Raw genomic sequence first — 461373 nt, forward strand, 5'->3', positions numbered from 1 at the left:
CCCAAGTGGATTTCAAAAAGGTACTTTGCGTACAGGGCTGCGTGGTCCGACGAGCCGCGAGCTGCAAGAAGCACCATCTCGAACCGTCGGGACTCAAAGACGCCGCGCAACTGGTCGAGGTACCGTTTTGAGTTCTCTCTCAGCGCGCTGGGCTGCTGCCGAATCTCACTCTCCATCTTCGAGCCGTGCATAGGAAGGTAATCGTACCAAGAACGGCGAATTCCCCGCCAAGCGATGTGCCAGGCATTGGGAAGCGGGTAGCTTAGAAATGGTCACAGGGATAGAAGCGCAGGTAGGGCCTCGCTCGTCCTGATCCTAACAGACGCCATGACATTGGTTGCCACGTTGATCGGCATAGCTTCGCTTGCAGGAATGCAGGAGACAGTCGAGTATCGAGACAAAGACCTCGACATAATTCTAAGGCATCCGAAGGAGTGGCGTGTCGATCGAAAGAGGCTGTTCACGCAATTCAGAATTCCGCTGTCAGATGGCACGACAGGGATTGTCGAGCTGTACGCTGTGGAATTCCGCCAGTCGGCGAGCGACTGGCAGGCGATGCAGAAAAAGGTGCAGGAGGACATTGGGCGTATAGTCGAGAGGCAGTGGCAGGAAGAGATTCTCGGCGTTCCGCTGTTGCTGACCAGGATTCGTTCATCCACGCCCAACGGTGACCAGATTACGATCGCGGGCCTGTTGTACAGCGCAACTGCGAAGAAGATGAACTTCAGAGTCATTGCGCCTGTGGAATCTGCGGACGAGGCCGACCAAGCCTGGCGCTCGTTGCTGTTGACCCTCAGAACGATTTCCGGAAAACTGCCGTTGCCGGAAGACCCGACGAAACCGCTGCCATCGGAGGGGTCCGGCTCGGACACGACCGTTTCAACGTACTCTGCGACGACAGGCCCGCCGAAGGTTCCTGTGCGAGGCGAGCAGGTTCTGACGGTGGATGCTCTTGAGACGAAGATCACCCTCTGGCTGCCACGCGACTGGAGCGTCGGGCAAGACGGCGACCGCCGCTGGATCGAAATAGACGGCTTGAAGGGGAAAATCGAGCTGGAATTTCAAGCCGGTGGGCGGGCTCAGGCATTGACGCGTGTTAGGAGGGCGACGATCAATGACCTCAAGCGGTTCAAGATCGTGCGGCTGCGGGACGAGCCGAAAGGCGCGTACAAGCCGTCTGGCGCGTACGTCGTATCTTCGCTCAGAATTGGCGAGACGGATTCCGGGGAGCTTTGCCTTTGGACGATCGTAGGAGCAGGCTCCACCGTCATCTACAAACTGCGCTACGAATCGACGTCGCTGGCGGATTACAAAGATGACCGCAAGGTGATTGAAAAGCTTATTCGAGTCATGTACGCGGACGTAGAGAAGTGATTGCGGTCATCAGCACGTCCAGCCCGCGCGTTTCTGTAGCTCTGATTTCAGACTCGGGAGCGGTCGTGAGCAGCGGTACCGACCCTGCGAAGAGGCAGGCCAGTGAAGTTGCGATTAGGCTTCTCAACGAACAGCTAGACCAAGCTCAGCTAAGCCTAAAGGACGTCGCCGCTTACGCCCCGGACGTCGGTCCGGGAAGTTTCACCGGCGTTCGGGTCGGGGTTACGCTTTGCAAGATGCTCGCCTATGCGTTCGACCGGCAGATCGTCCCCGTGACGGCATTCGACTTGATCTCTCCCGCCGAGCCGGTTGCGATCCATTGCAAGCGTGATGAATACTTCTTGCGGATTCCACAATCTCAACCGACTATCACGACCGACAAGCCTGAGAGCTGCGTGGGATACGGTGGTGATCTGGGCGAACAGCTGCTGCCAGACGCTGCGAACTTCGCCCGCGTGATGGAATCGTTGCAGGAAATCAACCCCGCTCTAGTCGTTCCGCTGTATATAGCGGAGCCCAGCATCAGCACACCGAAACGCGATATGGGTCTGGGGGGCACAGGTGTCTGACGACAGGTATCGAAGGCACGTAAGCCTGCGAGGATTCACCAGTCTGAGAGCCGGTGGTGAAGCCGAGCGGCTTTACGTCGCCCGCACGGTAGACGAGCTGGCAGGCGCTGTGGCAAGTGCGCCGGATGGCGAAGACCTCCTTGTGCTCGGTGGATGCACGAACGTGCTGCCGTCGGATCACGGAGTGCCAGGGCTCGTGATCGTGAATCGGGCATCCTCGATCCGACTGGAAGATGAAACGAATTTGATCGCGGACGTTGGCGCTCACTTTCAAGACGTGTTCTTGGCTGCTGCGCAAGCTGGTCTGGAAGGCATGGAGTTCGCCGTGGGAATACCGGGCTCGCTCGGCGGTGCGATCGTGAGCAACGCTGGCGCCTATCGCAGCAACATCGGCAGCCTCATAACAGAAATCGAGCTAATCGAATCCGGCGTGCGGAAATGGGTCGAGCCAGAGTTCTTGCAGTTCTCCTATCGGGACTCGATCATCCGCAGGCAGGAGAGGTCGGGGATTTACCTGCTCCAGGTCAAGCTGCAGTTGAGGCCCGGCAGCGCACCTGATATCTACGACCGGGCGCGCGACTATCAGAGGCAGAGAATCTCGAAACAGCCGCTTCCGGCGAGCGCTGGAAGCTTCTTCAAGAACGTGTACGATCGGGCGCTCGCCGAGTCGTTGGAAAACCTCCCGGATAGGTTAAAGGACGCTGGGGTAGTGCCTTCCGGTTACTTGATCGAAGCGGTTGGACTCAAGGGGTTTCGATACGGGGGAGCGCTGATTTCAGAAAAGCACGCAAACTACATTGTGAACGAGTCCGGAGCCAAGGCGTTTGCGATACGGCAGCTCGCAGAGTACGCCAAGAGCGCAGTTTCCGAACGGTTCGACGTGCAACTGGAGGAAGAGGTGCTGTACATCGGCGACTGGAGCCGCTTCAGGCAGGAGCAGATCGGCCCGTAGCGGCGCGAATCACTCGATTTCGAGCGAGCCGAACCTCTTCTCCGCGTCCGACATGTCTGCGGTCAACGTTCGATACGCCCAATGAATCTTCTTTTGAATGTCTGCGGCCTGCCGGCGTTCATCCGTACCGGGCTCGAGATTCATCGGCTTTGTGCGACGATTGAGCTTCGTGAATTTATGGTGGATTTCTCTAAACGACGCGCCTTCCTCGACCCCCAACACGTGCCGTGCGGCCTCGATTGGCGTGGTGCCTTCCGCCACGTATAAGACCGTCCTTTCGGAATCCGGTTCAGTAGCAGATACGCCTTTGGGCTGCCTGCGTTTGTATGTAGCGGCGTCCAGTTCTCTCAGCGCGTCCTGCCGCTCCCAACTCTTGATCCGATCCCACTCGCGGTTGATGTAGCCGCGAAGCAAGTTATAGGCGCGTTTTCCCACACTCATCTCAGTCGGTCTCCAATCATCTCGTCAGCCTCTTCAATCGTTGCGGTGAGCGTCTTCAGCCGATCCACCATACCTGGCAGGTCGTCATCGTCCAGGTCTTCCACCCCGGAGGACTGTCCGGTGTTCAGCAGGCGGTCCTTGACGTCGATCATCGCATCTGCGGCCGAATTGACGGTACTTTCGATCTTCGCCATGCCCGCTTGAATCTCCTCGTACCGCTCGAGTACTCCGCGCCAAGACGAAATGGCGCTCAGCAGCGACTGGCGCTCCTCGTCGCTCATCTGACTGGCCAACTTCTCCTCAAGCTGTGCAAGTTTGAACTCCGCGGATTTACGGTCCTTGATGGTGCGAGAAAACCCGTCGTAGGCGTCTACCCGCCTCGACGCCTGCTCTATGATGGCGTCGGCCTCGCGCAGCGCCTCCTGGCTGATCGACGCGAACTCCGGGCGAAGCAGGCCGGATCGGACCGCCTTGTCGAGCTCTGCTCGGGCAGCGACGAGCGGTTTGATCAGCTGACGGCCGGCAGCGGTGAGGTCGCTTTCGTGTCGGCGCCTGCTCGACTGCTTGAAGCTCAGGTACGCAACGGTCGCAAGCCAGCCTACAGCACCGGCAAACAGCAGCGGCATGTACCACACAGCGCCGATCACCGCTATCGCGGCGAACAGAATCGAAATCGGGTTCTTGACTGCATCCATCGCGCTCACAACCGGATGTGCAAGGTAAGGCCCACGTCAGACCACTCCATGCCCCTCAACCTGACAAACGGTTCCCAGCTAAACTTGTTCGTCACCGGCATCTCCATCTGGATTCGATACCAGTCAGTCGATTCGTTCCACGACTTGGACCACGCGATCGTGACGACGTAATTGGTTTTGCGCGTCGAAAACCGAAACCGCAAGTCAGTCAGATCTCGGTTTTCGTCCAAAATCGTCTCTCCCTCTCGCAGCGCGATCCACTCGAAGTCGAACACTCCGCCAAACGCATCGTAGGTAGCGTCGAAGCCGTAGGCCAGCCGGTAACCGCGTCCGCGCCCGACCCCATCCTCGGGCCTTTGGAACTGGGTCAAGGCCGTCCCCTGGATAGCGAAGTGGTTTCCGGTTGCGAGGCTGATGCCGACGGAGCGACCGATCCGAGCGACTACGCCCTTCGTCAGCCGCGACCCGTTGTCGCAGACGGCGATTTGAATCGGGACGTCGTCGAAAACAAGATGAGTATCGTAGCGAGCAGCCGGAACGGTCTCGCGCAAGATGTTCTGCTGGCCAAACGGCAGATACTGCTTCCCAACTCTCCAAGTGCCTCTGGATTCAATGTAGTACTCGTCCAGCGAATCTGGATCACCGTCGTTGTCGATCTTTTCGAGGCGCTGCGTTATTTTTATCCTGTTGCCGGTCTCGAGAATGATATGGAATCCCAGCACGCTGTACCGCCCCAACGGGTCGTACCATCGCACGCGGCTGGTCATGCCGCTGTCTTGGAAAAACGTCGGCCGCAGGTCGAAGAACAGCGCGACCTCCGGGGTCTGCGCCAGTGCAACGCTCGACAGTGATGCCGCCACCAAGCAGGGGAGGGCTATTCGCGCATGTCGCATATACGACCGATAACCTCCGCAAGCGGCACAACCGACTGTTCGCGGCTGTCCAAGTCCCTCAACGTGACAGAAGAGCTGCTCAGCTCGTCGTCGCCGATCACGATGGCAAACCTTGCTCCGGCGCGGTCCGCTTGCTTGAACTGCTTTGACACCGGGCGATGATCGAGATCGTACGACGCGCTCAGCCGCTTTGCCCGACAAGCGCGGGCCAACTCTGCGATCGGCCTCCACGCCGACTCGGAGGCAGCAACGAGATAGACGTCCAGGCGCGGCTTGCTCAACTCGACGCCTTGACCCTCCATCGCCATCAGCGCTCGCTCAATGCCCATGGCGACGCCGACGCTAGGTGTATCGGGCCCGCCGATGTCAGCGACGAGGCCGTCGTAGCGGCCACCGCCGCAGAGGGCGTTCTGTGCGCCGAGGCCGCTGTCCTGCACTTCGAACACCGTGTCGGTGTAGTAGTCGAGCCCGCGCACGATCTCTGGCGCAAGCTCAAAGCTCACGTTCGCATCCGACAGCAGCGACTGTACTTGCTCGAAGTGCTGACGGCTCGAGTCCTCAAGATAGTCGGTGATGAGCGGTGCGCCCTCCATTGCGCGCTGGACTTCTGACGACTTGCTGTCGAGTAGGCGCAGCGGGTTCTTTTCAGCTCGATCACGGATATCCTGATCCTGGTCCTTGAGCCACGCGTCGGCGTGCTCCAGTAATGCCGCGCCGTACTTCTCGCGAGTTGCGGCTTTTCCAATGCAGTTGAGCTTGACCGTCACTCCGCTTAGGCCGATCTCTTCGTAAAAGCCGACAGTCAGCTCGATCACCTCGGCGTCCGCGCTGGGAGACGAGCTTCCGATCAGTTCGACCCCGACTTGGTACGATTCGCGGTGTCGCCCTTTTTGGGGGCGCTCGTAGCGGTAAATGCGCGTGTTGTACCAAAGCCGCGCAATCTGCCCGGACCCCGCCAGACCGCCTTCCAAGTACGCGCGCATCGCGGGTGCGGTGGCCTCCGGCTTCAAGGTCATGCTGCGATCCCCCTTGTCCGTGAAGGTGTACATCTGCTTTGTGACGATGTCGCTAGTGTCACCGCTTGTCCGGGTGAAAAGGTCTGTCGGTTCAAAGGTCGGAGTGCGGATTTCCGAATACCCGAAGCGCGACGCCAGACCAGCGAACGCAGATTCGACGTGCTGCCATCGAAACACTTCGTCTGGCAGAACGTCGTGCGTGCCGCGAGGTCTTGAGTATTCGACCGACATCAGCCAAGGTCACCGTTGAGGGCTGTCTTCAGGTACCAGTCGAAATCACCTAATGGCATCGACCGTGGCTCGCCAAGCAGCCTTGCGTGCAAAACGACCTTGGCGACGCTTTCGAGCGACTCGATCCGGTACGCGGCTTCGTAGACGTCCTTGCCGAGAGCAAGCGCGCCTCTGTGGCTCAGGAGGAACGTCTTGTGGTCAGCTATGTACAGGCGCATCAGGTCTAGGTCATCCTGAGTCCCGGGCCGGGCAAACGGCACCGACGCCACGCTGCCCAGCTCGGACGCTGACTCGGGGAGCAAGTTGTCCGGGATGTCGTCGCCCACTAGGCTGAAGCTGGTCGCAATCGGGGGAAACGCTTGAACAACGGCGCCGCAGTCCGGGCGAAGGCGATAGATTTCCTGGTGAGTCAGAAGGTCAGCGTGCGCAGCATCCTCTTGCGATTTTTTGGTCGATGATTTGGCCTTGCTGGTCGACTTCGCTCTGATCGGTAGGACGAAGAGATCGCCAGGATCGAGATGCCCCTTGCTCTGCGCGCTAGGCGTACATACCATCTTGTTGGCGGACAATCGAGCCGTGATCACCCCTTGGCGACCGTTGACCAACCCTCCCTGCCACAAGAGATGGCCGACGTCGCAAATCGCCCTGCGCAACTGAAGCTCTGACATGACAACCAGATTATGACAAAACGAACGGGCTGGTTATCAGGCCGCCGCGACTTGGCCGATAAACTCGACGTCTGCCTGGCTCGATACTTCGTTGAACGCTAGTACGGAGAGGCTCGGATTGAACCGCTCGATCAGGCGGCGAAGAGGGAGTCTCAGGTTGTTCCCGCATAACACGACCGGCTGCTTTCCTTCGGCCATCGCCGTATCGGACTGCTGTTGAAGGTCCTCCAATAGCTTGCTCTGGTCGGCCGGCTCCAAGGCCAGGATCGACCCGCCCGGAGTGTGCTGAATCGCATCTTGAAGGGTTCGCTCGTAGGGAGGGTCAAGCGTGATGCAGTACACCCGGCCGTCTTCGTCGGCGTATTGGCGCGTGATGGTGCGGGCGATCGCAGCCCGCACCAGCTCTCCGAGTTGCTCGTTGTCTTTGACGCGCCCTGCGAAGTCGGCCATCGTTTCCAAGATGGTGACGAGATCGCGGATCGGGATCCGCTCTCTGAGCAGATGTTGCAGCACCTTCTGGATGTCCCCGATCTGCACGATTTCAGGCACCAGTTCGTTGACTACCGTCTCGTTGGCTTCTTTGGCGTTCTCCAGAAGCGTGTTGACGTCCTGTCGCGTAATCAGCTCCGCCGCGAACGTCTTGACGATTTCTGCCAAGTGGGTAGCGATCATTGCTGCCGGCTCGACCACGGTGTATCCGTTTCGCTCTGCGTGTTCACGCTGTCCCGGGTCGATCCACACGGCGTCCAGGTCGAAGACAGGCTCCTTCGTCTGCGTTCCGCTCAGAGGCGACAGTACGGCTCCACCGTCGATGGCCAGCACCTGATCAGGATTCGCCATGGACTTTGCGACAGTCTCGCCCCTCACCTTGATCACGTAATCGGTCGGCGCCAACTCCGCGTTGTCGCGTATTCGCACGCTCGGCATGACGAAGCCGAGTTCGATCGCCAGTTGCCGGCGGGTCGCTGTGACTCGATCTGCTAAGTCGCCGCCGACTCGCGAATCGGCGAGTTTCGTCAGCCCATAGCCGATCTCGATCTCCAGCGCATCAACCTGGATGAGCGGGAGGACAGCCTCGGGCCCTGTAGGAGCAGGCGATGCCTCTTCAGCCTGGGCCTTTGCTTCGGCCTCGGCCTCGTCGCCGTCTCCATCTATCAGATTCCTTAGTTCTTTGTTTCGGCCGATAAAGTGGCTGACGCAGAAGATCGCGCCACCGATCAGGCCGAACGTAAGCAGCGGAAACCCGGGGACTAGGCCGAACAGAGCCATGGCGATTCCGGCAGAGCTGAGTGCCTTGTGCTGCCCAAGTACCTGACCGAAAATCGTTTCACCCATCCCCCGGTCTTGGCCTGCTCGCGTTACGAGCAGGCCGCTAGCCGTGGAGATCAGAAGGGCTGGAATCTGCATGACCAGCCCTTCTCCGACGGACAGAATTGCATATGTCTGGAGGATGACCATCGCATCCCCCTCGCCCCGCATGAAACCGACGATAAAGCCACCGATGATGTTCACGACGATGATCAGCATCGAGGCAATGGCGTCGCCTTTGACAAACTTGCTCGCACCGTCCATCGCTCCGAAGAAGTCGGCTTCCTGCTTGACTTCCTTGCGGCGGGCTCTAGCGCCAGCTTCGTCGATCAGTCCGGACGCCAGATCGGCGTCGATCGCCATCTGTTTTCCGGGCATGGCGTCCAGGGTGAACCGCGCTACAACTTCCGACACGCGCGTCGCACCGTTCGTGATGACGATGAACTGCACGATCATCAGGATCAAGAACGTGACGAATCCGACGACGAAGTTGCCCCCGAGGACGAATTCGCCGAACGTCTGGATGACGCGTCCACCGTCGGCAGTGCCCAGAATCAGCTTTGTAGCCGCGATGCTGAGCGCAAGTCGGAAGAGAGTCGTGATCAGCAGAAGACTGGGAAAGACGCTGAACTCTAGCGGGTTCTTCACGTTGACGGTGGTCAGGATGATGATGACCGACGCCGCGATCGCCATGACCAGACCTATGTCGAGCGCCCAATGTGGAATGGGCATGATGAGCATCGAAACGATGACGAGCATCGCCACGCCCAGCATCAAATCGGTGTGCCGTAGGATTTTCTGCAGGATCGACATGTGATTCGAATTTGGGGCGCACTACCGGCCCATTGGTTGTATCGGTATTTTTGCCGGGTGCAGTAGGGTTTTTCGCCAATTCTGAACCTGGACGGGCCGTATTTCCGGCACTAGACCGTGCCCGTCGTCGGGTACCATCTGCTTCCGTGCGCGCTCGTAGCTCAGCGGATAGAGCACCAGCTTGCGGAGCTGGGGGTCGAAGGTTCGAATCCTTTCGGGCGCGCCAGATTCTTGGCTGACGCGTACCTGTGTCAGTCGTAAGACGTCTCCAATTTGAACGGTGCGAACCATGAAGCGGCTACTCCCAACAACCTTGCTCTTGCTTTTTGTCGCGTCGGCGTTTGCCGGCGTGACGATGCCTGCGGTGTTCAGCGACAACATGGTGCTGCAGCGCGATCAGCCGGTCAGGCTTTGGGGCTGGGGGACTCCCGGCGAAGAGGTTCGCGTGATCGTCGATGAGGAGAAGTGGCTGGTACAAGTGGACGATAACGGCCAATGGGGTGTGACGCTGTCAGCGCACGAGGCTGGAGGTCCGCACGTTCTCACTGTCGAGGGTTCCAACAAGCTGGAGTTCAAGAACGTGATGTTCGGCGATGTGTTCATCTGTTCTGGGCAGTCGAACATGCAGTTTGCAGTCCGCCAAAGCAATAACGCGACCGAGGAGATCGCGAATGCGACCGACAGGGGGATCAGGCTGTTCGAAGTGCCCCGCGTTTCCAGTGAGAGCCCCTTGGCTTCGGCCGGAGGCGGCTGGGCGGTCTGCTCGCCGGAATCCGTCGCTGGGTTCTCGGCAGTAGCTTACTTTTTTGCCAAGTCGATCCGGGTGAGGACTGACGTCGTGATCGGGCTGATCCATACGTCTTGGGGTGGCACGCCAGTCGAGTCGTGGATATCCCGACCAGGACTCCGGCGCATACCGGAGACCAGCGTGCTCCTCGACGATCATCTTGAGCGCATGGCAAGTCCGCAGCTCATGGCCTCCGCCCCTGCATCCGCAAGGCGCCCTGCGTGGTTCCCAGGAGGGCTGTACAACGGCATGATCGCACCGTTCACCAAGTACGGCGTTCGAGGAGCCATTTGGTATCAAGGCGAGTCGAACACCGGAAATCCGTCGCTGTACCGCCGCACGTTTCCCGAGTTAATCCACAACTGGCGAAGAGCGTGGGGGCAGCGTTCATTTGTGTTTTATTTCGTGCAGCTGGCCAATTTCAGAGGCAATCCAGGTTGGCCTGGGCTGCGTGAGGCGCAGTTCATGGCGCTCGACTTGCAGGAGACCGGTATGGCGGTGACCATCGATATCGGCAACACCAACGACATCCATCCGAAGAACAAGCAGGACGTAGGCTATCGACTAGCCCGCTGGGCGCTCCGCGACATCTACGGTCTGTCCGTCGTGCCGTCAGGTCCGCTGTACGCCGGGCTCAAGCGCGTGGGCGCCCGCCTTGAGGTGAGCTTCGATTTTGGCAGTGGCTTGAAGCCTAGCAGCGGGGAAGCGTTGCTCGGATTCGAGATTGCTGGGGCAGACCAGAATTTCGTCCCGGCCCAGGTCCAAATCAAGGGGGACAAGGTGGTTGTCTGGAGCGATCAGGTGCAACTGCCGGTCGCAGTCCGGTACGGCTGGCTGGCCGATCCGAACTGCAACCTGGTCAACGATGCGGGGTTGCCGGCCAGCCCGTTCCGGACGGACGACTGGAACTAAGCGGAACGCTCCGACTGAGCTCAGTCGGAGCGTTCTATATGTCCTATAGGACTTATACGACCTATACCGATCTAGTCCACGGCCATCGGCATGACGACGCAGAAGTGGTCGTCACCACCCTCTGTCGGCCTGAGTACAGCAGGGCGCGATGGCTCGGTCATCTCAGTCGCTATTCCATCCCCGTTGAGCGCGTTGAGCGCGTCCATCACGTACTGGCCGTTGAAAGCGATCTTGATATCGCCGTTCTTGCTGACGCAGGCTACTTCCTCGCGGGCCTCGCCCTTGTCCTCGCTCCTGGCGGTGATAACGATCGTCTCGCCTTCACCGGTGAGCCGGACTCGGTTGGCGTTGTCTCGGGCCAGGATCATCGCTCGGCGCAAGTTGTCGTGAAACTCTTCGCGGTCTACCGTCCAGGATCGCGTGTACTCCTGCGGCACGACCCTCTCCCAATTTGGATACTGGCCCATGAGCAACTGGGAAACGACCTTGGAACTCCCGGCTTCGACGAGAAGGCGTGAGTCATCGAACCGGACCGTGATGGTCTCTTCCTCGTCGACGGGAAGTTGCCGCAAGGTCTTCAGCGCTTTCGCAGGGACGATCGCGTCGATCTTAGATCCAATGCCCTCTCGATGAATCCGTTGGACCGCTAGGCGGTGCGTATCCGTCGCCACGAGGGTCAGCACCTCTCCGTCGTAGGAGAACAAGACTCCGGTCAGCACGGGCCGGCTCGAGTCGTCCGATACCGCGAAGACAACGCCAGACACCGCTCGCACGAACTCACTGAACGGAAAGCTCAGCTCGGAGGTCGGTTCAACGCTGGGCATCGGAGGGAACTCGTCCGCCGTCAGCGCCATCATCTTGAACTCGGATTTGCCGCACTGCAAGAGCACCGTGGTGCCTTCCAGGGCTATTTCAACCTGACCGTCGGGCAAAGAGCCGACGATGTCGGACAGCAGCTTGTACGGCACGCAGATCGAACCGGGAGTTTCGACGTTGGCGGCCGCGACGCTTTCGGCCCACAGCTCGCCGTCGCAGCCCAGCAGATTCAGCGCTGATCCTGCAGCCTCAAGTCGAATCGATGATAGGACTGGAAGCGCGGTGCGGGTGCTGCACGCGGAGCCAGCGATGGCCAGCGCCTCGGCCAAGTCCTTTCTAGTTACTGTAAGCTTCATGATTCAATTCTCTGAGTCTATCCCTGCATCGGGAGCTGGTACTGCCAGTACTGCGGCTCCGGTGCAGCGGTCTCGATCTGCACGCCGGCAGTTCGAAGCTTGAGCAGAATCCTCTGATAGGTCTCTTCCGACACTTCCACATCGTCATGCATCTCGCTCAAAATATCGACCGTCGCCCTCAATGATATCATGTCCTGCTTGAGTTCGTCGTCGGTTTCGGCGTACGCTTCCATCTCTTGAATGAGTTCTTCCGTGAGCTCTCGGTCGGCGTACATATCGACCAGTCTCTTATAAAGTTCGCTGTTCATAACATTCTCTCCACGGCTCCGCCGAGTCGGTCGCGCAACGCTCTCCTTCCTCGGTAGAGGCGCGACTTCAGCGCCGGAACGCTGATTCTCAACACCTCCGCCGCTTCCTTGGCGGAGATGTTCTCCAGATCACACAGAATCAGTGGCTCCTGGTACTCGACCGGCAAGTCCTTGAGCGCTTGGTGCACAGTTATCTTAAGTGCCGCTTTTTCCTCTACGCCGCTGTAATGTGTGTCGTTTGGCAGTTGCAACAGCTTGTGCTGCCGCATCTTATCGATGCAAAGATTCCTCGCTATGCGGAAAATCCACGTTTTGAAGGCCCCGTCGGCACGTAGGTCGCGCGACCTGCGCAAGACGCGCAAAAACGTCTCCGCAGTGGCATCTTCGGCATCAGCCCTATTCCCCAACATTCTGAACGTGTAGCGAAAAATCTTGTCCGCGTATAGCTCGTATAAATTTCCGAGGGCGTTTGGGTCGCCTTGTGCCAAGGCGTTCAACCAGCGCTTTTCGGCCAGTGAGTCATCTTCTGAACTGCTTGACATAAGAGACGGTAGTAAATGCCCATTGGGCGCGAAAAAGTATAGCCTACGTGGGCGATGCTCACCGACGCGTTTTGACTTAGCTTTCCACCGCTAGCAGTGCTGCCTGCTACGGATCGACGTTAGAAAGCTGGATGAAGGTGATTTTCGGCAGCTTGGCGGAGTCTGGGTCGTTCTCGATCCCGCTGACCAGCACGAGATAAACGCCGCCTGGATCCACGGTCTGCGTTATGGAGGCGTAGATCGTATCCGGTCCGGCGTCATCCCTCCGCGCCACCCAATCCATGGTGCCGCTATCGACGGTGAGCAGGGAGGCGCCGGCAAACTCTATGCCGGCTGCCCGGTACTGTGGATTGTCGCCTGGGTTCTGGAACGAGATCGCAGGCGTTTGCTTGCCAACCTCGCGAATGAACCCGTGAAGGATGTACAACCTGGCCTTGTTTCCCAGCGGCGCGACGCGATCGATGATGAGAATAGTGTGCTGGAGCCGTTTGATCTCTTCGCCAGCGACGAAGTTCTTCAAACCGATTGAGAGGACAATCGAGTGCGTGTCCCTCGGAAAAACTCGATTCTGCGAGTCGTACTCGAAGCCCGTATTGGGATCCGATATGATGACATCGTAGGCGCCGTCATCGTCGCTGATGAACTCAAAACTTACGAAATCGGGCGTAGTCTCAAGGTAAGTGAGGGCGTCCCCGAAGAGCGTCTCATTCAGCCAAAAGTCAAGGGTGTCCGAATCCGGACTCGCATTGACAAAGAGGGACGTTGGATCGTCGCCCAACATCGTTCCGCCGCCGCCGCCACAGCCTACGAGACCTGTTGCTGCAAAAGCAGCCATTCCCAGTCCGACGGACCACTTGACGACGTTGTGCATCATAGCTGAAGGTACCAAATTCCGGGCCATGTTACTCTGGTTCTTGATTATCGCGCTCGACTTCTATTGCAGAGACGAATACGGAGTGGCAAAGGCCGCATCCGACCCGCTGCGTTTCGATGAATTGCTTCAGCGTCCATCCACAGAGCGGGCACGCCTGCGATTCCACCTTCGCGGCGAGCACAGCTTCCTGCAACCGCCCGAGACCTCGGACGCCAGAGCCCCGGTCGATGCCCTCGGCGTCAACCGTAGCCTTGTCGCCGTCACCGTCGATCAGTGTATGTCTCAAGACGTCAAGAACTCCGTTCCGGTTCGCGTCTCGTCTCTGAATAACTGCATCAGCTTCTTCGTGAGCGGACCTGGCTTGCCGTCTCCGATCGGCTGTCCGTCCAGGCTGACCATCGGAATGACCTCAGCTGCCGTTCCGGTCAAGAACGCCTCGTCAGCCTCGTAGATGTCGACGACGGTCATCATATCCTCTATTACAGTGACGCCCTGGCCTCGGGCCAAGTTCATCACGGTGGCTCGGGTAATGCCCTTCAGAATCCCTGCCGACGGGTGGGGAGTCCGTAGGACGCCGTCTCGCACGATGAAGAGGTTGTCGCCCGTGCATTCCGCCACAAATCCCTGCTGATTCAACATCAGGCCTTCGCCGACCCCCGCACGATTCGCTTGGGCCTTGGCCATGATGTTGGCTGGGTAGCGGCCGATGCACTTCAAACCCGGGTCCAGGCTGTCTGGCGGCATCACCCGAAACGAGGTCGTGATGACGTCGAGGCCTGCTTCATAATCTTCCGCCTTGTACAGCGCGAGGGTCGAAACCATAATCATGACGTTCGGCGCTATACCGTCCAATGCGCGCGGATCGAGCCCCAGGCTGCTGCCCCGCGTAACGTTGAGGCGGATATAGCCGTCGCTGATCCCGGCCTTGGCGCAAACGTCGAGGATCGTCGATCTGAGCTGATCCCGGCTCATTTCCATTTCGATGCCCATGTACCGGCATCCTCCGTAGATTCGCCGAAGGTGCTCGTCCAGCTTGAATATCTTGCCGCCGTAAATGCGGATTCCCTCAAAGAGGCCGTCTCCGTACAGGTGGGCATGATCAGATACGCTGACCGTTGCTTTTTCGAGTTCGCTAAGCTCTCCGTTGAGCCACACTAGCTTGGGCATAATGGTTTGATTCTACCGGAGCCCTGGTGGCCTCGCCAGACCCGCTGGGGTCAAGGTTCTGTTCCGCAGAACACATAATGTAAGAAAGACGTCTGATATAGGTGACCCCGACGAGCATGTCCAGCAAACTCAAATCCGTTCTCTTTGCATGCACAGCAACCGTGTGCGTTGGGTCTCTTGCTGTCGGGTACGCCATCGCTGCGTATCCCGAGAAACTCAGGGCATCGACGGAAATCGGTGGCATCGACGTGGGCGAACTCGCCCCGGGGGCCGCCAAGCAGAAGCTAGAGCAGTGGTGGGCCGACCAGCGAAATAGACGCGTGCGGCTGTACAGCCCTAACGTTGATGGGCCCACCGTCGTCGCGACCTTCGCTCAACTGGGAGTCGATCTGGACTACGACCAGACGATCGATCCTCTTGAACGCGACACGCTCGTTGCTTGGGCGCTGCGGAAGGCTGGTCGCAGCTCCGAGCCGGTCACGGTCGCTGCCCCCTCCATCATAATGGGCGAGCAGGCGGTCGATGTGATGGCGGAGTACCTGCGGGTCATCGAGCCAGAGCCCGCAGCAGCGCGTGCGACACTGATCGATGGGGAGGTTCAATTGAGTTTCGAGGTTCCGTCGTACGAAGTGGATCCAAGCGGCGTCGAGCAAGTGCTCCTCGAGGCGTTCTTCGCCAGCCTCGACTCGGACGACATCCCGGAGATTGCCATCCCCGTCATCGCCGGCAGCAAGCGCATTCGTGACTCTGAACTTGCGGTGATCAACACCGTCGTAGGAGAGTTTTCAACGCGGTTTTCAAGTCCGAACAGCAAACGCAGCCAGAACTTGAAGCGAGCCGCTGAGATTATTGACGGCTTGGTGCTGCTTCCCGGCGAGGAGTTCAGCTTCAACGGCCGCGTAGGCAAGAGAACTCTCGATCGAGGATTCCAAAAGGCGGGCGCATACGTGCGGGGACTGCACGGCTTTCAGATCGGCGGCGGCGTGTGCCAGGTCAGCACCACGCTGTACAACGCCGCGCTGCTCGCCAATATGGAGATGGACAAGCGCTCTTGCCACACGTTTGCAGTTCCTTACGTGCCTCTAGGCCGTGACGCCGCCGTATCGTACGGCGAGGTCGATATGAGCTTTAAGAACACGCGCGCAGAACCGATTGCAATTTCCGCGAAGTGGGAGCCGCGGCTTCTTACGTTTTCGATCTTGGGCAAAGATGATCCGGGACTGGAGGTCAACATCTACCAGCGCGTGACGAAAAGCTGGGAGCATCCGATCAAGTACGAACACGACAAGTCGCTTGAAGCCGGTGAGATCGTCGTAATCGAAAAAGGCGGGAAGGGGTATCAAGCCGTCACGACCAAGGTCGTGCGCAGGGACGGGGAAGAGGTTTCGCGCACAGTGCTATCTCGAAGCTACTATCGCGGCGGTCCGAAGGTAGTGGCGCTGAACAAGGACCTCACCGAGGTTCCTCCTGCCGTGGACGACTCTACGGACGACGGACTCGAATGAGCCTCAACTGATTCCCTTCGTACACGATTTCGCCTAGGGGAGTCAAATCTACCAAGCGGATCTGGCTGTACGTTTCGGGCACGGGGGCGACGACGTAGTCGATCCCCCACTCCTCTAGAATGGCGAATCTCTCGTTTAGGGGAACCTCCTGGATGAAGAAGGCTGTGTTCTGATCTCGTCGGCCGTTCGGCCCGCCGTAAGAAGGCGTTTCGCTCCAATGCCCGGCATAGGTGTACGCACCCGTCAATCCGGACAGAATTGGGTTTAGGTCTGACAAGTACGGCGGTGATCCGAGGTCGGCGGAGGAAACTCCAGTCATGGCGATCACCGTCTTTTTCCCAGAGATCTCGTTTAGGAGGTCGACGATTACGGCTTCGTCGCGCGTGAGATAGAGCGCGTGAACGGTGGTGCTGGACACTTTGCTGCGCACAAGCGTCAGCTCGCGCTGAAGCCAGAAAACCGACGTAGCCGAACACACCGCCAGAGCCAGCGCCGCGACGAGGTTTCGCGGTTGCCGATCCATGCGCTGCAACGCCTGAGCCAGCCCGATCGCCCCGATAATTGCCCACGGAACGGCGAGCATCATCGTCAGTTTTCGCTGGAACAGAGCGGGGAAGTACGGGGCAACAAGTCCGACCAGCGCCCACGACCACAGCAGATTCCATCCAAGGTCCTTCCTTGCGAGCAGCGCAACCGCGACGATCGCCAGAACGATCATCGCGCCCCAAGCAACGGCGTTGACAACGTATCCGCTTGATTGCGGCTTTGCAAGAATGAACAGCACCACCGAGCCGCCGCATATCAGTGCGAGCCCGATCTTGCGCCTCATCGGTTCTAACTCCGACCGATGCAGCGTGATCATCGCGAGTACGAACAAGGGGAGGATCCCAACGAGAATCTGAGCGAAGGAGCCGGTGTACGTTAAAGTATTCGCCCGCGCCTGGAACACTTCGTCGACGCGCAGCACGTGCAGAAACCAAAGTGCGGAAGGGAGCGCGCCAAGGCCGATCGCAGCACATCGCACAGTCCACAGCCAAGTGAGCTGGCCGGAAGCGAACAAGCTCGCGACGAAAGCGATCAGCACGAGGACAAGCAACAACACATCGTAGCTGTGGATGTTCATCAGTACGGCCATCGCGGCTGCTGCCGGCAACACCGGCTTCCAAGACTCACGGGCGTTGAGAACAGAAATGAACACGACAAGAATGAGGCACAGGCTGGCCATGAACAGGCCGTTGACGAGCATCGAGGGGAACACGAACGCCTCCGGCTGCCAGTTGTCGATCGGGGAATGGCCGCTCATGATGGACCCGAACCATGGCGCACCAGTCTCGAGAGTGCGACCGAACATCTGCCAAGCGATAAACGAGAGTCCGCCACCTAGAACTGCCAGAACGACAGCAAACTTCCCGGTGAAGCTGTTGAAGTTCAGGCGCGCGAGGAACTTGCCGAGAAGCACGACGGCAAGGAAGCTGAAACCAGCTCGCGCAACCGTCAGCGCCAGGCTGATTCCGATCAGTTTTGCCAGCCATCCGACGACGAGGAAGTAAACGTGGATCGTCAAGCCTGGCTGCTCCATCGTCGTGAAGCGGTTGTCGAACAGCAGTTGCCCGTCCGCTGATTGGTGCACCCAAGCGGCGTACACCATCTGGTCGTCCATGCCGGTCGGGAACGGCAGGTACCGACCGCTCTCGGGCGCGGCCAAGAGCCCGATGAAGACGGGAATCAACGCCAGCAGTGCCACAAGAATGCCAAACCGAATGGCAAACTTGTGAATCTCAATCCGATTGAATTCCGGTGTGCCGTGGGCTGGCGTTTCCAATTCTCAAACAGCTCCAGGTTTGGTTCGCACTGTTTATATCAGATTCTGAGCTTACTGCGCTTGACGCGTGTCGGCCTCGAACGCCTCCAACGCGGCCAGCAGCGCTTGCGCTGCAACTGCGGCCCTACTTGCCGATGTTTCAAATGCGACCATTTCCTCAACTGCCAGGTACTGCTCTCGCAAGCTCGTTGGTACGCCGCGGAGCAGCTTGAGACGATCTGAGCTCGCTGGTGTGCCCGTAGCCTTCCGAATTCGCTCGTCAACTTCCTGAAGCAGCAGATTTAGGGCAGTGCCGGATTTTTTACCGCGCCTCATGGCGGTCGCCACTGCTTCGACCAGCTCGCGGCTGCCGCGCTGCACGCTCCTCCTGCGATCCGGCAAGCCAAATCGAACGCCGAAGGTGAAGATGATCACGGCAAGAAGCAACAGCACCTGCCACCTTGCCGCAGCCGACCATGATCCGAGCATCGTGTACACGGTGGTGGTGTCGAAGTTTCCGATGCCTGCTTCGACGAAGACGACTCGTTTACTGTGTCCGGCCATCTGCCGAACAAGATACAGATAGAACGCGGCGTTATCGTTATCACCCAGGAATCGGTTTGTCATGCCGATCCCGTCCGCGACCGTGACGACTGCGCCCTCTTGAGCCGGGTAGTGCAGGGTGAAGGTCGCTCCGGGGTAAGACCAGCCGCGATACGCGGCCTCCGATATCGGCAGAGTCGTCGACGCATCCAAGTAAGGCCTGGCATTGACCAGATATTCGCCCGACCCAGTTACGTTGGATGAGAGCCGGAGCGCAGCCTCGGAGAGCTTCGAAGCCTCGGAGAACCCTTTTGTCATGAAAACCTGCAGCACACGACCGCCCAACAAGACGTGTACTGCGAGGGCTTCCTCCGTCGGAGACACGTATGGCCCTTCCTCGAATTCCTCCGATTCAAGCTCGTCGAATACGTCCTGAAACGCACCGAAAGGTTCATAAGGCAGCGTGACGAAGATCACGAGGTCATCCGGCTCGAGCCTTGGCTTCTGTTCTCTGTTTAGGGAAACATCGAATCCGTCGCGCCTCAACAGCTCCGCGAACGCCGCCACTCCGCTCGGCTTGACGTTCGTTGTGCTCGGGAAGCTTTGCGGCTCGCTCCTCGATATGAACAGCACGGTCAGCGAGATGACCAGCAGGCCGACCAGCCCCCAGATGGTGAACGAGAACCCCCACCGGTTCATGCGGCGATCGGAACGCCGAGCAGTCGACATAATGTTATGTACTTCTCCTTGAAGTAGCGGACGTCGTCCCCTGTCGCTTTGAGGTTTCCATACCAGATCTGGTCAAAGCTCTGCGTAAGGTCTCGAAAATCTGCTTCCTCGGGCATCTTAGGGCTTGCCTCAATTCGATACAGGTGCTCCCAGTTGGTTTCGTGGCGGATGAACCTCGCCACATTTGACTCGTCGAATCGAACGAGGCTTGCGATGTACAGACATCTCACAGCCTCTCTGTAACGGCCCTCAGCCTCAAGGCTGTTCGCGCGATCCAGCCACTCGCTGGCGGTTCTCTCCGGCTCATCTTCCTCCAGTATTCCGCCGACGCGCTTTCTTCTTGCACGGATCTTGATGTGCATCAGGACGAAAACTAACGCGACTAGCAAGGCGATCGCGAGCAGTACCCATGCGATCGTCGTCACAAAGCCAAGCGGAAGGGCTCCGGGTAGCGAGCCTATCTGCGGGCTTCGGTTGAACAGCTTTTCGAGAAGGGCGGCGATGATTTCGCTGATGCGGCGTCCCAGTCTGTCCAACCAGTTGCGGCCCTCCTTCTCGCCGTAGTCGACATACAGCGGAGACGACAGTATCTGTTCGGCTTGCTGCTGTGCGTCGGTCACTTCGCCGGGGAACGCCTCAAGCTCCATAACCATGCGACCGGACAGGTCCTCGAGCAGCTCCCGTTGCACGTTCTCCCACGACCTTTGTACTCTGTCCAGGTCTGCGAGGCGGCGACTGATTCCCAGTTGGGCGTCCTCGGTCAACGACGTTGGTGCGTTTTCAAGCGCCGTCTGCAGGGACTCGCTGCTCGAGGCGTTCTCGACCAGGCCTCGGAAGTCTTCAACGTCCGAGCCGGAACTTATCGCTGCGGCTAGAGCGATGCTACAACCGCAGATCAGCCTCTTCAGTGCCTTCCAATACATCGCGCGCCATCGTTTCAATGTCGAAACCTTCCACTCTGATTCTACGGTCAAAATAAATCGTTACCAAGGAACAGCTCAAGAATGGGACGAGCAGCCAGAGCGCCAGGAAAGACGGCAGCGCGTTCAAGCCTTCTACTAGCACAGCCATGCCGATGGATCTACCGCCGATCGACTCCGCCCACGCAATCACGCCAGCCATCCCCAGCACTGTGTTGATGCCTGCATAGAGCGCTCCCCATGTGAGCAAGCAGATAAACCAAGTCAGAACGAGCGCCTGGTAACCGTCGGGAATGTGTCTCTGGCGGCGAATCAGCAGTCGGCTTCGGCGAAGGGCATCCTTGCTCGATACTCCCTCTACGATCGCGACGACCGGGGCGAGCCCGTCGATGTTTATCATGATCGGCATTGCAATAATCCCGACGATAAAAGCCATGAATGCCAGCACGCTGGCGAAGTCTAGGGCAGTGCTCGACCCCGCTCCCGACGATTCCAAATAAGCGCTGTACAGCAACAACGCCCCAGCGATGATCAGGATGGCGCTCGCGCGCATAACGATTCTAAATAGTAGCCTCGCCGTCGTCATCGCGCCGACTTTCGCGCTCTGGACCGCCTCCTTCAAATCGACTTCCTGCGACAGGATATAGCCGGAAACCAAGCGACCGCTCAGCGCCGTCGCATAACCGAGGCCCACGGCGAACACCGGCAGGGCGACAAGCAGCCAAACGGCGAACGCAATGGCCACTTCCCCAACCTGCGCAGCGTAGTTGTCTGGATTGCTCGTCCCCCAGAGGCCTGGAAGCACGAACCCTTGGAAGAAAATCAGCCCGAGGAAGCAAAACAGCATCGGCGGAAACGTGAGTCGCAACAGCGGCAGGGCGAGCCGCTGGTACAGGCGGGTTGCGAGGTCCAAAATCTCGCCTGTGCTGCGCGGGGTGAGCAGCCGCCTGCGATCAACGGACCGCATCCGGCTACGGTAGAACTCTTGGGGCGAGTCAAAGGGCATCGACTGCATTCCTGCCGACAATCAACATATAATGACTCAAATGCGGGCACCTTTGACGCTTTGGAGGTCTTAATGTACGTAGACTCACCTGAAGCTCATCGTGAGAAGGAATCGCTGATATGACGACTGCACTGCTTGCCGTAGCTCTGATAACCCAAAAGGACCCAACGATCGAAGATGCCGTCCTGATCGGATTCAAGTCGGCTACGTTTGTTACGACTGTGTCGGGCGCGAAGCAGTCAGAGCTCCGGAAGATCAACAAGGACTTCGCGGCCTCCTACCGATTCAAGCGGATGAAGGTCCAAATGAAGGAGCCGTTCAAGATACGGCTTTCGACCGCCGTCGATGACACCAGGATCGTCATGATCATCAACGGGCCAAAGAAGGTGTACAGAATCCCTAAGGTGAACTTATCGAAACGGGAGGACAACTCGAAGAACCCGGCAAAGCGACAGACGACTTTGGATTTCGGACTGCTGACCAAGTCGCTCTTCGACGGGTATATGGATGCGAAATACGTCCGAACGGACAGGCTTACGGGAGAGTGGGTGTTCGACTTGACCTACAAACCCGAGCACGGCGACAAGTCGCGGCATCGAGTTTGGATCGACCCTGAGAGGAGATTTCTCACCAAACGCGCTTGGTACAGCCGACGAGGAAATCTGCGAGCGACGTTCTTGTATGAAGACGCGACGAAGTTTGGCGACATCTGGTTCCCGAAAACGGCGATCGTCAAGAACGCCGAGAACAAGGTCGCTGGGACCATTATTTGCACCGAGGTCGTGGTCAATCCGACTTTGTCGGACGACCTGTTCAAACTGTAGCGCCTAGCCGAGCACTTTCGTCAGCGTTTCGCTGATCGCTTTCGCGGTGTAGTTCAGCAATCGCGTTCCGACCTCGTAGTTCATTCTCGTCGGCCCGATGAGCGCGATCGCTCCCGCTCGCTCCTCTTTCACGTAGAACGAATGGTGGAGAATCGAAAGCGTGTAGTGGGTCTCGCGCCTGTTCTCCTTGCCGATCGTGATCGTAGTCTTGCCTTTGCTGGTCGAGGAAAGCGCCTCGTACAACGCCGCCTCGTCCTGCATACTTTTCATCAGCAGTTCAAGTTGGGCGCGATCGCGCTGGAACTCTGGCTGGGCGAAGATGTACTCCTGCCCCTCCATGATGACCTTGCCACGCGTCAGGTCCTTCGCGACGGCGCGGATCGTCGAAGCGGCCTTCGCCAGCAGATCGTTTGGCCGACCGAGGTCAGACGAGTCCCATCGAAAGCGCGTCAGCGAGCGCAGCGTCTCGCCGGTCACGGTCGAACCGAGGAACTGATTGGCGCGGCCGAGATCGTCGAGCGTCATGTCCTTGGGGCACTCGACGACGCGGTTCTCGACATGGCCGTTGCTCAGGGCCAGGACGAGCAGCGCGCTGCCGGGCCCGATCGATGTAACGACCGCAGCGCGCACTACCACCGATCCGTTGCGAACGGTCGTTGCGGCGCTGAGCAAGTGCGTCAATCTACTGAGCGCCCGCGTTGATTCGGACAGCAGTTCGCCAAGTGTCTCGTCGTCTTCCGTCGCACCGTCCACCTTTCGGCGCCTCTCGCGGTCGAGCGGAGCGACCTTCAGCAACCGATCCACAAAGTACCGGTAGCCCTGATCGCTGGGAATGCGGCCCGAACTCGTGTGCGGCTGAATGATATACCCGAGCTCTGCCATTTCAGCCAGCTCGTTGCGCACGGTGGCCGAACGAACGCCGAGTTCGTACTTCTTCGCGATCATCTCGCTAGCGACCGGCTCAGCGGATGACACGTACTCGACGATCACCGCGCGCAGGATCTGCTCTTTTCTAGACGAAAGATCGCTCATGCCAACTGCTCTATTCTACGGCCAAACGGCAGCGCGTGTCAGGTGGCGGCGCGACAACGTACAATATCAGGTAATGGTGAACGCGCGCGGCGAGCGGATTTTCGGCGTCGAGACCGAGTTTGGTACCTTGGTCTCGGACAGCGCGGGATTCCCCGACGCCGTAGTCGAACTCATCAAGGACCATATCTTCTACGAAGCGAGGCTCGGGGCGATCGATCTGCATTCGCGCGACGAGGTGTTCGAGCCAGCCGGGGCAGGGGGGTTTCTCATCAACGGCGGTCGGCTGTACGTCGATGCTGTAGGCTCGCATTTGGAGTACGCGACCGCTGAGTGTCGAGACCTCAAAACCCTCATAGCCAACGACCGCGCGGGCCAGCGGCAGATACTTCGAGCCCTTCGAGAGCTAAAGCTGCAAGACGAGGTGAGCGTCTACAACAACTCGGTGGACCACTTCGGCGGCCACACGTTCGGGTGCCACGAGAACTACCTCGTCGAGATGACGGAGGACTTCTTCACCGTCGACGCCCCGAAGCTGTACCCGTTCCTGGTGACACGGCAGATCTTTGCTGGCGTTGGCAGGGTCGGAGGACACGTTCTCATATCCGGCGGCGTACCGGATTACGACGAGGTGAATCGAAACCCGATCGACTACATCTGGGTTTCGCAGGTGTACGACGTTTTGGAAGACGACTCGGTGCCGTTTCAGCTGAGTCAGCGGGCGGACCACATCTTGAAAACGGTCGCGTCCCGAGTGCGGTTCAATCGCGCGCTCATCAATCCGAAGTGGGAGCATTTCTACGCGCACGAGGGCGCGCACCGGCTGCACCTGCTGTTCGGCGAGTCCAACCAGAACACTTACGCGTACGCTCTGAAAGTCGGCAGCACGTCGCTAGTGCTTGCTCTGGTCGAGGACGATCTTATTCCCGATCGCCTTCGCTGCGCCGAGCCGCTCATCGCGCTCCGAGTAGTTTCTAGGGACCAGTCGTTCTCCTGGCCGGTGAAGATGGAAGACGGTTCGGTCATCGGGGCCGTCGATGTGCAGCGCGAGTACTTGAAGCTCGCTCAGCGATACAAGGGCGGCAACGATGACATCGACTGGGTGTTGGCTGAGTGGGAGCTCGTCTTGGACGGGCTGGAGAAAGATCCTCTTGCCCTCGGTGATCGAATCGACTGGGTCGCAAAGCGCAAGATCGTAGAAATGTACAAGGAGGCAGAGGGGCTGGATTGGGACGCGCCTGCGCTGCACTCCTTTGACTTGGAGTATCACAACATTGATCCGGATAGATCGCTCTTCCACGGCTACGCAGCCAGCGAAGGAGTGCGCGACTTCGTCGACGAGATCGAAATTCTGGACGCTATGACCGAGCCGCCTAGCAACACCCGCGCGAAGGGCCGTGCCGCGCTAGTGCGGGAAGTTCTGGAGCGATCTGGGCCTCGGTTCTACGCCTTCGACTGGAGCGGTGTGGCTCTAACGCGAACCGAGTACGTCGAGATGCCCGACCCGTTCGAGACTTATTCAGATGACTGAGTTCGAGAGGTCGAAAGGGAAAGGTCGAAGTCCGGCTCAAAATCGCTTATGGTCGTTGTAGCTCTCTTACTGTCGATATAGGTCCACTTCGATTCAAACTGTGACAAGTCTTCGCGATAGAACTTCAGGCTCGGATCGCTTAGCTTTGTCGTGTTCGACCAGTCCACAGTAATTGTGCAAATCCCGATTTTGCCTGCCCAAGTCGCCCCTGTGCGCAAAACGTATTCGTCAGAGTTCCCATCCCAGACAGCCCCATGTGCGGTCACATAGTCGACGAGGACGAATCGTCGCTGACCGGCCTTAAAATGAACTTCCTTCGTATAGGCGTATGAGCTGATGTAGCCTTCTGGAGCCCACTCCGCAACAGACTTGTTGAACGGTGGAATAGCAACTCTTGTCGTTGCAACAGCTTCGCCATCGACCTTGCTGGCAAACCGCTTAACTATCGGTTCGCTATAAGCGACTGTTTCGAAGGGGAACGCCATCGTCACCGTCGTCTCTGGCCCGTCGTTGCGGAAGGAGAACCACACCCGAACGTGGATCTTATCGTCGTAGATCGTGATGTTGATGTCTTCGCCGAGCATCCGGATCGTCTTGTGTGGCACGAATGCGCCCGCGCCGCCGAACGACACCCAGTTCGCGTCGTTCACCGGGGTACCCAGTGCGACAGCGGACGTTACCAACACAAGTCCCCACACCATCACAGGAGAGACGAATCGCGAGATGCAAGAGTTACCAAACTCTCGTCGTTCACGTCAATCTCACGTACACGCACGGAGTGTCGTCCTCCATTTGCTGGCGGCGGGTCGTGGCGGATTCGGGGGCCATATAGGTCATATACGACGTATATGTCGAATAAAACCTCTTCAAGCCTTCGCCATCGCGAGCTGGATCAGGTCGCGCGGGGGCTTGAACTCGACGTTCTCCTCGGTCGTCGTCAGCACTTCGGTCGTCGCCTCGGGAGACAGAGAGAGCAAGTGGCCTACGATGTCCTCGACGAGGCTCTCCGGCGTCGAGGCGCCGCTGGTCACTCCGACGCAGTTAGCTCCTTCGAACCACGACGCTGAAACGTCCGACGGCTCCATGATCAAATACGCGCGCGCGCCGTGCGCCTCGGCGACTTCGCGCAGACGGTTGGAATTAGAAGACGTCGTCGAACCGACGACCAGCACCACGTCGCACCCCGCCGCCAACTGCTTCACCGCCGACTGTCTGTTCGTGGTCGCGAAGCAGATGTCTTCCTTCTTCGGCATCTCCATGTAAGGGAACCGCTCGCGCAGGGCTGCGACCGTCGCCTGCACCTCGTCGACGCTCAGCGTTGTTTGCGTCACAACCGCGAGCTTGTCGTGTGGCGGAAGCTCCAGAGCTGCGACGTCCTCAGGCGTCTCGACGAGCAACATGCTCTCAGGCGCTTGGCCCATCGTGCCCTCCGCTTCGACGTGCCCCTCGTGGCCGATGTAGACCATGAAGTACCCCTTTGCCGCGTACCGCTTCGCCTCGTTGTGGACCTTGGTCACCAGCGGGCAGGTCGCGTCGATGATCGTCAGGTTCCTCCGCGCAGAGAGGCGCCGGACAGCCGGCGACACTCCGTGCGCGGAGAATACGACCACCGATCCGGGGGGGATGTCGTTGACGTCCTCGACGAAGATCACGCCGCGCGACTCGAAGCTCTTCACGACAAACTCGTTGTGCACTATCGCGTGCCTGACGTACAAGGGCGAGCCGTGGATCTTCAGAGCGAGGTCCACGACTTCGATCGCGTAGGCGACCCCAGCGCAAAAACCACGGGGCGCTGCGAGAACGATCTTCTCCATGCTCTTCTCATAATACGCCCCGTTGGCGCAGAATAGAGGGCATGTTGGCAACGCTGGCGCTGTTCGCAGCCCTACAGCAGGACGGCACTAGGTTGGAACTCTGGTACACAAAGCCTGCTGAGGCCTGGACGGAGGCTCTGCCGATCGGCGGCGGGCGCATCGGCGCGATGGTGTTCGGCGGGATCGAGGAGGAGCGGATCCAGTTCAACGAGGACACCCTCTGGTCTGGGCAGCCGCACAGCTATGCGCGAGAAGGAGCGGTCGAGCACTTGGCAGAGATCCGCAGGCTGCTCTGGGAAGGAAAGCAGCAGGAGGCTGACGAACTAGCCATGCGCGAGTTCATGAGCGATCCGATACGGCAGAAGGCGTATCAGAACTTCGGCGATCTCCGCATCAGTTTCCTGAATCACGCCGGGGCAACCGATTACGTTCGCAAGCTCGACCTTGACTCGGCACTTGCGACCGTCGAATACACGATTGACGGGGACAGGTTTAGCCGCGAAGCGTTCGCCAGCTATCGCGACGGCGTGATCGTCTACCGTCTAGAAGCGCACGGCGAAAAGCGTCTCAATTTCAGCGCGTGGCTCGTCGATGCTCATGAGGGAGAGAAGTCGATCAACAGCAAGAACGAGTTTATCGTGAAAGGCCGGGTCGAAGAAGGCGGCGTCCGATACGAGGCTCGCATGTCGGTTACGATTGAAGAGGGAACGATCTCGTCGAACGGCCTGACGATCACTGTTGAAGGCGCAAAGTCTGCGACTGTCCTGCTGGCACCGGCGACCAGCTTCGTGTCTCCTTGGAGCGTGAACGGCGATCCGAACACCCGCGCGATGGGTGCGCTCGTCCGAGCCCGCAGACGTGGATGGGAAGATCTGCGAAAACGGCACATCGAGGATCACCAGGGCCTGTTCCGAAGGATGTCTCTCGATCTCGGTCATATACCAGAGGCAGAGCGGCTTCCGACCGACGAGCGGCTCGTTCGCTTTGCCGAGGGCAAGCCCGACCCGGGCCTAGCGGTGTTGCTCGCGCAGTACGGCCGGTATCTCATGATCGCATCGAGCAGACCTGGGACGCAGCCTGCGAACCTCCAAGGAATCTGGAACGACTCGAACCGACCGCCGTGGGAGTCGAAGTACACGGTCAACATCAACACGGAGATGAACTACTGGGCGGTCGAGCGCGCGAACCTCAGCGAGTGCCACGATGCGCTGTTTGACGCATTGGAAGAGGTCGCCAGGAGCGGTGCGGAGGTAGCAAGGGAGCACTACGGAGCGCGAGGCTGGGTGCTGCACCACAACTTCGACATATGGCGCGGAGCTGCGCCGATCAACGCCGCGAACCACGGCATCTGGCAGACCGGCGGCGCGTGGCTCAGCCAGCACTTCTGGTGGCGGTGGCTGTACAGCCAGGACAGGACGTTCCTGAAGGAGCGCGCATATCCGATCATGAAGGGCGCGAGCCTGTTCTTCCTCGATGCGCTGACCGAGCATCCGGTAACGGGAGAGCTGGTCTCTGGCCCGTCGAACTCGCCTGAGATCGGAGGGCTCGTGATGGGACCGACGATGGACCATAACATCATCCGCCACCTGCTCAGATCGACTGCCGACGCGGCATCAGAACTCGGGATTGATGAGGATTTACAAGAAGAGTTGCGCACCACCGCCGACCGCATTGCGAAGAACAAAATCGGACAGTACGGACAGCTACAGGAGTGGCTCGAAGACAAGGACGACCCGAACAACAAGCACCGGCACGTCTCGCACCTCTGGGGGCTGCACCCCGGCGAAGAGATCACCGTGACGAAGACACCGGAGCTGTTCAAAGCTGCGCAGAAGTCGCTCGAAATGCGCGGCGACGGAGGCACCGGATGGTCGATGGGCTGGAAGATCAACTTCTGGGCGCGCTTGCGCGACGGCGACCACGCGCACCTGATGTTGCGAAACCAGCTGAAACCCGTGGGAGGCGGAGGAGGCGGGACTTATCCGAATATGTTCGACGCGCACCCGCCGTTCCAGATCGACGGTAACTTCGGCGCTCTCTCCGGCATCCTAGAGATGATCATCCAGGACCACGACGGAGCGATCGAGATTCTACCGGCTCTACCGAGGGCGTGGCCGAGCGGGTCTTTGAAGGGCGTCAGAGCTAGGGGTGCAGTGGAACTGGACATTTCGTGGAAGGATGGCGAAATGACGGAAGTAGTGGTGCGCGGCGAGCCAGACACGACGGTCACAATTCGCTACCGAGGAAACGACCAGGAAGTTACAGTCGGGCCGGGGGGTACGTCTGTTTCATGGTAGGTCGCACTCATACCTGCGTGTACCCGGTTCTTGCGTGGTTTAGGTGCTGTTGGGCATCAACGACCTGTGCTGTAACCGCGCCGTTCAAGCCGCCATCACTGTCGAACTGATCCTAAATATCATGAGGAGGCCGTGGGGAAGAAAGAGCACGATACCGTTGAGTTTATCGGGGCCTGGTCATCTTTAGACGCACCCCGAGAGAGCCCACCGTGAAAGGCACCGGCGGGTCGAGCTTGTCGATCTGGACCTCAAGAGAGAGCAGGGAAGGGAACCGCTGAAAGGCTTCGTCGCAGACCGCTCTTGCCAGCCTCTCCAGCGTTCTATAGCTGCCTGAATCGCTGACTTCGACGATCAGGGAGGCCAGCTCGCCGTAGTCGACCGTATCGCCGACATCGTCGGTCTCGTCCGCAGAGCCGTCGACCTCGGCACAGACGTCGATCTTGAGCCTACAGCCATGAGCGCGTTCGTCTTGGGTCACCCCGTGGTGGCCTGTGATCTCCAGCCCGCTGACGAGAACCTCGTACACGGGCAGATTTTGACACGTCCATATACCTTCAGCGGTCCGACTCTGTGCTATAATGCAAGTACAAATAGCTGGCGGAACTTTTGCGAGGGCGCCTACAGGGCGGCCTTTTTTATTGGTTCCGTGGGCGGGTGAACATGGACATCCTGCAGCACTTGAAACAGGTATCTACCGAGAGAGGTATTCCTTTGGAGGAGTTGGGCTACGAGCTTGAGCTTGCGTTGGCTGTTGCTTACAAGAAGTTCAAAGGCACGGCTGGCGAAGTGACCGTCCGGCTGGACTCCTCCGTCAAGAGCGGCGCAGTGATCGATAAGGAGATCGTCGGCGAAGTCCTAGAGCCGGCAACGCAGATCAGTCTGGACGTCGCGATGAAACGAGGCGAGGACGTTCAGATCGGTGATTTTCTTGCTGTCGAAATCGACCCGAACACGTTTGGTCGCATCGCCGCGCAGACGTTCAAGCAGGTCCTTGCGCAGAAGCTTCGTGAGGTAGAGCTGCGGCAAATTCACGATCAGTTCAGTGAGAGGGTCGGTGAAATCGTTAGCGGAATCATCAGCAGGCACGAGGAGTCGAGCATTTTGGTCCAGGTAGATCGGCACGAGGTGCGGCTGCCTCGGCGCGAGCAGGTCGGTACGGACGACTACCGCCAGCAGGTGCGACTGTGCGTTTACGTCTTGAAAATCGAAGAGACCAACAGAGGTTTTGAAGTAATCGTCAGTCGTAGCCATCCGAATCTATTGCGCAAACTGCTCGAGCGCGAGGTTCCGGAGATCGCGGATGGCATCGTCGAGATCAAGGCCATTGCGCGTGAGCCGGGCATGCGGTGCAAGGTAGCCGTCATCAGTCACGATGAGCGGATCGACGCCGTCGGGTCGTGCGTAGGCCCGCGCGGATCTCGAATCCAAGTGATCATGGATGAGCTACGGCCGGAGAAGATCGATGTCGTTCCCTGGAGCGATGACTCGAGAACGTTCATTACCAGCGCGCTCAGCCCGGCCAAGGTCAATCTTCTGGTGTTGAACGAGGAAGAGCGCAGTGCGTACGCAGTCGTGCCGGACAACCAGCTGTCGCTGGCCATCGGGCGAGGCGGGCAGAACGTCCGGCTGGCAGCGCGCATGACGGACTGGAAAATCGACATTCGCAGCGAGGAGCAGGCGTCCGCCGAGGGCGGTCCGCCAAAGCCGACCCCGGCCAAGGCCGTCGCTGACGTTCAGCCGCCAAAGCCAGATGCTGAAGACGTTCCGAAGGAGGATGGCGCAACAGAAGTTGCCGCTACTGAGGACTTGTCTCAGGCTGACAAGCCGGAACCGGAACAGGAGGCGACGACCGCCGAGTGATTGCCGTAGCCCATGAAAGCTGTGGCGCGATCGGCAGGCTCCTTGGCGCGGCGAGGTCTGGCCGGATCGCAATGCGGAGGTTGAACTGATGCCAGTGCAAGTCAGCGTTCCAGAGCTTGCTGATGAGCTCAAAGTTGTCCCAGGGCAAGTTGAGGCGGTTCTGCAGGATTTCGGCGTTGCCTCGGAGCACGGGGTCTTAGACATCGATGACGACGCGCTTGAGATGTTGCGTCAGGCGATCACAGAGGCTGCGGGCGCGAAGCAGATCAGGCTGCTGCCCGGGCGCACGCCCAGAGAGATCGCTACGGCGATCGGTGTTGCCGACAACGACGTCCTGAAAGCGCTCATGACGAAGCTCAAGGTTATGGCGACTCTGACGACTACGTTGGAAAACGACGTTAGCGAAAAGCTGGCGAAACAGTTCGGCTACGACGTTTTATGGGGTGAGGCGGCACCGGCCCCGGCCGCCGTCGAAGAGCCGGTATCGCCCAGCAAAGGCGTCATTCGCCCGCCGGTCGTCACGATTCTAGGCCATGTCGACCACGGCAAGACGTCGTTGCTTGACTTCATCAGGAAGACCAACGTAGTCGACAAGGAGCACGGCGGCATCACGCAGCACATCGGTGCCTACCAAGTCGAGTTGAAGGGCGGGACGATAACTTTCCTCGATACCCCGGGCCACGCAGCGTTCACAGCGATGAGGGCAAGGGGCGCGGCGGTCACGGACATCGCGATTCTAGTGATCGCAGCGGACGACGGGATCATGCCTCAAACGATCGAGGCTATCAGCCACGTGAAGAGCGCTGACGTGCCGATCATCGTCGCGATCAACAAGTGCGACCGCCCGGAAGCCAATCCGGACCGGGTCATGCAGCAGTTGACGGAGCACGAGCTGATTCCGGAGGCGTACGGCGGACAGGTAATAACCGCCAACGTTTCTGCGATGACCGGCGACGGGATCGACCATCTCCTTGAGATGATTCTGTTGCAAGCTGAGGTACTCGAGCTAAAGGCCGAGCCGAAGGGCGAATTGGCGGGCGTTGTGATCGAAGCGCAGCTTGACAAGGGACGAGGCCCTGTCGCAACGGTCCTGATCCAGAACGGCACGCTTCGGCGGGGGGACATCATTGTGCTAGGCGATTCGACGGGCAAGGTGCGAGCGATGACGGATCACCAAGGAGTTCAGATTAAAGAGGCGCTGCCTGCCATGCCGGTCGAGGTCTTGGGTCTCGACAGGGTGCCGAAGCCCGGCGACAAGCTGGAGCAGATGCAGACCGAGAAGGCCGGTCGCGCGATCGCCAAACAGAGATTGCACGTCCAGCAGGTTGCGGCGAACGTCGGCCCGGTGCGAAAGGTCTCCTTGCGAGACATCGCGAACCTCGGCAAACCGACCGAGATCACAAGTCTACGGCTGATCGTCAAGAGCGACGTCCAGGGTTCTGTCGAAGCGGTCAAGGGCGTGCTGGACAAGCTCAATCAAGATGAAGTCGATGTGAAAATCCTCCACTCAGGCGTTGGGTCGATCACAGAAAACGACATCCTGCTGGCGGGTGCGTCCGGCGCGATCTGTGTTGGCTTTAACGTGAAACCCGTACCAAAGGCGAAGTCTGAAGCGGAGAGGCAGCACGTCGAGATTAGAACGTACAAAATCATCTACGAGCTTGTAGAAGACATCGAAGCGGCCATGAAAGGGCTGCTCAAGCCGAAGTTCGAGGATCAGTACATCGGCACGGTTGAGATTCGCGCCGTCTACAAATTGACGAAGGCCGGCGTCGTTGCGGGCTGCCATGTGACTGACGGGAAGGTCATTCGAGGCGCGATTTGCAAGGTGACGCGAGGCGACGAGACGGTCCACAAAGGAACCATCGAGTCGCTGCGCAACGTGAAGCAGGACGCGAAGGAGATGGTTGCCGGCCAGGATTGCGGAGTGCGCTTCGTCGACTGGGCCGATTTCAAACAGGGCGACGTCATCGAAGCGTTCGAGCGTGTTCAGGTTGGGTAACGGCGGCCATCGCCTGGCTGTTCAACGAGAGGAAAGTAAAGAGCCGCGTTGCAATTTGCAACGCGGCTCTTTTCTTGGCGACTTGATTTGCGCCGTTACTTGATCTCGACGGTAGCGCCGACCTCTTCGACCTGCTTCTTGATGTCTTCGGCTTCGTCCTTGCCGACGTTCTCCTTGATCGTGTTCGGCGTTCCGTCCACCAGCTCTTTGGCCTCTTTCAAGCCGAGCCCGGTGATTGCGCGGACGACCTTGATGACCTGGAGCTTTTGGCCTCCAATCTCTGTGATGCGGACTTCGAATTCCGTCTGCTCTTCGGCTGCGGCTTCTCCAGTCGCACTCGGCATCATCATCGGCATGCCTGCCATGGGCGCCGCGGCGGTTACGTCGAACTTATCTTCGAGCGCCTTCTTCAAGTCGCTCAATTCGAGCCCGTTCAGTTTGCTGATGTCGTCTACGATTTTGTCAATGGTTATCGCCATGATATTTTATTCCTGTGTTTCCTCGTCGCTTGGTTCTTCGGTCTTCGATTCAGGCTGTCCTTCCGTTTCCGCAGCAGCCGGGGTGTCCGGCTCGGCGTCTGACGTAGTCGCCTCTGTTTCTGCTGAAGGTTCTGTGCTCTCCGTGTCGGCGTCCGACGCAGTGCCCTCTGCTTCTACGGAAGGCTCTGCGCTCTCCGGCTCGGCGTCTGACGCCGTCGTCTCTGCTTCCGGTGAAGGCTCTGCGCTTTCTGTGGTCGAATCGCCGCTGGTGTCGGCACCGCCGTCTTCTGTCGGCTCGCTCTTGCTCGTAGATTCTACGCCGTCGCCCAGCTTGTCGGCAATCGCGGCTATAGCAAAAATCGGCCCGCTGTAGATCGCCTCGATAGTGCTCGCGATGTTGCTCATCGGTGCGGCGATCACGCCAATCAGCTGAGACAGCAGCATGTCTTTGGGAGGCAGCTTCGACAGTTGCTCGACAACTTCAGCGCTGTACGCCGTTCCATCGACGTAACCGCCTTTGACGACCAGAGCTTTGTGCGTTTTGGCGAAATCGAACAGCGCCTTGGCGACGGCGGCCTCGTCGTCGAATATGAACGCGACCGCTGTCGGGCCTGTGCTCATGCCGTCAGGAAAGCTCTCGAACACATCCCCGGTCGCAAGTTTGAAGAGCGTGTTCTTGACGACGGAGAACTCTGCCCCCGCCGCACGCAGATCGCGCCTCAGCTGTTGCATCTGCGGAACAGATAGGCCGCGAAACTCCGTGAAGAACACGCCCGATGCGCGCTCAAATCGCTCCTTGAGATTCTTGACCTGCTTGATCTTTTCTGCTGTTGGCATCTTCCGACCTGTCGTCCAATACAAAAGGCTCCCGCGCTATGTGTCGCAGGAGCCCATACATGCCAGCCTCGGTTCGACCGAGGGTCGGCTCGATATGATTGCTGTCCCACTCCACCTCGACCGGCTGCGTTTAAGACCTTGCGGCCACCGGTTGTCTGCGGCGAGCGAGGGTGATTTTAGCACACATTTTCTGCCGTATGGCTGGTGGGCCCAGTTCAACCTGCCGATGATCAGGTTGTGGGCGTGGTTCAGAAAGAGAAGAAAATGGTGGCGCGAGCCGTTGTTTCACCGTCAATCACGGGGGTGGGCACGCGCGTTTCGCACGAGTATATCGAGAGCCGCCTGGCAAGGAACAGCGCCATTTGGGCCGAGAGAGGGAGCTGGCTGCTAGGGTTCTACTTTGGCGTTGGCGACGACCGACTGTGGGTTCCTCGCCGCCGCAAGGGTGGAGAGCCTGATCCTGAAGCCAGGATCATCAACTTCAGCCACCAGTGCGGCCGACAACCAGCCCAAATCTTGATGCTGGTCTACTTGATCTCAGCGATTACAGTCGTAGTCCTCGGCGCGATCGCCGCTGGCTACCGCTGGTAGCGCTACATGATCACGGGACGATCACCCACACGGTCTGGTCGAAGCTGATCAGCCACGGGAAGAAGAGCACGATCCCAGCCTCCTTGTAACTGACCTTGGCCTTCATATTCTTCGTGCCCGCCTCGATGAACCGGCCCGGATCGACCGTGATGCGCACCTCGACGATCGAGTCCGCCAACGTAGCAATCATGAAGTCGACCTCTTCCCACGAACTGGTGTCGTAGTTCCACAGCTCGATCCACTGTCCGATGTTGTTGATCTCGGCGTGGGCCTCCACTCTGATGCGAAGCTCGGAAGGCGTCTCGGTCGGAGAAGTGCCAGTGACGATGAGCTGCACCTGCCGCTCAGCCTGGTTCAGCGTGATCCCCGGCAGCACCGTCATCCAGCTGTCGTCGCTCGCGAGCAGGTCGCTCAGCCCGCCGCCGGTCAGCACCCCGCGGAACAGCGAGAAGCTGTCTGGCACGACAGTCTCCTCTGGCCCAATAGCGGAGATGTTGTCAGCGTGCTGGAAGATATCGGCTGGCCCGAACCCCGCGCGCACGATCCGCACGCCGACCGTGAACACGCCGGTCGAGGCAGGCGTGAAGATCACAGTCAGGTTTCCGTAGTTCTCTGTTCCAGGGCCTGTCGGGCCGGAATCGGCAGTGGCAAGCGCCGTACCGTCCACGATGATGGAGAAAAGGCCTCCTTCCGAGTTGGTCCCCCCCTCGGTACGCGAAGAGGCCCAGTCAAACGAGAGGACGTACTCCTCATCGACGATCATGTTGAGCTCCTGCGTCATCTCGATCCCTTCTGCGCCACGACGGCCCTCGATCCGACCCACATCGAAGCGCGCCGCGAGAGATTCCGAGCCAGGGCCGCTGAAATCCATGTCGAACAACGTGACATCTTGAACCCCGGTTATTGCGTTTGACGAGGTTAGTACGATGGTCCACGGCTGCAAGCTGCCTGTCTCAAAGTCCCCGTTCGTAAACATGTTCTGCGCGGATACGATGCCGGAGACCAGCACGACCGCCATAATTGCAAGAATCTTTTTCATTTAGCAATCCTCTCAAGATATAGCTATAAATTCGGCCGCAAGTGCGACTGAAGCATGAGGTTACTCCAAACGTTGCCCAAGAAGAGCAATTCATTCGCAAGCCCGCTAAATCTACCGGGTAGGTCTCCTACGGCCCAAGGGTCTTCGGCGCGACCGTTAACGACGTTCACATCTCGCCCGTCAACTGCATGGCCGATGCGCCGAACGGGTGGCCAGGCTAACATTGAAAGCCCCGAGCGAACTGCTCGCTCGGGGTTTTCGTCGCCTGTCGTCTACGGAATGATCACCCACACGGTCTGATCGAAGCTGATCAGCCACGGGAAGAAGAGCACAATCCCAGCTTCTTTGTAGCTGATTTTCGCTTTCATCTGTTTCGTGCCCGCCTCGATGAACCGGCCCGGATCGACCGTGATGCTCACCTCGACTATCGAGTCCGCCAACGTAGCGATCATGAAGTCGACCTCTTCCCACGAACTGGTGTCGTAGTTCCACAGCTCGATCCACTGTCCGATGTTGTTGATCTCGGCGTGGGCCTCGACTCTGATCCGAAGCTCGCTCGGCGTCTCGGTGGGAGCGGTGCCGACGACGATGAGTTGCACCTGGCGCTCCGCCTGGTTCAGCGTGATCCCCGGCCTAACCCGCAGCCAGCTGTCGTCGCTGGCGAGCAGGTCGCTCAGACCGCCGCCGGTCAGAATCCCGCGGAACAGCGAGAAGCTGTCGGGCAGCACGACATCTGAAACTTGCGAGTACTTTATCGTAACAAAGTCCTCGCCTGTGCCGGAGCCGTTTGAGTCACCAGTTACGAACACGTTGCCTTGGCTATCCACCGCTATCGCGCGGGATATATCTGTGCGGTTTCCCGGGCCGTTATAACGCATCTCCGATACAAGGTTTCCGTCTGCGTCATACGCCAAGGTCGCATAGTCGATGCCGGTGCCAATGCCTTCCGAATCGCCAGTCACATACACGTTGCCAGCGCCATCCACCGCCATCCTACGGGCCGTATCATCGCCGCTAGCCGGACCGTCGTAGCTCTTCGACCAAAGGAGCGTGCCAAGGCTGTCATATTTCAAGGTCGCGTAGTCTCGACCTGCGCCGGAAGTCGTCACAAAGCCTGTAACAAACACGAAGCCGTCGCTGTCAGTCGCGATTGCCGTAGCTTCATCAACTCCAACCCCGCCGTCGAAGCTCCTTTCCCAAAGGAGATTGCCATCGCTGTCGTACTTGATAGTTAAGTAGTTGCGCCCCCCCCCCCAACCGGCGACATACAGATCTCCTGAGTTGTCTACAGTCATAGAACTGGGCCAGCCATAGGTGTCATAGCGTCTCACCCAGAGTTGGGTGCCGCTACTGCTGTATTTAACGATCAAATAGTCGAAGCCCGTGACACCGGTTACGTACACGTTCCCCTGGCTGTCCGCTGTGGCCGCAGCAGAATTAGTCTGGCTACCATCGCGATAGCGCCTTAACCAGAGCCTGGTGCCATCCGTATCGTACTTGATGGTCACCATCCATTTATCGCCAAGCTCCTCAGTGGTATGACCCGTGACGATCATGCTGCCGTCGTCAGCCAATACAAATCCCGTCGGTGTTGTTCCAAGATATGCTGGGGCATCGATTCGACTCCATAGCAAGTTTCCATTCGAGTCGTATTTAATCGTCAGAAACGCCCTGCTAGGGAAAAGAGGGCCTAGTGTAGAACCAGTGACATACACATTGTCAGCACCGTCAACTGCAATATACATTGGAACCTCAGGGCCGTAAAGAACTCCACTGAATTGGCGTTGCCACAACAAGTTGCCGTTCGTGTCGTACTTTTGTGTTAAATAGTTATGCTCGTCGTAAGCTAGATATGTAGATCCCGCCACATAGACGTTGCCGGCGCTGTCTGTTGTAACCACACGGGCGATATCTTGTCCAGCACCAGGTCCGTCATACCGAACCACCCACTCCTCCTGCAACTGGCCAAGCGCGACATTGGCAACGCAGATCGCGATGGCGATGCAGAACACCCTCTTCTTGTTGATAGATGCGGTACGCATGTATTTATCCTCTTTGGTACTGTTTGACCGTACCAAGCTCAAAGGCTACCACAACCTTTGTAGCATGGACTTGCTCGAAGTGCGAACTCCCCGTAAATTCACCGGGGTGATGCGTACCATCGCGACCGACCGCTCGCAGACCCGGCCCCGCCATCCCTCCTTCACACGCAGTGTGGAGGGTTAAGACGTCGCCCGAGGGTTTGTCCCCGCTGTGCCTTTCGGCTCGAGAGATGAGGATCCGCTACGGCAAGAGCACCCACACCGTCTGATCGAAGCTGATCAGCCACGGGTACGAGAGCACAATCCCAGCTTCTTTGTAGCTGACCTTGGCCTTCATCTCCTTCGTGCCCGCCTGGATGAACCGACCCGGAACTCCTGTCGTTAGACGGCAGCGGCTACTCTCTGGGGAAGCGGCAGACCCATAGCCTCGAGCCATTCGTTGAGCTTCTTGAGCCTTTTTGAATTGTCTGCGGGCAGAAGCAGCGGCCTGCCGCGGCAGTCGATGATTATCCCGACCGTGCCGCCTTCGAGCGTCGTTGCTATCGATTTGCCCTTGCCCTCTCCTATATCAAAACCTCTCGCCGGCGATACGGTGACTGTCATGGTCTCGCCGCGACCGAGAGGGATGACCAGGATTTGCCCGACGCGGACGTCGTGCTCTATGCCATCGCCGGAGATCGAGATGCACGGATCGCCCTCCTTGCCGCGTCCAACAGCGGAGATGCAATGACCTGCTTTGATGATGCAATCGAACTCGAAAACCTCGCGCGCCGCCTGATAGAAGTGCTCGCTCAGGACGCCGAGGTGCGGCATCATGAAAATCGAGTCAACCGTCAGCATCGTTATCCCCTCAGGTTCGTAGGCGTCCATCATCATCAGCGCTGACTGTGCCCTATCGGGAGCGTGCGAAAGCACCCCTCCCGAACCGATGATCATGTCCAACTCCATCATTTTGATCAACGTTTGACCCGTTCCCTTCTGCTCAAAGATTTCACCGATATCGCGCTGCTGTTGCATGCCCTTCAGACTTCGCGCAAGCGATTTGTGGTGGGCAAACGCGAGGCGGAGAGCCTGTCTTGCGACCGCGTGCTCGATCAGCAGGTCTTCGTACGTGTGAGGAATCGTCGTCGGGCGGATCATCTTGTTTCGGAGCCGGTTGCGAACTTCGTGCCGATCCATTTCAAACGGCAGCCAGCGCACGATGTCCTCGATCCCAGACTCCTTCAAGACGTTGCAGATCGAGTAGCTCAGCCCTAGGTTCGCCGAAACGGTGCGGTTATAAATTCTCTCATCACCATCTGCAGCAAGGAACACGGAGAACACGTCGGTCGTCGCTCCACCGATGTCGACGCCGATCACGTTTAGCTTCTCTTTGACCGCGTACTCGTTCAGGAGCTTGCCGACCGCGTTCGGCGTAGCCATGACCTCTTCGCTCGTCCACTCAAGAAGCTTTGAATACCCAGGGGCTTGCTGCATGACGTGCTCGAGGAACAGCTCGTGAATCTCGTCGCGCGCGGGCCCGAGGTTTTCGCGCTCGAGCGTCGGGCGAATGTTGGCGACAACCTTGGTTTCGATGTCGGAACCAAGGACCTCCACTACCGCATCGCTAGCCATGTTGTTGCCGGCGTATATCACGGGGAGCTTCATATCGCCAAACCTCGGCTTCGGATCGGCGCGCATGATGACCTCCGCCATATCGGTGAGGTGCGTGACCGTTCCGCCGTCGGTGCCCCCTGACATCAGGATAATATCAGGCCTGAGCCTGCGGAGAATGTCCACCTTCTGAAACTCTTCTCGGCCGTCGTCCACAGCGAGAGTGTCCATCAGAATCGCGCCAGCACCGAGAGCGGCCCGCTCGGCGGATTCGGCAGACATCGCCTTCACGACACCAGCGACCATCATCTGCAGCCCGCCACCGGCCGACGAAGTCGATACATAGAGATCTGATGCTTCGAGATCGTTTGACCTTGTCCCGGTCACCTCACCGTTTTTCAACAAGCGCCATACGCGTCCGTTGTCGATCAGCTTTCTGCGACCCTTTTCGAATCCTTCCGGCACCTGTTCGGCCGTGATCTCCTCCACCTCAGTAATAGCGTTGATTACGCCCAGCGTGACGTCTTCAAACGGCTTTTCCACGGTCGTCGGCGCCTCTCCCCTGGCCACGAGTCGATACTGGCCTTCGGGGTTGCGCTCGATCAAAATGGCCTTCGTCGTAGTTGAACCGCAGTCAGTGGCGACGATGCGCCTGATGTCGTCGGGCATATGCCGGATTATGGCCGATCCCGTAGCCGCTGGCAAACGGCAGCAGGGCGTTGGCGGCGCAGGCAAGATTCCTTGGTGATCAGTTTGCTATACTGCTACCTGACTCAGCCCTACACGGGCATGGAGCCACGATTTTGGCAGGGGTTACTTTCAAAGGCGTTACAAAGGTCTTCGGCAGCGGCGAAAAGGCCGTCCGCGCGGTGGACAATTTCGATCTCGAAATACGGGATCAGGAGTTCATGGTGCTCGTCGGTCCGTCCGGCTGCGGCAAGACGACGGCGCTGCGCATGATCGCCGGACTTGAGGAGGCCACGGAAGGGGATCTGTTCATCGCCGACAACAGGGTTAACGACGTGCCACCGAAGGATCGCGACATCGCGATGGTGTTTCAAAACTACGCCCTTTACCCGCACATGAGCGTTTACGACAACATCGCTTTTGGGCTGAGGCTTCGTGAGCTGAAAGGGTTTTTCTGGCAGCTGGCCAATCTGAAGGCCGCGCGCCAGGTCAAAAAGAACATCGATGACCGCGTGCACGATGTTGCAAAGATGCTCGACATTGACATGCTGATGCATCGCAGGCCGAAGGAGCTCTCAGGCGGGCAGCGTCAGCGAGTCGCGCTCGGGCGCGCGATCATCCGAAAGCCGAAGGTGTTCTTGATGGATGAGCCGCTTTCAAACCTTGACGCAAAGCTGCGCATCCAAACCCGGGCGGAGCTTGTCCGCTTGCACCGACAGCTGGGCATAACGACGATCTACGTGACGCACGATCAGGTTGAGGCGATGACGATGGGCCAGCGGATCGCCGTCATGAAGGACGGCGTGTTGCAGCAGTGTGGCGATCCGGAGAGCGTCTACAACACGCCGACCAACAAGTTCGTTGCAGGTTTCATCGGCGCGCCGCCAATGAACTTTCTCGACGGTACTGTTTCCAGCGGGAAACTCAGCCTTGGGACGCTGACTTTGGCTATTCCCAGCGGGCATCCAGCGGCTGAGATGGACGGAAAGAAGATCACCGTCGGTATTCGTCCCGAAGACGTTTACGATGCGGCCAACAACTGCCCGGTGCCGGTGACTGACGGCAACTCGTTTTCGGCCCAAGTTGACGTGCTCGAAAAGCTCGGCTCGGAGGACACGGCGTACCTGGTCGCCGACGGCACTCATATCACGGCTACGCTCGATCCTGGGACGCGGATCGAATCGGGGGTTACGGCCACGTTCGCAATAGACCTCGATCAGATTCATATCTTCGACGCCGAGACGGAAGAAGCGATCCGGTAGACGGTCGGCTCAGGGTTTATGCCAGGAACCGACCGGAAACCGCGACGACTGACGACGATGGCCTTGACCGGCGATAATTCAGTGCCCAGCAAAATTAACGGGTTTTGTGGATAAATCGCTCTTCATGACCGGCGATGGAAGTACCCTGGTAGCTAGGCCGCAATTTCGGCCGAATTTATAGTTATATCTTGGAGGGTTGCTATATGAGAAAGATTCTTGTACTTATAGCGGTCGTGCTGGTTTCTGGCATCGTATCCGCTCAGAACATGTTTACGAACGGGGACTTTGAGACAGGCAGCTTGGCGCCTTGGACTATCACGGCCACATCGTCGAATGGGATGACAGAAGAGCAAGGAGTCGTGTTGTTCGACATTGATTTCGCCGATCCTCTTCCGGAGTCGCTCGGTGCGCGTTTCGAGGTTGGTCAGGTTGAGGCGCAGCGCGGATTCTTTGAAGGGATCGAGATGACGCAGGACCTCAACTTGACCGCCGGGCTGGAGTACGCCTTCTACTTTGACTGGGCCGCATCGTATACCGGGGGCGGAAACTTCGGTGACTGCGGCTTTTTCGACCTCATAGTAGACGGTGTCGTTCTAGACAGCGGAGTGGCTGGCAACTGCGGCCCTGCTTTCCCCACTTCGTTCGGCAGCCTGAGCGCAAACTTCACACCGACTACGACCGGCGTGCACACGGTTGGGGTGCGGATCACGAGGAACGGGGAAACGGGTTTCGCTGAAATCTACCAGCACATCGACAACGCGTCCGCAATAGGGCCAGAGGAAACCGTCGTGCCGGACAGCTTCACGCTGTTCCGCGGGGTTCTGACGGGCGGCGGGCTGAGCGACCTGCTCGCCAGCGACGACAGCTGGATGACGGTGCTGCCGGGGATCACGCTGAACCAGGCTGAGCGCCAGGTGCAGCTCGTTATTGAGGGCACGTCTCCGACCGAGACGCCTTCCGAGCTTCGGATCAGAGTGGAGGCGCACGCCGAGATCAACAACATCGGACAGTGGATCGAGCTGTGGAACTACGACACGAACTCTTACGAGCAGGTCGACTTCATGATCGCTACGACGGTGGATTCGATCGTCGAGGTGAGCATCACCGTCGATCCGGGCCGCTTCATCCAGGCGGGAACGAAGAAGATGAGGGCCAAAGTCAGCTACAAAGAAGCTGGGATTGTGCTCTTCTTCCCGTGGCTGATCAGCTTCGACCAGACCGTGTGGGTGATCGTTCCGTAGACGGTTGACGACGAAAGCCCCGAGCGAGCAGTTCGCTCGGGGCTTTCAATGTTAGCCTGGCCGTCCCTTCGACGCATCGGCCGTGCAGTTGACGGGCGAGCTGGGAACGTCGATAACGGTCGCGCCGAAGGCCCTTGGGCCGCAAGAGACCTGCCCGGTAGATTTATCGGGCTTGCGGATGAACCGCTCTTCTTGGGCCGCGTTTCGAGTAACATATTGCTTCAGTCGCGCTTGCGGCCGAATTTATAGCTATATCTTGGAGAATTGCTAAATGAAAAAGATTCTTGTAGTTATGGCGGTGGTGCTGGTCTCCGGCATCGTATCCGCCCAGAACATGTTTACGAACGGGGACTTTGAGACAGGCAGCTTGGCGCCTTGGACTATCACGCCCACGTCGTCGAATGGGATGAGCGAAGAGGAAGGCGTCGTGCTGTTCGACATTGATTTCGCCGATCCTCTTCCAGAGTCGCTCGGTGCGTATTTCGAGGTTGGCCAGGTTGAGGCGGCGCGCGGCCAATTCGAAGGGATCGAGTTCACTCAGGATCTCAACTTGACCGCCGGGCTGGAGTACGCCTTCTACTTTGACTTTGCCGCATCGTACACCGGGGGCGGAAACGTGCCTGACTGCGGCTTTTTCGACCTCATAGTAGACGGCGCCGTTCTAGACAGCGGAGCGGCTGGCACCTGCGGCCCTCTTTTTCCCACCTCGTTCGGCAGCCTGAGTGCGAACTTCACACCGACTACGACTGGCGTGCACACGGTCGGTGTGCGGATCACGAGGCTCGGGACAACGACTACCGCCGAGATCTACCAGCACATCGACAACGCGTCCGCAATTGGGCCGGAGGAGACCGTCGTGCCGGACAGCTTCACGCTGTTCCGCGGGGTTCTGACCGGCGGCGGGCTGAGCGATCTGCTCGCCAGCGACGACAGCTGGATGACGGTGCTGCCGGGGATCACGCTGAACCAGGCTGAGCGACAGGTGCAGCTGATCATTGAGGGCACTTCTCCGACTGAGACGCCTTCCGAGCTTCGGATCAGAGTAGAGGCCCACGCCGAGATCAACAACATCGGGCAGTGGATCGAGCTGTGGAACTACGACACTAACTCGTATGAACAGGTCGACTTCATGATCGCTACGACTGTGGACTCGATAGTCGAGGTGAGCATCACGGTCGATCCGGGCCGGTTCATCGAGGCGGGCACGAAGGAGATGAAAGCCAAGGTCAGCTACAAAGAAGCTGGGATTGTGCTCTTCTTCCCCTGGCTGATCAGCTTCGATGAGACCGTTTGGGTGATCGTTCCGTAGACGGCTAGCGACGAAAGCCCCGAGCGAGCAGTTCGCTCGGGGCTTTTTACGTTTGGCTTGCGGTCACTTCGACGAAAACGCCATCTATCAACATCTCGGCGCGATTCATGGCGTGATCAGACCATTTTGGCGTTACACTGCATATCAGGAGTTCATCTTGCGTCGAAAAATCATTTGCGCGCTGGATACCGGCGAGCTGTCAGAGGCTAGGGCCATGGCAGCACGGCTAGCGCGCTATGCGGGGGCGTTCAAGGTAGGCCCAGCGCTGGTGCTTCAGTACGGTCTTGACGTCGTCGATTACTTGCGCGAGGATGGCGTGGACAGAGTTTTCCTCGACATGAAGTTCCACGACATCCCGAGCACGGTCGGACGGGCGGTACGCGAAGCCGCTAATCGAAACGTATGGATGCTGACGCTGCATATCTCTGGCGGGCCGGCGATGCTCACTGCCGCAGTGGAAGAGGCAAAGTTCCACGGAGACACGAAGGCGCCACTCTTGATCGGCGTGTCCGTTTTGACTTCGTTGGACCAGCACGTTCTGACCGATCACCTGGGCGTCCGGCGATCTGTTGAGGAGCACATGGTTTACCTTTCGAAGCTAGGCGTGGACTGTGGCCTGGATGGAATCGTTTGCAGCGTTCATGAAGTGGCTGCAATTCGAAAGGAGATCGGCCGCAGCATAATCGTGACACCTGGAATTCGGGCTGCTCACGATGACAGACACGATCAGCAGCGCGTCGGTGACGCGAAGTCTGCGCTCAGCGCCGGTGCCGACTACCTCGTTCTGGGACGTGCGTTGACGAGCGCAGACGACCCGATTGCGGCGTTGCAGGGGCTCGGCATAGAGACCGAGGAGTGGCACGCCGTTTGAACGGCGCTGCAGAACGGCTATTGGCGTGGTTTGCGGCAAACAAGAGGCCGTTGCCATGGCGCGGGACAGCTGACCCTTACAGAATATGGGTCAGCGAAGTCATGTCGCAGCAAACTCGACTGGAGGTTGTGGCGGAGTACTTCTTGCGCTGGATGGACAGGTTTCCGACAGTAGAGTCGCTTGCTGCCGCAGACGAGGACTCGGTGCTGGCAGTCTGGCAGGGGTTGGGCTACTATCGCCGTTGCAAGAGCTTGCGGCTTGCCGCAGCGATCGTTGCCCGGGAGGGTTTCCCAACTGATAAAGCTGGCTGGCAAAAGCTGCCCGGCATCGGCGATTACACGTCAGGAGCGATCGCTTCCATCGTTAGCGGTGAACGCGTGACTGCCGTCGATGGCAATGTCCAGAGGGTGTACGCAAGGTATCACGCAGACTCGAGCCACAAACTCAAGAAAGCGGCGGACTCCTGGTGTCAAGAACTGTTGGCTGAGGCTTCGCCCGGCGATTTGAACCAAGCTCTGATGGAGCTTGGCGCAACCGTATGCCGACCGTTGTCGCCGTCATGTTCCGAGTGCCCTCTCGAGTTCGACTGCGAGGCGTGCGCCACGGGCGATCAAGAGGCGTATCCGGCCAGGGCTAAGCGGCCGCCGATGAAAGAAGTACGATTGCGCGTGCTAGTCCCGAGATGCGCGGGGCGATACGGATTGCGAAAGATAACGGATGGACCGTGGTGGGTCGGCATGTACGGATTCCCGACTTTGACATCTGACGAGTATAGCGCTGATTGGCCTTCGATGCCGCTGATCTCGATCGGCGAGCATCGACACACGGTGACGAATCACCGGCTGATCTTCCAGGCATGGGTCTGTGAATTCCCACGCGCTGACGATCGATTCATGTGGGTGACTGAGGAGGAACTGCAAGCGGTTGCGCTGCCCTCGCCGTTCCGCGCAATCGCACGCTCAGCACAAACGACGCTTGCTGACACAGTAGAGGGAGACTCCGACGATCACGACATGCGCAAGAACTCTGTCGGCTGTACGAGCAGGCCGTCTTCAGCGAGAAAGTAGATGGCGACAGGTGGGAGTTCCTGCCTGTTCCGCAATATCTTGAACAGGAACGTGATCGGCTCGTCCCCAGCCTTGAAATCCATGATGTACGGGTTTTTCGGTCTCGGAATCGGAGTGTGCACGTCGTGGTACCAGAGCTTCTTTTCGCCATCGAGCCACACGACCATGGCAACGCCGGCAGCCGCCACAAGGCGGTAACTGCCCGACTTTGGAAACACGGCCTTCGACCACAGATAGACGACGCCCGGGCCTGTCTTGAACAGCGGTTCGGCGTCAAAGACGACGCCAGGGAAGTGTTGTTCGCTCCACTGCACCGGCAAGTCGCTGCGGCCATTGAATATCTCGTCGACGCTGAACTTGGTTTCGGCTTGGAACTTGTGTTCGTAGCCGGAGCCGTCGTGATTCACGAACGGACCGACCGTGTACCAGAGCTGAGAGCCGAAGATCGGGATCAAGACCTCATATTTGTTTAGCTTGAGACGCAGGTTCGCAAGGCTCGCCTCGTGCCTCTTCGGTGGTTCGACGACCGCTGGAAACGACGTGCTTTGGCCGGGCTCGAGCCTTGTGCTAGCCAGCTTCGTAGCGATCTTCCACCCTTCCGGGGCGGTCAGCTGTGAACGAATCTCCTCGTCCGAGGTTCCAATGTTCGTGAATGTCAAGGCCATTCGCAACTGCTTTCCAGGCCGGACGATGGGCGGATCGATGTACCGGGCGGACAAGCGGATGTTCTCAATCTCCGTGATCGATTCGTTCGGCGCTTGAGCAAGGAGTTCCGCCAATTTTTCAGGAAACTCTGGCGCGGGCGGCTCGGCGACCGGTTGCTCCTCCTCCTGCGCCTCAGCGTCAGGACTAGGTTCCGGCGGTGCGGGGGCCGTTGCCTTGCCAAACTGCTTGCAGTCGTTGGCAATCTGATCGACGAACTTGGCGATTGTCGCCGGAGGATCGACGTTGCCGATGCCGTGCCCTGCAACGAAGTTAGCCCCGAGCGGCTTCAGCCAGGGTTCGGGAACCGAACCAGATAACGCCGCAGAGATCGCGCCGCAAGCCAAGCCGGACTGTCCCGAAGCGCCACAGCAGCCTGCGGTCGTCAGCACTGAGGGTTCGAAGTCTCCCTTGCCGTTCAGCAGGCCTAAGAGAATCCAACTGAACGTGAGGCTGGCGTCCAAGTCGTCCGTCACGCCGATGCTGGAAGCAAGCGTCTCCCTCACTACCGTCACTCCATCCGGATTGGACAGGCTCTGCATCAACATGGGCAAAGCCTCAAGGATTCGGCTCTCCTTCGGCAGGCAATCAGTCGCAACGCGAACGAGGTCGGTTAGCTGAACGCCCGGTGCTGCAGAGGCCATCATGCGGGCGAGGGCGACGGCGGACCAAACGCCGTCGCCTGCGTGATCGATCGACGCGTCGTAGTAGGCGTACTCTGTCGCAGCGTTTGGATCTCCGTGGAACGCGATCCCCCAATAGATCGCCCGGCCGATCGCCTGCGATCCGGTAGGCAACGGATTTGCAAACGACCCGGAGATCGGAGAGCTCAACCCGCGAGCAGCGTTGGAAAGGCCGAACGCCGACTCGTCGACAGGGTAGTTCCAATTTGCGAGCAGCGATTGGCTGACCGTCTGGGCTGACTTCTCCGACCGAATGTGCTGCGACCAGACAAGCCACGCCTCCAACGCTTCAGATTGTGCCATCCGCGCTGGGATAGGCTCGTAGAACGATAGCTTGCGGAGTTTCGAGCCGCCCTTGTGCGGCGCGCCAAGCGTGGCGCCGACGAGAGCGCCCTGGATTGCAGCCCGGATGAAGTCGGCCATCGACGAACATTGTAACCGTTCGGACACTCGCTTTGCCGGGTAGTACAATGGGCCGTGCGAGAGATCGACCTAATCATCTTCAGGTGGATCAACAACTGGCCGGAATGGTTGGAACCCCTGATGATGTTTTTCAGCGAAGGGAACAAGCAGTGGTGGGTTCGGCTCTCGCTGCTGGCCCTGTTGATCTACTGGATTTACCGTCCTAAGACGAGGCCGGCGGCGATTCTCGCCATGGTCGCGTGGCCGGTGGCAAACGCCTTGTGCGACGTTCTCAAGTCGACGTTTCAATTGACCAGGCCGCTGGCTGATCTCGCGGAGCTGAACGCTCGCCTGGAGCTCACCAGTTTCGGGACGGCCAGCGCGCACGCGGCGACGATGATGTCGATCGCAATGGTGTTCCTGTTCTACAACCGCACGCTTGGCTGGACTTGGTTCGGTGTTGCGATCATAGTGGGTTTGTCGAGGATTTTCGTCGGTGTTCACTACCCGTACCAGGTGCTGCTGGGCTGGGGGATCGGAGCGTTCGTTGGCTTCGTGGCGGTCAAGAGCTGGCAGGCGTACATCAGTCGTCGACGTCCAAGTCGGGCCGACGAATCACCGGCAACGGATCAGTAAGATCGATGTTGCCGAACGTCTCCAAGGGTCTGCCGCCTGCGTAGAACTTTGCAAATTCGATCTCGGGGAACTGTCCGAGTGTGACGAGCAGGCCATTCACGAGGATCTGTTCGTCCTCGGTGCCGTACGACCGGCGGAACTCGCTGCTAAAATACACGCTTGCGATACCGTTGTTCAACTCGATTTTCTCAGCAACGGCGTCTGACGGCACGACGTCGAGCTGGTCGAGGAAGAGGTTTACGGCGAACACCGTTTGATCGACCCCTTCCGGTACTTTGACCGGTTCGGAACTGAAGTCGAGCTTCTCGTCATACGTCGGTATCACGAGAGTGACGCTGCCATCGACGAGAGTCTCCTCTTCTCGCGGGATTTCGTCTGCTGGCGCAAACTTCACGTACGCGGCGATGCCGAGAACGACGACCGCCGCGAGAACGAGCACGACGCCTACCGGCGACTTTCCAGAGTTAGTTCGTGTCATCGCCTAAGAACACCTTTAGTCCCTTCACGATCGCCTTCGCGACCGACTCCTGAAATTCGAGCTCCTGTACCCGGACCCTGTCGTACGAATGGTTCAGGAACCCCAGCTCTATCAACACGGCGGGCATCTCGGTAAATCGTAGCACGGCGAACCCCTTCACGCTGTAGATTCGGCTATCGCTCCAGACTCCCATATCCGGAATCTTGCTGACTCCGGCGATCTCTGTCTGTATGCACTGGGCTAGGAAACGAGAGGTCGCCTGCTGCATGTGAAAGAACGTCATTCCACCCGATCGGGTCTCTGCCACTCGATTTGAGTTGTGATGGATGCTGATGAAAAGGTCGGCGTCGCTTCCGTTCGCCATATCCGCCCTCTCTTGCAGGCCCACCTCAGAGTCGTCGCCACGAGTGACGATCACTGATGCTCCGGCTGCCGTCAGTTCGGCTACGAGGAGATCGGAGAGCTGTAGATTCAAGTCCTTCTCATCCAAGCCGTTCCAAATCGTGCCCGTTTGTTCGCCTCCGTGTCCGGCATCGACGACGATCACCTTGTTCGTAAGGCTGCCTGACGCCTCAGACGGTCGAAAGAAACGCAGCGTGATCAATCGTTCGTTGTTCTTCAGCTCGAACGCCAGCGGCTGGAGGAGGTTGAAGACGATGTGGACGTTCCCGTGGCCGTCGTCCGTGATCATGGCGGATTGCAACAGATCGGAGTCGTACACTTGCACCGCGCCGGGACGGGTCGCGCTTGCGCCTGACACGACCAGCTCGATCTTGCCGGGATTGATGTACTTGGCGGTTGGCCCGGCCGTCAGAGAGCCGGTGAACGGCAGCATGAGTACGATCTCCTGCTCCGATGCAGAAGCGATGTTTGGAATGGAAATGACGGCGGTGGGATCGACGTCCAGCTCGTCGGCCGGTTCATCCGGCGGCTCTTGGCCAACGATGCCACCGATGGAGCCAGGGTCGCCGGACTGTTGCCCTGCGTTTGGCGGCTCGACGTCGGGGTCCTCCGGCTCGTCAGGCTGGGCGTTCGCGCCAAACTGTATCGTGAAATGTCGCGCCGGGCTTAGCGTCGGAACGTACTGGTCGGCCATTTCAGGAGACTCGATGACGACGCGCACGATCTCCGGCTTGAACTGGCCGATGCGCCAGCCGTCTGGCAGATCTCCGATCTGATCACGTGAAAACACCGCTCCTCGCAGATCAACGATGAACCGAACGGGATCGTCAAGCTTGAAGAAGACGGGCAGCACCGGGAGCGTGGCGTCGATCCGCAGTCCAGCCTCGGTCCGCTCGACGTTGCGAACGACGCTTCGCACGATCAAGAGCAGGCCGCTCTCGTCCCAGGAAAGGTTCGCGCCAAACAGTCGCCCAGCCTCGTGCAGCGAGACCATCTTGCGCTCTTCGATCATCTGGAAGGGAAGCGTAATATCGCGATCGCCGTCTGACACATGGAGTTCGCCATCGGTGGCATTGGTCCCAAACCCCCAGGCATCGAGCAACGACGGGGCGATCCAGCATTCGTCATCCATGCGAACGCTATCGTCCTCGAACGTACCGTGGAATGTGAAATCGACAGCAACAGCGATCGGGCCATCTGCCCAGGCTGCCGTCATCACCATCCATGGAAGCAGAGCGGCAAGCCAACGCCTCATTCCATTGAGTTTCTCTATTGTACTAGAAGACGGCCTCAGACGGCTGTGGTTTCACTGTAGTACAATTCTACGGGTCCGGGCGATTAGCTCAGCTGGTAGAGCGCCTCGTTTACACCGAGGATGTCGGGGGTTCGAGTCCCTCATCGCCTACCACCTCACTCAGGGGCTAGGGCCAGCTTGCGCATTTCGTACTGCTGCGACACGGCCCAAGTTCCGCCAGGCTCCCTTTCTTCGGTCACCACCAGTGCCCTTGAGGCGCCGGTTGATCTGATGCGCTTGCGTACTTGGATCAGTTCCGTTTGGTCCTTTCTGCTGCCGATCAGCTCGACAGTGTCGGAGGTGCCCGTAGCGCTTCCGTCGAACACAGTGCCTTCTTCGGTCGCGCCAGCGACCAGCCACGCCCCGTCGCCCTTCGAATAGTAGTACATCAGGCTGGATACCAAATCGGTGCCGATAATCGTTCTTTCATTCAAAGAGAACCCTTGAGTGGCGAACCTGTATTCAATCCGCCCTACGGGTCCGCCTTCCTGCCACAGCGCCCACGTTCCTTCGAGTACGTCGAGAGCGTTCCCGGCGGGGAAGCGACCGACCGGCTCGCTAATCATCTGCAGTAGCTCTGCGTACTCGTCGGTATTGCGGATCCTATTGAGGTCTGAGTCGCTCTCGAAATTCTGAACGTCGGTGAACCCCGCTTCAACAGCTCGCTTCAGCGTTCCAAGTCCGTCTTTCTCACGGCCCAGCAGCACCTCTGCACAAGCCTTGTTGTAGAGGACGAAGTGCGGCGCGTAAGACCGATCTGCAGCCTCGTCGTACGCGGTGATCGCGTTCTTGTACTGTTTGAGATTGTGAAGGGAGTACGCGAGCCGGAACCACGACCGAGCGTCGTCGGGATCGCTCTTCACAATCGCCTTGTAGCCGTCCGCAGCCTCGTTGTACCGGCGAGCGCGGAAATCTGCCTGGGCTTCGGTGCGCTCAGCGGACATTTGTTGCGCCGTAGAGTCTCCCGCAAGCAGCAGTAGGCACACGATCACGATTACAGCCCCAAGCACCGTGGGACGCGACAAGGATCGAGACATCTATCAGTAGTATGCAGCGTTTGGCGCCATTGTTCCGTTTAAGCGGCTAGTCGGCAGATTCTTCGAGAAGACGATCGAACAAACGCACCATCGCGAGGGTGTCGCGCTCGCAGTACTCCTCGAGCGCTTCTCGGATACTCGCCCTGGATTGCGCGGTCAATCCGTCGCCGATCAGCCGCTGGAATTGGTATGCGGCAACGTCGCCTCCTTGGATCTCCAAGTCGTCGTAGCTGAGGTCGGGGACGATCGCCGGCAGCACGCTCTTGATCGAAAAGCTGCCGTGAAAGCCCGGATGGTAGTAATGCTTCTTGATAACCGCGAGCAGATCGAAACCTTGTTTCTCAAAGGCCTCCAGTGCAAGGTCTGCGTTCGGAACGGTGTGCGAGGCTAACTCCTTGAGCCGGCTGACTTCGTAGTTCGAGTAGTACACAAAGGTCGCCGCCGACTGCACCGCGTTCCAGAGGCTGGTCGTAAACTCCTTCCGAGGATCGTGGGATCCGTCGGCCAGGAACGACTTGTGCACTGGTTCGGCACCTGGTTTGGAAACGATGTGCAGCGACCATTGGAACGGCAGAATCTGAAACGGCCTGACGCCTGCATACGGCGGGATCGCGACCGAGAGCGCCTCGAAGTCGACGAAGTGCAGCGGATACGGCAGATTCCGCAAAACGGCGCCGAGATCGTCGCTGACGAAAGGCGCGTCGAAGCGCACGACATCGGCGATCTTTCTTTGCGTAGGCGTCAGCTTTTCGTCCTGCGGTATTTGATCGATGGACGCGATGCCGGATCGGCGAAACTCAACGACTCGCTCGGCCTTTATCCGCGGAAGTTGGACAAGGTCGTGTTCGACGGCAACCTCGTGACAGTAGTCGTAAAAGGTGCACTTCGGTCTGAGGCAATGCACGTTCGTCTCGACTTGTGGCTCTGGGCCCGCAATTAGCTCAACAACTTCGTGCAGTTCGCCTTGCAAGTTTGGCAATCGATGGAACACATCCTCCGTCACGTCGACCGTCTTGAAGAACCGCTCGTGGTCTATTTGGCCCGCAGAGCCGACGTACCCCTTGTCAATATGGATTAGTGACGCCTTCATGACCCTCACGCCACACTCCAACAGGGCAGCGACCTGAAAGGCAATGTCGTCCAAGTAGCTCTTGTTTACCGCGCCGCCGCTCTTGACCTCGATCAGGTGCCAGGCCTCCTCTTCGCGAACCAGGATATCCGGCCTGCATGCAATTCGCTCGTTTGAGAACGCCGCTTCGAAGAGGCAGTCCGCACCGTCTGCCATCGCCTTGGCCGTGGCGGAAGTCGCCGCCGGCCAGTCGCTGGAAGGAGTCTCGATCAGCACACCGGTGAAAAGTCTGCGCGCGAGCTGGCCGACGTGTCGCCCAGTTTCCATGCGCGCTAGCTCATCTGGCTTGAGAGGCGCGGCCAAATCCTTTCGATGAACGGACAACCATGCGCGCTTGGTGCACGTTGAGGCGCTCAGGAATTGATGCTTCGTTATCGGCACAGTCGCCGGAATCGTACCAGTTTCAGAAGTTCACGCGGCTGCCGGACGAGGCCGGTTTCAGAATGTGCGTAACAGTGGGGAACCAGATGAACGCGTCTTCGTCCTGAGCGTCGTTGATGCTGTATTCGAGGTTTCCATCGCGCAATCTGATCTCGATTCTGCGAACGCGCTGTGTGCCGTCCAGCAGCTTCAGGACACCCTCGATCGAGATGTGCTGCGCGATCTGAACGACGCCTCGGAAGACGCGGCCGTTGCCGTCGATGTACCGGTAGTTCCAATCTCCGGTCGCCGGGTCGCGCAGCCAAACGCCGCGCGCGCCGCCAGTCGCAATCCCCGCCCACCTCTCTTCAATCCCAGCGCCGTCGCCTCTGCGGACGAAGTCCACGCGCAAGTTCTGACTAGCGGTCCATCGACCTTGCAGCAAACTGAGGTCTTCGTCGAAGCCCGGTGCCGACTGTTCGTCTCCTGACAGCAACGCCGCAAATCCCGACAGCCGACGCACCGCCGCAAAATCCTCCGCATCTTCTATACGCCCGAGGTCCGTAAAGCCTGCTTCGAGCGCGTCGCGGAGCCAGTTCAAGGCGAGCTCAGGCTCTCCGATCTTCGCGTATTCGCTGGCCACGAGATACCGGACTTCGGCGGAAAGGTAGTCCGCATCGTCCGCATCCATGAACGCACGGATCGCTTCGTCAGACTGTCCGAGCTTCTGGTGCGCGATCCCCTTGTAGTACAGGTTCTTGCCGCCGTCGGTGTCGAGGTCCATTCGGTCGAAGTACGTCAGCAACAGCTCGTAATCTCCAGCGCGCATCGCAGCGTTGACTTCCGCCTGCGTCGGAATGTCCAGCCTTAGCTTGATGAATACACCAGCCACTGCGGCGACGACTACAAAGCACGATGCCGCGATCAGGAGCGTCTTCTTCTTCTTGGGCGTCAGATTCATTCTGGGTAGTTACGAAACGTCTGACGGGCAGCGGTAGTTCCGGCGCGAGGTATCACGGTAGCATATCCGGGCGAGCCCACCTATGGCAAAACCACCCAAGATGAAGACGAACTCTGTCGGCAACCGGCTGAGAACACCGCTTCCGAAGGTCGGCATCCGCCCCGTGATCGACGGGCGGTACGGCGGTGTGCGAGAGTCCTTGGAGGATCAGGTCATGAAGATGGCCGAGAGCACGGCGCGCCTGATCGAAGAGGAGTGTATGCACTCGTGCGGCGAGCAGGTCGAGTGCGTGATCTCTGTCTCGTGCATCGGTGGCTTGGCCGAGTCGGCGGAGTGCGATGATCTGTTCGCTCGTTCAGGTGTTGGGTTGACCTTGACAGTCACACCGTGCTGGTGCTATGGGTCGGAGACGATCGACATGGACCCGATCCGGCCCAAGGCGATCTGGGGTTTCAACGGGACAGAGCGACCGGGGGCCGTGTATCTAGCGGCGGCGTTAGCGGCGCACAACCAGAAAGGTTTGCCGTGCTTCGGAATCTATGGCCGCGAAGTACAGGACTCCGACGACATCAAGATCCCCGAGGACGTCCAGGTCAAGATCATGCGGTTCGTTCGTGCTGGTATCGCTGTCGCGACGATGAAAGGCACATCGTATCTGTCGATCGGCGGGGCGTCGATGGGGATCGCCGGGTCAATCGTCGACGTGGGATTTTTCGAGCGGTATCTCGGCATGAAGGTGATGGCCGTTGACATGGCCGAGTTCCGTGGACGGATCGAGAATGGGATTTACGACCAGGCGGAGTTCAAGCGGGCGATGTTCTGGGTGGCGGAGACTTGCGACGTAGGAAAAGACTGGAACCCGCCTGAAAAGCAGCGCTCTCAGGCGCAACAGGACGAAGACTGGGAGACCTCGATCAAGATGACGCTGATCGCGCGCGACCTGATGGTCGGCAACCCGCGTCTTGAGGAGATGGGTTTCAAGGAGCAGGCGCAAGGGCACAACGCTCTCATTGGGGGTTTCCAAGGCCAGCGGGGATGGACCGACTACTACACGAACGGCGACTTCATGGAAGCGATTCTGAACACGTCGTTCGACTGGAATGGGATTCGCGAGCCGTACGTCTTTGCGACTGAGAACGACTCGCTGAACGCGGTGTCGATGCTGTTCGGCAACTTGCTGACCGGAACGGCCCAGCTATTCAGCGACGTGCGGACTTACTGGTCGCTGGATGCGATCGAACGAGTGACGGGTCAACGTATTACGATCCCCTCTCCCTTGGGAGAGGGTGGAGAGAGGGTGCAAGCAGACGGCGTGCTGCACCTAATCAACTCTGGACCATCCGCGCTTGATTGGACGGGCGAATCGACGGGCGATGGCACGAGCAACCCCTCCCCCTTGGGGGAGGTTAGGGAGGGGGTGAACTGTCTGAAACCCTGGTGGAAGGTGAGTGATGAAGACGCCCAGCGGTGCCTCGCCGCTACCAAGTGGTGCCCGTCGATGACCGAGTACTTCCCGGGCGGCGGGTGGAGCACGGACTTCACCACGCGTGGCGGCATGCCAGTGACGATGTGTCGGGTCAATCTCGTGGCTGGGCTCGGCCCGGTGCTGCAGATCGCTGAGGGGTGGACCGTCGACTTGCCGCCAGAGGTACACGAGGTTCTTGACGAGCGCACCAACCCGACCTGGCCGACGACTTGGTTCGTTCCGAGACTGACGGGTGTCGGCGCTTTTTCGGACGTGTACTCCGTGATGGCCGCGTGGGGCGCCAACCACGGCGCGGTGTGCTACGGCCACATCGGCGCAGACCTGATCACGCTGGCCTCGATGCTCCGAGTACCGGTGGACATGCACAACGTCTCGGACGTCTTCCGCCCGTCCGCATGGACGCGTTTCGGGACGGCTGATCCGGAGTCCGCCGACTACCGCGCTTGCAGCGCGTTCGATGCGCTGTACGGGTAGCGTCTCTAGTTTCATGAGGTCAGCGCTTCAGGCTGAAACGCTCGAACATGCGCACACACCTCCAAATGCTGCAATAGTCGATTTTGGACTATGTGATTCTAGGGTGTAACCTCTTTGTCGTAGCTCGATGGAAAAGTCCATATATTCGCGTGACTATGCGATCCTCATCAATCTGTTAAGGGAGCGTAGGAGGGAAGTCAAAATCACGCAGGTAGAGCTTGCAAAGCGACTCAACCAAACGCAGTCCTTCATCAGCAAATGCGAGCGTCTCGAACGTAGATTGGACGTTATCGAACTCCGGGCATGGTGTGAATCGCTCGGAATGGAATTGGCTGAATTTATCGCTTTATTCGATGGGCGGCTCTCAAATTAGGAAACTCGTGATACGAAAGAACTTCGAGATAGTGGCTAATGCCAAGCGTTTTAGCATGCCAGCCCTTTACAGGACCGTTTGGCCCCTCCTCGAGGGCCACAAACAGTTGAAAGAGCCGCTAGCGGCGGCAAAGGATGTCCTTAAGGATAGTTACCGGAACTTTGGTCAGGCCCTTCTGCGTCACGTGTTTCTCATCGAGGTTGTCAAGACACCCAAAATAGAAACCACAAAGACAAGAGTTCGCTGGTTCAAACAGTTGAACGATGATCCGCGTTATTGTTCTTTTGACGAGTGCCTATCCATCGCAATCGACTTGACTAATGATCTGAACCAAAACTTGATCAATGACAAGATAGAGCTAAGTAAACTCAACCTCTTCTTTTCTGGCGGGATTCTTCCATACGAGGCTCCCTTGGACTACATCATCAGGCCGCTAGACGCCGCGAGAATTCATCGACCCGGTAACATCGCTTGGACATGCACCGATAAGATGCTGAGAACAATGAAGCTTCGGATATTCTTGCAAGATCCTGACACCAGTCCTGCCGCGAGTTTCTTCACTAGCGTCCTAGAAGACAAGGTCATGATCAAGACATACTTGACGGATCGTGTGCTCACTGGAGACCACAAAACTAATCGGGAAAAGCGATGGGAGGTACATCCACAATCTGTCCACTTCGCGTTGCGAAGGGACTGTATGGACATTGAGTACTCGCTAATCGAACAACTCTGTCGCTTCGAGGACTTTCCTGAAGAGTACCGAAAACCTTTACAGCAACAAGGAATCCTTCCTGAAGAGCATGTGACGTTCAAGTGTCCAATTACTCTCGAAAAAATGTCCTTCGCCAAGTTCAGGAGTGAACTAGAGAATCCGATGCACGGAAAGTCAGCCTTTCAAGTCGGCCATCTGAATCCGCTTAAACTAGACAACTCCGCTAGCGTAGCATCAGGACATACGGCTAAAAACATCAGCTGGATGTCCGCGGATGGAAATCGGATCCAAGGTTCATTGAGTCTCGACGATACACGATTAATGCTGAAACGCATCGCCTCGAACTACAAAGCAGAGAAATGAGTTGAGGGATGGCTATCTGCCGATTCCAGCGACCTCGGCACGTGCCGCATGTGATAATTCGCGAGCCTCGATACGTTTGCAAACGGAGCTACTGACCATCTCCGAAATCCGTTTCCTCGTTTGCGCAACTTTTGGTATCGGCAGCACTAGCTCATGTATCCTATCACCAAGGCTATCGATGATGTCCTGACTGAATTGCTTCGATTTCACCTGGCGTAGAACGAACGGAGAACTTAGGATGGCAAGAAGCAAATACGAGTCCAGACCTCGGTTGTTCTCATGAACTCGAATTTTGTAGAGATGGCTCTGGTATACGATCTGCGTATCGAGATAGGAGACCATTGCACAAGTGCCAACGAGATACGTGCCATCTTTCACCATGAAAATATCTCGAACTTGAACATCTTGCTTCTTCTGCAAAGCCTCATAGAACTGCCTATTAACTTCATGTTTTGGGTCTGCTTTGATTTCCCAGTTTGATATGTCGGAAGTTCGAATGAACGGTATGTCACCCGTTCCATATGCGAGCTTTCCTAATTCGTCTCCTGTTTGCACCGACAGGACGCCTTCACTAACAAGCTCACTAAACGTAGGCAGGTCGTGCGTTTCACTGAGTGCAGTTCTCTCAACACTTATTTGCGGGTCGTAGTAGCGAGGGCACAACACGTTCGATACGACGTCCGAGCATTCAGTGAGAAATCCTAGCGGTGTCGGATTGAGAGGCTTCCCGCGACGAAATAGGGCGAGATTCTCGGCGATCTTGGGTAGGTCATTGTTTGGAATTGTTCTCGCCCTAGAATCGTGCCCGCACCACTTTGCTTCAGCCATAAAAATTGTCTTTCCACGAGACTTACCTTTGGTCGCAACGAGGAGGCATGTCTTCGTATGCGTCCCACCCTTACCAGATGTTTTGAAGAGCGCCTCAGGCATCCCGATGACGGCTGAAATGTCTGCATGGGCAAGAAGATACTCAACAACGTATCTGTATGATTTATTTGAGAGGATACTTTCAGGAACGACAATGCCCATGCGACCGCCTTCTCGCAGCAAGTTCAAGCACCGTTCTACGAATAGTACTTGGGGAGGTACGGATGAACGAAACTCGCTGGTCGGCTCAAGGCGCTGCGTCTCTTCATTAATACGCCAGCGACGCGCTAGATCGAACGTCCTCAAGGTGTTTGGGTTCGCAGCCACTATCTTTGTTCCAAACGGTGGGTTGGTGAGGAGCACGTCAAAACCATCCTTAGGCAGCTGATCCGTTATGCTCTTCTCTCCGTCGTGCAAAGCGATGCTATCAGCACACAGAATATGTGGGTGCCCGCCCGTCAACACTGCTGTATGCATGAGAGCAAGTTTAGAAAGATAAGCGTCTTTATCGATGCCGTACAGGTTTTGCGAAACAAGTTCGGCAACATGATCAGGCTCTACACCGTTCGCGATATAGTGACGTGCCACGGAGGTCAGAAACCCACCGGCTCCACATGCGGGATCTACTACGGTTTCTTCGGGCTGAGGATCGATCACTTCGACCAGAAGATCTGTGACCGAACGCGGAGTGAAGAATTGCCCACTGCGGCTACGAGACTCACTTCCTACGAAAACTTCAAATGCATCCCCGATAGGGTCACTGGTTGCGCTCAACAGCTGAAAATTGCAGTCATCGAGCACGAACGTGATTGCCTCCGGATCCAGCAGGATCTCAGTTCCTTCCGGATAGATGTCAGGAAAGTCGCTGCGTACTTGAGCGAAAACATGTCGAACGTGCTTCGCTCTTTCGACCGCGTCAGCATCGGCTATGTATGTGCTTGACAGGCCCCTTTCCACATATAGCTTACAGAAGAGGATCTTCAGCAGTTCGTCGAGAAGGGTCTCATCGCGAGTCGCACCGACGAACTGCCCCGCCAAGTAATTTCGGATCGAGCGGAAAGCCTCTTTGGGGCTTTGCATGTCTCTGATGAGCAATTGCTGAGCGTGGTTACTATTGAGGCGAGCCATTTCTAGTGTTCACAGGATATGTTTACGTGATTGTACCGAACAGTTCCTGCTTGGCGCCCTCCGACTTTTCCAGTGTCTTAGGGGCAAGTGCCCCGAACTGATCCAGTGTGCCACTGTAATTTCGGTCTACGTCCTGCGCAACAGTGCTTCCGCGGTAACTCTGGCATTACCAGTGCGCTTCGTTTCTGGCCCGAATACATAACAGCTGTCAGGCACGGGCAAGCCGCCTTCCGGATGCTGAATCAGTTAGGGCGTGACGCGACGGAACGCGAACTCGTCGGACGTCGGCTCGCCGTCCTGGACGCCGTCTATCCGGCAGAGCATCGTGTCCGAATCCCCCTTCGTATAGACGATCCGCTTTGGGTAGTCGTCGTCAGACCGCTCAAAGCAAGCGTGCGCCGAGTCATGTTCAGACAGCCTGAACGCGACTGGGCTCTTGTCGCCCTTCGAGGGTGCGCCGAGGATCATGTACAGCGTGAGCGCATCGCCGGAACCCTCGATCGACATGAACTCCATGAACTCGATCTTGCCGTCCTTCTCGAACCGTCCCACGCCCTGCATCGTGCCGCGCTTCGGCGCCATCCAATGCTCCTCGAAACGTCCGCCCCAGATCTCGCACTCCCACGAGCCGCTCATCCAGTCGAGGGTCTCGACCGTCACCACGATCATGCCTCAATCATGGCAGGTTTTTCCTTGATTCGAGTGCGCTATCGGAAGGGTGCGCCATTCCCCATTTGCAAGCTACTCAGCTCGCAAATACGCCGGTGAGAAGACTATGACGACGTCGCCTATTTTCAGCCCGTGAGACTGTGCTGCCGGCTGGCGGATCGACTGATCGCCCGACTGCACGGCGAGGATCAGGCGCCCGTGCAACGCCTCGACTTCTGGAGCGGTCTTACCAATGTCCTCCAAAGTCACCGGGTAGTCGTAGATGTCCGCGCCTCGTCCGTACTCGTACAGCTCTTCCATCATGCTCGCCGCATACGGCGAAGTCGAGGCCGCCGCGAGCAACCGGCCGCCACTTGCCGCTGGCGCGATCACGACCTGGGCGCCGCTGCCTCGGATCAGCCTCACGTTTTCGTCCTCGCGCGCCGCCGCGATGATGTTGACATGCGGCGCTATGTCGTGGATCGTCAAGCAGATCAGCACGCAGGCCTCGTCGCGGTCGGGGACGACGATCGCTTGTGTCGCCTTCTCGATCGCCGCATCGCGCAGCGCCCGCTCGGTCGAAGCGTCGCCTCGGATGCCGGTCAACCCAAGTGCGGTTGCACCTTCCAGCGCCGCCGAGTCCTTGTCGATCACGACGATCGAGCCGGTTTCGATGCCCCGCTTGAGCAGTTCGGCGGCCGCCGACCGGCCCTTGACCCCGAAACCACAGATAACAAAGTGATCCTTCAAGGAACGATGCAGTTTTTTCATGTCGAATATCTCGATCGAGCGGCGCAGCAGAAGCTCGTATGCGGTGCTCAAGAGGATGAGCCAGATGGCGATCCGGAGCGGTGTGATCCCGAACGCGACCATCGCGCGCGCCTCGGGAGTGGCCGGCACGATGTCGCCGTATCCCAGAGTAGTGACGGTGACGATCGTGAAGTAGAGCACGTCCATCGCCCCGACATCGCCACCAGCAGAATCGTGCAGCCCGTCGCGCTGGAACCAGAGCAGCACCCACGCGACCACGACCAGCGCCAGCGCCCAGAACATACGCGCGAGCAGCGTCTGCATCGGTCGCTTGGTAGGGCGGATAATTCTCGGGATGTGCTGGTCAGGTCGCACGCCGTTAGCGTAGCATAGAGACGCGTTGCGCAAAGCCGGGGCACGGCCATATTTGACAGTCACCCGCATACGTAGACCATAATTTCACCTATGGCTGTACCCAAGCCGATCCGAAACGCAGCAGGCTCGTACTCCGGCGAATCTACGCTGCACATGCCTTGGATGCCCGAGGGGCAGCGGCTCGATGCAGGGCCGAGCAAGCTGCACATCGAGTTCGACATGCACACGAAGTACGCGACCGTCACCTACACGTGGACGTACGAGAAGAAGGAGCAGGAGGGGACGATCCTGATCGCCAGCGACGACGAAGGCAAGGACGTCGAGATGGGATGGTCCGACAGTTGGCACCAGAGCGCGGGCGTCCTGCACCTCAAGGGATCAGTGGACAAAGAAGAGATTTCGTGCAAAGGGAAGTACCCTGCCGCCGAGGGGCCCGACTGGGGCTGGCGCATCACGCTCGGGGGTTCTGGCGACAAACTCACGATGCAGATGTACAACGCCATGCCGACGGGAGAAGAGATGCTTGCGGTCGAGGCGATCTATACAAAGGAGTAGCGATCAGAGCCGACGCTCGCGCTGCTGTCAGGTACGGGCATCCTGACAACAGTGGCAGACGGACAGGATAACGACGTCCCTTGCAATCCCTCCCCAGGCTCTCCAAATTGCGAACGCTGCAAGCCGTGGTAGCCGGGGGAGGTTAGGAGGGGGCCAGACCCACACTCGTGCTTCCCCCTCCCATCCTCCCCCTGTGACAAGAATCCTCTGTGGACGAAAGAATCGAGCACATGGGGAGGGGTTTCAAATCCCGCTCGATCCACGTCGAACTCTATACTGAAGAGTTCTTTGGTGGACACTCTCCCCTGTGACAAGAACCTCTGTGGACGAAAGAATCGAGCAGCTGGGGAGGGAAGTGAAGGTCGCGCACGCTCAACGGGAGGTAGCGTCCGTCGAACGTCCCCCCCGCCGACTAGCGAGGGCGCTCAAACAATATTCGAACCTGGCGACTATGAATCCAAACCGGACTGCTGGTAGGCTGACGCGTCTCCTGCGACGATAGAAAGAAGGTCAACAGATGCAGTTCAACCCCGCCGACACCGCCTTCATGCTGATCGCCACGGCCCTCGTGTTGATCATGACACCGGGCCTAGCCTTCTTCTATGGCGGCCTGGTCGGACGTAAGAACGTGCTGACCATCGTGATGCAGAGCTTCATCTCTCTGGGCGTCACGACTGTGCTCTGGGTGACGGTCGGGTTCTCGCTCTGCTTCGGAAGCGACATCGGCGGACTCATTGGCAACCCAGGCGATTTCTTCTTGATGATGGGCATCGGCGCAGAAGACATCCAGCCTGGGCTTGGGATTCCCGTCTTCTTGTTCGCCGCCTATCAGCTGATGTTCGCGATCATCACTCCCGCCCTGATCACCGGCGCGTTCGCCAACCGGATGACGTTCAAGGCGTATCTTACGTTCTTGATCTGCTGGCAATTGGTGGTCTACTACCCGTTCGTTCACATGGTGTGGGGCGGCGGCTGGATGGCGCAGTACGGCGTGCTGGACTTCGCCGGCGGCATTGTGGTCCACGCGCTTGCAGGCATGGCGGCGCTTGCCACCGTGTTCTTCCTCGGCGAGCGGCGTGCCGCCGAGCCGGAACCACACAACATCCCGTTCGTCGCGCTCGGCACGGCGCTCCTATGGTTCGGCTGGTTCGGCTTCAATGCCGGAAGCGCGCTGGCGGTAAACGAGATCAGCGCGCTGGCGTTCATCAACACGCAGATCGGCGCCGCGTTCGCAGGCGTGACCTGGATTATCCTCGACTGGAAGCTGAAGAGGAAGCCGACCTTGGTCGGGTTCTGCGTCGGTGCGGTCGCCGGCTTGGCCACCATTACGCCAGCGGCTGGGTTCGTGTCGCCCCAGGGCGCGATGTTGATCGGGGTTCTCGCCGGCAGCATTCCGTACGCCGCCATTATGTACCGCCAGCGGAAGAAGTGGGACGACGCGCTCGACGTGTGGGGCGTCCACGGCATCGGCGGCATCGTGGGGATTCTCGCCCTCGGCCTTCTGGCTACCAAGGCGATGAATCCCGCCGGGGCAAATGGCTTGTTCTACGGAGACGGTGCCTTCTTCGTGACGGAGCTGGTGGGCGTATCGGTGGCCATCGTCTGGGCCTTCATCGTCACCTACGCTCTTCTGTGGGTTATCAACAAGATCACGCCCGTGCGCGTCTCGCACGCGACTGAGCATTCGGGGCTCGACGACGCCCTTCACGGAGAGGCAGCCTACACCAACCCAGAGTAGTTGCTCGTAATCCGGCGGTACAATCAAACGCTTGAGCCACGAGGTCCCCGACCGGTTCGATTGCGCGGCAGACGGTGTGCGGGCGACTTTCGTGGCGGGATTACGAGAGAAAGGAAGCAATATATGAAACAAAAGACACCCAAGATAGTACCGGCTGGTTCGGGCTTAGAACGTCAATCGGTTCCCGGTGAATCGCTCGTTTTCAAACTCACTGGCGATGAGACGGGCGGGGCGTTGGACTATATCGTGTGCACCGTCGGCCCGAAGTCGGGACCACCTCTGCACCTCCACCATACTCAGGAAGAAACCTTCCATATCACCAAGGGCCGTTTCAAGTTTCAGATCGCGGACGAGACGAAGATCTGCCAGAGTGGTGACTTTGTATATATTCCGCCGGGCACGCCCCACGCCTTCGTTAACCTTTCCGACGAACCAGGGGAATTCATCGCCGTATTCACTCCAGGCGGCACGGACAAGTTTTTTGCGGAATTCGGCCCCATGATGAGTAGTGGTGGCCCGCCAGATCAGGAGAAGATCGCGGCCCTCTTGGAAAAGCACGGAATGACACTGCTCGGACCACCGCTCTCACCGGAATAGGCCATGCCCATATAGCTGGTCAACTTGGGTTGCAGTGGATGGTCCGCTCCAAAGGGCGCGTCAGGCACGTCGGGCCGCCGCACCCTTTTGAGCAGATCTCATCACCGTTAAACTCATGTGCAGTCGCCCCTGCAACTTCGAGCCGCTGACGGGTCTCGGGGTTGCCCACGAGCATGACGCACTCCCGTGGAGCAACCGCGAGCACGTTGCATCCCATGGTGTGGAACTCACTCTCAGGAACGTCGACGAGTTTCATTCCTCGCGAAAGCAGCATCTCACGAAACGGAACCGGCATCAGGGGGGAGTAAACCAGCGCGAGATCCCGGTCGATCGGGCTGATGACAGACATCAGATGGAAGACGTCGCCCGGTCCGCGGTAGTGGGGAAGGGGAACCACGATCAAATCGTCGATACTGTCGGCGAGAAGCTCTCGCAACTGGCGGATTCCCTCGTCGTTGGTCCGATATCCTCGTCCGACCGCGAGCGTCCGTTGGTCGATCCATACGACGTCGCCCCCTTCGACGCGGCCGTCGCCGATGATCGCGCCGCAGATCGGTATGCCCAGTTCGCGAAGGGCCGCCTCCTGTGCGGCGGGTTCGGTCCTCCGCGCCGCCTTGCCCATGCTGCAAAGGATCGCGCCTTTCCCGCAAAGGATAGATGCGTCGCGCGTGTACATGGAGTCCAGGCCGACCGTATCGTCCTCCGGGAGAAAGTGAATCTCGATTCCGAATCCGGTTAGCAGAGCAACGTACCGATCGTACTCTGCAACCGCCTTGTCGAACGAGGGTCGTCCGGCGCAGTTGAGTTCTTGCCACTGTTCATCGACGGCCCTTTGGGCAACGAACGCATCCCGCGCATGTTTGATTAGGACGGACTTGAGCTTTCCGACATCAGACTGGAAATGTCCGTTCATCACGCCTCTATCTCTGCGAACTGTGCTAGGGGCTCCTCAGAGTGACCTTCTCGATTGTGGTCGTCCGTTTGCACGGCGTCAGGGTAGCACAGACCGGGGGGACAACCTGCGGGAGCAAATTGAGCTTTGTGAACTGCCGCTGTCCTCATCTGAGCCCGCTGACTAACGACGAGGCCGACAGTTCGCGGCGATATTCGTCGCCGCTGTCAGAAAGAACCGTGAACACCGCTCTCCGGTAACATTCTAAAATGCGTGCGAGACGGTCAGGCGGCGGATTCGCCGCGCTCTCTTACTCCTTGAAAAAGGCAAGGGACGCGGGCGGTTTCCTGAAGATGTATCGCGCGCTGCGATCGCGCAACGCCTGCAAGACTTGCGCGCTCGGCATGGGCGGCCAAAAGGGCGGGATGGTGAACGAGCGCGGGCAGTTCCCGGAGGTTTGCAAGAAGTCGATCCAGGCGATGGCTGCCGACATGCAGGGGCGAGTTCCGCAAGAGTTCTTTGAAGAGTTCGACCTTGAACAGCTCAAACGCTTCTCTCCTCGGCAGTTAGAAGCCGCGGGCCGGCTTGTCGAGCCAATGTATGCCGGACCGGATGACGAGCACTACCGGACGATCAGTTGGGATGACGCGCTGGATAAAGTCGCCGACCAGCTAAAGAAGACGGAACCGAAAGAGTCGTTCTTCTACTTCAGCGGAAGATCGTCGAACGAAGCCGGTTTTCTGTTGCAGCTAGTGGCGCGACTTTACGGCACGAACCACGTCAGCAACTGCTCATACTACTGTCACCAGGCGTCTGGAGTCGCACTGTCCTCCGTGACGGGTTCCGGTACTGCGACCATCGTTCTGGAAGACCTGGCGGGTTGCGACCTGATCTTTCTGATCGGAGCGAACCCTGCGAGCAACCATCCGCGCCTCATGCGAACGATGGTCGAACTGCGTCGGCGAGGCGGGAAGGTGATCGTCGTCAACCCGCTGCGCGAGGTGGGACTTGAGCGGTTCAGGGTGCCGTCGGACGTGCGGAGCATGCTCTTCGGATCCAAGACTTGCGACCTTTACGTACAGCCGCACGCTGGCGGCGACATCGCGTTTCTGGCAGGTGTTGCGAAGGCGACGATCGAGCTGGGAGCAGAGAGCCAAGAGTTCGTGGAGCAGTTCGCCGAGGATTGGGAACCGTTTCGCGATCACGTGATCGCTCTCTCGTGGGACGAAATAGTCGCTGCAGGTGGAGTGGACAGGGAGACGATCGAACAGGTCGCCTCGATCTACGCCCAGTCCGAGAAGACCGTGTTCTGCTGGGCAATGGGCATCACTCACCACGAGCACGGTGTCGGCAACGTCCAGATGATCGCCAACCTGGCGATGACGCGCGGGATGCTGGGCCGACCGAACTGCGGCTTGCTGCCGCTACGAGGACACTCCAATGTGCAGGGCATCGGTTCCATGGGCGTCGTGCCGAAGATGAAAAAGCAGGTGTTCGAGCGGTTGCAGACGCACTTCGGAGTGTCGATTCCATCTTGGAAGGGACTCGACACGCTCGGTAGCATTGCGGCTGCCGCCGAGGGGAAGATGAGAACGGCGTGGTGCCTCGGCGGCAATCTATATGGCTCAAACCCCGATGCCGCATTCGCTCACAGTGCGCTATCGAAACTCGACCAGATCGTCTACCTCTCGACGGCGTTGAACACGGGTCACGCTCTCGGAAGAGGGAAGGAGACGATCATTCTGCCGGTGCTAGCGCGCGACGAAGAACAGCAATCGACGACCCAGGAATCGATGTTCAGCTTCGTGCGGCTGTCCGACGGCGGGCCGCAGCGCCTGCGCGGGCCGCGAAGCGAAGTGTCGGTGATCGCGGACGTCGCAGAGCGGGTCTTTGGCAACACCACGCCCGTCGATTGGACAAGCCTGCGGCAGCATGGGAAGATTCGAGCGGCCATCGCCGCGATCATTCCGGGCTATGAGAAGATAGCCTCTATCGACAAGACCAAGAAGGAGTTCCAGATCGAAGGGAGGACGTTCCACGAGCCGCGTTTCCCCACTGAATCTGGTCGAGCGAAGTTCCACGTCGTCCCATTGCCAAGTGCGCCGGACGGATTGAGAATGATTACAGTGCGCTCAGAGGGGCAGTTCAACACCGTCGTATACGAGGAGGAAGACGCGTATCGCGGCCAGAAGCGGCGCGACGTGGTGATGATGCATCCATCTGATATCGCTCAGCTTGGATTTTCGGTGGGCCAACTGGCCGAGGTCTCGAGTGAGATCGGTTCGATGACCGCGACTGTTCGGGAGATCGACGTGCGCCCTGGCACGGTGGTCATGTACTACCCGGAGGCGAACGCGATCATCCCGCGCCGCGCCGATCCTGCCTCGCGTACGCCAGCGTTCAAGAGTACGCCCGTCAGCATTGCCCGGGCGGGCGACTAAACTCTGCTGGTTGCGTGGACGAGAACAGCAGTCCGCCTTCCTCGCACCGAGTTGACGATCTGGACGTGTTCGGCGCGTTCTAGATCCTGCAGGGTCAGAACCCGCTCCTGGATCGCACCCGTGTCTATCAGCTCGCCTCTCAACGTCCCCGGAAGCAGTCCACAGGAAACGGGCGGCGTGTACCAAAAGCCGTCGATCTCGACCAGCACGTTGGTCGTGCAGCCCTCGGTCACCTCGCCCCTTTCGTTCGTGAGGATCACCTCGTCGCAGTCGGGGAACTTCGCACGCGCGGTTTCGAAGACAGCTCGCCGCGTCGTCTTGTGGCGGAGGAGCGGATCGGAAGAATCGACGGAGTTTTCAAGAACCGCGACGCGGGCAGTGCCGCCGGTCTCTTCGATCTTGGAGTTGTGCAGTTCGATCTCTCCACTGGGCGACAAAAGCAGGCGGACTTTGTACCCCCCGTCGTCCATCTCGCAATCAAGGTCTGACAGAGCGTTGACCACGCTCGCTCTGTCGCAAACGAATCCGAGCGACGCAGAAGACGAACTGAGGCGGTCGAGGTGTCGTTCCAGAAGGAAGTAACCATCAGGGCGTTGGTACCGGAGCGTTTCGATGAGCTTCGTCTCTCCGTCCAGCGCGCCGAGCACCGCGCCCTTCAGTAAGCTCTCCTCCCACTCGCTGCCGGCGTCCGAGTCCCACACGATACCCGCTCCGACTCCATACTCCGCGGTGCCGCTCGACTTGTCGATGACAGCCGTGCGAATGGCGACGGAGAACGCACCCTTCCTCCCCGGCCCAAAGACGCCGATGCAGCCGGTATAGACCCCGCGCCGCGACGTCTCCAGCTCATCGATGATCTCCATCGTCCGCACCTTCGGCGCGCCGGTGATCGAAGCAGGAGGGAAGGTCGCTGCGAAGATCTCCAATAGAGACGCATTAGACCTCGCACGGACTTCTGAAGTCAGTTGGTGCAGCGTCTTGTACGTCTCTACCGCGAACAAATTCGGCACGTGTACAGAGCCGACCTCGGCGATCCGACCCAAGTCGTTGCGCGCCATGTCGACGATCATCAGGTTCTCTGCCCGCTCCTTCTCGCTCGTGGTCAGGTCGTGGATGAACGCCTCGTCCGTCTCCTGGGTACGCCCACGCGGGCGCGTCCCCTTCATCGGTCGTGTCACGAGATCCTCGCCGTCGATCGTCAGGAAAAGCTCTGGAGAGACGGAGCAGACGACCTGTTCGCCTGTGTCGAAGTACGCGCCGAACGAATCTGGCTGCGCGTCCACGAGCCGCGCCATCAGTGCCTTGCCATCGCACTCGCAAGAGCGCAGCCTGAAAGTGTAGTTCACCTGGTACGTATCTCCGGCCGCCATGTAGCGTTTGATCACCGCGAAGCTCTGGAAGAACTCCTCCTCCGTGACCGAGGACCGCCAGATCCTCGGCGTGCTCGGATCACAGGCAAATGGATCAGGCACTAGCTCGAACGACCTAAAGCACTGGAACCAGGCCAGCGGGGCGCGAGATGCGCGCGGTGATCGTTGCGCTACGTCGAGCCCGCCGAAAGCCTCGTAAGTCAGGAATCCGGCGCACGTCAGCCCATCCGTCGCTGCCGCTTCAAGGTCCTCGATAACGCCCGGCACTTCGTCGAAGGAGTCCGCGCGAAGGGTTTTGACGAGGTCGCGTCCGATGAACCACGATCCAGGCTCGCCGAAAAACCGTCCTTCCAAGTACACGTCGGAGCCCATGCTTCGCTCAATGGAATTATGACGCCTGTCCAAGTGCGGAAGAGTCCTCATCCTGACGACTTGTGCACCGGCTCAGCGACCCGCCTGTCCCGAAAGCACACTCCACAAATAGTACGCCCGTCAGGAATTCCCTGACGGGCGATTAGTTTGGTCTCAGATGATGTTTCTGTCGGCTTACCAGTCTCGGCGACCGCCGCCGCCGCCGCCGCCGCCCCGCGGCTCGCGGGGTCTAGCTTCGCTGACGATGATCTTGCGACCGTCAAGCTCGGTTTCATTCATCTCTTCGATGGCTTCTGAAGCCTTCTCTTCATCGATGTCGACGAACCCGAACCCTCGGCCTTCGACGATCCGAACGTCGGTAGAGCCATACTTTGAAAATGCGTCACGAAGCGTGTTCTCGCTCGTGCCGTAGGAGAGGTTTCCTATGAACAGTGATTTTGCCATTGCTAATTGTCCTATTTGACGTTTCGCTCGCGGGCAGCGACGCGGTACAGAATCCAGGACATTCGTCAGTGGCTCCTCCGGCCGTTCGCTTTTGCGCCAGTGCGCGTAACCTCGATATTGTAGCAGGAAGTACCGGTATTTAAGCGGGGTTCACGGTTTTTGGGTCTGGCCAACCCAAACTCGTTGACGGCGCAGCTCTGATTGGTACCCGGTTACCTGAACTCGCGTGCTGTCTGGCCTAGTCGCAAAACCCGATGAGCGGCAAATACGCATTCAAAGCTGTGAAACGTTGCTTGACCCTATTCACGGCGCTTCTTTTGGCGTCGTTCGCGCTGGCGCAGTCGGATGCCCTGAACTACGTCTCGCTGATCGAGACCGGCGATCAAGCCGTGCGGGACCGTGAGTACGAGAAGGCGGCCACCGCTTTCAGACAGGCGACGGAAATCGCCCCGTGGGACGGCGCCCTGTTCGCCAAGCTCGGACGGGCAGAGGGCCGCTTGGGAAACACTGAAAACGCCGTGGAAGCCTACAAAGAGGCGATCCGGCTTGGGAGCGTCATGGCGAAGCACAGGGCCAACTACGAGTATCAGATCGCTCGCATCTACGCTGACGACGAGAACGCCGACGAGTGCTTCAAGTGGCTCGAGCGCTCTGTGAACCACGGCCTGCGGCAGATCAGGCAAGCCCAGTCCAGCCGATTCGCCCTCTTGCAAGACCGTGACGACTACAAGAGCCTGATCGGCACAATCGACACAGACGGCATGACCAGGGTGGAAGGCATGCTGACCGACCTAAGGCACATGGACAGGGAAGTGCGCCGCGTCCACATCGCGCCGTACGGCGTCACGCCAAAGGAGGAACTGGACAGGGCGTTCGCGCAGCTGGAGAGCGACATTCCAAACCTGTCAGACGAGCAGTTCTACGTTCGCATGCGCCAGTACATGCGCCTGTTCGGGGACGGGCACACGAACGTCCGGCTTGGCAACTGGAAGGAGCTTGCTGACACAGTCAAGCGCCTTCCACTCACTTTCTACTGGTTCAGCGACGGCATCCACGTCCTCGGTGCCAAGCCCGAATTCGAAGAGTATATCGGCTACAAAGTGCTCAGTATGAACGGGCGTTCGATCGAAGACATAGCCGAGCGAATCGGAACGATCGTCAACCAGGACAACCCACAAGGAACCAAGTACGCGGTGCCGGTCCTCATGAACAACAGCCTGATCTTGAACGGGCTAGGGATATCGAGCGGCGAGGACGTGAGCCTGACGCTCCAAGAGCCGGACAACGGAGCAGTCTCCACGTTCACTTTCCAATTAGGTCAGCAAGAGATGACCGGCCTCAGTTACGCCTTTAGCAAGGAGGGGGTTCGCGTTCCCTTCTATTTCCAGCACGTATTAGACGGTACGTCCTATTGGTACCAAGTCATTCCGGAAGAAAACGCGCTCTACTTGCAGTACAACGCCGTCCGCCAAGATTCCAAGTTGCCGATGAAACAGTTCATGGACGAGGTCATGGCGAAGATCGAGGAGCTAGACATACAAAAGCTGATCATCGACGTGCGGTTCAACGGCGGCGGCAACAGCTTCTTCAACGCGAACATCCTCCATCCCGTCATGCGCAGCGAGCGGATCAACAAGAAAGGCCACCTGTTCGTCATCACGGGGCGGCAGACTTTCTCGGCTGCACAGAACTTCGCAAGCGACCTGATGCGCGAGTCGGAAGCGATCTTCGTAGGCGAGCCAACCGGCGGTGCACCTCAGTTCGTCGGCGAGAACGTCGGGAGCTACCTGCCTTACACGAAAATGCGGATATCCATCTCCGACTTGTTTTGGCAGCGCGGATGGCCCATGGACCACCGGATTTGGATCCCGCCCGACCTCCCAGCCCCGCTCAGCGTCAAGGACTACCTGGAGAACCGTGATCCGGCCTTGCAGGCCGCCCTGGATTACCGGGTAAAGGGCTGAGATAATCAGCCAAGAGTATAGGTACTGACAGGTCCCTTGAAACTATCAAGACACGAAGTTAGTTATAATAGCAACGGCACATGCAAGTGCGAAGCACCAAGCTCCTGGCGGTACTCACCGCAGCGGTTTTGACCCTGGCATCGGGAACGATACAGGCGTACGCTTCGTTCTGTCAGCCCGCTGAAAAGGTCACGCAGGAGGCTTGTTGCCCGAACGGTGACCATGGTGTTCAAGCTGAAGACTGCGAGATGGACGGTTGTGACTGCTCCTTCGACAGCCAGCCCACAGAGCAGAAAGACTCTCCCGCCACAGTCTCGGCAAAGGCTCCCTCCTGGGACGTCCCGATGACCGAGGAGAGCGAACGAACACCATCCTTCGACGACGAGGCTCCGATCTCGGAGATTGTCGTCACCTATCGCGACCGGGCCCCACCAACAGGGCCAGACCTCTCCGGCAACGGCCTTCGGGCCCCTCCGTCCCAGCGCGCCTGAGCGTCGCTGGGGCTTTTCGCGCATCTCCGGTGAACCGTTCTCTGGGCGCATCCTCTCTACCTCCATTAGGTCGTCGCGCGTGGACCTCTTGATGCAAGTTTCCGGAGAAAGTAATGAAAGTCTTTTTGACAATTCTGAAGAAGCAGGGCGTGGCCCTAGCGATCCTCGTCGGTTCATTCCTCGTCGTGCGATGGGTCGTCGCCGAGTTCCGTCCGCCTGGCGCGATGACCGTGATCGAAGCGCAGGCCATGGACATGAAGGCGATGAGGGCGCCGATCGGCGTTGTGCCAGTCGGCACAGACTATGCGTTGGAACGAACGGTTGGCGGAACCGAGACGTTTCCCGCTACGATCGTCGCGCTCAGCGATGAAGACGTCGTGGCGCGAGTGCCCGGTTTAGTCAGTGAAGTCTTGGTGTATCCAGGCGACCGTGTGCGAGCCGGAGAGCTAGTCGCAAGAATATCGGCAGATGAGTACGACGCGAAGGCGCAGGCGGGACTGCTCAGCGCCGCCAGCAAACAGAGCGAAGCAGAAGTAGCCGAACAGCGCTTGGCGCGTGATCGGGCAGCTCTGAAGACCGCTAATATCAAAATCGAAGTGTCGGATGCTGGCGTCGAGGCCGCAGAAGCAGAGCTTCGGGCGACCGAAAACCACGTGTCCCACCTACAGGGCGAGGTACAGGAAATCGTGGCAAGACGAGAGGCAGCGCAAGCGGAACTGGACTATGCGCGTCTTGACTACGACCGCGAGAAGCTGTTGTTCGAGGGCGGAGCGATATCGCGCGACGACCTGGACCAGGCTTACAAGCGGATCACGTTGGCGCAGGCAATGATCGGTCAGGTTGACGCCCAGCGCATGCAAAAGAACCACGAATTAGAGGCGCGTTACGCCAAGCGAGATGCCGCAGTCGGATTGCTTCGCCAAGCCAGAGCAGGTGTTAACGCCTCGCGAGCAATGGTGTTGCAGGCGGAAGCGACGGTCACGGCGGCTGAGGGCAGTTTGCGGGCAAAGGAGAGAGAAGTCCAGGCGTCGCGCGCGATGGCGATGGCATCCGGCGCACTGTCTTCCTACACTGAACTGCGAGCGTCGGACGACGGAGTAGTCACCGAGCGACTGGTCAGTCCAGGTACGCCGGTCATGCCCGGCCGGGCGATTCTGCGGATCAAAGTCGATCGCGTTGTGCGCGTGCAGGCGGACCTGCCGCAACGGTTGGCCAGTTCTGTCCTGGTTGGTTCAACAGTGCGTATCTCCTTCGAGGACAGATCTATCGACGCGCAGGTCACCAGCGTGTTTCCGTTCGTAGACGGCAGGACGCGCACCTTCCGCATCGAGGCTAAGATCTCGAATGAAGACGGCGCGTGGCAGGTCGGTTCGTACGCTAAAATAGAGGTGGCCACGTCGGTTGCAACAAGGGTCTTGAGCGTGCGCAACGAGGCGGTCAAGACAGGCACCGACGGCTCTCACTACGTCTGGCTCCTAGTCGGCGAGCAGACGCAGATCTCCGAGGACGCGATCTTCACGTGCACGATGCACCCAGAGGTTGAGCACGTCGGGCCAGGCGACTGCCCGATCTGCAGCATGCCGTTGGTGCCTGTCGATGCGACAGGCAACGTGCGCGCCGAGAAGCGGCCCGTGTCGATCGGTCCGTCCGACGCGCGATACACCGCGATCTTAGACGGCCTCGCGGAAGGCGACACCGTGACGTGGGCAGGCGACGAGGAGCTGTTCCCAAGTGCGGCCGTTCAGGCTGTCGAATGGGACGAGAACGGCCCAGTAGAACTTCCTAAAGGCGCCGGGATGGCAGGCATGGACATGGGAGCCGATGGTGGCATGAACATGGGCGACAGCGAAGCAGACGACAGTAACACGGGTGACAACCAGGCGACGTCCCTAAAGGGCCACGAAGGCCACGCCCACGGCCCGGACGACAGCTTCACGTGCGAGATGCACCCCGAAGTCCACAAATCAGAGGAAGGCACCTGCCCGATCTGCGAGATGGACCTCGTGCCGATAGAGGACGGAAACTAGACCGTGAGCAACGACGCGCAGACGTCAGCGAGTGGCGCAGGCAAGATCGTCCGCTGGTCGGTCGATCACCCGTATGCGGTGATCTCGTTCTTCCTGGCGACGATCCTGCTCGGGTACCTGGCGGTCACGACATGGATGCCCCGGCGCTTCATGCCGTACGTCGAGACCCCGATGATTGGGATCGTCACGCAGCAGCCGGGCCTCTCCGCCGAGGAGATGGAAACGTACTTCAGCTCGCCGATCGAGCAGAAGATGATCGTCATCCAGAACGTCCGGTTCATCCGGTCCGTCAGCCAGGACGGGTTCAGCATGGTCGTACTCGAGTTTGAGTACGGCTACGACATGCAAAAGGCCTACACGGAGGTGCAGGCGATAATGGACGTCGTTCAAGGGGAGCTGCCTAAGGGGGACGCCAACCAAGTGCCGAGCTTCATCGTGAAGGTCGATCCCATGAACCTGCCCATTCTGACCCTGAGTCTGAGCGGGGATCCAGACATGGGGTGGGACATGGCGAGCCTGCGCGACCTCGCCGACAACAAGCTCATCAACCGGTTCAAGACGGCGCACGGAAACGTGTACTCAGTCTCGACGTTCGGCGGCTACCGGCGCCAGTTGCAAATTCGCGTCGACCGGGAGAAGCTGAAGAGCTACGGAATCTCGATCCTCGACGTGCGCAACGCGATCGACAAGTACAACGTCGCGAGGTCGGCCGGACACATTACGGAGGACGACTTCGAACCGATCCTGCGGATCGATACGCTCGCCAAGAGCGCCGCAATGGTCAGCGAGTACCCGATCCGCGCGGACGGCGACCGTGTCGTCAGGGTCGGCGACGTCGCAGAAGTAGTGGACACCTACGTGGAGGAGAGGTCGGCGTACCGCCACATGTCCAACGTGGAAGTCGACGGGGAGATCAAGTCGGAAATCAGGGACGCGATAGCCGTCCACATCCTCCAGAACCCCGACGCCTCCTCGCCCGTCACGATCGAGGCCGTCAAGGAGATCGTGGCCGACCTCGAGGAGGAGTACCCCGGCATCCATTTCGAGATCGCCTACAACAACGCCAGCTTCGTCGAAATCCTGTTCGAGAACATGGTCCACGAACTGATTCTCGCGATCGTGCTGACCGGCCTGCTAGTACTCTTTTTCTTGGGCGACATTCGCGGCACCATGATCGCGCTGACCGCGATCCCAGTTTCAATGGCGATGACCCTGCTGGCGATGGCGCCGCTCGGCTTCAGCCTCAACTCCAGCACCCTGATCGGCCTGCTGATCGCCATCGGCCGCCTTGTGGACGACGCGATCATCGGCGTTCACGCTGTCGAGCGGCACATGCGGATGGGCAAGGACCGCAGGACCGCCACGATCGACGGGATTAGCGAGGTGCTGAGGTCCGTGCTTGCAGGGACCATCGTGCTGGTCATATTGCTGATCCCACTGCTCCTTTCAGGTGGGATCACGCAGCTGATGTTCGTCGGCCTGGCCTGGCCGATCATCCTCGGCATCAGCTTCAGCTACATCGTCTCGATGACGCTGACGCCCGTGCTCTGCTCGCGCTTCATGCGAGCGCCAGAGGAGCGCTCTCGCGCATGGTTCAGCAGGGTTGTGCTCGGACGCTGCGACAAATGGCTCGTGGGGCTGGAGTCGGGATACGGAAATCTGATCCGCTGGCTTCTCAAGCGCAGAGCTTCGAGCCTGATCGTGATCGGATCAACCGTAGTCGTCGGCTTCGGCTTCTACTTCTTCATCGGATCTGAGATGATGCCGCTTGCGGACATCGGCCAGGCGAGCATGCAGATGGAGATGAAGCCAGGCACCAGTTTCGAGGGCACGAAGAAAGCGGTGCGCCAACTCGAACAGATCATGTACGAGGAGGGCGGCAAGCAGGGCTGGATCGAGCACGCGAGCATAGAGATCGGCGAAGAAAAAGGCCCCGGTATGCCTCAAAGGGTCACCTACAGCGGCTACGGCATGCGATCGGTCAACGGCGCTTCGGCGATGATCACGCTCACCGACAAGGACACAGGGAGGGACTCCGTATTCGACATCATGGACCGCATCCAACGCCGCGCCCTGGCCGAGATAGACGGCATCCGCCGCATCCAGCTCAAGGAGATGGGCAGCGACGTGATGGCTACCGCCTTGGCACCGGTTGCCTTGGTGATCTACGGAGACGACCTCCAGATCCTCGACAAGCTCGGCAAGCAGGTCCTAGAGATCGCGGAGAACGACGTGCGGGATCCAAGAACGGGAGAGATCGACATCGCGCAGCCGTTCCTGAGCTGGGAGATGTCGAAGCCGACTTACACGCTCGTCGTCGACAAGGACAAGGCCGCGGCCCACGGGCTTTCGTCGGTGAGCATCGCCGAGCAGGCGTACTACGGCCTAAGAGGCGGGCTGACCAAGGAGTTTTACAGACTGCCGAACAAGAGGCCGATGTCCATGCTGGTGCGGTTCGACGAGGATTCGTACGACGACCTCAGCGACCTTGAAGGGATGTTCATCACAGGAGCCGGGGGAGAGCAGATCCCGCTCCTGGAGCTCGTCAGCCTCGAAGAGCGCATGGGGCCCAGCATGATCGAGCACGACCAGCTCCGCCGGGTCATCAGCTTCGGCGGCTACTACCGCAAGGACGGCCGCCCGAGCATGGACCTCACGATGGACCTTCAGATGAAGGCCTTTGAGCTCAACTGGCCGCAGGGCTACGGCATCGACGCGCGCGGCGACATGACGCAGATGATGGACTCGTTCCGAGCGATGCTGGTCGGCCTGGTGATCGCGCTGATCCTGATGTACTTCATCCTGGCGGCGCAGTTCAACGGGTTCCTGCAACCGCTACAGATGATGTTCTCCCTTCCGCTGGAGCTCTCGGGCGTGTTCTTCATGCTCTGGATCATGCACCAGGCGTTCAGCACCGTGTCGATCATGGGCATCATCGTCCTGAGCGGCATGGACATCGTCACGGCAATTTTGATGATCGACCTGATCATCGTGTACAGAAAGTCGGGCATGCCCCGCAACCAGGCCGTCATCAAGGCCAGCCCTCAACGGTTGAGGCCGATTCTCATGACGGCGATCATCACGATCTTCGTCATGTCGCTGGTCGGCTTCAATCCGAAGACCGGGCTCGACGCCTACCAACCGATGGGCACGGTCATCGTCGGCGGTCTGATCGCTGGCACTGTGCTGTCGCTGCTCATCATCCCAGTCATGCACACGGTTGTCGACGACTTCGTGCGCTGGATACAAGTTCGGATATTGAAGAGAGATCCCTCGACCCTAGACCCGATAGAGGCAGAAAATGAAAACGATTAGTGTATTCCTGTTCCTGGCCGTTACCGTGTCGAGCGCGCTCGCCCAAGGGGGCGAGTCGCTCAACGCCATCATCGAGCGCGCGCTGGTGATCCACCCGCGGGTGCTTGAAGCGAAGGCCGCCCTCGCTGGCGAACTGGCCAGGCGGGGCGAGACCTTGTCTCCTTACCGACCGATGCTCAGTCTGAACGGCTACTTCATCGGCGGCGACGGCTCGATGGTGTTCGCCTCTTCGGTGAAGCCGATCAACTGGGCGCACACGCAGCGCGACGGCGTCGCGATCGGCAACGTCATGCTGATGTGGCGCGTCTGGACGGGCGGGCGCGATGCCACGGCTCGCGACCTCAGCGCCGTGAGGATTGCGGCCGCGCGGCATATCCTGACGACCGTCGAGCAGGACGTCGCGCTCGGCGTGCGCCTGTCCTATAGCGAGTACGACTATCGCAAGGGCCTTCTCGAATCCGAGAAGGCGAACGCGAAAGCCGCGCAGGAGACCGAGCGGAACGCAGCGCAGCGCGAGGCGGCAGGGAAGGCGCCCAAGGCGTTCGTGCTACGGGCTGCTGCCGAAGCTCGCAAGGCGGAGCGGCAGGTCGCTGTGGCAGGAGCATCCGCAGAGACTGCCCTCGCAAAGCTGGTCGAGGCCGCTGGCGGGCACGCAGACGTCAAAGATACGTCTCTGCAGATGGACCTGGAAGGGCCCCAGAGCCTTGCCGACGCGCTCGTGAGGAGCGGGCAGAGGACGGAGCTGGCGTTCTTTGAAACGATGGCCAAGGCGCAGGGGCTGGAGGCCAAGATGGTCCGCCAGTCGTTGCGACCCGAGGTCTCGTTCATGGCGATGGGCAGCGTCCTAGGCTCCTCTTTCATGGATACGGGCAGCAAGGCAAAGTTCGGGCTCGTCGTGAGCTTTCCGCTTGCTGACGGCGGCTTGAGGAGGGCGAGGGCGAAGAAGTTCGACGCCAATGCCGAGCGATTCATGGCGCAGATGGAGCAGATGCGCCTGACTGTCCGCCGCGAGGTCGAGAGCGCGTGGGCCGAGTGGGAGAGCTCCGATGCGGTGTTGGAGAGTTCGCTGGCGGGCCTTGAGTCTGCGGTGGAGTCGTACGACGTCGAGAAGCTTCGCTTCGACAACGGAAAGTCGATCCTCGCCGAACTGCTCGACGCCCAGTCGATGCTGTCGGAGGCGCGGGCGGAAGTTCTGTCAGCCATGCGGTACCGAGACGCGGCATGGTCGAAGCTCATGCGTGCCATGGGCGAGCCACCAGAGGTCTTGATGAGTTTGCAGTTGGCAGAGGGCAGTTGGCAGAGGGGGGGTCTAGGGTCGGACAAACCGGAACCCCCGAACTCATGGCTCAAAAGCTCGCCCCATTAGCTATGGACCATGTCCGGTTTACACAACCCCTATGAGGACTGGACGTGTCCGGAAGCCTCTGGGATTCAACACCTTTTTCGGCACCCGGAAAGTTGGCAAAAGATCGCTGACGAATAGTCCCGAAATAGTCCCGAAATGGTCGATCTTCCCGCAGGTCATAATGCGAGTGGCGCACGCGAGAGTCGTCGCCGAACAGGGTGTCCATGTTACTGAAGAGCAAGAAAGACCTGGCGCTATACGAGCTCTTAGAGCGGCAGGCAAACGTCGCCACGCGCTCGGCCGAAGCGTTTTTGGAACTAGTCCGAGACTTCGACAACCTACCGAAGCACACGAAGATCCTCGACGACCTGGAGGACGAAGGGGACACCGCTACCCACGAGCTGCAGAACAGGATTGCGACCACCTTCATCACGCCGCTCGACAAGGACGACCTTCGAGAGCTCAGCTCCGCGCTTGATGACGTCACCGACCTGATCGAGGCCGCTGGCGCCCGAACAGAGATATACGGGCTGAAAAAGGCGAGGCCCGACCTCGAAGGACTCGCCGTCCTCCTCGTGACGATCACGAAGCTGACCGAGGAAGCGATCAACGGCATCCGCCATGGTTTCCGGAAGAACCATCCGCTCAGGGAGATTCTCAAGGAGATCCACACTGCGGAGAACACGAGCGACAAGGCGTTCCGAGCGGCGCTCAAGCTGCTCTTCGAGGAAGAGGCGGACAACCCGCTGATGGTCATCAAGTGGAAAGAGATGTATGACCGGATAGAAAGGGCTACGGACAAGTGCGAGCACATCGCGGCGATCGTCGGGATGATCATCGACAAATATGCCTGACATCACGCTCCTGTTGATCGTCGTCATCGCAGCTGCGTTGGCGTTCGACTACATCAACGGGTTCCACGACACGGCCAACGCTATCGCGACAGTCGTTTCGACTCGTGTGCTCTCCCCGACGGCGGCGATCATCATGGCGGCGTCGCTCAACTTTATGGGAGCGCTCGTCGCGACCCACGTCGCCAAGACGATTGCAAAGGGCATCGTCGTTTTGGATGCGGCCACGGAGACGCTGGTGCTCGCCGCGATCATCGGCGCGATCGTCTGGAACCTGGTGACTTGGGTTTACGGGATTCCGTCTAGCTCATCGCACGCTCTGGTCGGCGGTCTGATAGGGGCAGCGCTCGCCAAAGGCGGCACGGCGATCGTCCAGTGGGGCAGCCTGATGGAGAAGGTCGTCTACCCGCTCGTCGGTTCGCCGGTCGCCGGGTTCGTCATCGCTTTCTTCCTGATGAAAGCGATCGCAAGGTTCTTCAGGCATAGCAACCCGGGCAGGATCGGCAACGTTTTTAGGCGCCTACAGCTCCTGTCGGCGGCTTCTATGGCGTTCTCGCACGGCATGAACGACGCCCAGAAGGCGATGGGCATTATCACGTTGGCGCTCATTGCGCACAACGTGCTTCCTGCGGATGCTGACGTGCCGGTCTGGGTCATCTTCGCCGCCGCTTCTGCGATGGCTGCGGGCACGGCTGCCGGAGGATGGAGGATCATGCGGACCATGGGCCAGAAGATCATCCGGCTCGAGCCGGTTCACGGTTTCGTGGCGGAAACGGCGGGAGCGGCGGTCATCACGACAGCCAGCGTTTTCGGGATGCCGATCTCGACGACTCACGCGATCACATCGTCGATTTTCGGCGTGGGCACGTCGAAGAGGCTTTCGGCAGTTCGCTGGGGCGTGGCGAAGAAGGTGGTCGCCGCCTGGGTCATCACGATCCCGGCCGCCGCCGCTGTCAGCGCAGTTAGTTATTGGTTGCTCAGCTTCGTCTGGCCGGATGTTTAGGGGCGAGTTGGCAGTTCGCACGGCCTGCCTTGTCGGGCCAGACCGTGACACCCGGTTGGGCATTACGAGAAGGGTGATGCGTCACCCTCGATCCGCTGAACCCCCGAACCCCCGAACTCATGACTCGGTACTCGGGACTCATGACTCGGGACTACAACGGTGGTGGGCAAGGGGGGACTCGAACCCCCACGTCGTGAGACACTGGAACCTAAATCCAGCGCGTCTACCAATTCCGCCACTCGCCCACGGTTCGGTGTCAAAGGATACCTACCGGATTATGTGCTGATAGGACACAACCAGGAGACGACTTGGCGACTACCAGGCGACCACTAGGCGACGCCGCCAAAAAGGTATACACACGATCATGGTCCTGGTCACGGGCGGCGCTGGCTATATCGGTTCGCACGTTTGCAAAGTTCTGCGCCAGAGCAGAATCGATCACGTCATATTTGACAACGTAGAGCGGGGACACCAGAGGGCGGCGGGGAAGAGTCCGATCTTCTACGGAGACCTTCGGGATCGAGTGTCGATCGACCGGCTGTTCACTGAGTTCGACATCGACGTCGTGATGCATTTTGCCGGGTACATCGAGGTCGGAGAGAGCGTTGAGAAACCGAGTCAGTTCTATCGGAACAACGTAGGCGGCTCGCTGAACCTTCTTGAGGCGATGATGCGAGCAAGCGTCTCTAAAATCGTCTTCAGCTCTACGGCCGCGGTCTACGGCGATCCGAAGAGCGTGCCTATCGAAGAAGATCACGCGAAGTCGCCAACAAACCCTTACGGCCACTCAAAGCTGATGGTCGAGCAGATGCTCCAAGACTTCTCTCAGTCATACGATTTGAGGTTTATAGCACTGCGGTACTTCAACGCAGCCGGCTCTGATCCGGATTGCGTCCTCGGTGAGGATCACCGCCCGGAGACGCACCTAATCCCCCGCATTTTGATGGCGGCAGCGGGGAAGACGTCCGGCTTCAAGGTGTTCGGCACAGACTACGACACGCCGGACGGCACGTGCGTCCGCGACTTCGTGCACGTCATAGACCTGGCACAGGCGCACGTGCTGGCGATGGAGTCGCTGCTCGGCGGGTGCGGGTCTACTCAGTACAACCTCGGCAACGGGTCGGGCTTCAGCGTCCGCGACGTGCTGACCGAGGCAGAGCGCGTCGTCGGCTCGCCGATCCCGTGTACCGATGAGGCGCGCCGCGCCGGAGATCCGGCGCAGCTGGTCGCCAGCAGCGATCGCATCGCGAAACAGCTTGGCTGGAAGCCTGAGTATCCGCAGGTCGGCACGATGATCGAGCACGCGTGGAAATGGATGCAGGAGTTTCCAGACGGCTATGACAAGTGATCTGGAGGCCGCAAGTCTCCGGCCAAAAAGATGGTGCCGTTCTCGGCTTTTACTTCGGTCAAAGTGACGGCGATCGGCAACTGAGATACGTCGAAAAGCGGGTTGATGTTCGCGAGTTGCGCCTCAAGTATCTGTCGCCCAGCGGCAGGAGAGACGTCTAGCAGCTCTAATACCAGTTGAATCTCGTCCGTTATCGAGAGCGAGCAAGTAGCTGCGACCGGAATAGAGATGATCATTTGCATGACCGCTTGGATATGCACGATGCCGTCCTCGATCCTGACGGAGAATCCGGAAAGACCTCCGGGTTTGAGGTGCTCTAAGAACGAAGCGATGGATGACTCGGAAACCGAGATTTCTGCCGTGCCGGCCTCCTCGAGTTGGATTTGTAGGGGATCGGACGTGATGTTTGTCTCTTGAACGTTTATCTCGACGGTATCCAGAACCAGCCCGATCGGAAGGCGCAGGTTCTTGGCGGTCAATGCTAAATCGTTGGCGGCCCACTGTTGCGACATGATATTGATCGAGCGCCCTTCAGGCGTCTACCTCTGAGGTACGGTTGCGCCATGCTTTGCGCTGTGATGCAAGTTCTTTTTACCCAGAGTGGGGGCATCGAGAGCCCTGCCAGTAGGGAGTTTAGAGGCGTTTGGATCGCGACTGTGGCAAACATCGACTGGCCGAGCAGGCCGGGACTGACCAACGCAGAGCTTCGATCAGAGATGATTACGATCTTGGATCGGTGCGAGAGCAACAACTTCAACGCGATCGTGTTTCAGATTCGCGCGTCCGGCGACGCGTTTTATAAGTCCACATATGAGCCTTGGTCGTGGTACTTGACGGGCGAGCAGGGAAGGGCGCCCGAAGGCAACTGGGACCCGCTGACTTTCGTGATCGAGGAGGCGCACGACCGGGGACTGGAGGTTCACTGCTGGTTCAATCCGTACCGAGCGAACCACCCGGCGCAGGACGGCGCGCTGTCTCGTCGGCATCTCGCCATGATCAATCCATCCGTCGTGAAGACCGTCGGCGACTACTTGTGGATGGACCCTGGCGAGAAGGAGGTGCAGGACCACTCGTTCAACGTTTTCATGGACGTGGTCGAGAGGTACGACGTCGACGGAATCCACATCGACGACTACTTTTATCCGTATCCGTCCTATGGCGGCGGAGCTGACTTTCCTGATGATCCGAGTTGGAACCGGTACGTCGAATCGGGAGGGAAGTTAAGCCGAGCAGACTGGCGAAGGAAGAACGTCAACACTTTCGTCGAGAGGGTCTACAAGGGGATCAAAGAGCGGAAGCCGTGGGTCAAGTTTGGGATCAGCCCGTTCGGCATCGCTCGGGCAAACACGCCGGACGGTGTCCAGGCTACGTTCGACCAGTACGAGGTGCTCTACGCCGACGCCGTGAAGTGGATCGAGAACGGGTGGTGCGACTACTTCACGCCCCAGCTCTACTGGCCGATCGAGGGCGACCAGAGCTACCGTCTTCTGCTCGAGTACTGGCAGCGGCACAACCCGAAGAACATCCACCTTTGGCCCGGGAACATACCGAGCAACCTCAACCGCAGCAGAAACCCGTGGCAAACCAAGGAGGTCACAGACCAGATCCAGATGACCCGCGATATGGGCGCTGGCGGCAACGTCCACTTCAGCATGAAGGCTTTCACGCTCGACTACAAGGGGGTGAACGACGCGCTGACGACAGGGGTGTACAAAGAGAAGGCTCTCGTACCTGCGACGACCTGGCTCGACGACGTTCCGCCGTCTGCCCCCGACTGTTCGCTGAACAGTAATAATGGTCGTCTGACGCTATCCGGCGCGACCGAGGACGCCCGTTTCTATGCGATCTACGCAGACTTCGGCGACGGCGCAACCCTGATCAAAGTGACGAGCTCAGCCAGGAAATCGATCTCAGGTCTCCGCCTGAGCAAGGCAGTCGCCGTCTGGGTCTCCCTGCTGGACCTGGTCGGCAACGAAAGCCCGCTGCAGCGAGTGTCCTGAAAGTCGGACTCGCCAATCCTTGGCAGGATGTAAACTGCAAGCCATGTTTCGTTCGACCACAGTGATCGGCGTCACGAGAGACGGTCAGACTGCAATCGCCGCCGATGGCCAGGTGACGATGAGTGAGGCGACGATCGTCAAGAGCACTGCGAGGAAGGTGCATCGCCTGGCGGACGGCAAAGTCGTCTGCGGTTTCGCGGGCTCCGTTGCAGACGCGCAGGCGTTGCTCGATCGCTTCGAGGCGAAGCTAGAGGCGTACAGCGGCGCCCTGCGCAGGTCGGCGGTTGAATTCGCGAAGGATTGGCGCACGGACAAGGTTCTTCGGCACTTGAACGCGGTGATCATTGCGGCTGACAAAGACGGCATGTTGCTGATCAGCGGTGACGGCAACGTGATCGAGCCGGATGACGGTGTTGCTGGAATCGGCTCAGGCGGGCCGCTAGCTCTCGCCTCAGCACGATCGCTCTTGAAGCATACGAGCATGACCGCCGAGGAGGTCGCCCGCGAGGCGCTGCTGATCGCATCTCAAATCTGTGTATACACCAACGACATCATTCAGGTGGAGCTTGTTGTTTGACCCCGTCCTAGGTAAATTGATTTTCGATGAAGCGAATTGAGGCATACATACGCGTAAACCGGCTGGAGGAAGTCAAGATGAGCTTGGAGGAGATCGGTGTGCGCGGCATGAGCGTTGAGCAGGTTCGCGGATACGGCCGCCAGCAGGGGCAGACGGAGCAGTTTCGCGGCAGTACGTACGCCTTGAACCTCGTGCCAAAGATGAAGCTGGAAATCGTTGTGTGCGACGAGCAGCTTGAAGAGAGCTTGAGCGCGATCATCTCTGCGGCGCAGACTGGAGAGCTTGGAGACGGCAAGATCTTCGTGACGAACGTGCTGGAAGCGGTGCGGATTAGAACAGGGGAGCGCGGCGACGCGGCTCTGAGTTGACTTCACGCGATGGCAGCTTGGAAGAACTTCTCGATTTGGCGGGGCCGGCTTCCGCACTGGCGGGCGGAGAACGTCACTTACTACGTGACCTTCCGGCACAAGCGGTCGCTGGAGGATTCAGAGCGAACAGCGCTCGTCTCAAGACTGCTGAAGTGCGACGGGCGGAAGCTCGACTACGCGATCCTGTGCGTTCTTCCAGAAAAGACTGAGATGGTCTTCACCGTTATGGACGCGGCGTCAGGCGGCAAGTACGAGCTGAGCGATGCCGTCGAAAAGGCGAAAGCGAAGGCGGGCAAAGACATCATCAAGAAGTCGAAGGAGCGATGGCCTCCGTTCTATTTCGAAAGTTACGACAGAATAATCCGCGATGATGAAGAGTACGAACAGACCTGGACTTTGATTCTGGACGGCGCGGCGGAAGCAGGTATGTGCGACGATCCTAGCGAGTACGAGCATCTGCACGTTAAGGGCGCTCCGTAGCCGTCTCCCCGCTGGCCGCAGAGCGAGAAGTCGCTATACTTAGTGTATGAAGTGGTTCGTCTTAACGGTACTGATTCTGCTGATACCGGTCTTGATGATCACTTGCAAGAAGCCGGACATTACCGGTACCTGGATTGATTACGTTGGAGTCGAGCAGAGGGTGCTCAGAGCGGGCTCAGGAATTACGCTCCGCAAGGACGGCGCGATCCTGCACTCCTATCACCGCACGAGCGGCCAAAGATCCGAAATGAAGGGGCGTTATAGGTTTGAGGACGGTCGGCTCAAGGTGATTGAAGAGGAGAAGTACACGATCGACGCCGACGGCAACCGGACTGACCATCTTCTTGAAAACTGGGTGGCAGAAATCGAGTTTGTAACGCCAAACGAAATTGTGATGAAGCACCCCACGCAGGGGAATGTCCTGTTTCGCCGCGAAGCCCGCTGAACCGGGCAAACGGTCCCGATTTTGGCTCAAGAGCATAACGTGAGGGGTATTATCTCCGTATACATGAGTGTGGGGCGCTCAACTTTAGTGAGTGTCTAAACATTAACGAGGAAATTGATGGGCAGAGTAGTAGGAATCGACTTAGGAACGACGAATTCGGTTGTCGCAGTAATGGAAGGCGGGGAGCCGCAGGTAATACCGTCGGCTGAGGGCAGCCGTACCCTTCCGAGCGTGGTCGCGTTCAAGGCGAACGGCGAGCGCTTGGTGGGGGAGACAGCAAAGCGGCAGGCCGTGACAAACCCTGGCAATACCGTTTCGAGCATCAAGCGGTTCATGGGCCACAAGATTTCAGAGGTGAAGACCGAGTGCGAGCGGATGACGTATGAGGTTCGGAAGGACTCGAAGGGCAACGCCGTGGTCCACATTCCCGCAGTCGACAAGGACTTCACGCCTGAAGAGATCAGCGCGATGATCCTGCAAAAGCTGAAGGCTGACGCAGAGGCGTACCTCGGTGAAACCGTCGATCAGGCCGTGATCACGGTTCCGGCGTACTTCAACGACAGCCAGCGAAAGGCGACGAAGGACGCTGGCGAGATCGCAGGGCTCAAAGTTCTCAGAATCATCAACGAGCCGACCGCGGCGGCGCTGGCGTACGGGTTGGACAAGAAGGAGAACGAGACCATTCTTGTCTTCGATCTTGGTGGCGGGACGTTCGACGTCTCCATCCTCGACGTGGGCGAGGGGGTGTTCGAAGTGAAGTCGACGGCCGGCGATAGCCACCTCGGAGGCGACGACTTCGACCAGAAGATCATCGACTACGTTTCAACGGAGTTCATGAAGGAGCACGGCACTGATCTCAGGAAGGACACAAAGGCTCTGCAGCGGATGCGAGAAGCTGCCGAAAAGGCGAAAGTCGAGCTGTCCAGCGCTGTCTCCACCGAGATCAACCTGGCGTATATCACCGCGATCGATAACGAGCCCGTCCACCTAGAAATGACGTTGACGCGCTCGAAGTTCGAGGATCTCTGCAAAGGCCTGCTGACTCGAATCAAGAAGCCGCTGGAGCAGGCTCTGGCGGATTCGAAGAACAAGATCGACGAAATCCAAGAGGTAATCCTGGTCGGCGGAGCGACGAGAATGCCTATGATTCAAGAGCTTGTCAAGAAAATGACGAAGAAGGAGCCGAATCGCACTGTAAACCCGGACGAGGTCGTGGCGGTCGGAGCAGCCATTCAGGCTGGAGTGCTCGGCGGGGATGTTCGCGACATCCTGTTGCTCGACGTTACTCCCCTCTCCTTGGGCGTTGAGACGCAAGGCGGAATCTGCGACAAGCTGATCGAACGGAACACGACGATCCCGACGAAAAAGACGCGCGTCTATACGACAGCGGTCGACAACCAAACGGAGGTCACGATTCACGTTCTGCAGGGTGAACGAACGTTGGCGAAGGACAACAAGAGCCTAGGCCAGTTCAATCTGACCGGAATCCCTTCGGCGCCGGCGAGGTTGCCGCAAGTCGAAGTGACGTTCGATATCGATGCGAACGGGATCTTGAACATCAGCGCCAAGGACAAGGCGACAGGGAACGAACAGAAGATCACGATCTCTGGTTCTGGCAGCCTTGACAGCGAAGAGATCGACCGCATGGTGAAGGAAGCAGAAGCCAACGCTGAGAGGGATCAAGAACTTCGCAAGATCGCGGAGATGAAGAACGACGCGGACAAGTTGACGTCGAGCATGACGACGATGCTCAAAGACCTTGGTGACAAGATCGACGAGGACGAGCGCGGTCGCATCGAAGAGCACCTTGACTTGCTCAAGGTCGCGCTTGAAGCCGACAACCACGACAAGATCAAAGAACAGATGGAGCTTCTGGAGGCAGAGAGCCACAAGCTAGCGGAGCGGCTGTACCAGGACCAAGGCGAGCCTGAGGCGGCCAGTGAGGAAGAGACCGTTGGCGCCGGGGTGGCTGCTGGCGGCGACGACGCTTCTGGCGAAGACGTGATCGACGCGGAGTTCAACGAGGAGAAGTAGCACAAGGCCCGTGGCGCTTAGAGTACGGTAGCATCTCGGGCCATCTCTGCCTGCTGCTTCTTTTCGAGAAAGAACTCTGTGACCCAGATCGCCCTGGTCGACATCGTCACTGCGATCTCTTCCAGTATCCCAACTTGGTACAGTACATTCGGTATGAAAAGGCGGAACGCGAGGCTGTCATAGTGGCTGCACCAGGAGCCGAGCATGTGGGACGTGTGCCAATTGGCTCGCTCGTTCTCGTTCAGCTCGAGGGCCATTTGAGCGATGTGCTGAGCCGATGCCCTTAGCGGGATCATCAGTGTGAAATGGAGTCCGTTGCCGAGCAATTCGTGCGGCTCGTCCGTACTGATCGCCAAGTCAATTGACTGAGACTCGTCCGCAGCCCAAAAGAAGCGTGCGGCGAGTTGGCGGCCCGGAGTCATTTCATAATCCAACGCCTGGCGCTCCATGGCCCAGTCGACCTGCTTCCACTCGTCTACGTCGATCCATCGACAGTCTTGTGCTCCGCCGGTTGTGAAGAGCCCCAGCGCGGTACTGAGCAGCTTGTCCGGTTCTTCACGCAGGCCTGCCGTCGGGTGTCCGCTAATGGCCGGAGCAGCCCGGTTGCTCTTCGCAAGGTGCGCGGCGATCGCTTTAGCTTCAACTACTTGCAACGTCACTGCAGCACTGAAGAGCTTTGAGATCCAGTGGATGTTGTCCTCCTCTGCAAAAACGCTGCTATGAAGTCGATAGGTGTCGCTAGGCTGATCGTACACCAGGGCTGACAGGTTACACTGATCCATCTCGTGCTCGAGCGCGATGTTCAACTTGGCGCTTTGTCCACGACCGCGAACAAGGTCGATTTCGGTGTGAAGCCTGTAAATAGACCGGCTGTTGCGAAACACCCCTTCGTCGGTCCAGACCGATTGGGCGAATTGGTGCGGCCACCAAGTGAAGCCCTCCGCATTGATCACCGACCAATCCGGCGGTACTTGCAACTGGCCGTGAACATCCGCTACGGCCTGTTGTCCAACTGTCTCCCTATCTTGCCAAGACACTCCTATGAACCTCTGCGCTCGCATTGCGCGAGCGCACACCTTATTCTATGACATAAACGCAGATTCGGCAAGCGAATCTCGAATTATCGGTCGAGACGAACTGGATTCTCGACCGTGATCGACAGAAAGCGGGCCTGAGGCAGATCGCCCCGGGCCCGCTTAGTCGCGATCCGAAAGGAACCTAGAATTCTAGGCCTATAGATACTCCTATGTATACGTTTTGGCGATTCGGCGCGCCGGCAAGCAGATCGTCGCTCGCTAGCGTTGCGTACGTGACGCTCGGCGTCAACGTGAAGTTGCCTCCGATAGGAATGCCCGTCGACAGTCTGACCCCGGCGTCGGTGATCCCCGATGTCGCAGATCCGTAGTAGAAGAAGTTGTGAGCCTCGTTGGCAAATCCAACCCAAAGCCGCACGTCGAGAGGTTGCGACTGACCGCTGAACGCAAAGACATTTGCGAGGCTCGTCGAAAACGACCCCATGATGTAGAACCCTTCGACGACATCGACGTCTTGGAACGCCGTTATAGTCGGATTGCCAGCAGTCTTGAACGTGATCGACGCGACTACCTCGGCCGTGTCTGCCATAGCCGTATTCGGGTAGGTGTATCGTAAGTAGCCGACCCACATATCCGCATGCGCGGTCTGGAACATGTACCGAACGCCAATCCTGGTTTCGGTAATCTCACCCTCGAGTCCGTTTGCATCGGTCAGATCCATATTGCCCCAGACCATAACACTGAGCCCGCTGTCGTGCTCGAAGTACAGGGCCGGTTGGAATACCGAGCCGTCAACGATGTTAATCCCACGCCAGACGTACATTGACTGGAGTTCACCGCTGAAGTTCAGGCGGTAGTTGTTGCCGGACTGCGCAAAAGCTGTTGCAGCGACGAATCCTAATAGGGAAGCAGTAATCAGCCGTTTCATCATATTTGTGTGCCTCGCACCAGCACCTATCCGTAGGTGCCGCTGGCTAGGATACCCGTGATTCACCTGGTAATAGTGTCAGGCTCCAGGTAGGACTTCGGTTCAAAAGGCTCGCGCCTGAAGGGACGCGATGCAAAAGCGGCCCGACAGAGTGCTGAATTACGGTTGATCTATGCCCAGCTGATTCGAGCAAGGTGTGTTGCGAAGGCTGGCTGCAATCGCCAGCAACCCGACGCTCTCAGGGCCGATCCTAGACAGGATCAGCCCTGAAAGTCGCATTCCGAAGGTTCTGATTGCCTATCCGTGGCCTTCGTCCTCATCACCTGGCGCGTCCGCGACGGCCGCCTCTGTGGTCAGCAGAAGACCTGCGATCGAGGAAGCGTTTTGGAGGCATGTTCGGACGACCTTGGCGGGATCGACGACGCCCGACGCCATCAGGTTTTCAAACACCAACGTCTCGGCGTTGAACCCTTCGCCTGTCTTGCCGTTCTTGACCTTGTCGACGATGACCGAGCCCTCTTCGCCAGCGTTGTCCGCTATCGTCCTGAGCGGCGCCTCGATGGCGTTTTGGATGATCCACACGCCGATCTGCTGATCGCCGTCCAGCTCAAGCTTGTCCAGCACCTTTCCAGCCTGAATGAGCGCCGAGCCGCCGCCTGCAATGATGCCCTCTTCCAGCGCTGCGCGCGTGGAAGCGAGAGCGTCTTCGATTCTCGCCTTCCGCTCCTTCAGCTCCGTTTCGGTTGCGGCGCCGACATTCACAACGGCGACTCCGCCAGCGAGCTTCGCCAGCCTCTCTTGCAACTTCTCGGTGTCGTACTTGGACTCCGTCCTTTCGACTTCGGCCTGAATCTGTTTGATCCTGCCTTGAATCTCAGATTTCTTGCCCTTGCCATCGATGATCGTCGTGTTGTCCTTCGTGATGATCACGCGGCTCGCCGTACCGAGCATGTCGACCGTGACCCCGTCCAGCTGCAGCCCCAAGTCCTCGCTCACGTACTGTGCGCCTGTGAGGATCGCCATGTCTTCCATCATTCGCTTTCGTCGATCGCCGAATCCAGGCGCCTTCACAGCGGCAAGCTGCAAGTTTGCCCGGATGCGGTTCAGCACGAGCGTCGCGAGCGCCTCGTTCTCGACGTCCTCCGAGACGATGAGGAACGGGCGGCCCAGTTTGAGAACCGTCTCCAGCAGCGGGACCAAATCCTGCACGTTCGCGATCTTCTTCTCGAAGAACAGAATGAGCGGGTTTTCGAACACCGTCTCCATGCGTTGGGGATCGGTTATGAAATACGGGCTCAAGTAGCCCTTGTCGAACTGCATTCCATCGACGATCTCGAAGCTGGTCTCCGCCGACTTTGACTCCTCGACGCTGACGACGCCGTCCTTTCCGACAGTGTCCAGGATTTCGGCGACCAGCTCGCCGATCTCGGGGTCGTTGCCAGAGATTGTCGCAACCTCGATCATGCCCGACCTGCCCTTGACCGGTTTGGACATCTTCGCGAGCTTCTCAACGACGGCGTTGCACGCTTTCTCGATCCCGCGCTTGATCTGCATCGGATTCGAGCCAGCGGCTACATTTCTTGCGCCTTCGTGGAAGATGGCCTGAGCGAGCACGGTCGCCGTCGTTGTCCCGTCGCCTGCAAGTTCGTTCGTCTTCGTGCTGACTTCCCGGATCAGTTGGGCGCCCATGTTCTCGAATCTATCTTCGATCTCGATCTCCTTTGCGATCGTCACGCCGTCGTTGATCACGGCAGGCGAGCCGAACTTCCTTTCGAGCACCACGTTGCGCCCGCGAGGACCAAGCGTCACCTTGACGGCGTTCGCGAGCTTGTCGATCCCGCGCTCGATAGCCTTGCGCGCCTCGCCGCCGAACAACAACTCCTTGGCCGGCATTATCGGGCACCCGCTTTAGCTTTCTTCTTTGCCGGCTCAACGATTCCAAGAATGTCGTCGGCCCTGAGGATCACGTAATCCTTGCCGTCTACGGTCACTTCCGTTCCGCCGTACTTTCCGTATAGAACCGTTTCGCCTTTCTTGACGTCGATCGGTGCAAGCGCGCCGCTGTCGAGCTGTTTTCCAGGCCCGACCGCGAGCACCTTGCCGCGCATCGGCTTCTCTTGCGCCGCGTTGGGCAGGATGATCCCGCCAGCGCTGACCTCTTCTTTGTCCGAGGCCTCGACGACGAGTCGGTCGTGTAAAGGTTGAATCTTCATTGCAGTGTGGATTTGTCTCCCAAATCGTACTGGCAGTGTACCAGCGAGAGTGCCAATGAGCGGGCCTTTCGTATACTAGAGGGGTGAGTGGCGAGAATAGCAGGCCGAACCGGGGTTGGATCATAGAGCAGGCAGTCCTTTCCGTACTGCTGATCCCGATGAGCCTCGGAGCCTACTGCTACTGGCACAGCCTTGCGTTTCAGCCAGGCTCGGAACGATCGGGAAGCGTTCTACTCTTCCTGATGGGCATTTCGCAATTAGTTGCCCTCGGTCAGATACTGGCGTTCCTTCCGGTCATCATCGTCCTCTGGGTCAGGGCAGTAAAGAAGAAAAACTACGGGAATCTAGTCCGGTGGTCACCGACGCTGGTCGTGATTGCAGTGTTCAACTTCGCTCTCCCATTTAAGATTGCTAGGAGTGACTATTTCGACATGGGTGTCGAGCGGTTGATCGCCAACGGCGAGCCTGTAGTCAGTGCCATCGAGGGGTATCGATCCGAACACGGACGTTATCCGGAGAGTCTGGAAGACGTCTTTGGTGGTCGTAGCATTCCAAAGACAGGAAGTCGCCTGTATCGACCCTGGGAGTACTCTACGGACCGAGACGGCACAGGTGGATACGAACTTTTGGTTGAGACGACCATGGGCGGTGCAAATTGGGACCGGCTCATCTACTGGCCGGCCAACGACTATCCGAAGCGAATGTACGGAGGCTCCGTCCAACGTTTCAGCGGGTGGGCGTACGTCCACGAGTAATCACGTCTTCGACTTTCGCAAGACGCGCTTGATCAGCGTGATCTGGCCGATGTGATACGAGTCGTGGATCGCTAACTGCACCAGCGTCTTGACGGCGGCGTCCTTCGACTTCATCTTGTGCCGGAACGGCTTGGCAGACGCGATCGCGTGCGCCTTTTCAATGTTGGCTAGAAAGCTCGCTCGCACGTCCGGCCACTCGTCTGGATGTGGCGTGCGCCAGTTCTTCTCCCAAATTCCCTCTTGCCTGCGCCCCTCGAGCTTGTCGACCCAGATGATTTGCCACACGTCGGCGTGCCACAGGTTTTCTAGAATTGAATACGGGAACGCCGGCATTCGCAACGCCGCCTTTTCTTTGGTGATGTTGCGGAGGAGCGACTTCGGCGCGGTGATATCGACACCCTCGATGATCTGTCGCAGCATCTCTGAGGCTGTACTCTGATCCATGCCGTCAGTTTAGCGGTGTATGTGTAGTGAGACGGCCCCGAACGGAACCTTCGTCCTTGTGTTGAAAGCTTGAACAGGGCCTGGGAGTCCAAAGAGGCCTTTTACACGTCTGCACTGGTAGATGGGAACGATCTTGGCGTTGTTAGCGCTCGCCGTGAGTCCAAGCGCACGGACGATCGACGCAACGTCCAACGGGGCTACGGTCATCGTAAACGGCCTCCCGATCCATGAGGTCTTGACACCCGCTGGCGGGCTGTCACCCGTACAACGAGCCGAAAGAATCGTCGAGATCCTGCTGAGCGTTGACGATGAGGCGGCGTTCACAGAACAGCAAGGAGAGTACTGGTTGGTCAAAATGGACGACCAGGTCGTCCTTACGGTGACGGTCGCCGAGGCGCTCGCGTCGGAGACCACCCGGCTGGACCTGGCGACCGCTGTCGCTTCTAGCATCAATCGCGCAGCCGCCCTCGGACCGCTCGACATCGATCCTAACCGAATCGAGCTGTCGCCCGGAGCCTCCGCAGGCGTGAGTTTGATAGGCTATGCAGCTCGCAAGGCGGTTGTTACAGTGACGCCGCAGACGGTGTGCGACGTTGTGCAGCGTGACTGGTCCTTGCGCATAACGGGAAGGGTTACAGGTGAGGCGGTCGTGACGGTGAAGACCGGTTCAGTCACGAGAATCCTGGCAGTTCGCGTTGCACCGCCAGCTGGTGAGCTGCCGGATTCCGTGGAGGCGATCGTGCTTGGCCGCCCTGCCGATGCCAGCTTGGTTGCGGCCACGATCCGATCGGCGGTAATGGCTAAAATCAGAGCAGGTGCGGACGCTAACGTACAGTTCATCCGCGAGAGCGGCACGCCACAGCTGGTTCCCAGTCAGCGGGCGACGATGAATCCGCTGGTGATGGTCTCAGCTCCTGGCCACCTGACGACCAGCCGCGAAGTGGCGGTCAACGTCAAGAACGTCGGCGCTGAGGCGTTTGCTGAAGCAGAGCTTTGGTACAGCAACCACCCGGAGCAAGTAACGGCGCCTCAGCGGCTGTACTGGGCAAAGCTGGAACCGGGTTCTGGCGCAAGGCTGCTCTACCATCACCGAAACAGGTCGTCTCGGCCGATGATCATGCAGTTCGTGCTGGCCAACACCGGCGATGAACCCGTTCGCGTGGCGATCAGCATGGGCGAGTCCGATCCGGTTGAAAACCCAACCCTGGCCGGATACCAGGCTGGCGAAATGTATTTGAAGCGATGGGCGAAGAGCAGTGCGGCGGTTGCGACAGTACCAGCGCACAGCATGGTTCCGCTCAGCATTCGTCGACTAGGCCCAACTCAGACGATGAGCGGATTGTGTACGCTGCGACTCATGGGGAACAGTGGCAACTTGCTGTTGATCGGGGACGCGTTCTGGGCGACCGACGTGGACCAGCAGTGGAAGGATGCAGCCAAAGAACCACACACCTGGGCGTCGATACTGCCGCGAAAACTGCACGAGTTTCCGATGAATCTGACTGGTCAAAGATCGCACACGTACCCCGATCCCACCAAGAGGATCCACGTTACGTATGAGACTGGCGGGCAGTTCGGTTTCGTCCGCTTTGGTGAAGATGCGATCGGCCGCAGCGACGGTCAAGGGAGCCTGTCTGGCAATTTCGGCGTCGTCTACAACGTCACGGTACGGATGGTGAACACCACATCGGCGCCTGTCGAGATCGTGATCGAGTACGAGGCGAGCGCGGGGTACGGCGGCGCTGTTTTCAGGATTGACGGGCTGGCCAAACGGACAAGAATGCTGCAGCCAAAGGAGAGCGAGATCGTCGCACGGTACGTCGTGCAGCCAGGACAGGAGAAGGTTGTGACGCTCGAGACGATCCCCCTTTCCGGCGGGAGCTATCCGACGACGCTCACGATTCGGCCGGCTGGCTCCCGTTAGTCGTCAAGCGCCGTTCGCAATCTGTACGATTTGGCCGATCACGACTGCGGCGAACGCGAGGCGAACGAACCGTAAGCGCATCATCTTTCGCTTCTTCTCCTCTGTCGGTGGCGACATCACGATGAGAAAGGAACCTGGCAGATAGACGAACGCCCCGCAGAACAACAGCACCATCGGCGCGATCGGTGAGATTCGCCCTGCCGCGAGACCACAGGCCGCGATAGCAAGTCCAGAGATCGCGATCGGCAGACCGTAACGCAATGCGTTGGACGGCAGGCGCATGGCACGCAGTGTATCCGAAGGTAATCTTGCCCCCGCTCCGATGGACCTTCAGCCTGTCATTGAATACTGCAAGTCGATCGGCTTGCCGCTTGACGACGGGCAGATATCGCGCTTTGAACAGTTTGGGCGGGCGCTGTACGAGCTGAATCGATCCGTGAATCTCACTCGCGTGCCGGAAGAGGAGTGCCCGGTGCGTCACTTTGTCGAATCCCTGCTCGTCTCGCCGCTGATCCCTAGCGGATCTACAGTTCTCGACATCGGTTCGGGCGCAGGGTTTCCGGCGTGGCCGCTGGCCTGTGTGCGATCCGATATCCGTGTGACTGCGCTTGATGGTACGAGCAAAATGCTGCTCGTTCTACGTGACCAGCCGCTCGAAAACCTGAGTGTCGTCAATGAGCGAGCAGAGAGTTGGGGCGTTCGCGAAGAGTTCGATATCGTCACAGGGCGTGCAGTTGCACCTTTGCCTGCACAGCTGGAGATTTCTGCTGCACCGCTGAAAGTCGGTGGACTTCTGATCCCGTTCAGAACGCCGTCTGAGCGAGAGCTTTTCCGTGATAGCGATTTCGCGAAGCTCGGGCTGGCTCTTTCGAAGGTCGTCGACGTCACGCTTCCGACGACTGACGTCGTGCGATGCTTTCCGATCTATGAAAAGACGAGTCGCACACCGAAGCGATTCCCAAGATCCTGGGCCGAGATTCGCAAGGCTCCCCTGGGCGGCTAGCCTGAGTTCTATAGCGACTCAAGCAATTCTTGAGCAGGCTGATAGTTTGGATTGGATGCAAGCGCTTGCTCGAGAGCGGCCTTCGCATCGTCGATTCTGCCAAGCGCCCGGAGGGTCTCCGCCATCGAGACGGCTGCTGACGGCTCGTTTGGATCAAGCTCGATCATTCGTCGCAGATCGATGAGGGACTCCTCGAGGATACTCCGTTCGGATTCAAGCAGATCGACCCCGTTTTTGAACTTCTCAAGAGGGCCGGAAATCATTTCCTCCGCTTTCATCTTGAGCTCCTCGTACTCTTGTTTGGCGGCAGTAATGGCTGGCGACCGGTCGGCAACATCACGGTTCTTGAACGCGAAGTAGATCACAGCGCAAAGACCGACGAGAACCGCAAGAGCCAAGAGCCGACGGAACATATCCCTCAGTCCGCCACGATGTTGACTAGACGTCCGGGCACAACGATCACCTTTCGCACGGTTTTTCCTTCGAGGTGTTTCTGAACGGTCGCAGATGCCTTGGCGCTGCTTTCGAGCTCCTCGTCGGACGCATCTGCCGGCATCGTGATCGTGTCCCTGAGTTTTCCATTTACTTGCACCGCAATCGTGATTTCTTCTGGCTTCGCGAGGTACTCGTTCGCGATCGGCCAGCTAGCCTCGTAGACGAACTCGCGATGTCCTATGTCGCTCCAGATTTCGTCGGCCGTATGCGGCGCGGCGGGCGACAGCACGAGGATCATGCTGTCCAGAGTTTCGCTTAGCGCGAGTTTCTCGTCGTCGCTAGGCTTTGTTGCACGTTTAAGAAGGGCGTTGATCGTATTGACGTGAGTCATGAGCTTCGCAATGTAGGTGTTGAAGCTAAACGACTCTATGTCCTTCGTTGCTCCTGCGATCAACTGGTGCGTTGCGCGTCGCACATCGCGTATGATGCCGTCCTTGCCGACAGAGTCGATCTCGCTGTGCCAGTCCGAGACGTAATGTTTCGCTAGTTCCGCTGCTAATTTGAAGACGCGAGACAGGAACCGGGTCGAGCCTTGAATAGCTTCTTCCGACCACGTGAACGACTGCTCGAACGGAGCGACGAACAGTTCGAACACTCGGAGGCCATCGGCACCGTGTCTCTCGACCGCTTGTTCCGGAGTGACGACGTTCCCCTTTGACTTGGACATCTTTGCGTCTCGCCAAAACACCTCGTCCTCTGGTAGCTGGCGTGCTTCTTCTGCCGTTATTTGGATGCCATCTTCGCCGACCTTCAGCTGTTCACCTTCGCGCGGTCTTCGGTACGGAGTCGGTGCGAGCACCATGCCTTGGTTCATCAGGCGCGCGAACGGCTCTTTGACCTTCACATACCCCGCGTCGTACAGCACCTTGGTCCAAAACCTGGCGTACAGCAGGTGCATCACAGCGTGCTCCGCGCCGCCGACGTAGCAGTCCACCGGCATCCAGTGCTCGGCTGCATCGTTGCTCCACGCCTCGTCGTAGTTGTGCGGATCGCAGAAGCGAAGGAAGTACCACGAAGAGCAGGCGAATCCGCCCATCGTGTCGGTCTCGCGGCGACCCAGCCGACCGTCCGGATCGGTGACGTTGACGAAATCTGGGATGAGCGCGAGCGGGCCGGTCCCGTCATCGGGCGGCTCGTAGTTTTCGACGTCCGGAAGTTCGATCGGCAAGAGGTCGTCTTGCACCGCGTGCATCTCGCCGTCCTTGTCGTGGATGATCGGGATCGGGCAGCCCCAGTACCGCTGCCGGCTGATGAGCCAGTCACGGAGCTTGTAGTTAGTCTTTGCCTCGCCAAAGCCGTTTGCGATGATCCAGTCTGAGAGGCTCTTCTGTCCGTCTTTGACGGTCATGCCGGTGTACTCGCCGGAGTTGATCATCACGCCGTCTTCGGTGGAGAACGGAAGGGATACGCTGAAAGCGGATTCAAACGCTTCTTCCGAAGTGTCCCCTCCCCCTTGGGGGAGGGTTAGGGAGGGGGTTTCACCGGTATCTGCCGCCGCCCCCTCTCCAGCTCTCCCCCAAGGGGGAGAGAGTCCCTCCGCGCCAACAGGTGCTATGACCGGCACGACGTCGAGCCGGTACTTCTTCGCGAACTCGTAGTCGCGCGCGTCGTGCCCTGGCACGGCCATGATCGCGCCGGTGCCGTAGCCCATCATTACGTAGTCGGCGATCCAGATCGGCACGCGCTTCCCGTTTGCTGGGTTGATGGCGTCGACTCCCGTGTAGACGCCGGTCTTCTCACGGTTCGTCGCCTGCCGGTCGATGTCGCTGAGCCCTTTCGCCTTCTCGCAGTACCCATAGATCGCCGCACTGTGCTCGGCGTCCGTGACCCCTATGATCACATTTACTAGAGGGTGCTCCGGCGCGAGCACACAGAACGTCATGCCGAAGATCGTGTCGATACGGGTCGTAAAAACTCTGAAGGAGTGCTTCTTGATCGGCAATTTGGCTTCGAGCGCACCCAACGTTCCGCCGATCGCGGCAGCGGCTCGCTCAAACTCCGCTTGTCCCGCAGCAGCTTCAGCAGCCTTGTCGTCGAGCTTCGTCTTGATCTCTTCGATCTTCTCAGTGACGGCAGGATCGGCTGTCGCACCCTCAGCAGCGACCTCTGCTTTGAGCGCTTCGAGCTCTGGATCTGACCCTTCGTCCACTTGGCGACTGCCAGGCGACGGCGAAGTGGCCGACGCTCCAGCAGGCGACACAGCCAATGACATCTCGAACTCAAGCCCCACCGACCGACCGATCCAGTTGCGCTGCTGATTCTTGATCCCCTCCGGCCAGTCGAGATCGTCCAGATCATCGATTAGCCGGTCGGCGTACTCGGTGATCTTGAAGAACCACTGCGGGATGTTCTTCTTCTCGACAGGGTTGTCGCACCGCCAGCACAGGCCGCCGACGACCTCCTCGTCGGCAAGCACCGTCTTATCGTATGCGCACCAGTTCACCGCCGCGTCTTTGCGGTAAGCGAGACCGCGCTCGAACAGCAGCTTGAAAATCCACTGCGTCCACCTGTAGTACTGCGGATCGGAGGACTTGAACGACCGCGACCAGTCGAAGCCGATCCCGATCAGTTCCATTTGCCTCTTATAATTAGCGGCGTACTCGTCGATCATCGGCGCGGGGTGAACGCCCCTATTGAGCGCTTCGACCTCGGCGGGCAGGCCGAACGCGTCGAACCCCATGGGGTGCAGCACGTTGAACCCCTGCATGTACTTCATGCGGCAAAGAACGTCGGTCGGGATGTAGTTGCGACAGTGCCCGACGCTCAGTCCGGCGCCGCTCGGATAAGGGAAGTAGTCGAGCGCGTAGAACTTCGGGCGGCCGTCCTCGTCGCGGGTGCGAAAGAGGTCTGCGTCTCGCCAGCGCTCACGCCAACGGGCCTCGAACTGATCAGGTTCATACCGCCTCCGCATGGCGCTGATTCTATCTGAGTGCCAGCGCCAAACGGATCAATAGAGCCTAATTCTGCGGCGGTGGAATCCGTCGCCTGCTCACTGGCCTCTTCGCACCAGCTTGTTGCGCCCTTTGGATTTTGGCGATCGACCCTCGGTAAGCGACTTCGTACTGGTCGGCGTAACTTTGACCAAGTGCGTCGAAAGCCCGCCAGCCAATCTTGAAGTCTGGCTCGATCCAGCTGACCAACGTCGTCGCCGTGAGGCCATCCGCGAACCGGTAAGTGATCGTCCAGTACCTCTGTTTCACCGGCATGAACTCGTTGCAGACGAGGATTCCATCCCACCGCGCGTTCGATTTGCCGATCTCTGCGATCGCATTGGCGTAGGCCAATTCACCGACGGTCGATCTTTGAATGAACCGGCGTTCTTCGTTGCGACCTTGGAGCATGTCTTTCGACGCCGGCGCTATCGTTACTGCAAGTTCCGAGAACCTGTGTTGGAGTAGGTCGGTGACCTCGATTGGCGGACTTACTCTCGCCTGCCCTGGCAGGGCAGAGCGAATCTGCCCCTGACTGCCAATGGTTAACGTGTTGCTCCACGCGATGTTCGTTGTTCTCGTAACTGGCAATCGACGAGTGAAAATATCCTGCCTGACCGAGTTGATAGCCGAGCCCGAAAGCTGGGTTTCCGTCACATCGCTTCCAGCAAGCGCGGTCAGCAACATCGACCTGGGCAGCGTAGAAAGCGCTTTGAAAGTTGAAAACTGTCTGGAGAACGCATTGATCGCGTTTCCCGCCACGCTCATGTCAAAGTAGCCCAGGTACCCAGGCAGGAGCTCGGTCGAGCCCATAGCCTTGCGAGGAAGGTTGTTGATAAGTTCTAGCGGATTCAGATCCCCGGAGGCGCGCACGTTCTGCACCAATTCGCCGAGTCTGCGCCTGTCCATCCTGTCCGATCTAGCCTGCGACGGCTGTATCGGCGAGAGGATCGTCCAGTCACCATCGCGCTGGGTGCGAAGGACTGATTTGTCGAGACTTTGCAACGCTGCCAGAGATCGGATGGTCGCGGCTCCAAAAACGTAGTTCCCGAGTGACATCGCTCTGTCGGGCAGGAGTGCGACCAGGTCACGGCCTTCGAGCCTTGCTGCTTCATTCAGTACCGGAGAGACGAATACTGACAGCGGCTCGACGGTTGCTGCGCTCATGATGAACTGCTCGACGCCCGCCTTGAGATTCGGATCTATCGCGAGGTATTTTGCTACGAACTGGGGGACGTCGGACGTCGGCGATTGCGTGAGCGAGGTCCAGAGCTTTGCAAACTCGCGACGGACGGGATCGAGAGCGATGACCACGCCTTCGCCGCCGCCATCAGGCGTAGCCGCTCGAGAAAACCTCTCGGTTTGAATAAGGGTGAACGAAGTGCCGGCGATGATGGCGCCGTTGGCGTCAGTCGCATTGATCGTGATCTGCACGTTGTTCCCGTTGTATCGACTGACGACATGCAGGTCCTGATAGGAACCGATCTCAATCTGACTGTTCCTGTTGCGGCGTTGCCGATTTTGCAGCCAGTTCGTTCCTAACATTCCTGGCAGGCGACTGTCCAATCGTTTCTGTGCAGCCGTCGGAGAGACCGCGAATACCTTTACGGTCCAGACCGGCTGTGCAGCGATCTTGTCCAGGGGCAACAAATCCTTCATGCCAGGATCGATTCCCATGCGCTGCCAGGATCGCTCATAGCTCTTCAGCTGCCGCTCGAAAGACTCGCGCTTCGAACTGACCTCGGCCTTCAATTCCTCGGCGCGAAAAACCCTAGACGGTTCGAGCGTCAGTGCCCGGGCTCGCTGAATCCAATGAGAGGCCGTGACCTCCGCAATCTTTTCAAGAAGATCGGATAGGCGAACATCTGTGACCTGGACGCAGACGATATCGCTCTTGAGAGCTGTGTCGGCGGCGTATTCGGTGTTGAACTCGCGATTGATCGCCGCGATCAGGTCGGGCACAGTCTGGGCCTCGGCTCTGAACGAGACGATCCTCTCTTGAGCTAGAGAGAGCGTGGGAAGCAGCAGAACCCCAAGAAGGATCACGCGTACAAACGGGCAACGTATCATGATGACGCCTATTAGGATAGACGCCGCGCGCGTATTCGGGTTCAGAGATAGCGCAGAATAAACGTATGCCACTGATCGCCGAGGGTAAGGAGCGCTTGGACCGGTTCGTGGCCCGGATGATGCCCGACTACAGCCGGACTCGAATTGTCCGGGCGATCAAGGGCGGGGAAGTGACCGTCGAGGGGGAAGTGGCGACCATGCCCTCGCTCGAGCTGAAGACCGGCCAGGTCGTCGAAGTCGGTGAGATTCCGGAGCCGGAGCCGCTCAACCTGGAGCCGGCCGACATCCCGCTAGACGTGCGGTACGAGGACGACGACATGCTGGTCGTCAACAAGCCTCGCGGTATGGCATCGCACCCTGCGCCGGGGCTCGGGCCGACGACGCTCGTCAACGCTCTGCTCGCTCGCTCTCACGATCTGAGCGATGAAGGAGGTGGGTTTCGGCCAGGTATCGTGCATCGGCTAGACAAGGACACCACAGGCCTGATGCTAGTTGCTAAGAACAACTTTGCGCACGTTGCTTTGGCGGATCAAATCCGGGACCGTACGGCTGGGCGGTGCTATGCGGCGGTCGTTGCAGGCGAGACGGACAAGGAGGAGTTCAGCATCGACGCGCCGATCGGCAGGCATCAAGGGATTCCGACGTTGATGACGGTCAAGCAGACGGGGAAGCCGGCGGTCACGCACGTTAGAAAGTTGTGCAGCGTCGAAGCTGGCTGGCTCGCCGCGTGCAAGCTCGAAACCGGGCGCACGCACCAGATTCGCGTGCATCTGTCGGTGTTCGGCTGGCCCATCAGAGGGGACGTCCTGTACGCAAAGCCGCCGTGGTCGAAGGGGCCGCTGCAGCTTCACGCCGGGCTGCTATCGTTCGAACATCCGCGGACGAAGAAGGCCTGCGAAGTGTACGTCGAGCCGCCGGCAGACTTCATTCATCGTGATATGATCGGAATTGAGGGGTTTAAACAATGGAAATAGAAAGAGACGGGGCGATCCATCGCGTCCAGAGCCGAGGCGTCGGTGGGGCTGGGCTCATCGATCTCTTGGCCGTTGTCCTAGCTCGCGAACCTGCCGACGTTGCAGCTTGCGAGGCCGACGCCCGTCGCCTGCTCCAACGGTTGGGGCCATCGCGCCTGCTGGAAATCAGCTCCGACGATCTTCGCGATTCATCAGGCCTCGAGCCGTTCGAAGCGCTGCAGCGGTTGGCTGCGATCGAGTTGGGCCGTCGGTCCTCAGAGGCCAGCAGCGGCAAGGCCGTCATCTTGGATTCCGGAGAGGCGGTGGCTGAAATGTTCAAGTGGCTGGAGCGAGAAAAGCAAGAACACTTCTGCGCGGCGTTTCTAGATTCTAAGGGTGTGCTTATCTCCACGCGGACGGTACACATCGGGACGGTCAACATGAGCGTCGTCGGGCCGCGCGAGGTGTTCCGCGACGCGATTCGCGAGAGCGCAGCGAGCTTGATCGTCGTTCATAATCATCCGAGCGGCGATCCGGAGCCGAGCCCGGAGGACATCTCCGTGACGAAGCGCCTGGCCGAGGTCGGCAAGATGCTGGATATCCCGTTGCTGGATCACGTAATCATCGGGCATGATAAGTTCGTCAGCCTGCAGGAGCGAGGACACTTATGAGCTTTCAAGAGCGTTGGAGCGCGATAGTTTCAAGCATCAAACCGGAGATGGACGGAAGGCACGAGGCTCGGGAGGCGGGGCTGCAGGCGTGCCGCAAACTGATCCAGGTTTCGTCGAGGTGCATTCGTCACATCCACCGACGCCAGTTCGACGAAGCAGAGGCCTTGCTGACCGAGGCAAGGGGAATTTCAAAGTCGGCAAGGGCGTCGATGCATCCTCACCCGGAGATCTTTTACGCCCCCTACCTGAAGGACGCCGAGAAGGAGATGGTCGAGGCAGCGGCGGTGCTGGCTCTCGTCCGCAAACAGCCGCTGCCGTCTCCAGATGATCTCGGGGTCGGCGCGGTCGCTTACCTGAACGGCATGGGAGAGGCGGCGAGCGAATGCAGGCGGTACGTGCTGGACGAGATGCGAATGGGCAGCCTCTCAGAGGCAGAGCGGCTCTTGGACCAGATGGACAGCATCTATTCGGAGCTCATCACGTTGGACTACCCCGACCAACTCACTGGCGGATTGAGAAGGACTTGCGACGCTCTTCGCGCTGTGATCGAGCGAACGAGGAGCGACCTGACGATGACGCAGGTGCAGAGAGAGTTGATTGACGAACTGCGCGCGGCGAAGGGCGACTAAAGCTCGAAGTCGCCTTCGCCCGGCGGTATGGGGCGGTCGATCGACCTCTTCGAACTGCCCTTTGCTTGGCCGCTGGCCGAAACTATGGATGTCAGCCAAGAGACGATGATCATTGCTGCAGGGATCAGCATCAAGGAGTTGCCCGGTGTTGCGCTGATGCCTGCAAGTCCCACGAGGCCTGAAATACCGTCGCTCGTCCCGAACAGCCACCCCAGTCCGAGGAGCCAGATCGCCATCAAAACTCCGCCCTGTGCACGCCTTCCAGAAACGATCTGACCGAGCCCGCAAAAGAACACCGAGAGGATGACCGCGGACTTTGCGCTTGCGTACTGCTCGGCCAATGAGTTGCTGATGGCTAGCGAGGACATGGATGATCCTCCGAGGATCGACTCGGCATACTTCGTTTCGTACGCGACTTCGTCCGGCTTCAGTTGATGCGCCAAGTAGTACGCTTTGCGAGCCTTGCTGTACTGCCCGCGGGCTTGAAACTCGTCACCGATGGCTGCCTGAACAGCAGCGGATCCGGGCGCGATTTCCGCAGCTTCCTTCAACAGGCGTTCGGCGGCGAGGTTTTGGTTGCGGATTTGAGCCAGGGAGGACTCTTGCAACAATCGCTCAGCTTTGGCCAAGTCTTCCTCCGACGGTGGATCGGGGAGCTGTGCCTCCTCCTTCACAACGCCTGCGGCCTCGTCAGGCTTCGGTTCTTGCATGTCGTCTGCGGTCATCGCGCGCCTCACTACTGGAGCGAAGGATCGACTCTCATGGTACTCCATAAGGTCTCAAGATCATAGAACTGCCGCCTCTCCTCAAGCATGACGTGGAGGATCACGTCGCCGTAGTCCAACAGGAGCCATCCGCCGGTGGTCGCATCTCTGCGAGATGGACGAACGCCCTCCTCGCGCATCTTCTCTCGGACGCGCTCGATGATGGCGTTTGCATGGGTGTCGCTGGTGCCGGTACAAACCACCATGTAACTCGTGATCGAGGTCTTCTCGTGTACGTCGAGGCTCTCGATATCCACTGCCTTCATGTCGTCCGCGTACTCGACGATTTTCGCCGCTTTTTCTCCAGCTGTCATGTTTGTATTACTCTCTGTAGAGCTGTTGTTCTTCAATGTATTTTGCCACTTCTTTTGTCACGAGATGGTCGAAGTCCGACCCGTCGGGTATTGCGTCACGAATCATCGTAGACGAAATATCTTTGATTCGCTCGTCAACGACGTCTATCGACGATTGTACGTACTTCGGCAGCTGGTCTAGGACGTTCCCTAGCTCCGTGCCGAAGCGTGCGACAACGAGCAGCCGGCAGATCTCCAAGAGCTTTTCCGGCTGCTTCCAAGACGTCATCGTGCTAAGGGCGTCGGATCCGAGGACGAACCAGTATTTCCCTGGCCTCACCTTTCTGAGCTCCTTGATCGTGTCGATGGCGAAGCTATCGCCGCCGCGAGTGATCTCGATGTCGCTAACGGACATTCTGGGCTCGCTTTCGACCATCGACAGCACCATCGCCAGCCTGCTCTGGGGACTCGTGTTCGACCACCTCTTGATCGGGTTCTTCGCGGCAGGAATCCAGATCAATTCATCGATGTCGAGAGCCTCAAGAGCCGCCTTTGCGATCGCCAGGTGACCGGTATGTGGCGGATCGAACGTGCCTCCGAAGACAGCGTACTTCATCATCAGTCCCTGTACTCGAACTCCCACTCCCCGATCTTTACAGTGTCGCCGGCCTCGACGCCCAACTCTTGCAATTTGGATATCACGCCGATCTCCTGCAGGCGCCTGTGCAAGTACTCGAGCGACTCGGAGCTGTCCAGCTGCGTCATTGCGACCAACCTGGTCAGCCGGTCGCCCTTCACGATGTAACAGCCGTCGTATGCACGAGCTACAGACCAGCTCGGATCGCGCCGCCGAGCGAACTCTGGCGAAAGGACGCTCGGCAGCTCCTCGCTGACGGCCTGTTCGACTAGCTTCAGCATCGCGAAAATCAACTCCTGAGTGCCTTTACCCGTGACTGCGCTGATCGGGAAGATCTCGTTGTCGGACACCTTCTTTAGGCTGGCCAAAACACCCTCCCAATGCTCGCGCTCACAGACGTCGATCTTGTTGAGGGCGATCAGTATGGGGCGCTCCGATACTTCTGCCGAGTACAGCACGATCTCCGAGGTGACGAGTTCGAAGTTCTTGACCGGTTCTGAGCCGTCGATAGGGAAGCAGTCGACGACGTGCACCAAGACCTTCGTTCTCTCAACGTGCTTCAGAAACTGTATGCCCAGCCCATGCCCCTCGCTTGCGCCTTCGATCAGGCCGGGCATATCTGCCATCACGAACGATTTGCCTCCTGCCTGAAGGACGCCAAGATTGGGCGTGATCGTCGTGAACGGATAGTCGGCGATCTTAGGCTTTGCCGCCGTCAGGCTGCTGAGCAGAGTGCTCTTGCCGGCGTTTGGGAGACCAACGAGACCTACGTCTGCTATGAGCTTCAGCTCAAGTCGCGCGATCCGCACTTCGCCAGGAGCGCCGTTCTGCGCGATCTTCGGGGCTTGGCGTACGCTGGTCGTAAAGTGCAAGTTGCCTCGACCGCCCTTACCGCCCTTGCAGACTGTGTAACGCATCCCGTCCACGCTTAGATCGACGAGCTGCTCGCCGGTCTCCTCGTCAGTCATGACAGTCCCAACCGGCACGCGTATCGTGATCGACTCACCGTTGCGGCCCGACTTCGCACCGACTGCTTTCACGCCTGCACTTGCCGCGTATCTCTTTCTGAACCGCAGATCGAAGAGCGTGCGCAGGTGTCGGTCTGCGACGAGCACGACGTCGCCTCCTCGCCCTCCGTCTGCGCCATTCGGACCGCCCCTGGGCATATGTTTCTCACGAAGGAACGACGCTGCGCCCTTGCCACCGCTGCCAGATTCAAACTCCAGTTTGAGCTCGTCGATGAACTGGCTCAATCTACTTTCTCCTGTGCGGAGTCGGTCGGTCGGAGGCCAGGGATCAAGCTCACTTCGATCACGCCGCGCTCTAGGTCAACGTGTTTGATGAACGCCTTGACGGCCGGGATCAACGTCGCGCCGATCCGCAGAAGATCATGTGCCGGAGTGCGAACGACCTCGTCGACGACTCCGAGTTCGACGCCGTCCTCGACAACGGTAAGGCCGACGAGGTCCGCCGACAAGAACTCGTCTGATTCAAGGATGGGAGCGTCTTTGGCCGGAACATCCACGTACTTCCACTTTAGATTCTCAGCCGCCTCGCGCGTCGACACCCCTTCCAGTTTCATCCTCCCCTTCCCCCTGTACCAAGAGCAAGACTGGATCACGTAGGGGCGAGAATCGATCAATACCGTGCGACCTGCTTCAAACCGCTCAAGGAAATCTGTGAGCGGGTTCACCTTCACCGCCCCTTCCATCGAAAACGGTCCAACTATTCGCCCGATTGAAATCGTCTCTTCGTCTTCTGCCGGGCTCCGGCCGCTCATTTTCCTAATCGTCTGTGATCACTTTGACGACAGCCCGAGTCTGCTCTTTTGCACCGGCTGCGCCAACAAGCTGCCGCACGCACGTGATCACGCGACCCTCCTTGCCAATGACCCTTCCGACGTCGGGCGGCGCAACGCGGACTTCGAAAACCTTCGTTCCGCGATCGTCTGACTCTTCGACCGTCACTGCGTCCGGTTCTTCGACCAACATCTGGACGGCGGTCTCTACGAGGTTCTTCAAGCTCATTATTCGGACTTCTCACTCGATGGTTCGTCAGCGACAGGCGGCTCGACAGAGTTTTCCTCTGACGGCGCTGTCTCGGTTGGTTCTACAGGCTTCTCCGCCTCGGCGCGGGGTGCAGCCGGCGCTTCGGCCTCTGGAGGTGCCTCGGTTGGTGCTGCGGATGGCTCTGCTGGAGCGGCTTCGACGGGAGATTCCGCAGGAACGGCTGCTGCAGGTGCTTCCTGGACGACCGATTTCTTGCTCATGGTCGCCGTCCGCTTATCGAGAAACTTGTACCCGCGCTCAGCTTTTGGCCTCTTGCCGAAGAACTCCTGCAACACGCCTTCTCTCTTGAGAAGGTAAGCAACGGTCTCTGTCGGCCGAGCGCCGGTCATCAACCAGTACAGCGCACGCTCCTTGTTGATTTTCACCTCTGAGGGCGTCTTTAGCGGGTCGTAAGTTCCTAGCAGCTCCTTGAACTTGCCGTTCCGCGGTGCCGTGCTCGGAGCAACCACGATCCTGTAGAACGGCCGGTGTCGGCAGCCCATTCTTCTCAGTCGAATCTTTACCAAGTGTTTTTCTTAAGCTCCTGTGCGTTTGCTGGCGGCTAGCGACGACGTCGCGTCTTCATGCGCTTTTCCATTTTTGAAAACTGCTTCATCTGCTTGCGCATCATGCCAAGCTGGCTGATCAAGCGGTTGATCTCCTCGGGGCTCGTTCCAGAGCCGGAGGCGATGCGCCGCTTCCGCGAGCCATTCAGTATATCAGGATTCGACCTCTCGGCGGGCGTCATGCTCAGGATAATGGCCTCGACACGGGCCATTTGCCCTTCGTCTACCTGGTCTAGAGCCTCCTCCGGAATTGCCCCTGCCATACCAGGGATCATCTTCATCACGTTTTTCAGCGGCCCCATTTTCTTGATCATTCTGAACTGTTGAAGCATGTCGTGGAAGTCCAGCCTTCCGGATTTCAACTTCCTCTGCATGTCCAGGGCTTCTTCGACATCGACTGCCTGCTCTGCCTTTTCGATGATCCCCATGACGTCGCCCATGCCGATGATTCTCTCGGCTGTGCGGGTCGGGTGGAATTGTGCCAGCTCTTCTAGCTGTTCGCCTTCGCCGACGTACCGGACGGGAACTCCCGTCGCCGCTCTGACGCTGAGCAATGCGCCGCCGCGAGCGTCACCGTCCATCTTGGTGAATATGGTGCCGGTGAGGTTGATGCTTTTGTGAAACGCGTCGGCGACGTTCACGGCCTCCTGCCCGGTCGAGGCGTCCACGACGAGGAAAACTTCGTGAGGGGAGATGGCGCCAGAGATCGACTTTAGTTGGCTCATCATGGCGTCGTCGATCGTGAGTCGTCCTGCCGTGTCGACGATGACCACGTCCTTGAAAAGTCGCTTCGCTTCTTTGATCGCTCCGCGCGCGATCGCTGTTGGGTTGCCGTTCTCCTCGCTGTAAACCGGAACGTCGATCTGCTCGCCCAACACCTGCAGTTGTTTGATCGCAGCCGGCCGCTGAACGTCGCAGGCGACCATGATCGGCTTCTTGCCTTTTTCCGCGAGGTGCTTGGCCAGCTTGGCCGCGGTCGTGGTCTTGCCCGAGCCTTGCAGGCCGCACATCAGGATCACGGTCGGCGGGGAAGGGGACCAGTTCATCGGCGTATCCGACGTGCCCAGAAGCCTCACGAGCTCGTCTCGAACGATTCTGATCAGCGTTTGATCCGCGTCCAGCCCAGTGAAGACGCCCTCGCCGACCGCTTGCTCCTGAACGTCGGCGATGAACTTCTTGGCGACTGTGAAGTTGACGTCGGCCTCGAGCAGCGCAACGCGGATATCCCGCAGCATGGCCTTGACGTCGTCCTCGGAGAGGCGACCTTTTCGCCTTAAGCCTGCGAAAACGGAGGTCAGCCTGCTAGTCAGATTGTCGAACATTCGATCGCCGAGTGTACCGTTCGATAGGACAGACGACCGGTCTAACGGAACGTACTTGAACGCCCGACGTTAAAGTAGGCGTAGTAAAGATATCTACGGGGGCAATAGTGCGATGAGCGAACAGGAAAACAGCGCGGAACAGGTTGAAAACAGCGGACGTGGGCCGTGGGTTGCAATCTTGGCCCTGGCCGGTATTGTTGCTGGCGCGTACCTGTTTGTCCGGTGGAACGCCGCGCGCAACGCACAGCTCGGAGCGCAGGATCTGCTGGACGCCTGTGATAAGGCTGTCAGCAACCTAGAGAAGATCCTACAGGCCGAATCCCTCGCGGCAAGCTAGAAGCCCTATCTTCTGATAAGATATATTATGACAAACTAGCCATTCCCGTTGGCTACCCTGCCGCCCGGCACTCCTCCAAAATCCCGCTTTAGGTTCAGAACTCCAAACGGCGTGGTAGGCCGTAGATAGGTGTCTCTGGAAAGAGCGCTACGTAATTCTCCGGGTATTCCTTCCTTCTGTATTCGTCAAGATCATGCGGGTACAAGTCTCTTGCGCAGCCCGGAGGATGGCCATTACTCATTAGTTGCTGGCCGATGGCCTGCTCAAGCTTCATCCTAGCTGTCCGATTCTCCTTATTGATTCTCTTATTCTTCGATGCTGACCAGCCAGGCAGAGGGATGATGAAGACTCGGAGCCGTGAAATCGAATCCTGAATGGACGCTTCGTAGGTTTCGCGCACAGCCTCAAACTCGGCACGAAGTTCCTTCGTATACTTGCGATAATAGGACTGCTTGATCCTCTCGAGCCGGCCATCCTGCCAGGCGTTCCAGTTGTACAGCCCAAACTCACCGGTTCGGTACATACGCAAGTGGCTCTTCATTCGCTCGCTGAACGACTTTCCCGATTCTCCGATGTACCAGTGTACAAGCCACCCCCTGAAATCGACAGTTTGGATGTAGACGCATGGCAGTTCAGCATATTTGCACTCCAAGGCCTCGTTCGCAGAATACGGACCGTGTACTTCTAGAGAGAACTCGTGCCCATCTCGGTAGGTGTTCAGCGGCTTCAATTCGGTCAGGATGATTCTCCTCTGACGAATAATACGTACTTTGCTAGATCGACTTCACTGACCAAGAACCCTGCTCCCATCCAGGCATGGGCCTGTACGTGCGATCCAGATCGTTCGTTCTCCCACCAAGCACGATACTTGTACGCTGACTGGGGGAGGCCGCCAACAAGATCGGACACTTGTTCGAATGTCATTCGAACCTCTTCAGGTAAATCGGGTCGTACTTCGCCAATATCTTCCTCCTGAACGGCATTCTACGACAGTTGTTCTCCCTTCTTGCTTCGACTCCGCTCTCCCGCTGCGAGCTTCGTCTCGCAAGGAGAACAACATGACCGCAAGCATTCAACACACGATTGACACTTCACCCAAGTACTGATCTGACGCCCGGCCGCAGGACGGTCGAAGGAGCAATTGGCAGTCAATTCTGCAGGCTGACGCTCTCCACTCGGATGGACGTCGTTCTCTCTAGATCGCCGACGGTCAGCACGACTTTGTACATTCCCTCGACGATTCTGCGGCGGCGGCGCGGAACCCATCTGACTTTGTTGAGCCCTGCGTCGCCACTGCCTTCGAGTTCGGCTACCGGCTCTCCTGCTGCGTCGAGGATCGTGATCGTCACATCCTCTTCGGTCGCGTCGGCCAAGAAGTAGTAGATGCTTGCCGACGGCTGGGAGTTAGGCGACACGAACGTTCGGTTGCCGCTCCAGCTCCGTCTGGTCGTATAGCCAAGGAGAAGGACGGACTGCGGTTCGCACAGGAACACGTCCTCGCTGAGGTTGTCGTTCGTCAGCTGCTCGAGCGCATCCACCGGCACGATCCAGAGCGCACGACCGTGGGTGCCGATTACGAGGTCGAGGTTTCGGGGGTGGATCACCAAGTCGTCGACCCGTACCGTCGGCCAGTTCCCTGTCTCGTAACGGTGCCAAATGATCCCTCGATCGAGCGACATGAACAGCCCAAACTCCGTGCCTACCGCGAGGAAGTTCTCGTTCTGCTCGCCCTCTACAATGACGTAGACGGAGTTGCCGTCCGGGATCGTGCTCGTGATGTTCTCCCAGTTTTCGCCGAAGTCGTCTGTGACATAAACATAGGGAGTGTAATCGTCGTTGCGATGTCCGTCGAACGTCACGTAGCACCGGCCTTCGTTGAACTTGCTGGCTCGTACGCGGCTGACCCAGGTGTTCGCCGGGAGGCCGGGGATGCTGGCCGTGAGATCGGTCCAGGTGTGTCCGCCGTCCCTGCTCATCTGCAGGTTTCCGTCATCGGTGCCAACCCAGAGAAGCCCCGGCGTGATCGGCGATTCGCTGATCGACGTAATCGTGCAGTGCCGCTCTGCGCCGGTGTCTTCTGGCGTGACTCCTGCGCGTGGGCTCTGCTTGTCTTCGTCGTCAGTCGTTAGGTCGGGACTGATCGTCTGCCAGACGTCGCCTTGATCAAGGCTCCGGTGCAAGTACTGGCTGCCGACGTAGATGATCTTGCTGTTGTGCGGGGAGATGTGGATCGGCGTGCTCCAGTTGAAGCGCAATCTCGGCTCACCTTGCGCTACGCGCGGGCGGATGGAGCGCCGCTCACCGGTCTGCTGATTCAGTCGGTTGACCCGGCCGCCCTGGCTCTCTGAATACACGAATCGCCAATCGTTAGGATCGACCTGTACATAGAACCCGTCGCCGCCCCCGACGCGATAGAAGTCGCTCGAGACCACGCCACCCTGCATCGTCTGCGTCGGTCCGGCCCATGAGCCGTTGTCCTGCAGCCCTCCGTACACCCAGTACGGCTTTCGCATGTCGACTCCGATCGCATAGAACTGCGCCGCTCTCAGGTTGTTCAGGTGGTCCCACGTCACGCCGCGATCGCGCGTTTGCGCTACGCCGCCGTCGTTGCCGATGATCATGTGATTACTGTCCGTCGGGTTGATCCAAATCGCGTGGTGATCGACATGGATCGGCATGCTCATTGTCTTGAACGTCTCGCCGCCGTCTTCACTGAAATGGAAGCTCGTCGCGATAACGTAGATGCGATCTTCGTCCAGCGGATCCTGCATCGGCATGCTGAAATAGAACGGCCTTGGATTGATGTCGTTGATCTTCTCCCAGCTGTTGCCACCATTCGTACTCTTGAAGAGGCCGCCGATCTGCTTCCGGTCCCGGCCTGTTCCCTCGCGCGCCTTTTCGACGGTTGCGATCACGATGCTCGGCTTGCTGTGCATGATGCTAATGCCGATGCGGCCGGTGTCGCCGCCGGGAATACCGTCCATCACCTTCTTCCAAGTATCGCCTCCGTCGGTCGACTTGTATATGTAGCTGCTCTCGCCGCCGCTGGCCCACTTGTACGCCCATCGCATGCGCTCCCAACTCACGGCGAGCAGCGTGTCAGGGTCGGAAGGGCTCATGTCGAGGTCGATGAAGCCAGATCGCGGCCCCTCGTAAAGGATCTTCTCCCAAGTCTGGCCGCCGTCCTCCGTTCTGTAGATTCCCCGCTCTTCGTTCTCGCCCCATAGGTGGCCGAGCGCAGCGATGAATACGATGTCCGAGTTCTCCGGGTGAATGATGATCTCTGAGATGTGCTTCGTCTCGGCCAGCCCCATGTTCGTCCAGGTGGCGCCGCCGTCCGTCGACTTGTACACGCCGTCGCCCCACGACGATGAGTTGCGGCTGTTCTGCTCGCCTGTTCCGACCCAGACGAGATCGGGATTGTTCTGGTCGATGGCCACTGCGCCAGTTGCAGAACTTCCCTCCTTCTCAAAAACCGGGGAGAACGACACGCCTGCGCTCGTCGTCTTCCAAACTCCGCCGGACGCGGTCGCAACGAAGAAGATGCGCGGATCCTTTTCGTACACCGCCAGATCGCTGACGCGTCCGCCCATCGTCGTCGGCCCCAGCTCGCGCGGCGAAAGCTCCGTTAGAAACTGACTAAGGCCGGTTGCTCGAGCAACAGGACCTTGGGCGAACGAAATGGTGGAAAGCGAAAGAGCGAGAACAACGAGCCATCTCATAGCGACTGAGAATACACCCGAATCAACTGTTACGTTTCGGAAGAGCGGATATTTTAGGGGACAACGGTGGGCCGATGGTCGATTTGTAGTGCGTTGCGCGCTGCGTTCCGGCGGACGAACAGGTACCCGCCGACGGCAATGCCGGCCAGCCCCAAGATTGCAAGCCACGGTCCACCGCCGGTTGCAGCGGGAATGAAAACGACGGTTTCGACCTTCCCTGCCTTCGTAATTCTTCTGATCCGAGGTCTGTCGCGATCCCCCATCTCGTATGTGTAGACGGTTCCGTCAGGGCCGACCGCAACCCCCGAAAGGTCTTGGAACGACGCCTGAAGCGCGGGGCCATCCTTCGTTCCATAATCTCCGCTCCCTGCGACCGTCGAGACGTTTCCGTCAGGAGTTATCTTCCTGATTCGCCTGTTTCCGTACTCGGCGACGTAGATCGTCCCGTCCTTTAAGACCGTCAGACCGACTGCGCCTCGAAAACGCGCATCGCTTCCCTTCCCGTCCTTATATCCCTGCTCGGTGGAGCCGGCGATAGTCGTTACGTTTCCCTCGACGTCGACTTTGCGCACCATCGTGCCGCTGTCGGTCATGTAGAGCGCTCCGTCGGGGCCGAACGTCATCCCGGAAAAGTGAAGGCTGCCAAAGCGCGCGTCCGCTCCGCGACCATCGGCGTGTCCCTTGGCCCCTCCTGCCAAGAAGCTCTCCGTCCCGTCGGGGGAAAGCCGGAACAGTTTCGAGGATGTAAATTGATCGGCTCGAATGAACACGAGCGAACCGTCAGGGGCGAGTGCGATCGGGTCGCCGCCCAGACCCAGCTTAGGCTGCTTCCGCATGATGGACGGAAAGTAAGGCGTCGCCCTTCCCTGCTTCGTGATCTGCATGACAGCTTGACTGTTGTCGCCGACCGTGACGAAGTCACCACCCTTCGTCATAAAGAGGTGGTGCGGATACCTGAGCTTTTCGCCCGAAGGATCGACGAACACAACGCTCAACTCCCCGTCCTTGAACTTCATAATTCGATTGCGGACGCTGTCGACGAAGTAGATCGTCCCGTCTTTGTCGATGACGAGACCGGTTCCAGGGTGGGCGGTCGCACTCAGGCTCCCCGCCAGCGCCAACAGGCACAACATCACTCTTCGTCCCATCTCATCTGACAATACTCCCTTTGTCGCCAAAATCGTTTCCGATCCATGAGTACCGGGGCGTTTCGGCTGGCGGTCTAAACTAGCCGTATGCACTTCGCAGAGTCAAGCGAGCACCGTCTCGTGCGCGAATCCACCGCCAAGTTCGCAGCGCAGGAGATCACGCCGGGGATCGCAGAGCTGGACCGCAAACAGGAGTCCGACCCGGACGCGCTGAAGAAGATGGGCGATGCCGGGCTGCTCGGCATGAGCGTTCCTGCCAAGTACGGCGGGCAGGACACGGACTACATCTCGCTCGGCATCGTCTGCGAAGAGCTGGAGCGCGCTGACACCTCTGCGCGGGTGGTGATGTCGGTGCACAGCGGGTTGCACTGTCTGACGCTGATGCAGTGGGGGTCTGAGGAGCAGAAGCAGCGGTGGCTTCCCTCTCTGGCCAAGGGCTCACTGGTTGGTGGTTTTGCCTTGACTGAGCCGTCGGCCGGTTCCGACGCGGTGAACATCAAGACCCGCGCTGTTCGCGATGGAGACTCTTATGTTCTGAACGGCGAGAAGACTTGGATTTCACTTTCGGACTATGCGGATCAGTTCTTGGTGATGGCGGTGACTAATCCTGAGGCGTCCTCTCCGGCGCGCGGGATGAGCGCTTTTATTGTTCGGCGTGATTTGGACGGGTTTTCGAGCAAGCCGATCAAGGGGAAACTCGGCGTGCGCGCGGGAAACACCGGGCAGATATTCTTCGATGATGTGCGCGTTCCGCTTGAGAATCGCGTCGGCGACGAGGGCGAGGGTTTCAAGATCGCGATGTCGGCTTTGGACCATGGCCGGTACACGGTTGCAGCGGGCGCTGTCGGGATTATCCAGGCGTGCCTTGACGCGTGCGTGCCGTATGCGAATGATCGGAAGGTTGACGGCGAGCCGATCGCTTCGAAACAGCTGGTGCAGCAGATGATCGCGTCGATGGCTCAGGGGCGCGAGATCGGACGGCTGCTGTACTACAAGGTCGGCTGGATGAAGAACACCGGCCAACGCCACACGCGGGAAGTCTCCCTAGCGAAGTGGACGAACTGCGCGGCGGCGTTCGACGCCGCGCACAAGGCGGTCGAGATACACGGCGCGTACGGCTACTGCGACGAGTTCCCCGTCGAGCGGTACCTGCGGAACTCGCGCGGGGCGATGATCTATGAGGGCACCCACGAGATCCACACGATCCTACAGGCCGAGTACGAGCTGGGCATGCGCAAGGACAAACCGCTGAACAAGAACATCCCCACCTGGCCGTTCGAGTAGACAAGAACCCCGACAAGCCCGAACCCTTCATACGCCCAGGTAGTCTTAGAGTTGAGAGGGGCACAATGCGGAGACTACATAGGATTCTTGGGAAATGGGTAGGGGTAGCGGGAGCGCTGTTGGCGACCGCGGGTTCCGGCCAGACTCAGCAGGACGAGCAGGACGACCTGTACAAGTGGTTCGACACGCTGGGCTACGACGTCGTGCTCACCGGCGAATTCGTCAGGATCGACGAGACGACGCACAACGACTGGGATCCAAAACCGCGCGTCTACTCCAGATATGGCTTTCTGATCAAAAGCAGTGCCGCTGGGGGCGAGATTCTCGAAATGGACCTCAGCCGCTCCAAGTGGCCGAGATCGCGCAGCTATACAGACAGCTCGACTTACGAAGTGGTCCCGATCAACATCGAGCAGTGGGCGAGGGCCCGGCTGACAGCTCTGAACACAAGGTACATCGACGGATTCGGATACCATAGCGTATATCCTCGGACGTTCGATGCCGCGGTGTTCGTTCTCTCCCGTGCGTTGCGCGCGCGATCCAAGTCCGAGCTTGCGACTAGATTTTTCCAGCACATCCTGACTGAGGACATGCATTCATGGTCGTGGCAGAGCCAAACTCCGGAGCAATGGATTAAAGACGTAATAGCAGAGTCCGCCCTGAGGACCATCGTCTTTAGTGCCGACGACCTGTCGGTCACTCGCCATCATCTGGCAGAGCGGTTTGCGTGGTTCGTCGATAACTTCAACGACAGCGAAGATATTGAGTTCGCAAAGGAGGCTGGCGCGACCTACGCGATGATGGCTGCAGAGGACAAAGAGCACGCGGCAACCCCCCAGATCACGCTCGAAGACCTTACGCAGGAAGAGCGGATATCAGAACTCATCTTCAGGCTTCGCGACTCTTACGGGTGGGTGATGTTTTCAAAGGGAATGCCCCAGTTCTTCAATTGGAACTTTGATCCAGACGCCGTCGCCGTGACTCCCCAGGAAAAGCTTGTCGAGATCGGCTTCGACGCCGTGCCGCAACTGATCGACTCCATGGACGACCAACGGTTCGTCCGCGGCAATGCGAGCATGAGGATCATATCTGCAACGACAGCGCGTGTCAGAGACGTTGTGAAGGCCGTTCTGTGGAAGATCGCGAACAGATGGTTCTACGTGGAGTACACGATGGGCGGAGACGGTACTTATGACGCTGAGGCGCACGCCCGCGCAGAGCGTGACCTCGTCAAAGCGTGGTGGGCCGACGTCCAGCTGAAAGGCGAGCGCCAGGTCCTCATCGATGGAGTCAAGAACGGAGGTCGGGATGCTATCGCGCAGGCCGAGCGACTCGCTCGGGCGTATCCAGACGTCGCCGTGAGCGCGATAGAAGCCGGCATTGCAAACGTGATCGAAAGCGCCGACGGAGACGAGGGCAACCTTTACTCAGCCAGCCGGCTCGTGAAAGTTCTCGGCCTCATAGCATCAGATGAATCCTTCGCTCTCGCAAGAAAGTACATGATAACTGGCGCAAACAAGGAGATTCGGCTTGCGGCGGCGGAGCTGGTCGCTGTGCGAGACGCCGACTCGGCGACGCAAGCGATGATCGCGGAGTGGGAGAGAGTAATCGCAGATGAAGACCTCGATTGGGGCCAGAGCGACCTGGTCGACTTTCTCCTCGAAACGGGTCGCATCGACGCGCTCGAATTGCTGGCCAAAGCTCGGCCACTCATGTCCGTTGATGCCCGGATTCAGTTTATCGACGCGCTCGGCTGGATCGCCCCACCCTACCGAACGCAGACTGACGAAGCTCCGAATCTCGACCCAGGTTTCGAGGCGTTGACCGAGAAGGTTATTGTCGAGCTCCTAAGGGACGAAGAGCGCGATATCGGCACCCTGTCCGGTTATAACCTGCACGGCCGGGAAGTTTCGCTGCGCGACGCAAGGGTCAGCGAGTATGCGGCAGTAAGGCTCGCGATAATCTGGCCAGAAAAGTATCCGTACTCGGACGCGCCTTCGCAGTTCGCAAAGCGCTCTCAGGCGATTCGCTTCAGAAATACGTGGCGGGAGTCCGTCGGCTTGCCTCAGTTACCGTTGCCGCAAAAACCCGACGTCGGCACGTTGGCTTACGACGTCGTCAGGCCGTTGATCGATCGCGCGTTGAACGGTAAGACTTCTGCGTCGAGGTCGGCGGCACTGAACGCCCTGAGAGCCAAAGGGCTGCCAGCCCTCGGCGCCGTGCTGGACCAACTGGACAATGGCGACTCGTATGCCGAACGCAGAAACGAGATCTACGATCTAGCGAAGAGGCTCTCTTGCTCAGTCCGTTCAGTGAGCGTAACGGGCGGCGGCGAGGAAGGACGGAGCATCGCGAGTCGGATCATGGCGCTGGAAGGCAGGACGTTGACGTCGACGGCTCTGGTCGCGGCGATCAATCACGCCATAGCCGATCAGAAGAAGGAGACTCTCCGGTTCCGAATCGAACTGTCGCGCGATGGCGACGGCACGGGCATCGACATTTCCGTGACGTTCTACTCCTCGCATTGGTACCGAAGCGATTCGTTGCCCAGCGTATCGTCGACCGTCATCATTGGAAGCACCAGCATCCACGGCTCTTATGGTAGCGGGACTTCGAATCTCATCACCGACGAGTACGGTCCCTCAGAATTCAAAGCCGCAGTGCACGAAGCGTTTGACTCAGACCCGCGCAGCGTGTTCTGGATTCTATTCATCTCAAGAATCGAAGACCCGGGGGCGGAAACACCGCCGTCAAGAGCTTACGCATGATCGGAGAAGCGATCTGAGGATGGGGACGTTCTAGACTTGAGGAAACCGTGCTGGCAATCCTGATTCTACTCTTCGTCAAAGCGCAAACTGCACCGGAGATCGTGTGGAATCAGGACGGGTCTTGGGGGGCGTACACGATCGAGGCGACCTCGCAAGTCACGGGTAGATCATCCGGATATGGATCAGACGTCAGCCTCTATGCGATCAGTAGAGATCGCAAGACGACGATACATCTCTTCACCGGCGAGTATCCCCATTTGACGAAGTCGAGCACTATCTCTGAAGAGTACGTCTACCCCTCGATCGTACGGTGGGCCCCGCACGGTGTGCACGTCCTCTTCTTCAAAGGTCATTTCGAAAGGAGCGCCTCAATCGATGCGAGCGGCAGTCCGCTCTTTGATGTAAGTGTCGTCACCGGAGAAATCCGGAAGCTGTCCAAGTCATTCGCAAGACCTGACGGTTATGCGGAGGATCGAATAATTTACGACCAAAGCATCGCGTTCTCGCCAGACGGTAAGCAGTTGCTGCTAGTGATGGGCAGTGGGAAGCACTCTATCTCTAACAAGAGAATCGCGCTCTTCGATTACTCCAGTCTCGAGAAAACGTGGCTTACGACGCCCGATTATTCGTGCTTTGCGCCGTCCTGGTCACCGGACGGCAGGCAAATAGTTTTCTCGGCCAATCCTGAAGAGTTGCCCGCCGTAGATCCGGCAAAAGGCGACATTTATCAAGAGCTTCCTGCTCTGTACATGTCACAGCGCATCTGGATCATGAACACCGACGGAACAGGTAAGAGACTATTGTCACACCCGGACAAACAAGCCCATTATCCCAAATGGGTGACGAACGGCCAAATCCAGTTCCTTCGCGAACCGGAAAGAGGGGTATTGCGGGAGGTATGGGAAATCCGGGTTGACGGTACGGACGAACGGTTCATAAAGACGATCGAAGCGAGGGAGTCAAATCTCTGGCGGTACGACGTCCCCGGCTAGAAGTTGCTGATCGACAGCGCGTCAACGAGTTGATCAGGCGTCCGACTTCCGACTTCCGGCCAGGAACAGGACAAACGCTGGGAGCCAGACGACGTCGTTGAACAGGATCATCCAGCCCATATTCCACGGCAGCACGCCAGAGAAGGCGTAAAACAGGAACCCGCTGATTCCGAACAGCTTCCCCGCCAGGCCGATCCAGATGAAATCGGCGTAGCGAACAGGATCGCGCGCGACGAGCCAGTAGCCGTACGCGAACACCCCGACCATCATCCCGAGCACTTGCAAGAACGGCACCGACACGAACTCTTGCAAGGACCACATCGAGATTGCCTGCTGCGCGAACACGATGACCCCGAGACCCCAAAGCAAGTTGTACGCCGCAGCGGCGTAAAACCAAGGCCGAAACTTATCCACTCGCACCCCGAGGACGCAGGCTCGCAACCAGGTCGCGGACGCCGGATGCGAAAACGCCACCCGCGATCAGGGAGAGAATCCACGCCGGGATTCCGTGGTACGCCTCGCCGAACCCGAGCGGCTCGTGCGACCACGCCCACATCTCTGGCAGCAGGAACGCTAGGAACCCGCCGTAGACGATTCCCATGATCGTGTGCGTGATCCTCTCGCCGGGCGGCAGCTTGCGAATCTTGTCTTCCTCGACGAAGTCCCACATCGTGATGACGATCTCGGCGATCAGAAGCGCGAACAGAACGTACGTCCATGCGCCGTGCCAGGTCACCCATCCGAGAGTTCCGATGATGATGGCGTACGCGAAGTCCCGCGCGGCGTGGAGGCGGAGCTCGATCCCTGTGTGGTCGGCGTGCGCAAGTTTGAGCTTGTACTCGTGGTAGTACAGCGTGTCGAACGTCCCGAGCGACGCCTGCACCAGCAGTATCCAAATCGCGACGTTCATCTCTTCTCAGTTTGCGCTACGTACTCGCACAACAGCCCGACCAATGGCGCTGTTACCGACACCTTCACTTGCCATCCTTTGCCTGCGGGCTGCAATGTAGCGGTTGAGACCGGCCTTACCGCACGAGGTAGAGCGATGCCAAAAACTGTGACACGGTCTGATTTGAAGATCACTTTCGATCCGTCGGTCTCGACTACGAACTCTAATTGTGAGAACCGCACCGACTCAGTCACGCGCCCTGCTGTGATGAGCTGTTTGGAAAGAAACGCTCGACCGTTGAAGACACGCCGCCAGACCATCCTGTCGCCGTCCCAAGAAGTCTCCAGGGTCAGCGTTTGGCTCTTCCCTTCTCTCGGCAAACCGCACAAGCGCGCCAGCCACCGGGAGACCCATGACGCGCCGTTGACGACGTCCGCCTTCCCTTCCGCCCGCATGGGGCACGACAGCGCGTCACGCACGGCCTCGGGCAGGCCGGACCAAGCGTCAGGCCCAAGACATTCCTGATAAGTACACCGCGGTTCTTTGACAGTCAGAACGATCCTCGCCTCGATCGGTTCAAAGGTTACCATCGCGCAATGGGCGCAGTGGTCTTGAGACAATGATTAGAGGTCTTGGAACAGCCTTGGATTGTGATATGCTCAAAGTTATGAGGGTAACGGTTAGAGCGATTGCGGCTGCTTCACTTGTTCTTGCAATGACGGTCGGCTACGCGTGCTGCATGGCGTACGCAACTGCCCAACCGGTCACTCTGGTCGATGAGAAGGCGATCATCATCTGGAACGCCGAGCAGAAACGGGAACACTTCATCCGACAAGCGTCGTTCGACGGTGAAGCCGAGCATTTTGGATTCATCGTGCCGCTGCCATCGCACCCGGAGGTCGCAGAGGCAGATGTCGCGGCATTTGATCTCCTCGAGTCGTTGATTCCGAGAGACCCGGAAGCGGACAGCGCTGAAAGCGAGGGCACTGATTCTGACGATGATGCAGATGGAGTCGAGGTTATCGAACAGTACGTAGTCGGCGACTACGAGGTCACGATCCTCACCGCTACGGACGGCAAGTCGATGCTCGCATGGCTCGAAGAGAACGAGTACGACTCGCGCCCGGCGATGGAAGAGTGGCTCGACCATTACTCCAAGATGGACTGGTTTTTCGCGGCGTTGAAGTTCATCCGAGAGTCGGACGCCAATGAACCGAAGACGGAGGCTCTGCGGATCTCGTTCGACACCGATGCGCCGTTCTACCCCTACAAGATGCCGACGGATACTTGGCCGGACCCGCACTACCGCCCACTGGCGCTCTACTTTATCGCGAGCGGCAAAGCAAGTGCGCAGTATCAGGACAACAGCGCCGAATGGGAAGCTGAGATCCTGTGGTCAGGCCGGCTGCCGGGTGAGACACAAGAGCGCTTGGAAGAACAGCTCGGACTCGCAGATACGGATTTTCCGTCGAACGCGATGGTCACGGTCTTCCATAACAATCGTACCGAGCGAGGATATGACAGCGATCTTGCGTTCCATGTATTCAAGCCGTTACTGTCGATGTGGGCCTCATTCGCTCTGTTGGCAGGGATAGTAGCGGTAGTCATTATCGTCGCCTGGCGCCGCAGCAAAGCTAATGCAAGATGATCCCACTTGGTCAGGAACGGAACCTGCGGTCGCAGTGCGGTGCCAGCCGTTTTGTCAAGAGAAACTCTTGCTACCCGCCCAGCATTCGGCTGAGCGTTCGCTCGATCGCCTGCGCCCAGATCTCGTAGCCGTTCACGTTTGGGTGGAGCCTGTCGGGCATCATTGTCGTGCGGATTTCGCCGCTCGGGCGCAGGAAGTACTTGCCGATGTCGAGGAACTCGACGTTCTTGCGCTCGCCGAGCGGGCTGAAGAGCCGCGTCGCCTCGGCGACGTCTTTGCGAATCTTGTCCCCCGCGTTCAAACTTCTCGGAAACACGCCGAGCAGCAGGATTTTCACGCCGTTGATCTCGTTCTGGAGCTTGTTCACGATCGCCCGGACTCCGTCGGCGGTCATTTGTGGAGTCGATGAGCCGTGGCCCATGTTGTTCGTCCCGATCATGATGACGACGACCTTCGGCTGGAGGCTGATCAACTCGCCGTTGTCGAGCCGCCAGAGGACGTGCTCCGTGCGGTCGCCGCTGAATCCGAAGTTCGCCGCCTTTCTGTGGGAGTAGTACCTATCCCATATCGGCTTGCCGCCGTTCTCCCAACTGTGGGTGATCGAATCGCCGAGGAACGCCAGCTCAACGCCGCCAGCCTTGGTCACTTCTACCTTCTGCGCATGGCGATCTTTCCACGACTGCTGTTCGAGCCGGTTGGCCTGCGTCGTCACGACGTGCTTGGGAACGTCTTGCGCGACGGGTGCGGCGACAAGAGCGACACTGAAGATCAAACTGGTTGCCAGCACGGGCGTGATTCTATTCGAGGAAACTACTCAACAGGCTGCGGCTCATCTTGTTTCTTGAAGTCTCCAGAATTCAGTCCACCAATCGCGAAACCTGCGAGCATCAACAAAAGAGTCACGATTCCGAACCAAGTCGGCGAATTCAGACTGGCGTATTGGACAGCTGCGAACCAAGAATCACCCAACGTTTCGAGCTGTTCAAGCTGTGCGGGATTCGGTTCATTGAACACCTGATACAGCGCAACGATCGTCAAGAGGCCTGCAACCACGTATACGGCAATCGGCGACTTGCTGATCGCTCGGGTGATGGCTCCGGCCAAATACGCCGCTAATGCTGTGACCACTGCGAGAACGGCGAGGAACGCCGATGTCGGGGCTTTCGTCTCCGTGTCGATAACACCCTCGGCAGACAAGATGAACGCGATCGCAAGAACGATAATGCTACTGATAAGGAAGTACGCCAAGCAGCCAACGCAGCCCCCGCCGATATTTCGTCCCATGGACGAATCTATACCAGGCTCCCTCGCACGGTTGCAAGCGCAGGGTCACATTCCTGCGCCAATAACGGCGATGTCGTCCGGGCTGTCCTCCGCCCAACACGGCGAGCTGCTGTCTAGTCGAGGCAAAGATCGAGCAGCCAGGGCAGCGCCTAGTTCTTCCTCACGTCCGCTGAACCGAAGCCGTCGTCCTCGGCGAAGCTTCCTCAACGGTAATCACAGCGCCCAGCGCGCTCTGCCTGATACTCGTAAATCTGGAACTCTTGTGCGTGGATTGGGTTCCAGCAGTAGAATAGCTTCGCACCCGGAGACCAACCATGCCGACAGAAACCAGATTCACGCGCAAGCAAGTCCTCAAAGGCATTCTCATAGCGGCGGTTGCACCGGCGGTGCCAGGCGTCGCTTCGGCCCAGCAGCCCGAGCAGCAGACCAGCGACATCACGCTCGACGACCTCAAGACCCTGGAGAAGATGGTCGGGATCGAGTTCACCGATGAAGAGCGCGGCGAGGTGCTGCGAAGCGTACAGCGGTATCGCGACGGCTATGAGGCGATACGGGAGATGCAGATCGACAACTCTGTTCCACCGCCTACCCCGTTCGTGCCAGTCGGCAAGCAGCCGTCCCCGTCGCGGGCAATGTCGTGTCAACACCGCGCCATGCCGGATCTAGAACGGCCAGCTACGGACGAAGACCTCGCCTTCATGACGGTCGCCGAACTGAGTCAGCTGATCAAGCAGAGGAAGATGTCGCCCGTCGAGCTGACCGAGGTTTACATCAAACGGCTCGATGCATACGGCGTGAAACTGCTGAACGTCATCACGCCGTTGCCCGAGCACGCTCGAAAGCAGGCAAAGCAGGCAGAAAAGGAGATCATGGCCGGCGATTACCGCGGTCCGCTCCACGGCATTCCGTACGGGATCAAGGACCTCTTTTCCGTCGCTGGCTATTCAACGACCTGGGGATCGGAGCCGCACGTTTCGCAGGTCTTCGATTACGATGCAGCGGTCGTCGAGAAGCTGTCCGAAGCAGGCGCGATCTGTTGCGCGAAGCTCAGCATGGGCGCCCTGGCGATGAACGACCACTGGCATAAAGGACGGACGAAGAACCCTTGGAACCCGAGCCAGGGTTCGAGCGGTTCGTCCGCTGGGCCGGGGTCTGCAATGGCCGCTGGACTGGTTGCGTTTACAATCGGCACGGAGACCCAGGGCTCGATCATATCGCCGTCCCACCGCTGTCGGGTCACCGGTCTAAGGCCTACGTTCGGCCGCGTCAGCCGCTACGGCGCGATGGTGCTGAGTTGGAGCATGGACAAGGCAGGCCCGATGTGCCGAACCGCAGAAGACTGCATGCTCGTCCTCAGCGCGATCCAAGGCGGCGACCCCAGAGACACAGGATCTGTCGACCGTCCGTTCCATTGGCACTGCGACGTTGATCTCAGCCAGTTGAAGATCGGCCTTCTATCCGATGGCGATGCGCTCGGCGAGCTCGACGGAGATGTCGAGTACGAAGACTACATCGAGCTGCTGAAGAGCATGGGGGCGAAGCCCGAATACGTGGAGTTCACCAATCTGCCTGAGGGAATCATGATCGATCTGTCGGTCGAGTGCGCGGCCGCGTTTGACGACTTTACGCTAGGCGACGACATCGACGACCTGAAGAACAGCCGCTGGCCACAGATATTCCGCGCACATCGGTACGTCACTGCCGTCGAGTACATGCAAGTGATGCGAGCGCGGACCGTGGTGATGCGGAAGTTCGAGGAAGAGCTGGGCGACTTGGACGTGCTCATCGCGCCAGGCCGAGGCAGCTATCCGCTGCTCATCACGAACCGCACAGGGCATCCGCAGCTGCTTGTGCCTTACGGCGAGGACGATCGTGGCCGGGCAAGGAGCGTGTCGTTGTTCGGGCGCCTGTACGACGAAGCCACGATGTGCAAAGTCGCGTGGCGAATGCAGCAAGAGACCGGGTTCTATAAACTGCGCCCAGATTTGTCCGGCCTGTAGCGCCTTGGAGGGGAGTTTGCAGTTGGCAGTTGGTAGCTTGCAGTTGGTAGTTTCCCGAACAAACCCGAACAAATCCGAACCCCCGAACTTCCGAACTTCCGAACTTCCGAACCCCCGAACCCACAAATGGAGGGTGGCGCGTCATCCTGAGCGAGCCCGTCCTGAGCTTGACGAAGGAAAGGATCCTGCGACACCGGGCTAGGCCAAAAATATCGTATCTGCGGTGTTGTTCACGGGCTATCGCGCCGTTCGCCTCATTCACATCGTAGCTCTATGGCTGGGGATGAATGGTGCATCAGCCCGTGAGTTTGCGACGTAGCCAGCTAGTCGGACTGCCCGGCGAAGCGCAGGTTGACCAGCCTCGCGATCAGGATCGGCGGATACAGGATGCCGAACAGGCCGTGCAGGATCACTAAGTTGCGGGCGAGCTGCGACACCGGGATGATGTCGCCAAATCCGACTGACATCTGCGTCACGAAGCTGAAGTAGATGAGGTCGGGCCGCGAGCCCATCCCCGTCTCGAAGAACTCGGAAAACGCCTCCGGATTGATCTGTGCAAGTATCCCGTACACGTAGCTGAAGGAGACGCCCACGATCAAGTAAAGCGCGATGCTCCCCCAAACTTCCCGTGCCCTGACAACGGTTGTTTTTACCAAGTCGAACCCGATCGCGTAGGCGCTGACAAACCCCATGCCGATGAAACCGAGGTCGCCTATGATTTCGTGCACCTTGGCGTAACTTTCACCGAATCCGAACGAGCCAGGCACGAAACTAGCTATCGCAATGATCGCCGAAACCGTCGCGATCCGAATAGGCCATCGTCCCGCGTGCCCCGAGCGCTGAAACGTCCGAGCGATGAAGAAGTTGACGAAGTAGTAGCTCGCGGTGACGATGATTACCGTGCTCACAAACAACCAACGGCCAACCCCCTCATTCAGATCGAGGGATGGCGCCTTGATGATTTCGCCGACGATCGCCGGCGCAAGCATCATAAGTGCGGCCAAAAGCGTCAACCGCTCGTAGCTCAGCCGCTGCATGTCTTCCTCGCCCCTCAGAAGCGTTTTGAAGTGCGATCGGCGTTCCGCTGCCATCTCTTCCCTATCGTGGCATACCGGCGCACGCTGGTATCCTCCGGCTCGCGCAATGAGCTACTCTCCCATTCCTTATCGACCCGAACGGATACCTGTTGAACGAGGAATTGCCACGCTACAGGCGGAGTTCAAGATCGCGGACAACCGACGCAGCGTACGGCAGTTCTCACCGGATCACGTGCCGCGAGAGATGATCGAAACGGCGATCAAGATTGCCAGTACGGCGCCGAGCGGAGCACACAAACAGCCATGGCACTTTGTGGCGATCCAAGACAAGGACGTGCGTGCAAGGGTCAAAGTGGAAGCAGAGCGGGCCGAACGAAAGTTCTACGACAAGCTTGCTCCCAAAGAGTGGCTTGAGGCGCTCGAACCGCTGGGAACCGATTTCAACAAGAACTACCTGACAGTGGCCCCTTGGCTAGTTGTTGTGTTTCGGCGCGATTACGACGTTCTGCCCGACGGCACGAGAGCGAAGAACTACTACATGACCGAATCTGTCGGCATCGCGGTCGGGTTCTTCATTCAGGCCCTGCACAAGGCGGGGCTGGCGACGCTGACCCACACGCCAGCGCCGATGACGTTTCTGCGCGAGGTCTGCAACCGGCCGAAGAACGAAAAGCCGTTCGTGTTGATGCCGGTTGGCTACCCTGCAGACGACTGCGTTGTGCCGGATCTCGCACGCAAGCCGCTCTCGGAAGTCGCTGAGTTTGTTTAGTCGCTACTCGTAATCCTGCCACTCTATGCTGCCGTCGTCCAGACCCAGCACGACTTGGCGCTGGTCGGGCACAAACTTCGCAGTGATGATCCGGTTTTCTGAGGCAGTGAACGTCATCACATAATTTAGACCGCCGTCGAGCAGAACGGCATCCCTTCCCTCTCCATGGACGATTCGATCTCCGTCGCTGGTTACGTCGACGTACGGCAATCCGGGGAGGATGTGGACGTCGTTCCGCAACCGCTCCGCGAACACATCGAACGTGGCCAGACGACCAGGCAGGCGCAGCAGCACTTTGTCACTGTTCTTGTATGTCGCAAGGCCGTAAACCTTCATATCTGTGTGCGTTGCCAAGATTCGCGCGCGATCCGCCACGTCCCATATGGAGAGCCCGTAGCCGTCCGACCCGACGAACCGGTTCCCGTCGGGGAGCCCCGCCAGCATCATCGGCGAGTCGTTGGCTCGCCAGCGAGCGCGCTGTCGACCGTCGGGCGTCCACACTTCGAGCGTGCCGCTGTCGAACGACACGAGTATTTCGCCTTCCTTGTTGATTGCGAGGGCACGCGGCGCCGTGCGGATGAAACCGAACATGTTCGGGGCACGGTACTGCCAGGAGAGGTACCCGAATTCGAGGTCGATGCACCGTATCTTGAGTCCAGCCGCGACGAAAGCATACCGACCATCTGGAGTTACGTTGATTGCGTGGACGCGGCTGTAGGCGCTGCTCTTGGTGTCGTCATCGGCGAACTCGTAGGTCCTGACCTTGACGCCATCCTCCCAAACCGAAACGCCCATTCTCAGGTCGGCAGACAAAAAACGGCGGCAGTCCGGTGAAAACTCAATCAGTCGGATGCCGCCGAGGTGTCCAGGGAAGCTCGTGTGAGCTTCTGACATGAGAAGACCGCTCTTATCTCTCTCACTGCTGTTGACGTGATCTGTTTTCACTTTCGTTCTTTTTGCCCCGAAATTGCCGCTTGCTGCAACGAAAAACGGCTCGCAGCGATAAGACGCTACAGTTATGATACGAGCGTTCTTCCAGTTTCTGCTGACACTGGCGAAGCTTTTCACGTCGTTCGAGGCGCTGATCAGGTTGGTCAAGTTCGCATGGGCGCTGTTGTTGAAGCTGTTCCGGCGCGGGGCTGTAGCATCGCTGGTTCTCTTCCCTCTTCGGGCCTGAGTAGGTACGCTTGCCGACGGCATGGCGACTTCGCTGACCGCTGAAAAACTCTCGCAGGCCGTTCGATTGGTGCGAGATTCGGGCTTCGACGCCTGGATGGTGTTCGACCGCGAGACCGCGTTAGGAGGAGATCCCGTTCTTCCCCTGATCCTCGCCGGCGGGCTGACCTGGCAGAGCGCGCTGATCATTACTCGAGACGGGCGTAAGATCGCGGTAGTCGGCAACTACGACGCCGATCCGATCAAGGCCTCAGGCGATTGGGACGAGGTCGTGCCGTATGTGCAGAGCATCCGCGAGCCGCTGCTGGAGGTCTTGGACCGAGTCTGCGGTCCGGAGCCGAAGATCGCGGTCAACTTCTCTACGAACGACGTGAAGGCCGACGGGCTTTCTCACGGGATGTACCTTCTGCTTGTCGATTACTTGGCAGGTACTTCTTTCCAGGGATCTTTGGTCAGCGCCGAGAAGATCGTCATGTCTTTGCGCGGACAGAAAACGCCCGCGGAGATCGAGCGACTCCAGCTTGCGATCAAGTGCGGCGACCTGGTGTTCGGTCTGATCGAGTCGTTTGCTTCGGTAGGGGTTTCAGAGGTTGCAATATACGAACAGGCACAAGCGTACATCGACGACAAGGGCTGGGGTTACGGATGGGATCGCGCCGGCAACCCGATCGTCAACAGCGGCCCCGACTCGATGGTCGGGCACGGCAAGCCTTCGCCGGACATCACGCTTCAGCCGGGGCACGTGTTCCACATCGACCTCGGCGTGATCGTGGACGGGTATTCGAGCGACATCCAGCGGTGCTGGTTCGTCGGTGACTCAGTTCCAGATGATGTTGTGCAGGCGTGCGATGCCGTCAACCTGGCGATCACGACTGCTGCAGATGTTTTGCGCCCTGGAGTCGAGGGATGGATGGTCGACGCCGCTGCGCGCAAGTCGATCGTCGAGAGCGGTTACGACGAGTACATGCACGCGCTCGGCCACCAGGTCGGCCGCGTCGCGCACGACGGCGGCGCGATCCTCGGCCCGAAGTGGCAGCGGTACGGCGACACACCGATGATCCCGATCCAGAAGGACGAGGTGTACACGCTGGAGCTAGGCGTGATGCTCCCCGAACGCGGATACCTCGGGCTGGAAGAGATCGTCGTGGTCACCGACGACGGTTGCGAGTTCATGAGCGAACGACAGATCACGATCGATACGATAATCTGAGGGCTGTGTCGGGGACGAGAGCGCGGCTCGCGGGGACGCTCGCCCTCCCTGTCAGCACAAACGTTCCGATACCTCCAGTAAAATGGGCGGATGAGGTTTCGGACTAGCGATTGCATCGCCATTGGGGTCAGCGACATGACAGCCGCTGAGAAGTTCTACGTCGATGTGCTCGGTTTTGAGGTCGGCGAAAGGTGGGACGAATACGTCGAGCTGAAGACCGGCGCGCTCAAGCTGTATTTGTGCGAAGACGACGCTCCGATCTGCTTCGAAGTCTTGGTCGACGGCGTCCCGGCTGCGACCGACTACTTGGTCGAACATGGATGCAAGAAAGATGACGAAGAGGGAGACGAGGTGTTCGTGACCGACCCGTACGGCCTTAGGTTCTGCGTGTCTCAGTCTAAGGAGGGCTAGTCGGCCGACAATCGCTCTGAAATCTTACGGCAAGAGGCGCCACCGCTCTGGCTTCGTCCCTCAATTCGTGTCGTATGGAGGGTTCACATTCTGGGACTCGTACCCTCCACACTGCGAGTGCGGAGGGATGAATGCCGACGAACAGGCGTTCGTCACGGACCCGTACGGCCTCAGATTCTGCGTCTCTCAGTCCAAGGATAGTTAGCCCGTCGAGGTCGTTTCCTTCTCCTTCGCCTCATGCGAGCGAGGTTTGACGACCGCATTCGTGACCGGCTCGGATGGTTGCTGCCCGCGGCGAAACGGAAAGACCTTGGGCGTCGATTTCTTGTACTCCCGGTATGTGTCGCCGTACTGATCGGTCAGGTCCTTCTCTTCGAACACGATCGCTACGAAAATGTACGCCGTCGTCAGGACTGAGAACAGCATGTGGCCTACCGTCATCGCGGGTGCGGCCCAGAAGGCGACGATGAATCCCAGCATGATCGGGTGGCGACAGAGTTTGTACAGCCCGGTCGTCACGAACGTCTCGCCGTCTCTCACCTTGTCCTGCAGGTTGTCCACTACCTGCCTGAGACCCAGCAGGTCGAAGTGGTTGATCATGAACGTCGAGAGTGCGACGATCCCGAACCCGAGGAAGAACACTGCATTTATGACCGTCGCAAGCGGGCCCGTCACCGTCCAGATTGGATTCGTCATCGGAACCCAATATACGAACAACAGGATCAGAACGCACGAACTGAGCAGTACGTAAGTACTGCGTTCAACCGCCTTCGGAACAACCTTCGTCCAAATCTTCTTGAATGACGGTCTGGCCATCACGGAGTGCTGCAGGGCGAACCCGCTCAAAAGAATCAAGTTCAGAATCCAGCCCATCACGCCCGATGCAACCGTCGAAGCGGCAACGTCGATCGTTCGCGGCACCCAGTTTGTTCCGCCAATTTCGATCGGCGTGATGTTGCCTACGAAGCAGATCGCGTAAAGTAGCGTCGCCAAGCAAACGACGTAGCAAAGAAACCCATATATGAGTGCAAGAACTCGTGCCATAGATTTTCAACTCAAGCAAACCAAGACTGATATACGCTGGCGAGCATAACACCGGAATCGACCTTGTAGACCGTGACTTCAGATTGTGCCACTTCGAGATGGACTAGGACGGGGAATCGGGTTCTTTTTTCTGGAGTGGCCTCAGTGCCGTCAAGCTGACACGAAAGCGCTGGTCTACGAAATCCTCTAGTTTCGTACGGTTAAAGGCGTCACCGCTCTGGCAGCTTGTGTCGGCTCCGTCCAGACTCCGTCCTCTTTCAGCAGCGCGACAAGCTCTTCGACGCCGCGTTCTTGCGGGATTCCATGCTTGACCGGCTCGCGCTTTCGATACAGCGTGATCTTGCCCCCGGCAGCGCCGACGTATCCGTAATCTGCATCGGCCATCTCGCCTGGACCGTTCACGATGCAGCCCATCACGGCGATATCCAAGCCGACAAGGTGCTTTGTGGCCTCTCTGACCTCACGCAACACAGTCGGAAGGTCGAACTTGGTCCTGCCGCACGACGGACAGGCGATGTATTCGACCTGCGTCTTTCTCAGGCCCAGAGCTTGCAGGATTTCATAGCACGCCGGCAGTTCGTTGATCGGATCTTCTGCCAGGCTGACGCGAATCGTGTCGCCGATCCCCTCCGACAGCAGCGTCGCAATGCCTGCTGTCGACTTGATGCGAGCGTACTGTCCGTCGCCGGCCTCGGTGACCCCCAAGTGCAGCGGGAAGTTCATCCCCTCTTCGTCCAGCCTCATCGCCAAAAGCCGATTCGCCTCGATCATGATCGGAACCCGGCTGGCCTTCGCGCTGATGTTCAGATTCCAGAATCCGTGTTCGACACAGAGTCGGACGTACTCGAGCGCGCTCTCGACCATTCCTTCCACCGTGTTGCCGAATGTCACGAGCATTCGTTCGCTCAACGAGCCGTGGTTGACGCCTATGCGCATTGCGCGATTGCGGGCCTTGCACGCCTCGACCACCGGCACGAAAGTTTCCTCGATAGCGCTCCGCTCTGCTTTGTGCTCTTCTTCGCTATAATCCTCCCTCCCTGTGTGCTTTCGGAATACGAACAGGCCCGGATTGACGCGAATCTCGTCGACGTGCTTGGTCGCTTCGAGGGCGATCTTCGTGCCTTGATGATGAACGTCGGCCGTCAGCGGCACCTTGCGATAACCCTCGCTGACTTTCGCAACAATCTCTTCCAGACACTGCGCCTCTTGAAGAGTCGGGGTAGTGACCCGCACGATTTCGCTTCCCGCCTTGTGCAGCGCGATGATCTGCTCGACGGATGCGTCGATATCGCGCGTCTCTGCCGTGATCATGGATTGCACGACCACGAGGTGGTCGGAGCCGATCTGGACTGAATCCACCGTGCAAGTTCGGGTCGCTCTTCGTTCGAATTTCGTCTTGAGACTCATGCCTCTCAACCGTATTCTACGGGCATTTCGCGATTCGGCTTGGGAAACGTACGTTGACTCCGTGTAAATCCGCATAATCCAACACCGGAACAATGTAGACTACGCGCTACACAACCGATTATAGCATATGATATAGGCGCTCCTTCGAGCGGCACTTGTATCCAGCGGCCACAGGTAGAGGTAGCGACTGAGTTCATGAACACAAATCTCGACCAACCTTCGTTCAGTTTTGAGGCGATCAGAGAGACCATTTTTCGGCAGTCCCGCACCGTTGTCATCGTTGCAGAGCCGTGGCCGCCGTACAGGGTTATCTACGTCCCGCCCAACGCCAGTGACGTGCTGAAATACAGTCACGGAGAGGTTTTCGGTCGAGGCCTGCCGGATTGTCCTTTTGGCGAGGCTGCCGATCCCGCAACGGTCAGAGAGCTCATCGAAGAGACGCTGAGGAACGGGATTGCGACGGCTGAATACGAATACTTCAACGGTGAGGGCGAATCGCGGTGGCTAGCAATCGAGTCACACTTGGTAGAAGACGAAAACGGCAGAGCGCAGTACTTGGCGTTCGTCGCACACGATACGACTGAGCACGTCCTGATTCGTCAAGAGGCCCAGCGGGCACAGAGGCTGTACACGGAGGTTGTTGAGACGGCCGTCGAGGCGTTCGTCACAATCGACTCTCGCGGCAAGATCGCCTCGATCAACGCAGCCGCTCAAAAGATGTTCGGCTTCGATTCGGAGCAGCTAGTCGGAGAAGATGTCTCTATCCTCATGCCAGAGGAGGTTGGGCGAGATCATCAGAAATATCTTGAGCACGCTCAGCCTGGCGTCGAGTCCTACGTTATCGGCAAGAGCCGAGAAGTCGAAGGCAAGCGCAGCGACGGAACTGCTTTCCCGATCGAGATCACGATTTCCGAGATTCAGGTCGACGGAGAAAGGATGTTCAACGGCATTTGCCGTGACATTACGAGGCGAAGGATGGCAGAACAAGCGCTTCGCGGGAAGACGAAGGAAGCCCAGCAGGCAAACGAGGCGAAGAGCAAGTTCTTATCGAGGATGAGCCACGAATTGCGAACCCCTCTGAACGCGATTCTGGGATTCGCACAAGTTCTCGAGATGAGCGATCTTGACGGGGAGGATCTCGAATCTGTGCGCCATATTTTGAAAGGCGGGCACCATCTCCTGGAACTGATCAACGACATTCTAGATATCTCGCGAATTGAGGCCGGGAAGCTAGCCGCAACGATCAAACCCGTCCAGTTAGTACAATGCATCAACGATTCATTGGAGTTGATCGCGCCGCTTGCGAACGAACGTTTCCTTATCGTCACTCCACCTAAAGATCTGTCTGAAGATCTGTACGTGCTCGCCGATCGACAGCGGTTGGGGCAGGTTTTCCTCAACGTGCTGTCCAACGCGGTCAAATACAACAAACCGAATGGGAGCGTGACCATTACAGTTGACACTAGCAATGAATGCCTGGTCGCCGTGGTAATTCAGGACACCGGAATAGGGATTCCCGAGTCCAAGCTTCAAGACCTTTTCGTTCCGTTTGAACGTCTCGGCGCCGAATCTACTCGAGTAGAAGGCAGTGGGCTGGGGCTGGCCCTGACGAACGGACTGATGGCAGAGATGTCAGGACACGTTGACATCAGTTCGACGGAGGGCGCAGGGACGACCGTGAGCCTTTTGCTGCCAAGGGCGATGCGGAGCGACGATGCCGCGCAGACGATCGACAACGGCGTCGCGCGCCAACCTTCGACATCCACGCCCCTCGACATTCTGCTCATCGAAGACAATATACCAAGCATCAACTTGGTTGAGAGGGCGTTCGAAGCACAGCCGAATTGGACCCTCCGTTCAGCTCATACGGGGGCAGAAGGATTGGCCGCCGCCCGCGAGCGCACGCCTGATGTAATCCTGCTGGATGTGAACCTGCCGGACGTGACCGGACCAGAACTCATCAGATCGTTTCGGCTCGATCCGGAGCTTGAAGAAGTCCCAGTGATCATTGTGAGCGCCGACGCCAGTCATGCGACCCAAGACACGTTCCTTTCGGCCGGCGCTCAGACGTACCTCAGCAAGCCGTTCGACATCCAAAGGCTGTTCGCACAGATTCGTGATTTGACGTTTTCTTCCAACAAGGTCTAGCGAGTTTGTAGACTGCCGTGTAGAATCGCTCTTGGGCTCCATGATTCCGATCGATTGAGGCGGGTTTCACATAGTGCAATAGCATGAAGCACGGTGTGGCATCGGTCTCCGGTTTCCCCCAGAAGATGTACTTTCAGAGGCATTATGTAGTTAAATGTACAGATTGATGCGTCAGGTTCTTTACAGGTCTAGATATCGCAGCCGAGCGAAGGGCCTTCCTTTGGGGCGTCTTTGCGTGTCGGACAGTTCCCCTCTTTCCTTCCTTTGGGTGGCTCGTACAGGGCCTTCAGATTCAAGCCGAGCGTTAACCGGAACAGTATATCTTGCTCTGAGCGCAGGCGAGAAATCCCAAGCGCGCGTATATCGAGACCAGCTATCTGACGTCGCCAATGCCGCTGACATTTTCAGGGTAGGTCTAGAGACTTCAGGTGTAGATGCTCGTGACTAGCCAGCCCAAATCCACTTTGAAACGGATCACAGGCCAAATCAAACGGCTCGTTGCTATAGTCGTCCTCGGGCTCGTACTACCGCTGGTCGTACTTGGCATCTTCGCGTACGACGAGAGTTTGGAACACGATGCCCGCACTGCATCTCTGCTCCATTCGATGAACGCCAGCCATGAGGCCGAAGCTTTAGTTATTGAACTAAGTCTTGTTCAAGAGCGTGCAGACCGCCGACCACCAGAATCAGCGCTGGAGGAGCGCGACCTGGAGCGAGAGCGAGGTGCCTTGACTGAGAGGCTGCTGGCGGTCGGCCCATCTGTCACCGAAGACACTTTTCTGGTCGATACGGATGAGTCTGCCGTGAGGCACCAGGCATTGCTTGAATCGTTGCTGCGCCAGTTCTCAGAGCTGGAGTTAGCAACCCAGGGCCGCCGTGGTGCGCACATTTCGGATGAACTGTTGGCGTCGCTCGGCCTGAGCTTGGACCGCCACCGATCGATGCTCTATGAGCACTCTCAGCTTGAGGCGCAGGAGGTTTCAGATAGCTGGAGAAGAACCGCCATGATAGCTGGCCCGATCGTGATAGGAGTGCTCGCGCTTGGTCTGCTGACGTATTTGGCTTTGTTCCGCAATTTGCGGCGAGAGTTGAGACGCGACGACGAAGTCCGACAGGCCCTACCAACTCAGGAAGCTTGGTTCAGAGTGCTTTTTGACGAGTCACCGGTGGCCGTGTGCGTGTCAAGGGACGGTCTCATCCGTCACGCCAATCCGGCATATATGCGGCTATTTGGCTACGATGAGGATGAAGTCATTGTCGGGCAGTCGATCCAGGATCACATCGATCCGGAGTCGCGCGAGGATATCCAGCGACTCATGGACGAACTATCCGAAAAACGGGGAGTGTACCAAGCAATTGAGATCGTTGCACAACGGAATGACGGTTCAAAGGTCCAAATCGAGGTGACCTTGGGCACAGTCACGCTCCCTGATGGCCCCGCGTTCTTCGCGTTTTTCACCGATCTCACGAAGCGCAAGCAGGCCGAGGCCGCACGGCGTGAAAGCGAACAACTGTTCACCCTGATGTTCGACAGTACGTCGGACATGCTCTTGCTCATGAGCGTCCAAGCCGATGGCAGCCTTGTTTTCGACGTAATGAACAGGGCGTATGAGGACTACATACGGGAAACATATCCAGGTTCAGACGTTGACCCTATCGGCCGAGAGCGGAAAGAAGTATTGGCGTCTTGGGGCATACCTGAAGATGCCATCAAAGCAGGAAGCAAGATGTACGACGAAGTCGTTGCCGAGCGCACGGTGAAGCACTCTGAGATCACGGTGCCGCTGGCCGGAAGCGAGCGTTGCCTGGACGTGTCCGTCGAACCGATCTTGAACGCGGCTGGGGAATGTACGCACGTTCTCTGGAGCGGAAGAGATATAACGGAGCGCAAGCAACAGCAAGAGGAGCTACGACGCCTCAACGAGTCGCTGGAAGAAATGATCGAGGAACGCACAGCGGAACTTCGGCAGAGCGAAGCCCGGTTCCGTGCCATCAGCGAAGCTTCTCCGTTTAGCGTGCTCGTTACGGATTCAGAAGGAGCAATCGTTTACGCAAACGACGCATATCACCGCTTGATGGGCGCTGCCTTCGAAGACATCAAGGGCTGGGGTTGGGCAGATTACATTCATTCCGACGACGTGGATGACCTGGTCTCTTCCTGGAAGAACTACCTCGAAGTCGGTGGCACGTTCGAGAACGACCACCGAATCGTTCGACCCGACGGAACTGTCGCTTGGCTGTACTGCGTCGCTGCTCCGCTCATCAACCAGAATGAGACCGACGGTCATGTCGTAATGTTGGAAGACATCACTGCACGCATCGAGGCGAGGGAAGAGCTTCTTCGGGCAAAGGAGGAAGCCGAAGAAGCAAACGCCGCCAAGGATCGTTTCCTTTCGCGCGTCAGCCACGAGTTGAGGACGCCCCTGAACGCAATTCTGGGGTTCGCCCAAGTTATGGCGACGGATCGCCTCTCTTCGGAACAAGAAAGTTCAGTGAAGCACATTCTCGAGGCTGGCGACCACCTGCTTTCGTTGATTGAGGAAGTACTCGATATCGCCAAGATCGAAACTGGCGAGATTGAAATAGATGTCCGAGAGGTCGATGCCCGAGTACAAGTTCTCGAGTGCGTTGAGCTGCTTTCGCCTCTGGCCAAAGCAAGGCAAGTAACCATAGCAGTCGCTGGCTCCTCGGACGCGGTAGTGCCGATCAAGGCCGATCCGAGGAGAATGACCCAGATTATCTTCAACGTCCTGTCGAACGCCATCAAGTTCAACAAACTCAGAGGCTCGGTCACGATATCTTTTGAGCCGGCCGCTCGAAACAGGACTGCGGTTGTGATCAAGGACACCGGATTAGGCATCAGCCAGGAGAAGCTTTACCGCGTATTCGAGCCGTTCGACCGGCTCGGCGCCGAAGAAACGGATGTGAAAGGGACCGGGATCGGCCTGACCGTATCGGCAAGTCTCGCAGAGGCCATGAATGCAACGATTGAAATTGCATCAACGGAAGGCGTCGGGACTTTCGTGACGATCACGTTTGAGGCTGCCGGCGAGATCGTGATCGACGACGATCTCCTGGCTATTGTCGAGCCACCTGCGAAGAGCGCCGGGCATGACCTCAAGATCCTTCTCGTCGAAGACAATCGGTCTAACTACCTGCTCATGAAGACGGTATTCAAGAGGAGAGGCTCTTGCGACCTGCGAATCGCCAACACTGCGGAAGAGGGTCTTCAGATGGCGAAGCAGTTCAAGCCCGATCTTTTCCTGCTCGACGTGAATCTTCCGGACTCGCTCGGAACGGAGCTGATCGAGAAGATCCTTGCCCAGAGGAGCCTCCGCAACACTCCCGTCGTGATAGTCAGCGCTGACGCAAACACTGCCACGGTTGCAGAGTTTAAGGACAAGGGAGCGTACGCCTACCTGACCAAGCCGATCGACATCACCAAACTGCTGCAGGTAGTGGACGAAATTGCTCTAGAGCGCATGGGGCGCACTAGTTGACGCCAAAGGGCGTATGAAATTGCGATCTTTGCACTAGGGCTCCTCAACTACGCCGAAATGCGATCCGTAACAAGTAACAGTTGCGCTCGAAAGCGCGAGGAGATTTGAAGTCATGCCTGAAAACACACCGTTTGCCTGGCACGAGATTCACACAACTGACGCACAGAAGGCCAAGAAGTTCTATTCCGACTGCTTCCGCTGGGAAACCAGCGAGATGTCGATGGGCGAAGATGGCGTCTACACCATGTTCAACGTTCCCGGCGCCAAGCCGTTCGGCGGGATAGTCGAACTGCGAGGCGAGGCGTGGAAGGGGATTCCCGCGCACTGGGCAGTCTATGTCGACGTCGAGGACATTCGCGCGAAGGTGAAGGAGGTCGAAGCTTGTGGCGGAAAAATCGTTGTTCCTCCGTTTGAAGTTCCCAGTGTCGGTCTCACAGCGCTAGTGCATGACCCGCAGGGCGCTCCGTTCCACCTATTCCAAGGCGTCAAGTCGTAGCATGCGGTTCGATCGGGTGCGTTCTGTCAGAATCAGCCTGATCGATGCCCCTTTACTTGCCGTCCCTGCGCCACCGAGACTTCACCGTTTACACTGTCGGCCGGTTCGTAGGAAACGTCGGAGCGAGCGTCCAGCTCTGGACAGTCGCCTGGCACGTGTACCAAGTATCGGGGGAGAGCTCCCTGCACGTCGGACTGTTGGGCCTTGTCCGTGTCTTGCCGCTACTGCTGTTCTCTCTGGTCGGCGGTGTCGCGGCGGACCACTTCGACCGGAAGAAACTCATGGTCGTCACGCGATGGGCGATGACAGGTATCGCCATCACGCTTGCTATCGTGACCGTGCTCGGCCTTGCAAGCCTTACGTGGATCTACTCTCTGGTCGCAATAATGTCCATCGCCCGCGCCTTCGATGGCCCGGCCAGGAACGCCCTAATGGTCAACTTGGTGCCAGAGCGCGACCTGCCGAACGCGCTCAGCGTGAACGGCATCGCTTGGCGGCTAAGCGGCGTAACCGGCCCGATCATTGCGGGCGTCATGATCGCCTACGGCTCTCTTCACTTGGCGTACGCCACGTCGGCGGTCGGAAACATCGTGCTGCTCGGGGCACTCTTCTTCGTCAAGCCGGTCAAGCAAGCGTATCCGGACCAGCCGATCACGTCGGTCAAGCATGTCTTCTCCCAGATCGGGGCAGGATTCCAGTTCTTCAAAAGTTCGCACATCGTTCGCAACACGATGATCATCGACTTTTGGGCGACGTTCTTTTCATCTGCCGACGCGCTCTTCCCCGCCTTCGCGGGGCCGGTGCTGCACCTGGGGCCGAACGGATACGGAATGTTGGCGGCGGCATCCGGCGGCGGTGCGCTCATCGCTGCAATCGTCCTCGCCTTTCGTCGGACGGTCAAACGCCAAGGGATAGTGGTCATCGGAATGATCGGCGTTTACGGAATGGCCACCGTTCTGTTCGGACTGAGCCAAAGCCTGTGGATGGCCATGCTGTTCCTGATGTGCACGGGAGCAGCGGACATGGTGAGTACTGTGCTGCGCCAGACGATTCGGCAGCTCGCAACGCCGGACAACATTCGCGGCCGAATGGCTGGAGTGGGGGTGCTGTTTCAGGTCGGCGGGCCGCAGCTTGGCGATGTCGAGGCGGGTGTATTCGCCAAGTTCTACGGGGATCGAGCGTCCGTTGTTATCGGAGGCTGCGCGTGCCTGATCGTCTCGGCGTGGTACTCCGCCAAGAGTCACCTGAAATCGTACATCCATGTCAACAATGAGCCTATGGGTGAAGAAAAACAGTGAGTTGGTCGTATAATCTATAGGAAGATGAGTAATGCTCGTCCCTTCGGGTTGTTCGCAGTAGTCCTCGCAGTGGGAGGAGCTGCCGCATACAGCCAACAGGGTAAGAACATGGAACTCCACCTTGACGCAGCCGATCTACCTGGCGGAGTGACGCTTTACGGCTCTGACGCCGTGACGCCGCTCAGGGAGAATATGGAGATCGCCACGTTTGGCGGCGGATGATTCTGGAGCGTTGAAAACGCCTTCCGTCAGGTTGACGGAATCACAGCGACAGCGGTCGGATTTGCCGGGGGTAGCGTTAAGAGCCCAACGTACAGGCAAGTATGCCTTTCGGACACTGGCCACGCCGAAGTGATACGCATTGAGTACGACCCGAAGAAAGTCAGCTACGAGCGACTTCTCGAGGTTTTCTGGGCGATTCACGATCCGACGCAGTTCAATAGACAGGGCGTCAACATTGGCAACCAGTATCGCAGTGTGATATTCTTCCACACGGAAGAGCAGGCGCGAGCTGCGCGCAAGAGCTACGATGTCATCGCAAAAGAAAAGGGCCAAGCCTTAGCAACGCAGATTCTAGAAGCCGTTCCCTTCTTCATGGCTGAGGATTACCATCAGCAGTACTACTCCCGTAAGGGGGTCCCTGCTTGCCCGATACCGCCAAAGTCTGGCGGCGGGTAAGTCGCCTTGGGGAACGAACGTAGCAAAGACCGTCAACTAAGCCGCTTTTTGGCCTTCGACTCGTCCGATGATTGCGTTGCGCGCCCTGCCAGCGATCTCCATCACTTCGCCGACGAGCGCCGACGGCACATCTAGCTCTTCGAGCGTTGCCTGCAGGTGGCCAGCGACGGCATCACAGTGCTCGTCGCTCAGTCCCTTCATCTTGACCATATACGAATCGGCATCAGTGAGGTTTTGCCCTTCGGACTCGCTCGGTCCGCCGAACGCCATCGTCAAGAAGTCGCGCTGATTCTTCTTCAGTTCGCTCATATTCGCTCCTGCGAAGAACGGAGCCAACTTTGGGTCGTCCAAAACGCGAACGTAGAACAGCTCAACAGTCGCGTAAATCGCCGCAGAGCCGCCCAGCCTGTCATACAGAGGAATTTCCATGCGTTACCCCAGGCTAAACTGTATGTACAAATACTCGGCGCGGCGTATAACAATCATTAGGTTATCGGACGTTGAAGTACTTCGCGGCGGGGTGGTGAACAATGATCGCGCTAGTGGACTGCTCGGGGTTCAGCATGAACTCTTCGCTGAGCTCGATCCCGATATCCAGAGGCTGCAATAGCTCAAGCAGCTGGGTCTGGTCCTCTAGGTTCGGGCAGGCCGGATAGCCGAACGAGTACCGAGAGCCGTGGTACTTGGCGCTGAACAGCAGGCGCATCTCCTCCGGCTCCTGGTCGTCGATCCCCATCTCGGCTCTGATGATCTTGTGCCAGTACTCCGCGAGCGCCTCGGCGGTCTCGACGCCCATGCCGTGGGTGTAAAGGTACTCCTGATAGTCGCCGCTCTTGAACTGGCTCCGCTCGTACTCGCTGATCGCGCCGCCGATCGTGACGATGTGGAATCCCACGACGTCCATCTCGCCCGACTCGGTGCTGCGAAAGAAATCGCTGAGGCACTGGCGCTTCATAGCGCGCTGCCTTGGGAAGTTGAAACGGCACCGCTCCGTCTTCTTGTCTTCTCGGTAGACGATCAAGTCGTTCCCTTCGCTCTGACACCAGAAGTAGCCCCATTTGACCGCCGGGTGCATGTGCGGCGCTAGCTCCCGCTGCTTCCTCTGGAAGATCGGCCCCGCCTCATCGTTCAGCCAATCTGTGAAATCAGGGTTGCTCATGCCTTTCGGCTTCTTGTACTGCCATTGGCCACGGAACAGCGCGATCGGGTTGATGTACTTGTATATCTCGAAAACGTCGAACTTGGTCTGTTTCTTCGCGCCGTAGAACGGGAGGTCTGGCACGTTTTCGGCTGGTTCGACGTCGCTCTTCGTACCGTCAAAGACGTAGAGAGCCGGATCGAGCACATCGACGCGGTGCGAGGAGACGCGCCGCTGCGTGGCCTCTTTGTGGTCTCTTTCGGAGTGCGCGGACGCGTCCGCGCTTTCCACAGCGGTCTCTTCCTGCTCTTGCTCCGAGCTGCCCAACTCCCCCATGAGCCGCAGGCCCTCGAACGCATCTTTCGCGTAGAACACATGGCCGTCATAGATCTCGCGAAGATCTTGCTCTACGTACGAGCGTGTCAACGCTGCGCCACCTAGGATCACAGGGATCGAAGACACGCCGCGCCGGTTCATCTCGATGAGGTTGTCGCGCATCACGAGCGTACTCTTGACGAGCAGCCCGCTCAGGCCGATGACCGCGCACTTGCTCTCTTCGGTCTTCTCCAGGATCGAATTGATCGGCTGTTTGATCCCGATGTTGACGACGCGGTAGCCGTTGTTGCTCAGGATGATGTCGACGAGGTTCTTGCCGATGTCGTGCACGTCGCCCTGAACGGTCGCGAGCAGGATCGATCCCTTCTCGCTCCCCTCCTCCTTCTCCATGTGCGGCTCGAGGTGCGCGACCGACGCCTTCATCACCTCCGCGCTCTGCAAGACGAAAGGCAGCTGCATCTTCCCCGCCCCGAACAGCTCGCCGACCGTCTTCATCCCGTCGAGCAGGATGTCGTTGACGATCTCAAGCGGCTTGTACACCTTCATCGCTTGGTCGAGGTGGTCGTCGAGCCCTTTCTTGATCCCATCGACGATGTGCTTCTTCAGCACGTCTTCGACCCCCAGGCCCTCGAACGCGTCGGCGGACGTATCGACCGCCTTCACGTTCTCAAACCGCTTCATCAGCTCGATCAGCGGATCGTATGTGACTTCTCGCTCTTCGCTCATTCCGTTCGGCACCAAGTTTACTTGTCGGTCAACTAACATCGTTAGGCACCATAAAGTGGCATTTAGTCTCGGTATGCTTGTGCCTAGTGACCAACTTCGGCTCATATCCCTACTCTTCTCAACGAATGCCTGTGTTCGCCCGCAACGTCGTGGCGACCTCTCAGCCGTTGGCGGCCTCAGTGGGGCTGGAGACGCTCAGGCGTGGGGGGAACGCGATGGACGCGGCGCTGGCGACGGCGATCTGCCTGACGGTGGTCGAGCCGACCTCGAACGGCATCGGCTCGGACGCGTTCGCCTTGATTTGGTCTGGCGGCGAGTTGCAAGGACTGAACGCGAGCGGCAAGTCGCCTGCGAACTGGGACGTCTCGAGGTTCGACGGCATGGAGCAAGTTCCCTTGCGAGGATGGGATGCGGTGACGGTGCCGGGCGCGGTCGATGCGTGGGTGCAGTGCTCGCGGCGGTTCGGGCGCATGCCGTTCAGCGAGCTTTTCGACGGTGCGCTGCGCTACGCCGAAGACGGATTCCACGTCTCCCCCGTCATAGGGCTTGTGTGGGCGCGTGCGGCGGAGGCGTTCAAGGGGTTCCCCGCTTTCTATGACACTTTTATGCCGGGGGACAAGGCGCCCGAGATCGGGAGCATCATGTTTCTTCCCGACCACGCCGAGACGCTTCGCTTGATCGCAGAGAGCGAGGGCGAAGCGTTCTATCGTGGTGAGATCGCTGAGAAGATCGTCAAGGACGCCGAGGCCAACGGCGCGGCTATGTCGCTGGACGACCTCGCGCAGCACGAGTCGGAGTGGGTCGAGCCGATCTCCATCGGCTTTCACGGCGTCGATCTGAATGAGATCCCGCCGAACGGCCAGGGCCTCGCTGCACTGATCGCGCTGGGCGTCTTGCGCCACACTCCGGTTCTCGACTTCCCCATCGACTCCGCGGACTCGGTCCACCATCAGATCGAAGCGATGAAGATCGCGTTCGCGGAGGTCTTCGCGCATCTCAGCGACCCAGCAACCATGCGCGCCTCGGTCGATGAGCTGCTTGATGACACGTATCTCAAAAAGCAAGCCGACTCGATCGACCCGAAGAGCGCAGGTAAGGCACGCTCGATGCTCGCAGCCGCGCCGAGTACCGTCTATCTGTGCACCGCGGACGACGAGGGCATGATGGTTTCGTTCATCCAGTCGAACTACTACGGCTTTGGATCCGGCGTGGTCGTCCCCGGCACGGGGATCGCGCTGCAGAACAGGGGCTGCGGTTTCACTCTCGAAAAAGACCACCCCAACGAGGCCGCCCCCGGCAAGCGCCCGTTCCACACGATCATCCCCGGCTTTGTAACTTCGGAGCGCGGGCTCTCAGCCCGCATCCAGGACCACGGACTCTCAGTCCGTGAGCCCGCTCCTATGGAAAGCGCGGTCCTTCAATCCGCTCAGGATGACAACCCCGCGCACTCCCAAAATGCGCTGATGGCGTTCGGGGTGATGGGAGGTCACATGCAGGCGCAGGGGCACGTGCAGACGGTTCTGCGAACCTTCGGCCACGGCCAAAACCCGCAAGCCGCATCTGATGCCCCACGCTGGCAGGTTTCTGAGGACGGCGAGGTCCTACTCGAAGAGGGTTTCGATACGAGTGTCGCCGACAATCTCGCGGCTCGCGAACACAAGGTTAAAACCAACATGGCTCCCGGCCACTTCGGCGGCGGTCAGTACATCTTGAAGCTCGAAGACGGCTACTGCGCCGCGAGCGACCACCGCAAGGACGGCTGTGCCCTAGGATTCTGATACAATAAGAGAATGCTCTTGGCGCTCGCCGTCACTCTGCTGCTAGGGAACCAGGGGAACGTGTCCGATGAGAGCGTGACTTTTCACGGTCATGCCAAACGTGTGTCCGTGCTCCTGGCTGAGCTAGGAGAACAGATCGGTCAAGAGCTCCTTGCCGACAAGCGCGCCGGTGACCTCGTGCTATTCCTTGCAGTTAAGGACGTCAAGGCGGAAGATCTCTTAGTGCAGATCGCTTGGGCGACCTACTCCGACTGGGTCGAAAACGACGACGGCTCGCAGACGCTCACTTACTCAGAGCAGAAAGTAGAGCGGCGAAGCGACGAATTAGCCAGCGAATTGCGCACGAGAGTAGAAGCGTGGAGCGAGGCAGCGTACAAGGGACAGCCTGAAGAGTTCACAGCCGATGAGGCAATAGAGCTTGCGTTCTGGCTACAAAGCCTTTCGCACCGAGAGCGCATGACAGCAAAACAGTCTAGCGTTGGCGCTGCCGCAAGATTCCCGGCACACAGGCTTCTCAAGAGGTTGCTTCCTCTGATCGACTACGCCAAAGTCGTACTTACTGGAGAACAGACGTTCAGCACATTCCCCGATCTCTGGTCGTTACAACTCCCTGAATCCGCTGCTGCACCGCTGGACGACTATAAGAGGGAGATCGCCATGCTGGCGACAGCCCTGGAGCCGTACGGACTTTCGGTCATGGGGCTTCCCTTAGACTCTCGAGAAAACAGAGTAGTCACGTTTGACTCACCTGAGCGCGTCGATTTGAGAGTCAGTGAGCAGCGTGTTGCGATCAGCATCTATGGACCACTTGGCACAGGATCTATTGACATCGGATATCTCTCCTCACATGGAGAGAACTCGGCAACGAGGAATCCTTACGAATCCGATTGGATGCGCCGCCTGCCTGTCGGTCTAAGGATAGAGTTCAGCAGCGCGACTCAGGCCCTCGTCAAGATGCGCAGGAAACTCGCAATAAACCAGGAGCAGACCGATCGACAGATGGTGCTGCGTCCAATCAAAAGGGATCCGCTTAGCTTTGTCGCTAGCGACGCGCTCGGCGCAATAGGCAAGGTTCTAGCTCGCAACGTCGTGGCGGTCCTTATGGACGAACAGCGCTTGTTGTGGGCACCGTCGACTTCTGGCAATTCTGTTGCGATCGGATGGTTGCTCGAAGGGCTCAACCAGCACCAGTCGCATTTTGATGACGATTGGATCACGTTCAGAATGCCTAATCCACGGACCGACCGAAAGAGACAGATGGATCGCGCCGAGCTAGGCCTTGCGCTGAGGAACACTGTGAGAGACGGTCGCTTCATGATCGACGATCTCCTTGCCTTCTGGCCCGCTGACAGTGATTCTGCGCACTTCGAGGCCTACTATCAAGGAGTCGCGATGCTTATGCCTCCGACCACCGAACGGGTTCTTCACAACAGCATAGACTTCCTCAGCTTTTTGGCCAGTTTGACACCCGGTGAACTACGGGCGACGACCGGTTCAGGCTTGACCGTGTCGCAGCTCTCACCCGCAGCAAGAGCGGCATTCCGAAAGCTCCAATTCCTCAATGGTGTGCCGTATCTAGAGGTTCTCGGAATGTTCTACACTGGCGTCCCAGATAGCGCTCTTCTTAAAATTACGTTCGAGCGCGCAGAGCCGCATGCCATATTGGAGGCCTTACCGGAGGAAACTGGAAAAGGCTGGTATTACAATTTCTTCAGTGCGAAGACACTGTCCTACGATCGACGTTACCTCTTTCGCAACAACGTCGGGTTTACGCTTGTTCTAGAAACGAATGCTGGGAGTGCTTACAGAGTATTCGGGTTCGGAGAGAACGGTTTTGGCTTAACGCCGACGCACTACGACGACCTACCAGATCACTTGCAACAGTGGTTTAAGGAGAGCAGCGAAGTTCAGCGAAAGAAACGCGGCGGGAGGTAGCTTGCTCATTCTCGCGCACAACCGCGCTCTACGCTTCCAGCTCAACGCCTAGCCCGTCGGCTACGCGGTTGACGAACGCGAAATACGCAACGATACACGTGAGGTCGTGGATCGCGCGGTCATTCAGGCCTTCATCGCGCAACGCGTCAACATCACCCTGCGACATCTCTGCGGGAGTGCGCGTGAGTTTCGTGGCGTAATCCAGGATCGCTCGGTCGACGGATTCAAGCTCCATCGCGCGATAGTCGCCGATTAACCCGCCGACGAACGCCTCGACCTCCGACCCCGGCCGGCCTTCCCCTCCCAGAGCAGCGCGGAGACCCCGCGCGTGGTGTTCGACTCAGTAGTGACACCCGTTCAGCCCTGAAACGACCACGGCGATCATCTCTCTTTGCACGCGCGACAGCGGCCCAGGCTTGTGCATCAACTCGAGGTACAGGTCGTAGTGAAGCCTCATAACCTCGGGATGCACGCAGTGGATCTGGAGGATGTTGTCCTTGTCGGGCACCCTCTGTTCGGGCGCGATCTCGCTCTCGGGGACGTACTCTATGAATGCCATGAAGCTCCTCGACTAAGCAGACCTTACCCGCTCGCAATCCAGTCCCAGCATCTACGCCGCAAGTCCCATATCCATGCTCTGCTGATTCGCTAAAATCAAGCCGAAATGCAAATCAAGAACCCGTTGCGGCACGGCCTGTGCGTTGCGATGGCAGCGGGGCTTCTATTCGGTCTGGCCACCTGCGCCCTTTCCCACAAGCGCGACCTCGTGTGGAGCTACGAATGGTGGGTGGCCTACGAGGGCGAACGTGAGCTGGAGTTCTGGTTCACCGACTTTGGCGGCGGCAAGTCGGACGTTTGGCTCGAATTCGAGTACGGCGTCGACGGTCACTATATGGTCGCTCCGTACCTGCTGATGGAGCGCGATGGCAGCGATCTGAGGGTCGTCGGCTGGAAGTTCGAACAGCGGTACTCGTTCGGCGAGTTCGCTTTCGACCGTGTCCTCCCCGGCCTATACTTCGAGGTCAAGAAGGAGGGCGGAGAAGCGTACGAACTGGAGGCTAAGCTCATTACGACTGTGGCGTTCAGCTCTGGCTACAACTGGACGACCAACATCATCGCAGAGGGCAAGGCGGACGGAAAGAACGCCGTCGAGTGGGAGTACTCAACCGGCGTCAGCTTCAGGGAGGGTCGCAAATTGAGCTACGGAATCGAAGCGTTTGGAAACATCACAAAACAGAGGCACTTCGTCGGTCCAACTATCGGATTGCAGTTAGACCGTGGCCAGAAGGTCCTCGTCGGGTACGGGGTCTCGACAAAGGGCGCTCCCGGTCGGCTCAGGCTCATTTTTGAGTGGGAGTTTTAGGCTAGGACGCGACGAACGCCGTGCGGAGTCCGCACGGCGTTGGTTCTATTGGTGCGCAACAAACCCACCTTCCTAACGCTTCATGCTTCGCCAGGGCTAAACTGCACTCTTTCGGCTAGATACAACGTCTGTTCAGGCAGGAGACGAACAATGGAATTTCTGTCTGAACTATGGATGCCGATCCTCCTCTCCGCGGCCTTCGTCTGGATCGCCAGCTCGGTCATGCACATGGTATTGCCACATCACAAATCTGACTATGTCGGACTTCCTGACGAGGAGCGCGTAACAAGTGCGCTCGAGGGAGTAGCACCGGGCCAATACATGTTTCCGTTCACCACGATGGCCGAGATGAAATCGCCCGAACACCAAGCCAAGATGGAAAAGGGTCCGAACGGGATCCTCACGATCTGGCCTGTTGCCACGAACATGGGGCGAAACCTGGGTTTGATGTTGCTGCTTTATGTTGTCATCGGCGTTTTCATCGCCTACGTCGGATCGAATTCAAGTCTGGATGGCGCACCGTACCTGTCGGTGTTTCGCGTTTGCGGAGCGATCGCGTTCATGGCCCATGGCCTCGGCTGGATTCCCCACATGATTTGGTTCGGGACCAAAGGGTTCTGGGCGTACACGTTCGACAGCGTCGTCTACGCGCTCCTCACGGCCGGCGTTTTCGGCTGGCTCTGGCCGTCGTAAAGTGGTTGCCTGACAACGCAGGCTCAATCCCACTGTACAATGGCGACATGAAAATTGGCCTGTCCTGCTACCTGTGCGGCAAGCAGTACGACCGAAGCGTCCTTCAAACTCTCTGCACGGACTGCAAGCGGCCTTTGCGCGTCGATTACGATCTTGATCCTTCCACGATGTCGAAGGAGGCGTTGAAAGATCGAGAGCCGTCCATGTGGCGGTACAGGGAGGTCTTGCCTCCGTGCGAGGTCGTCAGTCTCGGAGAGGGGATGACGCCGCTGTGGCACACGCCTTCGCTTGGGCTCAATGTTTGGGTGAAAGACGAGGGCGTCAACCCCACTGCTTCTTTCAAAGCCCGGGGGATAAGCGTCGCGGTGAGCATGGCGAAGCACCTGGGTGCGACCGAACTGGCTGCGCCGAGCGCGGGCAATGCGGGCGGCGCGCTTGCGGCGTACTGCGCGAAGGCCGGACTGAAGGCGCACGTCTACATGCCGAAGGACACGCCCCTCGCTTGCATCATCGAGGCGCAGATGCACGGCGCGGACGTGCAGCTGATCGACGGGCTGATCAACGATTGCGGTCGCATGATCGCCGAAGTGAAGGAGGAGCGCGGATGGTTCGACGTCAGCACCCTCAAAGAGCCGTACCGGATCGAAGGCAAGAAAACGATGGGTTACGAAATCGCAGAGCAGATGTCGTGGTCTCTGCCAGACGCAATCATCTATCCTACCGGCGGCGGAACGGGGCTGATCGGAATGTGGAAGGCGTTCGACGAGATGGAGCGCATGGAGTGGATCGGATCAAAGCGCCCGAAGATGATCTCCGTTCAGGCGACCGGCTGCTGTCCGATCGTGACTGCCTTTGAGAAGGGAGAACGGTTTGCGGAACTGCACGAAAACGCCCACACGGTGGCGAGCGGATTGCGCGTGCCAGCGGCGGTCGGCGACTTCATCATGCTCGACCTGATTCGCGCTTCCGGCGGGACGGCGATCGCGGTCACCGACGAAGAGATGATCTCGTGCGCACGCGAGATCGCTGCTAAGACCGGCGTCTTCGCCTGCCCGGAAGGCGGCGCTACGCTTGCGGCCTACCGCCGACTGATCGACAACGGCTTCCTCAAGGAGTCAGACCAGACCGTGCTGTTCAATACCGGCAGCGGCGTGAAGTACCTCGAAGCGTTAGGCCAATAGCGACCGAACACCGTTGGATCAGTCGAAATTGCGTCCGGTTGGCTCACAGTGGCAGTTTGAACCTAGAATCCCACCCAAACTGTCTCATAATCTAAGTCATGAAGTTTGAAAGTCCCCTGCTCGATGCCCTTGCCGAGCGCGTCTTGGTCTGGGACGGGGCCAGCGGCACGCAGTTGCAAATCGCGGCGCAGGACGACGCGGACTTTACTCTCGACCCTTCAGCCGACTATCCGACAAAGATCAAAGATGCCGCGCAACGGCTCGACGGCAAGCCGCTCGATGGGTGCAACGACATTTTGAACATCACGCGACCCGAGGTTGTTCAAGCGTTGCACGAGTCCTACCTCGCGGTCGGGTGCGACATCGTCGAAACGAACAGTTTCGGCACGACCTCGATCGTTCTCGACGATTATGAGATTCCTGAGCTGGTCTACGATATCAGCCTAGCGTCGGCACAGATAGCGCGGCGCGCCACGGACAAGTTCTCAACGAGCGACAGGCCGCGCTTTGCAGTCGGGGCGGTCGGCCCCGGAACGAAGCTCATCAGCCTCGGCCAGGCGACGTGGGACGAGCTGGAGTCGACGTACTGCGATGCGATGACCGGCTTGATCGACGGCGGAGTCGACGCTCTGCTCCTCGAAACCCTACAAGACCTTCTGATGGCAAAGGCGAGCATCGTGGGCGCAGAGCGTGCGATGGCCGAGACGGGAAAGCGGCTTCCGCTGTTCGTGCAGATCACGATTGAACAGACAGGCACGATGCTCGTCGGAAGCGAGATCGGAGCGGCGCTCAACATGGTCGAGTGCTTCCCCGGCGTCGTCGCTGTCGGCATAAACTGCGCGACCGGCCCGAAGGAGATGGCGTCGCACGTGCGGTTCCTCGGCAAAAACTCTACACGTCCCATCTCCGTGCAGCCGAACGCGGGGCTCCCTTTGATGGAGGGCGGAAGAGCTGTCTACAAGCTCACGCCAGAGGAGCTTGCGCAGCACCACGAGCTGTTCGTGAAGGAGGACGGTGTCGCAATGGCGGGCGGCTGTTGCGGAACGACGCCAGAGCACATGAAGTTGGTCGTCGAAGCGGTCGGCGGACGACCGCACACGAGCAACGCGCATTGGATGAAGTGCCGCGACCTCTTCCCCGGCTTCGACTTCTCAATGAAGACTCAAGAGCAGATGAGCGCGCTGAAGCTCGTAGGTTGTTCGTCGCTCTACCAGTTCGTCCCTTACGACCAGGAGCCCTCGTTCCTCATCATTGGCGAAAGGACGAACGCGAACGGCAGCAGGAAGTTCAAGAAACTGCTCGCTAACGATAACTGGGACGCGATGGTCGACCTCGCGCGCGAGCTTGAAGGCGAAGGTTCGCACGTCATCGACGTCTGCACCGCCTACGTTGGCCGCGACGAAGAGCGCGACATGCGGATTCTTCTCAGCCTCTACAACAAGCAGGTGACCGTGCCGATCATGATCGACTCGACCGAGGCGAACGTGATCGAGGTATCGCTGCAGTACCTCGCGGGCAAGCCGATCATCAACTCGATCAACTTCGAGGACGGCGGCGAGCGTCTGCACACGGTGCTCGGCTTCGCTCAGAAGTACGCCGCAGCGGTCGTCGCCTTAACGATAGACGAGGACGGAATGGCGAAAACCTGCGCTCGTAAAATCGAGGTCGCGGATCGACTGATCGAGCAGACCCGCGCTTACGGACTCCCCGATCACGACGTGTTCTTCGACTGCCTCACCTTCACGCTCGGCTCGGGCGACGAAGAGTTCCGGACCGCCGCGATCGAGACCATCAAGGCGATCAAGGAGATCAAGAGGAAGTACCCGCTGGCGAACACGACGCTCGGGGTCAGCAACATCTCGTTCGGCCTCAATCCCGCCACCAGGATCGTGCTGAACTCCGTTTTCCTGCACTACGCTCTCAAGGCCGGACTCAGCAGCGGGATCGTCCACGGAAGCAAGATACTGCCAGAGAACAAGATCGACCCCGAGGTTTGGAAGATTACGGAAGACCTGGTGTTCGACCGGCGCGAGTACGCCAGCGCCTGAACCGCGACCAAGGCGCGGTTCGGGGTAACGTCCCTGCATGAGTATGAGACGCCTTGCTCTCTTTGCTGTATTCGCGCTCGCCCTTGCCTCGCTCGCCAGGGCGGACGGGATCGACGACGCGATCAACAAGTACGCCTATATCAAGCCAGCGCCGAACATCGAGAAGCTGGTCACGGCGGCGGCGCACCTGAACGTCAGCCTGACCAACCTCAGCCCGGACGGCAAGCACTTCTTGATCGCGACCAGGCCGAGCTTGCAAAGGATCGCCGACATGGCCAAGCCGTACTACAACCTCGGTGGCCTGCAGGTGGATCGCAAAGCGACGAGAAGCCGCAACATGACCGCGCGCGGCAACATGAGCCTGTCGATCCTGGACTGGGAGAGCGGTGAGAAGTGGGCGATCCAGATTCCGGAGGGCGCGACGACCAGCGGCGAGCGGTGGTCGCCGGACGGCTCGCAACTAGCGTTCTTTGCGAACTTTGACAGGGCTAGCTACTTGTACGTTGCGGAGGTCAAGAGTGGCAAAGTAAGACGACTGAATCGCAGGCCGCTCCTGGCGACTTACGTCACTTCTCCGAGGTGGACGGACAGCGGCAACGCCTTGGTCGCGGTTTTTCGGCCGGATCGTATGGACGGCGAGCCGAACGGCCTCGCGAGGAACGACGTGCCGCTCGTGCGCGTGACCGACCCGAAGAGCAACAGGCTCCGCACCTACGCCACGCTGCTCGATTCGCCGCACCAGATGGACCTCTATGAGTACTTCACTACCGGCGTCGTCTGCATCGTCGATATGCGCGCTCGGCTCCACGAAGTCGGCGACGCGAAGATCGTGCGCTCCATCGACCCTTCGCCTGTTGGACGGTACGTGCGCGTCACGACGGTCGTCGAACCGTTTTCGCACATCGTCCCCCACTCGAACTTCGGAACGGTCGACGAGCTTTGGGACGAGGACGGCGAAGTGCTGCACGAGTTCTCCAAGCGACCCTTGCGTGAAGGCGCAGGCGGCGGTGGCGGGCGCGGCCCGGGCGGACGGTTTGGTCAAGGTGGCGGGCGGGGCGGGGCTGGCATGCGAAGCTTCTCTTGGCGTCCGGACGGCGCCGGGCTCTCCTATCTCCACAAAGAGGAGAAGGACGAGGACGACCCGGACAAGAAGCTCAAGGATCGGGTCATGCTCTGGAAGGCACCGTACGGCGACGACGACAAGGAGGTCGTCTATGAATCGGAGGACAGCATCGGCAGCGTCCAGTATTCGGCTGACGCCAGCACCCTGTTCATCACGCAGACGAAAGACGGAGCGAGCGTTACAACCGCAATCACTGGAGACGATCAGACAGTCGTTCGCACTTTCAAGAGCGCGGACTTTTACAAGAACCCCGGTAGCCTGATGACGACGCCCGGTCCTTTCGGTCGCAGCGTCGTGCGCATCCACGACGGCAACGTGTTCCTCAGAGGAACGCAGTACAACAAAGACCCGCAGGCCAACGCACCGCGCCCGTTCATCGATGCAGTGAGCATGAGCGACGGCGAAAGCACGCGCGTCTGGCAGTCGGCAGAGGACGTCTACGAAACCCTCCAGGCCGTGCTCGGAGAGGGCGTCGGCCAGATTGTGGTGCAGAGGCAGTCGAAGACGACCCTGCCCGATTCTCACCTCATCAACACCTCGACCGGTGACTCAAAGAAGCTGACGAAGAACAAGGAGTACCGACCTGAGATGACCGAGTTGAAGGTCGAGCGGTTCCAGGTCACGCGACCGGACGGTTTCAAGTTCTGGGTCAAGGCCACGATGCCCGAATGGTGGTCGGGCAACAAACTCCCTGCGTTCTTCTGGTTCTATCCGAGCGAGTTCACAGACCAGAAGAGCTACGACGAGCGCGGTCGCACGTACAACAAGAACAGCTATCCCCGATACAGCGCGTCGAGCAAACAGTTCTTCACGCAGGTCGGTTACGCCGTCATCGAGCCGGACTGCCCGATCGTCGGCGCGGACGGACGGTGGAACGACAATTTCCTCCACGACCTTCGCACCAACCTCAGCACGGTGATCGACGAGTGCGAGCGGCGCGGGATGATCGACCGGGACCAGCTCGCGATCGGCGGGCACAGCTACGGCGCTTTCGGCACGGCCAACGCGATGGTGCAGACGCCGTTCTTCAAAGCCGGAATCGCGGGCGACGGCAACTACAACCGTACGCTGACGCCGATGGCGTTCCAGAGGGAGCGAAGGCTGCTGTACGAAGCGCGCGAGGTGTACACGACGATGTCGCCCCTGCTTTACGCAAACCAGCTCACGGGCGCGCTGCTGATGTACCACGGAATGGAGGACCAGAACGTCGGCACCAACCCGACCCACGCGGAGCGCATGTACCACATGCTCGAGAGCAACGGCAAGACCGCCGCGCTCTACATGTATCCGCACGAGGGCCACGGACCGCGCGCCGAGGAGACGCTGCTCGACATGTGGGCGCGCTGGATCGCGTGGCTGGACAAGTACGTGACGCCCGAAGAAGAAGAGGCGGATGAGGAGGATGACGACGGCGATGGGGAGTAGTTGGCAGTTGGCAGTTGGCTGAGAGAGGGACTAATGTCAAGGTGCGAATCCGAACCACTCCGAACAAACCCGAACAAACCCGAACTCCCAAACCCTCAATCTCTTGATCATGAAAATGTTGCTGTCCGCTCTTCTACTGGCGTCAATCACGCTCTCGGGGTGCGGCGGCGGCGGATTCATCCTGTTCAACCCGTTCGAGGGCTTCTGGACTGGCACTTGGGACGGTGACGTCGCCGACGGCCCAGTGTTCTTCGAGATCGATGTCTTAGGTGAACTGAACGGCTCGATGCACAGCAACTTCTCTGGCGAAGACGGCCCCTTGACAGGCCTGGTCCTCGAAAACGGAGACGCGACGCTCACCGTCTCGTTCCCCAGCGAAAACCCTGCGTTCGGAACAGGGACGTTCGTGTTGGGCGGCAACGGGACGACACTATCGGGCACGATCGACTTCGACGGTGACAACATAACGTTCGACATGACCAAGGGGTAGTGCTCGAAACAGCAATGCGGGATTCAGCGTATGCGATAGACTAACCGTCTGATGCTTACTGCCGCACTTCTCGCCGCGACCGTCATGGATCAACAGAACCAGATCCGCATCCCCGAGACCGGCGTGCTGGTCTTCTCGAAAACCGCAGGCTTCCGGCACGGCTCGATCGAGGCTGGCAAGGAGATGTTCAAGAAGCTCGCGCTCGAGCACGCATGGATGGTCTGGTACAGCGAGGACGCCGCGGAGTTCACGCCCGAGAAGCTCGGCAAGTACCAGGTGATCGTGTTCCTCAACACGACCGGCGACATCTTGGACGAAAGCCAGCAGAAGGCAATGGAGGCGTGGTACGGCCCTGGGCGCGGGTTCGTCGGCATCCATGCCGCGGCGGACACGGAGTACGACTGGGAGTGGTACGGCAAGCTGGTCGGCGCGTATTTCAAGGGCCACCCGGCGCAGCAGGAGGCGGACGTGATCCTCGAGGACCGGGAGCACCCAGCGACGAAGCACCTGCCGGCGGTTTGGCACCGCAAGGACGAGTGGTACGACTACCGCGTCAACCCGCGTACGAACGTGCGGGTGCTTGCCAGGGTCGACACATCGACGTACGAAGGCCATTCGATGGGCGACGACCACCCGATCACCTGGTGCCAAGAGTACAAATCCGGCGGCCGCTCTTTCTACACGGGGCTAGGCCACACGGACGAGTCGTACACCGAACAGGCGTTCGTCGAAATGATCGGCCAAGCTGTCAATTGGGCAAGCAAGAGACAATAGCGCGGATCATCAAATTGTAATGGGATTGTCATTGTTTTTTCTCGACCACTTGAGGATAATGGCAATGGCTCCAAACGGGGCACGAGGATAAATCGAATGACAAACTCACGGTCCACGCTTGGCGCTCTCGCTCTGGCAGCGGCTCTAGGCCTCACTGTTTCTCCCGCGACCGCTCAGGAAGCACAGTTCAGCTTCGACTCGCCGTTCTTCAACCAGTACAACTGGCGAGGGATCAACGTCGTCAACGGCGCAGTCTGGCAACCATCGCTCGACGTTGCGTACGGTGCGTTGAGCTTTAACTTTTGGGGAAACTACGAACTGACCGGCGTGAGCGCCTACCCGGGAGAGGGTCGCTTCACCGAGTTGGATTCGACACTGACCTACAGCGGCGCCTCTGGCGGCGCAGACTGGAGCTTGGGCTATATCCACTACCAGTTCCCCAGCGTCGGAGCTGCTGCGACCTCCGAAGTGTTCGCGACCTACAGCAGGCCGATGGGCGAGTGGGCCACGACGCTCGCGATCTACTTCGACGTCGACCAAGCCGATGGCGTATACCTGAACCTCGCGTTCGACCAGGATCTCGGCGTCATCACGTCTGGCGGATTATCCAATGAAGTCAGCTTCTCGTGGGGCACTGCGATAGGCTACGGCGACAAAAAACACAACCTGTTCTACTACGGAAACAGCGAAGCCAACTTTGCGGACTTCTCAGTCTATGGAGCCTTCACGACGTCCGTCTCTGACAGCACAGACCTTTACCTGACGCTCCTATTCTCGACTTTGGTGGACAAGGACATGCTTGCCGGAGCGCCCAATCGCTCCAACTTCGTGTTCGGCCTGGGCTTCAGCACCGGATTCTAGAACTTCTGGCTCCCTCCTTAATCCTCCCCCAAAGGGAGAGGAGATTGACACAGCGTGTGCCACGGTCAGGCCCGATAGGGTTTGTCCGTGCGGGTGTGCATGGCCCCCTCCTCAATCCTCCCCCGAGGCTCCGTGGGAGGAAGCTAATTCTGCTCGAACCCCCTCCTTAATCCTCCCCCAAGGGAGAGGAGATTGACGGCGTGTGGCACGGTCATGCCCGATAGGGTCTGTCCGTAAATACGCACTTGGCGGTGAAAGAGACCGGTGCGATTGGCCGCGAGGTCGAATCGAATACAGTGGAAAGGACTGTATCTGTTTGAACCCCTCACCCTGACCTCTGTTCACTGCGGACTCGCCACCAGAGACTCCTTAGGAGAACAGTCTCACGGGGGAGAGGGGACTGGCAGGACGCCTCTAGAAGTCGTCGCACCAGCGGTAGGCGTCGATCAGTTTGCGCTCGCCCATTTTTCCGCCTTGGCTCTTGCCATGCTCCATGCCGACGACGCCGGTGAAACCTTTGCCGTGGATGTGCTTGAATACGTTGCGGTAGTTGATCTCGCCGGTGAGCGGCTCCTTGCGACCGGGGTTGTCGCCGACTTGGAAGTAGGCGATCTCCGACCACGCTGCGTCGATGTTCGGAATCAGGTTCCCCTCTTGGACCTGCTGGTGGAAGAGGTCGTCGAGGATCTTGCAAGACGGGCTGTTGACCGCGCGGCAGATCGCGAACGCCTGCGACATCTTGGTCAGGAAAAGGTTCGGGTGCATGGCAAAGTTGAGCGGCTCGAGAACCATGACCAGCCCGTGCGGCTCGAAGATCTCCGTCGCGCGCCGCAGGACGTCGATGATCGTAGCCGTCTGGTAGTCGAAGTCGCGGTTGAGCTGAACAGTGCCCGGGACGACGGTCATCCACTTCGCGCCGACGCGCTTGGCGACCTCGACCGACTCGTGGCAGTCAGCCACGAACTTGTCGATGTGCTGCCTATCGCCGGTGGTCAAAGTCGGGTCGCCCCAGCCGATGGAGTTCGCGACGAACACGCCCATCGTGATTCCAAGATCGTCCATCGCCTTGCCGAGACGCTCCTGGTCTGCGACGGACTTGCCCTTCATGCCGTTGTCCTCCCAGGCGTGGAACCCCTCGTCGGCCGCGAACTTCAACTGGTCGACGAGGTCGTTGCCAGCGTGAGCCGACAACTGCCCGAAGCTAGGCGCGTACTTCAGTTTGAACTTCGATTGATTCGGCATATCCGTAGCTCCGATCCCGCCGAACGCGAGCGTCGCACCACCCACTGCGCCGACTTTCAGCGCGTCTCGACGACTCAGCTTGCGATCCACTCAGTTTGCCTTTCTAGCTGAGCGCCGTCTTGCCCGGCACGGCAACTTCTGGAATCGCGAGGTCCATGTTCCAGTCGATATCCTCCGGCATGAGGACCTCGTCCGAGGAGAACGCCTGATCCCAGGAGATCTCCTGGCCAGTGTAGGCGGACATACGGCCCATGATCGCCGTGAGCGTGCTCTCTGCAACGCGAACGCCCTCGTTGAGCAGGTTGCCTGATCGGATGCTCTCATGCAGGTTTCGGTGCTCCAGTACGTAGGAGTTCGGCCGCTCGCCCTCAAACCGCCAGCGGTTCTCGCCGTTGATGTACTTGTTTCCGTTGGTGACGCCCTTGGTGCCAACGATGTGTTCGGCGACCTTTGAGACGCAACCGTCGATCTGCCGGCACGAACTCATCATGATCGAGCCGTCTTCATACGTGTACTCCGTGGAGAAGTGATCGAAGACGTGCCCGTATGCCGGGTCAGTTCTGACCTCCCTGCCGGCGAGCGACGTGCACTTGACGGGGTGGCCGCCGTGCGCCCAGTTGCAGACGTCGATGTTGTGGATGTGCTGCTCGCAGATGTGATCGCCCGAAAGCCAGGTGAAGTACAGCCAGTTTCGCATCTGCCACTCGAGGTCGGACCACTCGTCTTTGCGCGGGTGCATCCAAAGCCCGCCCTGATTCCAGTACGCATAGCTTGCTACAACGTCGCCGATTTGGCCCGAGCGGATGCGGTCCATGCACTCGTTGTAGGCGTTGTCGTGGCGGCGCTGCGTGCCAGCGACGATCGCGAGGCCTTTGCCTTTGGCGCGGACCGAAGCTCGGATGACCTTGCGAATGCCAGGCCCGTCAACGGCGACGGGCTTCTCCATAAAGATGTGCTTCCCCGCTTCTACCGCGGCCACGACGTGAGCCGGACGGAAACCTGGCGGGGTCGCAATGATCACTACGTCGATGTCCGTGTCCAGCACGTGCTTGTACGCATCGAAACCGATGAACGTTCGGTCGTCGGTGACCTGGAACTTCTCTTTGGCGCCCGCTGCCAGATTGCGCTTAGAGCTGGCCATCCGATCGGGGAAAACGTCCGCCATCGCCCAGATGACGACTTCGTCAGTCGCCTCGATCGCATTGGTCGCTGCGCCGGTTCCGCGACCGCCGCAACCGATGAGCCCGATCTTGATCTGGTCCGGTCTGACCCCGTGCGCGAGGACGTTCTTGCTGCTGAGCGCTGCGGCTGCCGCCGCCGAGCCCACTATGAAATTGCGGCGACTCATCTGTGCCATTCTCCTATTGTTGCTAATTTGGGCCTTCGCATACAACCCTAAAGCCAACATGTTCGCCATCTGAGAGCCACCACTCGCTTTTTGGTATCTGCGCGTCGCGCTCTTGCCAGCTCTTGTTGTACGGTGCTCGCCAGTCAAAACTGACGTCCGGCGCCTTACTTTGGAACGATCCTCCCTTGATGACCGGCTCCTTTTCGGTGTCCACCCACTCCGCTGCATTTCCAAGTGTATCGTGCAGACCCCAGACGTTCGGCGACTTGGATGCGACCGGATGTGCGACGTCCTCACCGTTGTTCCAGAACCAGGCGTACTCTTCCAGCTGCTTAGGCACTGATGCTGAGCCCGCGCGTGCTGCGTACTCCCACTCCTGCTCTGTCGGCAAGCGGTAAACCTTGCCGGTCTTTTCTGAAAGCCATTTACAGAAGACTACTGCTGCTCTGTGCGTTGCGCCGAGAGCTGCGTAGCCTTGGTGCCCGTAGCCACGATCAGGCGCACCGTACGGCCTGCTCGGCCTCAGCTCTGCATCGACGTCTGCCGCCCGCTCCTCGTCGGTCAAGTCCATGCGAAACGCCCACACGTCGTACATATCCCAAGTGACTTCGGTCTCGCCGATCCAAAAAGCCTTGATCTGCTCTGTCTTGCCGTTGCGCTTCGACTCGCCGGAAGGTATGCCGACCATCCTAAATCTGACCACCGTGCCAGGAATCTGCTCGATGAACGATTCCGGTCGGGAGTCTTGCGCGATAATAAAACTGGCTGCCAAAACGGTACTTAGGATCATGGAACCTCACCGAGTCGCATCGATGCAAGACCCATCTGCGACTGGCCTATTCTCTTACAGCCAGTTGCACATGGGCGTACGGGTCAACCTGCGGCTCTATGCTCCTGATCAGGGTACCGCAGAGCACGCCGCGATAGCGGCTTACACCCGATACGCCGAGCTAGAACAGGTATTTAGCGACTACCGCGCAGATAGCGAACTGATGCTGCTTTGCAAACGAGCAGGGAGTGGCCCAGTTACGGTTTCTCGCGAGCTTTTCGATGTGTTGGCGCGTGCTCAAGAGCTTGCCGAGAAGTCTGATGGCGCTTTTGACGTGACGGCTTCGCCGATCATCCGCCTGTGGCGCGAGGCGCGGCGAAGCAAGGCGATGCCAGCGACAGCCGATCTGGCGAGCGCTCTGCGTCTTGTCGGCTGGCAGAAGATGAAGCTTAACGCCCGCGGTCAATTCGTTGATTTGGCCTTGCCAGGGATGTTCCTCGATCTCGGCGGAATCGCGAAAGGTTATGCGAACGACGACGCGCTGGCCGTACTGCGATCGAACGGAGTCGAAAGGGCGATGATCCAGGCTGGCGGCGACATCGGCGTGTCGATCTCTCCACCTAACACGCTTGGCTGGACAGTTCGCGTCGCTGGCCGATCGGATGCGCTATATCTGTCAAACGCATCGATTGCGACGTCCGGCGACACTGAGCAGTTCCTTGAGATCGACGGAGTTCGGTATTCGCACGTCGTCGATCCACGAACCGGTCTCGGAGTGACCAATCGAATTCAAGCGACTGTTATCGCGGCTAAGGGCATAGATTCGGATCCGCTCGCCACGATGCTGACCGTCATGGGCGAGGACGGTCGGAGGCTGGCTTCTGATCACGCCGCGACCGTCTTGCTCTCGACCAAGTTGTAAGTCCCCGCTTCTTCGTTGAAACGGGGACTAGGTGTAGTCTGGGGCACAGTCGTTCGCCATGCAATTGGACGTTAATGGTTATTCGGAATGTAGTCCATCAGCGGCGTTAGATTGATCTTGAACGCGCCAGGCTTGAGTGCGACAACTTCGATGTCCACGAAGTTGAGCGACCCGCCGGACGAATAAACCCTTCCGTTGCACAAGGCCTTGAGGATTCCCGGAGTTGCGACGTCGATCTGGATCGCAACGCTCATCTCGGTGCCGATCACCTTCACCTTCACCCTGCCCTTCTGACCGATCATCAGCGTGCGTTCGGCGAGTTCGATCTGCAGTATAATTGCGGCGAAGCTGGCGATCGCCATGATCTCGCCATCACGCTGCAGCTCCACTGTGTGCCGACCAGGCACGAGGTTCGCCGGAAGCACCACGGTCACCGCCGACGGAGAGCTCGCAAGCACTGCGACGGTGTCACCGTCGAGCGTCAAGTTCGTCCCGAGCGGGAAGTAACCGGCGATCTCCATCGTCTGGCCGATTTGCCCGAACTGCGGAGTCATGATACGCTCGCCTTGCGATGGCGTGGGATCGGTCTGCGACGCGGTGTCACCAGCCTCGTCAAACTCGGTGTTCCGGTCTGCAGTCTCTGCGTCGAGCCCGTCGACTACGCCCGAGCCGTTTGTGTGCTGGGTCGTGCCGGTGTTCCAGATCGCTCTCCTGATTTCTGTGCCAGCGATCGTCAGCAGTATCGTATCGACGTCTTCAGGTGCGATGAACCAGAACCGTCCGTATTCGTCCGTCGTGATCTCTTCGCCGTCAGTGATTTCGATGACCACGCCTGATGCAACTGCACCGTTCGCGTCGAGAACTGTCCCGGTGACCGGCTGTCCCGGTACGACCGTACCGCTGACGAACAGTTGGTATTCGTTCGGGAGCATGGCGTTCTTCGAAGAGCTGATATGCTTGTGGTTTCGCAGCCACCACTGGTAGTGCGCGCCGCACTCGAACTTCAGAGGCTTTTTGCACTTGCTGTGGTCGTTGTCGTCGCTGTTCTTCGGCTCAGCGTGCTTGTGGTTCTCGAGCCACCAGAGGTAATGCTGTCCGCACTCGAACTTGTCGGGCTTAGGGCATTTGCTGTGATCGTTGACCGGGATCAGCTTGCCGTTTTCGTACTTCCAAAATCGCGGGTCGTAAGTCGGGGTGTCCTTGCCCTTCGGAGGAGCCTTCTTCATGGGCTCGTCCTTCTTTTTCTTATTGTCGGCCTTTTCCTTCTTCTTGAGGTCGATCAGCTTCTTCCTTTCTGCTTTGGCCTTGTCGCGGCACTCTTTGCAGTGGTAGTAAGTGATGACTACGTTAGTGACGGCGAGCCGCGCTGGGGCCGTCGAGCTGATGTACCAGGAGGATTTCTTGCCGTTGACGCCCTGTGACTTGAGCTGGCCTCCGCCTCCCGGGGTGCTGGTCGAGAAAACTTCGTGCCCGACGACGCCGTGTTCTGCCTGCGCATTGGTGGGTGGGACTTGTGCGGTCGCGACCGTTGTCGTCATGAGAAGCGACGCAGCAGCCAAGATGTTGATGAGGTTTTTCATCGTCTTTCTCCAATCCTCATCCGCGTTCTCTGCGGATAGGTGTGAGAAGCCTCGCGGCCCGTGAATGTTCCATATGGCCGTCACAAGTCCCAGTTCTCAGTTGCGCGTATACTCAGGAGCGGCGGGCAAGGCGCCGAGGAGAAGACCACCCTGACAACTAACACATTTCTTGTTGCACTTCTGTTGGTAGCCAGCGTGATCGGCTGCAAGCCGAAAGTGCCACCGATCTCAGACGAACAGGTCGTCGGCAGTTGGGTGCATTCTGTTGAGCTGTCACCCAACGATGCCATGTCGGCAGGCGTCCGTGAGGAGATCGATGAAATCGGCCAGATGGCACTGGAATTGAAGTCTGATCACACGTTCACTCTGGCCGTCGCGGGCGGCACCAGCAGTGGGACGTGGAAGGCAGTTGGTTCTCAGGCGGTGCTGACGTTCACGGACGTTGTCGGGCTCGTCCTCGGTGACGGAGAGACGCTGCGGCTCATCCTGGCCGAAGGCGGATTGGAAACAGAACCGTCAGAGACCGGTGCGACATGGCTGTTTGCGAAGCGGCCGAAGTAGGTGCGCGGCGACGGCCGTGATGTCCGAGACAGCTATAGAGCAAGTTTCTTCTGAGTTAGTTACTCAACAGACATTAGGAAACGCCTGTAATAGACCGAGAGCGGCCATCTCGAGCTGATGCTGGCCAAGTACGGAGTGTTGCGTTTAGGCACGTACATTTACTGGGAATAGCCAGCATTGGCTACGGCACGCCCTCCCGTTTGCTTGCCGAAACGTCAGAAGGCGCGTATACTCTCTGCTCGCTGTCGGCGACGCCGGCATCGTTGAGGGACATTATGAGAGTTCTTGCTCTTGCGTCGGCGCTACTGCTGTTAAGCCTGCTGCTTGCTAAGGCTTCAGAGCATCAGAAGCTTCCGAAGCTGGAGGACATTAGAATAATGGGTATTGGCCTCGGCATGTCGTCGGGCAGAGTTGTCGCTACGCTCGGGCAACCGGATTGGAAGTACAGCGACCGGCCAAACGACAGCATAGCGGGCTCAAAAGATGCGACCGCAGCTTGGGCAATCGGCAACAATATCCTCTACATTTTCTTCAAAGATGGGCAAGTCTCGAAGATTTACGCTTCAGGAGATGCTCCGACAAGGGACAACAACGTCGCGTCAGTCGCAGACAACCCTTCGACGCTCGATGATTATGGCCCGTACAAGGTCGCCGACTGGGACTACAAGGGACAGTCTGAAAGGCGTTACTACCTTTCCAATCGCCTGAAATACCGCTTGGGCCCCGACTTGTCTGAACATGGAATCTGGTCAGTCACTGTCAGCTACGAAGACCTGCGCAAGCAGGACAAGGTAGAGGACGAGGAACGAGAAAAGCGTGCTGAAGCCGAGGCGAAAGAAAGAAAGAAGCGCGAGGAGGAGGAAGTGGCTCGTTCACTGCCAGCCTATAAGTTGGTCATCTTGGGAAAAGCGGTCAGAGATACAACTAACGGGCTCGGCGAAATCATTTCGTCCCATGCGACGGGAATAATTAAGAATGAACGAAGTGAAATAGTTGACGTCAGGGTCTGGTTCATACAGTATCTCGACGGAGAATTCGCAAACGCCAAAGATGAACTATTGAAGGGCATCTATCCAGGAGACTCCCGGATTTTCGAAATAACAATCGAATGGTCGGCTGGAACTAACGGCGAGGTCACAAACGCCATCAAGCTTTCTGTTGTAAATCCCGATGGCGCTGAAAAGCACAAGTGACAACCACCACGAGCCAGGCTGAGACAGTCCGAGAGCACGCAACCGGTCAAAGCCGTTGTCTTCTTTCCCAAATCTCCTGCATGCCATCTGGCAAGATGAGCGGCAGATATATCAGGTGGTGCTGACGTTCAAGAACGTCGGCGGCCCTTTCCCGGGCGACGGAGAGACGCTACGGCTCAATCTTGCTGAAGTAGCGCGCCTTCGCGTGACATTCGCATGGACGCCAGGGTAGCCAATTCCATAATCGGCACCAGTTAATGAAAAGAGTGGTAGGCCGTACAGGACTCGAACCTGCGACCCGCTGATTAAGAGTCAGCTGCTCTACCAACTGAGCTAACGACCCACGCTTCATTTTATTATTGCCGTATTCTCGGTCAGAATGCAATCAGTGCCCGCGCCTCTCTCTCGACGGCGGTATCTTGGAACTGTGGTTCTTGACGTACGCGTCTACAGGGACGAAGACCGCGACGCTGTGATCGGCGTGGTGCACCAGGTCTACGACGAGTTCGGCTTCGGCTGGGAGCCGGACGGCTACAACAAGGACGTCTTCGATGTCCCGTGCCACTACGGCAGAGACTCGTTCTGGGTTGGCGAAATCGATGGCGGGGTCGTCGGCTGCGGCGCGCTGCTGACGTTCGAGGCGATTCCGGGCAAAGCCGGCACGATCGTCGAACACAGCGGAACGCAGCAGATCGCAGGCTGCGACAGCGAGTTGATGAGGCTGTTCGTGCTTTCGTCGGCAAGAAGGCTGGGACTCGGATCTGCGCTTGCGCAGAAGATCGTCGATGAGGCCACGGCTGCCGGGTGCCGCAGCATGCAGATATGGAGCGACAAGGTGTTGCACGACGCACACAAGCTGTACAAGCGCATGGGTGGGGTCATCGTCGGAGAAAGGCTCTGTCCTCCGCCGGACGAAACGCCCGAGTGGGGGATGGTCCTCGATCTCGCATCCGTTTAAGACGCGCCGAACGTCTCAGCGTGGGACTTGTCGACCAGCTCGCGAATAGCACTGTTCTGTGAACGGTCGAACTCGGCCGCAGAACCGTCGAAGACGAGCTCTCCCTTCTCAAGAAACGCGATCCTATCTGCCAGTCTCATAACGGAAGTCACGTCGTGGCTGACGACGATGCTGGTGACTCCGATGCGGTCGCGCGTCTCGACGATGAGCTGGTCGATGGAGTAAGCGGTCACAGGGTCAAGGCCCGATGTCGGCTCGTCGTAGAGCAGCAGCTTGGGCTCCATCGCGAGCGCCCTTGCAAGCCCCACGCGCTTTCTCATCCCGCCGCTCAGCTCGCTTGGCATCATCATCTCTGCGCCCGAGAGGCCGACTTCGGCAAGTCGCTCCTCGACGAACGCTGTCTTCTCGGCTGCAGATAGTTTGCGAAGACGCTGAACGCCGAAGAGAACGTTGTCGCGCACGTTGAGAAAGTCGAACAGCGCGGCGTATTGGAAGACGAAACCGGTTTTGCGCCGCGCTTCCTCTGGCTGTGATATTACGTCAATACCGTCGATCGTGATCGCTCCGTCAGTTGGCTTGATCAGGCCGGCGATGCACTTGAGCAACGTCGTCTTCCCTCCGCCGCTGCTGCCCATGACCGCGATAATCTCGCCGGGAGCGACCTGAAAACTGACATCGGTTAGAACGGGATCGGAGTAGTACGCATGGCTGACGTCCTCGACTTTCAGCATCGCTCTACGCCGTTACGAGAGACTTGCGAGCTTCCCTGACCCGCTCAATCTTGTCAGCGGACACGGCCCTTTCGAACGACCGGAATCCGGAGAGCTTGAAGCCGTGCTTGCTGGCCAAGCGATCCATCTCTGAAACCTGATCAACGGTCACGTCTTTGCCGATCGTGAAGCTCTCCGCACGATTCTCGAGTGCGAGAAGCATCGTTTCAGACATGCAGGCATAAGCGCAGCCAGGCGGAAATCCGAAGTCGAATCCGAAATCAATGCGCCCAGGCACCTGAACGACTCCGCCCTCGATCACCAAGACGTCCTTACGTTCGCGTGCAACTCGGACGGAGACGTCGCGGGGCCTCGAAACGTCGCAGATGACGCTTCCTGATTTGAGGTGCTCTGGAAAGATGATCGCTGTGTCGGCAGACGTCACTGTGACGACGACGTCCGCTTCGCGCAACTTTGTCACATCGGTGGTCGCCGTAGCGCCCGGTATCTCCCGCGCCAGCTCTTCGGTGCGCTGCTCATCTCGACCGACTACAAGGGATCGCGCGAACTTTGGCGCCATCAGCCTAGCGCAGGTCTTGCCGATTGAACCGGTCGCGCCTACGACGGCCAGCGTCGCCTTCGACACCTCGATGCCGATCGCCTCAGCCGCGTCCATCGCACCCTGGATCGCTGTGCCGACCGTATAGCTGTTCCCTGTCGTTACGGCCAAAGTCGTCCGTCGATCGACTGTGGCGCCTCCGTCTCCGACGACAGCGGTGAACGCTCCGAGACCAATGATCTTGCACCCTTCATCTTCCGCGATCTTCGTACAACCCTCAAGCTTGTCGTAGACGGCTTCAAGCGACATCTTGTCGATCATCATTCGGGGGGTCAAGGGCAGGCCTACGAAAATCCCTTCCGTAGTCGCACCAGTCGCGGAGACAACTCCGGAAATATCGCTCACCTTGAACGGCTCCTTCTTTGCAAGCATCTTCTCGATGACGGAATCTGGTAGGAGCTTGGCGATCGGGTATCGCCGGGCAGCGTCTCGCGCGTTGATCGGGTGAAGGATGAAAGCGAATCGGGTCAAGCGTTACTTCTCCAGCTCGGGCTCAGGCATTTTACCGGACTGATCCGGCACGCCCTGCAGTTCTATTACGTTCGGCATCCAGCTCAGGCTCCGAAGCTGGGACAAATAGTCGTCTTCCGTCATTTCTTCGGGCATCTTGCCCGCCAGAGTGATGATGACCGCCTCCATGACGTTGGTTGCAAACGCCTCTCCTCCCATGTCCGGCGTGGTCGTGATCGCCCTCTTCGCGCCAGTGGATTTGAGCCAGTCGAGGTCGGCCTTTCTCAAGGTTTGAGTGATGATGGTCTTGCCGACAAGGTCGTCCGGAGCGTAGCGGCGGATGTAGTGCCAGTCGCCGCAGATGACCGTCGCCCAGTCGAACCATTTCTTGTGCTTCGGTGTGCGCTCATCCTGCTTCTTTCCGGTCGGATAGAACCACTTGAACGGGAGTTTCGTAATGATCGGAAGGAGCAGATTGGCGACTCTCTTGACGCTTGCGTACGTCCTCAACGGAATGGGGAGCCCGATGCCGAACAGCAGGTCGCCGTACACGACGTGCCTGCACCGTTTGTCCAGCGCCTGTGCCATGCCGTAGCGATCGACAGCGCTGACCAGCAATACGCGCTCTACCGGCCAGTCGATCACTTCCGTCAGGATGTTGATCGCCTCTCGCTCGAGCGTGTGCTTCAGCCCGCTGCCATCGACGACGGGGGTGTGTTTGACGTTCTTTATCAGGTTCTTGATCTGGCGGAACGTGTACCGCTTATCGCCGACGACCACATAGATGTCTGCGCCGCCGACGCCGAGCGCATCCACCTTGCCGTCGAGCTCTTCGAATTTGCTCTGGAACGCCTTCAGATCTCCGTCCGTGCCAACGCGCTCGATGATGAACTCCTGCCCAAGGATCGTCGTCGCGTGCTTCTTGTCGCGCTTCGATGAGCCGAGACTTACTGAAACCACTCTCTTCATTAGTAGACTGCGATCGCTTCGATCTCGATGTCAACATCTTTTGGCAAGCCGGCAGTCGCATACGTCGCCCTGGCCGGCGGATCGTCGGGAAACCGTGCGCCGTAGATTTCATTGACGGCTGCGAAGTGATCCATTGAGCTGAGGAGGATTGTCGTCTTCACGACGTTTCCAAACGACAGCCCCGCCGAAGTCAGCACCGCCTCCAGATTCTTCATCACCTGCTCCGTCTGCTCTTCGATCGTGCCCTCGACCAGCGTTCCGTCGGGGAGCAGGGGAATCTGGCCGGAAAGGAACATGAACCGCCCCTCGGCTTTCACGGCCTGGCTGTAAGGCCCTATCGCGCTGGGCGCCTGGTCGGTCGAATGGACTTCTCGTCGCATGGCTGGGAGGTTACCGTAGGCCAGCTACGGAGACGGATAGGTCGTATAAGACCTTTAGGACGTATTCGCCCGCTAGACCTTCTCCATGTCGTCTGAAAGTTTGGGGTATGCACCGTCCCCTTAACCGCGCTCCTTTCCTTCGACTCTGCTCAGGACAGGCTCGCTCAGGATGACGGTTGAGGGGACTGATCCTAGACCCTTGACTCTCGCACCATAAGAAAAACGGACGGCCCCGATCCGAAGATCAGGACCGCCCGCGCGAGGGTTGGGTTAGTTGGCTACTAACGTTTCATGTTGATGAGGTCTTGCATCATCTCATCGACCGTGGTGACGACCTTGGTGTTGGCCTGGAAGCCACGCTGCGTGATGATGAGGTCGGTGAACTCGTTGCCGATGTCGACGTTCGACTGCTCCAGGAATCCGGAGTTGATCGAACCGCGGCCACCGGACCTTGGTGCGCCGACTACCGGTATGCCCGAGTTGTCGGTGTTGCGCCAAAGGTTGTTGCCGAGGCGCTCGAGGCCGTTGGCGTTCGGGAAGATCGCCGTGCTGATGAGACCGAGGGTCCGCGTCAGGCCGTTGGTGTACAGTCCGATGATCGTTCCGTCTGGAGCGACGGAGAACGATGAAAGCGAGCCAGGCGTGAAACCGTTCTGGCTGCTTGAATTCACCTGCATTTCAGCAGCAAGCTGCGACATACTTTCAAAGATCAGATCGACGTTGAACGGGGGAATGCCCGAACTCGCTGGCGGCGTCACCGTAAGCACTCCCGGCGATCCGGTTGCCAGCGTACCATCCGTTATGTCGAAAACCAGCGTTCCACCGCCGGTCATCAACGTACCGTTGCTTCCTGCAACCGTCCAGTCCCACTCGTTCGGATTGCCGCTGGCGGCCTCTGTCAGAGTGAGCGTCAATTGGTGCTCGTTACCCAACGGATCGATGATGTTCACGATGGAAAGGGTCGTGAACGGTGCTCCCGGGTCCGTGAAGGCTCGCGAGTCCAGGTTGCCTGCCCACGTTACTTCCGTCGTGACCTGAACCGCCGTTCGAGCGCCGATGGGCACGTTCAGATATGAAGTCGGGCCGATCGGCGCATTGGTGTTGATCACTCCCGTCGCCGGGTCTGCCGTCCAACCGAGCATTCTCTCACCAGTTGCTCGATGGACAAGGTCGCCGGCGGCATCCAGATCGAACGCTCCGTCACGCGTGTATCCGATTCGGGTGCTGTTCGAAACTTGGAAGTATCCGTTTCCTTGAATGGCGAAGTCGGTCGGCCGATTGGTGGCTTGCAACGAGCCCTGCTCGTTGTTCACGTCCGTGCCTGCGACCAACACACCCAGTCCGAACTGAATCGGGTTCGTACCACCCAAGGTGGACGACGGGCGAGAGGCGCCTCTGATTGTCTGTGCGATCATGTCTTGGAACGTGATGCGGGAACTCTTGAACGCTGTCGTGTTGACGTTGGCCAAGTTGTTGCCGATGACGTTCATGCGCGTCTGTTGCGCTTTGATGCTGGCGACCCCAGCTAGCATTGCTTGAAGCATTTTTTTCTTCCTGTATATTCCTTTCTCTTTTCTGTCGAGGAAGAAGGCTTGCGAGAACCTTGTCGAGATTCGCGCCTAGCTCCTGAGCCATCGGCACAGGTCCACTATTTCGCCTTCCTCCGTAGGTTTAGTCAGTCTTTCGTACTCCGATCTACACGATCACGGCAGAGTCGATGTTGGTGAACACGTTCTCCTTGAGGCGTGCCTTGTCGACGGCGGTGATGACCGTTCGATTCTTGACGCTCACGATGAGCGCGATGTCGTCAACCATCACCAGCGCTTCCTTGGCGCCCTTTTTCGCAGCGCGATCCACGCCATCCAAGACGCGCTCCCAAGCGTCTGCGTCGAGCTTGATCTCGCGGCTCTCAAGCCGCGTCTGCGCGTGGGCGCTGACCTTCAGCCGATCCGCCAGGATCGACTGAAAGTCTGCGCCCTGATCTGGGATCTGAGCCGCTTGCGTCCGCGTTTGCGTCCGCGTTTGGATCAGTTCCTGAATCTTCGTGTTCTGAATCGGAGCACTCATTGTCTTACTCTCGTATCGATTGGATCGCCGTCATGTTGACTTCGACGATCCCGCCGTTTGCCTCTCTGAGACCGAGGATTCTCTCGCCGTTCCTAACGGTGAGCTGCACTACGGTCCCGGTTACGATTGGGGATTCGCCGAGGTTCAGCCCCGTAAAGGGCCGAACTGCTGTCACCGTCTTCCCTATCAGGCTTGCGCCTTGCAGGGTGTCCATAGAATCGTTCAACCTGTCCATTCCTTGAACCTGACCAAGTTGAGCTATTTGACCGAAGAAGTCTCCATCGCTCATCGGCTCAAGCGGATTCTGATTCAGCAGTTGAACGGTCAGCAGACGCATGAACATAGTCATGTCCATCTCCGGCTTTTCTGGTACCGGCCGATCGCCGTAGTACACGGCTCCGTCAATAGGTGTTACTGGAAACATTATCTTCTCCTAGACCGTGTAGTCCACGACCTCCGTTGTTGGCGCGAACCACGGTGTGTGCGCAGCTACGACCACTGGGACATCTTGGCGAGACGCCTGTGATACGTTTGCGAAGCGCTCGAACTCCTGTCGCATGTCGTGGTTCCGGTCGGCGCGTTGGTCGCTCGTCTGCGGCTCGCCGTCGGCCTCCTGGCCTACGTTGAACGAGTCCAGCGAGAGCCCTTTGCTCTCGACGCTCTGCACCAGGTCGCCGCGATGGGCGACAAGTGCGTCTCGTACGGCATCATTGCTCGCGCGGATGTCCGCTTCTACTCTCTGTCCGAACGACCTAACTGAGACCGTAATCGATCCCAGATCTTCCGGCTGTAGCCGGATAACCACTCGGCCGCGTCCTTGCGAAGCCGCGATCTCTTGGATGTGGTCAATGATCGAGTCGTGCACAGATGAGACAATCTGCTGCGCGGCCAGACGAAGCGCTGACGCATCGATAGTGCGCCGTGCGCCCTCCGAGACGTTTGAAGCCAGCGGTACACCTGGGTCGCTCGCATGGATTGCAGCAGCCTCGAAGTCCGGCAGCGTGCCTTTAGCAACTCCGCTTCTGTAACCGATCAATGTCGGCCTGGCCGCCGTGAGCGGCTGCGCTGAACTTGCCGAAGGAACGTGATTGCTGACCAACGGAACCGGACCGTTGTTGAGCCGCGGCCTGCGGCCCACCAAGCTGTCCGGAGTGATCAGAGTGCCTGTGGCATTCGCCTCAGGAGTCGGATGCGACACAGTTGTCGGAACCGCATTAGAGGACTTTGGCCTTGCCGAGTGCTGAGTGACCGGCTTGCCGTCCTCCGCATTGAGCGTCGGTCGTGCAGAGTGCGAAGCGACTACGTTGTATCGCCCAGCTCCGCGCACTGGTCTGATCGGCGCTTGCAGAGTCGGCTTCGACTCAGTCAGCGATCCGGCATTGAGCGTTGGTACGGGAGCCTGCGCAGTGATTGACTCACGCAGTGCAGTCGGCGACAAGCCCTTGCTCAAGATGCTCACCATCGTCTCGAGGTTGACCGGCGGCAACACCGCCTGAACTTCGATCTTGTGAGCGCCAAGCTCCGGAGCGATCTTGATCGGAACGCCCAACAGGTCCTGGGGGACACCCGGCCTGGGCGCCTCGATGAAGAACCTCTCCGGTATACCGCTAGGCTTTGTCGGCATGTGCATGCCGAACGCCGGCGGAAAGACGGCGCCTTCGCGAATACCGTTGTCACCCGCTTTCACCTGTATCCCAGGCATAGGCTGCGGGGGCGCAGCCAGCAACGGTCGTAGCATTGGATTGAAGCTCACGACTGGCGTCGGAAGCTCTTGGCTTCTGATAATCCCCGTTCGGCCGCCGTTGTCGACGTCGAGAATCCTTGCGTCGGGCGCGATTCTGCCGATCTCAAACGCCTGGGTTACCGGCCTGTTGTCTGTGCGTAGAAACGCGTCGATTAGTCGTTTGACCGAGGCCGGAACAGGCACAGCGTCGATCTTCTCGACGATTGCTTGCTGAAGAACCGTGAGGTTCCGAGTGCTCAACGTTGCGGGAACGTCAACGCCGATCGCGGCCAAGAGGTCCTTGAATTTCGGCTTCCCGTTCTCAACGTGCAGGTCGAGTTCCAAGAGCACGTTGCCAAGGCCGAAGCCGGGTCGAATTTTCTTATTCAGCGCGAGGTCGCGGAAGTTCGGATCGAACGGCAGTACTGCTTCGAGAAGGTCCAGCGCTTGCTGTAGAGGCTTCGGCTCTATCTGGCTCGCTTCCTTCCTGTCCGCCCGGATGTCGGACGGTGCTCCGCGTGTTGGCGGACTACCTGTCTTTCGAACTTCCTTTCCAAAGTTTCGCTCAGGGGGTTTGATGCCTCTGGGCTCTACTTCTTGACCGACGCGCACATTGTGCGTCAGTGAAAGTATGTCCATTGTTTCAGCCTCCAAATTAAGGCTCAAAGATATCTTCGGTAGGCCAACCCAGCAAATTTAGGAGGGGAGCCTGCGTTTCCTGCGGTTGAGTCCGCGATTCTGTCATACTTGAGCCGTAGGCACCGGCCAAGGTTCGCCGCGAGGCAGAGAGCAACCTAGACTTTAGCCCCCTCGTTCACGATCCCGGCGCCGAAAAAAACTATGCCTGGCAAGAACGACGAACAATCCACTCCGGCTTTAGGAAAAGGCAAAGCACGGAGTTCAAAGGCTTCCCCGCCCTCCAGTGAGGAGCCGCAGCCAACGAAGTCCACAAAGCGCAAGAAGCCGTCGCTGTTGTCCGAAGGGGGACCACTGGGCGTTCTTTTCCGTCGATCACGCAAGCAAGACGACGCTGGCGACGATTCTGTGTCAGCGGACGATGCAACGCCAAAGGAACAGGCAAAGACACCCTCTCGCGCAAAAGCACGAAAGGCGACGCGCAAAAAGACAACCGCCAAAAAACCAACCGTCCGCAAGAAGACCAGTAGGGGCAAAAAGCTGACGCGCGAAGAACAAATTCTGGCAAACATCTCCTGGCGACCGGCCTCGGCAGAACCTGAGTCAAAAGAAGAGCCCGCATCGAAAGAGTCTGCCCGGGCACCCTCTAAGAAGAGGACGCCAAGCACCGAGGGCAAGACCCAGCTCGCCGCGCTTATAGAAGGCGAGAAACCAACTAAGCCGAAGAGCACGCGACAAGTCTCAGACGAAAAGAAGCCATCGACGCCGCGCAAGACCACTGCTCGCGCAAAGTCCGTTCCAGACAAGCAGATGCGTCCGAAGCGCGAGCCGGTACCGACGCCCGAGGATGCAGCGCAAGTAGTGCTTCACCGCGGACGGCCCGTGATCGTCTTTAAGAAGCAGATTATTCCGCCGATCAGCTTCTACGCCGCCGCCGACTCGGACGAGAAGTTTAAGACCGTGCTCGAGCAGATTCAGCTTGCCTCCGAAGGCGGCGTCCATCTGTTTTCAATCCTCGTCAAGTTCCAGGTCGATTCGACTGGCGTCAAGAAGGCTGTCGACGAGATCGTCAAGCGCAGCAAGGCGATTCTCAAGGTCGATCCGGACGCGAAGATCGTGCCCCGGTGCATGTTCGTCGCACCTGACGACTGGCGCGAGGCTTACAAGAACGCTCGCTACGGCAAGCAGACCGAGCCCAGCATCTGCGACGACGAGTATTGGGGCGCTGCCGGCAAATACCTGACTCAGTTCGTGCGAAAGCTCCAAAAGAGCGCCGTGGCCAAGAGCATCCTTGGACTGCACATCGACCGCGACCAGTGGTATCACTCAGATTCATCGGCGTACGACAACTCCCCTGCCGCGAACAAGGAGTTCCAGATCTGGCTGCGGCACCGCTACAGCGACGACGTCGTGTCGTTGCGCGCCGCCTGGTACGACGGTTCTATCGAGTTCAGCTCTGCTGCGGTGCCGGAACACACCGAGGCGAGAGCCGGCGAGGAGTTTGTTCGGACTGGGCGCAAGGCTAGGCGCTGGGTCGACTATCACCTTTTTCTGAGCGACATCACTTTTGATCGCATCGCCGAACTCGCGCATATTATAAAGCTGGCCAGCGACGGCAGATTCATGGTGGGCGTCAGCTACGGCTACACGTTTGAATGGTCTCACCCGGCGAGCGGGCATCTCTCCTTGGGGAAGCTGCTCCGGTGCCGGGAGATCGACTACGTTGCGGGACCGCCCAGCTATCGCGGAAGAAGCCCGTCCGGTTCTGCGGCGTTTCCTGGGCCGATCGACAGCTTTGCGCTGAACGGAAAGCTGTTTATGAGCGAGCAGGACTTCAAGACTCCGATCAGCGGCCAGCAAGAGCCTGACGACTCCAACCCAGTCATGAAGACTCCTCAGGCGCTGGAGAGCGTGCATTGGAGAGGCGCTGGAGCCGCGCTCGCGCACGATGCAGGCGTCTGCTGGATGGACAGCTGGGGCGGCGGTTGGCTCAACTCCGCTGCGATCTGGGACCGCGCCGGTCGTGTTCGCCAGGAGATGATTCAGCGGATTGTGGTCCCGAACACCCCCCCGGACGTCGCGGTCTTCGTAGACGAGCGATCACTCGCGTACCTCGTCGACGAGAAGGCGTTCGAGGTTCTCGTGCAAGACGTCCGCGAACAGATATTGCGCAGCGGAATGAGCGTCGGATTCTATCTGCTCAGCGATCTCGCGCATCGCGAGAACTTTCCCGACGCGAAGCTCTACGTCTTCCTCAACGCCTGGGACATGCGGCCTGAAGTCCGCACAGCGATCAAGACCCGCTTGCAAAGGGATGGAAAGGTTTTATTCTGGCTGTACTGCGCGGGGCTGTTTGAGGCAGGTCGAGAGTCTCTGGAGAGGCTCAGAGAGGTTACCGGCATCGCTATCAAGCCCCAGCCGTTTCACTCCAAGTCGGGGACGACGCTGGTCAATATGCGCGATCCGCTCTGCTCCGCGCTTCCCGCCGAACGTGTCGCCGACGGCGGGGAGTTAGAGCCGAGCTACTATGCTATTCCCGAAGAAGGAACGGTCCTTGGCGAATACACTCAGACCGGCCTTGCGAGCTATCTGATCAAGGAGGCAGACGCGGACGGAAAGCCCGAACTCGCTTGGACGTCTGTGTTTCTCGGAGAGCCGGTCGTTTCTCCCGGATTCTTCCGGGCGCTCGGCGAACTTGCGCACGTGCACATTTGGAACTTTGACGACGACGTGCTGCACGTTCGTCCACCGTTCCTGACTGTTCACTGCAAGGGCGCAGGAGATCGGACGATCTTCTTGCCGCAAGGCTGGGCGGCGTACAACGTCTTAGGCAAAGATTGGGAAGAGCTTGATTCAAACAGTTTGAGGTTTTCCGCCATGGACGGCAGTACGCACGTCTTCCTCGTCGGCGTCAAGGCCGATCTAGAGGCGATGCTACAGGTCAATCCGAAAGACGTTCTGACTGTAGATTCGATCGAGCGAGGAGACGACGACGGCGCGGATCGGCACCACGCTCAGTTCGACGTACAGATAATGAAGCTGGACGAGTGGGTGGAAGCCAGTTGGACTGACGACATGGCGGACGATCTTTTGATAAAACCCTCGATGCTCGAAGTGGATGATGAGGAGCCCCAAACGGAACTCCACCGAGGCAGACGTCGAAAGCGCGACAGAAGAAGAAGGCCGAGGGAAACCGTTCCGTTCACAGATCGGCGCGAAGGTGCTGATCGCGACAGCGATCCGGCTGACGTAGGCGTCAACGTCATGTTCCGAAAGCGGGAGTAATCGGGTGGGTCACAGGTCAGGAACGGTGGCGGTCGTCGGCAGGCCGAACGTCGGCAAGAGCACCATCATCAACGCGCTGGTCGGCCAGAAGGTCTCTATCATCTCCGATAAGCCGCAGACAACGCGCAACAGGCTGCTCGGCATTGCAACCGATCCGGATTGGCAGATCGTATTCGTCGATACGCCCGGCATACACAAACCGAAGCATCGACTCGGTCGGGCGCTCAACGACGTCGCCAAACAGTCGATGTCCGGCGTCGATGCGCTCTTGATGGTCGTTGATATCAGTCGTGCTCCCGGTCCGGGGGACAGGATGATCGCCGATTGGACGTTGCAATCAGATGGCGAAATCGGAATCACGCCTCGCCGAATCCTCTGTCTGAACAAAATGGACCTCCTCAAGGCGAAAGACGTGGAGGCCCGATACGAATCGTATCAGGCGATGTTCCAGCCGGACGAGATTATGATGACGAGCTGCACGCGCGTTCAGAACCTTGATCTGCTGACCGGGCTGCTCGTAGCTTCGCTGCCTGAAGGCGAGCCGCTGTACGACGATGACTCCGTTACGGATCAGAGCGTCCAATTCTTGGCGGCCGAGATGGTTCGCGAGAAGCTCCTTCACGCCACGCGCGAAGAGCTGCCGCACGCTATTTCAACTTACGTCGAGAGTTGGGAGGAGGAAGACGGATTGGTGGACATCTCGGTCGTCATCCTCGTGGAGCGAGATAGCCAGAAGGCGATCGTGATCGGCAAGAAAGGCCAGATGCTCAAGAAGGTCGGATCGCTTGCGCGTATAGAGATCGAGGAGATGATCGACTGCAAGGTTTTCCTATCGCTCTTCGTGAAGGTGCGGACCGATTGGCGGCAGAACCCGCGGATCCTGAAAGAGCTTGGCTATCTTTAGGGCGTCGCCCACTTTGTTGACGACTACTTCGTTGTCGCCTGGTCGTCGTCTGCCTACGGCGTCGTCTTAAGCACTACAACCCGGCGACGACTTAGCGGCCACCAGGCGTCGCCTGAATCTATCTTTGAACGTCGAACCAGGCCTCCACCATGCGATGATCCGAGTACTTCGTCTTCTTGACCTTGGCGAGCTTTGGTCTCAGCTCGCCCGACGCCCAGATCCTGTCTATACGCACGACCGGCGCTGAGTTGAGCATCGTCGCGTACCAGCCCCTTCCAGCAGCCGACCAGGCGTCTTGCAGCCCTGCATGCTCAAGTAGGGCCGTCACGTTTCGGACGGGAACGACGTTGAAGTCCCCTCCTAATATGAGCGGTCGTTCGGAGCGGACTTTATCCACTGCCGTCCATATTTCAGCAAGCTCGGCCCTATGCCGCCTGCGGTCCTCGGCATACGCCCGCCAGCAGTTCGGGTTCCAGTAATCCATCCTCAGCACAGGTGGAACCATGCGCAGGCTCACGATGTCGAGTTGCAGATCGTCGCCGCGCGAAAACCGCACCATCGTGAAGTTCTGTTCTTGCAGCACGACCGTTAGGTCTCCCCGTGCGATCACCGATGCATCGATTCCGGAAACGACGCTGTAACCGTCGGGCAAGTCCGCCACCAAGTCCTGAAGCTCATCGGGGCCCGGGCTCTCCTGCAGCAGCACGATGTCGGCGCCGGTGTCTACTGCCTCACGCACTGCTTCCAGCATTCCGCCGGCACAGTTGAGCGTGACGACGTGAAGCTCGGTACTCGGTACAGAATGCGGGACGATCGCGCGCCATTCGTCACCGTAGGCCAAGAGGAACGCGACCCACGGCACGACCGGGATCAGGGCGATCTTCCGCCAGGTTGAGGGGCGCCGCAAGAGAGGAACTATCAGCCAGATGACCGCTGTGACGCCAGGAGGCCATACAGTCCATGCTGCCAGAGCGTCCGGTTGAAAACCGTAAACAGCGATCGCGATGAGCGCGACCAGGAACGATATCAGCGGCCAAACGACGACCCAATCTAACTTTTGGCCTTTGTCCTCGCGCTTGGTTCGCAGCCACATGACTTTCCGCATCCGTCGTCACCGTCGCCTTTCGAGCCAAACTGCTTGGCGAGCAACCTGAACACGTAGTATCCGGCCCCCAGAACGGCCACGGCTACTACAGCTATCTCTACGCCGGACATCAGCCGAACACCTTGCCCAGTTGGTGAATCGCGACGGACAGGAGGTACGCAAGCACTGTCATGTAGATGAACGACGCGACAGGCCACTTCCAACTGTTCGTCTCCCTCTTGATCGTCGCAAGCGTAGCCGCGCACTGACAGCAGAGGGCGAAGAACACCATGAATCCCACGGCAGTCCACGGCGTCAACAGCTGCCTGCCGTCCGGCCACGTCGCACCGCTGATCGCCGCGCGCAGGTCTCCCGATTCTGCGTCGATGTCACCTCCCAGGCTGAAGATGATCCCTAGCGCGGGGATCACGACTTCCCTGGCCGGAAACGCTGCGAGTATCGCCGTAGTCAGTCGCCAATCAAACCCCGCCGGCGCAAAAACCGGCTCGATACTGCGCCCGAAGCGACCGAGATACGAATCTCGGTTCTGTCTATGTGCCACGTAGTTGTCCCGGGTGATGCTGGAATCCTCGGCCAAACGCAGCGCATCGTAGTCAACGCTGTACTGGGCCATCTTATCCGCTGGCCGCGGAAAGTACAGCAGCGCCCAAATCAAGACGGACATGGCAAAGATGATCGTCCCAGCCGTCTGAAGAAAAACCCTGGCGCGGGAGTACAGCGTGAGCCAAACATTGCGCCACACCGGCATCTGATAGCGCGGCAGCTCCATCAAGAACGGAGGCCTCTTCCCTTTCAGGATCTTGCGGTTCAGAAAGAGGACTACTGGCACGGCGACGATGACGCCGACGAAGTGCATGCCGAACAACGCCATGCCTGCCCAAGCTGCGCCGAACTGTGGCTCGATGAAGGCGCCGATGATCAGCACGTACACCGGTAGACGGGCGCTACAGCTCATCAGAGGAGCGACCATGATCGTCGCAATGCGGCTCTTCTCATCCGGCATGACCCTGGCGGCCATGATCCCCGGAATGGCACACGCAAAGCTGGAGAGCAGCGGAATGAAGGCGCGGCCGTTGAGTCCCGTCCAGCCCAGAAGACGATCCATCAGAAACGCAGCGCGGGCCAAGTATCCGCTGCCCTCGAGCACAGCGATGAAGAAGAACAGGATGCAAATCTGAGGAAGGAAGATGAGAACAGAGCCGATGCCCCTGATAACCCCGTCCGTCACAAGCGATTGAACGGTCGGCATCGATGCCAGCAACGGATCTATGACAGTAATCAGGTAGGCGATTCCGCTGTCGATCCAACCCATCAGCGGCGCGGCAACGGTGTATATCGACTGGAAGACCAAGAACATCACCGCAGTGAAGATGACGAGTCCAAACACTCGGTGAGTCAGTATCGAGTCGATTTTGGCCGATGTCGTCACGCGCTCATCGGCTTCTACGTCGATCGCCTTTCTGGCGACCGATGCGCTCCAGGCATACCGCGCCTGGGCGTCAATGGTCTTCCCTTGGGCTTGCTTTCCCAGCACCGACCGCTGTTGCTCTGCCAGCACGGCAGCCAATTTCGGGCTCGCCTCGATGGTCTCGTCAAGCCAGCTTTGTGTGGCCAGGAGGGCTCCGCGCAGCTCTGACTCAACAGCATCGCGGCCCTCGGCTTCGAAGGCGTCTGCCAGAGCACGTACACCTCGGTTGACCACCTCTGGATATCCGATCGCTATAGCCGGAGCTTGGGCGGCGCTCAGGCTCTCGTCTATTGCGAGCTTCAGCTCTTCGAGTCCGCCGCCCTTGTGCGCTAAGACTTGGACAACGGGAACGCCCAGCAGTTCGGCGAGTTTCGGAACGTCGACGGAGCGCGAATCTCTCGCCAGAACGTCGACCATCGTCAGTGCGACGACGAGTGGGATCCGTAGTTCGGCCAGCTGGCTGAAGAAGAATAGGTTCCGCTCCAGATTGGCGGCATCGATGACACACACCAGCAAGTCCGGCTTTGTGCCGTCGTAACCGGACTGAATGACTGCAGCTGCGACGTCCTCGTCCATCGAGAGCGGCGTCAAGCTGTAGAGCCCCGGTACATCGACGCAAGTCGCCTTCGTGCCGTCGAACTCGACCGTTCCCGTGACCTTCTCGACAGTCACGCCGGGGTAGTTGGCGATTCTCTGATTTGATCCCGTAAGGAGGTTGAAGAGGCTAGACTTGCCAGCGTTCGGATTGCCGACAAGCGCGATCAGCGGGTGTCTTTCAGCAACCGATTTTTCGCTTAGAGTCAACACTTACTCAACCGGTTCGATTCGCAATCCATCGCTCTCGCTCCGGCGCAAACAGAGCTGATGCCCTCTCAAGCGAATCTCGACAGGATCGCCGAGCGGAGCGACTTTTGTCACGACGAACTCGGTGCCCGGAGTCAAACCCATTTCCAGAAGCCGAAACGAGTGCGCGGTCGATTCTGCGACAGAGTGAACGCGCGCCTTCATGCCCTGGCGAAGTTCTTTGAAACCGAAGGCTGAACTCATTAGTGGTGCCTCAAAGTAAGTTTAATCTTACTCTAAAAAGTGTATTAGTCGCAACTAAACCTCTGTCGGCTGTGAGGCGACTGGGTCTATCCGCCGCACTAGCCCGCTTTCTTGGAAAGCCGGAACAGCTTGTCGTCAGGTTTAGCGTTGATATTCACCTTGACGACTTCGTCTGTGACCAGTTGATGGACCCGCCCTTGGAGAGCTGTATCCTCCGACATTCGGTACCGAACAAGCGTGTAGTCCGGCGCGATCCACAGTTCGTACAGCCCGGTTGGCGGCCCGGCTGGCCGTGCCCGCCATTTGCCCGAGACCACCCAGTGTTTCAGCTCGCCTCCCTCCATTACGGGCTTGATTCCAGTGACCTGCCGCAACTGCCTTTTCAGGTGGTCAAGGTGCGTTTTCTCACCGACGACGATGTCCATCGCCACAGACATCGCAAGGGACTTGGAGGCCGCGTTGTAGATCTCCGCGAACGAAAGAACGTACGGTTCGCCGGTTGTCGAACTTCGGCCAGCAACGGGTTCGACAAATAGAGTCTTGTCCTCTTGCCCCTTAATCCCACGTCGCGGTGCAGTGAACGCAAAGTGCTTTCCATTGCTGATCAGCAGCAGCGTCTTGCGGCTACCGGTCAAGAAGTTCTGAACGACGTAAATCTTCTTGGCAGAGCGTTCGTACTGAATGTCGATCCTAACCTCGACTTTGCTGTTGACCAACGACGTCGACTGCTCAACAACGCCTTTGAGGGTCTTGGCTGCGGAGTACTTGGCCATCATTCGCGAAATCGTTTCAGCTCCGCTCTGCGTTGCGTGAGCCGGGCTCGTTGCCATTACGACCGTTAAAGTGGCGATTGCCAACATTCTCTTCTAGTTCCTCTTCCAGATTATATCAGGTTGCCCTGCCTCGTGGTTCGCGAACCTGGCGGCCATGAACAGCCAATCCGATAAGCGGTTCACAAACGATAGAACGGCCGAGTCAACCTGAGAGTTCGTCGAATATCGAACGATGGACCGTTCTGCTCGCCTACAGACCGTTCTGGCAACGTGCAGATCCGCTGCCAGTCTGCAACCACCCGGCAGGATAAAGTTCTTAAGCGGCTGCATTTTGGCATCGTGTTCGTCCATCCACCGCTCCATGTCGGCAGTGAGATCGGCGAGCTTCGGGAGGGATTCGCCCGAGCCCGTCGAAATCTCAGATCCAAGCTCGAAGAGCGCAGGCTGCAGCTTTTGCAGCCACGTGTGGACTGCCGAACCCTCGGAGTCGACGATGGCTGACCCGATGCTAGCGTTCAGCTCGTCAACCTCGCCCAACAACTCACAGATCGGATCAGATTTGTTCACCCTCGCGCCACCCGGGAGACCTGTCTGTCCGCCATCGCCAGTCTTGGTGTAGATCTTCATCGCCCGTACCTCAAGACAAGGCGGACGAAGCGGGGCAACAGGGCGACCTTCCTCACCTTGCCAGGGTTCTGCAGGAGTCGCCACACCCACTCGAGCTTCAGCCTTCTGACCAGGCGAGGCGCCCGTCGAACCTTTCCGCTAAAAACGTCGAGCGACCCGCCAACGCCCATCGAGACTTTCGCACGAATGATATCAGCTGTTCGAGAGATGAACATCTCCTGCCTCGGTATGCCCATTGCGACCAGCAAGACGTCCGGTTTGAGCGGCGCGATCTCCGCCGCGACCAGCTCGTCATCCTCGACCGGAAAATAGCCGTGCCGCGTACCGACGATCTGGATGCCCGGATGCTGCAGCCTCAGTCGCTCTGCGGCCCTGTCGGCTATCCCGGGCTGCGCTCCAAGGAGGAACACTCTGTACCCCTTTAGCGACGCCAGCCGACATATTTGAAACGCTAGGTCCACGCCGCTTACCCGTGAAATTCGCTGGCCTGTCAGCTTGCGCACCGCCCAAACAACGCCTGCGCTATCGGCGGTGACAAGGTCGGCGGATTTGTAAAGCTGTAGCAGGGCGTCGTTGCTCTGCGCCAGGACAAAACCCGACGAATCAGCCGTGACGATCGCATGCGTGGACTCGGTTCTCAGGAAGTCGTCAACGCGCCGGACAGTCGCTTCCAGGTCGAGCGTGCTGACCTTTACGCCCAAAACGTCTGCCGTTGGCAGCTCGGCTTGCTCAGCTACGATTGAAGTCGGCGTCACGTCCATTCAATTGTACCGCTGTGGGTTAGACGCCTGAACTCTATAATAGTAGCGTAGAATAGATAGCAGGGCCGCTTGAGTGCAATCTAAGCGTCCCACGCCGTTGTACTCGGGTTGGCGTTTTGCCTGGAACCAAGACCGATGAACTGAAGTTGTTAAGCAGTAGCCCCAAAAAGCCACAAACACCGCTATGAAGAGAATCGTCATTGTCCTCCTCGCCGCCTTCGCCGCAGCGTACGCTTTCGGCCAGGACATCCCTGAGCCTAAGATCGAACTGCTTATTCCTGACCCTTCGGTCAACGCAGCAGGTGAAGTTGCCGGTACGGTGAGGATTACGTTCGCGCCTGGGTATCACGGTTACCAGAACCCCCCGACAGACGCGATGACGCTGCCAGTGGAGATCAAGCAGGTCGACGGCACGCCGATCAAGTTTATCTCGTACCCAACCGGCGCGATGAAGATGTTCGCCGGCGACTTGCACGCGATGTACGTGGGACAGACTGATTTTCCAGTCGTATTCGACGCGTCGGGAATGGCTGGCGACGTCACGTTCAAAGTCGACGTTTTCTATCAGCAGTGCGATGAGCTGAACTGCTTCATGCCGACGACGGTTCCGCTTGCACTTACCGTAGCTCTGAAACCGTTTCTGCCAGTCTTCGGTCAGCTCGGAACAAGGTCGGCTGAACCGCCGGAGCCTGTGGAGCGAGATGTCGTTGCGGATCCACCGCCACACCCGAAGGCCACGATCACGTTCCTTTCCGATTCCGTCCTCGCCGGGAGCGAGTTCCCAGCTACGGTGACCCTCACTTTTGACCAGGAAACGGTCAGGTTCACAATCGACCAGTTCGTAATCGACTTGCTTGCCTCAGGCAGCTCACTCGGCGGGACGACCGATGCTCTCAAAACGGGCTCACTCGGCAATTCTATGGAGATTATCGGAACGGACGGCACCGATTTGGTGAGCGTTGAGTACCCAGAAGGCGAGATCTCATTTGCCTCTGAAATCTATATACAAGAGCATTCCTCGGTCATTGAGATTCCGGTTGTATTGCGCGCCATGTCCTCCGAGGGCGTTCAGCAAGTCAGCCTCGAAGTGCGGTACCAGTTAACCGGCGAAAACACGCAGTATCCGCCACAGTCCTTCCTGGTCACGGCGTCGATCGATGTTGTGGAGGCAGTCGATGTAGAAGCGCCCGCTGCTACAGGCGCGGACAGCAGCTCGAGCTCTTGGCTGGAGAGTGCGCTCTCCAACGCGTTGGAGTCTGAGAACTGGGCGCTCATCATCCCAATCTCTCTTCTGGTTGGACTCGCCCTCTGCCTCACGCCGTGCGTCTTTCCGATGATTCCGATAACGGTTTCGTTCTTTTCCAATCAAGGGCCTACCGGCGCCGGAAAGGGTAAGAGCCTGATGCTCGGCGGGTTGTACGCGTTCGGAATCGCTGCGACTTATGGCGCCGTCGGAGGGATTTCGGCCGCTGCGGGAGGAGCCGTCGGAGACTTGTTCAAGCTCCCATGGTTCGTTCTGTTGCTCGCCGCAATCCTCATCGCGCTCGCCCTCTCCATGTTCGACGTTTACGAGATTCGTCTTCCTAACTTCATCCAGAAGAACTTGAAGGGACGCAGCGGCCCTGTCGGCGCGATCATCATGGGGCTGCTCATGGGTTTCGCTGCCGCTCCATGCGCAGGGGCGCTCGTCGGCGCTGTCGCCGTCAAGGTTGCTGACGTCGGCTCCGTCCCACTCGGAATCGGGATGTTCGCCACCATTGGGATAGGAATGGGGCTGCCCTTTATCGCTCTTGCAACTGCATCGACCGGGGCGAAGGCTTTTCCCAAGTCCGGCGGGTGGCTGAAGACCGTCAAAGCGGTCTTGGGGTTCGTCGTGCTCTACTTCGCGTTCGGCTATGTGTTCCAGGGCATCGGCTTCCGAAGCGACGAGCTGAGAACGCAGATCGGATGGATGGTCATCTACGGTGGATTCGCCGGGTACCTTCTCTTTTTCGACAAGTCTGATCCGACACGGTCGGTCGGAATCATCAAGGGCGTCACGGCGGTCGCGCTAGGGTTGTTGGGCGGGCTCGCGCTCTCGCAGTACAGAGACATCGCTCTGAAACAGAGCCTGGAGGGAGTATTCGCGAGCAATCCTGGTGAGCACGTTTCCGTGACTCCAGCCGGTGAAATCAACTGGGTGACTTTCAACGAAGAGAACTTTGAGGACGCGATGGCGTCAGGACTCCCAATCATGATCGACGGAACAGCTGACTGGTGCCCGGCGTGCCACGAGATCGAGAAACGCGTGTTCAAATCGCCCGCAGGGCTTGCCGCGCTCTCTCGCGTTTACGTGATGAAGATCGACTGGAGCACCGGCGTAGACAAGAAGTACGAGAAGATGACGAAAGAGCGTTTCAAGATCGTCGGCCTGCCGCACATCGTCTTCATGAAGCCGGGTGGCGTTGATGAGTTCGCAGTCCAGAACATTCGATCCGCAGACGAGCTAAAGGAGTACCTCGCCCGCGCTGGAGCAAAGTCTTGAACAAGGTCACAATCAAGGATTTTGAGATCGGCGGCGACACGCTGACCGTCATCGCCGGACCGTGTCTTGCGGAGTCCAAGTCGTTGTGCCTTGAGACGGCGGAGGAGCTTAAGGGCATCTGTTCACGGCTCGGATTCAACTACGTTTTCAAGGCCTCGTTCGACAAGGCGAACCGGACGGCGTACGACTCGCCGCGTGGTTCTGGTCTGGCGGATGGGCTGTCGATACTGCAGGAGGTCAGCGAGGAGCTTGGCGTACCTGTGACGACGGACATCCATCTGCCGGAACACGCGGAGCCGGCTGCAACCGTTGCCGACATGCTTCAGATTCCTGCTTTCTTGTGTCGCCAGACCGATCTGCTCGCTGCAGCGGCCGCAACTGGCCGTCCGGTCAACGTAAAGAAAGGACAGTTCCTATCGCCCCACGACGCCCGGAACCTGGTCGAGAAGCTAGAGTCGTTCGGCGCAGCGGGGATCATGCTGACGGAGCGCGGCACGACCTTCGGCTACAACAACCTCATCGTCGACATGCCCGGCCTGGAGATCATGCGCTCGCACGGGTGGCCGGTGTGCTTCGACGCGACGCACAGCGCGCAGAGACCGGGCGCCTACGGCTCGGTGACCGGCGGCGTGCGGGACTCAATACCGGCAATGGTGCGAGCAGCTGTCGCGGTCGGAATCGATGCGCTGTTCATCGAGGTGCATCCTAATCCGGACCAAGCGCTGAGCGACGCTGCGACGCAGTGGCCGCTGGATTCGGTCGAGGCTTTGTTGACGGACGCCGCGCGGATCAGGGCTGCAGTCTCGAAGCATTCGGTCTAGGAGCGGTTGGAAGTTGTCAGTTAGCAGTTGGCAGTTTGCGGAGGAAGGGTAGAGGGTCTAGGGTCTACGGGACGAATGGGGACGACCGAAATGTGTGCCGCGGTCAGACCCGCAGGGCTTGTCCGTGCAATCTAGAGCGCGCAGACTCTCAACCTCGATACGGATAGGCCCCCTCCTAACCTCCCCCGGCCACGGAAGTACTCGGCAAGGGACAGGCTGCAGGCCGGGGGAGGGATTCGAGCGACGCCTTCCAAAAAAACGAACGACAAGTTACGACAGTCCCCGATGCGGCTCGCGAGGACGCTCGCCCTCCCGGTTCATGGTTCGGAGTCCCAGCTGACAACTGCTGACTGCCAACTGCTAACCGCCCACTGAGAACTGCTTCCGCATCCACTCCCGGTTGCGCTCGACCATTGACGCGTGCCACTCGTGGCCACAGTCGACTTCGACCAGCTTTTTCTCGCCTGGCAGCGCTTCGAAGACCGACATCACCTCGTACGACTTTACCGCAGGATCGCGCAACCCGCGCGCGACGAGGGTCGGCACGTCGCAAACGGTCGCAAGGTTGACGGTGTCGAAATAAGACATCGTTCGCATCGCCTTTCGCCGGTGCTCGTCGGATTGGGCCATCCAGTCAGAGACCTCCTTCAACGGGTAGCGACGAATGTCTTTGTTGAAGACGTGCGGGCGCGCCGCCCCGAACGGCATGTCCGCGACAACGCACCGAACGGCAGGATGCATGGCGCCGAGCCAGATCGCCAATCCTCCGCCCTGAGAAAAACCGTTTGCGGAAACGCCTGACCCGAACACCTCCTCTTGCGCCAGAAGGACTTTGACCGCGATGAACGAGTCTTGGAACAGACGCCGGAAAACCCAAGTTTCCGGATCGGCGATCCCGTCTGCGAAATAACCGTGCTCTGGCTTGTACTCCTGCTCGTAGAACGCCGACTCTCCGTGATGGTTGAACGATAGGCTGCAGAAACCGCTCCGCGTACCGTACTGGTTCGGCTGCATCGACGAGCGGCCGTACGGGGTCAGCCACAGGAATCCGTTTGAACCTTCGCCGCTCTCTGGATAAGCGAACCAGCCTTGCAGCAAGTCACCCTTCACTCCGGGGAACTCGATGAGGTCGATCGTCAGGCCAAGCTGCTTGACGGTCTGTTGTCGTGTGCGCTGAAAGTCGGTCGGGGCGTCATCCGCCTCATCGACCGTGCCCCGCCAGAACGATGAAAAGTCGTCCGGCAGATACGGTGCCTGCAGGGTCATGAGCCGACGGAGCGCTGCTCAGCATCGACGTGCAAACCGGTGGTCATCAGCCAGGCAGTCGCCCGTTGGATCTCTTCGACCGGGCCATCAAGCCTGACAAGGGCCCAACCGTACTCAGCGTCGATGTTCGCCTTGATGATCGAAACCTTCAGATCGAACTCCTTGCAAAGCCGCCACACCCACGGCTCTGCGACCTGCGTTCCACGCGCTGTGAGATTTACGTCTACGATTGCCATTTAGTTGATCCAGTTCGTCGAAGTTTAGGCCCGCCCCGGCCATGGATCAGTGTACCGTGCAGCAACCTTCCTGTCAGGCCGCGTTTCGGGACGTATAATGAAGTTAGATTCTTGAGGAGGTTCACAGGACAATTGGCACAGCGCGTTGACGTTTTCGATACGACCCTGAGAGACGGCGAGCAGAGCCCCGGCGTGCGGCTCGACATGGAGCAGAAGCTCGAGATCGGGCGCATGCTGCAGGATCTCGGCGTCAACATCATCGAGGCCGGGTTTCCGATCAGCTCTCCCGGCGACTTCGAGAGCGTGAACATGCTTTCGAAGGAGCTGCGCGACGTGACGGTGTGCGGCCTCACGCGCGCCGTGCCGAAGGACATCGAGTCCGCCGCGGAGGCGTTGAAGCCAGCCGCCAGACCGCGCATCCACACCGGTCTAGGGGTCAGCAACTCGCACCTCGACCACAAGCTGAAGATGTCGAAGGAGAAGGCGCTGGAGATAGGCGTTGCGGCGGTCAAGCTGGCGCGGGGTTTCACCGACGACGTCGAATACTTCATGGAGGACTCCGGTCGCGGCTACCTCGACCACCCCGACTATCTGTATGAGGTCGCCGAGGCTATCATCGACGCGGGCGCGACGGTCGTCAACATGCCGGACACGACCGGCTATATGTTCCCCACCGAGTACCGCGACTTCTTCAAGAACATGATCGAGAACGTGCCGAACAGCGACAAGGCCGTGTTCTCGTGCCACTGCCACAACGACCTCGGAATGGCGACGGCGAACACGCTGGCCGGTGTCGTGGGCGGCGCACGGCAGGTCGAGGTCACGATCAACGGGATCGGCGAGCGCGCTGGCAACACTGCGCTCGAAGAGGTCGTGATGGCACTGCAGATTCGCGATGACTTTTTTGACCTTGAAACGACGGTTGACTCGACGAAGCTGCTGGCGGCCTCGCAGATGGTTGCGAAGCACACGGGGATGATCGTTCAGCGGAACAAGGCCGTCGTGGGCGCGAACGCTTACGCGCACAGCTCGGGGATACACCAGGACGGGGTCTTGAAGGAACGTTCGACTTATGAGATCATCGATCCGCAGCTAGTCGGTGCGGCGAAGAGCGAGATTATCCTGACCGCGCGCTCCGGCCGCCATGGCTTGCGGCATCGGCTGGGCGAGTTGGGTTTCAACTTCCCCGAGGCCCGGTTCGAGGAGATCTACGAGAAATTCCTCGAGGTCGCAGACACGAAGAGCGAAATAGGGGATGGCGATTTGAGGGAGTTGGTCGAGACGGCGTAGCTACTTGTTCTGGAATGAGTGATCTGCCCCCTGAATCAGAATCAGGAACGGAGACCGAGCACTCTAGCGTCGATATCGCGGATCCAGAACAAACTGTTAAAGCACCACCCATATCGCGCGAGCATCTTCGCCTGGCCAAGCAGTCGAAGAAGATGCGTCTCAGGTTCGTAATCTACGCAGGTTTTATATGGGCACCGTATGCCGTATCGTTGTTCTTGCCGGTAATCGAAGGTAGCGAAATGACCGGCTGGTTTGCACTAAGTAGCGGCTGGATGAGCCCGCTGGTCGTCCCCTGGTCCGCAAACTGGGTGCTACTATGGGGATGGTTTGCGTTGCGGAAGCGTAAGTATTCTCGCGCTAAGAATCTTGGTTATTTGGCCACTGCACTCGCGTTGACGACCATCGCGTTGTTCGCAAAAGGACAGGACGAACTGGGAAGCGGCTACACCCTTTGGCTAATCAGCTGCGTGGCACTTACAGCTATTGCAAGTTTCGAGTGCATGCGGGAGAGTAACGAATGGGCCTAGAATTGCGGACAGGCTATCGGGCGAACAAGCGTTAGGAACTCCAGCCAAGAGTATGTTGGCTGTCCCAATATCGCACATAAACTGAATCAGATGCTATCACATCCGCCCGCTTTCCATGCCTCAGGACGGGCAGGTGAGAGACGGTCGCACAGCACAGGCTACGTCCTGAGGCTTAAGCGCAAGACCTTCAATCCGGTTTGACGACACTCTCTGCCACAGCCTCAAACGGCAGTCCCTTCTCCGCGCTCCATAACCCCTGCTCGAACAGTCGTGCGCTTGACCAGCGATACTCTTCGGGCCGGACAACATACTCGGCTTTGACCGGGTTTTGGTGAATGTAATCGAGCTTCTGTTCCAACATGTTGTCACCGACGATCTCCACGCTGCGGAACGACCGCTGCCAAAACGTGTTGCTGTTCAGGCCGTGTTGAGCGTCAAACTCCGCCAGATCCTCGGACGTCAAGAGGCGTGATATTGAACGACCAGCATTTGGCTTAAGCCGCTGCATAAACTTCCGAATATCCATTGTTTTAGAAAGGTGAATGACAAGGTGGACGTGGTGCGACATGACGACATATGCGTGGAGCCTTGCTTCAGCCAGCCTGCTCTCCCGTGCGATTATCCGCACCATTTCGTCACGGGGCTCGTCGCGCCTGAACGCATGCACCAAGTCGAGCACGGTGGCTGTCACAAACATCATAGTCCCAGGCTTGTCGGAATTTCGGTAGTGCCTGTATCGCACCATCGCACGAGTCTAGCCCGGATAGCCTCAGGACGTGACCTTTCTGCAACTGCTCACGTGCGGCTGGCCCGTCCTAAGGCATGAAAACGCATGCACAAAGTCGTGAACGGTACACGTCACAAACATCATCGCCCTGGCTTGTCTGAATTTCGGCAGTGCCTGTATCGCGCCATCGCTCGAGTCTAGCCGGATAGCCTCAGGACGTGGCCTTTCTGCAAGTGGTCACGTGCGGCTAACCCGTCCTGAGGCATGAAGCGCCATAATCGCACAGTGGCCGACAGACCGGGACAGATCAACCCTTTGAAGAACGGTGGCACCCTGGCCTGGAGCGACCTTGCACACTCATCTGCCGATCGCTACTCCCGTATTCGGTCCTCGACCTTCGGAGCAGGCGGAGGCAACTGATCGTGCTTCTCCAGGATCAGCTCGTTCTGCCGGTCCTGCATATCGTTCATCTGGCGCTGCAGCGCGTCGAGACGGGATAGGACTTCGTTGCTCTCCGGTGGCTCGCTGTTCTTATGGATCAGCTCCGCCATCTTTCGCTGGTGGGCGGTGAGGACAGCGACGATCGGAAGCACGACGACGAGGCCGAAGCCGATGAGTACGCCAATAATGGCTACGACGTCCACGCTAGCTTTCGATCCTCCGTTGGACCTCGGTTGTGTCGTCGAGCCGAACGATCATGTCCGTCTGGCGGTCACGCAACTCCTGGACCTCACGTTCCAGCCTCGCAATCCGCGAACGGGCCTCCTCGTCCGGCCCGGCGTTCCTGTGAATGATCTCTGCCATCTTGCGCTGGTGTTTCGTCAGTATGGCTACTACGGGAATCAGCACGAACAGCCCCGTGATGAGCACCATTAGAATTTCATCTGGCATCTGAATCCTCTATCGCGCGGGAGCCTGACTCGTTGCGGTTTCCCGAAACTACGGATCCAAATTCTTCGGCGAAAATCATGCCAGGCTGCCCATCGGATCCCACGGCTCGAGTTCTACCGGGTCTTGGTCGAGCACGGCGACGACGTCGGGGCTCAGGTACTTCTTGCTCACCACGACCTCGAAGCTGTACTCGTCGAACCACGGGTCGGACATCTGGAAGTACCCTTTGTCGCCAGGTTTGTCGCTCCACGAGTTCTCGACGCGCCACTTGCGCGGGCTCCCCGCGTCGTCCAGGTCGACGCCCGTGAAGACCATCGCGTGGTTCATCATCGAGTGGCCGTACTGCAGCCGCTCAGCCTTGCCGAGATCGATATCCTCTCCGTAGACAAGATCGAACGAGTAGAGGTCTGTGTCCATGACGCCGAGGTCCCGGTGGAGGTACTTTCCAACGTCGCAGCCGAACCAGACCGGCTCCCCGTCCTTGATCTGCTCGATCGTCGCTCGTTTCATCGTTTCGAGGTCGATGTTGACGTACGCGATGGGGTCTCCACCGACGACGTTGCCAAGGAACTTAACGGTGTACAGGCGCTTGAAGTCGTGCCCCGGTCGCGGGTCGTTGATCAGGCAGACGAGGTCGTCCAGATCGGCCTTGATGTAATCGTCGTAGAACTTCTGCGGCGTGATTTCCCCCGCCCGTTTGAACGCTTTGTCTTTATCGCGCCACTGCCACTCGAACGACGTCGGCGGCACGCCAAGGTGCACGCAGAGCATTTTGTAGACCTGTGCCATCTGCCTCATCTTCGTGTCTCGAAGCTCTTGCTGTGTCGCTCCATTCTCGCTGGCGGTGCGGAGTTTGAAGGCAAATTCCCGCAACCGCCCGGTGACTTGGCCGTTCATGGGCCGAGTGGCTGAACTGCTGTCCGTCTCTGGCATCGCAGACTGCGGCACGACGCCGTACTTCTTGATGAGGTTGACGAACATGTGCCACTGGCCGCCGTCTTGGATCGGATCCGAGAGGAGGTGGTCCAAAAGCCTGCTACCGACCGGCTCATCCAGGGTCGCGAGGATGTTCTCCAAGAAGTAGTTCGACTTCTCTAGCTTGTCGTAAAAGCACAGGTACGACTGGCTGAGCTCGAACGAATCGGAGAGGTTCATCTCCTTGATTGCCGTCACGCGGAAGGTGTTGAGCGCGGCGAAAAGCCAGCATCGGCCCGACTGCTTTTGGTGAGTTATGGCGTTCTCTTCCAGGTGATCGCTAAAGCTGTGATCGATCCTCGCCGCCACTTCGTGATTGACGGCAACCTTGGTCAGCGGGGACTGTGCTACCGCGTTCATCGCCTGCAGATTGGCGCTGTCGCCGGTGAACGCCGCCTGAAACTGATCAAGCGCTTCAGGTGTGAGTTCGGGCTTGGTGGACGTATCGAGGATCGTGCTCATGGGCACAGTCTACTCGGGCTTATCAAGCAGTGCCGAGGACTCGCCTGGCGAACTGAACTCAAAAACCGGCCCATTCCAGCTGGCTAGGCGCAGGTCATGCATCTTTCCGCCGGTGTATCGCCAGATGACCGTATGGAAAAACCTTCTCGCGATCCTGTTGTTGTCGGGGACCGGTACCTGCCACTTTCCGTGAAACGCGTTGAAGGCGATCCTCGCGATCTCCTCTCCGATGCCGAGCCGTCTGTAGCTGTTTAGAACGAAGAACTCGACTAGAGTGTGGATCGGCTCTTCGGTGACCGATTCAACATCGCGAATGAGTACGAACCCTGCTATTCTGCCCTTAACGCGTATGAAGAAGGGGTGCCGGGCCGGCTCAACCCAATAGCATTGCAGGTGCTTGTACTCATAATTGCCGCTTTCGTCGATCTCGCGCGCGTCGTACGCCGATATTTCGTGCAGGTAGATATTGAGCAAGCTCTCCAAGATCGAACGTTCATCAAGCGTGACGCGTTCGATCTTGAGCGGCATCAGGCGTACACCTGCTCGCCCCGCGCGGCTCGCCGCAGCAACGCCGCTCCGAGTGTGCAACAGCGCTCATTTCTACCGTTCGTCATTTGCTTTCTAGGATTTGTTCTTGGTGGCTGCGTGCGGTACAGGCTTCAACAGCAGGCCCGGCGGTTTCGCTCCCGAAGATCGCCTCAAAACCCCGGCCCGGAGCAATTCTAGCCTAGCATTCGTCTGCACCGCGTACAACATAGACCTCTCGCGGACCAATTCCCGCAATTATTCGGGGGCCCTCGCGCTCGAATTGACGATCATGACTGTTCAGAACCGCAGTCCTAATATGAAGAACCCCGATGCCTTGACATCGGGGTCACCTCAACCGGATCCTGACGCCGCCTACTTTTGCAATGCCTTTGCCGCAAGAGACGCGATGCGAGACTTTCTTCGCGCGGCTTGCTTCTTGTGTATCACACCGTGTTGCAAAGCCTTGTCCAAGTGCTTCTGGGCAACGATCATTTCCGCCTTGATCTTATCGGCGTCACCCTCTTCTACAGCTTGACGCACTTTCTTGATGCGCGTTTTCAGCGCAGTTCTGACCGCAAGGTTTTGAGCCCTGCGCCTTCGGATTCTCCGCACGTCTTTCTTGGACGATTTCAGGTTGGCCATTCGTTGATACTTTCCTCAGTTCGGCTTCACATTATAGCAGTTCTAGCCTGTGCGTCGCGGTCATTCGACCGTTACTTTTTAATGATGAACTTCTTCTTGGTCTTATCGAAGCCCTGCTCGACTTTCTTGTGGTCGTAGTGCCACACCGGCGAGCCGGATCTCTGGTAGAAGCACAGATAACCGCTCAACAGCGAGGCAAGCATCCTTCGGCTAGTTCGGCGAACGACGTTGACCTCCCACAGTATGGTCAGGAAGTCCGCACCCTTCGGCCAGTTGGTCATTACTTCGCGCAGCACGTCGAAACTGCTGAGACCTTTCGCCCGCCCAGCGATCTCCCTTAGAGTCTCCATCCTCTGCACACTGATGTACACGACCGGGTCGGCTTGCTCCATCCACTCGAAGTCGAACACGTTCGGCTTGCTGGTCTTGGTCAATATGAAGACGGAACCGGACTCGACCGACTGGTCGAGCCACCAGTCTATAAGGTTGAACAGCAGCCTGGCTTTGTGGTTGAGCCAAACCGACAGCTCTCGGCCGTTAGGATCGACGAAGATCAGCTCCTGAATTTTCGGCTGCGCATCGAAGAATCCGGTGTGGAACTGGGACATCGGAAACGTTCCCAATTCGCGATGAATGGATCGCAGAACGAGCCGCAGTGATTCGGGGATGGTCTTCGGCTCGGGGAGGATGTCTTCGTCCCTGACGTCGGTTGCCAGCGGGTGCATGAGGAGCTTGCGCAGTGAGCTGCTGAGTCCCTCGTCGGAAAGCTCTACGTCGATCAGCTCTCCTTCGACTTCGTCTACGTTCTTCGTCTTGACGAAACGGAACGGCGTCGGCACTTGGTTGATGAAGTCCGGGGCTGAATCCGGCTTCCTGAACCGGTCGCCGCCGACCCACCACACCTTGTCACTGTCCGCGAGGGTCGCCATGACGTTCGCCAGGTCGTCGGGGTACGTCTTGACGGCAGGGGTTATCTCGAAAACCTCTTCTAGCAGAGCGATTGCGGCGACGGACTCCTTGCTGCTCGTGACCCTCTTGATCAGAGCGCGCGCGTCCGCTGCCTTCAGCTCAAGCGGAGCGACGTCTTCGATTTCGATCGTGGGGGCGATCGACTCAGCGATTCTGACGGCGGTCTTGACCCACCTGCCGGTCGCGGACTCAGGATAAATCAGTCCGTCAGGCGAGTAAACGAAACCGGGGACGCTGAGAAGTTCGGCGTTGAACGCCCTCCATTCGTACAGTCCCAGAGCCAATGGATCCTGCGGGCTCAGCGCAAGCCAAGCGGCTGCGCCGAGCGCCTTCAATTTGACAGGAGAAACCTTCTCAAGCGCGAGCATGATGGCGTCGTCCTGCATCCAGTTGAAACGCCCGAGCTCCTGCTTTACCGCTTTGACTTGCTCTGCTGTGATCCTGTTGTCGATATAGGCGCGCTCAAGGGTTTCTTCGCTCGCAATGAAGACGATCGACGAAGGCACCAGGTCGTCGTGGCGCGTCAGGAAAATGTATCGGTCGGTGGCGGCGATCTTTCTGATGGCACGCTCGACCCACTCAGACGACCTGCCTCGGGTCCTGCTCAATTCTTGGACGGCAAGCTCGAGAGACATCGGTGCGCCGAACTTCTCGACGACGAGTTTCAGCGCTTCGTGAAACGGCGCTCCGTGGCCGGCGATCCGCGCCGCAGGCACCCACCTGCGCTCAGAGTAGGCGAACATCTCTGTGTTGGACGCCAGGAGCGATCTAACGGTCGGCAGCCCCAGACCTGAGTCCTTGAGCCGGTCCGCGATTTCGCTCGGCTTCATGACCTCGTACAGTTCGGTCAACTGCTCTAGGATCAGGCGGTCGGCGTATTCACGGGCTGATTGCTGTGCGGGCTTGAGGGTGGCTGTATCTGGCAAGGAGAGACCTCTTAGGAGCGGTTAGCGCGAACTTAAATTATGGCATATCTCTCGCCTCTGGCACGGCGTCTGTCGGGTTGCTTTCCTATCCCTGTCCACCTGGAACCGGGACATGCTGCTCGCCTCGCTTCTCAGGGCAACCCTCGGTCGGGGGCCAGAGAGCAATCGCGCTCGTGGCCCGGTAGATTCGAGCATAGCGTATGAGACCGCCTCCGATCGACGGAACAGGATCAAATCCACATATGCGCCCGATATGTACGTTCCAGCAGACCTAAATCGACACGAGGGTCGAATATGTACGAATGAGCCACCTTTAATCGACATATTCTGATAACATGTACACATGGCGGATGAGCCATCACGGTCGGCGAAGCCAGAGCGACACGGGCTGTCAACGGAAGTCTCCTTCGACCGAGAGACTCCCAATAACAGCCTGCCTGAGCTGCCACCAAGAGTCAGCGTAGAAACCCCCAGGACACTGAAAAAAGCCATCGCTGTCAATGCTGCGCTTGGGGAGTTCAAGGGTGTCGAGAGCATCCTGCAAAACTCGGCGATCACCCTGTTGCGCGCGATTGTTGTTCAGGAGGCGAAGCACAGCTCTGAGATCGAGAACATCGTGACAACGAACGATGAGCTGTATCGCGTCATCGACGACGAACGGGCCACAGACCCGTTTGCGAAGGAAGTTATCGGATACTCAAACGCACTATGGTACGGCTACGAAGAGCTGTGCAACGGACGGCCGCTAAGCACGACGCTCTTCACAGAGATTGCGAGTGTCATTCGGCGCACGCAGGTAGATGTTCGAAAGATGCCAGGAACGAAATTGACGAATCCGAGTACTGGTGAAACGACGTACACGCCACCTGATGGTGAGGCTCTCATACGAAGCTTGCTAAAAAACCTCTGCGATTTCATAGCAGCGGACGACGACATAGACCCGCTGATCAAGATGGCGGTCGTGCACTACCAGTTCGAAGCGATCCACCCGTTCCGCGATGGCAACGGAAGGACAGGGCGCATATTGAGCATCCTGTTATTGGTCGAGAAGGGATTGACAAAGCTCCCTGTTCTATACATCAGCAGATTCATCATTCGCAACAAGAGCGAATACTATCGCTTGTTGCGCGCAGTCACCGAAGAAGGAAACTGGGAGGATTGGATCGTGTTCATGCTCGACGTCGTTGAAAAGACGGTGGCTGACGCGACCCGCGTTATGAGGGAAATCCAACAGGCGACCGACGATTGCAAGGCCAAGGTTCAAAGCCTGATGTCGATCCGAACTCCTAATGAACTTGTCGATCTGATCTTCGAGCAGCCGGTGACTAGGATCAGGTACGTGACCCGCCGCGGACTTGCGAAGAGACAGACTGCCTCACATTACTTGCAAGAACTAGAGAGAATCGGGGTCATGGAGTCGCGAAAGGTCGGTCGCGACGTGCTGTACATCAACCGCCGATTAATGGACATCTTGACAGAATAGAGCTTGCGGCAAGGGGCAGACTCCACGCTATGCTCAACTAGCCAAATGGGCAATCGCACGGGCTGACAACGCAAGCATCGCAGGGAACTTCGCGCTGGCGCATTCTCTGATCGGGGCGGGTTCGCCTTTGGTGTTCACCACTGGCCGACGACTTGCACGGTCTTCGGGAGATTGGCAGGTGTTGCAAGCGCCATCGAGAGCTTTGGCCGGGCACACGCGGTAAATTGGGCGCGTGGCTGTTAACACCGTGACGATGCCCGAACTCCTTTACGCGCTCTTAGCCCTGGTCCTGCCCATCGGAGTCGGACTGTTGGCGGTCGGCTGGCTGAAACGCGCGGCGCGGCTCGCGGCCGACCGCCTGGGCCTCGAGGCCGCGGACACCGTCGCCCACACCATTCGCGGCCCCATCAAGACAGCCTCCTGGCTCTTGGGCGTCTACCTCGCCACGACCTACGTTCGAGAGTTCGAACTCGGTTGGGCGCGTAGCACGGACTGGGACGCCGTCGACCGCTGGATTATGGCTGCCGCGATACTGCTTGCCTTCCATCTCGGATACCGCGTGTTGTTCCAGGCGATCCGGGCCGCAGCGCTGCGCGCGGGCCGCGACCGTTCCGACGTCGCCCTCATACGAAAGGTGCTGGGAGCGCTCTTTGTAGTTATGGCAGCGTTGACGGTGCTTGGCCAACTGGGTGTGAGCATCGGGCCGGTGCTGGCGTCGCTTGGAGTCGCCGGCCTGGCCGTGGCGCTGGCGCTGAAGGACACGCTGGCAAACTACTTCGCCGGAATCACTTTAGCGATAGACAAACCGTTCACAGTTGGTGATTTTATTCAGCTCGACGGAGGACATGAAGGCCGTGTGGAAGCGATCGGCTGGAGGACCACTCGGCTGCTGTCGAAGGACGGGGCGACCATTACTGTTCCAAACGTTAAACTGACCACTTCCGTCGTCGTCAAGCCGAGCGCGCACGACGAATAGACCAGCGGAAGCTGGATCCGATTGCAACTGCCTCTCTCTTCTGGCGCCCAGGAGATCGATCTTGTAGAAGTTCCACACTTGGACGAGTCAGCAATGGGCCAAGGGTATCGGCCTTTTACAGACCTCGAGGTTGCCGAAAAGGTGATCGTGTCGGTCCTTCCGGGCTCGGTTCGCTCCCTCGCCTGACCGTCAACCGCGAATTCTGGTAACCTTGTAGCCTGAGTACGGGATCGAAGGGAAGAGCGCGTGAAGGTCGCCTAGGCCATACGAGTATCGATCGGCTTCAGGCCGGGCCCGAGAACTGAGGAAGTCAGGCCCCTCCCTCCCGACAGGCGGCGACCTCTTCTGTCGCAGCCACCTCTCGACTCGCTCGGCGGTCAGCGCAAGAAGCAGCAGGGTGAAGATGCGGGGCAACCCGTCATCCCCTATGGGATCATATGGTACATGAGTTAAACATTTCTATCGAACATTCTCCGCGCAAAGACCTTATAGATAAGGGCTATGCCTGCTTCAACGGATCGGATCTAACTATTCCATCCCACCTACTGCGAGAGCTCGACTTGTTTTGCTCAGCTTTCGAAACCCTGCCACAGGACCCGTACTGCGAGAACGGCAACAGGTACCGCAGACATTCGCGTTACGTTCTGCTGCCTTGGCTGGGACTGCTGGAGCCGCGACCCATATCACAGTATTACCAGGATCGCGAGCTGAACTCGATGGACGGGGGCATGGCCCGCACGTTCGACAGGCTGGACGACGCGATGGAGGCCAACGAGTTCTTTCGCGAGCTGATCCTCTTCGACTTCCACCACACTACGTTTCCCGAGGCGGTCCGGTCGATGCCGATGGACGTCGGCATCCACGCGATCCGATACGTTGCGCGGCAAGGCCTGCCGGGAATCTCCTCTCCGGCAGGGCTCCACAAAGATGGCGAGCCGTACACCTTCATCCACCTGATCGGGCGCCACGGCGTGACGGGCGGCGAAAGCCTTGTGGCCGACAACGACAAGCGATCCCTGGCGAGAACGTCGCTCGCAGATCGCCTGGACACGGTCGTCGTTTCGGACGAAGACGTCTACCATGCTGTGACGCCGGTCGAAGTTGCTCCGGGTGAGACCGAGGGGTACCGCGACGTCCTGTTGATCGACTTTACGCCGTTGCATCCTGCGATCCTCAAAGCACCGAGAGTGCCCGCCTAAACTCGCAAGCCAGCACCGCGACGAGCCGACTTTACCCTAGCCGAAAACCACCTCTGTAAACTTCGCTTTCGGGATGGTGTGCGCGTCTTCTGCCAGACGCACCATTCGCTGATGGTGGTTCGCCCTTTCCGCAGTCGGCGTGTCGATGTTGAACCTTCGGAAGCGCCAGAAAGAGGTCGCCGTTGCGGCGTACTCGACGAAGGTTTGCAAGGCTTCTCTCTCCTCATCGTTCATGCGCTGGACTTGTTGGTATCCGTCTACTAGGGCTCTTGCTCTGTGCAGGTCGATGGTCGTTCCATCGGCGCAGAGCCCCACGATCCCCATACCGACGTCGAACACCTTGTAGTAGCAGCAAGCCTCTTCAAAGTCGATAACAGCCTTAAGGTCTTCGTCTTCGAACAGGACGTTATCGTAGAACATATCGCCATGTATCAATCCTTTTGGCAGGCCTGAGGGGATGTTGCTTTCAAGATGAGCGAGTTCGTTAGACAGCCATGTCTCATACTCTGGATTGATCTTGCGGCCTATGACTTGTGAGAACGCCTGCCGACCGTAGGCGTGTTCGTCGGGCATGTAGTCGGGGGAAGGAACCTTGTGCAACCGGGCCATGGCCGCGCCAACCTGCGACACCATCTTCGCATCGAGGTCCATGACGACCTGCCCGTCGATGTACTCCTTCACCATCACGGGCTTGTCCCCGAACATCGTTGCCAGGGCTCCCTCTCTCGTCTGCAAGATGCGCGTCGTCGGGAACCCGTGATCTGCGAGCAGCTGCAGAAGCTTTCCGACCTTGTCCACTTCGGCCAGTGACTTCTCGTCAAAGACGGTCAGCACGTACTCGCCCTCGCGCGCATGGAGCGCGAAACTCGAGTTCGCGCCACCGTCGAAGGGCTCGACTTCGACCTCCGTCAGCGCGTAGTCGCCCGCTATCGCGTGAACGTCATCTTGTTGCATGGTGCGCTACTAGGCATTCTTGAAGATACTATAGGCTGGCCGCTCTTGCTCAGGCACAGGAACATACCCGATTAAAGGCACGTCACGGTTGAGTGACCGACTCATCGCATCCCTCCACACTCGCAGTGTGGAGCGGTTCTATCGACCTAGCGCTTGTCGAATCACTGCTGTTGCGCACGGGCATCGTAACAACAGTGGCACAGGGGAACGGACACCGCATGAGTGGACAGAGATTCCGCGGTCCGCAACTTCGACTACTGAGACTCTCCTTCGTTCAACAGATCGATGATGCTCTCTTGCGCCTCGACTTCATCTTCGTCGCCAGCCGTTATGCGGACTGCATAGTCCAAAGCAGTTTCTCCAGCGTTGTCCACTGCCTCGATGTTCGCCCCTTCGCTTACCAGCAACGAAACCATCGGTAAACTCAACAAGTACACAGCGTTGTGTAAAGCTGTTTGCCCGTCATTCGCTTGCGCGTCAATGTCTGCACCGGCATCGAGTAGCAGTTTCGCGACGGCAGTAGAATCGGTCATCCCCAGGGCCATCACACCGTGCTTCTGCGCTATGTTTGGATCTGCGCCGTGTTCTAGGAGTAGCTTTACCAGGACGATGCTGCCCTTAAATGCGGCAGAGATAATCGGCAGCGACTCGGATGAACCGTTTGGGTCTGCGCCTTCTGATAGAAGGAACTCCACGATCTCAACGTTTTCCTTAATTACAGCGAACGCTAGAGGAGATCTTTCGCCATCGTCGTAGATGTCGTTTATGTCCTTGCCGATCTCCGCGAAAACGCGCCGCACTTCGTCGATGTCGTCTGAACGCACAGCACTCATCAGCCGCGTGCTGTCACTTTCTCGAGCACCATTGCTGACTTGACCATCGTTCTGTGTCTGTGAATCGGAGCGGTCGGATCCGCAGGAAGCCATCAAGATCGCAGCAAGCAGACACGCACCGTAAATCCACGCTCCAGCCTTGCCCTCACTTCGCCTTCTCATCTCATTGGATTTCATCGCAGTTTTTCTCCTGCCGCACTACAGTGTACAACAACCGTGAAACGCCGGAACAGCACCCCATACGTGGACTGAGAGTCCACGATCCGGGATGCGGACTAAGAGTCCGCGCTCCGTAACGAGCTCCACTATTGCGAATCTAGTTGATTCAACAGTTCGATGATGCTCTCTTGCGATTCGGCTCTAGCTTCGTCCCTGGCAACAGCCTTAGCTGCGTAATCGAGAGCGGACTCTCCGTAGACGTCGATTGCCTCGATGTTCGCCCCTTCGCTAACAAGGAACGATACGATCGGTAGATTCAACTGGCTTGCAGCTATGTGCAGAACCGTTCGCCCGTCATTTGCTTGCGTATCGATGTTCGCCCCCTCGCTAACGAGGAACGACACCATCGGCAGAAGCAACTCGATTGCAGCTACGTGCAGAGCCGTATGGCCGTCATCAGCCTGCGCATCTATGTCTGCTCCGGCATCGACCAGCAACCTTGCAACGACCGTTGACGTGGTCATCCCCAGCGCCGTAGCGCCATACACTTCCATCTTCGAGTTTGGATCTGCTCCGCGTTCTAAAAGCAGGGTTACCAGGACGATGTTGTCCATAAAGGCGGCGTAAACAATCGGCGGCGATCTGGATGGACCATTTACGTCAGCACCTTCCGACAGAAAGAACTCTACCATCTCGATGTTTTCAAAAAGTACGGCAAACGCTAACGGAGACTCTTCGCCTTCATCGTAGATGTCGTTTATGTCCTTGCCGATCTCCGCGAAGACGCGCCGCACTTCGTCGATGTCGTCTGAACGGACAGCTCTTTTCAGCCGGAAGCTGTCAGTCAATTGGTCGTCGCTGCTTGCTTGGGTTTCGCTCTTGACTTGATCATCGTTCTTTGCCTGCGTTCCTGATCCGTCCGAACTACAGGAAGAAAATAGAAAGGCAGCAAGCATGATTGGCAGGCTCGCACGCCAGTTCCTCGCTCTTGCCTTGCCCTCGCCTCGCCCTCTCATCTCATTGGATTTCATCGCAGTTTTTCTCCTGCCTCACTACAGTGTACAACAACCGTGAAACGCCGGAACAGCGCCCCATACGCGGACTGAGAGTCCACGATCCGGGATGCGGACTAAGAGTCCGCGCTCCGTAACGAGCTCCATGCCTCAGGACGGGTTAGCGAACGTTCAACGATAGCCACTGCATACGTCCTGAGGCTTTCTGAATTGCCAAGTGCACGAATCTAAAGCCTCCGGACGTGGCTTGTTGCTGGCAGTTTCATGCAAAGAGCCCGTCCTGAGGCATGAAGGGCGACAAGCAATGTAGCCGCATGCTTTAGCTTGCGCGGCCCGCAACATCCCCGGACGCGACCTGAAGGACGCGGCTACATCGAACACGCGACTTCCCCGCTCGAGCTCGGCTACCTGACCTCGGTCGAGGCGGACGACGGCGAGCTGTTCGGCACGGTCGCACTCAGCGCAGAGGCGAACGATCTGACCGAGGGAACATGTGAGCTTGCCCGGCCACCCGACCGAATTCTCCTTCATGCAGGCGAGAAATAACCCATCCGCGTCAAAACCTCTGCGGTCAGAAACCATGTGGCGTAATAGACAGCGAAGAAAGGGGCATACAAGCTCAGACCAAAGAGAGACTTTGCAGACTCCCGAACTCCTCTGCTCTGGAAAAAGTATGCCGGCACAATGACAGGTCCCAGCAGCACAATCCACAACTTGTATACCGCCGAAAGGTAAAAGCCTCTCGCTAAACTGTCGTAGATGCACCACGCCAAAACACCGCCGCAGATTGTCATGGAGGATGCGATGTAAATGAGCAGGGCAAGACCCGGTTCGTAATAGAACATGACCTCTGCCACCGTTGGCAAGACGAACAGGATCAAAGAGCCGCCGTAAACATACCAACGGCGCTTTTCGTAACGCTGCTTCTCTGTCCGTCCGAGAGTCATCGGGAGAGTGGCCCCACAACTTGTTCTCCCGCATTATGACGGAATGCCTCCTGCTTTGGGGTGGGGAAGTGCGCTTGGCGGGCGGGTGGGCGGTCTGTGTGACCGCTAGCCCGTGTGGCAGGGTTGTTCAGCAAGACACATCGAACGAAGTCCTTTCCAAGCCCGACGGGTGGCATGGTTGTCCTAATGTCTGTGTAGGGCAGCCATGATCGTATTGCCAGGCTGGTTTAGGTTCAAATGAACCTGCGGGAGGGGTGCGCGGGGCTTGTGGGCGTGGACTAAGAGTCCACGATCCGGGATGCGGACTAAGAGTCCGCGCTCCGTAACGAGCTCCGGTCGCGGCTTGGGAGGGCGAGCGTCCTCGCGAGCCGCGCTAGTCACAAACCTCCATCCCCCAACCCTCCTTTTCTTCGTCAAGCCCAGGACAGGCTCGCTCAGGACAGGCTTCTTCCTCCTCCCGCGCACAAACATCGCAGCAAGAGGAAGGGGGCTCAGACCTATCACGGTTGCCAAACGCACCACAGCAGACCGGAAGCAAGTGCATCAGGAGGTGCAATTGAGAAAGAAACATCCCGGCCGTGGGCCGGACATGGCGCTGCTGCGGCAGGCCGCTCTCATCGGGCCCGGTTACAAGGGCCAGCGCGAAGAGGCGAGCCGCGAGCAGCGAACGGAGCTGGCGGGGGCGTTCTCCGATCAGGGGATCGCGCCGCCCAGCTATCTTGTACACGACACGACGTGGATCGACCGGCGCGCCAAGCTGTTCGAGGCGGGCGACTACCCCGACAAGGGGATCACCGTCGACCCGGAGCATCTGAGCGGACTGGCGCAGGGGTTCGACCTGCCGGTGCCGCTGCTGATCGAACACGCGACTTCCCCGCTCGAGCTCGGCTACCTGACGTCGGTCGAGGCGGACGGCGACGAGCTGTTCGGCACAGTCACCCTCAGCGCAGAGGCGAACGAGCTGATCGAGAAGTCCGGCGCACAGTCGCTGTCGCTCGGGCTCTCTCCAGAGCTGGACGTGATCCGCGAGGTCAGCTTGGTCAAGAAGCCGCGCATCGGATCTGCTCGGCTGTTCAACGAGGACGGCTACACGTTCTTCGGCTCAATCGTCGAGGAAGAGATCGACTGGCGGGCGAAGTACGAAAGCACGACAGCGCAGCACAGCAAGCAACGCGCGGCAGACCAAGTTGGGCAGTTCATCGCGGACGGCAAACTCCTGCCAGCGCAGGCAAAGTTTGCCGAAGCGTTGTTGCAGCGCGACGACACCGTTCTATTCGATGGAGAAACAGTCGCGATCAACGAACTGGTCAAAGGACTGATCGAAAGCGGCCCGCAACACAACCTGTTCAAGGAGCTTGCGCCGAACCCGACCAGCGACCAAGAGCAACACGACCTACCACCCGCGGAGGCGCAGTTCTACGCCCAGCACTTTCCAGGGCTCAGTCTCAGCGAAATCGCCAAGAGACGTGAGCCGCTCAACAGCAAACAGAGATAACATATGGCAGCATTAACAAAAGCATTCGAAGCGTATGAGCGACCGGGATTGATCGTCTCGTACGCACTCAGCAACGTCAAGGTTTACAAGGGAGCGATCGTCGCGGTGAACGCTACCGGCCACCTCGTCGCCGCAGACCACGCCACCGCAAGCTTGAGCCTTGTCGGCGTTGCGGCAGAAACGGTCGACAACAGCGCGGGCTCGCCGGGCGACAAGCGGCTCAACGTAACGAAGTCCGGTTCGTTCGTGATGAAGGCCAACGGCTTCACACCGGCGCAGGCCGATATCGGCGTCGCGGTTTACGCCAATACCGACTGGGAGGTTCAGGTCTCGACCGTTGGACTCACGAACATTTACCAGGCTGGCACGATCATCGCGATCGAAACGACCTCGGAGGGCTCGGCGGGCGTTCGCGTTCGCATCGACAACCACACCGTCTAGCGCAGACAAGGAGAATTGAATGGCATTAACAAGAAGTGACATCCCCGACCTTCTGCTACCCGGTCTGAAGACAGAGTTTGAGCTGGCTTACAGATCCGAGCAGGAGGACAGCGTCGCAGAGAAGATCGCGACCATCATCAACACGACCCAACCGATCCAGAAGTACGCGTGGCTCGGCGCAACGCCGCCGATGCGCGAGTTCGTGGACGAGCGGCGACCAACCGGCTTGGCCGCGTTCGCGATCTCGATCGAAGACAAGGTGTACGAGTCGACGATCGCCGTGGACAGGAAGGCTATCGAAGACGACCAGCTGGACTTGATAAGACTAAGAGTGCGCGATCTGGCTTCGCGAGTCAGCTCGCACCGACACCAGATCACCGTCGAGGCGCTGCTCAAAGGCGACGTCGACTTCGGGTACGACGGCGTCGAGTTCTTCGGCGCGACCCACCCCGGACCGAGCGGAACGACGATCTCGAATCTAGACTCCAACGTTCTGAACGGTACGAACCTCTCGTCGGCGATCAAGTCGATGATGGTCGTGCCGGACGACAGCGGAACCCCGCTCGGCATGGTCCCCGATACGCTCGTCGTCGGCCCGAACCTCATGTGGACGGCGATCGAGCTGGCAGAGAGCCCGGTCGTGGTCTACCAGGGCAACACGACCGACACCGCGCCATCGACCGATTACACGAACGCATTTCGCGGTCGGCTGCGCGTGATCGTCAGCCCGTACATCGCCGGTGCGAAGGAAGGCTCGTGGTTCCTGCTCGACACCAAGCGACCGATCAAGGGCGTGATTCTGCAACAGCGATCGGACGTGCCGGTGGACTTCACCGCGCTCGAGGGGAACAGCGGCTCCGAGTCGGCGTTCATCCGCGACCTGTTCCTTTACGGAGTGCGCGCGCGATACAACGTGGGCTACGGACTTTGGCAGGCGGCGCACGCAGGAAACATCGGTGCTTAGCCTCCTCGGTCTGCTCGGGATCGGCGGGTTCTTCGGCGGCGCGCTGGCTCTGTACTTTCAGGGTCAGCGGATCTCTCGGCGGATCACGGAGTTGCGTGTGAAGTTCGAGCAGGCGCTGAAGACGCCGGCGAATGCGGACTTCCCTGCCCTCGTCGAAGAGTTCAAGGAGTTCGAGAGGGACACGAAGAAGTTCTTCGCCAACTTCCGCAAGGTGATCGGGAGGTAGCCGCTTGGAAGACTGGCAACAGATCGTTGCGTTAGTGAGCGGTCTGGCCGCATCAGCGTTCGCGCTGGTGCGGCTGATCCTCAATCAGCAGAAGGTCATCACCGAGCGGTTCGTCAGCTTTCTTGAGGCGAGCTTGCGGCGGCAGGAAGAGACGATCGCGGGGTTTCGATCTTCTATTGATAATTTGAGTACGGGAGTTAATGAGAACACGCAGGTCGTGCGCCGGCTGGCAGAGCACGCGCAGATAACGTTTGCGTCAAGGAGCAATCAGGAATGGGATTGAGTATCACACAGGCAGAGATCAAGGAGAAGGCGGGGATCACCGTCGCCGACTACGACGCCCAGATTACGAATCTGATCGACGAATGGACGCCGGTTATTGAATTTGCGATCGAGGATCAGTTTCTTGCTGACACCGGGAACGTCGGTTTGCAGGCGACTCTTAATCTGGGCGCGCGGGAGCTGATCGCCGGTGAGTTTCTGGCGCAGCTGTTGCGCTCCCCTGGCGCGGCAGATGAAGTGCGGCTGGGCTCAACTGTTGTTAAGCCTGCTTATTGGCGTCTCGCCGATCCGCATGGGCTGAAGTCGCAGGGCTTGCTTCGGCTTGGCGTCTTCTTGAAGCCCGATACGCATTTGGCTGGGACTGTCGGGGTTGTCTCGGGCGGCGACCGTCCGAAGTTCGAGGTCGGCCAGTGACGGTCGCGCAGCGGCGTGTTCGGGGAGCTGTTGCTCTGCGCGGTGACGCTTATACGGTTGGGGTTGATAGTCGTGTCGGCGTATTTTCCGTGTTGGCTATGGCTGATGCCGAGGGGTATCTGACCGCCGCTGAGATTGGGGCCGCCTCCTTGCCCCTGTACGCGGCGTACGTGGCGTTCGACGACGCGACAGTGGTGACCGATATGGTGGTCTGGAACGGCCTCTCGCTGACAGTGAAGCGCGTGATCGAACTGCGCTCACGGGACGTGACTGTAGCGAAGTTGCTGGTTTTGGTTTGACTGTGCTAGCGGTTACGGGAGGTATATCCTCGCTTCCGCGACGGATGTTCTCGCTCGGGAATTGTTCGCTCATTCTTCTGCGGTAACGTCCGCCGCTTGAGCGAAGCTCAGCCATTCCTCGGCCAGCACTCTCCTTTCCCGAGCAACAACACCCCATTTCCCTCCCCTGGATGCTTCTCGCTCACGGTCTTGAACCTAAATCCGCTCTCGTAGCCGGTTTTCTCGCCCAGTGGCCCCTGCTCTCACCCGCTGTTCTGCATCGCAGTTGTTGACTAATCGATCCCACGCGTTCATTCGTCTAGCCACCTATTTCGTGATCTGATTAAATCGTCGGCTGTCTTCCGGACTCCCGGTACAATGAATTCGAGGCACTAGTGGAGAACCAGATTCCAGCAAGGTTGCTTGACGTTCCGACAGAAGAAGATAGCCTTGCTCGCCACCGGGCAGCGCTGGCTGTGGCCAATACACTCTGTCAGCGGAGCACGGAGTGCGCGAATGTTGTCGCTGTTACGGGTGGCTGGGGCTCGGGCAAAAGCTCCTTTGTCCGAGCTGTCAGGTCAAACATCCAGCCTGGCGTGGCAGAGTTTTACGAATTCGATCCATGGATGATGGGCAGCGAAGAAGCCCTGATGGCCTCGTTCTTCCAGATCCTCTATACCTTTCTCCCAAGAGCAAATAAAAAGCGAAGTGAGAAGGCCAGAGCCCGCAAATTCGGAGAGTTCGTAACGGCGCTTGGCGGAGCAGGCGGCATGCTAGGAATCGGACTCGCCGTAGGCGGGAAGGCATTGGAGCTAGCAGGAAACTCTCCACTAAGCGACGAGCGAGACAGTCTCAAGAAGGAGTTTGCCAACCTGGATTCCGTCAAGGTCGTCGTTATAGACGACATCGACAGGCTTGACGGATCTGAGATCCGAACACTGTTCAGAATCATCAAAGCGATCGCTGATTTACCAAATGTCAGTTACCTTCTACTGTTTGACAGATCTCATGTATCACTTGCACTTGGTGCCAACGAAGAGGAAGAAGACGTCAACAGCCGCGGTGAGCAGTACTTGGACAAAATCGTTAGCGTGATGTTCGACCTGCCGCAATTCGACGCTGGCCAGCGTAAAAGAACTTTGATGGATTTAGCCAACGAGTTCCTTGGGGAACTTGAGGTTGAAGACGCAGAGGCACAGAGCAGGACTGCACTAGTTTTCGAAAACTTACTGCTGCCAGCATTTGACACCGTGCGGCAGATGAAAAAGTACGTTCGGACAGTCGCTGCGTTGTTGCCAACTGTTAACCAGGAGGGCTACCTGGGAGTCGATCCAGCGGACTTCCTGACGGTGGAATACATACGCCAACGTGAGCCTGATCTGTACAGCGCACTCGTGCAAGAGGTCATGCCTCAAGCTGGCGGAACTCTTGCATTGTTCAGCCCCGATAGCGATCTCGGCAAGAAGATAGAGAAGCGGCGGATTGAGTCTCTTCCGGAGTCTGGGGCAAGAAGAGATTTGGCCGAAGAGGCGCTTGAGTGCCTTGGCAGAGAGGTAACGAGCGCAGGTATGCACTTCACTATTGAGAACTCAGCGGCAGGCTTCGCCGAGCGCCGGTTCGCCTGTGGTTACTGCACGATGGCGTATTTCGGCTTCGATTCGGAGAAGGCGACTATGCCTGAGTCGCTGTGGTCAGATCTCAAGTCGCGTCTGGCCAGCGGCGGCTCGCTCGACTTTTTGTTTGAGGAATTCGAAGTCGACGAGAGACGTCGGGAACTAACGCGGGCACTGGGGGACCGCATCCCACAGCACTTGGATGTCGATGAATCTAAGCTGTTGTTTCGCCGTCTAATGGAATGGGCAAATGACAGGCCGAAAGAGCGAGAGTCGTTCCTGGGCGGTCCTATGGCTTGGCCAATCGTAATTGATCTGTTAGGAACTGCATGTTTGAAGAACTTGACGCGTACTGAGGCGACCTCGTATGTTGCCGGGCTCGTCGACGCCGGTGAATTCATGGTTCCCTTGGCCCGTTTCGTTTCGTCGGAACTCATGCGGAGGAAGGAGGTTGCAGGAGGTGGAGACTGGTCGCACGGACAGAACTTTGACCGCGCTGTCGCAGAACTTCAAATTCGTCTCAAGGCGATGGTTGAGGATGATTCCATCTATGATCTGGCAAGCCCATACGACGCCATTGTCGCATGGAATCGGTTAACCCCTGACACCCTGCTTGCCGAGTGGAAGCAAGAACTATTTAGGGCTCCAGCGAAGCTTGCTTTGTATGTTAACAAGTTTCTCGGATCGCTGAAGGATGATAGCGATGGCGCTTGGCATGTTTCTGAGGACGATCCGCTGACACAAGCAATCCGTAACATTGACATCTCCTTGCTCGACGAAAACGGTGTCTGGGCGAGGGACAAGCACCTTTCTTCTGCTAAGCGCTCCGGTACGTCCGGCGAAGACGATTCCGAGCCGCCGACGCAAGATCAACTCGGTGGTCGATAATTGACTCTGCGGCCTTGGCTACACTATAAGCACGAAGGCCTACGGTTTGACCAACATGACTTTCGGTTGTGCAAGGGTCAAGCCTCGATCACATTCCGTATCCGCCGGCGTGTGAAGTAGCGGAACTCGTCTGTCTCCCTCATATTCTTTCCTTGTGCGTTGCACCAGGGAACGTCGCCGTAGGTCTCCTTGAAGCTGAGCAAGAACGCTCGCTCGAGCTTGTGCCAAGTCTTGACGCTCTTCCGTGGCGTGCACGTCACGATCCGTGCAGAGAACGACCGCACTCCGTGAATCCCAAAGATCTTCTCGGCTCTCTTCGCCACGCTGATTGCGATCCGAAGCATTCCCCTTGAAGTCGTGCCGATATAAGCGATCCTAGATCTCCCTCCGGCGTACCTGAGCCTCCTGTCGGCGACGAGGATGTAAACGAGCTTGGTCTTGCCGACGCCCACTGTCGTTGCGCGCAGCGCTTCGTTCCTCTTTAGGCTCACGGTCAGTCTTCGCGGCATGGACTGATTCTGCCCCATCTGAAGCTTAGATTGGCCTGAGCCGACAACTGCACTTAGGGGGATGAAGTGGTCGTCGTTTTAATTCGGAAAGGACTTCTTTTCCTCGCACCCTCTCCTCATTCCTCTCCCAAGGGAGAGGAGGCATGGTCTTCACACCTTCCCCCTCATTCCCTCGACAAGCTCAGGACAGGCTCTCTCCCAAGGGAGAGGAGGCATGGTCTTCACACCCTCTCCTCAGTTCCTTCGACAAGCTCAGGACAGGCTCTCTCCCGAGGGAGAGGAGGCATGGTCTTCACGCCTTCCCCCTCATTCCCTCGATCCTTCGACCAGCTCAGGACAGGCCAAGCTCAGGACAGGCTCTCTCCCAAGGGAGAGGAGACTTGGTCTTCGCACCCTCACCGTAATCGTCTCCATCATGCGGGAGGAGACGAGCGACGGACAGACGGATTATTCGACCGATTTGTCCGCGAACGGTCATCGATGGTTCGTAGACTCTTCGAGGTACGGATCGTCGAATAGGAAACCCGTCTCGCTGGCGATGATGTGGCCGAGCGTTCTCAGGCTGTGTATCCCCAGCGATCGGCATACCGTATGGCTCTTCCCGCCGTGTACGATGACCAGTTCGTCACGCACCTTGCTCGTCAGCCCGTCCGGTTCGACAGCCCTCAGGGCCAGGTAGCCAGACTCGAACAAAACGACTCGCGTTTTCCCGATGGCGTACTTCCGCACCTCGAGGTAGCCGCGGCGGAGAGTCCACCACCGGATATGGCGTTCGGCGAGATAGGCGACCGTCACTGGCGGCAGGCCGACAAGGAGTCCCCGCAACCACGCGGGCTCTAAATAGTCCGGCAGAAACACTCCGGCTACAGCCAGGACGCCTAAAAGCAACACAGGTTTCCAATCCGCAGTCGGATTCTGACGCACGTGAACCGCTCCGTCCTTCTTCGCCTTTGCAATCAGGTCCATCCCGATCTTGAACTTCTTGCCAACCTTCAGATGCGGACCGAATCTGATCTGCTGTCCGGGTCCAGGCGGCAACAGCCCTGCCGAACAGTAGTAGCACTGCTCGCCCTCACCCCGTTGCTCCCTTCCGCAAGACGGGCACGAAATCATCAGCTCACTCCGCTTGGCACGCTGACATTGTACTTACTCGCGCGGCTCGGTGCTAAAGATAACCGTTCGCCACCGTCTCGCCATCAATGAGCGACGGCCAGAGGACGACGCTGCCTTTCAGAATACGAACACGCCAGTCGAATTCGATTCCGAATCCTTTATTCGAGAGCTTGAACGCTTCAACACCCATACGCGCTATTCGTATTGACACGTCTGTCAAGAACTCCGTTCTAACGACCTCCCACACCTTTCCTACCTTCTCAATCTTCATCGCGACTTCCCCCGTCTCTTGATGTTTGGTCGCGTGCTCCGACCCATCAATGTTGAACCACTCCCATGACCCCGTATCCTCGTGGATCAGACGCCGCGCCGTAAAACCAAAGCCCGACGACTCCGCTCGAACCTCGGAGGCTCCTCCGGAAGTACCAAAGGAGAATTGATCGCTGAGTTCGATCATCTTGGAGTGTTGAACGCGATGACCCCGAGCCAACTTTGGAAGGCAAGGAACTTTCAGAACATCTAAGAAGTTCCCGCACACTGTGATCTCGACGTCGGCGAGCACGACGTCCTTCTCGCCCTCGTCGATCACCTCGTGCGTCTTGTCCGTCGCGACCCACGCCAAGTGCCCAATCTTTCGTTCTGTCTCCACTACACCGCCTCCAAGCACGGGTACGGAAGAGATTGGGAAAGGGTTTCGATGAGCGTCGCGCGCTACGTATCGTGGCTTATACTAAGCCATGACGGTCAAGGAGCGGGAGCGGGCGCAGTGGCTTGCGGTTGCCTCCGTGTTGGGCGTCGTCGCCGTGCTGATGCACTTCGGTGAGAACTACATGTACATCGATCCTTTCCTTCGTCAAGCTCAGGACAGGCTGACCTATCGGTATGCGAACGCGCCAGTCGAACTGGACCGGAATCCATTCATCGAGAAGGGACACCGAAACGCCGTAAATCGCGCCGAATATCGGCGAGACTTAGCAGGTAGTATTCGACCATGAGGAGATACAAAATCATATGCGCCTGCCTTCCCTTGCTGGCGGTGCTTGCCATGATAGGCGCCTGCAACAAGTCCAGTGAGTTAGCGACAGGAGAGGAGACCGATTACGTCGGCAATTGGAGCGGAACTGTAAACGGGGTGGAAAAAGTCGTCGACATCTACGCCGACGGTACGGCTCAGTACGAGGGCGAGACGCTGACATGGGAACGTGACGGTTTCGACCAGATAAAACTGACCTATCGCGATGGCCGCGAAGCGCACATGACCCCATTTGGCGCCGGCACTGACTTTGCACATTTCGAGGATAGCGACGGAGAGACCTTTCCACTCGCGAAGTGGCAGGACATGGATGACTGGCCCTAACCAACTGCTCTGAGCGCCGAGCGTAGAGCAGCGAACGGGCTGCGCCAGTCGTCACAACATAAGTAGCACGAACGCACCGAGATCGCCGGATTCGACCGTGGAGGTGCGGCGCGACGGCCGCGAGTCCACGGCGAGGCGAATGAGTTCGGAGGGGACTGTGTCTCTCCACACCCTCTCCTTAATCCTCTCCCAAGGAAAGAGGGAGAGGAGACCCCTGACGACTGCCCCCTCACCTTAGTCCTTTGTTCACTGCGGACTCTCCACAGGTGACTCCCTAGGAGAACAGTCTCGGGGGGAGAGGAGACCTGGCGACTGCCCCCTGACCTACAAACTGTGTGCGCTCAAGTCCCGCAAATCGCACTTTTTCGTCCAGATCGGTGTAACCTTATGGGGATGATTAGGTTTTCATGGCTTGCGCTAATCGCGCTGCTAATCTCGTTCGTGGCGTTCGGATGCGCCGCAGCCGATGATAATGAGTACGGCGCTGACGACAGCAACGTCACCAACGACGTTGACAACGGCGATTCGAACGGTGACGACGAGTCTGACGGCTCTGAGGGCGACGATACGTCTTCCATCGACGTCGACATGACGCTGGCGAGCAACGCCTACACGAATGACGATGGCGTCGCACTCTGCCCGGTGCGGGACAATCCGATCGAGGACGTCAGCACGGCCTCCTCACAAGAGTACGAAGACAAGACGTACTACTTCTGCTGAGGCGCTTGTCCGCCTGAATTCGCCGCTGACCCGGCGAAGTACGCAGTGGACTAGTTAGTCCGCATTAACAAAGACCGACGGGCAGAGCGCAGGCTCTGCCCGTTCTCATTGCTGCTCGGCCAAGTTGGAGCGGCTCGTTTCTTCTTCTGTCTGTGCGAGAAGGACGGCGCCGTATCGTCAGCCGCGTCATTCCTATGCCGTCCACGTTCATCGCGCAGACATCCCAGCTGCCGTCGCGTTCGGGCTAGTACGCAAGATCGTTTGAAACACATAAAAATGCCCCCTCCGCCATTAGCAGAGGGGACATGAGAGCAGATGGATATAACTTGTGAGGCTTACTTTCTCCGTCGGCGTGCGGCCAGGGCCGCCAGCGCCCCGCCTAGTATCAGCAAGGTCGCAGGCTCTGGAATCGGCACGTTTGCCGATATTCCTTCGTTTATCGTGACCTGCTGCCCTACAGGGATCGAAAGGTTCCACTGAAATGCGCCTGTGAAGTCCGGACCTCCGTACGGCATGCCCGTATTGTCCAGATTGGTGATGCCCGCGTCATCCAGCATATTCGTCAAACCAGGCCAATCAACAACCTGGAAAGCATTCGCGCCATCGCCGAAGAAATCTATGAAGTCGCCCGATGCCACGTCTGTGATGGTCATGATGTCACCAGCCATGGTCCCGCTGTCGCCGGCAAACGATCCGCCTACGTCAAAGTCCGCAAAGTTGAAAATGCTTATCGAAAGCGTCCCAGTAGACGTGTTCGTGATCAGCATCTCCTGCCTTACCGTTGCCTCGCCTGGCGAGGCGCCGTCGTTCAATTGGACCCTCAAGCCAGCGTCGAATATGGGGATATCACCGCGCGGATCGCTGATGGCGAATGCCCAACCCATGTTTGCTACGTTCGCTACATAGGATTGGGAATCGGCCGGGAATGGGAATCTGTTCTCCTGGGTATCGGTGCCGATTGCGGAGTTGACCCGGTACCACCACCAATTCAAGAATAGGTGATCTGTGCCACTGTCAGGCTGGAAGTCAGTCGATCCTCCGGCGTTGTACTCCCATCTTGCGTTTCCGTCATTGATTACGCCCTGAGGCCACGCGGCGACCGTAAGCGCAAAAGCGCAAAACAGCACAATAATCTTCTTCATATTTTAAGCTCCTCACATATCAAGCAGTATCTGAAGGCATCAGCCCGCAGAATCAATTGAAAGTCTATCACAAGATGCTGAAAACAGTTGCATGAGCCAGTGTACGGACGCAAATCCTAGCATTAGTACCAGGTAATTGGTAAAAACTACCGTTTCCGATATGAACCTGCAGACGGAAGCCGTGGGAGCACGGCGCCACGGTTACGGGACCAAAAAAAAAATGGATGTCACGCATACATCGACCATGCCGAAGGACCACTGCGTTCACGTTCCGCTGGCTTGGCGAGCCCACACAGGTTCGAGCTTGAACTGCTCCCCTTGGCAAAGAGTGGAGCGCATCATCGCATCCGAACGCTCGACTCGGCACAAACGAAAGTTCCTGGCCGGCTATGTACGGCCAGGAACTCCAGATTCGCAGTCTAGGCGAGGGTCGTTTACTTCTTTCGACGACGTCGCGCGGCGAGAGCAGCAAGGCCAATACCAAGCGCAATCATCGACACGGGCTCGGGAACGATCGACGCATTGTCGAAGGCGAGCGCGTTTCCGGGAACGCCGCCTCCCCCGAAGAAGCGGTGATGATCCGGGTTCGCGCCCGGGCGCAGCCAGCGGTCCGCCGGATTGTGCGTGACCACGGTGCCGGTGGTCAAGTCGGTTAGCCTCATCTCGAGCACCTGATTCGTGTTGAGGCTGAAGTCCGTCGCCCAGCGGTACCAGTGGTTGACCGCCAGGTTCTGGAAGTTCACATCCGGGACCTGCTCGAGGATCTGGGTGCCTCCCCCGTCAAACCAGACCATGTCGGCGTTCCAGCCGGAAGCCGTGGCCGGATCGACCCAGCGCGCCAGGTTGATGATCGAGAACACGCCCGGTACGCCTTCGTTGAGCGAGAAGCTGCCGATGTTCTGAGCAGTGGGCAGCTGGCCGGTGAACGTAATCGCGATGTCAAACGCGGCGGTCCACACACCTAAGGCGCCAAATCCGCTCAGCCGCTGGGCGCGCGCGAACGTGCCACCAGCCGGACCGATGCCCGCGATGAACTGCGTTCCGCCATTCGGGTTCTGCGGCAGTCCGAGGGTGTTTCCAGCGTAAGTGTAAACGTTGAAGTCCGCGTCGTTCGGCGGACCATTCGGCAGGAAGTAGCCATCTTGGCCAGTCAAGACCGTGCCACCGGCCGAACCCGCCAGGCTGTCAAAGTCGGACTGATACTGTGCGAACGCCATCGGCGCGACAAACATGCACAGCACGGCAATCGAAATTCGCATTCCCCTGTTAGTGATCTTCATTAGTAAGCTCCTCAAAAAAATAACATTGGCTTAACAGGTGCTTTTACCTGCACTGCTTCCATAATATCACTTTCAAACGTGCCCTGGCGCGCACCGTTGAATAAACCTGTCAATAATACTGGGCAGGGCGCGGACGATCCGCTGACGTGGAACTGCACTTTAGCAAGGCGTTCTAGCTTGTTTCGCACGGTAGGCGCAGCGAACGCCCGAAGCAGTCGCGGGAGTATCGCTAGCCGTCGCGGTGGTACGGCACGATGTTCTCCCACTCCGCCGCGTCGGACCTGGCGACGACGGCCATCACCGGCTCGGTGTCGCTCATGTTGAAGACCTCGTGCGGGACGTCCGGCTCGATGTAGATAAAGTCGCCGGCTCTGTTCTCCACGATCTGCTTCAAGCCCGGCCCGTACTCGTGACGGACCTCGCCCTGCAAGATGTAGAGCATCAGCTCGAACCCGACGTGTACGTGCGCCTTGGCGACGCCGCCTGGCGGGATGGTAGCAACGTTCATCGAAAGCTTGGCGGAGCCGACGTTCTTGGCCGACATGCCGACCTTGTAGCGAATGCCGTTCCAACCGCGCAGGTCGCCACTGCCGCGGATGACGCTGATCCCGTCGCGACCCTCAACGTACCTGTTCAGATCGATCTGTTCGTCGGACATAGTGCTCCACGGAGTGTACTCGCTGGTACAGAGGGAGTCCCGAGTCTTGAGTCCCGAGTCCCGAGAACAAACCCGAACTCCCGAACCCCCCGAAACCAAACATAAAGAGAACGTCTCAGGCACGGGAAAGTGCGGCCAGGCTCGCGCGCTACAAAAGGGGGCAACTGACGAGAGATTCAAGGAACCGCATGTGGTAGATTTGTGTTACGGCGTTTGACGTCAGCGCAGCCCCGCGAGCTGGCCAACGTCGATGAGGATATGGAAATGACATTTCGAATTAAATCAGCGGTGGCAGTCGCCGCGTTTCTTAGCCTGATGCTTCTGGGTGCTTGTGGTCCGACCGAGGAAGCGACCAACGACGATGGCGAGACGACTCCTGTCGCGAGCAACGGCGGTGGCGATGGCGGTGGCGGAGAGGTCGATCTTTCTACCGTCGATGTGAAGGCCGCTGTCCACAGCCAGATGATGACGGCTGAGGAAGCAGGCATGTACGATTGCTGCCTAGTGATGCCGTGTACATTCTGCATGGTATTGATGGGCAGCTGTCCGTGCGAGGAGAACGCTAAATCCGACGGCAAAGTTTGCCGCGAGTGCAAAGGAGGCTGGGATGCTGGCGGCGGAGGAATCGACGGCATGACGACTGACGACATCAACGTTATGCCGCCCATGATGGGGGACATGGACATGGACGGTATGTAGAAGCCAGATTCAGCTCTGACTCGGTGATCAGCGCGGAAGGTCTTTTAGGATTGCGCGAACAACATCGATGAGCTTGCCGATATCGATGGGCTTGGTAATGTGCTGCTGAGCCCCAGCGGCAAGAAACTCTTCGATGACGGCTTGTCGCACATCGGCGCTCACCATGACGACCGGAGTCCCCGCCGTCGCCGGGTCAGATCTAAAGTGTTTCAACAGCGTCGTCCCTTCGACGTTCGGGAGATTGACGTCCAGAAGGATGATGTCCGGGCGGAGTTCGACTGCGAGAAGCATCGCTTCCTCCGCAGTCAGGGCGGTCACCACGTTCCAACCTGGAACGTCTTGAATCACCCGCTGCACGAGCAGAACATTCGATTCTGTGTCGTCAACTAGCAGGATCGTCGCTGAATCTTCCACGGATATGCTCGGTACCTCCTAAAACGTGGAATCATCGATCCCTTGGTCTCCTGCGCACAACGGCTCGGTCGCCGATGATGATCTTTCCAGGATCGCTTTCAGCCTTCGCCTTCTTCGCGCTCGACCACGTCTTCAACCGTTCTTCCAGCACGCTTTCGATCTCAACAAGCCGCATTATCTCCTTCTTGATCGTCGCAAGACGATCTTCGGCCATTCTTGAGATCGTCCGGCCTTCGTCCGGCTGGCCAATTGCTTCAAGAATCTGATGAATCTCTTGAAGCGTGAAGCCGAGGCTCTTGGCGGCCACGACGACCTCGACTCGGTCCAGGTCGGCATCAGCATATTCCCGATACCCCCCAGCTGTTCGCTGGGAGGCCGAGAGAAGTCCGCGCTTCTCGTAGTACCGCAACGTGGAAACGCTCACTCCTGTGCGCACCGCCAACTCTCCTATCCTCATCGTTATACTGCTGATCGCACAATATACACTCTTTACTATAGGTGAGAGTCAAGCGGAAAGGGCCACAGGGCCGAAGGTCGCGGGCTTTGTGGCGGTTGGAATGCGAAAGTCAGCCCAGCAGCATTCTCTCGCTGCGCCGTTCCCTACTCGTCTGAGCCTTTCTATTCCGGGCTACCGTCGTCGGGAGGAATCGGCTGATCCGACTCTTGTTGAGCGCTGGGCTGCTCCTGCTCGCTGCTTCTCTCCTTCGCTTTTCTGTTGATATCGACCGTAATCGCCGTCAAGAATAAAACTACTATGAAAGCGACCCCGACTTGCGAGAGGACGTTCTGCACTGAGATGCTGAGTCGCCGCCCCCTCCGCAACATTTCTACGAACGCGATGATCATCTGCCCCCCATCCATCGGTGGGAACGGCAGCAAGTTCATGATCCCCAGCGAGATGCTGAGCAAGGCCATGAGACTGATGATCGGATAGAGGCCTCGTTCGACGGCGCTGCCGGTGAACTCTGCGATCGTGGCGGGGCCGGCCAAACCGTCAGACGCGCTCTTCGGGCTCACGACCATCTTCGCAAGTCCTGCCACCATGAGAACCGGGTACTGGACGGCTTCGCGCAGCGCCGACGACGACGAGAGCCGGACGTACTTAGTGCCGTAATATACGCCGAGCGTGGCGCGAATCTCCTTCTCCTCAGACTGTGTGAGGTCAGGATTCCAGCCCGGAAGCGGTTCGCCGGTAATCTCTGGAGTAAGCGCGATCGTGTCTGTAACGCCGTCTCGCTCGAACGTCAGTATGAGTGGAACCCCGACGCGCTCGCCGTCTTCGAGCCGCCAACTGTCCTTGACGCCGCGAGTCAGATCGTAAAACGTCTCGACGATTCTGCCGTTGACCGAGATGACCCTGTCGCCGCTCTCAAGTCCCGCAAGATCAGCCGGGGAGTCTTCTTTGACGCTCGCAATCACTGGCTCGTTCACCGGCCTGTTTTCGCCGACGATCGTAAACAGGCCAACCATCAGAGCGATTCCGAAAACGACGCTAAAAAGCGGTCCGGCAAACAGCACGACCCACCGTTTGAGTGGGCTCTTGCTGTAAAAGCCGTTGGGAACGTCCACCTCGCTCCCGTCTGGCTTTGCGTGCATGCCCTTGATCGCCGCAAACCCGCCGAGAGGCACGACGAGCAGTGAGAACTCCGTTCCAGATCGCGACGTCCGGTGCAATAGCGGCCTGTAGCGAACGGAGACGGTCTCCTTCCCCTCGTCGCCCTCGATCTCGATAGAACCGTAGCCCTGCTTGTCCTCCTCTCCGCTTGCGCCAGTGGGCCGGTAATAGACGAGAATCATCGCGACGATGGATGCAGCGATGAGGATGCCGACAGTCGATTCGAGCGCGATCCCCTGCCCGCGCGACCCAATCATCAGCACCGCTAGACCGATACCACACGCAATGAACAAGGTCTTGATCCCGCTGAAACGTGGCAGATGGTACAGCGCCTCGAGCCGAAGAACGATCCAGATCGGAAGCGCGATGCCGACTAGCGCGAGACCTGCTTGATGCGCCGTAGCGTTCTCATTGAAGGCGCCAAGAAACGCTAAGAGGAACGCCGCCGTTCCGAATACAAACAGCATCCATCGCGGTGCCATCGGCGCGCGCAGATACGGGCTGAGATCTGTCTTCCGAACTCCGCCGACCATGACCGCGAACGCGTTGACGTGCATGCCGTACATCCTGGCGAAAAGGTAGTGGCCCAGTTCGTGCGCCGCTACGATGATCGTCAGCATCAACATGCCGACGGCGACTTTGCCGGCAAGGGTCAAGATTGAAATCAACGCTTCCATATCTGTTGTCAGTTAGCTCCCATCAAGCTGTGCGCCGTCTCGCGGGCCCACCGATCGGTCTCCAGAATGTTCTCCAGCTCCGGCTCACCCGGGGCGTGTTTGACCATCACCTCTTCTACGACGGTCGCGATCTGCAGGAAGGCACATTGGCCCTGTAAAAAGCCGTTTGCCGCGACCTCGTTCGCCGCGTTCATGGCGCACGGCATGGTCCCTCCGCGCTCAGACGCCTGCCGCGCCAGCCTCAGGCAGCGAAACGTGTCCTCGTCCGGCGGCTCAAACTCTAGGCTGGGCGTATCCAGGGGGCTCCACCGCTTCATCTCATTGGGGGCTCTCTCGGGGTAGAGCAGCGCGTACTGGATCGCCAGCCTCATATCGGGCCAGCCGAGCTGCGCCAGCACGCTGCCGTCCGTAAACTCCACGAACGAGTGGACGACGCTCTGCGGATGGATGACTACTTTCACCTGATCTAGGGTTACGTCGAACAGCCATTTCGCCTCGATGATCTCAAGCCCCTTGTTCATGAGCGTGGCTGAATCAACGGTGATCTTGCCGCCCATGCGCCACGTCGGGTGGTTGAGCGCCTGCTCTGTGGTGACGGCCCGCAGCTCCTCGGTCGTTCTGCCGCGGAACGGTCCGCCGCTGCCGGTGATGATGAGGCTCTGGATCTGGTTGTTCGTGTACCCCTGCATGCACTGGAACAGAGCGCTGTGCTCGCTGTCGATCGGCCTCAGGCTGACTTTGTGCTCCTTGGCCAGCGGCATGATGATCTCACCTGCTGCGACCAGAATCTCCTTGCTTGCGAGGGCGATCTGCTTGCCTGCCTGGATCGCGGCGATCGTCGGCATGAGGCCGATCACACCTGCCACCGCGACCACGACGAGGTCGACGTCGTCGGCCGCCGCTATGGCCGTCACGGCGTCCATCCCACCTGGAATCCCTGCTGCCTTCGCAGCGCTCTCGTCGCTCAGGGCGATCCGCTCAGCGCCGAATTCCGCTGCCTGCTCCCGAATTCGGTCTGCGTTGCGATACGCCGCCAGTCCGACAACCTTGAGCCGGTCGGGGTGCTGACGCACGATGTCGAGCGTTTGGACCCCGATGGAGCCGGTTGAGCCGAGGACTGCGACGCGCTGCACTCGCAGCAGTTTATCCGACCTGGCCAGGCCCTGCTGAGGCCGTGAGGCTATGTCATAATTTTGCCGATGCCGACCGACGCTTCGGTAGAGTCTCGGCTCATCCTGTCCGATGAGCTAGCCCGCTCGCTTGTCAAGGGGTACGGCACCCCGCTCTACGTTCTCGACGAGGCGCATCTTCGAGGGAGGGTCAAGCGGTATCTGAGCGCCTTCGCCGCAGCGTGCGACAGGAGCGAGCTGACCTATGCGAGCAAGGCGAACAGCACCTTCGCCGTGCTGGCAATCGTTGCGTCCGAGGGTTGCATGATCGACGTAGCAAGCGAGGGGGAGCTGCGCGCGGCGATCGCGGCCGGTGTGCCAGCGAGCAAGTGCCACTTCCATGGCAACGCGAAGACAGCGGATGAGATCGCGTTCGCGATCGGGGCTGGCATCAACCAGATCGTCATGGACAACTTTGATGAGATACGGACGATCGCCGCTGCTGGTAACAGCAGCCCGGATTTGGTTCTACGTTTGGCACCAGGGGTTGATCCGAAGACGCACGAGAAGATCGCGACCGGACAGGCCGACACCAAGTTCGGCTTCAACGTTGCAGACGGCTCTGCAGAGAGCGCGCTCTTGCTGTGCTTGAAACTGCGTCTTCCGGTCATCGGTTTTCACTGTCATGTGGGTTCGCAACTGCTCGATCCGACCGCGCAGATCAACGGAGGACAGATCGTTGCGGAGTTTGCGAGCCAGATGAGGTCTGTGCACGGATTCGAAACCACAGTCCTGAACGTCGGCGGCGGGATTGGCATCCGATATTGCGAAGAGGATGAGCCGGAAGAAGTCGAGCGGTACTGCGCCGATCTCGTCAACGGCGTGCGATCTGGGCTGGCCGACTCCGGACTCGATCCGGTGCTCGTGCAAGAGCCCGGCCGGTGGCTCGTAGGAGAATCTGGGGTTACGCTGTACCGCGTTATGAACGTCAAGACCGTGCCGATCGAAGGCGGCTCACGGATCTATGTGAGCGTTGACGGAGGCCTCAGCGACAACCCGCGACCCGCCATGTACGGCAGCTCGTATCCGGTTCGGTTGATCGCCGCAGACGGTCGCAAGGGAGCAGATCCGATCAAGGTGCGCGTTTCTGGCAAGCACTGCGAGACCGATACCCTGTTCGACAACGTCTCTTTACCGGGCGACACGCTGTGCGGCGACATCCTGCAGGTCTTGTGCACCGGCGCCTACAACAGTTCTATGGCAAGCAACTACAACCGATACCCGCGCCCCGCGACCGCTCTCGTCCGGACGGACGGCAGTCACTGCCTCGTCCAAGAGCGAGAGAGTTGGGACGGCATGTTCGCACGGGAAATCGTACCCGAGGGATTGGGGAACGGACGATGACCCTACCTCCGATCGACTTCCTCATCGCCTTCGGTATCGTGATCTTCACGGCTATCGGATTCCACGAGTACGCCCACTGCAAAGTCGCTGACATGGCGGGCGACCCGACCCCCCGGCTCCATGGCCGTGTCACGCTCAATCTGACCAAGCACTTCGAGCCAATGGGGACCATGATGATCATCTTCACGCTGCTGAGCGGCTTCGGCATCGGCTGGGGCCGTCCTGCTCCGTTCAACCCGAGGCTGATGCGGAACCCGCGCTGGGACCTCCTTGCCTCGGTTGTCGCCGGCCCCGCGAGCAACATCCTGCAGGCGGCGATATGGGCGAGCATGCTGAGGATGGCAATGATCTTCTCACCTGAAATCCTGTCGACGCCGGGCGCGGACCTGTCGTTCATCGGCCTGCTGCTCTACTACGGTGTTCTCATAAACCTAGTGCTCGCGATATTCAACCTCATCCCGCTTGGACCTCTCGACGGGCACTGGATCATCGGACAGCTCTTGCCCGACAAGCCGCGCCTGTACTGGTACCGCTTCCATCGTAAGGTAGGCATGTTCGGCTTGATCGCGCTCATCATCGGTTCACAGCTCATTCGAAACCAAACGGACATCAACCCGTTATGGGACGTGCTAACTCCGCCAGTGAACTTCATGTTCTCGTTCTTCACCGGGCTACCGGGAGACGTCTTATGAGCGCGGAGCGGAAACGGATTTTGAGCGGTATGCGGGCGACCAACCCGAAGCTGCACCTCGGCAACTACGAGGGCGCGCTGCGAAACTGGGTCACGCTGCAAGACGAAGGGTGCGAGATGTACTGCATGGTCGCGGACTACCACGCGCTGACGACGATGAGCGCAGAGCCGCAGGACTTGGCGCACAACTCCCGTGAGGTCGCAAAGGACTTCATCGCAGGCGGCATCGATCCGGAGAAGTCCGCGATCTTCGTGCAGTCACAGGTCCATCAGCACGCCGAGCTGCAGTTGATCTTCAGCATGGTCACCGGGCTTGGAAAGCTCGAGCGGGTGCCGACGTTCAAGGAGAAAAAGGAAGACCTGGCCGCAGGGGTTTCGGTGTCGTTTGGGCTGCTCGGATACCCGGTGCTGCAAGCGTCCGACATCCTGCTGTACAAGCCGTACGGCGTCCCCGTCGGAAAAGACCAGGCGGCGCACCTTGAGCTGACGCGCGAGATCGGCAGGTCATTCAACTCGACTTTCGGAACAGATGTGTTCGACGAGATCGAGTATCTCATCGACGACGACGAGCTGCGAAGCAAGCTCCCCGGCCTCGACGCCGACGACGCAGGCAAGCTGCGAAAGATGTCGAAGAGCTACGACAACTGCATTTACATCAACGAGAGCCCCGACGAAACAGCGAAGAAGATCAAGTCCGCGTTCACGACGCCGACCAAGATCAAGCTGACCGATCCTGGCGTCCCCGAGGGGTGCGCGGTATGTCAGTACCTCCGCCTGTACTCCCCCGACTGGGAGAAGCAGTGGAGCGAGGACGTGGACGGGCTCCGAGGCTGTTCGCAGAACAAGAAGGAGCTGACGGAGTGCATCAACGAGTTCCTGCGGCCGATGCGGGAGCGGCGCGCCCAGATCGACGACGCCACGATCGACGGAATCCTGAGCAAGGGCGCTGAAAAGGCCAGCGAACGGGCCGAGATCACGATGCAGGAGGTTCGAGAGGCCATGAGACTCACTCGATGAATCGTTTTTGCCTGGAACCTAGTCAAAGGACAGAGCCCCTATATGGAATGTGAGAGATAGGACGGTGTTGACAGATGAGCCTCGATAAGAGCTTCTCGGCTCCAAAGGTTGAATCTAGCGTGACGGCAAAACCGATCTTTGCCGACGTAAAGGCCGTCTTCTTCGATCTGGACGACACGCTGTGCGCCTACTGGGAAGCCGCTAAGCGCGGGTTGCGGGCTACATTCGACTGCTATCCGATCGCCGGGCACACGACCGACGAGATGATCGAGCACTGGGGCGAAGTTTTCAGGACGTTCGCGCCAGCGATCAAAAATTCGCATTGGTACGAGAAGTACCTACAGTCCGGTGAAATAACGCGCGTCGAGCTGATGCGGCTGCTCCTGGAGCGGGTCGGGAACTTCGACACCGACCTGGCAGATCGACTCAGCGACACGTACTACGTCGAGCGGCACGCTGCGCTCGAGCTGTTCCCCGAGGCTGAGGAGGTACTCGACCAACTGCACAAGTCATTCACGGTCGGCATAATCACGAACGGCCCAGCGGACATACAGCGGCAAGAGATCGAGACGCTTAGGATCAAGAAGTACTTTGACCACATCCTCGTCGAGGGGGAAATGGGAATAGGAAAGCCGTCGCCGGAGGTGATGGCGCGTGCAGAAGAGCTGTGCGGCTATTCCGGTGAAGCCGTTCTATTCGTCGGCAACAGCTACAAGCACGATATCGTGCCAGCGATGAAAGCGGGCTGGCGCCAGGCGTGGGTTCGGCGACCGAGCGACGTCCCGCCAACGTCCAACGCGAGCAGCCCAGTGCCGATGCCTGAGAATGCGCAAGAACCCGATCTCACGATCACAGATTTACGGGAGCTGTTGCCGGCGCTCGGTATCGCGGAGCAACTCTAGGACTGGAGAATGCCCTCGACGACGAAAATCTTCGCTCCGAAGCGAACCGCTAGCGCCAGGGCGTCCGAAGGTCGGCCATCGATCTCCATCTCCTCCTTGGTCTTCAGCAGCAACAGATATATCTTTGCGTAGTACGTCGTGCCCCAGATGTCGTCGATGACTATGCGGTCAACGCGCGCACCGAGCTTTTCGATCATATTTTGAAAAAGATCATGCGTCATCGGCCGCTCGGCTTGGATCTTGTCGAGCGCCATGCTGATCGCGATCGCCTCAAAGTGCCCGATCACGATAGGCAGACGGCGTTCGCCATCAGTCAGCAGTACGAACCGCTGAATCTGCTCTTCCGTCTGCGCTGCATATACCGCCTCCACCTCGACCTCCACCAGCCGTTTGCTCGATGGATCGCCGAGCTCTGGCGCCTCGCCCTCTCCGTAAGGGAAGAACGCGGGCGGCTTATCGAGGTCCTCAGGCTCGTCGGCATGCTCGTCCGGCATAAGAATAAGATACCACGACTCTCGGCAGTTCGGATTACGTGAGGTACTCCGCCACGGTCTTGCACGACGCCAGCGAGGGGTCTTCGAACACTTTCAGGGCATTTGCGAGGGCCTTTGCGGTGTCGATGCTGGTAACGCACGCGACACCGGTCTCGATGCACGCTCGACGGATGCGACTGGCATCGCTGCCCGCCTTCTGGCCGTGCGCCGGGGTGTTGATCATCAGGCTCACTTCACCTTCGGCGATCATGTCTAGCAGGTTCGGAGAGCCGTCCTTGATCTTCTTCAATAGCAGCGAGGGAATGCCTGCGGCCCTCATGGCGTCGCCGGTGCCGAACGTCGCTGCGAGCTGATACCCTCTCCTGTGCAGCATCGCGCCGATTTCAACTGCGTCGTGCTTATCCTCGTTTCGCACGGTTATGATCACCTTGCCCTTCGGCTTGAAGTCGATGCCGCTGGCGACGAGCGCCTTGTAGAGCGCGGCCTCGTACGTGTAATCGATCCCCAGCACCTCGCCGGTGGACTTCATTTCTGGGCCGAGGCTCGGGTCGACCATCGCTAGCTTTTGAAAGCTGAACACGGGCGCCTTGACGGCGAAGATCGTGGGCTCGGGGATAGTCGGCGTCCCGGTCTTGAAACGCCTTTCAGGAATGATCGCGCCGGGCACCGCGCCCTTCATGCACGGCTTTGCGCCCTTGTGGTCGGCTCGCAGCGTCCATAGACCACTGCTGAAACCGATCTCCTCCAGCGTCTCACCCATCATGCAGCGCGTCGCTAGCTGCACGATCGGGATGCCAGTGACCTTGCTGAGATACGGGACCGTCCGGCTGGCGCGCGGGTTGACCTCGATGACGTAGGCGACCTCATCGACGACCACGAACTGAATGTTCATGATGCCCTTGATACCGATCCTTTTGGCGATGTCGCAGGCGGAGTTGACGATCTGTCGCTGCACGGAATCGGTAAGGCTAACGGGCGGGTAAACCGCGAGCGAATCGCCGCTGTGAATTCCAGACCGATCGACGTGCTGCATGATGCCAGGCAAGAGCGTGTGCCGGCCATCGCTGATGACGTCGACCTCTGCCTCCACGCCGAGGAAGTACTTGTCGACCAGCACTGGCTGTCCGGGGTTGGCCTCCTCCGCCTCGCGATAGAAGTTGAGCAGGTGCGCGTCGTCGTAGATGATGTCCATCGCACGCCCACCGAGCACGAAGCTGGGGCGGATGAGCACCGGGTAACCGATCTCTCTTGCGACTTCGACCGCTTCATCCAGGCTTCGGACAGCGCGGCCCGGCGGCTTCGGAATCTCTAGGTTCGAGAGCAGCTTTTCGAATTGGTCGCGGTCTTCCGCCAAAGCGATCGCGTCAGGCTGAGTGCCCAGAATCTTGACACCGGCATCGAGCAGTCCTTGGGCGATGTTGATCGCGGTCTGCCCGCCGAACTGCACGACGACGCCCATCGGATTCTCGTGAGCGATCACGTCGAGCACGTCTTCGAGGGTCACGGGCTCGAAGTACAGGCCGTCGCTCGTGTCGAAGTCTGTGCTGACCGTCTCCGGGTTGTTATTGATGATGATCGCTCGGTAGCCGAGCGATTCGAGCGTCCAAACGCAGTGCACGCACGAGTAGTCGAACTCGATGCCTTGTCCGATGCGGATCGGGCCGGAGCCAAGGACGAGGACGGTGGGCTTCATGCGGCTGATCTATTATGCGCGATCTCCATCCACGGCCTAATCGCTTTAGTGATTACGTCTGGACTTGATCAGAGGACAAAAAACCCCCACCTGCTAGGGCGGGGGTTGTGAGTGTCTATGGGGATCGACGTTGAGCCACGTTAGTGGCGGCTCAATCGTTCGGGCACAGCCGAAGCTGCAACCGTTTATCGTAAGGCCCGACGCTCCCGATAGTTCCAAATGTTCAGGGGGTTTTTGGCGCGACGGCGTCGTCCTCGGTCTCGAACGTGCCGTAAAAGTAAGGGGTGGCCGACTCGAACTCGCCCGCGCACGTATCGACCATCTTGAACACTGGCTCGATCTTCTGCTTTTCTATTTGGACGAGTGCCTCTTTGGCAAACCTCAGATAATCGCTGCACTCTGCAGAGGCAAGTGGCTCAGGCAGCCATCCTTGGACTCCGCAGCTTTCGGCCTCGTCACTGAGACGCTGAACAGCGCGATAGGTGGGATTCTGGAGCACTATATGGTCGATAAAGAGCTCGACACCCGTTCTCCTCCTGTATTTCGGCTTGCACATCTCGATGGAAGGTATGTACTCGCACATACTGATCAACCGTTCAAGGAGCGGAACATCGTGCTCCATGAGATCTGGGATCGGGCAGTCCCCTGCCTCTTCTAAAGCCGCGATATCTGGCTGTGTCACACACAGAAGACTCTTGATGGAAGGCGACGGGTAACCGATCCGGAACGCCTCACTAATGAGCTGCCCCACGTCCTCGCTCTCGCCCATCGTGACACGCGACATCACGAGCCGACCCTCGATCAGCAGCAGCTCCCAGATCTTCTCAAGAAACCACTCATCCACGCGGCTCAGTTCGTATACTTTCGCGATTCCCCAACCGCGCCGGAGCCCCTCTGCGATCGCCCACAACCGCTCGTCGGTCGGCTCTTTGATAGCACGCTCTAAGTCAGCGTCGCTAAACCCTGTAGCACGGGCATCCTGCCCGTGAGTAGCATGGGCATCCTGCCCATGAGTGGTACGCGCATCGTGCGGAATCGCCCAGACCCACTCCCATGTCTTGAGCCCCGACCTTTCAGGATTCGACAAGACGTATTCGAGCTGAAATGAGTAGTCCTCTTCATCTCGAATCAAATGGTCGTAATACTCGGGCTGCCAAAAACGACCAGTGCGCCCTTCGTTCTTATTGATCTGTTTCGCTGTGAAGGACTTCCAAGAGTGAAGGATATCCTCCAGCTTGTGGAGGCTCAAAGGCTCCAATATCGCGTGAACATGATTCGGCATGACGCAATATGCGTGGAGCTTGTACCGTTCGCCGTCGAAGTGGCGCAAGGCCTCGGCAACGACGGATGCGTTTGAGTCCTGCTTTAGCAGGCAGGAACCCCTGCCAGCATCCAGGAGCCTCTCGACGTTGTCGGAGTACAGCCGCTTGAGTTCTAGAGCGGCAGCCCTCGGCAAGCGCACTCCTTCCGGCCTCTCCTTCATCAGACGGTCTCTCTGCTCTTTCCATGCATCCCAGACTTCCTGTGGCAAGGCATCGTCGAGCCGAAACGAAACCACGTAGATCGCTCCTGCCGACCTCCAGTGAGGCAAGTAGGCACCACGGCGCTTTTCAATCTTGCCCGAACTCTCGACGCCGACCTCGGGCAAGATGCCCGAGCCACTCATGGGCGGGACGCCCATGCTACTGATGCCGTGGAAGCGAGGATGTCGCAAGTCTTTCTGTTTCACCTCCAGTCCGCGGATCGCTTTCATAAACGCGGACTCGAACGTGCGGTCGATCGCCATGACCTCGCCGGTCGCCTTCATCTGGCTGGAGAGCCTTCGGTCGCCCGATGGGAACTTGTCGAACGGCCAGCGCGGGATCTTGACGACGCAGTAGTCGAGAGCCGGCTCGAAGCACGCGGTTGTTGTCTTCGTGACCGTGTTCTGGATTTGGTCGAGCGTTTTGCCGACGGCGATCTTCGCCGCGACGCGAGCGATCGGGTAGCCCGTCGCCTTCGAGGCCAAAGCTGACGAGCGGGAGACGCGCGGATTCACCTCGATGACGTAGTAGTCGAAGCTGTCTGGGTTCACGGCCAGTTGGACGTTGCAGCCGCCTTCGATCTTCAGCGCATTGATGATCTTGAGCGACGCTGCCCGTAGCATGTGGTACTCGATGTCGCTGAGCGTCTGACTCGGCGCGATCACGATCGAGTCGCCGGTGTGCACGCCCATCGGGTCGAAGTTCTCCATGTTGCAGACGGTGATGCAGTTGCCGACCGCGTCGCGCATGACCTCGTACTCGATCTCCTTCCACCCGAGCAGCGACCGCTCGACCATCAGTTGGCCGCGCATCGAGAGCTTGAGCCCTTTTCTGCCGATCTCGCGCAGTTCCTCTTCGCTGTAGGCGATTCCCCCGCCCGTTCCGCCGAGGGTGTACGCCGGTCGGACGATGCAGGGGTACGGCACCTTGCCGAGGATCGCCTCCAGTTCGTCCTCGCTCTCGACGATCCAGCTCTCCGGCACCGGCTCCTGTATCTCTTGCATCAGGTCGCGGAACAGCTCCCGATCTTCCGCCTTCTTGATCGAGGCGAGAGGCGTGCCAAGCAGCTTGACGCCGTATTTGTCCAGGATTCCTTGGTCGGCAAGCTGTGTTGCGAGGTTGAGCCCGGTCTGCCCGCCCATCGTCGGCAGCAACCCCTCCGGCCGCTCCTTGGCGATCACGCGCTCGCAGAAATCGACGGTGAGCGGCTCGATGTAGACGGCGTAGGCCATCTCCGCATCCGTCATGATCGTCGCCGGATTGGAGTTGATGAGAACGACCTCGCACCCCTCTTCTCGAAGGCTCTTGCAAGCCTGAGTTCCGGCGTAATCGAACTCGGCGGCCTGCCCGATGATGATCGGCCCACTGCCGATGACGAGGATTTTTTTCATTGCGCGGGGAGCGGTCGCGCCCTAAAGATTGATTATGCCAGACAGGTGGCAGTTTTCAGCGGGCAGTCGGCAGTTTGGCGCGCAGGCAGGGGCCCGCACGCCTGCCGCAACGCGGACAAACCCTTCGGAATTGTGGTGCGGGTCTCCAGACCTGCGCGCCTAGCGCGAGCGCCACTCTCCATCGAACACGGACAAACCATCCGGGCCTGACCGTGGCACACTTGTTTTGGTAGTTGCAAAAATCTGGCCTATCATATATTCAGTGGAAGAAGTCCAGCCTGATCCTATTGCGACGGTGCAAATCAAAGAGACGACGCCAAGTCGATCTAAGAGGCGTCTGTTCTATCTGTCCCCGCCAGTGGAGCAAAGACCAGCGTTCTGGCGACGGTTGGCTTACGAGATTCCGCTCGCCGGCTGGCTCGGATACCACCTCGTAGGATGGTCCATTAATGGCCAATATTGGAATCATTATCTTCCGCCATCGGCTAGCGACGTGCTGTATTGGACTGTGCTTCCTTCTCTGCCAGCCTGTTGGATATTCCTAGCGCTTAGCAGGGCGAATTGGTGGCACTACCTTGTGGCACCCATCTGGCTTTTGGGCGTTGCTATTCTCGACCCGCTCTTCTACATGTCCCACTGACCGATCTACTTCGTCGCGGCCCGGGCGAATGAGCCGATGGAGAACTCGATCTTGACGACATCGGAGACTATGTCGAGCGTCTGATTCCCAATTACGCCGAAGTCCGACCGCTTGATCTCGAACGCTGAGCGCAAGACGATCAGGTCGCCCGCCCTGCGGTTCCGCTTGCGCAGCTGGCCAGGAAGGTGGGTCAGGCGCACGGGGATCGTCATCGACTTCTTGACGCCGTGCAACATGAAGTCGCCGGTCACGCTCATGCTCCACGAGGCGTCGTCCATGTCGAGCTTCTTGACGTTCGTAATCTTCTTGATCTCAAATTCGATGGTCGGATATTTCTCGGTGTCGAGCCACATGGGACCGTGCATGTGCTCCGTCATGTTGGCGACGTTCGTCGCGAGGCTGGCCGCCTGCACGACGATCTTTCCGCGCGTAGCCGCAACGTCCTCCGGGTCGAAGGTGAAGTCCCCCGCGATCCCAGTGGCCACCCCCGAGAACTGCTCGATCCGCCCATCGAGGGTGAACCGCATCGAGTTGACGCTCTTCGGGTCTTTGAGCGTGAAGGACGTGGCCTTGCTGGCCACGAACGCTAGGGATAGGAGAGAGACGGTTACGGCGATGATGATCAACAGTTGTTTACGCATGGTCGGCTCCAGATATAACAATAGGATACGCGATTGTGGAGTGCCGTCGTTGGCCGGTCTGTCAAAGCAAACGAATTCTTGGACTAAGAGTTCACAAGCCTGGACGCGATCCTTCGACAAGCTCAGGACAGGCTGAGTTCAGGAGAGAGTCCTCGCTCCGATCGGCACGAAGTCATCTCAGAAAACGACAACTCCACGCACGCTCACGCCTTTGAGCATATCGTCGTACGCCTCATTGATCTGATCCAGGTCGTATCGGTGGCTGATGAGCCGGTCGATCGGCAGCTTCCCTTCCTTGTACAGCCTCGCGTAGAGGGGAAAGTCTGCGGCTGTGTTGGCTGTGCCGTAGTACGAGCCCATGACCGTCTTTTCCTGACGGACCAGCGTCGAGCCCGGGATGTTCGTCTCGCTTCCGACCGGCGAAAGGCCGCTGAACACGATAACCCCGCCGGGCCTGGCACAGTCGATAGCCACCTCTTGCAATCCGGTTGTGCCGGCCGCTTCGAACACGTAGTCTGCGCCGCGCCCCTCGGTCAGTTCTCTGATGGCCTCGGGCTCAGCCTTCGGAAGCACGTGCGTTGCGCCGAGCGCTAGGGCAGCCGACCGCCTGGACTCGAGAGGATCGACGGCTATGATGGACGAAGCGCCTGCCAGCACGGCACCCATCACGGTGCTCAAGCCAACCCCGCCAGCGCCGAGCACGACCACGCTGCTGCCGCTGCGCATTTGCGCTGTGTTGATGACGCTTCCGACGCCGGTGGTCACCGCGCACCCGATCACTGCGGCGATCTCGGGCTCCAGATCGGCGGGCATCTTGACGCAGCACGGCGCAGGAACGACGCACTGCTCGGCGAAGCAGGCCAGCGCGCTGTAGTGATAGATCGGCTCGCCCTTGCGGGAAAGACGGGTCGTCCCATCGAGCATAGTGCCAGCCCAGACCGCTTCAACGTACGTCTCACAAAGATTCGGCCTGTCGTGCGTGCAGTAAAAGCAAGAGCCGCAGTTCGGCGCCCAATTGAGCGCCACCAGATCCCCAACGCTTATGGGTTCCCGACTCGGGACTCGGGATTCACGACTCGGGACCACCTCTTCGACAACCCCCGCCCCTTCATGCCCAGGCACCAGCGGCATCGGGTGTCGGGTATCTCCCGTCACCAGGTGCCAGTCGGAGTGACAGACGCCGACCGCCAGCACGCGGACGCGTACTTCGCCTACTCGCGGCTCGGCCAGGTCCAGGTGCTGTACGTGAAACTGGCCGCCGACCGACTCGAGAACGGCTGCGCGAACCTTCATTGATCGTCAGAGTCTACCGATGGGCGCATCGTCTGATTGAGCCAATAGGGCTCGCGTCAAGCAAGAAAAAGAGGCCCCAGGCGATCTGCCCAGGGCCTCTGAACGGTCAATCAACGATCTATTTGTATTTGACCGAGCAACCGTATGGCCGCGTCTTTGCCTTCTTCACTTTCTCGCCGGCTAGCACCGAATCTAGAGCGATCGTGAAGAACTGGTCGGACTCCTTCTGCTTCGCAGCGCTCGCGCTGTACGATCCGTCGATCGCGCCGTCGTAGCGTAACACGCCCGCCTTGTCGATCACATACATTTGCGGCGTGGTCTTCGCATCATACTGATGTCCGACCTTGCCGGTGGGATCAAGCAGCACATAGCTCGGGGATGCCTTGCGGGATTTCGTGAGCCCGTTGGCGCGTTTGCCGTCCGCATAACCCTGCTTGCCTTCCGCGGAGGAGATGATGGTCAGCCACACGACACCCTCCTTCTTGTAGCTCTTCTGCATGGCCTGAATGCCGCCCTGGTAGTGGCCCACGACGAAGGGGCAGCCGTCGTTCGTCCACTCCAGCACGACGACCTTGCCCTTGAAGTCGCCCAGGTTTACAGCCTTGCCGTTCGAGTCAGTGAGCGAGAAGGTCGGTGCGGCCTTGCCGATCTCGGCTTCACCGCCTGTGGTCGGAGCGTTCCCCAACATCGCGATCGAGGCCGCCGCCACAGATGCTATTACAATTGCTTTCGTGTATTTCATTTTTGGCTATCCTGCTGTTTCTTAAACTCTATTGCTACTGTTCTGTCTTTCAACTGTACGACCAAAACGCCCTCGGGCTTTTTGATTCTACCGTTTGCGTACTTCGAAATCCTCGCCGTTACCGTGATTACCTTGCCGTGAATGCGCCATTTCTGCTCTGCCGCGTGGTCGATCACGTCTTCTCCGACAGCGAAGAAGTACGCCTTCTTCACGTCGGCCAGCAACACGCTTCCTAACTCAATTCCTAGTTCGACGGTTCCCTCTTGCTGGCTGAAATCTAGGCGATCCAGAGAAGTGATAATCGGATAGTCCCTCAGGGGTGCAAGCGGCGGTCCCTTTGGGAAAGAATCGATGTCGAAAGTTGCTGATACGGATTCAGACGCCGTCAGACACAACTCCTCGCAGATCAAGTAGTTGATTTGGGCGCTGATCGGTATGGCAGCGCCCGGCTCAAAACCCTTCGGCAACCTGATATCGACTAGAAGCGTGGGTGTGCCCTCGTGCGCATAACTGACGATCCCTCCAACCGAGACGCGATGAGGGATCGGCCAAGACGTGCCGGCAATTTTGAATCCCGCTGGCAAAGTCCAATCGACTACCGGCGGCATGCCAGCATCGCCTGGATTCTTCCAATAGATGTGCCACCCAGGGTCCAATCTGAACCGAAGTCCGACCGTCATAAGGTCGTTCGACTTTAACCGAAACGAGATCGGCACGAGATCGACTGTTGAATGCGGGCTGGTGTCCTCTTGGGCGGATACGACTGCTGGCGCCAGCCATGCCGAGACAGCCACGGCGGCACAAAACAACCTCAGAACTACGCGGGAGCCCAGCATCTGCTACTAGTACCTACGCATGAACCCTGCCCAAGTTCAGCCTGATTCGTCAAAAACCCATGTCGTCTTTGAACGGGTTCAGGTACTCGGCCCAGAAGAAGCTCTGCTGCGGCGGGACGTCCTTGGAGATCGCGTCGTTCACGTCGAGCATCCCGATGATGAGCGGAAACTTCCCTTCTGGCGCACCGCTGGTGTTGCGGTGGTCGCCCCACGCCTCGGCCTCCGCCCACGCCCGGAACTTCGTACATTTCATGGTTTTCAGATCGACAGTGAACGCCGCGTCGAAAGTGCCGACCATGCCGCGCGTGCCGTTCTTACCGTTCGCCGACTCGCAGTCGAAGTCGCCATGGATCGTGTAAGTGTCCTCGGCGATCCGCGTGACTTTGAAGTCCATCTTCTTGATCTCGTCGAGGAACCAGCGGTCCGGCTCGCCCCTCACGAAGTCGAGCATGTGGAAGCGCACGATCTTCAGCGCGGTCGCTTGCGGAAGATCGAACACGCGGCCGCTCTTTTCAACTATCTGCCTGATTTCATCTGCGAACAGCCACATGTAATCGCGCCCGATCTGCAGATTCTTCTGCGGTGCGCCCTCCGGCAGCGGGCGTATGCGCGAAAACACGCGTAGAACGGTTGTGTCATCGGCCAGTTGCTTCGTCCAGCTGGCCTCTTGCTGCGCCTCCGTAACTTTCACGCGAGCTGGCGGGTCAGCCCAATACTCGACGAGCCCGTGGTTGAGAAAATTGTGCAGCCGTGACTCTCCTCGAAAGTTGCCAGCGTTGTACCGCTTTCCGTCCGGCCCGAGGATGTAGAACCCCTGCGTCGTGCCGCCGCCGATCTGCCCCGGCCTTCCGATGGCGGCCATGAACCACTCTTGCGTTTCGGAAGGCGTGACCTGCAGCTCGTGCGTGTTGCCCGCGAACGGGATAAAGTCCGCGCTCAGTCGCTCGACGACCGAATCGTGATTGAAGGTGACCGCCCGGTCAGCCTGACCGTTGCCTCAAGTGCAGCCGAACGGATGGCCGTTCATGATCCACAGGAACATCGGCTTGCCGCTTTGTTGCGACTCGACCCGCGCCTTCATCAGGTTGGTGCGCCACGGGATTTCCATCCAACGCTCCTCGTGCGGCTGCGGCTGGATCGACGCGACCTTCGCATCGAGATCGGCGAACTGGCCGTGGGCTAAGGCGATCGCTAGCGCGAGCATAGCTATATTGTACGGCAACTAGATGGCTAGCGGTTGCCTGGGGGCGTCTTTGGAACCGCAAACGGCCACACCTCACCGATCGACCTCGCCGCGTCGGATGCAATGTCGTTGATCTTGAATCCGCCGACCGTCATCTTCAATGCGGTGAGCAGCATCGGCTGAGTAATGGGCACGGGGCCGGGGCGCATCACCGCTGCATCGTACACTTCTCCCAACTGTTCGCCGCCGTACTGGATGCACAGTTGCCGAATCCGATCCTCTGCAAAACCAGGGCCGTTCACGGTCTCTTTGTACAGGTCGTGCATCACGTTGTCGAGGCTGTACTTGCCGTTTGAAAAACCTCGGATAGCGAGGTCGAGCACTATGCCGACGTTCTGACCCTTCGCGTAGTAGCTGATTCCGTACCCTCGGCTTCCCCTTGCTTCCCAAACGCGGCGGCTCGACTCGTATGCTGAGACTTCAAGAAACTGTCTGTTCCGTACGAGACTGGTCAGGCCCCGTCCCATACTGTTCATGAACTCCTGCTGCGAGATCAGTCCTGCACGGCAGGCGAACACCGCGGCGTAGTAGCTGGTGACTCCCTCAAACCACCAGAGCGCGCCGGTCACCGCCGGCTTCGTGTAGTCGAACGGCTTGAGCGCCTTGTCGCGGATGCGCTTGACGTTGAACGTGTGAAAGTACTCGTGGAACATGATGCTACGGGCTTGCCTGGCACTCGCGCGTCGCGAAATCCCGATGCGAGTGCTGTCGAGGTGCTCGAGCCCGCCGCCCGGACCGCCGAAGTCGAACATGAAGTAGTACCGGTCGTAAGGCAGTTCGCCAAACAGCTTGAACGCCTCCTCAACGACCTTTCTCGCGTTGTCCTCGAACTTCTTAAGGTCGACGCCTCCGCTCTTGTTGTAGCCTACGATTGCGTGCGACTTTCCATGGACCTCGAACTCATGGATCCGCACGTTGTCGCCAACCACGATCGGCGAGTCGATCAGCTCGTCGTAGTTGACGGCGCTATATGAAGCTGCCCCCTGCATCGGATCGATCGGATCGAGCGAACAGGCAACCTTTGCGCTCTCGGTGTTCAACATCACGTGTAGGGTCTGCTTCTCGTCGGCGTGGCCGGCGAACCAGCCGAACACGCCCGGTCCGCTGACGAACATCTCGTCTTGCGTCACGCGCAGATTTGGGCTGAAGGTGCCTCGGCTCTCGTTGACGATGTACTCGACCACGTTTGCTCCGCCTTCTATGGTCCAAAGATTAACGTCGCTGCCCTTCTTCGCCGTGACCTGTTCCCCGTTCAACGAGAACTTCACCTGCTCGATCTTCTTGCCGTAGTTGAACATTTCGTAGTCGCCCGGCGCCCATCCGGGCATACGAAACTCGGTCGCAGTGTCACCATCTTCCAATACCACCACGACCCGCGCCTGCTTGGTGTCGGGCATCGCTGCGATGAAATACCACGCCGGACGACACACCGCCGCGAGCATCACAACGGCGAAGAAGACCAAGAGCCTTTTCATGGGATGAATCATAGCAGAGACGTGCGTGGCGGGTTCGGGGTTTCGGTCGCTGGGAGGGCGAGCGTCCTCGCGAGCCGGGCTCTAGATCAGCGTCCTGAGAAAATGCGCAAAGACACGGACAAACCCTTCGGGACAGACCGTGGCACCCTAGACGAGGTTCGGGAGTTCGGAAATTCGGTGGTTCGTCCCGAATCCCTCGCCAGGCCTGCTGGCTAGCGATTGCCTGAGGCTTCTACGACCGGGGAAGGTCAGGTGGGGGCCGATCCTGAAGTGAGAGTCCAAAAGCCGGGTGCGATCCTTCGATCCTTCGACAAGCTCAGGACAGGCTGAGCTCAGAAGAGAGCCTGCGCTGCATTGGAGGGCAGCGCACGTCTTCCCTGTTTCAATTTTATGGAGGACCTAATGTCCGTCAACGTCGACGAGTAGGACACGATCACGCCCCTGGCGGTGTCGAACGTCGTCTTGACGGTAATAGGCCAACCTTCTCCGTCCTCTACCGGAAATTCACCCTTCAATCTTAACGTCGCGAGCGTCCCGGTCGGTCCTCCCAGGCTCACGAACTTTCCTTCAAGTTCGATAGTTATTTCAACAACGGGGATCACGCACTTGACCTTGAACGAGCCACCGACTTCGACAGGCTCTTCCGGCAGAGCAAGAAAAGCGAGGAAGGCCCGGGTGTTCGTGGTACCGGCTACGAGCTTGCCATACTTCGTCATCGTTACATCTCCAGCCCTAAGATCACCGCTAGCGGCTCTGCCTTCGTTCCGGAATACGACTTGGGACATAGAGACGATGTAGGTTTTCTCGCCCGCCTTCTTCACAGTCATGACCAGCTCCCCGGTCGAGTCCAAGAGGATCGGCGACATCTTCTGGTCAACCGTATACGTCAGTTCGTCGCCAACCTTCCAGCGAAGTTGAAAGTCGACCTTGTCCGGAACAGAGGAACCGAGAATGGCGGCACAGGCAACGGCGGTCAGCATTTCGTAGTTCCTTCTCTAAAGAGTTTATCACGTTGAGCACAGATGAAACGCCCTTGACGACGGACACATGTAACGACGGCATCCTTGCTGTCGAGGCCAGCGGAGGTCGATGAGCGCTTTTCAACGCGCATGTGAAATACGCAAGCCCGTTCACGGACAAACCCTTCGGGCCTGACCGTGGCACACCGGATGAGGTTCGGTATGGGAGTGCGCGGGCCACCCTCCTGGAGATGTCCAGGCGAACTCTGTAGCGTGAGCGAGGAGAGTTGACTTATTGCAAGGCGGACACCTGTTGTCAGTGAAAACGAGCACATAACACAATGGCAACAGGACAGGAACTACTCGCCATCGCCAAGAAGCACATAGGGGAGAGATACATCTTCGGCGCGCGCGCACCGGTGGACAATCCTTATTGGAAGGGGCCGTGGGACTGCGCGGAGTTCACGACTTGGGTCGTGTACCAGGCGACGAAGAAACTGTACGGCACAACGAACAACGCGAAGCCGTCGGTAGCCGACGCCTACACCGGCGCGTGGTGGCGCGACTCGAAGAAGTTGGGCAAGCGTGTGACGGTCGCTGAGGCCGCGGCCACGCCCGGCGCTTGCCTGCTGAGACAACCGCTGAGCAACCGGGTCGGGCACATAGCTTTTTCGGACGGCTGCGGCAAGACGGTCGAGGCGATGGGCACAGCGTTCGGCGTTCGAGCGGGCAGCGTGTCTGGCCGGGTGTGGGACTGCGGAGTCCTGGTGCCGTGGATCAAATACAAGGCTGGGGACGCACCGGTCATAGATCCCCCGTCGTCGCCTGTGTACCGGCTGAAGAGGCCGTTGATGCGCGGTCCGCAGGTGATGGCCATCCAACGAGCGTTGAAGCGGCTCGGTTTCGATCCGGGGCCGATCGACGGTTTTTACGGCCAGTTGACGGCGTCTGCGGTCGCGGTGTTCCAAGCCGTCTCCGGTGTCGTCACAGACGGCCAAGCTGGGCCGATCACGATGGCGCTGCTGGGCGTTTGACGTCGCCCGTTTTGCGTCCCCTGGTCTTCGACTGGTTTGGCCCGTGGAATACCCCCTCCCTAACCTTGGCGCGGGCGCAGCCTCCACAGGAGGCTGCGCGCGGCCAATCCCAAGGGGGAGGGAACGAACCTCGCACCTTGCACCTCGTACCCCGCACCTAGACCCTAGATCCCACGATCCGATCCACAAATTGCACGAAGTACTTCCGCGAGTCCCAGGGGCCGGGGGCGGCTTCGGGGTGGTACTGGATGCTCGACGCGTCGGCCGAAGCGATCTGAATCCCCTCGACCGTTCCGTCGTTCACATTCAGCTGCGTCACCTCGGCGCCGGTGCCCTCGAGTGAGTCGGGGTGGACCGCGTAGCCGTGGTTCTGCGAGGTGATCGTCACCGTTCCGTCGAGCAGGTCCTTGACCGGGTGGTTCGACCCTCGGTGGCCGAACTTCAGCTTGTAAGTCGAGCCCCCGACCGCGCGGCACAGCATCTGGTTGCCGAGGCAGATGCCGAACATCGGCCGCTGTCCCAAAAGCGACTTCACGGTCTCGACGACTTCATCGAGCTGCACGGGGTCCCCGGGACCCGGTGAGAGCAGAATGCCGTCCGGCTTGTAAGACATCACTTCGTCTGCGGACGTACTCGCCGGTACGACGATCGATCTCACGTGCAGATTGGCAAGACGGCGGAGAATGTTAAACTTCAATCCGCAATCGAGCACGACGACCCGAGCCTTGTACCCCTCGTCGGACGCGCCGATCTCCTCCCTGAACGACTTGCCCCAGGCGTACGGCTTCTCGGTCGTCACTTTGGCGACGAAGTTCTGTTCATCGTAGCTCTCGACTGTCTTCAGATGGGCGATGGCCTCGTCAGGATCGCCTGTCGTGATGCAGCCCATCGTGACGCCCGCGCTGCGGATTCGCTTCGTCAGCATCCGGGTGTCGATGCCTTGGATGCCGACCATTCCCCTCTCCTTCAGCAGCGCGTTGATCGTTTTCTTGCTGCGCCAGTTGCTCGGTTTCTCGCACGCCTCGCGCACGATGATCCCGGCGGGCTGCAGGCGGTCCGACTCGAAATCGTCGTCGTTGATCCCGTAGTTCCCGATCATCGGGTAGGTGAACAGGACGATCTGTCCGGCGTAGGAGGGGTCGCTGAGGATCTCCTGATAGCCGGTCATGCCCGTGTTGAAAACGACTTCGCCGGTGGTCTGGCCTTCCGCTCCGAGCGGCCTGCCTTCGATCACCGTTCCGTCTGCGAGTACGAGGTGTGCGGGCACTGAGGTCGGCGCTGTTATACCTGGGTTGGCGCTTCGCTGACACGTGCCAGCGCTGTCGCTCGGAATCTCGCTACTTATAGGAATCCGGCACTTCGACGTCCGTTTCGACCTCTACCCTTGTCACTTTGCCGTCCATCATCCAGATTATCAACATCGGAGCATCTTCGACGTTGAAGTAGACGAGTCGGTCTTGCGAAGCGCTGTACGGATCGAGCATCGTATCCCCCGATATCGGACCGACCCTCCACCTCGGCTCACCAAGCACGTCGATTACCTCTTGTTCTGTCATTCCAATCGTAACGTCATCGGCGGACTTTGCGTCGCTTGCCGACGAGCTACAACCGACCGCGATCATCAAGAAAACACCAAGCACGGCGAGTCTTGCTCCGGGTTTTTTCATCGGGCTCTACTATACAGGATTGCCTTACATGGAGTTCTGTGAACTGCGCACACCGTTCTGGCTCAAATCGACACTCTACACGTCGTGCCCTGGTACGATCAAGCCAAAGGAATCGTGATACAGCGCAGTTTACTCTTCGCCCTCTTCGTTGGAGCATTGCTTCTGCCATGTTCTTGCAGCAAGACCGGAGGGTCCAAGTTGGCCAAGGAGGTCCTTGCCGTGCCCATACTCATAGAAAACGGGTTCGAATGGACCAACGCAGGAGAAAGGGACTCGACGGGTCGAATCTGGCATACCGCCGGCGGATCCTGTACAATACCGTTACCGAGGCTGAAAGCGGTGGAGGCGGTTCAACGGACGCTTTCGCCTGAAAATGGCTGGACCCGGGACGACGAAGACGGTATTTTCATCTCGCTTCTAAAGATAGTCGAACACGACGAGGAAGTCCTAGTCTTCTTCCGACTTAGTCCGCTCGATAAGTCGACCATCGTGACCGTGATGAAGACCAACAGGTATTAGTCGCATCCACGCAATGTATCAACACACCTTGGCGCGCTTCCAGCACTGCTCTCTACATCTCAACCGATAATCCCGTCCAATTCTTGAACAGGTTGCCGACTTCCTTCGAAGACGTACTAGCCGACATGAGGTGTTGGACGCGAACTAAAAAGAACGCCGACGACGGCGAGTCTTGCTCCGAGTCCTCTCGTAGGAGCAAATTATGACCGCTAGTCGGACAACACTGTCTCTCTCGAGTCAACCTTCGTCACTTTGCCGTCCTTGAACCAGACCATTATGTCTTCGCCCTCAACGTCCATGTATAAAAGTCGGTTTTGTCCAGAGCTGTCCGTGTTGACCGTCCCCATAGGCTCGCCGAGCACGTCGATGACCTGGTTTTCCGTCATGCCGACCTTGACCTTGTCCGCAGGCGAGCCGCAACCGACTGCGATCATCAAGAGAACGCCGAGTACCGCGAGTCCTGCTCCGAGTTTTTTCATACGACCATATTATTCCGGAGGGCCGAAACCCTCGGGTGCCGATGGGAAGATCAGTACGCTCGTCACTGTGCCGTACCTGAACAAGATATTTATGTTCTCGCCGTCAACGTCATAGTAGAGAAAGCGGATTTCATCGGTCATGTAGGTGGGCCTCCTATATCTAGGCTCGCCGAGCACGGCGATGACCTCCTGTTCCGTCATGCCGACCTCAATTTTTTCGGCCGGCGAGCCGCAACCAACCGCAATCATCAAGAGAACGGCGAGTGCCGCAAGTCTCGCTCCTAGCTTTTTCATGGGGCTCCATTGTACACGGTCGCCGCGTGAGTGGCACAACCGTGCGCGCTCACCCCGGTCTTCCTTTCCGCAAGGCGGCAGACCGTCACTGGGCTTTCCCGTCAATCCACGGAAGATAAATCACTTTGCCGTCCAGAAAATTGACTCCCGTTTGTATGCCTGCGTCGGTGTCGTATACCCAAGTCGCCTCCCTGGGGTCCGACATTGGCAACAACAGCTTAGGCTCGCCGAGCAAGTCTCGAACCTGCTGTTCTGTCATACCAATCCGTACCTGTCTTACCAAGTCGTTCGATACCGGTCCGCTGGAATCTACGCCGCCCGTGGAATATCCGCTGTCAGAGGACGAGCTGTCATTGGCGGACGAGTTGCAACCGACAGCCATTATTAAGAAAACGCCAAGTGCGGCGAGTCCTGCTGCTAGTTTTTTCATGGAACTTTATTGTACACGGTCGCCGTACGAGTTTCAACCGACCGGGCTTATCAAGAGCGCGCCTAGCGCCACGAGTCTTGCTCCATGTTTCTTCATCTGCATCACTTGCTCGATGAGGCAACGTCAATCACTCGGCCGTTGTCAAACGACACGATGGTCTTCTTGCCGTCTGCCTGCACATAAGACCATGCGTCCATTTCGTCCCATGATGAAGGCATTGTTCTACTAGGCTCACCTAGGATGTCGCGCACCTCTTGTTCTGACATGCCTAGTTGTACCCCCGACTCGCCGCCGTCCGAAAGCTGAGCGTTGGAACCGGCGCCAGAGCCAGACGAGCCACCGTCATCGGACGAGTTGCAACCGACTGCGATCATTAAGAAAACACCGAGTACGGCGAGTCCTGCTCCGAGTTTTTTCATAGGACTGTATTGTACACCACCGTTCCTTGGCCACTGGTTGAACTACCGTTTCCTAGAAGTCATCCGCGAGGCTGTCACTTTGCCATCCACGAGCGTGACCGATATGTCTGCCACATAGATGTTCGCGTATTCAAATCGAATAGTTCCTTCACCCATGTTCATCCTGTCAGTCGGCTCGCCGAGCAAGTCGATGACCTCCTGTTCTGTCATGCCAAGCTTAAACTGCCTTGCGTAATCATCTAGATTCTGTGCCGTGCCGACCAATCTATCGTCGGCAGGAGAACTGTCATTGGCGGACGAGCTGTCGTTGCAACCGACTGCGATCATTAAGAAAACGCCAAGTACCGCGAATCCTGCTCCGAGTTTTTTCATGGGGCTTTATTGTACACGGTCGCCGCGTGAGTGGAATAAGCGCGCGCGCTCACCCCAGCCCTCCCGTTCGCAAGACGGCAGACTGTCATTGGGGCTTGCCGTCAATCGACGGAAGATAAGGCACTTTGCCGTCCACGAACCCGACTATCGTTTGTATGCCTCCGTCGGTGTCGTATACCCAAGCCGCCGCATTGGGGTCCCCCGTTGGCAACAACAGCTTAGGCTCGCCGAGCAAGTCTCGAACCTGCTGTTCTGTCATACCGATCTGCACCTGTCTTACCAGGGCGTTCGATACCGGTACGCTGGAATTTGCGCCGCCGGTGGAAATTGCGCTTCCGGAGGACGAGCTGTCATTGGCGGACGAGTTGCAACCGACTGCGATCATCAAGAAAACACCAAGCACGGCGAAGATTGCTCCTAGCTTTTTCATGGGGCTTCATTGTACACGCTCGCCGCGTGAGTGGCATAACCGTGCGCGCTCACCCCGGTTCTTCCTGTCCGCAGGACAGCAGATGCTTATCGGGGGTTGTTTCCAATCTGAGGAAGCTCACCCACTTTGCCGTCCAGGAAGGAAACCACCGATCCGTCATTCGCGCCAGAGCCCCACGTGTACATCCAGCCCGCATGCCTCGGATCCTTCATTGGCAACTTTCTATCAGGTTCACCGAGCAACTCGCGGACCTCCTGTTCCGTCATACCGACCTGCACCTGTAACACCAAGGCCTCCGTTGCCTGAATGTTGGACGTCGAGCCGCCCGTGGAATTTCCGCCGTCGGAGGACGAGCTGTCATTACCGGACGAGTTGCAACCGACTGCGATCATTAAGAAAACGCCAAGCGCGGCGAGTCCTGCTCCGAGTTTTTTCATAGGACTGTATTGTACACCACCGTTCCTTGGCCACTGGTTGAACTACCGTTTCCTAGAAGTCATCTCCGAGGCTGTCATTTTGCCGTCCACGAACGTGACCGATATGTCTGCTTTATAAATGTTCGTGTATTCAAATCGCTCCCTTCCGTCACCCATGTTCATCCTGTCAGTCGGCTCGCCGAGCAAGGCGATGATCTCCTGTTCTGTCATGCCAAACGCAAGCCCTTTTGCGTAATCATTTAAATTCTGTGCAGTGCCGACCAATCTATCGTCGGCAGGCGAACTGTCATTGGCGGACGAGCTGTCGTTGCAACCGACAGCCATTATTAAGACAATGCCAAGCGCGGCGAGTCCTGCTCCTAGTTTTTTCATGGGACTTTATTGTACACGGTCGCCGTGTGAGTGCCAGCACTGTACATGCCTCAGGACGGGCAAGCGGGAGGCGATCGTACGGCACATATCACGTCCGGAGGCTTCGAGCTTTCGACCTCGGGCATAGCAGTCGGATGGCACCGCTTAAGCCTCAGGACGTGGCAGGAGTCACGCAGTAACTTGCGCCTAGCCCGTCCTGATGCATGCAAAACCAAAGTCTGCGACTGGCACGAACCCCCAATCGCGCTCCTTTCCTTCGATCCGCTCAGGACAGGCTCGCTCAGGATGACGATTGGGGGTTCTGACCATCGGCGCCGCTGTTTTCCGGCGTTCGGACGGAACCTCCATCCCCCAACCCCTCCTTTCCTTCGTCAAGCTCAGGACAGGCTCGCTCAGGACGGGCTTTCCTCCTCCCGTCCGCTTCGCTGCCTGCAAGAGGAAGGGGGCTCCGCACTCACTCCTATCCTACGCCGGGTGAAACGAGTGGTTGATACCGCTCGAACCGGCCCATAATGGTGTATGCGTCGTTGGTGTACGGCTCTGCTCCTGGTCTTGCTGTCGGCGGTCGCTATCGGCCAGTTGCCGACGGCCCCGAACGACCACACCAAGGATTACGAGAAGCTGATCGGCGACGCGAAGGCGATCCCGCGGCTTGGCACTGGCAGCAACGTGATCATCGCCGGGCCGGACGCGTTCGCGCTGGTCACGGCCAACTCGGTCGGCAATACGGCGGCCATCGTGGGCGCAAGCCGATACGGTCTTGGGCTGGCGGTCGTCTTCGGAAACACTCCCTACTTGGGCCGCCAGGGCCTCAACGACAAGACCATCGCCGGCTTGATAGATCGGATTATCAGGTTCGGCCTCAAGCAGCAGCGCGAACCGCGAATCGCGGTCTACAACTCTCCCGGCCTGCTCGCGTCGCTCACGGACGCCGGTTACTTGGCGAAAGAGTTCAAGGGAGTCGACTGGACGAAAGACTTAAAGTTCTATGACGCCGTACTGACCTCAAACATCGTGGTCGGTAACGGACGGGACATCAATGCGCTACGCGAGTACATACGGACCGGAGGAACTTTCCTCGCGGCGGGAAACGGGTGGCAGTGGCAGCGCCAGAATCCGACGCGGCTCCTGTGGGCCAACAACCATATCAACGCCGTGCTGAATCAGGCGGGGCTCGTGCTTGGCCAAAAACCAGTCTACGCAATCCGAAACATCGTGCCTGCCGACGTCGCGAACACGCACAGCCAGATGGCGCTCAAGCGGCTCGTCGAGCACCGCGACCGGAAAGTCAAGCTCAACGATCAGCAGTTGAGACAGTACTCCGGGATTCTGATGGATGCGCTCAAAGACGTCAGCCCGTACGACGTTTTTGTGCGTCGGCAGCTTGAGAACGTCCTCGAGTACGTCAACACGCGCATCGTGCCGACGGAAGCCAAGCCGCTGCTGGTCTCCAAACCGCTCGAACGACTTTCGCTGTATCAGAACTTCTTGAACGACAGCAGCCTGTCCGCTGCGGAGGTCACTTCCCACGCGGCCGCGCGCGAGTTTCCCGGCACCGTGCCCCGCCGGGCTCCGCGGGTGAACCGCGCCGTTTTGATGGACTCCGGGATCCCAGGGTGGTCGAGCACGGGGCTGTACGCCAACGCCGGAGACCGCATCACCATCACGCTCGCAGCCAGCCTTGTCAAGAAGGGAATCAAACTGAGAATCGGGGCTCACACGGATCAGCTTTGGCTTTTGAACAGTTGGAAGCGGCACCCGGTCGTCAGTCGCGAATACGCCCTCGACAAAACGGACGTCGAAGTCCGAAGCGCGTTCGGCGGGCTGATCTACGTCGTCGTTCCGGGCGCGAGGGGGCTTCCGGCGTTCTCCGTCGAGATCGACGGCGCCGTCCCTGCTCCGTTCTTCAAAATCGGCACGACCTCTAAAGAAGAGTGGATCACGACGATTCGCGATCTCCCTGCGCCGTGGGCGGAGCTGGAGGCGAACAACATTGTGCTTACCGTGCCGAGCGAAGTCGTTCGAGAGCTGGACGACCCGCAGGACCTGCTCAACTTCTGGGATAGCGTGATGGCGAAGTACGCCGAGCTTTCGACCCGGCCGTTGCCCACAAGGAAGCAACGCATGGTCTGCGACGTGCAGATTTCTGCTGGTTATATGCACTCCGGGTATCCGATCATGATGTGGATGGATCAGCCGGAAAACCTTGTCAGTATTCATCTTTCCGACAAAGGTCCGCGCGATAACTGGGGGTTCTGGCACGAGCTTGGCCACAACTTCCAGCATCCGGATTGGACGTTTGTCGGCACGACGGAGGTGACGTGCAACCTTTACAGCATGTACGTCTTGGACACCGTTTTTGGAACCGACCCGATGACCGCCGCTCAGTACGACGTTGCGAAACTGCGCGAGTTCTTGGACGCCGGAGCGAGCTTCAATCAGTGGAAGCGCGAGCCGTTCCTCGCGCTGATGTTATACGCGCAGCTTCAGTCCGAGTTTGGGTGGGATGCGTTCAAGAAGGTGTTCGAAGTGTATCGGCGGCTGCCTAATACCGAGCGTCCGAAGAACGACGCGCAGAAGCGTGACCAGTGGATGGTGCGGTTCTCCAGGGCGGTCGGTCGAAACCTCGGGCCGTTCTTCATGGCGTGGGGCATTCCCGTGACCGATTCTGCGCGGCGCTCGATCTCCGGACTGCCGATCTGGATGCCCGAAGACCTGGGGTCAATGAACTAGATGAGTGATAGAACGGATGATCTTCTCGAAAGAGAGTTGGGCAAACTCGGTGCTATTGGTGGCATAGCCGGCGGCGCCGTTGGATCCCTAGCAGGAGCGGCAGGCGCAAGAATCGCTGCAAGATTTCTCCCGACGGAGCAGTACGAACAAGAGCTGCATTTGCAGAGACCGGCGGATGCTGTTCTTAGGCAAGCATTCACACTTCTGTCTAGCCAAGGACAGATCATAGACGAAGACGAGAGCGATCGATCTGAGCAACCAAAAATATCCGCTGTTGTCGGGTCTGGAGCCTTGAACATGAATCCAACGATACTGAGCATTGCGGTCGTTGATTGGAACACAGAATCCTGCACAATTTTGGTTTTCGCCGCTGCAAAAGAAGGACTGATCAAGCAGAAGACAGCAGAGAAAGCAGTGCACCGCTTCGTCAACCTTCTTAGACCAGGTAGCTGACTTAACCGCCAGGCTCGTACCAATTTGCGACCGCTCGAACCGTTGCGACCGGATCGCTCTTCAAGCTCAGGAAGTCAGCTCTGTAGGCGTCTGGGCAGCGTCCCTCCAGACGAATGAGGCATTCAATCCTCACGCCCGGTCGCGGGTCGATCAACATCCCACCGATCTTCGCAAGGTCTTCGTCAGCGCCTAGCGCGGCCAGAAGCTCAAGGCCGATCCTCACGCGGAACTCGTCCGTGCGCGCAGCGAAAGTGTTCCCTATCGATCGCGCGTCGTCTGGGAACAAGGCCAACAGACCGAGCGCGGACTTGCGCACCAGCAAATCCGAATGCGTCAGAAGCGCCTGAGCCGTTCCGAGAGATTGCTTGTCGCCGATTTGCCGCAAAGACACGATTGCGGAGCGAACGAGCAGAGCTTCTCCCGACCTGCAGAGCGCCATCAACGCTGGCACTGCGGCCGTTGCCTTCAGCACTCCTGCCGCTGCGACCGCTGCACGGCGCAAAGTCGGTTTCTTGAACAGCGACGGCAAGACCGATCCGAAGTCCGTCACGCGCGCGTCTGACGCGATTCTGATCAAGGGGAGCATCTCCTGATCCGTGGCGTTGAACGCCTTCACGCCGACCAGCCGAACTCCTTCTTCTCCAAGAGCTTTGACGACGTGGACGAACGCGCGGATGTGCAGTCGATTTGCCGTAGCAAGGCGATTGTCGAGCATCCAAGCAAGCGCTGGCGATCCTATCGCTACAAGCGCGTCCAGGCTCTCGGCCACCTCGTCTTGCGCGGTACCGACGCCCCACTGAGTCGCCTTGTCGTAAATCGTCGCGATCTCCTGCTCGGAGGGCATTTGCCGGGAGCCGGGCACGATCACGCTGGCCTCAGTATCGATCACGACTTCGATCTCGTCGGGAATGATCAGCGCGCGATCAAGCGCAACGCCCCAACTCGCCGTCGCGTATGCCGTCCCATCCTCAAGGCCGAACTTGTAAATGTCCGTACCGTTGAGATCGACGAACACGCCGAGCGAGCCTGAGCCCCGCGCAGGGTTTCCTTTGCCGGGTGGGCCGTGATACCTGTCGATTCCGTCCGCGTCCACGAAAATCCCGAGTCCGTTCGCGTTGCCAAGCCCCGGCGTGCTGTCGCGGCTGGCGAAGATATCGTCGCCGGCGCGGTCGAGCAGGAACGCAACCCCGTAGTCGTGCCCGATCGCGTGCGCCGCTCCGACTTTCACGACGTACGCGTCGTGCCCGCTGAGGTCGAAAAGGTACGCCGCGCACATGTGCATCGCGCTCGACTGGCAGTAGTGGTGGCCGGTGTACGTGTCGTTTCCGCTCGCGTCGTAGAGCGAGCCGAGCGAGAACCAGTAGGATGCGGCCTGCTGGTACGTCTCGCCGAGGTAGAAGTCGTCACCGGCGAAATCCGTGAGCAGCCCGACGCCTCCGCTGATGCCGCCCGTGTCCTCGCGGTACCCCATCGCAAAACCTTGGGCGAACGAGTAGTGCGCGGTCGCGAAGAGCGGCGAGTTGAGGATCAGGCCTCCTGCGCGGTACTCGTCTGTGCCGCCGCGGTCGACAATCCATCCGAGGCCAGCGGTTCTTGCTGCGCCCTGGCCGTACAGCGCGACGTGGTACTTGTCCGCGCCGTCGGTATCGACCAGCAGTCCGATGCCGAACAGCCCGAACCCCTGCGACAGCGTGTGCGAGCGGTAGACGTCGTTGCCGCCCTTCTTCTGCAACGCTCCCACGCCTGCCAGACCGGCTCCAAACGTGAGCGATCCGCCAGTGAAGGTGTCGTCGCCGCCCTCATCGTACGCGAGCCCAACGCCGAGGATAGCAGCGCCGATGCTCAGATCGCCGACGTCGTATCTGTCGTTGCCCGCGAGGTCGATTAGCACGGACGCGTACCCTGCGCCTGCGCCGTGCCGGCCGACGTACGTGTCGTTGCCGCCCAGGTCGATGGTCAGCACGGCGTCGGTCGCTGTGTGCACATCGTCGCCTCTACCAGCCAGTACGACCGCCATACCGCCCAGCTTGAAACGGACGATGCCCTCAACGTCGGAAGATGCAGCGTGCAGCCGAGGGATCTCCCGTTCCACTGCCTCGCTCAGACGGGCAGCCGCTGATCGGATCGCCACCAGATCGACTTTGTCGAGCAGCGCCAGAATCTCGTCTTGCTTTGCGGTCGCAGACTGAACGAAGCTAAAGCTGACCGTCGGCTCTTCGACAGCCCACACCGGCAGCGACTCGATCAGCAAGCGTCGCTCAACCTCGGTCAACCCTCGCATCGCACGCTTGATCTCCATGTTCGCAGAGTTGATCCAGTTTGCCAGCGTGAGTATCGGACCTCGCAGATCTTCCGGCAGGTCCGGCAGACCGGCTATCGGCGGATCGTGCTGAATCGACCCGATCGGCTCCTCGAAAACACGCCCCATGGCGACCGCAAGCAGATCTGAAACCGTCCCTCCAGCGCCGCTGTGCAGACCCATCAGTTCGTCTGCAAACGCTAACGGCGAGTCGATGGCGCGGTCGATGATCGCCATCCGGTAACGGTCTGTGAACGGCTTGCGCTCAAAGTTGAGATCGCTCAGACGCATGTTCCCAACGAAAAGGGCCTCCTCGATCCCCGCCTTTTCAACGTCTGTAAGCTGTCCAAGCGCAGAGCAGGCCAGAGCCAGAGTCAGGATCAAGCAGCGAAACCGATGCATGCCCTAGTCTATCCCGGAGAACCCCGGCTCGATGAACTGCCACGGGTCGATCAGGGGCAACCGTGCGTCATCGATCACCCGCTCGTCGAACGGAAACCTGTTGTCAGCCGGTCGCTCACTGTCGAAAAACAGCCCCAGGCCGATGGTCGAGGCACGCTCTGGCGGCTCGGAACCATCGAACGAACACCGTCCTCCCGGCGCCAAGATGCGTAGCTGGAATGGGGAGGAATCGCTCTTTGACATCAGAGGCTCTAAGACGGACTCCGCCAACTGCTCAACGACCCACATGACGTCGTCTACGCGCCCGTGCCGCTGCATCTCCTCGACCGTGTGGATCAGGGCGACCGACAGGCGAGACTCCATGAGCCGTGCGCCCAACTTTGGAAAGTCGATGCGGAGCCCCGTTGCGAACGTCGCGCGGTCCGCATGGGTGTAGCCGACAAGTTTGCACAGGCCGTGCAGTTGCAGCGACGCGCTGTGCACTGTGGCGATGTCGCCTCGACTCAGCGGCAGGAGCGGAAGATTCGGCCGGAACCCTTGCCCCCACGGCCACAGCGCGTTCAGAGGTTGCAGTCCCTCGTCCAGGCGTCGTCTGTTCACTGGATTGCCGGAGAGCAAATTGATCGAATCGTCGATGAACCGCCTCAACTCACGGTCGTGATCTCCGTCCGGCAGGCAGTTCTTCAACGCCGAACCGTACGCCTCTGTCATTGGAGTCGTCATCATTTCGAGCGAACCGTTCTCCATGACCAGGGCGTGTTCGACTCCCTCTCCGACAAGGAGCGTAAGCGACCTGGTTGCCAGGCGATCGGCTTCTTCCATCAACTTTCGCACGTCTTCAAAGTTTTGGCGAGCGTCCGGTTTGCTGAGCAGACCTGCGCCGTCGACGGAGCAAAGCGTTAGCCGAAAGTGGACGGAATCTGCCGGCGGGTGATGACCAAGCGCCGCGATCAGAAGCGGGCCTGGAGCGACCGCTGTTTCGAGCGGGTTCATTCCGAGCCATGCCGCTTCGGGCGTTGCACAGGCGGGGATCGGATTCAAGCGAACGATCTGCGCCCGGTCGACGATTTCCCCCAGCGCGACCGGCGGATCGCGCAGAGCCGAGTCGTCAATCGGCTTGCTCACCAGATAGGGGATGACGATCGACACGCGCCGCATGGCGCTATTATGCTTTCCGCTGGCGCCTTCTCCAGTGCAACCAGACGATCAGCAGCGCTGCGCCCGCTCCGCTCATGTCGATCAGGACGTCCCAAACACTGCCGGTCCGAGAGTCGAACGACATCTGCGTGGCTTCGTCGAAGACGGAGTGGCTGAACGCCCAGATAACGGCGAGTCGCGCGGCGATGTTGAAATCCAGTTTCGCGGCCAGCGCCGCGCGCGCAAGCGAGTACGAGAGCGCACAGTAGAAGACCACGTGAGTGGACTTGCGAAAGACAAAGGTTCCGACCTCGGCGCGCTCTAGCGACCATCCGGCCACCGACTGCAACCACGCGATCATCGGATCAGCGTCGCCAACTGCGCCCGAGAACACTGCTACAAGCAGCCCCATTCCCATCGCGAGCGTCAGCCAGCGCACCGACTTGCCTCGGGCTGAGAGCTGGTATCCAAGCAGAATCGGCAGAGTGCAAATCGCGAGCCAACTGATTTTTGCGACTGGGCCTGGGATATGCATGAGGTTCTCCAGGCGATCGGACATCAGGCCTAAACCGACCGCCAAAGAGAACGCGACGACATACCTCAGCACCCATCGCAAGGCGTCGGCAGCCGCATGCAGCGACCGCACAATCGGCCAGCAGCCTGCAACTACGAGTACGATCAAGACGGCGCGAAAACCTACCGTTCCGACGGAGATTGCAGCGCCCAGCAAAAGCAGCACATCCGCCATCGCTACTTTCCAGCTACTTGCCGCCACGACGGCATTTTATCACTTCGAACCAAAGCGGTAACCTGGGGACCATGCGCATCTTGGTGACCAACGACGACGGCATTCACGCCGAAGGCCTTCGAAGCTTGGTCGACGCGGTCAGCGGTTTCGGTGAGATCGCTGTGGTCGCGCCGGATGTGGAGCGCAGCGCGTGCGGGCATGGGATGACGTTGCGCGACCCGCTGCGGGTCAAGGAGTCGAGCGCGTTCGACTGTCCGGCGTTCGAGGTCAACGGCCTGCCGGTCGATTGCGTCAACGTCGCGCTGTCGCTCTGCTTCCCCGATGGGTGCGACCTCGTGCTGAGCGGCATCAACGTCGGGCCGAATCTAGGGTTTGACATCACGTACTCTGGGACGGTTGCGGCTGCGATGGAGGCCGCCATCAACGGCATCAAAGGCATTGCGATTTCGATGTCGGTATTCGCGGACGGCGCTCCGTCGCATCTCGATACCGGTGCCGGCTGGATTCGCGACAACTGGCCGCTGCTCCTCGATCTGCCGACCGGCGAACGGACGTTTTGGAACATCAACGTGCCTGCAATTGCGGCGTCCGAGATAGCGGGCAATAGGTTCGTCAAGACGGGCGATCGTGTGTATGAGGACCGGGTCGAGAGGCGCGATGACCCGTGGGGCAGGCCGTACTACTGGCAGGGCGGAGTCGTCGTCATGCGCCCCGATCAGCACGGCACGGACGTTCAAGCCGTAAGCGAAGGGTACGTTGCGATCACTCCGCTCACCGTCGATTGGACCGACCACACGGTCCTTACCGAGTGCGAAGCTCTCGAGTAAGCCAATCGGCAACTGGACTCGAGCGGTGATCTTGTACGAACGCCCTCAAGCTATAGTCCCCTGCCACCCATCGCAAAACTTGGTGCGGCGCCTCTTCGATCTCTCGATCCGCCATCGGAGGCGGCCAGGCCAAGTGCTTCCCCTTGATGCCGGACATGCCTGCGGCCCTCGTCAGGTTCAGCACTCTCGAGCGGTGAAACAGGCTCTTCTCCACCAACGATAAGGCGTCGTTGACGGCCTCATCACGGCCTCGCGAGTCACCGACCGGCGACGACAGTTTCCCCAACGTTCCGACACTCAGTTCTTCGAACGGGGTCGGTCGATTGATGTCGCCATACTCTAGCGGCCAACTGGGCGTTTCTTCCTCCTCGATTTCCGATGGCAGGTAAACCATGGCTGCGCTCTTCCCCGTCATGCGCCGAGAGCAGTCCTCGTTCAAGGTTAGGATGACCACGTCAGCATTGTCGAGCGCCTCTTCTAGCACCGGCCTGCGAAAGACGTCGTGCTCGCGGTCCGATAGGTCCATGATAGTTCCGGCGAGCTGAAAGTACAGGTCTAGCCGCTCTTGGTTCGCATCGTACAGCCGGATATCGAGCCCCTCCAGCGCGTCCAAACCTGCGATTGACGCGAGAACGGCCGGGCAACAGCGAATGTTCCCGGCACCGACCAGCGCTAGCGAGCGGCGACTCATGTACGCATTTTACGCCGTGACGGCCATCCGGGGCGACGGGTATTCTCAACTGGACGCATGGATGCCTTCTCCGACGATCATCCCGAGTTCACTGGCGCGTTGATCTCCATGGAATTTGGCGCCGGTGGGCGGATACACCAGCTATGGGCGTCCGACCCAGATCTGCCTGACGAGGGCGAGGACTTTCAGTTCATCCTATCGCCGGTCGCCTTTGGCCAGGAGACGGCGGAAGACTACTACCCTGGCACGATCCTCATCGGTATTCGCTCTGATCCAGGCGACCCTTGGGTTTTGAGCCGCAACAGTCGAGCGAGGCGGCCGGAGGCCGATGACGAGCCGGACGACGACAGCACGGTCGAATTCGAATACGAGATGCCTCTCATCGACGACTTGAAGGTCACGGGCCGTTACTTCGAGCTTCCAGGCACGATGCCACAGGTTGTCTGGGAGGTCACGTTGAAGAACAGGAGCCGGCACGCGGTGGAGATCGGCGAACTCGGATTTCCCTTGGCGTTTAACAATCTGTACGACGGGTTTGGCTGGAACGACGATCAGCTCAAGCGCTTGTGGAATTCGCGGGTGTACGTGCACAAGTTCATCGGCGGCGGAGCGAGCTGGCTGTTCGCTCAGCGAATGACCGCTGAGACGCCGGGGCTGCTCGTGTTCCCCGGCACCGATACTTCCTGGGAGTTCTACAATCACGTCCGAGCGAGCTTGACGACCTCGTACCAGTGGGAGGGGATTCCCGTCGTTTACGTCTACAGCAAGGCGACAATCGAGAGGGAGCGCGGTGAAGGTTGGCACAACGACCACACGTCCCTCATCCTCGAGCCGGGCGAAGAGCGGACTATGCAGATGCGGTTCGTCCCGACGGAGAGCGATCAGCAGGACGGCGTCCACCAGACTCTGGTGGCGTGCGACCGACCGGCGGTGCGCCTGCTCCCGGGCGCGGTTGCTCCGATCGACGTCGGGATCGCGATCGAGGTCGCTGGCGCCTCGCCCAAGGAGTTCCTGTTCAGCCGTGAGACCGAATCGCAGATCGATACAGATGAGAGCGGTGGATTCTGCTTTGTCAAGCCCTCGACGCCTGGTCCGCTGCGCGTCAGTTTTCGCGACGACGAAGGACGCATATGCCACACGCACCTTCTGTTGACCGAGCCTCTCGGCGACCTGATCCGAAGTCGGGCGGAGTACATCCATCGGTTCCAGATCATCCGCAAGCCGGGGTCGGTCCTCGATCACGCTTTTGCAAACACGGACATAACGACCGGGACGCCGGTTGTAGATCTCGCCGATTACCGCGAGCCTGGCGGGATCGAGTGCAGCCTTGCGGACGCACTGTACCTAGCAGAGAAGAACACCGTGTACCCCGATCGAGACCAGATCGCCGCCCTGGACGCCTTCATCGAGGAGTTCTTGAGGGACGAGGTCCAGAATCCTGGAGACCACTCGGTAGCGAGCGTCCTGTCGGGTGAAGAGCCGTTCGGAGCGTACGTAGGCCGCCCGCTCGGCTACCCGCACGTTACGAATCTGTACCACTCGATGTACCGGATCGCATCGACGTACGGCGAAACCGCCAGCGCGCCGCTGGTGTACCTGCGGTGGGCCGCCGCGACCGCAACGGCGATGTTCAACTTTGGCTGGAGGCATTACGTCCGAACGGTCGGCGTGCTGGGGTACGCGCGTATCTACGATCTGCTCGATGATCTTCGGCTGGAGGGCCTGACCGACGAACATTCTTCTCTACAGGAGTTGGTGCAGTTCAAAGCCAAGGAGTTGATGAGGCACGAATACCCGTACGCTGGCGAGTCGGTGCTGGACACCTCAGGTTTTGAGGAGGTGTTTGCCGCGGCCAAGTTCAGAGAGGACGACACGCACCTTGAGCGCACGGTGCGGTGCGCGTTCGCCGTTCGATCGTTAGCTCCGAGCTGGTGGTGGTACGGAAGCGACAAGCGGTGCTGGGACGGCAACGACTCGACTCCGACTCGAGCGATGGCCGACCGCGGCGAGCTGTGTCTGGGGCACACAACGATCCCGAACTCCCTTATCTTCTACGACCTGCTCGACCGCGACTACCTCGCGATTCCTGACGCGTATATGAGGCTGGCGTTCGGAGGAATGCTGGGGCCTTGGGCGCTCGTTCGCCCTGATGGCGCCGCTTCGCTTTGCTACTGCCCGGATCAGTCCTCAAAGCATTGGGGTTTCAATCGGTACACGGGCGCCAGCGGGCTTGGGTACTACCACTACCTGAGGCGCGTGGGCTCCTACGTTTTGCCAGATCACGCTCAAGGGGTCTTTACGTTCGGATGCCACTTTGAGTCAGACGATGAGTCTTACGTCGTTCGCCCGTGGGACGGCGTCGGCCGCCACATCGTCCTCCGGCAGTTCGGCGCAGAGTTCACGCTCAGCTTCGGCCGTATCGTGTCGCTCAAGCTCGACCGCCGAAAGCGCTGGTTCGAGCTGGAGATTGAGAACCCGTCCGACAAAGACGTTGACGCGAAGCTCGCCATCGTCGGCATGTGGGGGGATCGAATCTCGGTCGCGGGCACAGAGACCGACAGCGACGGCGGAGCTGCGATCGCCAAGCTTCGCCTCCCTGCGCGACACACGAGTCACTTCAGAGGTAACGTCGTTTCGTGACCGAGCTTCCAGAGTGGTGGGTGCAGTGGACCGGGCTTGCTGCGGTGTTCGTGGTCTTGGCCTCGCTAGCGGTGATCATCGGCATGGTCGTGTTCCTGCTTCTGGCGCTTGGCATTCGTCGCGAAATCGTGCAGCTCTCTGGCCGCATTCAGGGGCTTGTCGAGCGCGTCGATGGCATCGCAAAACAGGTGGAGTCGGTTACGAAAGAGGTCGGTGCTCGCACGACCGGGATCGTTCGGACGGTTGACGATATAGCCGCCGGGGCGTTCAACGTGATCGAGAAATACGCTCCCATATTGCTTGGGATCGGGATCATTCTCAAACTGACGAGGCTGTTCGGCAAGAAGTAGGCCCTGCTTGACTTGGGCCCGCCACACCGGGATAATGGCTCTGCGGGGTGGAGCAGGCTGGTAGCTCGTCGGGCTCATAACCCGGAGGTCGTAGGTTCAAATCCTACCCCCGCACCCAACTGCATCCGAACTCGGCACTGCAAATTCACAGATGGAGGGTCGTTCTCCTGTGCGACCTTCGCCTGCGCTCACCGCGCACATCGGACTAAGAGTCCGAAGGCCGGGATGCGGACTAAGAGTCCGCGCTCCGTTCCACGCTGACGAACCGTTCGATCCTGATCTCAATGGCCCATGTATGGGAACCTTAACTCACGCTGTTGCTTTTCAGTCGTGAAACACCATCGGAGACCACAAAATGAACAGCTACAGAATCCTCCCACTCGTGGCGCTAGTCGCCGCATCGATCACTGGCCTGGCAGCAGAAAAGACGTACAAGGTCGGCGCTGGCCCGCCGTCGCAACAGATCGCCACGATTGAAAGCGTCACAGACTTCGAGACCTTTACGGGGACCACCCACAAGGTATCTGGAACGGTGAAGTTCGACAAGGCGAAGAGAACGATGACAGGAAAGATCATCGTCGACGTCGCCTCCATCAAGACAGGCATCGACATGCGCAACGAGCACATGCGCGGACCTATGTGGATGAACGCCGAAAAGTTCAAGAGCATTACGTTCGTAGCGACCAAGAGCAAGCATGTCAAGGGAAACGATTGGGACGTAACGGGCAAGTTCACGATGCACGGCGTCACCAAGACGATCACCGTTCGCACGACGATCAAGGATCGCAATGAAAGCGAGGCGTCCAGAAAGGCCGGCTTCAAGGGCGACGTCTTGCAGCTCAAGGTCAAGTTCAAGATCAAGCTAAGCGATTACGGCGTAATGATTCCGAAGATGGCCGCCGCGAAGGTCAACGACGAGGTCACGATCTCCGTGACGACCTACTCACAGACAGGCTAACAACGACTCACATTTTCGGGGTGCCAACGACGGCACCCCGACCGACCTCCCCACTAGAGGCATCATGAAAACACTCATGCTTATTCTTAGAATCAGCTTCCTTCTTGCGGTTGTTGCGGCGATCGTCACGTATCCGGTGATCCGGCACTACGAAGGCAAGGCGCAACTCGTGCAGCTCGTTGAGGTCACCGAAGAGGCAGCGCTGTTCGGCGAGCCCGGCGAGCTGATCGGATCCCCGCAACGGCTGGTCATCGAGGTTCCGGCTGAGGCGATCATCGAGGGAGCAGGGCCTCAGGGGTCAATCCTAGTTGACAAAGCGTATTTGGACGATCACGGAATCTACCCTCGGCAGCTGAAAACGATCACGTTCATCGGCGGCACCGTCCGGACAGCCTCCGTTACCGCAGCGTTTGTGCTTATGGCGGCCCTGCTGCTGATCCGCTGGCGCGAGCGCGCCGCACAACGCACCGAATTCGGAGCTACCTGAATCAGCTGCGAAGTGATAGCCGCCGTGAGCGGCTACGATTTGGATAGGCACAGCAATCAAGCATCTACTGGATCTTCGGGGGACTGAGAATTGGCGGACGGGGGTTGGCGAGGTTCTTGGACACAGGCAACAAACTCACCCAGTCTTTATAGACTAGCCACTCGTATTGCGTTGCAAAAGCTCGACGTGGAATCGTAGACAGTTGGGAACCGTTGCCTAGCACTACGACGGTAGGATCATCCCCGGGCAGCCGGAAAAGCAAGTCTGTCGGTGTCGCGTGCTCGATGCCTGAGTTAGAACGAACTCTCCAGAACTGGTCGTCTATCTCGATTACTGCAAGGTCGCCTGTCGGCAACATTCCGACGTCTCGCAAACTTCGCTTCAACCCATACATTGGGTACAGGCAGACGACTGCCCCAAGGAATGAGAGCACAAAGAGAAGCCACAGGATCACACGTGCCCAGCTCTTCCAGGATTCCTGCATTGCCGTGTTATTGACAAATAACTCAAACAACGCGATAAAGACAGCGAATACTGCGGTCAATGTGATAAACCTGATCAAGAGACTCTTAAACTGCCCTCTGATGAGAGGCAGTTGGAGTTTCGCCAGCTCCTCCGACGATAAGCCGAATGGCAAGGTCACGATTCGCATCGCACTATCCTAATAGATCATTTTAGTCAATTCTATGATGTCCGCGTTGCCGCCGGTTATCAGCAGTCCGACGCGCTTGCCTGTTACGTCGATCTTGCCGGACATCACGGCCGCAGCGGCGAGCGCGCCGGTTGGTTCGACTACAATTTTCATTCGCTCCCAGAAAAACTTCGTTGCCGTCAACAGCTCTTCGTCGCTCACCGCAAGCACGTCCTCGACGTTCTTCATCATGATCTCGAGATTCAGGTGGCCGATTGAGGGTGTTTTTGCCCCGTCGGCGATCGTGTCGGGTATCTCCGACCTGTGCAACTCTCCGGCTGAGAGTGAGCGCCGCGCCGAGTTGCGAGCGGCGGGCTCGACGGCGAGCACCGACACGCCGGGCCGGAGGGCGTGCGCCGCGATCGAGCAGCCGGAGACCAGACCGCCCCCGCCGCACCCGACGATCAGCACGTCCAAGTCCGGAACTTCGTCGAACAGCTCCTTCCCTGCCGTGCCTTGTCCGGCGATGATGTCCGGATGGTCGTACGGCGGCACGACCGTCAAGCCGCGCTCCTCGGCGATCTTCATGCCGAGCTCTTCCCTGACCTGCTCGTTCCGTTCGTACAGCACGACCTCCGCGCCGTAGCCCGCCACCGCGTCCTTCTTGATCTGCGGCGCGTCGTGGTTCATCACGACGACGACCGCCGCTCCGAGCAGTTTGCCAGCCAGAGCGCACGCCGCGCCGTGGTTGCCGGAAGAGAACGTCAGCACCCCCGCCTCTTTTTGGTCTGATGTCAAACGAGAGATAGCGTTGTACGCGCCGCGAAACTTGAAAGCGCCGACCCGCTGGAAGTTCTCGGCCTTGAAGAACGCCTCACACCCCGTCATGTCATTGAACGTACGAGAAGTGAGCACCGGCGTCTTGTTCGCAACGCCGTCTAGCACGCGGGCGGCGGCGCAGACGTCATCGTAGGAGACGGGCATAGAGATCAGTTTAGACCTTGTCGGGCACGACGAACGGCTTGCGATAGTTCCTCTTGATCATCCAGTTTCCTGCGGAACTCATACGGCCGACGAACCGCTCGGAACCTCCGTCGAACGTCAGCTTTGGCCCGAGCCTCCACGGGGTATCTCCAAGGTCGACGCCGTTGTCGCTGAGTCTCTCCTCATATCGCACGATTGCATCTGCGATCGCCCCGTCCTCGCGACCGATCTGCTTGACGCTGGAAGATTGCGCGAGCGACCCGGCCCTGTATGAAATGTTCGCCAGGTGTGCGAGCACGGTCGACGCGTGACCATTCTCGATCTCGCTCGTTAGGATTCCAGAGTCCCTCGACCGCACGGCATCGATGAAGTTCGCCTGGTGCCGCCCGCCGGAGTCTCCCGGGAAGTCCTTGATCAGCCGGCCATCGCGATCGTAGACTTTGCCGCCGCCTCGCCCCCCTCGGAACTCGCCGCCTTCGCACGTGATGATCACCCCGACGCCGACCCCTCGATAGTTCTGCGAGTTGCGGCCGTTCGGTATGTCATTAACCTCGAATATCCCAGGAACTCCATCGAAATCGAACTTCGTGATCAACGTGTTCGGGGTCTCGCCAGCGTCGCCCCAAACGAACCTGCCCCCGAGCGAGCGAACGGAGCGCGGGTGAGCAGGATCGTTGAGCGCCCATCTCATCAGGTCGAGCTCGTGCGGACCCTGGTTGCCGACGTCGCCGTTGCCGGTGTTCCATATCCAGTGCCAGTCGTAGTGGAACTGGTTTCGCATCATCGGCAAGTCCGCAGCCGGGCCGAGCCACAGGTCGTAGTCGACGTTTTCAGGTGGAGTCAATGGCGTCTGCCTGAGGCCGATCCCCCCACGGCTGCGGTAGCAAAGTCCCCTCACAGCCGTCACCTTTCCGATGTTGCCAGCGTGGAGGTACTGCATGAACGGAACGAGCCCGGCGTCTGATCGGTTTTGAAAACCCGCGGCGACGACGCGGTCGTACTTCCTTGCCGCTTCGACCATCTTTCGCCCCTCCCATATGCTGTGGCTGACCGGCTTTTCGATGTAGACGTCCTTGCCCGCTTGGCAGGCCCAGACTGTAACCAGCGAGTGCCAGTGGTTCGGCGCCGCGCACACGACGGCGTCTACATCCTGTCGGTCCATGATTTCTCGCAGGTCCCTCGTAGCGAAGACGCCGGGACGCTTGGCGGCCTCGCGGTCCAACACGCCCTGGTCTACGTCGCACAGGGCCACGACTTTTACGCCATCGATCCCCTCGAACGAACTCATCAGTCCGCCGCCACGACCGCGAAAGCCGATGACTGCAATCCTGACATCGTCGTTCGAACCGAGGATGCGCGTGTACGGGCCAAGCGCGACAGCGCCAGCCGCATAGAGCCCTGTCTTCAGCAGTTCGCGCCTTGTCGTCATGTTAATCTTTTTCGCCATCTGCCCATGTCCTATATTGCTCGTCGATCACAGCCGACTTCGCCGTCCCAGTATGGAACAGCAAGCGGTACCTAAAGCGGACTTTCTCATCGACTCCCAGTTGCATGTCTCCAGTGCCTGGAGGTTTGTCTTCAAACTCAAAGACACCGAACGGGTTCGCCGCGAAGAGGCCGTATTCGCGCGCATGCCACCAGGTCGGATGTCGCGGATTCTTCGGGTGGTCGAACATCGCTATGCCGACTACTTCACCGTCGATCGTGCCCCAATAGTCGATCCATGCGGCGCGCCTGCCCCACACTTGCGGTCCGCTGACACCTTCGCTGTTCAGCACGTTACCCCCCGGTCGATCCAGACGAAGGTTTGGATGTGTGCGGACTCCCATCATCCCCTCTTTCGTGTCGCCGAATACCAGGCTTCCGCCCGCAATCGGGGCAAGCAAGATGTCGTAGTCGATGAAACGCGCCGACTCGCCGCTTGTCCCGAAGGTCAGCCTCTGGGTGCATTGACCGAATATGACGCCCTCCGAATCGCGCATGTTCAGAACCAGCGTTATCGACGGACCGGTTAGTTGCGGTTTCGCCCTGACCGTCATCGATCCCTTCTGATGCCACATGTCGACGCCATTCATGTCACCGTGCGCGAACCAAACGCCAGTGTGGTGCGGGTGGTCTGACGACTCGCCTTCGACTCCCTCGATGAACGGATAGTTGCGCAGCATCTGCGCGCCCGTCGGCCCATAGACCGGATACACGTAAGGCCGAGACCTGTCTGCATAGTGCACCGTCGCGAACGGGTCGCCGCCAATTAGCACATCGACCTCTCCGTCGCCCATTTTGAACTCGACCTTGTCCTGGGGCGATGCGATCGAACACGCCATGATTGCGACGGCGATGAACATACGAGAATCTTACCAAGAGGCTATCCTCAGGTGCCAAGTTTGAGACAAAACAGATCAGGCCTTTCGGTACTTGCAGCCCCCAATCCCAAGTTCAACCGAACTCGTTTAGTATCATAGGAGATACGAATATGCCGAACGTATCCCAGCGAGGGCAGGACGCCCCGGAATCGCCGATCCGCAAGCTTGCGCCGTTCGCGGCGAAGGCTGCCGCCAAGGGTCTGAAGATCTACGGCCTGAACATCGGCCAGCCGGACATCGACTCGCCGGAGACGTTTTGGAAGGCAGTGCGCGACCCGAGCCTGACCGTGCTCGCCTACAGCCCGTCGCCTGGTCTGCCGGAGCTGCGCAAGAAGCTGGCGGCCAGGTATCGCGGCATGGGGATCGACGTGACAGCCGATCAGGTGCTGGTGACGACGGCGGGCTCTGAGGCGCTGGTATTCGCAATGCTCGCGTGCATGGGTGTGGGGGAGGAGGTCATCATCCCCGAGCCGATGTACGCGAACTACCTCGGCTTCGCTGCGATCGCCAACGTCAAGGTCGTTCCGATCACGACGCGGATAGAAGACAACTTCGCCCTGCCGTCGATCGAGGAGTTCGCGCGGAAGATCACACCGAAGACGAAGGCGATCTTGGTCTGCAACCCCGGCAACCCGACAGGCGCGGTTTACTCCAATGAGCAGCTCGACGGCCTGCGAGAGCTCGTAATCGAACACGACCTGTTCATCATCGCTGACGAGGTGTACCGGGAGTTCAACTTTACCGGCAAGAAGATTCGGTCAGTCCTCGAGATGGAAGGCTTGGACCAGCACGCGATCATGATCGACTCCGCGTCGAAGATGTACTCGCTCTGCGGCGCGCGCGTGGGATTTCTCGTGTCGCGGAACGAAGAGGTGAACTACACAGCGTTGAAATATGCTCAGGCGCGGCTCTCGCCTCCGACGCTCGAGCAGATCGGGATGATCGGCGCGCTCGACACGCCGCAGTCGTATCTCGACAACGTGCGCGACGAGTACATGAAGCGGCGCGACCTGCTCGTCAGCAGGCTGAACGCCATGCCGGGGGTTCTGTGTCCCGAGATCAGCGGTGCGTTTTACGCCACGGTGCGCCTGCCCGTCGACGACGCCGACAAGTTCTGCGAATGGCTGCTGGCGGAGTTCGATCACAACGGCACGACGATCATGTTCGCGCCCGCGTCGGGGTTCTATGCCACTCCCGGCCTCGGCAAAGACGAAGTGCGCATCGCCTATGTGCTGAACACCGACGATTTGAGCGATGCGATGGACTGTCTGGAGGCGGCGCTTGTCGCGTACCCGGGCAAGACGGTCGAAGTGACGAGCGTTTAATCCACTTTGGAGTGCGGCGATTCATCGCCGCTTTCGCTCAGCGGGATTCATCCCGCGCGCTCGTAAGTTGCTTCCGTATCTGCGGAATGCTCTCTCGAACGCACCGCTGTTCCGCACGAACATCGAAACAACAGTGGCACAATTAGAACCCTCCACACTGCGAGTGTGGAGGGATGAAAGTCACGAAAAAACCGGACGCATCCAAGATGCATCCGGCGTTCCAAAGCCTTCTTCGTCGCTACCTAAGGTTGTAGGTCGGCTTCTTGAGCCACTCCTTCGGAATCGGTTTCAGGCCGGCGACGACCATGGCGAACTTCTCGCTCTTGAGCACCGATGCGGCGACGACTAGCCGGACCTTGCCGCTCTTCGTCTTGATCGTGACCTTCTGCAGGTTCACACCCTGGATTCGGTTCCGCTTGGGCGCGCGGAACTTCCACGGCCCCGAGTGGCGGTGCCGTATGTGCTTGGCGTGATTGCCTTTCTTTCCGCTGACTTGACAGACTCTGGCCATGGTTCGTTCTCCGTTGCCGGTGCTTGACCGACTCCAAATGATACTCGGCGCGGCCTGGCTAAAACAGTACATCCGGGCCCGCTAGCGAGCATTATTTGGAAAGGTCCTGGTACAGCATCAGGTGGTTTCCGTCAGGGTCAAAGAAGGTGGCGAGCTTGACCATGTCCGGGATTTCCGTGGTCTCGCCGTCGAATTTGACCCCTTTCGACTCCAATTCCGACCTTGCTGCGTCGATGTCCTTCACGCCCCAGGTCAGGGTCGGACCGCCCTCGACCTTGGGCTTTTCAACCTGTGAGAGGCCGACGTTGACCCTCGGGACGCTCGACGCCATCTCGCACCAGCCCATCTCTTCCAGGTGGTACTGCAGCGTGAATCCCATCACGTCCTGGTACCAAGCGATGCTCTTGCTGACGTCGCTCACTTCATAAGCGGCTGTCATACCGCCTTCAAATTCAAAATTCGGCATTGTTTTCACCTAAGGATCTTCGTCCTCGTCGGGATAATATACATAAAGTATAGTAACTGTCAATACTAGATGACTAAATCTGCTCCAATTCCATGCCTCAGGACGGGCCGGCTACCGAATCTCGGTCACCTCTGCCCACGTCCTGAGGCTTTGTCCCACAGCTGCGACAGGGATTCAGAGCCTGAGGACGTAACTTGTCGCAAGCGAACCCGCGCTATATGCGCGTCCTGAGGCATGAAGAAGTCTGTTTTGTTGCGGGACTTGTTTCACCGGCGTTGGGCGATGCCCGCGTTGGCGCTGCTGTCTCGATTGCGGGGTGCGAAGTTCGTTACGCTGCACCGCGAGTTGGGAGCCTCTGTGGGGTCGATGCGGCAGACTATTGACTCTCTGATCGAGGCGGGGTGGGTGATGAAGAACCCTGGGTACGGTCACCCGATGCGCCCGGAGTACATCTTGACCGGGCGAGGTTTGGCCGTTGGTGAATGCTGCCGCGAACTTTGGTCAGCGCTGACTTCCCTTTCTGCCTGCGAGGTCGCGCTTTCAAAGTGGTCCATGCCGATCGTGTTCGCGTTGTCTCACCGCGAGTTGCGGTTTGGTGAAATCCGTTCGTTGTGCCCTGGTGTTACGGATCGCGTTTTGACTCAAGCGCTCAAGGGGCTTTCGGCGGGTGGTTTGGTAGAGCGTTCTGTCGAAGACACTTACCCGCCGACGGTTTCGTACTGCGTCTCCGGCGATGCTCGTCGGTTGTTGCCAGATTTAATTCTGCTGGCAAGTAGACTCGCGCCTGTCGATTAGCGAAGACGTCTTGTCTATTGCGTCCCTTGCGATACGGGCTCCGTCTCCTCTCCTCGGCCTTGATCTACCTCCGAACCGAAGACGAGTAATGCAAATGAGCTGATGCGTTCTATCTGAGCATCTGTAAATTCCTCTCCTGAGGTCTTGCTGACAATCGACCAGAAAGCGGATTCTGTTTTGTGCAAGATTCCCGCGATCTCACCTGTCGACGTTCTCTTAAGCATTCTAACGTCGCCAAACCAGTCGCCAACTTGCTCCAATTCACGACGGGACAACACACTGTCAACGTCATCCTTCTGATAACTCGCAAAATCGTATAGTGTTCGGTCGCTGGCATCAATGACGCTGCCGGTGTACATTCCTGGCGGGCCGCCGAGTACTTCTCCGAACGTATACCAATCGGTGCCGAGAGGTGCAACAGCGTCCTCGTCCAAGTGTATCAATCGTAATGGATCAGCATGCGCCGCCAATGATCGACTTAGCTCAATTGCTGCTTTGATTTCTGGCAACGGTGCATCGCGCAATTCGCTTCGCCAATCGTCTGACGGCAAATTGGCATGAAACCACACAATCTGCTCATCGCCATGAAATCCAACTATCTTTCGCCTTTCCACATCAAACGCGATGTTCCAGGTTCCGTCGCTAGACACCGTTGCGACTCCATGATATTCAGCCCAGCGCATGAGCCGATCTAGCGCATCATCTTCATCAGACTCGCCAGGTGGCAGATCGTACACGGCTAATTCTGCGCCCTGGCTGGACTCGAAGAAAGTGACTGATACTTCGGATACGACCTCCGACTGATCCAGCCAATCTGGATCCGCTGGCGTCCAGACAACTTTCTCACGCGAACAGCCGACACAAAGAGCAAGTGCCACTACTCCGCACCAAGCCCCTATCTTCTTATCCATGATCCCATTGTATCGCGGATTGCGTCACAAGACGGAATTTCTCCGTAACGCACTCCGCGCTCCAACTACTTGCATGCCTCAGGACGGGTTGGCTGGCGATTCTTGGTCATCTCTGCCCACGTCCTGAGGCTTTGTCGCACGGAAATGGGCGGGGAACCGAGCCTCCGGACGTGGCTTGTCGTCGGCCAATCTGTGTGGTGAGCCCGTCCTGAGGCATGACAACGAATTAGCACCGCGTAGTCTATTGTTTGGCTGAAGCAGAAACCGTAATATAGATCGGTTCAGCCTTTACTTTCCAATCGAAATAGCCGAGGATGCCGAACTTCTCAGCTTCTTCTGCGTGCCTACCCTGCATAACGGTGACCTCTATCCGATAGGTCCCGGGTTTGCGGAGTCGAATCGAAAAAGCGCGGGAAACGCCAAAGTACTGGCCGCTGTCTAGCATAACGAAGTCACTTGGAGAATCTGCTGGAGCCCTGTGCAGTGTTCTATTCCATCCCTCATACTTTACGAAATTGCCGTCTGAATCATAGACGCCGAGAGTGAAGTTCCAAGTTCTGACGAGTGACGAATCAATGCTGAAACTGCCTCGGGAAGTGTTGAGGATACGAAGGCCGAACGTAATGTCCTCGCCGACGGCGTAGACCTGCTTCTCAGTCGAGACAACCGCTTTTGCCACGTGATCGATGGTCCAGGCCTCTTGGATCGCATTCATGAGGTAAATCTCGTCGTTGCCGTCGCGGTCAGTTTGAAACACGATCATAGACCCATCAAGGCTAAGGGCAGGATTGCTATCCTCGGCTTGATGATCCCTCAATCTGGTCACACCTGAGCCGTCCGCGTTCATTATGTATATCTCGAGATCTCTCCATGATGTTTCTGCAGAAGATGCATAAGCAATCTTGGACCAGTTCGAACTGAACGTCGGCACGTCGAGAATTGGCCGATCCGGTGTCAATGGCTTCGCCGTTGTGCCGTCTGCGTTCATGTCGTAGAGCACGTAGCTGCCGCCGTATAGCGAGACATAGGCGATCTTCGTGCCGTCCGGGCTGAACGTCGGCGCTCCATCGAAAACCGCGTTGTCCGTCAGCCGTGTTTGACCGGTTCCATCGGCATTCATAACGTAGACTTCGTTGTTGCCGTCTCGGCGGGACACGAACGCGATTTTGGAACTGTCGGGGCTGAACGCGGGGGATCCATCGTAGTCCTCGCTGTCCGTCAGCCGTGTTTGAGCGGATCCATCAGCGTTCATGACGTAGACCTCCCAGTTGCCGTCGCGGCCGGACTCGAACGCGATCTTCGAACCGTCGGGGCTGAAAGCTGGCGACCCATCGTAGTCCTCGTTTTCCGTCAGCCGAGTTTGAGCAGTTCCGTCGGCGTTCATGACGTAGATTTCGTTGCTGCCGTCACGGTTGGATACGAACGCAATCTTCGACCCATCGCGACTGAAGACAGGTGAGCCGTCGTATGCTTTGTTGTTCGTCAGCCTCTTTTCCCAAGCATCGACCGGATCTTGTACGATGCTATTGAATGCGATGAGAGTCAGAATTGTGGTCAACATGGTTCCTCGTCCTATATATCCTCGAAGTCCTATGGTACACGAAATTGCGGCGTGGATGGGGCGTCGTACCATGCCTAGCCAGGGAAAAGAATGGTGACGGGCATTACAAGACAAAGCAGGACCATCGCCACGAGAGCTAGCGCCCTAGCGATCGCTGACAGCTTCAGTATCCTGGGCTGCCTGAACTCGTCAGCCAGATCGAAGATCTTGAGCATACGCAGGGTCACGGTGCTCTGTATGTAAAGTGAAATCGAAAGCAGAACCAAGCCGATAAGAAGCGGGATCATGAGCAGCGACATGACCGAGTTCTACCCTCCATGCCTCAGGACGGGTTGGCTGGCGATTCTTGGTCATCTCTGCCCACGTCCTGAGGCTTTGTTGCACGGCGAAGGCTGGGGAGGGGAGCCTCCGGACGTGGCTTGTCGTCGGCCAATTGGTGTGGTGAGGCCGACCTGAGGTATTAATGGCTACTGCCAGGCATTTTGAGCTTCTGTCAGTTCGTCCAGTTCATCCAAAATCTCGATGAAGTCAGGCGCCATCATTGCGATCAACTCATAGTGTCGATTGAGATACTGAAGATCCCTTGTTGTGAACAGTCCATCTTCCTTGTCGCCAATCAAGTCAGTGCGACGATCTTCCAAGATTTTCAGAAATATCTCGCTGACCCGAATCTCGGTCTGCGCCATATGGCGGTAGTGCTCGCCTGCTTCAAGGTCATGCCCTGACTCTCGGAGATCGACGATCTCTTGATGCGAATCACCTTCGAACTCCTCTAAATAGCTCTCAAAAGCAAACATTAAACTGGTGCGAAAGACGTAGTTCATAGAGTCGGAAAAGAAATCGTCCTCGAACTCGTTCTGGAAGTCTTCGTATTGCTCCTCGGCTGCCCACACGCGTCCGAAGGCCGTGGAAAGCCGCGACAACATCGCCCTCTCATCAAAATCGAAGTTCCAACTGCCCAGCGACTCATCGATGTCCTCGATTAGCTGCTCTTCATGATCGATTTCCTCACCGGTTTTGCCGACAGCATTCTCGTAGCCAAACGTAACGATCACGTCGTCGATGAGTTCCCTCGCCTCTGCGACTTCCTCAGCAACGGTCTTGGACACTCCCGCTGAGTCACCCTTGTGACCGCACCCAAGAAGTGGTACGACCAGCAGGACGGCTAACCACTTTCGCATATCCTTGTTTTACCCTGGGCTTGGAACGACGACACCGGGTTCCAAGTAGTTGACAATCGCAGTCGGCTGATCCGATGAATCGTGGAGGCATTTCTTGCGCGGTTGGAACCGGTGTGGCATCCGCACCCGGGGCAGCGTGAGTTTCTTCTGAATCCGGCGCGCAACAAGGTGCTGGCGTGCGGGCGTCGGTGGGGCAAGACAGACGCCTGCGCGGTGCAGATTCTGGCGAGCCTGTTTCGGGATCACCCCGCGCGGCATCTGATCCTGGCGCCGACGCTGGATCAGGCGCGGCTGCTGTTCGACAGAACGCTCGACCTGATCGACGAACTGGCGAGGCACGAGCAGCGCATCGTTGATTTCAAAGTTCGGCGCACGCCGTATCCGCATATGCGGCTCGGCAGGCACGTCGTGATGGCGCGTTCGGGCCACATCGGTCGGGCGCTGCGAGGGAACGAGGCGACGGACATCATCGTCGACGAAGCCGCGTACGTTCCTGAAGAGCTGGTGACAGAGGTCGCCATGCCAATGCTCGCAACGACCAACGGCACGCTGACGATGATCAGCACGCCGCGCGGGAAGAACCACTTCTGGCGGTTCTTCAAGATGGGCGAACGCCGCGAGCACGGGGTCTGGAGCCGTCGTGCGCCGTCGTCCGAGTCGCCGTACGTCTCGAAGAACTTCCTGCGGGTTCAGCGCGAGCTGATCAGCGAGCGCGCGTATTCAGTCGAGTACGAAGCGCAGTTCTTGGACAGCCAGGGGCAGGTGTTCGCCAGCGCGGCGATCGAGAACGCGGTTGTCGCCGAGCTGCCGGAGATCAAGTCCGAGCAGGCGTACATCGGCGTCGACTGGGCGCGGTACGCGGACTACACGGCGGTGGCGGTTCTACGCGGAACAAGGTCGCTCTGTCGGCTCGACGGCATCTGGCGTTTTCACGGAACGACATGGTCAGAAGCCGTGCGGCGCGTTGCCGAGATCATAAGACCGTACGAAAGCGCGAGCGTTCTTTGCGACGCGACGGGCATCGGCGACCCGGTGCTGGAGATGCTGAAGTCAGAGCATGAACGGTCTCGGATCGAAGGGTTGGTCTTCACCGCCAGGTCGAAGAACGAGCTGATCGACAACCTCGCGTGGCTGTTCGACAAGGGCTCGATCAAGATGCTGCCCGACACGCAGCTGCTCAAGGAGCTAGAGCACTTCGAAGCGCGACAGGGCCAAAGCGGACACACGAAGCTCGGCGCAGGCAGCGGCTTCCACGACGACATGGTGATCGCGCTCGCGCTGGCGGCGCGACAGCTTCCGCGTGAGTACACGCCGGGAATCGGCATGGGGTCGGCGAGGAAGTTCAGCGAGGACACATTGAGAAACCAAGAATGAAACTATTTCAACGCAAGAAGAAGAGATCGAAAGAGATCACGCCGCAACTGACTGTTTACGAGCGGCGAGGACTGGAGTTTGCAGGGCACAACCCTGGCCGTCTGCCGGACAGCACGTATTCGCAGATGGAGGGCGACAGCATGATACAGACGGCACTCACGATCAAGAAGCTCGCTGTGCTGGCGGCGCCTTGGTCGATAGAGCCAGCTAGCGACTCCCCGGCAGATCGAGAGAAGGCGGAGTTCGTTGCGGACGTTTTCGATCAGATGGACGGCTCGCCGAACACGATCCTGCTGCAGGCGATGGATGCGTTCTCCAAGGGTTGGTCCGTGCAGGAGATCGTGTACTTGGTGGATGGCGGAAAGCTGAAGATACGCGCCGTGCGCGCGAAGAACCCGTCTTACTTCGGGCTCGACATCGACGAGTTTGGCCGAATCCAGAACTTGAAGCTTCAGATTCCGGGCATCGAGGAGCGCAGCCTGCCGACGTCCAAGTTTGTGATCTACGTCAACCGGAAGGACTACGCGCAGCCGAAGGGCCGCAGCGATCTCGACGCCGCGCACGAGCACTGGTCTACGAAGCAGACGCTGCTGAAGGCGTGGCAGCTGCACCTCGAGAAGTTCGCCATGCCGACGGTGCTCGGGCAGTACGAGCGGGGCATCCCGGCGGACGAGCGGAGCGCGATCCTGAAGGCGCTGCAGGACTTGCAGGACAACACGGCCATCGTGTACCCGAGCGAGATCAGCATCACGACCCTCGGCGGCAATAAGGAGCCGTCAAGCGGCTTTCAAGAGGCGATCGAGTTTCACAACCGCGAAATGGCGCGGGCCGTGCTCGGCCAGACTTTGACGACGGACGAGGGGCGCCGGGTCGGGTCGTTGGCTCTTGGAAAAGTTCACTTGCAGGTGTTGCTATTGCAGATCGCTGCTCTGCGGCGAGAGCTGGCGGACGTGGTGATGACCGAGCAGATCATTCAGCCATTGGTCGAGGCGAACTTCGGTCCGGGCACGACGCCTCGGTTCGAGTTCGAGGACGTGGAGAACAACGTGTTTCGTGGCGGGCGGTTGTAATCTCGGTCAGTTCCGCACCTCGGCAATGCCCTCACCTAACCTCTCCCACTCACGCAGGTACTCAGCGAACGATAATGAGTAGAGCGGGAGAGGGACTGTCGGATCGGGAGGTCGAGCGGGTCATCCTGAGCTCAGGACGACGAACGTCCGGGCGCCATTTCTCAAACTCCCTCACGTCACGCATGCCGGCCAGGGTACGCGTCGCCAAGCCGACGCGATGAAAAGCGCGATCCTTCGACAGGCTCAGGATGACGGCCCGCACACTCCCATACGAATCCGAGCCAGGCTACGGCCTAGCCGAAGGTCATGGGCCTTTTTTGCCGCATCTTTCCGGTTGTGAAAATGTCCCTTATCATGGACGTGGAGGAGGATAACTATGACATTCGGAGATATCTTTGCGTTGATGAGTCTGATCCTGGGCAGCGCGGGCGCGCTATGGGCAGGAATGACCTTGTCCGCGATTTTCTTCCCTGATCGAGCTCTCATGATGTCGAAGCGGTTCGAACATCACCCGTTCAAGACCTTTTTGCTGGGCTTGCTGTTCTTCGCACCCGTGACTTTCGTCGGGGCTTTGCTGATTGGGCCAGCTCCGCCGCTCGGAGTTACGATCTTCATCGCTGAGATCGGAGTGATCGTTTTCGGCGCTGGCGGCTTCGCGCGGTTTGCCGCTCGGCGCATCGAGGAGCACGGCGGCGCGACCAGCGAATACGATGCGATCGCGCGAGGGGCTGGGCTGCTGGTTTTGGCGCAGTTAATGCCGCTGTTCGGCTGGCTGCTGATGGTGCCGTACGTGTTGATCGCGTCGTTCGGCGCTGGATGCCTTGGGATCGTCAGCAGGAGAATCGCGATCGAGGCCCCCGCGCCACCTACGCTGGAGACCCCGTGACGTTCACACGCCGAGAGGCGTTCGCGGTGCTTGCTGGAGCCGGGGTGCTGTCGGGTTGTGGCAATCTCGCGTCTCAGAAAAAGACGGTACCTCCGCCAACCTCTCTGACCGACCCGGCAACGCGGTTGATTGCGCGCGCCGGTTTCGGCGCTCGGCCTGGAGAAACGCAAGACGTTCGCGAACTCGGCGCAGACGGATGGATCGCCAGTCAGCTAAGGCCGGACGGTCACGAGCCGTTCGATCTCTTGCACCGTCTTTCGCGGCTGGATATCTTCCGGTTTTCGGCCTGGGAGCTGAGAGATTGGAAGGAGGACGACATCATAGGTCAGCTACAGCAGGCCGCACTGCTGAGCGCTGCGCTCTCACCGTGGCAGGTCCGCGAGCGCATGATCGACTTCTGGAGCAATCACTTCAACATTTACGCGAAGAAGGGGTTGTCCGCTTACCGACTTCCGAGCGCGTACAGGAACGTAATCCAGGCCAATGCGCTCGGCTCGTTCCCGAAGATGCTGCACGCGAGCGCCAAGAGTACGGCGATGCTTCTTTACTTAGACCAGCAGGCGAGCCACAGGGGCAATCCGAACGAGAACTACGCACGGGAGCTTTTGGAGCTGCACACGCTTGGCGTGGACGCTGGGTATTCGCAGAAGGACGTGATGGAGGTCGCGCGATGCTTCACGGGCTGGACGGAAGAGCGCAGGTTTTTGAGGGAGAAGGGCTCGTTCCGGTTTTATCCGCAGCTTCATGACAGCGAAGAAAAGCTCGTGCTCGGCGAGGTGATTCCAGCGGGAGGAGGGGTCAAAGACGGCGAACGCGTGCTCGATATCTTGGCCCGACACCCGGCCACTGCAAGGCACCTGGCGCGGAAGCTCGTGAAGTTCTTCCTCGGCCGCGAGGACGTAGCCCTCGAGGTCGCAGTCGAGGATGCGTATTGGGGCGATCAGCTCGGCGACATCTCAGCAATGGTGAAGACCGTGCTTTCGTCGCCGGCTCTGCTGGACGGTCCGCCAGCGCCCAAGAGGCCGTTCGACTACGTCGTGTCCGCACTGCGGGCGACAGATTCTGGGTTTTCCCTCTGGCCAAAGTTTGCACCGATCCTGGGCCATTTGGACAAGATGGGGCAGCCGCTGCACCTCTGGCCGATGCCGGATGGATACCCTCTCGACGCAGACGCGTGGGGCGGCAGCATGCTGGCTAGGTGGAACTTCGCGTTCGCCCTGACGTCGAACCGCATCGGGGGCGTCAGCGTTGATTTGTCCGGCCTCGCAAAGCGTTACGGGGCATCGAGCAGGAACGAGTGGATCGCCGCTGTGTTCGGATTGTCGCATGACAGCCAAAAAGCAGGCTCTCTCATGGCGACGCTTCAGCAGCACACAGTGCAAAATCCGTCAACCAGTGACGACTGGGCGCAGATCGCTGCGCTCTGCTTATGTTCACCGGAGTTTCAATGGCGATGAGCAAACACGAGTCAGCATGCGACGGCTACGCCGAGGCCATGCAAAAACAGATGACGCGCAGGGCCGCACTGACCGCAGGCATAGCAGGAGTCGCGTGGTGGGCGGCACGAAAGACGGCGCTTGCACAGGCGACGTTCGGAGAAAACGGCAACGTACTTGTCGTGGTGTTCTTGCGTGGTGGCGCAGACGGGCTGAACATCGTTGCGCCGTACACGGAAGACGCCTATTACAAACTTCGCCCTACGCTTGCTATCAAAAAGCCGGGCGGTGGAGCGGGCGCGCTGCGAGACCTGGACGGGTTCTTCGGTCTGCACCCTTCTCTTTCTGCCCTGCATCCTCTCTTCGACGAGGGCGAGCTTGCGTTCATTCACGCCGTCGGTTCCGGCGATCAATCGCGCTCCCATTTTGAGGCGATGGCGACGATGGAGCGCGGAGCGGCGAACCGGCGCGCGCCGCAGTCGAGCGGATGGCTAGCCCGACACCTTGCGACGACACCGTCGCGGGGGAGCCCGATGCGAGCCGTCGCGCTGTCTCGCACCGTTCCTGAGTCGCTGCGAGGCGCAACACAGGCGATCGCCATTCGGTCGCTCGACGAGTTCCAGCTTGCGGGCAATCCCGATCAACGGCGGGATGCGGCAGATGCTCTGGCAGATCTGTATCAAGACGGCGACGACGCGTTCGCAGGTGCCGGACGGGATACGTTGCAAGTCTTGAAAAAGCTCGGCTCGATCGACATGGAGTCGTACAGTCCCGAGAACGGAGCCGTCTACCCCGAGTCCTCGCTCGGCAACGGCCTGAAGCAGATCGCGATTCTAGTGCGAAAGGAGGTCGGGCTTGAGATCGCAAGCCTTGACGCAAGCGACCGTGGCGGCTGGGACACGCACATCGCGCAGGAGCTTCTGCTGGCGATGCAGCTGCAGGACCTTGGCGACAGCTTGGCGGCTTTCAGAAAAGACTTGGCGGGCGATATGAGCAGGGTCACGGTGGTCGTGCAGACGGAGTTCGGCCGACGCGCTGCCGAGAACAGCGGATACGGCACGGACCACGGTCGCGCTTCCATCATGATCGCGCTCGGCGGAGGCGTGTCGGGCGGGCGAGTCATTTCGGATTGGCCAGGTCTGGAGGAAGATCAACTAGACGGCCCCGGCGACCTGCGCGTGACGACCGACTATCGCGACGTACTCGCAGAAGCTCTGTCAAAGCGCCTGGGGAATGCGCGGACCGATGAAGTATTCCCTCTCTCTTCGATCCGCCCGGTCGGAGTCTTCACCTAGCTAAGACAGCGCTTCAACAATCGGCGCGCACTCGGCGATCTGTACGGCGTTGAGGGCAGCACCCTTCAGAAGTTGGTCGCCCGATGCGAAGAGGCAGAGACCGTTGCGGCTGGATGGGTCCTGGCGGATTCTGCCGACGAGCACATCGTTTTGGCCGCTCGCCTCGACCGGCATCGGGAAGTGGTTCTTTTCTCGGTCATCAACCAGGCGTACTCCGGAGAAGTCGGCGATCGCGCTTCTAGCCGCGTCTATGCCGGGCGCCTCACCGGAGAACTCGACGAGCACTGACACGGAGTGGGCACGGAAGACCGGCACGCGGACGCAAGTCGCATTCACTTTGAGGTCTGGCATACCGAGGATCTTCCGCGTCTCTTCGATTACCTTCTCTTCCTCAACGTTCATCCCCGTCTCGCCGATGGGGGAGTCGTGCGAGAACACGTTGAACGCACACTGGTGCGGAAAGACCGAAGGCTCGGCCTCTCGCCCCTCCAGGACGGCCCTTGACTGCTCTTCCAGCTCCTTCATGGCCGCCGCGCCCGCCCCGCTCGCGCTCTGGTAGGACGTCATCACGACGCGCTCGAACTTCCCAAGAGACCGCAGCGGGGCGATGGCCATCAACAGGATGATCGCCGTGCAGTTCGGATTCGCGATCAGCCTAGTTGTCGCGCTGATCTCGGAGGCGTTGATCTCTGGGATCACGAGCGGAACGTCAGACCTCATTCGGAACGCGCTGGAGTTGTCGATGACGATGGCGCCTGACTCCAAAGCGCAAGGTGCGTATGTCTTGCTCACTTCTGCACCAGCGGAAAAGAACGCGATATCGACGCCCTTGAATCCGCCGCTGCAGCACTCCCTGACAAGAACCTCGTCACCCTTGAACGGTTGACGCTTGCCGACCGACCGCTTGCTGGCGAACAGCGACAGCTCGTCGACCGGCCACTCGCGCTCTTCAAGCAGGCGGGCAAACTCCCTGCCGACGGCGCCAGTGGCACCAACGACAGCGACCCGGACCGGACGACGAAACGGCATACAACACTATCTTGGCCGAAGAAGCGCACGCGTTGCGGGACCGGTTTTGATTCCCTGCGCAGTCTGCTCAAAAACCGATGATCTTCGAAGCGGACTCCATGTCTTTGTCGCCGCGACCAGAAAGGTTGACCAGCACCCGCGAGCCATTGTCGATCAAGCCGTCGATGCTGAGCGCAGCGAACGCGTGCGCCGACTCGAACGCAGGGATGATTCCTTCACACTTGGACAGTTGCTCGAACGCCGCGATCGCCTGCTCGTCGGTCACAGCGACGTACTCGACTCGACCAGAGTCCTTGAGATACGAGTGCTCCGGCCCAACGCCTGGATAGTCGAGGCCAGCGGACACGGAGTGCGTCGGCAGCACTTGGCCGTTCTCGTCCTGCATCATGTACGAGTACGATCCGTGCAGGACGCCCGGCGAGCCGGCTGCCAGCGGCGCTGCGTGGCGATCGGTGTCTATCCCCTCTCCGGCTGCTTCGACCCCGATCAAGCGCACCGCGTCGTCCATGAACCCAGCGAAGAACCCAATCGCGTTCGAACCGCCGCCTACGCATGCGATTGCGACATCTGGGAGCCCGCCGAACTGACGCTCATACTGCTCGCGCGCCTCGTGCCCGATCACGGCTTGGAACTCCCGAACCATCTCGGGATACGGATGCGGGCCTGCGACCGAACCGATGACGTAGTGCGTACCTTCGACGTTCGTCACCCAGTCCCGCAACGCCTCGTTGAGCGCATCCTTCAGCGTCTTCGTACCGCTGCTAACGGGCACGACCTCTGCGCCTAGCAGCTTCATGCGGAAGACGTTGAGCTCCTGGCGGCGGCAGTCCTCCTCGCCCATGTATACGACGCACTCCAGGCCGAACAGCGCGCAGACGGTCGCTACCGCGACGCCGTGCTGGCCCGCTCCCGTCTCCGCGATAATCCGCTGCTTGCCCATCCTTCTGGCCAGCAGGATTTGACCGAGCGCGTTGTTTATCTTGTGCGCGCCGGTGTGATTGAGATCCTCGCGCTTGATCGCCAGTTCGAAACCTAACGCTTGGCCCAGCCTCGTCGCCTCTGTGACGGGAGTCGGCCTGCCGACGTATTTGTCCAAGTACTCGTCCAACTCGGAGCGAAAGCTCTTGTCCTGCCAAGCCTTCTTGAACTCGGCAGCCAGTTCGTCAAGAGCCGGGATGAGCGTCTCCGGAACGTACCGCCCGCCATAAGCTCCAAATCGTCCGACCTTCTGGCCACCCGCCATGCGCCTATTCTACGGCACACGCTCTACTTCAGGCTGGGTTCCAGCCGGGCCGCATCGGATCGTTGCCTATCGAAGCCTTAAACAAAAGGAAGGCAGGTGACCGAAGTCACCTGCCTATTACCCTTTATACTTTTGTCGTCGAAGAGTGTCTTACAGACCTGACGGGTCAGACCGCCACGCGTCGGCATCCTTGCCGTTGAACGTCGGGTCAATATTGACCGCGTTGGCCAGATAGACGCCCGTCACAGGACCCGTTGGCCACTTCTTCATGTACACGGGTGCAAGGTCTCCCGACACTGCCACGTCGGAGCCGACTTTGCCGAGTTCCATCGCCCACTGCTCTTCGGCAGATTCGATCTGCTTCAAGTTGGCGATGATTGTCTGTAGCCGACTGTTCTGTCGTGCCTTGATGAAATTCGGGACTGCGATCGCGAGCAAGATACCAATGATCAAGACCACGATCATGATTTCAACGAGCGTGAAACCGGTTCGCTTATTACGCTTCATTTTCCTTATGATCCTCCGGACTCAGGCCATACGACCTGCGGGCCGTTATACAACCCTCTTGTCCTGTCTTCCACAAGGTCGCAGCGCTGCCCACTGCACAAATGCGAGGTTTCTAGGCGAGTCGTCTGGCCGAATCGGAAACTGACCCGATCCAGGTATCGTCTAACAGTAATATGCGCGGAAAACAGTTGGCCCTTTGCGTCTTCCTATCTGTGGCTACCGGCAGCTCAGCTCTGGCCGGCGACCTATTCAAGCCCAGTGTCCAGGATCAGATCAAGCTGGGTCAGCGTGCGGCAGAGGGTCTGCGTGACGAGATGACGATCCTGGAAGACGACGACCCCCGCGTGCTGGAACTGAGGCGACTGGGCCGGACGCTCGTCATGAACATTCCGGAAGAGGAGCGCGAGGCCAAGCCGTTCCAGTATACGTTCGACGTTGTGGATAGCGAGGAGATCAACGCGTTCGCACTCCCGGGCGGGCCAGTCTTCTTCTTCACAGGCTTGCTGGAGAAAATTGAGACCGAAGACCAGCTAATCAGCATCTTGGCGCACGAGATGACGCACGTTCAGAAGGAGCACTGGGCCAGCGCCTACGCCGACCAGCAGAAGAGGCAGATTGGCCTCTTGCTTCTTCTTGTACTGCTCGATGCGAACGACACCTTGTTCAATGTCGCCGCGGTCAGCGACGAACTGCTCTTCACCCTTCCCTTCTCCCGTCGGCACGAGAGCGAGGCCGACCGGATCGGGTACGACATGGTCGTCGAGGCGAGCTTCAACCCGCAAGGAATGGTGGACGTGTTCAAGATGTTGAAGGAAGTCGCTGGGGGAGGAGGGGGCAAGTTCGACGAATACTTCAGCACTCACCCCACTCACGACCGTCGAATCCGCGACATTGAGGAGCGTATTGAGAAATCGGAAACCGAGTTCCCCGAGCAAATCAAGCGCGAAATCGGCCTACTTCGTCAGGCGGTTGCCTCTTCGGTTTTCTTGACCGTCAGAATGCTGGCCTCTGCCGCCAGCCGTCCGGCCACCGACCTGAATGCCGCTGCCTGAGGCGTGTCCGGGTGCTCCATGATCGCCGGGCGCCCATCGTCGGATGACTGGCTGATGGCCGGATCAAGCGGTATCGAGCCGAGATACGGGATGCCAAGCCTCTTGGCCAATTCATCGCCCCGCGTACCGTTGAACAGCCTGAACTCCTCGTGGCAAGATGGGCACACGAACTGGCCCATGTTCTCAACGACCCCGAGCAACGGCGCCTCAAGCTTCTGAAACAGCTGTGCGGCCTTGCCAGCTATGTTCGCAGCTACGCTGTGCGGCGTGGTCACGATCACTACGCCCGTCAGCGGCACCAACTGGGCCAAGCTCATGGGCGCGTCGCCGGTGCCGGGCGGCAGATCGACCAGCAGATAGTCGAGTTCGCCCCAGATCACGTCATCCAAGAGCTGTTTGACGGTGGCCGCGACCATCGGGCCCCTCCACATCACGGCCTGGCCCTCCTCCAACAGGAATCCCATCGACATCATCCGGATGCCGTATCGCTCGATCGGCACGATCTTGGAATCCTGGGCGAGCGGCTTCTCGCCTTCGGTGCCCATCATCATCGGGATGCTCGGACCGTAGACGTCTGCGTCCAGCAGACCAACCTTCGCGCCCTGTTCGGCGAGCGCCACGGCTAGGTTGACTGCAACCGTACTCTTTCCGACTCCGCCCTTGCCGCTCGCGATCGCAATGCACTGCTTGACCTCGGGGATTCGATCTGCCCTGTCCGGAGAGCTCGGCCACACTCGCGCAGTCATCTCAACGGCAACGGAAGCAACGCCCTCGAGAGCGATCACAGCCTCGTGACACTGTTGCTGAAGCAATTCCTTGACCGGGCAGGCAGGGGTCGTCAACTCGACCTTGAACGAAACTGAATCGCCTTCGATCTCGACGTCCTTGACGAACCCGAGGGCGACGATGTCCCGGTGAAGATCCGGATCCTCCACGGCTTTGAGCGCCTCTAAAACCTGATCTTGGCTAACTGGCATCTTTTGTACAGATTACCTTGCGCGGCTAAAATGCGAAGGGCCGACTGCAGCCTCCTCGAACTGCCTTCGGCCCTGCCCGCCGTTTCGGTTGTCGCTCAACTAAGAGCTACCGTCAGATCCTTCTTCAAGATCGCCCTGGCTCGGAAAAGCCAGCTCTTGATGGTCCCTTCCGGAATATCAAGCGCGTCAGCGATCTCATTGACGTCCATATGGTCGTAGTGTCGCATCATGACGATTCTGCGGTACTTCTCTGGCAGTCGACCGATCGCGCTGCGAAGGCTCTCCGCCCGCAAGCGCCTTTCGACGCCTTCTGCAACTCCCATCCGCGAATCGTACAGCGCATGCTCGTGCTTGTCCAGCGTCTCGTGCCCCGGCTTGCGGTTGCGAATGATGTCGACCGCGCAGTTCGAGCAGATTCGCATCAACCACGGCAGGAACGGCCTGCCGGCATGAAACGACCCGATCGCCTTGAACGCCTTCAGGAACGATTCCTGTACGGCGTCGTCGGCGTCTTCACCATCTCGTAGCATTCTGAGCGCGTGATACCGCAGCTGCGTCCGGTACGTATCCATCAGCAGCTCCATCGCAACGCTCTCGCCAGCCTGTGCTCGGCGGATCAAATGCTCTTCCCAGTTTGCGATTCTTTGATTTTTGAGGTTATTTCCTCGTCCCACACTTCCATTGTATAAAAAGTTTGGGCTTCCCAGCCCGAATGTGCCCGAAAGACCTGTCTGGGGAGCATAGAACGGGTCCATTGCCTTTTTGAGCTGTAGCCGAATGATAGGAGCAATAGATGCCAATTATTCTGATCATGCTGGTCAAGAAAGCTGTCTACCAACTGTTGGCAGCCGGGCCATTCCTATTGCTCGGCCTGATAGCAATCAGCGGGCGCACGAGCGCGAACGCGTACGAGTTCATCGAGTACGGTCCTGCGATGAATGACTCCATCCTGGCCTACGTAGACCCGGTTCGAGTTTCTGTCGCCTACGAGAGCGAGGCGAAGCAGTCCCCCAATCGCCAGCAGTTGCTCGAAGCTATCGAGTTCTGGCTCACGGCGTACCGGAACGGCGAGTTGAAGGACATCCGCCCTGCCACGACGATACTCGACGGCCGGACATCGGCGTACACCAGTATCCTAGACGCGAGATCTACGCTCTTGAGGGACGGCTACGACCTGGCCAATGAGTGGGCGACGCTCGGTCAGTACGAGGATGCTGCGAATCTATACGGCGATCTGATCGAACTTGCGAACGTCGCAAAGTACGGCGACTTCTCCAGCCTGATCGCTTCGGCACCGTTTCAAATGAGAATCCTAGGGAGTATTGAGGCCATCTCGTCTGAACTCGACGAAGCTCAGCGAACTCGCCTCGCGTCCCAAATCGAGGAGCTGGAACAGCCAGGCCGCAATCCAACTCAGATCGTCAACCACATGGCGGTCGTCTATAGCCGCGACCTTCGTCGCAAGGGCGAGTCGACGAACTGGCTTGCGGCGGTCCGATCAAGCCACACCCTGGCAAGCAACGACGAAGAGGAGTTCAAGTTGGAGGAGTGGATCGAAATCACCTCTTCCGATCAAGACCTCCTACCGCTCGCAGCAAGAAGCCGCGTGGCGCTCAGCCAAGAGCGGAGATACCGAGAGCGACGAGATTCGGTCTTGAACCAACTGCTCGCGAACGAGCAGGCCGAGTAGCGCTCAGTCGCTGATGCGGACTACGCCGTTCTGGTCCTGTGCAACGTGCATCCCCAAGCTATCGATTTCATCCTCAACCGCTTCGACCGGGTCGAGCGACTCGAACTCCCAATCGAGAATCGCTTCGGAGTCGCTTACCGACACGTAGACAGGTACGTTGTATCGAGCTGAAATCGCGGTTGCGAACTCGAGCAGCGAACCGCTGCCGGCATCGTCCTGGGCGAGGGCGATTCCCGGAATCAGCAGGTACACGGGCCGATCTAGGCTGGCGATGTCTACTCGCAGCATCGAGGGTTCATCGGCGTCGTTGTGCAAGGTTAGCTGAACCAACTGGCCGTCGAGGTCTTTCGCGAAAAGCTCTACGTTGTCAGAATCGCGGGACACGGTGATCGACGTTTCTGCACCGGTTCTGAACTCGAACATCACGTTGCCGTCGGACACCTCCAGGTTTGGCGCAATCTCCGTTTGGCCGCTAAGTCCAGCGGACTGGACGTTGCCGCCCGGGCTCGGGCCGAATGAGACGATCATCATGATGGCGATCGCCGCTGCCGCCGTGCCGTACGCCAGAGGCTTCCAAGCCCACCAAATCGTGGATGTGCGGTTGTCCGTACGACTCTCGGGAACGGACTGATCCAGCCGCTCCCGTATTCGTTGGTGGAGGTCTGCAGGCACCTCGACCGGCTTCGCCATCGAGTTGAGATCCCCTATTACGCGCACGAACTGCTCGTACTCAGAACGAATGTCCGGGTCGTTCTGCATTGCTCGCTCGAAGGCCTGTCGCAGACCTTCGTCCAGCGACCCCTCGTGGTAATGCGAGTATAAGTCTCGTGCCTTCCTCTGATTCATCTTACATTTGGGTTTGACTTCAACTCAGGTTAAAAAGTTCCACGTCCTGCGCCAAACGGTCCCGGAGAGCGAGCCGAGCCCGGTTCAATCGACTCTTGACCGTACCTATGGGCAGGTCGAGCGCATCTGAGATATCTTCGTAGCTCAGCGCCTCCACGTGGTACATAACGAGCATCACCTGCTGATACTCGGGCATATGTCCCAGTGCCGCCTGAACTGCCTGCTCCCTCTCGTTCTGCTCGGCTATCTCGTCGGCTCTTGGGGACTGGTCCTCTACCTGCATCTGGACCTCACCCCCGTCTAGGCGAAGCGAGGCCTCTAAGCTTTGGTGCTGGCGATTCCGCTCCTTCTTGCGATGATCCAGGTAGCAGTTCGTCAGGATCCTGTACAGCCACGTGCTGAAGCTGCTCTGCCCTTTGAAGTTCTTGAGGGCGTTGAACACCCTGACGAAAGCCTCTGCGACGATGTCGGACGCCTCCTCTGGATTCGAGGTCAGCCGATGTGCGTACTGGTACGCCCGCTGCTCGTACTTGCGAATCAGCGCGTCGAAAGCCTGTCGGTCGCCCTCTTGGCTGTGCTCGATCAGGAGGCTATCGTCAGCGTGCGTAGTCATTGCCTTCGTTTTGCGACTTGTGCTGCTGCCTGCTCAATCGCAGCGCTTTCCTCCTGGCTCAGCTCGCGGTCAGCCTCGCCTCGAATCAGCTGCTTGGCGTACACACGACAGTCGGCGCGACCGACTTGGCTTGTAATCACGGCGCCGTCGCCACGCTCGTCGTACATGGCAAACGCGAAGCTCTGCTCGCCGCCGACGTCGTCAAAAGCATCGTATCGCACGACGGCGAGGTACCGCTTCGCGGATTCCATCTGATCCTCCAATCTCGCGATTCTCTCTTGCGCGCCGGCTAGCTCTACGCTGATCCTCTCACTGTTCGTCAGATTCGCCTCCAGTGCGTCTTCGATATTCTCGACCTTGACGCCGGCCAAGAGATGTGCCCAGCGCTGTCGAATCTTCCGGAGGGCGATATACGTCATGATTGCTAATGCAAGCGCGATCAAGGCTATCAGGCCTACCGCGAGAACTGCCCAGACCGGGGCGTTGTTAAGCTTCTCAAAGAGTGACTGCATGTGGACTGGTTTTTTCCTGTTCTGTGAAGTATAACCACCACGGGCAGATCGCCGACAATGTTACATGGGGATCGACGAAAGAATGAGTGTTACGCCTGAGCCGCTGGAGAGCGGCGAACCTACCCCTGCCGAGCGGCTTGCCTCCTCGGAGGCCGCTGGCGTTGTCGCGCGCCGACGAACGCTCATTTTGACGGGTTTCTCAGGTTTTCTCCTCTTCACCCTGGGGTTCGTCGTCTTTTTCTTCATGAATTTCAAGACCATCGAGGTGCGGGGCGACTCGATGTACCCGAATCTGTATCCGGGACAGCGCCTGCTGATGACGAAGGCGTACTGGCTGGTCGGCGACCTAGAGGTGGACGATATCGTCGTCCTGTTCAACGAGGCCGAGGACGAGGTCATCATCAAACGCGTCTACCGGCTGGGCCACGGCGAGGTCGACCTTGCGAACGTACCAAAGAACTACGATCTCCGCAATGGCGCTTACATTGTTCGCGACGGCTACATTTACGTGCTCGGAGACAACTGGGAGGTGTCGTTGGACAGCAGGACATACGGGGAGTTTCCTGTCGAGGCCATTATGGGCAAGGTTGTAGTCATGAACGGCGGCTTCGTCGGGTCAAAGGGGCAGGAGTAGCGAGCGCGAGGAATGAAGAAATACCCCTGCGGCAAGTACGGTAGGCAAACGTTGGAGTTCTGCGCCGCGCCGTTTCGCGCCCCGTTGCGAGCGTTTGCAGCGCTCGTGTTTCCTTGGTGCGGAGACAAGGTACTCATCTGTCACATCGAAGACAGGGGGTGGTGCGTACCGAGCGGTCGAGTCGAGCCCGGAGAATCCTCGCTTGAAGCCGCAAAGCGCGAAGCGATGGAGGAGTCCGGCGCGAGCCTCAAGGAGATTCACTACATGGGCTGCTACCGGGTCACGCAGCGCTCCGAGGTGCGATGGATCGACCTCTACACCGCGAACGTAGTCAGCCTGTGCGAACTCGATCCGCAGTTCGAGAGCACCGACAGGAAGTACGTGAAGGTGGAGGAGCTTCCTGAGATCTACCACCTGTGGAACCCCCTGATGGAGTGCGTCTTCAAGCACAGCAAAGAGGTTCTCGTGCGCCACGAGGCGATGAAAGAGTGCCTCGACAGTAGCAAGTGACTGGTTACTCGGTCTCGGGCAATTTGAGCTGGCCGGCCGTCACCACGCCGATCTCGCCAACGTCGGCGGCCTTTTCGAACGCGAGCTTGCTGAGGTTCTGCGGCACTGGGATACTGTAGTCGCCGTTGAAGCAAGCTAGGCAGAACTCGCCGTTTCCGCGTCCGACGGCCTCCGTCACGCTGTCGATCGGGAGATAGCCGAGAGAAGTCGCACCGATATGCTCGCAAATCTCGTCGACGCTCCACTTCGCAGCCGCCAGCTCGCCCTTGCTGGCCATATCGATTCCATAGAAGCACGGGAAGCGGATCGGTGGCGCAGTGATCCGCACATGCACCTCCTTCGCGCCACACTCGAACAGGAACTTGACGATCTGCTTTGTGGTCGTAGCCCGTACAATCGAATCGTCCACGAGGACGATTCGCTGCCCTTTAATTTTGTCTACGAGCGGGCTCAGCTTCATGCGAACACCCATCTCGCGCATGCGCTGGTCCGGTTGGATGAACGTGCGATGGATGTAGCGGCTCTTCATCATGCCCTCTTGGAACGGAAGGCCGCTGACGCGGCTGTAGCCGATAGCCGCAGGTATGCCGCTGTCCGGCACCGGGACGACGATGTCTGCGTCTGCCGGGTGCTCCCGAGCCAGCGCTTCGCCCATCCGTTCGCGCACAGCATAGATCGACTTGCCGTAAATATTGCTGTCTGGCCGCGCGAAGTAGATGAACTCGAAGAGACACATGGCCGGTCGCTCGGTCGGCACGACCTGAGAGAAGCGCATTCCCTCTTCGTCGATTATCACTAGTTCGCCTGGCTCGATCTCCTTCTCGGCCGTCGCGTTGATCGGAGGGAACGCGCAGGACTCGCTCGCTAGAATGTGCCCGCCGCCCTTCAGCCTCCCGGCGACCAAGGGCCGAATTCCATAAGGGTCGCGGAACCCCATAATGAGCCTGGGCGTGAGAACGACGACGCTGTACGCGCCTTGAATCTCCCCCATGGTGCGCCGGACTGCCTCTTCCGGCCCGTACTCCAGGTTCTTGACCAGCAACAGTGCAATGAGTTCGCTGTCAGCGGTTGTCTCAAGCTTTTCACCGCTCGCCTCTAGCTGGTTTCTGACTTCCTCTGCGTTGATGAGGTTGCCGTTGTGAGCCACCGCGATTTCGCCGACCGAGCTGGTGCAATAGATCGGCTGAGCGTTGCGGAGCACGCTTGAACCCATCGTGCTGTAGCGGGTGTGGCCGATCGCAAAGTCGCCTGGGAGCGACCCAAGAATCTCCTCGTTGAACACTTGGCTGACGAGCCCCATGCTCTTGTGCATCCTCACCTTTTCGCCGTCCGAGGCAGCGATGCCCGCAGACTCCTGTCCGCGATGCTGTAGAGCAAAGAGGGAGAAGAACACAAGGCGGGCGGAATCACCACCTGGAGCGTAGAGCCCGACGACGCCGCACTCTTCTTTGATGCGGTCATCGTGCCATGCGTCGGACATGTCGGCAGTATATCTACTCCTCCTTTGAACGACAGGAGCTAAACTGCCTACAAAGGTACACTTGCCGCATGACGTGGGTGAAGTGGGTGATGCTTTTTTACGGAGTCGGCCTGATTGCGATGGGCTTGGACGGCTACTTCGGACCGAGCGCGAGCCTCCCTTCCTTGATCGCTGGCGGCGGCTCTGGGCTGATCGTGCTCGTCGGGCTTTTTCTCTCCCTCAAAATGGCCACCCCTCGTGTTGGGTACATCATGACGCTCGTCATCTGCGTCATGATTGCCGGTCGCTTTGGGAAGGACGCATTCGGTGGCGAGATGTATCCAGCCATGACCGCGTTCGTCGCCTCGATTGTGACGTTCCTCTGCCTGCTGTCCGGGCACTTGTTAGCGATGAAGGCCAAGAAGAGCGGCGCTGGCTAGCGATCAAACGGCATTTCGACCACTTCCGCGCTTGTGTCTGCGATGGCGACGCGCGTTCCGGGAGTCGTGGCTTGGTTGCGCAGAGTCGCGCTGGCTATCCAGCCGTGCGTTGGGCTCAGCGCCGTTCTGTGGACTTTGCCGACGTCTTTGCCATCGTGGAGCACTGAAGTGCCTCGATCGACGTCTGACTCGAGCTTGAGTCCCACCCAAGTCTTGTTCGTATGGCCTCGTGAGTAAATCCTCATCAACACCTCCTGGCCGACGTAGCACCCTTTTTGGTAGCTCACGTAAGAAGACACGAACGCTGCACCCAGCTCTGGTGGAAGCGTCTTCGGGCTCGTGTCGACGCCGAAGAGCGGAATCCCTGCTTCCAACGTCGCTAGTTCGTACCCTTCTTCACTCAGCTCGGGCGCATCGGGGGAAGCGGCTGGGCCGATGATCTCCCAACCGCCGGAGCCGGTCCGATCGCTGGGCAGTGCCCAACGGCCCCCGACCGCTTCGGCCTGCGGGCCTTGCAGACAGACGGTTTGCTCGCCGACGCGCGACGCCTCGACGTCCTCCATGATGACGAACCGCTCGACCCGCTGCTCGATCAGCTCCGGGCTCTGCGTGCCTATAATCACCCCTTCCGGCACCCTCCAGGCGCGGCAGATGGCCCGCAACTGGCCAGTGGGCTCGATAAGACAGAAGTCCACGGCATGGTCTGGGCTGAGATCGGCCACGTCGTTCGTCGTCTGCCCCTGTAGCCAGGCCACAGCATCGGTGCCGGCGAGCAACACATGCGCCATGCCGGGCAGGCGCACCTTGGCTACGCTCTCACGAAGAGCTCTGTATCCCGGCGGAGCGGCAGTAGTGGAACTAGACATTCGCGTGTAAGAGTATTCTGTCACCATTCCAATGGGGCCACTCCTCCCTTTCCTGTTGCTGGGTCTCGGATTCGGGCTAAGCAGCGTCGAGACTGCCAGATTCGAGCGCGCTGCCGCTGCGGATATCGCCAGCAGGCTGAGCGGCGATGCCGTTCAAGTCTCCGTCAATATCGTGCCGAACGGAATCGCAGCGGCTTGGGGAGAGGTGTCGTCTGCAACGATAGCGGCGAGCAACTTTTCGCTGGATCAACTCCCGCTGTTCACCGAGCCCGACAGATCGCAGTACGGCAAGCTCCACAGATTGCGAATCCAGCTGTCCGACTTCCGATTGCGCGGTCTTCTGGTCTCTGAGCTGACGGTCGATATCCCAGACTGCAGGTTTGACCTGGGGCTCGCCAGGAGCGAGCGAAAGCTGCGGCTGACGCGCAGCGGCGAAGGCCTGGGGACGGTCAAGATAACCGAAGACAGCCTAGCCGAATACATCGTCGGCAAGTACGCTGAGATCAAGAGCGTGACGGTGCGCGTGTACAACGATGTGATCTGGGTCGAAGGGTACGGCGAGTTCCTGTTCGTCAAAACCGACTTCGCGATCATTGCACACATTGTCGCCGTGGACGGAACGAAGCTCACGCTGACAGACGCAAAGATCTACTTTGACTGGCAGCGCGCAGACCCGGCCGCGGTGCAGATCCTGCTCGACGTTTTGAACCCGGTCATCGACCTGGACGCCGACCTAGGGCTGTTCGGTGCGATCACGGTAGAGCGCGTCCGCCTGCGCGACGGCGTTCTTGAAGCCAGCGGGCCCGCGAGAATCCCTATCAAGCCCGACGCGGCCCATACCGACAATAGCAGTTAGATGATCCTCGAGTCGATCCTGCTCATGGCGGCGCTTGCCGGGCGCCCGCAGTTCCCCGCCTCGCCGATCCCTGAGCACCTCGCGCAGGGCCGATCGCTGGGGCGGAGCAAGCCCAAGTTCAGCACTCACGACCTCTTCGGCAGCCCGGCGCCGCGCACGACGTTTGATACGATTTGGAAGAGCGACAAGCAGGACATCGGTTGGTGGTCCAACGGGTATTCGCAGCAGCCGGTCGAGCAAGTGATCTGGCTCTCGCCGGAACTCATGTCTCGCTGGCTGGGGTTCTTGCAGGCCCGCGAGTACTGGTCGGACGACGAACTGCTGGACCGATGGGGCGCGGTCCGCAAGAGGCTCACGGGCTCATACACGTTCATCGTTCAGCTCACCGCCTTCCCGAAGTTGCCAACTTACGGAATCGGCGACTACGTTCGAACAACTCCTGAAGAGCTGCTCAACGTTCGGTTCGTCATGACGTCGAAAGGCACGTCGCTACCATTGAGAGCGGAGCAACTCGCGTTCTGGCAAGCGCGAAAGCGCGAAGAACTCAAACGGTACGATTGGTGGCGCTCATTCGAGTTTGGGTGGGCGCTGACCGGCGAGTTCGACCTCCCAAGCGAGCCGCCGTTTCTAGCCGTCGGGGATTACTACCGCGCTTGGTACTTGCTGTCGATCGATACGGCTCCGAAGTTCGACCGGTTTGAAGTTCGCACTCTCAGTCGGCGCAAGGAGCGCGTCGCTTCGTTCAAGTACCCTAGCGCTTCTTCCAGCGGCGATACTTCAGAAGGGTCCAGAAAGCCTCGGGAGCGTCGGTCCACCGGATTTTCTTTCCGGCCTCCCTTGTCCTCGGGGCGTAGCTGATCGGTACTTCGTGGATGTGCTCGCCCATCAGAATCGCCTTTGCCGTAACCTCTGGACAGAACTCGAAGCGCCTGCACTCTAGCTCCATCTCCTCGAGGATGTCGCGGCGAAACGCCTTGTAGCAAGTGGCCTCGTCGGTCAGCTTCCGACCGTAAAGCAGCGCGACGGCCCACCGCAGCAGGATGTTGACGATCCTGTTCGGCAGCGCCATATCCTTGTGCATGCCGTTTGCGAACCTCGTACCGTAGACGACCCCGTACTGCCCGATCAGGATCGGCTCAACGAGCTGCGGAATCTCCTCCGGCTGGTATTCGAGGTCAGCGTCTTGAATGACGATCACTCTTCCGATAGCGTACGGCAGACCGCGCCGGATCGCCATGCCCTTGCCGGACGGCTCCTCGTTCCGTATCGTCGTGACGCGATCTCGGTATCGCTCTAGGATTGCGGACGTGCCATCCGTGCTGCCGTCGTCGATCACGATGACCTGGAGAGAGAGAGGCAACGCAAGCAGTCTGTCCAGTACCTCTTCAATGGTGTCTTGCTCGTCGAGCGCTGGAACCAGCACCGTGACATCGGGAGAGTCGGACGGGATCATGCTTGCGAGAAGATGATACTCTTGCCTGTGCGCGAATCTGTGGCCAATCGACGCAAGCTTTGTGAAACGCAAGGGGATTCCTTGCTCGACGAGATATGATGAGGGGGATGCCAGCGGAGTTTGATCTGATCGTCAGAGGTGGCGTCGTCGTGAGTTCCGCTGGCCGAAACGACGCCGACGTTGGGATTCAAGGCGGCAAAATCGTGGCCGTCGGCGATCTGAGAGAATCGACTGCGGTGCGCGAAATCTCGGCGCAGGGCTTGCACGTCCTGCCAGGTGTGATCGACACACAGGTTCATTTTAGGGAGCCGGGCCTAACGCACAAGGAGGACATCGAGACCGGCTCGCGCGCGGCGGTGATGGGCGGCGTGACGACGTACTTCGAGATGCCGAACACGAATCCGGCCACGACGACGCGGGAGGCGCTTGAGGGCAAGCTTGCACGGGCGAAAGGCAGGTCGTGGGCGAACTACGCGTTCTTCATCGGCGCCTCGGCGCAGAACGTCGATGAGCTGGCCGCTCTTGAAATGCTGCCTGGCACTCCGGGTGTGAAGCTGTTCATCGGCAGTTCGACCGGCGACCTGCTCGTCGAAGAGGACGAGCTGATCGCAAGGATTCTGGAGGCGGGGGTCAGGCCGTGCGCCGTTCATGCAGAAGATGAGGCGCGGCTTAGAGAACGCAAGTCGCTTCTTTCAGACAACCCGCATGTTCGGGAGCATCCATTTATCAGAGATGAGGAGGTGGCGCTCTTAGCGACGAAGCGAATGATCGCGCTGTGCAAGAGAACCGGACGCCCCGTGCACATTCTTCACATTTCTACGTGGCAGGAGTTCGCAATCCTGGTTAAGGCGAAAGGAAACAGGCTACCAGTTACCTGCGAAGTAACGCCTCAGCATCTGTCGCTCAACGCCGAGGCGTACGAGGCGCTGGGAACTCTCGTGCAAATGAACCCGCCGATCCGAGACGAAGAACACAGGCGGGAGCTATGGTCTGGTGTTTCTGTAGGGCTGTTCGACGTGTTCGGCAGCGACCACGCGCCGCACACGCTGGAGGAGAAGCAGCAGCCGTATCCGAAATCGCCGAGCGGGATGCCGGGCGTGCAGACGATGCTTCCCATCCTGCTGGACTGGGTGCACCGCAGCAAACTTGAGCTAGAGAAGGTAGTCAAGATGACCGCTGAGCGACCAGCGGAGCTATTCGGGATCGCTGGAAAGGGACACATCGCCCCAGGCTACGACGCGGACCTTGCGGTCGTTGATCTGGAAGAGGAGTTCGAGGTGACTAAGTACTGGATTCAGAGCAAGTGCCGGTGGAGCCCGTTCGAGGGCCAGTTTCTAATCGGCAAGCCTGTGCACACGATCGTGAACGGCGTCGCAGTCGTGTCGAACGGCGTGATCGTTGGCGAACCGGCAGGCAGAATGGTGGAGTTCACATGGAAGAACTGATCCTGGGATTCGACTACGTGATCTGGGGGAACAAGAAGTGGATCGAGATTCTGGATCGCTTTCCTGACCGTGCGCGCGCCGAGGAGATTCTGCGGCACATGTCGTACTGGCAGCGACGGTGGCTGCAGCGCGCCTCGCTGCACATCACAGGTGAAGACGTCGATCTGCTGCGCGGTTTGCGGGTTGGAGAGGCTTTGGAACAAGGCGCTCGTGATTGGCAGTCGTTCCTGCTGGTGCATGCGGACCAGGACGTCGCGTTCACGCGCGATGACGGCGTGGATCACGTGACGCCGCTGCACTGCATCGCGCAACAGCTCGTGTTCCACAGCGCGTACCACAGAGGCCAGTTGCGCGGCCTGGCCGAAGCCCAAGGCTTGGAGGAGTTCCCCGACACCGACTGGTTCTACTTCTGCAACGATCCAAATCGATAGCCCGGTATCCTTGACCCGTCAATGGCAAAGCTGATCTTGATCCGGCATGGGCAGTCGCTCTGGAACTTCGAGAACCGATTCACCGGCTGGGTGGACGTTCCTTTGACCGAGAAGGGCGAGCAGGAGGCGAGGGAGGCCGGAGAGAAGATAAAGGGCGTCAGCATCGACATCGCCTACACGAGCGCGCTGCTACGCGCCCAGGACACGCTGACCATCGTGATGCAGGTCGCGGGGCTCGACGTCCCCGTCATCCGCGACCAAGCGCTGAACGAGCGCGACTACGGCGACCTCTGCGGCCTGAACAAGGCAGAGACCGCAGAAAAGTTCGGCGCGGAGCAGGTCCACATCTGGCGCAGGAGCTACGACGTCAACCCGCCAGGGGGCGAGTCGCTAAAGGACACCAGAGCGAGAACTCTTCCGTTCTTCGAGCGGGCGATCATGGGCGACATCAACCATGGCAAGGACGTGCTGGTCGTCGCGCACGGCAACAGCAACCGCGCGATCATCATGGCACTAGAGAACCTCACCCCCGAACAGATACTGAAGACCGAGGTCGGGACCGGCGTGCCGTACGTCTACGACTTGGAGCAGGACGGCAGGGTAAAGAGCAAGACCGTTCTCTAGCGCTTGCGCCGAATCCAAATGATCGGGTCGCCGCGACGAATCTTCTTGATCCGGTCGATCCCAACCGTCACTTTGCCAAATACGCAGTACTTGTGATCGAGCCGGCTGTTGTCCTCAAGGTTGATGAAGAACTGGCTGTCGCCCGTGTCGCTGGCAGGTGACTCCAGGGCCATGCCCACGGTGCCCGGCAGGTGGCTGATGTCGTTGTCCTCGAAAGGAACGGTCTTCCCCGATCCGCCGTCGCCGAGCCCCTCGACCTGTCCGTACGAGCCCACCGGTGCAGCCAGGGCCTCCTCGCGGGTCCAGGTCTTGCTCTCCGGGTCTCCGGTCTGCGCCACCCACCCGTCGACGACCCGGTGGAACAGCATGCCGTTGTAGAACTTGCGATCGACCAATTCAAGGAAGTGCTTGACAAGCTTGGGCGCCTCCTTTGGGTACAGCTCGATCTCATAGACCCCGCGCTGGTAGACCATCATCTCTACCACCGGGAGTTCGTCAGCGACAGCCGAGCCGGCCGCTAGGTACAAAATCACGCCAATCATGCAGTCAGCATAGCCCATATCATTGCCGTTGCAGTCAGCCCGTAGAGCAACCGATAATTCGAATTGCATGTCCTTGTTTCGCAAAAAGCAACCTGTTCTCCGTCCGTCTAGCTGGGAGGAGCTTGACGAGGCCGTCCTCCGCGAACGCATCACGCCTCTGGTCGCGTACGTTGCGGCCGCGCTCGAAGCCTCGCAAGGCCTAGTAATTTCGCCGGGCTCGGAGAACAGCAAGGTGTTCATAAAAGTGGCGAACGAGTTGACCGCACACCTCCTGGACGGCCCATCGTCGGCACGCGACATCGACGGCGCTCGCAAAGAGTTCAGCGACGCTGCCCAGGAACTCGGGGCATGGCAGAGAGAAGAGATCGCGGCGTTTCAACAAGAGACCGCAGAAGCCCTGCGCGAACTTATTGGATCAGCCCGCACAGCCCTCGATGGCCAAGACGAGACTCTCGACGACTTCGACCGCATGAACAAGAACCTGGAGCACGCTGCGAGCAGCGACGACATCACGCAGTTTAGGGAGATCGTTCGCAACGAAATCAAGAGAGCTGTTTCGATCGTCGAAAGCCAGCGCAAGCGTCACGATGAACTGAAAGAGGAACTCACCGACACGATGGAGATGATGGAGAAGAAGCTCGACGCAGTTCGAGGAGCCGGCAGCAAGGATTATCTGACGGAGTGTGCCAGCCGCGCAGCGCTGGACTTTTACCTCGCCGCTATCTGTAAGAAAGCGCAAGTCGAGCAGCGTCTGTACAGCATTGCGATGATCGACCTCGACGACTTCAAGGGCATCAACGATCTTTGGGGTCATCAGGAGGGGGACAACGCGCTCGGGCACTTTGTCAAAATCGTGAAACGGTCCTTGCCGTCTCGCGCGTTTGTCGGTCGATACGGTGGCGACGAGTTCGTCGTGGTCGCAAGCATGCCGGAAGAGGACCTGACGAAAAAGATGAGCAAATTGCTCCAGAACGTGCGCGCGACGAAGATCAAGGTGGAAGGGGTCGATGGCGCGACGCTATCGCTCTCTGCCAGTGCAGGCGTGACCGAGATTCGTGAGCACGACTCCCTTGACTCCGTTCTGCGGCGAGCGGATGAGGCTCTGTTCACCGCCAAGCAGCTGGGAAAAGGGCGAGTGTGCCGCGCTTCGGAAACTCGGGCTGCTTGAGCTCAGCCGAGCTCTTGTTCCAGCGCCTCGAGCTTCTCTTTGATCGACTCGGCCAGCTCCTCCACGTCTTGCTGATCCTGCTCGCTGCGCAATCGAGCAATGGCGCCCATCAACGCCATCCCGGAAAGAACACCCACTACGAACCAGCCCAACTGCTTGCCCACGCGATTGTTTTACCTCACGCTCCGAAATGCCAAGCGCCCGGTCGCTCTTGTGGCGAACCGGGCGCTCGTTTCAGGCCTATTGTCGGTGGTTGCTACGGCTTGATGTACAGATAGCCGGATGAGAACATCGGGCTGGCTGGTGGTCCAGCTGTAAACCTCACCGCGATCATGCGCGACACAGGCACCGTTATGACCGTAAAGTTTGCGGACGACTGACCCTCGGGGATCGTAACCGTGAGTACACCAAATTGGTCTGCACCGACAATCACAGCCAGCAGTAGGTTGTGGCTCATGATTTCGATCGTCAGTCCACCCACAGGTGCGGGTTGATCGAGGGTCACGGTGCCGATCGCGTTATTGCCACCGAGCACGCGCGGAGGCGCGAACGTGATGCCTGAGATGACCGGCGCGCGGACTGTCAGCGTCGCGTTAATAACCGAGGATTCCAACGTCGCCGTTATCGTCTCGACAGAGTCGAACGAGACCGCGAATGTGGTGATCGTGAACGAGGCCGTATCAGACCCTTCGGGGACGTTGACCAGCGTCGGCACGGCCGCCGCAGAGCCTGGCACTGCGGCCAAGAGCACGTCCAAACCACCTTCTGGCGCAGTGATCGCCAAAGTGACCGTGCCTGTCGCAGGCGTCGGCCCCGTAACGGTGCTCGGATCGATCACCAGGCTGACGATGCCTGGCGTCTTGACGGTCATGGTCGCGCTTGCGAAGACCGCAGGACTGGCCTCAGCTCTGATCACCACTCCCTGATCGCTCTGAACCTTCAGGGTCGTGACGTCGAAGTCGAACGTCGTAGCGCCACCCGGGACATCGACTGTCGCCGGCACGGTGGCCGCTTCAGGCCTTGTAGACGACAACGTGAGCGTCAATCCTGTCGGCGGTGCCGCAGGTGCGAACGTGACGGTGCCAACCGAGTTATCGACTCCGCCCACGACCACAATTGGATCGAGAGTCAGATCGATCACAAGCGTTCGAACCGTCACCGTTTCTGTTTGAGTCGTGAACCCGAGTTTGCTAACCGACAGCGTCGTGACTTCGTCAGCGCTCACGACCTCTGTCGTAAACATGAATTCAGGGCTGATCAGCTCTCCAGGTTCTATCGTTATCGTCGAAACTGACAACGTGCCTGCTGCTGGGTTCGAATTGTCCAGATCGACCGTGAATCCGCCAGCACCGGCAGCGCGCGTCAGCCGCACAACGACCGTAAGCACTGTGCCACCGATCACGTCTGTTGCCGGCGAAACCACCAACTGAGCTATGTCGATGTCGTCGATGAACAGAGTGCCGTCCACCGATGTGACCGTGTCGCTGGCGTTCAAGGTCACCGCCGACGGGCTGGGCACGAACGGAGCTGTCACGGCGAAGTTGACCTCCGACTCCTGCGCGGGGATAACTACCGTCTGCGGAAGGGCGTTGCCTTCAACGAGCGCGCCCGTCGCGCCGCTGACGTACGTTATGTCGATCGTGCGGTTGATGCCCGATTTGCCGGACAACCTCACAGTGGCGACAGTGTCTTCGCCGCCGTTCACACGCGTCGGCAAGAAGCTCAATATCTGCACTGTGGCAGGCGTCAGCGAGGCGAAGGCGTCTTTACCAACCCCGAGCAGCGACCCGGTGATCGTCAAGTTTTGGGCTGTCGTCACGCCGGAGGTCTCCAGCAGGATCGACGATGTTTGGGCGCCTGCCGGCACGGTCAACTGCGCCGGGACCGGCAGCGTCACCAGATCCGGGCGGTCGGTCGTCAACTGTACGGTCACCGCATCCATCGCCACCTGGAACAACGTCACACGTGCAGTCAGCTGATTGCCGCCAACGATTTCTGATGGCGAGATAGAGAAGTCATCTAGCCACGGCTTGATGGTCAGGCGGTCTTCGACGAAGTCGTTGTCGAGGGTCACCCGAACATCGCTGATCGATTGTGACGTGACCGGCAGCGAGAACACCGTCAGGGTCGTCGTTGTCGTATCGACAGCTATCGTGAATATCAGAGTCGTCGAGCCCGGATCCACATCGAACGAAGTCGCAGCCGGATTCGAGAGCGTTGCGGTTAGCGTCACGCCGCCTGGCGGGGCTGGGTCGCGCAGATTAACCGTCACTGTGGACGTCACGCCGAGTCCGCCGGCCATCTCATTCGGATCCAGCGAAATGCTGTCGAGGATCGGCAATCCAACGCGGAGCTTGATCGCCCAGCCGTCTTGGTTGGCGCCAACGTTTCTCTTGAACGCGTTGTTCGTAATATAGGGGCCTAAGCCCGTCGGCAATTGCTGCTGGCCGTCTGCATTGTAAACGACCGTCGTGTCACCGACTAGCCACGTTGCGCCGACCACGTCGACGATGATGTCGTTGACGATCTCGTCGCCGCACTCGCCGATGTAGTCCGAGTACAGCAAGTCCGAGCCGGCCGCGTTCATGAACATCACGAACCCATCGACAGACGATGGAAAAGCACTGGGAGTGTTCGGATCCGGGTTGTTCGGCGGAAAGACAAGATTGTCGCCGCAATCGTACACGCCGTCGAGTCCATCGACGATCGGGATCGATCCCGGAATGGTGTTCGCTATGCCAAACGGATTAGGATGGATGAAGCCGACGACGCCGCCGATAATGGCGATTCCACGGTCATCAACTGCGATCTCCATCGGTATGACGTTGCCGGTCGTGCGCAGGCCGGTCGAGTACAGAATCGCCGCTCCGTCCGCCTTGATCTTGGTCGCAAACGACTTGGTCGCGGTAGAGAAATTCTCGTCGTACGCGCCGTGGTTTCGCGGGAAGTCGAACGACTCCGTCCGCCCAGTCACGTAGATGTCCCCTAACTGGTCAACGGCGACGTCAGCGATATCCTCTAGGTTCGCGCCGCCGAGGAGACTCGAGAACTGTGTAGACCCTCCGGAGTTCATCTTGACGATGAACGTCTCGTCGTTGCGGATGAAACGTCCGTTTTCGTATACGCCGGCAGTCGTTGGGAAGGTTGGCGGCGACGTTACGCCAGTATCCTCTGTGCCTGTGAACGGGAAGAAGCCGACGAAGATCACGTTATCGTCGCTGTCCACCGCGAGGCCGGTCAAAGTGTCGTCCTCAGCACCGCCTACCAACTTCTGGTAACCGATGTTTGCGGAGCCGTCAAGGGACGTAACAAAGCCGTCAACGCCACCGCCAGCGAATGCCAGGAAGTCGGTGAACGCGCCAAGATCAGCGTTGTCCGCCATGCCAGCGATGTAAACCACGCCGGACTGCGAGACCTTCATATCTACCCACTCCATGCTTGGGCCAGCGGCGACGTAATAGCTGGAGAACAGCGGCGTCACAACGCCCGCGGCATCGACCGAGAACTTGGTCAAGAAGATATCTGTAACGTTCACGAGCGCAGTGCCGTTCGAAACGCCTGGGAAGTCAGACGATTCAGTCGTACCGCCGATCCACAGTTCGCCAGTGCTGTTAACCAAGCCGATACCTAAGGCGGATTCCGTACCGCTGCCGCCGATGTAGGCTGCGTAGCTCATCGTGTAGGCGTCGCCCGCTAAGCGAACCAGGAAAATATCTTGAGCGCCGTTCAGCGAGAAGCCGTACGGGCCGTCTGTTATAGGGAACGTGATCGAGGTGGTCGAGCCCGTCATGAACAGGTTTCCGTTCTCATCCGCGACGCTGGTAGCCAGCGTCTCCCAACCAGTCGAGGCAAACGTCGCGTCGCTGCCGACGTACGTCCCGTAGACGAGGGGGTCGATGATGAGCGGAAGCCTGTGATCGTAGTCGCCGATCTCAAAGCCGACCCGATTTGGGCCAAGCAGTATGAATCGAGCGTCAACGACCTTTCTGGCGTTGCCGATCGGCTGGTAGGCAAACGGGCGCGAGTTTTCGATCGTGCCGAGATCGGTGTAAATCCACAACTCGCCGTCGCGGGTGAGCTCGATGCCGTCCGCTCCGGTCACGTCATACATCACTTGGGCTGGGTCGGCACCCGGTTCTATAACGATGTCGAAGCGATTCTTGTAGCTGTCGAAGTAGTTTCGGAGATGAACACCTGGGTAGATCGAGGTTGCGTACGCTTCGGTGAACGTCTGGACTCCGCGCGCGTGCCGCGAAGGGTCCGAGCCGATCAGAAAGTCCAACGTGACCTCGGCGGGGCCGTAGCCGAACGGCTGCGTCAGCTTAGAGGCGCCGACGAAGTTCAGGCTGACAACGTGGCCGACGCGGCGCAGTCCAGCGCCTGCCTCGCCCAAGCCCCCGCCGCCACCAAAAGTGCCGTCCTTCTCGAAGCCGTAAAAATCTATCGTGATGCCGTTCTTCGTCACCCAATAATCCAGTCCAGGCGACTTGGCAAGGTACAGCGCACGGGAATCCCACTGGCCCCGATTCTCGATAAACGTCTTGGCTAGTCTCTGCTGGAATGAAGATCCTGGGTTTGGCGGAGGCGTCCCGCCTTGTCCCATTGCGATTCCACTCGTCACGAAGACACATGCCGCTAACAACAAGCTGCGTTGAAACATATCTCTCAAACTCACACTCATCGACCCACTCCAATACTGACAGCGAGCTACGCTTTGGCCAAGCCCACGAGTCGAATCACGAACTCGCCCAAGGTAACAGGCCCGCGCAGACATACGCCCGACGCAGGTCGCCAGTACTCGACGGCAAGTGTAACTCATTCAAGGGACGGAAGGATACGTTTGATTGGTTCGACGCGCGAAAGAATCCGGTTCTTGTTGGCCAGTTAGGCACCGGGGAACCGGTTCCAGATGCCTAGAAACGCCCAATTTCAGGTGAACTCTTGCCGGTCTGGACCGTTTTGACGGTTGATGACACTACGATGGACGATCCTCTTGGCCAGCCTGGCAGTTGGGCTGACAGCCGGGGCAAGCGAGCAGCGCCGGGCTGACGTTCGATTGAAGGAGGGCGATAAGGCTCCGAATTTCAAGTTGAACATCCTTCACTCTGAAAAGACGTTTGAGCTGAAGAGCAACTTCGGAGAGCGGCCCACTATTCTCATTTTCGGCAGCTACACGTGACCGCCTTTCCGCTCCCAGGTGGGAGCGCTCGAAAAGTGGTTCGACGAGTACAAGGACAGGGCAGACTTTCGGATAGTGTACATTCGGGAAGCCCATCCGAGCGACGGCCGGCGGGCTAGAGGGAACAACCGATCCGGCATCAACGTAAAATCGCCGACAACGCTCGATGAGAGAACTGAGATTGCCACGGTTTGCGCCACTGAGCTTAAGATCAGCATTCCGATCATCATCGATGGATTGGACGACAAGGTCGGGACGGAGTACGGCGGCTGGCCAGATCGAATCTATGTCATTGGCACAGACGGCAAGATCGTCTATCAGAGCGGCCCGGGACCACGCGGATTCAAGCCTCAGGAAGCGAAGAAGGCCCTGACAGAGTACTTGAAGAGCTAGTCGTCCGCCTCGTCGATGCGGACGTAGACGCGTTCGGCCTGGCCGACATTGGGGTCGTGCTGGCGAAGCAAGTATTCGCCAGCATCGTCTTTTTCCAGGTCGAACACGTACTGCTTATCTAAGGTGTCGAGATACTCGTTCGTGTTGCCCTGCATATCTCCGCTCATCTCTGCGAAGCTCTCGCGAGTCAGCTCGCCCATCCTTTCGACCCGCATTTTGACCAGTCCATCGACGAAGGTGTACGTGCCGGAAAGCGCTGGCAAGCCCGGCTCTTGGAACGTCATATCATCGCTCAGGGTGAGGATCATCCCGCCGATCGGATTTCCGTCAGGATCGAGCAGCTGCCACGACCCGGCGACTGATCCCAGCGTGGTCTCTCGCTGAGCGCAACCTAGGCACAGCGCGCACAGCGCCACAACCGCCACGCCGCCGAGCCAACGCTTGGCACCGCGCAATCCTGCAAAACCGACCGTCCGACGTCTCATTGCCTAGTCGTCGATGACCTCTCTCGTTATCAATCCAGGGAGCTGACCTATTCTCTGCACGACGATGTAGTTGAGCCGGGCTGCGCTCACGATCTTGTCGAAGTTGATCTTGTCGATCGTGTCCGTGGCCTTGTGGTAGTCAGGGTGAAAACCGCTGAACAGGAACGTGATCGGCACGCCCTTTTCCGCGAATTTGTAGTGGTCGCTGCGCCGATACACGTCCTCTTCGTCGTATTCGAACTCGAACTGGATGTAATCGTTCGCAGCGATGGTCATGTTGTGCAGCTGCGTTGAGATCCTCTTGCTGCCGATCAGGTGAATCGTGTTGACGTTGTCCTCGGGAGCGTCGTCCGACTTCTCCTCGTTTCGACCGACCATGTCCATTTGCAGCAGGCAGGACATGTCTTCGAGCGGCATGAGCGGGTTCGCCGCGTAGTATCCGGACCCGACCAGCCCTTTCTCCTCCCCGGTGAACGCCATGAATACTACGCTGCGCTTGGGCTTGAGTTCGTTCGTGGTCAGGGCCTTAGCAACCAAGAGCATGGCCGTGGTGCCGGAGCCGTCGTCGTCTGCTCCCGGCTGTATCACGCCGTTGAGGATTCCGTTGTGGTCCAGGTGCGCACCGACACCGATGTACTGGTGCCTCAGCTTGGGGTCGGAGCCCTCTAGTTTCGCCAACACGTTTGGAACGTAGATATCTTCAGCCATCACATCGACGCTTACGTCGAGCGTCCCGTTGCCCGCCGCGTAGACGACGGCTCTGCTACCAGTCGACCCCGATGCAGTGATGGACGGAGCGACCCCCATCGCGATTGCCAAGTCTTTGGCGGCGGAGCGAGTTATGCTGAGCGACGACCGTCGGCGCGAGGAGCGCAGCGTCGCACCGTGACCACGTCGAACAGATGGCGAAGGCGCAACGATCTCATCCCGAACGTAGATTCTGACAGCAGCTCCGGAGCGGTTCATAGCCGTGCGAAAGCTGCCAGACACGTCGTTCTCAACGATGACGACCGCCTTCCCCTCCAAGTCTAGATTCTCCGGCAACTCTGCGGAGTCGCCTTTCGCGTTGATGAACACGACCTCGCCGTTGAACTTCCAAACCCTGATGGACGAGCTTCCAAAGTCGGAGCCAAAGTTGCGCAAGAACCCGTTCGGACCGGAGATCGATGACGTTGCCAGATTCACGCTGGTGCGAGTGAACGGCACGTTCTGGAAGTACGTTCCGTTTTCGCCGGCTGGCGCAAGCCCCATCATCTCGAACTGCCTTGCGACCCAGTACGCTGCGAGCATGAACCCGTCTTGGCCGGTTCCTCTTCCGGCGCACTCCGGGCCTGCGAGGAACGTCAGCCACTCGCGAGCCAGGTCCGTGTCGATGGCGTTGAAGCCGTTCGCGTACTCGGCTGGCGGGTCGATGATGCCGTCGTACTGTGCATCAACTAGTGCGGCAGGAGCGGCGGCGCCACAGACAGCCGTGGCCAGTCCAAGTGTTCGAAATAGTGAGCAACGCATAACACCAATTCTCCGACAGCCGTAGGCTTCCAGACACTTGTACCCCCTGCGAGTCGCGATTTGTTACCGGAAAGCTACAAACCGTCGCCCGTGGGACGGCCGGTCCGGATGCTTCTTTGGTGTGCTAAGTCGGCGAGATTTTCGGCGTCCGCACTCCTCAGATCGATCACGGAGGCCACCGAGCCTGGCCCGCTCGCACCAGTAAATAGGCTGACGGAGATCAAGTCCAGCCTTCGCTGGAACGGACTCTGTCTCATGGTTACCGCCTGGATCTTTTCGTGCGGCACGTACCAAGTCCACCTGTTGAGAAGGCCGAGCCGCGACCCCAACACCTTTTCACCGATCCCGTAAGCCAGCGTCTTGTACGCGATGACCCCGGTAAGCCACGCGAGCAGTGCGGCCGGAATCAGTGCATAAAACGCGACAGGGCCGAAGAAAAAGCTCGAAACTGCGATCAGGACTCCGAAGCCGACAAGCCTGACTTGAAAGTGCTTTCGCACCGTCCGCTTGCTGACGGGCTTCCAGATCAACGGCTGATCAAGCTTGTCCGGCAGAACTGAGCGAGCTATCGTTGGAAGCCTCTTTGACTCGAGCAGGGGGCTGACGAGCGACGAGCCCCCCATATCCTTCTCGCTAAAGGAGCCTGCGGTCTCGACGTAGAGCTTGCACAGCTTCAGCGCCCGCTGGATGAGCGTCTCCGTGGTCCGCATCACCTGCACTCTGCTCAGAGGAACGACGCTCTCCACCTGCGTCAGCAGACCGTACTTGCGCCTCAGACGGCCGTCTTCGCGCGTCAGCACGAAGTTGCCGTATGTGACGAATGTCGAGACGATCGAGAACAAGCAGCCGACTACCAGTAGGATGACGATCGAGGCCGTCACCAGCGCCCACATCTCGATGCCAGTATCCAAGAATCGCTGGCGGATGGGGGCCAGTTGACCTTGGAAGAAAAACGAGAGTCCCGCCAGAGATCCCATGATCGCCAGCGCGCGATTCTCCGTCACGCCTGCCAAGATCAACTCCCTTTGCGTAATCCGATAGACGCTCTTCGGCGCGCTGTAACCGCCTTGCGCTGGATCATCAGGTTTTGTTTGCTCGATGTGTTGCGCCAGTTGCTTTCTGACACGCGCCGCCTCTTCGAGGTCCAGCGCCGACAGCGATGCCTCTGTGCCAATGCCCGCCGCTGTCTCGATCCGCAGATCGACGAGGCCGAGTATCCGGTGCACGACCGTCCTCTGCAGGTTGATGTTCTGGATTCTATCGAGAGGGATGGTTCTGTTCTGCCGGACAAAAATGCCCGAGCGGATGTGCAAGTGCCCGTTGTGGATTGCAAACGTGTAGGAGTAGTACCGTGCCACGGCAGCGAGAACGGCGACTCCGCCCAACGCCTCTATCCAGAAATTCTCCGCGCTCCCTTCGCCGCTGGTAATGCGCTGATAGGCCAAGAACGCAAAGAAAATGATCCATCTTCCAACAACCTTGAACAACTCCACGACGATCGTCAGAGGGTGCAGCCTGCGAAATACCGGCTCAGACATCCGTGGAGCCCCCGTCCTGAGGGTCGAACTGCGACTCTCGAGCAGCGACAGGAGGCACGTCCTCACCAACGAATGGCGGCGGTTGGACCTGCGCATCTTCGAGCCTCAATAGCTGTCGACGAAGTCGATCGGCCTCAGCCGTTGCCAGGCCCGGAATCGTCGCAACAGCCCCTGCCCGGCCACCAACGAATACGCTCAGAATCGCCAGCCCCAGCATTCTCGAGATCGGTCCAGCGGTCACGTCGACGTGTTGGATACGAACGCGCGGCACGTACGCTCTCGTTCTCCAATAGATACCGTAGGCGACGCACAGGTCCGCATCCCCCAACCTGTACCGCCAGAAGTGGAATCTGCGACCGACCAAGTACTGAAGCCAGCCGGCGAAAGCCACAGCGAGTACGATCATCGCAACGCCTTTCGGAAAAGGCAACGGGTCAAATGCGCCGTGGAACGCGAAGTCCACTGGTATCAGCAACCCACCGACGACAAGCGACGATATGGCAGCCTCGATGCGCCAAAGCCGCTTCACATTGATATCGAGACTCGACCACTCTTTATCGAGATCGTCGTTCATGCCTCAGCTATTGTACGGCGTAATCGCCTAGCACGCTACACCAGTCGCAACGGTTTTGGAGACGCGTACTGTGAATTGTCGTAAAACGGAACGCCGAGAACGTGCGCAAACCGCTGTCCGAGCACCAGCAGTCTGCTGCAGCCGAAGTTGAGCGGCTGCCCAGCCCTGCACAGCATCTGGTCTCGCTCAACGATGAGCAACGGCTCGGCCTGCCCCTTCCAGTACACCACCAGCCGATATATCACGACTCTGCTCGCAGGAAGGACGGACAACTCCTCTGTCAGCAGCACAACGGCGTCTAATTCGATCAGCGACCCGCGCTTTCCACGCCGAAACGCAGCGCCGCCCTCCCTCCGATAGTACGTTCTTGAGCGCAGGTCGCACAGCATATACTCCGACGAAAGCAAGGCCCAGAATCCAGACATGATCAACGCTGGACCGAGCCAGACTCCGATTGCGAAGCTAAAGATCGAACCTATCACCGGCAGTGGAACCAGGAGCGAGGCCAGCACGAGGGCGCCCGCAAGAAAACAGCCCGCGACCAACACTTGGTACCACTGCGGCGGCGCGAACAAAAGCCGCTTGTTTTCGCCCCAAAACCGGCCGGAAAGCGGAGTTTCCAGTCCGATTTTGCCGCGCTGCCGCGGAGGGCGGCCCTCCGCCCCGGTACGATTTTCTGGCCCAGCCTGCATCGTGCGTTGACAACTATACAAGCTTCGTCGCTGATACTAGCAATTCTGCCTGTTCTCAACGGTTGTGTCGTGAGCATTATGAGGATGTGGAACCTAATAGGAGGAAGGGCTGGATGACGAATCACGAAGAGTATCGCCAAATTCAAGAGAGATTTGAAGGCGCAAGCTCCTTGCCGCAGCTGCCGAAGTCTCCTTTGGCGCTCAGCAAGATGCTGGAGTCAGCCGATTCGTCTCCTCGAGAAATCGAGGTTCTGATACTTTCCGACCCTGCTTTGACAGCGGGGCTCCTGCGGGTCGCATCTTCGGCGTTCCATGGCAGATCGAAACCGGTTACGACGGTTCGCGAGTCGATCTTGGTCCTCGGCTTCCGTGCGCTACGAAGTATGGCGATTGCCCTTTGGACACAAGCGTTGATCGTTGAGGCCAGCAAGAGATCGTTCTTCGACTCCAAGCGATTCACCAAGAACGGCAGCTTCGTGGGATTCCTGTCAAGCGCCTTGTACACGCATTCGACCAATGAGAGACAGCCGATGGACTGGGTGCCTGAAGAGGTTTATGCAGGCGGCGTGCTGCAGAACATCCCTTTTGGACTGCTTGCAGTGCTTCACCCGCGCGCGTTCAACGCCGTCTACGTACTGGCAAAGGAGAACAACTGGTCGCTGGAACAGGGGTTCCGGAGTCGATACTCTGTCGAGTTGGCGGAGCTTGCGCCGGCTGCGGCTAAGTCTCTCGGCTTGCCAGAGCTATTTGAGATCGTGATCTCCAACGCGCACAACCCGGAAGGGGCGATGGATCACTTCCGTCCGATGGCCTGCCTGCACTACGCGCGCACCATGGCCGACGCACGACAGTTCGGCTTGCAGCGCTGGGCCGTTGAGTTCGCCGTTTCTGGTGCGGTCCTAGAGGAGATCGACGTTCCACAGGATGTCGTGGATCAGATGATCGATGAGGCTCGGAGGCACGTGGTTCTTTACTGCCCTGCCTCGTCTGTGGCTTAACTTCCACGTTCGCTTGGTATGCTTAACGCGTACCGACACCGGACATGATCTGCCCGCATTGCGAACACGATAACGACAGCAGCGCCGTGAATTGCGCCGGGTGCGGCGCTGAGTTGGCGAAACGCGTACCTGACAAGGACGGCGTCTTCTACTGCTATCGGCACCGAACGGTCGAGACGCGGCTGAGATGCGGTCGGTGCGGACGTCCGATCTGCACGCGCTGCGCGATGCTCGGCCACGCAGGCCCCCGATGCCCCGAATGCGGCAAGGCCAATATCCCGATCCGGACCCGCGCGATCGGGTTCGAAGTTGGAAGAACCTTCAAGAACATCTACCGCGGACCGAGAAGCATGTTCGCCTGGATCATTACGGCGGTGCTGGTTTTCACGGTTTTTCGAGCATGCAGTGCCGTCCGGCGCAACCAACAGCGACCCCCGATCGAGCCTGAGCACAGGCAAGACGCGTTTGGTGAACCTGACGGCACCAATTAGCCGCTTGCCTCTGTAGCGACAACTATTAGGAATTGAGGCAGAATCAGCAATGAATCTAGCCTGAAATGCCAAAGATATCCCTTGGCGAACCCGGGTTCAGGCGAAGTAAGAGTCGTTCGGTCCGCGCTGAGTTGGCGAAGCATGGGAAGTACTGGTGAAAATCCGCCGCATTCCGGCAAATACGAGCGCGCACCGATTTCTGCCGCAGATGAAATCCAAGATCGGCTCGCCGTTTACGAGCGCGCTGCGAGCCGTTTTGAGGAGCTGTTTCACGGATTGCCCATAGCGTGCTTCACATACAATCACGATGGCAAGATCATCGAATGGAACGACGCCGCCACCAAGCTTTGGGGTCTTGAGGCGCACATCGCTGCGCTAGCCAGCATATTCGACGTGATCTTCCGGCCTGAAGATCGTGATCTGAGGCGTTCGCTCCACGCCGACGTACTCTCCGGCAAGCGGATAGAGCAGTTTGAAATCGAAACCGTCACACAGGGCGGGGAGTGTCGATGGGTTCTCTTAAGTGAAATCCCGTGCAAGAGTCGAGACGGCAAGGTTGTCGGTGGCCTGTCGGCCAGCCTTGACATCACGTCGCGACGGAAATCAGAGGCCGAGCTGAAAGCAAGTCGCAATCTCTTCGGCACGTCCATCGAAGTGATGCAAGGCGGCGTGTTCATTCTCACCGCTGAAGGGCGAATCGACATCGCCAATCCACGAGCAGGTGAAATCCTCGGAAAATCGGTGGAAGAGTTGGTCGGCTCCAATCTCCCTGATGCCATCCCAGGAGCGATCAAGGAGAATGGTGAGCTGTTTGCGGCAGACGAGCTCCCATCTCAACGCTCGATCGCAAATGGCGAGAGCTTTACCGACGTCGTCATTGGATTCAAATGCGAAGCCGACGAGACCGTTTGGATCAATCTGAAGTCAACGCCGATCGTCGAATGCGAAAGCGAGCCACCAACCGGTGCCGTGGTCTGCTTCTCAGACATCACATTGCGCTTAGAGCACATCAACGAGATTGAGGATAGCCTCAGGCAAATCCGCGACCTCAACGTGATCATGGAGTTGCAGCATCTAGAGTTGGAGGACGCAAACGCAAAGCTCGAGGGGCTGGCTCACAAAGACGGGCTTACGGGGCTCGCTAACCACCGCGCGTTCCAAGACTTCTTGGATCAACAGCTTCAAATGGCGCTGGCTTTCAAACATGATCTGTCTGTGATCCTGCTCGACGTGGACCATTTCAAGTTCTTCAACGACGAATTCGGACATCTGGAGGGCGATAACGTTCTGAAAAAAGTCGCCGACATTTTGAGCAAGTCAGCCAGGGACAGTGATCTAGTCGCGCGATACGGCGGAGAAGAATTCATCATCGTGCTGCCAAACACGAGTAGCGAAGATGCGAGGAAGGTAGGTGAGCGCTTCCGCAAGAGCATTGAGCGCCACGAATGGACGCCAGCGGCAGTCAGAGCAAGCTTCGGAATCACGACGCTCGACAATCGAAAGCTCTCCAAAGTCGATCTTATCGACGAGGCTGACCGAGCGCTCTACTGGTCAAAGGAGAACGGCAGGAATCGGTCCACGCACTACGCCGATATCGTAGACAAAGCCGCCTAGCCTCGCACGCCTCCAGCCATCGCTGCGATCACAAGATTCAGATCGACTCCGAGGGTCGCCGTCGCGATCTCTTGCAACTGTGGCTGCGGTCCGATGAAGTGAAACGTCCTGTGAAAATGGGTGACTGATTCGCCCGGACCGATGGCGATCGCAGGCGAACTGGACTCCAACTCGTAGAACGGTCCAAGCGGCGGCTCATCCTCCGACGGCGGGCCGTCGTTGTAGCTGTTGACTACGTCGCCGCCGTACGGCTCGTCCTGAAGCTCCCACATCGAATTGACGTAGTCAGTCGCGCCCTCTGGCAACGTGTACTCGACGATCGTGAGCAACTGCCGCCACGGATCGTAGCTGCCGACGAACGAGCGAGCGCGTTGGGGACCGATTCCGATCTTGCTGCGATACGCGCCGTCCGCTTTGAAGAACAGGACGTCGTCTCGAACTACCAGCCGGTCTTCCGGGACCTTGCCGAAGTACTCGTCATTCACCTTTTTGCCGAGATCTTCCTCCGAGCCGGCGATAAACGGCATCGTTACGACAGTGGTGTCCGAGTGCTTGAACATGCCCAAAATCCAAATCGACAGCAACCCTGTCTCGCGCGTCCAGGCTGTATCGCCCGTGTTCGACAACGTGCTCTTCGACTCATACGCGACCATGGACAGCTTTTCGCTCGGACGCACGCCCAAGAATCGCTCGACGTCGTCCGCATCGAGCAGACGGACGGACCGCTCGATCCCTACGTTGAACACGGTTCCGCTGTAGTTCTCGAGCGTTCCACTGGCCTCGAACGATACCTCTGTCTCACTCTGCGACACGACGGCGTACGGAGCGGTGTCGATCAGCTCGGGCGTCTGCCAATCATCAAATATGAATTCGTCGCCTTCTTTGAAAAAGATACCGAACTGCCCTCCCTCGGGCCCGATCCAAAACCGGTCTTCCCCGCCGAAAACGTTGATGTGCGGGACGAGTTCCCCGCTCTTGATGAACTCGTAGTTGATGAACCCGTTGCCGACGCCGGACTTTGCGTTCGACGTGCTGGTCATCACGCGGCCCTGATAAGCTGGCGCAACTGCAATTGCGGGGCCGTCTCCACCGCCGAGCACGACTAGATCGTTCATGTGCTCTTCTAGGAACTTCACATCGTCCGCAAACGTGACCACGCCTGAATCACCTGCACTCGCGCCACCAGCGGTTCCGTTGTCCTTGCCCCCTCCGCAGCCGATTGCCAGACCAAAAACTGCAAGTATCAGAACCCATTGCGTGTTACCCATTCTCCGCGTCCTCCGCTCGAGCGGAGTATATCCCGGATCACCCTTTCACGTACGCTTTCGCAGGTATCAGCCCGTCCTGTCTGGCCTCTGGCAGCACGCACGGAACCACGACCGAGACTCCTGGCTCTTGCATCGTCACGCCGAACCACACGTCGGCAGCCGCGATCGTCACCGGGTTGTGCGTGATCAGAATGAACTGGGAGTTCACAGTGAACTCGCGCAGAAGAGAGATGTACCGCTCGACGTTCCGTCCGTCGAGGGGCGCATCGACCTCATCGAGGATGACGAGTGGGCTTGGCTTGACCTTGAGCAGAGCGAAGATGAACGCCGTTGCGGCCAGCGCCCTCTCCCCGCCGCTCAACAGCTCCAGCCGCTGCCGCCTCTTTCCTGGCACGGTCACCCTGATGTCGACTCCTGAATCCAAGGGGTGCTTCGGATCGAGCAGAGCGATCTCCACCTCTCCGCCGTCGAACAGCTTCCGGAAAGTCTCGCCGAACGCGACCTGGAGCTTGGCGAACGTGGCTTCAAACCTGTCCTGAGTCAACAGATCCAACTCGTTTATGCTCTCCTTGATCTCGGCCATGCCAGACAGGATGTCCTGGCTCTGCGCCGTCAACTCTTCGTGCCGCTCGGTGAGTCTCTCGAACGCCTCTATCGCGCCCAAGTTGACGTCGCCCATCTCCTTCAACTCTCGCCGGAGCCTTGGCACCAGCTGTCTGGCGTCGGCAGGGATCTCGGTTTTGGGCGCGCGATTGACCGCATCGATCTCGGTCACGCCGTACTCTTCGACCAAGCGCTGCGCGGTGGCGGTTCTGCGGGTATCGAGCCGCACACGCTTGACCTCTGCCCGATGAGCTTGTTCGGCGAAGGTCTGGGCGCCGACCTGGGCAGCCTTTGCTTCCTTTGCCGCGACCGCGCCAGCCTCGACCACTTCCGTCTTCTTGGTCGCAAGACCGCTCAGTCGGCTCTCAGTATTCTCGACCGATTTTTCAGCCGCTTCAATGCGCGTTTCGGTTTCGAGGATCAACTTTCGCTGACGCTCCCTGTCCGGCTCAAGGTTGGCGGTGCGCCTTCGTTGCACGGCCTGTGCGTCGGTCAGATTCCGAACACGAACCTCGATGTCGGTCCGCCGCTGCTTCGCTTCTGCAGCCCTTGCATCCGCCTCGTGCAACCTGACCTCGGCGCCCTCTGCGTCGGCAGACTTTGCGACGAGGCTCTTGAGGATTTCGTCTCTCTGCCGCTCTACTTTCGTCGCGTCGATCTCGCTCTCGTCAACCGCAGGTTCTGCCTGTATCGAATCGCGCTCAGCCTCAAGCTTCTCTTGTCCCCTCACGGTGGCTTGCAGCTCATGGCGAAGGTTCAGCAGCCACGACTTCGACTCGTCGTGCTGGACGACCAAGCCATCGGCTGTCTTTCGCGCCTCGTCGAGCTTTGCTCCGTGCTCGGCTCGCGCTTGCTCGCAACTCTCACGGTCGGCTTCGAGCAGTTCGAGCTCCTTCGTCAGCTCGACGATCTTACTCTCGACCTTGTGCAAATCCGCAATCCTTCGAACGACGCCAGTGCCGCCGTTGGCCGTCTCGCCTCCCGTGATCGATCCGGACGCGTGGACGACGTCTCCTTCTAGCGACACGAGGCAAGTAAAACCGGTTTCCTTGGCAAGTTCGAGGCTCGTCGCAAGGGTGTCGGTGACGACGACCCCGTCCAAGACTGAATCGACGATCTGCCGGTGCGCGTCGTCGCACTTGACCAGCTCGCTGGCTAGACCGATCACACCCGGGTGCTGCAGCAACGTCGTTTTCCGCGCTGTTTGCGGCCGCGTCCAAACGAGCGACAGCGGTCTGAACGTCGCTCGGCCGAGCTTTTGCGACTTCAGCAGCTCCACTGCGTTTTGAGCGTGCTTCAGGTCTCTAACTATTAGATCGTTCGCTGCGGCGCCAAGAGCGACTTCTACCGCTGGGGCGTACTCCGAGTCCACTTCCAAGCACTCGCCGAGCGGCAAGTACGATCCGCGCAAAGCCCCGCTTTCGACTGCGCTCATGATCGCCAGAGCGCCTTGCGCCAAACCTTCGTGCGCGTCGATCGTCGATTGGAGGCCGCTTCGGCGACCATCGAGGACGGCAAGCTCGTTCATCAGCCTGCGGACTTTCGCAGCGCACTCCTCCTCCTTCTCCCTCAACTGCTTCAGAGACGCAACAGCGGATTCGATCTTTGACTTGGAACTCGCTACTGCGCCGTCAATCTCCTCGAACGCCTTCTCGCCGTCCTGAATTGCTTTCTCGATGTCCGGGATACCGTCTTGGATGCCCGTCAGCTCGACTTCGATCGCGCTCAGGCGCTCGAGCTTGTGCGCTCGCTCCAGCTCGGCGCGCTGGCTTCTGGCCGTGGCCTCGCGTACGACGACCAGCTCTTTTTCAATCTCTGCAAGCTGTTTCGCCAACCCTCTGGCTTCTTGGTCTGCGCCAGAGAGGTCAACGCGCAATGCGCTCAGCGCGTCGGCCTCTCTCTTCTCGGCCTCGACAGCCTTCTCCAAATCGATCGCGGCGTCCTTGATCTGCCGGTCTGCCTGCTCTGAATCCGCGCCGAGGCTGGTTTCCAGCACGCTAAGGCTCTCCAGTCGGCTTTGCGCTACCTGCCGCTCGGCAATCGTCCTTTCGAGGGCGGTCCTCTCCTCTTGGTACTTCTGCCGCAGCGCATCCAGGTCGGTGTCCAACTGCACGATCTTGGAGGCTGTTGTGGCGGCTTCGCGCTCGAGCTCTTCTGCCCGGGTCGTCTCCTGCTCGACCATCTTGGTCGCGCCGACCAGTTGCTCGTCTACTTCCTTGAGCTGGGTGACGATCTTTGCGACCTCGTGGATGAGCATGCCGGATTCCATCGACCGCAACGACGTCATCGCCTGCTTGTACCGCCGCGCCGTCTCGGCCTCATTTTTCAGCGGCTCGCGTTGAGTCTCGATCTCCGATACGATGTCGTGCACCCTGTCCAGATGATCTTGGGCGGAGTCCAAACGGCGAAGCGACTCGGTCCTGCGCACGCGGTACCGCATGACTCCAGCCGCCTCGTCGATCCAATTTCGACGCTGCTCGGGGGATGCAGCCAGCGCCTGGTCGATTTCCTGCTGGCCGACGATCGCATAACCTGCCCGGCCGAGTCCCGAATCGGAAAGGAGGTCAACGACATCTCTGAGTCGGCACGTGCGCCCGTTGATTCGGTAGTTGCTGTCGCCGCGCCGGGTGACCCGTCGCGTCAGCGAGACCTCGGGAGCGTCCAACGGCAACGCGCCGTCCTCGTTGTCGAACGTCAGCGTGACTTCGGCAAAGCCAAGCGCTTTCCGGCGGCCTGAGCCGGCAAAGATCACGTCAGCGCTCGTCTTGGCGCGCAAGCTACTGGTCTTCGCCTCGCCGAGTCCCCAGAGGATGGCGTCGACGATGTTCGACTTGCCGCAGCCGTTCGGCCCGACGATCGCCGTAAGGTCCGCGTCGACCTCGACCTCGGTCCTATCCGCAAACGTCTTGAATCCGTAGATGCTCACGCGCTTCAGCTTCATGCGCGGCACCTTCCCGTAGAACTAGGCAAATCCAACGATATCACAACCATTCCAGTTACTCAGCGGACGATTCGGACGGCCCCTTTGGACGTGGCATTTCAAAGAAATTTCCATCCGCGAGATTCAAATAGTCGGGGCCCCCGAGTCGGGCGATCGGCTCGAACCGCCTCAACAGCTTGGCACTTTGATCGACCAACTCATCGGCGACGTGGGCAATCAGCGCCTCGCCGATCACGTAGACCGCCGCGCTCGGACCGTCGCCGTGATGAACGATCTGGTGCAGCCTGCACTCGAACTGCGCGGCGCTTTCTTTTACGCGGGCAGGTTTCACAACCGTGCTCTCCTCTGGGGAAAACCCTGAGACCTGCCATTCGTCGAAGTCGCTGTCAAAGCTGATCCCGGCCTCGTTGATCCCTTTGGCCATCGCGAAGTCGACGAGGTTTACAACGAACTCGCCGTTCGCCCGCACGTTCTGCAGGCTGTCCTTCTCGTCCCCATTCTTCTTGATCAGCGGGCAGAACATCAGGCTCGGCGGGTTGATTCCTCCGACCATGAAGAAGCTGAACGGCGCCAGATTTGGAACTCCGTCTTCGCTAACTGTGCTGACGAGCCCGATCGGCCGCGGAACGACCAAGCCGACGAGAAGGTCGTAACGCCGGCTCGCCTCAAGGTCTTGTAGATCAAACGAGTGCCGACCGGATGCGACGGTGGCCATCCTAGGCCAGCTGCCTCCGGAAAAACTTCAGCATCGCGGCCCACGAATCCTCTGCGGCCTCCTGGTCGTACACATCTGGCCTGTCGCTGTTAAAGAACGCGTGGTGGCAGCCGCGGTACGTCTTGAAGTAGTGCTCCTTGCCGAGCTCTGAGAGGTTCATATCGAGCACGGAGACTTGGGCGGGCCAGACGTGCTCGTCGCGCTCGGCGAAGAACCCCATCACCGGCGCCCGCAGGTCCTCTAGCTTCGGATGCACGTTCGGATGGATGCCGTAGTAGTCGACGCAGGCCCCGATCTTCGGGTTGATCGACGCTGCGAAGAGGCTCAACTGACCGCCCATGCAAAAGCCAACCACGCCGACCTTTTCGCCAGTTGTGGCCTCGTGTGCAAGCAACGCCTCGACCGCGCCTTGGATGACCCTCTCTGCCTCGGGTACGTCCAGCGCCATCATGAGCGACCCGGCTTCGTCAGGTTCGTCCGTGTGCTTGCCGTGGTAGAAGTCCGGAGCAAGCGCGGTGAATCCCTCTTTCGAGAACCTATCAGCGACGTCTTTGATGTGCCCTACCAGCCCCCACCACTCCTGAATCACGATCACGCCCGGACCGCTGCCGGTCTCGCTGGGGGCGAGATAGCCGGAGTACGGCTGACCGTTTCCACTGAACTCGAAGGACGTGCCGCCCACGTCTTCATTCTGATTGGTCGGACGGGTTTGCGGCAACGGTAGTTTTCCACAGGGGGTGAACAGAGAATGCGGAGGGCTGAATGCTAAATGCTGAATGGGGGAATCTTGCATGCCTCAGGACGCGCCTTTCTTGGGAACTCGGCATTGCACAGTGCCAAGTCCGGAGGCTTTGCGCTTGGACGACGACAGAAAGCCTCAGGACGTGATCACTGAATTTGTTATCCCTGCACTTGCCCGTCCTGAGGCATGAAACGACCAAGCGACGCTTACAGCATTGGAGGGTGGCGCTCCCGCGACACCGTGCGCGGCTCGCGAGGCCCTTCAATCCACTCAGGATCACGCGCTCGCCTTCCCGGCCAGTGTCAGTTCGACGAAAGTCAGGAACTAGATTCAGCAAAGCGAGTGACCCCGCCGACGGCGGACAGCCCTGTCACAATATCCGGCGTGCGGTGTTTTTTGGCGGTGCGGCTGCCGGATGGTGTGAAGAGAAAGCTAGTTGAAGTGCAGGAGCAGGTCGAGCAGGGCGCTCCGGGATTCTACAGTTGGACCGCGGAGGAGGCGATGCACTTGACTCTTTACTTTCTCGGCGAGACGGAGGAAGGATCGCTGGAAGGGGTCAAGGACGCGCTTGCGGGGGTCCAGGGCGAACCGTTTCGCCTGCGCGTCGAGGGGCTTGTGCGACTGCCGGAGCCGACTTCCCCGCGCGTGCTCGCCGGCGGGATAGCGGGGGACCTCGAGAAGCTCGCGCGGTTCCAGCAGCGGCTTTCTGACACTATCTTCCAGCTGGCGGCGTTCAAAGAGACACGGAGGTACTACCCGCACGTGACGTTCGGCAGGCTGCGAAGAGGGATGCCCGGCAACGCGAAGGCTGTGAAACGCACGCTTGCGAAGATTGTGATTGAACCGACTGCCATGTTCGAGAACACCGAGTATGTGTTGATCAGGAGCAACCCGGGCAACGAACGGTTGCGATATGAGACTTTGGAGACGTACAAGCTGGGCTAGCCTCGCGCTGGTGGTGCTGGCCGGGTGCTCACAAGACACCCCGCAGGAAACGCCGTCTACGGCGATGACGGAGTATGAGGAGATCGTCGATCCGTGGGTGCTGGTCTGCACCGACCCGACGAACGACACTCCGGCCTATCTCAGTGATGGGATCACCGGTATACGGATCGGACGAGATGGATCGACGCTAGTGACCGCTGGGGGCGACTCGACATACAGTAGTTCAGCTATCTACGTGCCAGAAGTCGAGTGGTCTGTCGACAACACCCTCCTCGATCCAACGAATGGCACTAACTATAGACAGACCCTAGACCTTCGCACCGGAGTACTCGCTACGAGTTGGGAGCAGCAGATCGGTTCCAAGAACGTTCGCATTTCGAGCTATTACTTGTTCGACGGCGAGCTGTTCGGCTCCGCGAGATTCATGGCGGACCAAGACGCAGTCTTGTCAACTGACGGCCCGGGCATGGATGGAATCGTTGTCAAAATGAAAGCTGGGGTCGAATGGGGTGCTAGCGATCCTCGCTTCCTCGGCGCAATCAAGCGAAGGGGCACGCCCGAGGTCGACATCGAGATCGACGGCCCGGTCGGAGACCAAAGGGCCATCCGGTCGTTCCTGTTCTATCTGCGCCAGTCAATGGGCTCCGATACGCCGCCCGGCCCGATGGGGCTGAGCAACGACACATACAACGGCCACATTTTCTGGGACTCGGACGTGTGGATGTTTCCTGCGCTCGCTTTCGTTGATCCCAATAGCGCATCTCAAATTTCGAACTTCAGATCACAGACCGTGCAAAACGTGCAGTCTCAGTATCTCCGAACGCTCGGCGGACGATATGAACTTGCTGCGAACGCAATCGAACGCACAGGACACAATTTCGTGTTTCCTGACTATCCGCTGCGCTACCCGTGGGAGTCCGACGCCTCCGGCAACGACGTGACGGAAGGGCCGACGGTCAAGGAAGACCATCAGTCCGGAGGTGTCGCCTGGAGCCTTGATCTAGCGTCGGCGCTCGGGCTTCAGCACCCAAGTACTGCAAAAGACATCGGCACCGCGGTGGCACACTATTACAAGAGCCGTTTGGCTGTCAACGAGAATGGACAGTCGGAAGTCCGAAACGTCACCGGAGTCGACGAGTGGTTCGAGGGCGACAACTGCCTTTACACCAACGCGATCGCGGACTGGACGATCAAGAAGTACCTCGGCGACGACGTGAACATGTACTACCCGCGTGATGAAAAGGGGCTGCTCGCTTATGACGGCGACCAGAGGAGGGCGTACCAGCAAGCCGCAGCCCCGCTGATCCTGTGGCCGCTCGAGCGCGAGGACCTCGTGGACGACCCGATCGCGTTCCTCGACCTCTTCGAGGGCAAGGAGTCGCCGAACGGACCGGCGATGTCGCTCAGCGTCTACGCGCTGATCCGCGCGCGGTATGGCGACGCCGACGAGGCGTACGAGACTTGGCGGAATAGCTGGAAGAAGTACACCGACGGCAACCCGCTCATGCTCTTCAGCGAAAGACCGGGCCGCTCCGACCTCACGTACTTCCTGACCGGCGCCGCGGGATGCCTCAACTCCGTCATCTACGGCTTCATCGGCGTGCGCATCGTAGACGAGGAACCGCCGGACGAAGCAAAACTGAAGATCGAGAACGGCAAGTGGCTCGTCATCCGGCCAAACCTCCCGAAAGCGTGGAAGAGCGTAACGTTCAAAGGGATGCAGGTGCTTGGAAAGAGTTACACCGTCCACTGCGTCGGAAAGACCGCGACGATCACGCTCGAAGAGTGAAGAAACGCCCAGGCCTAAAGGCGCATTTATGCCAATGCCAGGCCATCCGCAAGCTGCCGTGGCCTTAAGGCTTCCGTAACGGAATCTGCTCGGACATCACGCCCGAAGAGAATCTTTACTTTTAGGTACATTAAGACCTTGGCACGCCATGAACGACCACACGCTGCGCATCTACGACTCTATCCTCGGCCTGCTCTCGAGCGTCGACAACCCAACTCCGCTGGTACGGCTCAACCGTGTCGTGCCTTTTCGGAACGCGCAGGTGTACGCCAAGCTCGAATGGTACAACCCATTCGGGGCCGTCAAGGACCGGGTGGCCGCCAGCATGGTGGCGGACGCCGAGGAGCACCAGAGGATGGGAGCGGAGCAGCAGCTCGTAGAGCCCACGTCAGGCAACACCGGTTTCGCCCTCGCCATGCTCTCCAACGCCAAGGGGTACCACCTCACCACACCCCTGTCGATCGAGATACCGCTTGAGAAGCGCACGATGCTGCGGTTTTTCGGGGCCGATGTCATAGAGCTTGACGACACGCTCTGTCCGGCGCCTGGTGCGCCCGAGGGGGCGATCGCCAAGGCCGTGGAGATCGCTGAGCATCCCGGCTTCCATATGCTCAACCAGTACGCCAACGAGGCGAACCCGGACGCCCACTACAGCACGACGGGACCGGAGATCTGGCGCCAGACCGAAGGCCGGGTGACGCACTTCGTGGCCAGCCTTGGCACGTGCGGAACCATCACGGGAGCGGGACGATTTCTAAAGGAAAAAAGCTCCGAGGTCCAGGTCCTGGGCGTCCATCCCAGCGAGGGCCACGACATTCCGGGCGTGCGCAGCATCCGCCAGCTTGAACAGACCGAGCTGTTCCGCCCCGAACAGTATGACCGCCTGATCGAGGTCCACGATAAGGCTGCGTTCGACATGTGCCTTAGGCTCAACCGGGAGGAGAGCATCACCGCTGGACCGAGCTCCGGACTGGCTCTCGCGGGTCTGCTCGAGATGGTCCCAGACGAGCCGGGCAACCTCGCAGTGGTGGTCTTTCCCGACAGCGCATTCAAGTATCCGTCCTCGCTGGCGCGACATCTGCCGGGTCTCGCCGCCGCGCAGCCGCAGGGCGGAGGGCCCCGTGAGAAGCTGTTGGACCGAATGATCGAGAACGTGCGCGCCAGCGCGGCTCTGACCATCGACGCGGACGCCGCCCACGAACTTTGGCTACAAAGCAAGCCGTTCGTGATGGACGTCCGCCCCAGTGAACTGTACCGCGAGGCGCACATCCCCGGCGCCGTGAACAAGCCGCTCTCCGAGCTGGGCGAGGACCTCTCGGGGCTGCCCGAGGCTCTGGACGCACCCATCCTCAGCGTCTGCCAGCTCGGCAACGCATCGCTCTCCGGCGTCCTGTTCCTCAAGTCGCTCGGTTATACGAACGTGTTGAGCATCAAAGGGGGAACCCTCGGCTGGCGCGAGAAGGGCTTCGCCACGGATTCGGAATAACGCTCTTCGTTTGCTCGCCAGCTCGGTTCGGGCGACCGCGACACCGGCCAAACGATAATCACGCTCGAGCAGTGAAGAAGCGGCCGCCGGTCAGTGACCGACGGCCTACTTATCAAGATTGCCACCCGATGCAATCAAACCGTGATGTCAAAACATCTTGCGGCCGCCAGGCGAACCGTGGCGACCGACTTGTGGGAGGAGGGATCAATAGTATATTTTGTAGCCGGACGAGCCAGTGCAGGTCCAACCACGTATGACCGGGAAGTCACTCGGCGATACCTTTTGGCAAGCTCGCGTGTGTGATTCATATATATCTTTCGCACATAAAACCCGTCGATCATCGATCTGCCTCAGTTAACTCCTGGTCTGAGACATATCGAATCAATCTGCGAGCCAACCGCCATCACAGGCAGAAAGCTCGCAGTTGTACTGTTAAGAACCGAACCTCGCGTGGGGCACCGCGCAGTGGAAGAGTCTGGAGCTCCCGCCCCTCTTGCGCTGGATGTCCGTGCCAGCGGAGGAGGGGAGGGCTGGGGAGGGGAGGTTTCGTCTGCGGCAGAGTCTGGCTCCGACGGAACCTCCATCCCCCAGCCCCCTTCCTCCTCCCGCGCACGTTGCATCACGGTAAGAGGAAGGGGATTTACTCGCCACCTTGCTCGTCCATCCGCTGAATCGCCTCATTAAGCTCATCAGGCGTGTTCGCGCTTACGAATGCAGATGGTGCGAGACCTAGTTTCTCTAGCGCTGGCTCATCGACGACTAGCGCGTTCAACTCAGCGATGATGCGCTTCATCGACGGAGCGCTTACGCGGGCACTCTCTTGCCGAAATCGAGCAAACACACTCGCGGAATACAACGCGCACAAGTACTGCTCTCGCCCGTTGATCGTTGGAACGACTGCGTCGCGCCCGACGATGAGCGGGAGGAACGCAGGAACGACGTCCGCGTTGAAACTGGGGATGTCGCACGAACAGACGAACACTGTTCCGTAAGATGGCATGAATTGGGACAGCGCGCTCGCAGGGCCTTGAAACTCCTCGCGGTCCGGCAAGAACGGCCGACCTCCTATCGGAGTTCTGCCGAGAACCGTGACCGGAACTCCAATCCGTTCGAACTCGGCGAGAATCCGCTCCGACATCGTGGCCTCGCCGACGACTATGCTCGCCTTGTCGGCGCCCATGCGCCTGCTGGCGCCTCCCGTGAGCAGGACCGCTTCAACATCCATACTGTATTAACTGACGCGGGATTCTGCGCCTGTATGACGAGAATCATACTCTTGGGTCACAAACGAGTTCAGAATTGAGTAGACGATTATGGGCTGGATGCCTTCACACTGCGTCGAGTCCGTGCAGCATAACCGCGAAGTTGCGGAAAGCTGGGCGACCCTGCGATTCCAGGTTGAAAGCTGATCTTGTCAGGCCCCATGGAATGTTTACAAAGAAGTAAGTGATAAAATGGATGCAGTGCCAAAAACCTCCGCAACACCGACGAGCAGATCGGCTCTTACGTCCGGCACGCTTTCCCACTCCTTGAACGGCGAAGATTCGGAAGGGCTGGCAACGGTGTCGCGCGCTGTGGACGTTGGCACGGAGACTGGGTCTGCCCCGCTGATGGATCGCCACGGTCGGCGGCACACTTACCTCCGCGTCTCGATAACGGATCGGTGCAACCTTCGCTGCCGGTACTGCATGCCTGCCGAGGGCATCGAGTGGACGCCCCGCGACCAGCTGCTCAGCTTCGAAGAGATCCAGCGCGTTGTCGCCGCCCTCGCCGAGGTCGGAGTGAACAAGGTTCGCATCACCGGCGGAGAACCAACTGTGCGGCGCGGCGTCGAAACACTGATCGAGTCTGTGGCCGGCACGCCTGGCATTACCGAAGTCTGCATGACCACAAACGGCACGACGCTGGGAAAGATGGCCGGCAGGTACCGAAGTGCTGGCCTGGACGTGCTCAACATCAGCCTCGACTCGCTCCGAGCGGACCGGTTTGAAGAGATAACGAGAACGAAAAAGTTTGATCAAGTCCTGCGCGGAATCGACGCCGCGCTCGAAGCGGGGTTCGCGCCGATAAAACTGAACGTCGTTGCTATGCGCGGAGTGAACGAAGACGAGGTCTGCGACTTCGTAGAGTTCGTTCGCGACCGGCCGATCAACGTGCGATTCATCGAGTTCATGCCGTTCGAGGGCAACAGCTGGAGCCGCGCAAAGTTCCTCCCTTATCAAGAGATGATCTCAGACCTTGAGCGACGGTATAAGCTCACGCCGCTGCCGGAGCGACCAAATCAAGTAGCGAGAGATTTCTCCATCGAGGGATGCGAGGGGACCATCAGCTTCATCACCTCGATGTCGGAGAACTTCTGCGCGGGGTGCAACAGGATTCGCCTGACAGCGCAGGGCGACATCAAGGCGTGCCTGTTCATGACACCCGGAGCGCGCTTGCGCGAGCGATTGCGATCCGGAGCAGACAGCGAAGAAATCGTGGAAGTAGTACGTGGCGCAATCCTTCAGAAGTGGCCCGGCCACCCAGGGGCGGAAAACCTCCTATCCCTCAAAAACGCCAGTATGATACAGATCGGAGGCTGATGAAACGTGCGCGACGTGACACACAAGGTCAACACCCTCCGGACCGCAACGGCGGTCGCCACTCTTCGAGCGCGGGCTGATACGATCAGCCGCATCAGAGACGGTAACTTGCCCAAGGGCGATGCGCTCACCGTCGCAAAGGTCGCCGGGATTCAGGCGGCAAAGGGCACGTCCGACCTGATCCCGTACTGCCACCCGATTCCGATCGAGTTTGCCGACGTTCGGTTCTCGTTTTCTGACGACGCTGTCGAAATCACGGCTACGGTCAAAACGATCTACAAGACCGGCATCGAGATGGAGGCGCTGACCGCCGCCTGCATCGCAGCGCTTACGTTGTACGACATGACGAAGATGATCGACGACGACGTCTTGATCGAGCAGGTCAAGCTATTGGAGAAGCGCGGCGGCAAGTCGGACTTCCCTGCTGTTCCAGAGGTCGGCGTGGCGATCATCACGGTCTCGGATACTGCGTCTTCTGGCGAACGCGAGGACATCTCCGGGCCGATTGCTGCGGGCGTTTTGACCGAGCAGGGCGCGACTCTTGTCGATTCGAAGATCGTCTCCGATGACGCCGATGAAATTGAAATCGCTGTCCGGAGTTTCGTTAAGTCTCCAAGTGTTTCGCTCATAGTTTTGACAGGCGGAACCGGGGCCGGTCCGCGCGACAACACTCCGGAGGCGGTTCGACGAATCTTCGACAAGGAGCTGCCAGGAGTAGCCGAACAGATGCGCAGATACGGTCAGGACAGAACTCCGTTCGCGATGCTCAGCCGGTCGGTCTGCGGAATCGCCGGCGACTCCGTGGTTCTCTGCCTGCCTGGTTCGCCCAAGGCGGTGGAAGAGGGGCTACGCGCGGTGCTTCCCCACCTGATGCACGTGATCGCCGTGCTCGGTGGCGCAGGGCACGACGAGCTTGTCGCGGCAGAGGATGAGCTGTGATCTCGTTCGACGATGCCCTTCGCATCGTGCTCGAGTCCTGCGGCGTCCTCGGTTCTGAAGATGTTGCAGTTTCAAACTGCGCGGGAAGGCACCTCGCCGAAGACGTGACGTCCACGATCAGCCTGCCGATCTTCGACAACTCTGCTGTCGATGGTTTCGCGATTCACGCTGAAGATGTCGCTCGTGGCTGTAAGCAGTTGAAAGTTCTCGGCACGATCTTCGCCGGCGATGATCCGGCTGTTTTTGTCCTCGAACAAGGGACAACGATACGCGTCATGACCGGTGCAGGCATCCCCAGCGGAACGAGCGCGGTCGTCATGCAAGAGGATGTGCAACACGACGGCGAGGTTGCGGTTCTCAATTCGGTCGATGTAAGTGAAAGAGCAAACATCAGGCGCGCGGGCGAGGAGATTCGACCAGGCGACACCGTGCTATCCGCCGGCCTGTGTTGTAATCCTGCGACTGCGGCGGCGCTCGCAACTCTTGGTCGCACGACGGTCACGGTTCACAAAAGACCCTCCGTCGGAATCATGGTGACCGGTGCAGAACTGGTCCAACCGGGGGGCGAGTTGCAACCTGGGCAGATATTCGAATCCAACTCTATCGGTCTTGCTGCCGCAGTTCGAGCGCACGGCATCAACGACGTTGTTGTCGAAACAGTTGGAGACGGCGTTAGTGAGACAGTTGCTGCTTTCCAACGACTAGCTAAACAGTGTGACATCGTAGTTTCTTCTGGCGGCGTGTCCGTCGGTGAGCGCGATCTTGTTCGAAACGTATACTTGGAACACGGAGTGAAAGAGTTGTTTTGGAAGGTCGCTATGAAGCCTGGAAAACCAGTGTTCTTTGGCAAGTCTAGTGCCTGTTTGGTATTTGGCCTACCGGGGAACCCCGTTAGCGCGCTTGTGACCTTCGAAACCCTCGTCACTCCCGCGATCAGAAAGATGTCGGGATCGCTGCATCCGGTCGCACCGCGCACTCGCATTACCCTGACCAAACACATCAGGCGCAAACCGGGCCGACTCGAGTTTGTCCGTGCGACGACCGAGTATCGCGACGGGAAGCCGTTTGCGACGCCGTTGGACCGCCAAGGCTCGCACATGACCTCCGGTCTCGCGCTTGCGGACAGGCTTCTAATCGTGCCTCTAGATGCCGAGTGCATCGAGGCCGGAACCGAACTTGATAGCATGACAATCGGTTCGGGAGGTAGCCGATGAAATCCGTCCAGCTCACACACTTCGCGCTTTTGCGAGACCAACGCGGCCTCAGTTCAGAGACGCACGAAACTTCTGCCGAGACGGTCGGGGAACTGTACGATGAGTTGGCAGCTCTGTACAGCTTCACTCTTCCGCGAAACTTCGTCAAGGCGGCGCTGAACAGTGAGTTTGTCGCCATGGATACACCGTTTGAAAATGGCGACGAGATCGTGTTCCTCCCACCGGTAGCCGGAGGGTGATGTGTTTCGAATAACCGACCAGCCGATCGATCCGCCGAATGCGCCCGGCCCGTCAGCTGGCGCGCAGGTCGTGTTCACTGGACTGGTCCGGAATCACAACGAGGGGCGCACAGTCGAGGCATTGGAATACGAAGCGTTCAACGAGCTGGCGGTCAAAGAGGGAGAGAAGATCTTGCAAGAAGTGCTGAAGCGGTTCGACGTTGAGTCCGTCCTCTGTGTTCATCGCGTCGGGAAACTGCAGATCGGCGACGTCGCAGTGTTGGTCGCGTGTTCGTCCGCGCACCGGCGCGCAGCGTTCGACGCTTGCCAGTACGTGATCGACGAAGTCAAAAAGCGAGTGCCGATCTGGAAAAAGGAGATCTACGAAGACGGCGAGTCGGAGTGGCTGAACGCGGCGGATGGGGCAAAATGCAGCCCTTGATACCGCTAGCCCGGAAGGTGCCGCGCTGACGCTCGCCGAGTTGGCTCCGTTCCTAGTGATGATCGCGGCTGTGGCGGCGCTTTATTCGTCGGTCGGCCACGGCGGCGCGTCGGGGTACATCGCCGTGCTAGGGTTCACCGCCCTCTCGGGAGTCGCCGTATCCTCGACCGCGCTGACAATGAACCTACTCGTCGCGGGCATCGCGCTGTTCGCCTATTCGCGGCAGGGGCATTTCCAGTGGCGGATCGTGTGGCCGTTCCTGATCACGTCGATCCCTGCGGCGTTCGTCGGCGGGCGATTCAAACTGGAGGAGGCGACTTACTTCCTCGTTCTGGCCGCAGTGCTGCTGTTCGCGGCGATCCGCTTGGTCATGCGGAAGAAGTCGGGGACAGAGGAGCGACCGATCCCTCTCGTTCCTGCGCTGGCGTTCGGTGTGGTGATCGGTTTGCTCTCGGGCGTTGTCGGGGTTGGTGGGGGGATATTCCTCAGTCCGTTGATCATTCTTCTCGGCTGGGCGGGTGCGAAGGAGACCGCCGCGGCCTCGGCGCTGTTCATTCTGGTCAACTCCGGAGCAGGAATCCTCGGCCGCGTCTCGACCGAGCAGTACGAGCCGTCGGTTTTCCTGCCGCACCTACTCCTCGCCGGCCTGGTCGGCGCCATCCTCGGCGCGACGATCGGCGCGAAAAAGCTGAAGCCGCTCACCGTGCAACGAGTTCTAGGCGCAGTTCTGTTCATCGCTTCGATGAAAATGGTCTACCAGTACGGGTTCGCGGTGTAACTGCCAACTGCCAACAGCCAACTGCCAACAAAATTGGCCCGCCGGCCAAGACGGGCCATCGGAGAGGGAACGCATTTGATGTTGCGCTTTCGGCAAACGGCTTGCGACCTGCCGTTCGCTTGACCCAGCTTATTCGCATTACTGCCGTTCTTTCGATTAAGCTTTCAGCAGGTTTTCCCCCTGCACCTCGCACTTAGCCCCTCGACCCTCGACCCTCGCACTTCGACCCTGTGTTTGCTGCATCTTCAACGCCGAGGTTTGACGGCGCGGGATTGGCGGGAGCGCTGCTCGGCGCGACGATCGGCGCGAAAAAGCTAAAGCCGCTCACCGTACAACGCGTGCTCGCCGCCGTCCTATTCATCGCTTCGATGAAGATGGTCTACCAGTACGGCTTCTCGCTTTGAGCTCGCTGCTGAGTGCCGTGGTGTGCGGCTCGTAATTTATCGCTCGAATTGCACTAGCTATCGTCGACTCGAGCGCCTATACTTCGTGCCCGAGGGATCGCGAATTTGGAGAACTTGACGGAAGACGGGGTGAATCTCCCAAGCGAGTCCTTGATCAACACTCGTTCGGCTCTTCAACAGCTCCGGTTTGTCAACGTAGCTATAATGCTGATATCCTCCATTCTCCTGCCTCCTAGCTGTAATGAACCCTATTTGAAATAGGAATTGTGCTATATTAATGGCGCTCGCATTACCGACAGAGCCGGATATTTTCACGTTGACATGTGTCAGTATCCTCTTCTCAATGAGTGTTATCAGTTCGTCAGTCTTGTAGTCTTCGGCCTGCTTCGCAAAGGCTGTGAGGATTTCTTCTATTTCAGGGCACATCGAGCGGAACTCAACAATCGTGTCACTGACGCGTCGCTCCCCAAACGATTCCAAGCACCTAGTGATGTCCTTGTACGTGATTGTCAAACTTTCCCTTCGACTAGCAAATTTTGCTGCCTCTTTGCAAAGCTCAATCAACCATCTAGGGCGCTGGCGACTGAGAGTGCCGAGCACGACATGTGGTGGTCTCGTCTGTTGTTCTCCGTCCGCAACTCCGCCCCACGGCATCTTGGGCTCAAACAACTCGGCGATGAGTTGCTCCTCATTCTGTTGCCTGCTCTTGTTCTGAAAATGTCCCAAGCCTTGATTCGTCCGCTTAAGATATCCCTTCAGCCTTTCGGCAAGAAGATTGCGAAGATCAACGGTCTGCCACGTGAGATCGACCATATATTGCTCCACATGGGACATTGCTTCAGCTTCCCTCTTAATGATGACCCAAATATTAGGCCGTATAGACGTTCGAATATGAAGTTCAGGAAGCAGATTCACGAGTTGGCGACATGCCGTCATCAAGGAGGCAATTTTTGCCTTCGAACTATCGGAGTTATCGTAGTTGAGATCTACATCGTCGATGAAGAGCCAGATCGGATAGTCGCGTGGAAATCGCTGGAGGACCCTGCTGGGCGATGGGATTCCCAATTTGCGCAGATCGAGTGAAAAGTCCTTCAATTTTGGCTTCGCGCGATCAAGGATTGTACTTACAAGATTTCGCGCTCTGAACCCGGCCCTCTCGGCTTCTTCAACGAGGCCAATGGCGTCATCGCCCAGCGCAAAGCCGATTCTGGTACCCACCTCCTGAGCTACACGCTCCAGTATCGAATGCTTCCAAGCCCGAACCCAATCATCAGGTGACTGAGTGTCAGGCGCCACCGCGATATTTGCAGCAGTCGTCACTATCCTCAGCGATGCAGGGTGGCTCTTTGCGATCGTTGATTCGGCTTCGCGAAGTATCGCTGACTTACCTTCACCTTTGTATGCGCGTGCGACAAGAAACTTATGCTCGTTGGATCCAAAAGAGGAGTAATCCGATCGTCGAAGAAAGTAGGCGTCGAAGACAGCTGCGTCCTCATCTTCGGCGGCCTCGTTTCCAAATAATGTTGAATCCTCCAAATCGAATGTCATGACTTTACGATACCAGAGCCTGAGCCTTGGCTCCGGCTTCATCGCTTGTTCGACACATATTGCTCGAGGGCGTGAGCGACCTGTTCGCAAACGCGGTCGAACCCACACCTTACACCCCTTGAGCCGGGAGGGACAGGGGGATCCTTCGTTGCTTCGACAAGCTCAGCACAGGCCTAGCTCAGGACAGGCCTTCGCCCTCGGGACGGATCCTTCGATGCTTCATCCGGCTCAGCACAGGCTGAGCTCAGGTTAACCGTCAGCCGCGCCCAGCTTCGATCTTTCTGGATCGACAGTATTAGAGTATGTGTAGTTTCTGACGTACCTTCGGTATGCTTGAATCATGGTCGTCAGCCATGACAGACGAGCACGGACAGTGACCTCATGAACAACTCCTCGATACTCGTTCTCGGTGCCACCGGAAAAACTGGTCGTCGAATCGTCCAGCGTCTTTCAGAGAAAGGCCATAAAGTGCGGAAGGGATCGCGGCAGTCTGACACGCCGTTCGACTGGGGCGATCAAAGCAACTGGGACGCCGTGCTCGATGGCGTTACGGCCGCGTACATAGTCTACGCACCCGACCTCGCCATCCCGGGGGCGACGGACTCCATCCGCGCCTTTGTCGACCAGGCCGTGAAGCAAGGCGTCCGACGCTTGGTGCTCTTGTCCGGTCGCGGCGAAGAGGAGGCGCAGGCGTGCGAGCTGATCATCCAGCGTCCGGACATCGAGTGGACCGTCGTTCGCTGTAGCTGGTTCTCCCAGAACTTCTCTGAGGGGCCGTTTCTCCCGATGGTGCTGGGCGGCGAGATCGCTCTCCCAGCCGGGGATGTCGGGGAGCCGTTCGTCGACGTGGACGACATCGCCGACGTCGCAGTCGCCGCACTGACCGAAGACGGCCATGCAGGCCAGGTATACGAACTGACCGGTCCCCGACTGCTCACGTTCGCCGAAGCAGTGGACGAGATCGCCGGCGCCACCGGACGCGAGATCCGATACGTCCAGATCCCGCCCGAGGCCTTTGCGGCCGGCGTTGCGGAGATGGGACTGCCGGAAGACGTCGCGTGGTTGTTGAACTACCTGTTCGCCACCGTCCTCGACGGTCGGAACGCCAACGTGTGCGACGGCGTCCGTCGAGCGCTGGGTCGCGAGCCGGTGGACTTCGCCGAGTATGCGCGCCGGATCGCCGCCGCTGGTGTGTGGAACATACCGTCAGAACATCGAACGAAAGTGGAGAAATGAACCAGCTCATACCGATGGTCGGGACGGCGGCCCTGCTTGGTTCCGCCCTTGTGGGCGGAGTCTTCTTCGCGTTCTCGAGCTTCATCATGAAGGCCCTGGGCCGCGTGCCACCGGCAGAGGGCATCGCCGCGATGCAGTCGATCAACGTCGTCGTGATCAACCCCTGGTTCATGGGCGCGTTTTTCGGGACAGCGTTGCTTTCGCTCGGTGCGGGCGGGCTTGCCGTGGCAGACTGGGGGCGTCCCTCGGCGCCTTACTTCTTGGCAGGGGCGATCTTGTACCTCGTGGGCACGATTGTCGTTACCATCCTCGGCAACATCCCGCTGAACGACCAACTGGCCGCAGTGTCTGCGACCGATCCCGGCGCACGCGAAGTCTGGGCGCACTACTTGAGCCGGTGGACGATGTGGAACACCGTTCGGACCGCCGCCGCGATGGTCGCCGCACTGCTGTTCACGTTGGGCCTCATGAAAAGCGCGGGCGCGTGATGGCGAGACTACCGGGCGCCATGCTCGGCGTTCCACCCGCACTCCCCACACCGTGAGCCGGGAGGGCAGGGGGACAAACCCTCGGGACAGGTCTTGAAACCGTCAGCCGCGCCCGCCTGGGCGCAGCAACAAGAGCTCCGCCCGACACAGCACACGCGCGGGACTAGGCCGCCGGCAGAATTGCCGGGTTGTCCTGGGCAGTCTATACATCGCACGACTGCGGCGCTCATAATTGCAGATTGACCACAGTCCTTGTCGGTCACCTTACGATCATGAAAACCCGTCTTGCACTAGCTTCGCTACTACTAACCACTTGCGCCATCTCGAGCGCACAGACTTTCGACTGGGAAAACCTGTCACTTGGGTCATTTTCGAGCGTCGTCCAGACGGTCGGCGGCATCACCGCGACCGGCACCGGCGTCGGCGCGAACGTCCAGGTTCTTGACATGACGTTTGCTTTTGCTGGGTTCGGAACGCGCTCTATCTACGGTGACGGCGGCGCAGGCGGCAATCGAGTTCCGCTGCGCGTCGACTTCTCTGCGGTTTTGAGCCAGGTGCGAGTGGAGTTCGGTGACGGCGGCAACGATGACGACGGTACGGTGACGATCACGGCGTTCAACTCCTCGGACGTGCAGGTCGACCAGGAGTCATTCGCTTTTGGCTTTAATACAGGTATCGAAAGCCTGACGCTGGACGCGCCAGACATTAGCTACATCGTCGGGGGTACCAACGGTTCCATCGTGAACTCCGTGGCCTTTGACAACATGTCTGTAACTCCCGTGCCCGAGCCAGCAAGCATCATCGCCATTGGTGCCGGTCTCGCGGCCCTCGCTGCGAGCCGACGTCGCAATTCCGCCGCGTAAGCAGATCGGGCTCCCAAAATCCGCAGCAACTCCATCCTCTCGCAGGTTGGAGTCTTAGTTTTGCCGAAACCACTCACCCCTAGAGCCGGGAGGGACAGGGGGATCCTTCGTCAAGCTCAGGACAGACCTTCGCCCTCGGGACGGGTCTTGAAACCGTCAGCCGCGACCACCCCGCGCGTCAGTCGGGGCAACGCCAATTGGCACAGACCCAAGACGGCCGCCATCCTACCACACAGCGTTGCCCCTACTCTTCGAGAATAAAGGTCACAAGCATGTGCACCTTATAGCTCGTGATCTGCCCATCGTTAACGTCGACTTTCATCTCCTTAACCCATGCCCCCTGGACGTCCCGCAGGGTCTTGGTTGCTCGGGCGATGCCCACTTGGACTGCATCCTGGAAACTCGTCGAGGAAGTGCTACTGATTTCGGTTACTCGTGCGACTGCCATACGTGCAGTCTAACACGGCGCGTGCCTCTGGTGCCGGCGGGTATGCGGTCGGCCTTGAATACCGCCACCCCTTGAGCCGGGCGGAACAGGGGGATCCTTCGTCAAGCTCAGGACAGGCATTCGCTCAGGATGACCGTCAGCCACGCCCACCCCGCGCATCACTCACCAGGGCAGCCAATCCTTGGTCACTGACTTGATACGGAATCGTCTTGTCGCCCGTCTGAAAGCGGCATGACGGCTACAAGCGTTATATCGCCGCGATCCACCCAGCAACGAAACCAATACTCACCGGTGTCCGCCTTGAGGTATCCGTCCACGTAAACAGAATGCCAGAGGATCAGCGGGTACGCGTCGTCGACGGTAAAGGATTGAATGTCGCCCGTCTCCTCTTCAATCTTCTTTCGAAGAACCGAAGTGGTTCTGCGGCTGCTCCCCGCCAGTTCGGTCCGAAGTTCGGCTCGCACCATATTCAGAGCGGTGCGAGCATACTGCCGTTGGCTGTCGACATAGAAATTGTACGACCAGACTGCAAACAGCACAACGAAGGCCAACACCCCGCCAACGATCCACCAGACCTTCCTCTTCTTTCTCACTCTATTAGTATGCATCGAATCTTCCGCCCCTTGAGCCGGGAGGGACAGGGGGATCCTTCGTTGCTTCGTCCGGCTCAGGACAGGCCTTCGCCCTCGGGACGGGTCCTTCGTCAAGCTCAGGATTACCGTCAGCGCTGAGTGCCTACTGCGCCGGTCCATAGGTTCATGTGAGGCACGGTGTTTTTCACTGGATACCTAGTACTAATGCTGGGGTTTGGGTTCGAACACCAATTTAGAGAACAGTTCTTTTCATGTCGTGATAGACTACGAGTCAATTCTGGAGGAACGTGCTTCCGGACAGTATTTGGAATTGTGAGGAGATTATATTGTGAAGAAGATTCTTGGATTGTTCTGCGTTCTTGCGCTCACTGTTACAGTGTGGCCTCAGGGCGAAATCACTGACGGAAACGCAAGATGGGCGTACGACTCCGTCTCCGGGACTGACTTCCAGCCTGACAGCACCGTTGACCACCTACCTTTGAATTGGTGGTTTTATCGCGTCAACAACGGAGAAGGCGAAACGTTGTTCGAAAACGAATTCGCCCTTCCGCCCAACGTCAGCCAATCGTATATAGGGAATACCGCAGTCCTGGAATGGGTAGTCGAGTTTGTAGATGTCCGTGGCAACGTTACCCCCATTTTCGATGCTCGTTTGACGACCGTATTGACCGATGGCGGCTCTCCAGGCGAGGCGACGGTAACGCAGGAGCTGGTGATAACGAACAACTATAGTACAGACATGACGATCAGTGTTTTCAACTATTCGGACTGGGACGTGAGCGGTGTCTTCGTCGACGACATCGCGACCATTTCAGGAGACGTCATGACCATCACGGATACCGTTACGGGTGACGTCATAAATTATCAAGGCGTCGGCGCGGACGCTTACCAGGCGGCTGAGTGGCCAACTTTGCGATCCGATTTGCTTGACGGGGACATCACGAATCTGGACAATTCGGGCTTTCCGTGGGGAGGTGCTGACTTCACAGGCGCATTTCAGTGGGATCGTTCGATTCCTTCAGGGCAGTCGACGGCATTCAACGTAGAAATAACAGCACCAGGGCCGGAGCAGACCGTCCTGCCCGACAGCTTCTCGTTCTTCCGTGGTTCGCAGACAGGTGGCGTACTGAGCGACCTATTCGACAGTGACGACAGCTTCATAACTGTGCTGCCAGGGATTACGCTGAACCAAGCTGAGCGCCAAGTGCAGCTCATCGTCGTTGGCACCGCTCCGACTGAAACACCGACCGAGCTGCGGTTCAGAGTTGAGGCCCACGCCGAGATCAACAACATCGGGCAGTGGATCGAGCTGTGGAACTACGACACTAACTCGTACGAGCAAGTTGACTTTATGATTGCGACGTTGGCAGACTCGATCGTGGAAGTGAGCATCGCTGTCGATCCGGGGCGGTTCATACAGGCAGGTACGAAGCAGATGAAGGCCAGGGTCAGCTACAAGGAAGCGGGCATAGTGCTGTCGTTCCCCTGGCTGATCAGCTTTGATCAGACCGTCTGGATCATCGTTCCGTAGACGACAGACCCCCCACCCCTTGAGCCGACAGGGACAGGGGGATCCTTCGTCAAGCTCAGGACAGGCCTTCGCCCTCGGGACGGGTCTTGAAACCGTCAGCCGCGACCGCTACGCACTGCCGTCAGTGCCGAATCGATCGGTCACTTCCGCTTTAGTATCATGAACGGAAAGCCGCCTCTTGCCGGATCATGCGCCACGAGGGTCGTCCCGTCCTCGGTCAGGCGCAGCTTCGCTGTCATGGCGTCGAGTTCCGTGGCCTCCATCTGTATGGCCTCTACCGCAAAAAGGGGTGGCAAGAGAAGCAAAGTCGCGCCGTCGTCGCTCAGTTCCCAGGTGCCGAACGGCATTCCGTCCCCGAACCACCGATAAGTCATGTCGTCCGAGAGCTGTAAACTGTCCGTCTCGCTGTCGTCTTCCTCCTTCATCCTCTGCACTTCAGCCTCGCTCCACATCCCGCGCATGTCGGCCCAATATGCGTCCATATCGAACCGGAAAGTCCAGTCGCCGACGAAATCCGCAACCTCCCCGCTCTCCGCATAGGTGTACGGGGCGTCAGGAACGGGCATCTCTACCACAGCCGATCCAGGTCTCGAGTAGATGACGCTGCCCACACTCATCGCTGAGTCCGTCATCGATTGCCTGTTCACCGAAATCTCGAGGCTCATTCGCGGCTGGAGCGTGCCGGGCGTAATCTTCTCTTCAGTGACTATTGTTTCGCCTGTCACGGGGTCGTACGTCGAAGATCCCTCGGAGATCTCACCGCTCAGCATTGAGATCGTGATTGACTCGCCGTCCGGGCTCAGCTCCCAGGTCCCTTCGCTCATTGTTTCGACGGGAGCTCCGTCGATTCCGATCAACGCAGTCCCGTCGTCGTTCAACTCGAGGAACTGTACGATTCTCGCGTAGTCTCGGCGCGTGGTCCTCGCTAGCACTTCGCGGTCGCCGTCGGGGTACGACTCGTGCAAGACGTCGATATACTCTTCGCTGATCTTCGTATGGCCGACCCACTTGCCTGTAAAGTCCGGCTGGGCGGCGACTTGCTCAGAATCCTTGTCGCATGCGACGGCCAGAACGGAAACAGCGAAGACGGCGTAAAAGAGTAGTCTCATATCCCTGTTCTCGTCACCGGAGTATACGTCATGTCGCACCCAGAACTCCACCCCTTGAGCCGGGAGGGACAGGGGGATCCTTCGTCAAGCTCAGGACAGGCCTTCGCCCTCGGGACGGGTCTTGAAACCGTCAGCCGCGCCCACCCCGCGCGGTCCACTTTGCATCAGGGTGCCAGGTACTCTCTGGCTTGAGGTTCGAACATGGTATTCAACTGTTACAAGGATGTCAGGGGCGAATGGCGCTGGCGACTGAAGGCCGACAACGGCGAGATCATCGCATCCGGCGAGTCGTACAAGAACAAGCAGGACTGCCTTCACGTCATCGACCTGGTGAAAGGCTCCTCGGACGCTGCGGTCAAAGAAACCGAGGATTAGCGCGAAAGCCCGCGCAATCCAACCCCTCGGGACTGGTCCTTCGAGAAGCTCAGGATGACCGTCAGCCGCGACCACCCGCGCATCACTCACCACGGCCACCAGCTCTTGATCCGATCAACCAGGGTTGGGGTTCTCCTGGCTACTAATATTCCGCTAGACTGGCCCTTAAAATGCGGTTCGAAGGCATCCTTTCCGACAATAGTAATCTCCTGAATGGACTGGTACTGGTCGCCGGTATAGAACGACTTCAATCCAAAGTCGTCAAACTTTCGGTCGCGGGGACGAACAGCGCAGTCTTGGCAGGCGTCGTCAATCGTCTTCAGTATCTCATCGATGTCAGCTTCGGACAGCTCGGGAGACTGGTAGACGTTACCTATGAACCTGGGGGGACGGATTGCATAGAGAGGAAAAACTTCCAGTCCATAGCGCGCGGCGAGCCCTTCGAGCGTTGCCGTCATCTTCGCGTCGGCGGAGTTCACTCGCATGACGAGCATCGCAAACATGAACAGCACGACGAACCCCACCCCACCAACGATCCACCAGACCTTCCTCTTCTTTCGCACTCTCTGATAGTATGCAACGAATCGGCCAACCCTCCACACTGCGAGTGTGGAGGGATGAAGGGACAGGGGGACAAACCCTTGAGACTGGTCCTTCGAGAAGCTCAGGATAACCGTCAGCCGTGCCCACTCCGTACGGCGGTATGAAACAGCTCACGGAGGTCCAGCCCATGAGCTGCCAGGCGCGCTGGATCGAACGCTACGCCACGCTAATAGCTGTCGAAGAACAGTTCGACGCTAAGGGTAAAGCCGTCGGTGCCGAACAGTTGGACGCTCGCCCCGTGGGCGGGGACGAACTTGCGAGGATGCTGCACTGCTGGGATCAGCAGTGCAATCAGAATCCCGTCGTCGCTGGGAGCGACGCCAAGCTCGCGTCCAGACTTGCCATCGGTCAAGACGAACACGTTCCTTGTGCCCGGGTCCTCGTGGTATGCGATGTCATAGAACGGTGTCAAGTCGGCCAGCGGTTCATGCACATCGAACATGACGTGTCCATTGCCGTCAGTCACGACCATTCTTCCTGCTTCCCTAGGGCGCTCGACAGCCGGCAACAACATACCGATTCGGACGGATTCCCCAGGTCTCAGTGTGATGTGTCCGCTGGAGTGCGAGGGTTGAGGCGACGGGAAACTCTGCGCAGCGGCCTCGCGCGGGTAGAGCCCCCAGGCGGCGATCACTGCGGCTATGGCGACGGCCGAGACGATGGCGTACTTGTTGCGAACGAATCCTAGTTTTGTTCTCATATCATCATCCTCCGCTCCGGGCGGGAGCGTTGCCCGGACGAATCGGGCTTCATCAGCAGTGTGACCGACGCAGTAGCGAGAGCCAAGCGCGGGCAAGCATTCCAAGTGAATTTGCGGTGCCGCGCTGTCTTGCGGCCGCCCCTTGAGCCGGGAGGGACGGGACGCAAACCCTCGGGCAACACTCTTACCCTCCACACTGCGAGTGTGGAGGGATGAGCGGACGGGCGTTGAAACCGTCAGCCGCGACGACCCGGCGCATCATGCCCCATGAAATATGCATCCGGCAGAACCGTTGGACTCCGCCTAGCAAAAATGCCTGTATTGTGCCGCCACACTGTACTTTATTGTGCAGGGCGTACAGACTCATCTGAGGTCGCTTCGATTATCGGCCGGGAGAGGACAACATGAAAACACGAATCTTGATCGCTGCCAGCCTTCTTAGTCTGGGATCCTTCGCATCTGCCCAAGTTTTCGATTGGGAAAACTTAGGTCTTGGGAATTTCTCTAGCGTCTCGCAGACGGTAAGCGGCATCACTGCGACGGGCACCGGCGTCGGAGGGACCATCGACGTTCTCGACTTTGGTAGCTTTACTAACTTTTCAACATTCGGCACAAGGTCGATCGTGGGCGGTGGCGACCCAAGGGTAGCGATCCGCGTCGACTTCTCGATTGATTTGACCCTGCTTACTGTGCAGTTCGGGGATATAGGTGTCGACGACGATGGCACAGTGACTGTGACAGCGTACAATTCGTCCAACGCGGTCGTTGACACGAACTCGATGAATTACGGTTTGATGGACAGGCCAGCCAGCTTGACGCTGTCTGCGCCGGACATCAGCTACTTCATAGGAGTATCTGGCGGTCCTTTCCCGAACACGTTAGTCTGGGACAACATGACGGTGACGCCCGTGCCTGAACCAGCGACAATGATCGCGTTATTAGCAGGCGTTTCCGCTCTTGTTGCGCGCCGTCGTCGCAAATCTGCCGCGTAAGCTGATCGGTCGGCCGGTATCTGTTGTAACTCCACCCTCTTCCGGGGTGGAGTTTTTGCATCGCCCAACCCTCAACCCCTTAAGCCGGGAGGCACAGGGGGACAAACCCTCGGGGAACACTTTTACCCTCCACACTGCGAGTGTGGAGGGATGGCGGGACGGGTCTTGAAACCGTCGGCAACGACGCCTTTGGACGCTGGTTACTCCGACGAGCATACGGTTAGAGCGGCGATCGCCGGGAGTAGCGCGTGAGTGCGTTTCATGTCCATGCCTTTTGTACGTTGACAGAGCATCGGGCTGGATCGGTCACTGACGCTTGAAGCTCATGATTGGGCCGCGGAAGCCGGTCATGTCATGCGCCACGAGGGTTGTCCTATCCTCGGTCAGGCGCAGCTCAAATTTCATGTCGTACCCCATGGCCTCCATCTGTGCGGCCTCTTCTTCCGTAACGGGCAGCTCGAGAAACGCGGTCGCGCCATCCTCGCTCAGCGTCCAGCTGCCCTCCTGCACAATTTCGCCATCGATCATGCGGTAGGTCATGTCGTCGAAGATCTGCAAGGTGCCTTTCGCGCTCCCGAATTCGTCCAACATCTTCTGCACGTCCTCTTCGCTCGTCATGCCGCGCATGCCGTCCCACATCGCGTCAATCCCTTCGAAGCTCATGTCCCACTCTCCGACGAAGTCTGCGACGTCGCCGTTCGCGGCATAGGTGAACGGGTCATCGGGCACGTACTTTTCCATCGTGACCGTTCCAGGCCTCGTGTACGTAATCCTGCCGGCTCCCGGCACCGAATCGGTCACGATCAGCGACTGACCGTCCTTTACGACCCTGAGGCGCATCATCGGTTCGGGCTGACCGGGGTCTATCCTTTCAGTCTCCTGGATCTCGCCAGTCACAGGATCGACGACCCCAGCTCGGGTTATCGTCTCTCCGCTCAGCATAGAGACCGTAATCAAATCTCCGTCCTCGCTCAGCTCCCAGGTTCCCTTATACATGCCGACCGCGACGCCGATTACGCCCATAGACATCGTCCCGTCTTCATTCAGTTCGAGCCGAAAGACCATTGCCTGGCTCTTGCGCATCGACCTCTCGAGCGCGTCTCGGTCGCCCTCGGGGTACATCTCGTGCATAACGTCGATATCCTCGTCGGTGATCGTCGTGTGGCCCTCCCACTTGCCGGTGAAGTCCGGCTGGGCGGCGACTGGCTCAGGTTCCGCGTCCTTGTTGCACGCGACGGTCAGCAACGAGACGACGAATACGGCGAAATAGAGCTTTCTCATTTCCCTGCGGTCCTCTCTGGAGTATACGACGACGACAGCAGGATGAAGAGAATCAATCACTCGGACTCTCCGATCTGGACAAATACATTCCACGGCGGCGGGAACGTATGGATGTAGAATCAACCCTGCGCCGCTAGCGATGGCGGCGCGAGCCCATGAAAGTCCATGTCGTTGAGAGCAGCCTGAAGACCAAAGCGGTCAGTACGCGCATTCCGTTCAAGTTCGGCGTTTACGTCTTGCGAACGGTGCCAATCGCCGAGCTGACGTTGACCGTCGAGGCGGAGGATGGGTCAACGGAGATCGGGCGGTCGAGCGACCTTCTCATCCCGAAGTGGTTCGACAAGAGCCCCGACACTTCGCCCGAGGAGGACTCTGCGGCACTCGCGAGGAGTGCAGAGCAAGCAGCAGCGAAGTACATCGAGGCGGGCTCTCAATCGGCGTTCGACCTCTGGAAGGACGTGTACGATGAGCAAGTCGGCGCACGAGACCACCGGGACGCAGACGTGCTGGTGCGCGGGTTCGGCGTCGCGCTCGCAGAGCGTGCGCTCATCGACGCGACGTGCCGCCTCGCGGGGCTATCTTTCTATCAGGCGCTATGCAGCGGCGCGTTAGGGTTTGAAGCCGAACGGGTCATCCCCGAAACAAGGGGATGGTCTCCCGAAAGGCTTGCGCAGCCCTTGATGAGCATCGCCGTCCGGCACACCGTGGGAATGCTCGATCCTCTAACAATCAGCGAAATCCCCCCCGATGAACGGATCGACGACGGACTCCCGCAGGCGCTGGAGCAGGACATCGAAACGTACGGCTTAAGATGGTTCAAGGTCAAGGTTACTGGCGACCCGATGATAGACCGAGAGAGGCTCCGAAACGTAGCGAGGGTCGTCTTCGCGACGACCGACCGCGACGTAAAGTTCACGCTGGACGGCAACGAGGGTTGCACCGACCTCGAAGCGTTCGCAGGCACCCTCGAAGACCTTGCGAAAGACGAAACCTGTGGGCGTTTGATCAAGAACACGGTGCTGATCGAGCAACCGCTTCCCCGCCGCGACACCTTCGACGCAGCCGCGAACAGATCGCTAGAACGGCTCTCAAGGATCGCGCCCGTCATCATCGACGAAGCCGACACCGACGCGCTCGCGTTCCAACGAGCAATCGAAATCGGCTACAAGGGCGTCAGCGTCAAGGCGTGCAAGGGCGTGTTCCGCGCCGTCGCAAACCGCGCGCTGATCGACACCCGCGGCGACGGAAAGCTGTTCCAAAGCGGCGAGGACTTGACGAACCTCGGCTCGGTGCCGCTGCAACAAGACCTGGCCTTGCAAGCGACCCTGGGGATACAGAACGTCGAGCGAAACGGGCACCACTACTTTCGCGGACTCGACCACCTCGACGACGCCGTTTGCGCCAAACTGGTCGAGTCGCTGCCCGGCCTGTACACTGAGAGAGACCGCCTGACCCAGCTCTGGATCGAACACGGCTCGCTCGATCTTGCCGGTATCGCGGACGGGCTGGGACTCGGCGGAGAACTCGGACCTTTGTTCATGGAGAAGCCGAATTGAACTTCACTCCGATAGGACGGCTGAAAACGATCGAGGCGTTCCGCGACTACCTCTACGAGTGCGACCCGGAACTGGGGTGCGACCTGGAGCTTGAGGGCAGGGAGGGGCCGCTCGGTCAGAGCCTGGACATCGTCGCAGCCGACGGGACGACGCGCACGGTCGGGAACCGCTTTTGCGTACAGCCCATGGAGGGGTGGGACGCAACGGCCGACGGAGCTCCGACAGATCACATGTTGCGCAGGTGGCGGCGGTTCGGCGAAAGCGGCGCGAAGCTCATCTGGGGGTGTGAAGCTTTCGCCGTGCAGCGCGACGGTCGCGCAAATCCGAACCAGCTTTTCCTAAATCCAGAGGCGGACACGAGGGCGGTGCTTGCAGGCCTGCTCGGCGAGTTGCGGTCAGCGCACGAAGCGGCCTTCGGAACAACAGGGGAATTAGTCGTCGGCTTGCAACTGACACATTCAGGAAGGTTCTCGCGCCCAGACGGACCGATGGCGCCGTTGATCGCCGAGAACAATCCGCTGCTCGCGGCGAAATACGATTTACCAAAGGAGACGCACGTGCTGACCGACGACGAGCTGCGGGCGATCCGCGACAGGATGATCAAGGCCGCTTGCGTCGCGGCGGACGCAGGATTCGACTTCGTCGACGTCAAGGCCTGCCACGGCTATCTCGTGCACGAACTGCTCGGCGCAAGGACGCGCACCGGCGACTACGGCGGCTCGTTCGAAAACCGCACGCGGTTTTTCAAAGAAGTGGTGACAGGCATCCGCCGCGAAAGGCCGGGCCTCATAATCGGCTGCCGCGTGTCGATCACCGACCTTCCGCCGTTCGTCGAAGAGACCGGCACACGACTTGGCACACCAATGAACTTCGAAGAACATCTTCCCTGGTCGCACGGCTTTGGGGTTCAAAAGGACGACCCAATGCGACCGGATTGGTCGGAGCCGGTCGCGTTCCTCGAACTTGCTCGTTCGCTCGGAGTGTCAATGGTTAATCTCACCGTCGGGTCACCGTACTACTGTCCGCACTTCCAGCGGCCGGCGGCCTACCCGCCGAGCGACGGATACCTGCCGCCGCGGGACCCGCTCCTGGAGGTGGCAAGACACTTGAGAACAGTGCGAGAGATCAAGGCGCGGGTCCCCGGTCTACCGCTGGTCGGTTCGGGGTACTCGTACTTGCAGGACTGGCTTCCGTACGTCGCCCAAAGCGTGGTCCGAAACGGCCACGTCGACTTTGTCGGTCTCGGTCGGTCGACGCTCACTTACCACGACCTTCCAGCAGACGTGCTCGCCGGTCGAGAGCTGAAAAGGAAGAGGTTCTGCCGAACGTTCAGCGACTGCACGACCGGACCGCGTACCGGTAAGATCTCAGGGTGCTTCCCGCTCGACCCGTACTACAATCAGATGCCGGAATCAAAGGAGATCAAGGCGATCCGGATGGCAGCCTCCAAAGCAAGGAGTCAAACCGATGAGTGACAAGCAGGGCGAAGGACTGTTCCGCCAGTACTTGCGCACGATGGGACCCGGCTTCATGCAGTCGGCGATGACGCTCGGCGGCGGCAGCGCGTTCGCGGCAATTTTTGCTGGCGCGGCGTTCGGCTATCAACTTCTATGGGTCGCGCCACTCGGCATGTTGCTCGGCGTTATTGTGATGTCGGCCGTCGCGTGGCAAACGCTCTCGACTGGGATGGACCCGTACGACGCGCTGAAAAAGCACGCGCATCCGCTGTTCGCCTGGGCGTTCGCTTGGGGCGGCCTGATCTCGTCCGTCATCTGGCAGTTCGCGCAGTATGCGCTCGCGGGCGCGATGCTGAGCCTTCTTTTGGGAGTCAAGCCGTGGGTTGGTGGACTGATCGCGCTGGCATGGTGCGTTCCGGTCGGCCTGCTGTATGGAAAGGGAGGGAAATTTGTCCGTTCTTACGAGCTTCTGCTGACCGGGATGGTGTGGTTCATCATCGTCAGCATGCTCGTCGTTGTTGTGCGGGCGGGAGTACCGGAGTCCGGTTCCCTGCTCAAAGGATTTGTTCCGTCGATCCCTCCCGACTGGACGGGCACGGACGCGGCCGGTGGGCCGACGAGCATCGCGACCAACCTCGTTATCGTCAGCGGCCTCGCCGCAGCAGTCGGCGCGAACATGCTGTTCGTCTATCCGTACACCCTGATCCGCAACAAATGGGGGCGCGGCGAGCGGAAGGTGGCGCTGCTCGATCTGGTCTTGGGGATGCTCATTCCGTTCACGATCGCCGTCACGCTGATGGTCATCGCCAGCGCGTCGGTGTTCCACTTTGGCGACGGGGCGTTCGTCGGTTCGATGATTAAACCGGAAGATGCGGCGAGAGTCTTTTCGGATCCCGATAGACTGGGACAAACCGTCGGCGTCTGGGTGTTCGGCCTTGGAATCCTCGCAATGGCCTTGTCTTCGATCACAATGCAGATGCTCGCGTCGGGTTTCGCGGGGGTCAAGCTTTTCGGCTTCCAGAACGATTCGATCGGACACAAGGCGTTCACTCTGCTGCCTGCCGTCGGCGTTCTCGGGGCGATCTGGTGGGGAGAGATGGCCGCGTGGGTGCCCGTCCCCACGAACGTGATCTGCGGGATATTCCTGCCCGCCGCCTACCTCGGCTTTCTCATCTTGCATATCAAGAAGGACTACCTCCGCGAGGACTCGCCGGTCGGCGGCAAGCGCCTGTTCTGGAACGTCGGCATGATCGTTGCGATCCTCGTGATCTCTATTGGAGTTGGAAATGTGCTGATTACCGAACTGCCGAAGTACATCGATAAATTCGGCGGCGGGGGATGACGCCTCTGCCGGAATTTCGCGACGACCGCTGGGCTGAGTTGGCCAACGGCGTCGACATGGCGGCGCCTCTTCCCAGGCTTTGCTACGCGGCTGTGCACGTCGCGATGCTGGATTCTTATCGGGAGGTCGGCCACATGCCCGACTCCCCCGGCGCGGCCCATGAGATCGCCGAGCACATCGACTGGGAGTCGACCATGTCCCTCCGGACTTCCATCGCACGAACAGGCATGGGGATTGCAGAGGCGATGGACACCGCGCAACGGTTCTCGCTCGGTTGGGACGCCGCGCGCGACCTGATTGAGCGAACTGGCAAGCTTGGTATTCGGTTTTGCGCGGGCGCGAGTACCGACCATCTCGAGCGTGTCGAGACGACTACGCAACTGGTCGACGGCGTATGTTCGCAGATCGAAACGATCCGCTCGGCTGGCGGCGTTCCGGTGATCCTACCAATGCCGCTGCTCCCATCTCTTGGCACTGACGCCAGCGGCTACGTCGAGGTGTACGGCGACATCGTGCGGAACTCGTCCGACGGGCCGTTGATCGTCCACTGGCTTGGCCCCATGTTCATGCCGTCGCTGGAGGGCTACTTCCCCGGCGATTCCTTCGAGAAAGTCATGCAACTCGATCCGCAGAAGCTGCGAGCCGCAAAGATTTCGATGCTCGACGGCGCGCTGGAAGTCCGTCTCCGACGCGAACTGCTGAAGAACGATCAAGTCATGCTGACCGGCGACGACTTCCATTTTGCGGGTCTGATTGCTGGCGACGGGTCAGTTGAGCGGACGACGACGCTTGGCGACAGGGACGTGCCGCTCGGCGACTTCAGCCACGCGCTCTTGGGCATCTTCGACGCGATCGCCGAGCCAGCGGCGCTGGCGCTGCGGCTCTTGGACCGAGGCGACAGAACTGGATACGATGAGATCATGTCGAGGTGCGAGGCGCTCGGCCAGTGCGTCTTCGAAGAGCCCACGCGCTTCTACAAAACCGGCCTCGCGTTCCTCTCCTGGCTCAACGGCCACCAGCCGAACGCGATGCTCGTCAATCACGAGGAAACCTGTCGCGACCGCGAGCATCTTCTCAGGGTTGCCCGTCTGGCGGACGAGGCAGGCGCGATCACGGACCCGAAGACCGCAAGCAAGCGCGTAGAAGGCTGGATTTCTGAGTCGGAGTGACCGGGAGGACGCGTCCTTAACCTGCAGAACGCATGGAGCCATCGAGCGGATTCGAACCGCTGACCTGCTGTTTACGAAACAGCTGCTCTACCACTGAGCTACGATGGCTTCCGCGTAGAACAAGATTACCAGTTCGCGGCTGGGCCGCGGCTCTACTTGCCTACAGGTCAGGCGTGGTGGTGTACCAAACGACCGACCCGCCCACTCCGCTTATGCTGAACCTCGACGGCGCCGTGCCTATGTAGCAGCTGTCGGCTACCACCCGACGCAAACTAGTCCCCTCCCACGAGCGAGGGCGAGGGCTAGGGAGATGGGGCAAGCAGACAAAGTCCCTTCTATTCGGCAGCATAATTTCGTTGGATGAAATCCAAAGCGGAAAGGACTCTAGAGCTTGGACCCGTCACCCAGCCTCTCCCTCAGGGGGGAGAGGAGTTGCCTGCGATTGGCAGAATGGCGGAAAACGCACCGCTCGGAGCCCTAATCCGCTGTCGGGACAGCCGTATAATAGAAGTATAGGAGCAGCCCGACAATGGCTAAAGATAGTTTCCCCCTCCGAGAAGTCGACCACATCCGGTTTTACGTCAACAACGCCCGCCAGAGCGCGTACTTCTATCAGCACGCGTTCGGCTTCAACATCGAGGGGTATCACGGCCTCGAGACCGGCCAGAAGAACGAAGTCGACTACCTGGTCAAGCAGGGCAACGTGCGGTTTCTGTTCACCGCGCCGATCCGTCCAGGTCATCCAATGGCGGATGCAATTGGTCAGCACGGCGACTTTGCGCAAGACATCGCGTTTGGAGTCGACGACGTCGAGTGGTCTTATCGGACTGCGGTCGAGCGCGGAGCGGAGTCTGCCCGTGAGCCGTTTGAACTTAGAGACGACAACGGTGTCGTTCGCATGGCTTCGATCAAGACTTACGGCGATGTGTTGCATACGTTCGTCAACCGCGACGAGTTCACCGGTAATTTCCTGCCGAACTTCAGGACGTTGAACGAGCCGGGCGACCCGATCGGGGTGATCGAGATCGATCACGTCGTCGGAAACGTCGAGCTGGGAAAAATGAACGAGTGGGTGAAGTGGTACGAAGACGTGCTCGGATTCACGCAGATCATCAGCTTCGACGACAAAGACATCTCGACCGAGTACACCGCGCTGATGTCCAAGGTCATGGCGAGCGGCAACGAACGGATAAAGTTTCCGATCAACGAGCCGGCTGAGGGCAAGAAGAAGTCGCAGATCGACGAGTACCTGGAGTTCTTCGGCGGCGCGGGCGTGCAGCACATTGCGATGCGCACCGATGACATCATCCGCACGGTGACGCACCTGCACAACCGGGGCGTGCTGTTCCTGCACGTTCCACAGAACTACTACGACGAGCTGACCGACCGAGTGGGAAAGATCGACGAGGACATCTCCGAGCTTGCCGAGTTGGGCGTGCTGGTCGACCGCGACGACGAAGGTTATCTGCTGCAGCTGTTCACGAAGCCGATCACGGACCGCCCGACGCTGTTCTACGAGATCATCCAGCGCAAGGGCGCGAAGTCGTTCGGCAAAGGCAACTTCAAAGCGCTGTTCGAGTCGATCGAGCGCGAGCAAGCGCTGCGCGGGACTCTTTAAGGTGTAATGTCTTCTCCTCTCCGCTCCTTGAGCGGAGAGGAGAAGCAGGTGAAGTAAGCCCTATGGCAAAGCACAAGTCGCCCTTCTCTGAGGCGGTGTACAAGGAGTGGGAGTCGCTCGCGTTTCCAAAAGGCGAACTCGATCCGGATGAAGCGAGGCGGCGTTGGGCGAATCTATACCGGCGGACACGATCTAATAATGCCTGGACCGTGAACAGCTACGATGCCGGTCTGGTTGCCTCAAGGGGTGCCCGCCTAGCAATCGAGGATAAACGGTGGGCAGATGCGGCAAAGCTGTGCACGGAGTTTCTTGCACACCCGGACGCCGGAGCCGACGATGTTACGCACGACCACCACTTTGTTCTGCTCGGCTGCATGACGATCCTGCTCGGCGACGCAACTACAGGCGCAAAGATGCTGCTCGATCCCCTGTATCAAGAGAAGCGGCCGCGCCTCTACTTCCTCGAACTCCGAGCTTGCTTGCTGTCTATGCTTGGCGAGTTAGACGACGTCAGCCCGCCGAACCCAACTATCACCAATTTGGTGAGCGTCACGATCAGACAGTTTCGAGATAAGAAGCGCACCAGCCAGGCAGCACTCCGTGCCGATTCGTACAGAGAACTCTTGGAACTCCTGCGATCAACGTTCCCGCCTCGCCCGAAATCGACTGAACTTCCTTAAGATCTCTGAGAGCGGTCTAGCGCGAACAAGCGCTACGCGGGACTCTGTAACCGCATGTATTAGCTTGCGCGGCCGGGCAGACTCCTCAGAGCCTGCCCGGTGTAGACTGTGGCCATGTGCCTACACCGCACGTTGTCCCTGTTCGCCTTAGTAGCCGTCGCCGCGCTTTCGAGCGGGGAGATCCGGTACACCGTCACTCCGATGCCGGACGAAGGCAAGCTTCTCGTCTCGATGTCGTTCATCGCGCCTGCCGGAGCTTTCGAAGTACAGATGCCGAACTGGTCGCCTGGGGCGTACATGCTGCGGGACATGGGGCGGAGCGTTTCCGAATTTCACGCGATGGACAGTTCTGGAAACACCCTCACGGTCGAGCACGCTTCAGACAACAGTTGGTCGGCGAATCTCGAACACGCTGCGCGCGTGTTCATCGCCTACACCGTGCCGAACCGGATCAGCGAGGGCGCGATGCACTACAGCGGCCCGCCGACGTATATGTACTTGGTCGGGCGAAAGGAAGAGGCGTGCCGACTGAGACTGGACACGCCGCGCGGTTGGAAGATCGCGATCGGCCTCGACGCGATCGGCGACTCGTACTTCGATTACACCGCACCTGATTACGATGTGCTCGCGGACAATCCCGTGACGATGGGCGACTTTATCGAACTTCGCTACACGTCGCACGGAAAGCCGATCACCATCGCGATGCGCGGCGCGCCGCGCAACAACGTCGACCGAAAGAGAATCCTGCGCGTGTGCAAGGAGATCACCGACGGCCAGGGCGATTTCTTCGGCGGGCTCCCGTTCAGCAAGTTCATCTGGCACTTCAACGTTACGCCGGGGCAAGATGGCGGTGGCGGGCTGGAACACCTATCGAGCACGCAGATCAGCTTGGCGCAGGGCATCGGGCCAAGGTCGATACGAGTGTTGGCGCACGAGTTCTTCCACCTTTGGAACGTCAAGCGGATCCGCTCGCGGGTGCTCGGACCGTTCGATTACACCGAACTCCCCGAGACCGGCGCGCTCTACTGGCTGGAAGGTGTCACGGACTACTATGCATCGCTCTTGACGTATCGGTTCGGCACGTTGGACCAGTCCGCCTTCCTCGGCGACCTGGTATCAAACATCAGTAACGTCCGCAACAACGCTGCGCGCCTGGAAGTCTCGCCGTACGAGTCCAGCATGCGCGTCGGCGAGACGAACAACGGGCGCGGCAACAGCAACGGCTACCAGATCAGCTACTACAACTACGGCTGGGTGACCGGACTGGTCCTCGATATCGAGATGCGTGATCGGACGAACGGCGAACGCTCGCTCGACGACGTAATGCTCGCCCTGTGGGAGATTTGCAAAGACGACAAACCAGGATTCGTCGAAGAAGAAATCCGTCGGCAGTACGTGCGGTTCGGCGGCTCAGACGACTTCTTTGACGACGTCGTCATGAATCCAGGCCAACTCCCGCTGGAAGAACAGCTGGCCAGGGTCGGGTATCAGCTGACCGCCGATCAGGTGCCTTATGTAGACAACGGCTTCGACGCCCGGCCTGGCTTCGGGTCGGGGAGCGTGACCGTGCGAAGAGTCAGCGACAGCGCGGCGTCCGCCGGCCTGAAGGTTGGCGACGTCGTGCTGGAGATCAACGGCGAAAGCGTGCAGGGCACAGACCGGCGCGACACGATGGGCAAGGTGCGTGCAGCGCTCTCGGAAGCCAAGGCCGGCACCGCTATCCGGCTAAAGGTAAGGCGCGACGGCGAAGAGCACGAGATCAGCGTCGTCCCTGTCGAGGCGTTCCGCTCCGTGTGGAAGATCGAGGACGTCGCCAACGGCGACGAAGAGAAACTAGCCCTGCGCAAAGGCTGGATCACCGGCGGATAACGATCGGGCACGGCCACCAGCCCGCTACGAGCCGGCGGCCGCCCTCTTCTCAGTCTTGCCTCTCACCGGCATCGCCGAGGTCGCGCCCTTCGGACGCGCCGCTCTCCATCACATACCCAGGTATGTCGCTGAGCGTGATCGAATAGTCCGTCGCCTTGCCGCTCGATGTCAGCACGATCAAGAACGTGCTCGGCGCACGAACTTTGAGAAGCCCGAACTGGTTCATGTCGTCGATGCGAGTCAGCGACAGCGGTGCAGGTCGGCCCTTCTCATCGCGGATCGAGACGGTGTACGAAAAGCTCGAGGTCTTCCAATGTATGAACAGTGGCTGATCCGGTGTAGCGGTAAATTTCCAGACCTCGACCTTTCCGGTTGAAAAGTTGCCTTGCGCGGGCGAGTCCATTCCAAACTCCCGAGCGCTGAACACCTGCCGGTTCAAGGTGTAGGCACCGCCACCGCCGTTACCCTTTGCAGACACGGCCACCAAGTACCGACCGGGCTTCTCGACGATCATGCTCCAGCTCGCGGAGGTCTGGTCAAGCGACATGGACACGGTCCGGACTTCACGAAGTTCTGGATCGCGAACGATCAGCCGCTCAGAGAACTGTGTCGTGCCCGTCACAAACGTCATAACGTCGCCAGCTTCCGCATTGAACTCCCAATAGTCGGTGTCCGCAATCCTCAAATGGCTCTCGATCTCCTGATCGAGCGAGAATTCCTTGGCCGCTGGACGGACCGACATCGTATACGTGTTCCCCTTCCCTCCTGCGCCGTCCGACACCAGCCACAGCACGGCGTTGCGCTGGATGACATACACTCCTCTGCGCGAATCGCCTTCACGCGCTGGCAGCGCGATGAACGCAGGGCCTTTAACTTCCTCCTCTTCGTCCGGTACATGCGGAAAGAACGGGTTTTTCTCCGGATCTTGCATGTCGTACTTTGAGATATCCGGTTGCTCTGCGAGCACAAACCTTGAGCCAAAGGAAAGCTCAGGAGTAGACACTTCCAAGAAGTCGCCTTTCTTGACGGAGAGCGACCAGAGTGAAAGCGAATTGACTGGCGCCTGGGCCGAGTACCGTCCGTCTTCGCGTTCTAGTTGGTGTACTGGGATGTCCTCGATCGTAGCCCGCACCTTCCCGTTCCGATTGCCGGTCGTTCTGGCTACTACGTAGTAGTCGCCATCGACCGCTGCCATCACGGTATTTGGCACGACAGATTCGATCGGCTTGATCAGGTTAATGTCTGGCAGTCCGGTCGGCGAGATAAACTGATCGATTCTGATCGGTGGGTAAACGTTCAAGTTCGGCCCCCCGTAATGAACCCGCTTGATCTCGCCTGCCTTCATCGAAATCCGTAAGAAGAACCTCTTGCCAGCCTCGATTTCCATCTCTGTGACTCTTCCTGAGAAGATGTCAAGGCAGTCGTACGTTTTCGTCCGCAAGAAGAACTGACCTCCCGCCGCGTCCTCGAAACACCGTGCGCGCAACTTGTAGTCTCCGGCCTCTTCGCACCGCCAGATAAGAAACGGGCGCTGGTCGCCGGGGTAGCGGTCGTCGTTGTAAATGAGTACCTCTTCTGCTCCGTCGTCGTCGATAAAGACGATCTGCAGCGCGGGATCGAACGCATCGCTGCGCGCGGACGCTATCACGACCTGGCCCTTCTTCAAGGTCAGTGACCACTCGCTGAACCCGCCGGGGGTCAGGATGTTTCTGATCTCCGGCGGATTGAAGTATGAAGCTACTGCGCTGTCGATCGCACGGACCTTAGCGTTGTAACGATCCTGTATCGTGCCAGCCTGTCTTCCCTGTCCAAGAACTACTGTGCTAAAGGCACAGGCTGCTATTGCTGTCGCTATGTGAATGATTCTTTTCATTTCGATCTTCCTGTCCTCTGTGACGGGATGGCCTGCCGCGACGTTACCGTGAGGCCTACTTCGTCCCACAGCCTGATTACAGTGCTCTCAGACGTCAGAATCAAAACCAACTTTGTGCAGTGCGCAAGGCCTTAGGTAAATCCTCGTGCGCTGTGCAAGAGCTGGATTCGCAGCACAATACGTCTCGAATCAAATCGATTCTCGGATCTCGGGCTCATAGCCCCCTTCCCCCTGCATCGGAGGAGGAAGGGGGTTGGGGGAAGGAGGTTTCGGAAGCGCGAGAGCCGGCGCCCATCACGCGGCTCGCGTGGTCCTTCGATCCGCTCAGGATGACGCGCTCGCCCTTCCACAACTTGATGCTTCGGTCAATCTCACCTCCCCGGCAGGTCGCGCAGCGTGATCGAGTAGTTCGACTTCCCGCCGTTCGAGACCAGCACGATCAGATACGTCGTTGGCTCATTCACCTTCAGCACTCCGTACTTGTTGTTGCCGTCTACGGTCGTCAGCGGCAACTCGATCGCGACGCCTCTTTCGTCGCGAATCGAGATCGTGTACGCCCAGTTGGAGGATCTCCAGTGCACGAGCAGCGGTTCGTCCGGCGTGGCCATGAACTTCCAGACCTCAGCCCGACCGCTTGAGAAGTCGCCTTGTGCAGGAGACCCCTTTCCAAACTCCCGGGCGCCGAACACGTGACGCTCGAGCGTGTACGGACCGCTCCCTCCGTCGCCGATCGCCGAGATTGCCACCAAGTATCTGCCCGGCTTTCTGACGATCAAGCTCCAGTCGGTCTCCGTCTCGTCAACGGTAGCGTACGCGCTCTCGGTCACGCTCAGGTCTGGGTCGTAAACGATGACCCTTTCTGCAAATCCTTTCGCCTTGGTCTTGAACGTCATGACGTCCCCCACCTCGGCGTCGAACGCCCAGTAGTCTGTGTAACCGATCCGCAGTTGGTCTTTGCGCTCGCTCACAGCTGTGAAGTCTCTGGCGGCCGGCGTGATCGACAGCGTATACGTCTCGCTCGTACCTCCGAGACCGTTCGACGCCAGCCAGAGCGTCGCGTCGCGTCTGACGACGAACACCGTTATCCGTGGGTCACGGGCGCGCCCTGGGAGCTTGACAAATGCCGGCCCCTCATCGTCCTTTTCATCCACCGGTTGCGGGAAGAACGGATTGGTGTCGTTCTCCCCCACATCGTACTCAGAGATGTCCGGGTGCTCGGCGAGGGCGAACCGAGAACTCAGCGAGAGCCCCGGTGTGGAAACCTGGAGGATATCGCCCTCTTTGACGTCGAGCGTCCAGAGCGAAAGCGTGTTTCTAGATGCCGACACCGTGTATCTGCCCTCCTTTCTCGATAGCGCTACTTCAACGATATCTTGAATGCGGGCTCGCAGTTTCCAGTCGCTCGGGCCGCTGGGTCTGACGATAACGTAATAGTCCCCATCGACAGCGGCCATTACAGCGTCGCTGATCACGTTCCTCATCGGCCTAGTGAGCTCGATGTCCGGCAACCCCGTCGGAGAGATCACGCCCTCGATTCTCCCCCAGACGTACTCTTTGCGGTTCGGAAGTTCAATGATGACCTTCTTGATCTGTCCTGCCTTCATTGGGATGCGAATCAGGATCTTCTCCTGACCGTCAAGTTGCATATCTACGGGTTTCTCCGACAGTAGGTCCATTGAGTCGTAGATCCTCATTCGCAAGAAGAACTGCCCGCCGGACTTGTCGCGGAAGCACCGTGCCCGGAGTCTGTACTCGCCGTCCCTTTCGCACCGCCAGATCAGAAGCGGTCGTTGGTCGCCGGGGTAACGGTCATCGTTCTCTGCGAGAACGATCCCCTCGGCCTCCTCGTCCTCATCCTCCTCTAAGAAAATGACCTGCAGCGCGGGGTCGAAGGCGTCGCTCCGCGCGTCTGCGATCAGGACCTGCCCAGCCTCTAGCTTCAGCGTCCACTGGCTAATCTCGCCTGTCGTCAAGATGTTCTTGATCTCGTTCGTCTCTAGGTACGCGTCCACTTCGCTATCTATGAGGAGTACAGCCTCTTCGTAGGTGTCGTTATCGGATCCGCCGCCCTGTCCAAAGCCGCCGCCGAAGCCGCCCCCACCTCCCCCGCCGAAGCTGCCGCCCCCCTGTCCGAGAACAGCTGTGCTCAAGGCACAGACTGCGATAACCGTCAAAAAGTAAAAGGTTCGTCCCATATCAATCCTCCTGGTATTTCAGACGGGACGAGGTAGTGCGACGTTACTATGAGTTCGCGATCGCCGTCTCGGCAAGCAAACCCAAACAAATCCGAGCAAATCCTGGCCAATCCGAACGAATCCGAACTAACCCGATCAACGACTGCCACGGCTACTCGTCGGCTTTCCCACGAGGTTTGACGACGTACGGGACGAACGCCGTGCCTTCGTTCGTCGTGATCGCGACGATCTTCCTGTTCGGCACGAACACGAACCAATACACGTCGGCGCCGACGTAGACGAGCGCCGTCCTGTCTAGCATCAGTTCATCTGACTCGTCGTCATGCATTTCGACCGCCTTGTCATGATCCAGCCACACAGCTGTGACATACGCTTCTGCGTCGTTTCGTTCAAGGGTCGTTGCGTCGATCAACAGGTGCATCGAGCCTCGGTGCACAGTCTGATTAGCGACAAGGTATCCCGGCCGGTCTACCCCTTTCGTGACACTCTTGTCCCGACCTACGGACGACCATCCGCTTCTCGACCGATACCAGACCGCTCCGTACTGGTCGAAGAACGGTTGACCTTCGGCGCCGGCGACCGCTACCAGTGATCCGTCGCGGAAGAGCACAACCCCGTTTGTAAGTGCGTGCAATGTTGAGTCGTAGTTGTTTACGCCAAAGCTTTCGTTACTCTCATCTTCGACCACGGCATCGATTGAGACTCTTGCATGAACCACCGGCTCCGTGTCTGTACCTGTAACCGGCACGACCGCAGACTCGCACACTTTCTTGCCACTGCAGACGAGTATCAACGACTCGTTGTCCGGGCTAAAAAGAGCTGGCCACCAGCCAGTGGTCAGATCAGGGAAGCTCCCGACGAGCGATCCGGTGTCGACGTCCCTCACTTCGAAGGAATCCTCAGCCTCCGAGAGTCCTGCCATCAACTCCCCGTCAGTGGAGTAGGTAATTGCCAAGAAACCACTCTCGAAGCGGTGGGGCTCGACTGTGATCCAGCTATGTTCGAGCGTTATCGTGCGATCCGAAGTTCTACACCCGCACAGGGCCATGAGTACGAAAAGTCCGACAATCGGAAATTGCTTCATTCTCTTTCACCTCCTTGCTTGAGTGTAGCCACATTCCGACTTGGTTCAATATCAGGAGCGCGGCTCGCGAGGTCGTGGATGCTGCAGCGTTCGCAAAACGTGATCGAGTCTGCGGTAGTGCACGAACCAATTCCCTCCCCCCTGGGGGAGGGTTAGGGAGAGGGTGCGCTTGCCTACGGAGCCCGCTTTTGCGCTAACCTAAGTCCAGTATGGAGTTCCCTCGTCCAACCGTTGAGCAGACGACAAATGCACGTAGGCTCCGCAAAGACATGTCTGAGTCTCAGAAACGGCTTTGGTATGAAGTGCGTGCAGGCCGTATCGGCTTCAAGATAAAGAGAGAGGTTCCGTTGGGCGTGTTCACGTTGGACTTCTACTGTCACGAAGCTCTGCTGTGCATCGAAGTCGACGGCGAGCAGCACGACCCTGACAAAGATCGCGAACGAGACGCAGCTCTTCGAGATTTAGGCGTCGAAACGGTTCGGTTCTCTTCAATCGAGTGCTTCGAAGAGCCAGAAAGTGTCGCCAAACACGTGCTTGAGATTTGCATCCAAAGGTCAGGGCGCGACCCGTTTCGTGAGCAGGACGCACCCTCTCCCTAACCCTCTCCCAAGGGAGAGGGGATTGGCTTCCTCCCCCTTGGGGGAGGCTAGGAGAGGGTTCGAACAATCCAAATCATTTCCGAATCAAACAATCATGCCGCAGGACACACCCTCTCCCTAACCCTCTCCCAAGGGAGAGGGGATTCGGTCCCTCCCCCTTGGGGGAGGTTAGGAGAGGGTTAGAGCAGAGAAAGTCCTTTCCCTTTAGTCGCCGTGGATGTTGAAACGATCGTAGAGTGCGACTTATCCGCTATCTACGTAGCCAACGTTGCCCGGGAGCGGTATTGTGCTCTCCCACGGACTCTCTTGCACGTTGGCTTTCAGGAAGAGGTTCAAACCGTTCAAACGAACTTCTCTGATCGCACTAGTCAGCGATATCGGCTCCACGTACCTGTAGCTCAGCTCCCATTGCTCATCCTTCAGCAAATACAGAGAGACAAAGTAAATGCATAGTCCGGAGCCGACATTGGTAAGCATGACTGCGGCATCTGAGTCGTCTATCACGATTCCGTCAAGTCTTACGAAGTCGTCCGTTAAACCGCTCGTATATTCGATCGGCAAAGTGCGTTCAAGCGGCCTGTCCGTCCCCATGAGCGGCAGATCTGTCGTGAAGTTCGGCCACTCGTCCCAAACTTGCGCCGCCCTTGCTTGCCGATCGAATTCAGCAGGCAAATCAGTGTTCCTAGCTTGACTCTCAATTTGCTTTTCAACTGCTGGCGCGGTTTTGGTGTCAGTGCGCGATTCAGGTCGGGTGCATGCGCAAGAGATTGCGGCGATCTGTACCAGTAAGAGCAAGTTCCTGATGTTCATCTCGTAGTGGATCCGTCCTCCACCGGTGACCACTGATTCATACGTTGCAGGGCTATGAATGGTTCCAAACGGGCAGTCCGGACGCGCTCCGAAGCACTACGAGACATCGTGGATCGAGAACCACTCACGGAGCCCAAACGTCTCGCATGTAGAGCGCCGCTCGGTTCCCTCCTCCGTGGGAGAGGGGATTGGCTTCCTCCCTCTTGGGGGAGGCTAGGAGAGGGTTCGAACAATCCAAATCATTTCCGAATCAAACAATCATGCCGCAGGACACACCCTCTCCCTAACCCTCTCCCAAGGGAGAGGGGACAGAATGCGCATCTTCTTGGGCACCGTGGATGCTGAAGCGTTCGCAGAGCGTGATCACTTTCTGCTTGACCGCCGCGATTTTGTCCTCGTCCTCGTGGTGCCGCAAGACTTCGGCGATGTGCGACGCGATCTCTTTCATCTCGGGCTCTTGCATTCCACGAGTCGTGACTGCCGGAGTGCCGAGTCGGACGCCGGAAGTCACGAACGGCTTCTCTGGATCGTTTGGAATCGTGTTCTTGTTGGTCGTGATGTTGGCCTTGTCGAGAGCCTCTTCCGCAACCTTGCCCGTGATCCCAAACGGACGAACGTCGACGAGCATCAGGTGCGAGTCCGTCCCCCCGCTGACGATGCGGAAGCCCTCTTCGCCCAACGCGGCCGCGAGGGACTGCGCATTCGTCTTGACCTGCGCGGCGTACTCCTTCCAATTCGGCTGTAGGCACAGGCCGAACGCCACGGCCTTCGCTGCGATCACGTGCATCAGCGGCCCGCCTTGCAGACCTGGAAACACGGACATCCGGATCGCTTTGCTGTACTCCTTGTCGTCCCACAGGATGATCCCGCCGCGCGGCCCGCGCAGAGACTTGTGAGTCGTCGAGGTGATGATGTGCGCGACGCCTGCGGGGTTCGGGTATACGCCGCCCGCGATCAAACCCGCATAGTGCGCGATGTCGCTCATGTGGATCGCGCCGACCTCCTCAGCGACCTTCGTGAAGAACGCGAAGTCGATCGCGCGAGAATAAGCCGACGCGCCGCTAACGATTATCTGGGGCTTCGCCGCAAGCGCAACCGCACGAACGTCGTCGTAGTCGATCGTCTCGTCGTCCTTCAGACCGTACGACGCGATGTTGTACATCTGCCCGCTGAAAGCGACCGGCGAACCGTGCGTCAGGTGCCCGCCGTCGGTCAGCGCCAGCCCCATCAGCGTATCGCCGGGCTTCATGAACGCGTGGTAGACGGCCATGTTCGCCTGCGCGCCGCTGTGCGGCTGGACGTTGGCGTACTTGCTTCCAAAAATCTCCTTGACACGCGAAATCGCCAGCCGCTCGGCCTCGTCGACGTGCTCGCACCCGCCGTAGTACCGCTTGCCGGGCACACCCTCGGCGTACTTGTCCGTCATAACGCATGCGGTGGCCTCTCGCACCGCAGTGCTGGCGATGTTCTCGCTGGCGATCAGCTCGAGGTTCTGCTCCTGGCGCTGCTCTTCCCTGCCGATGATCTCGAAGACCTCGGGATCGACTTCGGAGAGTTGGCGGCGGTGTACAGCCTTGACGGGGTTCGCGGTCCGCATACCCCAATTTTAGCCCCTAGCTGTCGGCCCAGTTGGCCGCCCCGACCCCTTCGGCGGCTCCGACGGCCCGCATGATCTTATCTCGCTCCCCCTTGACCTCGAGTTGGGCGTGCAGCTTCGGCTCCGTCGATACGATTCTGACGCCCTCGACGGAGATCCCAGACTCCTGCATCAGCTGGAACAGCGCCGTGAGCCTCGAGTGGTCATCGAGCTCGACCAGCAAGGTCGTTGGCTCTGCAAACGGCACGAGCTTCGCTTCGAGCTTCGAGACCCAAGCAAGCGTGACCATCGTGAGAAAGGTACCGACGATCGCCACCGCATAGAACTCCCCGCCCGTCGCGACCGCCATCCCGATCGCAGCCGTCGCCCACAGGCTCGCGGCGCTCGTCAGCCCCTTGACCTCCCATCGGTGCCGCATGATCGTCCCTGCGCCGAGGAAGCCGACGCCCGTCACGATCTGCGCAGCGATTCGGCTGTCGTCGCCCCCGCCGAACGCGCGGCTGACCTCGCTATAGAGAACGACGCCGATGATCAGAAGCATGTGCGTGCGGATGCCCGCCGGCCGCCCGCTCTTCTCGCGCTCATAGCCGATGAGCGCGCCCAAGAGCGCCGCCAGCCCCATTCGAATCAGCACGTCAACAGCGCCAGCCCAGGATTCCCCGGACACGAGTTCCTGCCAAAGATCCATCGTTACTTGAAGTAGAGACGGACGATCCCCGCTCATCGAAGCGCCAACAATATTACCGGCACGACAAGGACGCTCGCGAAAAACTGTTCGCACAACTCTAAAATTGTTTGATAGAATAGAGCTATGGGCCGCGCGTGGCAATGTCCCAAATGCTCTGGAACGAAGATTCGGACTGAGAAGCTGACGTTCAACAACGACCTCTGGTCGATCTGTCCTCGAACCGAGCTGTCGATCATGTACCTCTTCTGTTGCACGCGGTGCCACTACGGCGAGTTGATCCATCCAGGTCGCCTCACCCCGCCTCGCTTTTGCGTCGCGAACGTGAATTGAGGCTAGCGGGCATCAGCCGCAGTGCGCCGTCTTTTGGCACAACAACCTAGTAATTAAGCTGGGATTGGCGCGATCAAACCGACGCGAACGTGGAATACACAAGGTGGAGACCGATTCATGCTGGGAATGATCGCTTACCTGATCGCGTGTGCTGTTGCCGCGGTTATCCTGACCGTGATAATGGCTATGATCCGGCCTATCAAGCGCATGGATGACTTCCTCTCCTGGCGCGTAGCGTTTTGGATGTTCCTCCTTACGGTCTTCAGCCCGTACGCCTATATCGAGTTCATGACATATCAGTTCGGCAAGGGCATGTCAGCCGTCGTCCTCGAAGTCATGCAGGACACATCCGACTCGGACGAAGTCCGCTATTTTAAGGTCTTGAAATACTCCGACGACACCGCGCGGGTTATCGCCGTTGGTGAGGAGCCGACTGGTTGGGGAGGGACGGAGCGACCGCTGATTGCAATGACGCTACACCGCGAAGACGGAGTGTGGGTTGCGGACGAGTACAACTTCGTGGTCTCCGACAAGCGCGGGTTCGACAGCTCGACCTTGCCGCCATACTGGTAGCCAAGTCGGCTAAAATAACCGCATGACCCTCAGGGCCGTGCTGCACGCACACATCCCCACTCTTACTATGCGTAGCACGTTGCGTGACGCGATCGACAAGATGACTTTGTACCAGTTCGCTACGCTCGTGATCGTGGATGAGAATCATGCCCCGGTCGCCGTCATCACCGAGGGCGACGTCGCTCGGGCCGTGCACCAACGCGGAAACCTGACGAGCCTGGCCTCTGACACGGCGCTTCACTTCGGCAGCCAGTCCCCTCAGATCGTCGGACCGGACATGGAGATCAGCGACGCTCTGCACCTCATGCTGAACAGTGGGCTGACGGTTCTGCCAGTCGTGGAGAACGGCGGGCTGATCGGCGTTGCCTTGCGGACGGATCTGATGCATGCGATACTGCTCGACGCTCCCGTGAAGCAAATCTAATCGTTCCGCCAGGGCTCGACCTTGCAAAACCTGCCAATATATCGGCAGAGAGATGATCGGCAAGCCGTTCCCAGAATTCAGGTTAGAGGACCAAAACGGAAAAACCTGGACGCGCCAGGACTTGCTTGGGAAACAGACCGTCCTGTTTTGCTATCCGAAGGACGGTACGCCTGGGTGAACCGTCGAGGCTCGCGAGTTTCGCGACGCACACTCCCGGTTCGGCGAAGTCCAGCTCGTCGGCCTTAGCCCGGACACCGTCAAGTCACATCAGAAATTCAGCGCCAAGAACGACCTGAAGATGCCGCTGCTCGCAGATGAACAGAAGGGCTTGCTGACGGCGCTCGGAGTATGGGTAGAAAAGTCGCTGTACGGCCGAAAGTACATGGGCGTCGATCGCAGCACGTTCGTCGTAGACTCCGATGGAGTCGTCGTTCACGCGTGGTCGAAAGTGAAGCCGAAAGACCATGCGGCTCAGGTTCTAGCGTGGCTGGAAGCGAACAGCCGGTAAAATCGTACTCGGAATGGCTGGAAAGCGCACTGCGCCCTCGATCCTAGCGATGAAGGCCAAAGGCGAGCTGATCGTCTCGGTCACGGCGTACGACGTGACGAGCGGTGCGATCGCGGATGCGTCCGGAGTCGACCTGATTCTGGTTGGCGACTCGCTCGGAAACGTCGTGCTAGGCTACGACTCGACTGTCGGCGTCACGATGGCCGACATGGTCCATCACGTCCGTGCGGCCAGAGCGGGCGTTAAGGACGCCCTCTTCATAGCCGACCTACCGTTCGGAAGCTATCAAGAGTCTCCGCCGCAGGCAGTACGTTCCGCCGTCGAACTCATGAGAGCTGGCGCTGAGGGCGTGAAGCTTGAAGGCGCGTACGTCGAGCAGGTCGCGGCGATCACCAAAGCTGGCATCCCCGTGATGGGGCACGTCGGCCTCACGCCGCAATCGGTGCACGCTTTTGGCGGACACAAGGTGCAGGGCAAGGGCGAGGACGGCGAGAGAATCCGAGGCGAGGCGTGCGCTATTCAGGATGCCGGTGCGTTCTCCATCGTGCTCGAACTCATGCCAGCAAAGCTCGCCGGCAGAATCACGGCGGACCTCGACATCCCGACTATCGGGATTGGCGCCGGACCGCACTGCGACGGCCAGATCCAAGTTTTTCACGACATCATGGGCCTGAGCGAGCGCACTTTCAAACACGCAAAGGATTTCGCGCAAGCACGCAAGGCGATGGCCGAGGGGATGACTCAGTACTCCGAAGAAGTGCGAACCGGAGTCTTCCCTTCGCAGGAAAACAGCTTTTGAGGGTTCTCAGCTCTATCGCTGAACTTCGATCATTTCGTGATGGGCTCGACGACGTCGGTCTGGTCCCGACTATGGGGGCGTTTCACGACGGGCACGTGCGCCTGATGAGCGAGTCCGCCAAAGAGTGCAAGACGACGATCGTTTCGTTGTTCGTCAATCCGATGCAGTTCAACTCGCCGGCAGACTTCAATACTTATCCGCGAGACTTGGATACAGATATGGCCGTTGCTGAGCGAGCCGGCGTCGATGCAGTCTTCGTGCCTGCCGAGTCCGAAATGGTCACAAAGGGCGTGTACGACAGACTGCCTGCAAGGATCGCCGACCAGTGGGAGGGCGAGCACCGACCAGGGCACTTTGCTGGCGTAGCGACGATCGTATTGAGACTGTTCACGTTGGTCAGTCCGCAGAGAGCGTATTTTGGCGAGAAAGACTTGCAGCAGTGCGCTGTTATCCGCTGCCTAATCCGCGAGGAAAAGCTAGACGTGGAACTCCGAACGATCGAGACCGTCCGTGAGCCGTCTGGCCTGGCGATGTCTAGTCGGAACGAGCTATTGAGCGAAAATGATCGCGAGAAGGCTGGACGCATATATCACACCCTGCAAAGCCTGGCGGGCGTGATTCAGGCAAGCCTTGAGCCAGTTTCACCGCTTTGCACTGCGGCGCGAGAGGAGCTTGAAAGGCCAGGTTTTCACGTTCAGTACTTGGCTTATGTTGACCCGGAGAGCATGCGCGAACGCACAGATCCGGAAGCCGGCGGCCGGTTGATTATAGCCGCGATCCTGTCCCGCGTCCGACTGATCGACAACGTTGCTGTCTAGCCATTAGGCCAATTTGACCTGCTAAGGCTTGACTTCATACTCTTATAATAACATATAATATCGATTCACTGTTTGCAAAGCCGGGAGGTGTTTATGGCTGCAAATAGTCTTCCCGGAGATACAAATGGCAAGAAGTTTAGAAAAAATCAAGTTCGGCCTAAAGCTTAGAACCACCAAGAAGGACAACGTACTGACGCTGCGCATGGGGACTCGAAAGATGGTGATACCCGTCGAGGCGAGACTGATCTCCTCCGACGAATACGTATTCCTGCACATCCCACCGACTGCAGAGCTAATGAAGATTTCAAAGTCAGGATTGGAAGTCATCACGAAAGGACCAGATGCTGAGGTCGCTGTCAAGACGTTCCGGCGTCGACGCCGAGCGCGAAACGTCAAGCCCGTCCAGATGCCCTCAGCGTTGGCAGACGCGTTGAGGAAGATGCCTGGCGGCTATAAGCTCGGATACGGCGAAGATGGCAAGCCCAGATTGGTCAAAAGGCGAAAGCGCCGAGCCACCAAGAAGGTCGCCGTCGCCAAGACGACGAGGCGCAAAGCGACGACCAGGAAGAAGCGAAAGACCACGAGACGAAGGAAGTAAGAAGCAACCTTTCTGCGTCTGATCAATTCGGGGCCTTTGAGAATCTCTCAGAGGCCCCTCAGCGTCGGAGCTATATGGGATAGAATCCAACCGTTCTGGCCGCCTTAGCTCAGGGGTAGAGCAGCTGTTTTGTAAACAGCAGGTCACCCGTTCGAATCGGGTAGGCGGCTCCAGAATCAGGTTTAAATCCGGTCTAACACCCCTTACATTGAGCCCTGTCTGCGCCAATTCAGATCACAGCCGAACTGCGCCCGGATTCCCGTAATGGTACGCTAGGCCAGTTCGCTTCCGGCCGGTGCGCAGGTCTGTGGATAAAGCGGCACGCGGTTGCAACAATGACCGACTCGACTCACAGCGACGAATCGAGACCCAGCCTCTGGTCGCGGGCCGCAGCGGCCGCCGCCAAAACTCCGGAAACGCGCAACCGCTACGTCGACTTCCTGCGGGCGCTCTCCATCATGGCCGTGATCTCCGGCCACTGGCTGGTTACCGCCGCGTTTCTCAGCAGCGATAAACTGGACGTCGGCAATCTGCTGGCGTACCAGGATTGGACAAAGTGGCTTACTTGGCTGTTCCAAGTCATGCCGATCTTCTTCCTCGTCGGCGGCTACGCGAACGGCGTGTCGTGGAACGCGGCGATGCGAGACGGGCGGAGCTACAAGGAGTGGCTGAAAGCGCGGCTTGAACGCCTCATCGGACCCGTCCTGCCGCTGCTCGCCGTGTGGGCCGTGATCGGCGTCGTCGTTCACCTGATCAGGGCGGATTCCGTGACTGTCCTAGTCATGGATCCAAACGGAATTACCGTCGCGAAACCGGCTTTTGAAGCGTTCTCCATGTTGGCCATCGTCCCGGCCTGGTTCCTCGCGGTCTACGTCGTCGTCGTCGTTCTCGCGCCGGTGACGTACGGAGCGTGGAAACGGTTCGGATTCGGCTCCTTCTGGGCGCTGGTCGCCCTAGCGGCGGTGGACGACGTGTTGTTCTTCCGCACCGGTATCGATGCCATCGGGTATTTCAACTTCGTGTTCATCTGGTTCGCAGTCCACCAGCTCGGCTACGCGTGGCGCGACGGACGGCTCGAAGGGCTCAAGAAGACGCTAGTTTGGGGGATCGGTGGTTTGGCGCTCTTGATCGTGCTGGTCACGATCGAATGGCTGCCGTATCCCGTCAACATGGCGGGCAACACCGGCGAGGGAGTGAGCAACTCGTTCCCGCCGAAGCTCCCAATGCTGGCGCTCGGTCTCGCGCAGTGCGGGATGCTGCTCTCCATCGAGGGACCGATGCGACGCTGGCTCACAAGGGCAAGGCCGTGGACCGCGACGCTGCTCGTCAACGGGATGATCATGACGATCTACCTCTGGCACTTCAGCGCGGCGATGTTGGTCATTAGTCTGGCGTGGAAGTTCTGGCCTGCGGGACTAGCAGCGTTTCCCGGGAGCGGGCCGTGGTGGGCCGCCCGGCCACTTTGGCTCATCGTTTACCTTGTTGCGCTCGTGGTTTTGTCGCTGGCGTTTGGGCGGTTCGAGCGCGGCCGCGCAGGTGCTGAACCCGCAGCTGCGTGGCGACAGATCGTCGGCGCCTCGATGATGTGCGTCGGCCTCGCGCTCCTGGCGAAAGACGGGATCGTGTTCGAGGGATGGCTCAAGCTTCAGACTTGGGTGTTTCTCTTGCCGATCCTGGGCGCAGCCGTAGCAGGCGTCCTGCCGTTCGGCACATCGGCGCGACGAGCGGCAAAGTAGCGCAACCAGCTTCCACACCTCTCCCCATGAGACCGTTCTACTAAGGCGTCTTCAGTGGAGAGTCCGCAGCGAACAGATGTTAGGCGAGGGGTTCAAGCTCTCGAGTGCGGTGTAGCAGAAGCGCCACCCTCCATGGACCGCAGGCCATTCCCTCTCCCCATGAGGGATAGGGTGAGGGGTTCAAGCGACAAAGTCCTTTCCGCTTAGTCTTCTTCCAACGAAAGAATGCGGAAAATTTGAAGGGACTTTTTCTGTTTGGACCCCCTCCCTAACCTTTGCGCGGCAAGACTCTCCACCGGAGAGGTCTTGGCGGCAAATCCCGAGGCACCGTGGGAGGGGAGTACCTTGCGGCGGGCGGCACGGGTAAGTCGCTGCAAAGCCCGCGCCGTCAGAAGGATTTCTCGTCACCAGTCTTCAGCTGCGCCTAACGCCAGTCATTGCAGTGAAGCTCACAAGCACGCCGGGCGCGCCTCCGTCCCTGGCCCAGAGCGAGATGGAAACAGGACCGGCAAAGGCGCCGACGTAGTAGTTGACGTCGTGCCCTGTTTGTTGGAACCCGAGGAACACCAAGTCTTCCAAAGTGAGCCGCACTCCACTGACTAAATGTAGGTGGCTCTCATTCGGCCGGTCGACGAAACCAGCGTAAGCGTTCAATCGCGATGAGCCGAGCGCAAACCGCTTGCCCGTCGTTACGAACGGCGCAACTTTGTCGTCGAACGAGTCTTGGAACGCGAATCCAAGGTTCAGGTACGGCGACGCGTCACTCTCGGGAACCAGGTCGTAGTTGCCCAGCAGACGGACGTAGCCTGTACGCCAGATGTAAGCGGCCCCGACCTGCAGCCTCCGCATCGCGGGCGGCTTGTACCAAACAAACGTCTGGGTCGAGTCGTCACCGACGGCTGGCACGGTGAAGGTGGATACGGTGAACTCGGGCGCACGGCCCGAGGGTGCGGCGGACGCAGAGCCCGCCGAACCAGCGGCTCATATCGGTCACCCACTCTGCGCCAGCAGGAGGCCAGGCACAAGGAAAAGGCCAAGCGCGAATATATTTCTCATGCGGATCTCCGCAGCGCCTCGATGGCTTCCTCGCTTGTAGGTCTGCCGCAGAAGACGATCTTGCCGTCTCGAACGATCGTCGGAGCGGACTTGACGCCCAGTGCCCTCGCTTCGTCGGAGTCGACGGGCTTGACCTCGACCGAGCACCCGCAGGGTGCGACCGCATCGCGGACAATTCTTGCCGCCTCTTCGCACAGGCCGCAAGTGGCGGAGTAGATAGTGATCTTGCTGTTTGTCATTTGTTCTTCCATGAAGTCTTCTTGTGATCGGCCGGTTATTATTGGGCATGGCCCGGACTCTGAGCGCTGACCGCGCGCACACGCATCGAGTCGCTCTGTGAGGAGCCGCTCGATCTCGGTCATTCGCGCGATGGCCTCTTTGATGCTCCTCACGCGCGCTTTCGCGAAGAGTGAGATGGTTTCGCACCGATCCGGCTCCTCCGCGACGTTGAGCATCCGACGAATCTCCACGAGCGAGAATCCGAGCCGCTTTGCGGCGAGCACAGTCTCCACACGCTCGATCGAGCCGTCGTCGTACTCCCGATACCCGGCTTCCGTCCGCCGTGTGGCAGGCAAGAGTCCACGGCTCTCGTAGTACCGAAGGGTCGAGCTACTTAGCCCAGTTCGCTCCGCCAGTTCACCGATCTTCATTTTTCTGACTTCATTGTAGAATATGAAGCTTCAACCTAGGTTGAATGTCAAGGGTCCCAGTGAACTCGTGAAATCGACGTGCGGCCGGATTGACCTGCGGGACCACACCGGTTCCGTCGTCCTCGACGTCCCTAAGCTCCCTTGCGGCGGGTCTGCATGTCGAAGGGTCGAAGTGCCGAATAACGATGTGCCGCTCCCGGCCAGTGACGGGTACATTGGGGCGAAGATGGACATACGGCCTTGGCACCGGTTCTACGACAGCGGGGTGCCGACGAGTCCTAGGTTCGAGAACGTTCCGATTCCGGAGTATCTCAAGCGGTCGGCGACGCTATACGGCAGCTCCACGGCGCTCATTTATATGAACTGCCACATGAATTACCGCCATCTCAAGGACGACGCGAATCGGTTCGCGACCGCGCTGGTAGATCTCGGAGTCGGCAAGGACACCAAGGTCGGCATCCAACTGGCCAACATCCCCCAGGCAGTGATCGCCTACTACGCCATCCTCTCGCTCGGAGGACAGGTAGTCATGACCAATCCCCTTTACGTCGAACGAGAGCTCGAGCATCAGTGGAACGATGCCGAATGCTCCGTGGTCGTCGTCAGCGACTACTTGTTCGAGAGTCGCATCCGGGCCATCCGGGACAAGCTCCCCGTCAAGCACTACATCGTGACGTCGATTCCGGACTACGTTCGGTTCCCGCTAAACTTCATACTCTCCCTAAAACTCAAACGGGCGAAAACGCCGATGATCGCAAAGGTCGCTCCGGATGAAGGCATCTATAACATGATTGACCTCATTCGGTCCAACCCGCCGAATCCTCCCGCGGTCGAGATCGATATCGACGATGTCGCGGTGCTGCAGTACACAGGCGGCACGACTGGCGTCTCGAAAGGTGCGATGCTCACCCATCGCAACCTGTCGTGCAACGTGCAGCAGATCAGCTCCTGGTTCACGGGCGTCGAGCCCGGCAAGGACGTTTTTCTCGCCTGTCTGCCCTACTTTCACGTTTACGGAATGACCGTCTGCATGAACTTCCCGATCTCCGTTGGGGCAGCGATCGTGCTCATGCCTGACCCGCGGGACATCTCGCGACTGATCTCGAACATCGCGAAACACCGGGTGACAATGTTTCCAGGGGTGCCGGCACAGTTCAACTCCATCAACAACTTCCCCGGGATTGAGAACTTCGACCTCACCAGCGTCAAATCGTGCTTCTCGGCTTCGGCCGCGTTGCCGAGCGCTGTCCGGGAGAGGTTTGAGGTAGTTACGCGCGGGACGATCGTCGAGGGGTTCGGGATGACCGAGACGTCGCCTGTGACCCATTGCAACCCCCTCGGCGGCACGCGCAAGATCGGCAGTATCGGGGTGCCGGTTCCTGGCACAGACGCAAAGGTCGTGTCGCTCGAAGACGGCACGACGGAGCTGCCGGTCGGTGCGGAAGGCGAGCTCCTAATCCGAGGCCCGCAGGTGATGAAAGGGTACTGGAAGCAGCCGGGTGAGACCGAAGAGGCGATCAAAGACGGCTGGCTCTACACAGGGGACATCGCGACCGTCGACGAAGACGGTTACTTCTTCATCGTCGGTCGCAAGAAAGAGATCATCATCGCGGGCGGATTCAACATCTACCCCGACGAAGTGGACGACGTGCTCATGGCCCATCCCGCCGTCTTGGAGTCGGGCACGATCGGTATTCCGGACGAGAAGCGCGGCGAGACGGTGAAGTCTTTCGTTGTACTGGCCTCGGGCCGATCTGTGACGGAGGAGGCGCTGATCGAGTACTCCCGCAAGGAGCTCGCCGCCTACAAGGTTCCTCGGCAGATCGAGTTTCGAGATTCGCTCCCCAAGAGCGCCGCCCTCAAGATCCTTCGGCGGGAGCTGCGCGATGAGGAATTGAAGAAGAATTCCGAGAGCGACCGATAACCGGTGATTGCGACCCGCTCCAACCCTCCACACTATGAGTATGGAGGGATGATAAGACACCCGGACCGGCTTTCGCTACTACCTTAAGTACTCCTCGAGCACACGCACATCCAGAATTGTAACGAACCGGTGATCGCTTTCGATGATCCCGTTCTTCTGCCACCGGCTCATCACACGGATCGTCGACTCAACGGTGGTTCCCGCCATCTCGCCGATGTCCTGCCTCGTCAGGGGCACCTGAATCGTCACACCTTTCTCAGACTCCTTGCCGTACGACTCGCTGAGCAGCATGAGAATGAGCGCGATGCGCTCGTCGACCTTGCCCGTAGACATCTTGGCCATCATGTCCATCGTCTGCCGCAGCCTGTTGGTCGTGCGGCGCAAAAGCTGGTTCTTGAACTCTATGCGGCCGTCAAAAATTGGCATGAAGTCGGCCTTCGGGATCTTGAGGTACCACATGTTGCAGACCGCCCTCGACTCCAGCGGACATCCGGTTCCCTCGACCGTGCCGAGAAGGCCAAATATCTGGCCCGGCCCCATGATCTCGGACGTCACCTCGTGGCCGTTCGCCAGGCTCTGCACCATCTTGACGAAACCCACGCCGACCAGCCCGTAAAAGTCGACCTCGTTCCCGCGCATCCAGATCGTTTCCCCACGCTCGGCGTACGCCATGTGCGACACCGTCGCCAGCTCGTCCAAGTCTTCGCCCGTCAAGGAATTGAAGAGCGTGCTGGACCTGAGGGCCGCGATGTTCGTCGGCCTTTCGGGAGCTTGTGGCACTGCTTCCATTTTATCACGTGCTTCTTTGTAAACATTTCCTGCGGCGCATGCTAGGTCGTTTTTCAACCCGCCATCGCTTCCTCGATCCAACGCAGGCCAGCCATCATCGTCGGGAATCCGACGGTCGTAACGGCGAGCATCACGGCGTGGCGGACCTCTTGCTCGGTTGCTCCAGCTTCGATGGCCTTGCGGCAGTGGCTTCGTACCGCGCTCTCAAGGCACGCGCCTAGCGAGATGCCGATTTTGACCAGCTCCGCGTGCTTCCTTGTCAGCGGCCCTGAGTCGAGCGTCGCCTCGCCCAGCTTCTGGTAGGCATCGCCAATTTCGGGGTTCTTTTGCATGAACTCTACGTAATGTGAGGGTATCCGGGACATGTTCGTATCCTTCATTCTCGATTCATTTCTGACCCAGGACTATGATTCCCGTCATAGAAACGAATTTTCCTGTGTCGGAGAATACAGTATGGATGTCGAAGCAGAACGATGAATGACACTTCTGGTCACATTTCGGGTTGGTTCACCGGTCCGAACGCCGAAAACGGGGGCGCCTTCGCCGACGTGCTCCAGCGGATCTACCAAGATCACATCTACTGGCGACGGAACTACTTCCCGCAAGACGGCGTCGTGATCGATTCGCGAGTACGAAGGCAGAACGAACCGTTTCAAGACGAGTTCGAAGACCGTCTGATCGAGCTGCTTTCGAGGCTCAAGGCCGACTTTCCGTTCCACAGCCCGCGCTACGCCGCGCACATGATCGCGGAGCAGACGCTGCCGAGCATCGCCGGGATGTTCGCCGGGCTGCTCTACAACCCGAACAACGTAAGCTACGAGGCAGCCCCCGTGACGGTCGAGATGGAACTGGAGGTCGCACGGATGCTCGCCAACATGCTCGGCTACGGCGACGACGCCTGGGGGCATCTGACGAGCGGCGGCACGATCGCCAACATCGAGGCGTTGTGGGCGGCGCGCGCAGTGCTGTTTCTGCCGCTGGTCGTTAAGGACGTCTCGCTTTCGTTGGGTTTAGGGTTGCCAGAAGAGTCGATGGATGAACGGGCTTTGCTCGCGCTTTCTCCGACGCGGTCGTTGCAGTCTCTTGATGACTGCTTTGTGGCGGCGCGTAAGAAGTACGTCAACGCGAAGGAGTCGATAGCAGACGTCTTCCGGGCGATCAAAGATTCGCGGCACAACGTGACCGAGCGCGGGCTGGGAACTGTGCTGCACACGGTCGAGACAGAGCTTGTCGTGCTGACCCCAGAGACGCATCACTACTGCGTGCCAAAGGCGCTCGACCTTCTCGGGCTCGGGCGCGACACGCTCATTCGAGTCCCGGTGGACCACCAGTTCAGGATGCGGAGCGAGATGCTCCGCGTGAAGCTCGACGAAGTCGAGAAGGCGGGCAAGACCGTGCTCGCGGTCGTAGCGGTAGCAGGCACGACAGAAGAGGGCGCGATCGACCCGATTCATGAAATTGTCGCCGTGCGAGCACAGAACGAACTAGACGGCAGACAGAGCTTCTGGATCCATGCGGATGCCGCGTACGGCGGATATCTAAGAACCATGACCGTGCCAAAGAGGATCGGCCTGGGCAGCCCTATCACGACCGTCAAGATCGACGGCGAGGTGCGCGAGCTGGACATCTATCTGCCGCACGACTCGGCGTGCGACGCGCTCGAACAGCTAGGCGAGTGCGACTCGGTCGCGATCGACCCGCACAAGCTCGGCTACGTGCCGTACCCTGCAGGCGCGGTGTGCTTCAAGTCCGACCTGGTGAAGCCGGTGCTGAGACAGGACGCACCGTACATCGAAGGCGAGATGCAACCGCCAAGCGTGGAGCGGCGGTCGAAGGCGGTCGGGGTCTACATCCTCGAGGGGAGCAAGCCGGGCATGGTCGCCGCGTCGCTGTGGCTCAGCCACACCCTGATCCCGCTCGACTGTTACGGCCATGGCAGGTTGATGCAGGAGACCGTGCGCAACGCCGGCGAGCTTTACACGCTGCTGAACGAGCTGCCGAACCTCTCGCGCGGCCACAAAGTCAAGGCGGTGCCGCTCTGCCAGCCGGGCTCGAACATCCTGTGCTTCGCGTTCGTTCCCGAAGGATCGCAAAGAAGTTTGCGAGAACTGAACGAGATCAACAAGGCGATCCACTCGAAGTTCACGATCGAGCAAGGGCGCAAGAGCAGCATCTACGAACAGGAGTTTTTCGTCAGCCGCACAGTCCTGCGGCCCGACCACTACAGTTGGGAGACGGTCTCGGAGTTCGCCGGCAAAATTGGCGCAACAAGGGAGGAGTACGAACGCGAGGGAATCTTCCTGATGCGGTGCGTACTGATGAACCCGTGGTACACGCAGGCGAAGGAGAAGGGGCAGTACTTCATCTCCGACCTCGTCGCGGCGCTGTACCGCGAGGCTGCTGTTGCGTTCGGATTTGGTGAGTAATCGGTGTGTCTTTTGGAGTGCTCCGACGAGTCGGAGCTTTCGACAGTGCATGCAGGACGTTTATGCTGCAGAGGAATGCTTTCTCCACCGCTGGGTAAAGCGCGGACGCGTCCGCGCACTCCGAAAAGGGAAAGCAGCCCGTGACCCTAACACGGTATCTCGGCGTTCTTCCTCGCTTAGAGCCGACAGTTGACGATCACGCAGCTAAAGTCGTACGCCGTGACGCCGTACAGGCGTACCACGGAGCGCCCGGCCTGATCCGCGTGGCAAGAACCTTGGCATGAAGTTCACGAACGCGTTGTCGTCAGTTCGTTGCTCCGTTACCGTTCGGCTCGGTCGGGGTGCGAGACGGGTCGTCCATCGGCCCTGTCGGCCTGGCGTCCCTGCTGATCTTCAGGATCACCGTGTGCATCCAGACGAAGGCGACGATCGAGATGAGCGCGAGGAACAGCCAGCAGGTCGTCCACACGCCCGTGCCTTTCAACATGTAGCCGAATATGATAGGGCAAACAAAGCCGCCGAGGCCGCCGAGTACGCCGACCAGACCGCCGACGACGCCGACGTCGCGTGGGAAGTAGTCGGGGATGTGCCGGTAGACAGCGGCACTTCCAACGCCCATCGCTATGCCTGCGAAGAGCAGCAACACAGTGAAGATCCAGACGTTCGCCTGGAAATACACATGGGTCAAACCCTTGGCGATCAGCTGTTTCTTCGTGACCTGGTCGCCTACCGAGACCGCAGGCTCTTGCCAGGACTCGAAGGTCGGGAATACGAGCGCGCCCTCCTTCTCAACGCCCGTCTCTTCAGCCGGTTTCGGCTCTAGCTCGTACGTCTTGTCGCCGATCGTGACGCTCGTATCCGTCACTGCCGTGACCGTGCCCGGTTGAGCGGCCAAGATTCCCTCGCCGGGGGAGCTGATGTCCATGCGCGGCGCGACGATCAGCAGGAAGAACACGACGCAGGCGCTGAGCACCCAGTACATCGTCGCGCGTGCGCCGAACCTGTCTGCGCACCAGCCGCCGAGAGCCCTGATCGCGCCCGATGGCAAGATGAAGATCGACGCCATCATGCCGGCCGTCGCGAGGCTCATTGTATAGACGTTGAGGTAGTAAGGCACCAGCCACTGGGAGAGTGCGACGAAGCCGCCGAACACCAGGAAGTAGTAGTAGCCGAACCGCCAAACGCGGATGTCCTTCAGCGGTTCCAGCCGCTGTTTGAGCGTCTTGCCTGCTGCGCCTTCCGGCTTCTTGTTCGTCGTAAACAGCGCGAATAAAACTGTCATGACGATCAGCGCCAGGCCGTAGATCATCGGAAGGTACTTCCAGTTCTCCGGGTTGGCACCGTTGTCGGTAAGGTTTCGTAGCAAAAGCGGCGCGCCGAACGCTGTAATCGCAGCGCCGGCGTTACCAACGCCAAAGATTCCGAGAACCGTTCCTTGCCTCTCTTTCGGGAACCACACGGACGTGTAGGCGATGCCGACAGCGAACGACGTGCCCGCCAGGCCGAACGCCAATCCTGCCACGAACAACCCGGCGAACGACTGCATGAAACTGAGCAGGAAGCACGCTGCGGCGGTGATCAGCATGACGCCGATGTAAACCGGCTTGCCGCCGTACTTGTCCGCCATGATGCCCACAGGAAGCCGGAGAATCGCACCCGTGAGAACGGGGATACCGATCAGCCAGCCGATCTGTGCTTTGTCGAGCGTGAGCAAGCCGTTGTCGACCATGAAGGTCACGAGCACGCCGTTCATCATCCACACGGCGAAGCACACGGTGAACGCCAGCGTGTTCATGAACAGAATTCGGTTTGCTGGACTTCTTGTGCTCACGGCTAGATTCTTGACGCGCCGCAAGAGTGCATCTATGACGCCCGTCATAGCCCAGGACCATGCCGCATTTTCGAGCATCATGGACTCTTTGTTCCAGATATGACGGGCGTCATAGTTCGGACTCTTGACGCACCAAATACTTACATCACACGATCCTCATGGCAACACGTCACCCCGTTCCCGGACGAGCGAAGACTGAGGCGCCCAAGGAGGGCAACGTTCGCGTCGTTCGAACGACCGACAGTCCTAACTGCACTGGCGCTTGCGGATGGCTTGCGACGGTGGTCGACGACGTGATCGTCGACCTCAAGCCAGCGGCCGACTATCCGGATGAGGAGTACAACCCGCGCGGCTGCCTGCGCGGGATGTCGATGACGCATCTCATCTACGGGCCGGACAGGATCAAGACGCCTTTGATCAGAACAGGCGAGAGGGGAGAGGGCAAGTTCCGGGAGGCCACATGGGACGAAGCGCTCGATTTGATCGCGGACAAGATGAAGAAGGCGATGAAAGACCACGGGCCGGAGAGCGTCATGCTCTTCAACCAGGTCGTGGGGACCGGCTACGTGCAAAAAGGCGCGCAAGTCCGAATGGCTTCGCTGCTCGGCATGTCGTTCGGCACCGCTTACGATTTCAACGGCGACATTTCGATGGGGTACACGCAGACGCTCGGTATCGACAGCATTGAGTGCGAGTCGAAGAGCTGGGGTTACGCAAAGACCGCGATCCTGTGGTCGAGCAACATCTTCCAAACGCGCATACCCGACGCCCAGTTCTTGACCCGCGTCGCAAAGCAGCGCAACAACTGCAAGATCATCTCGATCGATCCACGCGCCAGTCAGACGGCGAAGGGCGCAGACCAGTGGCTACCGATTACGCCCGGCACAGACGGCCTCCTGGCGCTCTCAATGTGCCAAGTCGTGATGGAGAGGGAGCTGATCGACTGGTCATTTTTGCGCACGTACACCGACATGGCGACGCTCGTCAGGTCGGACAACGGGATGCGCGTAACAGCCAAGGACGTCGGCATGGGCGAAGAGAGCGAGTTCGTCGTCTGGGACGACACCCGCAACGGTCTGTTCACCCTGCCGATGGACACGCTCAGGCTTCCCGAGGGGATCGAACCGTCGTTCCGCGGAGTTCGCAAGCTCCAGATCGACGGCCAGGAAGTCGAGGTCACCCCAGTGTTCCAGCTAGTCGAAGACGTTGTGATGCGAGACGAGTACCGTCCGGAGAACGTCGCCAAGATCACGGACATCCCGGCAGAAACGATCAGGCAGGTCGCGACCGACTACGCGACCAACAGGCCGTCCACGATCATCGTCGGAATGGGCGTGAACCACAGGCTGCACGGCGATCTGACGATCCGGTCGATCCTGCTGCTGAGCGCGCTCGTCGGCGCGCACGGCAAGCCGGGCGAATCCGTTTCGATCTACTCCGGCCAGCACCACTTCCGGCTCGACGTCTCGCCGTGGTGGTTCCCCGACGGGAAGCGCCCGAACGCGGTTCCTGTGCACTACTTCATCTTGGGCCGTCCGACCAACTCGATGAACAAGAAGATCAAGTTCCCCAAGGACGGCTTCAAGGGATTCATTTGCTCGCACGCCAACCCGATGGTCACGGAGTTCAGCAACTTGATGAAAGCGGCGATGGACAAGCTCGACATCTTCGTCACCATCGACTTTCAAATGACGCCGACCTGCGAGTACTCGGACGTCGTGCTTCCTGCGCCGACGTTTTGGGAGAAGTACGAACTCGTCGCCACTGGCTGCCATCCGTTCTTGCAGATCCAGCAAGAGGTCGTGCCGCCGCAGTACGACAGCAAGACGGAGTACTGGATCGTCAAGGAGATGGTGCGACGGATCGATCCCGACTTGCTCAAATACTTTGAAGTTGACGAGTTCGGTGCGATGGAGATGATGCTCGACGCCCCGGACTGTCCGGAAGTGGCGGGCATCACGATCGAGCAGCTCAAGGCAGGCCCGGTTCGGCTGAAGGTACACGACCCTGAGTGCGGACTTGACGAACAGATTCAAGACTTCAAGCTGTTCCCGCCACGCGCCTATCCGTTCCCCGAGGGCGCGCAGCGGGAGTTCCTCAAGACCGGCCGCATGGAGTTCTACAAGGAAGAAGAGACGTACCAGAAGCTCGGTGAGACGCTCCCCGTTTTCAAGCCAGCGTTCTCGCACATGACGGACGACGAGCAGGCGCTTCCGTTCTGCATCGTCACCCCGCACTCCAAGTGGCGCGTGCACTCGACTCACTGCAACAACAACGTGCTGAGGAATCTGAACCGCAAGCCGGTCGTCGAGATCCATCCAGCCGATGCACTGACGAGAGGAATCGAGGACGACGACGAGGTCGAGGTGTTCAACGACAACGGTTCCTACAAGTTGTGGGCGCTGCTGACAGAATCGATCAAGCCCGGCGTCCTGTGCGTCGATCACGGCTGGTGGGATCGGTTCCTGATTGATGGGAAGTACCACTCCGTGCACTCGGAGCAGAAGATCAAGCCGACCCATGAGACGTACTATCTGCCAGCCGTCTACGCGCCGGGTCAACACTGGAAAGATACGAGAGTGAACATCAGGAGATCGAAGTAGATGCCGCGAATGGCGATGCTGATCGATCTCACTCGCTGCATCGGCTGCGACGCCTGCACGATCGCCTGCAAACAGGAGAACGGCACTCCCGTCAATACGTTTTTCGCGCGCGTGCTGAACGTCGAGGCCGGTACATACCCGAACGTCAAGCGCGTTTACATCCCGGTGCTCTGCAATCACTGCGACGACGCGCCGTGCTTGAAGGCTTGCCCGAACAAAGCGATCTTCAGACGCGACGACGGCATCGTGCTGATCGACCAGGATCGTTGCAAGGGGACGGGCGCGTGCGTCTCCGCCTGCCCGTACGGAAACGTATATCTTACCAAGACCGATGAGTGGTACTTGAACGAGGACGAGCCGTACGAGCGCGACTTTGTCAAACCAAGGCTGAAGGAGAACGTCGCGCGCAAGTGCACTTACTGCGCGCACCGCGTCGATCAGGGCTTGGATCCGGCTTGCGTCGTTGCGTGCCCCACGACTGCGCGGATCTTTGGAGATTTGGACGACCCGGACAGCGCGGTCTCGAAGTACATCGTAGAGCAGAAGGAGCTGACCGGACGAGATACGTTCCATTTGCTGCCGCAGGCGAAGACCAAGCCTGCAGGTCTGTACCTTGGCACCATGTCCGATCAAGAGAGCCACACGCACGGAAATCGGGCGACTGCTACCGGCGTCGAACCGGTCACCAGCAAAGCTCAGCGCTCTATCGAAACGCGTGAACTGGAAGCAGCGCCAGCACAAGCGACAGGAAAGAAGCTGCGGTTGCTGCCGATCATCGGCAGCCTGATCCTGCTGGCTGCCGCGGCCCTCGCATCTGGCCAGGAAGACGTAGAGGTCATGGAGCGCATCGCGCCGAGCGACGTGTATTCGACCTCCACCTGCATGGGGTGCCACGGCATCACCGGCAACGGCGGCATAGGCCCGCCAATAGCAGAGACCAAGCTCACAGAAATGGAGTTCCTCGCGATCATTCGCGACGGCAAGGGGATGATGCCAGCGACCCCTGCCGAAGCTCTCTCCGACGAAGACGCTAGGAGCATCTACTCAGAGATGCGGGCGAAAGAGGTGGACGAAGATCAGATCCCGATCGCCTACAAGGTCGGAAGGGTTCTATCGACCAAGAGCGTCATGCACATCTTCCTCTTCGCGGGGCTGTTTTCGATCTTCTTCGGTCTCAAGGTCCTGTTCTACTGGATCAAGATCTCCGGTGCCTGGGGGCTGTTGCCTCATCTCAAGAAATTCGGCTTTGGCAAAGCGATCGGAGTGTTCTCCTGGTCGCTCATCGTCGACGGGTTCCTCGTCGCGTCCCTGTGGCGGAAGAACAAGCAGCGTTGGTTCTTGCACGGGCTGATGCTTTACGGAATGTTCGGCCTCCTGCTCGCGGACATGCTGATGCAGATCTACAACCCTTCGCGGGGCGATTTGGAATTGACGCACCCGATCAAGCTGCTCGCGATAGTTGCCGGCGCCGCCGTGATCTATGGGGTCGGCTACGTCATGGTGCGATACAAGACCGACGAGTACATGGACAACGGCCTGACGCTCGGACGCGACTTCCTGTTCGTCAACTTGCTGTTCCATACCGTTTTAAGCGGATTCATGACGTTGACGCTGAACAAGGCCGGCGTCAACGACTGGCTGATGACGATTTACATTTATCACTTGACGTCGGTCGCGCTGCTCATCATGACCGCGCCGTTCACCCGCTTCGCGCACGCGTTCGTCGTTCCAGTCCTGGTCGGCATCACGCGCGTCGGGGAAGAGCTGGTGGCAAGCGGAGTCAACATAGCGTTCGAACGCGAACCGTCTCCGGGCAGGCACCACAAGAGCGAACAGATCGCCGCGCAGGTGATGGCAGAAATAGATCCAGGGTTTGAGGGCCCGATCAGGCTGCGCTACTACCCGTAGCCGTTTGGAAAGAAACAATGTGTGCAAGCAGAAACAACCGCGCAGAGTGCAACTGCAAAGACGAGCCGATGAGCAAGGAGCGACGCAAGTTTCTCGGTGGTTTGATCGGACTGTTCAACGCAGTGGTCGGGATCGCCGTCCTCGGTCCCGTGATCGGATTCATCGGTGCGCCGTTGGCAAAGAAGCTCAAAGGCGAGTGGGTGCCTGTGCTGGACGACGCGGACCTCGCAGTCGGCGAAACACGGGAGGCCAATTACTCGATGGTAATCAAGGATGGTTACCGGACGATCAACCGCAGCTACAACGTATTCCTGCACAGACACGACGATCGAATAGCCGCGTTCAACCCGTCCTGCACGCACCTTGGCTGCCGGATCGAGTTCCAAGACGACAAGGGGCGGTATTTCTGTCCCTGCCACGGCGGTGTATTCGACGAAAGAGGTGAGGTCGTCGCAGGCCCGCCACCGAGAGCGCTGGACCAGTACGAGACGAAAGTAGAGGACGGCAAGGTGTGGATCTACCGAGAGGTGTGATGTGAGCAAACGAGTCCTGACACCGGAGCAACCGATCGAGCAAGAGCCCGAGCGAACGCGCGAGGAACAGCTGGTCGCCGATCGCCCGCGCCTGCGGGACTGGCTCGAGCTGCGCCTAGGCTGGTGGGGCTTCGTTCGCAAGAACCTCGACGAGAAGATGCCCGCTGGCGTTGGCTGGTGGCAGACGCTTGGCAACCTCCTGCTAACGCTGCTCGTGTTCCAGTTTTCAACCGGCATAGCGCTGGCGATGTACTACTCGCCGAGCCCGGAATCAGCGCACGCAAGCATTCAACACATCAACGATGGTCTTTACTTTTGGGGCATCAACGTGGGGATCGCAACTCGCAGTCTGCACGTTTGGGGTTCGACCGCCATCATCTGCGTCACCGTGATCCACATCTTGCGCGTGTTCTTCTGGGGCAGTTACAAAAAGCCGCGCGAACTAACGTGGCTGATAGGCGTGCTGATCTTTTTCGTGATGCTCGCCTTCTCGTTCACCGGATACCTGCTGCCTTGGGACCAGACCGCGTACTGGGCGACCGTCGTCGGCACGAACATCGCGGGGACCGTCCCCGTCATCGGCGATGCGCTCTTGGTACTGATTCGCGGTGGCCATGAGGTCGGATCGCTCACCCTGACCCGGTTCTACGCCATCCATGTGATGCTGCTGCCTGGAGCACTCTTGTTCCTCACCGGCCTGCATCTGATGCTCGTGCGAAAGCACCACATCGCCGGACCTGTCAAGCCGCAGAAAGGGCCAGGCGTGCCTTTCTTTCCGGTGCAGCTGTTCAAGGACGCGGTCGTTGTGCTGTTCGGCGTTGGGCTGGTCGTCTATCTCGCGGCCGCATTCCCTCCAGGACTGGAGGCGATGGCCGATCCATCCGGGACGGACTTCGCGCCGCGTCCGGAGTGGTACTACCTCGGACTGTTCGAGCTGCTCAAGATCATGCCAGCCGGGTGGGAAGTGCTCGCCACGGTCGTCGTACCGGGCATCGTCAGCCTTGGGATGATCTTTCTCCCGTGGTTGGACCGCTCGGATTCCAGGCACCCGGCCATGCGGCAGTGGATCATCGTAACCGGCACGTTCATCATTCTGATGATCGGGCTGATGACGCTAAAAGGGATCCTCGATACACCGGTTCACGCGGAGCCGGAGCAGGTTGAGTCGGCCGTTGACGCTAACGTGACGAATCTTGCAGACGACGTTGATCCACCGTAAGCGCCCCAGCAGACGCCATGCGAAAGTTTCTCTTCAGGTATGCGCAGCCCGTCGTCGCCGCTGCAACGCTCCCTTACTGACGGAATAATGCCGCGCCAGCCTTGACGGATGATTCACGGTGCCGATCGATCTGTCCCGGGCGTGGATTAACCTTGATCTGGACTGTATCATACTGGGCAAGGCAATCCGCGACCTGAACAGCTCGGTGAGCGGGGCCTACGGATGCCGGAAACGCCCAAGATAAGCGGGCACACAGCTCAACGGGAATAAGCGTAAACAATCCGAACACTGTTGGCGAAGTAAAGGACGTTAGAAGCAAAAAGCGAGTGTGCTCCGGTTCATCGTCTTGTTAACCAGAATTGCCCTTCGTTTTTAAGTTCGCGGTCATACGCAGCGCGAATCGCTTCTTCAAGTTCGTTTGGCTTTACTTCGTACTTCTCGAATTCGTGTATGTTGTCCTGCTTGACGTGGAGCTGGCCTTCGCCAACGTTGCCACGGTGTTGGCCTTGAGAATAGTAGGGATTCGTTTCCACTTCGTGAGAAGATAGCACCCAGTACCGAATAACGTCTCGCCACACAGCGACCCACACGAATAGATCACAGCAGCCCGGCTTCACTTGCTGGAAATTCATCCAGAAGTTCTTCTTGGAATGGGATGCCAGCGCCTTGACGCACAGTGGAGCATCCATGTCCGCGTCCACCGGCGTGACGCTTTCACCTCGATGCGAATGTTGTCGAGGACAAGGTCGTATTGACCAGAGTAATCAGGATCAGTTTTCTTCGAGGGTTTCTGAAGCTCGGGAACCAATTCCTTCACGTGTCCCTGCGCCCAAGACTCGCCGAACGTGCGCGGCGCGCTGATCTCAAAGATATACAAGTAAAGATTCCTCGCGATGTAGTTGTCACGGAGCTCGTGATAGCCGTCTAAAGTCAAGACGTCCGTCGCCAGCAGAGTGGAAATGATGTACTCGTATTCGTTGAACGGATAAACTGACACGAGCGACTCGAGCCGATCGCGTACTTCTTGCTCGTTGGGTAGCTGCGCCAGCAGTGAATCAAGTTGTTCTTGTAGGTGTTCCATGCGAATCAAAACAACAATTTCTGAGCAGGCAAAGATTCGCTTTCCACCAGAGGGGCTGTGTCCGGTTCGACATCGGGGACTTCGTCTTCAAACGGATGTCCGTTTTGCCATCCGAGTCGCCCGGTCGTCCGAAAACGTTCAAGACGACGAATTGTGATCTCAGCGTAGATGGGATCGAGTTCAACCGTGAAGCATTTGCGTTTAAGGATTTCAGCCGCAAGCAGCGTTGTTCCGGAATGAGCGAAAAAGTCAACCACGAGATCGCCAGGATTTGAGCTTGCCCGAATGATTCGATCAATACACTTCAAGGGCTTCTGAGCATAGCAGCCGGAGACGTTCTCCTCCATCCGGTAAAATACCTGCTGGATGTCGACCCAAACGTTGCCCGCCCGAATCGTGTCCGACCGGCTTCGTTCGAGATTCTCTGTTATTTTCCCATTCACTTCCTTGTAGTACCCGCGCAGAATCTTGGGGATGTCCGTGTATTCGGCATCTACGTTGAACGTTGGCGTTCCCTTGATGTAGTACAGCAGTTCTTGCCGAACGGCCATCCAGTTCTTTTGAGTTCCATATCCGCGTTGGTTTCGCATCGTGATGAAACTTCGAGGAGCAAATGTTTGATTGCGCATCATCAGCATGAAATCCGGCAAGGGCTGAAAACCGTCGTTTTGATCCGCGCCCAGCCAGACGTAGAATGAGGCGTTTGAATCCAGCACGGCGTCCGTAACCCGCACCCATTTCTGGCACCAGTCGATATACTCGGTGATTGATCGACGTTCGAAGGCCGCGAGATTGTATGGGGGATCGTGAATGGCCAATTGGGCTCGCTGGCCGGCCATCACGTCTTGGATCGCACGGCCATCCGTAGCGTCGAGACAACCGACGCGGTGCCCGCACACATTATCTTTCCAAATGTCACCGGGTTGGAGTCGGCAGTGCGGAAGTAATTGCTCTCTGACATGCGGCGCTGCGTCAAGTCGCGGAAGTGGGTTGTTCTTCATATGTATGCGGCCTTCCGAGACGTGTGTTCTGTCTGGCTAACAATAGTTTGATTGAACTGCAATTAGCAGAACTGCGGTTTCCTGGGCGTATAACACGCACCTGAATCATCTGGCAGAGTCGCGCCAAGTCCAGTATCTCCTGTCGGCTGCGCCCTATCTCGCGAATTGTCACGGGGTTTTATGTGGATCGGAATAACATCCTCCCTGGATTACCTCAACGCCCGTCGATCGGACTGAGACCAACCGTGTCTGGATTACCAAGGCTTTGCTGTCCAGATCACACTCCCGCCAGGGAACTGCCTTCGTCGGGCTCCGTTGGCTAGCATGCAAAAAGCATACCCGCGAGCGGTGCCCGCTGCTACGTTGGTCTTTGCCGCAGATTAGCAGGGGATGACTCGATGACCGCGCGTCGGTATAATGCTTTGCGTACCGTGCGAGTCCTACTCAGCAAGTTCTGCGAATACGCAACCCAGCAGCGCAACGGACGGCATTCGATGATCGGCGTCTTCGACAACATCGTCGCGCCGGCCTTTCCGCTGGATCATCCACCGTTCTTCCTGTGCCTGCAGACGGAGTTTGAACCGACCGAGGCGGGGGAAGCGATGAACGTGCAGGCGATACTGATCGACGCGGACGGCAAGCAGGTGATGGACGTCACGGCCAGCGGCACGGTTCCGGGGGATTCGCGCGGCGGCGCGACTCGCATCTTCATCCAGTTCCTGCTGCCGCCGATAAGGTTTGAGTCGCCCGGCGACTATCGGCTGGACGTGATGTTCAACGGCAAGAAGGTCGGCGAAGAGAGGTTGCCGGTCATCGAGTCTGAAACGACGAAAGAACCTCTTAGGTTCTTCAACGCTTAGCGCAGAGGAGCGTCGAAATCTGCCGGGACGAACAGGCCGCACCCCGGCGAATCTGCCCACTAGCGTTAGACGCAGAGACAGCAGCCAGCAAAGCTGTTCGTCCATGCGTAGGCTGACGAACTTATCGGTTGATCCAGACTAGTACTCAGGGTCGAGTCGGGTTAGTCCACATCGAGCGGTCCTCCGTGCCTTTGTTCGCTCCTGTAACGCGATTCAGCTTCGGCAATGGCGGGAGCCTCTCTAGGTTAGACCAGGCTCAGCTGGGTCACTGGTCTTAAAAGACGTGAAGGAGACGAGGGTTGCGAAAAATAAAAGGGCACGCCTTAGGTTCTTCATGAGGGAGTAATTTTCGGAACGATCTAGCTTGACTTCCACAAACGCATTAACACTTTTACGAAACATTGGGGCATTTTCCTGTATCAGCGCTCTGCACCGGCCTGCACGTAATTTGAGAATTTCGTGGCTCCGCTACATGACATACTGACCGCAAGCATGGGCGACACTTGGGTTTACGTGCTGGACGTAGTGGTCGTCCTTGGCGCGGCGGCCGTCTTCGGGCTCATCTTCGAAAAGATCGGGCTCGGATCTGTTCCCGGGTACTTAGTGGCCGGAGTCATCGTCGGGCCCAGCATCCTCAACCTGATCGAGGGGCAAGAGGTCATCGACACCATCGCAGAGGTCGGCGTCGCGCTCCTGCTGTTCACCATCGGCCTGGAGTTCTCATGGAAGCGGCTGGTCGGATTCGGCGGGCGCGCCGTGATCGCCGGGGGAATCGCATTGGTCGCGGTGAACGCTGTCTTTACAGCCCTATGTCTGAGCTTCGGCCTTGAATGGAGAGCGGCGTTCGCGATCGGGGCGGCTGCTTCCATAGGTTCGACGGCCATGGTCCTGAGAATCCTCCGAACTCGGAACGACTTGGACTCGGCTCACGGCAGGTTCTCAGTCGCGATCCTGCTGACCCAGGACGTCGCGCTAATCCCGCTCGTGCTCTTCGTGGCGTTCCTAGCCAATCCCTCAGGCAACTTGGCGACCTCGATCGGCAGCGCCTTGCTGAACACGACCCTCCTCGTCCTGGGGATGACGCTGTTCATATCGCTCGTCGTTCCTAGGCTTATGGACGAGAAGGTCATCGCGAAGAACCGTGAGATCCCTATCCTCATCGCCGTCGCGACTGCTGTCGGCGCGACTTGGGCCGCACACGCCCTCGGGATCTCTCCCGCGCTCGGCGCATTTATGGCGGGGCTCCTGCTTGCCGAGGGCCGCTTCGCTGACCAGATGCGGGCCGACGCTCTGCCTTTGCGCACGCTCTTCATGGCGGTGTTCTTCGTATCGATCGGCCTGCTGGCAGACGTTCGCTGGATCGGTGACAACGTCGGACTGGTCCTAGGCGCAACGACTGTCCTGATCATTGGCAAGGCGATCTTCACGTACTTCTCCGTCCGCCCGTTCCAGGTGAGCATCGTCCACGCAATGGCGACGGCCATAGCCATCGCACAGGTCGGCGAGTTCTCATTCGTTCTTCTCGACGTCGCAAGGAACGGAGGTCTGATCGACCTTCCCCTGTTCAAGCTTGCGACTTCCGTCACGCTCCTGACCTTGTTCATAACGCCGTTCATGACCGGCAACGCCTACAAGATCGCGCTGCGAATAGCCAAGACCTTCGTGCCGAAGAGAAAGCTCGCCCAAGCGGAGCGCAAGGCACACCAGACGCCGGATCGCCACGGACACGTTATCGTGATCGGGTTCGGCGCGGCTGGGAGAGCGGCTGCATTGACGCTCTTCGACGAGAACGAGTCGGTCCTCGTGCTTGATATCAGCCCGAAGCTCGTCAGGGAAGCCGAACACTGCGGGTTAGGCGGGATGGTCGGAGACGCGACACAGCACACGAACCTCGAACGGGCGAACATCGAGTCGGCCTGCGCCGTCGTCATAGCCGTCCCCGACCACATGGCCGTACGGGCGATCCTCAGTCAGTGCAAGCACGCGGCCCCAGACGTCCCGGTCATCGTGCGCTCGCGCTATCACGTGTTTTCCGACGAACTTGACGTTCTCGGTGCGGACATGGTCCTCGACGAAGAACAGACCGTAGGTCTGCTGCTCGGCCGAAAGACGCTCGCCCTCATACGCGCCGAGCCGGTCGTAGAGACTGTGACAAAATCTAAAGAACCGTCTTGATCCGCTCTTCGAAGGCTGTCGGGATGTACAGGGCGCGGTACCGCTCGATGGCGAACCTGTCCGTCATTCCGGCTACGTAGTCGAGTGCGCCTTGCGGCCCGATAAAGCCGTCCGGCAATCGGCTGTTCTCGAGGTAGTAGAGGAACAGCTCCCGCACGACGTGCTTGGCCTTCGCGATGTCAGGATAGATCTGCGGGTACCTGAGGTACACGTTTTCGTACAGCCACTCCTTCAGGCTGTTCATCACGGCGAGCATCTCGTCCGATAGCCGGATACTCGGCTGGTCGAGGCTGGACTGAATCGCATCGCGCACCATTGCGCCAATGCGCTTGCCGTGACTCGGACCAATTCTCTTGAACTCGGGAGGAATCTCATCGATGATTCCACTACGAATCGCGTCGTCGAGGTCGTGGTTCAAATACGCTATCCGATCGCTGATCCTAACAACGGCGGCCTCAAGCGTCGAAGACTGTTCCCCATCCCGGGCGGTGAGGTCGCTGCTTCCTTTGCTATGTCCGCCGATCCCCTCCCGAACCTCGTGCGTCAGGTTCAACCGTTCCAACTCGTCGACGACCCTCAGTGAATGCTCGTAATGCCGAAACGACTTGGGAGAGTCAGGCCGGTCCAAACTCCGCAAGACCTCATCGAGCGCGTCCTCGCCGATATGCCCGAACGGCGTGTGGCCGACGTCATGGCCCAACGCGATCGCCTCGATCAGATCCTCGTTCAGGCGAAGGGCTCGACCGATCGTACGCGCGATCTGCGCTACCTCCAGAGAGTGGGTCAGCCGCGTGCGATAGTGGTCGCCGAGCGGCGCGATGAACACTTGCGTCTTGTGATTGAGCCTGCGAAACGATTTGCAGTGCAGTATGCGGTCACGATCCCTTTGAAAGCACGTTCGGACACCGTCTTCCTCCTCATTCTGGCGTCTACCGCGGCTTTGGCTGGACCGCTGGGCGTTCGCACAAAGGCTCTCGTTTTCTCGCTCCTCAATCGCCTCTCGGATCGTTCCTGGCATCTGAGTATGAGACGGTTGATCGACTGGATTAGCCGCCTGGTGGTCGTCGATCCATCTCTGTTCCGCATCCACGGCGCGGCACGGTGGCCCTTGGGCCATCGCTTAGTCGCCGCATCCGCTCGTTCAAACAGATCATAATATGGCTTGGGCGCGGAGCGGTGTCCGAGTGGTCGAAGGAGCACGACTGGAAATCGTGTATATGGTTTTCCCATATCGTGGGTTCGAATCCCACCCGCTCCGCCACTAATCCTCAATTAGCTTTAGGCTTGCTCGGTCTGACGACGCCTGTGCTCGCGCAGGAACGCCGGGATATCCACGTCTTCCTCTTCGAAGACCGTCTCCGGCTCGGGTGCCTCTCGAGACGCTCTGGCCTTTTCCTGCCGCCAGATCTCTTGCGGCGATACGCGCGTTCCGTACTGAGTAGGCGGCAAGTCCTGATCGGCCTGAACCGACGCAGTTGCCTGGCCGTTCCTCCCCATCCGCGGAACCGCGTCGAATCCGGTCGCCAATACGGTGATCCGGACTTCGTCTTTCATATCGGGCTCGATTACGGTACCGAAATAGATGTTGGCCTCTGATTCATCGCAGAGACCGTGGATGTACTCCATAGCTTCAGTGACCTCGCTGAGCGTTAGGTCCTCGCCGCACGTAATGTTGACGAGAAGCCCCTTGGCCCCGTTGATCGTCTGCTCCAGCAACCGGCTCTGCGTCGCGCTCTGCGCCGCTTGTATGGACCGATGTTCACCGATTCCGTGTCCGATGCCCATCAGCGCAACCCCCGCGCCGCTCATTACGGACTTGACGTCCGCAAAATCGACGTTGATCTGACCCGGCACCGTGATGATGTCGCTGATGCCCTGAACCCCCTGCCTAAGGATGTCGTCGGCGATCCGAAACGCCTCGCCTAGGCTTGTGCGCCTCTCGACGACCTCTTTGAGCCGTTCGTTCGGGATGGTGATGATCGTGTCAACTCTACCGACGAGCGACACGATGCCCTCCTCGGCATACTTCTCCCTTCGTCTCCCTTCAAATCGGAACGGCTTTGTGACGATCGCAATGACCAGGGCGCCGACTTCGCGCGCGATTTCGGCGATGACCGGCGCAGCGCCCGTTCCCGTGCCGCCGCCCATGCCAGCCGTCAAGAACACCATATCAGCCCCCTCGAGCGCCTTCCTGATTTCGTTCTTGCTCTCTTCTGCAGCGGCCCTTCCAATCTCCGGATCGCCTCCGGCTCCGAGACCTCGCGTGAGGTTTTGGCCTAGCTGGATTCGCTTGCTCGCCTGAGACCGATCTAACGCTTGAACATCGGAGTTCATGGCAATGAACTCGATGCCGCGGATACCGGTCTCAATCATGCGGTTGACGGCGTTAGAGCCGCCTCCGCCTACGCCAATGACTTTTATACTTGCGCCTTTCGCTTCCACGTCGATTTGTCCAACAATAGATTCACTTTGGAACCGGTCTTAGCGACTGCCAATCCGCAGCCTCAGCGACCGAATCCGATCTTTCCAACTCCCCGCACCGCTCGCGGGGACAAGCTCGTCTTCTCCGTCCAAGCCGTACTCTGCCAGCCCGACCAGAGTGGCCATCTCGGGCACAGCGACCTGGCGAGAATTGGTCCCGCCAATTCTCGGTGTCGCAGTGCTGCAGCGACACCCCTCGAACACCGTTCCGAACACCGCGCTCATGCCAGGCAGGTGGCTCCCTCCGCCTGTCAGCAGAACGCATTTTGGGAGCTCGTCAGCCAATTCGCTGTCCTGTAGTCGGTTCTTGACCAGTTGGGCGATTTCGCGGACGCGGCTCTCGATTATTTCGCAGAGTACCTTACGTTGAAACGGCCTTGCGCTCTCTTCTGCGACTTGTTTTACACTCACGACGTCGTCTTGTTCGATCTCCTTCGGATCGGCGTTTCCCGCGCTCAGTTTCAGGGACTCTGCATCCTCTTTCGAGATCTTCAGAAGAGCGGCGATGTCGTTCGTGATGTGTTCGCTCGACACTGGCAGCGAGGCCGCAAAAGCGCTGGCCCCGCGAATAAACACCGCGATGTCCGTCGTACCCGAACCGATATCAACGATGATGAAGGAGTCGTTCGCCGAGGACGACCGACCGGCGGCGAGACCTGAGGCGATTCCGCTGGGCAAAATCGGCCCCATCCTTAATCCTGCAGACTCGACGACCCTGCCAAGTGCATCCAAGTCGCTGCGAGGACAGGTTGTGACGTGAGTTCGAACTTCGAGCCTGCTGGCACGCTTGCCGATGGGATCTGGCACCACGTCCGAGCCGTCGAGAACGTACTCTCTGGGCAGGGCCTGGATCGTGTCCTCATCGCTGGGCAGCTGAATCTGTCGGCTGTGCGTCGCAACCTGCAAGACGTCCTCCTGCTGGATCACCTTGTCCGGCGGATAGATCGGTCGAATGCCGCGCGCCGTCTGGCTCTTCATCTTCGTCGAGCCGATGTTCACGATCACCTCGGCCGAAGTTGGAAGATCCATGTCGATACGGGTCATGGCGACTTGAATGCACTTGGTCAAGGCGTCCTCGTCGACGATCTCGCCGCGATGCATTCCACGGCTGCCGACCGCAGCCGCATCCACGAGTTTCAGGCGGTCTTCGGACCGCTCCGCAACAAGACACGCGACTTTAGAAGAGCCAAGGTCCAATACAAATGTGCGGTTACTCATGTCATGCCAACGGTACTGTCCAAATCACCGTCGTCAACCGGGTCATCCGACTGACGACAACCTCGCCAACTACTGAGCACGTGCTTCCGAAGACGGCTGAGGTACTTAAATATACGCCATCCGATCACGAGAACCACTGCCAAAAACAGGTTGATCCCAAGATAATCTCCCAGCAAAGAGAGAAAAGTTGCGATCAGCGCGTTGGCGACAAATCCACTCAAGAAGGCGTCTGTCTGAAACTTACCCTCTACAGCGTCTCGACGGCCCAAAAAATCGCAGCGAGCCCTGCTAGCACGCCGATTCCCAAGTACTGCCCAACCTTACCGTCGGCTGAAACTGCTGCGCGATAACCGATCAGAGCCCCCACGTTCAGCGCCAACAACGGGATCAGCTTCACGATCGATCCTTCGTCGGCTTGGCGAATTTTGAGGCCGTAGACCCGGCAAACGCCGGCAGCACGTGCGACTCAACGATCTCGATCCGCACCATTGCGGGGTCGACGGCCCGGATTTCGTCGAGCGGACCGCCCGGCAAGTTCATCGCGCCCATCAGCGTCTCCGGATCGCCGATGACGCGGATCGTCACGGGCGAGGCGATTCGAACGCTGTCGACGAGAATCGTGGGGCCAACGCATCTGAAGCTCGATCGGAGACCAACGCGCAACCCGTTCACGCTTATAGACTCCGCACCCGCGCTCCAAAGCTCGTTGACGATCCTGAGGACGTCGGTATCGTGGATGATCGAACCGCTGAGGTCTATGATGTTCTCCGCCGGACGCTCCGAGTCTCGCAAGACCACTGATATGCCAGGCCCCTCGACCTCCGTCAACCCGGCGTACAGCTTCGTACTTTGAAGGCTTTCGTTCAGTTGCTTCGCGCCCTCGCTCCCTTCGGCGATGGTGTTCTCCATCCGCGTCATCTCTTCGCGCAACTTTGTTACTTCGTCCGAAAGTTCGGCGTACTCGCGCTCGTTATCGATGCTGTTGAAGCCCCGCCGGGTCTGCGTGTCCAGCGAAGGCTCGTCCAGGCCGTTCCTCGTGAGGCCGGTGACCCAAAGCATCGAACCCGCTAGGCCGATTGCGAGCGCCAGCGCGCTCACTGGCCAGAGCCAAGATTGGGATCGCGTATTCGGCTGTTTCGGGCTCATTGCTTCGGCGTTCGGACCGGCTTTCCAGGCGCGATCAGGTTCAACTGTTCCGTGCTTTCAAGAAACTCCGGATCGTTGTCGAGGATTTCCTTCAGCACGTCGAGCTTCTCGTCTAGGCTCTCGGTTGAGCCGAGTCGGACTACGAGCCCACCGGGCACGACCAAGTCGATTGAGCGATCTCCGTGCACGACGATTCTCCAAGGAATCCCAGAAAACCTTCTACTTACATTCTCGCACAAAAGTGCGATCGTTCCCGGCTGCCAATTGTCGAAAAGGCTCACATTCGGGCGAATGAAGTCCGCGGGCAGCACCAACAGCATGAGGTTCTCGGGCTCATCCTCGGTTCGGAACAACGTACCGTCGGCAGACAGCAGAAGCCCGGCTGTGTCCACGATCTGTGCAACGGGGCGGTGATGTTCGATCTTAAGCAGTCCCCGCCCGAATATGTTGACTCGGAAATCTGCGACCCGCACGTCGCTCTTTGCCACTAGGTCGCTCGCGATCTGGCTGGACGACAATTGCAACGCAGGAACACCGGCCAACGGCTCGAAATACGATTTCAGTTCGGCTTGCTCCGTGGCCGTTGCGCCGACAACCCTGACGTGAGTCAGGCTGGTGAGCGGACTGTAGTAGGCGGCGACAACCAGATTGATCAGGAGCGCCCCCCAGAAATACGGCCTGAGATCGGGCGCCGAAGCCCACCTATCGCGACCGCGGCGCCTCTTCGATCTTGATTGCATCTCGTACCATCCACCTGACTAGGTCTTGAAAGCTCCAGCCATGCTCTACGGCGCTCCGGGGCACGAGGCTGGTCGCAGTAAACCCCGGCAGCGTGTTGACCTCCAAGACCACGATCCCGTCCTTCGCCACGATCATGTCCGTTCGGGTCACGCCCTTGCACCCGAGGGCGCTGTGACACTCAAGCGCGAGCCGTTGCGCCTCCGCAGTCTGTTCATCCGTAATCATGGCCGGGCAGATCTCCTCTGTCGCGCCCGGCGTGTACTTGCTCTCGAAGTCGTAACGGCCGCTGGCGGGAACGATCTCGACGACGGGAAGCGCAGTGTCGCCCGCGACCGGGACAGCGATCTCGACCCCTTTTATCCACTCCTCGACGAGCACCTTGTCGTCGTATCGGAACGCTAACTTGATCGCGTCGTCGAGCTGATCCTGTCGCTCGACGAACGAAAGCCCGATGGTTGATCCTTGTGCGTTCGGTTTTACGATCACGGGGGGCGGAGGCATTTTCTCTGGCCGCTCGCTTTCGCTTTCGATCAGCACGCCCGGGGGGACGGCGATCCCGCGCCGCTGTAAGATCGTCTTGGTCAGGCTCTTGTCCATGACGATCGCGCTGGCGAGGATTCCGCTGCCGGTGTACGGGATGTGCAGCAGCTCGAACAGCCCCTGGATCGCGCCGTCCTCGGCGTTCGTCCCGTGTACGCAAAGGAACGCAAGATCCGGCCTGGCGTCGCCTTGCAGGTCGGACAGATCGCCGCCGCTCAACAACAGCTCTGTTGCATCGAGAAGGCTCGCTTCGTATCCTAATTCCGTGAGCGCGGCGTGAACTTCGCGCCCGCTCAGGATGCTGACTTCCCTCTCCGCGCTGTCGCCGCCGTAGACCACGGCGATCCTTGGCTTCTCCGGTCGCTCCATCTCCTTGATCATAGCTGGTGCAAAGTCGGAGATGTTCCCCGCGCCCATGCCGACCACGACGTCCCCTGGCTGAGCGAAGTCGTTGACCTTCCTTGGAAGCAGATGGCGGCTAGGCACATACGTGACGGGTGACGTCATCAGCTCGGCGACTCGCAGGCTGCTGATGCCGGGGATCGGGTCTTCGCGCGCAGGGTAGATGTCCGTCAGGAATACGTGGTCTGCGAGGTCTAGCGCCTCTGCGAACTCGGGTATCAGGTCGTTCGTGCGCGAATAGAGGTGCGGCTGGTAGACGACGACCAGGCGGCGGTCTGGGTACTTCTCGCGCAGAGCCTGGATGGTCGCCCGGATTTCCGTCGGGTGGTGGGCGTAGTCGTCTACGATGTCGATCTCGCCGAACGCGAACGACTGAAGGCGGCGATCTGCACCACGGAACGTAATGACGGCGGCTTGGACTGCACTCACCGTACCAAGAGCCTCCTCCTCGCCAGACATTCTCGTTGCCTCAATGATCGCTCGGAGGGCACCGCTTGCGTTCGTCCAGTTGTGTTCGCCGAAGAGAAGGAGCGGCATCGTGCGAGTTACGTAGCCGCGACCGGAACTTGCTTGGTGTTTTTCTGTGCCCGGAATCTCCTTGAGTCTCTCCTTGTGGACTTCGGGATGACCGATATTCAGCGCCATCTGTCTGTCGTAGCCTCGTGTCTCACCGTCAAATGACTCTGCGATCTCCGAGGAGCCCTCGTCTTCCTTGCAATAGACCAGCACTCCATCCTCGGGCAGCCTTTTCACGAATCGAAGGACGGAGTCGCGAAGATCTTCCCAAGTTCCGTGAAAATCCGCGTGGTCCATCTCGAGGTTCGTCAACACCACGATCGTCGGATCGAAGTCGTGAAATGAGTCGTACGCCTCGCAAGCCTCGACAACCGCCCACTCTCCCTTGCCGTCGATCACGGATCCACCGAACTCCGGCACCTCTGCCCCGACGACGATCGTCGGGTCGAGCCCTGCGGCGCGCAAGCCAGCGGCGATCATGCCCGTCACTGTCGTCTTGCCGTGCGTGCCGGTTACGGCGATGGTCTTCTTCCCTTCCAGCATCCAGCCCAGGCACTGCGAGCGGCGGAACACTGGGCAGCCAAGCTCCTTGGCTCGCTGGTATTCAGGCGAAGAATCCAGCGGAATCGCGTCGGAGAACACGACGGCGTCACCCTCGGCGACAACTTCTGCCGTGTGGCCGATTCTGACCTCGACTTGGAGTTCGCGAAGACCATCGATCAAGGGCGAATCGGTCAGGTCCGTCCCTTTAACCGTAAAGCCGCGATTGCAAAGCATCCGCGCCACGCCGCTCATTCCAGCGCCGCCGATACCGACGAGAACGAACGACTTGTGACCGGCCAACTCTGACCGGTCATTGAAAGCGGTGGCGTTCTCGTGCTTCGTTCTCATTTCGCCGACTCTTCTAGGATGGCCAATATCTGCTTGGCGGCGTCGGGCCTGTCCCACTCAGCCAGCGCGGCTTTCGCCTGCTCGATCCGTGCCTCGTCGTTCAGCCAAGCCATGACGCGAGCTTCCAGGGATGCAGCGAGCAGGTCTTCCTGCTTCAGCAGCTCGGCAGCTTTCATGTCGGCAAACTCCTGCGCGTTGACGCGCTGGTGGTCTCCGTACGCGCGCGGGTATGGGACCAAAATCGACGGCTTGCGAAAAGCGGCGAGCTCAGCCAAGGTCCCGGCACCGCTCCGACAAATTGCGAGCGAACTCTGGAACAACGCGACGGCCATCTCGTCTGCGTCCAGATACGCCTTGATCGTGTACCGCCCGTTGATGCCAAGCTTTTCTTGAGAGCGCATCGTGCTCTCGTAGTGGCTTTCGCCGGTGATGTGAAGCCACTGAACGTCCGCTCGAACCATGCGGACCGCAGCAGCAAGCACGGCGTCGTTCAACACGGCGCTGCCCTGTGAGCCGCCCATCACCAGCACGACCGGAGAGTCGCTGTCAAGAGCCTGATCGAGCGGCAGCCGACCCTGCGCGCTTGCGCGCAACTGCTCGCGGATCGGAAGTCCTGTTTGCACGGTCTTGCCGCCGGGAAAGAACTGTGACGCAGACTTGAATACCGTGCAAACACGGCTCGCAGACTTGGAGAAAAGTCTGTTCGTCCTGCCTGGGACCGCGTTCTGTTCGTGGATCACAAACGGAATCCCAAGCCTCCTCGCTGCGTGTACGACCGGCGCCGACGCGTATCCGCCGGTCGAGAACAGCACGTCTGGACGCCAAATGCTTAGCTCGTGCAACGCATTTTTGGAGGCTTGCAGCATCTTCGCCGCTGTGAACCAACCGCGAGGCGTGTAAAGGCGGTAGATCGGCTCAGACGCAAATCCGACGAACTCGATCGCCGCCTTTTCGCACGCACCGCCCTCGATTCCTCGCAGCGACCCGTAGTACTTGACTTGCCAGCCAGCAGCGCGGGCCGCGCGACCGATCTCAAGCGCGGGAAATACGTGCCCGCCTGTTCCGCCACCCGTAATGGCCAGCCTCATCGGACGACACCTCCTCGTTCTTGACTCTTTGCACGACGCTCATCGCCGTACCGATTCCCAACCAAAGCGCAACCAGGCTCGATCCGCCGGCACTCACGAACGGCAACGGTATGCCGATCGGCGGCAGGTGGGCGTTGACCATCCATATATTGACGCAAGTCTGCGCTCCGATCCAAACGCCGATGCCAATTAGGATTAGCGACGAAAACCGGTCGCTCGACCGCATGCTCAGGCATATCAGCCGCCAAGTGATCGCGGCCAGCAGCAGGATTACGGCCAGCGAACCGATTAAGCCGGTCTCCTCGCCGACGGTCGTCATCACGAAGTCGGTCGTGGCTGCGGGCAGCCGGTTCTGCTTGGCCTGCCCTTGCCCAATGCCGACGCCCGTCAGGCTGCCTCGCGCCAGCGCCCACTCCGACAACGCCGGCTGGAAACCTGAGCCGTGAATGTTCTCGGCCGACCACCTCGCCTCGTGCCTTGCGAACCGCTCGAGTCTGTACGGCTGCGCGTATACGGCCGCCGCTCCAAAGGCGATCGCGACGACGACGATCGTTGAGATAGAGCGCCAGCTCACCCCGGCCGCGACGACTATGGCGAGCGTGCAGACCGCAATGACCGCGGCCGTGGCGAGGTCGGGCTGCCCCTCGACGAAGTACAGGACGGGCAAGATGAGCAGCAGCGGCCAACCGCGCGCGAGCTTCGGCAGCCAGATTTTGTCAAGCCTCTGCCAGAGGCTCCTGATCGCGCGCTTCGGCTTGACCCATTTCTCGTGCCCGGCCAACGCAGCGGCCAGGAATAGGATCACTGCCAGCTTTACGAACTCGGACGGCTGCATCGTGTGTCCAAATATGACCAGCCACCGTCTCGCCCCGCCTTCCGAATGTCCCATAGGAGAGTATCGGACGAGCAGGAGCAGGCTGACTCCGATCCCGAACGAAACCGCGCCGATCACCGGCAGCGACTTGCGCGAAACCAGCGGGCAGAGCAGCGCAAGCCCGACTGCGAGCAACAAGAAAATGAACTGCGTCTTCAGTTCGTGCGGCAAGAACGATCCGGCGGCGGCGGAGCGAACGTAGCCGGAGTCCCAAATGGCGATCAGCCCGACGACCGACGCGAGAAGGCAAAGGCCGAACAGGGGGCGATCCGGTATCAGCCTGCGGACGTTCATTGGGCGATCCACTCCTCTACCAGTCGCCGAAAATCGTCGCCCCGCTCTTTGAAGTTCGCATACGGCTCTGCGCTGGCACAGCCAGGCGATAGCACGACGAAATCACCGTCGCTTGCATCGCTGGCGGCTGCTGCAAACGCCTTCGGGAGATCTTCAAAAGTCGACAAAGCCGCTCCCATCTGCGCCGACAGTTCGTCAGCCTCAGGGCCGAAGATGTACGCCGGATTTCCCGAAGTGGCGAGGAACTCTCCCAGCGGCGCGAAGTCCAGGTTCTTCCGTTTCCCTCCTATGAGCAGCCGTTGTGGACCGTCGATCCCCCGACAGCTAGCGATGATCGCCTCTGGGTTTGTGCAGACGGAGTTGTTCACGAACTTCACGCCGCCTCGCTCCCTCACTAGCTCCATGCGGTTGGCCAGCCCGGTGAACTTGAGGAGCGCAGACAGCATGGCGTCGTGCTGATCGCTCGACGGCTCCTTTAGGAATGCGTCCGCCATCTCCCAAGCCATCATTGCGTTCGCCAAGTTGTGGTCACCGAGGAGCGGCAACGACGCGATGGCGATGTCGTCTCCGCTCAGGAACAGGCGATCTCCTGCCCTGGCCGTCACGCCCGACGTAGCGCCGAACCCGTCTGGGGCGAACTTGATCTTTCTTGGCGCTGGCGGAATGCGATCTGGGTCGACTGTGCGCTCATCTAAATTCACGATGACGACGTCGCTCGCACTCATCTTTTCCAGCAGTCGATACTTGCACGATTCGTACTCAGCGAAGCTCGCATGACGCTCCAAGTGATCCGGTGTAATGTTCGTGATCGCTGCCACGCGCGGTCGGAACCGCTGGACGAACTCTAGCTGGAAACTGCTGACTTCGGCGACCAGGACGTCCACGCTCTGCATCGAGGCGTCGGTCAGGGTCAGCTCGTCGTACCCCGACCCTGCGATGTTGCCGCAGAGAACAGCGTCGACGCCAGCTGCACGAAGCAACAGCCACGTCAGCACCGTCGTTGTGCTCTTGCCGTTGGTGCCCGTGATCGCCAGAATCGGATCGGATGTGATTCGGTAGGCAAACTCGATCTCACCAATCACTTCCCTCTCCTTCATATCCGCGACACACGGGTGGTTCATCGGCACGCCCGGCGAGAGAACCAGCATGTCGAAGTCTTCGTCCGACAGGTGGCCGTGCCAGCCCGGCGCGGCTACAACACCGGCTGCGTTCAGAGTATCGACCGCTGGCAGGATGCTCGGATGATCGGCGGGCTTCTCGTCGAAGACGGTGACAGCCGCGCCTAGCTCTTTTGCCGCGAATCCCACAGAGATGCCGGATTTCGCCATGCCAGCGACTGCGATTCTCGTGCCGTCGAGCTTCATCGGCCAACCCCCAGAACAACAGCCAGCCCAGCCAAGACCAGCACGGCTTGGACCAAGTGGAACGTCCAGACGACGCGCGTTTCAGGCCAGCCGGCCTCCTGCAAACCGTGGTGCAGCGGCGTCTTGGGGAACAGCCGCTTTCCTCCGCGCAACTTCGCGGACAGAATCTGCAGCGGCACTGGCACCAGCTCGATCGCCATCACACCGGCGATGATGCTCGCCGCCCAAAGGTTTTGGTGTGCCGGATATATTTCACTGGATCTGCCTACGACCAAGAACGCCCACCCAAGCAGGGCGCCGATCGGAAGCGCGCCTACGTCACCCATGAACAGCTTTGCCGGTGGGGCGTTGAGGAATAGAAACGGCAGCATCGCCCCTGCCAAAGCCGCCATGAGAATTGCAGCCGGAGCGTAAGACACGAGCAGTGCGATGACGCCAAACCCCAACGCCATCAAGACCCCCAGACCCCCTGCCAGCGTGTCCATTCCATCAGAAATGTTGAATGCGTTCGCGAAGAACAGAATGAAGAACACGATAACCGCCATCGCCTGCCAGTCGCGCACCCCGCCTAGCCAGCACGCGCCAACCGTGACCAGTATCTGGAGTCCCAGCTTCTGTTTCCACCCGAGCCCCCGCGCGCCATTCGCAAGTCGAGGGACGATGAAGTCGTCGAGCAAGCCGATGAAAGCAAAACCGAGCAAGAGCACGGCGGGCACAAGTCCGTCGTGAAACGGTACCAGAATGAACACGGCCAGCAAGGCAAGCAGTACGATGAGGCCGCCCATCGTCGGAGTCCCCTCCTTGTGCGCGTGCTCGCCGATGTGCTCGCTGATCTTCTGCCGCGATCCGACCCTCTTCAACAAGCGGTAAACGCCGGGCGCAACGACCGCCGACGCAACAAACGCCAACACGCAGGCGGTCATCACGTTGGATACGTCGATTGGGATCATACGCCCGCCTCCGTCAGCGCCCGCTCCAGCTCAAGCGCTCTGCTCCCTTTTATCAGGACGAGATCGCCGGGGTTAACGGTCTGTAGATACCTGGCGACCTCTGCCAGATCAAGACTAGACAGCGACTGAATCCGGTTTGCAGGGTATCCGCGCTTCGTCGCTTCGTCTCGTATGTAATCAGTCGCGCCGCCTGTCAGGAGCACGCCGTCGAGATCCGCTTCTGCAACGGCCTTTCCGACCAGCCGGTGCCCCGCCTCGGTGAAATCGCCTAGCTCGAGCATCTCGCCCAGAACCGCCAGCCGGCGTCCCGTGCACGGCACTTCACACACCACTTGGATTGCTGCGACAGTCGAGTCTGGCGAGGCGTTATACGTGTCTAGAAGCACGAACGCGCCGTCTCGCTCCACCATCTCCATTCGCATCGGCGGCAGATCGACGCCCGTCAGCCCAGCGACAGCGTCCGATACGGAGACCCCCGCTGCACCGGCAGCCGCAATCGCGGCAGCGGCGTTCAACGCCTGGTGTTTACCGACGGTCGGCAGTTCCACCTCGAACGAATCAGAGTGCAGCCTTCCTCGCACCGCGCAACGGTGAAGATCGAGCGCACGATAGCCCGTGATCCGGCAGTCTGCTTCGGGCGAAAAGCCGAACGTAATCACTTCGCAGCCCGAGGCCTCGCGCAACACGGGGAGAAACTCATCATCCTGCGGTAAGACGGCGTGGCTATCGGTTGGCAGCGCCTGGAGCAACTCAGATTTTGCAGACGCTATCGCCGCGCGCGACCCGACCATTTCGATGTGCGCCGAGCCGATGTTTGTGACGACTCCGACCGTCGGGCTGGTGAAACTGCACAGATGAGCGATCTGCCCGGCGCCGCGCATCCCCATCTCGATGACGACCGACTTGTGCTCCGGCGACAGCTCCGCCCAAACGAGGGGCGACGAGTACTCCGAGTTGCGGTTGCCCTCGTTCTTCAGCACAGAGCCTGACACGCTCATCGCCGCAGCAATGAACTCTTTGGTCGTCGTCTTCCCTACGCTTCCGGTCACGGCGATCACCGGGCCGCTGAAACCTCGCCGAGCGTGGCGCGCGAACTTTGCCAGCGCATCGACGAGATCCGCAACCAGGATGTGTGGGCAATCGACTGATCGCTCGACGAGCGCACCGACTGCGCCGCCTGCCATCGCCCCCTGACAGTAGTCGTGCCCATCGACGCGCTCGCCCTTGATCGCTAGAAAGAGGTCGCCCGGTTTTGCATCGCGGCTGTCGAAAGCGAATCCTTCTATCTTTGCGCCGCTAGAGAATCCGTGCGGCACGCCGCCGCATCGGCGCGCGAAATCGTCAACGGAGATGGGCATCACGGTCCTCGCTCCTCCAACGCCTTGCGTGCCAGCACGCGGTCATCCATCGGGAGTTTTTCACGCCCGACGATCTGATAATCCTCGTGCCCCTTGCCGGCTATCACGACGATGTCGCCTGGCTGCGCCTCTCGCACAGCGACCGCGATGGCTTCTTTGCGATCGATGATCGATTGCGTCGGCTTCCCCGCAAGCAAGCCCTGCTCGATGTCTCGTATGATCTGGGCGGGGTCCTCGGTCCGCGGGTTGTCGCTCGTCACGATCGTGATGTCGCTCAGCTCGCTGGCGACTGCGGCCACCTTCGGACGCTTCGCCCGGTCCCTGTCGCCGCCGCAGCCGAACACGGTGATCACCCGCTTGTGCTCCAGGCCCTGAACGGAGAGCAACAGGCTCTTCATCGCGTCGTCTGTGTGCGCGTAGTCGACGATCACGCTAAACCCGAACTCGCTCTGGACCGCTTCAAAGCGGCCAGGAACAGGGCTAACCTGCCCAAGCGCGTAGGTGGACCGGGACAATGACTCACCCATCGCCAAGAGCGCGGCCAAGGCTGCCGTTGCGTTCCATACGTTGAACAGCCCGCCGACCGGAACACCGAACGATTCCTCGTCACCGCCGAACGACGCTTTCAATCGCAAGCGGTCGGCGAGAACCTCCAACGGTTCTGCGACCAAGTCCGCGTCGTCTAATCCAAACGTTACCGTCGCTCCAAAGTCCTCGCGCAACGACCGCCCGAACTCGTCGCCGATGTTGATCGCCGACCGAAAGCCCGTGGCTTGATGCTCTGCGAACATGAGCCGCTTCGCCTCGGCGTACGACCCCATGTCGCCGTGATAATCGAGGTGGTCCTGCGTCAAATTAGTGAACACTCCAATGTCGAAATCCAGCCCCGCGACGCGTCGCTCCTGCAGCGAGTGGCTGCTGACCTCCATGCAGAAATCTTCGCTGCCTGCGTCTGCGGCCTCCGCCAGCAGCGACCACATCTCCGCCGGAAACGGCGTCGTGTTGGCCAACTCTCGATGGTCGCCCAGTACGTCGATCCCCAGCGTGCCGAGATAAGTCGCCTTCCGCCCCATCTCGACCAAGGCGTCCCTGATCATCCATGCGGTGGTCGTCTTGCCGTTGGTGCCCGTGACTCCAATCATCCGCATCTTCGCCGACGGATCACCGTACGCGAGCTTCACGATCGCAGCGACCGAGACGTTGAAGTCCGGCTGTTTGGGATCGATCCACGCCGATGCGACACCAAAGCCTACCGCTCTCTGAAATCCTTCCTGGGAATGAGCGAGAACCGCGACCGCACCGCTTGAAACGGCCTGCTCGATGAACTGGTGGCTGTCGCGGTTTTCGCTCGGCATGCAGACGAACAGCGCCCCGGCCTGAACGGTGCGCGAATCTGCCGTCGCAGACTGAACTTCGGCGTTGCCCCACGATTCACGTACGGCAACGCCCGTTTCCGAGAACAGGGCATGCGCAGTGGGGTGGCTCATTCTTGACTATCCGACGTTTCAGCAGGTTGAGGTGAACGGGGAATCTCAAGCTGGTCGATGACGGCTAGGGCTATTTCCCTGAACGCCGGCCCAGCAACGATGCCGCCATAGATCTGGCCTGCTCTAGGGTTGTCGATAACGACGTAGATCACCGCGCGCGGCTTTCCAGCCGGAACGAATCCGACGAAGTTCGAGATGTTGCCCCCGACCGCCGTGCCGATCTTCTGCGAAGTGCCCGTCTTTCCAGCGATCCGGTATCCCGGGATCATGAGCTGATCGGCGGTGCCGTACTCCTCGTGAATCACCGATTCCATGAGTTTGCGAACGTACGCTGCCGCCTCCGCAGACACGATGCGCTCTGCTGATTCGACAGGCGTCTCGCGTTTGCCGACTGACTTGATCAGCCGAAGTTTCATTCGGAGTCCGTCGTTCGCCAACGCGGCAAATGCGTTCGCCATCAAGATAGCCGGTACGCCGATCGACTGGCCGAATCCAAGCTCGGCGATCTGCCTGGTCGCGTTGCCGGGATTCTGTTTGAAACGCGAACCCTTCTCGGAAGGTAGTCCGATCCCCGGCGGGGCGAGAATGCCGAGGGTTGCAATGAAGTCTCGCATTCCATCAACTCCGACCGCCATCGACCACTGCGCTGCGCTGATGTTGCAGCTCCGGGCGATCGCCTTCTCGTTGTCGACAGTTCCGTGCGCGCGTGAGCCGCCGTGTTCGTCGCACCGCAACGCCTGGCCGCCGACCGTGATTCTCCCGTCGCAGACCAGGCTGTTGTCTCTTCTGATCGCACCCGAGTCGATCGCCTTGGCCAGCGTAAGAATCTTGAACGTGGACCCCGGCTCAAACTGCGCCATGTACGCGGTGTTGTAGTCCAGTGACGGATCTGTTACGGATTCCGGGTTGAACGACGGCCAATTCACCATCGCCAGAACGTCGCCGGTCGTAGGATCGATCACGATCGCGGTGCCTGAGTCCGCCTTGTTGATCTCGACCGCATGCCGGACGGCGGTGTGAGCGGCAACCTGCAGCTCCGAGTTGATCGTGAGCGTGATGTCGTTCGTTCGCAGCGCCGCTGCCTGTTCAAGCTCGATCCCGTTCACCGGACCGTCCGCCCCAACCCTTCCGATGACTCCGCTGGCGGCTTCCAGCAGCGGATAGTATCTCGAACCGATGGCAAGCAGGGACACACCGTCCGCTCGCCACTTGGTAGCGATCCGGCGGACCATCGACTTCTGGCCGTTGTTCAGCAGGCGGTCCGCGCGCCAGCTCTTTCGACTCGACCACGCTCCTGACTGCAGGTCCGACGCCGAGAAACCGGTCGCCTCAGACAGTTCCATGAAAAACGTCGGGCTGTGCGGCAGGCGGTCATAGAACAGTGAGAACTCATAGACGTTTTCGGTTTCTGCGAGAATCTGTCCATCAGATGAGATGATCGCTCCGATCTGCGGCGTAGTCGGGGCGCTGCTCCTCTTCCCCGACCACGGGCTGTCTCGAGAGAGCACGTCGTCGCGGAGAATCAGCTGCGCCCTGGCCTGAGAGAACATCGCCCCGCCAAACGCAAGCGTGACGACTGCCGCGCATACGTAAATGCGCGCTTTGCTGTCCGGGTTAGCGCGTTTCCGCTTCGGCATTCTCACCGCCGCTCATCAACATGATGTCGCTAGGCTGATACAGTCCGTTGGCCATCGCCCACCGCTCTATTGACTGCCGCGCCGTGAGCGCTGAAACTTGTTTCTGCAGCTTCTCAACGTCGCGCTGGGCTGATTCGATCCGACTTACGGCAGCCATCCGATCGCGGTAGGCAGTCTCGGTCTTCGAGTGCCCGAGCAGAGACGAAATCCCGTACGAGGCCGCAGCGAGCACCGCGAACGCCAAGATGCGGGCGAGCCCAACCGCGATCACGTTGACTCGCGGCGCCGTATTCACGACTGTGCGCGTGGTTTGGTTGCGCCTCCTCGCACGGGGATACGACGACGATTTACCTTGAATCCATGGTACTGCGCTCATGCTGCCTCCTGTGATATGCGTACTCTGTGTATTGCGCGAAGCTTCGCGCTTCGACTTTTGGGATTGCTGGCTACTTCCGACTGCGACGGAATCAGCGGCTTCTTGAACGGCAATGAAAACTCGTCGCTCTCAGAGAGCGATCTGAACGCGCGCTTGACCGCTCGATCTTCGCCGGAGTGGTAGGTCAGCACGACCATGCGCCCACCAAGGCTTAGGCATTGCGCAGCCTGTTCGACGGCTTCGATCAGCCCTTCCAGCTCACCGTTGACCGCGATACGAATCGCCTGGAACGTCCGCGTCGCCGGGTGAATCCCACGTTGCCGTTTTGCAGCAGGGATCGCTGCCAGAACGCAATCCACGAGCTGGTCGGTCGTTTCGAGCCTGTTCAGCTTGCGCCGGTCGACGATTACCTGCGCGATCTTCTTTGCCCAGTTTTCGTCGCCGTAGTCGTGCAAGACGGTCTCGATCTCTGCGGCGCTCCATTCATTCACCAAGTCGCTCGCGGGCTGGCCAGACGATCTGTCCATTCTCATGTCGAGCGGCCCTGAGCGACGGAAGCTCATCCCTCGACTGTCGTCCTCGATCTGCGCGTTGTTCAAGCCCATGTCGAGCAGAATCGCATCGACTCTGGTCAGCCCAACATCCGTCACGACTTGCGGTATCCGTCGGTAGTCGCAATGGAAGAAGCGAACCTCCACGTGCTCGATCTTGCTCAGGCGCTCCTTCGCCACATCGAGCATCTGCTCGTCCCAGTCGAAAGCCAGCAGGATTCCTTCGGGGGCGATCCGAGCCGCCATTTCCAAGCTGTGTCCTCCCAGGCCGACGGTGCCGTCGACGACGACCGCTCCTGGCTTGAGGCTCAGATGCTCCATGACCTCCTCGGTCATCACAGGCTCGTGCGTTCGCTGGTCGATCAAATCGCGTCCCTCCCGGTCATCTTCATGTACGCCCGCTCGATGGCCTCGCGCCGCTCCTTGCCGTAGCCGTCGGGATCAGCGTGGAACCTCTCATACTCCTCCTTCGCCCAAATCTCCATGCGGTCCAACAACCCGACCAGAACGACCTTGCCCCGCAACTTCGCTGCTTCGCGCAATTTGATCGGCACGACGATCCTGCCCTGCCGGTCGAAGTTGAGCTCGTCCTCAGCGTTGCCGACGACGAGCCTCGTGTACTGCTGCCGCCCTTGATTGATGCTCGAGTTCGAGAGGATCTCCGTGACCATCTCCTTCCAGGTCTCGGCTGGATAAGCGACCAGGCATCCGGTGTCGCCGAGAGAGATCACGAACCCTTCTCCGAGGCGTTCACGCTTCTTCTTGCCGACAAGGAGCCTTCCTTTGTCGTCAATAGTCGCCTCGTCGGTGCCAACAAGGTATCTTTTCGTAGCGTCATCGGTCTCGCCTGGCATTGCTTATTGGTCTGAGCCGACTGCGGCCAGCACCTTCCGTGGCACCGGCCGCCGTCTTCAAGATTTCCGGACACCCCGCCCGGAGGGTCAGGTCTCCACAATCCATGTATCAACCATCCACCCAGCAACCATTTTACTGGGACACCAATTCATAATTGCGCATGATTTGTGGACGAATTTTCCCTTTTGCACTGAGTGTAAACATGACAGTAGTTATATGTCTACATAAATACTGAAGGAAGCATAAGGGTACTTGCACTGTTTGGCGGTTTGGACGAAGACGGCGTTCGCCAAAAAGTCGGAGAGCTACGCTCGCGATGCTGGCAAAACGCTCTTCGCGCTGATGCCTAGGCCGATTCCGACGTCGATCGCATGCTGGAACAGATTTGGCCAGACGGTCTGCAAGCCTTTTGCCGGTACGAAGAAGGTGGTCCACAGCGCCGCGCACGATCCATTTGGCCTGAGGAGTATAAAGAGCGTTGAAACGAGCTGCCCGTTTGGACGTCGCGCTTAAAAATTAGCGGCCCCCGGGGTCTCCGGGGGCCGCTACCAAGGACTAACGTTTCGAATAGATGAGGAAACTTTGACAGAGACCACCTAAGCGGTTCTAACCTTCAGACTCTCGCTTGAGAGCCTCCTTAGTCAAACTCCACGCTCCGAATATTGAAGCCAGCGCAATAGCGACGGCAACGAGTGAATAAACCATAACAACCAACCTGAATTAAGCTCTCCCATAGAACCTCATACCACCATCAGGAAGCCATTGGAGATCGGTTTCCCCCTACGTTTGCCAGTGTTTCACCGAACTCCAGCAGGGCTACCGATGGAACAATTCCTGGCAGGGTTTTTACCAGCACAGCATTTGCTGGCGGCATTCCTACTGGGTAATAGCACGGCGAGACCTGGGCTTTTCCGCTCGGCGTTTGGCAGCGCAGCCCTAAGCTGCCCAATTTAGGGACCGCTTGCACGATCTAGGCTGATAGAATACGTCCTGTGATCTCAATCGCCCTCATTGCTCTTGCGAACGTCTCGCGGAGCGACGTAGTACTAGAGCTGTTCGGCGCCGACGCCGGAGTCAGGATCGTCCGCACCGACGGCAAACTGCACGAGGAGTACTACCTCGGCAGTCGCGAGACCGGTTCGCTGATCGCCACCTCTCTTAGCCACCCTTCTGCCCTGGCCAAAGAGCCGGCGAGATCGCGCGGTATCGCGCAGTCTCTGTTCTTCATCGTCCGGTCAGAGGGCAACGACATTCTGCTTCGCGGCCAGAACGTGCAGCGAACAATCTCCGTCCCGTCCGAGGGGACCGTGTTCAGAGTCGATTCTCGATTGCAGCTCGGGCCAACGCCGAAACGGATATCTGAGTTCATGAGCGGCTACGCTTTCCTGCCTCCCGGCGGCGGACGGCTGCCAGCGGAGGCGTTCACCGCGTTTGGGTCGGCGAAGAAAGCCGTCATCCCCGACGTGATGTTCTCTGCGCCCCACGCTATTTTGAGCCGGGGCGAATTTGGCATGGCGGTCATCCCCGACCTCACTTACTTGGCGCGGTATCGGCCAATGCCCTCTGCGCTTGAGATCGACGCCTCAGGCGGACTCGCAGCGGGCGCAGTTATCGCGGTCGGCTACGCCTGGACCAATAGAGCTGATGACGGAACGTACGCGATCGACCAAAGACCGAGGTCTGTACCCGGCGAACTGCGACTCTCCTTCGACCTGATCCTAACGCCCCGCTCCGTCGACCCGGTCGCGTTCGTCGGAGATTTCCTGTGGGAGACGTATGGCCGCAAGCGGCTAGACCTACCGCTTCCTCAGACCGCTCCATTCCAGTTCTATTCGAAGCGGGCAATGGGATTCCCGATCTTCCCTGACGAGACGATGCCAAACCTCGAATCCGGTGCGACGGACGCCTGGTGGACCGCTGAGATCGACGGAGTTCAGATGCGCGCCCTGGTTTCGAGCACGGGAAATGCGACTCTTTCCGTTGATGCGAACTCGGTTCGCGTCGCATGGGGAGTCCGTTGGTGGGGCGTCAATTTGCTCCAAGGGTCTTGGGTGACGATGGCAGACGAGATGGTGAATCTCGCACTTTCGGCTCCGATCGGCGCCGATCAAGCGGCGACGGTGTTCAACATGACGTCAAAGTCCTGGAGGCAAGAGGAGTGGGACGTCGACGGTCTTGCTCAGACCGGGATTTGGCTGAACAGAATTGCTGAGGACTTTCCTGATGCGCCGCGAATCGACGAAATACAGAGGCGAGTCGAGCTAATCCAGGAGGGCCTGAGGTCACGGCGCGCAACCGCGCTGAGTGCGCTGTTCATGAGCGAGCGACTGATCGGCATCGGCGCCGGCCCATCGGTTGAAATGGCGAGAATCATGACCTGGCAGTTGAACAACGCCGAAACGCTCGAGTCGCTCGCAGAGGAGGCGTTGCAGCAAGTCGTGGAGCCTAGCACCGAGAACTTCGCTCTCGCGCTAGCCCTCTTGAGGAGCGACTTTGGCGACAAAGAGCTGGCTCGGCGACTGCTCCAGCGAGCTTTGCTGCGCCAAAGCGTGTGGTCCGTGCCCGGCGCTGAGAGCTACGACCCGTTCGGGGCTTTCATGAGCTCTACGGCGATCGCTGAGTCGCGGCAAGCAGTCTTCGCGCCGACGATTCTCTATGCTGCGGCTGGTTTGGGAGATCGCGTTCTTTTCGAGCGCGGAGTTGCTGCCGTCCGCGCCAATCTCGGCCTCATGTACTTTGGGACGAATATGCTGAACGGCTTTACTTTGCCGGGGCAGTATCGCGGTGGTCGAGTTGTGTCAAGCGTTTTCCCTGACTTCTCGGCGGGCATAGGCGACTGGCGAGGTCCTTCCACCGGTGCGGGCCAACTGATCGCGTGCCTTGCGGATGTTGCCGCAGAGTACGGCGCGTTCTATATCCATAGCAGTGGCTGGGGCGTGGGAATCGACGGCCTCGCCGCAGAACGCAATGGCATCGTCAGCGCCTTGACCCGCAATCCTAGATCGTATCAAGCTTCGTTCATCGTCGAGCTGGTGGACGACTTGATGGGCGTCCGAACGCCGATTGTGACCCCGCCGCCGTCTATCGGAATCAGGTCGATTAAAGTAGCGGCGCACGAGGGACAGCCTGTCGTGATCGCCACGCCGACGTTCGTGGCAGTTGGCGGAGCGTCAGATTTACGCGGGACGTTCACGTTCGGCGACGGCAGCGTGCTAGCGGCGCAGCTTTTGCCTATTGGCTTCGGCGCATTCGTCGACGCAAAGTTGCTCTCTTCTGGCCCGGTATTGTTTGAAGGCAGCTACAAGGACACGCAGTTGGCTTACGGGCCGGTAAACGTCTACATCGACGCTCCGAGCGAGCTTCTTGCTCCGCCGCCCAGCGGTTGGCGGCGAACCGGCGACCTTGCGACCACTACCGTCGGCGGTGCGTTCCTTAACGATCAGCCGCTCTTGAGCACGGCGGACGATGGCTTCGGCGGGCAAGCAGACTCTCTGCAGGGCACCATCGAAAGCAGGCCGTTCCTTGTCCAAGCTGACGCTGTTCAATACGATCTCCTGGGAAGTTTGAACACCAAGCTGTACGTTGAGATAGTCGACGTATCGACCGACGAACCGCTGCTGCTTGCGAAGAAGGTGAGCAACAGTCCTGAGGCAGTGACGTGGGACATGACGGAATACAGGGGCAGGATCGTCGTGTTTAGGCTCGTGGACTTGACGAGCGAAGGCTGGATTGGCTTGCAGAATCTACGCACGGTTGAAAGCAGTCGCGTTGCACGCTCGAACTAGCGAGGCTTAAAACCGCAGCGAATAGTCCAGTCGAAGACGCCAATTGCGCAACGGTCCGTTGCTCGGTCGGCCATCGCTCCAGTTCTCGTTGCCGACGAACAGACTGAGCGTCTGATTCTCACCAGGATGCTGATCGAACTGGAGTGAGATCAGGTGCCGCGTCGTCCGCTGCCCCTTGTCGCGCTGCGATACTCTGTAGCTAAGCTTGAGCGGGGACGGGTTGTTGGCGAAGAGCGTCAGGTCGACGCCGATGTCGCGACTCAACTGCTGAGTGCGATCGTTGCGGATCTCCTCGAATACAAAACTGCTCTTGAGCGAATCCGATCCGATGTAGCCGATCTTCCACTTGTTGACTCGCGTGTCCTGCGCGATCGACCCCAACACCGCGTTCTTCTGCTGCTTGAGCGGGTTCGTGATGATCTCGTTCTCCAAAACCCAGTCCTTGTGCGGCCTGACCGTAAACTTGAAGTCGCGAATCATCACGTTCTTGTTATCCGGCTGGGTGCGAAGATCGTAGTTGAACTCGAAGCTCAGCAATGCACCCTCGGCAACGCCGCTCGACAGCGACATCACGCGGTCGATCGACCGCTCGCTGGTCGCTGGATTGATAACGCTCAAGTAGGCGTAGCCGATGTCGAGGCCGAAAAGGCTTCCTTCAAAGCCGAACGTCTTGCGTTCGCGCTTCCAACGGTTCATGTCGCGCTCGGTGTCCGCCGAATAGTAAAAGTTCACGTTCGACATCGGGCCGATCGTCAGCGGCGCGACGTTGGCGAGGTTGACGCCACCGACGTAGTGATCGCGTTGGCCGTCCCAGCCCTCGTGCAGATACTTCAGCTGTCCGACCTTGATGCCGGCCAGCTCTCCCGGCGTCATGCTGAAGTTGGTCTTCTTCGTACCGTCCGAAGCGCTCTTGAGGTTTCGGTTGTAGGCGTAGCTGACTTCGATATCGTTGCCGAGGTCGATTTTGATTCCGTAGTCCTGCTTGGAACTGTCGACTTCTTCGCCTGGCCGGTTGACCTTCGTATCGCTTACCTGCACGCTGACGCCCCTGGCGACCTCTGTCTCCAGCGTATTGATCATCGACGTCTCGCGCGATCCGTCATCGAATTTGGTCTCGCTGTGCACGGTCTGCAGAGTCGAGTTGTTCGTCAGTTTGGTCTTGTAAATAAGCTTGTTCTTGATAGAGTTCGACTGCTCTTCCTCTTCGCCGTCGTATCTGCGCTCCTCGTTGATCAACGTCAACGAGCCGAAACGGCCTAGGCGACGGGAGAGCCTGTACTGGTTGAACATCTGATCGACGGTCATGCTCTCCGGATCAGCGACATTCGCTTCGTTTCTGAAAACTGAGAACTCCGTGTTGCCATCGACGCTCCAGTCCAACTTTGACTCGCGGAAGCCCTGGCTCAGGCCGTCTTCCTCGTTCGACGCAGACGTCCAATTCAAGCTCAGGTTGAGCGATGAGAGCACTTGCCACTTTGCGATGAAGCTCGTCTGGTCGTAACCCATGAGGCTGCGCAACAGGTTGCGCTCGGGATCCATCAGGGTTCCAACAGCGTCGAAGTCGCTACCTACGTTTCTTCTAACGTAGGCGAGTTCAAACCCCTTGTCTTTGTACGCCAAAGACTCGCGAGAGGCTCCGCCGGTCAAGTCCTCCGCATTCATTCGATTAAAGCTCAATGAACGGTTGGCGTCAAGCTCCGCTGCAAAGCTGAAATCGCTCTTGCCCAACCCAGGAGTGACACCAACGACAGCTTGCTCGCTGAACGTCAGGTCGCGAACGGCGTCAAAGCCGATCCCGACGCCAGTGCTCCGATAGTTCAGAGTGTACTTGCCGTTTGCAAAATGGACCCCGTCGCTCACTGCGCCGCCGCCGCCTCCTGCAATCGCCACTCGGTCGAGCCTCAGGCTCGTGTCTCCAACGGTGTAAGACAAGCGGCTTAAACGCCGATTCAGACCGAGGCCTCGCAAGAAAGCGTTCTTGTCCTTCCTGTTCGGCTTGGCGCCTGGCTTGAGCATATCCGCGATCATGTTCAGCGACGCTTGTTGCTCCAGCGCAGTCAACGCACGCATGTTACTGAAGCCGTCATCGACGGTAAGCCTGTTGTGCCGGAACTCCCAGGGGCCGCTCTTGACGGCGAGCGACTGGGTCTCAAGGCTTCCCTCACCGGTGCCCAGCTTGCTCTGCTGGAAGTTGAACGGCGCTCCGAAGGCGGGACTGCTGAGGGAGAGCGCCTCTCTGCTGACACCCCGCTCCTTTCCGAGTTGCCCTGGGTTGGTGCCGAACTCCTTGAAATCGCCGGGACGCAAGCTTGAGAAGCGCGTAAACGCAGAACCCACGCTTTGCGAGGTGTAGGTTAGGTTTGCCCAAGGTGAGACGAGCGACAGCGCCTGGTCGAAGACGCCGCCCAAACCCTGGTCATCATCGACCGTGAACCGTCGGTATGTTAGCTCGCCGGAACCGAAGCCCAGCGCCATATTCATCGCCTGGCGGTCCAAGCCCGCTTCCTTCTTGAGCTGCTTCCAGTCGCCCTCACGACCTTTAATATCCGCAAACCGCTCAAATCCACGATCGACCTTCTGACCGCTCCAGCTGAAGCTGAAATCACCGGACTTCAACCCGTAGCTTCGCCAGTCGATGGAACCGTTAGCGTCCCCCACGGTGCGAAAACCGGAGCTGAAGCTCAGCGCTCCAAAATCGATGTCCGAAAGGCTTAAGCCGTTGCGCTTGAGGCCGCGCTCCCTCTTGAACGCATCGATCGCCTTGGCATCGAACCCTCCGCCGGCGAACGACTGGAAGCCAGCGAACTGTCTGTCGATGTCTTGGTAGTTAGCGGTGATCTTGCCGCCGAGCGCGTTCATCTGAAGGTTTTGGACGATCGCCCGCCCTTGCCCTTCATCGGTCTGTTGCCGACCGTCCCCGTAGTTGCCCATCATGCTCGTGCCGTTGGACCTTAGGCGCTCTCCGATCATCATCAGGCCGCTGATAGTCGATCCACCGCCGAAGGAGAACGAATTGGACAGGCCGTACACGTTCGATGTGAGAACCGTCCCGTCTTTGAGGCGCTCGGTGAATCCTAGTCCGAGCAAGAATGCGTTGTTGGGCGCAAACTCGATCCTCATCCCTTGCAAGCCGTCCTGAGACCGTGCGCCAGAGAACATGCCGGACTGCTTCGCCTTGTGATCGTAGCGGTAGTACACCGACACTGTCTGTCCAATCGAGCCAGGCCGCATCAGCATGATCGTGCCAGCAGCGTAATCGATGGAGTAATCCTTGTTCCGAATCAAGACTTGGCTGCCGAAAATCACGCGCTCCGATCCGGCCTTCACAAATGCGTAGCGGAGGGGGTACAGGACTCGCCCAGCACTGAGCGGAATCAAGTCCATGGAGTTGCGTCCGCCTAATTCAAACGGAACTCGCAGACCAGGATCGGCGCCGTTGCCAGGCATGCCTACCTGGGCGATCGCCAAAATCGGCGAAGCCAGTACGGCCAATGCGATAGCCCGGACGGAGGTGTACCAAGCCACGTTCAACGACGCTTCCTACCCATATTATGTCCGATTTTCAACCAATACACAGCCTGAATCGGCAGTTTGTCCCTGCTCGCCAAAACCCGCTGAACCTGCGGGACGGTGGCGGTACTCCCAATGGCAAAGACGCACGTATTCTTGCTGGGTTTCAGTAAATCGTACAGGCAACTCACAATTCTGCCGAGAATGGGGTTGCGATGGACGGCGATCAACGAAGGGTACTCATAGATTTTTCACACGAAGAAGCGTTTGAAATCCTGATGCGGTGCCTTGAGAGCACAGAGCACGATACGCCTGTGTTCCGCAATGCGATCCGGATTCTGGCGTGCGCAATCCGACAGCCAAAGCAAGAGAAGGACGTCGCCTAGCTGCCCTGCAGCTTCACCCAGCTTCTGGTGGCGTGGCTCCTCTCGACGGCGTCTAGTACGCGCTGATTCTCGTACCCGTCGACGAAGTTGGGCGAGATTTCCGTGCCAGAGTCGATCGACGCCAAAGCGTCCGCAATTAGGTTCACAAACGTGTGCTCGTAGCCGGTGATATGGCCGACCGGCCAGTAGTTGCCGGCGTACGGGTGATGCGCTTCCGTCGTCTGGATCAGTGAGAACCCGCGGCGGTCTTCGTCGGCAGTATTGTCGAAATACTCCAGCTCGTTCATCCGTTCGAGGTTGAATACGATCGACCCTTTGCTGCCGTTGATCTCAAATCTGTTGTGGTTCTTCCGACCGACCGCGAACCGGCTCGCCTCAAACGTTCCTTGTACCCCGTTGACAAACCTCGCCAAGAACATCGCGCTGTCATCGACCGTGACTTCTCCCATCTCATCGCTTGCTCGAGCACCCATGTGGTCGTCGATCTGTCCAACTTTAGGCCGTTTCCTTACAAACGTGTGCATGCTGCTAACGACTTCGTCAATCTCGCCGACCAAGTATCGAGCGAGGTCAACGGTGTGGCTGCCGATGTCGCCAAGAGCACCGCTGCCGGCTACATCTCGCTGCAATCGCCACACCAGCGGGAAGCTCGGATCCGCAATCCAGTCCTGGAGGTAGACGCCCCTGAAGTGGTGCAACTCACCTAAGACGCCGTCTTCGATCATGCTCTTGGCCAGCGCTATCGCCGGAACCTTGCGGTAGGTGTGGAAAACGGAGTGTTGGACACCGGCCTTCTGGACCGCATTGAGCATGCGTTCGGCGTCGGCAAGCGTGTTTCCAAGCGGTTTCTCACAGAAGACGATCTTCCCTGCCTCAGCGGCGGCAACGGCTATTTCGCAGTGGGAGTTGCCTGGCGTAGCGATATCGATCACGTCGATTTCCGCGCTTTCCACAACTTTCTCCCAACTTGTCCCCCAGTTTTCCCAACCTAGCGCACCCGCGGCCGCACTGACACCCGACTCTGACCTGCCGCACAGAGTGTGCATCCTGATTTGGATCGGAAGGTCGAAGAACCGATTGACCTGCCGGTAGGCGTTGCTGTGCGCCTTGCCCATGAACTGGTAACCGATCAGCCCAACGTTGAGTGTCTTCTTGCTCATGCTCGCTCTAGGATCGGATTCTGCGCGGCCTTGGGGGCGCAGGTCAACCCAAAAGCGAGAATGGCACGTCGAATCAGGGCTGAGGGAGAGATTCTGGCGGTCCCGCCACGCGGAACTTGGTGCTCAGACCTGTGGCACCATGAGTGAGCAGCGCATGCCGAACAGCAGACAAACCGCGTACAAGCCGTTTACCGTCGGCGACATCACCGTCGATCCGCCGCTGTTGCTCGCACCGATGGAGGACGTCACCAACCAGCCGTTCAGGCGGATCGCCAAGCGCATCGGTCGTCCTGGCCTGATGTTCACGGAGTTCATCTCGGCGATGGCGATCCACCACGGAGCGCTCAAGACTCGCGACAAGATGCAAGTCGCCGACGACGAGCGGCCGTTGGGGATTCAGATCTTCGGAGGAGTGCCGGACGTCATGGCGGAGACAGCGCGAGTGGCCGTCGAGATGGGGGCCGATCTTGTCGACATCAATATGGGCTGCTGGGTGCCGAAGGTCTGTCGCACGGGCTCCGGCGCTGCGCTCATGAAAGACCCTGACCTCGCGACTCAGATCGTTAGCGCGGTGGTCGCGGCAGTGTCGGTCCCGGTCACCGTCAAAGTTCGCGCTGGCTGGGACTGGTCGCTGTTCGCGGCGCCCGATCTGTGCAGCCGTTTTCAGGATGCCGGGGCGCAGATGATCACTCTGCACGCGAGGTTTGCAAAGCAGGGGTTCGAGGGGCAAGCCGACTGGAAGCTCATTGAGCAGCTTCGCAAGGCCGTGGACGTTCCGCTCATCGGCAACGGCGACATCAAGACGCCCGAAGATGCCGCGAAGATGCTGGATCAGACCGGGTGCGACGGCGTCATGGTCGGGCGCGCGGCGATCAGCAACCCGTGGCGACTTGCGCAGATCCGCACTGGATTGACGGGCGATAGCCCTCCGGTCGAGCCATCGCTTGAAGAGCGCACGGACGTCGCCATCGAGCACGCGAAGTCGATGGTCGCTCATCGCGCGGGCCTTGGATCGTACGACGACGTGCTCGCGCTGCCGAACGCGGAGCGAACGGAGTGCGAGCTGAGAGGCGTGCGCGCGCTTCGCGGTCAACTTCCGCTCTATATCAAGGGCGTTCGCGGTGCGGCGGAGATACGGGGAAAACTGAGTCGGTGCAGCAGCATCGCGGAAATCGAGGAGATACTTCGATCGTTCGCCCTGACCGTCGCGGCGGCTGGCCCAGCGAGTTGAACAGTCGCCGTAGTACAATCGCGGCGCGAATCAAATCATGTTCCGCGCCCTAGTCCTCAAACTCGCCGGGTGGAGCCCGATCGAGCGGCTCGTGACAAGATCGTTCCTCTTTCGTTCCCTGGTCAAGCGGTTCATCGCCGGCGAAGACTTGGACACAGCGTTGCGCATCGGCGAAGAGTACGTTGACAAGGGGTTCCTCGTATCGATGGATCTGCTCGGAGAAAACGTGGAGACAACCGAAGAGGCTGACCGTGAAACTAACACTTACCTCAAGATGGCCGAGATGATCGCAGCCTCTCCATCGAAAGACAGGATGAACATCTCGGTGAAGCTCACCGCGCTTGGATTGGACTTGAGCGACGAGGTCGCGGAAGCGAACTACCGTAAAATCCTCACTGCGACGAAGGACAGCGACATCTTTGTGCGAGCCGACATGGAGGCCAGCGAGTACACGCAACGAACCGTTGACATCATCGATCGGCTGTTCAAGGAATTTAAGAACTGCGGAACGGTCTTGCAGAGCTATTTGCTGCGCACTTCGGAGGACGTCGCGCACATGATCGAGCTCGGGGCGCGCGTGCGCATTGTCAAGGGCGCATACCTTGAGCCGGCCGAGGTAGCGCATCAAGAGAAGTATAGAGTCGACGAGCAGTACGTCGAGCAAGCTAAGACGCTGTTACGACACGGCAACTACCCGGCAATCGCAACGCACGACTTGCGGATCGTGGAGCAGCTCAAGCAGTTCATAAAGGAGGAGAACATCGCAAGCGAACGGTTCGAGTGGCAGATGATCTACGGCGTCCGGCGCGACTTGCAGAGACAGCTGCTCGAGGAGGGGTACAACGTCCGAATCTACATCCCGTACGGCGCGGCCTGGTACCCGTACTTCAGCAGGCGTTTGGCTGAGCGCCCGGCCAACCTGTTCTTTATCCTCAAATCACTGTTTCAGAAGTGAGATTCGCACCCCTCGGTGGTACATTCTCTTTTGACGCCGGTCCACCATGAATAACTTCGACATCTTGAAAGGAAGCTATCTGACCAACGACCTCAGCGACGAGCAGGTGAACAGGGTCGCTGAGGTTTCAGAGCAGATGACCTTTGCTGATCTTCAAGAGGTACTGCGGGAGTTCGACGACGCCTGCGACGTGTACATTCTCATCGAGGGCAAGGCGCGCGTAACGACCGACTCGGGCGACCTCATTGCTCGGCTCAAGCCGGGCGACATCGTCGGTGAGATGGGCCTTTTCGAGATGCAAGCACGCACAGCCTCGGTCATCAGCGACGGCGATTCGCGATTCCTCTGCCTTTGTGGCGAGAAACTGAACGCTCTTCTCGACGAAGATTCGACGATCGGAGTGAAGATACTGCGCAATGTCGGAAGGTCGCTGTGCGCGCACCTGCGATCTTCGAACATCCAGTTAGAAGCGGTACTCGGAAACCTCTAATCGCGCGTGCGGTCTTGACGAATCTCTGCCCTCTTTGCGGGCGCAGTTTCGCCCTTCTCCGCCAGGTTTACCCTCAACGTATCGACCTCTTCCTCGACGACTTCCACGATCTGGCCGGTCAGCTTCTTTGCCGCACGCTTGCCAGCGTTGATGAGCGACTTGAAGACGCTCCCGCCGATTGTCATCAGGCCGACAGCAATTGCGAAACCCAGCCACGGTCTGCCAGCATCTATGTTGAACATCAGCGCAAGAAAGCTCCCGATCAACGGTCCGTGGAGAGCAATGAAGTACGCCGTCAGCGGCGAGGACCGAACCTTGATCCTCGTCCTCCCTTTGCGGCTCTCGACGTCTACGTGTACTACATGAACACCGACATAACCCATTCCCGTTAGAGTGCGTCCGACCTGCGACATACCGCCCTTGCCGCTCCGGCGCACGAGGTGTAGAATCTGGTCGAAATCCTCGGGATCTATCTCGCCCTCGACGACGCGCTCAAACTCCTCCGATAGGTTGAATACTCCTTGGGTCGACTTCTCCTCGGTATCGACGCCGCTCGCCGCCCTTTCGAGGAACTTCGGGTCGATGCCTGCCTCTTCGGCGATACGAACCAGCTCGTCCATCGTGACGCCGGGCGTGTAGCCCTCACCGGTGCTGGACGACTCCTGCAAGCGCACGGCGCGCTGCATGATCTCGCTGGCTTCCTGCTCACTGAATACGCGATTCTTCGACATTTTCTCCGGCATCCGGCAACGGTATCCCCGATTTCGCAAGCCTACCGCGAAGGTGGTCGGCCTGGCGTGCCCGCCCGTCGATGGCGCGCTTGGTTCTCCGCCGCCATGCGGATTATCTCACCGACCTGTTCCTCGCTAAAGTACCGCTCCATCTGTGCTCCATCCAGGTACGAGGGAAACCGCAGTACCGTTGCCATCAAGTATGCGCAATCCGGAACGAGTCCGTAGTTTCCCAGGCTTTTGACTTCGACTCCGCATCCTTACCGTTCGTGGAAACAGCGGCCATGGCAGCGATGTTGCCTAGCTCTTCTGGAACGTCACATCCGCCTGACCACTCGCCGAACTCCCGCGAGAGGAACCCTGTGTCGAATCGGCCCGCGACAAAGCCCTCGTGATCGATTACATCGAGCAAAAGCGCGATGTTCGTGGTCACGCCGAGGACGTGGAAGTCTTGCAGGGCCGCGTCGAGTTTCGCAATTGCGCCGGCTCTGTCGTTTGAATGCGCGATCACCTTCGCGAGCAACGAGTCGTAGAACTGTGACACCTCGGCGCCAGCCTCGAACCCCGTGTCCACCCGCACGCCGTCGGTCAGCGGCTCGGCCCAGCCGACGATCTTGCCGATGCTCGGCATGAACCCTTTCGCTGGGTCTTCGCTGATGATCCGCGCCTCGATCGCGTGGCCGCTGATCGCGCTGCGGTCGCCTTTCATCAGCTTCTCGGAAAGGGCAAGCTCTTCCCCGCTTGCGATCTTGATCTGCCACTGAACGAGGTCGACGCCCGTGATCGCTTCTGTAACCGGGTGCTCGACTTGCAGCCGCGCGTTGACCTCGAGGAAGTAGAACTCGCCGCTCGACTCGTCGAACATGAACTCGACCGTCCCCGCGCCGACGTAGCCGCTCGCTTTCACAAGCCGCTCGGAGGCGCTGCGCATCCCCTGCCAAAGCTCGTTCGTCATCACCGGCGACGGGGATTCCTCGACGACTTTCTGGTGGCGGCGTTGTAGCGAGCACTCCCGTTCAAAGAGACACGCGACGTTGCCGTGTGAATCAGCCAGGAATTGCACCTCGATGTGGCGCGGTCGGTCGATCAGCTTCTCGACCATCATCGCGCCGTCGCCAAACCCCTTAAGAGCCTCGTCGCTCGCGAGCTTCAACTCACTGTCGAACTCCGCTGGGTCGCGGACGATCCGCATGCCGCGCCCACCGCCGCCCGCGCTAGCCTTGAGCATCACCGGGTAGCCGATCTCCTTCGCCGCCTTCTTTAGCTGCTTGTCAGATGCGCCCGACTTGAAGAAACCCGGCACGATCGGCACGTCGTTCGCGACCGCAAGCTTCTTGGCATCGATCTTAGCGCCGAGCTTCCGCATCGCGCTTGCGGAAGGGCCGATGAAGACGATCCCTGCCTTCTCACATGCCCCGGAAAAACCCGCTCGCTCGCTCAGGAAACCGTACCCCGGGTGGATCGCGTCCGCGCCGGCCTCTTTTGCGACGGCGATTATCTTGTCCATGTCCAAGTAGCTCGCTGAAGGTTTCGAGTCGCCGATGTGCACCGCCTCATCAGCTAGCCTCGTGTGCATCGCGTCCGCGTCCGCGTCGGAAAAAACCGCGACCGTCAGCACGCCCATCTCCCGAGCGGCGCGGATCACGCGCACGGCGATCTCGCCTCGGTTCGCGATCAGAATCTTCTTGATCATGGTCTTGGCGCACCCATTCTACTGTCGTGGACTGAGAGTCCACCATCCTGGATGCGGACTAAGAGTCTGCGCTCCGTTACGGCTGTCATTCGTCGACCACGAACGACGCCTTGCGCTTTTCCAAGAACGCGGCGACTCCCTCCTTCCCTTCTTCGCTCGATCGCGCTTTCGCTAGCAGTCGCGCCGACTTCTCCATTTCATAAGGGCCGTGTAGCGCGACGTGCTTCGCGCTCGCAACCGATTCTGGTCCATTGCGCAATACGCTCTTGACGACCGCATCTACGGTCTCATCGAGGTCATCTGCCCCAACAACCTTATGCACCAGTCCAATGCGTAACGCGTGGTCGGCCTCGAAAGCCTCGCCGGTCGTGAACAGATGCCGGGCGTGGCCGCTGCCGATCTTGGGGATCACGAACGGCGAGATCGTCGCAGGAATCAGCCCCAGCCGCACTTCGCTGAAGCTGAACTTCGTTCTCTCCACCGCGACCGCCACATCGCTCGCCGCGACCAATCCGCAACCCCCGCCGAACGCCGCACCTTGTACCTTCGCGACGACAACTGCCGGACACTCCGCGATAGCCTCAAAAAGACGCCCGAGCTTGAGCGCATCCTCGTAGTTCTCGTCTTCGGTGTAGTTCGCGGCCTCGCCCATCCAGTTCAGGTCGCCGCCTGCGCTGAACACCTTGCCCTCACCCGACAGCACCACGACCCTGGTGCCCTCGGGCATATTCTTGAAGGCGTCGCGGAGCGCCTGGATCAGTACGTCGTTGAACGCGTTGAGGACTTCCGGCCGGTCCATCGTGATCCTTAGCACCGGCCCATCAGGCTCGACTATGAGCATGCGACCAGTATGACAGGGAGCAACCAGGTTACAGTGAGTCGGATTCAATCCCTCTCCCGCTCTACGAACCTGCTGATCATGGTCTGCCGTCGCGAGTGGGAGAGGTTAGGTGAGGGCATATCGAAGGCGTTGACCTGGCCCTCACCTTGCCTCTCCCGGCCGCAAAGTCTGCGCCTGATGAAAGCCAGAGGGCCGGGAGAGGGACTCGGACGTCAGACAAATTGAACGATCCAACCTCGCGAGGACACACAGAATCAACCGGAGCGAATTAATGAGACAGAAACGAATTCCAACTTTCATCATTCTTGCTGGCCTGACCGGCGTCGCAGCCTGGGGCACGGCCTCAGCTAACCAGGACAAGGGCTGGTCGCCGATCGAGAAGTTCTCGACCGTGCGGACCGCATCCCACGTGATGACCCCACGCGAGAGAGCGAACTACATCGAGACGGTGCGAAAGACCGCCAACATGGTCCGCGACAGCTACGCCCGAAGGCTCGTCAGCAAGACGGGCCTGCAGCTCATGAACCTGACTTGGGAGGACACCGGGCGGTTCAAGAACTCCGCCGTCGGCCCGAACATCAGCGACATGACGATCCAGGTCACTGTGCAGGACGGGAGACAGATCCGCACCGAGCTGATGCCGGTCATCCGGTTCCCGAACTTCAGCGACAGAACCGGCGACATCGACCCGAGCGCGTTCACCCTGCTCGTCGGGAACGAAGACGGCAAGCCGCTGAAGCGCGTGTCGCTCTACGACTTCCTCGACGACCCATCCCGCTATCTGCACGACCCGAAGAGTTGGGACGGAAGAGCGCGCGACAAGACGCTGCTCGCGCTGCGCGATAGCAAGGTGCTCGTCAGCGCGCAGGCGTGCTTCCTTCCTGTGCCGAAGAGCGGCATAGCGACGTTCAACCCCGTGCTGTTCAACTACCAGTCTTACGAGGGCAACCCGGCTGTCTTGACGATCCTCGCGACCCGCGAGGGCACCAGCGTCACGATCATCGACAACAAGCGCGACGCGGTCCACGGCCAATGGATGTGGGGGCAGAGGCTGTTCCACAACTCCGACGGCGAGCGAGCAAGCCTCACCGGTCAGCGGTTGACGGACTTTATCAAAGATGGCAGGCCGACGGACAACCCCGGCGGCGTCGAGGCCAGCGACGAAGCGCTCAACATGGTGCTCCTGATCCAAGTTCCGCTGAAGCAGAAGCGCCCAATGCGGTTCGGCGGTGGGACGACCGGAGGGGGAGGCTTTGGCGGTGGCGGTGCTGCTGATGCCGTCGCGGAGGACTCTAAGGCTTTGAGGGGTTTGCGCAGCGATGTCGAAGCGGCAGTCATCGGACACGGCGAGCTCGAAGGCCCGTTCACGGAGATCGACGGACTGAAGATCGAGCGCGACCCGCGCTTCCCGATTCGCGTCACGGTGCAGTTCTACCTCGCGACGTCGAACGGCGTGATAAGCCAGCAGAACGTCGCTAAGATCAAGCGCGACATCGACCGCGTCTACGACGCGACCGAGAACGTCGGCTCGCTCGTCACGGGCGGGCACACCGGCCGCGTCACCGAGTACTACGGCATCAAAGTTCAGCCGCGTTACTGGTGGAACGCGTTCTGGAACCGGTACGAGCGCAACACCGGCTACTCACGCTACGACGCGATCCGTCGACTGCGACAGCAGCTCGGCAGCAACTATATGCAACGCCCAGTCTGCGACCTGTATCTGCGCGACATCCTGCGAAAGTAACCTCAAATCCCCTCCCCCTTGGGGGAGGGTTAGGGAGGGGGTCCAACAGCAACAGTCCTTTCCGCAAGTCCCTTCTCCCTAGGCCTAGGGAGAAGGTTAGGATGAGGGAGCTGACGGAAAAAAGTCCTTTCCGATTCCGACATCCCTCCACACTCGAAGTGTGGAGGGTTCAATCTTCGGCCATCGGCACAAAGCAGTCTCCGGCCGCACTATAGGTATAACGCCAAGTGCGGTCGCAGGCGGGACGGATGATCAAACCGAAAGCACTCTTCGTCGCAGCGCTCTTCGTCTACTTGATAGGAGCGGGGATGACTTTCTACACGCTCTATGTGATGAGCACGGCGGTTCCGGTTGGGGCCGTGGTGTTTCGCCATGAAGTGGTGCGGCGCGACAGAACGGACGACGATGACACCTACACGCCGCGTGTTCATTTCCGGTTCCAATATGATGGCGGAGTCGCTGAGGCCCACAACATCCGTCCTGGCGTAAGCGAGAGCTACGGCTCGCGCTCCATGGCCCAAGGGGCTGTTAACGAGTTTCCCGTCGGCTCTACGGTGACGGCGTACGTTCCTAAGGGCGACCCTGGCAAGGCGTACTTGATCCCCGAGCCGAGCTTCATTCCTGTGGCGTTCGTTCTCTTTGGCGTTGCGATCCTGTGCGGAGCGCTGTATATGCGCATGCTGTCGAGCGACGGGCCGACAGCGCGGTCGCGTAGGGCGTACTACGTTCTCTGGCCCATGCTGATCCTCGCCGTCCTGTGTGCGATCGCCGTTCCCTGGACTCTGACTGTCGAGGGGTCGATGCTCTCGACGAAAATGCTCTGGGGGTTCACCGCGCTGCTGACGATCACCCCTCCCCTGCTCGTACTCGTGGTCAAGAACCGTTACGAGACGATCGATCCCTTTCGGGATGACGAGTCACTCGACTAGTTTGCCGCCGAACGCGATGCGCCTGGTCGCGCTGGGCTCGTAGATGACGTGGACGTTCTCGGCAGGCCGACCGACCGCCTCCGCGACCGCCCTTGTCAACTGTTCTGCTTCGACCCGCAGCTCCTCGACGTCTTGCAGGACGCCTTTGGTCACCGTGATGAACACCGGCTGGTCCGGGCACGGGTCGCCGCGCCCGTTCTCCGCATAGCGCTCGCGCGGAACGTGCCTGAGCTTCACCCAAACCTGGCCTATGTCAGCCTTAAGCACGACAGCCGCACGGTCGGCGATCTTGAGCGCAACCCCGTGATCCGGGTCGTAGTCGCCCACGATTTCAACGTCTAGAATCGGCATACCGATATTCTCGCACAGCTACGTTTTCTTTCCTCGCGTGATCGTCTAAGGGTCGTCAAGCGTTGCTAGTCCAACGCAACATCCGCCAAATCCCATTTCATGAGATTTGCAATCTTGAAACAAACGATATAGCCACACTTATTACACACGCACTCATAATTCTCGGGCTTTGGAGGGTCGCTTGGACCAGAATATTTCAGCTTTTCTGGATCATAAATTCTGCCGAATTCCCAGTGGTTTGACTCACAAACTGGGCAATCCGGAGAACCCATCCTCATTGCTCGTTGTGCTTGATCCTGAACTTTGGACATGTCCATTTCATAAGTATGCTCTGTTGAGGATGTGGATGCATCTCAATTGCCACAAGACGCCGATTCTCTACTTTGGCTGGACAATTAGCCGAGCTGTGACTCGTCGACCGTCCAATGTACGATCTCGTTCTATCGCCTTTCGCATCGCTTCTGCGTCTGCGATATGATTGTGCGGGTCATATACGTAGAACCAAATCTCATTACAGTCCTGGGAATGGGCGTACTGCTCAATGTCCGTTTGCATTTCCCGCTGAACGCTCTTTGCGTGGCTCTTAGAATTGACAAATTTAGCCTCAAAGAACGCCTTCGCAGCTCGCGATGTGAAGTCAGGTCGAGACGAAATAATCCCTGCCTTCGGCTGCGGATTTTCATCATAGAGATCTGGCAAGATAGGCTTCAGGATGCTGTACATGAGATCTTGGACTTCGGCCTCGCTGCTGACAGCAAACTTCCCTCTGCCCTTGAGATGTACGGCGATACCGTGAAAGGCCTGAAGCACTTGCGTGATAGAACCAACCTCCGATTGCCGACCAGTAGTTAGCTCTGCGCGGCCTGACACAACCTTGGCCAGTGTTTTTGCTAAGCCTACTATTCTCGCAACACGATTGTCCAATCGTTAAGCCCCGGACTACTTTCGGTAAATGTGCTCGCCCATACTCTTGAAGATTTGATCGATCTGCTCAGCTGACATCTCGTGTGAGATATGGACCTGGATGTCGATATGCACTTCAGGTTCTTTAACGGTCTGTGGTTCGACCTCAGGATCGGCTGGCGGCTTGATATCAGTCTGCACAGGTGGAGTAGGATTCTCATTCTTAGCCGTTTGTTGGCCCTTTCCGGACTCTTTCAACCCACTGAGTCCCCGATCTCGCGGCACAATGCGATCGGCACCGCCTACGCTCTGCAGAAGATTCCAATCACGCATATTGTTGATGATTCCATCAAATACGCCCTTCGCTTGCGCATCTGCAACTCCCCCCTCCTTCTTTAGGAAATCTAGAACAGCCTGCTCTACAGGCGCAGCATTCTTATATCTATCATGAACCTTCGCGAACAAATCATGGCCAAACAAGATGTCGTAAATTTTGTCAAAATCGTTACTGACAGCCGCTCGAGCATTGTCACCGAGATCAATATTCTCCGCGTTGTAACTACCTTTCGTAAGCCCGTATTGCCCACCAGCTGTAATCAACTGTCTGAAAATCTCTGACGAAGATGTAAAGCCCAGATTGTCAGCCAATGTCGGACGGTACATCGGATGACCGGCATTTGCTTCGAGAATTTTCTTGGGAAGCTTCAGAGCTTCCTTAAGGCTCTTAGGTGGATAGTAGCTTTTTGGCATATCGCTGTATTTTACCTTGCTGCAAGCCAGCTAAATAGACACTGCATCACCTTCACGCTTGTTTTACGACCCAGGAATTCCCGGCTCGGTGAGGTTCGCGGGGTCGAGGGCTTTCTTTAGGGTCTCTTCGTCGAGCAAACCCATTTCGCGCACGACTTCGGGGATGGACTTGCCTTCGGCCAGGGCGATCTTGACGACCTCGGCGGCCTTCTTGTAGCCGATGAAGACGTTCAGCGCGGTCGCCAGAGAAGGCGATGTTTCGGCGTACCGCTTGCACGTCTCTTCGTTCGCCGTGATGCCGACGATGCAGTTGTCGGTGTAGGTGTTCAGAGCGTTGGTCAGGATCTGCAGGGAGAACTGCGCGGAGAACGCCATCGACGGCATCATCACGTTCAGCTCGAGCTGCCCCGCCTGCACGCAGTAGTCGAGCGACTGGCACTGGCCGAGCACCTGGAACAGCACGAGGTTCATGTTCTCCGCCATCGAGGGGTTCACCTTCCCCGGCATGATCGAAGAGCCCGGCTGCACCGCAGGAAGATTGATCTCCGCAAGGCCGGTCAGGGGGCCGGAAGCAAGCAGCCTCAAGTCGTTCGTGATGCGCGTCAGCTCTAGACAGAAAACCCTCAGGCCGCTAGAGAGAGCAGACATACAGAGCTGCGACTGCATCGCCTCGCGCATGTCGTCGGCAGGCTTAAAGTCGACCCCCGTATAAGACGACAGATTGTCGATGACTTTGAAACGGTATTCGGGGTGCGTGTTCAGCCCCGTGCCGACCGCGCTGCCGCCGATTCCTAGAACTTCCAGTTCCGAAGCCGCGTACGCCAGCCACTTGCGAGACCGCCGCACTGCCGCGCCGTACGCAGCAAACTCCTGACCCAGTCGGATGGGCACCGCGTCCTGCAAGTGCGTACGACCCGACTTGAGAACCCCGTCGAACTCCTCGCCCTTCGCCTCCAAAGCGTCAGCCAGTTTATCGACGGCGGCGAAAAGGTCCGTCATCATCGTGCGCGCCATGATCCGCATCGCCGTCGGAAACGTGTCGTTGGTGGACTGGCCGTAGTTCGGGTGGTCGTTCGGGCTGACCTTCTTGTACTCGCCTTTGGCCCCGCCCAGGATCTCTTCCGCACGGTTGGCGAGCACCTCGTTGCAGTTCATGTTGAGCGAAGTCCCCGCGCCCATGTGGAACACATCCACCGGGAACTGGTCGCGCATCTTCCCTTCCAGAATCTCGTCGCAAGCCTGGATGATCGCCTCGCCGATCTCCTTGTCGAGCAGCCCGAGATCGGTGTTCGCGCGCGCGCACGCCTTCTTCAGCATGATGTACGCGTCGATCATCTTCGGGTGCGATGTCAGCCCGCTTATTTGGAACAGCTGGCGGCTGCGCTCGGCCTGGCTGCCCCAGTAGGCGTCGGCTGGCACCTGGACGTCGCCCAAGGAGTCCTTCTCGATCCGAAAGTCCATGCCTCTAGGTTACCGGCACAGCGCATTCGTTGGGAGGGCGAGCGTCCCCGCGAGCCGCCGACACCGCAATGCTCACTTGCAAGGGAGGGCGAGCGTCCCCGCGAGCCGCCATCAGCGGCAACCTCCCTAGAAGCGGGGAGGGCGAGAGTCCCCGCGAGCCGCCGCCAGCGCCAGCATCCCTAGAAGCGGGAGGGCGAGAGTCCCCGCGAGCCGCCGACAGCGCAACGCCTGAATATATGGCAACTGCCTCGCTAGCCTAAGGCCCAAACCAACGTAATTCGTTCAGCTCTCCTTGATACGGCCACTCCTCCGGAACGACGGCAAGACCTTTGCGAACCGGATTGTGACGCACATACTGCCACTTCTCCTCGTACGCTCTTCCCGTCCTAATCTGGGTATCCCAAAATCCGCTCTGCCAGAATCCCCTCGCCTCAGAACCGTCGCTCTGGGTGACCAGGCGATTCCAATATGCGATCCAAGCCTTAAGATTTGGGTCGGTCGTGTTCGGCGAGCAGAAGAAATGTATGTGGTCGGGCATGATCACGTACCGTCCTACCAGCCAGTGAACTGCCGCCGCCCACGCTTCGGTAATCAGGATGCACATATCGTCGTTTGCGAGCAGTGGTCCTCGATTGCGCGTGCAAACGGTGACAAACAGAATATCGGAGCGATTCGTCAACGTCAGGATCGAGTTTTCAGATGGCTTTCTGCGGACGGTTTTCTCCATTTCCTGAAGACCTTCGAGGCAATCACATTACCTTGCAGAGCGAAACTGCGCGACAGCGGCTCGCGGGGACGCTCGCCCTCCCGAAATTGCACGTTTAGCGGCTCGCGGGGACGCTCGCCCTCCCGACTGTCCTACTTCCCCTGCGAATCCGTCAGCTGGACGTCGGAGAACTGCCACGCTTGGCTGTAGCGCAACATGCACTCAGCAGACTCGGCCTGTTTTCCCTGCAGCTTCAACACGGCGGCCAGCCCGTGCAGAGACCAGCCGTTCTCCGGCGATTCCTTGAGGTTTTCTCGGTAAGCGGCTTCTGCCTCGTCCAATCTTCCGGCCAGCATGAGCACCCGGCCCAGGGTGATCTGCACTGGGTGTGGCCACACGCGCGTCTCGCGGTAGGTCAGGCCTTCTTCGACATCGCGCGCGTCTTGCAGAGCGGCGATCGCCGCGTCGTAGTCCTTCGCCGCGACTGCGATCTCAGCCTCGACCATGCCGAGCGCGATCTTCGTCATGCTGTTCGCCTGACGCACGCGCCACGCTCGGATGTTCTCGGCGTCTGCCAACGTTCGCATTTCAATCAGGTGGTCGGATGCAGCGGTGGTGTTGCCGCCACTGACCATTGCCATCGCCTGGCCGTAGTGCCAGACGAACTGCAGATACCCGTACTCGTCCGACGGCTCGGGAGTATCCAGAATCTCTTCCCACCGCATGAACTGGATCATCGTGTACATCGGCAGGGCGTGCTGCCGCTGGGAATTGACGCGCAAGCGGACGAAGCTGGCGAGTTTCTCCGCAGCCTCCAGCGCCAGGTCGCCGCGCCCCTCCCACCGCGCGCAGTGCCAAAGGAAGTCCCAGTTGTGCGCCTTGTACCCTCCGATCGGGCTCAGGCCCATGTCGGTGCACAGCATCGCGTATCTGTCGTACGCGGCGGTCGCTCCGATGTTCGCTATCGAGCCTTCGTGGTACCGCCCGGTCAGCAAATAGATGTGCGAAGGCATGTGCTGAAGATGCGAGACACCCGGCACCAAACCGAGCAGTCTGTCGGCGGCGGGCTCAGCAACCTCGGGCGTCTTCGAGCCTTCCCAAGAGTGGATTGTGAAGTGATTCGCGCCGGGGTTCCAAGGGTTGATCACCAGCGCGCGCGCCAGCAGATCGGTGATCTCCGTCGTCCACTCTTTCGGCGTGCCGTCTCTGTTCCAGTAGTTCCACTTGTGCAAGTTCATCAACGATTCCGCGGTCATGGTCAGAACGTCGTCGTCGTCTGGGTACTGCTTGGCGACTTCGCCCATCGCTTCGGCGTAAGCGCGATCCAGGGTGCTGCGCTTGGCGTCCTCATCCAGGCTGTACCGTTCATCTAGAGCGACGATCAGTGCCTGTTCCCTGGGCGTCGCGGTGTCAAGTCGCTTCATCGCCTCTGCGATAAGCTCAGCGGCCTTCTTGCCCTTAGTCTTCGACATGCCTGAGTTGAGGTTCGGGCCTAGCGCCAGCGCTGCGCCCCAGTACGCCATCGCGCAGTCGGGGTCGAGCTTGGTGGCGTACATGAACGAGCGGTGCGCCTCCTGATTGTTGAACCCGTAGCAGAGCACGAAGCCTTGATCGAAGTACTGCTGCGCCAACCGGCTGTCGGTGCTGACCGGGAACTTGTGCGTGCCCATTCCGTCGAGCAACGGCGCCGGCGCGTCGTCCTGAGAGAGCGAGAGAGCTGGGATCAGGATCAGTGCGGCAAATAGCAATGACACGCGCATGATATGATGTTCTACCTCGCGTTGGGCGCTAGGGGTTTCCTTCGTCGCTCAAGTAGACTCGAAGAATGTCCGTGTTTGAGACTGCTGTGGAGCGTTACGGCGAGCTGGAAGTCGATGTCGACGCCGCGCTTTCGGCCCTCCTTGACATTCCGATCTCCGTTCACTGCTGGCAGGGGGACGACGTCGGTGGTTTCGAGGTCGACTCGGGCGCGCTGGGCGGGGGGTTGGCGGTCACGGGCAACTACCTCGGCAAGGCGCGGACTCCGTCTGAGTTGCGCAGCGATCTTTCGATGGTTTTTAGTCTGATCCCCGGTTCGCACCGCCTCAACCTGCACGCGATGTACGGCGAGTTCTCCGGGCGCGTCGATCGGGACGAGATCGAGACTTCGCACTTTGCCGGCTGGGTGGAATGGGCGCGAGCCGAGAGCATCGGTATGGACTTCAATCCGACTTGCTTCAGCCACCCGAAGGCCGAGGATGGGTTCACGCTCTCGCACCAGGACAAGGGCGTGCGGGATTTCTGGGTCGAGCACTGCCAGCGGTGCCGCGTGATTGGCGATTACTTCGGACGAGAGCTTGGGACTAAGTGCGTGACGAACGTGTGGATCCCGGACGGCTACAAAGATACGCCCGCCGACCGCCGTTCTCCGCGGGATCGTTTGCAGTCTTCTCTTGACGAGGTGTTTGCGAAGAAGTTCGACGACAACCTCGACTCGGTGGAGTCGAAGCTGTTCGGGATCGGCAGCGAGTCGTACGTCGTCGGCTCGCACGAGTTCTACTTGGGCTATGCGATCAAGAACGGCACGCTTCTGACGCTCGATTCAGGCCACTACCACCCGACGGAGAGCATCGCCGACAAGATCTCGTCGTGCCTGATGTTCGTCGATGAGATGATGCTGCACGTCAGCCGCGGCGTGCGCTGGGACAGCGACCACGTCGTCACCCTGAACGACGACTTGCTGATGATCGCGCGCGAGATCGTTTGCAACGGCTACCTCGACCGTGTGCGCATCGGGCTCGACTATTTCGACGCCTCGATCAACCGAGTAGGGGCGTGGGTCATCGGCATGCGCAACATGCAGAAGGCATTGCTGATCGCGCTGCTGGAGCCGACCGCGCTTCTCAAGGATGCGGAAAGGGACGGCGACTTCACGAAACGACTCGCGCTGCAAGAGGACGCCAAGTCGCTCCCCTGGGGCGCGGTTTGGGACGTACATTGCGACCGGCTCAGCGTACCGCTCGGCGGCGCTTGGCTCAATGAAGTCAGCGATTACGAAAGGAAGGTTCTGTCAAAGCGCTGCTAATCCAGAAGGCTGTTGATGTACTTCTTGATCTCTGGCGAGCTTACATGGTTCGCCAGATTCTTGACGTCTTGCAATTCGACGGCATCAGTTGGCATTGCCCCGTTCTCGACTAGAATCTTGACAACATCCAGCTGACGAAATATGATGGCGTCTTCGAGCGGTGATACGCCCGGACCACTTCTTTGAGTAACGTCGGCTCCTCTTGCGATCAGTAGCTCGACACAGGCCATGTGGCCGAATTTCGCCGCCCCCTTAATCGGAGTCCCACGTCCGTCCGGATTTGTCGCGTTGACGTCGACGCCGGAGTCGAGGTATTCGCGGAGCGCGTCTACGTCTCCAAAGTCGGCGGCCTCCCAGATGTTCGTCGGTTCAACGCGCGAGCCGCATGAACACACGACCAGCAGCGCAGCGATCGCAACGGAAAAGAAAGTCAGCCTGCATTTAGTCACGGGTCAATCTCCGGTCGAGCATCCATTCTAGCCTACCCATCGGTTACCGCGCGGTTGAGTCCTCCAACTGATCCAGCACGTCGCGCGGGTGGTTCGTGATGATGAAGTTTCATCCCTCCACACTCGCACCGTGTAGCGCTCAAAGTAGCACGGGCTTCCAGCCCGTGAGTGGTTCGGGCATCTTGCCCGAAGGACGCGCCGAACGAGCCTGACCGCGAGGCAGGAACATTGGCTGGAAGCCAATGCCACTCACGGCCAGGATGGCCGTGCCACGTTTTCACACGATCACCCCCAGCTCTCCGCACTCGCAGTGTCGAGGCGTCGTCTGCGGCTACACTTTCTTCGTCTCGCCAGGTGCCGTGTCCAAGAAGACGCTGTAACCGTCAGGGTCGCGCAGAATTGCGGACCATCCCCCGCTCTTGCCCTCTTTCGGCCCCATCTCAAACTCGAGGCCCTTTGACACAAGCGCCTCAGCGTTGGCCTTGACATCGCCGCCACGAAAGTTGAGGGTAAGCGTGCCTTCACCGCAGTGCTGCGGTTCATAAAGTCCGAGCCGCACGTCGTCGTTGGTCACGACCGCCCACCCTTCTTCGTCTTTGCCTTCGACTCTTCTGAAACCGAGATGCTCGTAAAACTCCCGCGACGCCTTTGCGCTCGCGACTTTGAGACAAACGTCGCACCAACCAAGGTCCATTGCGATGTTTTACCGTGAAAACGTCAACCTTAACCGTCGTCATCGCTGGGTTGTGTGTTCGCTCAGCTGCGCGAGGACGTCGCGCGGGTGGTTGGTGATGATGAAGTTGACACGCAGCGATTGCAATTGCGCGACCCCTGGGCCGGGCGGGATCGTCCACACGAACAGCGGGATCTTCTCGCCGCGAAGGTACGTCGTCAGCACCTTGTTCACCCCGTAGAAACTAAACCCGACGGCGTCGGCTTGGAACTGGTCTAGCTTTGAACGCAACGCTCCCTCAGGCTCCTTTGAAAGAGCGTTGTCGCCGACCAGCCAAACGCAGTACAAGCGCGGCTCTAGCGACTTCACCCGCGCTACAGAGTCCCCACTGAACGAGAACACGATCGACGAATCCAGCATCTCGTACTCCGCCAGGGAATCGACGACAAGTTGCTCGATGCCGTCGCCGCCCTTTATTTCGACGACCAAGATCAATCGGCCCTTGACCGCGTCGCACAGCTGGTCCAGCGTCGGCACTCCGGCTTCGATCATCTCCCAGCTAGGCGTCTGTGCCACAGCTCCGGTCAGCGAAGTCGTGCGATCCAGCGTGCTGTCGTGGATCACCATCACGTCGCCGTTGGCGCTCACGTGGACGTCGCACTCGGCGGCTCTGACGCCGCTGTCGATCGCCGCCGCAAAGCTCTCCAAACTGTTCTCCGGAGCGTACGCAGCCGCGCCGCGATGACCGACGACCTGCGTCGACGTCCAAGAGTCGGCAACGAATGCGGTGGTCGGCCCGAGTGGCATCATCCCGAGTATGGCGGCAACAACCACATCAAGCAAGATCGAACACGATCACCTCGGCGTCGAAGCCGATAGCCAGCAACAAAGCTGAATGTAAAGAGCCCTAGCCGGTGGGCTAGGGCTCTTAGTCGTTCCGATGCTTTAAGAGCTACGCTTTCTTGTTGCGTCGGCGTCGCAGGAAAGGCAGAATGCCAAGTCCGAGGATCGCCATCGTTGCCGGCTCTGGGACAGGTGTGTAGTACATCTCGCCGTTCCAAACGCGCGGGTTGAAGACTCCACCGGTGAACGGCACGTTCGTCGCAGAACCGAGATCCAGCTGAATGTCGGCGTTCGAGAAGGTCTGGTTCCCACCGCCGCCATACCCGCTGCCAGCGGTGCCGTTCGTGTAACGGTGCTCCGCCGCGGGCCCCATGACTAGCGCCATGCCTGTCGTGGCGTTCGCGGCCAGGATGAACGAGGGTAAAGTGACAGGACTGGGGTTGTTATTGCCCATGCCCATGCCTGTGCCTGTGGCCATTTGAGTCCACCCAGCTGCCGTATTCTCAAATCCAGCAGCGCTGCCAGGCCTGGTCCACACGGTAAATCCGAATGGAGTCAACTGGCTAGTGTTCGTGTCGAACGAAGTCACGATCAGGGCGGTTGCGCCAACCGTAGCGTCCAAGTAGGCGGCGTTGCCAAGGTTGCCGAAGTTGTTCCAAGCGTACAGCGTCTGTATCGATTGCGCGCTCGCCATCGGCGCGAACGCAGCCAAAAGTAAAATTGCTCCAAAAAGCCTCTTCATGTATAAAACACCTCTCCGGCCAACACGGTACCACGAACGATTCGAGCATTTCAGATTACGAGGCGTGAACTGGCGAATACTGGTGTTTTTACCTGTGGTCCGTTCGAGTCGGTTTTGAACCTGGAGACGGCCCAGCCCAAGCGTGATCACGCGAGTCTAATCGACCGCTCCTGCATCAGCCTCCCTTTTCAGATCAGCTGCACCACACCGAGCGCATCGCTCCCGTTTCAAGCCAGATCGAACATAATCAATTCGGCGTCGAACTCCGCCGTGAACTGAAGCCCGCTCTCCTCCTCGACCTGCACCGCGTCGCCGGCGCGCAGCTCGTTTCCGTGCAGGCGGATCATGCCCTTGGCGACGTAAAGGAACCCCGCTCGCGAAGGGTCAAACTCGACGCTTCGCGACTGGCCAGTGCGGACGATCGTGGTCGCAATGATCGCGTCTTGGCTAATCGTGACCAGTCCTCCTTCAGGCGCTGCCAGCACGACCCACTCTTCCGACGCCTTGGCTAAATCGAACGGCTCTTGCTGATAAGAGGGATCGCCGCCGGAGTGATCGGGAAGTATCCAAATCTGCAGGAAGTGAAGCGGCTTGGTGTCGCTGTCGTTCCACTCGCTGTGCTGAATACCGCTCCCCGCAGACATCCGAAGAACTTCGCCGTGACGAATCACCGAGCCGTTTCCGAGGCTGTCCTTGTGCGCCATCTCGCCGCTGAGCACATAGGAAACGATCTCCATATCGCGGTGCCCGTGCATGCCGAACCCCTTTCCAGGCTGTACCGTGTCGTCGTTCAAAACCCGAAGGGTGCGGAACCCGACTCGCTCCGGATCGAAGTACTGGCCGAACGAGAAACTGTGGTAGCTATCCAGCCAATCGAACTCAGTCTTGCCCCGGTCATCGCCGTTGAGGATCGTAATCATGTCTAGCCGCCCACTAGCATAACCCGTCAACAGCTAGCAAAGCGTCATAATGGGGGCCGTGGGCGACCTCAAAGCGCGCATCGACGAACTCGCCGAGATGATGGACGAGCACGGGCTCGAGCAGGCCGAGATCAAGGGCGATGGCTGGGCAGTGGAATTCGACCGCCGCGGGCCGACCGGCGAATCCACGAACCAGGTCGCCGCGGCGCCGCTTCCGGCCAAAAAGGTGCAACCCGAGCCCCCGACCGGGACGCCGGTGACGTCTCCCATGATCGGAATCTTCTATACGGCCCCGAATCCGGGCGCGGAGGATTACGTAGCGGTGGGGGACGACGTGACCGCCGGCCAAGTCGTCGGCCTGATCGAGGCGATGAAGGTGTACAACGAGATCACCGCCCCGGTGGCAGGCAGGGTCTCATCCTTCGCCGCCGAAAGCGGCCAACTCGTGCAGCCAGGAGACGCCCTGATCTACATTGGCTGATCAACCTCCCGTCCGCGTAGGTCTGCTCGGCTTTGGCACGGTCGGCGCTGGCACATACCAGATGCTCGCCGACAACGACGACGAGATTCAGCGAAAAATCGGCCGATCCATCGTCGTGCAGAGAATCGGCGTGCGAGATCTCGGCAAGAAGCGGGATCTTCCATCTGATCGGTTTAGTGAAGATCTTGTTGGCATTGTTTCTGATCCTTCTGTCGACGTCGTCCTGGAGCTGATCGGCGGAGAATCGCCAGCCGCAGAGTTGGTCGAGAAGGCGCTCGAATCTGGCAAGCACGTGGTGACGGCGAACAAGGAGCTGATCGCAAAGCACGGGTCGCGGCTTATAACTTTAGCGCACTCTCGCGGACTCGATCTGCACTTCGAGGCGGCGGTCGGCGGCGGAATCCCGATCGTCCAGCCGCTGAAGCACCAACTCGCCGGCAACGACATCGAAAAGATGATGGGCGTGCTGAACGGAACGTCGAACTTCGTGCTGACGAAGATGCACCGCGACGGCATGGCCTTTGACGAAGCTCTTGAAGAAGCACAAGAGAAAGGGTACGCGGAAGCCGACCCGTCCGGCGACGTCGACGGCCTCGACACGAAATACAAGATCGCGATCCTGGCGGCGATCGCGTTCGGCAAGCAGGCGCCGCTGGACGCAATCCATTGCGAAGGGATCAGGTCGGTCGGCGCACTCGACATGCACTACGCCGATGTGCTCGGCTACCGAATCAAACTGCTCGGCATTTGTGAGGAGACCAGGGCGGGCAAGATCATAATCCGCGTTCACCCGACTCTCGTGCCTAATGATCACCCGCTTGCGAACGTGGAAGACGTCTACAACGCGCTGTGGGTGCACGGCGACTTTGCGGGCGACGTGATGTTCAGCGGCAAAGGCGCGGGATCTTTTCCGACGGCGTCGGCGGTCGTCGGCGATCTGATCGACTGCGCCAGGAACATGACGGCTGCAGGCTCGGGCTCGGCGATCCCGTACGGAATCGGCATGAACTGCGCGCCGATCTCTGAGCTTGAGACGCGATACTACATCCGCATGGTCGTGGTGGACAAGCCGAACACGCTGGGCGCGATCTCTACTCTGTTCGGCGAGGCCGCGGTCGGTCTTGCAGCCATGGAGATGCGCACGTTGGAGAACGACCAGGGCGAGATCGTCTTCTTAACGCATCGGTGCCTGGAGTCGGACTTCGTGCGCGCGCTCGCGGATGTGCGAAAGCTGCCGGTCGTGCACTCCGTCGAGAGCTGGTTCCGCGTCGAGGAGTGACACGGCACGGGCTGGAAGCCCGTGCTACGGATAGACTATCGATATGACCATCAAAGTCGCGTGTGTGCAGACCGACGTCGTGTTCAACGATCCGCAGACGAACGCGACTGCCGCCATCGCGCATCTGACGCAACTCAAAGACCAAGGCATCGATCTGGCCGTGTTCCCGGAGGCGTACTTGACCGGCTACGTCGTCGGAAGCGGCGAAGAGGCGATGAAGATCGCGCTGCATCTGGAGAACGACAAGCTGCTCCGAATCATAAAGGCGAACGAACCGGTCGCGGAGATCCAAAAAGCGTGTCAAGAGCTGAAGATGCACGCGGTGGTCGGGCTCATCGCGACCGACGGGACCGACGTTTTCAACGCCGCTGTGCTGTTCGAGCCGGACGGCACGATGAGGCGGTACTACAAGACCCACCTCCCGTTTCTCGGCGTTGATCGGTTCGTCGTCCCCGGGTGGGACCTGCCGGTGTTTGAGACGGAGATCGGCAACATCGGCATCGGCATCTGCTACGACCTTCGTGTACCCGAGGCGCTGCGAGTCCTCGCGTTGGAGGGCGCAGACCTCATCGTTCTTCCGACCAACTGGCCGGTCGGCGCGGAGACCAGCGCGGATCACACAGTGATCACGCGAGCTGCCGAGAACCGCGTCTACCTCGCCGCCTCAAACCGCGTCGGCACAGAGAACGGCACGACGTTCATAGGCCGCAGCGGCATCTACGACGTGGTCGGCGGAACGATGGCGAAGGCGGGAGACGGCGAGGAGGTCATCACCGCCGAGCTCGACCTCGATCAAGCCCGAGAGAAACGCACGATCAACATCCCTGGTGAGTACGAGCTGGACGTCTTCGGGTCGCGCCGCCCGACGCTGTACGACCGGATCACCAAGACGTAGCGGATACAATGGCCGCATGGAAGTACCAGGCCGTCAAAGCCGGAAGTCTGCTACTAATACTCTGCCAATCCTCTGCATTGCGTTCATCGTCATTATCGTTATCTTGACGGTCGTCTTTCAGCAGAAACGGGAGTTCCGTAGCGATGTGCAAGATTTTGAAATCCTGACGGTCGTCGGATTCACCGGCCTTCTAGCAGGGCTCGGGTTCGCACAGTCCAAGCTCAGGCCGAGGAGTGACAGCAACTGGATCGAGGACGTTTCGCCGGCCAAATTCCAGCAAGACATGATTATTTCACTTGCACTTATCGAACTCTGCGCGCTCTTGGGGATATTCGTCGTGCAAAACCAGACTATGTCCACGGTGATGCCTGTCGCTGCAATCGTCGCCATGTCGCTCTTCGTCCTACCGCTTGTGCTCCAGTACACGAAGGTAGTGAAAGGTCACTGACCGATGAGGAAAACTGTAGCGATATTCGCGGCGATCGCCCTCCTCGGATGCAACAATGAAACGGAGGAGCGATCGGCAACGAACGAAAGGACAATGGAAACTTTGCTCGCTATCGACGACTTTTGGGACTTCAGCGACCCTGCGGGGACGGAGATCAAGTTCCGCGAGGCGCTCGACCATGCGCCCGAGGACGCCGAGGACTACCGCGCAGAGCTGATTACACAGATTGCGCGCACCTTCGGCCTGCGCGGGAAGTTCGAGGAGGCGCACGAGCTGCTCGACCAAGTCGCCGAGATGCTGCCTCGAACCGGCGACTACGTCGAGACGCGCTACCTCCTCGAGCGCGGGCGTGCCTTCAACTCCGCTGGCGAGAAGCAGAAGGCGAAGGAGCTGTTCCTGCAGGCGGTCGATACCAGCAGACGAGCAAAAGACGACTATCTGACAGTCGATGTGATGCATATGCTCGCGATAGTCGAAGATCCAGAGAGCGCGCTCGAATGGAACCTGCAAGCGATTCAGATCCTGGAAGAAACGAAACAAGAGAAGGCTAAGAGCTGGATCGGGCCGCTCAGCAACAACGTTGCCTGGACGTACCACGACATAGGCGAGTACGAGACCGCGCTCAGCTACTTTGAAAAGGGCCGCGACTACCGCGCTATCGAGGCCAAGGAGCCCGGTTACCGGATTGCGAAATGGGCCGTCGCGCGATGCAAGCGATCGCTCGGTCGCCTCGATGAAGCTCTAGCCGAGCAGTTGGCGAGCGCGGCCGAGTACTACCCGGAGTTCGATGCCCAAAGCGAGGCGGCCGATATCGACGGGTACATCGCCGAGGAGATCGCGGAGTGCCTGCTCGCCCTGGAAAAAAATGACGAAGCCAAGCTGTATTTCTCAGCAGCGTACAAAACGCTGAGCAAAGACGACTGGCTGGTCGAGAACGAGCCCGACAGAATCGCGCGGCTAAAGGACCTCGGTTCGTAGCCACTCAAGCGAACCCTCGAACAGCTCTGCGATCCCGAAGCCGTACACCTCTTTCAGCGCCTCGTCCGTCGGCTCCGCGCCTCTGATCCGCATCATGAGGTCCACGAGCAACGGGTTGTTCGTGTAGCCGCGCATCAGATCTCCGAGCCCCTGGTCGCCCTTGAGAGACGACAAGTAAAACCCGATGGCGGCGGACTGCTGATACGCGAGCCACACGGAGCTTCTCTCTCGCTCGTCCTCGCGGTTCATCAGATACGCAGCGCCTAGATCGTGAGGAGGCAACCACGGGGCGGCGCCGCTTGCAAGCGCGCGCCAAGCACGACGGTCCACGCCGCCGCCGGCTACCATCGCGACCGCTTCATCGAGCCACAGAGGACACTGCCCGTTCGAGAGGTTCAGCGTGATCACGTGCGCGTACTCGTGCAAGATAACGTGCTCGAGGTCAGCAGAATCTCGCAAGCTCGACGCCGGGATGCAGATCTTGTCGTACGGAAATTTGTCCATGCAGTAACCGTGTCGCCCCGGCATCCAAGGCACGTTCGTCTCGTCGGTAAGCACCGAGATGAGGGTCTTCGGCCCGTGCTCAAACTCGATGCGCTTTGCGGCGTGATCGCACGAACTGATCAGCGAGCGTTCAAGGCTGCTCCACGCCATCGGCAGCGTCGATTCCACGGCTTCTACGTCGAGCCAGTCCGTAGCAGCGCGGGTTGTGCTTTGGCTGCGGGTGACGTACTCGCCTTCGATCATTCTGAAACCGACGAGCCCGCTGGCGACCGACCCGGCGCCCAACGTCTTGGCCGCCTGGTACGCCTGCTCAACCCTGTCCCAGTAGTAGTGGTCGAAAATGACTCGCCAGTGCGCGTTTTCGCCTGCCGCGCCGTACTTTGCCGCCAGCCCGGCCCAAGGTCGTTTCCGCATCTACTCCGAGCCTGTTTTCGGCTTGAAAACCTTGCCTTTCAGCTTCTTGTAACTCTCGATCTGCCCTTTCGTCATCACGGCTTCCACTGCTTTGTCGAACTCGGTTGCCAGAGCGATCAACTTCGGAAGAATCTCCTTTTGCTTCGCCGTTCGCTCCGTCACGAACTGCTCTTGGAGCTTGCGCGCCTCCTCTTCGTTGGCTGGCTTCATTCTCTTGTACTTTTCGTCGATCGGGCCGAAGGCGTCTCCTTTGATTTTTTGTGCTTGCGCGTTGTGCTCGACGTACTTTGCTCGAATCAGGTCGGTTTGCGCCTTCGACATGCCGATCTTAGTGCCGACCACCGGATCCAAGAGTGCCAGCGCCCCAGCTTGCTGGAGCGATATTTCTCGAAGCCTGATGATCTGCGCCGAATTTAGCTCGCCTACCACCCTCTTCTTCAGCTCGGAACGCAACCTACCAACACGGATTGTCGCATCGGCAATCGTAATCTTATTGCTGCTAACTAAACGGTCTATCTCCATGCCTTGCGCGTTGTTCCGATCCGCATGGACGTTCATCTTGGCGCGCTGCGTCTCAGTAATACCGAGCTCCTTCTGAACGGATTTCGCTTGCAGCAGGGTGACGTTGCAGGCGTGCTTGTCGAATGCATCCGCAGCCAAGGCCGAACCGCCCAGCGAACAGATAACAGCCAACATCAGAGTCGGTCGGAGCAAGTCCATAGATATCCTTCTCAGTATGCACGTCTCGCGCGCCTATGAGTTTAACGAACCGCCCCGCCGACCAGTTCCGCCGAGTCGGACCTTCCTCCGTCAAAAAAACCGTTGTCGACGACCTCAATGGTGCACTCGGCGATGGCCCGGCGCACTGCGGATATGAACTCCTTCGTCGGATCGACGCGGTGCAGCAAGACCAACGGAGTGGGGTCGCGCTGCCCGAACAGCAACACGACTTCGTGATTGCCGGAAGTGCTCGCAACGATCTGTTTGAGCGACTCCAGCTCCTCGCGAGTCGCACCGAGCACGCGCACGAAAACGGTTCCGGCGACGCTCGGGTCCGGCGTCAAGTCTTCGCAGCCAGCGTCCAACGGCTCGATGCTCTCGACGCGGACCTCGATCGACACCTCGCCCGTGCCCATGCGCTGACGGTGCTGAACAACGCCTTTGACAGCGACGACGCGATCCTTCTCGACATCTTGGTCGTACTTCGCAAGCGTTTGCGCGAACACGACGCAGCCCGCCTGGCCGCCCAAATCCTCGATCACGATGTTCGCCATCTTGTCGCCTTTCTTCGTGACGAATCTTCGGACGCTCGCGATCACTCCGGCGAGTTCAACGCGCTGGCCGTCGGCAACCTCTTCGACGTCGCTGCAGCGGTGCGTGCCCCTGGCAGCCAGCACCCTCTCATACCCCCGCAGCGGGTGGTCGGAAACGTACACGCCGAGAACCTCCTTTTCCCAGGCGAGCATGTCGCGTCGATCGGGCTTCTGCTCGTCCGGAAGCGCCGGGTATCCGCTGGCTGAGCCCGAGTCGTCATCCCCGAACAGCGAGTCCTGCCCAATCCGATGTTCGCGGATGGACCGGTCGGCGAAGACGAGCGCTGCTTCCGCGTTCGCGAGCAAAACGTTGCGGTTCGGCTCGATCTCATCCATCGTCCCCGCCTTGATGAGCGAATCGAGCGCCAAGCGGTTCAGTCCGTGTTCGCGCACGCGTTCGCAAAAGTCGAACAGGTGGTGATACGGCTCATCTTCTCGCTGCGCGATGATCGCCTCGACCAAGCCGTCTCCAACGTTCTTGATCGCGCCAAGGCCGAACCTGATCGCCCGCTTGGCATCGACGCCTTCGACCGTGAAGTCTGCGCTAGAACGGTTGACGGACGGCGGCTGCACCGGAATCTTCTGCCGTCGGCACTCTTCGATGAACTTGGTGACCCGATCCTCCTTCGTCCTGTAAACCGCGAGAAGGGCGGCCATGTATTCGTAGGGGTAGTTGGCCTTTAAGTACGCGGTCTGATAGGCGATGATCGCGTAGCAGACCGCGTGCGCCTTGTTGAACGCGTATCCGGCGAAAGGCTCGAGCAAAACCCAGACGCGCTCGGCCACTTTCTCGTCGACTCCGTTCGCGGCGCACCCCTCCAGGTACTCGCCCTTCATCTGACTCATAATGGCCCGCTTCTTCTTGCCCATCGCCCGGCGGAGTACGTCTGCCTTTCCGAGGCTGAAACCCGCGAGCGCCTGGACGAGCAGCATCACCTGATCTTGGTAGACGATCACGCCGTACGTCTCCTCCAGAATCGGTTTCATCCTGTCGTCGAGAAACTCGGGGGTCCTGCGCCCAAACTTGTTGTCGATAAAGCGCGGAATGTGCTCGACCGGGCCAGGCCGGTACAGCGCGACCATCGCCGCAAGCTCGCGCACGTTCTGCGGTTTGAGGCTCATGATGTACCGCCGCATGCCGCTCGATTCCAGTTGGAACACGCCGACCGTCTCGCCACGCTCCAGCAGCGCATACGTCTTCTCGTCGTCGAGCGGTATGGCCGGAACGCCGCCTGACAAGATCGGATGTTTCTCCTTTTCTGCTTCTGAGGCCGCGGCAAAAGATTTGCGGATGTTCTTTTCAGCGCGTGCCAAGACCGTGAGGTTCGACAGGCCTAGGAAGTCCATCTTGAGCAGGCCGATCTGCTCGAGCACGCCCATTTTGTACGCCGTGATCGGCATGCCGTCGCCCGAGCGGTAGAGCGGGATGTGGTCGCTCAGAGGGTCGGCCGAGATGACGACGCCAGCCGCGTGAACGCCGCAGTGCCGGGACAGCCCTTCGACGTTCTTGGCGGTATCGACGAGCTTCCGCATCGTCCGATCCCTTTCGTAAATATCCCGAAACTCCGACACGTCTCTCAAGGCCCTGTCGATGCTCCAGCCTGGTCCCGTCGGAATCTTCTTGCAGATTCGATCTACATCCTGCGGCACAATCCCCATGACCCTGCCTGCATCGCGGATTGCGGCCTTGGGGCCGAGCGTCCCGAACGTCACGATCTGGGCCACACGGTCTCGGCCGTACTTCTCCGTCACCCAGGCGATGATCTCGTCGCGCCGCTCGTCCTCGAAGTCGAGGTCGATGTCCGGCATCGAGAGCCGCTCGGGGTTCAAGAACCGCTCGAACGTCACGTTGTACTCGATCGGGTCGATGTCGGTGATCCCGATCGAGAACGACACGAGCGATCCGGCGACCGAGCCCCTGGCCCCGGTCATGATTCCCTGGCTGCGGCTGAAGTTCGTGAACTCGCGCACCAGCAGGAAGTACGACTCGAAACCGGTCTGGCGGATGACGTCAAGCTCGTACTTCAACCGCTCCCAGTGTTCGTCGGTCGCGCCCTCCAGGCGATCGGTCAGCCCTTTCTCCGCCAGCGTTCGAAGGTAGCTTCCGCAATCTTCGCCCTCGGGCAAGTCCGGCTGCGGCATGTGCGTCGTCCCCGTTTCGATCTCCAGGTCGCACAGCTCTGCGAACTGCGCGGAATTCTCGATCGCCTCCGGCTGGTCCGGAAAAATCCGCGCCATCTCGTCCTGCGATTTAACGTAGAACTCGTTGGTCTCGAACTTGAGCCGGTCTTTCTGTTCGAGCAGAGAGCCTGTCCCGATGCACAGCAGCACGTCGTGCGACTCGGCGTCGCCTTTGCAAAGGTAGTGTGCGTCGTTCGTCGCCACAAGCGGCAGATTGAGGTCGCCCGCGATCTTGATGAGCTGTTCGTTGACCTGCTTCTGCTCGGCCAGACCGTGATCCTGCAGCTCAATGAAGTAGCTGCCCTCATCGAACATCTCCTTGTACATGCCAGCCGTGTACTGGGCCTTGTCGTATTCACCGGCGAGCAGGTACTGGTTGATCTCGCTGCCGAGGCAGGTGCTGGAGCTGATCAGGCCCTTGCAGTACTTTCTAAGCAGCTCGTGATCGACTCTCGGCTTGTAGTAGAACCCCTCAAGCGCCGCGATGCTGTGCAGCTTGCAGAGGTTCTTGTACCCCTGGTCGTTCTTGGCCAGCAGCAACAGGTGGAATGTGCTGCCCTTCTCGTTGCCGGCCTTGACCTCGATCCCGCTGGGCGCGACGTACGCCTCCATGCCGATGATCGGCTTGATCCCCTGCTTGCGGCACTCGAAGTAGAACTCCATCGCGCCGAACATCACGCCGTGGTCGGTGATCGCCAGCGCCGACATGTCCATCTCCTTGGCGCGCCGAACCATATCGGTGATCCGGGTAGCGCCGTCCAGGAGGCTGTACTCCGTGTGGTTGTGCAGATGGACGAACGACTGACTCATGAACCTTAGACCTGGCAGGCCCAGGTGTCATTTTAGACGGAAACGGGGTCTGGTTCGCCGCTTGGTTTTCCGCTAGTTATCCGGGTTGGGGTAGGCGCCCACAGCTAGGGCTACTGACTCTATCCATGCCGACTCGCGTTCAAGAAAGACGCGCAGGCCGCTCTTCCTGCATCTGCACTCCCTCTAGCTCCTCCTTTGGAACCTGAACTATTTGTCCAGTTTGATCTTCGACCTGTCCGGGCTGAACGAGGGCTGGTAGTCGATCGCCGCGTTGATCGTGAGCCTCACCTGATTCGTGCCGTCGGCGTTCATCACGTAAACGTCGCCGTTGCCATCGCGATGCGAGCCGAAGGCGATCTTGGACCCATCCGGGCTGAACGAGGGGCCGGAGTCGTCCACCGCGTTGTTCGTGAGCCTCACCTTATTCGTGCCGTCGACGTTCATCACGTAGATCTCCCAGTCGTCGCCGTCGCGGTCCGAGATGAAGGCGATTTTCGTCCCGTCCGGGCTGAACGCTGGATCGCCGTCGGTCGCCGCGTTGTTTGTGAAGTTCACCTGGTCCGTGCCGTCGGCATTCATCACGTAGACCTCCCTGTTGCCGTCGCGGTACGAGGTGAAGGCGATCTTCGACCCGTCCAGGCTGGACGAGGGATCGTAGTCGAACGCCGCGTTGTTCGTCAGGTTCACCGGATTCGTGCCGTCGGCGTTCATCAGGTAGACCTCGAAATTGCCGTCGCGGGTCGAGAGGAAGGCGATTTTCGACCCGTCCAGGCTGTACGTGGGATAGCCGTTGCGCACCGTGTTGTGCGTGAGCCTCACCTGGTCCGTTCCGTCTGCGTTCATCACGTAGACCTCTTCGGTGCCGTCGCGCTCCGAGACGAAGGCGATCTTCGACCCGTCCGGGCTGAACGCGGGCTGCCAGTCGGTCGCGGGGTCGTTCGTGAGTCTCACCTTGTTCGTGCCGTCGGCGTTCATCACGTAGACCTCGAAGTTGCCGTCGCGATCCGATGTGAAGGCGATCTTCCCGGGCAGCGCGGCGGAACCGCCCCCGCCGTCAGTGCTGTTGCCGCCCCCGACATCACCGCTGTTGCTGCCCTCGCCGCCGTCGCCGCATCCGGTGGCGGTCAGGGCGATCACGAGCAGTCCGGATATCCACGCCACTTGCCTCATGCCTTCATTATAAACGGAGTTCTGATCTTCGACCGATTGCAAAGGCCACAATCTGAACGAGGGCAAGGGGTTCGACCTGCCGGTGCCGCTGCTGATCGAACACGCGACATCCCCGCTCGAGCTTGGCTACCTGACGTCGGTCGAAGCCGACGGCGGCGAACTGTTCGGACGGGTGGCATGGTTGTTCTGATTCTGCGAGAACTGCGCTGCCACCTATCCCCTCAGGTCTTTCTGTTGTCAAAAGCCGTCTTTTTGCGTCTTCAAGCCGTCTTTTAGCGCCTTCAAGCCGTCTTTTTGCGCCTTCAAGCTGGCTTTTTGCTCCAGAAAGAAGCCTTCCCACCGCGTCAAGAGGGCTTTTTGCTCCCAAAAAAGACGTCTTTCCGCAGCATCTTCAGCCGAGAAAGGTGTTCAAATCATGCTCGACGAACCTGCAACCCTTGGGCACTGTATTCATGGCTGCCCCGCACGGTCATCGGGACAACCATGCCACCCGCCGAACCCCCGAACTTCCGAACCCTCTAGCCCCCGTTCTTGCCATTTGTAAATGCCCGCAGCTCGTAGCACGCCCGCAGCGCCTCAGACACCGACCACGCGTACCACGGAAGCCCGGCTTCGCCGTGGGGGTCGTCACCGTCGTACAGTTGGGCGATCCCTCCCATGCCGTAGCTCTCCATCTGATCCGCAAGACGATCCAGGGTCGTCGCGGCGTGCTGCCCGTCGCCGGAGACGCGCAGCACAGCCGAAATGTAGAATCCGATCAGGAAAGGCCACACCGAGCCTTGGTGCAGCGCGCTGACAGGTTCGTAAAAAGGTGCAAGGTACGTTCCCTGGTACCGACTGTCATCCGGTGCGAGCGTCCGAAGGCCGTACGGCGTCAGCAGCTTCTTCCGAACCAGATCGAGAGCCCGCCGGGCCTGCTCGCCGGACAGGCATGAGAACGGCAGCCCCATGGCGATGACCTGGTTGGGACGGAACGACGCATCGTCCGGCTCGATCGTGTCCAGATAGTGCCCCAACGACTCGCGCCAGAACTTGGACTTCAGCGAATCCTCTGCTAATAGCGCAAGCTCAGAGAACCGTGCTGTGTTCTGGCCGAGCTTCTCGCCGATCCACTCCGCACAGCGCAGCGCGTTCGCCCACAGCGCGTTCACCTCGATCGGTTTGCCGTGCCGAGGGGTTACCGCGCTGTCCTCGATGACGACGTTCATCCACGTCAGCGGTACGTCGGTGTATTCGAGCTGCAGCAGACCGTCTTCGTCGTCAAGGCGCACGCGATTGATCGAGCCCTCGATTTGGTGACCCAGGCTGTCGGCGACCCACTCGAACGCCTCGCTCGCGAAGTCCGCCTCCCAATCGCGCTTCAGCGAATCGTACACGGCGTTGATGAACCAGAGCGTCGCGTCGGCAGATGCGTAGTCCTCGTCGAGCGTCATGGCGACGACCCCGTCCTTTCTGTGTTGGGCGTGCCTGCGCAGGATCTCCCTGGACTGTTCGGGCGCCATGGCCAATCCCAGCCCCGGCAGAGCCAGCATAGAATCGCGGCCTGTTGCGCCTTCGGCCGGATAGCCGGCCAGCACCATCGTCTTCCCGTCAATGGTCACGACGAACTTTCGAGCAGCCTCTATGAGCGTATCGACGAGCACGGGCGTCTGTGGAGCCGTCTCGACAAACCGGTACCGCTGGGCGCCCTGCTCCGTGGCCGCCACTATCACTGCAGACTCTCCAGGCTCCAGCCGGTACTGAAGCTCGCAAGGGCAGAACAGATCGTCCATCGACTGCATGCCGCGCTCCGTCTCTCGTGGAAACTCGAAGCGGTAGTACCAGCCGAACGTTGCGATGCGGTCCGCGCCGTCGTGGTGCAGATGCAGCGCGACGCCCCCGTGCTCGACCACGGTCCTGTCTTGCTCATAGGCAAGGTTTTCGGGATACGAATCCTGCGCGGAGAAGACCCGGTGCGCCGACTTGTGCGCGACCAGCGGCCTCAGTGAGAGCTTCATCATGACGTCACCGAGATTTGTGTACTCGACTGTGCAGGCGTTCTGTGCGACGTGCACTCCCAGTCTCTTGCGCAAGGTTTGACGCCCGACCGAGAACGTCCACTCCGCGAACTCTGAAACGGAGAACGACGCGAGGCGCGTGTAGCCTTGCGGATGCACCTTTCCGGCGTATTGGTTGGTCGAAACGCCGTACGACGTCGCCCCGACCTCGGCGTACGCCTCGATCTGGCTGAGCAGCAGCATGGCCCCCTCGCTCGGGCCCGTTGCGGCGATGAGGTGTCCGTGGAACCTGCGCGTATTCGCACCGCTGACGGTGCTTGCCGCGTATCCACTGATACCGTTTGCCAGCAGCCACTCCCGGCGAGATGAGACCGAGAAGTCCCTGCACTCTTTGGAGTCGAGGGTATACCGCATGCGCTCAGCTAGTTGATGACCCTCACGTCGCGCTCGGTCTTGCGCCGGCTGAGTCGGTCGCGCAACGGGCCAAGCCGGAATCGAATGCCCATCCGAAAGTCCGACGGGAACTCTCGGAACAAGATGTACGGCTCAAAGCTCTCCGCGGCCAGCGCGATCTCATACTCCGTATCGAACACGGTTTGGGATGTCGGATCGTACCGCACCAGATACCGCAGAGTATAAGGCCCCGAAACAAAGTCCGCGCGCACGTGCAAGGACGTCGGAAAAACCAGCGGGTCAAACGGAAAGTCCGGGGTTCCCCAACTCCCGGTATTGGCGTACGCAACTCCCAAGGTCAGGGACGGCGACGGGTTGTAAATGACCCCGACCAGCCCGCGTACCCAGCCGTAGCCGCCGTTCGCGCTGACTGTACCGAAACCGTCTATCCTAGCGACCAGTCGCAGTGAGTCGCCGAGGTTTACAGGAGGCGTCTGGACGGTCGTCAGCAGTTCGGCGCGATCAAGCCAGTTAGAGCTCGAATCTGCCCTGATGCGCTCAAGCCTTGCAGACGCGCTGAGACCGAATCCTGCCCGCGAACCGACCGTCTCCAAGACCAGTTCGAACTGGTTTGAAACTGAGTCTATTTCGACCGCCCTCGCGTCCGTCTGCTGATTCCACAGCGTCCCGACCGTGAACGACAGCCGCGGGTCTCGCAGATTCTGGTACTCCCTCTCCGGAGACTTCACCCTGACGTTATCGAACCAGCTGCTGCTGATCCTTTCCAACAGATCGGATCTGGGCACCAGCTTGCGATAGACGGAGTTCGGGTTGACGTTAGACAAGGTCAATTGCAATCCAGAGGTCGGGAAGACCGAAGGAAACGTGTTCCAGAATCCGTAGGCAGAAAACTTTTCGGAGAGCATGAGACTCGTGTCCCAGGAGAGGCCGAATCCCACGCCTCGCCGATCGGCGAACGACGGCATGCGCCAACCCGTCACTCGGGGATCGAGCTCAAACCTCATGCTGGGGAGCCAGCCGAGTTTCGCTCCGAACAGCAACAGCCCGACCGATTCGGCAACGCCGTATCGACCAGGGTAGATCGTCACCCGGTCCGCAAGCAGTTCGTACTCCGGCTTGTCGCGCCGCGAGAGCGTCGCGCGCGCCTTGCGCAAGAACCACGACTCAGTGCGTATCTCGAGGCTCTGCGCCCGGATCGTCATGCCTCCGGCCTCAACGGTCACCTCGAAGGCCTCGCCCGTGTGGTTCTTCCAATCGAACTCAAGCGAGTCGCACTCGAGCAGAATCGCAGGATCGGTGAGCCTGACGCCACCTGCAGCTCGACCGGTCTGCTCGTCCAGCCTCAACTCAAGTTGCGAGCACTCGATCACCGTTTCGTCGTACTGCGCTGTGATCGAACCGGTGAAAACCAGGATATTGGTGGCCAAATCGATCTTGGCACCGTCGTATCGAACGGTGAGTCCCTGTATCTGCACCTCCTTAGTCTCCTGCCCGACGCTGAAAACAGCGTCGTTCAGCATCGGCAGCGGGGGCAGGAGAGGGAACGGGATCATCTCTAGTATTTCGATTCTACCGACGTACGGGATTCTTGTCTTGGTCACGAACTATTTTGAATTCCGGCTCCGTCATGATATAGTAGGACTGTACACGCATGTCCAGCATTCCCACGGCCATCCAGACCAAGAACGATCTGGCTCTTGAAGAGTTACAGTGGATCGAGCGCTGCCGGCGCGGAGACGACATCGCTATGACGGCGATCATCGCCAAGCACCGGATGCGACTGGTTCGAGTGGCTTCCAACGTTCTGCGGGACTCACACGAGGCTGAGGACGTCGCGCAGGAGGCGTTCCTGAAGGCGTTTCGCGAGATTCACAAGCTCCGAGACGACCGAGCGTTCTCCGGCTACATCTACAAGATTTGCGTGCGGCTTTGCATGGATCGTCTGCGGAGCAAACGGGCCGAGCCGGCATTCGTCGATAAACCGATGGCCTCGAAAGGGCCCCAGGTCGAGACCCGGGTCGTCGTCGAAAGCCTGCTCGAACAGCTGTCGGCAGACCTGAAGATGACGCTGGTACTTCGCGAGATGGAGCAGTTGAGCTATGAAGAGGTCGCGTCGGTGATGCATGTGCCGGTCGGCACAGTTCGCTCACGATTGCACACGGCGCGCGAGCGATTCCGCGTACTTTGGATCGCCGCTACGGAAGAGGCTTAAAGAACATGAAGGGTTGCAAAAAATATCGGGAGTTGAAGTTTCTCGTAGCGGAGGGCACGGCTTCCTCGCGCCAGATAGCGTTCGTTGAAAATCACGAATCGCGCTGTGACGATTGCCGCGCGGAGATGAGCACGTTTGTCGGAGCGCTCAATTTGCTGCGGAACGCGCAGTTCGAGCCGACGACGTCGCCGACTTTCGAGTCTCGCTTGCTCCGGCGGTGGCACGTCGAGGTTCGCAATCGACGCGTCACGTTCTGGCTGCCCGTGATGGCGGGTGCATTCGCTGCCGCCTTCGCGTTGTTGGCGGTCCTTCAGATCCTTCTTGCCGGGCCCGTCGCCGATCCGCTCGACCTCGAGGGGCATGAGGCAAATATGAGTTCGTCCAGTCAGCCGTCGATCCCGGCCTTCCAGGAGACGTCTGACTCGCTGCCCACCCAATGAGCCCGTCCCTCCGGGCGTTTTTCGGCGCGCTATTCGGTGCGCTACTCGTACTGCTGGTCCACCCGGCTTCGCGCCCGTACATGACGTCCGGCCTCTGGTTTCTGGGCGGCTCGGAGTATCTGCGCGAATCGAACGCTCGGACAGAAGAGATGGGGCCGCTGCCCGAGCCGGACTCGCTGGAAACGTCGGCGCTCTGGCTGGTGGTGGCCTGTGAACAACACAATACGCTCGATTCGCTCACGCCAGACAAGTACCTCTTGCTGATCGAGGTCGCGCAACAGGCAAGCGATCAGGACACCGAGAACGCGTTCTGGTACCAAGTCGAAGCAGCTTTTCAATGGGAACTCGGAAATCGAGATGCTGCACGAAGAGCGTGGCACTCCGCGAGCCTCTCGACGAGGTGGGACGACTACCAAGCGCAGCGCTTAGGGCGAGTCGTCGATGGCTTGCGCCGGGAGGCTGGCCAGCGACTCGCCTGGCACTATGCGCTGGCGACCAGCAGAAAGTCCTCTTCGGCGGGCCAAGCTATCCTCGCCTTTGGCCGCACGATCCGCGCCGAGCCATCACAGGCAGACGACCTTGAACTAAAGTTCGACACGCTGGTCAACGGCGCGTTGCTTCGCGAGGGAGGTCGAATGTACGCGACTAGCGAGTACGGGCTACAGCTCGTCAACGCCGCGGTCGTTGATCCGCTGACATTAGGTCCTCCCTTGGCACGGCAGGATTTGGTCACCCCGAGGGAGGTTCTGCTGCTACGGGAACAGTTCATCTCCGAATTGAGCGATCGGGGTGAGACAAGCAAGGCGACTCTTGCGACTAACGAATTCAAACGAGTCGACGCCTGGCAAGCGTGGATAGAGGTTCAAGACGTGGATCGCACAAGGCGAAACTTGACGGTGGCCAGCATCTTGACATCGGCCGGCTCAGGCGCTCTGCTGGCAGTCGGCCTGCTGTCCGCCTTGATGCTGTTGGCAACGATTCTCCTCGAGCGCACGGGATTGCTGAGAGCGCTTTTGCAACCGCCGATCGCGCCGATTCTCGGCGTCGTGGTCGGGGGTCTCGTGTTCTATTCAACCGGGTTGATATTCCCGGCGATTTGGGCGGCCGTTGCACTGGCGAGCTTCAGCTTCAAGCACGACAGCGCGAACAGGCAAATCGCGCAGAAGACCGGTCGCCCGTTCGGACTGATCGTGACGGGACTCGCCGTTCTGTTCGCAGCAGTGTCGACCATTTTCGTAGTCGGGCTGTCAACGCCAGCACGGTATTTAGGCAAGACGACGAGCTTCCCGGATTTCGCCGGCCCGGGCAGCCCGCTGCTGGCAGATCTCGCCGGTTTGTCGGCAATGATCGTTAGCCTCGTACTGGTAACCGCGCCCGTGTGGGGCTACATCCGTCGCGTCGAACCGCACGTTCTTGCGCCAATCGCGATCAAACGGTTCTTTCTAGCTTCGTGCCTCGGCTGTCTGACGCTCGGTGTGATAATCATGCCGATCTCAATCCGAGTTGACCACAGTTTGGCCGACACCCTCGAAAAAGTGTTGCAGAATGAGCCAGGGTATTACCTGACTAGATGAGCGCGACGATATCGGATGAGATGGCGGACCTGGGCGATCGACGAAAGGCGCTGCTAGAGGAGCTTGGCGAGAACCCGTCGGGAATCGAATGGTGCCATCGGCACACGACGTTGGCAGACGATGCCATCAAATCGCTGTTCGGTCACATGATGATCGAGTTCAACAACCTGCCTCCGATAGCCGTTATCGCAACTGGCGGGTTCGGGCGACGAGAGCTTGCGCCGTACAGCGACGTCGACCTCACCGTCGTGCCCGATCACGGGCCGAACTCGCGGCTTGATGACGCGATCAAGTGGCTGTTCCGCCAACTTCACGACTCGTTCGCGGGCGACATGAAATTGAAGGTTGGATACGCGCTGCGCTACGTCAGCGACGCACCGGGATTGGACGCAACGACTCTCAGCGGCCTGATCGATGGTCGCCTGGTGGTCGGTTCACAGCAGAACTTCGATGGGTTGATCGACGCGATCTGGGAGTCGTTTCCGGTCGCCGAGTTCATCATCGCGAAAATGAAGGAGCGCGAACAACAGACGCTCCGCACGAACGATACGCCGTACGCCGCACAACCGCACCTCAAGCTCGGATCTGGTGGTCTACGGTGTTTCAATACGGCCAACTGGATCAGAGCCTCATTGGGCGAAGAAATGATCGAGCCGTCCGTCGAGTACAAGGCGATCCTTGAGGTCAGGAACTTGCTGCACGTCGCCGCTGGCAAGCAGTTCGACCAACTGACGTACGAAAAACGACAGTCGATCGCGGACGTTTATCGGAAAGATCCGTTCGAGCTCGGCAGCGAGGTCGCGCAAAGCCTGATTCAGGTCAGAGCGCGCTATGAACGAACTCTGACCCATCTGCAGGATGCGGAGTTCCCGATCAGCAAAGGGGTCAACGCTGTCAAAGGGACGGTCTGCGTCGACAGAGGGACGGGATTCGGTGCGGCGGCGCAAGGGATCGCGCTCGGAACCCAGCTCTCGCTAGCCGTCTCAGAGGCGAAGCCAGACTTGCAGGCTGATGCAAGTCCCGGTCAGTTGCTCGTGGCTGTCATCGCCGGGGAGCCAACGCTGCGGAACCTGGACCGTGCCGGGGTTTTGGAGTTCTTACTCCCCGAGCTTACGGCTTGCCGAACGCTCATGCCGCGAGACATGGCGCACGAGTTCGGCGTGTTCGAGCACACTCTGCGCGTGATCCGCAACCTCGATTCAATACCGGAGCACGGATTCCTCGGTGAGCTTAAATCCCAGCTGCGCGACCTCGGGGCGCTATACTTGGCGGCGCTGCTGCACGACGTCGGCAAAGTCGACCCAACGCAAAAGCACTCGGATTATGGAGCGGAACTCGCCGAGGCAGTCTGCACTCGTTGGGGGCTGTACGACTCTACGCGCGAGACGGTCTGCTGGCTCGTGAAGAACCACCTCTTGCTGGATCGCACGATCAGGATGCGCGACGTCCAGCACCCCGACACCGCAAGAGAGTTTGCCGAAGCAGTCAAGACGCCGGAGAGGCTGGCGATGCTGGCGATCCTCACTTGGGCCGACGCGAGCGCCGTCAGCGATCACGCTTGGTCGCAAACGCAAGACGCGTTTCTGGCCGAGCTGTACGACCGTACGCTGGAACACTTGTTGAGCCCGCAGGATCGGTCTTCGGACCCTTCCGACTACCGCCGCCGGATCTTGTCGAGGCACTCGGGCAAAGGCGTCTCAAGCGAGGAGTTGGAGGAGTTTGTGAACTCAATGCCAGCGCACTACGTGCTCAGCACGGAGCCCGAGATCGTGAAGAGCCACGTCGCGCTTGCAGAGCAGGCTAGGGGTGGCGAGGTCATCGTTCTGTTGCGTGATTTCGTGGATATGGCCGCGACGGAGATCACCGTGTGCTGCTCCGACGCTCCAAGGCTCCTCACGAAAATCCTTGGCGTGCTCTACGCACTCGACCTGAGCATTATCGGAATCAGAGCCTCGACCTCGGAGGGAGCGAAGCCTGTCGCCATCGACACGATCACCGCGAGCTTCGGTCGTCGGCCTATTCCGAGAGCTACGGCCCAAAGGGTCACAACGGTGCTGACGAACGTTCTCAAGGGACAAGAGAGCGTCGACTCGATCTTGCGCGACGCCGGCAAATCCCCTGAACGCAAGCAGAACGTTCTTGAGTACAATTTCGTGCCTGGCGTACCGAGCATCATTGAAATCCGCGCGCCGCGAGGACGGGGCATGGCGTATCGAATAGCTCGAACGCTGTCCGAGCGCGGCTGGGACATCCTCGGCGCCCGAGTCGGGCAGTGGGCTGGGTCCGGTGCGGCCGCTTTTTACGTCGCAAATCCGTCGGGAGGGCAACTCACCGAGCAGGAGGTCGCAGAAGCACTATCCACGCAATAGGTATAGTTGATCTCGCCCAAATGAACGTTGTCATTCTTGGTTGTGGCAGGACAGGCGCCAGGCTCGCTCTGGAGCTGTCGTCGAAGGGGCACGGCGTCACGCTAATCGAGCGAAATCCAGATTCTCTACGCCGTCTCGGCAAGACCGACGGCTTCAACATCGTCATCGGCAACGGCCTCGACATCGATGTGATCGAGCGGGCCAAGGTAGCCGAGGCCGACGCGTTCTTTGCGGTGACCAGAGGCGACAACACGAACATCATGGCTGCGCAAATCGTGCAACGCATGAACAAAACTGCAAAGGTGTGCGTCAAGGTCGCCGACCCCGAGCGTGCTAAGGCGTACCGCGACATGGGCATGTTCTGCATCAATGCCAGCTCGCTGCTGGCGGGCCTTTGCCGGGACTGGCTACTGAACGAACCGTACGAAACGATCGACAAGTACAACGTCCTTTCCAAGGAGCTGGAGATTTAGCGAATGTACATGATCCTCGTTGGCGGTGGAAACGTCGGCATCCAGTTGGCAAAGAGGCTCATCGATCGCGGAAACGAAGTTCTGCTCATCGAAAAGGACCCGGTAACGGCGCAAAAGCTTGCGAATCTGCTCGGCGACGAGTACGTCATGCAAGGTGACGGATGCGAGATGTACACGCAGCGAAAGGCCGGATTCAACCGGGCAGACGTGGTCGCCGCCGTGACGGGGGAGGACGAGGACAACTTTGTCATTTGCCAGCTTAGCAAGGAGCTTTGGCACGTCGACCGAGTTCTCGCCCGCGTCAACGATCCGCGGCACGAGGACATCTTCAAAGAGGTCGGAATCGACGACACGGTCAGCGCGACGGGGATCATCTACAATCTCTTGGTCCAGCAGATGTCGACCGACGATCTCATTCCGATTGGATCTTTGGACCGGGGCAACGCTGAGATCGTCGAGAGCGTGCTTTCATCGAGGTCAACGCTTATCGGGAAGGATGTGGGAGGCTTGGAACTGCCAGAAGGCGCGTTCATCGCGTTCATCGTCCGCGACGACGTGTGCCTTCAACCCAGTTCAGAGATGACGCTGCAAACCGACGACATGCTGGTTGCGCTCGTGCCGATTGAGCAAGCTGACGAGTTGCGCGACGCGCTCTGCGCGAAGGTCTAGCGCGCGATCATTGGACAATTCGCCAAAATGATCCTGTGCCCGAGTTGCTCAAGAGTTACATCCTGGCGCCGATACCGCATGAGCTTCGCGAAGCGATCGCGGCAGCATCCCTACAGATCAAGAAGAGGGCGGGCTCTAGCGCGTTGCGCTGGACGCCCGACGGCGAGATCTGCCTAACCCTCGTCTCGCTCGGCGACTTGCCAGCGTCAAGACTCGCCGCGCTCCAGCCCGGGGTCACAGACGCTTGCCGCGCGTTCTCTCCACTTCGCTTGCGGCTAAGAGAGGCGCTTGGCCTGCCGACAGCAACGATGCCGAAGTCGATCGGGATCGGCGTTGCCGGAGATGTCGAGGCGTTCTTGAGCTTACGAACCAACCTGGCGAGACAGTTCGGAACGGAGATGGGCACCCACGCCCGTCCGCTTCCACCTCACGTTGAAATCGCGCGCTTGCGACAGCTCGACGATCGGGTTCGGGCAGACGTTTCTAGGGCGATCAAGTCCGCGAGAATCGGGACGCTCGGAGATTTCACCGTCAGTTCGGTCGATTTAGCGCACTCCGTTTCGAGTTCTGACGGCCCGATGCTTCGAAGTTTAGTTTCGATCCCTCTTGGCTGAGCTAGTTCAGCAGGCGCGTGGGGTTTTGCAGGTAATCGCGCACGACGTTCATGAATCGCGCGCCGATGGCGCCGTCCACGACTCGGTGGTCGAACGAGCCGGTGATGTTCATCATCATGCGAATCTCGACCTCTTCGTCGCTGACTGGCATGACCTTTCTCTTCGCTGTGCTGATCGCGACGATAGCGGCGTTGGGCGCGTTGATGATCGCTGTGAAGTCGTCGACGTTCAGCATGCCCATGTTGCTGATGCTGAACGTGCTGCCCTGCATCTCGTCGGGAAGGAGCTTGCCGTCCCTCGCTTTCGCGACCAAAACGCGGGTGGCCTCGCCGATCTGGCGCAAGGTCATCATGTGGGCGTTCTTGATGACCGGCACGAGCAGTCCTTCGTCCACCGCCGCCGCGACGCCTACGTGAACCGCGCCGAACTGTAGGACGTGGTCGCCCTGGTAAGTCGCGTTGACCTCGGGCATCTCCACCAGAGCCATCGCGCAGGCCTTGATGACGAAGTCGTTGACGGAGACCTTGCCGCTCTCCTCCTCTTTGTAGAACTGCCTGAGCGCGCTGATCCTCTCGACGTCGACCACTACAGTAACGTAAAAGTGCGGCACGTTTTGCTTGCTCGCCAAGGTGCGCTCGGCGATGATCCGGCGGTGCGCGTTGAGCGGGACCAACTTGTCCTCGCCCGTCGCAAGCGCGGGCTGGAAGCTCGGCACTTTCGGGCCGGTAGAGATCGCCGACCTCACGTCTTCGGCGACGATGCGTCCGCCGGGTCCCGAGCCGATCACTTTGGCGAGGTCGACGCCCGCCTCGTTCGCGAGCTTTTTGGCCAGCGGGCTGGCTTTGACGCGACCTAACTCCGCGAACGCTTTCGCGGGCTTCGCAACTGCTGCCGGCTCCTTCTTCGCGGTCGCCCCTGGTTTCTGCTTGGCGGGCTCAGCGGCTTTGCCGTTTCCTCTGCCCCAGTCCGCCGGAAGCTTCTCGTCTTTCTTCAGGATCGCGGCGATCGGCTGACCGACGGGGACGGTGTCGCCCTCTTTGATCAGGAATCCCGTAATCGTGCCCTTACCGGGCGACTCGAGCTCGAGCGTGGCCTTGTCGGTCTGGATGTTGCCAATGACGTCGCCGGACTTGACCTCGTCGCCGTCCTTCTTAAGCCACTCGAGCAGAGTGCCTTCTTCCATCCCGTCGCCCATTTTGGGCATGATCACTTCGGTCATGTTCGTTGCCTTCCTGGCGTCAGCGCCGCTGGGTTAAGGATACCTTTCAGTCCTTCTCCTCTTCGGCCTCTTGGCTGTCTTCCTCGAACGTGTACAGGTAAAGCTTGCGGCCGTCGGAGATTTCTACCGTCTCGACTTCGTACTTCATTTCTGCGCCTCCCAAGCGACTGCGGCGGCACCGAGGAGGCCTGCGTCGTCGATCTTTTCGGCCGAGGTGATCTTGCAGTCCTTGAACAGCGACGGGATCGCGACCTTCTCGGCCTGTTCGACCGCCGGGGCTATCAGCCACTTCCCCGCCTTGGCGATCTGGCCGCCGATGGCGAATACATCGGGCGCGAAGACGTTGATCAGGCTCCCGATCGCTGTGCCCAGATAGCGACCCGTCTCCCGCCACACTTCGATCGCGAGCAGGTCGCCCTCGTCGGCTGCCTCGGTGACGTTTTTTGGAGTCAGTTTCGCTTGGTCGATCAGCTCGGCAATCAACGGTATGGTGCCGCCCCCTGTGAGCCGCCAGCCTTCTAGCAGCGACGTGGCTCGCTTGATGATCGCGTCGCGCTGGCAGAGCTTCTCAACCGTCAGCGTCTCGAGCGTCTCCCAATCCGTGCTGACCGCCGTGTGGCCAAGCTCTACGCCGCCCTTGTTGCCGCCGAGCAAGAGGAACGGGCCATCGGTCTTGCCGCCGACGCTCGCCGGACCGAGCACGACGCCGCCGCCGATCCCAGTACCGAGAGTGAGCATGACGAGACAGTTTGCAGTGCCTTTGCCCGATCCGAACCGGTACTCACCGACAGCTGCCGCGTTGGCGTCGTTCGCCATGTGAATGGGAAGAGCGATAGCAGAGGAGAGCGGCCCGCGCACATCGACGTCCTTCCAGTAGTCGAGGCGACCGTCCACACGTATACCGAAGTTCGGCGACCAGTGGACGATCCCGTCGCGGTCGTTGCAGTGGCCAGGGATCGCTAGGCCGACGGCGACCGGGGATAAACCAGCACGCGCTTGTTCGACCGCCTCGGCGACCGCCTCGAGCGTCGCTGAGGCGCCCCCTTCGGCGCACGAAGGGAGCGTGACGCGCTCACCGACCGTGTTGCCCGCAGAATCGACTGCGACGGCGCGCACGTTCGTCCCGCCGAGGTCGACACCGATCACGCAATCCGCTGGCACGAGCGCATTATGCCCGACCGCTAGCGCCGCTGGTAACCTGTCGCACTAGCCAAATGGACAAGACCGCGCTGGGACGCCTCGCCAGCCTCGCCATGCCTCGCATCGAGGCTCCTCTCGACGCGGAGTTCCGCCCGGCAGTGCTCGCGAACGCAGCATTTCGAAAGCTTGCAGAGATCGGTGAGCCGTGCGTCATCGGCCTGGAGCGCAACGACGGTGCGAGGGACCGATTCGAGACGGTCGTCCAGGCACCGAACAACCCGCTCGCCCAGCTGAACCTCCCGTACATCGAGCGAATCGTCAAGTTTCTCCTCTGGCAGAGGGGCGGGTGGAGGATCACGATCGGCGGGCCGAAGGAGATCGGCGAGTACATCAAACAGTGCTACTCCCGCGGCGGAGCGCGCGACTTCGACGCCGAAATCGTTGGCGAAACGATGTTCGAGAGGCAGATGGAGGTCGTCTGCTGTTCGCCGGACGAGGTGCCCGAAGCGGTCACCGCCTCGAAACCCATCGGTCGTCACCTTGACGGGTGCCGGATCGGCTTCGACCTCGGCGCGAGCGACCGCAAGGTATCGGCTGTGATCGACGGCGAGACGGTCTTCACCGAGGAGGTCGTGTGGGATCCGCGCGGCAACTCCGACCCCGACTACCACTACCGCGAGATCAAATCAGCCATCGACGCAGCCGCCAAGCACATGCCGCGCATAGATGCGATCGGTGGTAGCTCGGCGGGGGTCATCATCAACAACCGCGTGATGGTCGCGTCGCTGTTCCGAGGCGTGCCGAAAGAGGAGTTCCACCGTGTGCGCGACATTTTCCTGCGAATAGGCACCGAGTATGGCGTACCGATCGAGGTCGCCAACGACGGCGACGTCACGGCTCTAGCGGGGGCGATGTCGCTGAATGAGGGCGGCATCCTCGGTATCGCGATGGGGTCGAGCGAGGCCGCCGGATACGTCGACGGCGAGGGGAACATCACCGGCTGGCTGAATGAGCTGGCGTTCGCCCCGATCGACTACGCGCCGACGGCACCCGCTGACGAGTGGTCGGGCGACATCGGTTGCGGCGTGCAGTACCTGACCCAACAGACGGTGTTCCGCCTCGCACCGAAGGTCGGCATCGACCTGTCAGGCACGGAGGTGTTGGCAGAAAAACTCAAGACGGCCCAGCAAAAACACGAGGATGGAAACGACGGCGCGAGGCAGATCTGGGAGACGATCGGCACCTACTGCGGCTACGCGGTGGCACACTACGCCGACTTCTACGAGATCAATCAGATGCTCTTGCTGGGGCGTGTGACGAGCGGGAAGGGCGGCCAGGTCATCATCGAGCAGGTTCGAAAAGTGCTCGAAACGGATTTTTCCGAGCTGGCCAAGAGCATCGAAGTGAACCTGCCCGACGAGAAGACTCGCAGGGTCGGTCAAGCCGTCGCCGCCGCAAGCCTGCCAAAACGATAGCGGCAAAAGACCGGGACCGGAGAGGAAAGAGCGATTTTGGTGTTATTTCACCCTGTGTCCCGTAGAATGAACAGAATCTACCGGCTGAGAGGATCGCAGAATTGACTTCAAAAGACATCGGAAAACTGACGAGTGATATGGTCGCTGAAATCGAGCGGGCCATCGTCGGGAAACAACAGACGATTATCAACGCCATCTTGACGCTGTTGTGCGACGGGCATCTGCTAATCGAGGACGTTCCAGGGGTCGGCAAGACGACCTTGGCGAAAGCGATCGCCAAGACGATCGGCGGCGAGTTCAAGCGAATCCAGTTCACTCCCGATCTTCTGCCGAGCGACATCACGGGCTCCTCGATCTACAATCAGAAGGAAAGTACGTTTCACTTCCGAAAAGGGCCGCTCTTTGCGAACGTCGTCCTGGTAGACGAAATAAACCGAGCGACGCCGAAGACCCAATCCGCTCTTCTCGAGGCGATGGAGGAGTACCAGATCACAAGCGATGGCGAGACGCGACAACTGGTAAGGCCGTTCTTCGTTATCGCTACGCAGAACAACATCGAGACGACGGGCACGTACCCTCTTCCCGAGGCGCAGCTGGACCGCTTTTTCGCCACCGTCTCCCTCGGCTATCCGTCCAAGAGCGCCGAGCAAGAAATCCTGACGACGCAGCGCGTCGCAAACCCGATCGACGATATCAAAATGGTTGTCGGGCTCAGTGACATGATCGACGCCCAGCGCGCGGTGCGCGAAGTCTTCGTCCACGACAGCATCAAAGAGTACTGTGTCGAGATCGTGCGAGCGACTCGTGAAAGCAGCCAGCTAATGCTCGGAGCGTCACCGCGCGGCTCGCTGTATCTCATGCATGCCGGCCAAGCGCGCGCGGCGTTGGACGGCAGCGATTTCGTCAGGCCAGACGACATCAAATCCGTCGCCCATATGGTGCTGAACCACCGCTTGATCTTGCGCGGCGAGGTTCGTGCCAGAGGCACCGAAAGAAAGGAGGTCGTTCAGCATATTCTCGAAACGGTGCCAGCACCCGTGCCAACTTCGTAGGACAGTCCATTGAACCGATACGCGTCGCTCGCCCTATCGATTGCCAGCCTGTTCTTTCTGGTGATGGCGATTCTCGTGAACTCGCCGCCGCTGTTCTACATGGTGACGGCGGTGCTTGCGACCCTTGGCGCTGCCGCCGTACAAGCGTATCTGGCGGTCCGGGCGCTCCGCTTCGAACGGTTCATTCCCCCAGTCGTGCAGGTCGGCGAGCAGGTCACGATCGAGATTACAGTGTGGAGCGAACGCCGCATCATGCGGCCGCTCATCACGATTTTCGACGATCTGCCGGAGCGCCTTGCGTCAAACGGCATCCGAGCGATCCTCCCGATCGCTCCGTCATTCGACCAACCGATACAGACTCGGTACACTTTTCGACCGATGAAGCGCGGTCGATACCACTGGTCCAGCTTGACCGTTCGCGGTACCGACGCACTCGGCCTCGTCACTCGCGAGCGGCAGTACAAGACCGATCCAGTAACCCTCACCGTCTACCCCGCTCCAATACCGGCCGCGGTCGAGATTAGGCCGATGTCGGGCTGGGGAGCGAGCGAGCTTGAGAGCGGAAGGAGGCTGGGCTCCGGGCTTGAGCCTCGCGGCATCCGCGAGTACGTGCACGGCGACGCCCAGAGGCACATCCACTGGCCGAGCAGCGCGAGGACCGGCACACTGATGGTCAAGGAATTCGAGACCGGTTCTGGCATGAACCTGAGCTTCATCCTACAGCAGACGTCGGGCAGCGAGGTCGGAACCGCAGAGTCGTCTACCCTGGAATCGATGTGTGGAAACGCTCTGTTCATCGCCAACCGGTATCTAGAGATGGGAGCGATCATTACCTTTCCGACCGTCGAGGATCCGCTGGGGATCAGCCAGCACCCGGAGACGAGAATCCACGAAATTCGCGAGGTGTTGACAGATGTACAGGCTGACCAGCGAGCTACGATCAGTCAAGAAATCGCCCGCGTTCAGCCAACCTTAAGAGCTGGATGCACCGTCGTAATCATGATAGGCGTACAAGATGATGAACTGCCTGGAGCGATACTGAACTTAGCGTCATCCCGCACTGTGTGCCTGGTGTATGATTTGGACGAATACCGAGAATCTGCGGCGCCGTCGCGGAAGTTGCGGAGAGCCGCGGACTCGCAGTATCTGGGCAAGCTCGAAGCGGCGGGCGCGGAGGTTATCATGATGCGAAAGGTTGAATCGGTCAAATGAAGAGGATAGCGCCCGAACAGATGTGGTTGGATCATGCGCTGGCTTCGTTCGGCTGCCTGCTGGCCGTTTACGCAGTCGGAATGTCGTTGATCAACCGGCCGCTTGCCATCACGCTCTCGGTCTGCATCATCGTGACCTCGATCATCGGCTTCCTGCTTGCGCGGGCTTTGCGCGACCATCCTTTCCGAAAGTACGACTCGTATCTGTGGGCGTTCTTCGGCGTGTTCTCGGTGGGGTTCGTGCTGCGACTCAACGAACTGCTGCCGGAGCCGGGATTCCAGATGAACCTGATCGCAGCGGGGGCGCTCTGTTGGATGCTCGTGTTCGGGAGCATGGTCTCCTGGCGCGATCAAACGCTGCTGTTCCTGACGCTGCCTTGCATCGCGATCTTCGGGCTCGTCGGCACGTTCGACACGTTCCCGGCTGGAACGCTTTTCTTCTTCCTGTTCCTCGCCTCGATCGCGGTCCTTTACGCCCGCGTTCACCAGAGATCGATGATCGAGCGCGCTAAGGCGGCCGGCGTCGCAGAGCTTGCGCTCTTGCGTCGAGGCGTGTGGCGATGGATGGCCGGCCCGGAATGGGCGCTGGCGTCGGCAACGTTGATCATTCTGTTCAGCCTGGTCGGCGGACCGTTGCTGCGGGGCTCGCTGAAGAAAGTTGCCGGCAACGTCAACGTCACGATTACTCCTCCGCCGCAAAGTATCAGCGGCAATCAGGCCACCGACAACTCGGACGTCAAGATCGGTCGCGGCGCACAGTTCAATCTTGACGATGACATCTTGGAGATCGACATCGAAGGTCAACAGTACCTTCGCGTGACGTCGTATTCAACTTACACAGGCAGCGGTTGGAGCCAAGCTGGCGTCAGTCTGCCGGCCGATTCTCCCCTGCACACGTTTGAACCTGACCCGCGGAACCCGCAACGTGGCCCACACGGAGGGATTGCGGCTTGGTCCGGATTCGCCTCGCCGCCGTACGAGCCGATTCTCAATCCAGAGTCCGTTGAGTTCTGGATAAGAAACGTCGCTTCGAACGTTCGGACGATCATGACGCCGGGGTCTATTTCAGAGGTGTTCGTCGATGCACAGGACGTCACATTCGGTGCCGGCGGCCTGGCGTGGCTGGATGACGGGTTTCCCGACGGCAAAGAGGTCCGGGTCTACGCCATCGTCAGGCCCGACAGAGCGCGGCTCGATAACGCCGAGCTGCCCCCCGCTCTGATGCCGCTGCAACCGTTGCTCGAAAGCCGCGAGCGCATTCCGGCGCGGGTTCGCGATCTTGCGTATCGGGTGACAGCCGGATTCGACTCTGACTACGAAAAGGCGCGGGCGATTCAAGACGCGATCGAAAGCCGAGTTCGCTACAACATTAACTCAGCGAGAGTTCCGAACGACGAAGACCCTTGCGAGTACTTCCTGTACGAATCGAAGGAAGGGTACTGCGATCTTTTCGCCACGTCGATGACGCTGATGGCGCGCTCCGTGGGACTGCCAGCGCGTTACGCGATCGGTTATCTCATCAATGAGGCGGAGCGCACGGACGACGGGTACTACTCGATTTCGGGAAAGGACTACCACGCTTGGGCGGAAATCTACTTCGAAGACGCCGGATGGGTGGTTTTCGATCCGACCGAAGGCGCTCCTGACGTCGACGGCGCAGGCGTCGGGTCCGCTGCCAATACTGCGGTGCCTTGGTATAAGAGGACCTGGTTTATTTGGACTATGGTCGTTACGGTTCTCGCGGCCATCGCCGCACCGCTGAGCGCCATGTATCTAGCGCGCGCTGGAACGCCGGGGGCGAAGCGCGTGCGCACCGCAGGCGAGGTATTCCGGCTGCACACGTCGTTCTACAAGAGCATCGAGAAGCTTGCCGGAAGGCCGAAGCGCTTTAGCCAAACAACGCGGGAGTTCGTCTCTTTGAACGAAGGCAAGCTGGGCGCCGAGCACGGCACAGCGAGCGAGCTCGTTCGACAGTTCGAGAGCGCGATGTTCTCGGCGGAGTCAATATCACGCGATGCGTTGGCGAAACTCTCGCGAACGGTCGCAGAATTCCGTTCCACGTTGCACCGATTGCGCCGGGCGGGTGCATAATCGTTCTGTGGTTCTAGACGTCAAGAAGGCTGGCAAACACAACGTCGTCATGCTGTTCGGGCCAGAGCCGAGCTTGCGACGGGAGGCTCTCCTCGAGATCCTCGCGCTGTACGATCTGCAGCCGGACGACATCGACATCGAGACGACCTTGGCGGACGAGCGGACGCCCGCAGAGTGGATCGCGTCAGCCAGCGCGATCCCGTTCATGGGCAGCAAGCGCGTCGTCGTCGTACGCAACCTGTTGCGGCTGGACCCGAAAATCCAGTGGCCGGATCACAAGGCGAAACTGGGCGAGCATCCGTTCGTCGATGAACTGGCCAGCCTGCCGAACTCTTCGCTCCTGGTCCTCGTGGCTGACAGCGAGGTCGGCGATGAGGACCGCCAGCGCCGACTGGCCCCGATCTGCGAGCGGTGGTCAAAGCTCGTCGTCGCAGGCAAGGGGTATCCGCAAAAGCTGGAGCACAGCCCGGAGGAGATCAGAAGGCAACTCCGCGCAAAGGCGAAAGCGATGGGGAAAAGCCTCTCCGCGACCTCGGCCAGCCTTCTGGCGGAGATGACAGGCGGAAACCTGACAGTGGCGCTCGAAGAGCTGAACAAGGCCGCGCTCTACGTCGGAGATGAGAAGCAGATCTCTGACCAGGACTTGCTGCGCGTTGTGGCGGCCGAGCAAGATTACAACGTTTACAAGCTCGTGGATTCCATCGTCGCCGGAACGTCCGGCCAGGCTCTCTCGCAGTTGAGAACCTTGTACAGCCGCCAGTCAAGGATCGAGGGCCAAACTTTCTCCAGGGTGTTTCCGACTATCGCGCGACAGTTCCGGCTGATCTGGCAAGCACGGCTCTGCATCGAAGCGAACTGCTCGACCAGCAACCCCAGTCGGGCGGTGCTCGAAATGCTGCCGGTCGGCACCAGAATCAGCGACCAAAGGGAGTGGCTGCAGCGCAAGGCGTCTCAGGCCGCGAGGCGGCTCTCTCTCCGCAAGATCGCACGCGTCTTCAACGTGCTGCAGAGAGCCGATTCGAAGATGAAGGGACTCCGCCCGTCCTTCACCAATCAGGAGACGGTGGAGGACATGGTGCTGCGGCTAGCGTCGATCTGCCGCGCGTGAAGGTCACTCGCTTCGATCGCGGAGCATCTTCCAGTATTGTGCTTTCGAGTCCTCGTCCAACTGGGTGAATCGCGTGTACGACGGTTGGAACCCGAGCAAGACCGTGCCGGTCGGACCGTTTCTGTGCTTGCCGATGATCAGCTCGGTCGCTTCGTTTTCGCCGGCGGTCGCATCCTGGAAACTGCTGACCTCCTGCCGCTGGTAGTACTTGTGGCGGTAGATGAACATCACCATATCGGCCTCGGCCTCGATCGATCCGGATTCGCGAATGTCTGCCAGCATCGGACGCTTGTTCTCACGGGATTCCACGGCTCGGTTCAGCTGGCTCAGCGCGATGACAGGAACGTCGAGCTCCTTCGACAAGGCTTTCAATCCGCGAGCGATTTCGCCGATCTCCTGTGTGCGGTTCTCGCTCCGTCTGCTGCCGCGCATCAACTGCAGGTAGTCGACGATCACCAGCGAGAGCCCTCCGTCGGCCTTGAGGCGCCTGCACTTGCCTCGCATCTCCAAAGGGGAGATGTCAGAGGAGTCGTCGATGAAGATCGGCATGCTGTGAAGGGCCTCGCAGGCGTCTACTAGCTTCTGGTAGTTCTCGTTGCTGAGGTTCGCCTTCTTCAGCGTGTTCATCGGCACCTTCGCCAGCATCGAAATCAGCCGCCGGACGAGCTGTTGGCCGCTCATTTCTAAGCTGAAGATTGCGACGTTCCCCTTCCCTTGGCCTGCTACGTGGAGCGCGAAGTTCAGGGCTAGCGAAGTCTTGCCCATCGCCGGGCGGGCGGCGATAACCACGAAATCCCCACCGTAGAACCCGGTCGTAACCTCATCCAAGTCCGAATACCCGGTAGGTGTGCCCAGGATCGGCTCCCCTGTGTCCATCAGGTGGTCTACGTCCTCGAAGAACTGCGTCGCGAGGGTCGCGACTCCCTCGAAGTACCTGCCGAGTCTCTTGCGCCCGACTTCGAACACAAGCGACTCGGCCTCGTTCACCATCTCGTCCGCAGTGCCGTCCGGCCTGTGGACGTCCTTCAGAATCTGATTCGCTGCGTCCTCCAACCTCCGCAGGGTTGCCTTGTCTTGGACGATGCCGGCGTAGTACTCGGAGTTCGCGGCGCTTGGCACGCTTTCGACGATCTTGATCAGATACTCTTTTCCACCGACCTGGTCCAGCTTCTCTCGCTCAAGCAGCTCGTTTTTGAGCGTCACAAGGTCGATCACTTTGTGCGAAGTCAAGAGTTGCGTGAGCGCCCGGAATATCTCTCTGTGCGCAGGGACGTAGAAGTCGTCCTCCGTGACGAAGTTGACGACCTGCTCCGACGCACGCTCGCTGAGCATCATAGAGCCAAGCACGGCCATCTCTGCCTCGATGTTGTTCGCCGGAACCAAGTCTTCAAGTCGCGGGTCGGGGACTGCCTGTGCCATGTGCCTTTAAAGTATGAGACGGGTTTGAGCGGTCGCAAGGACTATCTTCTGACCGCTTGTCAGTCCGCTTTTCCCCAATCAGGAAACGTGGAGAACAGCAGAACGGAATGAGCCGTCGCAACCGCTCTGAATCAAAGCGCTACTGGCTGGCAAGTCCGGGCACTTTCGATCGCGGCCTCGGCGATCGCGACCGCCCTCATGCCATCGTCGGCAGACACTGGCAGCGGAGCGCCGTCGCGGACCGCATCAAGAAAAGCGCGCAACTGCCTGTAGAAAGGATCGTCGGTCGGAGCAAGGGCTGACTCCGACCGAGAGCCGGACTCTCCGTGAACGCGCAAGTTCGGGACGTCCCGCGAGTCATACTCGATCATGCCGTCGCTTCCGCAGATCTCGAAAGTCGCACGGAAGCCGCTCGGATCCATCCAGGTCGTCTCCGCATGGCCGAGGCAGCCGGATTCGAACTCCAGAGTCGTCAGAGCGTAGTCGCCCGTGAACTCGGCATCCGCCACTCCCGGCCCAAGCCGCACCGTGCGCGCAAACACCGACTTCACCTCGCCGAACGTCCACCGCATCCAATCGAAGTCGTGAACGGCCAAGTCGAGCAGGATTCCGCCTGACCGATCCTCGTCGCGGAACCAGAGGTCGCTTCCCTTCGGAGCCCTACCTCCCCTGCGCGTTCGCACCGTCGCCGGTCGTCCGACCTTACCGTCGATAACGGCCTGGTGGGCGGCAGCGAACTCAGGGAAGAACCGCACGACCTGCCCTGGCATCAACGGTACGCCAGCCGCCATCGCCGCGTCGATCATCTTCCGGCACTGCGCCACCGTGCGCGCCATCGGCTTTTCCACTAGCGTCGGCTTCCCTGCTGCTATCGACGCCTCGGCCACGACCAAGTGCGAATCCGTCGGCGTGCAGATGTCGACGACATCGACGGAGGAGAGCAGCTCGTCCAGCGACGACGTGGATCGGGCTAAAAACTGCGAGCAGTAGGCCTCCAGCCGCTCACCGCTCATGTCGAAAGCGCACAACTCGACGTCGTCCATCAGCGCGTACTTGCGCGCGTGGACGGAGCCCATTCCGCCGACGCCGACGACTCCAACTCGCATGGCGCTATTTTGGCGCATTGACAGATGCACTCCTGTGCGGAGGCTAAAATGCTTACGGTGACGTACCTCTACTGCGTGTTCGCCGGGCTGGCCGCAGGGGTTATTGGCGGTCTTTTCGGGGTCGCAGGAGGGATCATCCTCGTGCCGTTCCTTGTGCTGGCGCTCAAGCTCGATCAGCACACCGCGCAGGGCACGTCGCTTCTCACGTTGGCTATGCCAGTGGTCGGACTTGCGGCGTACAACTACTACCGAGACGGCAACATGGTGGTCGCCGTCGGGATCGCCTTGGCGGTCGGTATCGCATCTGGCGGATTGATCGGCAGCAAGATCGCGCTGGGGTTCAGCCCTCGGACGATGCGCCGGGCGTTCAGCGGCTTCCTCATTGTCGCCGCGATCTACATGATCTTCAAGAGTCTGTCTGCGACTCCGACAGTCGCAGACCAGGTGGAGTTGAGCGGCTGGATCTATCTGGGCTGTTACGGAGTAGGGCTGGCCGCAGGGATCATGGGCGGACTGTTCGGCATCGGCGGTGGGATCGTCATCGTTCCGTTCATGGGATTGGCGCTCGGGTTTTCACAGCATATGGCGCAAGGAACTTCGCTGCTGGCTCTTTCGCTGCCGGTCGCTGCGTTCGGCGCGTACAACTACCACAAGAAGGGCAACGTCCAGCCGAAGAAGTCGCTCGCGCTCGCAGTAGGTTTAGTCGCGGGCGCGTTTCTCGGCAGCAAGTTTGCCCTCGGCCTTGCGCCCACGACCATGCAGCTTGCGTTCGCCGGGTTCGTCATTCTGACGGCGACGTATTTGATCGTGAAGAAGTAGCGGCCGCGCTCGCGACCATCGTGCCGGCTACGACGACCGCCATTCCAAGAATCTGCACCCACGTCAGGCTCTCGCCGAACGCCGCCCACGCGAACAGCGCCGCAGTCGGCGGGATGAAGAACTGCACGACGCCGGTCTTTGCCGGGCCGACGTCGGCCAGCCCCTTGTAGTACATCGAGAACCCTCCGATGCCGGCGACCAGCACGAGGTACCCGAACGCCAGCCAGCCGTAGAGCGGGATCGCCGACCAATCCGTCTTGACCAGC

438 protein-coding genes, 8 tRNA genes and 1 pseudogene (2 of these 447 running past the window's edge) are annotated in these 461373 nt (G+C 59.1%); 205 read left to right on the forward strand and 242 right to left on the reverse strand.

Annotation, left to right across the window (positions count from 1 at the left end; genetic code table 11):
* On the reverse strand, positions 1 to 191 hold the 5' end (the start) of the coding sequence (locus tag IH944_00235; protein ID MCH7902975.1) for an SIS domain-containing protein. 751 nt of this gene lie to the left of the window's left edge; the window shows 191 of its 942 coding nt (coding positions 1-191); it begins with the start codon at positions 189 to 191; its stop codon lies off the left edge, out of view.
* A gap of 136 nt (positions 192 to 327) precedes the next feature.
* Here IH944_00235 and IH944_00240 point away from each other — a divergent pair, with 136 nt between their 5' ends.
* The 3 genes from IH944_00240 to murB are packed head-to-tail and all read left to right on the forward strand — an operon-like array spanning position 328 to position 2895.
* Positions 328 to 1374, forward strand: coding sequence for a hypothetical protein (locus IH944_00240; protein ID MCH7902976.1), 1047 nt, complete (start codon positions 328 to 330; stop codon positions 1372 to 1374).
* The gene (gene tsaB / locus IH944_00245) at positions 1371 to 1943 is read left to right on the forward strand and encodes a tRNA (adenosine(37)-N6)-threonylcarbamoyltransferase complex dimerization subunit type 1 TsaB (GenBank protein MCH7902977.1); all 573 of its coding nucleotides are present in this window, start codon (positions 1371 to 1373) and stop codon (positions 1941 to 1943) included. The genes IH944_00240 and tsaB overlap by 4 nt, the downstream gene beginning before the upstream one ends.
* Positions 1936 to 2895, forward strand: a complete 960-nt coding sequence (gene murB, locus IH944_00250) for a UDP-N-acetylmuramate dehydrogenase (protein ID MCH7902978.1) — start codon at positions 1936 to 1938, stop codon at positions 2893 to 2895. Before tsaB ends, murB begins: the two co-directional genes overlap by 8 nt.
* Positions 2896 to 2904: 9 nt before the next feature.
* Here murB and IH944_00255 read toward each other — a convergent pair whose 3' ends face one another.
* Genes IH944_00255 through flhA form a run of 6 tightly spaced genes read right to left on the reverse strand, consistent with a single transcriptional unit; the run spans position 2905 to position 8960 of the window.
* Positions 2905 to 3336, reverse strand: coding sequence for a hypothetical protein (locus tag IH944_00255; GenBank protein MCH7902979.1), 432 nt, complete (start codon positions 3334 to 3336; stop codon positions 2905 to 2907).
* Positions 3333 to 4031, reverse strand: a complete 699-nt coding sequence (locus IH944_00260; GenBank protein ID MCH7902980.1) for a hypothetical protein — start codon at positions 4029 to 4031, stop codon at positions 3333 to 3335. The genes IH944_00255 and IH944_00260 overlap by 4 nt, the downstream gene beginning before the upstream one ends.
* Positions 4032 to 4036: 5 nt before the next feature.
* Complete coding sequence (locus tag IH944_00265) at positions 4037 to 4924, reverse strand: hypothetical protein (GenBank protein MCH7902981.1); 888 nt, start codon at positions 4922 to 4924, stop codon at positions 4037 to 4039.
* Positions 4906 to 6171, reverse strand: a complete 1266-nt coding sequence (locus IH944_00270) for a histidine--tRNA ligase (protein ID MCH7902982.1) — start codon at positions 6169 to 6171, stop codon at positions 4906 to 4908. The genes IH944_00265 and IH944_00270 overlap by 19 nt, the downstream gene beginning before the upstream one ends.
* Complete coding sequence (locus tag IH944_00275) at positions 6171 to 6839, reverse strand: class II aldolase/adducin family protein (GenBank protein ID MCH7902983.1); 669 nt, start codon at positions 6837 to 6839, stop codon at positions 6171 to 6173. Before IH944_00275 ends, IH944_00270 begins: the two co-directional genes overlap by 1 nt.
* 36 nt (positions 6840 to 6875) lie before the next feature.
* Positions 6876 to 8960 (reverse strand): flagellar biosynthesis protein FlhA, encoded by a 2085-nt coding sequence (gene flhA / locus IH944_00280; protein MCH7902984.1) that lies wholly within the window; start codon positions 8958 to 8960, stop codon positions 6876 to 6878.
* Between the two features lie 150 nt (positions 8961 to 9110).
* Here flhA and IH944_00285 point away from each other — a divergent pair.
* Positions 9111 to 9186: transfer RNA gene (locus IH944_00285), tRNA-Arg, on the forward strand.
* A gap of 63 nt (positions 9187 to 9249) precedes the next feature.
* Entirely contained in the window at positions 9250 to 10659 is a 1410-nt protein-coding gene (locus tag IH944_00290; protein MCH7902985.1) for a sialate O-acetylesterase, read from the forward strand.
* A 71-nt stretch (positions 10660 to 10730) separates the two neighbouring features.
* Here IH944_00290 and dnaN read toward each other — a convergent pair whose 3' ends face one another.
* From dnaN to ilvE, 6 genes are all read right to left on the reverse strand, one after another.
* Positions 10731 to 11831, reverse strand: a complete 1101-nt coding sequence (dnaN, locus tag IH944_00295) for a DNA polymerase III subunit beta (protein MCH7902986.1) — start codon at positions 11829 to 11831, stop codon at positions 10731 to 10733.
* Positions 11832 to 11848: 17 nt separating this feature from the next.
* A complete protein-coding gene (locus tag IH944_00300) occupies positions 11849 to 12139 on the reverse strand; it encodes a hypothetical protein (protein ID MCH7902987.1) in 291 nt (96 codons plus the stop codon).
* Entirely contained in the window at positions 12136 to 12681 is a 546-nt protein-coding gene (locus tag IH944_00305; protein ID MCH7902988.1) for a sigma-70 family RNA polymerase sigma factor, read from the reverse strand. The genes IH944_00300 and IH944_00305 overlap by 4 nt, the downstream gene beginning before the upstream one ends.
* Before the next feature lie 106 nt (positions 12682 to 12787).
* Entirely contained in the window at positions 12788 to 13582 is a 795-nt protein-coding gene (locus IH944_00310) for a DUF4397 domain-containing protein (GenBank protein ID MCH7902989.1), read from the reverse strand.
* A gap of 1 nt (position 13583) precedes the next feature.
* Positions 13584 to 13841, reverse strand: coding sequence for a hypothetical protein (locus tag IH944_00315; protein MCH7902990.1), 258 nt, complete (start codon positions 13839 to 13841; stop codon positions 13584 to 13586).
* The gene (gene ilvE, locus IH944_00320) at positions 13838 to 14722 is read right to left on the reverse strand and encodes a branched-chain-amino-acid transaminase (GenBank protein MCH7902991.1); all 885 of its coding nucleotides are present in this window, start codon (positions 14720 to 14722) and stop codon (positions 13838 to 13840) included. Before ilvE ends, IH944_00315 begins: the two co-directional genes overlap by 4 nt.
* 116 nt (positions 14723 to 14838) lie before the next feature.
* On the opposite strand from ilvE, the gene IH944_00325 reads away from it, so the two are divergent.
* Positions 14839 to 16227, forward strand: a complete 1389-nt coding sequence (locus IH944_00325) for a VanW family protein (protein MCH7902992.1) — start codon at positions 14839 to 14841, stop codon at positions 16225 to 16227.
* On the opposite strand, the gene IH944_00330 is transcribed toward IH944_00325, so the two are convergent.
* From IH944_00330 to IH944_00345, 4 genes are read right to left on the reverse strand one after another with little or no spacing between them, the layout of a single operon-like run.
* Positions 16205 to 18049 carry a hypothetical protein gene (locus IH944_00330; GenBank protein ID MCH7902993.1) on the reverse strand — a complete coding sequence of 615 codons (1845 nt, stop codon included), beginning with the start codon at positions 18047 to 18049 and terminating at the stop codon, positions 16205 to 16207. The two genes, IH944_00325 and IH944_00330, sit on opposite strands and share 23 nt — an antisense overlap.
* Before the next feature lie 51 nt (positions 18050 to 18100).
* Positions 18101 to 19270 carry a hypothetical protein gene (locus IH944_00335; protein MCH7902994.1) on the reverse strand — a complete coding sequence of 390 codons (1170 nt, stop codon included), beginning with the start codon at positions 19268 to 19270 and terminating at the stop codon, positions 18101 to 18103.
* Entirely contained in the window at positions 19267 to 20241 is a 975-nt protein-coding gene (locus IH944_00340) for a DUF4129 domain-containing protein (GenBank protein MCH7902995.1), read from the reverse strand. The genes IH944_00335 and IH944_00340 overlap by 4 nt, the downstream gene beginning before the upstream one ends.
* Positions 20183 to 21226 carry a hypothetical protein gene (locus tag IH944_00345; protein MCH7902996.1) on the reverse strand — a complete coding sequence of 348 codons (1044 nt, stop codon included), beginning with the start codon at positions 21224 to 21226 and terminating at the stop codon, positions 20183 to 20185. The genes IH944_00340 and IH944_00345 overlap by 59 nt, the downstream gene beginning before the upstream one ends.
* A gap of 119 nt (positions 21227 to 21345) precedes the next feature.
* Between IH944_00345 and IH944_00350 the strand changes: the two genes are divergently transcribed.
* Complete coding sequence (locus IH944_00350) at positions 21346 to 22050, forward strand: outer membrane lipoprotein-sorting protein (GenBank protein ID MCH7902997.1); 705 nt, start codon at positions 21346 to 21348, stop codon at positions 22048 to 22050.
* A 3-nt stretch (positions 22051 to 22053) separates the two neighbouring features.
* Here IH944_00350 and hrcA read toward each other — a convergent pair whose 3' ends face one another.
* Positions 22054 to 23082: a heat-inducible transcription repressor HrcA gene (gene hrcA / locus IH944_00355; protein MCH7902998.1), complete on the reverse strand. Its 1029-nt coding sequence runs from the start codon at positions 23080 to 23082 to the stop codon at positions 22054 to 22056.
* A 73-nt stretch (positions 23083 to 23155) separates the two neighbouring features.
* Between hrcA and IH944_00360 the strand changes: the two genes are divergently transcribed.
* Positions 23156 to 24610 carry a proteasome accessory factor PafA2 family protein gene (locus IH944_00360; GenBank protein MCH7902999.1) on the forward strand — a complete coding sequence of 485 codons (1455 nt, stop codon included), beginning with the start codon at positions 23156 to 23158 and terminating at the stop codon, positions 24608 to 24610.
* Here IH944_00360 and IH944_00365 read toward each other — a convergent pair.
* Together IH944_00365 and ispH are read right to left on the reverse strand one after the other, a co-directional pair.
* Positions 24595 to 25260 carry a hypothetical protein gene (locus IH944_00365; GenBank protein ID MCH7903000.1) on the reverse strand — a complete coding sequence of 222 codons (666 nt, stop codon included), beginning with the start codon at positions 25258 to 25260 and terminating at the stop codon, positions 24595 to 24597. The two genes, IH944_00360 and IH944_00365, sit on opposite strands and share 16 nt — an antisense overlap.
* Before the next feature lie 216 nt (positions 25261 to 25476).
* On the reverse strand, positions 25477 to 26424 hold the full coding sequence (gene ispH, locus IH944_00370) for a 4-hydroxy-3-methylbut-2-enyl diphosphate reductase (GenBank protein MCH7903001.1): 948 nt from the start codon (positions 26422 to 26424) through the stop codon (positions 25477 to 25479).
* Between the two features lie 41 nt (positions 26425 to 26465).
* On the opposite strand from ispH, the gene IH944_00375 reads away from it, so the two are divergent.
* Positions 26466 to 28721, forward strand: a complete 2256-nt coding sequence (locus IH944_00375; protein ID MCH7903002.1) for a glycoside hydrolase N-terminal domain-containing protein — start codon at positions 26466 to 26468, stop codon at positions 28719 to 28721.
* Between the two features lie 163 nt (positions 28722 to 28884).
* Here IH944_00375 and folB read toward each other — a convergent pair whose 3' ends face one another.
* A complete protein-coding gene (folB, locus tag IH944_00380) occupies positions 28885 to 29247 on the reverse strand; it encodes a dihydroneopterin aldolase (protein MCH7903003.1) in 363 nt (120 codons plus the stop codon).
* A gap of 152 nt (positions 29248 to 29399) precedes the next feature.
* On the opposite strand from folB, the gene nusA reads away from it, so the two are divergent.
* The gene (nusA, locus tag IH944_00385) at positions 29400 to 30581 is read left to right on the forward strand and encodes a transcription termination/antitermination protein NusA (GenBank protein MCH7903004.1); all 1182 of its coding nucleotides are present in this window, start codon (positions 29400 to 29402) and stop codon (positions 30579 to 30581) included.
* 88 nt (positions 30582 to 30669) lie between these two features.
* Positions 30670 to 32583 carry a translation initiation factor IF-2 gene (gene infB / locus IH944_00390; GenBank protein MCH7903005.1) on the forward strand — a complete coding sequence of 638 codons (1914 nt, stop codon included), beginning with the start codon at positions 30670 to 30672 and terminating at the stop codon, positions 32581 to 32583.
* 95 nt (positions 32584 to 32678) lie between these two features.
* On the opposite strand, the gene rplL is transcribed toward infB, so the two are convergent.
* Complete coding sequence (gene rplL / locus IH944_00395; GenBank protein ID MCH7903006.1) at positions 32679 to 33062, reverse strand: 50S ribosomal protein L7/L12; 384 nt, start codon at positions 33060 to 33062, stop codon at positions 32679 to 32681.
* 6 nt (positions 33063 to 33068) lie between these two features.
* The gene (rplJ, locus tag IH944_00400) at positions 33069 to 33899 is read right to left on the reverse strand and encodes a 50S ribosomal protein L10 (GenBank protein MCH7903007.1); all 831 of its coding nucleotides are present in this window, start codon (positions 33897 to 33899) and stop codon (positions 33069 to 33071) included.
* A gap of 243 nt (positions 33900 to 34142) precedes the next feature.
* Between rplJ and IH944_00405 the strand changes: the two genes are divergently transcribed.
* Positions 34143 to 34490, forward strand: a complete 348-nt coding sequence (locus IH944_00405; protein ID MCH7903008.1) for a hypothetical protein — start codon at positions 34143 to 34145, stop codon at positions 34488 to 34490.
* 10 nt (positions 34491 to 34500) lie between these two features.
* Here IH944_00405 and IH944_00410 read toward each other — a convergent pair whose 3' ends face one another.
* The 3 genes from IH944_00410 to IH944_00420 all read right to left on the reverse strand — a co-directional run bounded on the left by IH944_00410 (position 34501) and on the right by IH944_00420 (position 39833).
* On the reverse strand, positions 34501 to 35529 hold the full coding sequence (locus tag IH944_00410) for a hypothetical protein (GenBank protein MCH7903009.1): 1029 nt from the start codon (positions 35527 to 35529) through the stop codon (positions 34501 to 34503).
* 272 nt (positions 35530 to 35801) lie between these two features.
* Positions 35802 to 37571, reverse strand: a complete 1770-nt coding sequence (locus tag IH944_00415; GenBank protein MCH7903010.1) for an SBBP repeat-containing protein — start codon at positions 37569 to 37571, stop codon at positions 35802 to 35804.
* Positions 37572 to 37952: 381 nt separating this feature from the next.
* Positions 37953 to 39833: a glutamate mutase L gene (locus IH944_00420; GenBank protein MCH7903011.1), complete on the reverse strand. Its 1881-nt coding sequence runs from the start codon at positions 39831 to 39833 to the stop codon at positions 37953 to 37955.
* A 134-nt stretch (positions 39834 to 39967) separates the two neighbouring features.
* On the opposite strand from IH944_00420, the gene IH944_00425 reads away from it, so the two are divergent.
* The 5 genes from IH944_00425 to IH944_00445 all read left to right on the forward strand — a co-directional run bounded on the left by IH944_00425 (position 39968) and on the right by IH944_00445 (position 45601).
* A complete protein-coding gene (locus IH944_00425) occupies positions 39968 to 41113 on the forward strand; it encodes an ABC transporter ATP-binding protein (protein ID MCH7903012.1) in 1146 nt (381 codons plus the stop codon).
* A 203-nt stretch (positions 41114 to 41316) separates the two neighbouring features.
* Positions 41317 to 42354, forward strand: a complete 1038-nt coding sequence (locus IH944_00430; GenBank protein ID MCH7903013.1) for a hypothetical protein — start codon at positions 41317 to 41319, stop codon at positions 42352 to 42354.
* Positions 42355 to 42625: 271 nt separating this feature from the next.
* The gene (locus IH944_00435) at positions 42626 to 43663 is read left to right on the forward strand and encodes a hypothetical protein (GenBank protein MCH7903014.1); all 1038 of its coding nucleotides are present in this window, start codon (positions 42626 to 42628) and stop codon (positions 43661 to 43663) included.
* Positions 43664 to 43820: 157 nt separating this feature from the next.
* Positions 43821 to 44534 carry an orotidine-5'-phosphate decarboxylase gene (pyrF, locus tag IH944_00440; GenBank protein MCH7903015.1) on the forward strand — a complete coding sequence of 238 codons (714 nt, stop codon included), beginning with the start codon at positions 43821 to 43823 and terminating at the stop codon, positions 44532 to 44534.
* Positions 44519 to 45601 carry an A/G-specific adenine glycosylase gene (locus tag IH944_00445; protein MCH7903016.1) on the forward strand — a complete coding sequence of 361 codons (1083 nt, stop codon included), beginning with the start codon at positions 44519 to 44521 and terminating at the stop codon, positions 45599 to 45601. Before pyrF ends, IH944_00445 begins: the two co-directional genes overlap by 16 nt.
* On the opposite strand, the gene IH944_00450 is transcribed toward IH944_00445, so the two are convergent.
* Complete coding sequence (locus IH944_00450) at positions 45541 to 47409, reverse strand: ADP-ribosylglycohydrolase family protein (protein ID MCH7903017.1); 1869 nt, start codon at positions 47407 to 47409, stop codon at positions 45541 to 45543. The genes IH944_00445 and IH944_00450 overlap by 61 nt on opposite strands.
* A 54-nt stretch (positions 47410 to 47463) precedes the next feature.
* Here IH944_00450 and IH944_00455 point away from each other — a divergent pair, with 54 nt between their 5' ends.
* On the forward strand, positions 47464 to 48024 hold the full coding sequence (locus tag IH944_00455) for a phosphatase PAP2 family protein (protein MCH7903018.1): 561 nt from the start codon (positions 47464 to 47466) through the stop codon (positions 48022 to 48024).
* Here IH944_00455 and IH944_00460 read toward each other — a convergent pair.
* Together IH944_00460 and IH944_00465 are read right to left on the reverse strand one after the other, a co-directional pair.
* Positions 47972 to 48502 (reverse strand): GerMN domain-containing protein, encoded by a 531-nt coding sequence (locus IH944_00460; GenBank protein MCH7903019.1) that lies wholly within the window; start codon positions 48500 to 48502, stop codon positions 47972 to 47974. The genes IH944_00455 and IH944_00460 overlap by 53 nt on opposite strands.
* Positions 48489 to 50159 carry an N-acetylmuramoyl-L-alanine amidase gene (locus IH944_00465; protein ID MCH7903020.1) on the reverse strand — a complete coding sequence of 557 codons (1671 nt, stop codon included), beginning with the start codon at positions 50157 to 50159 and terminating at the stop codon, positions 48489 to 48491. Before IH944_00465 ends, IH944_00460 begins: the two co-directional genes overlap by 14 nt.
* A 77-nt stretch (positions 50160 to 50236) precedes the next feature.
* On the opposite strand from IH944_00465, the gene IH944_00470 reads away from it, so the two are divergent.
* Positions 50237 to 50312, forward strand: a tRNA-Val gene (locus tag IH944_00470).
* 2 nt (positions 50313 to 50314) lie between these two features.
* Here IH944_00470 and IH944_00475 read toward each other — a convergent pair.
* From IH944_00475 to IH944_00485, 3 genes are all read right to left on the reverse strand, one after another.
* Positions 50315 to 51235: a tetratricopeptide repeat protein gene (locus IH944_00475; protein ID MCH7903021.1), complete on the reverse strand. Its 921-nt coding sequence runs from the start codon at positions 51233 to 51235 to the stop codon at positions 50315 to 50317.
* Positions 51236 to 51281: 46 nt separating this feature from the next.
* Complete coding sequence (locus IH944_00480) at positions 51282 to 52631, reverse strand: DUF2779 domain-containing protein (protein ID MCH7903022.1); 1350 nt, start codon at positions 52629 to 52631, stop codon at positions 51282 to 51284.
* Between the two features lie 136 nt (positions 52632 to 52767).
* Positions 52768 to 53685 (reverse strand): hypothetical protein, encoded by a 918-nt coding sequence (locus tag IH944_00485; GenBank protein MCH7903023.1) that lies wholly within the window; start codon positions 53683 to 53685, stop codon positions 52768 to 52770.
* 100 nt (positions 53686 to 53785) lie between these two features.
* Here IH944_00485 and IH944_00490 point away from each other — a divergent pair, with 100 nt between their 5' ends.
* From IH944_00490 to IH944_00500, 3 genes are all read left to right on the forward strand, one after another.
* Positions 53786 to 55645, forward strand: a complete 1860-nt coding sequence (locus IH944_00490) for an L-fucose isomerase (GenBank protein MCH7903024.1) — start codon at positions 53786 to 53788, stop codon at positions 55643 to 55645.
* A gap of 127 nt (positions 55646 to 55772) precedes the next feature.
* Entirely contained in the window at positions 55773 to 56018 is a 246-nt protein-coding gene (locus IH944_00495) for a helix-turn-helix transcriptional regulator (protein ID MCH7903025.1), read from the forward strand.
* A gap of 7 nt (positions 56019 to 56025) precedes the next feature.
* Positions 56026 to 57093 (forward strand): hypothetical protein, encoded by a 1068-nt coding sequence (locus tag IH944_00500; GenBank protein MCH7903026.1) that lies wholly within the window; start codon positions 56026 to 56028, stop codon positions 57091 to 57093.
* Positions 57094 to 57105: 12 nt separating this feature from the next.
* Here IH944_00500 and IH944_00505 read toward each other — a convergent pair whose 3' ends face one another.
* The 3 genes from IH944_00505 to IH944_00515 form a co-directional block, all read right to left on the reverse strand.
* Positions 57106 to 59088, reverse strand: a complete 1983-nt coding sequence (locus IH944_00505) for an N-6 DNA methylase (GenBank protein ID MCH7903027.1) — start codon at positions 59086 to 59088, stop codon at positions 57106 to 57108.
* A 246-nt stretch (positions 59089 to 59334) separates the two neighbouring features.
* Positions 59335 to 59757 (reverse strand): hypothetical protein, encoded by a 423-nt coding sequence (locus IH944_00510; protein MCH7903028.1) that lies wholly within the window; start codon positions 59755 to 59757, stop codon positions 59335 to 59337.
* A 72-nt stretch (positions 59758 to 59829) separates the two neighbouring features.
* Positions 59830 to 60861, reverse strand: a complete 1032-nt coding sequence (locus IH944_00515) for a potassium channel family protein (protein MCH7903029.1) — start codon at positions 60859 to 60861, stop codon at positions 59830 to 59832.
* 90 nt (positions 60862 to 60951) lie between these two features.
* On the opposite strand from IH944_00515, the gene IH944_00520 reads away from it, so the two are divergent.
* The 3 genes from IH944_00520 (at position 60952) to IH944_00530 (ending at position 63751) form a co-directional block, all read left to right on the forward strand.
* Positions 60952 to 61416 carry a DUF1579 family protein gene (locus tag IH944_00520; GenBank protein ID MCH7903030.1) on the forward strand — a complete coding sequence of 155 codons (465 nt, stop codon included), beginning with the start codon at positions 60952 to 60954 and terminating at the stop codon, positions 61414 to 61416.
* 517 nt (positions 61417 to 61933) lie between these two features.
* Positions 61934 to 63154: an ammonium transporter gene (locus IH944_00525; GenBank protein ID MCH7903031.1), complete on the forward strand. Its 1221-nt coding sequence runs from the start codon at positions 61934 to 61936 to the stop codon at positions 63152 to 63154.
* Between the two features lie 123 nt (positions 63155 to 63277).
* Positions 63278 to 63751, forward strand: coding sequence for a cupin domain-containing protein (locus tag IH944_00530; GenBank protein MCH7903032.1), 474 nt, complete (start codon positions 63278 to 63280; stop codon positions 63749 to 63751).
* Positions 63752 to 63770: 19 nt separating this feature from the next.
* Here IH944_00530 and IH944_00535 read toward each other — a convergent pair whose 3' ends face one another.
* Positions 63771 to 64664: a hypothetical protein gene (locus IH944_00535; GenBank protein ID MCH7903033.1), complete on the reverse strand. Its 894-nt coding sequence runs from the start codon at positions 64662 to 64664 to the stop codon at positions 63771 to 63773.
* A 248-nt stretch (positions 64665 to 64912) separates the two neighbouring features.
* Between IH944_00535 and IH944_00540 the strand changes: the two genes are divergently transcribed.
* Positions 64913 to 67084, forward strand: coding sequence for an FdhF/YdeP family oxidoreductase (locus tag IH944_00540; GenBank protein ID MCH7903034.1), 2172 nt, complete (start codon positions 64913 to 64915; stop codon positions 67082 to 67084).
* On the opposite strand, the gene IH944_00545 is transcribed toward IH944_00540, so the two are convergent.
* Together IH944_00545 and IH944_00550 are read right to left on the reverse strand one after the other, a co-directional pair.
* Complete coding sequence (locus IH944_00545) at positions 67081 to 68859, reverse strand: bifunctional anthranilate synthase component I family protein/class IV aminotransferase (GenBank protein MCH7903035.1); 1779 nt, start codon at positions 68857 to 68859, stop codon at positions 67081 to 67083. The genes IH944_00540 and IH944_00545 overlap by 4 nt on opposite strands.
* Positions 68860 to 69000: 141 nt before the next feature.
* Positions 69001 to 69270 (reverse strand): RNA-binding protein, encoded by a 270-nt coding sequence (locus IH944_00550; protein MCH7903036.1) that lies wholly within the window; start codon positions 69268 to 69270, stop codon positions 69001 to 69003.
* Positions 69271 to 69563: 293 nt separating this feature from the next.
* Between IH944_00550 and IH944_00555 the strand changes: the two genes are divergently transcribed.
* The 7 genes from IH944_00555 to IH944_00585 all read left to right on the forward strand — a co-directional run bounded on the left by IH944_00555 (position 69564) and on the right by IH944_00585 (position 80266).
* The gene (locus tag IH944_00555; protein ID MCH7903037.1) at positions 69564 to 71234 is read left to right on the forward strand and encodes a hypothetical protein; all 1671 of its coding nucleotides are present in this window, start codon (positions 69564 to 69566) and stop codon (positions 71232 to 71234) included.
* Positions 71235 to 71314: 80 nt separating this feature from the next.
* Positions 71315 to 71725, forward strand: a complete 411-nt coding sequence (locus IH944_00560; protein MCH7903038.1) for a hypothetical protein — start codon at positions 71315 to 71317, stop codon at positions 71723 to 71725.
* A 113-nt stretch (positions 71726 to 71838) separates the two neighbouring features.
* Positions 71839 to 73752, forward strand: a complete 1914-nt coding sequence (locus IH944_00565; protein ID MCH7903039.1) for an efflux RND transporter periplasmic adaptor subunit — start codon at positions 71839 to 71841, stop codon at positions 73750 to 73752.
* A 3-nt stretch (positions 73753 to 73755) separates the two neighbouring features.
* On the forward strand, positions 73756 to 77067 hold the full coding sequence (locus tag IH944_00570; protein ID MCH7903040.1) for an efflux RND transporter permease subunit: 3312 nt from the start codon (positions 73756 to 73758) through the stop codon (positions 77065 to 77067).
* A complete protein-coding gene (locus tag IH944_00575) occupies positions 77054 to 78433 on the forward strand; it encodes a TolC family protein (GenBank protein ID MCH7903041.1) in 1380 nt (459 codons plus the stop codon). Before IH944_00570 ends, IH944_00575 begins: the two co-directional genes overlap by 14 nt.
* A 203-nt stretch (positions 78434 to 78636) precedes the next feature.
* On the forward strand, positions 78637 to 79266 hold the full coding sequence (locus IH944_00580) for a DUF47 family protein (GenBank protein ID MCH7903042.1): 630 nt from the start codon (positions 78637 to 78639) through the stop codon (positions 79264 to 79266).
* Positions 79259 to 80266 carry an inorganic phosphate transporter gene (locus IH944_00585; protein MCH7903043.1) on the forward strand — a complete coding sequence of 336 codons (1008 nt, stop codon included), beginning with the start codon at positions 79259 to 79261 and terminating at the stop codon, positions 80264 to 80266. Before IH944_00580 ends, IH944_00585 begins: the two co-directional genes overlap by 8 nt.
* 160 nt (positions 80267 to 80426) lie before the next feature.
* Here IH944_00585 and IH944_00590 read toward each other — a convergent pair.
* Positions 80427 to 80511 (reverse strand) — tRNA-Leu (locus IH944_00590).
* A 119-nt stretch (positions 80512 to 80630) separates the two neighbouring features.
* Between IH944_00590 and galE the strand changes: the two genes are divergently transcribed.
* Complete coding sequence (galE, locus tag IH944_00595; protein MCH7903044.1) at positions 80631 to 81614, forward strand: UDP-glucose 4-epimerase GalE; 984 nt, start codon at positions 80631 to 80633, stop codon at positions 81612 to 81614.
* Here galE and IH944_00600 read toward each other — a convergent pair.
* The gene (locus IH944_00600; GenBank protein MCH7903045.1) at positions 81602 to 82126 is read right to left on the reverse strand and encodes an LmeA family phospholipid-binding protein; all 525 of its coding nucleotides are present in this window, start codon (positions 82124 to 82126) and stop codon (positions 81602 to 81604) included. The genes galE and IH944_00600 overlap by 13 nt on opposite strands.
* A gap of 66 nt (positions 82127 to 82192) precedes the next feature.
* Here IH944_00600 and IH944_00605 point away from each other — a divergent pair, with 66 nt between their 5' ends.
* The 6 genes from IH944_00605 to dnaK all read left to right on the forward strand — a co-directional run bounded on the left by IH944_00605 (position 82193) and on the right by dnaK (position 87518).
* Complete coding sequence (locus IH944_00605) at positions 82193 to 83614, forward strand: family 10 glycosylhydrolase (GenBank protein ID MCH7903046.1); 1422 nt, start codon at positions 82193 to 82195, stop codon at positions 83612 to 83614.
* A gap of 43 nt (positions 83615 to 83657) precedes the next feature.
* A complete protein-coding gene (hslV, locus tag IH944_00610) occupies positions 83658 to 84191 on the forward strand; it encodes an ATP-dependent protease subunit HslV (GenBank protein ID MCH7903047.1) in 534 nt (177 codons plus the stop codon).
* 26 nt (positions 84192 to 84217) lie between these two features.
* On the forward strand, positions 84218 to 84559 hold the full coding sequence (locus IH944_00615; protein ID MCH7903048.1) for a P-II family nitrogen regulator: 342 nt from the start codon (positions 84218 to 84220) through the stop codon (positions 84557 to 84559).
* Positions 84560 to 84568: 9 nt separating this feature from the next.
* Positions 84569 to 85039: a hypothetical protein gene (locus IH944_00620; GenBank protein ID MCH7903049.1), complete on the forward strand. Its 471-nt coding sequence runs from the start codon at positions 84569 to 84571 to the stop codon at positions 85037 to 85039.
* Between the two features lie 46 nt (positions 85040 to 85085).
* Entirely contained in the window at positions 85086 to 85484 is a 399-nt protein-coding gene (locus IH944_00625; GenBank protein ID MCH7903050.1) for a hypothetical protein, read from the forward strand.
* A gap of 117 nt (positions 85485 to 85601) precedes the next feature.
* Positions 85602 to 87518 carry a molecular chaperone DnaK gene (gene dnaK / locus IH944_00630; protein ID MCH7903051.1) on the forward strand — a complete coding sequence of 639 codons (1917 nt, stop codon included), beginning with the start codon at positions 85602 to 85604 and terminating at the stop codon, positions 87516 to 87518.
* A 17-nt stretch (positions 87519 to 87535) separates the two neighbouring features.
* Here dnaK and IH944_00635 read toward each other — a convergent pair whose 3' ends face one another.
* The 4 genes from IH944_00635 to IH944_00650 all read right to left on the reverse strand — a co-directional run bounded on the left by IH944_00635 (position 87536) and on the right by IH944_00650 (position 91693).
* On the reverse strand, positions 87536 to 88555 hold the full coding sequence (locus IH944_00635) for a hypothetical protein (protein MCH7903052.1): 1020 nt from the start codon (positions 88553 to 88555) through the stop codon (positions 87536 to 87538).
* Between the two features lie 181 nt (positions 88556 to 88736).
* Positions 88737 to 89483 carry a hypothetical protein gene (locus tag IH944_00640; GenBank protein ID MCH7903053.1) on the reverse strand — a complete coding sequence of 249 codons (747 nt, stop codon included), beginning with the start codon at positions 89481 to 89483 and terminating at the stop codon, positions 88737 to 88739.
* A 294-nt stretch (positions 89484 to 89777) separates the two neighbouring features.
* Entirely contained in the window at positions 89778 to 91373 is a 1596-nt protein-coding gene (gene groL, locus IH944_00645) for a chaperonin GroEL (GenBank protein ID MCH7903054.1), read from the reverse strand.
* Positions 91373 to 91693 carry a co-chaperone GroES gene (locus IH944_00650; GenBank protein MCH7903055.1) on the reverse strand — a complete coding sequence of 107 codons (321 nt, stop codon included), beginning with the start codon at positions 91691 to 91693 and terminating at the stop codon, positions 91373 to 91375. Before IH944_00650 ends, groL begins: the two co-directional genes overlap by 1 nt.
* Before the next feature lie 83 nt (positions 91694 to 91776).
* On the opposite strand from IH944_00650, the gene IH944_00655 reads away from it, so the two are divergent.
* Entirely contained in the window at positions 91777 to 92448 is a 672-nt protein-coding gene (locus IH944_00655) for a hypothetical protein (protein ID MCH7903056.1), read from the forward strand.
* Here IH944_00655 and IH944_00660 read toward each other — a convergent pair whose 3' ends face one another.
* Positions 92449 to 92892, reverse strand: coding sequence for a DinB family protein (locus IH944_00660; protein ID MCH7903057.1), 444 nt, complete (start codon positions 92890 to 92892; stop codon positions 92449 to 92451).
* 121 nt (positions 92893 to 93013) lie between these two features.
* On the opposite strand from IH944_00660, the gene IH944_00665 reads away from it, so the two are divergent.
* Positions 93014 to 94816, forward strand: coding sequence for a hypothetical protein (locus IH944_00665; protein MCH7903058.1), 1803 nt, complete (start codon positions 93014 to 93016; stop codon positions 94814 to 94816).
* A 3-nt stretch (positions 94817 to 94819) separates the two neighbouring features.
* Here IH944_00665 and IH944_00670 read toward each other — a convergent pair whose 3' ends face one another.
* Complete coding sequence (locus tag IH944_00670; protein MCH7903059.1) at positions 94820 to 95098, reverse strand: hypothetical protein; 279 nt, start codon at positions 95096 to 95098, stop codon at positions 94820 to 94822.
* A 40-nt stretch (positions 95099 to 95138) separates the two neighbouring features.
* Between IH944_00670 and IH944_00675 the strand changes: the two genes are divergently transcribed.
* A complete protein-coding gene (locus IH944_00675) occupies positions 95139 to 95819 on the forward strand; it encodes a 16S rRNA (guanine(527)-N(7))-methyltransferase RsmG (protein ID MCH7903060.1) in 681 nt (226 codons plus the stop codon).
* An 8-nt stretch (positions 95820 to 95827) separates the two neighbouring features.
* On the opposite strand, the gene IH944_00680 is transcribed toward IH944_00675, so the two are convergent.
* From IH944_00680 to IH944_00690, 3 genes are read right to left on the reverse strand one after another with little or no spacing between them, the layout of a single operon-like run.
* The gene (locus IH944_00680; protein ID MCH7903061.1) at positions 95828 to 96232 is read right to left on the reverse strand and encodes a tetratricopeptide repeat protein; all 405 of its coding nucleotides are present in this window, start codon (positions 96230 to 96232) and stop codon (positions 95828 to 95830) included.
* 5 nt (positions 96233 to 96237) lie between these two features.
* Entirely contained in the window at positions 96238 to 99225 is a 2988-nt protein-coding gene (locus IH944_00685; GenBank protein MCH7903062.1) for a leucine--tRNA ligase, read from the reverse strand.
* A gap of 46 nt (positions 99226 to 99271) precedes the next feature.
* Positions 99272 to 101314 (reverse strand): hypothetical protein, encoded by a 2043-nt coding sequence (locus IH944_00690; protein ID MCH7903063.1) that lies wholly within the window; start codon positions 101312 to 101314, stop codon positions 99272 to 99274.
* A gap of 65 nt (positions 101315 to 101379) precedes the next feature.
* Between IH944_00690 and IH944_00695 the strand changes: the two genes are divergently transcribed.
* The 3 genes from IH944_00695 to IH944_00705 are packed head-to-tail and all read left to right on the forward strand — an operon-like array spanning position 101380 to position 103567.
* Positions 101380 to 102288: an RluA family pseudouridine synthase gene (locus tag IH944_00695; GenBank protein MCH7903064.1), complete on the forward strand. Its 909-nt coding sequence runs from the start codon at positions 101380 to 101382 to the stop codon at positions 102286 to 102288.
* Positions 102279 to 102938 carry a DNA repair protein RadC gene (gene radC, locus IH944_00700; protein ID MCH7903065.1) on the forward strand — a complete coding sequence of 220 codons (660 nt, stop codon included), beginning with the start codon at positions 102279 to 102281 and terminating at the stop codon, positions 102936 to 102938. The genes IH944_00695 and radC overlap by 10 nt, the downstream gene beginning before the upstream one ends.
* Complete coding sequence (locus IH944_00705) at positions 102935 to 103567, forward strand: haloacid dehalogenase (GenBank protein MCH7903066.1); 633 nt, start codon at positions 102935 to 102937, stop codon at positions 103565 to 103567. The genes radC and IH944_00705 overlap by 4 nt, the downstream gene beginning before the upstream one ends.
* Here the strand turns inward: IH944_00705 and IH944_00710 are convergent.
* Genes IH944_00710 through ffh form a run of 8 tightly spaced genes read right to left on the reverse strand, consistent with a single transcriptional unit; the run spans position 103564 to position 109197 of the window.
* Positions 103564 to 104292 (reverse strand): hypothetical protein, encoded by a 729-nt coding sequence (locus IH944_00710; protein MCH7903067.1) that lies wholly within the window; start codon positions 104290 to 104292, stop codon positions 103564 to 103566. The genes IH944_00705 and IH944_00710 overlap by 4 nt on opposite strands.
* A gap of 11 nt (positions 104293 to 104303) precedes the next feature.
* Positions 104304 to 104645: a ribosome silencing factor gene (rsfS, locus tag IH944_00715; protein MCH7903068.1), complete on the reverse strand. Its 342-nt coding sequence runs from the start codon at positions 104643 to 104645 to the stop codon at positions 104304 to 104306.
* 7 nt (positions 104646 to 104652) lie between these two features.
* Positions 104653 to 105243 (reverse strand): nicotinate (nicotinamide) nucleotide adenylyltransferase, encoded by a 591-nt coding sequence (gene nadD / locus IH944_00720; GenBank protein ID MCH7903069.1) that lies wholly within the window; start codon positions 105241 to 105243, stop codon positions 104653 to 104655.
* Positions 105243 to 106514: a GTPase ObgE gene (gene obgE, locus IH944_00725; GenBank protein ID MCH7903070.1), complete on the reverse strand. Its 1272-nt coding sequence runs from the start codon at positions 106512 to 106514 to the stop codon at positions 105243 to 105245. The genes nadD and obgE overlap by 1 nt, the downstream gene beginning before the upstream one ends.
* Positions 106511 to 107041 carry a 16S rRNA processing protein RimM gene (gene rimM / locus IH944_00730; protein MCH7903071.1) on the reverse strand — a complete coding sequence of 177 codons (531 nt, stop codon included), beginning with the start codon at positions 107039 to 107041 and terminating at the stop codon, positions 106511 to 106513. The genes obgE and rimM overlap by 4 nt, the downstream gene beginning before the upstream one ends.
* 4 nt (positions 107042 to 107045) lie before the next feature.
* Positions 107046 to 107282, reverse strand: a complete 237-nt coding sequence (locus IH944_00735; protein MCH7903072.1) for a KH domain-containing protein — start codon at positions 107280 to 107282, stop codon at positions 107046 to 107048.
* A 5-nt stretch (positions 107283 to 107287) separates the two neighbouring features.
* On the reverse strand, positions 107288 to 107836 hold the full coding sequence (gene rpsP, locus IH944_00740; protein ID MCH7903073.1) for a 30S ribosomal protein S16: 549 nt from the start codon (positions 107834 to 107836) through the stop codon (positions 107288 to 107290).
* A gap of 35 nt (positions 107837 to 107871) precedes the next feature.
* The gene (gene ffh, locus IH944_00745) at positions 107872 to 109197 is read right to left on the reverse strand and encodes a signal recognition particle protein (GenBank protein ID MCH7903074.1); all 1326 of its coding nucleotides are present in this window, start codon (positions 109195 to 109197) and stop codon (positions 107872 to 107874) included.
* 112 nt (positions 109198 to 109309) lie between these two features.
* Between ffh and IH944_00750 the strand changes: the two genes are divergently transcribed.
* Entirely contained in the window at positions 109310 to 109534 is a 225-nt protein-coding gene (locus IH944_00750) for a hypothetical protein (GenBank protein ID MCH7903075.1), read from the forward strand.
* Between the two features lie 94 nt (positions 109535 to 109628).
* Here the strand turns inward: IH944_00750 and IH944_00755 are convergent, their stop codons facing one another.
* The 3 genes from IH944_00755 to IH944_00765 form a co-directional block, all read right to left on the reverse strand.
* Positions 109629 to 110264, reverse strand: a complete 636-nt coding sequence (locus IH944_00755; protein ID MCH7903076.1) for a hypothetical protein — start codon at positions 110262 to 110264, stop codon at positions 109629 to 109631.
* 418 nt (positions 110265 to 110682) lie between these two features.
* Positions 110683 to 113256, reverse strand: coding sequence for a hypothetical protein (locus IH944_00760; protein ID MCH7903077.1), 2574 nt, complete (start codon positions 113254 to 113256; stop codon positions 110683 to 110685).
* 53 nt (positions 113257 to 113309) lie between these two features.
* Entirely contained in the window at positions 113310 to 114404 is a 1095-nt protein-coding gene (locus IH944_00765) for an SMP-30/gluconolactonase/LRE family protein (protein MCH7903078.1), read from the reverse strand.
* A gap of 87 nt (positions 114405 to 114491) precedes the next feature.
* Here IH944_00765 and IH944_00770 point away from each other — a divergent pair, with 87 nt between their 5' ends.
* From IH944_00770 to IH944_00780, 3 genes are all read left to right on the forward strand, one after another.
* Entirely contained in the window at positions 114492 to 115688 is a 1197-nt protein-coding gene (locus IH944_00770; GenBank protein MCH7903079.1) for an acyl-CoA dehydrogenase family protein, read from the forward strand.
* A gap of 65 nt (positions 115689 to 115753) precedes the next feature.
* Positions 115754 to 118456 (forward strand): hypothetical protein, encoded by a 2703-nt coding sequence (locus IH944_00775; protein ID MCH7903080.1) that lies wholly within the window; start codon positions 115754 to 115756, stop codon positions 118454 to 118456.
* Positions 118457 to 118503: 47 nt separating this feature from the next.
* Positions 118504 to 119448 carry a PD40 domain-containing protein gene (locus tag IH944_00780; GenBank protein ID MCH7903081.1) on the forward strand — a complete coding sequence of 315 codons (945 nt, stop codon included), beginning with the start codon at positions 118504 to 118506 and terminating at the stop codon, positions 119446 to 119448.
* Positions 119449 to 119481: 33 nt separating this feature from the next.
* Here the strand turns inward: IH944_00780 and IH944_00785 are convergent, their stop codons facing one another.
* The 3 genes from IH944_00785 to IH944_00795 are packed head-to-tail and all read right to left on the reverse strand — an operon-like array spanning position 119482 to position 120927.
* The gene (locus IH944_00785) at positions 119482 to 119862 is read right to left on the reverse strand and encodes a hypothetical protein (protein MCH7903082.1); all 381 of its coding nucleotides are present in this window, start codon (positions 119860 to 119862) and stop codon (positions 119482 to 119484) included.
* Positions 119855 to 120358, reverse strand: a complete 504-nt coding sequence (locus IH944_00790) for a hypothetical protein (protein ID MCH7903083.1) — start codon at positions 120356 to 120358, stop codon at positions 119855 to 119857. Before IH944_00790 ends, IH944_00785 begins: the two co-directional genes overlap by 8 nt.
* Positions 120355 to 120927: a DUF4166 domain-containing protein gene (locus tag IH944_00795; GenBank protein ID MCH7903084.1), complete on the reverse strand. Its 573-nt coding sequence runs from the start codon at positions 120925 to 120927 to the stop codon at positions 120355 to 120357. The genes IH944_00790 and IH944_00795 overlap by 4 nt, the downstream gene beginning before the upstream one ends.
* A gap of 77 nt (positions 120928 to 121004) precedes the next feature.
* Between IH944_00795 and IH944_00800 the strand changes: the two genes are divergently transcribed.
* Positions 121005 to 121985, forward strand: a complete 981-nt coding sequence (locus IH944_00800) for a DUF2330 domain-containing protein (protein MCH7903085.1) — start codon at positions 121005 to 121007, stop codon at positions 121983 to 121985.
* 70 nt (positions 121986 to 122055) lie between these two features.
* Here the strand turns inward: IH944_00800 and IH944_00805 are convergent, their stop codons facing one another.
* Together IH944_00805 and IH944_00810 are read right to left on the reverse strand one after the other, a co-directional pair.
* Positions 122056 to 122772: a hypothetical protein gene (locus tag IH944_00805; protein ID MCH7903086.1), complete on the reverse strand. Its 717-nt coding sequence runs from the start codon at positions 122770 to 122772 to the stop codon at positions 122056 to 122058.
* A gap of 23 nt (positions 122773 to 122795) precedes the next feature.
* A complete protein-coding gene (locus IH944_00810; protein ID MCH7903087.1) occupies positions 122796 to 123269 on the reverse strand; it encodes a hypothetical protein in 474 nt (157 codons plus the stop codon).
* Between the two features lie 314 nt (positions 123270 to 123583).
* On the opposite strand from IH944_00810, the gene IH944_00815 reads away from it, so the two are divergent.
* Positions 123584 to 125269, forward strand: coding sequence for an amidase (locus IH944_00815; GenBank protein MCH7903088.1), 1686 nt, complete (start codon positions 123584 to 123586; stop codon positions 125267 to 125269).
* Positions 125270 to 125592: 323 nt separating this feature from the next.
* On the opposite strand, the gene IH944_00820 is transcribed toward IH944_00815, so the two are convergent.
* The gene (locus tag IH944_00820; GenBank protein MCH7903089.1) at positions 125593 to 126360 is read right to left on the reverse strand and encodes a two pore domain potassium channel family protein; all 768 of its coding nucleotides are present in this window, start codon (positions 126358 to 126360) and stop codon (positions 125593 to 125595) included.
* A gap of 52 nt (positions 126361 to 126412) precedes the next feature.
* Here IH944_00820 and IH944_00825 point away from each other — a divergent pair, with 52 nt between their 5' ends.
* Positions 126413 to 127075 (forward strand): nitroreductase family protein, encoded by a 663-nt coding sequence (locus IH944_00825; protein ID MCH7903090.1) that lies wholly within the window; start codon positions 126413 to 126415, stop codon positions 127073 to 127075.
* A gap of 3 nt (positions 127076 to 127078) precedes the next feature.
* Here the strand turns inward: IH944_00825 and IH944_00830 are convergent, their stop codons facing one another.
* On the reverse strand, positions 127079 to 128020 hold the full coding sequence (locus IH944_00830) for a WD40 repeat domain-containing protein (protein ID MCH7903091.1): 942 nt from the start codon (positions 128018 to 128020) through the stop codon (positions 127079 to 127081).
* 73 nt (positions 128021 to 128093) lie between these two features.
* Here IH944_00830 and IH944_00835 point away from each other — a divergent pair, with 73 nt between their 5' ends.
* The 3 genes from IH944_00835 (at position 128094) to IH944_00845 (ending at position 129872) form a co-directional block, all read left to right on the forward strand.
* Positions 128094 to 128252 carry a hypothetical protein gene (locus IH944_00835; protein ID MCH7903092.1) on the forward strand — a complete coding sequence of 53 codons (159 nt, stop codon included), beginning with the start codon at positions 128094 to 128096 and terminating at the stop codon, positions 128250 to 128252.
* A gap of 21 nt (positions 128253 to 128273) precedes the next feature.
* Entirely contained in the window at positions 128274 to 129461 is a 1188-nt protein-coding gene (locus IH944_00840; protein ID MCH7903093.1) for an aminopeptidase P family protein, read from the forward strand.
* Positions 129462 to 129551: 90 nt separating this feature from the next.
* Complete coding sequence (locus IH944_00845; GenBank protein ID MCH7903094.1) at positions 129552 to 129872, forward strand: VOC family protein; 321 nt, start codon at positions 129552 to 129554, stop codon at positions 129870 to 129872.
* A gap of 201 nt (positions 129873 to 130073) precedes the next feature.
* Here the strand turns inward: IH944_00845 and IH944_00850 are convergent, their stop codons facing one another.
* Complete coding sequence (locus IH944_00850) at positions 130074 to 130916, reverse strand: isoprenylcysteine carboxylmethyltransferase family protein (protein MCH7903095.1); 843 nt, start codon at positions 130914 to 130916, stop codon at positions 130074 to 130076.
* 186 nt (positions 130917 to 131102) lie between these two features.
* Positions 131103 to 132323: a (E)-4-hydroxy-3-methylbut-2-enyl-diphosphate synthase gene (gene ispG / locus IH944_00855; protein ID MCH7903096.1), complete on the reverse strand. Its 1221-nt coding sequence runs from the start codon at positions 132321 to 132323 to the stop codon at positions 131103 to 131105.
* A 195-nt stretch (positions 132324 to 132518) separates the two neighbouring features.
* On the opposite strand from ispG, the gene IH944_00860 reads away from it, so the two are divergent.
* From IH944_00860 to msrA, 6 genes are all read left to right on the forward strand, one after another.
* The gene (locus IH944_00860; protein MCH7903097.1) at positions 132519 to 134471 is read left to right on the forward strand and encodes a PAS domain S-box protein; all 1953 of its coding nucleotides are present in this window, start codon (positions 132519 to 132521) and stop codon (positions 134469 to 134471) included.
* A 434-nt stretch (positions 134472 to 134905) separates the two neighbouring features.
* Entirely contained in the window at positions 134906 to 137971 is a 3066-nt protein-coding gene (locus IH944_00865) for a PAS domain S-box protein (protein MCH7903098.1), read from the forward strand.
* A gap of 112 nt (positions 137972 to 138083) precedes the next feature.
* Positions 138084 to 138467 carry a VOC family protein gene (locus tag IH944_00870; protein ID MCH7903099.1) on the forward strand — a complete coding sequence of 128 codons (384 nt, stop codon included), beginning with the start codon at positions 138084 to 138086 and terminating at the stop codon, positions 138465 to 138467.
* A 44-nt stretch (positions 138468 to 138511) separates the two neighbouring features.
* Positions 138512 to 139765, forward strand: a complete 1254-nt coding sequence (locus IH944_00875; GenBank protein ID MCH7903100.1) for an MFS transporter — start codon at positions 138512 to 138514, stop codon at positions 139763 to 139765.
* 24 nt (positions 139766 to 139789) lie between these two features.
* The gene (locus tag IH944_00880) at positions 139790 to 139987 is read left to right on the forward strand and encodes a hypothetical protein (protein MCH7903101.1); all 198 of its coding nucleotides are present in this window, start codon (positions 139790 to 139792) and stop codon (positions 139985 to 139987) included.
* Positions 139958 to 140443 carry a peptide-methionine (S)-S-oxide reductase MsrA gene (gene msrA / locus IH944_00885; protein ID MCH7903102.1) on the forward strand — a complete coding sequence of 162 codons (486 nt, stop codon included), beginning with the start codon at positions 139958 to 139960 and terminating at the stop codon, positions 140441 to 140443. Before IH944_00880 ends, msrA begins: the two co-directional genes overlap by 30 nt.
* Positions 140444 to 140479: 36 nt before the next feature.
* Here the strand turns inward: msrA and IH944_00890 are convergent, their stop codons facing one another.
* A complete protein-coding gene (locus IH944_00890; protein MCH7903103.1) occupies positions 140480 to 140872 on the reverse strand; it encodes a group 1 truncated hemoglobin in 393 nt (130 codons plus the stop codon).
* Between the two features lie 61 nt (positions 140873 to 140933).
* Positions 140934 to 142682, reverse strand: a complete 1749-nt coding sequence (locus IH944_00895; protein MCH7903104.1) for a B12-binding domain-containing protein — start codon at positions 142680 to 142682, stop codon at positions 140934 to 140936.
* A gap of 86 nt (positions 142683 to 142768) precedes the next feature.
* Between IH944_00895 and IH944_00900 the strand changes: the two genes are divergently transcribed.
* Both IH944_00900 and IH944_00905 read left to right on the forward strand, forming a co-directional pair.
* Positions 142769 to 144421: a gamma-glutamyltransferase family protein gene (locus IH944_00900; GenBank protein ID MCH7903105.1), complete on the forward strand. Its 1653-nt coding sequence runs from the start codon at positions 142769 to 142771 to the stop codon at positions 144419 to 144421.
* A gap of 12 nt (positions 144422 to 144433) precedes the next feature.
* Complete coding sequence (locus IH944_00905; GenBank protein ID MCH7903106.1) at positions 144434 to 146356, forward strand: hypothetical protein; 1923 nt, start codon at positions 144434 to 144436, stop codon at positions 146354 to 146356.
* 28 nt (positions 146357 to 146384) lie between these two features.
* Here IH944_00905 and IH944_00910 read toward each other — a convergent pair whose 3' ends face one another.
* Positions 146385 to 146591 (reverse strand): hypothetical protein, encoded by a 207-nt coding sequence (locus IH944_00910; GenBank protein MCH7903107.1) that lies wholly within the window; start codon positions 146589 to 146591, stop codon positions 146385 to 146387.
* A 105-nt stretch (positions 146592 to 146696) separates the two neighbouring features.
* Positions 146697 to 146915: a carboxymuconolactone decarboxylase family protein gene (locus tag IH944_00915; GenBank protein MCH7903108.1), complete on the reverse strand. Its 219-nt coding sequence runs from the start codon at positions 146913 to 146915 to the stop codon at positions 146697 to 146699.
* A 105-nt stretch (positions 146916 to 147020) separates the two neighbouring features.
* Here IH944_00915 and IH944_00920 point away from each other — a divergent pair, with 105 nt between their 5' ends.
* The 8 genes from IH944_00920 (at position 147021) to IH944_00955 (ending at position 156314) form a co-directional block, all read left to right on the forward strand.
* Complete coding sequence (locus IH944_00920; GenBank protein ID MCH7903109.1) at positions 147021 to 147719, forward strand: hypothetical protein; 699 nt, start codon at positions 147021 to 147023, stop codon at positions 147717 to 147719.
* Between the two features lie 150 nt (positions 147720 to 147869).
* Positions 147870 to 148412 carry a hypothetical protein gene (locus IH944_00925; GenBank protein MCH7903110.1) on the forward strand — a complete coding sequence of 181 codons (543 nt, stop codon included), beginning with the start codon at positions 147870 to 147872 and terminating at the stop codon, positions 148410 to 148412.
* Positions 148413 to 148459: 47 nt separating this feature from the next.
* Entirely contained in the window at positions 148460 to 149593 is a 1134-nt protein-coding gene (locus IH944_00930; GenBank protein MCH7903111.1) for a threonine synthase, read from the forward strand.
* Between the two features lie 98 nt (positions 149594 to 149691).
* Positions 149692 to 151641, forward strand: coding sequence for a homocysteine S-methyltransferase family protein (locus tag IH944_00935; protein MCH7903112.1), 1950 nt, complete (start codon positions 149692 to 149694; stop codon positions 151639 to 151641).
* A 37-nt stretch (positions 151642 to 151678) separates the two neighbouring features.
* A complete protein-coding gene (locus IH944_00940; protein MCH7903113.1) occupies positions 151679 to 154189 on the forward strand; it encodes a prolyl oligopeptidase family serine peptidase in 2511 nt (836 codons plus the stop codon).
* 109 nt (positions 154190 to 154298) lie between these two features.
* Positions 154299 to 154679, forward strand: a complete 381-nt coding sequence (locus IH944_00945; protein MCH7903114.1) for a hypothetical protein — start codon at positions 154299 to 154301, stop codon at positions 154677 to 154679.
* Between the two features lie 51 nt (positions 154680 to 154730).
* Positions 154731 to 155453 carry a ThuA domain-containing protein gene (locus IH944_00950; protein MCH7903115.1) on the forward strand — a complete coding sequence of 241 codons (723 nt, stop codon included), beginning with the start codon at positions 154731 to 154733 and terminating at the stop codon, positions 155451 to 155453.
* 96 nt (positions 155454 to 155549) lie between these two features.
* Positions 155550 to 156314 carry a hypothetical protein gene (locus IH944_00955; GenBank protein ID MCH7903116.1) on the forward strand — a complete coding sequence of 255 codons (765 nt, stop codon included), beginning with the start codon at positions 155550 to 155552 and terminating at the stop codon, positions 156312 to 156314.
* Positions 156315 to 156728: 414 nt separating this feature from the next.
* Here IH944_00955 and IH944_00960 read toward each other — a convergent pair whose 3' ends face one another.
* The 3 genes from IH944_00960 to IH944_00970 are packed head-to-tail and all read right to left on the reverse strand — an operon-like array spanning position 156729 to position 159694.
* Positions 156729 to 157634, reverse strand: a complete 906-nt coding sequence (locus tag IH944_00960) for a TIM barrel protein (GenBank protein MCH7903117.1) — start codon at positions 157632 to 157634, stop codon at positions 156729 to 156731.
* Positions 157635 to 157659: 25 nt separating this feature from the next.
* Positions 157660 to 158913 carry a Gfo/Idh/MocA family oxidoreductase gene (locus IH944_00965; GenBank protein MCH7903118.1) on the reverse strand — a complete coding sequence of 418 codons (1254 nt, stop codon included), beginning with the start codon at positions 158911 to 158913 and terminating at the stop codon, positions 157660 to 157662.
* A 13-nt stretch (positions 158914 to 158926) separates the two neighbouring features.
* The gene (locus tag IH944_00970) at positions 158927 to 159694 is read right to left on the reverse strand and encodes an SUMF1/EgtB/PvdO family nonheme iron enzyme (protein ID MCH7903119.1); all 768 of its coding nucleotides are present in this window, start codon (positions 159692 to 159694) and stop codon (positions 158927 to 158929) included.
* Between IH944_00970 and IH944_00975 the strand changes: the two genes are divergently transcribed.
* A complete protein-coding gene (locus IH944_00975) occupies positions 159693 to 160595 on the forward strand; it encodes an FAD:protein FMN transferase (protein MCH7903120.1) in 903 nt (300 codons plus the stop codon). The genes IH944_00970 and IH944_00975 overlap by 2 nt on opposite strands.
* A gap of 71 nt (positions 160596 to 160666) precedes the next feature.
* Here IH944_00975 and IH944_00980 read toward each other — a convergent pair whose 3' ends face one another.
* A complete protein-coding gene (locus IH944_00980; protein MCH7903121.1) occupies positions 160667 to 162175 on the reverse strand; it encodes a carboxypeptidase regulatory-like domain-containing protein in 1509 nt (502 codons plus the stop codon).
* 60 nt (positions 162176 to 162235) lie between these two features.
* Between IH944_00980 and IH944_00985 the strand changes: the two genes are divergently transcribed.
* Together IH944_00985 and IH944_00990 are read left to right on the forward strand one after the other, a co-directional pair.
* Positions 162236 to 162736: a hypothetical protein gene (locus tag IH944_00985; GenBank protein MCH7903122.1), complete on the forward strand. Its 501-nt coding sequence runs from the start codon at positions 162236 to 162238 to the stop codon at positions 162734 to 162736.
* A gap of 275 nt (positions 162737 to 163011) precedes the next feature.
* Positions 163012 to 163929, forward strand: coding sequence for a hypothetical protein (locus IH944_00990; protein MCH7903123.1), 918 nt, complete (start codon positions 163012 to 163014; stop codon positions 163927 to 163929).
* Positions 163930 to 164196: 267 nt separating this feature from the next.
* Here the strand turns inward: IH944_00990 and IH944_00995 are convergent.
* Positions 164197 to 164272, reverse strand: a tRNA-Lys gene (locus IH944_00995).
* An 84-nt stretch (positions 164273 to 164356) separates the two neighbouring features.
* On the opposite strand from IH944_00995, the gene IH944_01000 reads away from it, so the two are divergent.
* A complete protein-coding gene (locus tag IH944_01000; GenBank protein ID MCH7903124.1) occupies positions 164357 to 164887 on the forward strand; it encodes a GNAT family N-acetyltransferase in 531 nt (176 codons plus the stop codon).
* Here IH944_01000 and IH944_01005 read toward each other — a convergent pair.
* The 8 genes from IH944_01005 to IH944_01040 form a co-directional block, all read right to left on the reverse strand.
* Complete coding sequence (locus IH944_01005) at positions 164884 to 165618, reverse strand: ATP-binding cassette domain-containing protein (protein MCH7903125.1); 735 nt, start codon at positions 165616 to 165618, stop codon at positions 164884 to 164886. The two genes, IH944_01000 and IH944_01005, sit on opposite strands and share 4 nt — an antisense overlap.
* A gap of 4 nt (positions 165619 to 165622) precedes the next feature.
* Positions 165623 to 166687 (reverse strand): shikimate dehydrogenase, encoded by a 1065-nt coding sequence (locus IH944_01010; GenBank protein MCH7903126.1) that lies wholly within the window; start codon positions 166685 to 166687, stop codon positions 165623 to 165625.
* A 3-nt stretch (positions 166688 to 166690) separates the two neighbouring features.
* The gene (locus IH944_01015; protein ID MCH7903127.1) at positions 166691 to 167635 is read right to left on the reverse strand and encodes a quinate 5-dehydrogenase; all 945 of its coding nucleotides are present in this window, start codon (positions 167633 to 167635) and stop codon (positions 166691 to 166693) included.
* A complete protein-coding gene (locus tag IH944_01020; GenBank protein ID MCH7903128.1) occupies positions 167635 to 168015 on the reverse strand; it encodes a RidA family protein in 381 nt (126 codons plus the stop codon). Before IH944_01020 ends, IH944_01015 begins: the two co-directional genes overlap by 1 nt.
* 281 nt (positions 168016 to 168296) lie before the next feature.
* Positions 168297 to 169559: a flagellar hook protein FlgE gene (locus tag IH944_01025; GenBank protein ID MCH7903129.1), complete on the reverse strand. Its 1263-nt coding sequence runs from the start codon at positions 169557 to 169559 to the stop codon at positions 168297 to 168299.
* A 151-nt stretch (positions 169560 to 169710) separates the two neighbouring features.
* Entirely contained in the window at positions 169711 to 170082 is a 372-nt protein-coding gene (locus IH944_01030) for a hypothetical protein (GenBank protein ID MCH7903130.1), read from the reverse strand.
* A gap of 4 nt (positions 170083 to 170086) precedes the next feature.
* Entirely contained in the window at positions 170087 to 170506 is a 420-nt protein-coding gene (locus tag IH944_01035; GenBank protein MCH7903131.1) for a hypothetical protein, read from the reverse strand.
* A 9-nt stretch (positions 170507 to 170515) separates the two neighbouring features.
* Positions 170516 to 172444 carry a flagellar hook-length control protein FliK gene (locus IH944_01040; protein ID MCH7903132.1) on the reverse strand — a complete coding sequence of 643 codons (1929 nt, stop codon included), beginning with the start codon at positions 172442 to 172444 and terminating at the stop codon, positions 170516 to 170518.
* 333 nt (positions 172445 to 172777) lie between these two features.
* Here IH944_01040 and IH944_01045 point away from each other — a divergent pair, with 333 nt between their 5' ends.
* Together IH944_01045 and era are read left to right on the forward strand one after the other, a co-directional pair.
* Positions 172778 to 175726 (forward strand): hypothetical protein, encoded by a 2949-nt coding sequence (locus IH944_01045; protein MCH7903133.1) that lies wholly within the window; start codon positions 172778 to 172780, stop codon positions 175724 to 175726.
* Between the two features lie 4 nt (positions 175727 to 175730).
* Complete coding sequence (era, locus tag IH944_01050) at positions 175731 to 176630, forward strand: GTPase Era (protein ID MCH7903134.1); 900 nt, start codon at positions 175731 to 175733, stop codon at positions 176628 to 176630.
* Positions 176631 to 176748: 118 nt separating this feature from the next.
* On the opposite strand, the gene IH944_01055 is transcribed toward era, so the two are convergent.
* From IH944_01055 to IH944_01080, 6 genes are all read right to left on the reverse strand, one after another.
* Positions 176749 to 177723, reverse strand: coding sequence for an endonuclease/exonuclease/phosphatase family protein (locus IH944_01055; protein ID MCH7903135.1), 975 nt, complete (start codon positions 177721 to 177723; stop codon positions 176749 to 176751).
* Between the two features lie 121 nt (positions 177724 to 177844).
* Positions 177845 to 180010 carry a ferrous iron transport protein B gene (feoB, locus tag IH944_01060; GenBank protein ID MCH7903136.1) on the reverse strand — a complete coding sequence of 722 codons (2166 nt, stop codon included), beginning with the start codon at positions 180008 to 180010 and terminating at the stop codon, positions 177845 to 177847.
* Positions 180011 to 180250 carry a ferrous iron transport protein A gene (locus IH944_01065; protein MCH7903137.1) on the reverse strand — a complete coding sequence of 80 codons (240 nt, stop codon included), beginning with the start codon at positions 180248 to 180250 and terminating at the stop codon, positions 180011 to 180013.
* 98 nt (positions 180251 to 180348) lie between these two features.
* Positions 180349 to 181110 (reverse strand): hypothetical protein, encoded by a 762-nt coding sequence (locus IH944_01070; protein ID MCH7903138.1) that lies wholly within the window; start codon positions 181108 to 181110, stop codon positions 180349 to 180351.
* 6 nt (positions 181111 to 181116) lie between these two features.
* On the reverse strand, positions 181117 to 181650 hold the full coding sequence (locus IH944_01075; protein MCH7903139.1) for a cob(I)yrinic acid a,c-diamide adenosyltransferase: 534 nt from the start codon (positions 181648 to 181650) through the stop codon (positions 181117 to 181119).
* Positions 181647 to 182411: a WecB/TagA/CpsF family glycosyltransferase gene (locus tag IH944_01080; protein MCH7903140.1), complete on the reverse strand. Its 765-nt coding sequence runs from the start codon at positions 182409 to 182411 to the stop codon at positions 181647 to 181649. Before IH944_01080 ends, IH944_01075 begins: the two co-directional genes overlap by 4 nt.
* Positions 182412 to 182595: 184 nt before the next feature.
* On the opposite strand from IH944_01080, the gene IH944_01085 reads away from it, so the two are divergent.
* Entirely contained in the window at positions 182596 to 184935 is a 2340-nt protein-coding gene (locus IH944_01085) for a thioredoxin family protein (protein MCH7903141.1), read from the forward strand.
* On the forward strand, positions 184932 to 185756 hold the full coding sequence (kdsA, locus tag IH944_01090) for a 3-deoxy-8-phosphooctulonate synthase (GenBank protein MCH7903142.1): 825 nt from the start codon (positions 184932 to 184934) through the stop codon (positions 185754 to 185756). Before IH944_01085 ends, kdsA begins: the two co-directional genes overlap by 4 nt.
* 360 nt (positions 185757 to 186116) lie before the next feature.
* Here the strand turns inward: kdsA and IH944_01095 are convergent, their stop codons facing one another.
* Together IH944_01095 and IH944_01100 are read right to left on the reverse strand one after the other, a co-directional pair.
* Positions 186117 to 187022, reverse strand: coding sequence for an acetylxylan esterase (locus IH944_01095; GenBank protein MCH7903143.1), 906 nt, complete (start codon positions 187020 to 187022; stop codon positions 186117 to 186119).
* Positions 187019 to 187258: an NIL domain-containing protein gene (locus IH944_01100; GenBank protein MCH7903144.1), complete on the reverse strand. Its 240-nt coding sequence runs from the start codon at positions 187256 to 187258 to the stop codon at positions 187019 to 187021. The genes IH944_01095 and IH944_01100 overlap by 4 nt, the downstream gene beginning before the upstream one ends.
* A gap of 132 nt (positions 187259 to 187390) precedes the next feature.
* On the opposite strand from IH944_01100, the gene IH944_01105 reads away from it, so the two are divergent.
* Together IH944_01105 and IH944_01110 are read left to right on the forward strand one after the other, a co-directional pair.
* On the forward strand, positions 187391 to 188548 hold the full coding sequence (locus IH944_01105; protein ID MCH7903145.1) for a 2-isopropylmalate synthase: 1158 nt from the start codon (positions 187391 to 187393) through the stop codon (positions 188546 to 188548).
* A gap of 14 nt (positions 188549 to 188562) precedes the next feature.
* Entirely contained in the window at positions 188563 to 189075 is a 513-nt protein-coding gene (locus IH944_01110; GenBank protein ID MCH7903146.1) for a hypothetical protein, read from the forward strand.
* Positions 189076 to 189262: 187 nt separating this feature from the next.
* Here IH944_01110 and IH944_01115 read toward each other — a convergent pair whose 3' ends face one another.
* From IH944_01115 to IH944_01145, 7 genes are all read right to left on the reverse strand, one after another.
* Complete coding sequence (locus IH944_01115; GenBank protein ID MCH7903147.1) at positions 189263 to 189820, reverse strand: transposase; 558 nt, start codon at positions 189818 to 189820, stop codon at positions 189263 to 189265.
* A gap of 353 nt (positions 189821 to 190173) precedes the next feature.
* Positions 190174 to 190446, reverse strand: coding sequence for a hypothetical protein (locus IH944_01120; GenBank protein ID MCH7903148.1), 273 nt, complete (start codon positions 190444 to 190446; stop codon positions 190174 to 190176).
* Between the two features lies 1 nt (position 190447).
* Positions 190448 to 190693: a hypothetical protein gene (locus tag IH944_01125; protein ID MCH7903149.1), complete on the reverse strand. Its 246-nt coding sequence runs from the start codon at positions 190691 to 190693 to the stop codon at positions 190448 to 190450.
* A 75-nt stretch (positions 190694 to 190768) separates the two neighbouring features.
* Positions 190769 to 192130: a C1 family peptidase gene (locus IH944_01130; protein ID MCH7903150.1), complete on the reverse strand. Its 1362-nt coding sequence runs from the start codon at positions 192128 to 192130 to the stop codon at positions 190769 to 190771.
* A 9-nt stretch (positions 192131 to 192139) separates the two neighbouring features.
* Positions 192140 to 192658: a GNAT family N-acetyltransferase gene (locus IH944_01135; GenBank protein ID MCH7903151.1), complete on the reverse strand. Its 519-nt coding sequence runs from the start codon at positions 192656 to 192658 to the stop codon at positions 192140 to 192142.
* Between the two features lie 372 nt (positions 192659 to 193030).
* Positions 193031 to 193300 carry a 30S ribosomal protein S20 gene (gene rpsT, locus IH944_01140; GenBank protein ID MCH7903152.1) on the reverse strand — a complete coding sequence of 90 codons (270 nt, stop codon included), beginning with the start codon at positions 193298 to 193300 and terminating at the stop codon, positions 193031 to 193033.
* 71 nt (positions 193301 to 193371) lie between these two features.
* Positions 193372 to 195195: a hypothetical protein gene (locus tag IH944_01145; GenBank protein ID MCH7903153.1), complete on the reverse strand. Its 1824-nt coding sequence runs from the start codon at positions 195193 to 195195 to the stop codon at positions 193372 to 193374.
* A 343-nt stretch (positions 195196 to 195538) separates the two neighbouring features.
* Here IH944_01145 and IH944_01150 point away from each other — a divergent pair, with 343 nt between their 5' ends.
* The 3 genes from IH944_01150 (at position 195539) to IH944_01160 (ending at position 198853) form a co-directional block, all read left to right on the forward strand.
* Positions 195539 to 196678: a Fic family protein gene (locus IH944_01150; GenBank protein MCH7903154.1), complete on the forward strand. Its 1140-nt coding sequence runs from the start codon at positions 195539 to 195541 to the stop codon at positions 196676 to 196678.
* Between the two features lie 232 nt (positions 196679 to 196910).
* Positions 196911 to 197654 carry a mechanosensitive ion channel gene (locus IH944_01155; GenBank protein MCH7903155.1) on the forward strand — a complete coding sequence of 248 codons (744 nt, stop codon included), beginning with the start codon at positions 196911 to 196913 and terminating at the stop codon, positions 197652 to 197654.
* A gap of 560 nt (positions 197655 to 198214) precedes the next feature.
* Positions 198215 to 198853: a 2OG-Fe dioxygenase family protein gene (locus tag IH944_01160; protein ID MCH7903156.1), complete on the forward strand. Its 639-nt coding sequence runs from the start codon at positions 198215 to 198217 to the stop codon at positions 198851 to 198853.
* Positions 198854 to 198889: 36 nt separating this feature from the next.
* Here IH944_01160 and IH944_01165 read toward each other — a convergent pair whose 3' ends face one another.
* From IH944_01165 to IH944_01175, 3 genes are all read right to left on the reverse strand, one after another.
* Positions 198890 to 199807: a homoserine kinase gene (locus tag IH944_01165; GenBank protein MCH7903157.1), complete on the reverse strand. Its 918-nt coding sequence runs from the start codon at positions 199805 to 199807 to the stop codon at positions 198890 to 198892.
* 254 nt (positions 199808 to 200061) lie between these two features.
* On the reverse strand, positions 200062 to 200802 hold the full coding sequence (locus IH944_01170; protein MCH7903158.1) for an ankyrin repeat domain-containing protein: 741 nt from the start codon (positions 200800 to 200802) through the stop codon (positions 200062 to 200064).
* A gap of 143 nt (positions 200803 to 200945) precedes the next feature.
* Entirely contained in the window at positions 200946 to 201830 is an 885-nt protein-coding gene (locus IH944_01175) for an ankyrin repeat domain-containing protein (GenBank protein MCH7903159.1), read from the reverse strand.
* 306 nt (positions 201831 to 202136) lie between these two features.
* Between IH944_01175 and IH944_01180 the strand changes: the two genes are divergently transcribed.
* Positions 202137 to 202358 carry a hypothetical protein gene (locus IH944_01180; protein MCH7903160.1) on the forward strand — a complete coding sequence of 74 codons (222 nt, stop codon included), beginning with the start codon at positions 202137 to 202139 and terminating at the stop codon, positions 202356 to 202358.
* On the opposite strand, the gene IH944_01185 is transcribed toward IH944_01180, so the two are convergent.
* Positions 202340 to 202759: a hypothetical protein gene (locus tag IH944_01185; GenBank protein MCH7903161.1), complete on the reverse strand. Its 420-nt coding sequence runs from the start codon at positions 202757 to 202759 to the stop codon at positions 202340 to 202342. The genes IH944_01180 and IH944_01185 overlap by 19 nt on opposite strands.
* A gap of 556 nt (positions 202760 to 203315) precedes the next feature.
* On the opposite strand from IH944_01185, the gene IH944_01190 reads away from it, so the two are divergent.
* From IH944_01190 to IH944_01225, 8 genes are all read left to right on the forward strand, one after another.
* The gene (locus tag IH944_01190; protein MCH7903162.1) at positions 203316 to 204254 is read left to right on the forward strand and encodes a hypothetical protein; all 939 of its coding nucleotides are present in this window, start codon (positions 203316 to 203318) and stop codon (positions 204252 to 204254) included.
* A 3-nt stretch (positions 204255 to 204257) separates the two neighbouring features.
* Entirely contained in the window at positions 204258 to 204695 is a 438-nt protein-coding gene (locus IH944_01195) for a hypothetical protein (protein MCH7903163.1), read from the forward strand.
* A gap of 19 nt (positions 204696 to 204714) precedes the next feature.
* Positions 204715 to 205659 carry a Mu-like prophage major head subunit gpT family protein gene (locus IH944_01200; GenBank protein ID MCH7903164.1) on the forward strand — a complete coding sequence of 315 codons (945 nt, stop codon included), beginning with the start codon at positions 204715 to 204717 and terminating at the stop codon, positions 205657 to 205659.
* On the forward strand, positions 205652 to 205885 hold the full coding sequence (locus tag IH944_01205) for a hypothetical protein (GenBank protein ID MCH7903165.1): 234 nt from the start codon (positions 205652 to 205654) through the stop codon (positions 205883 to 205885). The genes IH944_01200 and IH944_01205 overlap by 8 nt, the downstream gene beginning before the upstream one ends.
* A gap of 4 nt (positions 205886 to 205889) precedes the next feature.
* Positions 205890 to 206168, forward strand: a complete 279-nt coding sequence (locus IH944_01210) for a hypothetical protein (GenBank protein ID MCH7903166.1) — start codon at positions 205890 to 205892, stop codon at positions 206166 to 206168.
* A complete protein-coding gene (locus IH944_01215) occupies positions 206165 to 206581 on the forward strand; it encodes a hypothetical protein (protein ID MCH7903167.1) in 417 nt (138 codons plus the stop codon). Before IH944_01210 ends, IH944_01215 begins: the two co-directional genes overlap by 4 nt.
* Positions 206578 to 206880, forward strand: coding sequence for a hypothetical protein (locus IH944_01220; GenBank protein MCH7903168.1), 303 nt, complete (start codon positions 206578 to 206580; stop codon positions 206878 to 206880). Before IH944_01215 ends, IH944_01220 begins: the two co-directional genes overlap by 4 nt.
* 374 nt (positions 206881 to 207254) lie before the next feature.
* Positions 207255 to 209360, forward strand: a complete 2106-nt coding sequence (locus tag IH944_01225; protein ID MCH7903169.1) for a hypothetical protein — start codon at positions 207255 to 207257, stop codon at positions 209358 to 209360.
* 77 nt (positions 209361 to 209437) lie between these two features.
* On the opposite strand, the gene IH944_01230 is transcribed toward IH944_01225, so the two are convergent.
* The 3 genes from IH944_01230 to IH944_01240 all read right to left on the reverse strand — a co-directional run bounded on the left by IH944_01230 (position 209438) and on the right by IH944_01240 (position 211631).
* Positions 209438 to 209869 (reverse strand): hypothetical protein, encoded by a 432-nt coding sequence (locus IH944_01230; GenBank protein MCH7903170.1) that lies wholly within the window; start codon positions 209867 to 209869, stop codon positions 209438 to 209440.
* A gap of 474 nt (positions 209870 to 210343) precedes the next feature.
* Positions 210344 to 210982, reverse strand: coding sequence for a hypothetical protein (locus tag IH944_01235; protein MCH7903171.1), 639 nt, complete (start codon positions 210980 to 210982; stop codon positions 210344 to 210346).
* A gap of 52 nt (positions 210983 to 211034) precedes the next feature.
* Complete coding sequence (locus tag IH944_01240) at positions 211035 to 211631, reverse strand: hypothetical protein (GenBank protein MCH7903172.1); 597 nt, start codon at positions 211629 to 211631, stop codon at positions 211035 to 211037.
* An 88-nt stretch (positions 211632 to 211719) separates the two neighbouring features.
* On the opposite strand from IH944_01240, the gene IH944_01245 reads away from it, so the two are divergent.
* From IH944_01245 to IH944_01255, 3 genes are all read left to right on the forward strand, one after another.
* Positions 211720 to 211977, forward strand: coding sequence for a hypothetical protein (locus IH944_01245; protein ID MCH7903173.1), 258 nt, complete (start codon positions 211720 to 211722; stop codon positions 211975 to 211977).
* A complete protein-coding gene (locus IH944_01250) occupies positions 211974 to 212339 on the forward strand; it encodes a hypothetical protein (GenBank protein ID MCH7903174.1) in 366 nt (121 codons plus the stop codon). The genes IH944_01245 and IH944_01250 overlap by 4 nt, the downstream gene beginning before the upstream one ends.
* Positions 212340 to 212732: 393 nt before the next feature.
* Entirely contained in the window at positions 212733 to 213059 is a 327-nt protein-coding gene (locus tag IH944_01255) for a hypothetical protein (GenBank protein ID MCH7903175.1), read from the forward strand.
* A gap of 335 nt (positions 213060 to 213394) precedes the next feature.
* Here IH944_01255 and IH944_01260 read toward each other — a convergent pair whose 3' ends face one another.
* The 3 genes from IH944_01260 to IH944_01270 form a co-directional block, all read right to left on the reverse strand.
* Complete coding sequence (locus IH944_01260; GenBank protein ID MCH7903176.1) at positions 213395 to 214201, reverse strand: PEP-CTERM sorting domain-containing protein; 807 nt, start codon at positions 214199 to 214201, stop codon at positions 213395 to 213397.
* Positions 214202 to 214635: 434 nt separating this feature from the next.
* Positions 214636 to 215481: a PEP-CTERM sorting domain-containing protein gene (locus IH944_01265; protein ID MCH7903177.1), complete on the reverse strand. Its 846-nt coding sequence runs from the start codon at positions 215479 to 215481 to the stop codon at positions 214636 to 214638.
* A gap of 229 nt (positions 215482 to 215710) precedes the next feature.
* Entirely contained in the window at positions 215711 to 216139 is a 429-nt protein-coding gene (locus IH944_01270; protein MCH7903178.1) for a cupin domain-containing protein, read from the reverse strand.
* 264 nt (positions 216140 to 216403) lie between these two features.
* Between IH944_01270 and IH944_01275 the strand changes: the two genes are divergently transcribed.
* Complete coding sequence (locus IH944_01275; GenBank protein ID MCH7903179.1) at positions 216404 to 216838, forward strand: hypothetical protein; 435 nt, start codon at positions 216404 to 216406, stop codon at positions 216836 to 216838.
* Positions 216839 to 216865: 27 nt separating this feature from the next.
* Here IH944_01275 and IH944_01280 read toward each other — a convergent pair whose 3' ends face one another.
* The 4 genes from IH944_01280 to IH944_01295 all read right to left on the reverse strand — a co-directional run bounded on the left by IH944_01280 (position 216866) and on the right by IH944_01295 (position 220677).
* A complete protein-coding gene (locus IH944_01280) occupies positions 216866 to 217252 on the reverse strand; it encodes a response regulator (protein ID MCH7903180.1) in 387 nt (128 codons plus the stop codon).
* Positions 217253 to 217283: 31 nt separating this feature from the next.
* A complete protein-coding gene (locus tag IH944_01285) occupies positions 217284 to 217709 on the reverse strand; it encodes a MerR family transcriptional regulator (protein MCH7903181.1) in 426 nt (141 codons plus the stop codon).
* A 161-nt stretch (positions 217710 to 217870) separates the two neighbouring features.
* Positions 217871 to 219544 (reverse strand): site-2 protease family protein, encoded by a 1674-nt coding sequence (locus IH944_01290; protein ID MCH7903182.1) that lies wholly within the window; start codon positions 219542 to 219544, stop codon positions 217871 to 217873.
* An 8-nt stretch (positions 219545 to 219552) separates the two neighbouring features.
* On the reverse strand, positions 219553 to 220677 hold the full coding sequence (locus tag IH944_01295) for a 1-deoxy-D-xylulose-5-phosphate reductoisomerase (protein MCH7903183.1): 1125 nt from the start codon (positions 220675 to 220677) through the stop codon (positions 219553 to 219555).
* Between the two features lie 66 nt (positions 220678 to 220743).
* On the opposite strand from IH944_01295, the gene lysA reads away from it, so the two are divergent.
* The 4 genes from lysA to IH944_01315 all read left to right on the forward strand — a co-directional run bounded on the left by lysA (position 220744) and on the right by IH944_01315 (position 224667).
* A complete protein-coding gene (lysA, locus tag IH944_01300) occupies positions 220744 to 222057 on the forward strand; it encodes a diaminopimelate decarboxylase (protein MCH7903184.1) in 1314 nt (437 codons plus the stop codon).
* Positions 222054 to 222749, forward strand: coding sequence for a site-2 protease family protein (locus tag IH944_01305; GenBank protein ID MCH7903185.1), 696 nt, complete (start codon positions 222054 to 222056; stop codon positions 222747 to 222749). Before lysA ends, IH944_01305 begins: the two co-directional genes overlap by 4 nt.
* A complete protein-coding gene (trpS, locus tag IH944_01310; protein ID MCH7903186.1) occupies positions 222746 to 223765 on the forward strand; it encodes a tryptophan--tRNA ligase in 1020 nt (339 codons plus the stop codon). The genes IH944_01305 and trpS overlap by 4 nt, the downstream gene beginning before the upstream one ends.
* Positions 223766 to 223839: 74 nt before the next feature.
* A complete protein-coding gene (locus tag IH944_01315; GenBank protein MCH7903187.1) occupies positions 223840 to 224667 on the forward strand; it encodes an HAD family hydrolase in 828 nt (275 codons plus the stop codon).
* Here the strand turns inward: IH944_01315 and IH944_01320 are convergent.
* The 3 genes from IH944_01320 to carB (IH944_01330) all read right to left on the reverse strand — a co-directional run bounded on the left by IH944_01320 (position 224664) and on the right by carB (IH944_01330) (position 229768).
* Positions 224664 to 225161, reverse strand: a complete 498-nt coding sequence (locus IH944_01320; GenBank protein ID MCH7903188.1) for a bifunctional nuclease family protein — start codon at positions 225159 to 225161, stop codon at positions 224664 to 224666. The genes IH944_01315 and IH944_01320 overlap by 4 nt on opposite strands.
* Before the next feature lie 34 nt (positions 225162 to 225195).
* Positions 225196 to 226854: a carbamoyl-phosphate synthase large subunit gene (carB, locus tag IH944_01325; protein MCH7903189.1), complete on the reverse strand. Its 1659-nt coding sequence runs from the start codon at positions 226852 to 226854 to the stop codon at positions 225196 to 225198.
* A 223-nt stretch (positions 226855 to 227077) separates the two neighbouring features.
* Positions 227078 to 229768 (reverse strand): carbamoyl-phosphate synthase large subunit, encoded by a 2691-nt coding sequence (carB, locus tag IH944_01330; GenBank protein ID MCH7903190.1) that lies wholly within the window; start codon positions 229766 to 229768, stop codon positions 227078 to 227080.
* Positions 229769 to 230030: 262 nt separating this feature from the next.
* Here carB (IH944_01330) and IH944_01335 point away from each other — a divergent pair, with 262 nt between their 5' ends.
* Positions 230031 to 230408 (forward strand): hypothetical protein, encoded by a 378-nt coding sequence (locus tag IH944_01335; protein ID MCH7903191.1) that lies wholly within the window; start codon positions 230031 to 230033, stop codon positions 230406 to 230408.
* 5 nt (positions 230409 to 230413) lie between these two features.
* Here the strand turns inward: IH944_01335 and IH944_01340 are convergent, their stop codons facing one another.
* The 8 genes from IH944_01340 to IH944_01375 all read right to left on the reverse strand — a co-directional run bounded on the left by IH944_01340 (position 230414) and on the right by IH944_01375 (position 237618).
* Entirely contained in the window at positions 230414 to 231049 is a 636-nt protein-coding gene (locus tag IH944_01340) for a YceI family protein (GenBank protein ID MCH7903192.1), read from the reverse strand.
* A 177-nt stretch (positions 231050 to 231226) separates the two neighbouring features.
* On the reverse strand, positions 231227 to 232342 hold the full coding sequence (locus IH944_01345; GenBank protein MCH7903193.1) for a zinc-binding dehydrogenase: 1116 nt from the start codon (positions 232340 to 232342) through the stop codon (positions 231227 to 231229).
* A 118-nt stretch (positions 232343 to 232460) separates the two neighbouring features.
* A complete protein-coding gene (locus IH944_01350) occupies positions 232461 to 233084 on the reverse strand; it encodes a redoxin domain-containing protein (GenBank protein MCH7903194.1) in 624 nt (207 codons plus the stop codon).
* Positions 233081 to 233878: a hypothetical protein gene (locus tag IH944_01355; GenBank protein ID MCH7903195.1), complete on the reverse strand. Its 798-nt coding sequence runs from the start codon at positions 233876 to 233878 to the stop codon at positions 233081 to 233083. The genes IH944_01350 and IH944_01355 overlap by 4 nt, the downstream gene beginning before the upstream one ends.
* 91 nt (positions 233879 to 233969) lie before the next feature.
* Positions 233970 to 234782, reverse strand: a complete 813-nt coding sequence (locus IH944_01360) for a hypothetical protein (GenBank protein ID MCH7903196.1) — start codon at positions 234780 to 234782, stop codon at positions 233970 to 233972.
* Between the two features lie 135 nt (positions 234783 to 234917).
* Entirely contained in the window at positions 234918 to 235124 is a 207-nt protein-coding gene (locus IH944_01365; protein MCH7903197.1) for a hypothetical protein, read from the reverse strand.
* Between the two features lie 26 nt (positions 235125 to 235150).
* Positions 235151 to 236638, reverse strand: a complete 1488-nt coding sequence (locus tag IH944_01370; GenBank protein ID MCH7903198.1) for a M61 family metallopeptidase — start codon at positions 236636 to 236638, stop codon at positions 235151 to 235153.
* A gap of 332 nt (positions 236639 to 236970) precedes the next feature.
* On the reverse strand, positions 236971 to 237618 hold the full coding sequence (locus tag IH944_01375; GenBank protein ID MCH7903199.1) for a hypothetical protein: 648 nt from the start codon (positions 237616 to 237618) through the stop codon (positions 236971 to 236973).
* Between the two features lie 680 nt (positions 237619 to 238298).
* Here IH944_01375 and IH944_01380 point away from each other — a divergent pair.
* Entirely contained in the window at positions 238299 to 238631 is a 333-nt protein-coding gene (locus IH944_01380) for a peptidoglycan-binding protein (protein ID MCH7903200.1), read from the forward strand.
* Positions 238632 to 238788: 157 nt separating this feature from the next.
* On the opposite strand, the gene carA is transcribed toward IH944_01380, so the two are convergent.
* Together carA and IH944_01390 are read right to left on the reverse strand one after the other, a co-directional pair.
* Positions 238789 to 239898: a glutamine-hydrolyzing carbamoyl-phosphate synthase small subunit gene (gene carA / locus IH944_01385; protein ID MCH7903201.1), complete on the reverse strand. Its 1110-nt coding sequence runs from the start codon at positions 239896 to 239898 to the stop codon at positions 238789 to 238791.
* A 70-nt stretch (positions 239899 to 239968) separates the two neighbouring features.
* Positions 239969 to 240298 (reverse strand): hypothetical protein, encoded by a 330-nt coding sequence (locus IH944_01390; GenBank protein MCH7903202.1) that lies wholly within the window; start codon positions 240296 to 240298, stop codon positions 239969 to 239971.
* Positions 240299 to 240496: 198 nt separating this feature from the next.
* On the opposite strand from IH944_01390, the gene IH944_01395 reads away from it, so the two are divergent.
* A complete protein-coding gene (locus IH944_01395) occupies positions 240497 to 240817 on the forward strand; it encodes a hypothetical protein (protein MCH7903203.1) in 321 nt (106 codons plus the stop codon).
* Positions 240818 to 241026: 209 nt separating this feature from the next.
* On the opposite strand, the gene bamE (IH944_01400) is transcribed toward IH944_01395, so the two are convergent.
* From bamE (IH944_01400) to IH944_01435, 8 genes are all read right to left on the reverse strand, one after another.
* Positions 241027 to 241296 (reverse strand): outer membrane protein assembly factor BamE, encoded by a 270-nt coding sequence (gene bamE / locus IH944_01400; protein ID MCH7903204.1) that lies wholly within the window; start codon positions 241294 to 241296, stop codon positions 241027 to 241029.
* A 9-nt stretch (positions 241297 to 241305) separates the two neighbouring features.
* Positions 241306 to 241590: a hypothetical protein gene (locus tag IH944_01405; protein MCH7903205.1), complete on the reverse strand. Its 285-nt coding sequence runs from the start codon at positions 241588 to 241590 to the stop codon at positions 241306 to 241308.
* Between the two features lie 85 nt (positions 241591 to 241675).
* Positions 241676 to 242020, reverse strand: a complete 345-nt coding sequence (gene bamE / locus IH944_01410) for an outer membrane protein assembly factor BamE (protein MCH7903206.1) — start codon at positions 242018 to 242020, stop codon at positions 241676 to 241678.
* 101 nt (positions 242021 to 242121) lie between these two features.
* Positions 242122 to 242439, reverse strand: coding sequence for an outer membrane protein assembly factor BamE (gene bamE / locus IH944_01415; protein ID MCH7903207.1), 318 nt, complete (start codon positions 242437 to 242439; stop codon positions 242122 to 242124).
* A gap of 42 nt (positions 242440 to 242481) precedes the next feature.
* Positions 242482 to 242811, reverse strand: a complete 330-nt coding sequence (locus tag IH944_01420; protein MCH7903208.1) for a hypothetical protein — start codon at positions 242809 to 242811, stop codon at positions 242482 to 242484.
* An 85-nt stretch (positions 242812 to 242896) separates the two neighbouring features.
* The gene (bamE, locus tag IH944_01425) at positions 242897 to 243241 is read right to left on the reverse strand and encodes an outer membrane protein assembly factor BamE (GenBank protein MCH7903209.1); all 345 of its coding nucleotides are present in this window, start codon (positions 243239 to 243241) and stop codon (positions 242897 to 242899) included.
* Positions 243242 to 243327: 86 nt separating this feature from the next.
* Positions 243328 to 243678: an outer membrane protein assembly factor BamE gene (gene bamE, locus IH944_01430; GenBank protein ID MCH7903210.1), complete on the reverse strand. Its 351-nt coding sequence runs from the start codon at positions 243676 to 243678 to the stop codon at positions 243328 to 243330.
* Between the two features lie 42 nt (positions 243679 to 243720).
* Positions 243721 to 244050, reverse strand: coding sequence for a hypothetical protein (locus IH944_01435; protein MCH7903211.1), 330 nt, complete (start codon positions 244048 to 244050; stop codon positions 243721 to 243723).
* Between the two features lie 519 nt (positions 244051 to 244569).
* On the opposite strand from IH944_01435, the gene IH944_01440 reads away from it, so the two are divergent.
* Positions 244570 to 246783 (forward strand): hypothetical protein, encoded by a 2214-nt coding sequence (locus IH944_01440; protein ID MCH7903212.1) that lies wholly within the window; start codon positions 244570 to 244572, stop codon positions 246781 to 246783.
* Positions 246784 to 247236 carry a hypothetical protein gene (locus IH944_01445; protein ID MCH7903213.1) on the forward strand — a complete coding sequence of 151 codons (453 nt, stop codon included), beginning with the start codon at positions 246784 to 246786 and terminating at the stop codon, positions 247234 to 247236.
* 1 nt (position 247237) lies between these two features.
* Here the strand turns inward: IH944_01445 and IH944_01450 are convergent, their stop codons facing one another.
* The 3 genes from IH944_01450 to IH944_01460 are packed head-to-tail and all read right to left on the reverse strand — an operon-like array spanning position 247238 to position 251849.
* On the reverse strand, positions 247238 to 249937 hold the full coding sequence (locus tag IH944_01450; GenBank protein MCH7903214.1) for a hypothetical protein: 2700 nt from the start codon (positions 249935 to 249937) through the stop codon (positions 247238 to 247240).
* Positions 249938 to 249940: 3 nt separating this feature from the next.
* Entirely contained in the window at positions 249941 to 251095 is a 1155-nt protein-coding gene (locus tag IH944_01455; GenBank protein MCH7903215.1) for a hypothetical protein, read from the reverse strand.
* Between the two features lie 7 nt (positions 251096 to 251102).
* Positions 251103 to 251849, reverse strand: coding sequence for a VanZ family protein (locus IH944_01460; GenBank protein MCH7903216.1), 747 nt, complete (start codon positions 251847 to 251849; stop codon positions 251103 to 251105).
* Between the two features lie 44 nt (positions 251850 to 251893).
* Between IH944_01460 and surE the strand changes: the two genes are divergently transcribed.
* Positions 251894 to 252649 (forward strand): 5'/3'-nucleotidase SurE, encoded by a 756-nt coding sequence (surE, locus tag IH944_01465; GenBank protein ID MCH7903217.1) that lies wholly within the window; start codon positions 251894 to 251896, stop codon positions 252647 to 252649.
* Here surE and IH944_01470 read toward each other — a convergent pair.
* Positions 252624 to 253340, reverse strand: coding sequence for a hypothetical protein (locus IH944_01470; GenBank protein ID MCH7903218.1), 717 nt, complete (start codon positions 253338 to 253340; stop codon positions 252624 to 252626). The two genes, surE and IH944_01470, sit on opposite strands and share 26 nt — an antisense overlap.
* Before the next feature lie 57 nt (positions 253341 to 253397).
* Between IH944_01470 and IH944_01475 the strand changes: the two genes are divergently transcribed.
* The 5 genes from IH944_01475 (at position 253398) to IH944_01495 (ending at position 257775) form a co-directional block, all read left to right on the forward strand.
* Positions 253398 to 255980, forward strand: coding sequence for a hypothetical protein (locus IH944_01475; GenBank protein ID MCH7903219.1), 2583 nt, complete (start codon positions 253398 to 253400; stop codon positions 255978 to 255980).
* Positions 255977 to 256330, forward strand: a complete 354-nt coding sequence (locus tag IH944_01480) for a hypothetical protein (protein MCH7903220.1) — start codon at positions 255977 to 255979, stop codon at positions 256328 to 256330. The genes IH944_01475 and IH944_01480 overlap by 4 nt, the downstream gene beginning before the upstream one ends.
* 41 nt (positions 256331 to 256371) lie before the next feature.
* Positions 256372 to 256448: transfer RNA gene (locus IH944_01485), tRNA-Met, on the forward strand.
* A gap of 237 nt (positions 256449 to 256685) precedes the next feature.
* Complete coding sequence (locus tag IH944_01490) at positions 256686 to 257288, forward strand: YceI family protein (protein ID MCH7903221.1); 603 nt, start codon at positions 256686 to 256688, stop codon at positions 257286 to 257288.
* Positions 257289 to 257364: 76 nt separating this feature from the next.
* On the forward strand, positions 257365 to 257775 hold the full coding sequence (locus IH944_01495) for a hypothetical protein (protein MCH7903222.1): 411 nt from the start codon (positions 257365 to 257367) through the stop codon (positions 257773 to 257775).
* 661 nt (positions 257776 to 258436) lie between these two features.
* Here IH944_01495 and IH944_01500 read toward each other — a convergent pair.
* From IH944_01500 to IH944_01510, 3 genes are read right to left on the reverse strand one after another with little or no spacing between them, the layout of a single operon-like run.
* On the reverse strand, positions 258437 to 259399 hold the full coding sequence (locus IH944_01500; protein ID MCH7903223.1) for a threo-3-hydroxy-L-aspartate ammonia-lyase: 963 nt from the start codon (positions 259397 to 259399) through the stop codon (positions 258437 to 258439).
* Position 259400: 1 nt separating this feature from the next.
* Entirely contained in the window at positions 259401 to 260837 is a 1437-nt protein-coding gene (locus tag IH944_01505) for a Gfo/Idh/MocA family oxidoreductase (GenBank protein MCH7903224.1), read from the reverse strand.
* Positions 260821 to 261735, reverse strand: coding sequence for a PmoA family protein (locus IH944_01510; protein MCH7903225.1), 915 nt, complete (start codon positions 261733 to 261735; stop codon positions 260821 to 260823). Before IH944_01510 ends, IH944_01505 begins: the two co-directional genes overlap by 17 nt.
* 128 nt (positions 261736 to 261863) lie before the next feature.
* On the opposite strand from IH944_01510, the gene IH944_01515 reads away from it, so the two are divergent.
* On the forward strand, positions 261864 to 263078 hold the full coding sequence (locus IH944_01515) for a pyridoxal phosphate-dependent aminotransferase (protein MCH7903226.1): 1215 nt from the start codon (positions 261864 to 261866) through the stop codon (positions 263076 to 263078).
* 238 nt (positions 263079 to 263316) lie between these two features.
* Here IH944_01515 and IH944_01520 read toward each other — a convergent pair whose 3' ends face one another.
* Together IH944_01520 and IH944_01525 are read right to left on the reverse strand one after the other, a co-directional pair.
* On the reverse strand, positions 263317 to 263589 hold the full coding sequence (locus tag IH944_01520) for a hypothetical protein (GenBank protein ID MCH7903227.1): 273 nt from the start codon (positions 263587 to 263589) through the stop codon (positions 263317 to 263319).
* Between the two features lie 91 nt (positions 263590 to 263680).
* Complete coding sequence (locus IH944_01525; GenBank protein ID MCH7903228.1) at positions 263681 to 264055, reverse strand: VOC family protein; 375 nt, start codon at positions 264053 to 264055, stop codon at positions 263681 to 263683.
* Positions 264056 to 264289: 234 nt separating this feature from the next.
* On the opposite strand from IH944_01525, the gene IH944_01530 reads away from it, so the two are divergent.
* Positions 264290 to 264850, forward strand: a complete 561-nt coding sequence (locus IH944_01530; GenBank protein ID MCH7903229.1) for a winged helix-turn-helix transcriptional regulator — start codon at positions 264290 to 264292, stop codon at positions 264848 to 264850.
* A 14-nt stretch (positions 264851 to 264864) separates the two neighbouring features.
* Here the strand turns inward: IH944_01530 and IH944_01535 are convergent, their stop codons facing one another.
* The 4 genes from IH944_01535 to IH944_01550 all read right to left on the reverse strand — a co-directional run bounded on the left by IH944_01535 (position 264865) and on the right by IH944_01550 (position 268503).
* Positions 264865 to 265761, reverse strand: coding sequence for a hypothetical protein (locus tag IH944_01535; GenBank protein ID MCH7903230.1), 897 nt, complete (start codon positions 265759 to 265761; stop codon positions 264865 to 264867).
* 241 nt (positions 265762 to 266002) lie between these two features.
* A complete protein-coding gene (locus IH944_01540; GenBank protein ID MCH7903231.1) occupies positions 266003 to 267322 on the reverse strand; it encodes a PD40 domain-containing protein in 1320 nt (439 codons plus the stop codon).
* A 74-nt stretch (positions 267323 to 267396) separates the two neighbouring features.
* Positions 267397 to 267621 carry a hypothetical protein gene (locus tag IH944_01545; GenBank protein ID MCH7903232.1) on the reverse strand — a complete coding sequence of 75 codons (225 nt, stop codon included), beginning with the start codon at positions 267619 to 267621 and terminating at the stop codon, positions 267397 to 267399.
* 168 nt (positions 267622 to 267789) lie between these two features.
* On the reverse strand, positions 267790 to 268503 hold the full coding sequence (locus tag IH944_01550; protein MCH7903233.1) for a hypothetical protein: 714 nt from the start codon (positions 268501 to 268503) through the stop codon (positions 267790 to 267792).
* Positions 268504 to 268584: 81 nt separating this feature from the next.
* Here IH944_01550 and IH944_01555 point away from each other — a divergent pair, with 81 nt between their 5' ends.
* The 5 genes from IH944_01555 to IH944_01575 all read left to right on the forward strand — a co-directional run bounded on the left by IH944_01555 (position 268585) and on the right by IH944_01575 (position 274564).
* The gene (locus IH944_01555) at positions 268585 to 269877 is read left to right on the forward strand and encodes a hypothetical protein (protein MCH7903234.1); all 1293 of its coding nucleotides are present in this window, start codon (positions 268585 to 268587) and stop codon (positions 269875 to 269877) included.
* Positions 269874 to 270947 carry a DUF935 family protein gene (locus tag IH944_01560; protein MCH7903235.1) on the forward strand — a complete coding sequence of 358 codons (1074 nt, stop codon included), beginning with the start codon at positions 269874 to 269876 and terminating at the stop codon, positions 270945 to 270947. Before IH944_01555 ends, IH944_01560 begins: the two co-directional genes overlap by 4 nt.
* A gap of 376 nt (positions 270948 to 271323) precedes the next feature.
* The gene (locus IH944_01565; GenBank protein MCH7903236.1) at positions 271324 to 271833 is read left to right on the forward strand and encodes a hypothetical protein; all 510 of its coding nucleotides are present in this window, start codon (positions 271324 to 271326) and stop codon (positions 271831 to 271833) included.
* Positions 271830 to 273290, forward strand: a complete 1461-nt coding sequence (locus tag IH944_01570; protein ID MCH7903237.1) for a DUF1800 domain-containing protein — start codon at positions 271830 to 271832, stop codon at positions 273288 to 273290. The genes IH944_01565 and IH944_01570 overlap by 4 nt, the downstream gene beginning before the upstream one ends.
* On the forward strand, positions 273287 to 274564 hold the full coding sequence (locus tag IH944_01575; protein MCH7903238.1) for a DUF1501 domain-containing protein: 1278 nt from the start codon (positions 273287 to 273289) through the stop codon (positions 274562 to 274564). Before IH944_01570 ends, IH944_01575 begins: the two co-directional genes overlap by 4 nt.
* On the opposite strand, the gene IH944_01580 is transcribed toward IH944_01575, so the two are convergent.
* The 3 genes from IH944_01580 to IH944_01590 all read right to left on the reverse strand — a co-directional run bounded on the left by IH944_01580 (position 274565) and on the right by IH944_01590 (position 277343).
* The gene (locus tag IH944_01580) at positions 274565 to 275593 is read right to left on the reverse strand and encodes an aspartate-semialdehyde dehydrogenase (GenBank protein MCH7903239.1); all 1029 of its coding nucleotides are present in this window, start codon (positions 275591 to 275593) and stop codon (positions 274565 to 274567) included.
* Between the two features lie 67 nt (positions 275594 to 275660).
* A complete protein-coding gene (gene trpB, locus IH944_01585; GenBank protein MCH7903240.1) occupies positions 275661 to 276836 on the reverse strand; it encodes a tryptophan synthase subunit beta in 1176 nt (391 codons plus the stop codon).
* Positions 276837 to 276986: 150 nt separating this feature from the next.
* Entirely contained in the window at positions 276987 to 277343 is a 357-nt protein-coding gene (locus tag IH944_01590) for a type II secretion system protein (protein MCH7903241.1), read from the reverse strand.
* Between the two features lie 173 nt (positions 277344 to 277516).
* Between IH944_01590 and IH944_01595 the strand changes: the two genes are divergently transcribed.
* Complete coding sequence (locus tag IH944_01595) at positions 277517 to 278395, forward strand: M48 family metalloprotease (GenBank protein MCH7903242.1); 879 nt, start codon at positions 277517 to 277519, stop codon at positions 278393 to 278395.
* Here IH944_01595 and IH944_01600 read toward each other — a convergent pair.
* Positions 278305 to 279372 (reverse strand): Mrp/NBP35 family ATP-binding protein, encoded by a 1068-nt coding sequence (locus IH944_01600; GenBank protein MCH7903243.1) that lies wholly within the window; start codon positions 279370 to 279372, stop codon positions 278305 to 278307. The genes IH944_01595 and IH944_01600 overlap by 91 nt on opposite strands.
* Before the next feature lie 95 nt (positions 279373 to 279467).
* Positions 279468 to 280046 (reverse strand): sigma-70 family RNA polymerase sigma factor, encoded by a 579-nt coding sequence (locus IH944_01605; protein MCH7903244.1) that lies wholly within the window; start codon positions 280044 to 280046, stop codon positions 279468 to 279470.
* A 119-nt stretch (positions 280047 to 280165) separates the two neighbouring features.
* Between IH944_01605 and IH944_01610 the strand changes: the two genes are divergently transcribed.
* The gene (locus IH944_01610; GenBank protein ID MCH7903245.1) at positions 280166 to 281062 is read left to right on the forward strand and encodes a hypothetical protein; all 897 of its coding nucleotides are present in this window, start codon (positions 280166 to 280168) and stop codon (positions 281060 to 281062) included.
* A 3-nt stretch (positions 281063 to 281065) separates the two neighbouring features.
* On the opposite strand, the gene IH944_01615 is transcribed toward IH944_01610, so the two are convergent.
* From IH944_01615 to IH944_01625, 3 genes are read right to left on the reverse strand one after another with little or no spacing between them, the layout of a single operon-like run.
* Entirely contained in the window at positions 281066 to 281908 is an 843-nt protein-coding gene (locus IH944_01615) for a hypothetical protein (GenBank protein ID MCH7903246.1), read from the reverse strand.
* Between the two features lie 19 nt (positions 281909 to 281927).
* Positions 281928 to 282521: a sigma-70 family RNA polymerase sigma factor gene (locus tag IH944_01620; protein MCH7903247.1), complete on the reverse strand. Its 594-nt coding sequence runs from the start codon at positions 282519 to 282521 to the stop codon at positions 281928 to 281930.
* A complete protein-coding gene (locus IH944_01625) occupies positions 282518 to 283033 on the reverse strand; it encodes a DUF4446 family protein (protein MCH7903248.1) in 516 nt (171 codons plus the stop codon). The genes IH944_01620 and IH944_01625 overlap by 4 nt, the downstream gene beginning before the upstream one ends.
* Positions 283034 to 283115: 82 nt before the next feature.
* Between IH944_01625 and IH944_01630 the strand changes: the two genes are divergently transcribed.
* Complete coding sequence (locus tag IH944_01630; protein ID MCH7903249.1) at positions 283116 to 283667, forward strand: S26 family signal peptidase; 552 nt, start codon at positions 283116 to 283118, stop codon at positions 283665 to 283667.
* A gap of 12 nt (positions 283668 to 283679) precedes the next feature.
* Complete coding sequence (locus IH944_01635; protein ID MCH7903250.1) at positions 283680 to 284177, forward strand: NUDIX domain-containing protein; 498 nt, start codon at positions 283680 to 283682, stop codon at positions 284175 to 284177.
* 4 nt (positions 284178 to 284181) lie between these two features.
* On the opposite strand, the gene IH944_01640 is transcribed toward IH944_01635, so the two are convergent.
* Positions 284182 to 285657 (reverse strand): amidophosphoribosyltransferase, encoded by a 1476-nt coding sequence (locus tag IH944_01640; GenBank protein ID MCH7903251.1) that lies wholly within the window; start codon positions 285655 to 285657, stop codon positions 284182 to 284184.
* A gap of 68 nt (positions 285658 to 285725) precedes the next feature.
* Between IH944_01640 and IH944_01645 the strand changes: the two genes are divergently transcribed.
* Positions 285726 to 286076: a hypothetical protein gene (locus tag IH944_01645; GenBank protein ID MCH7903252.1), complete on the forward strand. Its 351-nt coding sequence runs from the start codon at positions 285726 to 285728 to the stop codon at positions 286074 to 286076.
* On the opposite strand, the gene IH944_01650 is transcribed toward IH944_01645, so the two are convergent.
* Positions 286073 to 286942 carry a hypothetical protein gene (locus IH944_01650; GenBank protein MCH7903253.1) on the reverse strand — a complete coding sequence of 290 codons (870 nt, stop codon included), beginning with the start codon at positions 286940 to 286942 and terminating at the stop codon, positions 286073 to 286075. The two genes, IH944_01645 and IH944_01650, sit on opposite strands and share 4 nt — an antisense overlap.
* A gap of 31 nt (positions 286943 to 286973) precedes the next feature.
* Between IH944_01650 and IH944_01655 the strand changes: the two genes are divergently transcribed.
* Together IH944_01655 and IH944_01660 are read left to right on the forward strand one after the other, a co-directional pair.
* A complete protein-coding gene (locus IH944_01655; GenBank protein MCH7903254.1) occupies positions 286974 to 287798 on the forward strand; it encodes a hypothetical protein in 825 nt (274 codons plus the stop codon).
* A complete protein-coding gene (locus IH944_01660; GenBank protein MCH7903255.1) occupies positions 287799 to 288656 on the forward strand; it encodes a hypothetical protein in 858 nt (285 codons plus the stop codon).
* Here the strand turns inward: IH944_01660 and IH944_01665 are convergent.
* Entirely contained in the window at positions 288550 to 289323 is a 774-nt protein-coding gene (locus IH944_01665; GenBank protein MCH7903256.1) for a glycosyltransferase family 2 protein, read from the reverse strand. The genes IH944_01660 and IH944_01665 overlap by 107 nt on opposite strands.
* A gap of 35 nt (positions 289324 to 289358) precedes the next feature.
* Here IH944_01665 and IH944_01670 point away from each other — a divergent pair, with 35 nt between their 5' ends.
* From IH944_01670 to IH944_01680, 3 genes are read left to right on the forward strand one after another with little or no spacing between them, the layout of a single operon-like run.
* Positions 289359 to 290696: a dihydroorotase gene (locus tag IH944_01670; GenBank protein MCH7903257.1), complete on the forward strand. Its 1338-nt coding sequence runs from the start codon at positions 289359 to 289361 to the stop codon at positions 290694 to 290696.
* On the forward strand, positions 290684 to 291127 hold the full coding sequence (locus IH944_01675) for a hypothetical protein (protein ID MCH7903258.1): 444 nt from the start codon (positions 290684 to 290686) through the stop codon (positions 291125 to 291127). The genes IH944_01670 and IH944_01675 overlap by 13 nt, the downstream gene beginning before the upstream one ends.
* Positions 291128 to 291148: 21 nt before the next feature.
* A complete protein-coding gene (locus tag IH944_01680) occupies positions 291149 to 291751 on the forward strand; it encodes a 2,3-bisphosphoglycerate-dependent phosphoglycerate mutase (protein MCH7903259.1) in 603 nt (200 codons plus the stop codon).
* Here the strand turns inward: IH944_01680 and IH944_01685 are convergent.
* Positions 291748 to 292293: a peptidylprolyl isomerase gene (locus tag IH944_01685; GenBank protein MCH7903260.1), complete on the reverse strand. Its 546-nt coding sequence runs from the start codon at positions 292291 to 292293 to the stop codon at positions 291748 to 291750. The genes IH944_01680 and IH944_01685 overlap by 4 nt on opposite strands.
* A gap of 67 nt (positions 292294 to 292360) precedes the next feature.
* Here IH944_01685 and IH944_01690 point away from each other — a divergent pair, with 67 nt between their 5' ends.
* Positions 292361 to 293461 carry a diguanylate cyclase gene (locus IH944_01690; GenBank protein MCH7903261.1) on the forward strand — a complete coding sequence of 367 codons (1101 nt, stop codon included), beginning with the start codon at positions 292361 to 292363 and terminating at the stop codon, positions 293459 to 293461.
* A gap of 2 nt (positions 293462 to 293463) precedes the next feature.
* Here the strand turns inward: IH944_01690 and IH944_01695 are convergent, their stop codons facing one another.
* Together IH944_01695 and IH944_01700 are read right to left on the reverse strand one after the other, a co-directional pair.
* Entirely contained in the window at positions 293464 to 293625 is a 162-nt protein-coding gene (locus IH944_01695; GenBank protein MCH7903262.1) for a hypothetical protein, read from the reverse strand.
* A 92-nt stretch (positions 293626 to 293717) separates the two neighbouring features.
* Complete coding sequence (locus IH944_01700; GenBank protein MCH7903263.1) at positions 293718 to 298064, reverse strand: SBBP repeat-containing protein; 4347 nt, start codon at positions 298062 to 298064, stop codon at positions 293718 to 293720.
* 366 nt (positions 298065 to 298430) lie between these two features.
* Here IH944_01700 and IH944_01705 point away from each other — a divergent pair, with 366 nt between their 5' ends.
* Positions 298431 to 298640: a hypothetical protein gene (locus tag IH944_01705; GenBank protein MCH7903264.1), complete on the forward strand. Its 210-nt coding sequence runs from the start codon at positions 298431 to 298433 to the stop codon at positions 298638 to 298640.
* A gap of 18 nt (positions 298641 to 298658) precedes the next feature.
* Complete coding sequence (locus IH944_01710; protein ID MCH7903265.1) at positions 298659 to 299033, forward strand: hypothetical protein; 375 nt, start codon at positions 298659 to 298661, stop codon at positions 299031 to 299033.
* On the opposite strand, the gene IH944_01715 is transcribed toward IH944_01710, so the two are convergent.
* From IH944_01715 to IH944_01735, 5 genes are all read right to left on the reverse strand, one after another.
* Positions 299030 to 299518, reverse strand: a complete 489-nt coding sequence (locus IH944_01715; protein ID MCH7903266.1) for a hypothetical protein — start codon at positions 299516 to 299518, stop codon at positions 299030 to 299032. The two genes, IH944_01710 and IH944_01715, sit on opposite strands and share 4 nt — an antisense overlap.
* Positions 299519 to 299521: 3 nt before the next feature.
* Complete coding sequence (locus tag IH944_01720) at positions 299522 to 301027, reverse strand: M20/M25/M40 family metallo-hydrolase (protein MCH7903267.1); 1506 nt, start codon at positions 301025 to 301027, stop codon at positions 299522 to 299524.
* Between the two features lie 74 nt (positions 301028 to 301101).
* Positions 301102 to 302565, reverse strand: a complete 1464-nt coding sequence (locus IH944_01725; protein ID MCH7903268.1) for a PH domain-containing protein — start codon at positions 302563 to 302565, stop codon at positions 301102 to 301104.
* A complete protein-coding gene (locus IH944_01730) occupies positions 302558 to 303139 on the reverse strand; it encodes a PH domain-containing protein (protein ID MCH7903269.1) in 582 nt (193 codons plus the stop codon). Before IH944_01730 ends, IH944_01725 begins: the two co-directional genes overlap by 8 nt.
* Positions 303140 to 303174: 35 nt before the next feature.
* Positions 303175 to 303831 (reverse strand): hypothetical protein, encoded by a 657-nt coding sequence (locus tag IH944_01735; protein ID MCH7903270.1) that lies wholly within the window; start codon positions 303829 to 303831, stop codon positions 303175 to 303177.
* A 113-nt stretch (positions 303832 to 303944) separates the two neighbouring features.
* Between IH944_01735 and IH944_01740 the strand changes: the two genes are divergently transcribed.
* The 3 genes from IH944_01740 to IH944_01750 all read left to right on the forward strand — a co-directional run bounded on the left by IH944_01740 (position 303945) and on the right by IH944_01750 (position 306934).
* The gene (locus tag IH944_01740) at positions 303945 to 304829 is read left to right on the forward strand and encodes an HDOD domain-containing protein (GenBank protein MCH7903271.1); all 885 of its coding nucleotides are present in this window, start codon (positions 303945 to 303947) and stop codon (positions 304827 to 304829) included.
* 113 nt (positions 304830 to 304942) lie between these two features.
* Positions 304943 to 305320 carry a hypothetical protein gene (locus IH944_01745; protein MCH7903272.1) on the forward strand — a complete coding sequence of 126 codons (378 nt, stop codon included), beginning with the start codon at positions 304943 to 304945 and terminating at the stop codon, positions 305318 to 305320.
* Positions 305321 to 305461: 141 nt separating this feature from the next.
* On the forward strand, positions 305462 to 306934 hold the full coding sequence (locus IH944_01750; GenBank protein MCH7903273.1) for a diguanylate cyclase: 1473 nt from the start codon (positions 305462 to 305464) through the stop codon (positions 306932 to 306934).
* On the opposite strand, the gene IH944_01755 is transcribed toward IH944_01750, so the two are convergent.
* The 4 genes from IH944_01755 to IH944_01770 form a co-directional block, all read right to left on the reverse strand.
* Positions 306931 to 308091: a hypothetical protein gene (locus IH944_01755; protein MCH7903274.1), complete on the reverse strand. Its 1161-nt coding sequence runs from the start codon at positions 308089 to 308091 to the stop codon at positions 306931 to 306933. The genes IH944_01750 and IH944_01755 overlap by 4 nt on opposite strands.
* Before the next feature lie 148 nt (positions 308092 to 308239).
* Positions 308240 to 311746, reverse strand: coding sequence for a chromosome segregation protein SMC (smc, locus tag IH944_01760; protein ID MCH7903275.1), 3507 nt, complete (start codon positions 311744 to 311746; stop codon positions 308240 to 308242).
* Between the two features lie 55 nt (positions 311747 to 311801).
* Positions 311802 to 312461, reverse strand: a complete 660-nt coding sequence (locus tag IH944_01765) for a flavin reductase family protein (GenBank protein MCH7903276.1) — start codon at positions 312459 to 312461, stop codon at positions 311802 to 311804.
* Between the two features lies 1 nt (position 312462).
* A complete protein-coding gene (locus IH944_01770) occupies positions 312463 to 313254 on the reverse strand; it encodes a dienelactone hydrolase family protein (GenBank protein MCH7903277.1) in 792 nt (263 codons plus the stop codon).
* 333 nt (positions 313255 to 313587) lie between these two features.
* Here IH944_01770 and thpR point away from each other — a divergent pair, with 333 nt between their 5' ends.
* The 3 genes from thpR to IH944_01785 all read left to right on the forward strand — a co-directional run bounded on the left by thpR (position 313588) and on the right by IH944_01785 (position 317423).
* Complete coding sequence (gene thpR / locus IH944_01775; GenBank protein ID MCH7903278.1) at positions 313588 to 314148, forward strand: RNA 2',3'-cyclic phosphodiesterase; 561 nt, start codon at positions 313588 to 313590, stop codon at positions 314146 to 314148.
* Positions 314117 to 315937, forward strand: a complete 1821-nt coding sequence (locus IH944_01780) for a hypothetical protein (protein ID MCH7903279.1) — start codon at positions 314117 to 314119, stop codon at positions 315935 to 315937. The genes thpR and IH944_01780 overlap by 32 nt, the downstream gene beginning before the upstream one ends.
* A 148-nt stretch (positions 315938 to 316085) precedes the next feature.
* Positions 316086 to 317423 carry a pyridoxal-phosphate dependent enzyme gene (locus IH944_01785; GenBank protein MCH7903280.1) on the forward strand — a complete coding sequence of 446 codons (1338 nt, stop codon included), beginning with the start codon at positions 316086 to 316088 and terminating at the stop codon, positions 317421 to 317423.
* Between the two features lie 640 nt (positions 317424 to 318063).
* On the opposite strand, the gene IH944_01790 is transcribed toward IH944_01785, so the two are convergent.
* Positions 318064 to 318648, reverse strand: coding sequence for a molybdenum cofactor guanylyltransferase (locus tag IH944_01790; GenBank protein MCH7903281.1), 585 nt, complete (start codon positions 318646 to 318648; stop codon positions 318064 to 318066).
* A 238-nt stretch (positions 318649 to 318886) separates the two neighbouring features.
* On the opposite strand from IH944_01790, the gene moaA reads away from it, so the two are divergent.
* The 7 genes from moaA (at position 318887) to IH944_01825 (ending at position 324000) form a co-directional block, all read left to right on the forward strand.
* The gene (gene moaA, locus IH944_01795; protein MCH7903282.1) at positions 318887 to 320005 is read left to right on the forward strand and encodes a GTP 3',8-cyclase MoaA; all 1119 of its coding nucleotides are present in this window, start codon (positions 318887 to 318889) and stop codon (positions 320003 to 320005) included.
* Between the two features lie 6 nt (positions 320006 to 320011).
* Positions 320012 to 320944, forward strand: a complete 933-nt coding sequence (locus IH944_01800) for a bifunctional molybdenum cofactor biosynthesis protein MoaC/MoaB (protein MCH7903283.1) — start codon at positions 320012 to 320014, stop codon at positions 320942 to 320944.
* Positions 320941 to 322158, forward strand: coding sequence for a molybdopterin molybdotransferase MoeA (locus tag IH944_01805; protein MCH7903284.1), 1218 nt, complete (start codon positions 320941 to 320943; stop codon positions 322156 to 322158). The genes IH944_01800 and IH944_01805 overlap by 4 nt, the downstream gene beginning before the upstream one ends.
* Positions 322155 to 322397 (forward strand): MoaD/ThiS family protein, encoded by a 243-nt coding sequence (locus tag IH944_01810; protein ID MCH7903285.1) that lies wholly within the window; start codon positions 322155 to 322157, stop codon positions 322395 to 322397. The genes IH944_01805 and IH944_01810 overlap by 4 nt, the downstream gene beginning before the upstream one ends.
* 1 nt (position 322398) lies before the next feature.
* On the forward strand, positions 322399 to 322818 hold the full coding sequence (locus IH944_01815) for a molybdenum cofactor biosynthesis protein MoaE (protein ID MCH7903286.1): 420 nt from the start codon (positions 322399 to 322401) through the stop codon (positions 322816 to 322818).
* Positions 322796 to 323596, forward strand: a complete 801-nt coding sequence (locus tag IH944_01820) for a sulfite exporter TauE/SafE family protein (GenBank protein MCH7903287.1) — start codon at positions 322796 to 322798, stop codon at positions 323594 to 323596. The genes IH944_01815 and IH944_01820 overlap by 23 nt, the downstream gene beginning before the upstream one ends.
* A 230-nt stretch (positions 323597 to 323826) precedes the next feature.
* Positions 323827 to 324000 (forward strand): hypothetical protein, encoded by a 174-nt coding sequence (locus tag IH944_01825; GenBank protein ID MCH7903288.1) that lies wholly within the window; start codon positions 323827 to 323829, stop codon positions 323998 to 324000.
* A 57-nt stretch (positions 324001 to 324057) separates the two neighbouring features.
* Here IH944_01825 and IH944_01830 read toward each other — a convergent pair whose 3' ends face one another.
* Positions 324058 to 325548 (reverse strand): hypothetical protein, encoded by a 1491-nt coding sequence (locus IH944_01830; protein ID MCH7903289.1) that lies wholly within the window; start codon positions 325546 to 325548, stop codon positions 324058 to 324060.
* Between the two features lie 381 nt (positions 325549 to 325929).
* Between IH944_01830 and IH944_01835 the strand changes: the two genes are divergently transcribed.
* The 3 genes from IH944_01835 (at position 325930) to IH944_01845 (ending at position 328135) form a co-directional block, all read left to right on the forward strand.
* Positions 325930 to 326784: an NAD(P)H-binding protein gene (locus tag IH944_01835; protein MCH7903290.1), complete on the forward strand. Its 855-nt coding sequence runs from the start codon at positions 325930 to 325932 to the stop codon at positions 326782 to 326784.
* Positions 326781 to 327272, forward strand: coding sequence for a DUF1772 domain-containing protein (locus IH944_01840; protein ID MCH7903291.1), 492 nt, complete (start codon positions 326781 to 326783; stop codon positions 327270 to 327272). The genes IH944_01835 and IH944_01840 overlap by 4 nt, the downstream gene beginning before the upstream one ends.
* Before the next feature lie 239 nt (positions 327273 to 327511).
* Entirely contained in the window at positions 327512 to 328135 is a 624-nt protein-coding gene (locus IH944_01845; protein ID MCH7903292.1) for a PEP-CTERM sorting domain-containing protein, read from the forward strand.
* Between the two features lie 244 nt (positions 328136 to 328379).
* Here IH944_01845 and IH944_01850 read toward each other — a convergent pair whose 3' ends face one another.
* Together IH944_01850 and IH944_01855 are read right to left on the reverse strand one after the other, a co-directional pair.
* On the reverse strand, positions 328380 to 328583 hold the full coding sequence (locus IH944_01850; protein ID MCH7903293.1) for a dodecin domain-containing protein: 204 nt from the start codon (positions 328581 to 328583) through the stop codon (positions 328380 to 328382).
* 185 nt (positions 328584 to 328768) lie between these two features.
* Entirely contained in the window at positions 328769 to 329176 is a 408-nt protein-coding gene (locus IH944_01855; protein MCH7903294.1) for a hypothetical protein, read from the reverse strand.
* A 328-nt stretch (positions 329177 to 329504) separates the two neighbouring features.
* Between IH944_01855 and IH944_01860 the strand changes: the two genes are divergently transcribed.
* The gene (locus IH944_01860) at positions 329505 to 330707 is read left to right on the forward strand and encodes a hypothetical protein (protein ID MCH7903295.1); all 1203 of its coding nucleotides are present in this window, start codon (positions 329505 to 329507) and stop codon (positions 330705 to 330707) included.
* Positions 330708 to 330847: 140 nt separating this feature from the next.
* Here the strand turns inward: IH944_01860 and IH944_01865 are convergent, their stop codons facing one another.
* Positions 330848 to 331816 carry a hypothetical protein gene (locus IH944_01865; GenBank protein MCH7903296.1) on the reverse strand — a complete coding sequence of 323 codons (969 nt, stop codon included), beginning with the start codon at positions 331814 to 331816 and terminating at the stop codon, positions 330848 to 330850.
* A 201-nt stretch (positions 331817 to 332017) separates the two neighbouring features.
* On the opposite strand from IH944_01865, the gene IH944_01870 reads away from it, so the two are divergent.
* Entirely contained in the window at positions 332018 to 332191 is a 174-nt protein-coding gene (locus tag IH944_01870; GenBank protein ID MCH7903297.1) for a DUF1508 domain-containing protein, read from the forward strand.
* An 86-nt stretch (positions 332192 to 332277) separates the two neighbouring features.
* Here the strand turns inward: IH944_01870 and IH944_01875 are convergent, their stop codons facing one another.
* Positions 332278 to 332754: a hypothetical protein gene (locus IH944_01875; protein ID MCH7903298.1), complete on the reverse strand. Its 477-nt coding sequence runs from the start codon at positions 332752 to 332754 to the stop codon at positions 332278 to 332280.
* Between the two features lie 206 nt (positions 332755 to 332960).
* A complete protein-coding gene (locus IH944_01880; protein MCH7903299.1) occupies positions 332961 to 333494 on the reverse strand; it encodes a hypothetical protein in 534 nt (177 codons plus the stop codon).
* A gap of 404 nt (positions 333495 to 333898) precedes the next feature.
* Between IH944_01880 and IH944_01885 the strand changes: the two genes are divergently transcribed.
* Entirely contained in the window at positions 333899 to 334486 is a 588-nt protein-coding gene (locus IH944_01885) for a PEP-CTERM sorting domain-containing protein (protein ID MCH7903300.1), read from the forward strand.
* 306 nt (positions 334487 to 334792) lie between these two features.
* On the opposite strand, the gene IH944_01890 is transcribed toward IH944_01885, so the two are convergent.
* Positions 334793 to 335767: a hypothetical protein gene (locus IH944_01890; GenBank protein ID MCH7903301.1), complete on the reverse strand. Its 975-nt coding sequence runs from the start codon at positions 335765 to 335767 to the stop codon at positions 334793 to 334795.
* Positions 335768 to 335922: 155 nt separating this feature from the next.
* On the opposite strand from IH944_01890, the gene IH944_01895 reads away from it, so the two are divergent.
* From IH944_01895 to IH944_01910, 4 genes are read left to right on the forward strand one after another with little or no spacing between them, the layout of a single operon-like run.
* Positions 335923 to 337323, forward strand: coding sequence for a hypothetical protein (locus tag IH944_01895; GenBank protein MCH7903302.1), 1401 nt, complete (start codon positions 335923 to 335925; stop codon positions 337321 to 337323).
* Positions 337320 to 338798, forward strand: coding sequence for an NADH:flavin oxidoreductase (locus tag IH944_01900; protein MCH7903303.1), 1479 nt, complete (start codon positions 337320 to 337322; stop codon positions 338796 to 338798). The genes IH944_01895 and IH944_01900 overlap by 4 nt, the downstream gene beginning before the upstream one ends.
* Positions 338791 to 340122 carry a divalent metal cation transporter gene (locus IH944_01905; GenBank protein MCH7903304.1) on the forward strand — a complete coding sequence of 444 codons (1332 nt, stop codon included), beginning with the start codon at positions 338791 to 338793 and terminating at the stop codon, positions 340120 to 340122. Before IH944_01900 ends, IH944_01905 begins: the two co-directional genes overlap by 8 nt.
* On the forward strand, positions 340119 to 341291 hold the full coding sequence (locus IH944_01910; GenBank protein MCH7903305.1) for a DUF993 family protein: 1173 nt from the start codon (positions 340119 to 340121) through the stop codon (positions 341289 to 341291). Before IH944_01905 ends, IH944_01910 begins: the two co-directional genes overlap by 4 nt.
* Positions 341292 to 341324: 33 nt before the next feature.
* Here IH944_01910 and IH944_01915 read toward each other — a convergent pair.
* Positions 341325 to 341399: transfer RNA gene (locus IH944_01915), tRNA-Thr, on the reverse strand.
* Positions 341400 to 341820: 421 nt separating this feature from the next.
* On the opposite strand from IH944_01915, the gene hppD reads away from it, so the two are divergent.
* The 3 genes from hppD to IH944_01930 all read left to right on the forward strand — a co-directional run bounded on the left by hppD (position 341821) and on the right by IH944_01930 (position 345458).
* Complete coding sequence (gene hppD / locus IH944_01920) at positions 341821 to 342909, forward strand: 4-hydroxyphenylpyruvate dioxygenase (protein ID MCH7903306.1); 1089 nt, start codon at positions 341821 to 341823, stop codon at positions 342907 to 342909.
* Between the two features lie 62 nt (positions 342910 to 342971).
* Positions 342972 to 343589: a hypothetical protein gene (locus IH944_01925; protein MCH7903307.1), complete on the forward strand. Its 618-nt coding sequence runs from the start codon at positions 342972 to 342974 to the stop codon at positions 343587 to 343589.
* A gap of 114 nt (positions 343590 to 343703) precedes the next feature.
* Positions 343704 to 345458, forward strand: a complete 1755-nt coding sequence (locus IH944_01930) for a M61 family metallopeptidase (protein ID MCH7903308.1) — start codon at positions 343704 to 343706, stop codon at positions 345456 to 345458.
* Positions 345459 to 345507: 49 nt separating this feature from the next.
* Here the strand turns inward: IH944_01930 and IH944_01935 are convergent, their stop codons facing one another.
* From IH944_01935 to IH944_01945, 3 genes are all read right to left on the reverse strand, one after another.
* Positions 345508 to 347331, reverse strand: coding sequence for a hypothetical protein (locus tag IH944_01935; protein ID MCH7903309.1), 1824 nt, complete (start codon positions 347329 to 347331; stop codon positions 345508 to 345510).
* 371 nt (positions 347332 to 347702) lie between these two features.
* On the reverse strand, positions 347703 to 349526 hold the full coding sequence (locus IH944_01940) for a hypothetical protein (protein MCH7903310.1): 1824 nt from the start codon (positions 349524 to 349526) through the stop codon (positions 347703 to 347705).
* A 151-nt stretch (positions 349527 to 349677) separates the two neighbouring features.
* A complete protein-coding gene (locus IH944_01945) occupies positions 349678 to 350610 on the reverse strand; it encodes a hypothetical protein (GenBank protein MCH7903311.1) in 933 nt (310 codons plus the stop codon).
* Between the two features lie 269 nt (positions 350611 to 350879).
* Between IH944_01945 and IH944_01950 the strand changes: the two genes are divergently transcribed.
* Complete coding sequence (locus IH944_01950; GenBank protein ID MCH7903312.1) at positions 350880 to 351209, forward strand: DUF559 domain-containing protein; 330 nt, start codon at positions 350880 to 350882, stop codon at positions 351207 to 351209.
* 243 nt (positions 351210 to 351452) lie between these two features.
* On the opposite strand, the gene IH944_01955 is transcribed toward IH944_01950, so the two are convergent.
* From IH944_01955 to IH944_01965, 3 genes are all read right to left on the reverse strand, one after another.
* The gene (locus tag IH944_01955) at positions 351453 to 351881 is read right to left on the reverse strand and encodes a hypothetical protein (protein ID MCH7903313.1); all 429 of its coding nucleotides are present in this window, start codon (positions 351879 to 351881) and stop codon (positions 351453 to 351455) included.
* 421 nt (positions 351882 to 352302) lie between these two features.
* Entirely contained in the window at positions 352303 to 353616 is a 1314-nt protein-coding gene (locus IH944_01960; GenBank protein ID MCH7903314.1) for a serine hydroxymethyltransferase, read from the reverse strand.
* Between the two features lie 16 nt (positions 353617 to 353632).
* A complete protein-coding gene (locus tag IH944_01965; GenBank protein ID MCH7903315.1) occupies positions 353633 to 354304 on the reverse strand; it encodes an MgtC/SapB family protein in 672 nt (223 codons plus the stop codon).
* Between the two features lie 123 nt (positions 354305 to 354427).
* Between IH944_01965 and IH944_01970 the strand changes: the two genes are divergently transcribed.
* From IH944_01970 to IH944_02015, 10 genes and pseudogenes are all read left to right on the forward strand, one after another.
* A complete protein-coding gene (locus tag IH944_01970) occupies positions 354428 to 354634 on the forward strand; it encodes a hypothetical protein (GenBank protein MCH7903316.1) in 207 nt (68 codons plus the stop codon).
* Between the two features lie 117 nt (positions 354635 to 354751).
* Positions 354752 to 355207 carry a hypothetical protein gene (locus IH944_01975; GenBank protein ID MCH7903317.1) on the forward strand — a complete coding sequence of 152 codons (456 nt, stop codon included), beginning with the start codon at positions 354752 to 354754 and terminating at the stop codon, positions 355205 to 355207.
* A gap of 22 nt (positions 355208 to 355229) precedes the next feature.
* Positions 355230 to 355631 (forward strand): CBS domain-containing protein, encoded by a 402-nt coding sequence (locus IH944_01980; GenBank protein ID MCH7903318.1) that lies wholly within the window; start codon positions 355230 to 355232, stop codon positions 355629 to 355631.
* A 52-nt stretch (positions 355632 to 355683) separates the two neighbouring features.
* The gene (locus tag IH944_01985; GenBank protein ID MCH7903319.1) at positions 355684 to 355809 is read left to right on the forward strand and encodes a redoxin domain-containing protein; all 126 of its coding nucleotides are present in this window, start codon (positions 355684 to 355686) and stop codon (positions 355807 to 355809) included.
* Positions 355810 to 355815: 6 nt separating this feature from the next.
* Positions 355816 to 356139 (forward strand): annotated as a pseudogene (locus IH944_01990) (peroxiredoxin).
* Positions 356140 to 356152: 13 nt separating this feature from the next.
* Positions 356153 to 356938: a 3-methyl-2-oxobutanoate hydroxymethyltransferase gene (gene panB, locus IH944_01995; GenBank protein MCH7903320.1), complete on the forward strand. Its 786-nt coding sequence runs from the start codon at positions 356153 to 356155 to the stop codon at positions 356936 to 356938.
* A complete protein-coding gene (locus IH944_02000; protein ID MCH7903321.1) occupies positions 356935 to 357756 on the forward strand; it encodes a pantoate--beta-alanine ligase in 822 nt (273 codons plus the stop codon). Before panB ends, IH944_02000 begins: the two co-directional genes overlap by 4 nt.
* Before the next feature lie 124 nt (positions 357757 to 357880).
* A complete protein-coding gene (locus tag IH944_02005; protein MCH7903322.1) occupies positions 357881 to 358354 on the forward strand; it encodes a hypothetical protein in 474 nt (157 codons plus the stop codon).
* Between the two features lie 98 nt (positions 358355 to 358452).
* Positions 358453 to 358527, forward strand: a tRNA-Thr gene (locus tag IH944_02010).
* A gap of 162 nt (positions 358528 to 358689) precedes the next feature.
* Positions 358690 to 360090, forward strand: a complete 1401-nt coding sequence (locus tag IH944_02015; protein ID MCH7903323.1) for an acyltransferase — start codon at positions 358690 to 358692, stop codon at positions 360088 to 360090.
* 414 nt (positions 360091 to 360504) lie between these two features.
* Here IH944_02015 and IH944_02020 read toward each other — a convergent pair whose 3' ends face one another.
* Together IH944_02020 and IH944_02025 are read right to left on the reverse strand one after the other, a co-directional pair.
* Positions 360505 to 360996: a hypothetical protein gene (locus IH944_02020; GenBank protein ID MCH7903324.1), complete on the reverse strand. Its 492-nt coding sequence runs from the start codon at positions 360994 to 360996 to the stop codon at positions 360505 to 360507.
* 146 nt (positions 360997 to 361142) lie between these two features.
* Positions 361143 to 361796 (reverse strand): MerR family transcriptional regulator, encoded by a 654-nt coding sequence (locus IH944_02025; protein MCH7903325.1) that lies wholly within the window; start codon positions 361794 to 361796, stop codon positions 361143 to 361145.
* Positions 361797 to 362022: 226 nt separating this feature from the next.
* On the opposite strand from IH944_02025, the gene IH944_02030 reads away from it, so the two are divergent.
* Positions 362023 to 363720 (forward strand): long-chain fatty acid--CoA ligase, encoded by a 1698-nt coding sequence (locus IH944_02030; GenBank protein ID MCH7903326.1) that lies wholly within the window; start codon positions 362023 to 362025, stop codon positions 363718 to 363720.
* 78 nt (positions 363721 to 363798) lie between these two features.
* Here the strand turns inward: IH944_02030 and IH944_02035 are convergent, their stop codons facing one another.
* On the reverse strand, positions 363799 to 364500 hold the full coding sequence (locus tag IH944_02035) for a Crp/Fnr family transcriptional regulator (protein MCH7903327.1): 702 nt from the start codon (positions 364498 to 364500) through the stop codon (positions 363799 to 363801).
* A 62-nt stretch (positions 364501 to 364562) separates the two neighbouring features.
* Positions 364563 to 364841, reverse strand: a complete 279-nt coding sequence (locus IH944_02040; GenBank protein MCH7903328.1) for a carboxymuconolactone decarboxylase family protein — start codon at positions 364839 to 364841, stop codon at positions 364563 to 364565.
* A gap of 141 nt (positions 364842 to 364982) precedes the next feature.
* On the opposite strand from IH944_02040, the gene IH944_02045 reads away from it, so the two are divergent.
* The gene (locus IH944_02045) at positions 364983 to 366935 is read left to right on the forward strand and encodes a hypothetical protein (protein MCH7903329.1); all 1953 of its coding nucleotides are present in this window, start codon (positions 364983 to 364985) and stop codon (positions 366933 to 366935) included.
* A 304-nt stretch (positions 366936 to 367239) separates the two neighbouring features.
* Here the strand turns inward: IH944_02045 and IH944_02050 are convergent, their stop codons facing one another.
* Positions 367240 to 368814 carry a NarK/NasA family nitrate transporter gene (locus IH944_02050; protein ID MCH7903330.1) on the reverse strand — a complete coding sequence of 525 codons (1575 nt, stop codon included), beginning with the start codon at positions 368812 to 368814 and terminating at the stop codon, positions 367240 to 367242.
* Between the two features lie 110 nt (positions 368815 to 368924).
* On the opposite strand from IH944_02050, the gene IH944_02055 reads away from it, so the two are divergent.
* From IH944_02055 to IH944_02070, 4 genes are read left to right on the forward strand one after another with little or no spacing between them, the layout of a single operon-like run.
* On the forward strand, positions 368925 to 371369 hold the full coding sequence (locus IH944_02055; GenBank protein MCH7903331.1) for a molybdopterin-dependent oxidoreductase: 2445 nt from the start codon (positions 368925 to 368927) through the stop codon (positions 371367 to 371369).
* Positions 371370 to 373277 carry a 4Fe-4S dicluster domain-containing protein gene (locus IH944_02060; protein MCH7903332.1) on the forward strand — a complete coding sequence of 636 codons (1908 nt, stop codon included), beginning with the start codon at positions 371370 to 371372 and terminating at the stop codon, positions 373275 to 373277. It begins immediately after the preceding gene.
* A 17-nt stretch (positions 373278 to 373294) separates the two neighbouring features.
* The gene (locus tag IH944_02065) at positions 373295 to 373810 is read left to right on the forward strand and encodes a ubiquinol-cytochrome c reductase iron-sulfur subunit (GenBank protein MCH7903333.1); all 516 of its coding nucleotides are present in this window, start codon (positions 373295 to 373297) and stop codon (positions 373808 to 373810) included.
* A gap of 1 nt (position 373811) precedes the next feature.
* Positions 373812 to 375029, forward strand: coding sequence for a cytochrome b N-terminal domain-containing protein (locus IH944_02070; protein MCH7903334.1), 1218 nt, complete (start codon positions 373812 to 373814; stop codon positions 375027 to 375029).
* 338 nt (positions 375030 to 375367) lie between these two features.
* Here IH944_02070 and IH944_02075 read toward each other — a convergent pair whose 3' ends face one another.
* From IH944_02075 to IH944_02085, 3 genes are read right to left on the reverse strand one after another with little or no spacing between them, the layout of a single operon-like run.
* The gene (locus tag IH944_02075) at positions 375368 to 375661 is read right to left on the reverse strand and encodes a hypothetical protein (protein ID MCH7903335.1); all 294 of its coding nucleotides are present in this window, start codon (positions 375659 to 375661) and stop codon (positions 375368 to 375370) included.
* Positions 375658 to 376110: a hypothetical protein gene (locus IH944_02080; protein MCH7903336.1), complete on the reverse strand. Its 453-nt coding sequence runs from the start codon at positions 376108 to 376110 to the stop codon at positions 375658 to 375660. The genes IH944_02075 and IH944_02080 overlap by 4 nt, the downstream gene beginning before the upstream one ends.
* Before the next feature lie 5 nt (positions 376111 to 376115).
* The gene (locus tag IH944_02085) at positions 376116 to 377111 is read right to left on the reverse strand and encodes a site-specific DNA-methyltransferase (GenBank protein ID MCH7903337.1); all 996 of its coding nucleotides are present in this window, start codon (positions 377109 to 377111) and stop codon (positions 376116 to 376118) included.
* A gap of 431 nt (positions 377112 to 377542) precedes the next feature.
* Here IH944_02085 and IH944_02090 point away from each other — a divergent pair, with 431 nt between their 5' ends.
* Both IH944_02090 and IH944_02095 read left to right on the forward strand, forming a co-directional pair.
* A complete protein-coding gene (locus IH944_02090) occupies positions 377543 to 377971 on the forward strand; it encodes a hypothetical protein (protein ID MCH7903338.1) in 429 nt (142 codons plus the stop codon).
* A 492-nt stretch (positions 377972 to 378463) separates the two neighbouring features.
* Positions 378464 to 380146, forward strand: a complete 1683-nt coding sequence (locus IH944_02095; GenBank protein ID MCH7903339.1) for a cation:proton antiporter — start codon at positions 378464 to 378466, stop codon at positions 380144 to 380146.
* Here IH944_02095 and IH944_02100 read toward each other — a convergent pair.
* A complete protein-coding gene (locus IH944_02100) occupies positions 380130 to 381164 on the reverse strand; it encodes a deoxyguanosinetriphosphate triphosphohydrolase (protein ID MCH7903340.1) in 1035 nt (344 codons plus the stop codon). The two genes, IH944_02095 and IH944_02100, sit on opposite strands and share 17 nt — an antisense overlap.
* Positions 381165 to 381316: 152 nt before the next feature.
* Between IH944_02100 and IH944_02105 the strand changes: the two genes are divergently transcribed.
* Positions 381317 to 381407 (forward strand) — tRNA-Ser (locus tag IH944_02105).
* A gap of 17 nt (positions 381408 to 381424) precedes the next feature.
* Here the strand turns inward: IH944_02105 and ftsZ are convergent.
* From ftsZ to IH944_02190, 17 genes are read right to left on the reverse strand one after another with little or no spacing between them, the layout of a single operon-like run.
* Entirely contained in the window at positions 381425 to 382606 is a 1182-nt protein-coding gene (ftsZ, locus tag IH944_02110) for a cell division protein FtsZ (protein ID MCH7903341.1), read from the reverse strand.
* A gap of 21 nt (positions 382607 to 382627) precedes the next feature.
* Positions 382628 to 383845 (reverse strand): cell division protein FtsA, encoded by a 1218-nt coding sequence (gene ftsA / locus IH944_02115; GenBank protein MCH7903342.1) that lies wholly within the window; start codon positions 383843 to 383845, stop codon positions 382628 to 382630.
* Positions 383842 to 384114, reverse strand: coding sequence for a small basic family protein (locus IH944_02120; GenBank protein MCH7903343.1), 273 nt, complete (start codon positions 384112 to 384114; stop codon positions 383842 to 383844). The genes ftsA and IH944_02120 overlap by 4 nt, the downstream gene beginning before the upstream one ends.
* Complete coding sequence (locus IH944_02125; GenBank protein ID MCH7903344.1) at positions 384093 to 384242, reverse strand: hypothetical protein; 150 nt, start codon at positions 384240 to 384242, stop codon at positions 384093 to 384095. Before IH944_02125 ends, IH944_02120 begins: the two co-directional genes overlap by 22 nt.
* Positions 384239 to 384943 carry a DUF881 domain-containing protein gene (locus IH944_02130; GenBank protein ID MCH7903345.1) on the reverse strand — a complete coding sequence of 235 codons (705 nt, stop codon included), beginning with the start codon at positions 384941 to 384943 and terminating at the stop codon, positions 384239 to 384241. Before IH944_02130 ends, IH944_02125 begins: the two co-directional genes overlap by 4 nt.
* Before the next feature lie 44 nt (positions 384944 to 384987).
* The gene (locus IH944_02135; GenBank protein ID MCH7903346.1) at positions 384988 to 385731 is read right to left on the reverse strand and encodes a hypothetical protein; all 744 of its coding nucleotides are present in this window, start codon (positions 385729 to 385731) and stop codon (positions 384988 to 384990) included.
* Positions 385694 to 388081 carry a UDP-N-acetylmuramate--L-alanine ligase gene (gene murC / locus IH944_02140; protein ID MCH7903347.1) on the reverse strand — a complete coding sequence of 796 codons (2388 nt, stop codon included), beginning with the start codon at positions 388079 to 388081 and terminating at the stop codon, positions 385694 to 385696. Before murC ends, IH944_02135 begins: the two co-directional genes overlap by 38 nt.
* Entirely contained in the window at positions 388078 to 389169 is a 1092-nt protein-coding gene (murG, locus tag IH944_02145; protein ID MCH7903348.1) for an undecaprenyldiphospho-muramoylpentapeptide beta-N-acetylglucosaminyltransferase, read from the reverse strand. The genes murC and murG overlap by 4 nt, the downstream gene beginning before the upstream one ends.
* On the reverse strand, positions 389114 to 390337 hold the full coding sequence (locus tag IH944_02150; protein ID MCH7903349.1) for an FtsW/RodA/SpoVE family cell cycle protein: 1224 nt from the start codon (positions 390335 to 390337) through the stop codon (positions 389114 to 389116). Before IH944_02150 ends, murG begins: the two co-directional genes overlap by 56 nt.
* Positions 390334 to 391701 carry a UDP-N-acetylmuramoyl-L-alanine--D-glutamate ligase gene (murD, locus tag IH944_02155; protein ID MCH7903350.1) on the reverse strand — a complete coding sequence of 456 codons (1368 nt, stop codon included), beginning with the start codon at positions 391699 to 391701 and terminating at the stop codon, positions 390334 to 390336. The genes IH944_02150 and murD overlap by 4 nt, the downstream gene beginning before the upstream one ends.
* Positions 391698 to 392651 carry a hypothetical protein gene (locus tag IH944_02160; protein ID MCH7903351.1) on the reverse strand — a complete coding sequence of 318 codons (954 nt, stop codon included), beginning with the start codon at positions 392649 to 392651 and terminating at the stop codon, positions 391698 to 391700. Before IH944_02160 ends, murD begins: the two co-directional genes overlap by 4 nt.
* Positions 392648 to 394009 carry a UDP-N-acetylmuramoyl-tripeptide--D-alanyl-D-alanine ligase gene (locus IH944_02165; GenBank protein ID MCH7903352.1) on the reverse strand — a complete coding sequence of 454 codons (1362 nt, stop codon included), beginning with the start codon at positions 394007 to 394009 and terminating at the stop codon, positions 392648 to 392650. The genes IH944_02160 and IH944_02165 overlap by 4 nt, the downstream gene beginning before the upstream one ends.
* Positions 394009 to 395496: a UDP-N-acetylmuramoyl-L-alanyl-D-glutamate--2,6-diaminopimelate ligase gene (locus IH944_02170; protein ID MCH7903353.1), complete on the reverse strand. Its 1488-nt coding sequence runs from the start codon at positions 395494 to 395496 to the stop codon at positions 394009 to 394011. Before IH944_02170 ends, IH944_02165 begins: the two co-directional genes overlap by 1 nt.
* Positions 395493 to 397133, reverse strand: coding sequence for a penicillin-binding protein 2 (locus IH944_02175; GenBank protein ID MCH7903354.1), 1641 nt, complete (start codon positions 397131 to 397133; stop codon positions 395493 to 395495). The genes IH944_02170 and IH944_02175 overlap by 4 nt, the downstream gene beginning before the upstream one ends.
* A complete protein-coding gene (locus tag IH944_02180) occupies positions 397111 to 397509 on the reverse strand; it encodes a hypothetical protein (protein MCH7903355.1) in 399 nt (132 codons plus the stop codon). The genes IH944_02175 and IH944_02180 overlap by 23 nt, the downstream gene beginning before the upstream one ends.
* Positions 397506 to 398426, reverse strand: a complete 921-nt coding sequence (gene rsmH / locus IH944_02185; GenBank protein MCH7903356.1) for a 16S rRNA (cytosine(1402)-N(4))-methyltransferase RsmH — start codon at positions 398424 to 398426, stop codon at positions 397506 to 397508. Before rsmH ends, IH944_02180 begins: the two co-directional genes overlap by 4 nt.
* A complete protein-coding gene (locus tag IH944_02190; GenBank protein MCH7903357.1) occupies positions 398423 to 398914 on the reverse strand; it encodes a hypothetical protein in 492 nt (163 codons plus the stop codon). Before IH944_02190 ends, rsmH begins: the two co-directional genes overlap by 4 nt.
* A 262-nt stretch (positions 398915 to 399176) precedes the next feature.
* Here IH944_02190 and IH944_02195 point away from each other — a divergent pair, with 262 nt between their 5' ends.
* Positions 399177 to 399428: a hypothetical protein gene (locus IH944_02195; protein MCH7903358.1), complete on the forward strand. Its 252-nt coding sequence runs from the start codon at positions 399177 to 399179 to the stop codon at positions 399426 to 399428.
* 479 nt (positions 399429 to 399907) lie between these two features.
* Positions 399908 to 402700, forward strand: a complete 2793-nt coding sequence (locus IH944_02200) for a hypothetical protein (protein MCH7903359.1) — start codon at positions 399908 to 399910, stop codon at positions 402698 to 402700.
* A 6-nt stretch (positions 402701 to 402706) separates the two neighbouring features.
* Here IH944_02200 and IH944_02205 read toward each other — a convergent pair whose 3' ends face one another.
* Complete coding sequence (locus IH944_02205) at positions 402707 to 406225, reverse strand: hypothetical protein (protein ID MCH7903360.1); 3519 nt, start codon at positions 406223 to 406225, stop codon at positions 402707 to 402709.
* 200 nt (positions 406226 to 406425) lie between these two features.
* Here IH944_02205 and IH944_02210 point away from each other — a divergent pair, with 200 nt between their 5' ends.
* Positions 406426 to 406596, forward strand: a complete 171-nt coding sequence (locus IH944_02210) for a hypothetical protein (GenBank protein MCH7903361.1) — start codon at positions 406426 to 406428, stop codon at positions 406594 to 406596.
* Here the strand turns inward: IH944_02210 and IH944_02215 are convergent.
* On the reverse strand, positions 406593 to 407756 hold the full coding sequence (locus IH944_02215; protein ID MCH7903362.1) for a Gfo/Idh/MocA family oxidoreductase: 1164 nt from the start codon (positions 407754 to 407756) through the stop codon (positions 406593 to 406595). The genes IH944_02210 and IH944_02215 overlap by 4 nt on opposite strands.
* Before the next feature lie 139 nt (positions 407757 to 407895).
* On the opposite strand from IH944_02215, the gene dusB reads away from it, so the two are divergent.
* Genes dusB through IH944_02230 form a run of 3 tightly spaced genes read left to right on the forward strand, consistent with a single transcriptional unit; the run spans position 407896 to position 410432 of the window.
* Positions 407896 to 408987, forward strand: a complete 1092-nt coding sequence (dusB, locus tag IH944_02220; protein ID MCH7903363.1) for a tRNA dihydrouridine synthase DusB — start codon at positions 407896 to 407898, stop codon at positions 408985 to 408987.
* Between the two features lie 37 nt (positions 408988 to 409024).
* Positions 409025 to 409942: a proline dehydrogenase family protein gene (locus IH944_02225; protein ID MCH7903364.1), complete on the forward strand. Its 918-nt coding sequence runs from the start codon at positions 409025 to 409027 to the stop codon at positions 409940 to 409942.
* Positions 409943 to 409988: 46 nt separating this feature from the next.
* On the forward strand, positions 409989 to 410432 hold the full coding sequence (locus tag IH944_02230) for a cyclic nucleotide-binding domain-containing protein (protein ID MCH7903365.1): 444 nt from the start codon (positions 409989 to 409991) through the stop codon (positions 410430 to 410432).
* Here the strand turns inward: IH944_02230 and IH944_02235 are convergent.
* From IH944_02235 to IH944_02245, 3 genes are all read right to left on the reverse strand, one after another.
* On the reverse strand, positions 410429 to 411163 hold the full coding sequence (locus IH944_02235) for a hypothetical protein (GenBank protein ID MCH7903366.1): 735 nt from the start codon (positions 411161 to 411163) through the stop codon (positions 410429 to 410431). The two genes, IH944_02230 and IH944_02235, sit on opposite strands and share 4 nt — an antisense overlap.
* A 196-nt stretch (positions 411164 to 411359) precedes the next feature.
* A complete protein-coding gene (locus tag IH944_02240) occupies positions 411360 to 412856 on the reverse strand; it encodes an ATP-grasp domain-containing protein (protein ID MCH7903367.1) in 1497 nt (498 codons plus the stop codon).
* An 85-nt stretch (positions 412857 to 412941) separates the two neighbouring features.
* Positions 412942 to 413697 carry an enoyl-CoA hydratase/isomerase family protein gene (locus IH944_02245; protein MCH7903368.1) on the reverse strand — a complete coding sequence of 252 codons (756 nt, stop codon included), beginning with the start codon at positions 413695 to 413697 and terminating at the stop codon, positions 412942 to 412944.
* A gap of 412 nt (positions 413698 to 414109) precedes the next feature.
* Between IH944_02245 and IH944_02250 the strand changes: the two genes are divergently transcribed.
* Both IH944_02250 and IH944_02255 read left to right on the forward strand, forming a co-directional pair.
* On the forward strand, positions 414110 to 415441 hold the full coding sequence (locus IH944_02250; GenBank protein MCH7903369.1) for a hypothetical protein: 1332 nt from the start codon (positions 414110 to 414112) through the stop codon (positions 415439 to 415441).
* 248 nt (positions 415442 to 415689) lie between these two features.
* Positions 415690 to 416370 (forward strand): DUF3592 domain-containing protein, encoded by a 681-nt coding sequence (locus IH944_02255; GenBank protein ID MCH7903370.1) that lies wholly within the window; start codon positions 415690 to 415692, stop codon positions 416368 to 416370.
* Here the strand turns inward: IH944_02255 and IH944_02260 are convergent.
* From IH944_02260 to IH944_02290, 7 genes are all read right to left on the reverse strand, one after another.
* Positions 416359 to 416721, reverse strand: coding sequence for a hypothetical protein (locus IH944_02260; protein ID MCH7903371.1), 363 nt, complete (start codon positions 416719 to 416721; stop codon positions 416359 to 416361). The genes IH944_02255 and IH944_02260 overlap by 12 nt on opposite strands.
* 65 nt (positions 416722 to 416786) lie before the next feature.
* Positions 416787 to 417038 (reverse strand): hypothetical protein, encoded by a 252-nt coding sequence (locus IH944_02265; protein MCH7903372.1) that lies wholly within the window; start codon positions 417036 to 417038, stop codon positions 416787 to 416789.
* Positions 417039 to 417099: 61 nt separating this feature from the next.
* A complete protein-coding gene (locus IH944_02270; protein ID MCH7903373.1) occupies positions 417100 to 417531 on the reverse strand; it encodes a hypothetical protein in 432 nt (143 codons plus the stop codon).
* Between the two features lie 129 nt (positions 417532 to 417660).
* Positions 417661 to 418374: a hypothetical protein gene (locus tag IH944_02275; GenBank protein MCH7903374.1), complete on the reverse strand. Its 714-nt coding sequence runs from the start codon at positions 418372 to 418374 to the stop codon at positions 417661 to 417663.
* A 63-nt stretch (positions 418375 to 418437) separates the two neighbouring features.
* Positions 418438 to 419835, reverse strand: a complete 1398-nt coding sequence (locus IH944_02280; GenBank protein ID MCH7903375.1) for an aspartate ammonia-lyase — start codon at positions 419833 to 419835, stop codon at positions 418438 to 418440.
* A gap of 256 nt (positions 419836 to 420091) precedes the next feature.
* Positions 420092 to 420562, reverse strand: coding sequence for a hypothetical protein (locus IH944_02285; protein MCH7903376.1), 471 nt, complete (start codon positions 420560 to 420562; stop codon positions 420092 to 420094).
* A gap of 131 nt (positions 420563 to 420693) precedes the next feature.
* Complete coding sequence (locus IH944_02290) at positions 420694 to 422295, reverse strand: hypothetical protein (GenBank protein MCH7903377.1); 1602 nt, start codon at positions 422293 to 422295, stop codon at positions 420694 to 420696.
* Positions 422296 to 422366: 71 nt separating this feature from the next.
* Here IH944_02290 and IH944_02295 point away from each other — a divergent pair, with 71 nt between their 5' ends.
* A complete protein-coding gene (locus IH944_02295) occupies positions 422367 to 423605 on the forward strand; it encodes an L-rhamnose isomerase (GenBank protein MCH7903378.1) in 1239 nt (412 codons plus the stop codon).
* Here IH944_02295 and IH944_02300 read toward each other — a convergent pair.
* The 5 genes from IH944_02300 to IH944_02320 form a co-directional block, all read right to left on the reverse strand.
* Positions 423602 to 424054, reverse strand: coding sequence for an ankyrin repeat domain-containing protein (locus IH944_02300; GenBank protein ID MCH7903379.1), 453 nt, complete (start codon positions 424052 to 424054; stop codon positions 423602 to 423604). The two genes, IH944_02295 and IH944_02300, sit on opposite strands and share 4 nt — an antisense overlap.
* Before the next feature lie 331 nt (positions 424055 to 424385).
* The gene (locus IH944_02305) at positions 424386 to 424748 is read right to left on the reverse strand and encodes a VOC family protein (GenBank protein ID MCH7903380.1); all 363 of its coding nucleotides are present in this window, start codon (positions 424746 to 424748) and stop codon (positions 424386 to 424388) included.
* A 39-nt stretch (positions 424749 to 424787) separates the two neighbouring features.
* Positions 424788 to 425534 (reverse strand): glycerophosphodiester phosphodiesterase, encoded by a 747-nt coding sequence (locus IH944_02310; protein ID MCH7903381.1) that lies wholly within the window; start codon positions 425532 to 425534, stop codon positions 424788 to 424790.
* 145 nt (positions 425535 to 425679) lie between these two features.
* Positions 425680 to 426312, reverse strand: coding sequence for a PEP-CTERM sorting domain-containing protein (locus IH944_02315; GenBank protein MCH7903382.1), 633 nt, complete (start codon positions 426310 to 426312; stop codon positions 425680 to 425682).
* Positions 426313 to 426539: 227 nt separating this feature from the next.
* Entirely contained in the window at positions 426540 to 427232 is a 693-nt protein-coding gene (locus IH944_02320) for a pirin family protein (GenBank protein ID MCH7903383.1), read from the reverse strand.
* 58 nt (positions 427233 to 427290) lie between these two features.
* Here IH944_02320 and IH944_02325 point away from each other — a divergent pair, with 58 nt between their 5' ends.
* The 5 genes from IH944_02325 (at position 427291) to IH944_02345 (ending at position 431313) form a co-directional block, all read left to right on the forward strand.
* Positions 427291 to 427713 carry a hypothetical protein gene (locus IH944_02325; protein ID MCH7903384.1) on the forward strand — a complete coding sequence of 141 codons (423 nt, stop codon included), beginning with the start codon at positions 427291 to 427293 and terminating at the stop codon, positions 427711 to 427713.
* The gene (locus IH944_02330; GenBank protein ID MCH7903385.1) at positions 427706 to 428992 is read left to right on the forward strand and encodes a homoserine dehydrogenase; all 1287 of its coding nucleotides are present in this window, start codon (positions 427706 to 427708) and stop codon (positions 428990 to 428992) included. Before IH944_02325 ends, IH944_02330 begins: the two co-directional genes overlap by 8 nt.
* A 43-nt stretch (positions 428993 to 429035) precedes the next feature.
* Entirely contained in the window at positions 429036 to 429887 is an 852-nt protein-coding gene (locus IH944_02335; protein ID MCH7903386.1) for a carbon-nitrogen hydrolase family protein, read from the forward strand.
* Positions 429888 to 429903: 16 nt separating this feature from the next.
* Positions 429904 to 430335, forward strand: a complete 432-nt coding sequence (locus IH944_02340; GenBank protein ID MCH7903387.1) for a hypothetical protein — start codon at positions 429904 to 429906, stop codon at positions 430333 to 430335.
* Positions 430336 to 430428: 93 nt separating this feature from the next.
* Positions 430429 to 431313, forward strand: coding sequence for a tetratricopeptide repeat protein (locus IH944_02345; protein ID MCH7903388.1), 885 nt, complete (start codon positions 430429 to 430431; stop codon positions 431311 to 431313).
* Here IH944_02345 and IH944_02350 read toward each other — a convergent pair.
* From IH944_02350 to IH944_02375, 6 genes are all read right to left on the reverse strand, one after another.
* A complete protein-coding gene (locus IH944_02350; GenBank protein ID MCH7903389.1) occupies positions 431293 to 432231 on the reverse strand; it encodes a hypothetical protein in 939 nt (312 codons plus the stop codon). The genes IH944_02345 and IH944_02350 overlap by 21 nt on opposite strands.
* Entirely contained in the window at positions 432232 to 432951 is a 720-nt protein-coding gene (locus IH944_02355; GenBank protein ID MCH7903390.1) for a hypothetical protein, read from the reverse strand. It lies immediately after the preceding gene.
* Between the two features lie 41 nt (positions 432952 to 432992).
* Positions 432993 to 436535, reverse strand: coding sequence for a DNA polymerase III subunit alpha (locus IH944_02360; GenBank protein MCH7903391.1), 3543 nt, complete (start codon positions 436533 to 436535; stop codon positions 432993 to 432995).
* A 207-nt stretch (positions 436536 to 436742) separates the two neighbouring features.
* Positions 436743 to 437705, reverse strand: a complete 963-nt coding sequence (locus tag IH944_02365) for a PD40 domain-containing protein (GenBank protein ID MCH7903392.1) — start codon at positions 437703 to 437705, stop codon at positions 436743 to 436745.
* A 518-nt stretch (positions 437706 to 438223) separates the two neighbouring features.
* The gene (locus tag IH944_02370; GenBank protein ID MCH7903393.1) at positions 438224 to 440116 is read right to left on the reverse strand and encodes a glycogen debranching enzyme N-terminal domain-containing protein; all 1893 of its coding nucleotides are present in this window, start codon (positions 440114 to 440116) and stop codon (positions 438224 to 438226) included.
* Between the two features lie 8 nt (positions 440117 to 440124).
* Complete coding sequence (locus tag IH944_02375) at positions 440125 to 441717, reverse strand: hypothetical protein (GenBank protein ID MCH7903394.1); 1593 nt, start codon at positions 441715 to 441717, stop codon at positions 440125 to 440127.
* Positions 441718 to 441767: 50 nt separating this feature from the next.
* Between IH944_02375 and IH944_02380 the strand changes: the two genes are divergently transcribed.
* Complete coding sequence (locus tag IH944_02380; protein MCH7903395.1) at positions 441768 to 442328, forward strand: sigma-70 family RNA polymerase sigma factor; 561 nt, start codon at positions 441768 to 441770, stop codon at positions 442326 to 442328.
* Here IH944_02380 and IH944_02385 read toward each other — a convergent pair.
* Positions 442325 to 442690 carry a hypothetical protein gene (locus IH944_02385; GenBank protein MCH7903396.1) on the reverse strand — a complete coding sequence of 122 codons (366 nt, stop codon included), beginning with the start codon at positions 442688 to 442690 and terminating at the stop codon, positions 442325 to 442327. The genes IH944_02380 and IH944_02385 overlap by 4 nt on opposite strands.
* 74 nt (positions 442691 to 442764) lie before the next feature.
* On the opposite strand from IH944_02385, the gene IH944_02390 reads away from it, so the two are divergent.
* From IH944_02390 to IH944_02410, 5 genes are read left to right on the forward strand one after another with little or no spacing between them, the layout of a single operon-like run.
* Positions 442765 to 444342 carry a hypothetical protein gene (locus IH944_02390; protein MCH7903397.1) on the forward strand — a complete coding sequence of 526 codons (1578 nt, stop codon included), beginning with the start codon at positions 442765 to 442767 and terminating at the stop codon, positions 444340 to 444342.
* Positions 444339 to 446711 (forward strand): HD domain-containing protein, encoded by a 2373-nt coding sequence (locus IH944_02395; protein MCH7903398.1) that lies wholly within the window; start codon positions 444339 to 444341, stop codon positions 446709 to 446711. The genes IH944_02390 and IH944_02395 overlap by 4 nt, the downstream gene beginning before the upstream one ends.
* 20 nt (positions 446712 to 446731) lie before the next feature.
* Entirely contained in the window at positions 446732 to 447184 is a 453-nt protein-coding gene (locus tag IH944_02400; protein ID MCH7903399.1) for a TrkA family potassium uptake protein, read from the forward strand.
* 3 nt (positions 447185 to 447187) lie between these two features.
* Complete coding sequence (locus tag IH944_02405) at positions 447188 to 447853, forward strand: NAD-binding protein (GenBank protein MCH7903400.1); 666 nt, start codon at positions 447188 to 447190, stop codon at positions 447851 to 447853.
* A gap of 35 nt (positions 447854 to 447888) precedes the next feature.
* The gene (locus IH944_02410) at positions 447889 to 448467 is read left to right on the forward strand and encodes a hypothetical protein (GenBank protein ID MCH7903401.1); all 579 of its coding nucleotides are present in this window, start codon (positions 447889 to 447891) and stop codon (positions 448465 to 448467) included.
* A 1-nt stretch (position 448468) separates the two neighbouring features.
* Here IH944_02410 and IH944_02415 read toward each other — a convergent pair whose 3' ends face one another.
* Together IH944_02415 and IH944_02420 are read right to left on the reverse strand one after the other, a co-directional pair.
* A complete protein-coding gene (locus IH944_02415) occupies positions 448469 to 449686 on the reverse strand; it encodes a 2-oxo acid dehydrogenase subunit E2 (GenBank protein MCH7903402.1) in 1218 nt (405 codons plus the stop codon).
* 144 nt (positions 449687 to 449830) lie between these two features.
* On the reverse strand, positions 449831 to 450847 hold the full coding sequence (locus IH944_02420) for an ROK family protein (protein ID MCH7903403.1): 1017 nt from the start codon (positions 450845 to 450847) through the stop codon (positions 449831 to 449833).
* 92 nt (positions 450848 to 450939) lie between these two features.
* Between IH944_02420 and IH944_02425 the strand changes: the two genes are divergently transcribed.
* The 5 genes from IH944_02425 (at position 450940) to holA (ending at position 457763) form a co-directional block, all read left to right on the forward strand.
* The gene (locus IH944_02425) at positions 450940 to 452301 is read left to right on the forward strand and encodes an ROK family protein (GenBank protein MCH7903404.1); all 1362 of its coding nucleotides are present in this window, start codon (positions 450940 to 450942) and stop codon (positions 452299 to 452301) included.
* 137 nt (positions 452302 to 452438) lie between these two features.
* Positions 452439 to 453353, forward strand: a complete 915-nt coding sequence (locus IH944_02430; protein ID MCH7903405.1) for a MoxR family ATPase — start codon at positions 452439 to 452441, stop codon at positions 453351 to 453353.
* Positions 453354 to 453362: 9 nt separating this feature from the next.
* Complete coding sequence (locus IH944_02435; protein MCH7903406.1) at positions 453363 to 454565, forward strand: DUF58 domain-containing protein; 1203 nt, start codon at positions 453363 to 453365, stop codon at positions 454563 to 454565.
* The gene (locus IH944_02440) at positions 454562 to 456655 is read left to right on the forward strand and encodes a hypothetical protein (GenBank protein MCH7903407.1); all 2094 of its coding nucleotides are present in this window, start codon (positions 454562 to 454564) and stop codon (positions 456653 to 456655) included. Before IH944_02435 ends, IH944_02440 begins: the two co-directional genes overlap by 4 nt.
* A 7-nt stretch (positions 456656 to 456662) precedes the next feature.
* On the forward strand, positions 456663 to 457763 hold the full coding sequence (holA, locus tag IH944_02445; protein ID MCH7903408.1) for a DNA polymerase III subunit delta: 1101 nt from the start codon (positions 456663 to 456665) through the stop codon (positions 457761 to 457763).
* A gap of 3 nt (positions 457764 to 457766) precedes the next feature.
* Here the strand turns inward: holA and dnaB are convergent, their stop codons facing one another.
* The gene (gene dnaB, locus IH944_02450; protein ID MCH7903409.1) at positions 457767 to 459182 is read right to left on the reverse strand and encodes a replicative DNA helicase; all 1416 of its coding nucleotides are present in this window, start codon (positions 459180 to 459182) and stop codon (positions 457767 to 457769) included.
* A gap of 131 nt (positions 459183 to 459313) precedes the next feature.
* On the reverse strand, positions 459314 to 460288 hold the full coding sequence (locus IH944_02455) for a Gfo/Idh/MocA family oxidoreductase (GenBank protein ID MCH7903410.1): 975 nt from the start codon (positions 460286 to 460288) through the stop codon (positions 459314 to 459316).
* Positions 460289 to 460345: 57 nt separating this feature from the next.
* Here IH944_02455 and IH944_02460 point away from each other — a divergent pair, with 57 nt between their 5' ends.
* Positions 460346 to 461107: a sulfite exporter TauE/SafE family protein gene (locus tag IH944_02460; protein ID MCH7903411.1), complete on the forward strand. Its 762-nt coding sequence runs from the start codon at positions 460346 to 460348 to the stop codon at positions 461105 to 461107.
* On the opposite strand, the gene IH944_02465 is transcribed toward IH944_02460, so the two are convergent.
* On the reverse strand, positions 461070 to 461373 hold the end of the coding sequence (locus tag IH944_02465) for a DMT family transporter (protein ID MCH7903412.1). 608 nt of this gene lie beyond the right edge of the window; only the last 304 of its 912 coding nucleotides appear in the window; its start codon lies beyond the right edge, outside the window — the gene reads right to left on this strand; it ends in the stop codon at positions 461070 to 461072. The genes IH944_02460 and IH944_02465 overlap by 38 nt on opposite strands.

The sequence above is a fragment of the Armatimonadota bacterium genome (assembly GCA_022563855.1).
GTDB lineage: Bacteria > Armatimonadota > Fimbriimonadia > Fimbriimonadales > Fimbriimonadaceae > JADFMN01.

What these genes read in the sequence shown, in the direction of transcription:
- IH944_00240 (MCH7902976.1), top strand. Translation starts at nt 328, where the DNA reads ATGACATTGGTTGCCACGTTGATCGGCATAGCTTCGCTTGCAGGAATG.
- IH944_00255 (MCH7902979.1), bottom strand. Translation starts at nt 3,336, where the DNA reads ATGAGTGTGGGAAAACGCGCCTATAACTTGCTTCGCGGCTACATCAAC.
- IH944_00260 (MCH7902980.1), bottom strand. Translation starts at nt 4,031, where the DNA reads ATGGATGCAGTCAAGAACCCGATTTCGATTCTGTTCGCCGCGATAGCG.
- IH944_00265 (MCH7902981.1), bottom strand. Translation starts at nt 4,924, where the DNA reads ATGCGACATGCGCGAATAGCCCTCCCCTGCTTGGTGGCGGCATCACTG.
- IH944_00270 (MCH7902982.1), bottom strand. Translation starts at nt 6,171, where the DNA reads ATGTCGGTCGAATACTCAAGACCTCGCGGCACGCACGACGTTCTGCCA.
- IH944_00275 (MCH7902983.1), bottom strand. Translation starts at nt 6,839, where the DNA reads ATGTCAGAGCTTCAGTTGCGCAGGGCGATTTGCGACGTCGGCCATCTC.
- flhA (MCH7902984.1), bottom strand. Translation starts at nt 8,960, where the DNA reads ATGTCGATCCTGCAGAAAATCCTACGGCACACCGATTTGATGCTGGGC.
- IH944_00290 (MCH7902985.1), top strand. Translation starts at nt 9,250, where the DNA reads ATGAAGCGGCTACTCCCAACAACCTTGCTCTTGCTTTTTGTCGCGTCG.
- dnaN (MCH7902986.1), bottom strand. Translation starts at nt 11,831, where the DNA reads ATGAAGCTTACAGTAACTAGAAAGGACTTGGCCGAGGCGCTGGCCATC.
- IH944_00300 (MCH7902987.1), bottom strand. Translation starts at nt 12,139, where the DNA reads ATGAACAGCGAACTTTATAAGAGACTGGTCGATATGTACGCCGACCGA.
- IH944_00305 (MCH7902988.1), bottom strand. Translation starts at nt 12,681, where the DNA reads ATGTCAAGCAGTTCAGAAGATGACTCACTGGCCGAAAAGCGCTGGTTG.
- IH944_00310 (MCH7902989.1), bottom strand. Translation starts at nt 13,582, where the DNA reads ATGGCCCGGAATTTGGTACCTTCAGCTATGATGCACAACGTCGTCAAG.
- ilvE (MCH7902991.1), bottom strand. Translation starts at nt 14,722, where the DNA reads ATGCCCAAGCTAGTGTGGCTCAACGGAGAGCTTAGCGAACTCGAAAAA.
- IH944_00325 (MCH7902992.1), top strand. Translation starts at nt 14,839, where the DNA reads ATGTCCAGCAAACTCAAATCCGTTCTCTTTGCATGCACAGCAACCGTG.
- IH944_00335 (MCH7902994.1), bottom strand. Translation starts at nt 19,270, where the DNA reads ATGAACCGGTGGGGGTTCTCGTTCACCATCTGGGGGCTGGTCGGCCTG.
- IH944_00345 (MCH7902996.1), bottom strand. Translation starts at nt 21,226, where the DNA reads ATGCCCTTTGACTCGCCCCAAGAGTTCTACCGTAGCCGGATGCGGTCC.
- IH944_00350 (MCH7902997.1), top strand. Translation starts at nt 21,346, where the DNA reads ATGACGACTGCACTGCTTGCCGTAGCTCTGATAACCCAAAAGGACCCA.
- hrcA (MCH7902998.1), bottom strand. Translation starts at nt 23,082, where the DNA reads ATGAGCGATCTTTCGTCTAGAAAAGAGCAGATCCTGCGCGCGGTGATC.
- IH944_00360 (MCH7902999.1), top strand. Translation starts at nt 23,156, where the DNA reads ATGGTGAACGCGCGCGGCGAGCGGATTTTCGGCGTCGAGACCGAGTTT.
- ispH (MCH7903001.1), bottom strand. Translation starts at nt 26,424, where the DNA reads ATGGAGAAGATCGTTCTCGCAGCGCCCCGTGGTTTTTGCGCTGGGGTC.
- IH944_00375 (MCH7903002.1), top strand. Translation starts at nt 26,466, where the DNA reads ATGTTGGCAACGCTGGCGCTGTTCGCAGCCCTACAGCAGGACGGCACT.
- infB (MCH7903005.1), top strand. Translation starts at nt 30,670, where the DNA reads ATGCCAGTGCAAGTCAGCGTTCCAGAGCTTGCTGATGAGCTCAAAGTT.
- rplL (MCH7903006.1), bottom strand. Translation starts at nt 33,062, where the DNA reads ATGGCGATAACCATTGACAAAATCGTAGACGACATCAGCAAACTGAAC.
- rplJ (MCH7903007.1), bottom strand. Translation starts at nt 33,899, where the DNA reads ATGCCAACAGCAGAAAAGATCAAGCAGGTCAAGAATCTCAAGGAGCGA.
- IH944_00410 (MCH7903009.1), bottom strand. Translation starts at nt 35,529, where the DNA reads ATGAAAAAGATTCTTGCAATTATGGCGGTCGTGCTGGTCTCCGGCATC.
- IH944_00415 (MCH7903010.1), bottom strand. Translation starts at nt 37,571, where the DNA reads ATGCGTACCGCATCTATCAACAAGAAGAGGGTGTTCTGCATCGCCATC.
- IH944_00420 (MCH7903011.1), bottom strand. Translation starts at nt 39,833, where the DNA reads ATGCCCGACGACATCAGGCGCATCGTCGCCACTGACTGCGGTTCAACT.
- IH944_00430 (MCH7903013.1), top strand. Translation starts at nt 41,317, where the DNA reads ATGAGAAAGATTCTTGTACTTATAGCGGTCGTGCTGGTTTCTGGCATC.
- IH944_00435 (MCH7903014.1), top strand. Translation starts at nt 42,626, where the DNA reads ATGAAAAAGATTCTTGTAGTTATGGCGGTGGTGCTGGTCTCCGGCATC.
- IH944_00450 (MCH7903017.1), bottom strand. Translation starts at nt 47,409, where the DNA reads ATGGCCGACTTCATCCGGGCTGCAATCCAGGGCGCTCTCGTCGGCGCC.
- IH944_00460 (MCH7903019.1), bottom strand. Translation starts at nt 48,502, where the DNA reads ATGACACGAACTAACTCTGGAAAGTCGCCGGTAGGCGTCGTGCTCGTT.
- IH944_00465 (MCH7903020.1), bottom strand. Translation starts at nt 50,159, where the DNA reads ATGAGGCGTTGGCTTGCCGCTCTGCTTCCATGGATGGTGATGACGGCA.
- IH944_00475 (MCH7903021.1), bottom strand. Translation starts at nt 51,235, where the DNA reads ATGTCTCGATCCTTGTCGCGTCCCACGGTGCTTGGGGCTGTAATCGTG.
- IH944_00480 (MCH7903022.1), bottom strand. Translation starts at nt 52,631, where the DNA reads ATGGAAACTGGGCGACACGTCGGCCAGCTCGCGCGCAGACTTTTCACC.
- IH944_00485 (MCH7903023.1), bottom strand. Translation starts at nt 53,685, where the DNA reads ATGAATCTGACGCCCAAGAAGAAGAAGACGCTCCTGATCGCGGCATCG.
- IH944_00490 (MCH7903024.1), top strand. Translation starts at nt 53,786, where the DNA reads ATGAAGACGAACTCTGTCGGCAACCGGCTGAGAACACCGCTTCCGAAG.
- IH944_00495 (MCH7903025.1), top strand. Translation starts at nt 55,773, where the DNA reads ATGGAAAAGTCCATATATTCGCGTGACTATGCGATCCTCATCAATCTG.
- IH944_00505 (MCH7903027.1), bottom strand. Translation starts at nt 59,088, where the DNA reads ATGGCTCGCCTCAATAGTAACCACGCTCAGCAATTGCTCATCAGAGAC.
- IH944_00510 (MCH7903028.1), bottom strand. Translation starts at nt 59,757, where the DNA reads ATGATCGTGGTGACGGTCGAGACCCTCGACTGGATGAGCGGCTCGTGG.
- IH944_00520 (MCH7903030.1), top strand. Translation starts at nt 60,952, where the DNA reads ATGGCTGTACCCAAGCCGATCCGAAACGCAGCAGGCTCGTACTCCGGC.
- IH944_00525 (MCH7903031.1), top strand. Translation starts at nt 61,934, where the DNA reads ATGCAGTTCAACCCCGCCGACACCGCCTTCATGCTGATCGCCACGGCC.
- IH944_00530 (MCH7903032.1), top strand. Translation starts at nt 63,278, where the DNA reads ATGAAACAAAAGACACCCAAGATAGTACCGGCTGGTTCGGGCTTAGAA.
- IH944_00535 (MCH7903033.1), bottom strand. Translation starts at nt 64,664, where the DNA reads ATGAACGGACATTTCCAGTCTGATGTCGGAAAGCTCAAGTCCGTCCTA.
- IH944_00540 (MCH7903034.1), top strand. Translation starts at nt 64,913, where the DNA reads ATGCGTGCGAGACGGTCAGGCGGCGGATTCGCCGCGCTCTCTTACTCC.
- IH944_00550 (MCH7903036.1), bottom strand. Translation starts at nt 69,270, where the DNA reads ATGGCAAAATCACTGTTCATAGGAAACCTCTCCTACGGCACGAGCGAG.
- IH944_00560 (MCH7903038.1), top strand. Translation starts at nt 71,315, where the DNA reads ATGCAAGTGCGAAGCACCAAGCTCCTGGCGGTACTCACCGCAGCGGTT.
- IH944_00565 (MCH7903039.1), top strand. Translation starts at nt 71,839, where the DNA reads ATGAAAGTCTTTTTGACAATTCTGAAGAAGCAGGGCGTGGCCCTAGCG.
- IH944_00575 (MCH7903041.1), top strand. Translation starts at nt 77,054, where the DNA reads ATGAAAACGATTAGTGTATTCCTGTTCCTGGCCGTTACCGTGTCGAGC.
- IH944_00580 (MCH7903042.1), top strand. Translation starts at nt 78,637, where the DNA reads ATGTTACTGAAGAGCAAGAAAGACCTGGCGCTATACGAGCTCTTAGAG.
- IH944_00585 (MCH7903043.1), top strand. Translation starts at nt 79,259, where the DNA reads ATGCCTGACATCACGCTCCTGTTGATCGTCGTCATCGCAGCTGCGTTG.
- galE (MCH7903044.1), top strand. Translation starts at nt 80,631, where the DNA reads ATGGTCCTGGTCACGGGCGGCGCTGGCTATATCGGTTCGCACGTTTGC.
- IH944_00600 (MCH7903045.1), bottom strand. Translation starts at nt 82,126, where the DNA reads ATGTCGCAACAGTGGGCCGCCAACGATTTAGCATTGACCGCCAAGAAC.
- IH944_00605 (MCH7903046.1), top strand. Translation starts at nt 82,193, where the DNA reads ATGCAAGTTCTTTTTACCCAGAGTGGGGGCATCGAGAGCCCTGCCAGT.
- hslV (MCH7903047.1), top strand. Translation starts at nt 83,658, where the DNA reads ATGTTTCGTTCGACCACAGTGATCGGCGTCACGAGAGACGGTCAGACT.
- IH944_00615 (MCH7903048.1), top strand. Translation starts at nt 84,218, where the DNA reads ATGAAGCGAATTGAGGCATACATACGCGTAAACCGGCTGGAGGAAGTC.
- IH944_00620 (MCH7903049.1), top strand. Translation starts at nt 84,569, where the DNA reads ATGGCAGCTTGGAAGAACTTCTCGATTTGGCGGGGCCGGCTTCCGCAC.
- IH944_00625 (MCH7903050.1), top strand. Translation starts at nt 85,086, where the DNA reads ATGAAGTGGTTCGTCTTAACGGTACTGATTCTGCTGATACCGGTCTTG.
- dnaK (MCH7903051.1), top strand. Translation starts at nt 85,602, where the DNA reads ATGGGCAGAGTAGTAGGAATCGACTTAGGAACGACGAATTCGGTTGTC.
- IH944_00640 (MCH7903053.1), bottom strand. Translation starts at nt 89,483, where the DNA reads ATGATGAAACGGCTGATTACTGCTTCCCTATTAGGATTCGTCGCTGCA.
- groL (MCH7903054.1), bottom strand. Translation starts at nt 91,373, where the DNA reads ATGCCGGCCAAGGAGTTGTTGTTCGGCGGCGAGGCGCGCAAGGCTATC.
- IH944_00650 (MCH7903055.1), bottom strand. Translation starts at nt 91,693, where the DNA reads ATGAAGATTCAACCTTTACACGACCGACTCGTCGTCGAGGCCTCGGAC.
- IH944_00660 (MCH7903057.1), bottom strand. Translation starts at nt 92,892, where the DNA reads ATGGATCAGAGTACAGCCTCAGAGATGCTGCGACAGATCATCGAGGGT.
- IH944_00665 (MCH7903058.1), top strand. Translation starts at nt 93,014, where the DNA reads ATGGGAACGATCTTGGCGTTGTTAGCGCTCGCCGTGAGTCCAAGCGCA.
- IH944_00670 (MCH7903059.1), bottom strand. Translation starts at nt 95,098, where the DNA reads ATGCGCCTGCCGTCCAACGCATTGCGTTACGGTCTGCCGATCGCGATC.
- IH944_00675 (MCH7903060.1), top strand. Translation starts at nt 95,139, where the DNA reads ATGGACCTTCAGCCTGTCATTGAATACTGCAAGTCGATCGGCTTGCCG.
- IH944_00680 (MCH7903061.1), bottom strand. Translation starts at nt 96,232, where the DNA reads ATGTTCCGTCGGCTCTTGGCTCTTGCGGTTCTCGTCGGTCTTTGCGCT.
- IH944_00685 (MCH7903062.1), bottom strand. Translation starts at nt 99,225, where the DNA reads ATGCGGAGGCGGTATGAACCTGATCAGTTCGAGGCCCGTTGGCGTGAG.
- IH944_00690 (MCH7903063.1), bottom strand. Translation starts at nt 101,314, where the DNA reads ATGATACGTTGCCCGTTTGTACGCGTGATCCTTCTTGGGGTTCTGCTG.
- IH944_00695 (MCH7903064.1), top strand. Translation starts at nt 101,380, where the DNA reads ATGCCACTGATCGCCGAGGGTAAGGAGCGCTTGGACCGGTTCGTGGCC.
- radC (MCH7903065.1), top strand. Translation starts at nt 102,279, where the DNA reads ATGGAAATAGAAAGAGACGGGGCGATCCATCGCGTCCAGAGCCGAGGC.
- IH944_00705 (MCH7903066.1), top strand. Translation starts at nt 102,935, where the DNA reads ATGAGCTTTCAAGAGCGTTGGAGCGCGATAGTTTCAAGCATCAAACCG.
- IH944_00710 (MCH7903067.1), bottom strand. Translation starts at nt 104,292, where the DNA reads ATGACCGCAGACGACATGCAAGAACCGAAGCCTGACGAGGCCGCAGGC.
- rsfS (MCH7903068.1), bottom strand. Translation starts at nt 104,645, where the DNA reads ATGACAGCTGGAGAAAAAGCGGCGAAAATCGTCGAGTACGCGGACGAC.
- nadD (MCH7903069.1), bottom strand. Translation starts at nt 105,243, where the DNA reads ATGATGAAGTACGCTGTCTTCGGAGGCACGTTCGATCCGCCACATACC.
- rimM (MCH7903071.1), bottom strand. Translation starts at nt 107,041, where the DNA reads ATGAGCGGCCGGAGCCCGGCAGAAGACGAAGAGACGATTTCAATCGGG.
- ffh (MCH7903074.1), bottom strand. Translation starts at nt 109,197, where the DNA reads ATGTTCGACAATCTGACTAGCAGGCTGACCTCCGTTTTCGCAGGCTTA.
- IH944_00750 (MCH7903075.1), top strand. Translation starts at nt 109,310, where the DNA reads ATGAGCGAACAGGAAAACAGCGCGGAACAGGTTGAAAACAGCGGACGT.
- IH944_00760 (MCH7903077.1), bottom strand. Translation starts at nt 113,256, where the DNA reads ATGAGATGGCTCGTTGTTCTCGCTCTTTCGCTTTCCACCATTTCGTTC.
- IH944_00765 (MCH7903078.1), bottom strand. Translation starts at nt 114,404, where the DNA reads ATGGGACGAAGAGTGATGTTGTGCCTGTTGGCGCTGGCGGGGAGCCTG.
- IH944_00770 (MCH7903079.1), top strand. Translation starts at nt 114,492, where the DNA reads ATGCACTTCGCAGAGTCAAGCGAGCACCGTCTCGTGCGCGAATCCACC.
- IH944_00775 (MCH7903080.1), top strand. Translation starts at nt 115,754, where the DNA reads ATGCGGAGACTACATAGGATTCTTGGGAAATGGGTAGGGGTAGCGGGA.
- IH944_00790 (MCH7903083.1), bottom strand. Translation starts at nt 120,358, where the DNA reads ATGAACGTCGCGATTTGGATACTGCTGGTGCAGGCGTCGCTCGGGACG.
- IH944_00795 (MCH7903084.1), bottom strand. Translation starts at nt 120,927, where the DNA reads ATGGTAACCTTTGAACCGATCGAGGCGAGGATCGTTCTGACTGTCAAA.
- IH944_00800 (MCH7903085.1), top strand. Translation starts at nt 121,005, where the DNA reads ATGAGGGTAACGGTTAGAGCGATTGCGGCTGCTTCACTTGTTCTTGCA.
- IH944_00810 (MCH7903087.1), bottom strand. Translation starts at nt 123,269, where the DNA reads ATGGGACGAAATATCGGCGGGGGCTGCGTTGGCTGCTTGGCGTACTTC.
- IH944_00815 (MCH7903088.1), top strand. Translation starts at nt 123,584, where the DNA reads ATGCCGACAGAAACCAGATTCACGCGCAAGCAAGTCCTCAAAGGCATT.
- IH944_00820 (MCH7903089.1), bottom strand. Translation starts at nt 126,360, where the DNA reads ATGGCAGCGGAACGCCGATCGCACTTCAAAACGCTTCTGAGGGGCGAG.
- IH944_00825 (MCH7903090.1), top strand. Translation starts at nt 126,413, where the DNA reads ATGAGCTACTCTCCCATTCCTTATCGACCCGAACGGATACCTGTTGAA.
- IH944_00835 (MCH7903092.1), top strand. Translation starts at nt 128,094, where the DNA reads ATGATACGAGCGTTCTTCCAGTTTCTGCTGACACTGGCGAAGCTTTTC.
- IH944_00840 (MCH7903093.1), top strand. Translation starts at nt 128,274, where the DNA reads ATGGCGACTTCGCTGACCGCTGAAAAACTCTCGCAGGCCGTTCGATTG.
- IH944_00845 (MCH7903094.1), top strand. Translation starts at nt 129,552, where the DNA reads ATGAGGTTTCGGACTAGCGATTGCATCGCCATTGGGGTCAGCGACATG.
- IH944_00850 (MCH7903095.1), bottom strand. Translation starts at nt 130,916, where the DNA reads ATGGCACGAGTTCTTGCACTCATATATGGGTTTCTTTGCTACGTCGTT.
- ispG (MCH7903096.1), bottom strand. Translation starts at nt 132,323, where the DNA reads ATGAGTCTCAAGACGAAATTCGAACGAAGAGCGACCCGAACTTGCACG.
- IH944_00860 (MCH7903097.1), top strand. Translation starts at nt 132,519, where the DNA reads ATGAACACAAATCTCGACCAACCTTCGTTCAGTTTTGAGGCGATCAGA.
- IH944_00865 (MCH7903098.1), top strand. Translation starts at nt 134,906, where the DNA reads ATGCTCGTGACTAGCCAGCCCAAATCCACTTTGAAACGGATCACAGGC.
- IH944_00870 (MCH7903099.1), top strand. Translation starts at nt 138,084, where the DNA reads ATGCCTGAAAACACACCGTTTGCCTGGCACGAGATTCACACAACTGAC.
- IH944_00875 (MCH7903100.1), top strand. Translation starts at nt 138,512, where the DNA reads ATGCCCCTTTACTTGCCGTCCCTGCGCCACCGAGACTTCACCGTTTAC.
- IH944_00880 (MCH7903101.1), top strand. Translation starts at nt 139,790, where the DNA reads ATGAGTAATGCTCGTCCCTTCGGGTTGTTCGCAGTAGTCCTCGCAGTG.
- IH944_00890 (MCH7903103.1), bottom strand. Translation starts at nt 140,872, where the DNA reads ATGGAAATTCCTCTGTATGACAGGCTGGGCGGCTCTGCGGCGATTTAC.
- IH944_00895 (MCH7903104.1), bottom strand. Translation starts at nt 142,682, where the DNA reads ATGTTAGTTGACCGACAAGTAAACTTGGTGCCGAACGGAATGAGCGAA.
- IH944_00900 (MCH7903105.1), top strand. Translation starts at nt 142,769, where the DNA reads ATGCCTGTGTTCGCCCGCAACGTCGTGGCGACCTCTCAGCCGTTGGCG.
- IH944_00905 (MCH7903106.1), top strand. Translation starts at nt 144,434, where the DNA reads ATGCTCTTGGCGCTCGCCGTCACTCTGCTGCTAGGGAACCAGGGGAAC.
- IH944_00910 (MCH7903107.1), bottom strand. Translation starts at nt 146,591, where the DNA reads ATGGAGCTTGAATCCGTCGACCGAGCGATCCTGGATTACGCCACGAAA.
- IH944_00915 (MCH7903108.1), bottom strand. Translation starts at nt 146,915, where the DNA reads ATGGCATTCATAGAGTACGTCCCCGAGAGCGAGATCGCGCCCGAACAG.
- IH944_00920 (MCH7903109.1), top strand. Translation starts at nt 147,021, where the DNA reads ATGCAAATCAAGAACCCGTTGCGGCACGGCCTGTGCGTTGCGATGGCA.
- IH944_00925 (MCH7903110.1), top strand. Translation starts at nt 147,870, where the DNA reads ATGGAATTTCTGTCTGAACTATGGATGCCGATCCTCCTCTCCGCGGCC.
- IH944_00930 (MCH7903111.1), top strand. Translation starts at nt 148,460, where the DNA reads ATGAAAATTGGCCTGTCCTGCTACCTGTGCGGCAAGCAGTACGACCGA.
- IH944_00935 (MCH7903112.1), top strand. Translation starts at nt 149,692, where the DNA reads ATGAAGTTTGAAAGTCCCCTGCTCGATGCCCTTGCCGAGCGCGTCTTG.
- IH944_00940 (MCH7903113.1), top strand. Translation starts at nt 151,679, where the DNA reads ATGAGTATGAGACGCCTTGCTCTCTTTGCTGTATTCGCGCTCGCCCTT.
- IH944_00945 (MCH7903114.1), top strand. Translation starts at nt 154,299, where the DNA reads ATGAAAATGTTGCTGTCCGCTCTTCTACTGGCGTCAATCACGCTCTCG.
- IH944_00950 (MCH7903115.1), top strand. Translation starts at nt 154,731, where the DNA reads ATGCTTACTGCCGCACTTCTCGCCGCGACCGTCATGGATCAACAGAAC.
- IH944_00955 (MCH7903116.1), top strand. Translation starts at nt 155,550, where the DNA reads ATGACAAACTCACGGTCCACGCTTGGCGCTCTCGCTCTGGCAGCGGCT.
- IH944_00965 (MCH7903118.1), bottom strand. Translation starts at nt 158,913, where the DNA reads ATGGCACAGATGAGTCGCCGCAATTTCATAGTGGGCTCGGCGGCGGCA.
- IH944_00975 (MCH7903120.1), top strand. Translation starts at nt 159,693, where the DNA reads ATGGAACCTCACCGAGTCGCATCGATGCAAGACCCATCTGCGACTGGC.
- IH944_00970 (MCH7903119.1), bottom strand. Translation starts at nt 159,694, where the DNA reads ATGATCCTAAGTACCGTTTTGGCAGCCAGTTTTATTATCGCGCAAGAC.
- IH944_00980 (MCH7903121.1), bottom strand. Translation starts at nt 162,175, where the DNA reads ATGAAAAACCTCATCAACATCTTGGCTGCTGCGTCGCTTCTCATGACG.
- IH944_00990 (MCH7903123.1), top strand. Translation starts at nt 163,012, where the DNA reads ATGAGAGTTCTTGCTCTTGCGTCGGCGCTACTGCTGTTAAGCCTGCTG.
- IH944_01005 (MCH7903125.1), bottom strand. Translation starts at nt 165,618, where the DNA reads ATGCTGAAAGTCGAGGACGTCAGCCATGCGTACTACTCCGATCCCGTT.
- IH944_01015 (MCH7903127.1), bottom strand. Translation starts at nt 167,635, where the DNA reads ATGAAGAGAGTGGTTTCAGTAAGTCTCGGCTCATCGAAGCGCGACAAG.
- IH944_01020 (MCH7903128.1), bottom strand. Translation starts at nt 168,015, where the DNA reads ATGCGACGAGAAGTCCATTCGACCGACCAGGCGCCCAGCGCGATAGGG.
- IH944_01025 (MCH7903129.1), bottom strand. Translation starts at nt 169,559, where the DNA reads ATGCTTCAAGCAATGCTAGCTGGGGTCGCCAGCATCAAAGCGCAACAG.
- IH944_01030 (MCH7903130.1), bottom strand. Translation starts at nt 170,082, where the DNA reads ATGAGTGCTCCGATTCAGAACACGAAGATTCAGGAACTGATCCAAACG.
- IH944_01035 (MCH7903131.1), bottom strand. Translation starts at nt 170,506, where the DNA reads ATGTTTCCAGTAACACCTATTGACGGAGCCGTGTACTACGGCGATCGG.
- IH944_01040 (MCH7903132.1), bottom strand. Translation starts at nt 172,444, where the DNA reads ATGGACATACTTTCACTGACGCACAATGTGCGCGTCGGTCAAGAAGTA.
- IH944_01055 (MCH7903135.1), bottom strand. Translation starts at nt 177,723, where the DNA reads ATGTGGCTGCGAACCAAGCGCGAGGACAAAGGCCAAAAGTTAGATTGG.
- IH944_01065 (MCH7903137.1), bottom strand. Translation starts at nt 180,250, where the DNA reads ATGAGTTCAGCCTTCGGTTTCAAAGAACTTCGCCAGGGCATGAAGGCG.
- IH944_01070 (MCH7903138.1), bottom strand. Translation starts at nt 181,110, where the DNA reads ATGTTGGCAATCGCCACTTTAACGGTCGTAATGGCAACGAGCCCGGCT.
- IH944_01075 (MCH7903139.1), bottom strand. Translation starts at nt 181,650, where the DNA reads ATGAAGATCTACACCAAGACTGGCGATGGCGGACAGACAGGTCTCCCG.
- IH944_01080 (MCH7903140.1), bottom strand. Translation starts at nt 182,411, where the DNA reads ATGGACGTGACGCCGACTTCAATCGTAGCTGAGCAAGCCGAGCTGCCA.
- IH944_01085 (MCH7903141.1), top strand. Translation starts at nt 182,596, where the DNA reads ATGAAGAGAATCGTCATTGTCCTCCTCGCCGCCTTCGCCGCAGCGTAC.
- IH944_01095 (MCH7903143.1), bottom strand. Translation starts at nt 187,022, where the DNA reads ATGACCCTGCAGGCACCGTATCTGCCGGACGACTTTTCATCGTTCTGG.
- IH944_01100 (MCH7903144.1), bottom strand. Translation starts at nt 187,258, where the DNA reads ATGGCAATCGTAGACGTAAATCTCACAGCGCGTGGAACGCAGGTCGCA.
- IH944_01110 (MCH7903146.1), top strand. Translation starts at nt 188,563, where the DNA reads ATGAGTGATCTGCCCCCTGAATCAGAATCAGGAACGGAGACCGAGCAC.
- IH944_01115 (MCH7903147.1), bottom strand. Translation starts at nt 189,820, where the DNA reads ATGGTGCGATACAGGCACTACCGAAATTCCGACAAGCCTGGGACTATG.
- IH944_01125 (MCH7903149.1), bottom strand. Translation starts at nt 190,693, where the DNA reads ATGCCAGATGAAATTCTAATGGTGCTCATCACGGGGCTGTTCGTGCTG.
- IH944_01130 (MCH7903150.1), bottom strand. Translation starts at nt 192,130, where the DNA reads ATGAGCACGATCCTCGATACGTCCACCAAGCCCGAACTCACACCTGAA.
- IH944_01135 (MCH7903151.1), bottom strand. Translation starts at nt 192,658, where the DNA reads ATGCCGCTCAAGATCGAACGCGTCACGCTTGATGAACGTTCGATCTTG.
- rpsT (MCH7903152.1), bottom strand. Translation starts at nt 193,300, where the DNA reads ATGGCCAACCTGAAATCGTCCAAGAAAGACGTGCGGAGAATCCGAAGG.
- IH944_01150 (MCH7903154.1), top strand. Translation starts at nt 195,539, where the DNA reads ATGGCGGATGAGCCATCACGGTCGGCGAAGCCAGAGCGACACGGGCTG.
- IH944_01165 (MCH7903157.1), bottom strand. Translation starts at nt 199,807, where the DNA reads ATGCAACAAGATGACGTTCACGCGATAGCGGGCGACTACGCGCTGACG.
- IH944_01170 (MCH7903158.1), bottom strand. Translation starts at nt 200,802, where the DNA reads ATGAGAAGGCGAAGTGAGGGCAAGGCTGGAGCGTGGATTTACGGTGCG.
- IH944_01175 (MCH7903159.1), bottom strand. Translation starts at nt 201,830, where the DNA reads ATGAAATCCAATGAGATGAGAGGGCGAGGCGAGGGCAAGGCAAGAGCG.
- IH944_01185 (MCH7903161.1), bottom strand. Translation starts at nt 202,759, where the DNA reads ATGACTCTCGGACGGACAGAGAAGCAGCGTTACGAAAAGCGCCGTTGG.
- IH944_01195 (MCH7903163.1), top strand. Translation starts at nt 204,258, where the DNA reads ATGGCAGCATTAACAAAAGCATTCGAAGCGTATGAGCGACCGGGATTG.
- IH944_01200 (MCH7903164.1), top strand. Translation starts at nt 204,715, where the DNA reads ATGGCATTAACAAGAAGTGACATCCCCGACCTTCTGCTACCCGGTCTG.
- IH944_01230 (MCH7903170.1), bottom strand. Translation starts at nt 209,869, where the DNA reads ATGCCGCGAAGACTGACCGTGAGCCTAAAGAGGAACGAAGCGCTGCGC.
- IH944_01235 (MCH7903171.1), bottom strand. Translation starts at nt 210,982, where the DNA reads ATGATTTCGTGCCCGTCTTGCGGAAGGGAGCAACGGGGTGAGGGCGAG.
- IH944_01245 (MCH7903173.1), top strand. Translation starts at nt 211,720, where the DNA reads ATGACGGTCAAGGAGCGGGAGCGGGCGCAGTGGCTTGCGGTTGCCTCC.
- IH944_01250 (MCH7903174.1), top strand. Translation starts at nt 211,974, where the DNA reads ATGAGGAGATACAAAATCATATGCGCCTGCCTTCCCTTGCTGGCGGTG.
- IH944_01255 (MCH7903175.1), top strand. Translation starts at nt 212,733, where the DNA reads ATGATTAGGTTTTCATGGCTTGCGCTAATCGCGCTGCTAATCTCGTTC.
- IH944_01260 (MCH7903176.1), bottom strand. Translation starts at nt 214,201, where the DNA reads ATGAAGAAGATTATTGTGCTGTTTTGCGCTTTTGCGCTTACGGTCGCC.
- IH944_01265 (MCH7903177.1), bottom strand. Translation starts at nt 215,481, where the DNA reads ATGAAGATCACTAACAGGGGAATGCGAATTTCGATTGCCGTGCTGTGC.
- IH944_01270 (MCH7903178.1), bottom strand. Translation starts at nt 216,139, where the DNA reads ATGTCCGACGAACAGATCGATCTGAACAGGTACGTTGAGGGTCGCGAC.
- IH944_01275 (MCH7903179.1), top strand. Translation starts at nt 216,404, where the DNA reads ATGACATTTCGAATTAAATCAGCGGTGGCAGTCGCCGCGTTTCTTAGC.
- IH944_01285 (MCH7903181.1), bottom strand. Translation starts at nt 217,709, where the DNA reads ATGAGGATAGGAGAGTTGGCGGTGCGCACAGGAGTGAGCGTTTCCACG.
- IH944_01290 (MCH7903182.1), bottom strand. Translation starts at nt 219,544, where the DNA reads ATGGAAGCGTTGATTTCAATCTTGACCCTTGCCGGCAAAGTCGCCGTC.
- lysA (MCH7903184.1), top strand. Translation starts at nt 220,744, where the DNA reads ATGCCGACCGACGCTTCGGTAGAGTCTCGGCTCATCCTGTCCGATGAG.
- IH944_01305 (MCH7903185.1), top strand. Translation starts at nt 222,054, where the DNA reads ATGACCCTACCTCCGATCGACTTCCTCATCGCCTTCGGTATCGTGATC.
- trpS (MCH7903186.1), top strand. Translation starts at nt 222,746, where the DNA reads ATGAGCGCGGAGCGGAAACGGATTTTGAGCGGTATGCGGGCGACCAAC.
- IH944_01315 (MCH7903187.1), top strand. Translation starts at nt 223,840, where the DNA reads ATGAGCCTCGATAAGAGCTTCTCGGCTCCAAAGGTTGAATCTAGCGTG.
- IH944_01320 (MCH7903188.1), bottom strand. Translation starts at nt 225,161, where the DNA reads ATGCCGGACGAGCATGCCGACGAGCCTGAGGACCTCGATAAGCCGCCC.
- carB (MCH7903189.1), bottom strand. Translation starts at nt 226,854, where the DNA reads ATGAAGCCCACCGTCCTCGTCCTTGGCTCCGGCCCGATCCGCATCGGA.
- carB (MCH7903190.1), bottom strand. Translation starts at nt 229,768, where the DNA reads ATGAAAAAAATCCTCGTCATCGGCAGTGGGCCGATCATCATCGGGCAG.
- IH944_01340 (MCH7903192.1), bottom strand. Translation starts at nt 231,049, where the DNA reads ATGCGTAAACAACTGTTGATCATCATCGCCGTAACCGTCTCTCTCCTA.
- IH944_01345 (MCH7903193.1), bottom strand. Translation starts at nt 232,342, where the DNA reads ATGAAGGTTCGCGCAGCCGTTCTCGAGTCGGTCGGCGGCCAGTTTCAC.
- IH944_01350 (MCH7903194.1), bottom strand. Translation starts at nt 233,084, where the DNA reads ATGAAATACACGAAAGCAATTGTAATAGCATCTGTGGCGGCGGCCTCG.
- IH944_01360 (MCH7903196.1), bottom strand. Translation starts at nt 234,782, where the DNA reads ATGGCCGCCATCGGAAGGCCGGGGCAGATCGGCGGCGGCACGACGCAG.
- IH944_01365 (MCH7903197.1), bottom strand. Translation starts at nt 235,124, where the DNA reads ATGCTCGCGCTAGCGATCGCCTTAGCCCACGGCCAGTTCGCCGATCTC.
- IH944_01370 (MCH7903198.1), bottom strand. Translation starts at nt 236,638, where the DNA reads ATGAAAAGGCTCTTGGTCTTCTTCGCCGTTGTGATGCTCGCGGCGGTG.
- IH944_01375 (MCH7903199.1), bottom strand. Translation starts at nt 237,618, where the DNA reads ATGCTGACCGCCGTTGCCTGTGCCGCCATTCTCGGTTCCTCTGTTCCG.
- IH944_01380 (MCH7903200.1), top strand. Translation starts at nt 238,299, where the DNA reads ATGGGCACAGCGTTCGGCGTTCGAGCGGGCAGCGTGTCTGGCCGGGTG.
- IH944_01390 (MCH7903202.1), bottom strand. Translation starts at nt 240,298, where the DNA reads ATGAAAAAACCCGGAGCAAGACTCGCCGTGCTTGGTGTTTTCTTGATG.
- bamE (MCH7903204.1), bottom strand. Translation starts at nt 241,296, where the DNA reads ATGAAAAAACTCGGAGCAGGACTCGCGGTACTCGGCGTTCTCTTGATG.
- IH944_01405 (MCH7903205.1), bottom strand. Translation starts at nt 241,590, where the DNA reads ATGAAAAAGCTAGGAGCGAGACTTGCGGCACTCGCCGTTCTCTTGATG.
- bamE (MCH7903206.1), bottom strand. Translation starts at nt 242,020, where the DNA reads ATGAAAAAACTAGCAGCAGGACTCGCCGCACTTGGCGTTTTCTTAATA.
- bamE (MCH7903207.1), bottom strand. Translation starts at nt 242,439, where the DNA reads ATGAAAAAACTCGGAGCAGGACTCGCCGTACTCGGTGTTTTCTTAATG.
- IH944_01420 (MCH7903208.1), bottom strand. Translation starts at nt 242,811, where the DNA reads ATGAAAAAACTCGGAGCAGGATTCGCGGTACTTGGCGTTTTCTTAATG.
- bamE (MCH7903209.1), bottom strand. Translation starts at nt 243,241, where the DNA reads ATGAAAAAGCTAGGAGCAATCTTCGCCGTGCTTGGTGTTTTCTTGATG.
- bamE (MCH7903210.1), bottom strand. Translation starts at nt 243,678, where the DNA reads ATGAAAAAACTCGGAGCAGGACTCGCCGCGCTTGGCGTTTTCTTAATG.
- IH944_01435 (MCH7903211.1), bottom strand. Translation starts at nt 244,050, where the DNA reads ATGAAAAAACTAGGAGCAGGACTCGCCGCGCTTGGCATTGTCTTAATA.
- IH944_01440 (MCH7903212.1), top strand. Translation starts at nt 244,570, where the DNA reads ATGCGTCGTTGGTGTACGGCTCTGCTCCTGGTCTTGCTGTCGGCGGTC.
- IH944_01445 (MCH7903213.1), top strand. Translation starts at nt 246,784, where the DNA reads ATGAGTGATAGAACGGATGATCTTCTCGAAAGAGAGTTGGGCAAACTC.
- IH944_01450 (MCH7903214.1), bottom strand. Translation starts at nt 249,937, where the DNA reads ATGCATCGGTTTCGCTGCTTGATCCTGACTCTGGCTCTGGCCTGCTCT.
- IH944_01455 (MCH7903215.1), bottom strand. Translation starts at nt 251,095, where the DNA reads ATGCGGCGCGTGTCGATCGTCATCCCCTATCTGGTGAGCAAGCCGATT.
- surE (MCH7903217.1), top strand. Translation starts at nt 251,894, where the DNA reads ATGCGCATCTTGGTGACCAACGACGACGGCATTCACGCCGAAGGCCTT.
- IH944_01470 (MCH7903218.1), bottom strand. Translation starts at nt 253,340, where the DNA reads ATGAGTCGCCGCTCGCTAGCGCTGGTCGGTGCCGGGAACATTCGCTGT.
- IH944_01475 (MCH7903219.1), top strand. Translation starts at nt 253,398, where the DNA reads ATGGATGCCTTCTCCGACGATCATCCCGAGTTCACTGGCGCGTTGATC.
- IH944_01490 (MCH7903221.1), top strand. Translation starts at nt 256,686, where the DNA reads ATGAACAGCTACAGAATCCTCCCACTCGTGGCGCTAGTCGCCGCATCG.
- IH944_01495 (MCH7903222.1), top strand. Translation starts at nt 257,365, where the DNA reads ATGCTTATTCTTAGAATCAGCTTCCTTCTTGCGGTTGTTGCGGCGATC.
- IH944_01505 (MCH7903224.1), bottom strand. Translation starts at nt 260,837, where the DNA reads ATGGCGAAAAAGATTAACATGACGACAAGGCGCGAACTGCTGAAGACA.
- IH944_01510 (MCH7903225.1), bottom strand. Translation starts at nt 261,735, where the DNA reads ATGTTCATCGCCGTCGCAATCATGGCGTGTTCGATCGCATCGCCCCAG.
- IH944_01515 (MCH7903226.1), top strand. Translation starts at nt 261,864, where the DNA reads ATGCCGAACGTATCCCAGCGAGGGCAGGACGCCCCGGAATCGCCGATC.
- IH944_01520 (MCH7903227.1), bottom strand. Translation starts at nt 263,589, where the DNA reads ATGGCCAGAGTCTGTCAAGTCAGCGGAAAGAAAGGCAATCACGCCAAG.
- IH944_01525 (MCH7903228.1), bottom strand. Translation starts at nt 264,055, where the DNA reads ATGCCGAATTTTGAATTTGAAGGCGGTATGACAGCCGCTTATGAAGTG.
- IH944_01530 (MCH7903229.1), top strand. Translation starts at nt 264,290, where the DNA reads ATGAAGAAGTCTGTTTTGTTGCGGGACTTGTTTCACCGGCGTTGGGCG.
- IH944_01535 (MCH7903230.1), bottom strand. Translation starts at nt 265,761, where the DNA reads ATGGATAAGAAGATAGGGGCTTGGTGCGGAGTAGTGGCACTTGCTCTT.
- IH944_01540 (MCH7903231.1), bottom strand. Translation starts at nt 267,322, where the DNA reads ATGTTGACCACAATTCTGACTCTCATCGCATTCAATAGCATCGTACAA.
- IH944_01545 (MCH7903232.1), bottom strand. Translation starts at nt 267,621, where the DNA reads ATGTCGCTGCTCATGATCCCGCTTCTTATCGGCTTGGTTCTGCTTTCG.
- IH944_01550 (MCH7903233.1), bottom strand. Translation starts at nt 268,503, where the DNA reads ATGCGAAAGTGGTTAGCCGTCCTGCTGGTCGTACCACTTCTTGGGTGC.
- IH944_01560 (MCH7903235.1), top strand. Translation starts at nt 269,874, where the DNA reads ATGAAACTATTTCAACGCAAGAAGAAGAGATCGAAAGAGATCACGCCG.
- IH944_01565 (MCH7903236.1), top strand. Translation starts at nt 271,324, where the DNA reads ATGACATTCGGAGATATCTTTGCGTTGATGAGTCTGATCCTGGGCAGC.
- IH944_01575 (MCH7903238.1), top strand. Translation starts at nt 273,287, where the DNA reads ATGAGCAAACACGAGTCAGCATGCGACGGCTACGCCGAGGCCATGCAA.
- IH944_01580 (MCH7903239.1), bottom strand. Translation starts at nt 275,593, where the DNA reads ATGCCGTTTCGTCGTCCGGTCCGGGTCGCTGTCGTTGGTGCCACTGGC.
- trpB (MCH7903240.1), bottom strand. Translation starts at nt 276,836, where the DNA reads ATGGCGGGTGGCCAGAAGGTCGGACGATTTGGAGCTTATGGCGGGCGG.
- IH944_01590 (MCH7903241.1), bottom strand. Translation starts at nt 277,343, where the DNA reads ATGAAGCGTAATAAGCGAACCGGTTTCACGCTCGTTGAAATCATGATC.
- IH944_01595 (MCH7903242.1), top strand. Translation starts at nt 277,517, where the DNA reads ATGCGCGGAAAACAGTTGGCCCTTTGCGTCTTCCTATCTGTGGCTACC.
- IH944_01600 (MCH7903243.1), bottom strand. Translation starts at nt 279,372, where the DNA reads ATGCCAGTTAGCCAAGATCAGGTTTTAGAGGCGCTCAAAGCCGTGGAG.
- IH944_01610 (MCH7903245.1), top strand. Translation starts at nt 280,166, where the DNA reads ATGCCAATTATTCTGATCATGCTGGTCAAGAAAGCTGTCTACCAACTG.
- IH944_01615 (MCH7903246.1), bottom strand. Translation starts at nt 281,908, where the DNA reads ATGAATCAGAGGAAGGCACGAGACTTATACTCGCATTACCACGAGGGG.
- IH944_01620 (MCH7903247.1), bottom strand. Translation starts at nt 282,521, where the DNA reads ATGACTACGCACGCTGACGATAGCCTCCTGATCGAGCACAGCCAAGAG.
- IH944_01625 (MCH7903248.1), bottom strand. Translation starts at nt 283,033, where the DNA reads ATGCAGTCACTCTTTGAGAAGCTTAACAACGCCCCGGTCTGGGCAGTT.
- IH944_01630 (MCH7903249.1), top strand. Translation starts at nt 283,116, where the DNA reads ATGAGTGTTACGCCTGAGCCGCTGGAGAGCGGCGAACCTACCCCTGCC.
- IH944_01635 (MCH7903250.1), top strand. Translation starts at nt 283,680, where the DNA reads ATGAAGAAATACCCCTGCGGCAAGTACGGTAGGCAAACGTTGGAGTTC.
- IH944_01640 (MCH7903251.1), bottom strand. Translation starts at nt 285,657, where the DNA reads ATGTCCGACGCATGGCACGATGACCGCATCAAAGAAGAGTGCGGCGTC.
- IH944_01645 (MCH7903252.1), top strand. Translation starts at nt 285,726, where the DNA reads ATGACGTGGGTGAAGTGGGTGATGCTTTTTTACGGAGTCGGCCTGATT.
- IH944_01650 (MCH7903253.1), bottom strand. Translation starts at nt 286,942, where the DNA reads ATGTCTAGTTCCACTACTGCCGCTCCGCCGGGATACAGAGCTCTTCGT.
- IH944_01655 (MCH7903254.1), top strand. Translation starts at nt 286,974, where the DNA reads ATGGGGCCACTCCTCCCTTTCCTGTTGCTGGGTCTCGGATTCGGGCTA.
- IH944_01660 (MCH7903255.1), top strand. Translation starts at nt 287,799, where the DNA reads ATGATCCTCGAGTCGATCCTGCTCATGGCGGCGCTTGCCGGGCGCCCG.
- IH944_01670 (MCH7903257.1), top strand. Translation starts at nt 289,359, where the DNA reads ATGCCAGCGGAGTTTGATCTGATCGTCAGAGGTGGCGTCGTCGTGAGT.
- IH944_01675 (MCH7903258.1), top strand. Translation starts at nt 290,684, where the DNA reads ATGGAAGAACTGATCCTGGGATTCGACTACGTGATCTGGGGGAACAAG.
- IH944_01680 (MCH7903259.1), top strand. Translation starts at nt 291,149, where the DNA reads ATGGCAAAGCTGATCTTGATCCGGCATGGGCAGTCGCTCTGGAACTTC.
- IH944_01685 (MCH7903260.1), bottom strand. Translation starts at nt 292,293, where the DNA reads ATGATTGGCGTGATTTTGTACCTAGCGGCCGGCTCGGCTGTCGCTGAC.
- IH944_01690 (MCH7903261.1), top strand. Translation starts at nt 292,361, where the DNA reads ATGTCCTTGTTTCGCAAAAAGCAACCTGTTCTCCGTCCGTCTAGCTGG.
- IH944_01700 (MCH7903263.1), bottom strand. Translation starts at nt 298,064, where the DNA reads ATGGGACAAGGCGGGACGCCTCCGCCAAACCCAGGATCTTCATTCCAG.
- IH944_01705 (MCH7903264.1), top strand. Translation starts at nt 298,431, where the DNA reads ATGACACTACGATGGACGATCCTCTTGGCCAGCCTGGCAGTTGGGCTG.
- IH944_01715 (MCH7903266.1), bottom strand. Translation starts at nt 299,518, where the DNA reads ATGAGACGTCGGACGGTCGGTTTTGCAGGATTGCGCGGTGCCAAGCGT.
- IH944_01720 (MCH7903267.1), bottom strand. Translation starts at nt 301,027, where the DNA reads ATGCGTTGCTCACTATTTCGAACACTTGGACTGGCCACGGCTGTCTGT.
- IH944_01725 (MCH7903268.1), bottom strand. Translation starts at nt 302,565, where the DNA reads ATGTCTGAGCCGGTATTTCGCAGGCTGCACCCTCTGACGATCGTCGTG.
- IH944_01730 (MCH7903269.1), bottom strand. Translation starts at nt 303,139, where the DNA reads ATGAACGACGATCTCGATAAAGAGTGGTCGAGTCTCGATATCAATGTG.
- IH944_01735 (MCH7903270.1), bottom strand. Translation starts at nt 303,831, where the DNA reads ATGCAGGCTGGGCCAGAAAATCGTACCGGGGCGGAGGGCCGCCCTCCG.
- IH944_01740 (MCH7903271.1), top strand. Translation starts at nt 303,945, where the DNA reads ATGACGAATCACGAAGAGTATCGCCAAATTCAAGAGAGATTTGAAGGC.
- IH944_01750 (MCH7903273.1), top strand. Translation starts at nt 305,462, where the DNA reads ATGGGAAGTACTGGTGAAAATCCGCCGCATTCCGGCAAATACGAGCGC.
- smc (MCH7903275.1), bottom strand. Translation starts at nt 311,746, where the DNA reads ATGAAGCTGAAGCGCGTGAGCATCTACGGATTCAAGACGTTTGCGGAT.
- IH944_01765 (MCH7903276.1), bottom strand. Translation starts at nt 312,461, where the DNA reads ATGGCCACCGTCGCATCCGGTCGGCACTCGTTTGATCTACAAGACCTT.
- IH944_01770 (MCH7903277.1), bottom strand. Translation starts at nt 313,254, where the DNA reads ATGCAAGATTCCCCCATTCAGCATTTAGCATTCAGCCCTCCGCATTCT.
- IH944_01780 (MCH7903279.1), top strand. Translation starts at nt 314,117, where the DNA reads ATGAGACTTTGGAGACGTACAAGCTGGGCTAGCCTCGCGCTGGTGGTG.
- IH944_01785 (MCH7903280.1), top strand. Translation starts at nt 316,086, where the DNA reads ATGAACGACCACACGCTGCGCATCTACGACTCTATCCTCGGCCTGCTC.
- IH944_01790 (MCH7903281.1), bottom strand. Translation starts at nt 318,648, where the DNA reads ATGGATGTTGAAGCGGTCCTGCTCACGGGAGGCGCCAGCAGGCGCATG.
- IH944_01810 (MCH7903285.1), top strand. Translation starts at nt 322,155, where the DNA reads ATGAAATCCGTCCAGCTCACACACTTCGCGCTTTTGCGAGACCAACGC.
- IH944_01820 (MCH7903287.1), top strand. Translation starts at nt 322,796, where the DNA reads ATGGGGCAAAATGCAGCCCTTGATACCGCTAGCCCGGAAGGTGCCGCG.
- IH944_01830 (MCH7903289.1), bottom strand. Translation starts at nt 325,548, where the DNA reads ATGACATTCGATTTGGAGGATTCAACATTATTTGGAAACGAGGCCGCC.
- IH944_01835 (MCH7903290.1), top strand. Translation starts at nt 325,930, where the DNA reads ATGAACAACTCCTCGATACTCGTTCTCGGTGCCACCGGAAAAACTGGT.
- IH944_01840 (MCH7903291.1), top strand. Translation starts at nt 326,781, where the DNA reads ATGAACCAGCTCATACCGATGGTCGGGACGGCGGCCCTGCTTGGTTCC.
- IH944_01850 (MCH7903293.1), bottom strand. Translation starts at nt 328,583, where the DNA reads ATGGCAGTCGCACGAGTAACCGAAATCAGTAGCACTTCCTCGACGAGT.
- IH944_01865 (MCH7903296.1), bottom strand. Translation starts at nt 331,816, where the DNA reads ATGAGACTACTCTTTTACGCCGTCTTCGCTGTTTCCGTTCTGGCCGTC.
- IH944_01870 (MCH7903297.1), top strand. Translation starts at nt 332,018, where the DNA reads ATGGTATTCAACTGTTACAAGGATGTCAGGGGCGAATGGCGCTGGCGA.
- IH944_01880 (MCH7903299.1), bottom strand. Translation starts at nt 333,494, where the DNA reads ATGAGAACAAAACTAGGATTCGTTCGCAACAAGTACGCCATCGTCTCG.
- IH944_01885 (MCH7903300.1), top strand. Translation starts at nt 333,899, where the DNA reads ATGAAAACACGAATCTTGATCGCTGCCAGCCTTCTTAGTCTGGGATCC.
- IH944_01890 (MCH7903301.1), bottom strand. Translation starts at nt 335,767, where the DNA reads ATGAGAAAGCTCTATTTCGCCGTATTCGTCGTCTCGTTGCTGACCGTC.
- IH944_01895 (MCH7903302.1), top strand. Translation starts at nt 335,923, where the DNA reads ATGAAAGTCCATGTCGTTGAGAGCAGCCTGAAGACCAAAGCGGTCAGT.
- IH944_01905 (MCH7903304.1), top strand. Translation starts at nt 338,791, where the DNA reads ATGAGTGACAAGCAGGGCGAAGGACTGTTCCGCCAGTACTTGCGCACG.
- IH944_01910 (MCH7903305.1), top strand. Translation starts at nt 340,119, where the DNA reads ATGACGCCTCTGCCGGAATTTCGCGACGACCGCTGGGCTGAGTTGGCC.
- hppD (MCH7903306.1), top strand. Translation starts at nt 341,821, where the DNA reads ATGGCTAAAGATAGTTTCCCCCTCCGAGAAGTCGACCACATCCGGTTT.
- IH944_01925 (MCH7903307.1), top strand. Translation starts at nt 342,972, where the DNA reads ATGGCAAAGCACAAGTCGCCCTTCTCTGAGGCGGTGTACAAGGAGTGG.
- IH944_01930 (MCH7903308.1), top strand. Translation starts at nt 343,704, where the DNA reads ATGTGCCTACACCGCACGTTGTCCCTGTTCGCCTTAGTAGCCGTCGCC.
- IH944_01935 (MCH7903309.1), bottom strand. Translation starts at nt 347,331, where the DNA reads ATGAAAAGAATCATTCACATAGCGACAGCAATAGCAGCCTGTGCCTTT.
- IH944_01940 (MCH7903310.1), bottom strand. Translation starts at nt 349,526, where the DNA reads ATGGGACGAACCTTTTACTTTTTGACGGTTATCGCAGTCTGTGCCTTG.
- IH944_01945 (MCH7903311.1), bottom strand. Translation starts at nt 350,610, where the DNA reads ATGAAGCAATTTCCGATTGTCGGACTTTTCGTACTCATGGCCCTGTGC.
- IH944_01950 (MCH7903312.1), top strand. Translation starts at nt 350,880, where the DNA reads ATGTCTGAGTCTCAGAAACGGCTTTGGTATGAAGTGCGTGCAGGCCGT.
- IH944_01960 (MCH7903314.1), bottom strand. Translation starts at nt 353,616, where the DNA reads ATGCGGACCGCGAACCCCGTCAAGGCTGTACACCGCCGCCAACTCTCC.
- IH944_01965 (MCH7903315.1), bottom strand. Translation starts at nt 354,304, where the DNA reads ATGGATCTTTGGCAGGAACTCGTGTCCGGGGAATCCTGGGCTGGCGCT.
- IH944_01970 (MCH7903316.1), top strand. Translation starts at nt 354,428, where the DNA reads ATGGGCCGCGCGTGGCAATGTCCCAAATGCTCTGGAACGAAGATTCGG.
- IH944_01975 (MCH7903317.1), top strand. Translation starts at nt 354,752, where the DNA reads ATGCTGGGAATGATCGCTTACCTGATCGCGTGTGCTGTTGCCGCGGTT.
- IH944_01980 (MCH7903318.1), top strand. Translation starts at nt 355,230, where the DNA reads ATGACCCTCAGGGCCGTGCTGCACGCACACATCCCCACTCTTACTATG.
- IH944_01985 (MCH7903319.1), top strand. Translation starts at nt 355,684, where the DNA reads ATGATCGGCAAGCCGTTCCCAGAATTCAGGTTAGAGGACCAAAACGGA.
- panB (MCH7903320.1), top strand. Translation starts at nt 356,153, where the DNA reads ATGGCTGGAAAGCGCACTGCGCCCTCGATCCTAGCGATGAAGGCCAAA.
- IH944_02005 (MCH7903322.1), top strand. Translation starts at nt 357,881, where the DNA reads ATGGCAAGAAGTTTAGAAAAAATCAAGTTCGGCCTAAAGCTTAGAACC.
- IH944_02015 (MCH7903323.1), top strand. Translation starts at nt 358,690, where the DNA reads ATGACCGACTCGACTCACAGCGACGAATCGAGACCCAGCCTCTGGTCG.
- IH944_02025 (MCH7903325.1), bottom strand. Translation starts at nt 361,796, where the DNA reads ATGAAGATCGGTGAACTGGCGGAGCGAACTGGGCTAAGTAGCTCGACC.
- IH944_02030 (MCH7903326.1), top strand. Translation starts at nt 362,023, where the DNA reads ATGGACATACGGCCTTGGCACCGGTTCTACGACAGCGGGGTGCCGACG.
- IH944_02040 (MCH7903328.1), bottom strand. Translation starts at nt 364,841, where the DNA reads ATGCAAAAGAACCCCGAAATTGGCGATGCCTACCAGAAGCTGGGCGAG.
- IH944_02045 (MCH7903329.1), top strand. Translation starts at nt 364,983, where the DNA reads ATGAATGACACTTCTGGTCACATTTCGGGTTGGTTCACCGGTCCGAAC.
- IH944_02050 (MCH7903330.1), bottom strand. Translation starts at nt 368,814, where the DNA reads ATGACGGGCGTCATAGATGCACTCTTGCGGCGCGTCAAGAATCTAGCC.
- IH944_02055 (MCH7903331.1), top strand. Translation starts at nt 368,925, where the DNA reads ATGGCAACACGTCACCCCGTTCCCGGACGAGCGAAGACTGAGGCGCCC.
- IH944_02060 (MCH7903332.1), top strand. Translation starts at nt 371,370, where the DNA reads ATGCCGCGAATGGCGATGCTGATCGATCTCACTCGCTGCATCGGCTGC.
- IH944_02065 (MCH7903333.1), top strand. Translation starts at nt 373,295, where the DNA reads ATGTGTGCAAGCAGAAACAACCGCGCAGAGTGCAACTGCAAAGACGAG.
- IH944_02075 (MCH7903335.1), bottom strand. Translation starts at nt 375,661, where the DNA reads ATGAATTTCCAGCAAGTGAAGCCGGGCTGCTGTGATCTATTCGTGTGG.
- IH944_02080 (MCH7903336.1), bottom strand. Translation starts at nt 376,110, where the DNA reads ATGGAACACCTACAAGAACAACTTGATTCACTGCTGGCGCAGCTACCC.
- IH944_02085 (MCH7903337.1), bottom strand. Translation starts at nt 377,111, where the DNA reads ATGAAGAACAACCCACTTCCGCGACTTGACGCAGCGCCGCATGTCAGA.
- IH944_02095 (MCH7903339.1), top strand. Translation starts at nt 378,464, where the DNA reads ATGGGCGACACTTGGGTTTACGTGCTGGACGTAGTGGTCGTCCTTGGC.
- IH944_02100 (MCH7903340.1), bottom strand. Translation starts at nt 381,164, where the DNA reads ATGCCAGGAACGATCCGAGAGGCGATTGAGGAGCGAGAAAACGAGAGC.
- ftsA (MCH7903342.1), bottom strand. Translation starts at nt 383,845, where the DNA reads ATGAGTAACCGCACATTTGTATTGGACCTTGGCTCTTCTAAAGTCGCG.
- IH944_02135 (MCH7903346.1), bottom strand. Translation starts at nt 385,731, where the DNA reads ATGCAATCAAGATCGAAGAGGCGCCGCGGTCGCGATAGGTGGGCTTCG.
- murC (MCH7903347.1), bottom strand. Translation starts at nt 388,081, where the DNA reads ATGAGAACGAAGCACGAGAACGCCACCGCTTTCAATGACCGGTCAGAG.
- murG (MCH7903348.1), bottom strand. Translation starts at nt 389,169, where the DNA reads ATGAGGCTGGCCATTACGGGTGGCGGAACAGGCGGGCACGTATTTCCC.
- IH944_02150 (MCH7903349.1), bottom strand. Translation starts at nt 390,337, where the DNA reads ATGAACGTCCGCAGGCTGATACCGGATCGCCCCCTGTTCGGCCTTTGC.
- murD (MCH7903350.1), bottom strand. Translation starts at nt 391,701, where the DNA reads ATGAAGCTCGACGGCACGAGAATCGCAGTCGCTGGCATGGCGAAATCC.
- IH944_02160 (MCH7903351.1), bottom strand. Translation starts at nt 392,651, where the DNA reads ATGATCCCAATCGACGTATCCAACGTGATGACCGCCTGCGTGTTGGCG.
- IH944_02165 (MCH7903352.1), bottom strand. Translation starts at nt 394,009, where the DNA reads ATGCCCATCTCCGTTGACGATTTCGCGCGCCGATGCGGCGGCGTGCCG.
- IH944_02170 (MCH7903353.1), bottom strand. Translation starts at nt 395,496, where the DNA reads ATGAGCCACCCCACTGCGCATGCCCTGTTCTCGGAAACGGGCGTTGCC.
- IH944_02175 (MCH7903354.1), bottom strand. Translation starts at nt 397,133, where the DNA reads ATGCCGAAGCGGAAACGCGCTAACCCGGACAGCAAAGCGCGCATTTAC.
- IH944_02180 (MCH7903355.1), bottom strand. Translation starts at nt 397,509, where the DNA reads ATGAGCGCAGTACCATGGATTCAAGGTAAATCGTCGTCGTATCCCCGT.
- IH944_02190 (MCH7903357.1), bottom strand. Translation starts at nt 398,914, where the DNA reads ATGCCAGGCGAGACCGATGACGCTACGAAAAGATACCTTGTTGGCACC.
- IH944_02210 (MCH7903361.1), top strand. Translation starts at nt 406,426, where the DNA reads ATGGACGGCGATCAACGAAGGGTACTCATAGATTTTTCACACGAAGAA.
- IH944_02215 (MCH7903362.1), bottom strand. Translation starts at nt 407,756, where the DNA reads ATGAGCAAGAAGACACTCAACGTTGGGCTGATCGGTTACCAGTTCATG.
- dusB (MCH7903363.1), top strand. Translation starts at nt 407,896, where the DNA reads ATGAGTGAGCAGCGCATGCCGAACAGCAGACAAACCGCGTACAAGCCG.
- IH944_02225 (MCH7903364.1), top strand. Translation starts at nt 409,025, where the DNA reads ATGTTCCGCGCCCTAGTCCTCAAACTCGCCGGGTGGAGCCCGATCGAG.
- IH944_02230 (MCH7903365.1), top strand. Translation starts at nt 409,989, where the DNA reads ATGAATAACTTCGACATCTTGAAAGGAAGCTATCTGACCAACGACCTC.
- IH944_02235 (MCH7903366.1), bottom strand. Translation starts at nt 411,163, where the DNA reads ATGTCGAAGAATCGCGTATTCAGTGAGCAGGAAGCCAGCGAGATCATG.
- IH944_02240 (MCH7903367.1), bottom strand. Translation starts at nt 412,856, where the DNA reads ATGATCAAGAAGATTCTGATCGCGAACCGAGGCGAGATCGCCGTGCGC.
- IH944_02245 (MCH7903368.1), bottom strand. Translation starts at nt 413,697, where the DNA reads ATGCTCATAGTCGAGCCTGATGGGCCGGTGCTAAGGATCACGATGGAC.
- IH944_02250 (MCH7903369.1), top strand. Translation starts at nt 414,110, where the DNA reads ATGACCCCACGCGAGAGAGCGAACTACATCGAGACGGTGCGAAAGACC.
- IH944_02255 (MCH7903370.1), top strand. Translation starts at nt 415,690, where the DNA reads ATGATCAAACCGAAAGCACTCTTCGTCGCAGCGCTCTTCGTCTACTTG.
- IH944_02260 (MCH7903371.1), bottom strand. Translation starts at nt 416,721, where the DNA reads ATGCCGATTCTAGACGTTGAAATCGTGGGCGACTACGACCCGGATCAC.
- IH944_02265 (MCH7903372.1), bottom strand. Translation starts at nt 417,038, where the DNA reads ATGGACATGTCCAAAGTTCAGGATCAAGCACAACGAGCAATGAGGATG.
- IH944_02275 (MCH7903374.1), bottom strand. Translation starts at nt 418,374, where the DNA reads ATGCCAAAAAGCTACTATCCACCTAAGAGCCTTAAGGAAGCTCTGAAG.
- IH944_02280 (MCH7903375.1), bottom strand. Translation starts at nt 419,835, where the DNA reads ATGGACTTTCGGATCGAGAAGGACTCCTTGGGCGACGTCCAGGTGCCA.
- IH944_02285 (MCH7903376.1), bottom strand. Translation starts at nt 420,562, where the DNA reads ATGGAGAAAACCGTCCGCAGAAAGCCATCTGAAAACTCGATCCTGACG.
- IH944_02295 (MCH7903378.1), top strand. Translation starts at nt 422,367, where the DNA reads ATGTCCGTGTTTGAGACTGCTGTGGAGCGTTACGGCGAGCTGGAAGTC.
- IH944_02305 (MCH7903380.1), bottom strand. Translation starts at nt 424,748, where the DNA reads ATGGACCTTGGTTGGTGCGACGTTTGTCTCAAAGTCGCGAGCGCAAAG.
- IH944_02310 (MCH7903381.1), bottom strand. Translation starts at nt 425,534, where the DNA reads ATGCCACTCGGGCCGACCACCGCATTCGTTGCCGACTCTTGGACGTCG.
- IH944_02315 (MCH7903382.1), bottom strand. Translation starts at nt 426,312, where the DNA reads ATGAAGAGGCTTTTTGGAGCAATTTTACTTTTGGCTGCGTTCGCGCCG.
- IH944_02320 (MCH7903383.1), bottom strand. Translation starts at nt 427,232, where the DNA reads ATGATTACGATCCTCAACGGCGATGACCGGGGCAAGACTGAGTTCGAT.
- IH944_02335 (MCH7903386.1), top strand. Translation starts at nt 429,036, where the DNA reads ATGACCATCAAAGTCGCGTGTGTGCAGACCGACGTCGTGTTCAACGAT.
- IH944_02340 (MCH7903387.1), top strand. Translation starts at nt 429,904, where the DNA reads ATGGAAGTACCAGGCCGTCAAAGCCGGAAGTCTGCTACTAATACTCTG.
- IH944_02345 (MCH7903388.1), top strand. Translation starts at nt 430,429, where the DNA reads ATGGAAACTTTGCTCGCTATCGACGACTTTTGGGACTTCAGCGACCCT.
- IH944_02350 (MCH7903389.1), bottom strand. Translation starts at nt 432,231, where the DNA reads ATGCGGAAACGACCTTGGGCCGGGCTGGCGGCAAAGTACGGCGCGGCA.
- IH944_02355 (MCH7903390.1), bottom strand. Translation starts at nt 432,951, where the DNA reads ATGGACTTGCTCCGACCGACTCTGATGTTGGCTGTTATCTGTTCGCTG.
- IH944_02360 (MCH7903391.1), bottom strand. Translation starts at nt 436,535, where the DNA reads ATGAGTCAGTCGTTCGTCCATCTGCACAACCACACGGAGTACAGCCTC.
- IH944_02365 (MCH7903392.1), bottom strand. Translation starts at nt 437,705, where the DNA reads ATGAGGCAAGTGGCGTGGATATCCGGACTGCTCGTGATCGCCCTGACC.
- IH944_02370 (MCH7903393.1), bottom strand. Translation starts at nt 440,116, where the DNA reads ATGCGGTATACCCTCGACTCCAAAGAGTGCAGGGACTTCTCGGTCTCA.
- IH944_02380 (MCH7903395.1), top strand. Translation starts at nt 441,768, where the DNA reads ATGTCCAGCATTCCCACGGCCATCCAGACCAAGAACGATCTGGCTCTT.
- IH944_02385 (MCH7903396.1), bottom strand. Translation starts at nt 442,690, where the DNA reads ATGCCCCTCGAGGTCGAGCGGATCGGCGACGGGCCCGGCAAGAAGGAT.
- IH944_02390 (MCH7903397.1), top strand. Translation starts at nt 442,765, where the DNA reads ATGAGCCCGTCCCTCCGGGCGTTTTTCGGCGCGCTATTCGGTGCGCTA.
- IH944_02395 (MCH7903398.1), top strand. Translation starts at nt 444,339, where the DNA reads ATGAGCGCGACGATATCGGATGAGATGGCGGACCTGGGCGATCGACGA.
- IH944_02400 (MCH7903399.1), top strand. Translation starts at nt 446,732, where the DNA reads ATGAACGTTGTCATTCTTGGTTGTGGCAGGACAGGCGCCAGGCTCGCT.
- IH944_02405 (MCH7903400.1), top strand. Translation starts at nt 447,188, where the DNA reads ATGTACATGATCCTCGTTGGCGGTGGAAACGTCGGCATCCAGTTGGCA.
- IH944_02415 (MCH7903402.1), bottom strand. Translation starts at nt 449,686, where the DNA reads ATGACCGAAGTGATCATGCCCAAAATGGGCGACGGGATGGAAGAAGGC.
- IH944_02425 (MCH7903404.1), top strand. Translation starts at nt 450,940, where the DNA reads ATGCCTCGCATCGAGGCTCCTCTCGACGCGGAGTTCCGCCCGGCAGTG.
- IH944_02430 (MCH7903405.1), top strand. Translation starts at nt 452,439, where the DNA reads ATGGTCGCTGAAATCGAGCGGGCCATCGTCGGGAAACAACAGACGATT.
- IH944_02440 (MCH7903407.1), top strand. Translation starts at nt 454,562, where the DNA reads ATGAAGAGGATAGCGCCCGAACAGATGTGGTTGGATCATGCGCTGGCT.
- dnaB (MCH7903409.1), bottom strand. Translation starts at nt 459,182, where the DNA reads ATGGCACAGGCAGTCCCCGACCCGCGACTTGAAGACTTGGTTCCGGCG.
- IH944_02455 (MCH7903410.1), bottom strand. Translation starts at nt 460,288, where the DNA reads ATGCGAGTTGGAGTCGTCGGCGTCGGCGGAATGGGCTCCGTCCACGCG.